The sequence below is a fragment of the Paraburkholderia sp. D1E genome (assembly GCF_052682275.1).
Window position 1 is genome coordinate 6,070,268 of the sequence record NZ_JBQYMB010000001.1, and the last position, 461,373, is coordinate 6,531,640.

Below are 461,373 nucleotides of genomic sequence, written 5' to 3' on the forward strand. Positions count from 1 at the left end.
GCGAAACCAAGCTGAAAGCCCGGCGTGCACACAGTCGGCAGCAAAGCCAGCGCGTCGCACAGTGCTGCGAGAACGGTTTGCCCAAGCCCCTCGCGCACTTCCTCGAGCGCCTGCATGGCGCCGCCGATGCAAACATGGGGACAGCTAATCGCACCGCTGGTCGTGTGGATAATCGCCCAGAAGTGATCGGCCGATTTGTTCCGATCGCCGAAATAGCCGTCAGGCGCCTGCTCGATACGCAGATTCCAGTCGAAAAGCCGCATGCCTTCGGTGATGCGTGCCCAGCGCCGCGTCAGCGCCTCGGCGACCAAAGCAGCTTCGGACTTAGGCCGGCGCTGCACATCCGCTTCGACGATCACGCCGGAGTCGAGCATCGAAAGCGCGAGCGGCCGCACGAACGATCCGCCGGAACGGATTGCGTATGCAGCGGGCACCGCGTCGAGCGTGGGGAGAGCGAGGGCTGCGAAAGTCATGGCAGCACCGGCATGTGATGGCAGGGCAGCTGCAAGCGGACGCCTGCGGCGCGCTTCGACGCCACCTGATGAAGTCGCCGGGTGAGCTCATCCGACGCGGCGCGCACGTCGATGCCCGGCGCGGCGGATTTCGCGATCGTGCCGCCGGTGAGCTCGGCGCGGAGCTGGCCGAGCGTCATGACTGGACCGCCGTAATCGATCGGACATAACGCTTGTGCAGCGCATCGATAAACTTCACTTCTTCATCGAGCAACGGGCACACATGCGCGGTTGCGAAGCGTTCAACCCGCTGCAGGTAAGTGAGGGTCGACAGTGGCATCGGCGTTGGGCTGCGCAGCACTGCGGCGATCTGCTGGCGCACGCTCAGCAGTTCGTCGGTGGCGCCCTTGGTGCCGACGGCGCGACGGAACGTGAACACATTCGTGTTGCCGACGACTTCCGGCCCTTCGATCTCGGCGTTGACGATCTCCGGATAGGTATTGCCGTAGAAGTCGCGGACCTGTTGCAGCGAAAAGGTAGGCGACGGATCCGTGAGCTTGGCGCCGTTGTAGCGGAATGCACGCGTGAGGGTTTCGGTTTTCATCGCGGCGCCTCAAAGGAGGTCGACGCCGCCGTCATCCTCGGCGGCGGGTTGTGCGTTGGTCGATTCCGGCTCGGCTGCAGCTGGCGTTTCCAGTGTGGCGAGGTCTGCGTCCGGATCGATGCCGGGAATCTGCGTCTGACGCGGATCGACCGGTAGTTCCTCGCTTGGCCCGGCATTCGCCTCGGGCGCCGGCAATTCAGCGGGGCGTTTGCCGCCGCGCTTTCCCTTCGGCGTGGGCGCAGGCAGCGCGGGCGTGCTCGGCGGATTGCCGTTTGCGGTACTGGCGGCGCGCGCCTGCTCAAGCACTGACAGCGTGCTGGGTTCATAGATCGACACGGCCTCGGCGAAATCGCGGTCGAGTTCGTCGGGCGTGCCGAGCAGCGAGAGCGGGTAGAGCGTCTTTTCGCCCTGCACTTCGTTTCTAGGCCGCGGCGTGACGTTCACACGCAGCTCGTCGCCCTCGACGGTGATGAGTAGCGTCAGCGTCGTTTTCTGCGCTAACGGGAACAGCGATGCAAACAGGGACATTTGCGCTTCTCCATTGAAGGTGAGGTTAGTGCTGCTTTGCGCGCCACTCGGCGAACGGGCGGCGTAAGAGGTTGTGAAAGCGCTCGGCTGCGGCGGTGTCGGTGGCGAGATCGCGCCGGCTATTGACGTTGCAGACGACACGGATGAACTCGGCGGCTTCGTCGACGGTTAGCGGATCGATCTCGGCGTGAGACGCGGCCCACTCGCGAAACTTTGGATCGCGGGCCAGCATGCCGGCGAGTTGGGATATGGAAGCCATCAGGCTGCGATGCCGTCGTAATTGCGATCGGCGAAATCGGGATCGCCGGGATAGCGGCCGGTGCCGTCGGCACGAAGCCAGCAGAAAAGCGAGCCGCGACGATGCGGGAACCAGTAGCCCTCGCAGTCGCACCGCGTTTTTCCCGTGTCGCGCCGGTTCATCCAGCGGTCAACGCGATAGTTCCGGCGCCCGCAGACTGTGCAGGCCGGCAGGCGGGTGTAGTGGCGCGGGTTACGCCGCAGGCAGCGGCGGGTTGCGCAGTGACGGCAACGGACGTGGCAGCGGCTCATGGTCAGTCGTGATCGTTGGCGGCCAGGCGCTTTGCGTCGACCCATTGTGTGGATAACTTCGGGAGCGCCCGGCGCACGGAACCGGCGGAACGGACACGCGGATTCGGATCGAGGCGCGCACGCAACGTTGCGCGCAGGGCAGCGCGTACGGCCGCGTTCGCAGCGTTCGGCACACCGCTGAATCCCTGAGCGTGGAATTCGCGGTCGATCATGTCGTCGGTGATGGTGACGTTTTCCATGTCAACCCTTCCTCACGAACAGGTGCAGCAGTGCGCCGAGCACGCCGGCCGAGGCCGCGAGAACGACCGCACCGATGATCAAAACGAGAGTGGATTCGGAGCACGTCATGTCAGCGGCTCCGGCGCCGGGCGGCGCGCAACTGGGCGCGCAGCAGGCGATAAGCGGCCCAGCGCGAGAGCGAGCCGTTAGCGACGTCTTCGATGATTTGCCAGAGGGAGCGCATGCTCAGTGCTCCCCGCAAAGCAGATCGGCGTGCTCGAAGGGCGCGAAAATCATCGCGCCGTACATCGGTTCCCAGAACTCGGGCAGATCCTTGAGCGCGATCTCATTGCCGAAATCGTCGATGACCAACGTCAATGCGACGAAAGGCCGGAGCGTCTCGAAGTAGGAGATCACCATGTCAGGCACCCCGACCCATCGATACGCGCACTTTCTGCGTTTCCATTTCGTCCCACTGCTGAACGGCGGCGAGCACCAGAACGGCCGCGACGAGCACGACGAACGCGCGCGCCCAAAGGATCAGCAGCGCCTTCATTGCGCTACCGCCGCTTTGATCAGCAGGCAGACATAGATGAAGCCGCTAACGCCGGCACCGGTCGCGCATGCGTAGGCGAACTGGAGAAGGAAGCGATCGACCGCGGCGAGGCGGCGCGGATCAGCGGGCGCGCCATTGAGGCCGGCGAAGTGTTTGACTTCGTCGTCCACGCGCGTCGCGGCGGTGAACTTGAGTTGGGGGGACGACATTCTTGCCTCGCGGTTCAGATGAACTGGAGGCAAATATACCTAGATGGTTTATTTTTGTCTACACCAAAAAGGTATATTTTCTGATGCTATGTGCAGCTGAGCGCTCAGCGTCTACGCAGCAGCGCAAAAAAAATCCCGCCGTAGCGGGAGATCTTTGCTTGATGGAGGTCAGTGTCCGAACAATGGTCGGACTATCAGCCAATAGACCGGCCAGATGCCGGCCTGGAGCTCATTTAGTGGTACGGCGATAATCCAGTTCCACCATGTGTAGCGAAATCCGTCGAAGAACGTCAATTTCGCGAACGTCGCCACGTTCCCAGCCAGCCACGCGATTAACAAGACTACGCCCCAGCGATTGCTCATAACTTCCCCCGGTTGAACAAATTTTTATGTCGGCCGCTGGCTTTGCTCCGGCCGTTAGTGTGACCGTGCGCGCTCTATTTGTCGCTCTCTGCCGCGTTCGCGGCTTCCCACGTCTCCACGGTGTCTTTGATAAACCGGCCGATTCGTTCCTTTTCAATGGCCGGGAGCGCGTCGAATCGCGCCCGTTCGACGAGGAATGGCCAAACCCCCAGTTCGACCGGCTTCCCGTCCAGCCCCGCGACTTGTGGAACGTCGAACCAGCCGTGCGGCAAATTAAACGCCTTTGTCGCGCGCTCGATTGGGGCATCAGTGATCCGCTTTATCGGGTGACGCCCTATGTACGCATGCATTTGCGACGTGGCGAGCCCGAGCTTCCGCGCTAGGGCGGCGTTGCTCCCTTCTTTCTCGGCCAGGAGTCTCATGTTGGCCAGTCGAATTTCCCAGATGTCCATGACGTGGTTATACGTCTCTATACCTAAACGGTAAATTCTGCATTTTGGTGTATGAGGTATTGCTGGCATATATCGAATTGGTATATGCTCCGGCGAAGATGAATTCACAGGTGGCTCCCAATGGATTTGAAGACGTTCTACCAAGGCCTGTCTGGGGATCAGCGCAAGCGGTTTGCCGCGATAGCCGGGACGAGCACGGCCTACATCGAAGTTCATCTGCTTCCGCGCCGAAAGATGCCCCGGCCGCGTCTGATCGAAAACCTTGGCAATGCATGCGCAGCGCTGGGCGGCGCGATCAGTCAGGAAGATTTGCTGGCTTTCTTCTATCGCGCGTCGCTGGAGAAGCAGCCGAGCGCGGCGTAATCGTTCGCTACAACCGTTGATTGAAGTATCGGCGCTATCGCTGAAAAGCAAAACCATCAACTCGGGGAAACCTCTATGGCCCTTCGAAACGCCTATCTCGCAATGTGCCGGGCTTTCCCGGGCGGCGCGGAAGCCATGGCGGCCGCAATCGGCATGCCGTCCGCTGCGGCGCTCAACAACCGGATGTACGAGGTCAAGGGTCAGCGCGTGCACGTCGACACCGCTCTGGCCATGCAGGCTGCGAGTCGCACGACGCTGTTCGCCGAAGCCATCGCACGCGAAAGCGGCGGCACATTCGTCGCGTTGCCGCACATCGACGAAGAAATCGACAACGACGAGCTGCTGAAGAAGTTTTCGCAGATCGTTGAGCAGAGCGGCCGGCTGGCGCGCGTGCATACCGACGCTATCGAAGACGGGCATCTTGATGAGGTGGAAGAGGCTGCGCTGCGCAAGGTGGCCGCCACGATCCACCAGCGCGTCGAAGAACTGCTGGCCGTGACGGTTCGCGTGTACGGCAAGAAAAGCGAGGACGGCGATGGACGCTGACATTCTGCTGGCCGGCATGGTGGCGCTGATCGTCATCTCGATTCTCTTTTGCGCGGGATCGCTCCGGTGAGGGTCGGCGACGTCCTGCGCGAGCTCGGGCGCCCGATCGCGTTCTATCCACAGTTGAGCCGCTATCTCGGCAGCGTGAATGCCTCGGTGCTGTTTTGCCAGATTTTCTACTGGCAGGACAAGACGACTAGCGAGCTTGGCGTGCACAAGACGTCTGCCGAGCTTCAAGCCGAGACGGGGCTTTCCTACGAGGAGCAGCGGGCGGCGCGGACTTCGTTGCGCGCCACAGGCGTACTTATCGAGACCGAGAAGCGCATCGAGCACAAGATCTATTTCCGCATCGACGAGGACGCGCTCGAGCGTTTGCTTTCGTCTGGGCCACCGGTGAAAAAAGTCCGCAAAACGAAGTTGAAAATGTCCGCTCAGCCACCTGGGGAAAGTCCATCTCCCGAAATGGGAAAAGTCCATTCCGGGAAACTGGAAAAGTCCATTTCGGGAAATGGGGAAAGTCCATCTCCCGAAATGGACAAATCCCAGTCCGCGACCTGGGAAAACCCTTCTCCGCCGACAGGGAATTTCCCTGCCCGCGGAGAGGGAAATTCCCAGGTCGTTAACTCATGGGTGACTACTACAGAGACTACAGCAGCAACGCGCGCGACCGACCCTGTGGATAAGTCCGATGCTGCTGCTGCTGAAAATGAGAAAACAAAACCGGACCCCGAGCGCGAGCTCACCGACTTGCTGGTGTCGCTCGAAAGCGCTCGAGGCAAAGCGCTGACGATCGACCGAAGCCGGGATCGCCTCGTCGTGCTGACGTGGGTCGGCAAGGGCGTGACGGCGGCGCGGTTGCGTGAAGCGCATGCGCTGGCGGTGGCGGCACGGATCCGCGACACCGACGACCGGCCGACATACGTCGGATTCGTTGCGACGTTCATCGATGCCGCAGCTGCGGCACCTGCAACGCCAACAGCCAGCTTCGATCCGGCCGAATGGTTTCGCACGCCCGAGGGCGTCGATGCGCAAGGCGCTGAACTCGACGTCCGTGCCCGTAAGGCCGACGAAGACTGGCGCTACTACCGCGTGCTGGTGGCGAAGGCTTCGCGTGAGCCGCGAGCAATCGAATTCGTGCTGTCGGACGCTCAGCGCTTCAACCAACTCGACCTGTACCAGCTCGCGCGCAAGACGTTTGGCGACGCGCTGATGCCTGTCGACGATTACCCGTCTTGAGAAAAATTCAGGGGATTTAGCATGCGCAAAAACTGGACGCTGCCCGAACTGAAAATGCTTGCTGATGCGTATGCATCGCACGCGCCGCTGTCGGCGCACATTCACCTTTTCGGCGGTCGCAGCATTGATACGGTCCGTGCCAAAGCGCGCAACGTCGGGCTCGTTCATCAGTCGTTGCCTGACAGGATTCGGGAACTGATGGCGCCTACTGGCGACGAGGTGCCTGTACCGCGTACAGCCGCCGAGGTGGCCGCGTTGCTCGGCGTCGATAAAAAGCCGGTGCGTGACGTTCTGTCCGCGATGGTCCAAAGCGAAGCCGCTCACATCGTCGACTGGCGCGGTTCATATCACGAAATCGTGTACGTCAATGGACCCGGCGAAAACGCTCCCAAGCCTCTTTCCGCGACTCCCGCCGCATATCGCAGGCGGCTCAACGAGAAGCGCAAAAGGGCGGCCGGCGTCCCGTCCGACATGAGCGATGCCGAGATCGACGAGTTGTATCGCGCTGGGGATAACTGGTGGCCGCGGGCTGATCCGGTCGTTGTCGGTTCGATCAACGCGATGGTTCACGCCGGGCGGCGCGCTCAATGACACACCGTGCGAACAAGCGTGAGCAGGCCCATATGGGTCGCATTGCGAAGATGCAGTGCATCTGTTGCTTTCTGCTCGGGCGCACGCAGGAGAGCAAAACCGATGTGCATCACGTTCGCGTCGGCCATGGCGGCGCGCAACGGTCTGGTGACTTTTGCACCGTGCCGTTGTGCCACGAAGACTGCCACCAAGGCAAAAACGGCGTGCACGGCGATCAGACGTACCTGCACATCCTGAAGATGACGCAGATCGATTTGTTGAACGCAACGTTGGAGCGGCTCTACGGATGAGGTTGCTGGTTCGCATGTCGATGCCGTTTTCGACGTATGACGGCGCGCAGTTTTTCGAGTGTCTGGTGTCTCGCGTTCAGCGGGCGCAGGACGATCCGGATTGCGAGGTGGCCGTAATCGTCGATGTGAATTTGCCACCGCAGTACGCCACGTATGCGAACCCGCGCAACTGGCAACCGGATGGAACGTATCGGGTTGAAGCGTTGGTGAAGAGCAACCGCAGATCGCTGGCCGCGTTCATCGCGAGCGGCGACAACGAATGGGATCTGAGTGATGACGAATCGTAAGGCAGATGAAGGATTTACACCGCTTGACCCCGCTCCGCTCTCGCGCGTACACGCGCGCGTGCATTTGAGCGATGACCTGATCTCGTTAATCGCGGATCAGGCCGCGAAGTTGGCTCGGAAGGATCGATTGCTCGGCAAGCCGTTGAGCATCGAACAGTTCGCCGACCGCGTGATCCGCGCGACGGTTGGTGCGATCAATCTCACGGTCGACGATCAGCGTTACCGCGATTGGGAGTTTGAAAAGCTCGCGATTGCGCAGCTGGACGACGACCAGGCGCAGCAGAGTTTTGACCGCTGGAAAGCCGGCGCGAGTGTTTAAACCGAAGTCACTAGGAGCGGCACATGCGAACTATCACGGAGCACGTTGTAAATCCCGCAAACGATCAATTGAAGATCACCGTTGTCGACGAGCCCGGTTCGGGCGGTGCGCATCACCACTATGCGATCGATTGCCCGTCGAATGAGGATGTGGCTGTCGACATTCGCTTTCAGAACGGCCCGATCAACGAAGCCGGTGTGAATGGGCTTACGCAGGAAGTGTTGTTGGCGATCGTCGCTGACCGGCTGCGCTCGTTCCAGAAGGGCCCGTTTGCGTGTAAGGCCAACGCGTGCGCATTGACGCATATCGAGGAAGCGCAGCACTGGCTTCAGCAGCGCACGCTCGAGCGCATGCGTCGTGGCGTTGAAGGCACCCATACCGTTTAACCCGTAGCACAAAGCGTCTTAACCTCCAGGAGTCATGATGCGAGTCTCACAACTTTTGAAACTGCTGTTGATTGCCGCGTTGCCGATGCGCGCGGTTGAAGATGGATCCGCCGACGCGTCGCCGAGCGGCACGGAGGCTGGCGCGGCCGCGTCGGGGGAGACTTCGACCGGGCAGTTGCCGCAATCGGTAGGCGCGAGTCCGGTCGATTCTTTTTCGTCAGGCTCAACCTCGGGATCGTCGCCGTCGGCGTCGGCTTCTTCGGTCGTTGGCGCGGTTGGTGGTGATTCCCCAAACGTTGCCACGCTTGCGGCCGGACAGTCCGCAAGCGGCATCTCATCGTCTGCACCGAGTGCATCGCCCGGCGTCGCCACCGCGGATACAACTGGTGTCGGCGCGTCGGCGGCTGAACTGGGAAACTCGATCGCTGCCGGCAGTGCGGCGGTCGCACAACCCGTTATTTCCGATACGACTACTGTCGCGCTTGCCGCATCGGGTTCGATTCAGGCCGCAGGTGATCAGGGAAACGCCCAGGCCGTGCTCTCACAGTCAACGAACGTTGGTGCAGATGGCACGGCATCGTCAACGGGCAGTGGTGTTGGCAATGCTGGCGTGACGGGTGAAGCGGGAAACGCCGTCGCCGGTGCGATTGCTACGGGATCTGCACTGGCGCCTGTTACTGGTGATGCGGGAAACGTCCAAGCCTCAGCGAGTACTTCCGCCGACGCGGCGACGTCTGCAGCTGGGGCTTCTCCGGCTGGTGAAGCGGGAAACGTTGCGAGCGGTGCGCCGGCCGCGGATGGTATTGGCAGTGGCTTGCCGGCACTGTCGACAGCGCAATCGTCTTCTGCGGGTGCTCCGATGGTGAGCGATTCCTCGACCGGACAAGACGATTCGTCGCTCAGCTCGGGCCTCGCGGAAGCAATCGAGTCTGAGTTTGCCGAGGCTGAACACCCGGTGAAAGTGCAGGCCCGCAACTTCCGCACGCGTCTCGAGAACGGTGAGGCCATCATCATGGCCGACCTGATGAAGGTGTTGCACGCAATCGAAGGAGCGCTGTAACGCATGAACGCCCTCGCGCCCACAACTCGAATCGACTGGTTTCGCATCCTCGAGGATGTCGCGCGTGAGGGCTATTCGCTTTATGAGGTTGCGCAGTTCACAACGATCCCGAAGAACACACTGCTGGGCTACCGGAACAACGGCATCGAACCTCGACACGACGTTGGCGACGTATTGCTGAAATTCTGGGCGCAGGTCAAGCAGGCAGATCCGGCCAGTGCTCCGCGTGTTCCGCGGTTGCCATCGGCCTGGAATCCTTCGGAACGGAAGTATCGGCGCAGATAGCCGAGAACTCGACTGGTGGCGCGCTCAATACTCGCCACCACATTGATGGAGGTTTCACGATGAGCAGGCATCACAACATCCAGACGCCGGGTTCGGCGGTGCAACAAGCGATGACGCAATCGCCCGGTGATCGGGCGGGCGGCGACGATTCGCACGTGCAACTGATCGGCCTCGGCGATCCAGGCGCGGCGATCGACGTCGAGGGCCGCACTGTCGCGCTCAATGAGATCGTGACGTCGGCATTTGAAACCAGCGGTCTGTCCGTGCTCGAGTGGAATGCGCTCGAAGGCGTACAGCGCGATGGTTTTGTCGCGAGCAAGCGCTCGGAACTGGCGACGCTTTACCGCAATGCGCCGGCTGACATGCCGTCTCAAGACGAAGCGCGGGCGAATGCTCAGGCAGCTGCCGCTCGTCGGCAAGCTGCTCGCCAGGCAAATCCCGACAATCAGGCCGCCGCTCGCGAATCGTCGCTGCCGCACCGCGACGAGATCGACCCGAAAGCGATCAGCGCGCCGGTGCTCACGCAACAGGGCTGGGTTGTTCACAGCCCGAAAGCGTTGCCGCGCAACTTCCAGTGAGGTGAGGCATGGGCAACTTTAGCTTTTCGAAGTTCCTCGACCCGGGCGGTTTGTGGACGAAGGACGCATCGGCGACGCCGACGACCACAACCACGACCGTGGGCACGACGGCGGCTTCTGCCGCTGATGCGCAGGCTGCTCAAGCCGCGAATGACCAGGCTGCTGCGGACAAGAAGAAGCGTGCTGCGTCCAGCCTGCTGGCGACTGGCGCCGGCGGCACGACTGGCGGGACCGGCACATCGTCCGTGCTGGCATCTGGCAAAACCACACTCGGCCAATGACCAACGATCTCGGCGCCCAGCTCGCGCAACGCTTCGATGCATTGAAAAGCGCACGCACGCCACACGAACAGGTGTGGCGCGACTGCTTTCTTCTCACCGATCCAATCCGCGCTTCCGGCCTGCAAGGGCCGGTGATGGACGCCAACGAGATCGCGCGTGCGGTCTCGATGATCTTCGACTCGACGGCCACCGATGCAACGCGGATCCTGAAGGCTTCGATTATCTCGGGCATGACGCCGGCGAACTCGCTGTGGTTCAAGATGCGCGTGAATCACGAAGACGACGAAAGCATGCGCTGGCTCGACGAATCGAGCGAGCTGCTGTGGGAGAACATCCACAACGCCAACTTCGACGCCGAGTCGTCGGATTGCATGGACGATCTGATGGGCGGCTGGTTTGCGCTGTACGTCGATGAAGACCGTGAGAAGGGTGGTTTCTACTTCGAAAACTGGCCAATGGCGAACGTCTTTTGCGCATCGTCCAAGCCAGGCGGTTTGATTGACACGGTGTATCGCCCGTATCAGCTCACCGCTGAGCAGGCCGTGAATGAGTTTGGCCGCCGCGGCGACACGCTGCCGGCGTCGATTGCCGAGCTTGCGAAAACGCAGCCATACGAGAAGGTCGATTTCTGCCAGTGCATTTTCCCGCGCAGTGTGTCGGTCGTGAATGCGGTGTTGCCGAAAAACATGCCGATCGCATCGACCACGTACGCCTGCAAGACGAAGTCTGTCGTGCGTGAGTCTGGCTATCACGAAATGCCTGTCATCGTTGCGCGCTGGAAGAAGATCCCGAACAGCGCATACGCAGTCGGCCCGGTGCTCGACGCATTGCCCGACGTTCGCACGCTGAACGATATCGTCAAGATGGAGTACGCGAATCTCGACCTGGCCGTGTCCGGCATGTGGATCGCCGAAGACGATGGCGTGCTCAATCCACGCACGATCAAGGTCGGGCCGCGGAAGATCATCGTTGCGAACTCGGTCGACAGCATGAAGCCGCTGCAGCCCGCCGCTAACTTCAATGTCGCGTTCACCGAGAAAGACAAGCTGCAGGGCGCGATTCGTCGGACGCTGATGGCCGATCAGTTGCAACCGCAGGATGGCCCGGCCATGACGGCAACTGAAGTACATGTGCGCGTCGACCTGATCCGCCAGCTGCTCGGCCCGATCTACGGCCGTCTGCAGGCCGAATACCTGCAGCCGCTTATCGCACGCTGCTTCGGCATTGCGTACCGCGCCGGCATATTTGCGCCGCCTCCGCCGGCGCTGGGCGGCACCAACTTCTCGATCCAGTACCAGAGCCCGCTCGCTCGCGCTCAGAAGCTCGAGGAAGTCACCGCGATTGAGCGATTCATGGGCGATGTCAGCGTGATGGCTCAGGTCGACGAGTCGGTGCTCGATAACGTGGATCTCGACGAGGCAGCACGCCAGACGGCGAAGGGCCTGGGCGTTCCGGATTCGATCGTGCGCCCGGCTGATCAGGTTGCGATTCGTCGCCAGCAGAAGCAGGCCGCTGCACAACAGCAGCAACAACAGCAACTCGGTATGGAAGTGCAGGGCGACGTGATGAAGTCGGCCGGCAGCGCTGCAGCTAACCGGATGATCGCCCAGTCATGAAAGCGAACATCCCAGGCGCCGAGCCCATGAAGGCAACACCCGACGAGTACCGCGCTGCGTTCGAGTTTTCGAAGTCCGGCGCGCTGGTGCTCGAGGATCTGATTTCGCGCTTTTGCGGTAACACGTACGTTCGCGGCGGCCTCGATGCACAGCGCGAAACCGATTTCCGTTCGGGTAAGCGTGAGGTTGTCGAGTTCATCGTAAAGCAGATTAACTGCGCCAATGGCGCACAACCCATAGAACAAGGGGACTGACATGGCTGGCGGTGGAGCATCCCTTGGTGCGAGCGGTTGGACGTGCAATCAGATTACGCCGGATCCGCCACAGGTGAACGGCCATCTGTCGCCGTACACGATTGGAGAGTCGGCCGTCCCGACCAGCGTTACCGGCACTGTTGCGGAAACCACACTTGCGACGATTCCGATTCCAGCGGGCGCTTTGGGTTTGAACGGCGCACTGCGTGTCACCGTGTTTTCGACGAACACGAACAATGCGAACAACAAAACGCTTTCGCTTCGGCTTGGCGGCACGCTTGTTCAGGCGACGGTGCGCACGACGACGTCGAACCAGGGGATGTCGTTGATTGGCGCAAACCGTGGCGCCGCGAATTCGCAGATCTGGTTTCAGCCCGCGCAGGGTGGGCAGCTCACGACATTGTCGACAGCTGTCGACACGTCCCAAAACCAGAACTTGACCATCACCGCGACTTTGGGCAACGCAGCCGATTCCGTCGTGCTGGAGTCGTACCTTGTGGAGGTGCTGAAGCCATGACCACGATACCTGCTGTGATCGATCCCATTTCGGGTATCCAGTCGCCGGCGTCTGCATTTCCCGACGGTGCCATCGCCATTATCTGCGACGGTTCCGTTTACACGATTTATCAACCGGGCGATCAGGTCCCGCAACCTCAGGAGTGAATCATGGCTGGAACCTCTACCCTCGACGGAAACGGATGGACTGCGAACCCGACTCCGGATTCGCGTTTCGACAGGACGGTTTCAATCCCGTCAGTCATCGGTCAGCCCGCTGCTGAGCTCGGCAAGCCCGGTGATCTGGCTATCGATGTCGTGGCGCGCAAGCTGTACGAGAACGTCGCCGGCACTTGGTCGGCCGGCACGGCGTATTAACGATTTGGACGCGCGACGCGCGAGGAGATAACGATGCATTGGTTCTGGAAAAGATATGCGTTCATGGATACGGCGGGTGATGGCGGCGCTGCAAGCGGTGGTGCAGCCGCCGGAGGCGGTAATGGTGGCACGGCTGCAGCAACTGCTGGCGCAGGCGCCGCCGGGGGCGGTGGTGCCGCTGCCGGCGGAGGTGAGTCTGGCGCATCTGGCGCCGCTGCTGCTTCAGCCCTCGCCGGCGGTGGCGCCGCTGCGGCCGCATCGACTGGTGCGACGCCTGCTGAGTGGGTGCCCGAGAAATACCGCGTCAATAAGCCGGACGGTACGTTCGACGTCGAGGCCTCGGCTCGCAAGCTTGCCGACGGTTACGGCGAGCTATCGAAGCGTTTTGGCGAAGGCGGCGCCGCGCCGAAGAGCGCTGACGAATACCAGGTAGCGGTTCCCGATGCGCTGAAAGATGTCATTGGCGATCTGTCGAAAGACGAAATGTTCTCGAAGTTCCGCACGGACATGCATGGCCTCGGCCTGTCGCAAAAGCAGTTCGACGGCGTGATGTCGCGCTACTTCGAACTGGCGCCCGCGCTCGCTGCCGGCGCAGGCCAGCTCAACACCGAGGCCGCGACGACTGCATTGAAGGCAGCGTGGCCCGACCAGGCTGCATACGCCGCTAATCTGCAGATGGCGTATCGCGCGAGCACGGTTGTCGCTGGCGCAGCCAAGATGTCCTATGGAGACATTGAGAAAGCCGGACTTGCGAACAACCCTACGTTCATTCGCTTGATGGCGGCGATCGGGCCGGAGTTCGGTGAAGATCGTCCGATTGCCGAAGGCCAACCGGTTGGATTCGCGAGCGAAGACGAGATCAAACAGTTGCTCACGTCCGAGGCCAACACGAACATGAAGCACCCGCAGCATGCTGCGACGCGCGCCAAGGTCGACGCCTATTACGCGCGCAAGTACGGCACCGCGACCATCGCTTAACCGTTGTCTCCTCGTAGCCGTCTTTGCCCCGTGCACTCACGCGGGGCTTTTTTTCGCCCATCGCTTTCATTTAGCCGAGAACTCGACCGCCCCTCAAGACGATGATCGCCAGCATTCGGCCCGCTTTGGCAAGCGGACACCCGACATGCCCGAACCCCATGTTCGCCGACGTGGGGCGTACGACAGGCCCGGTAACGGACACCCTGGAAGGCGACAAGAAAACATCGAACCTTTTAGGAGCTCTTCATGAACTCGGCAGTCAACGACTCAATTACCGCCGCATTTGTCCAGCAGTTTGCGGACACGTATCAGATGGTTGCGCAGCAGAAGGAGTCGCGTCTGCAGGCAACCGTCACCGACGTCGGCGGCGTCACCGGCACGTCGTTCACGGAGAACAACGTTGCCGCTACGCAGGCCAACGAAGTCACGAACCGCCTCGGCGATACCGAATGGTCGGACAACACCAACGATACGCGCGTCGGCATGATGCGCGACTTCGACTGGCGACGCCCGTCGACAAGTACGACGTGCCGAAGCTGAAGGCAAACCCGGGCGGCGTGTACACGCAGAACGGCGTTGCGGCGATGAACCGCAAGAAAGACGTGGTGATCTACCAGTCGATTATCAACCCGACACTGGTTCGCGCCGGTGAGGGCCAGCCGTACAGCACGATCGCAATGCCGAACACGCAGAAGATCCTGGACGGCGGCCTCGGCATGACGAAGGCGAAGCTGATCACCTGCAAGAAGCTGTTCCGCAAGGCCGAGGCCGACGAGCAGAACGGCGAGTCGCTTTACATGCTGTACGACTCGGAAATGCTCGAGGACATTCTGTCCGACACCACGCTGACGTCGGCTGATTTCATGGCCGTCCAGATGTTGCAGGAAGGCAAGTTGTCGGGTCAGTGGCTCGGCTTCAGCTGGATTCCGTACGAAGGCCTGCTGACGGTCGGCACGGTGAAGACCACGGTTGCGTACACGAAGACGGCTGTGCAGTTCGGCACCGGCCTCGCGCGTGAGATCGATATCGGCCCGCGTCGCGACAAGAAGAACGCGACGCAGATCTACATTTCCGAATCGTACGGCGCGCTGCGTACGCAGGAAAACAAGGTCGTCACGGTCGACTTCCAGTTCTGATCCTGATGCGGTGGCCGGTTCGCGCCGGCCGCACTTCGGACCTCATTCAAGCTTAGGAGCATCACATCATGGCAGAAGCTAACTCGATCCAGATGGCGAAGCTGGCGGCGACGCCGAGCAGCAAGCTGCAGTCCAACGAGCGCCACGGCGTTCGCCGCCTCATGTTCGGCCAGATCAATTCGATCTCGGCCGCGATCGGCGACACGATCTATTTCGGGCGCATCCCGAAGGCGGCGCGCATCTGTGGCGTTCGCCTGAACAACGCCGCTGGCACGGCGTCGAGCACGCTCGCGATCGGCTTGCGCAAGACGTTCGACAAGACGGTCATCGCTGCGTCCGGACTAGCCGCTGCGACCGCGATCAACGCGGCCGGGAATGCGGACGTGACGACCGGCACGCTGGTGGTTACGGGCCTGTCGTACATCACGCAGGACGAGGTGGATGTGTACGGCACCATCGCCGGCGCCGTGACGCCGGGCGGCGGTCAGTTGATCGCGGTGGCCGTCGACTACGTGACCGACTAACCGGACGCGATCCCGGCAAGTTGTGAGGTGTACATGCCGGGGGCTCACGCTCCCGGCATTTTCGTCTAAGGCAAACCATGACCAGCAGCGTTTCCGTCTGTTCAAACGCACTTTTGCGACTCGGGGACAACCCGATCTCGTCGCTGAATGATCCCACCAAGGCGGCGCGTGCGTGCGCCAATCTGTACCCATCGGTGCGTGATGCGATTCTTCGCGACCATCCGTGGAACTGCGCGCGCAAGCGCGTTGTGCTGGCGCCGCTCGCCACGAAGCCTGCCTTCGATTTTCCGTACCAGTTCCAGTTGCCGTCCGACTGGTTGCGCACAATCCAGATTGGCGAGCGCGATGTGCCGCTGACCTACACGCAGGAGGGTCGGCTCATTCTTGCCCATCGCGCCACGCTGCCGCTGGTGTACGTGTGGAATAACCAGGTCGAATCGACGTGGGACAGCGAACTCGTCGGGGTGATGGAGGCGGCCATGTCGGCCGTGCTTGCATATCCGATCACGCAGTCGACGGCGATGATGCAGGCTCAGGAGCAGAAGCTCGCCGGCCTGATGAAATCGGCGAAGGCGGTCAACGGCCAGGACTCCGAAGACGAAACGCTCGGCGACTTCCCGTTGCTGATGAGTCGTCTGTACGGCTTCTCACGCGCGCCGGGTCGGTAAGTCATGGCAAAGCTCACTCTCATTCAGACCAGCTTCAACGCTGGCGAGCTCTCGCCCGATCTCGCCGGGCACATCGATCTCGACCGGTACCAGAACGGCGCAAAGACGGTTCACAATGCCGTGCCGCAGCTTTCCGGTGGTGCGATGCGCCGCGCCGGCAGTCGCATCGTTGCGCCGACGAAATACCCCGATCGCACGACGCGGCTGATTCCGTTCGTATTCAACAAGTCGCAGGCTTACGTGCTCGAGGTCGGCGACGGGTATGCGCGATTTTTCACGGTCACCGGCCAGATCCAGTCCGGCGGCGCGCCAATCGAGGTTCCCACGCCGTGGCCGCAAGCCGAAGTTTTCAACGTCGAGTTTGCGCAGCGTTCCGACACGATGTTCGTTGCGCATCCATCGGTACCGGTGAAACGGATCGTGCGAGATGCGCAGACCGCGTGGGCGATCGGTGATGCACCGTTCGATCCGGGCCCAATCGACGAGATCGGCGTCCGTCCGGCCGCTGACCTTGCTCTATCTGTGACCGCATCGGGCGCAACTGGTGTTGCGACGGCGGCAGGCGCGTTTCTTCCGTCCGACGTCGGTCGCAATATCGTTGCCGATTCCGGTATCGCCGCGGTGACTACGTACGTTGATGCGAACAACGTCGATATCACTGTCACTTCATCGTTTCCCGCTGGCGCTTACGCGGCCAGCGCGTGGAAGCTTGACCAGTCTCCCTTCGTTTCGATCACGCCGTCCAATGCTGTGCCGGTCGACGGCGCCGTGACTCTGGTTGCCGACGGCCCGGCGATCGCGGTTGAAACGCTGTCGCTGACCGGCACGACGATGACGCTCGAGAGTCAGGCAAATCACGGCCTCATCGTCGGGCAGCAGATCGCGCTGTCGGGCTTTGAGTCTGCCGGGCTCGATGGGCTTTACACCGTCGTCGCGGTACCGGACGTCACGTCCATCACATTCACCTTCAATGGGTCGCTGCTCGCTGGCGGCACGTTCGGCTCGGTGTATCCGTACGGTACCGGCTCGGCATGGCGCGCGACGGACGTTGGCAATTACATTTCGATCAATGGCGGCCTGGTGCTGATCACGCAGGTTGCCTCTGCATCCAAGGCGTACGCCCAGATTGTCAAGGCACTGACCGCGACAGTTACCGCACCGCCGAGCAGCTGGTCCCTCAAGTCGGCCGTCTGGAATCCGGTCGACGGCTACCCCCGCGCCGTGAGCCTGTATCAGCAACGTCTGTACGCCGCAGGGTCGACCAGTTTCCCGGAAATGGTATGGGCCAGCGGTACTGGTCTCTATTTCGATTTCACGCCCGGCACCGATGACGACGACTCGTTTGCCTATTCGGCGGACTCTGACCAGGTCAATGAAGTGGTGCACATCGCATCGTCGCGGATTTTGACCTTGTTGACGCAGGGCGAGGAATTCACGGTCAGCGCGCCAACGGGTAGCTCGGTCGGGCCCACCAATATCGATGTCCGGAGCCAATCCATTTATGGAGCAGCTCAAGCCCGGCCCGTGCGTGTCGGCAACGAGCTCATCTATCTGCAGCGCGCCGGGAAGAAAGTTCGCTGCATGAATTACGACTTCACCACGGATTCGTACAAGTCGCGCAACCTCACCCGGCTGGCCGCACATATCACCGGGCCGGGCGTCATCGACATGGCTTTTCAGGCCGAGCCTAACTCGATCGTGTGGATGGTTCGTAGCGACGGCGTGCTGGTGAGCCTGACGTATGACCTCGACGACGGCGTGTGCGGCTTCGCACAACACACGACGGATGGGCTGTACAAGTCCGTGTGCGTGATTCCCGGCCCCGATGGCGACGTTGTTTTCGTGGTGGTTCAGCGCACGATCAACGGCGTGACGGCGCAATACGTTGAAGTGTTCGACCAGACCGTCATGACAGACGCCGCCATTCTGGGCACGTATGGGCCAGGCGCGACGGTCTGGAACGGATTCGGGCTGCTCGAGGGAAAAACTGTCGACGTGAAGGGCGACGGCGTTTACCTCGGCCAGTTCACGGTGACTGGCGGTCAGGTCACGATACCGCGCATTGCTTACTCGATCGAAGTGGGCCTGCACTACGACAGCGAACTGTTGACGCTTTCACCGCAGGTAAGCGGCGGACTCGGCACGTCGCAGGGCAACAAGGTGATGACGGGGCAGGCGATCGTACGGGTGCTCAACACCATCAATTGCCTGATCGACGATCAGCGGATTGCGTTCCGTGAGTTCGGCGTTGGCATTCTCGACAAGGCGCCGCAGCCGTTCACCGGCGACAAGGAAATCTCCGACATGGGCTGGGATACGTCGTCGGAGATCTCCATCAAACAGGACCAGCCGTACCAGTGGTACGTGCTTGCGTTCATCCGGCAATTCACCGTCAACTCGGGCTGAACATGATCAGGCAGGCAACACACGACGACATGCCGGAACTGCTGCGAATGGGAAGTGCTCTCGTCGCGGAGGGCCGTTTTCGCTCGTTCGGCTTCATCGAAGCCAAAGCACGCGCGATGTTTGAGTCGCTGATCGACGGGCCCGGCGTCGTGTTCGTGAACGAGCGCGTCGGGCAGATCGTCGGCGGCATGGCGTGTGGCCTCTCCGGAGACTGGTTTTCCGACATACCGCTGACGTTTGACTACGGCGTGTTCGTCTGGCCCGAGCACCGCGGCACGTTCGCTGGCTTCGCGCTGATGAAGGCTTATGTGAACTGGGCGCGTGCACAAGCTCCAGTCGTGAACATCAATATCGGTGTGACCAGCGGCATCGACGAGGAGCGCACGGTCGCGCTTTACGGCTTGCTTGGCCTGAAGCGGATTGGCTCGGCTCTTTCTAATCTGGGGTGACACATGGCATGGCTCGCACTGGTTGCGCAGGGCGCTGGCGCGGTGGTCAACGCGCAGGGCACAAAAGCGGCGGCAAACGCGCAGGCCTCGCAACTGACCACGCAGGCGAATCAGGACTACACGACGGCCGACCAGACGCAGGCCTCCGGTTATCAGGCCGCCCAGCGGATCCGCACGCAGGGCCGCAGCACGGTTGGACAGGCAAATTCAGCCATGGCGGCGTCGGGCGTCGACGTCAGTCAGGGAACGGCGAGCGACGTTCGTACGAAGATCACCCAGAACGCCGAGTCGGACGCAATGAACACGATTCTTAACGCGGATAGTCGAGCGACGAACATGCGCACGCAGGCAGGGTTTGAGCAGCAGGCCGCCGCCGATGCGCTGAAAGCCGGGCAGGTCGGCCTGGTGAAAGGCGCCTTGAGCGCACTCGCTGGCGGTGCGACGACAGCGAACAGTTGGAAAACGGCCGCTGGGTCTTCTTCTTCGTCGGCCGCCGACACCTCTTTCGACAACCCTTCAGATTACGGTTAAGCGATGCCACGAATTCCACTGGGCAATCAGGGCGACGTCACGTCGACGCCTCCGCAGCAGGTTCAGACTTCCACCGCCGACTTTGGCGGGCTGTCGGCGGCCGCCGAGCAGCAGTTGGGCACGACGATGGAGGATGCCGGCCAGAAACTGCAGGCGCAGCAACAGAGGCTTAACGACGATCTGCAGCGCACCAGCGCCGCAACGGCGTTTCAGCAGCATGATATGGATATGAAACTGGCACTCCAACGATCTGGCCAGCGGCTGCAAAGCGGCGAGATTGACCAGACGGAGTATCAGTCGCAGATCGACAATGCGAAACAGCAGTCGTTCGACAGCACCATCGGCGCGTTGCCCGACACGCATTACAAGCGCGTTGCGACAATCCAGTCGGGCGCTCTTAATAGCACCGTGGCGCTCAGCGCGCAGGCTGCAATCACGAAGAACAGCCAGCAGCTGATTGGCGCCAACGCCAATACGATGCTGGACACCGCTGGGAAGAACATCGAGATCGACCCGGGCAGCATCGACGCGACGGTGGCCAGCACGAAGGCCGGCTATCTCAATGCCGCTCAGTCGGCCGGCGTTCCACTTGAGACCGCACAGAAGACCGCGCAAAGCTGGGCCGAAAACCAATATGCGCAGCACGCCACGACCGCCGTTATTCAGGCGCGATCGAACGGCGATCTCAATGCGCTCAACCAGCTGCAGCACGACCTCACTGCGCCCGACGGGTTTTACGCGGACAAAATGAACCCGACGCAGCGCAATCAGGCGCTTGCCACTGTGGTGTCGCAGCAGCTTTCGCTGGGAAACCAGCAGGACGCGGAGCAGCGCGCACGCGAGACTCAGGCCACGTCTGCGTTTAACGGCGGCCTCGACCTGATGAATCAAGGCAAGCAGTTCAGCCCTGCCTATCAGAAGCAGTTGACCGCAGCGACGGCTGGCACGTCGCTCGAGGGCGAGGCACAACAACTCATCACGCAAGCTGGCAAAAATGCCGGTTTCTCGACGTTGCCATTGCCGCAGATGCAAGCGGCGATCCAAGCCGACCAGCAAACTGCTAACACGCCGGGTGTTGGAACTGATCCAGCGACCGCCGCAGCAGTTAAGCAACGCCAGCAGATCTACACCTCCAGCGTCGAGGCATACAAAAAAGACCCATGGAATGCTGCTCTCGATCGCGGCGCCATCCAGAGCATTCCGCCGATCGATGAAAGTTCAGTCCCGAATCTTCTCACCTCACTGCAGCAGCGATCGCAGTCGGCTGGCGTTGTCGATCAGGCCGCCGGCCGCAAGGTGTCGTTGTTGACGCCCGACGAGTCGCAGCAGGTATTGCAGACGGTAGCCGCTTTGCCGGTAGACGCGCAGGCCCAGGTGATGAACGGCATCGGCGGGGCGTTCGGTGATGCCGCCCGTATCGGTGATCTCGCCCAGCAGTGGAAGGAAAAGAATCCGGCGGCTGCGCTGGCGCTGAAAGCTGGCGCTGGCGGCGGAAATGGCGATCCGCTCATCACCGTCAGCGGCAACCCGGTGAGCGCGTTCATTCTGTCCGGCGCGCAGGCCGAGAAAGACAAGACCGTGAAGGTCGACGAAACCGTTGCTACAGGCATGAAGGCGACTATCGCGAACACCATCGGCCAGGCGCTCCCGCCGGAGCAGGCCGCCGACGCGCGCGATATGGCGTATCTGATTGCCGTCGGCAGTGCGGCGCGTAACGGCCGCCCGTCGCCGAACAGTACAGATGTTCAAGACGGTATCAACGCGGCGACTGGCGGTATGTCGACGACTGGCGGCTTGCAAGCATTTGGCCAGAACAAGGGCAAGCCGAACGCCGTCGCAATGCCGTACGGCTGGAACGAAAACGACTTTCAGAACAGCGTGAAAACCGCTTCGGCCACGAACATCGAAAACACGGTGGGAGGCAAAGCCATCGACACGGTATATGCGAACGGCCAGCCGATCCCGGTCGCCGACTTCATGGCGAAGTTCCCCAGCTACCAGTTGACGCGTGTCGGCGTGCGTGGCACGTATGCGATCGGTGCCGGCTCCAAGTTCGTCAACGATTCGACTGGCAAGCCAGTGCTTGTTCATCTGATGCTTGGCCAGAAGCCGCAAGCCGCAGCGCCGACGTCGGACGTTGGCAGCGTTTCCACCGCCGACATGACGCCGAATCCTTTCTGAGGCCCGCATGCCAATTGACGACCTCTATGCCGATTCAACGTCGAGCTTCCTCGCCGGGTCGAATCAGGTCAACGTGCCCACGCCACAGAGCACACCGTCGACATCCATCACGTCGATCGCGCGCGCCGTCGGCCGAGGCATCGGACAGGGCGGCGCGTCGCTGTTCGGTGCCGCCGCCGATACGGCGAGCGGTTTGTCCCAGCTATACGTCGACCCCGATTCGCTCGCTGGTAACCCGGATGCGGTGCAGCGCGCGGATGCGCAGGTTGGCGATGCATTCACAAAGGCACGTTCTGGCCATCTGTTCGAATCAACAGCCGGTACCAATCTTTATGATCTTGCCGACACGCTGAAGCCTGACCCGACGAAAACCACGGCTATTGATCAGGTCGTGCAAGGCGCCGTATCAGGCCTCACGCAGATCGTACCGGCGGCCGTGCTCGGCGGCCCGCTGGCCGGCGCTGTCGTTGGCGGCGGCTCGATGGGTCTGTCGCGTGCGGAAGATCTGAAGCGGCAGGGCGTCGACGTCGGTACCCGTACAGCGATTGGCTCGATCGAGGGCGCGCTCGGCGGCGCGGGCGCGGTGATGCCGCTCGGCGGTTCGACGTTGTTGCGCACCGCGGGGCTTGTCGCTGTCGGCGGCCCTGGCCTGACGATTGCGCAGGGTGCTGCCGAGAAGGCGATTTTGCGCAACGCAAATTACGACCATCTCGCCGATCAGATCGATCCGCTTGACCCGACCAATCTCGCCGCGTCGACGTTGGTCGCCGGTGCGTTCGGCGCCGTGCACGCCGTCGGGCAGATTCGAGCCGACAGGGCCGCAACTGCTGCGGGCGCTGCGCCGACGCCGCCCGTGCCGATCTCGTCCGAACCCCTGACTAGCATGTCGGTCGCTGATCGTAAAGCGCTGGCGTTCAACTCACCATCGCTTGACGCTTACGCGACGCAGGCCGCGCAGGCGGCCGGCGTGCCGCCCGCGATGCTTCTTTTCATCAAGAATAAAGGCGAGCAGTCGAATAGCAATCAGGTGAGTTCCGCCGGCGCCAAAGGTGTAATGCAGTTCACGGATCCAACGTGGGCAGCGTACGGCAAGGGCGACCCGACTGACCCTGTCAATTCCATCGACGCTAGCGCTTTGTACGCGAAGGATCTGCTGCAGCGCTATGACGGCGATGTGCGTGCCGCGATCACCGAGTACAACGGCGGCGTGAAACAAGCCGAAGCGGTGCACGCCGGCGGCGCGCCGACGGATCCGCAGACGATTGCATATCTGCATCGTTACGACCAATTCGCCGCGGATCACCAGATCAGCAACGCTTCGTTCACGCCGACGCCGGAACAGGTGGATGCGTCGCTGTTGTCGACTGGCCAGCATCTTGTCGACGATGCTCACCTCGGGCCCGACACCGATATCGCGAGCATGGTGGCGCATCAGGATGCGTTCGAGCTGGCGGCGCGCCAGATGGACGGCGGTCAGTTTCCCAGCGTCGCAGATGCGTTGCCGCCCAACTCTTTGCGCGCGGATGCGCTGCAGACGTTCGCGCGCGATGCGAACGCCGGCACCGCTAGTGGTAGTGAGCCGGCCGTTACTTCGAATGAGCCTGCCGAAACCGCACCGGTGACGGCTTACACGACTGCGAAGGGCAGCGATTACACGGTTCATGATGACGGCACGACGACTCGCAACAAGGCAGCGCGCTCCGATGTCGGTCATGAAGGTGACAGCGGCGTGAAAACGCAGTCCGCCAGAACGGTTTATGTTGATGACGATGCGTCGCGGCTTTCTGCAGCCGGCCTTGAAGGTCTAAACGAGAAAGGCGCGCGCGTTGTCATCAAAGACGGTAAAGCAACGCTTCTCACGTGGAACGAGAAAGAAGGCAAGTGGGGAGCGTCACCGTCCAGTCGCGGCATTCCGATCCACGATGAGCCCCAGGTCGGGCGCTACCCGCTGGAACTATGGAAACCTACCGACGATATTCCCGGTTACGAAGGCTATCGGGGGATGCACGCCGGTAACAAAATCGTTGAAGTGAGGCGCGCAGAGGCTGTCGCCGCGCGTGCTCGGACTGTTCCTGATGCGTCTGGCGCCGGACTCGATCGGCCAATTCAGAGCGCCACGGCGAGCGATGAAAAACGGCTGAGCCCGGTCGAATCAAATGTTCGAGATGCCGCTCAGGTCGCGCCGGATACGCCTGTTCATCTTGACCCGTCGACACCCGATGCTGTGGAACACAACGGCACGCTCGCATCCGCGCTCGAATTGATCGATAACGAACACGCGGCCACGCTCGACGATACGAAGCTATTCAGCGTCGCGGCAAACTGCTTTATTGGGACGGTGACCGGAAATGCATGATAAGTGTGCGAATGCAGTGCAACAGGCCGCGGCGGCTGCCGGTCGAAAGCCGCTCACGAAAGCGGAGCTAGACCATATCGAAGACCGCGTGCGCGCCGGCATGCGCTCGATCGCGAACCGCGATATCGATGCATGGCGAGGCATGAACCCGTCCGAGCGCATCAGCGCCGGCGCGGAATGGGCCGCGAAGCAGCTGGCCGCAGAAGCTGAGCTCGCGAAGCAGCGCAAGCTTCTGCAGGTTTCCAAGCAACTCGAAACTCAGAACCGGATTGAAGACGCGTTGTATGCCGAACCTGAGAAGGCGCACGACAAGCGGGCACGCGAAAAAGTTGTGAAGACCGACATTGAGCAAACGTACGTGCTGTCTGGCGCGATCAAGGCCGACTATATGCGAGGCACGATGGGCGCGATCGACGCCATGAAGGAAGGGCAGAACTTTCTCGCGCGCGCGTTCGACGTCGACAACCCGGCGATGGAGCGGGACATCATTCGCGAGATCTACAAAAAGGCCGACGGCTCGACGGGCAATGACGTTGCCAAGGCCGCGGCCGAGCAGATCAGCAAAACCAACGAAGCGATGCGTAAGCGCTTCAATTCATCCGGTGGCAATGTCGGTGACGTGGGTTACGGCTATGTGCCGATCAGGCACAACCAGTCTAGGGTGCTCGGTAATGGTTCCGACGTGGCGCGCCATGCGTGGGCGGATTACGTGCTGCCGCGGCTCGATCGCTCGAAATACCTGAACGACTCGGGCGACATGATGAGCGATGCCGAGGTGCGTCAGGTTTTGACCGGCGAGGCGCGCGGGCCGTGGCAGGAAGCGAACATTGCTGCTCAGGGCAGGAACGTCGCGAAGCGCAAGCCGGGAATCTGGGACGAGATCGCCGGCACGTCGCCGCGCGAAATCACGACGTTGCGCGGCGCCGTTGGCGCGCGGGCGAACGCGAATTCCGAGCACCGGTTCCTGCACTTTGCGGATGCCGACGCTCACATGGACTACAACCGTACGTATGGCGAGGGCTCGCTGCTCAACGCGCTGAATGATCACGTCACCGGCATGTCGAAGAACATTGCGCTGGTCGAGCGCTACGGCCCGAACCCGACGCGCAACATCATGGCGCAGATCGACCGCACCGCCGAGCACGACTCAACGCCGGTCCGCGTTCTGGAAAAAGGCCCGACGTCGATCGGAGCGTACTGGGATTATGTGAACGGCAATACCAACACGCCCGTCGACCCGGCGCTGGCCAAGACATTCCAGACGTTGCGCACAACCGTTGGCGCAATCAAGCTGCAGGGCACCGTGCTGCAGGCGCTCGGCGACGTCGGTACGCTGTTTGTGACCGCGAACTACAACAAGGTGCCGTTCTTCCGCTCGCTGGGTACGGCGGCGCGCCTGATGGCGCCGGGCTCGAAAGAGTTTCGGTCGTGGCTCTCGTCGCAGGGTTTGATTGCCGAGCAGCTCGAGCACGGCATGACGCGCTGGGGCTCCGACTTTCTGGCGACGAACTGGGCGAAAAACCTGTCAGCGTCAACGATGAAGTTCGGCGGAATCACTGGCTGGACGGATGCGCTTCGCACCGGCTTTCAGGCCAACATGATGCGCGGCTTGGGCGAGATCTCCAAAACGCCGTGGGCAGACCTGACGGAATGGGATCGCCGCACGATGTCGCGCGCCGGGATCACGGCCGACGACTGGTCGGTCGTCAACCAGGCGACGCCCGGCAAATACGGCAGCAGCAGCTACCTGACGCCTGATTCGATCTACGAGACCGGTGACGAGCGCGCTGCCAACGTGGTGCCCAAGATCCTCGGCATGATTCGCGAAGAGGGCGAATTTGCCGTGCTGAATCCGGACCTGACGACGAAAGTAATTACCTCCGGCAACGCCGGCACGTGGAAGGGTGAACTGCAGAAGACCTTCATGCAGTTCAAAAGCTTCCCTATCGCGATGGTGACCCGTCATTGGGGGCGGCTCAACGAGATGCGGCGCTCCGGCGATTACCGCGTCGAGGGCGCACCGGCGCTTGCCAATCCGCTTGCATATGGTGCCGCGCTGATCGTGCGCACGACCCTGATTGGGGCAATCACGAACGAGGCGAAGAGCCTTCTGACGGGCAAGGATCCCGAGCCGGTTGCGGGCCCCGACCTGAAGCACACCGCGGCGTTCTGGACGCGAGCTTTCACGACGGGCGGCGGCGCGGGTTTCGCGGGCGACATGCTGAACGCGGCGCTCACCAGTTCGGATTACGGTTCGTTGCTGTCGAGCCTCATCGGCGGCCCGGTTGTGTCGACAGCATTCCAGCCGCTTCACGCGCTGGCCACCAACGCGGCCGACGCCGCCGAAGGAAAAGACACGCACGTTGGCGCGGACCTGCTCAAAACTGCGCAGTCCGATCTGCCGCTCGTTAACCTGTGGTACTGGAAAGCGGTGATGAACCGACTGGTCTGGGACAACCTCGCCGAGAATCTTTCGCCGGGCGTGACCCAGCGCAACATCAACCGTTCGAACAAACAGGGCGGTAATGAGTATTACTGGTCGCCGGGCACGTCATCGCCGCAGCGTGCGCCTAATCTGGCTTCGGCATTCGGGAGGCAGTGATGCGACAGGATCAACTGGAACGGCTGCAGCAGCTCCAGGAGAAGCTGGTCGATGTGTATCTCGACGAGGCCGATCCGGAGAACTGGCCGGGCGTGGGCACGATGGGCGCGCAGCTCACCAAGCAGGAACGCGGCGACCGCTACTGGGAAAAGAAAAACGCTGTCGCGACGGTGATGCTGGTACACGAAACAAACAAGCTGATCGCGAACGATAAGCCGGCGCTCGGCCGCGATCCGTACACCGATGGCGAGCTCGACCGCCAGATTCAGGGTGCGGAGAAGCGCGCATCGCAACTGCTCGACAAGGTACGGCAGGACACCTCGCGCGCGGGGTTCCTGAAGCGTGCAGCTGGTGACTCGTAAGATATCGTTTGTTGCTTTCTTTCTGATTTGGGCCGACCGGATGCGCTGGGAGGTTCCGGATATTCACGTCATTGCTGCCCACTGGTTGGAAACTCGCGGCAACCTCGGCGTGTTTCGCTGCTTTCGCGGGTTCGGCAAATCGACATTACTCGCGATTTACAACGCCTGGCTGTATTACGAAGACCCGAAGTTCCGCATCCTGCACCAGTCCGAATCTGACGGCACCGCTTACAAAACGAGCCGCGACACGCAGAACGTCATTCGCAATCACCCGCTGACCAAGGGCTTATTGCCGCCCGGCAAAGGCACCGTTGAGCAATGGTGGATCGTTGGCGCCGTCGACCACCGCAACGCCAGCATGTACGCCAAGGGCATTCTGTCGAACGTGACCAGCGCGCGCTCCGACGAATGCCAGAACGACGACGTTGAGGTGCCGCGCAACATCCAGACGCCCGAGGCGCGCGAGAAGCTGCGCTACCGCCTGGGAGAGCAGACGCACATTCTAGTGCCGGGCGGCCGCAAGCTCTACATCGGCACGCCGCACACGCACGATTCCCTTTACGACGAAATCGAAAAGCTCGGCGCGGACTGCCTGACCATCAAGATGTTCGAGCATGAGCACCGCTTTGAAGCGGCAAAGGCCGAGCGGTACGAGATACCTTTCCGGCCGGAGTACGTTTTCTCGGGGATCGGCAAGTCGGCGCGCCTGCTGCGTGAGGGCACCGATTATTTTGTTGAAGAGGGTAACCGCGTCTGGTTCGCGCATGCGCCCGACTGCCTGATCGATTTCTACGCCGGTTGCGCGTGGCCAGCACGCTTTGATGCTGCCGAGCTCGAGAAGCGGCGGCGCGAGACGCGCACGATCAACGAATGGGACAGCCAGTACCAGCTCCATTCGAAGCCGATCGGCGAGGTGCGGCTCGATCCGGAGAAGCTGCGCGCGTACGACGTTCAGCCGGTGGTGCAGTTCGGCAGCCGCGGCGATATGCGCATGATGCTTGGCGGCGTGCGGATCGTCAGCGCTCGAGCTTATTGGGATTGTGCGACCGGTAAGGTGGGCGGCGACGTGCCGGCTGTGGCGCTGATTCTGGACGATGCGGCCGGCAACTATTACTGGCACGTCGCGGAAGGGATGACAGGGGAGTTCGCGGAATTCTCTGACGGCGCCAACGCGCAGATTACCGGCGGCCAAGTGTTGCAGGTTTGCGACCTGATCGAGAAATATCACATCCCGCAGATGTACGTCGAAACCAACGGCGTCGGCAGTTTCGTGCCGCAGTTGCTGCGCAAGGCGATCAGGCAGCGGCGACTGCAATGCGGCGTGATCGAGCGCACGGCGACCCTGAAAAAGAACGAGAAGATTCTCGCGGGTCTGGAAGGACCGCTCAAGTCCGGCGTGCTGTGGGCGCACGTGAACGTACTCGACGGCCCGACGTGGGACCAGATGAAGGATTTCAACCCCCTGATCAAGGAGCAACCTGACGACTATATAGACGCGGCGGCGAGCGCGATCCTCGAAGCGCCGGTGCGGATCGGTCGTTTAGCCGAGAACTCGACCGTCGAACAGCAGCACGATTGGCGTCCATCAGCGGGCGTTCACGAAGTGACGCTCGAAACGTAGCGCCGCCAATGCGGCGCGCTACCCAGTGAGGCCGCAGCGTGACGCTCCCAGTCCAGATCCCAGTCGTAGCGTACGTCGGTAATGGCGTAACAACGCTGTTTACGTTCCCGTTCACGATTTTCGAGGCGGAAGACCTCGTCGTCGAGCTCAACTCTATTGCGCAGGGGAGCGGTTTCGCCGTTGCCGGCGTGGGCGAGGTCAGTGGCGACGTGACATTTACGGTTGCGCCGGCTGCTGGCGTGCCCGTGGTTCTTTACCGTCGAACCGCCCTCGCGCGCGACATCGACTATCAGGATAACGGCGACCTTCTGGCGCCGACGCTGAATCAGGATTTTGACCGCCTCTGGGGTGCGCAGCAGGAGCTGGGACAGAGTCTGGTTCAAGCTGTACAGATCCCATTCGAAAACGCGGGGCAGGGCACTCTGTTGCCAGGCGCCGCGGCTCGCGCCAGTAAGGCGATGATTCTCGATCAGTTCGGCAACGTCATCGTCTCGCAACAGAACTGGGAGGAGCCGCAGGGCATCAAGGACGATGCGAAAGCCGTTGCCGAGGTGCTCGTTGCTGGCGTGGCCCCGGGCGCCGGTACGGGCTTCTTTCTAGCCGATGGAGTTGGATCGGTCGCGCGCACGTTCCAGAGCAAGGAGCGCGACTTCCTCAGCGTGAAAGACAAGGGCGCAATCGGCGATGGCGTTACCGACGACACGATGGCGATTGTGAACGCGATCGCGGCGATCGCACCCGGCGGGATTCTCTATTTCCCGCCCGGGACATATCTCGTCGAACCGGACGCCATCACCACGAACAAGGCGATCGTGATGACGTCGTTCGCCCGGTTCAAATGGGCGGCGACGAGCTATGCGAGTGTGCGCCTGAAAGCTGCAACGTCTGGCGGATACCTGCTTTCCTTCGACGGCAACTTCACTGGCGGCACGTCTGGCACGAAGGTGTTGGGCGGCGGCCTGCAGGGCATCGCGCTGGACGGTAACGGCAAAACCCTGTCGACGGGCATTTTCAATCTGCACCAGTATTCCGAATTCAGCGTTGTCGGTTTGGGTATCCAGAATGCCGTCGGCCGCGCCGTGCGCCTGTCAAACACCTTCGAAACGAAGTTCGACGATGTCTTTGTCAACAACATCGATGCGACCGGCACCGCGGACCAGAATGTTTTCTACGTCGACAACTATGAAAACGCTGACCTGAACCAGAACGTCAATAACCTGAAGGTCTATAACAGCCGTTTCGAGAGCAACAAAGGGCACATCGTGGGCGCCGGCGCGGCCACGAACCTCGATATTTTCAATATCCACAACACCAAGTTCGAGTGGGGCCTATCGGCCGCGCCCGCTGGTGGTCCGTACTTCGTATTCAATTTCCTGAGCGGGTCGCGTCTGGACATCGGCGACGGCACAACGCTGACCCATTTTGCATCCGCGAACGGCTACGGCATCCTCAAAGTGTCCGGTGCGGCGCGCGATGCGCAGATCGCGTTCCACGATGTCTCGATGTCTTTCGAAGACCCTGCCACGGTTCTGCTGGCGGCGGACGGTGGTGTGAACGTCGAGTTCTACAACAACCGGGTGCTTAACGGCTCGTCGGTTCAGTGGGGTGCGGCCAACATCCAGAACACGTCGAAATACGCGCTGCGCTTCGAGTGGCCCCGGGTTCAGCCGACGATCAGCGGGCGTGGCGCCGGCTATAGCTCGTTCGGTCAACCGTTGAGTGGGCGCATGGGCGGCACGTCGATGCACGACATCGCCTCGACGTCTGTGACGTTCGTTGCCGATGCCTCCTGCAACGACATTCGCGGAACAGTCGCCAAGGTCAACGCCGGCCAGAACTCGACCATCGCGAGCATTCCACTGTCGTGCTTCGCGCATTACAACCAGGACCTCACGATTTCGATCGTGATGCGTACTGACGCGACCGACTCGAACTCGAAGATCGGCGTCGTCACGACTAACGGCTTTTCGCAAAGCGTCACCTGCGCCGCTTCTCCTGCTGGCTATGCGGCATACGACATAACCGTCCCACTCGCCTATCTCCAGACGCTCGGCAACAGCGCGGCTGACACGCTCACCCTGTTTTCCGCGACCGGGTCAACGGCTCCGATTTATATCGAGAAAGTATTCATTCACTGAGTTTTCTCGGACCGAATAAGACGGCGCAAGCCGACGACCAACAGCACGACGTCAAACGGGAATGACGCCAATGTCAGATCAAAGCGAAGTTGTTGACGCCATCAACGCCCTCGGTGCGCAACTGAACGAGAAGCACGTCGAGAACACGGATGCGCTCGAGGAGATCAAGGCCGACATCAAGGAGCTGAAGGCGGGCTTTCCGGATGACGATCCGCGGGGGCATCGTGACTTTCACGATGCGCTGATTGCCGAGAGCAAGGCTCGCAGACAGTTCTGGGTCGACATGCGCAACAAGCTCATAGAGCGGGGAATGCTGGCGGCCATCGGCCTGCTGGCGACCGCGCTTTTTTTCTACGCCAAAGCACAAGTGGGGAAGCAATGAAACCTGTGTCGTATTGGCGCAAGGCGCACAAGCGGAATTCAGTTAAAGCGCTGATCGCTGGATCCGTCGTGCAGGCAATTGGCGGCGCGTGGGCGGCCGTTCCAGGCGCGTATCTCGACCGGTTGCCGATGTGGGTGCCTTTCGCGGTGAGCGGCGTCATCTTCGCGTTCGGCTTGTGGAGCGCGTACACGCATCAATCCTCGCTGGAGTAACGATGGCAATGCGTCCGGGAAAGAAAAGTCTTGCCGCGATCGTCGGCGCAGCTGCGGCCGCGGCGCTGTTTCACGTTGTTCCGGTCTTTGAGGGAACAGTGTATGTCGCGGCGCCTGATCCGATCGGCATCGTGACGGCATGCAACGGCGACACGCACGACGTCAAGCTGGGTCAGAGATTCACGCCGCAGGAATGTGAGCTGCGCCTCGAGGCTCAGCTGGTCGACCATGCCGAGGGTGTGGATAAGTGCACACCGCTCGCGCCAATGGCCTGGTATCAGCGAGTGGCCTTTGTCTCATTCGCCTACAACGTCGGCGTCACGAAGTATTGCGGATCCACGATGGCGCGCAAGGCTCGCGCCCATGACTACGCCGGCGCCTGCGCGGAGTTTTCCCGCTGGACGTACGCCGGTGGCCAGCAACTGCCCGGCCTTGTGAAACGCCGAGCGACCGAACGCGCTATGTGCGAAGGAAGAATGCGATGAATGGATATTTCATCACCGGCATTGCGGCCGGCCTGCTCGGTCTCGCCATCGGCGCCGGCGGCGCGCATTTGCTCGACGCGAATCACTACGGCGCGCAGCTCAGCGCGGAGCAGGCGGCGCACGCGCACGACAACGAGCAGCACGCCAACGATCTCAACGCCATTTCAAAGGCCGCGCTCGAAGCCGAGCAGCGCGCCATTGATGCGCACACCGTGGCCGAAGGAAGGATTGCCACGATCGACGATCAACTGACGAAGGAGAAGAAAGCCCATGAAACCGACAACGCTCGCAATCGTACTGCTATTGCTGACGGCGCTCGCCGGCTGCGGATCGCCGTGTCCAACTTCAAACCAGCCGGTGGTGAACAAGCCGGTACCGCTTCCGGCGCCGGCGGCGTGGGCGATGGAGCCGCCGGCAGCGCAGACCTCGCACCAGCGTTTGGACTCGCTCTTTTCTCCATCGTCGACGACGCCGACGTCGACCGCGCCAAAGTGATTTACCTGCAGGGGTACGTGTGCGCTGTTCGTCCGGAAACCGAAGGATGCGCTAAATAAGCGCCCCCACTGCGTCGATGACGTCGGATACCAGATCGGTGGCGAGCCAGAGCACGTTGGCCATGTGTTCCGGATACAACTCTCCGGTCTGGTGGCTGATCGTCGTGGTAGCGAGCAGGGCGCGCAACTGCATCGCCCTTGATGTTGCGATATCGATCGGATCGGCGCGTACCCCAGCGCTGCTCGCGGATTTGGTTTCCAACAATTCCATTGTGGGTGGCTCTCAATATAGTAGTGTTTCCGGTACTTCATTAAGCCCGGTGAAAACATTCTGTAGGGTGAGTGCCGCCGTCTAAGCGGCGAAAAGAGACCGTGTTTGCCGTCAATTCAGCGGCACAGTGGCGCGAGGTGGCGGCGCGGTTTTGCTGTGTCTAGAATCCGCCGAATGCCCAATTCCGAACCAATTAAAAAGTACACGTTGCGCATCCCGGCCCAGCTGCACGCGCACCTGGAGCGATCTGCTTTGGCCAGCGGTTTGTCGCTGAATGCCGAAATGCTGGTCCGTCTGCAGCGCGAGCACCAACTCGACGCCGCTGAAAAGATATTCGAGGAAATTCGCCGCCAGCACGCCATCGTCGCCGATGGCATGCAACGCCAGATTGGTGTCCTGTGGAGTGCGCTCGACCGGGCGAACGGCGCGCTGGAGAAGGTGGCCGATGCCATGGCGCAGGTGCCGCCGGACGGATCAGCAGCGGCGTTGAAACGAGAGGTGGAGTTTGCGCTTGAGTTGATCAACGCGCTGAGCGCCCATCGGTGACACGATAGTGAAAAGCAGCAACGGAATATGGCTGTGCGATTTTTGCGGCAAGACTCAACATGCTGCAGAGTCGATCGTGCACGGTCCGGATGGCGTGGCGATCTGTGACGAATGCATTGATCTCTGCAAAGAGATCGTCGACGAGCGGCGGGGCAGGCCCGAGCGGAAGTCGGCATTCGAACTTGCCAAAGGCTGGGCGCGTCGCTTCGGGCGTGTTCGCTGAGACGCGATGATCGCTCAAGCGTACTGTGCCCAAATTGTGCCCAACGTTGCTGCGAAGTGCTCGAAAACAGCTAAAAACGGTGACAATCTCAAAGCTGACCGGCGCAAGATTTGTCGTTAAAAATCAAATAGATAAAATCGTCTAGTCACTTCTGCCCTACGATAGGCTATCGCAACCGTTTTCATCATCCGAACGCGGGCGTGTTCGAGCGCTACAACGCCCGGCACATCGAGCTCGCCCGCAGCGATGCAGACGGCGCGGTGCGGGTCGATGTCAGCCCGGGTCCCGATCCGGACACCGGACCCGAGGGAAGCACGGGAGTCAGTGCGGGGCTGAGCGGCGCAGCACTGACGCTCGAGCGCTATCGCGACACGCAGCGCCGCTACTGGATGGATCGTTGATGGATCGCCGGCCGTACAGATAGAACAAATGCGCCGCTGGATTCGGAGCCGGCACGAAAAGCCAGGCCCGGAGCCCGCGCGTCAAAACAGAACGGAGATAGCCGCAGTTGAAAAACATCATCCACTTCTCGCACGCGAACGGTTTCCCGGCGTCGACGTACCGGACGATCTTCGCCGAACTCGCCGACGACTACGAATTGCGCTCCATCGAGCGCATCGGCCACGACGCGCGTTATCCGGTCACGCAGGACTGGCCGCATCTGGTCGAGCAATTGCTCGACGATGTCGGTCGTACCTACGAGCGGCCGGTATGGTTGGTCGGCCATTCGCTGGGTGGCTATCTGTCGCTGATGGCCGCGCTGAAAAAGCCGCAGTGGGTAAAGGGCGTGGTGATGCTCGATTCACCTGTGATCGCCGGTTGGCGCAGCAGCATGTTGCGGGTGTCGCAATGGACCGGACTCGACGAGCGGCTTTCGCCCGCGGCCGCCACCCGCGCGCGGCGCACGCAGTGGGCGAGCCGCGACGAGGCGTGGCGGCACTTTCATTCGAAGCCGGCGTTCGCGCGCTGGGACGAACGGATGCTGTCCGATTACATCGACTTCGGCATTCCGCAGAGCGCGCCTGACGGCGGCCGGTCGCTCGCTTTCGACCGGCGCACTGAGTACCAGATCTATAAAACCTTGCCGCATACGCTTGGGCCCCGCCTTGCGCGCGGCGCCCCGGTGCCGGTGGGGTTCATTGCCGGCACGCATTCAAAGGAGGTGCGCCAGGCGGGTCTGGACGCCACCCGCCGCGCGACTGGCGGTCATGTGGAATGGATCGAAGGCAGCCATCTGTATCCGATGGAAAAACCGCTCGAAACCGCACGCGCGGTACAGCGGATGTTGCGCGAACTGGAGCGGGGGGCTTAGGGCCACGGGCTGCGCGGCGCGCGAGTTCATCGGCGCGGCGGGCTGCTTATAAGCGGCACCGCCGTGGCAGCGGTGGCAGCGCGGCCTGCTCAAGCGGTTGGGCGCCGGCGCGAAAACGGTGCATGATCGGCGCACGGCGATTGCCGCCGCCGTAGCGTCGGCGCGTGCAGATGTCGCTCGGATTTTGCTGGGTTGAGACCCTGCTTTACGGTATAATCCGTTTTTCCCGCGAGCATCCAGCGATGACCAAATATGTTTTCGTCACCGGCGGCGTAGTATCTTCCCTCGGCAAGGGTATTGCCGCCGCTTCCCTCGCCGCGATCCTCGAATCGCGCGGTCTTAGAGTCACCCTCCTCAAGCTCGATCCCTACATCAACGTCGACCCCGGCACGATGAGCCCGTTTCAACACGGCGAAGTGTTCGTAACGGAAGACGGAGCGGAGACTGACCTCGACCTCGGCCACTATGAGCGCTTCATCAGCACGAAGATGCGCAAGGCCAACAACTTCACCACAGGCCAGATTTACGAATCGGTGATCCGCAAGGAACGCCGCGGCGATTATCTCGGCAAGACGGTGCAGGTCATTCCGCACATTACCAACGAAATCCAGGCGTTCATCGAACGCGGCGCAGCTTCTGCGACGTGCGGTGAGCCAGATGTCGCGATCGTAGAAGTGGGCGGCACCGTAGGCGACATCGAATCGCTTCCGTTCCTCGAGGCCGCGCGTCAGATGAGCCTGCGCATGGGCCGCAACAGCGCGTGCTTCGTGCACCTTACGCTGGTGCCTTGGGTCGCCACCGCAGGCGAGCTGAAAACCAAACCTACGCAACATAGTGTGCAGAAGCTGCGCGAAATCGGGATCTCGCCGCACGTTCTGCTGTGCCGCGCCGACCGCCCCATTCCGGACGACGAGCGCGCGAAGATTTCGATGTTCTCGAACGTGCCCGAAGACGCGGTGATTTCCGTGTGGGACGCCGACAGCATCTACAAGATTCCGCAGATGCTGCACGACCAGGGTCTGGACGCGATCATTTGCGAAGAGCTCAAGCTCACGCCGAAGCCGGCCGATCTGTCGATGTGGTCGAGTCTCGTCGAGAAGCTCGAGCATCCGCAGCACGAAGTCACGATCGGCATGGTCGGCAAGTATGTCGATCTGACCGAGTCGTACAAGTCGCTGATCGAAGCGCTGCGCCATGCGTCGATGCATACATCGACCAAGGTCAACATTCAGTACATCGATTCGGAAGAGGTCGAGACGCAAGGCGTCGACAGCCTCAAGCATCTCGATGCGGTGCTCGTGCCGGGCGGCTTCGGCCGTCGTGGCACCGAAGGCAAGATCGCCGCGATCCGCTATGCGCGTGAAGCGAAGGTGCCGTATCTGGGCATCTGCCTCGGCATGCAGCTGGCTGTGATCGAATTTGCCCGCGACGTGGTCGGCCTGAAGAATGCGAACAGCACCGAGTTCGATCAGGAAACCGAGAACCGCGTGGTCGCACTGATCACCGAGTGGTACGACCGCGAAGGAAAGGTCGAGAAGCGCACTGAAGAATCGGATCTGGGCGGCACGATGCGCCTCGGTTCGCAACGTTGCCCGATCAAGCCCGGCACGATGGCCGAAGAGATCTATGGCAAGGATGTGAACGAACGCCATCGCCACCGTTATGAAGTCAATAACCGCTTCGTGCCCCAACTCGAAGCCGGTGGCCTTATCATCAGCGCCCGTACCCCGAGTGAAGATCTGCCGGAAATGATGGAATTGCCGCGCAGCATGCACCCGTGGTTCGTCGGCGTGCAGTTCCACCCGGAATTCACGTCCACGCCGCGTGACGGCCATCCGCTGTTCAAGTCGTTCGTCGAAGCGGCGCTTGCGCATCAGCAGTCGCACACGGTGAACGAAGTCGGGGAGAAAGCATGAAACTGGGCGATTTCGAAATCGGGCTCGACAAGCCGTTTTTCCTGATCGCAGGCACCTGTGTCGTCGAATCCGAACAGATGACGATCGACACGGCAGGCCGGCTGAAGGAAATCTGCGCGAAGCTGAACATTCCGTTCATCTACAAATCGTCGTACGACAAGGCCAACCGCAGCAGCGGCAAGTCGTTCCGCGGTCTGGGCATGGACGAAGGCTTGCGCATCCTGTCGGAAGTGAAGCGTCAGCTCGGTTTGCCGGTGCTGACCGACGTACATGCCGAGCACGAGATCGAGCAGGTCGCGTCGGTGGTCGACGTCCTGCAAACGCCTGCTTTCCTGTGCCGTCAAACAGATTTCATTCACGCTTGCGCGCGTTCGGGCAAACCGGTCAACATCAAGAAAGGCCAGTTTCTCGCACCGCACGACATGAAGAACGTGATCGACAAGGCGCGTGATGCGGCGCGTGAAGCCGGTCTCTCGGAAGACCGCTTCATGGCGTGCGAACGCGGCGTGTCGTTCGGCTATAACAACCTCGTGTCGGACATGCGATCGCTTGCGATCATGCGCGAAACCAACGCGCCGGTCGTGTTCGATGCCACCCACTCGGTGCAGTTGCCAGGCGGGCAGGGCACGAGCTCGGGCGGTCAGCGCGAATTCGTGCCGGTGCTGGCGCGAGCTGCCGTGGCGACGGGCGTGGCGGGTCTCTTCATGGAAACCCATCCGAAGCCTTCGGAAGCCAAGTCGGACGGCCCGAACGCGGTGCCGTTGCACCGCATGGCCGATCTGCTCGAAACGCTGGTTACGCTCGATCAGGCCGTCAAGCGCGCGCCGTTCCTCGAAAGCGATTTCAACTGATTCAGGCGTTCGCAGCGTGTCACGATTGGGCTGCACAATGGGCTCAGTCGGTATCATCGGCACGCGGCGAATGCACGCAATGGTCGTCGAAAGCATCAGGGTGTGCGTAGTGTGCTGGGGAGACCAGTGCTCTGCATGGGACCGGATCGACAAAGCGCTAACTCCGGATCGACACGCCTGATGCAGTTTCACAGTAAAGAATTCAACGTCATTTCTTGAGGAAACCATGAGTGCTATCGTAGATATCATCGGTCGAGAGATTCTCGATTCGCGAGGCAACCCCACCGTCGAATGCGACGTGCTGCTCGAGTCGGGCACAATGGGCCGCGCTGCGGTGCCGTCTGGTGCGTCGACGGGTTCGCGCGAAGCGATCGAACTGCGCGACGGCGAAGCCGGCCGCTACGGCGGCAAGGGCGTGCTGAAGGCCGTCGAGCACATCAACACCGAAATCTCCGAAGCGATCATGGGCCTCGACGCTTCCGAGCAGGCCTTCCTCGACAAGACCCTGCTGGAACTCGACGGCACCGACAACAAGTCGCGCCTCGGCGCGAACGCGATGCTGGCCGTCTCGATGGCCGTGGCCAAGGCTGCTGCTGAAGAAGCCGGTCTGCCGTTGTACCGCTACTTTGGCGGCTCGGGCGCGATGCAACTGCCGGTCCCGATGATGAACATCGTCAACGGCGGCGCGCACGCGAACAACAGCCTGGACATCCAGGAATTCATGATCGTGCCGGTCAGCCAGCCGACCTTCCGCGAAGCACTGCGCTGCGGCGCCGAAGTGTTCCACGCGCTGAAGAAGATCCTGTCGGATCGCGGCATGAGCACGGCAGTGGGCGACGAAGGCGGTTTTGCGCCGAACTTCGGCAGCAACGACGAATGTCTGTCGACCATCCTGCAAGCTATTGAAAAGGCCGGCTACCGCGCCGGTGAAGACGTACTGCTGGCACTCGACTGCGCAGCGAGCGAGTTCTACCACGACGGCAAATACCAGTTGGCGGGCGAAGGCCTGCAACTGTCGTCGACCGAATTCGCCGATTACCTGGCGAACCTGGCCGACAAGTTCCCGATCGTCTCGATCGAAGACGGCATGCACGAAAGCGATTGGGCCGGCTGGAAGATCCTGACCGACAAGCTCGGCAAGAAGATCCAGCTGGTGGGCGACGACCTGTTCGTCACCAACACGCGCATCCTGAAGGAAGGCATCGAGAAGGGTATCGCCAACTCGATCCTGATCAAGATCAACCAGATTGGTACGCTGACGGAAACCTTCGCGGCGATCGAAATGGCGAAGCGCGCTGGCTATACGGCTGTGATCTCGCACCGCTCTGGCGAAACCGAAGATTCGACGATTGCGGATATCGCAGTCGGCCTGAACGCCGGTCAGATCAAGACGGGTTCGCTGTCGCGTTCGGACCGCATCTCGAAGTACAACCAGTTGCTGCGCATCGAAGAAGACCTCGGTGATATCGCCAGCTACCCGGGCAAGTCGGCGTTCTACAATCTGCGCTAATGGCTTGGCTGCCAGCGCCGACCGATGACCCGGTTATCCTCCGTTTCTGATTGACCCCGCCGCCCTGCGTATAGCGCAGGGCGGCGTGTATTTATTGTGCTTACTTCATGCGGCTTGTCACTGCTGTCCTGATCGTTCTACTGGCGCTGATCCAGTACCCGCTCTGGTGGGGACACGGCGGCTGGTTGCGTGTGCACGAGTTGCAGCAGCAACTGGCGCAGCAACTGCAGAAGAACACCGATTCGAAGCTGCGCAATGAGCGTATCCAGGGCGAAGTTCAGGATCTGCAGAACGGTACGGCCGCGGTGGAAGAGCGGGCGCGTTACGAAATGGGCATGGTGAAGGACAGCGAAGTGTTCGTGCAGTTCGTTGCGCCGAACGCGCCGTTGCCGGCTGCAAACACGCCTTCGGTTACCACTTCTACGCGCGGTGTGGTGTCGGCGGCGCCGCTGCATATGGTGCCGAATCCGGAGTCGCGCGCAAAGCCGGAGCGCAAGCGTGGCGGTAAGGTGGTGACAGAGAAGAAGGCCGCGCACTGAGTTTATTCAGGTTGGTTGAGCTCGCAGACGAACGCAAAAACGAACGTAAAAGTTCGCAGGAACATGAAAAAAGCCGCTGATCCACAAGGTCAGCGGCTTTTTTGTTTACCTGTGATGCCAGTCTCTCCGTCTGGTCGCCGTATCGGCATACCTACTGTCCGGAGTGCCCGCTTCGGCTTACCAGCCCCAATACGGCGAATAGCCTACGCCAACACCCGTGCCCCAGCCGTGTCCCCAACCGCCGCCGTAGTAACTGCCGTACACGCTGACGGGCGGCGAGTAATAACGTGAGTACGCTTGAGCAGCGTTTTCGGCGGCAATGGCCTGATTCTGATCGGACAGCACCTGACGGTCGATCGCATCGTAGCGCTCGCGCTCTTCGGGTGTGAGCGGCCGGGCGGTACTGGCCATGCCCGACTGGTCAGCCGGCAGCCGGCTATAAATCGGCGATGGGCCCGGCGGGTCCATCACGCAACCCGCCAGCGCAGCGCTGCCGCCGATGAGCGTCAGCACGGCGACCGTACGCATGCAATGCTTCAACGAAGTAGGGATGTTCATTTTTATCTCCATCGGTCGGATGCCTAAGCAAAACATGCGCAGCGCGCACCCCCGACGATCCAGCGCAATGATCGACGATAACGCGTCACCCGAGCCCGAAAAGGCAGCGGGCGGCACATTATCTTACTGCCGTAATGCCGGCCTAATGAACCGCCGCCTGGCTGCTTCAGTGCCGCTGGTCGGCTGCTGGGGTCACGCCTTGTGAGAGCGCATTAGCGACAAAAAGTTGCGCTACGTCGACCGGATCGAATTCGTACCGTTGATTACAGAATTCGCAATGAATCTCAACGTGGCCGCGCTCTTCGATCACGCTGTCCACTTCCTCACGGCCCAGCATTTTCAACATGGCGCCGACTTTTTCGCGCGAACAACTGCATTCGAAACGCGTCGTGGCCGGCTCGAAATGCTGCACATTCTCCTGCCAGAAGAGACGGCGGAAAATCGTTTCCGGTTCTTCTTTCAACAGTTCGTCTTGCGACATCGTGCCGCCGAGCGTGCAGACGCGCTCCCAGGTGTCCGCGTCCAGGTCGCCCGGATGCGGGACGATACCGCCGTCACCCGGCAGTTTTTGCAGCAGCATGCCGACTGCGCGCTCGGTGTTTGCTGCAAGCCACAGGCGCGTGTCGAGCTGCTCCGAGTGATGCATGTAGTGCTCGAGCACTTCGGACATCGACTTGAGCGGGCCGTCCACACCCGAGAGCGGGACGATACTTTGATACGGCTGCTGGCCGGGCTGCTTGTCGCGCGGGTCGAGCGTGATCACGCAACGGCCATGGCCGCTTGCGTTGACCAGTTCGATCATGGAGGTGGTGTCGTCGATCGTATTGGCCGCTTCGCCGGAGAGCTTGGCGGTGGCGCGCATCGACAGGTCGGAGCTGCACTGCACCACCAGCATCTTGGCCGGTCCGTCACCAAAAATCTGCATGACGAGCGTGCCGTCGAACTTGAGGTTCGCCGAAAGCAGCGCGCACGCGGCCATCATCTCGCCCAGAATCGTCCGTACGGGCGCCGGATAGTCCCGGCGCGTCAGCACTTCCTGCCACGTATTGCGCAGAGAAACGATCTCGCCGCGCACCGGCGCCGCGCTGAACATGAATTTTTGCAACTGGTCGCTCACAACTTTTCCTCGGTCGAATGACGCAGCCTGATGCTGCGCCGTGCGCGCCGCGCGCCCCGGCTGATTAGCCGATGCGCACGAGCTGCGCCTTGAAATATTCGCGGCGCTCGGCATAGCTTGCCGTGCCGCGCTGCATATTGGCGATATCCGTCTCGGTCAGTTCGCGCACCACTTTGGCGGGCGCGCCGAGAATCAGCGAATTGTCAGGAAACACTTTGCCTTCCGTGACGATGGCGCCCGCTCCGACCAGACAGTTGCGGCCGATTACCGCACCATTCAAGACCACGGCCTGAATTCCGATCAGCGAACCTTCCTTGATTGTGCAGCCGTGCAGCATGACCTGGTGGCCGATCGTTACATTCGGCTCGATCTTCAGCGGGAAGCCGGGGTCAGTGTGCAGCACCGCGTTTTCCTGGACGTTGCTGCCGGCGCCGAGGGTGATCGGCTCGTTATCGCCGCGAAGCGTCGCGCCGAACCAGACGCTCGAATTTTCCTCGAGCGTCACATTGCCGATAATGTTCGCGGAATCCGCGACGAACACGCTTTCATGGATGGTCGGGGCTGCTTCGCCAAGCTTATAAATTGTCACGGAGTCTCCTCTTGATCGGTCGCTGCGCGCTACGCGGGGTGGCCGGGGCTTCGAAACGGGCTGCAAAGCGGAGCGGCGAAACACCGGAAAACGCCCGAAACGCCTTGATGAGCCGGGTTGTCCCGCCGGCCCTGCGCAACAGGCGCGCTAGATTGTCGAATCGAGTATTGTAAACGGTTGTGTGCTTAGGTCGGTTGGTGTCGGCGCACGCTGTCCGGTGCTCATCGGCCTCAGCGCCCGCCGCGCCCCCCGTCTTGCCTGCTGCCGTGCCCTTTGCCAACCGGGTTGCCATGAATTCCGCTGCTCCGTCCGTTTCGCCCGCTCTGCCGATATCGAATCCTGAGCATTGTTCGAATCGCGTGAATTGCGCGCGCACCACAGCGCTGGCCGTATTGCGCGAGAGTGATCCGGCAAGCAAGGCAGCCGCGGCCCGCGCGTTATACGCCGCGGCACTCGACGGCAGCCTCGCGTGCCCAGCAGACCTCGAACTCGCCGAGCCGGCCGACCTGCCGGGCCGTCCCGCGCGCCCCGAACTGGTCGATCCGCGCAAACTGAAACGCCGCAGCATGCAATCGCCCGAGGGGCGGGCTGTCTTGCTGCACGCACTGGCACACATCGAATTCAACGCCATCAATCTCGCGCTCGACGCCGTCTGGCGTTTCGCCGGCATGCCCGCCGCCTTCTACACCGACTGGCTCAAAGTCGCCGCTGAAGAGGCGCATCACTTCTCGCTGCTGGTCGCGCGGCTTGCGGAATTCGGCCATGCGTACGGCGATTTTCCTGCACACGATGGCCTTTGGGACATGTGCGAGCGCACGCGCGCCGACGTGCTGGCGCGCATGGCACTCGTGCCACGCACCCTCGAAGCGCGTGGCCTCGACGCCTCGCCGCCGATCCGCGCACGCTTGCAGCAGGCGGGCGACCAGGCATCCGCGGCGATTCTCGACGTGATCCTGCGCGATGAAATCGGCCACGTGCTGATCGGCAACCGCTGGTTCCGTCATCTCTGCGACGCGGGCGGCCTCGATCCGCACGGTACCTATACGCGCCTCGCCGACCAGTATCACGCACCGAAATTACGCGGTCCGTTCAATTTCGAGGCGCGCCGCGATGCCGGTTTCGACGAAACCGAACTGGCCGCGCTCGTCGCCCTGGCCGGCCTCAACGCTGAGCCTCCGGCCCCTCCGGCCCCTCCGGCCACGAGCGACTGAAGCCTTCTTCCATAGCCGGACCCCACGCATTGTCCGACTATCTCGTTATAATCGAACGACCATTCTTTTTTCGGGCGAGCCGTTCATGAATACCTCCAAGTCTGAATTCGTCGCCGCGCACGGCATCCGTCTGCATGTGCGGCGCTGGGGCAATCCGGATGCGCCGATGCTGTTCATGCTGCATGGCTGGATGGACGTGGCGGCATCGTTCCAGTTCGTCGTCGATGCATTGGGCGGCGACTGGCAGGTGATCGCGCCCGATATGCGCGGCTTCGGCCTGTCGGACTGGCCGGTCGCCGAGCGCGGCGGCGGCAACTACTGGATTCATGACTATCTCGGCGATCTCGACGCGCTGCTCGATCACTATGCACCGACCGGCGAAGTCAATCTGGTCGGCCACAGCATGGGCGCGAACATAGCCTGCCTGTATGCGGGCGTGCGGCCGGCGCGGGTGCGCTGCGTGGTTGATCTGGAAGGCTTTGGGCTCGCGCCGTCGCACTCGGCGCAAGCGCCTAAGCGGCTCTCCAACTGGCTCGACGAGTTGCGCGATCCGCCGCAATTGAAACGCTACGCGTCGCTGGATGATGTCGCCGCTCGCCTGATCAAGACCAACCCGCGCCTCGATCCTCAACGCGCGCAGTTCCTCGCGGAACATTGGTCGAAGCCGGACGGAGAAGGGCGCTTCATGCTGCTCGCCGATCCGGCGCACAAACTGCGCGGGCCGACGCTGTACCGCCTCGACGAAGTGATGGCCGTGTGGCGCAAGGCAAGCGCCAAAGTGCTGCACGTCGAAGCCGCCAACTCGCCCACACTCGCACAGATCGCCGGCGAGATTCCGCTCGACGAATTCAAGGCGCGTTTCCAGGCTTTTTCGAACTGGCGCGAGAAGATCATCGATGAAGCGGGGCACATGGTGCATCACGACCAACCGGAGCAGGTGGCCGCGCTGATCGAGGGCTTCTGCGCCTGAACCTTGCAAAAAGGTTTCGATGCGAGGTCCGCTATCGCGAGATAGCTCTGCGGGCATTTACTGCGTTGCAGTAAAATGAGTGTAGAACCTTCTCAAGACAAAGATGAACGCTGACCTCCACTGCCATTCCACCGTTTCCGACGGCCAGTTCGCGCCGGCCGATGTCGCGCGCCGCGCGCACGCGGGAGGCGTGACGCTGTGGGCGTTGACCGACCACGACGAACTGGGCGGCCAGCACGAAGCGCGCAGCACCGCTGAGGCGCTTGGCATGGGCTACGTGAGCGGCGTGGAGATCTCGGTGACGTGGGCTTCGCGCACGGTGCACATCGTTGGCCTGGGCGTCGATCCGACCAGCACAACGCTGATCGACGGCCTCGCGCGCACTCGCAACGGCCGCGCGGCGCGCGCCGAAGCAATCGGCGAACAGTTGGCCACGCTCGGCATTCCCGACGCCTATCAAGGCGCGCTCCAATACGTCTCGAACCCCGACATGATTTCGCGCACGCACTTCGCGCGCTTCATGGTCGAAAGCGGCTACGCCAGTTCGACGCAGGACGTGTTCAATCGCTATCTCGGCGACGGCAAGCCCGGCTACGTGTCGCATCGCTGGGCGAAACTGGCGGATGCGGTTGGCTGGATTCAGGCGGCGGGCGGCGAGGCGATCATCGCGCACCCGGGTCGATATGCGTACTCGCCGGTTGAGTTCGACGCGTTTTTCGCTGAATTCATCGACCTTGGCGGCAAGGCGATCGAAGTGGTGACGGGTAGTCACACGCCGGATCAGTACCGCGAATATGCTGACGTCGCGCGCCGCTTCGGCTTCGAGGCCTCGCGCGGTTCTGACTTCCATGCACCCGGCGAAGGCCGCATCGACCTCGGCACGCTGCCGCCACTGCCTTCCGACCTCAAGCCCGTTTGGGAACGCTGGCTGTGATCGCGCCGTGCCACGGCGGCACGATCTGCGCGACAGCCCTCGAACGAGGGCTTGTTTTCGCCCGATCTGCTGTCCGACTTGCCACTTTTCGCCCAACTTCCATCCGCAGCTACCTGTAGCCACCGTTAGTCAAAATGTCCCAATACTTTCGGCTTCATCCGGATAACCCGCAGCCGCGCCTCGTCAAACAGGCCGTGCAGATCATCAATGACGGCGGGGTCGTCGCCTTGCCGACGGATTCGAGCTATGCGCTTGCCTGTCATCTCGACGACAAGGACGCGGTCGAGCGCTTGCGGCGTATTCGCGGGCTCGACGAGAAGGCACTGCTGTCGCTGCTGGTGCGCGATCTATCGGAGTTGTCGAACTTCGCGATGGTCGACAACCGGCAATACCGCCTGATCAAATCGGTCACGCCGGGTCCTTACGTTTTTGTGTTGCAGGCCACCAAAGAGGTGCCGCGCCGCCTGTCGCATCCGTCGCGCAAAACCATCGGCCTGCGGGTACCGGAGCACGCGATCACGCTGGCCATTCTCGAAGAGCTCGGCCAGCCGCTGCTCGGCTCCACGCTGATCATGCCGGGCGAAACCCAGCCGCTGAACGATCCGGAGGAAATCCGCGAGCGGCTCGAAAAGCAATTGGACCTGGTGATCGACGGCGGCCCGTGCGTATGCGAACCATCCACCGTGATCGATTTGACCGGTGTTGAGCCGGTGCTGGTGCGGGCAGGGCGTGGTTCTCTCGCGCCATTCGGTCTCGAAGAGACGGCATGAGCGAAAGCGGACAGACGCACGCAATCGCGTTGTTACAATAGCGAGTTATGGATTCTTCCCTGATACAAACCATTGCGGTTTACGCGTTGCCAGTGATTTTCGCCATCACGCTGCATGAAGCCGCGCATGGCTACGTCGCACGCTGGCTCGGCGACAACACCGCATATGTGCTCGGCCGCGTCTCCATCAATCCGATGCGGCATATCGATCCGCTCGGCACGATCGCGATTCCCTTGCTGCTGTACTTCGCCACGAGCGGCGCGTTCATGTTCGGTTACGCGAAGCCTGTGCCGGTCGCCTTTGGCAACCTGCGCAATCCGCGCTGGGGCAGCCTGTGGGTCGCGGCTGCCGGGCCGGCCTGCAATTTTGTGCAGGCGCTGGTGTGGGGCCTGGTTGGCGTCGCGCTCGCGGTGGGGGGCGTCGAAGAGCCCTTCTTCACGCGCATGGCGGCCGCCGGCGTCGGCGTGAACCTCGTGCTCGGCGTGCTCAATCTGTTTCCGCTGCCCCCGCTCGACGGCGGCCGCGTGCTGATGGCGCTGTTGCCGCCGCGGCAATCGATCGCGCTGTCGCGGCTCGAACCGTACGGCTTTTTCATCGTGATGGCGCTGGTCATGACGGGCACGCTTACGCGTTATTGGCTCAGCCCGCTCGTGACGCTCGGCTACGGTGCGATTACCGCAATTCTGACTCCACTTGTTTCGCTTTTCTAAATAACCATGTTCCCAGACCGTATCTTCTCCGGCATGCGGCCCACCGGGTCGCTGCACCTCGGCCACTATCACGGCGTGCTGAAAAACTGGGTACGGCTGCAGTCCGAATACCCATGTTTCTTCTGCGTAGTCGACTGGCACGCACTGACGACGCACTACGAAACGCCCGAAGTGATCGAAAAGAACGTGTGGGACGTGCTGATCGACTGGCTCGCCTCGGGCATCGATCCGGCGCAGGCTACGCTCTTTATCCAGAGCAAGGTGCCCGAACATGCGGAACTGGCGCTGCTGCTCGGCATGAGCACGCCGCTCGGCTGGCTCGAGCGCGTGCCGACCTACAAGGAGCAGCAGGAGAAGCTGAAGGACAAGGACTTGTCCACCTACGGCTTTCTCGGCTATCCGGTACTGATGGCGGCGGACATTCTGCTGTATCGCGGTTCGCTCGTGCCGGTCGGCGAAGACCAGGTGCCGCACGTCGAAATGACGCGTGAAATCGCGCGCCGCTTCAACTACCTGTACGGCCGCGAACCGGGCTTCGAAGAGAAGGCCAACGAAGCCGCGAAGAAGCTGGGCGGCAAGCGCGCCAAGCTTTATCACGAGCTGCGCAACGCCTATCAGCAGGAAGGCGACGACGAAGCACTCGAACAGGCGCGTGCGATGTTGCAGGAATCGCAGAGCCTCTCGATGAGCGACCGCGAGCGTCTGTTCGGCTACCTCGAAGGTTCGCGCAAGATCATTCTGGTCGAGCCGCAGGCCATGCTGACCGAAGCGTCGCGCATGCCGGGTCTGGACGGTCAGAAGATGTCGAAGTCGTACGGCAACACGATCGGCCTGCGCGAAGACGCGGAAACGATCACGAAGAAGGTTCGCACCATGCCGACCGATCCGGCACGCGTGCGCCGCACCGACCCGGGCGATCCGGACAAGTGCCCGGTGTGGCAGTTGCACCAGGTTTACACGGACGAAGCTACGCACGAATGGGCGCAGAAGGGCTGCCGAACCGCGGGAATCGGTTGTCTCGAATGTAAGCAGCCGGTGATCGAAGGCATTCTGCGCGAGCAGCAGCCGATGCTGGAGCGCGCGCAAAAATACATGGACGATCCGTCGCTGCTTCGCGCAATCGTCGCCGACGGCTGCGACAAGGCCCGCAGGTTCGCCACGGAAACGATGCGTGACGTGCGCGAGGCGATGGGCCTGTCGTACAACTGATCGCCGCGCCGAAGCGATGAGCACTCCCGTTGCCGCCATGCCGAACGGTTCCTCGCACGGAAACGGCGAACCGTCGCGCTGGGTGCGCCATTGGGCGCATCTGGTCGAGGCGGGCGGCGCGGTGCTTGATGTGGCGTCGGGGGCAGGCCGGCATGCGCGGTTCTTCGCGTCGCTGGGCCATTCAGTGACTGCGCTCGACCGCGATGCGGCTGCGCTGAATGCCATGCGTGACGAGCCACTCGTCACCACGCTCCAGGCCGATATCGAAGGCGCAGCATGGCCGCTGCCCGCCGACGTGAAATTCGCTGCGATCGTGGTCACGAACTATCTGCACCGGCCGCTATTTCCGCAGTTGTTACGCTCACTCGCGCCTGGCGGCGTACTGGTTTACGAGACCTTCGCGCAAGGCAACGAAAGGGTCGGCAAACCGTCTAACCCGGCGTTTTTGCTTGCACCCGGCGAGCTGCTCGAGGTGGTGCGCGGCCACCTCCGCGTGGTCGCATTTCAAGACGGATTTCTCGCGCAGCCGCGCCCGGCTTACGTCCAGCGGATATGCGCAATTAAGGAGGCGGATCGCTCAGCCGAGCCTGCAGATGCGGCACCCCCGCGTTGTTACGAGCTGGCTGGCTAATCCGCTACAATCGCGGTTTACCTGATCAAATTCATGGCGTTTCATGACTAACGGCAATCAAAGCAGTACTGGCGGCGTTCAGATTCGCGGCAGCATCCCTGCCATCATTACTCCGATGCTCGAAGACGGCGGCCTCGATCTGCCGGCGTTTCGCAAACTGATCGACTGGCACATCGCAGAGGGCACGGACGCGCTGGTCGTGGTCGGTACGAGCGGCGAGTCGGCCACGCTGACGGTCGAAGAACACGTGCTGATGGTCAAAACCGCGGTCGAGCACACAGCGGGCCGGATTCCGGTGATCGCGGGCTCGGGCGGCAACTCCACCGCTGAGGCCATCGAGCTCACGCAGCAGGCCAAAGAGGTCGGCGCGGACGCCACGCTGCAGGTCGTGCCGTACTACAACAAGCCGACCCAGGAAGGCATCTATCGCCACTTCACGAAGATCGCTGAAACCGTCGATCTGCCGGTGATCCTGTACAACGTGCCGGGCCGTACGGTCGCGGACATGAGCAACGAAACAATTCTGCGTTGCGCGCAGGTGCCGGGCATCATTGGGGTGAAGGAAGCGACGGGCAACATCGATCGCGCCGCACACCTGATCAAGTCGGCCCCCGCGCATTTTGGCATCTACAGCGGTGACGATCCTACAGCGATCGCGCTGATGCTGCTTGGCGGCCACGGCAATATTTCGGTCACCGCGAACGTCGCGCCGCGCGCAATGAGCGATCTGTGCAAAGCCGCACTTGCCGCGGATGCGAAGACCGCTCGTGAGATTCACCTGAAACTCCTGTCGCTGCATAAGAACATGTTCATCGAATCCAATCCGATTCCGGCGAAATGGGCGTTGCAGCAACTGGGTCGTGTGCAGGGCGGAATCCGCCTGCCGCTCACGCCGCTCGACGCGCAATACCACGAAGTGGTGCGCGGCGCGCTGCGCGAAGCGGGCCTGCTGGGCTAGGCGGGCTCAACCCGGCACGCCCAGCGCTAACGAAAGCCTGTTACCGGCACTCCCTTAACCGACGTCGATCCAGCCCACGTTCCCGGCACTCAGAACCAGGCACCGCGTTCCAGCATCACGAAGGACCTCATGAAACGTTCCGCACTTTCCCTCCACGCAACCCGCATGGCGGCGCTGGCGCTTGCCCTGGTGACGCTCGCCGGCTGTGACTCGCTGAACGACTGGTTTGCTTCCGACCGCGTCAACTACAAGGGCGCGGGTAGCGCGCCGCCGCTCGCCGTTCCGGGCGATCTGACCACCACGCCGACCGATCAGCGCTACGTTGCGCCGCCGGCCAATCTGGCGCTGGGCGGCTCGCCGCAACGCGCGATTACCGCAGCGGGTAACGCCACCGAAGGCCAGCCGAATGCGCAAGACCCGCTGGGTATGCACATTGAACGTGACGGTGATCGTCGCTGGCTGGTAGTCGACGGCCGCACGCCGGAACAACTGTGGCCGCAGTTGCAGGAGTTCTGGCAGGAAAACGGCTTCGCACTGAAAACCGATGCGCCGGCCACCGGCATCATGACCACCGACTGGGCTGAAAACCGCGCCAATATTCCGGACGACTGGTTCCGTCGCACGGTCGGCAAGGTGATCGACTTCGCCTACTCGTCGGGCACCCGTGACAGCTTCCGCACGCTCGTTTCGCGCGGTCCGGCTGGCGCTACAGACATCTCGATCACGCATAGCGCGATGGAAGAAATGCTGACAGGCCAGGACAAGACGTCGTCGCGCTGGGAAGAGCGTCCGCGCGATCCGGCGCTGGAAGCGTTGTTCCTGACCAAGCTGATGCAGAAGTTCGGCCTGACCGACGCGCAATCCAGGCAACTCCTGACCGACGCACGCCCGGCCAGTGCTCCGGCCACGATCGACCAGAGCGCGGGCGCATCAACGCTCGACTTGCAGGAATCGTTCGACCGCGCCTGGCTGCGCGTGGGTCTCGCGCTTGACCGCACCAACTTCACCGTCGACAACCGCGATCGTTCGAAGGGTATCTACTACGTGCGTTACGCGGACTCGATGCAGGAGTTGAAGAAGGAAGGGCTCTTCGGCAAGCTGTTCTACAGCGGCAATTCGTCGAAGAAGCCGGGTCAGGAATTCCTGGTCAATGTGCGCTCGAAGGGCGACACCGTGACGCAGGTGGCGGTGCTGGACGCGAACGGGCAAGTGGATAACTCGTCCGACGCGCAACGCATCGTGACGCTGTTGCACGCACAACTGAACTAAGCGGGCTGTGCGCTTCGCCAGTCTCGGCAGCGGCAGTGAGGGCAATGCCATGCTGGTGGAAGCGCAAAGCGGCGCGACCACCACCCGCGTTCTGCTTGATTGCGGCTTTTCGGCCAAGGAAGTCGAGCGGCGTTTAACGCGGCTCGGAGCGGGCGTCGAAGGTCTCGACGCTATTCTGATTACGCATGAACACAGTGATCACATTGGCAGCGCGCTGACGCTGGCGCGCAAGTGGTCGATTCCGTTGTATATGAGCTGGGGCACCGCCCGTGCGGTGGGCGCTGACGAAGCCGACGTCGACCTGCAGGTGCTGTGGGGCGACGAAGCGGTGGCGATCGGCGACCTCAGCATCCTCCCTTATACCGTTCCGCACGACGCCCGCGAGCCGCTGCAATACGTGCTGTCCAACGGGGCAAGCCGACTTGGCGTGCTGACCGATGTTGGCACCTCCACGCCGCACATCAGCGCGGTGCTGAGCGGCTGCGACGCGCTGGTGCTCGAATGCAATCACGATGTGCGGATGTTGGCGGGAAGCCGGTATCCGCAATCGCTGAAGGCGCGCATCGGTGGCAATCATGGGCATCTGAACAACGAAGCCGCGGCTGAAATCCTGGCCTCGCTCGACCGTTCGCGCTTGCGCCATCTGGTGGCCGCCCACCTGAGCCAGCAGAACAACTCGCCGGAACTGGCGCGGGCTGCCATGGCGGGTGTGCTGGGTGCTGCGCCGACCGAAGTGGTGGTCGCTTCTCAGGATGAAGGCTTCACTTGGCTGAGCTTGTGATCCATCCCTGATTGTCGGGCATTTCCGCGCGCGACCACGACCGGCGGGCCGGGCGCAACGGCGATGCAATGAAAAAAGCCCATGACGATTGCTCGCCATGGGCTTTTTCCTTCAAGGCCGGCGTTTCGGGCGCCGCGCCTTGCGTCAGACTTAGTTGCGGTTGCCGCCGAAGATGCCGAGCAGCGCGAGCAGATTGACGAACACGTTGTACAGATCCAGATAGATGGCGAGGGTAGCGGTGATGTAGTTCGTCTCGCCGCCGTTCACGACGCGCTGGACGTCGAACAGCATATAGGCCGAGAAGATCACGATTGCCAGCACCGACACCGTCAGCATCAACGCCGGCAGGTGCAGGAACACGTTCGCGACCGAAGCCAGCAGCAGCACGATCACGCCCATGAACAGCCACTTGCCGAGACCCGAGAAGTCGCGCTTGCTGACCGTGGCGATCGTTGCCATGGACGCGAAGATCACACCAGTGCCACCGAAGGCCAGCATGATCAGCGACGGGCCGTTCGAAAAACCGAGCACGAAGCTCAGGATGCGCGACAGCATCAGGCCCATGAAGAACGTGAAGCCAAGCAGCACGAACACGCCGATGGCGCTGTCTTTAGTTTTCTGGATAGCAAACATAAAGCCGAAGGCGATCGCGAAGAACGCCAGCATGCTCATGCCAGGGCTGGTGGCGGCGAATAGCGAGAAGCCGGTTGCCACGCCAACCCACGCGCCGAGCACTGTCGGGATCATTGACAGTGCCAGCAGCCAATAGGTGTTCCGCAGCACGCGGTTGCGCGTTTCGACCGTGCTGACCGCGCCATTGCGGCCAAAGCTATACGGATGATCGTTCATGGTCTCTCCTTACCTCAGAAGCGTGTTGCGTAATGGTGGTGGTGTAGCGGTTGTGTAGCGGGTTGTGCTGCGCCGGGCGGGATTTTTTGGCGCCAGTCGCAGCGTGTCCATCCCTAAGATTGATGCGGTGGCACAGAGTTTCAATGCCTGGAAAATGTCCACACGCCTACGCTACCAGCATTCAGAAACTCCTGCTTGGAGTCTTTCAATACTGTAAGGGTTCAATCGCAATCATACACGGGAACATGCTACAATAGCGGATTCATTTGAATCTGTAACCTCTTAATTTTTTGGAGTTTTTATGGCGATCGAACGCACCCTGTCGATTATCAAGCCGGACGCAGTGGCCAAGAACGTGATCGGTCAGATCTACAGCCGTTTCGAAAACGCTGGCCTGAAGATCGTGGCTTCGCGCATGGTTCACCTGTCGCGCGCTGACGCGGAGAAGTTCTACGCTGTGCACGCTGCCCGCCCGTTCTTCAAGGACCTGGTCGATTTCATGATCTCGGGCCCGGTAGTCGTGCAGGCGCTGGAAGGCGAAAACGCGATCCTGAAGCACCGCGACCTGATGGGCGCGACGGATCCGAAGAAGGCAGAAAAGGGCACGATCCGCGCTGATTTCGCCGACAGCATCGACGCTAACGCGGTGCACGGTTCGGACGCCGCTGAAACGGCTGCCGTTGAAATTGCGTTCTTCTTCCCGCAAGTGAACGTCTATTCGCGTTAAGCGGATTCGGGCAGGTTTGAGCGGGTTTCGTGCGCAGCCGTTGGATTTGTCGCACGAATCCGCACGAACAGTCCGGCAAAGTAGTAAGGTAAAGCAGCAGGAATGGGCGCGAACGGCATTGCGTTCATGCAGCTTGTTGCATGAATGTAGTCTCGCACTGAAATGGCAGGATTCGATATGACGAGCAGTTCCACCGTCAACCTTCTCGACCTCGACGCCCAAGGGCTTGTCGCCTACTGCGACAGCCTGGGCGAGAAGCCGTTTCGCGCCAAGCAATTGCAGCGCTGGATCCACCAATACAATGCTGCCGACTTCGACGGCATGACCGATCTGGCGAAGTCCTTGCGCGAAAAGCTCAAGGGGCGCGCAACAATCACGATGCCTGGCATCGTCAGTGACAATATTTCGACCGACGGTACACGCAAGTGGCTGATCGACGTCGGCAACAGCAACGCAGTTGAAACTGTTTATATCCCCGAAGAAACGCGCGGCACGCTATGCGTGTCGTCGCAGGCCGGGTGTGCGGTCAACTGCCGGTTCTGTTCGACCGGCAAACAGGGTTTCTCCCGCAATCTCACCACCGGCGAAATCATCGGCCAGCTGCGAATGGCCGAGTTCGCGCTGCGCGCGACGCGCGGCACGGACGGTGGGCGTGCCACGGGCGGGGACGGCAAGGGCGAGCGTGTCGTCACGAACGTCGTGATGATGGGCATGGGCGAGCCGCTGCTCAACTACGACGCGGTCGTGCCCGCCATGCGCCTCATGCTGGACGACAATGCATACGGCCTGTCGCGCCGGCGCGTCACGCTGTCCACTTCGGGCGTGGTGCCAATGATGGACCGGCTCGGCGCCGATCTGCCGGTGGCGCTCGCGGTATCGTTGCATGCGTCGAGCGACCCGCTGCGCGACATGCTGGTGCCGCTGAACAAGAAATATCCGCTGCGCGAATTGATGGCCGCCTGTCAGCGCTATCTGAAAGTTGCGCCGCGCGATTTCATTACGTTTGAATATTGCATGCTCGACGGCGTGAACGACAGCGAAGCGCAAGCGCGGGAATTGCTCGCCGTTACGCGCGACGTACCGTGCAAGTTCAACCTGATTCCGTTCAATCCGTTCCCTGAGTCGGGCCTCATCCGCTCGAAACCGGAACAGATCAAGCGGTTTGCACAAGTGTTGATGGACGCGGGCGTCGTCACCACGGTGCGTAAAACACGCGGCGATGATATCGACGCTGCCTGCGGTCAGTTGGCGGGTGCGGTGAAAGATCGCACGCGCCTCGCTGAGCGCACCGGGAAGGCGGCGAAAGTTATCGAGGTTCGCGCCGTGTAATCGTCGCGAGGCGACAGGGCGCGAGCGTTCGGAGGAAGACGCCCGAGCGCGCGAAAACGCCCCATGCCGTCCGCGATTGAAAAGAAAGTTTGCAGAAGCGATCGGAAGCGGCACACAAGGCCGCGCATTTTGTTATAAACGGTCTGCGATTCGGGTGTGAGGCTTTGGTCCATCCGGGTTGCACAAGTGAAAAAGAATCGACGCGAAAGGATTTGGGATGAGTGAGCCGCAGCACCCGCAGCCGCAGGACACAGACGCAAACGAAGGCCATCCGGCGCCCGTCGCGCGGGCGGTGGTGCAGCCTGTTGTGCAGCCGGACCTGACGGGTCTGGACTCGTTGGCAGCGGTTGGCGCGCGCTTGACCCAATTGCGTGAATCGAAGGGCTGGACGATCGAAGACGTCTCGGCGCGTCTGAAGGTATCTGTCGCCAAGTTGCGTGCGCTCGAATCGGGTGACATCAGCCATTTGCCGGACACGACCTTCGCGCTCGGCGTGGTGCGCAGCTACGCGAAGATGCTCGGTGCCGATCCCACGCCGTTCACGCAGGCGTTGCGCCGCGAGAAGGGTGTGCCTGCGCCGGATCTGTCGATGCCGGCTTCGTCCGGCAAGGATTTGCCGCGCGGCCGCGTATCGCTGTCGCTTGGCGGCAGCGGGCAAAAGAGCCGCTCGTGGTTATGGGGCATTGCGGCGGTGGTCGTCGCCGTGATCGCGCTCGGCATGTGGCATACCAATGGCGGCGAGTCGTCGGCATGGCTCGCACGGTTGAAGGCGAGCGCCAACGGTGGCGCGACCGGAGCATCGGGCGCGGTGGTGCAAGGTCAGGCGACAGGTTCCGAGGCAGCGGCAGAAGACGCGGCTTCCGCGCCGGAAACGCAGGCCGCGGCGGATAACGCAGCGTCGGCTACGCCGATGCCCGCGCCGCTGGCGACCGGTACGGCGCCTTCTTCCGCGCCGGCTGTCACGGCAGCAGCGGTCGCGCCGAAGGCCGGTCCGCAGGCCCAGGCCGCGATGCAAGGCGCGAGCGCGCCGGTTGTCGCCGCGATAGGCGCGCCGGACACGGCAACGGCGGCGCCGGCTGCAGGCGAGGCGATTGTCGCGTTGCGCGTGACACAAGATAGCTGGTTCAGCGTGCGTAGCAAGGACGGCAAGGAGGTGTTCTCCGGCCTTGTGCGTGCGGGCGATACGAAGGAAGTGACGGGCGCGGCTCCTTTCAAGGTCACGGTCGGCAACAAGGCGGGTCTCGAGTCGCTTACGCTCGATGGCCAGCCAGTCGATCCGTCGAAATATTCGGCGGCCAAGGGCAATGTTGCGCGCTTCGCATTGCCTTGATAGATACGGTATGCGTCGCGGCCAACCGGGTCGCGGCGCTTTTTCAATTCAGGCGCTACGTCTTTTGTGTAGCGCATGCGGCGTAAATGGGTTTTTCGATGCAATCCGAAGCTCAATCCCAATCCAGTAGCAAGATCGTTTCAAATGAGCCGGTGTTCGGCGGCCACGCGGCGCGGCGCAAGTCGCACGCGGTCGACGTTCGCTGGGGCGGCCAGCTTGTCACCATCGGTGGCGATGCGCCGGTGCGCGTGCAGTCGATGACCAACACCGACACCGCGGACGCGATCGGCACGGCGATCCAGATCAAGGAACTTGCGCAAGCCGGTTCGGAACTGGTGCGTATCACGGTCAACACGCCGGAAGCGGCAGCAGCCGTGCCGGCTGTTCGCGAGCAGCTCGACCGCATGGGCATGTCGGTGCCGCTGGTCGGCGATTTTCATTACAACGGCCATTTGCTGCTGCGCGATTACCCCGCGTGTGCGGAGTCGCTGTCGAAGTACCGGATCAATCCGGGCAATGTCGGCCACGGCGCGAAGCGCGATACGCAGTTCGCACAAATGATCGAAGCGGCGGTGAAGTACGACAAGCCGGTGCGGATCGGCGTCAACTGGGGCAGCCTCGACCAGGATCTGCTCGCGAAAATGATGGACGAAAACGCGGCGCGCTCCACGCCGTGGGAAGCCCAGAGTGTGATGTACGAAGCGCTGATTCAGTCGGCGATCGGCTCGGCTGAGCGTGCGGTCGAAATCGGCCTCCCGCGCAACAAGATCATTCTGTCGTGCAAGGTCAGCGGCGTGCAGGATCTGATCGCTGTCTATGGCGAGCTGGCGCGTCGTTGCGAATTTGCGCTGCATCTCGGCTTGACCGAAGCAGGCATGGGTTCGAAGGGCATCGTGGCGTCGACCGCTGCGTTGTCGGTGCTGCTGCAGCAAGGCATCGGCGACACGATCCGCATCTCGCTGACGCCGGAACCGGGTGGCCCGCGGACGGGAGAAGTGATCGTTGGTCAGGAAATTCTGCAGACCATGGGCCTGCGTTCGTTCACGCCAATGGTGATCGCGTGCCCGGGTTGCGGCCGCACCACCAGCACGTTGTTCCAGGAACTGGCATCGCAAATCCAGACCTATCTGCGCACGCAGATGCCGATGTGGCGCGATCAGTATCCTGGCGTCGAGAAGATGCACGTTGCGGTGATGGGCTGCATTGTCAACGGTCCGGGTGAATCGAAGCAGGCGAATATCGGCATCAGCTTGCCGGGTTCGGGCGAGAATCCGGCTGCGCCGGTGTTCATCGACGGCGAGAAGGTCAAGACGCTGCGCGGCGATAACATTGCGCAAGAATTCCAGCAAATCGTGAGTGATTACGTCGAGCGCCGCTATGGCCGCGCCGAAGCACTCAACTAAAAACCGTCAATCGAAGACAGATGACTGAACAGAAGAAAAAGCTCGAAAAGTTGTCCGGCGTGAAGGGCATGAACGACATCCTTCCGCAGGAAGCCGGGTTGTGGGAATTTTTTGAAGCGACCGTCAAGTCGATGCTGCGTTCGTACGGATACCAGAATATCCGTACGCCGATCATCGAGCATACGCAGTTGTTCAAGCGCGGTATCGGTGAGGTGACCGATATCGTTGAGAAAGAAATGTACAGTTTCACCGACGCGTTGAACGGCGAAAATCTGACGATGCGCCCGGAAAACACGGCGGCTGTCGTGCGCGCGACGATCGAGCACAACATGTTGTACGACGGTCCGAAGCGGCTGTGGTACATCGGTCCGATGTTCCGTCACGAGCGCCCGCAGCGCGGCCGTTATCGGCAGTTCCATCAGGTCGGTGTGGAAGCTTTGGGCTTCGCCGGTCCGGATACCGACGCTGAAATCATCATGATGTGCCAGCGTTTGTGGGACGACCTCGGCTTGATCGGTATCAAGCTCGAACTTAATTCGCTGGGTCTCGTAGAAGAACGCGCGGCGCACCGCGTCGAGTTGATCGCTTACCTCGAAAAGCACATGGACGTGCTCGACGAAGAGGCGAAGCGCCGTCTGTACACGAACCCGCTGCGCGTGCTCGATACGAAGAATCCGGCGATGCAGGAAGTCGCGCAGAACGCGCCCAGGCTGATCGATTTTCTCGGCGAAGAGTCGCGCGCGCACTTCGAAGGCCTGCAGCGCATTCTGAAGGCGAACAACATTCCGTTCACGATCAATCCGCGTCTCGTGCGCGGTCTCGATTATTACAATCTGACCGTGTTCGAATGGGTGACCGACAAGCTTGGCGCGCAAGGCACGGTCGCGGCAGGCGGCCGTTACGACCCGCTGATCGAACAGCTCGGTGGTAAGCCGACGGGCGCTTGTGGTTGGGCAATGGGCGTTGAGCGTATCCTCGAGTTGCTGAAAGAAGAGCAACTCGTGCCGGAAGACGAAGGTTGCGACGTGTACGTGGTCCATCAGGGCGACGCCGCACGCGAACAAGCCTTTATCATCGCCGAGCGTTTGCGCGATACGGGCCTCGACGTGATTCTGCATTGCAGCGCGGACGGCCAGACGGCGAGCTTCAAGTCGCAGATGAAGCGTGCTGACTCGAGCGGCGCGGCATTCGCGGTGATTCTCGGCGAAGACGAGATCGCCAACGGTACGGTCGGCGTCAAGCCGCTGCGCGACGCGAGCGCTAACGGCGGTAAAAACGAGCAACATAACGTGCCCGCCGAAGACTTGACCGAATTTCTAATCAATGCGATGGTTGCAACCGCCGAAGACGGCGACGACTGATCGCGATGTCGTCGGGCCCCCTGGCTCGACACGCACACGTATCAAGAAAGAGGAAATCGCCGGGCGATGAGTTACCACGACGAACAAGAATCGATTGAAAGTCTGAAGGCATGGTGGACACAGTGGGGCAATGCCGCCACGTGGATTGTGCTGGTGGCATTGGTCGCTGCAGCGGGCTGGAACGGCTGGAATTTCTGGCAGCGGCGCCAGGCGACGGAAGCCGCCGTGCTGTATGACCAGGTGCAGCAAGCGGTGGCATCGGGCGACAAGGCGAAGATCACGCGTGTCGCTGCCGATATGGAAGACAAGTTCAGCCGCACCGCGTATGCGCAGATGACCGCGCTGGGCGCCGCCAAGGCGCTGTACGCCGCAGGCGACGAAGCCGCCGCGAAGGCCCAGTTGCAATGGACCATCGATCACGCGAAAGACGACGAGTTCAAGCAGATCGCCAGGCTGCGCCTGGCTTCGCTGCTGCTCGACGACAAAGCGTACGATCAGGGCCTCGCACTGCTCGCCGAACCGCAGTCCGATGCGTTCAAGGGCATTGTGGCGAACGGCCGCGGTGACCTGCTTGCTGCTCAAGGCAAGCGTGACGATGCGCGCGCGGCCTACAAGCTCGCGCTTGACTCGCTGTCGAAAAACGATAGCTCGGCTCGCCAGTTGATACAGTTCAAGCTGGACGCGCTGGGCGGTTAATCGCCGCATGCAGTGCGCCGCATGTAACGACCAACCGGTCTCCTTTAATTAATTTCCTGAATGCTTCGTCCACCGATGAATCTGCTGAAACGTTACGCTGTGCCCGTTGCCTGTGCGATGACCGTCCTCACCCTGGCGGCTTGCTCATCCGCGAAAGACGAGCGCCGCGTGCCGACGCCGCTCACCGAGTTCAAACCCGTGCTCGACGTGCAGCAGGCGTGGAAGACAAGCGTGGGCAAGGCGGGTCGCTACCTGTTTTCGCCGGTCGCCGTCGGCAACGCGGTGTACGCGGCCGGCGCGAACGGCTCGGTTGCGAAGATTGACGCGCAGACCGGCAAAGACATCTGGCGCGTCAAGCTGCATGACGATCTGTCCGCCGGTGTCGGCAGCGACGGCACGCTCGCGGCGGTCGGCGGCCTGAAGGGCGATGTCTACGTGCTCGGCGCGGACGGCAAGCAATTGTGGACTGCCAAGGCGCCTGGCGAAATCATCTCTCCGCCGCTGGTCGGCAACGGCCTCGTGGTGGTGCGCACGGTCGACGGTCAGATCGTCGCGTTCAATGCGCAAACTGGCGAGCAGAAGTGGAATTACCGCAACCGCGCGGTGCCGCTCAATCTGCGCGTCTCGTCGGGCATGACGTTCGCGGGCGACGCGGCTGTGCTTGCTGGTTTCCCGGGTGGTGCGTTCGCCGCGATCAACGTGCAGACCGGCGACAACTACTGGCAAACGCCGGTGTCGTATCCGAAGGGCGTGACGGAAGTGGAGCGCATCAATGACGTGACGGGGCCGCCCACGCTGGTCGGGTCGGAAACCTGCGCGGTGACGTTCCAGGGTCAGATTGGCTGCTTCGATGCGAACTCGGGCCGTGCGCTGTGGGAAAAAGCGTTCTCGAGCACGAGCGGCCTGGCGCAGGATGACCGCGCCGTGGTGGCGGCCGACGACTGGTCGGTGGTGTCGGCGTTTGACGTCAGCAACGGCGCGCCGCTGTGGAAGAACGACAAGCTGAAGAATCGCGACCTCGGCGTCCCGTTCATCCTGGGTCACGCCGCCGTGCTGGGCGACTATCAGGGTTACGTGCATTTTCTGTCGCGCGACGACGGCACACTCGTGGCCCGTGTGAAGACCGACGGCACGCCGATTACCGCCGCGCCGGTGCTGGCCGGCGAGACGCTGGTTGTGCAGACGCACGACGGCGACCTGTACGGCTACCGCCCGCGCTAATCGCGTAGGCCATAATAGGTAGTCAAGCGTGCAGGCCGGCTTTGCCGGCCGCGCGCGTTTTTGTAGTGCAATAGAGTAACCAGAAATATTCCGCCGGACTGGCTGGTCCGGCGAGTCGGATCAGAAACGGCCCATGTGGCCATCGGTGGCTGCTTGCGGCGCCACCTTCGACGCCAATCCTGGTCGATACCGCAGAGAATCGTATCGAGCTGGCGTGCGAGCCGTTGAGCAAGAAAGACTGAACGGCGGCCCATTGGCGCCGCCCCATACAGCCAAACCCCCGTCCGCCCGGGTGCGCATATTGACAGCACATCCGGGGCTGGCCGAATTCGTGATAATTTTCGTCAAACGCTGCCGTGTAGCGGCCGCATGGCGTCGCTACGCGGGCGGTCGATTTCGATCCCGCGTTTCACCGTGAACAACATCTGATGAAACCCGTTATTGCCCTGGTTGGGCGCCCCAATGTGGGGAAATCCACGCTATTCAACCGTCTCACGCGCACGCGTGATGCACTGGTTGCCGACCTGCCCGGTCTCACCCGTGATCGCCATTACGGCGAGGGGCGCGCCGGTGACCGGCCGTATCTGGTCGTCGATACTGGCGGCTTCGAGCCGGTCGCGAAAGACGGCATCCTGCATGAGATGGCGCGTCAAACCCGTCAGGCGGTCGAGGAATCGGATGTCGTCGTGTTCATCGTCGACGGCCGCAACGGTCTCGCGCCGCAAGACAAGACGATCGCCGACTATCTGCGCAAGGTCGGCCGGCCGATCTTCCTCGTCGTCAACAAGGCGGAGGGGATGAAATACGGCATGGTGGCCGCCGACTTCTACGAACTCGGTCTCGGCGATCCACGCGCGATTTCCGCCGCGCACGGTGACGGCGTCACCGAAATGATCAATGAGGCGCTCGAAGTCGCGTACGCCGGGCAGCCGGAAGAAAGCGACGAGGAAAAAGAAACGCGCGGTGTGAAGATCGCGATCGTCGGCCGGCCGAACGTCGGCAAGTCGACCTTGATCAATGCGCTGGTGGGCGAAGAGCGCGTGATCGCGTTCGACATGCCCGGCACCACGCGCGATTCGATCTACGTCGACTTTGAACGGCAGGGCAAGCCGTACACGCTGATCGACACGGCCGGTTTGCGCCGCCGTGGCAAGGTGTTTGAGGCGATCGAGAAGTTCTCGGTGGTGAAAACGCTGCAGTCGATCTCGGACGCGAACGTCGTGATCCTGCTACTCGACGCGCAGCAGGACATCTCGGAACAGGATGCTCACATCGCCGGCTTCGTGGTGGAGCAGGGCCGCGCGCTGGTGGTGGGTGTGAACAAATGGGACGGTCTCGATCCGCATGTGCGCGAGCGCACCAAGGCGGACCTCGAGCGCAAACTAAAATTTCTCGACTTCGCCAAATTCCATTTCATTTCCGCTGCGGAAAAAACCGGAATCGGCCCGCTGATGCGCTCGGTCGACGACGCCTATGCCGCGGCGATGGCCAAGCTGCCGACGCCGAAGTTGACGCGTGCGCTGATCGACGCAGTGGAATTCCAGCAGCCGCGCCGACGCGGTCCGGTGCGCCCGAAACTACGGTACGCGCACCAGGGCGGACAGAATCCGCCGATCATCGTGATTCACGGTAACGCGCTCGATGCGATCACCGAAACGTACAAACGCTACCTCGAAAACCGCTTCAGGGAAACTTTCAAGCTGATCGGGACTCCATTGCGCATAGAGTTCAGATCGTCGACGAACCCTTACGCGGACAAAGGCTAAACCCAGGCTGAAAGCCGCGTGTGTGTTGGGTTTGGCCGTCAGGGCCGCCCTCTCGCGCAAAAATGAAAATCGGCTATAGTGTAGCGGTTGACGGCGGATCTCTTTTTCTTCGTCGTCAATTTAGTCAACCTGCAAAAAAATACGGAGTTTGCTATGAGCAACAAAGGGCAATTGTTACAAGACCCGTTTTTGAACGCACTGCGTAAAGAGCATGTGCCGGTGTCGATCTACTTGGTCAACGGCATCAAGCTTCAAGGGAACATCGAATCGTTCGACCAGTACGTCGTGTTGCTCAGGAATACGGTCACCCAGATGGTCTACAAGCACGCAATTTCTACTGTCGTGCCTGCCCGTCCGGTGAATTTCCACCCGGATTCCGAACAGTCCTAACCCCCCGTCGCGGCCGGCGTAGCGTCGCCCGTTGGCGATTACTCCCGGCCGCCTCATTTTGATACCCTCCAATTTGATCAATGCAGCGCTTGTCGGCATCGACTTCGGTAAGATCGATTTCGAAGCCAGTCTCGAAGAACTCAGCCTGCTCGCGCAAAGCGCGGGCGCGAATCCCTTAGTCACCCTCACGGGGCGCCGGTCCAGTCCCGATGCCAAGATGTTCGTCGGCAGCGGCAAGGCCGAAGAATTGCGTCTTGCCTGTGAGGCGAACGACATCGAACTCGTCATTTTCAATCACGCTCTGGCACCTGCGCAGCAGCGCAATCTGGAGCAGGCGCTTAATCGCCGCGTGATTGATCGCACCAGTCTCATTCTCGATATTTTTGCGCAACGCGCCCGCAGCCATGAAGGCAAGCTGCAGGTGGAGCTCGCGCAGTTGCAGTACTTATCGACGCGACTAATCCGCGCATGGACCCACCTTGAACGCCAGAAAGGCGGTATTGGTTTGCGCGGCCCTGGCGAAACGCAGCTCGAAACCGACCGCCGGTTGATTGGCGAGCGCATCAAGGCACTGAAAACCCGGCTCGAAAAGCTGCGCCGTCAGCACGGCACGCAGCGCCGCGCGCGCAGTCGTAACCAGACCATGTCCGTATCGCTCGTCGGCTACACGAACGCGGGTAAATCCACACTTTTCAATGCGCTGACGAAGGCTCAGGCGTATGCCGCCGACCAGCTGTTCGCTACGCTGGATACGACGTCCCGCCGTGTCTATCTCGGCGACGAAGCCGGTCAGGTGGTGGTATCCGACACAGTGGGTTTCATCCGCGAATTGCCTCACCAACTGGTGGCGGCTTTCCGCGCCACGCTAGAGGAAACCATCCACGCCGACCTGCTGCTGCATGTGGTCGACGCGTCGAGCGCCGTGCGTCTCGATCAGATCGATCAGGTCAACGAGGTATTGCACGCAATCGGTGCAGACACGATCCGTCAGGTGCTGGTGTTCAACAAGATCGACGCCGTGCCTGAGTTGGCGGCCCGTGGCGACGCGGTCGAGCGGGATGAGTATGGTAATATTTCGCGCGTCTTTTTGAGCGCGCGCACGGGGCAAGGGCTGGATACAATGCGCGCTGCCATCGCTGAAATCGCTACTGCCGAACCTCTCTCCGATACGCAGGTCGATCTATCGGAAGAAGACCGGTCGGCAGCACCACGCGAGGACCGTAAGGTCTCAGAACTCGGGCACTGACCCGCTCCAATTGCACTGACCCGCTGTCTACTCTGGTGAACGAACACAGGTGAACGATTACAACGAGCGGAGTATCTGGCTGCGCATGCGCGCCATGCTGTCACTGAACGATCCGCGCTGGGGCCGGGGCGACGGCAATGGCGACCACCAACGACCCAACGAACCCAAGCGTCCGCCGAACAAGAACGGTGAAGGCCCGCCTGATCTCGACGAGATGTGGCGCGATTTCAACCGCCGTTTGAGCCGGGTGTTCGGCCGCAAGGGCGGTGGTGCGGGTGGCGGTGGCCGTCCGGACAACGGTCGCAGCGCGCGCATCGGCGTGGGCATCGTGATCGGCGTGTTGATCGCGATCTATCTCGGCAGCGGCGTGTTCGTCGTGCAAGATGGCCAGGCCGGCGTCGTGATGCAGTTCGGCAAGTATCGCTACACAGCGGGGCAGGGTGTGCATTGGCGCCTGCCGTATCCGTTCGAAGCGCATGAGCTCGTCAATATCGGCCAGATCCGTCAGGTGGAGGTCGGCCGCAACAACGTGGTGCGTCTTGCCAACGTGAAAGATGCGTCGATGCTCACGCACGACGCCGACATCGTCGACGTGCGCTTTGCCGTGCAGTACCAGGTGAGCAAGCCGACCGATTATCTCTTCCGCAGTGTCGATCCCGAGCAGAGCGTGATGCAGGCCGCTCAGGCGGCGGTGCGCAGCATCGTCGGTGCGCGCAGCGCCAACGATATCCTCTATCAGGATCGCGAAACAATCCGCCAGCAACTGATGGCGTCGATTCAGCAATCTCTGGATGAATACCAGTCCGGTCTCGCCGTGACCGGAGTGACGATCCAGGGCGTGCAGGTACCCGACCAGGTGCAAGCCGCTTTCGACGATGCCGCCAAAGTGCGTCAGGACAATGAGCGCGCCAGGCGCGAGGCGCAGGCTTATGCCGCCGAGTTGCTGCCGCGCGCGCAAGCCGACGTCGCGAGCCAGATCGACGCTGCGAAAATGTATAGCGACAAAACCGTGGCCCAGGCGCAAGGCGATGCTGAGCGCTTCAAGCAGGTCTACGCGCAGTACTCGAAAGCGCCCGCGGTGATTCGCGAGCGCATGTACCTGGAAACCATGCAGCAGATCTATTCGAATACGACCAAGGTGTTTGTGGACAGCAAGAGCGGCAACAACGTGTTGTATCTGCCGCTCGACAAGCTCGTCGAGCAGACTCGCCAGCGCGTTGCTGACGCTGCTGCGGCCGCTTCCGGCGCTGCCGTTGCGTCGGGGGCTGCTGTGCCGCAAGCCGCGAGCAGCGCTGTCGCACCGGCTGCCGCAGCACCGGCTGCCGCTGCTTCCGCACCCGCCGCGGTCGCAACGCCTGCCAGCCAGGCGGCAGCCAGCAGCGACGCACTGCGTTCACGCGACTCCTTCCGCAGCCGTATGCGCGAAGACGACGTTCAATAAGGAGCGCACATCATGAACAAGATCATCGCGCTCGTCGTTGCCTTAGTCATCGTGCTGTTCGCCGCATCGTCGATGGTATTCGTGGTCGATCAGCGGCACCTGGCCGTGCTGTCGTCGCATGGCGACACTGCGCCCACTTTGCTCGGCCCCGGTCTGCACGTGAAGCTGCCGCCGCCATTGCAAACGGTCACGCTGGTCGATAACCGTATCCAGTCGCTCGATGCGCCGGATGAAGATCGCTATGTCACGTCGGATAAAACCGATCTGCTGGCCAACCCGGTCATCAAATACCGTGTGACCGATCCGCTGAAGCTGCTCGCCGAAACCAGGGGTGACGTGCAAAGCCTGTCGGACCGCCTGGCGTTGCTGTCACGCAGTGCGCTCGGCGACGCGTTCGGCAAGGTCACGCTGACCGACGCGCTTGCGAAGCAACAAGCCGTTGCCGACGAAGCACGCGGCACGATGGATAAAGCTGCGGCGTCGCTGGGCGTTTCCGTGCTCGACGTGCAGCTTACGCGTGTCGACTTCCCGGCAGCGATGGCCGACTCGGTCTACAAGCGGATGATCGCCACACGCGAGCAGGCCGCGGCCGACGAACGTGCGAAGGGCACGGCCGAGGCCGACCAGATCAAGGCAGATGCTGTTGGCCAGCAACAGGCGATTCTCGCGGACGGTTATCGTCAGGCGCAGACCATCAAGGGCGAGGGCGATGCCAAGGCAGCGGAAATCGCCGCCGAAGCGTACGGCAGCGACCCGCAGTTCTACCAGTTTTATCAAAGCATGCAGGCGTACAAGAACACCTTCAAGCCAGGCGACGTGATCGTGGTCGACCCGAGCAGCGAGTTCTTCCGCTTCATGCGTAGCCCGACCGGCGGCACCGCCCCGGACGCTCCCGCGGTACCGCGCAAACACTGATAACCGGAACGCCGCGGCATCCGCATCGCGGCCCCTTCATTCGCATGGACATAGCCGGCTCGTTACTGCTCGCGATCGCATTGATGCTGATTATCGAAGGGATGTTCCCCTTCGTTTTTCCGAGCGCCTGGCGCGACACGTTCCGTAAAATAGCGGAACGGCCCCCGCATCAGATTCGCGTCGGCGGGTTGCTCGTGATGGTGCTCGGGCTGATCTTGCTGTTTATCGTGACCTGAAGGCGCGCTGTACAGCGCCCGCCGTTGCGCTGGCGACATGCGCGGCAACAGCGAGCGCGCCGGCGCGCCCCGGGTTTGGCTGAGGGGCTGCGGAGCGCGGTTCCAGTGCTTGCGATAGCCGCCAGAATAGAGCCGTCGCCCGCCATTCACACTCACTTACCGGCGCACCCAGTCGCCGTGTTCAACGTCGTAGGACTGTATCGATGTCGACCTGGTTACTTCCTGAGAATATCGCCGACGTGCTGCCGTCGGAAGCCCGCAAGATTGAAGAGTTGCGGCGCCATTTGCTGGACCGTTTCCGCTCGTACGGCTACGAGATGGTGATGCCGCCGCTGCTCGAGTACATCGAGTCGCTGCTCACCGGTGGCGGGCACGATCTGGATCTGCGCACTTTCAAGCTCGTCGATCAGCTGTCCGGGCGCACGCTCGGTCTGCGCGCCGACATTACGCCGCAGGTCGCGCGTATCGATGCGCACCTGCTCAACCGGCAGGGCGTGACGCGTCTTTGTTATGCAGGCAACGTGGCGCATACGCGTCCGCGCGGTCTGCACGCCACGCGTGAGCAAATCCAGATCGGCGCAGAAATCTACGGCCACGCCGGTCTCGAAGCGGATCTGGAAATCCAGCAGTTGATGCTCGACGCGCTGCGTCTGGCCGGCCTCGCGAAAGTGCGGCTCGATTTATGCCATGCAGGGGTACTCGCTGCGCTGATCGAAGCGGAGCCTGCCGCAGCCGAACTGGGTCAATCGCTCTACGATGCATTGGCCGGCAAGGATGTGCCGCGCCTCGTCGAGCTGACCGCCAATCTCACGCCGGTCACGCGCGACGCGTTGCGCTCGCTCCCCACGCTCTACGGCGACGCGTCGGTGCTCGACGAAGCCCGTGCACGCCTGCCGAACGCACAGGCTATCGCCCGCGCGCTCGACGACCTCGCGTTCCTCGCAAGCCAGGTGGACGGCGCCGAAGTGATGATCGACCTGGCCGATTTGCGTGGCTACGCTTACCACAGCGGCGTGATGTTCTCCGCGTATGTCGACGGTGTGCCGAATGCGGTTGCGCGCGGCGGCCGTTACGACCACGTCGGTCAGGCCTACGGCCGCGCACGCGCGGCCACCGGCTTCTCGCTCGACCTGCGCGAGGTCGCTCGTATATCACCCGTCGAAGCGCGCAGCAGCGCGATTCTCGCGCCGTGGCAGCACGACGACGCGCTGCGTGTCAGCGTCGCCGCATTGCGTGACGCCGGAGAAGTTGTGATCCAGGCGCTGCCTGGCCACGAACACGATCTGGACGAATTCGCCTGCGACCGCGTGTTGGTCGAGCGCAACGGCGTGTGGGTCGTCGAACCCCGTTCCTGAGCGTGACTCGATGACCGCCTGAGGGACGTCCCAAGGGCATTTCAGAAGGCGTCCAAAGCGTCGCCGGACCCGGCGCGGCCACTCGCCGCGCTATTTTCGATATACCCACCATAACGTGCATACCATTGAGCGGAAACGGAAAAATTCGGAAGGTTCCGCGAACATAGGTAGAATACGTTTTTAACCAGCTTACGAAACAACATGTCTGCCAGCGCAGTGAATGTGAACCCCGGGCGTAACGTCGTCGTCGTGGGGACCCAGTGGGGTGATGAAGGCAAGGGCAAGATCGTCGACTGGCTGACGGACCACGCTCAAGGCGTCGTTCGCTTTCAGGGCGGTCACAATGCCGGTCACACGCTTATCATCGGCGGCAAGAAAACCATCTTGCGTCTGATCCCGTCGGGCATCATGCATCCCGGCGTCGCGTGCTACATCGGTAATGGCGTCGTGTTGTCGCCGGAAGCGCTGTTCAAGGAAATTGGCGAGCTCGAAGCCGCCGGGGTCGACGTTCAGAATCGCCTCTTCATTTCCGAAGCCACCACGTTGATCCTGCCGTACCACATTGCCATCGACCAGGGCCGCGAAGCGCGCCGTGGTGCGAGCAAGATTGGCACGACCGGCCGCGGCATCGGCCCGGCCTACGAAGACAAGGTGGCGCGCCGTGGTTTGCGCGTACAGGACCTGTTCGAGCCGGAAAGCTTCGCCGAGCGTCTGCGTGAAAACCTCGACTATCACAACTTCGTGCTGACGCAATATCTGGGCGTCGCCGCAGTCGACTTCCAGCAAACGCTCGATACGATGCTGAGCTATGCCGACCGTCTGAAGCCGATGGTGACCGACGTGTCGCGTCGCCTGTACGACGAAAACGCAGCCGGCAACAATCTGCTGTTCGAAGGCGCGCAAGGCACGCTGCTCGACATCGACCACGGCACCTATCCGTTCGTCACGTCGAGCAATTGCGTGGCCGGTGCAGCCACGGCGGGTGCGGGTGTCGGTCCGCAAAAGCTGAACTACATTCTCGGCATCACCAAGGCATATTGCACGCGTGTCGGTTCGGGCCCATTCCCGAGCGAACTGTACGACGCGGATAACGCCGCGCGTCAGGAACCGATCGGCCTGGAACTCGCCAAGGTCGGCAAGGAATTCGGCTCGGTTACCGGCCGTCCGCGCCGCACCGGCTGGCTCGACGCCGCCGCGCTGCGCCGCTCGATCCAGATCAATGGCGTGTCGGGCCTGTGCATGACCAAGCTTGACGTGCTCGACGGCCTCGACGAAGTGAAGCTGTGCATCGGCTACACGGTCGACGGCAAGAATGTCGACCTGCTGCCGCGTGGCGCATCGGAAGTCGCGCGTTGCGTGCCGGTGTACGAAACCTTCGCGGGCTGGAAGGAAAGCACCGTCGGCATCACGGAATGGGACAAGCTGCCGGCCAGCGCGCGTGCGTATCTGACGCGTGTGCAGGAAGTCGCGGGTATTCCGATCGACATGGTGTCGACCGGTCCGGATCGCGACGAAACGATTCTGCTCCGTCATCCGTTCAAGGTTTAAGCCATGGTTCAAGGTGTACCCATGATTGCGATGAAAGATCCGCGCAACGATGACAAGAACCTGTGGGTCGGCTGGGACGAGTATCACCGGCTGATCGAACTGCTGGCGTTGGCCGTGCATGAATCAGGTTGGAAGTTCGACAAGATCCTGTGTCTCGCGCGTGGCGGTTTGCGCGTCGGCGACCAGCTCTCGCGCATTTACGATCTGCCGCTGGCGATTCTCGCCACCAGTTCATACCGCGAAGCGGCCGGTATGGAGCAGGGCGAACTCGACATCGCGCAATACATCACGATGACGCGCGGTGAGCTGCACGGTAACGTGCTGCTGGTCGACGACCTGGTCGATTCAGGTGTGACGCTGGCACGCGTACAGCAGCATTTGAAGGAACGTTATCCGGCGATCACGGCGGTGCGGTCGGCTGTGCTCTGGTACAAGGGCTGCTCGAAAGTGACGCCCGACTACCACGTGCAATATCTGCCTACCAATCCGTGGATTCACCAGCCGTTTGAGGAGTGGGACACGGTTCGTCCGCACAACCTCGGCGCGTGGATCAAGCGTGGTACGCAGCAGGAGCAGGGATCGTCGGGCACGTGATGCACGCTACGACGCCGTACTTATTGCGTCGTAACCATTGCAGTGTCTGCAGAACGGAGCCCATTGGGCTCCGTTTTTTTGTGCCTCGAATGTGTCAGGCAGACTTGCCCAAATCGCAGTGCTACACTTCGCGGACCATCCACGTGGTGTATCCACAACAAGCCGGGCGGCGCTAGGCGGGCAGTTTAGAATAGCGGTCGTTTTTTCCGCTCAGGGAACGGATTTCCTCGCGTTTATGACAGATAACAATCACGTGCACAAACAGCCTCTGCCTTCCCTCGCGATTGCCGCGATCGGAGTGGTCTTCGGCGATATCGGCACGAGCCCGTTGTACTCGCTGAAAGAAGCATTCAGCCCGTCACATGGTATTCCGCTGACCGATCAATCGATTCTGGGCGTGATCTCGCTGCTGTTCTGGGCGATCGTGATCGTGGTCGGCATCAAGTACGTATTGTTCGTGATGCGCGCCGACAACAACGGCGAAGGCGGTGTTCTCGCGCTGATGGCGCTGGCGCTGCGTTCTCTCGACCAGAAGTCGAAAATGGCCGGTTTGCTGATGATGCTCGGCATCTTCGGCGCCTGCATGTTCTATGGCGATGCGGTGATTACACCGGCCATTTCGGTAATCTCCGCGGTCGAAGGTCTTGAAATCGCGGCACCCCATCTGTCCCACCTGGTGTTGCCGCTCACGATGGTAATCCTTGTGCTGCTGTTCTGGATTCAGCGGCACGGCACGGCCACCGTCGGTCGCCTGTTCGGTCCGATCATGGTGCTGTGGTTCCTGGTGCTCGCAGCGCTGGGTCTGTGGCACATTCTGCAATCGCCGAACGTGATCCGCGCACTGAACCCTTACTACGCCTACACCTTCATGGCCGCGCACGTATTGCAGGCTTACGTGGTGCTCGGCTCGGTCGTGCTGGTGCTGACCGGCGCCGAAGCGCTGTACGCCGACATGGGCCACTTTGGCGCCAAGCCGATTCGGATGGCCTGGTACTGCCTCGTGATGCCTTCGCTGGTACTGAACTATTTCGGCCAGGGCGCGCTGCTGATGCATGATCCGAAGGCGATCGAAAACCCATTCTTCCTGCTCGCACCGGATTGGGCGTTGCTGCCCCTCGTGGTGCTGTCGACAGTGGCGACGGTGATCGCCTCGCAGGCGGTGATTTCCGGCGCCTATTCGCTGACGAGCCAGGCGATCCAGCTCGGCTACGTGCCGCGCATGAAGATCCTGCACACGTCGGAACTGGCGATCGGCCAGATTTATGTGCCGGTGGTGAACTGGATGCTGCTGTTCATCATTCTGTGCATCGTGATCGCGTTCAAGAGTTCGGATAACCTCGCCGCTGCTTACGGCATCGCGGTGACTGCCACCATGGTGATTACCACGATCCTCGCCTGCGTCGTGATGGTCAAGGTGTGGAACTGGAACAAGTTCCTCGTGGCGATGATCATCGGTGTGTTCATGGCGGTCGACTTAGGCTTTTTCGGCGCCAATCTGCTCAAGGTTGCGGAAGGTGGCTGGCTGCCGCTTGGCATCGGCGCGCTCCTGTTCTTTTTGCTGATGACCTGGTTCAAGGGCAGGATGATCGTCAAGGAGCGCACGGCCGCAGACGGTATTCCGCTTATGCCGTTCCTGCAAGGTTTGCTCGCGCATCCGCCGCATCGCGTGTCGGGTACCGCGATTTATCTGACGGGCAGCGATACGCTCGTGCCGGTGAGCTTGCTGCACAACTTGAAGCACAACAAGGTGCTGCACGAGCGCACCATTTTCCTGACCTTCGTGACGCTCGATATCCCGTATGTTAAGGATGCTGAACGCGTGACGGTAAAGGATCTCGACGGTGGCCTGTACCTCGTCAAGGCGGCGTACGGTTTCAACGAAACGCCTGACGTGAAGGCGGTGCTGCTCGAGGTGGGCCGCACGCACGACATGACCTTCGAGATCATGGACACGTCGTTCTTCCTCGCACGCGAAACGGTGGTGCCAACGCAGTTGCCGGGCATGTCGGTATGGCGCGAACGTGTGTTCGCATGGATGCATCAGAACGCCGCGAAACCGACCGATTTCTTCAGCATCCCGGCCAATCGGGTCGTGGAGTTGGGCACGAAGATCGAGATTTGAGGACGGATTCAGGTTCGGAGGCGCCCGCGGCAAGCGATAAAAAAGCCCACGCAATTGCGTGGGCTTTTTTTGCCGCTCAGTCTCGTAAGCGTCAGCGCGTGAGTGAATCACGCGCTGACGCCGCCGCTTACTTCTGCTTGAGCTTTGCGAATGCAGCGGCCATTGCGCCGCCTGCTTCCGGTTCGCGCGAGCGCTGTTGCTGCGCACCGCGTCCACCGCCGCCGGAGCGGCCGTGATCCTGCTGGGCGCCGCCACCGCTACGCGGTGCTGCTGCTGCGCCGAACTCGTCGTCCAGACGCATGGTGAGCGCGATACGCTGGCGCTTCACGTCGACTTCCAGCACCTTCACCTTGACGATCTGGCCGGCTTTGACGACTTCGTGCGGGTCTTTGATGAATTTGGTCGACATGGCCGACACGTGCACCAGACCGTCCTGGTGCACGCCGATGTCGATGAACGCGCCGAAGGCCGCCACGTTCGTCACGACGCCTTCGAGCACCATGCCCGGCATCAGATCACTGACCTTCTCGACGCCTTCACGGAAGGTCGCGGTCTTGAACTCGGGGCGCGGGTCGCGGCCCGGCTTTTCGAGTTCCAGCAGAATATCGCGCACGGTCGGCAGGCCGAAACGGTCGTCGACGAATTCCGCCGGCGACAGGCCGCGCAGCGCGTCGCGATTGCCGAGCACTTCGCCGACATGCTTGCTGATCTTCGCGAGCATGCGTTCCACGACCGGATACGCTTCAGGGTGAACCGACGAACGATCGAGCGGGTTTTCACCGTTGTTGATGCGCAGGAACCCGGCGGCCTGCTCGAAGGTTTTGTCGCCCAGGCGCGGCACCTTGCGTAGATGCTCGCGCGACAGGAACGGGCCGTTTGCATCGCGATAGTCGACAATGTTGCGAGCCAGCGTGGCGTTCAGACCCGACACGCGCGCCAGCAACGCGACCGATGCCGTATTGGCATCCACACCGACCGCGTTCACGCAATCCTCGACCACTGCGTCGAGCGAGCGGGCCAGTTCGCGCTGATTCACGTCGTGCTGGTATTGGCCGACGCCGATCGCCTTCGGGTCGATCTTGACCAGTTCCGCGAGCGGATCCTGCAGACGGCGCGCAATCGATACGGCGCCGCGCAGCGACACGTCCATGTCCGGGAATTCCTTCGCCGCGAGTTCAGAGGCCGAGTACACCGACGCGCCGGCTTCGGACACGACGATTTTCTGCATCTTGAACTCCGGATGACGCGCGATCAGCTCGCTCGCCAGCTTGTCCGTTTCGCGCGACGCCGTGCCGTTGCCGATGCTGATCAATTCCGCTTGCGTCTGTGCACAGATGCGCGCGAGCTTGGCGAGTGAGCCGTCCCAGTCGCGGCGCGGCTCGTGCGGATAAATCACGTCGGTGGCGAGCACCTTGCCGGTCCGATCGACCACCGCGACTTTCACACCGGTGCGCATACCCGGATCGAGACCGATTACGGCCTTCGGGCCCGCCGGCGCGGCCAGCAGCAAGTCCTTCAGGTTGCGCGCGAACACGCGAATCGCTTCGTGTTCGGCTTCGTCGCGCAGATTGGTGAGCAGTTCGTTTTCGATGTGCGGCTGCACCTTCACGCGCCAGCACCAGCGGCACACGTCTGAGAGCCACTTGTCGCCCGGGCGGTTCTGATTGGCGATACCGAAGTGGCGGGCGATCAACGCTTCGCCCGGATGCGGCACCTGCGCGTCGAGTTCTTCGCCGAGGCCCAGCTTGACCGTCAGCACGCCCGCATTGCGGCCGCGGAACAGGGCCAGCGCGCGATGCGACGGCACCGTCCTGATGGTTTCCGCGTAGTCGTAGTAGTCGCGGAATTTCTCTTCTTCCGCGTTTTCCTTGCCTTCGACCACTTTCGACGACACCACGCCCTGGTTGAACAGGTAGTCGCGCAGCTTGCCGAGCAGATCCGCGGTTTCGCCGAACTGTTCGGAGAGGATGTCGCGCGCGCCGTCGAGCGCGGCCTTGATGTCGGCGACACCTGTCTCGGCGTCGACGTAGGCAGCGGCTTCGGTTTGCGGATCGAGCAGGGGATTGGCCAGCAGGGCGTCAGCGAGCGGCTGCAGGCCGGCTTCGCGGGCGATCTGCGCGCGCGTGCGGCGCTTGGGCTTGTACGGGAGATACAGGTCTTCCAGTACCTGCTTGCTGTCGGCGCCTTCGATCGCGGCACGCAGCTCGTCGGTGAGCTTGCCCTGTTCGTCGATGCTCGCGATGATCGTGGCACGCCGGTCTTCCAGCTCGCGCAGGTACAGCAGGCGTTCCTCGAGATTACGCAGTTGCGTGTCGTCGAGATTGTCGGTCACTTCCTTCCGGTAGCGGGCGATGAACGGAACAGTCGCTCCTTCGTCGAGAAGTTGCACCGCGGCCGCGACCTGGCGCGGCTGGACGGACAGTTCGGCGGCGATGCGCTGTACGATCTTGAGTGCTACGGTTTCCGTCATAAGGTCTTGGTGTTCCTGCTACTCAATCAAAGGTCGCGCGGTAACGGCACACGTTGGGCACGTCGACCCACGCTGGGCGTGCGCGCTGCGACCAGGTTGCTGGAGCGGGGCATTTTGCCATAAATGCCAAAGGGCTCAACCGCGGGGTGATAGAATTTCAGGCATGTTCCGTTGACCATTTACGACGTTGCCAACCTCCTTGTCCCTCAACCGCTTGGTCTCTCGCTTGTCACAATTGCCGTCTTTTCTGTCGCTGAATGTGTCGCGATCGTCGCTTACGTCGCGCATATCGGCGTCGCGGTCCGTGTTCAGGTCAGCGTTTCCGTCCAATGGAATGTTTTTCGCTGCGTGCGTGATGGCGGCTTCGCTGGTCGTGTCCGCACCGGCCGTGGCGCAATCCGCAGCGCCGCTCGAGACCGCCAGCAGTCTCGCTCCAGCAGCCGCTTCGGGGGCTCACGCAGCAAGCGCGGCGGGAGCAACGGGCGCCACGAGTGTCACGGGCGGGGACACAGCCGGCAGCGCAGAGAATGCGGATAACACGGCATCGCTTGACAGCGCATTCGACGCGCGGCAGAAAGTCCTGGATCAGCGCACCGAGGAAAACAACTACCGTTATGCGGTTGCCGAACACGATTGCTACAGTACGTTCTTCGTCAACCACTGTCTGAACAAGGCGCGCGACAGCATGCGCTCGGCGCAGGCCGACATTCGCAAGGAACAGCTCGCGCTCGACGGCGAACAGCGTGTCCAGCGTGCTCGCCAGCGTGACGAGCAGGCAGCGCTCAAACGCGCGCAAGACGAAGCGAGTGCGCCGCAACGCGCCGCCGACGACGCGCGCAACGCGCAAGCCTACGAAGACAAGCAGCGCCAGCACCAGCTCGACCAGGCGCAGCGCGCAGCCGAGGCGCCCCAACGTAACGCCAACGCGCAAGCCTATCAGCAGAAGTTGCAACAGCACGCGCTGGATCAGGCGCAGCGCGGCGTCAGTCCGTCGCAGGCCGCAGCTAACCAGCAGGCTTACGACCAGAAACAGGGCGACTTCCAGCGCAAGCTCGATGAGGCACGTCAGCAGGGTGCGCAGAAGGCTCAGGAGCGCGTCGAAAAGCAGCAGACCTTTGAGAAGAAGCAGGCCGATGCGGCGCAGCATAAAGCCGACGTCGAAGCGCGTCAGAAGCAGGCGGCCGAGAAAGCCGAGCAGAAGCGTCAGGACCAGTTGAAACAGCAGCAGGAACTCGAAGAGCAGCAGAAGCAGCAACAGCAACAACAGTAGTCGCTGCGCTGTCTTTATCTCTCGTAGGGTTGCAGGAGCGGAGTATCGTAGTCGCTGTAATGCGTTTTAAGCCGGACAGCAACCTCCGGCACGGGCTGCATCACGCAGTCCGTGCCGCTTACGAGAGGAGGCGAGCATGCGCGATCAACATCACGTCATCACCACGGACACACTTCGCGACCGTATTCTGCAACTGGAATCGGAGCATAGTGGGCTCGATCGTTTGATCGACCGAATGTCGGATGAGCCCGGCATCGACGACTTCGAGTTGCAGCGCCTGAAAAAGCGCAAACTCAAAGTCAAGGACACCATCATCTTGCTGCAATTGCAGCTCGAACCGGACGCACGCGCCTGAGTTCGCGGCCTGGCAGGTGCCGGGTCGCGCCGCGCGCGCCGGACTTTGCAGGAAACGCTTGCCTTGAATTCACCGCTTGAACCTTCACCACATGTCACGGCGGGCGACGGCGCTCCGGCGGCCGGCACCCCGGCGCTGCGTCCTCCGGCGTCTGCGCTCTCCGCGTCACTGAACCCGCGCCGCGTCACTGAACTGGACGACATTTTCGCCGACAACGGCCTGCTCGCCCGTCAGATCGACGGCTATCGCTCGCGCGCGTCGCAGATCGAGATGTCGCGCGCGGTTGCGGCGGCCATGGAAGCGTCGGGTCGCGCAATGCCTGAACCCGCGATGTTCGAAGCGCAAAAGCGTCCGGCGCGACGTCTGCAATCGCCGGGCGCGGATGCATCGGCTGACACCGCTGAAAACGACGAATCGAATGGTCTCGACGGCAGCGAGAACACGCTGATCGTGGAAGCGGGTACCGGGACCGGCAAGACCTATGCGTATCTCGTGCCGGCCATGTTGTGGGGCGGCAAGGTGATCGTCTCCACCGGCACCAAGCATTTGCAGGATCAGCTCTTTCAGCGCGACATTCCGACGGTGCGCGACGCACTCGCTGTGCCGGTGTCGGTGGCAATGCTCAAGGGCCGCGCGAACTACCTGTGCCATTACTATCTGCAGCGCACTGCGGATAACGGCCGGCTGCCGTCACGCCAGGAAACTTCGTATTTGCAGGACATCATTCGCTTCGCCAAGATCACGCGCACCGGCGACAAGGCCGAACTCGCGAGCGTGCCGGAAACGGCGGCGGTGTGGTCGATGGTGACATCCACGCGTGAAAACTGTCTTGGCCAGGAGTGCCCGCATTACAAGGAGTGCTTTGTGATGCAGGCGCGTCGTGAGGCGCAGCAAGCCGACATTGTGGTGGTCAATCACCATCTGTTTTTCGCCGACATCATGTTGCGCGATACCGGCATGGCCGAATTGCTGCCTACGGCGAATACCATCATCTTCGACGAAGCGCATCAACTGCCGGAAACCGCGACACTGTTTTTCGGCGAGACGCTCTCTACCGCGCAGTTTCTCGAGCTCGCACGCGATTCCGTGGCAGAGGGTTTGGGTCACGCGCGCGAATCGGTCGATTGGGTGAAGCTCGGCTCGACGCTCGAACGCGCGGCGCGTGACGTGCGGCTCGCTTTCAAGGAAGACTCGGTGCGTTTGTCGATCGGCCAGTTGCCCGGCGATCATCCCTTATTCCCCGCGCTCGAAACGCTTGAAACCGAACTCGACGCACTGACTTCGGCGCTGGCTGGTCAGGCCGAGCGAGCCGAATCGATCGGCGCGTGTTTGCGCCGCGCGCGTGAGTTGCAAGGCGTGCTCGCGGGCTGGACGACACCACCCACCGAAACCGAGCGCGCAGCCGCAGATGCTGCCTCGGCGGACGGCAAGGCCGAGCGCGCCGATCCGAATGAAAAGGTGCGCTGGATCGAAGTTTTCGCGCATACGGTGCAGTTGCACGAAACGCCGCTGTCGGTCGCGCCGATCTTCGCGAAGCAGCGCGCCGGCGTGCCGCGCGCGTGGATTTTCACGTCGGCTACCTTGTCGGTGCGGGGCGACTTCACGCACTACGCGGCGCAGATGGGCCTGAACGCAAAGCGTTCGATGACGCTCCCAAGTCCTTTCGACTATCCGACGCAAGGGCTTCTGTACGTGCCGCGCAATTTGCCGCAGCCTTCGTCGCCGATGTTTACCGACGCCGTGTTCGACGCTGCGTTGCCCGCCATCGAAGCATCGGGCGGCGGCGTATTCATGCTGTGCACGACGTTGCGTGCAGTGGACCGCATCTCGGCCAAGTTGCGCGACACCATCGAAGCACGCGGCTGGAATTATCCGCTGCTCGTGCAGGGTGACGCGAGCCGCACCGAGTTGCTCGATCGCTTCCGTGCTTACGGCAATGCGATTCTGGTGGGCAGTCAGAGCTTCTGGGAAGGGGTGGACGTACGTGGCGATGCGCTTTCGCTGGTCGTGATCGACAAGCTGCCGTTTGCGCCGCCTGATGACCCGGTGTTGTCGGCGCGTCTGGATGCACTAACGAAGAAGGGATTGAGCCCGTTCGCGGTCCATCAGTTGCCGCAGGCTGTGATTACGCTCAAGCAGGGCGCAGGCCGTCTGATTCGCGCTGAGACCGATCGCGGCGTGCTGATGATCTGCGACACACGTCTCGTCGACAAACCGTATGGGCGCCGTATATGGCAGAGCCTGCCGCCATTCAAACGCACCCGCGAGATCGAAGTGGTGCGCGAGTTCTTCGAAGAGAGCGCGGCGCCAGCAGAATAAGTTATCCGATACACGCCGTTGCAAAAAAGCGGCGCTTAAATGACAAAACGCCACGGATGTGAATCCGTGGCGTTTTGCTTTACTGCCCGGAAAATCAGATCTGATTTTCCGGGCAGTTCTCGCCCAGAGGCGAACCCTATGCGACAGCTTACTGGCTTGCGCCCGAAGCCGGAGCAGCGGTAGCAGCGTCGCTTGCAGCAGCCGCCGCACCCGAAGCAGCGTCCGTAGCCGAAGCAGCAGCATCGCTCGCAGCAGCAGCACCCGAAGCAGCCGTAGCCGCATCCGAAGCTGCAGCAGCCGGTGCCGAAGCAGCAGCTGCGTCGCTAGCCGGGGCAGCGGCTTGATCGTTGCTCTTGTTGCATGCAGCCAGTGCTACAGCTGCCAACAGGGATGCTACGAGGAGGGATTTCTTCATGATCACGTCCTTTTATGGTTAAAGGTAAGCAACAGCGCAAAATAATACCGGTAATGTGCTCCAACACCGACCTGGGCCGCTGGTGGAGACGCTCTTTTGACGAGCTAGAATCTTCCCTACGGCTTGGGCGGAAATTATATGCACTTTCGTACTGACAATCCATAAATCCGGGGTCAATACGTTGTCTTTCTCATACAAAATTTCACAGTACGGTATAACAGGCAGGCAGAGTTACGCAAGCTCGCCCACTTGTATCCAGCCCGCACAATACCACTCGTGAAGCAGTGCTGTCACCGACGAATCGTGTGAGAGTGTTACAAAGCGTTTCGCACTCATACACCGATGATCAGCGAGGTCAAACAACCACTTTTTTGCGCCATCAAACGGCATTTCCTCTCCATTTACGAAGAAAAAACGGCGGTTGTACAACAAATTAGTCTTGCGATCCAGCCGAATGCCGGACTTCGACGCCTGAGTGATGAAACGGGCTTCATTGAGCGGCCGTTGCGGCGGATCAAAGACGACGCTCGGCTTCGGTTCGCTGAGGTACGTTCCAAGGAACGATGCAATGTCCTGCTCATTCCATTTAACTCGAGCAAGGATCGCGCCAACTCGTTCGATCAATGCGGCGGGCAGCTCTGCGGGACGTTCGACCGCGGGTTGTTGAGGGTCGCGATAAAGCGCTTCGGGCCGCGCAGTCGACTCGCCGCGTTCGGCCAGATGGTAAAGGAACTGCGCGGTCAACTCGCCCGCCGAGGGCGCGCGAAAACCGATCGAGCAGGTCATGCATTCGCCTTCGGCGACACCGTCATGGGCGATATGCGGCGGCAGGTACAACATGTCACCCGGCTCGAGCAACCATTCATCTTCCGATTCGAAATGCTGTAAAACTTTCAAAGGCAAACCCGGTTGGAGTGTCAGATCTTTCTGTGCACTGATCCGCCACCGGCGCTTGCCTTTTACTTGCAAAAGAAACACATCGTAGGAGTCGAAATGGGGGCCGACGCCGCCGCCATCGCTCGCATACGAAATCATCAGATCGTCCAGACGTGCGTCCGGCACAAAGCGGAAGCGGTCGAGCAACGCACGCGCGCGATCGTCGTAAAGGTCTACGCCTTGCACGAGCAAGGTCCAGGCGCGCTGCTTTACCGACGGCAGTTCATCAGGCGCGAACGGGCCGTGCTCCAGTTGCCATTTGTTGCGAAAGTGCGTGATCAGACGCGCTTCGACTTCGTCGTGGTCGGCCAGTTCGAAAAACTCATCGCGCGACAGCGGCGCCTCCACGTTCGGGATCGCCTGGCGGATCAGCAGTGGCTTTTTTTGCCAGTACCGGCGCATGAATTGCGCCGGTGTCAGATTGCCGAGCAACGGCGTAGGTGTGTCGGGCGAGGGCGGCAGGCCGGGGAGCGACGGCTTTGAAGCCGGCGAAGATTTCCGTGCCGAAGCTGCGTCGGCCGGGTGGTCAGTGGGCCGCTTGGGCATCGTATAATATGAGTTGTATTCTGGAGAATCGAATGAAAATCGCAAAGAACACCGTCGTGTCGGTCGCTTACAAGCTATCGGATGCGCAGGGCAATCTGATTGAAGAAAGCGACGAGCCGATGGTCTATCTGCACGGCGGCTATGATGGCACGTTCCCCAAGATCGAGGAAGAGCTCGACGGCCACGAGGCCGGCTTCGAGGCTCAGATCCAGCTTGAGCCGCAAGACGCATTCGGCGAGTACGACCCCGATCTCGTGAAGATCGAGCCGCGCGATCGCTTTCCGGAACCGCTCGAAGTCGGCATGCAATTCGAAGGCACGCCGGACGAAGGCGACGAGGATCTCGATTCGCTCGTCTATGTGGTGACCGACGTGGCAGAAGACAAAGTCGTGCTGGACGGCAACCATCCGCTCGCCGGCATGGCGTTGCGTTTCGCGCTGACAGTCAAGGACGTGCGTCCGGCTACTGAAGACGAAATCCAGCACGAACACGCGCATGGCGCCGACGGCCTCGAAGTCCTCGATGACGATGACGACGAAGCTGAAGACGACAAGTCAGGGCCCACGCTGCACTGAGCTTGCGGGCGTGCCGGGCGCGCTTGAAGAAGCACCCGGTGCGCGCGGTAAAACGGCGGAAGCGGGCGGGGAGGACATGGCGGGGCCATATTCGCCGTTGCCGTCGTCCGCCGGTCCGCGTTGCTGCTGGGCCGGTTGTGGCTGCCCGGGCGTTTGCAACATCGGCGGCACCTCGGAAGCGGGGCCTAACGCAGGCACGGCCGGCATCGAAGCCGCCGGCTCGTCGCGCGGCTGCAAAGATGGCGCCGTGGGCATTGGCATTTGCTTCGGCACATCGCGCACACTGACGCGGAACGGCGGTTTCTTACCGAGATCCGCTTCAATCTGAATCCACTGGTTAAGACGATCATGCGGCGCGAGTGCGATACGTGTGAGATTCGTTACCAGCATCCCCTTGTCATTGCGTAGTGGCTGATCGATCACGAAGCCGGCGCTTGCGCGTTCATCGTCGCAATGAATCACCAGCACGGGTCCGCGAAAAATCTGCGCGAGTTTGACAAGGCTGCGTTTGAACTCCAGAAAACCGTCGCGGCGCGTGTTGCGCGTAAAGCGCAGCCACGCGAAACGGTCAGGCCGTTCGTAGCGCTCCGGATCCGGATCACCCTGAATGAAGACGACAATCGCACGCGCGTCGCGGCGTTTCGCGTATTCGGCGGCGTGCTCGAGCCAGAATGCATTGGCGATCACGCGATCTTCGAACTCACCGTTACGGCCGCCCGCAGTCAGGTAATGATTGTTCGGGCTTGGTGCGTTCAGACCGACGAACACGGTATCGCCGACTTGCCAGCGCACGTTTTCCCGGAACGGTCGAAAGCGCGACACTTCGCTCTCGCGCGTCAATGCAATCGGGTTCTGCCCCATCGACGTGGAGTCGGTGAAGAGGGTTTGGCGCAGTTGGTCGAGCCGCTCGACCGGGTCGAAGCCGCCGGCCTCAGCCGTGCCGCAGTCGGCCCAGTCGTGCTGGCCCGGAATAAAGAAGAGGGCGGGTCGTGACGTTTCGAGCAGCGCGTGGCGCCGTTCGTATAACGCATCGCGGCAGGCTTCTTTCGCGCCCTTCAGATTACCGTCGTAGACGATGAACGATACTTCGCGATCGCGGCTGATTGCTTCGATCAGGCGTTGCGTGGGCGCTTCGTCGGCAAGGCTTTGCATCGTGTTGGCGATGACCGCGAAGGCATAGCGCGGCGTTTCGGCATGCACGAGCGGAGCAAACACCACAAGCGGCACCAGTGCCACCAGCGGCACCAGCGGCACGAGGCCGCTCCTGAGGGTGAGAGCAATGGTCAGCGCCGCGCAAAGTTTGCGCGGGCGCTGCGAGGGCCTGTGTGCGTCAATGATCTGCATCCGGCGCGGCGGCCAGCTCGTGCAGTTCGTACAGCAGGTCGAGCGCTTCGCGCGGCCGCAGATCGTTCGGATCGATTGCGCGCAGCCGTTCGACGAGCGCCTGCATGGCTGGCGACCCCGCCGCTGAGCCGCGCTTATCGTTGCGTTCGTCGTCGGCATCTTCGACCAGCATGGGCAGGGGTGCTGCGAACAGATCGAGTTGTGGTGCGGGTTGCGCCGCCGATTGCTGTTCGAGATGCGCGAGATGCTTGCGGGCTGCGCGAATCACCGCGTTCGGCACACCGGCCAGTTGCGCGACCTGCAAACCGTAGCTCTGATTCGCCGGACCTTCACTGACCGCATGCAGGAACACGATGCCGTGCCCGTGCTCGACTGCCGAAAGATGCACATTGGCCGCGTGTGGAAACTCGGCGGGCAACTGCGTCAATTCGAAGTAGTGCGTGGCGAACAGCGTATGACAGCCGTTGTGCGAGAGCAGATGCCGCGCGATGGCCCAAGCCAGCGCAAGGCCGTCGAACGTCGACGTGCCGCGCCCGATCTCGTCCATTAGCACGAGACTTTGCGGTGTCGCGTCGTTCAGGATCGCGGCTGCTTCCGTCATCTCCACCATGAAGGTCGAGCGGCCACCGGCCAGATCGTCCGCTGCGCCGATTCGCGTGAAGATGCGATCGATCGGACCGAATGCCGCGCGCCGTGCCGGCACATAGCTGCCGACGTACGCCAGCAGTGCGATCAGCGCGGTCTGCCGCATGAAGGTCGATTTACCGCCCATGTTCGGGCCGGTGACCAGCAGCAGTTTGCGCTCGGGTGTGAGCGTGCAGTCGTTTGCGATGAATTGCTCGACCTGCGCTTCGACAACCGGATGCCGCCCCTGTTCGATTTCGATGCCGGTCTCCGGCGAAAACGTCGGTGCGACCCAATCGAGTGCGCGGGCGCGTTCGGCGAAGGCGGCTAGCAGATCGAGTTCGGCGAGCGCCGCGGCGACCCGCTGGCAGTCCGGAATGAAGGGCAGCAGCGCTTGCAGCAACGCGTCGTAAAGCGAGCGTTCGCGAGCCAGCGCGCGTTCCTGCGCGGACAGCGCCTTGTCTTCGAAAGTCTTCAGTTCCGGCGTGATGTAACGCTCGGCGTTTTTCAGTGTCTGACGGCGGCGGTAGTCGTCCGGCACCTTGTCAGTCTGGCCGCGCGTGACTTCGATATAGAAGCCGTGCACCTTGTTGTACTCGACGCGCAGATTGCCGATACCGGTGCGCGCCCGTTCGCGCGTTTCGAGGTCGATCAGGAACTGCCCGCAGTTCTCCGAAATATCGCGCAATTCGTCGAGTTCCGCATCGTAGCCGCGCGCGATCACGCCGCCGTCGCGCACCATGGCAGATGGCTCTTGCGCGACCGCGCGCTTGAGCAGTTCGACGCACGCTTGCGGCGGTTCCAGCGACGCGTCGATACGCGCCAGCGAATCCGCATTGGACGAAACGGCCGCGAGTTGCGTGCGCAGTTCCGGCAAAGCAATGAACGTATCGCGCAGACTCGACAGATCGCGGGGCCGCGCCGACAGCAGCGCCAGACGCCCGGTAATCCGTTCGATATCGGAGATCTGCCGCAATGCGCCGCGGAGCGTGTCGACGCCTGTGCCCGGCGGCGCGTCGAGCAATGCGCCGATGGCCTGCTGACGTGCTTGCGCCACGGTGGCTTCGCGCGGCGGATGATGTAACCAGTGGCGCAGCAGACGACTGCCCATGGTCGTGCAACAGGTGTCGAGCAGCGAACACAGCGTGGGCGATTCGGTGCCGCGCAGCGTTTCCGTGAGTTCAAGATTGCGACGCGTGGCGGGGTCGAGCCCGATATATTCGGACTCGTATTCGACCTTCAGGCTGCGCACGTGACGCAATTGCTGGCCTTGCGTGGCCGCCGCGTACAGCAGCAGCGCACCCGCCGCGCCGCATGCCGCCGTCAGCGAATGCGCGCCGAAACCGTCGAGACCAGCGACTTCCAGCTGATCGCACAGACGCTGCGTGCCCGAAGTGATATCGAAGTGCCAGATCGGCACACGGGTGAGGGCGCCTGCGTTGACGGGCGGCGTCCAGCTCGCGGAGTCGGCGGGTGTATCTGCCACCAGAATTTCCGCGGGACGAATCCGTTCGAGCGCGGCGGCCACCTGGTCGGGTGCAACTTCGGCGAGGCGCAACGCGCCGCTCGCCAGATTCAGCCACGCGAGTCCCACGCCCGTTGCGACGCCGCGGCGGTTATGCCCGACGCACAGCGCCATCAGGTAGACATCGTTCTTATCGGACAGGAGCGCTGCATCCGTCAGCGTGCCGGGCGTGACCACACGCATTACCTTGCGCTCGACGGGGCCTTTCGACGTAGCCGGGTCGCCGATCTGTTCGCAAATCGCAACGGATTCGCCGAGCTTCACCAGCTTGGCCAGATACTGCTCGACCGCGTGATACGGTACACCCGCCATCTTGATTGGATTGCCCGCCGACGCGCCGCGCTGCGTAAGCGTTAAATCGAGCAGGCGCGAGGCTTTTTCCGCATCTTCGAAAAAGAGCTCGTAGAAGTCGCCCATCCGGTAGAACACGAGCGTGCCCGGATGATCCGCCTTGATGCGCAGGTACTGCTGCATCATTGGCGTGTGGGGTGCGACGTCATTGGCCGCTGCGGTTTGAATGCCCATCCTTGGTGTCTTTTTGCGTTAGCTGTTCAGGGCGTGAGTTTAACCTGCCGGGGCGGCGAGCGGACCCTGGCCGGACGGCTAATCCGCAAAGCAGTTCGCATGCCGCGCGGCAAATTCTCGCGCCAGCCGGGCGACGCGCGCCACGTCGTCATTCTTCCAGGAGCGCGCGCATATCCATCGTGCGCTCGTTCACGGCACTGCGCCGTTTTGCGAGCCACATCATGAACGTGATGAAACTGCCGAACACGACGATGATCCATTGCGCCGGCATCTTCGCCGTCAGGAGTATCGCGTAGACGCCGAGCATCAGCAGCACGGCCAGATTCTGGTTGAAATTCTGCACCGCGATCGAATGGCCCGCGGAGAGCAGCGTTGCGCCGCGATGCTGAAGAATCGCGTTCATCGGCACGATAAAAAAGCCGGACAGCGCGCCGAGCAGGATCATCAAAGGATAGGCGAGCAGGATATAGATCGGCAGGACATACGAGCCGATACGAAAGCCGGCGCCTGCCGGAAACAGATCCTTGTTGTAGAACGCCACGGCGATCGCTACCGCGCCGGTGAGGATGCCGATTGGCAGCACGCGCAGCGAGTTGCGCAACGGAATCAGCGCGGCCGCGGCAGTCGCGCCGACGGCAATGCCGAGACCCGTGACGCCTTGCATCACGGCGGCCTTCGAGAGCGACAAGCCGAGGTTCACGTTCGCCCATTTGAGCACCAGCAATTGCAGCGTGACCGCGCCGCCCCACATCAGCGTCGTGACCCACAGCGCGATCTGCGCGAGCTTGTCGGCCCACAGCACGTTAAAGCAATGATAGAAATCGCCGACCAGTTTCTTCGGCTCGGTCAACCGGTTCGGATAACGTGCGCCGGTGTCGGGAATGAAGATGTTGATCGCGGCCGCGATGGCATACGTGACCATCACCGCGAACATGGCCAGATCGGCGGAGGAGCGGATCAGCGGCAAATGTGCATGCGCGACGAATTTATCGGCCAGGGTACTGATCAGCGCGCCGCCGACCATCGTGCCGACAATCGTCGACAGGACGGTGGCCGATTCGAGCCACGCATTCGCCTTGACGAGTTTTTCCGCCGGCAGGAGCTCGGTGAGAATGCCGTATTTGGCCGGCGAATACGCGGCCGCGCCAAAGCCGACCACGCCGTACGCGATCATCGGGTGGACGCCGGCGATCATCATCAGGCAGCCGCTCGCCTTGAGCGCGTTAGAGACGAACATGACGTGCCGCTTTTGCATCGCGTCGGCGAACGCGCCGACGAAGGGGGCGAGCAGCACGTAGGAAACGGTGAAGAAAATCTGCAGCAGCGGCGTGACCCAGGCAGCCGAACGGATCACCGATAGCAAGGCGATGGCGGCGATCAGCAATGCATTGTCCGCGAGCGACGAAATGAACTGCGCCGCGATGATTGTGTAGAAGCCTTTTTTCATGAAGCGGATCGGAAGCTGCGCGGAAGTCTGGCGCGAAGCAGAGCGCTGCGAAACACGCGCGAAACGCAGCCGGCAATGAAGCATGCCGGCGCGGCCTCCCGCTTTGTAGCACGAACGCCTGCCGGATGCAGGCGCGCCAACGGAAAAGCGGCCGAAGCCGCTTTTCCGTGTTGCCGATGCCAGCGCCGAGCCGGCCGGACGACGGGCCTGGACCCGGGGCCGGTACCTTAAGCCGCTTGCTGACGCGTGCGGCTATAGCGCGACAGGATCGGGATCATCTGCGCGTAGACCTTCGGATTGCCCACGACGATTTCGCCAACGTGCAGGAAATCCGAGTCCCCCGTGTAATTGCCGACCAGACCGCCGGCTTCCGTGATCAGCAGGCTGCCTGCGGCGACGTCCCACGGGTTCAGACCTTGCTCGAAAAAGCCGTCCATACGGCCAGCAGCGACGTTCGCCAGATCGAGCGCGGCTGCGCCCGGACGGCGCAGGCCGGCGCAGGCTTCGGTCATTTCAGCGAACTGGCGGCCGTATGCTTCGAGACCGTCCTTTTCGCGGAACGGGAAGCCGGTGCCGATCAGGCCGTCAGCGAGGCGGTCGCGCTTGGCGACGCGAATGCGGCGGTCGTTCAGGAACGCACCGCGACCGCGCGAGGCGGTGAACAGGTCGTTACGGGTCGGATCGTAGACCACGGCCTGCGTCACGATGCCCTTATGGGCGAGCGCGATCGACACACAGTAGTACGGAAAACCGTGGATGAAATTGGTGGTGCCGTCGAGCGGATCGATGATCCACTGATATTCGGACTCGTTGTCCGATTTGCCGGATTCTTCGGCGAGGATGGCGTGATCGGGGTAGGCGGTCTTGAGCGTATCGATGATCGCCGCTTCAGACGCTTTGTCGACTTCCGTGACGAAATCGTTGTGCTGTTTCTTGCTGACCTGGAGGAGATCGAGGTCAAGCGACGCGCGGGTGATGATCTGGGCTGCGCGGCGCGCGGCCTTCACAGCGATATTGAGCATGGGATGCATGAGACTGGATCCTTGTGCCGGGGCAGCACGGCTGCTTACCGGTAAATAAGCGCGGGATGAGCGCTAATTGAGCGCCATCAAGGGGCGCGGAAACAGCACGGAACGCACGTCCGATAAGGACTGGTGCGCATTCCGCCGACGGAGACGAATTGAATAAGAACGAGGCGCCGGACTTTTCGTAGGTGATAAGCCGGACGCGAATATTGGTATTTTACCTGAGTCCGGGCGCCGCGGCAGCGCTTGCTGCCCGGCACGCGGGACGACGGCCGATTTGGCGCGCGTTTTGTACGGTCGGCACGCAGAATTCGGAGCCGATGCGGGGTTGGCGCTACCATAAGCGTTCTTTAGCTTGCCGAATTCCTCCGTGGACCACACCCACCATTCTTCCGATCCCGCCGTGGCCGAGCTGCGCGGCGGTTTTACATCGACACGCTTCGTACTCGTCGAGCCCAGCCATCCCGGCAACGTCGGCGCCGCGGCGCGGGCGCTGAAAACCATGGGCTTCTCGCGCCTCGTACTGGTGTCGCCACGTGTGCCGCACGTGCAAAGCGATCCGGAAGCCATTGCCATGGCGAGCGGCGCGGACGACGTGCTGGCCTCCGCGCATGTCGTCCCGACGCTTGCCGATGCGTTGAGCGGCGTGCATTGGTCGATCGCGCTGACTGCACGGTTGCGCGAGTACGGGCCGCCGCAATGGACGCCACGTGCCGCGGCCGGCACCGCGTGTGAGCATGCAGCGCATGGAGAGATCGCGCTGGTGTTCGGCAACGAGCGCACAGGTTTGTCGAATGAGGATGTCGAGCGTTGTAGCGCGCTCGCTCATATTCCGGCCAATCCGGCCTATAGTTCGCTCAATCTGGCGCAGGCCGTGCAGGTGCTGGCGTATGAATTGCGCACGGCGTATCTGTCCGCTGGCGACGCACCGGCCTTGGCGCCCGCGCCGCTTCAAGCCGGCGCAGTAGCGGGCGAGCCGGTCGGCGCGCGGGCGGCAAGTGACGAGATCGAGAGCATGTACGCGCACCTGGAAAGTGCGCTGGTCGCGCTCGAATTTCTCGATCCGGCCAATCCAAAGAAGCTGATGTCGCGCTTGCGGCGCCTGTTCGCGCGTTCCGGTCTGGAGCGCGAGGAAGTGAATATCGTTCGCGGCATCGCCAAGCATATTTTGCTGAAGACCAAACCGCCGGGCTAGGACCCATCCAGCGCAGCACCCACCCCTAATCGACGACCTTGCCGGCAGCGTGGGCTTCCGGCAGATTTCGCGCAATCGTCCTACAATCGCTCGAAACGTTCTAAGCAAAGCTGCCGATCTGCTATGCGGCAAGCATCCGCCGCGCGTGGTGTTTCACGCAAGCGGTCTTTTCCCCCACGACACAGTCCCTGCCATGTTCACGAGACTTCGCGAAGACATCGCCACGATCCGCGAGCGCGATCCCGCCGCCCGCAGCGCCTGGGAAGTCCTCACGTGTTACCCGGGTCTGCACGCGCTCGTGCTGCACCGGCTCGCGCATGCATGCTGGCGGGCTAAACGCCGCTGGCTCGCGCGTTTCGTTTCGCAGATGGCGCGTTTCATGACCGGCATTGAAATCCATCCGGGCGCGACGCTGGGCCGCCGCGTATTCATCGATCACGGCATGGGCGTCGTGATTGGCGAGACGGCGCAAATCGGCGATGACTGCACGATCTACCAGGGTGTGACGCTCGGCGGCACGTCGCTCACGCGGGGCGCGAAGCGCCATCCGACGCTTGAGCGCGGCGTGATCGTCGGCGCGGGGGCGAAGGTGCTAGGCGGCTTCACGATCGGTGCGGACGCGAAGATCGGCTCGAATGCAGTGGTCACGAAGCCGGTGCCGACACGGGGCACGGCGGTGGGTAATCCGGCGCGGATCATCGTCCCGGCTGCTGCCGTAGCTTCAGCCGCGGCCTCCGACGGTGCCTCGCGCGATGTAAAACGTACGAGTGAAAGCAGCGCATTCTGTGCATACGGCATTACGCCGAATGCGGACGATCCGGTGTCGCTGGCGATTCACGGCCTGATCGATCACGCCGCCACACAATCGAAGCGTATCGACGAAATCGTCGACGCGCTGGAGCGGCTGGGAACAAGCCTCGAAGGGCTGCAAGGCGCCGATGCGGCGCTACTCGACTTGCGGCGCCTGTCGGCGGCGATTGCAGGAAAGGTTGAAGGGGCGGTGGCCGAGCGCTAATGTTTCGCGGAGACGATGCAAAAGAGCGGCGCTGGCGCGCGCGCCATTCAATCCAGCGGCAACGCCCGAATCCCTTCGGCATCGATCCGCAGATAACCGCCACGGCGCTCGCCGTGGTCGAGATCCCAATCGGGCAAAACCCAGCGCGTGCCGCCTGGTTCGCGATGTCGAGCCGGCCGATGCGTATGCCCATGGATGAGCGTGGCCGTTTTCGACGACTTGAATAGCGCTGCGACGCCCTTCGGCGTCACGTCGTACTTTGGCGAAACCGGACGCGAGCGGCCTTGCTCACTTTTCGAACGCATATTCTCCGCAAGCGCCTGACGCCAGCGAAACGGCCACGCGAGAAACAGCATCTGCGCAAAACGGCTGCGCGCAAAGCGCCGGAAACATTGATAGCCGCGATCCGCGGTGCAGAGGCCGTCACCATGCGCGAGCACGATACGTGTACCGAATGCGGTAATCACGAATGGATCGGGCAGCCAGATCGCGCCGGCCGCTTTCATGAAGCGCTTGCCGAGCAAAAAGTCGCGGTTGCCATGCATGATATAGAGCGCGATGCCGCGTTCCGACAGCGTATGCAGTAACGCCGCCATCCGCGCGACGAACGGCTCGACGAGCATGTCGTCGCCGATCCAGTACTCAAACAGATCGCCGAGAATGAAAACCGAATCCGCCTGCTCAGCGGTGACGCGAATGAAGTGCTCGAACGCGGCGACCGTGCGCGGAATCGCCTCGCTCAGATGAATGTCGGAGAGGAAAAAAAACGGGCGTGCGGCGTGCGGGCGTTTGCCCTCGCCAGGCACGCCCGCGGCGACGCTTCGCAGCGGCGTTTCTTGCAGCATTGAAGGTGCCTGATTTCAGTTCAAACGGGTTGGCCCTTGTCGGACGGTTATTCGACGATCACAGCTTTTTCGATCACGACGTCGTCAGCCGGCACGTCCTGATGGTGGCCCTTCGAACCTGTCTTGACCTTCTTGATCTTCTCGACGATGTCCATGCCTTCGGCCACCTTGCCGAACACAGCGTAGCCCCAGCCCTGCGGCGTCGGCGACGAGTGGTTCAGGAAGTCGTTGTCGTTCACGTTGATGAAGAATTGCGCGGTCGCCGAGTGCGGGTCGTTCGTGCGAGCCATCGCGATCGAGCCGTTGACGTTCTTCAGACCGTTGTTCGCTTCGTTAGCGATGGCTTCAGCCGTCGGCTTCTGCTTCATGCCGGGCTCGAAACCGCCGCCCTGGATCATGAAGCCGTCGATCACACGGTGGAACACGGTGTTGTCGTAGTGACCGGCCTTCACGTAGTTGAGGAAATTCTCAACCGACTTCGGCGCCTTTTCAGCGTCCAGTTCGAGTTTGATGACGCCGTGGTTCGTATGCAGTTCAACCATGATGGAATCCTTTGATGAACGGGGTGGGTAAAAGGCGCGGCCGCTCGTCACGTGATTACGATGACGACGGGCCGCGCCGGGGGGCGTAGATCTGGCGCTTGCGAATGCTTGCGCAGCCTGCTTTCGTGCTGCCTGTCGTTCTGTTACTTGCCGACAACCGTGGCCGATTCAATCACGACCGGCTTTTGCGGCACGTCGCTCATCGGGCCGCGTGTGGTGGTGGGCGTGCCTTCGATCTTCTTCACGACGTCCATACCGCTCGTGACCTTGCCGAACACCGCGTAGCCGTTGCCGTCCGGATTCGGATAGTCGAGGCCGGCGTTGTCCACCGTGTTGATGAAGAATTGAGCGGTGGCCGAATTCGGATCGCTGGTGCGCGCCATGGCGAGCGTGCCGGCGGCGTTCTTCAGACCGTTGCGGCTTTCGAGCGGAATCGGCGCGCGGGTGGGCTTCTCAGCGAAGCTCTGCGTATAACCGCCGCCCTGAATCATGAAGCCGCGAATCACGCGATGGAAAATCGTACCGCTGTACTGGCCGGACTTCACGTAGTCGAGGAAGTTGGCGACCGTCTTCGGCGCCTTCTCAGGATACAACTCGACGCGGATGTCGCCTTCCGTGGTCTTGAAGAGGACGGACGGATGCGCGGCCTGCGAACCGGACTGGGCAAACGCGGGGGCGTTTGCGATCAGGGCGGCGCTGCCGAGCGCCAACATCAACCATTTCATGAAAATCCTCAGGGTTGGAAAAAACGTGTTGCCGAAACCGGTGACGGTGTTAATTCGACGGCGCCATGTAGGGCGGCATGGCGAGCGAGCCATTTGCGCCGCCGAACTGGAAGCTCGGTGTCTGCGTCATGTCTGAGGTCGCGTGCGTGGCGCTGGCCTCGGCAGGCGCGGCGGCTTTTTTCGCCGGTGCAGCGCTCCTGGGTGGCGAGACGATCTTCTGGATGTCCGCGAGGCGCTGCGTGGTCGTGGCGCTTGCTTTGCCGAGGCTCTGCGCGCGACGGTATGCTTCGTTGGCCATACGCAGATACAGATCGCCGAGATTCTCGTACGCGAGACCGTAGCCCGGATTCACCTTGGTCGCCGTTTCTAGCGCGGCGCGTGCTTCGGCATAACGGCCGTGCTTCGCATAGAGCGCAGCCAGGTTGTTATACGGTTCGGGCAGTTCCGGATACAGTTCAGTGAGTTCGGTGAACGCGGTGATCGCCTCGTCGTCGCGATTCAGGTGGGCCAGCACGGTGCCGCGCTTGAACTTTGCTTGCGCGTCGTGCGGATTCGAGGCGATTCGCGCATCGAGCTGGGTGAGCGAGGCTTGCCAGTTTTTCTGCGCAATCGACGCGTCGATCTCCGGCGTGTTGTCACGCACGGCGGGGCCCTGCGGCATCGTGGCGGCTTTCTGCGCGAATGCGGCAGTACCCGGCAAGACCGTGAGGGCGACAGCGCAGAATGCCGTTGCGGCAAGGGTCGCAGCGCTGCGCGCGCGGCCGCTGGAAGGTTTCATAGGCTCGGGTCTGGATGTTATACTCCGACCCATTCTAACAAAAGGTCTGCGCGTTCCGTCGAACCGCAAACTGTCTTTTCGCCACTCGTGGTCGTCTCCGCCTTGATCGCAGTCTGATCGCCGCACCAGGTGCACCGATTTGCTGCTGTGCATGTTGCAGTACAGGACGCATCCGCCGTCGTCTCGCGGGGCGCCTCATGCACGAAACACATTGTGGATTTCGTTCGGCCCACGCACCGTTCTCTATGGAATCACTGCGCATCTACAACACGCTCGCGCGTGACAAGCAAACTTTCGTGCCGATGCAAGATGGCGTCGTGCGGATGTACGTCTGCGGGATGACCGTGTACGACTATTGTCACGTCGGTCATGCGCGGGTGATGGTCGTGTTCGACATCGTGCAACGGTGGTTGCGCACGCTCGGTTACGACGTGACCTACGTGCGCAACATCACGGACATTGATGACAAGATCATCCGGCGCGCAGTGGAGAACGGCGAAACGATCAAATCGTTGACCGACCGCTTCATCAAGGCGTTGCATGAAGACGCGGACGCACTCGGCATCGAGCGGCCCGATCTGGAGCCGCGCGCCACCGATTTCATTCCGCAGATGCTCGGCATGATCGAGAAGCTCCAGGCGAACGGCTACGCGTATCAGGCGAGCGACGGCGACGTGAACTATGCGGTGCGCAAGTTCGCGGGCTACGGCAAGCTGTCGGGCAAGTCGCTCGAAGATCTGCGCGCCGGTGAACGCGTCGCCGCGAACGACGCGAAGCAGGACCCGCTCGACTTCGTGCTGTGGAAGCAGGCGAAACCGGGCGAACCGGCGGACACCGGCTGGGAGTCGAAGTACGGGCGCGGCCGTCCTGGCTGGCATATCGAATGCTCGGCGATGGGCTGCACGTTGCTCGGCAATCACTTCGACATTCACGGCGGCGGACAGGACCTGCAGTTTCCGCACCACGAGAACGAGATTGCGCAGAGCGAAGCTGCGACCGGACAAACCTTCGTCAATTACTGGATGCACAACGGCTACGTGCAGATCGACAATGAGAAGATGTCGAAGTCGTTGAACAACTTCTTTACGATCCGCGAAGTATTGGCGCAGTACGATGCCGAAGTGGTACGGTTTTTTATCGCGCGTGCGCATTACCGTTCGCCGTTGAATTACAGCGATGTGCATATCGACGACGCTCGTAATGCCCTCGCACGTTTGTACACCGCGCTGAAAGACGTCACGCCGGACGGCGCGGAGCTTGACTGGAACGAAGCACATGCGCAGCGTTTCCACGCAGCAATGAACGACGACTTCAACACACCGGTTGCAGTGTCGGTGTTGTTCGAGTTGGCAACTGAAGTAAACCGCACGCGCGACCCCGTGCTGGCCCGTCAACTGCGCTCGCTTGGCGCTGTGATCGGGTTGCTCGGCCGAGAGCCGCGTGCATACCTGCAGCAGGCTGCGGGCGCAGCCGCTGAAGGCGCGCTCGACGCCGCCGCGATCGAAGCAAAGATCGCCGCGCGTGTGGCCGCCAAGCAGGCGAAAGACTATGCGGCAGCAGACCGGATCCGGGCAGAATTGCTCGAGGCCGGCGTTGCACTTGAAGACAAACCCGGCGGGTTGACCGAGTGGCGGCGCGTGTGAGCGCACCTCGACCTTCCCTTTGATCGACTCGCCAGGCAGGAGGCAGGATGGCAACGGCCACGAAGACGCCGGCTAAACGAGCCACGTCTCAAACAAACGCGGCAGCCGCGGCAAAGTCGACACGAACGTCGGCTCGTGCGGGCAGCAGCGCGGTAAAGAAAGCATCGGCGAAAGCCGCTGGGGTGGCCGCGAAGACAGGCGCGCGCGCAGCGGTGGGCTCGGCAACGACGGCAGTGAAGAAGGCCGCGGTCAAACGCGGGCTGAACGGTGCGTCGGCGCATGCGCCTGTTTCGACGCGCGCCAAGGCATCGCGTGCAAAAAGCAATGGCGCGTTGCCTGCCGAACTCGCCGGCGACGTGCAGGAACTCGCGCGCATTACGCACGAAGGGCACGAAGGCGAAGTCGTACGCAAGACGCGCGCGTCATCGAGTGCGGGCGGCGAAGCGGCGGGCGCTGCTGAGCTCGCTGTGCCGGTGCAGATCGGCGGCCTCACGCCTGAAGTTACCCGTCCGGCATATTGGGACAAGGCGTGCGCGGACCTCGTCAAGCGCGACCGGATTCTGAAGAAGCTGATTCCGAAGTTCGGCCCGGTGCATCTGCTGAGCCGTGGTGATCCGTTCGTCACGCTCGCGCGTTCGGTGGTCGGGCAGCAGATTTCGGTGGCGTCTGCGCAAGCAGTCTGGGCGAAAGTCGAAGCGGCGTGTCCGAAGCTCGTGCCGCAGCAGTTCATCAAGCTCGGTCAGGACAAGCTGACCGCGTGCGGGCTGTCCAGGCGCAAGGCGGAATACGTGCTCGATCTCGCGCAGCACTTCGTGTCGGGCGCATTGCACGTCGGCAAGTGGACCTCGATGGATGACGAGGCGGTAATCGCCGAACTTACGCAGATTCGCGGCATCGGCCGCTGGACCGCGGAAATGTTCCTGATCTTCAATCTGTCGCGCCCGGACGTGCTGCCACTCGACGATCTCGGCCTGATCCGGGCGATCAGCGTCAACTACTTTAGCGGCGAACCGGTTACGCGCAGCGAAGCGCGCGAGGTTGCGGCAAACTGGGAGCCATGGCGCACCGTCGCCACCTGGTATATGTGGCGTAGTCTCGATCCGTTGCCAGTCGATTACTAAGTACCCTCGAACCTGGGGCTTCGCCCCAGACGCTCCGAGGAGGCAATCCCCAATCCTCCAAGAGGAATGTCTTCGGGGTGGGGGCTCCCTGCGGGGCGGAAAACCTGGGGGCGACCCGGCGTTTTCTTGAGAAGAACAAGAGGCAATACAAGAGGCAATGTTGTTTTTGAAAAAACTATCAATTGTTAAAATTGATAGTTGCGAGATGGTTTTGACATCGGCGAGCGCGGTTAGAATACGCGCTGCCGGTAAGTCCAAGGATTACAACCAATGAAGACCACCTTTCTGGATTTCGAACAGCCGATCGCTGAACTCGAAGCGAAGATCGAAGAATTGCGCTTCGTGCAGGACGATTCGGCCGTCGATATTTCGGAAGAGATCGAGCGGCTGTCCAAGAAGAGTCAACAGCTCACCAAAGATCTGTACGCGAACCTCACCCCGTGGCAGGTTTCGCAAATCGCCCGACACCCCCAACGCCCGTACACGTTCGATTACGTGAGCGAGCTGTTTACCGATTTCCACGAGCTTCACGGCGACCGTAACTATGCGGACGACCTGTCGATCGTCGGCGGCCTCGCGCGTTTCAATGGCCAGGCTTGCATGGTGATCGGCCATCAGAAGGGCCGGGATACCAAGGAGCGCGCGCTGCGCAACTTCGGCATGCCGCGTCCGGAAGGCTATCGCAAAGCTGAACGCCTGATGCGTCTCGCCGAAAAGTTCGGCTTGCCGATCTTCACGTTCATCGATACGCCGGGTGCTTATCCGGGCATCGGCGCGGAAGAACGCGGCCAGTCGGAAGCGATCGGCCGCAATCTGTACGTCATGGCTGAACTCAAGACGCCGCTGATCGCCACGATCATCGGCGAAGGCGGTTCGGGCGGCGCGCTCGCGATTGCCGTCGGCGACAGCGTGCTGATGCTGCAGTTCTCGACCTATTCCGTGATCTCGCCGGAAGGTTGCGCGTCGATCCTGTGGAAGAGCGCCGCGAAAGCGCCGGAAGCAGCGGAAGCGCTCGGCCTGACCGCGCATCGCCTCAAGGCGCTCGGCCTGATCGACAAGATCGTCAACGAGCCGCTGGGTGGCGCGCATCGCGATCCGAAGGGCATGGCCGCGATGTTGCGCCGTGCGCTCGCCGACTCGCTGCGCCAGTTCCAGGGCATGAGCATCAACGACCTGCGTCAGCGCCGTTTCGAACGGCTGATGTCGTACGGCAAGTTCAAGGAAACGACGCCGGGTGCTTAAGCCCGCGCGCGTTCTCTTTTGTCCTTCAGCGCGTTACGCGCTAGCGACGTGACTCCCACCGCCGATTCGCACGCTGACCGCCTCGTTCTCGAGGCGGTCAGCGTGGCGCTGTCCGCGTTGCCTGCGAATGCGCGGATTGCGATTGCGTTCAGTGGTGGCGTCGATTCGAGCGTGTTGCTCGATGCGGCAGTGCGTATTGCGGGCGCGTCGCGTTGTGTCGCGCTGCATGTGCACCATGGTCTGAGCGCTCACGCTGACGAGTGGCTCGCGCACTGCGAAGCGTTTGCGCAGGACCGTGGCCTTGAGTTCGCGGCGCAGCGTGTGGAAGTGGTGCGAGACGGGGGCATAAGTGTCGAGGCCGCGGCGCGCGATGCGCGTTATCGCGCACTGGACACGATGTGCGCAACACGCGCCGTTCACACGCTATGGCTCGCGCAACACGCGGACGACCAGGCGGAGACGGTACTGTTGCAACTGTTGCGCGGCGCGGGCCTGGCGGGTCTTGCTGCGATGGCGCCCGAGTACTTGCCGGCGGGTGCCGCTGCGGTGCGCGTGAGGCCGTTGTTGCACCTGCTGCGTGCGCAACTCGAACAGTACGCGAGCGCCCGTAATCTGCGCTGGATCGACGACGAATCGAACGCGGACACGCGTTACGCGCGCAACGCATTGCGCCACGAGGTGACGCCGGCGCTGGCCGTCCACTTTCCTGGTTTTCGCGATGCACTCGCGCGCACGGCCGCGCATGCGGCGTCGGCGCAACGTCTGCTCGACGATCTCGCGCGCATCGATCTGGACGCAGCAGCGCGCGATGAAGGCCGTGCACTCTCGCATGACGCGCTGTTCACCCTGGATGACGATCGTGCGCTCAACCTGCTGCGCTACTGGATGCGCGCGCTGGGTTTCGTTGCTGCATCGACCGCGCGTCTTACCGACGTTTTGCGCCAGTTGCGCGAAGTCGGGAAAGCCGGCGAGGGCCATAGCCTGCGTATCGATCATGCAGGGCAGGCGTTGCGCAGTTATCGCGGCCTCGTCTATTGGGAAGCGGGTGATAGCGGCGAACCCGCCGACGAAACCGCGCTCACTGAGCGCGCCGTCAGCGAACTCGCATGGCAAGGTGAGGCGATCTGGCGTTTGCCGCAATGGCGAGGCACCTTTGTGTTCGTCGCTGTCGATGCAAATCTGGGCGGGGATGCCGGCGCTGATCCCGATATCGGTCGCGATGCCTCCGGCAATGCAGATGTCGTGCGGGACGGCCCCGATACGCTTCCTGTCAGCGTTCTACGCCGGGCATTGTTGAGCGCGCGATCGCGCAGCGGCGGCGAACGGATGCGCACCAGCGCTGCACAAAGCGGCCCGAGCCGTACGCTGAAAAACCTGTTCCAGGAGCGCGGCATTCCCGCATGGAAGCGCGACGTGCCGCTGCTTTACGTGGGCGGTGACCTGCTGTTCGTGCCCTTGCTCGGTTTGAACCGCGCAGTGTTGCCCGAGCAGGTCAATGCGGCCGAACCGCGCGTCAGGATCATCTGGCGCGACGACCTGCTAATCGCCTGACCGACCGATCGGACAGGCGGCTTATCTGGCCGGCGCATCCCGGAAATAGGGCGCAAAACCGCACCGGATAAGCCTTTGCTGCCCGCAATGTGAGCAATCCGACGGGCATTTCGGCTTGTCTTTTTGCGCTCGATCGGGTAATTTAACTTGTTTGCCCGACCCGATTTCGCCGTCGCTTTTGTCAATTTTTCGTATTTGCCGGTTTGCGAGCGTGATCCGTCGTTTCCGGTAAGCCACTAGCGATCATTCCCGGGCAAATCCGCGCGTCTTACGCGCGCGCTGCATCTACGCCGCCACACACTTTGCCGTCGTTCACAAGACGTTGCGCTCCTGTGCTTTTGTGCGGTCGTCTCCAGCGCGCCAGCGCGGTTTATCCTCCAGTTCAGAACGACAATGGCACTCATCGTACATAAATACGGCGGCACCTCGATGGGCTCGGTCGAGCGCATCAAGAACGTCGCCAAGCGCGTCGCGAAATGGCACAAGGCCGGCCACAAGATGGTCGTCGTGCCGTCGGCAATGTCCGGCGAAACCAACCGCTTGCTCGGTCTCGCGAAAGAGATCACGAGTCAGCCGAGCCCGCGCGAACTCGACATGATCGCCGCCACTGGCGAGCAGGTCAGCTCGGGGCTGCTCGCCATCGCGCTGCAGGAAGCCGGCGTCGACGCGGTCAGCTACGCCGGCTGGCAAGTGCCGGTCAGAACGGATAGCGCGTTCACGAAAGCACGCATCAGCGAAATCGACGGCGAGCGCGTGCTGCGCGATCTCGACGCAGGCAAAGTAGTGGTGATTACAGGCTTCCAGGGTATCGACCCCGAAGGCAACATCACCACACTGGGCCGCGGCGGTTCGGATACGTCCGCTGTCGCGGTCGCTGCCGCATTGAAAGCCGACGAGTGCCTGATTTACACGGACGTCGACGGCGTCTACACGACCGACCCGCGCGTGGTGGAAGAAGCACGCCGCCTCGATCGCGTGACGTTCGAAGAAATGCTGGAAATGGCAAGCCTGGGTTCCAAGGTGCTGCAGATCCGCTCGGTGGAATTCGCCGGCAAATATCAGGTGAAGACGCGCGTGCTGTCGAGCCTGACCGATCCGCTCATCCCGCTCGACGCTGAAATGAAGTCGGGCACCCTGATTACTTTTGAAGAAGACGAGACCATGGAAAAAGCAGTCATCTCGGGCATCGCGTTCCAGCGCGACGAAGCTCGTATCGCCGTGATGGGTGTGCCCGACAAGCCGGGCATCGCGTATCAGATTCTCGGCCCGGTGGCGGACGCGAATATCGACGTCGACATGATCATCCAGAACCAGAGCGTCGACGGCAAAACGGCCTTCACGTTCACGGTCGGCCGCGGCGACTATCAGCGCGCCATGGATATCCTCACGGGCCAGGTGAAGGGTCACGTGCAGGCTGAACAGGTGCTGGGCGATCCGAAGGTGTCGAAGGTATCGGTGGTCGGCGTCGGCATGCGTTCGCATGTGGGTATCGCGAGCACGATGTTCCGCACGCTGTCGGAAGAGGGCATCAACATCCAGATGATCTCGACCTCCGAAATCAAGATTTCGGTGCTGATCGACGAGAAGTACATGGAACTCGCCGTGCGCGCGCTGCATAAGGCGTTCGAACTGGATCAAGCGTAACGTGCTGCACGGGGTGAGGCGTACAAGAGCGCCTCATCTTTTATGCGTGACCGTGCACGCGGCCGGTGTGAATAAATTGCGTCGTCCATGACAAACCTGGCACAAAAAATGTGCGGTAGACATTGACCTTCGTGGTTCGGCCCGCTATTATCTTGGCTTCGTTGCGCTGACTCCCTGCGCAACCGAAAGTTTGGGAGACGTGGCCGAGAGGTCGAAGGCACTCCCCTGCTAAGGGAGCATCTGGGCCAAAACCTGGATCGAGGGTTCGAATCCCTCCGTCTCCGCCAGCAATGGTGGCAAACCCCGCAGAGTCTAGGCTCTGCGGGGTTTTGTTTTTGTGACACGCGATTTATGCGTCGGCAAGTCGTGGCGGGAACTGGGCCGCCGCGTATTCCATACTTTGCGTTCTTCAGCGGGAAGGCTGGCTCAACGCCGGTACCGATCCGGTTGATTTCATACCTCAGTTTGTCAGTGTGTGATGCGGCTCCGCGGCGAGAGTCGAACGCATCATCCATGCTGATCAGGCAAGAGCTCCGATGGAGGGGTAGGACGCCAGCGCGCGGAAAAGCAAGGGCGATTGAGACAGATGGAATGGACGGATCTCAGCGTCCGGCCAGGCCTGTTAGCCCCGTTACGTGCCGCGAGAATGTTTCGATATCCTACTGATTTCGGTGCGCTGGCAATATCGCGCCCATAAGGCTGACCGTGGAGCCGATGGCCGGATTAACTGGCGCATGCGGGAGCATGCGTCAGAATCGCCACGCAGCGAATGCGGTCGGTGACAGATGGCTAAAACCATCGACAAACGGGTGACTAACGGCGAGGCGGTTCGATTACACCGTCACTACGTTTTCACCAGACTTCTGCCCAATGTAACGAGACGTAACCAGGCGGCCAGCGCTGCGATGTTATGCATCAGTTATTACAAAGTTGAAATACGCGGATGGCTACCTTGCGCTATATTTCGGCCAACAACACACATTCTTCAAAAGGGTGATCAATGAAGTCCGCACGTCTTGTTCCACTTCTGATCGGGGTTCTCGGGTTGGCTGCGTCGGGTGCTGCAATGGCCGGTGGGCTCAACATTGGTGTCAACATCGGCATTCCCGCGCCGGTCTATGTGGCCCCGGCGCCGATCTATGCACCGCCGCCTCCGCCTCCGCCGCCCGTCGTCTATCAACCGGCTCCTGTGTACTACGGCGGTCCGGCGATCGTGATCGGCTGGCACGGCGACCGCTATTGGGACGGCCGCCGCTACTGGGCGCGTGACGATTGGTATCGCCGTCACCCCCCGGGTCGCTACGACTACGGCCGTGACCACTACGACAATCGTCGCGGCTGGCACTAAACCAGGTAGTCGCGGATGATCCAGCCGCGAAGTAAAAAAACCGCCCGGACAGGGCGGTTTTTTATTGCGCTCGCGAAACCGGCAGACCTGGCGACGGGCCCCGGCGTCAATGCAGCAAGCAAGCCCAATTATTCAGCTACGGCAGCCGTACCGCCGACCACAGCGTTAAAGCCGCTGTCTACGTGCACGATTTCCGCCGTCACGGTGGCGGCCGGATTCGACAGCAGGCCGGTCAGCAAGATGCGTTTACCAGCGAGGAAGCCAATCAATTCTCCCGACAAGGTCCGCGCGCCACGCGCGTGAATGTCGTGTAGATGAGATGTGCGGATTGCGCGGGTTTATTGGGTAGAATTCTCTCACATTGCAATTGCCCACTGACCAACAAGGCCCCTATGACAACTGGCTCGCGATGGGCTAAAACGCCTCGCGCACCTCGATGCAGCGTGATTCACAGGCTATCGCGTGTCGGTCTACCGGTTGTGTCGCGGGTTGTGCCTTACTCCTGGCGGTCGGTGTGCGCCGTCGTGCTGTGTGGCCTGTCCGCCGTGGCCGGTTTGCTCGCAGCGCCCGAGGCCCACGCGGTCTACGCGATCGCGCAATACGGTGAGCCGAAATATCCGGCCGATTTCAAACACTTCGACTACGTCAACCCGGATGCGCCAAAGGGCGGCACGCTGGTGATGGCGAATCCGAGCCGGCTCACCAGCTTCGATAAATTCAATCCGTTCACACTGCGCGGCAATACCGCGCCGGGCGTGGATCTGATGTTCGAAAGCCTGACCACCGGCAGCAGTGACGAAGTGGCCTCCGCCTATGGCCTGCTCGCCGACGACATCAATATTGCAGCGGACGGCTTGTCGACCACGTTCCACATCAATCCGCGCGCACGCTTTTCGAATGGCGATCCGGTCACCGCGGACGACGTCAAATTTTCGCTCGACACCTTGAAAAGCCCGCAGGCCGCGCCGCAATTCGCGTCGATTTTCGGCGAGATCACGCGCGCAGTAGTCGTTGACCCGCACACGATCCGTTTCGAGTTTCGCCAGCGCAATCGTGAGTTGCCGTTGCTGGCGGGCAGCATGCCGGTGTTCTCGCACAAGTGGGGGATGAAGCCGGACGGCAGCCGGATCGCTTTCGACCAGTTGGCGTTCGAGAAACCCATTGCCAGTGGGCCCTATCTGATCGATCAGTATGACAATGGCCGCACGATTACGTATCGGCGTGATCCGAACTACTGGGGTGCGACATTGCCTGTGCGGGTCGGCACGAACAATTTCGATCGGATCGTCTACAAGCTGTATTCGGATAATACGGCGCGGCTCGAGGCGTTCAAGGCGGGCGAATACGATGTACTGGTCGAATATGTCGCACGCAATTGGGTGCGGCGCGACGTCGGCAAGAAGTTCGATAGCGGCGAGCTGATCAAGCGCGAATTTCCGCAGCATAACGGCACCGGCATGCAGGGCTTCGTGCTCAACACGCGGCGGCCATTGTTCCAGGACGTGCGGGTGCGCAAGGCGCTCGATCTCGCACTCGACTTTCAGTGGTTGAACCGGCAACTGTTCTTCAATCAGTACACGCGCATCGACAGCTTCTTCGCCAATACGGATTTGCAGGCGAAGGGCATGCCAACACCTGGCGAGCTGGCGCTGCTTGAGCCGTGGCGCGCCAGGCTCAATCCGGCTGTGTTCGGTCCGCCGCCGAAGCAGCCGGACACCGACCCGCCAGGTTCGCTGCGCGCCAATCTGCTGCAAGCACGTGCGTTGCTGCAGCAGGCGGGGTGGACCTATCGCGACGGCGCATTGCGTAACGCCAAAGGCGAGCCATTCCAGTTCGAAATTCTCGACGATTCCGGTTCGTCCGCTCAGTTCGAGCCGATCGTTGCGACCCTCATCCGCAATCTGCAGAAGCTCGGCATCACCGCGACGTTCCGCGTATCCGACTTCGCGGTCTACCAGAAGCGACTCGACGCATTTGACTTCGACACGACCACGATCCGTATGGCGGACGTGCAGGTGCCCGGTTCGGAACAGATCGACCGGTTCGGCAGTAAGGCCGCGGACACCCCAGGTTCGGACAACGTGATCGGCCTGAAGTCGCCGGCTGTCGATGCGATCCTGAGCGCGCTCGTGCATGCGCAGACGCGGGAGCAACTGATCGACGCGACGCACGCGCTCGACCGGGTGCTGATGCATGGCTACTATGTGATTCCGCAGTGGTACAGCGCTTCGCATCGGGTGGCGTTCAAGCGCGGTTTCGCGTGGCCAAAGACCTTGCCTCTGTACTATGGCGCTGAGGGCTGGATCACGTCGATGTGGTGGTATGCACAGCAGCCGCAACAGCCGTAAGCCCAGGCGCGCCAAGCGTCATTCACTCACCGCCTTCGCACCGGAAACGCCGCCATGTGGAGCTACATCCTCAAACGCCTGCTGTTGATGATCCCGACCTTGCTCGGCGTGCTGACACTGACCTTCGTCGTGATCCAGTTCGTCCCAGGTGGCCCGGTCGAACAGATGCAGCACGAGTTGCGCAAAGGCGCGGAGAATGGCGCGCCATTCGGTCTGCGTGCGCATACCGGCGTCGACGCGCAGCAGATTGCGCAACTGAAAGCGCTGTATGGCTTCGACAAACCGCCGCTCGAGCGCTACGTCCTGATGTTAAAACGCTTCTCGACGTTCGACCTTGGCCAGAGCTATTTCCGCCATCAAAGCGTGTGGTCGCTGATCGTTTCGAAATTGCCGGTGTCGATCAGCATCGGCTTATGGACCTTCTTCCTGACGTACCTGATATCAGTGCCTCTGGGAATAGCCAAGGCGGTACGCAACGGCTCGCGCTTCGATATCGCAACGAGCCTCGTCGTGTTGGTCGGCTATGCCATTCCAGGCTTTGTGCTGGGCGTGCTGTTGCTGGTGCTGTTCGGCGGCGGCAGCTTCCTGCAGCTCTTCCCGCTGCGCAATCTCACCTCGGATAACTGGGCGCAGCTGAGTCTTGGCGGCAAGATTGTCGACTACCTGTGGCATATCACGTTGCCGATTACCGTTTCGGTGGTGGGCAGTTTCGCCGTGGTCACGATGCTGACGAAGAACGCCTTCCTCGACGAAATTCGCAAGCAGTACGTGCTGACCGCGCGTGCCAAAGGTTTGTCGGAAAGGCGCGTGCTGTGGAAGCACGTGTTTCGCAATGCGTTGCTGCCGTTGATCGTCGGTTTTCCGGCAGCGTTTATCGGTGCATTTTTCACCGGCAGTCTGTTGATCGAGACGTTGTTTTCGCTCGACGGGCTCGGTTTGCTGTCATACGAATCGGTGGTGCGGCGCGACTATCCGGTCGTGCTCGGCACGCTCTATCTATTCACGCTGATCGGTCTTGCGACCAAGCTGATTTCCGATCTTTGCTATGTGTGGGTCGATCCCCGCATCCAATTCGAACAACTGGAGCGCTGATGAATCGAGCCCGTCTTTCAGCCGATGCGGCGGCGCGCACCGAACCGGCTCGCGCGTTCGTGTCGCCTACGCCGGCGCGTCGCGTCTGGCAGCGGTTTCGTCAGCAGCGCCTTGGCTACTGGAGTCTGATCATCTTCGTCGTCGCGTTTGCCGCGAGCCTCGCGGGGCCGCTGTGGTCGAACGACAAGCCACTCGTGGTGCGCTACGAAGGGCAGTTGTATTTTCCGATGTTCAAGACTTACGCGGAGACCACCTTCGGCGGCGACTTCCCGACACCCGCCGACTATCTCGACCCGTATATCGAGCGTCGTTTCGACACGCCGGGTAATTTTGCAGTGTATCCGCCGAACCGGTACTACTACGACACGCTGAATTATTTCTCGAAGGAGCCGAACCCGGCGCCGCCGTCGCGCGATAACTGGTTCGGCACCGACGACCGCGGCCGCGATCTCTTCGCGCGTCTTCTGTATGGTTTTCGCGTGTCGGTGGAATTTGGGTTGGTGCTGACCTTGATTGGCACCGTGCTCGGGATTGCCGCGGGCGCCGTGCAGGGTTACTTCGGAGGACGTACCGATATCATCGGGCAGCGTCTGATCGAAATCTGGAGTGCCATGCCGGAGCTTTACCTGTTGATCATTTTCTCGTCGATCTTCGAGCCGGGGTTCATTCTGCTGATCGTGCTGCTGTCGTTGTTCGGCTGGATCGGTTTGTCCGATTACGTGCGCGCGGAGTTTCTGCGCAACCGTCACCAGGACTACGTGCGTGCCGCGCGGGCGATGGGACTCTCGAACTGGCAGATCATGTGGCGGCACGTATTGCCCAACAGTTTGACGCCAGTGATCACGTTTCTGCCGTTCCGCATGAGCGGCGCGATTCTCGCGCTCACCAGCCTCGATTTTCTCGGCCTGGGCGTGCCTTCGCCGACACCGAGCCTGGGCGAACTGCTTGCGCAAGGCAAGGCGAATCTCGACGCATGGTGGATTTCGTTGTCCACTTTCGGCGTGCTGGTGGCGATGCTGTTGCTGCTGACGTTCATGGGCGATGCCCTGCGCAACGCGCTGGACACTCGCATCTCCGATGCCATGCGCGCGGGAGGCAACCAGTGAGCGCCATGGTGGAAAACAACGCAAAACAAGGCACGATGCCGCCGCTGCTGGAACTCGATCATCTGCATGTGACCTTCGGCGACACGGTTGCGGTGAACGACGTGACGCTCGCGATCCAGCGCGGCGAACGGGTCGCGCTGGTCGGCGAATCGGGCTCGGGCAAGAGCGTGACCGCACTGTCGATCCTGCGTCTGTTGAGCGATGCGCAAGTGAGCGGGTCGATCCGTTTCGACGGCGAAGATCTGCTCGCCAAAAGCGAACGCGAGATGCGCGGCATGCGCGGCTCGGACATCGCGATGATTTTCCAGGAGCCGATGACAGCGCTCAATCCGCTCTATACGGTCGGCGACCAGATTGCGGAGACGATCGTCGTGCACGACGGCGTAACGGCGAACGAGGCGCGTAAGCGCGCTGTGGCGTTGCTGGGGCGCACGGGCATTGCCGAGCCTGGCAAGCGTGTGAACAGCTATCCTCATCAGCTCTCGGGCGGTCAGCGGCAGCGCGCAATGATCGCGATGGCGCTCGCGTGCCGCCCACGCCTGTTGCTGGCCGACGAGCCGACAACGGCGCTCGACGTGACGATCCGCGCGCAGATCGTCGAGCTGCTGCTGGAGTTGCAACGCGACGAAGCCGAGAAACGCGGCATGGCCGTGCTGCTGATCACGCACGACCTGAATCTGGTGCGGCACTTCGCGCAACGCATCGCGGTGATGGAGAAGGGCGTCCTCGTGGAAAGCGGGCCGGTCGAGCAGGTATTCGAGTCGCCGCAGCATCCGTACACGCAACGTTTGCTGGCGAGCCGTCCGCAGCGCACGGTGGTCCCTGTGCTGCCGATTTCACCGGTGCTGCTCGAAGCGCGCGATGTTTCGGTCGACTTCAAAACGAAACTGCCGGGCTGGAGCGGCTGGTTCCGCTCGGGGCACTTTCGTGCGGTCGCCGATGCGAATGTGTCGGTGCGCCAGGGCGAGACGCTGGGGATCGTCGGCGAATCGGGTTCGGGCAAATCGACGCTCGCGATGGCCTTGCTTGGCCTGCAACGCACCGCGCACGGCGAGATCGAGTTTCAGGGCAGGGCGCTCGGCAGCTATCGCGGCGCCGACCAGACCGCCTTACGCTCGAATATGCAGGTTGTCTTTCAGGACCCGTTCAGTTCGCTGTCGCCGCGCCAGACCATCGAGCGGATCGTCGGCGAAGGGCTGGCGCTGCATCGGCCGCAAATGAGCCAGGAGGCGCGGCACGACAAGGTGGTTTCGGTCCTGCGCGAAGTCGGTTTGGACCGCACGGTGCTGTACCGCTATCCGCACGAGTTCTCCGGCGGCCAGCGTCAGCGGATTGCGATTGCGCGCGCTCTGGTGCTGGAGCCACGCATTCTGATCCTCGATGAACCGACCAGTGCGCTCGACGTGTCAATCCAGCAGCAGGTGCTAAAGCTGCTTGCCGGGTTGCAACAGAAGTACAACCTCGGTTTCGTTTTCATCAGCCACGATCTGGCCGTGATCGGCGCGATGGCGCATCGTGTCGCGGTCATGCAAAACGGTTCGATCGTCGAAAGCGGGGACGTTGAGCAGATTTTTGCGACACCGGTGCATCCTTACACTCGAAAGCTGCTGAAAGCGGCGCTTGACCACTGATTTTGCACTCTTTCACCAATTGGGTGCGTGTCTCGATTGTATTTTTCTATTTGTTTTGACACACGAATACTTACTGGCTAGTATCGACCAAACTTTTTCCGTAGCCCACTGATTTTTAGGCAAAAAATACCGACCAATGCAGCACAGAAACCTAACCCAGGCTTGCACGCGCGTCGTCGCCGGGATGTTCATTGGCGTCTTGATGGCAGCAACTCCCGGCGCTTTCGCCGACGAAGTAAGCAGTTTTAATCAGAATGCCTCATATTCGACCCCCAGCGGGTCGAATTCTTTGTCTCCCCTCAATTCGCAATCCGCCGCTCCTGACAGCGACGGCGGCGCCAAATCGTTCCTGTCCGGCATGGCCGGAAAAGCGGGCGACGTGGTGGTCGGCGCGCTGAACATGATCGGCGTTCGCTACCGTTGGGGCGGTAATACGCCCGATTCGGGGCTCGATTGCAGCGGCTTTGTTCGCTACGTGTTCCAGGACACGCTCGGTATGGCGCTGCCGCGCCGCGCCGAGGAAATGAGCCGCGTCGGCGAGAAGGTTCGCGTTAGCGACCTGAAGCCGGGCGATCTGGTGTTCTTCAATACGATGCGCCGTACGTTCTCGCACGTCGGCATCTACATCGGCGACAACAAGTTCGTGCATTCGCCTTCCACGGGTAGCACGATCCGCGTCGACGATCTGGATAGCGGTTATTGGGAAAAGCGTTTCACGGGCGCACGCCGGATCGAGACGTCCTATCAGGACGGTGAGGATCTGCGCAAGCGCGTGAATGCCTCGATTGGCGGCAATCAGTAACAGACTTAGCCCGCACCGGCGATTTGGGTGTGAAAAAAGCCTGCTTCGTTCGAAGCAGGCTTTTTGCGTTTGAGCTTGCCGATAGGTCGGCGAATCATCCGCGCCGTGCCTCAGGCTGCGCCGGCGCTGCGTGCGTGAGGACAGCCGAAGTGCGCCGGTCGCTGCAACCGGCGCTGTCCTGACGAACTAAGCTGCGACGCGGCTCTCGGCCAGCTTGCGTTGCAACTCCGGCATCATCTTCGCCACCGCTTCCTCTCCAGCCAGAATCGCTGCGTTGCGCTGCGAGAAATCGCTGCCGCTCATGGCCGCCAGATTCGGCCGGATCACGACGTCGGCGTACTTGTCGAGTTCATAGGTCTTGATCGTCTGGCCCATGATCGTGAAGGTCTGCATCAGCACGTCGAACGAACTGACAGTGAGGCCGCTTTCCGGGCGCTGTGAGATGTCCACGGCGATCACGAAATCCGCGCCCATCTTGCGTGCGAACGAGGCGGGCACGGGACTCACCAGGCCGCCGTCCACATATTCGTGTCCGCCGATCTTCACCGGCTCGAAAATCGATGGCACGCTGCATGACGCGCGTACTGCAATGCCGGTGTTGCCGCGCTGGAAGAGGATCGGCTGGCCGGTCCGCAGATCGGTGGCGACCACGCCGAGCGGCTTGACCATCTTCTCGATCGGACGGTTGTTGAGCGTCGTATTCAGGTAGTTCTGCAGCGCGATACCTTGCAGAAAACCGCGCGTGCGAAACGGCATGGCCCAGTCGCTGATCGACGCTTCGTCCATGGTCAGCGCGAGCTTGTTGAGCGCAAAGCCGTTCATTCCCGAGGCGTACAGCGCACCGACTACCGAACCCGCGCTCGTGCCGGCCACCAGATCGACCTGGATATTGCGCGCCTCGAGCGCCTTGATCACACCGATGTGCGCGAAGCCGCGCGCGGCGCCGCCGCCTAGCGCGAGTCCAACGCGGATCGTTCGCTGCGGTTTGTCGAGCGGTGGCGAGTTGGTGGGCGGCGTGGTGGCAACCGGTGTGCTATCGGTTTTGCTGCCGCCGGTCGTGGTGCAGGCGGCCAGCACCGCGGAGGCGGCCGCCAATGAGAAGTTGCGACGGGCAAGGCGTGGGGATGACGGTTTCAACGGGTTCTCCAGCAACGGCGGGGGCGACGCAATCGGCGCAACCTGTGCCGCGGTCAGGCGGATAGTCAGACGGACAGGAGCGCCGGTGGCGATTCCATGCGCCGTGGTTCTATCCCCACCCGCAGCGCGCGCACATCATAAATCAAAGCGCCGGATGCGCGTTGGTCCGGTAATGAAACGTTGCAGAGGAGGCCCTCGGGTGTGCTCAAGTAGGCTTCGCGAGCGTCTTGTGTGCTGCCATTGGCCATTTGGACGAGGGCAGGCAACGCGTGTCCGGAAGGTATAATTCGGCTCTCGCATTTATTTCCTTCGTGTCCGTGCAAGGCGTTTTCTGCTGCACGAACACGGTCCGCTGCCGCGCTTCACTGGCGATGTTTGCTACGGCGCCGGCGCCCGTCTTCCGAGTAACCGCTAATGACCACCTCCGTCCGTACCCGTTTCGCACCGAGTCCCACCGGCTTCATCCACCTCGGCAACATTCGCTCCGCGCTTTATCCGTGGGCGTTCGCGCGCAAGATGAAAGGGACCTTCGTGCTGCGGATCGAGGACACCGACGTCGAGCGCTCCACTTCCGAATCCGTCGACGCCATTCTCGAAGGCATGGCGTGGCTCGGCCTCGACTTTGACGAAGGTCCGTTCTATCAAATGCAGCGCATGGACCGGTACCGCGAAGTGCTCCAGCAGATGCAGGACGCAGGGCTCGTGTACCCGTGCTACATGTCGACGGAAGAGTTGGACGCACTGCGCGAACGTCAGCGTGAGGCGGGCGAAAAGCCGCGCTATGACGGCACGTGGCGACCGGAACCTGGCAAGGTCTTGCCGGAGCCGCCGGCGGGTGTGCAGCCCGTGCTGCGCTTCCGCAATCCGCTCACGGGCGTAGTCGCATGGGACGACGCCGTGAAGGGACGTATCGAAATCTCGAATGAAGAACTCGACGACCTCGTGATCGCGCGACCGGACGGCACGCCGACCTACAATTTCTGTGTGGTGGTGGACGATCTGGACATGAGCATCACGCACGTTATTCGCGGTGACGATCACGTGAATAACACGCCGCGCCAGATCAACATCCTGCGCGCGTTGGGCGGTGAGCCCCCGGTCTACGCCCACTTGCCGACCGTGTTGAACGAGCAGGGCGAGAAGATGAGCAAGCGCCACGGAGCGATGAGCGTGGTGGGTTATCGCGACGCAGGCTTTCTGCCGGAAGCCGTGGTCAACTATCTGGCACGTCTGGGCTGGTCGCATGGCGATGCAGAAATCTTTACGCGTGACCAGTTCGTCGAATGGTTCGATCTGGAGCATCTGGGCAAGTCGCCGGCTCAGTACGATCACGACAAGTTGAACTGGCTCAACGCGCACTACATCAAGGAAGCGGACAACGCGCGCCTCGCGGAGCTCGCAAAGCCTTTCTTCGCTGAACTGGGTCTAGACGAAGCCGCCATCGCACACGGCGCCGATCTGACGTCGGTGGTGGGTTTGCTGAAGGACCGTGCGTCGACGGTGAAGGAAATCGCCGAAAACGCCGCGATGTTCTATCGCGTGCCGGCCCCTGAAGCCGATGCGCTTGCGCAGCACGTCACGGATGTCGTGCGTCCGGCGCTTGCCGATCTGGCTGCTTCGCTCAGGACGGTCGAGTGGACCAAGGAAGCGATCGCTGCGGCATTGAAGGCAACGCTCGGCGCGCACAAGCTGAAAATGCCGCAACTGGCCATGCCGGTTCGTCTGCTGGTGGCGGGCACCACGCATACACCGTCGATTGACAGCGTGCTGATGCTGTTCGGTCGTGATGTTGTCGTGAGCCGTATCGAAAAAGCGTTGGCTTAAGCGCATTCGTGCGAGCCTTGAGATTGTTTGCATGCGACTTGCGAAAAAAGTCGCATGCAATTGCTCAAAGGGTATTTACAAAGCGAAAATTGGCCTCTAAAATCTCGTTTCTGTTCTGCAAGGGGGGTATAGCTCAGCTGGGAGAGCGCTTGCATGGCATGCAAGAGGTCAGCGGTTCGATCCCGCTTACCTCCACCATCAGAGCAGAGTGAAGTGGTTCCGAAGTATGGAGCTTGTAGCAAAAAAGACTTCACAAATAGCTGTAACGTAGTTAGAATATTGGTCTTTGCTGCTGACGAAACAGAGTTAGCCGAAAGTTAAAGCGAGTTGGCAGCAAGATAAAGACAGATCTGAAAAGATTATGTCCCCTTCGTCTAGAGGCCTAGGACATCACCCTTTCACGGTGAGTACAGGGGTTCGAATCCCCTAGGGGACGCCAAACATCAGCGTCGCTTGGAAGTAATAAAGCAGCGCAGCTTGCAGAGAAAAAACCAACGCTCGCAAGTCATGATAGGCAAACTGGAGTGGTAGTTCAGTTGGTTAGAATACCGGCCTGTCACGCCGGGGGTCGCGGGTTCGAGTCCCGTCCACTCCGCCAGACAAAGCCCGTTCATGCAAACTTGAACGGGCTTTGTCATTAAAGGTGTAAGCAGTACGTTGTCCCCTTCGTCTAGAGGCCTAGGACATCACCCTTTCACGGTGAGTACAGGGGTTCGAATCCCCTAGGGGACGCCAAGACATCGGCGTCGTTCAGCGAGCAGTATGAGCGGTGCAGTGGGTGAATGAGCAGGGCTCATCAGCCACGGTGCAAAAATCTGGAGCGGTAGTTCAGTTGGTTAGAATACCGGCCTGTCACGCCGGGGGTCGCGGGTTCGAGTCCCGTCCGCTCCGCCAGATTTTAGAAAGCCCACTTCGAAAGAAGTGGGCTTTTTTTATTTCCGCGGTCAGTTTGCCCCTGTATCGTCCGGGTATGCTCGGGACAAACAGCCATTGCCAGCGCGCGCGGCCTGTTTTACCGTTGACCCGACTCATCTTCGTCGTTCCACCATGTTCGATCCAACCGAAGCTCCGTCACCGTTTCATCTGCGCAGCGCCAGCATGGACGATTTCGAGTTCGCCGAGGCGCTGACTCGCAATAACATGGGTGGCTACTATCACCGGCACCATCTGGTCTGGCGTGGCGATCTGTTTCTCGGCAGTTGGCGCGAGTCGGAGAATTTCATTCTGGAAGTGGACGGCCAGCCAATTGGCGTGCTGCGCATCACGCAAGAAGGCGATTCCCTGCATATCCGCGACGTGCAGATTGCCGAAGGGCATCGGCGGCTCGGTGCCGGCACATATCTTCTCGATATGTCACATCAGTGGGCGCGCGAGCGCGGCCTGCGCGAGTTGCAGTTGCGCGTGTTCGTCGACAATCCTGCGGCGCGCCTGTATCAGCGCAAGGGGTACAAGCTGACCGGACCGCGTCTGGCGCAACTCGGAGCGATCCGTCATCTTGCGCGGCGTGTCTGACTCAACGTGCCTGAATCACTGCGTCTGACGCAACGCAGTTAGCGGTTCCGAGCTACGCCGTCACTTTCTTGCGGTCTCTTCATCGGCCTCTGTATCACCACGATCCCCGCTCTCCACGCGATGCTCCGAGCCACGTTCGATGAACGCGCGTGGACTTTCGCCGAACGCCCGCCGGAACATCGCCGAGAACGCACTCTGGCTCTGATACCCCAGTTCCTGCGCGACATGCGAAAGTGGCCGCCCCTGGCTCAACAGCGGAATCGCGCGCGCCAGAACCGCCTGCTGACGCCATTGCGAAAAACTCACGCCCAACTCCTGACGAAACAGCCGCGCAATCGTGCGCGTACTCGCACCCACGCTCGATGCCCATTGCTCGAGCGAATCGCCGTTTGTCGGGTCCGCGATCACCGCCTCACACAATGCGCGCAAGCGCTTTTCGTTGGGCATCGGCACGGACAGAGGGAGCGGCTCCGAACGCGTCAGTTCGTCGAGCGCGAGCGCGCCTAGCAACTGCTCGCGTGTCGCCGAGATACCAGGCGTATCGAGCGCGGCGATGACTTCGCGCAGCAGATCCGATACTTCGACCACGCGCGGCGTATCCAGTCCGGCCGGGACGGTGCTTTCGGTAATGTAGAGCGTGCGCAGAAATGCATCTTCGACTGCGACCACTTCGTGTGTCACATGCGGCGGCACCCAGATCGCCCGGGACGGCGGCACCATCCACGTCGTACCGGTCGTCGCGACCCGCAGCACGCCGCGCGACGCATAGGCCACCTGTGCCCACGCATGCGTGTGTCGTGCGATGCGCCAGCCCGAAGGCATCTGCCGCGAGCGCACGCGGATCGGGTGCGTTTGCGTCGGCTGGAATTCGGGCGGGATGTCGGCGAAGTGGCTCCGGCTCGACTGGACTGAGTCAGTGGGCGAATTCATGTTGAAGAACGATCCAATGGATGGAACTCAAAAAACGCAGAGCCTGCAGATGCGGACCTACGAGCGCGGAGCGCCCGGGCATTGAGCCTTCGGGCACAGAGCGCTGGGAGCACAGACCCGAAGGTGCAGACCCAAAACCACCGGGGCCTCTCATTGTAGGTGTTACGCCGGTGTCAACGTTGCATAATGTCCCCAATGCACGGATCCCGAGGAGACCCCCATGAGCTTTGCAACCGCTGATTTGTGCGACGCGCACGAGGATCAACTGGTGCTCGGAACGCTGCGCGTCCTCGAACCGGTCTTTCATCTTTTCAGCCGTGCCGAGTGTTTCAGCGGCGAGGCGGTCACGTTAAAGGTGTTCGAAGACAACGCGCTCGTACGCGCCACGCTCGAGGAGAAGGGTGCGGGCCGGGTGCTGGTAGTCGACGGCGGTGGCAGTCTGCGGTGCGCGCTGGTAGGCGGCAATCTCGCGCAAATCGCCGAGCAGAATGGCTGGGCGGGCATCGTGCTGAACGGCTGCGTGCGCGATACGCTAGAGCTCAATGAAGTCAATGTCGGGGTGGCGGCGTTGGCGACCTGCCCACGGCGTGGCCAGAAACTCGGCACGGGCGAGCGCGACGTGCCGGTGCAATTGCCGGGCGCGCAGGTCCGTCCTGGCGAATGGATCTATGCGGACATCGACGGCGTGCTGGTGGCGAGCGCGTCGCTGAACTGAATCCTCGGCAACAGCCGAGGTATAAACCCGTAATCAGGGAGAGCAAACGACGATGCAGACCGTCTTTGTATACGGCACATTGCGGGCCGGTGAAGTGAACGACCTCAGTGAGGCTGCGGCGCGCAACGACATCGCCGCACCGAATCTGCTCGGCACGGCCACGGTGCGCGGCCATCTATTCGACTTCGGCTTGTATCCGGGCCTCGTGGTCGACGAAGCGGGCGTGGACGTCATAGGCGACGTCTACGAAATCGACGATGAACTGGTTGCGGTGCTCGACGAGATCGAAGCGGTGTATCCGGGCGTCGAAGATCGTTTCCTCGCGCGCGAAGTGATGGTGAAAGTAGACGGTAACGTCGTGAACTGCCGCTTCTATCCGGTGGCGCCCAATGCGGTGAAGGGCCTCCCGGAAATCAGGTCGGGCGATTGGGTCGAGTATCGCAGCGCACGTTGAGGGCGCGTAACCAGTCGCAGAAAGCTGACCACGAGCACACCACGAACGCATAACGGGCGTACGGCGAGCGCATAAAAAAACGGCCCGGCAGGCATGCGCCTGTCGGGCCGTCCGGTCGGTCAGCCTTGCGACCCGGGCCGCTCTTTCATCTTGCGTGGCTGGTGAAAGCGGGCCCGGTACGATGTCGTTATTGCTGATGCTTGGGGCCGTTCAGGCGCCTCAGATTTCTTCGTACAGCGGCAGTGTCAGGAAGTCGGTGAATTGCTCCGACGTCGACATTTCTCCGAAGATTTGTGCAGCGCGATCGTACGGTTTCGTATCGCCGCCGACTGCCTGCTTCACCTTGTCGAGTTCTTGTGCCGACAACTCGCGCACCAGTTCGGCCGTGACTTTACGGCCGTCTTCGAGCTTGCCCTTCGGCGAGCGAATCCATTGCCACACTTGCGAGCGCGAGATTTCCGCGGTGGCGGCGTCTTCCATCAGGTTGTGAATCGGCACGCAGCCGTTGCCCGCGAGCCACGAACCCAGGTAGTGAATGCCGACGTTGATGTTGTTGCGCAGACCGCCTTCGGTGATCGGCGCTTCAGGACGGAAGTCCATCAGGTCGGTCGCCGTGACGAGCACGTCGTCGCGTTGCTTGCCGATCTGGTTCGGTTTGTCGCCGAGCACCTTGACGAATTCTTCCATCGCGATCGGCACGAGGCCCGGATGCGCGACCCAGCCACCGTCGTAACCGTCGCCGGCATCGCGCGCCTTGTCGGAGCGCACACCGCCCATTGCCTTGTCGTTCGCCGCCGGGTCGTTCTTGATCGGGATCAGCGCGCTCATGCCGCCGATTGCCGGTGCGTTGCGGTGATGGCAGGTTTTCAGCAACAGCAGCGCATAGGCACGCATGAACGGCGCGGTCATCGTGATCTGCGCGCGGTCGGCGAGACAGAAATCGCGGTCGCTCTTGAACTTCTTGATCGCCGAGAAGATGTAGTCCCAACGGCCGGCGTTCAGACCCGAGCTGTGTTCGCGCAACTCGTACAGGATCTCATCCATTTCGAACGCGGCGACGATCGTCTCGATCAACACCGTCGCGCGAATCGTGCCGCGCGGCACACCGACGGCTTCCTGTGCGGCGAGGAAGATGTCGTTCCACAGGCGCGCTTCCAGGTGGCTCTCCATCTTTGGCAGATAGAAGTAGGGCGCCGTGCCGCGCGCGACCTGTTCCTTCGCGTTGTGAACCATGAAGAGCGCGAAATCGAAGATACCGCCAGAGACGCGCTTGCCGTCCACCGTCACATGCTTTTCGTCCAGATGCCAGCCGCGCGGACGCACGATCAGTGTGGCGATCTTGTCGTTCAGCGTGTAGGACTTGCCGTTCTGTTCGAGCGAAATCGTACGGCGCACGGCGTCCTTCAGATTGATGTGGCCGGTAATCTGGTTATCCCAGCTCGGCGCATTCGAATCTTCGAAGTCGGTCATGTACGAATCCGCGCCCGAATTCAGCGCGTTGATGATCATCTTGCGCTCGACCGGCCCGGTGATTTCCACACGGCGGCATTGCAGATCGTGCGGCAGCGGCGCGATCTTCCAGTCGCCTTCGCGCACGCTTTTCGTTGCGGCGAGGAAGTCGGGGCGCTCGCCGGCGTCGAGCCGCTTCGTGCGTTCCACACGAGCCTGCAACAACTGCTGACGGCGCGGTTCGAACGTGCGATGCAGCGCGGCGACGAGCTCGAGCGCTTCGCGGGTGAGGATTGCTTCAAAGCCTGGCTTGATCTCAGCCGTGATTTCCATGCCCTGCGGCAGCTGCAGTAATGACTGCGATGACAGCGGATTCGCCATGGTTTCTCCTTGGTCGGTCAGATTGCAAAGGTGCAAATGTTGAGATGCGGTTGAATTGCGTCGTGGGATCCAGGTGGAAGCTGTCATGCGCCAGGGCTGTGGCGCGTGCGGTTGCCACCTGGATTGCCGGTGCTGCCCGTGCCGCTGTTGCGGTCGGGCGACGCGAGGGACTTCAGAAAAGCGAGCAGATCGTTCATGCCTCCGCCCACGCCATGCGGCATGACGCCCAGTTCTTCGACTGGTGCGTTTTGCCGGTTAAGCCAGAAAGTTGTGAAGCCGAACCAGCTCGCGCCTGCCACGTCCCAGCCGTTCGACGACACGAAGACGATCTCGCGCGGCTCTGCGTCGAAGGCTCGCGTGCCGAGTGCGTAAGCCGTGGGCGAGGGTTTGTAGGCGCGCACTGCGTCGACGGATAGAACATGGTCGAACAGGCCCGTCATGCTGGCGCTCTTCACGGCGATGTCGAGCATTTGCGGATTGCCGTTCGAGAGGATCGCGAGACCCGGCCGTAAGCCGGGTCCGCCGTACGCAGTCGTAGAGACAGATGCAGGCGATGCCGGAGGCGCGTCGCGCAGCTGGCGCAGCGCGGGCACGGCATCGGGAAAAGCGGACAGGCACGCATATTCGTCCATCAGACGCTTCTCTGCCGCGCGGCCCAGCGTGAGATGCAGTTTCTTGGCGGCGAAGCGCAAGGCGTCGAGCGTGATGTCCCAGAACGGCCGGTAATGCCCGCCGGGCGCATCGGCCGGATCGGCGAGCGTACGCAACTGCGTGTATTCGATCTGTTTTTGGCGCCACAACTGCGAGAGCGCATCGCCGTGGCCGGGAAACATCTGCTCCGCGGCAGCGATCACCGAATGCACGTCGAAAAGCGTGCCGTATGCGTCGAAAATCACTGCTTTAGGGAAGGGTGTCGTTGTGGCCGACATTGCCGTGCACTCCTATCAGAGGTCAGGATGGATTGTATTAGTGATGCTATGCGCTAAAAAAGAGGTTAAACATCACTTGATCTTTTACTTTCATCCACCTAATCTGACGCGCACCGACCACTTCCCCGCGCGACCCCCGAGGGACTTCCTTCGTGGCGTTGCGGCTCCGCTCCCCATGGACCGTTTCAAGCAGATCGAGACTTTCGTTGCCGTCGCCGCCAAGGGCAGCCTGTCCGCCGCAGCCTTGGCGGAGGGTGTTGCGCCCGCGATCATCGGCCGTCGCATCGATGCGCTTGAAGAGCGCCTTGGCGTCAAATTGCTGGTGCGCACCACGCGCAAGATCACGCTGACCTTCGAGGGCTCGGCGTTTCTCGAAGATTGTCAGCGCGTCATCCACGACATGCAGAACGCCGAGGCCAGCGTGTCGGCGGGCGGCGTGAAGGCGAGTGGCCATTTGCGGCTGTCGGCGCCGGCCGGCTTTGGGCGCCGGCATGTTGCGCCGCTGGTGCCGGCCTTCACCGTCGCGCATCCGGATGTGTCGATTACGCTCGACCTGTCCGACCGCCTCGTCGACCTTGTCAACGAAGGGTTCGACTGCGCCGTGCGGCTCGGCGAATTGCCCGATTCGTCGCTGGTGTCGCTCAAGCTCGGCGAGAACCGCCGTGTGTGCGTGGCTTCGCCGTCGTATCTGAGCCGACGCGGTTCGCCCCACACACTGGCCGACCTCGCGCACCACAACTGCCTGGCGCTCGGCGCGAGCGCCAATCAGCAGCGCGGCTGGATGTTCCAGCAGGGCGACAAGGTGGTGTCGATCAAGGTGTCCGGCACGATGGAATGCTCGGACGGTGCTGTGCTGCACGAGTGGTGCCTCGAAGGTTATGGGCTCGCATGGCGCTCGTGGTGGGAGGTCGGCACGGATATCGCGGCCGGCCGGCTCGTTAGCGTGCTCGACGAGTTCGCTGCGCCGCCGATTGGCATTCATGCGGTTTTTCCGCAGCGCCGGCATTTGCCGCTGCGGGTTCGGCTGTTTCTGGACTTTCTCAAGCATACGTACGGCCATTCTGACTACTGGAACTGAGTGTGGCTGAGCTGCGCCCGACGTCCGGTGATCGGGAGCAAGAGCCCTTGTCCCCGCTCCGCATAAGCGTCGCGCAGGCCCGCGCAACGGGTTTCCGATATGCGGAAAGACCCGCACGACGGCCTTACCCGCATTTCCGCGAACTACAATCGATTGACGCGGCTTTTATGCCGAGCCTCGTGGGACGCTGACGCCGCGCTGCGCATAGCCGGCGACGGAGGGCATCATGTTCAGGCACATCCTGGTTCCGACCGATGGTTCAGACCTGTCGCGCAAGGCGATAAACGGCGCCATCGATCTCGCGCAGGCAGTCGGCGCTCGCGTCACCGCCTACGCCTGTCTGCCGCAATATCCCTATTCGCTGTTCTCCGACGTCGTGATCGAGCCGCCGGTTGAGTTTTTGCAACGCAGCGAGCGTGAGGCGCGCGTGCATCTGCGGGAAGTGGAGCTGGCTGCGCACCGTGTCGGAGTCTCGGTCGAGAGCCGCACCAGTGTGCATCCGGCGCCTTATCTCGGCATCATCGAAGCGGCCGAGCAGGGCGCATGCGATGTGATTTTCATGGCTTCGCATGGGCGGCGCGGCCTCGGCAGCTTGCTGATCGGCAGCGAGACGCAGCGGGTCCTGACGCATACGAAGATTCCGGTGATCGTGTATCGCTGAGATGGATGCTCGCGATCACCGTCGCGGGCAGGTGCGACATAGCAAAAAAAAACGCGCCGGCGATGAGGCCGGCGCGTCCTATGCTCGCCGCATGCATTGTGCTGGCTTTCTTTCCGCTGCTGCCATCTCCAGCCATCAGGGCAGACCGACGTACTTCAGCCCTGATGGCTGCTCCTCCCTGACAGCGGCTCTCTAACGGAGCCGCTTTTTGTCTGCCTTGCCGTTCTCGCGATCAGACCGCGGGTGTCTTAAGCGACCTTCTTGTCGAAGAACTGCTCGTCTTCCGTCGAACCGTGCAGCGCGGTCGTCGATGCGTCGCGTTCGACCGTTTGCGTCACGGCGTCGAAGTAGCCAGTGCCGACTTCGCGCTGGTGCTTGACCGCGGTGAAGCCCTTTTCGGCCGCTGCGAATTCAGCCTGCTGCATTTCGACGAACGCGGTCATCTGGTTGCGGGCATAACCGTACGCCAGGTTGAACATCGAGTAGTTCAGCGCGTGGAAGCCGGCCAGCGTGATGAACTGGAACTTGTAGCCCATTGCGCCGAGTTCGCGCTGGAACTTGGCGATGGTTGCGTCGTCCAGGTTCTTCTTCCAGTTGAACGACGGCGAGCAGTTATACGACAGCAACTGGTCCGGGAATTCCTTATGGATCGCGTCGGCGAATTTCTTCGCGAACTCGAGGTCCGGCTTGCCGGTTTCGCACCAGATCATGTCGGCGTAGGGCGCGTAGGCGAGGCCACGCGAAATCGCCTGTTCCAGACCCGGCTTCGTACGATAGAAACCTTCCACCGTGCGTTCGCCCGTCAGGAACGGCTTGTCGTTGTCGTCCACATCCGACGTGATCAGGTCTGCGGCTTCAGCGTCGGTGCGGGCCAGCAGCACGGTCGGCGTGCCCGAGACGTCGGCGGCCAGACGCGCGGCGGTCAGCTTCGCGATGTTTTCACGGGTCGGCACGAGCACCTTGCCGCCCATGTGACCACACTTCTTCACCGAGGCGAGCTGGTCTTCGAAGTGCACGCCTGCCGCGCCGGCTTCGATCATTGCCTTCATCAGTTCGAACGCGTTCAGCACGCCGCCAAAACCGGCTTCCGCGTCGGCCACGATCGGTGCGAAGTAGTCGATATAGCCTTCGTCGCCCGGATTCTTGCCTTCCGACCATTGGATCTGGTCAGCGCGCGTCAGCGTGTTGTTGATGCGCTTCACAACGAGCGGCACCGAGTTCGCCGGATACAGCGACTGGTCCGGGTACATTTCACCGGCCACGTTCGCATCGCCCGCCACTTGCCAGCCGGACAGGTAGATCGCCTTCAGACCAGCCTTCACCTGTTGCATCGCCTGGTTGCCGGTCAGCGCGCCGAGCGAGTTCACGAACGGCTCGTTGTTGACGCTTTCCCACAGTTTTTCCGCGCCGCGCTTGGCGAGCGTGTGCTCCACTTGCACCGAGCCGCGCAGACGGATCACGTCTTCAGCGGTGTACGTACGCTTCACGCCTTTCCAGCGCGGATCGGTTTCCCATTGCTGTTGAAGTTGTTTGGCTTGTTGTTCGCGGGACATGGTGTGCTCCTTGGTTGCCTGTAATGGATAAGTGACGCTTGTCTTCGTCGAAGCGGCTGGCCCTTTAAGGCGTTTCGTTTCGTGAAGTCTTATATAAGAGTCTAGGCAAATCGATCGTCACGCAATAGCGGCCAAGGAGTGTTTTTTTAATATTTATTTTAGTTAAAAATCAATGGTTTATTCATGACGTTCCACATTAAGAAACGTCTTTTTCCATCTTGCAATAGAGTGTCTTGTGCCTTGCAGCACGATTTTTTACGACGCAAAAAAATTTTCCACATGGTGAAATTCGGAGGGCCGCCAAAACACGGGCGAAAAAAAACCGGCGCCTGAGCACCGGTTTCTTTCGACTGACGGGCGGCGCGAGGCCGTCCGGGTCTTTTTTCAGGCAGCCTTACGTACTGAACGAGCCACGTAAATAGCGCTTGCCTGATGACTACTGAGTCGCTGCTTAGCTGCCGCGACGCGCCGTACGCGGACCGTCGCTGCGGCGTGCACCGTAGCCGCCGTCACGCGAACCGCCGCCGAAGCCGCCGCCGCCTTCACGCGAACCGCCGCCAGCCGACTTGCCGGCCCAGCCGCCGCCATTACCGCTACCGCTGCGAGCGCCGCCGCCGTTACCGGCCGGCTTGCCAGCGCCGCTACCGCTACCGAAACGACGGCCAGCACCGCCGCCGTTGCCACCGCCCGGACGGCCACGGCCGCCAAAGCCAGGACGGCCGCCGTTGCCCGACGGAGCCGACTTGCGCGGCTCGAAGCCTGCGACGACGTTGACCGCCAGCGGGGTACGCACGAAACGCTCGATGCGCTTCAGCGCGCCTTGTTCCGCGTGGTGCACGAGGCTCACTGCGATACCCGAGCGGCCAGCACGGCCAGTACGGCCGATACGGTGCACGTAGTCTTCAGCGAACTTCGGCAGGTCATAGTTGAACACGTGCGTGATGCCCGGGATGTCGATACCGCGAGCGGCGACGTCCGTGGCGACCAGCACGCGCACACGACGCTCGCGCAGAGCCTTGATCGTGCGGTTACGTGCGCCTTGCGGCAGATCGCCGTGCAGAGCAGCCGATTCGAAACCGGCGTCGGCCAGACGGCCTGCCAGTTGGTCAGCGTCCATCTTGGTTGCCGTGAAGACGATAGCCTGATCGAGGCCCTCGTCGCGCAGCAGATGGTCGAGCAGACGATCCTTGTGATCGCGGTCGTCAACATAGTGGACGGTTTGCGCGATGTTGGTGCGTTGTTCGAGGCGTTGAACGATCTCGATGCGTTCCGGATCCTTCAGCAGGCGGCCGGTCAGCGAACCGATCTTGCCGTCGAGCGTGGCCGAGAACAGCATGGTTTGACGCGAAGCCGGCGTAGCGGCAACGATCGTTTCGATGTCTTCGATGAAGCCCATGTCGAGCATGCGGTCGGCTTCGTCGAGCACGAGGATCTGCAGTTGCGATAGATCAATACGGCCGCGTTCCAGGTGGTCGATCAGACGGCCAGGCGTAGCAACCAGGATTTCCGGGTTCTTTGCCAGCAGCATCAGTTGTTGACCATAAGCGACGCCGCCCAGAATGCTGACGGTGCGCAGACGCTTGAGGTGCTTGCCGTACGTGGAAGCGGCGGTGGTGACCTGCATCGCGAGTTCGCGGGTCGGCGTCAGGACCAGCATGGTCGGACGTGCAACCGGCTGCGGACGGCGCGTGCGGGCACCGTCAGCCGGACGCGGCTCACGCGGCTGGCTGGCTTGTGCTTTTTGCAGTTGTGAGAAACGTTCAATAGCGGGCAGCATGAACGCGGCGGTCTTGCCCGAACCGGTCGGGCTCGAGACCATCAGATCGCGGCCAGCGATTGCGGCGGGAATCGCGCGTTGCTGAACCGGAGTCGGGTTTTGATAACCAGCGGCGGTCAGCGCGGAGACGACATCCGCGGAGAGACCGAGCGACGCGAACGACGGGCCGGTCGGCGCTGCGGCTTCTGCGGCGACAGCTTCCGGAGCGGCAGCAACAGCTGCGTCTTGCACGGGTGCGTCGGCGAAACCGAGGGCTTGATCGGCGATGGCGTTCAACGGGCTGCTGGGGGTATTGCTCGAAGTCATGAGAATCCTTGGTACACAGGGAATTAAAACGTCGGCGCCAATCGGCATACCCAAGTCGTCGGATTCAGCGAGCAAAGAAGCAGCGAGCAAATCGAAAAACGGGGGCAGCTCGCGACAATAAAGGCGAGCTTTTCGTTAGAAGCTGTATCGGATGCGACATGCCAACACGGCGTGCCGCCAGCCTGGGACATGATCGCCCGTAGGGGGCTAGGCAGGAGGGGACAGGTTCTAAACTGGATTGGAGCTAAACGCTACGAGGCGCTGCGCCGCAAAGGCCGCTAGAGGAAAGCCGGGCAAAGCAGTGAAGCGCAGGCAAGATTATATAGAGTTTTGTTGCACTGCGCCACCGTTAAGAAGTTTCCTGGCGGAAAACTTCCATTTGGCTGCCGAAGGGGCTTGAGAAGCAGGCTTAAGAAGCGGGCTTAAGAGCCTGCCCACGGGCCTGCTCAGCGATCCGCCCGAGGAACCGCGCTGCCTGTGGCCGCCCAAGCGACCTGTCTTGCCGTGGCCATTCCGGGACGTCGTCCCGGAATGGCGTTTCGCAATGGATTGCGCCACGGGGTCAGATCAGGCGGCGGCGCCGCTCTTCAGGGATTCAACGAGATCGATGTATTGCTGCTTCGCTGCATCCTGAGCGGTGCCTTTGAGCGCGGCCCACGCATCGTACTTGTATTTGCCGACGATATCAGTGAAGCCGGGTTTGTCGCCGTGGACATCGCCGTCGGTAGCCTGCTTGAAGAGGGCGTAGAGGCGTAAAAGCGTGAGATTGCCCGGCCGCTCGGGCAGTTGCTTTGCATCTTCCTGGGCCTGGACGAATTGCGCGTTGATGTCTGTCATTGTGGTTTTACCTGCTGGTGAGGTTGGTTCTGGCTGGGCCGATGATCATAACAACTGCATGCTGCCGCGGGGCCGAGGGGTTATTCCAAACATCCATCTGCACCCGGCGGGCAATCCCAAAACCGCATCGGCACGTGCCGTGCCGATTACAATACGGTCCATGACTCAAACTGTGCTCCTTGCCCTCGATACTTCGACCGAATTCTGCTCGGTAGCGCTCCTGTCCGCCGTTAGCGGCGCGACGGGCCAGACAGCGGACCAAGGTCGCGCCGACCCCCGGATATGGGTGCGTCACGAGCAAACTGGTGCAGTCTCCAGCACGCGCCTGCTACCCGCCATCCGCGAACTTTTCGACGAAGCCGGCCTGAAACTGGCGGACTGCCATGCCATCGCCTTCGGCTCCGGTCCAGGCTCATTCACAGGTCTTCGCACTGCGACGGGTGTCGCTCAAGGCCTCGCATTCGGCCTGAATCTGCCGGTCGTGCCGGTCAGCACGCTGCTGGCCTGCGCGGAAAGCGCACGGCTGCGCGATCCGTCGGCGACCCGCGTGCTCGCCGCGCTTGATGCCCGGATGGACGAAATCTATTGGGCCGACTACGCATGGGACGCAGCACTCGGCGAATGGCGTACGCTTCAGCCGGCTTCGCTCGACGCGCCGGAACGGCTCGTTTTGCCCGACGTCCCCTTCACTCTGGCGGGCAATGCTGCTGCCGCCTTTGGCGCACGGCTGCCCGCCGTTGCGGCTGCGCGGATCGTCGACGGCGAGGCACTGCCGCATGCCGTGCCGCTTGTGCATGCGGCGCTGCGCGCGTTTCGCGCCGGCCGCACTGTGCCCGCCGACCAGGCCGCGCCCGAATACATTCGCGACAAGGTCGCTCAGACCACGGCGGAGCGCGTCGCCGAAAAAGCCGCCAAGGCCGAGCAAGCCGCTGCCAGGCTCGCACATGATGCGGATCAAGGTAAGGGCCGGCAATGAGCGGCGTGTTGCTGGCGGACCGTTACATGTCGCCGATGACCGAAGCCGATCTGGACGAGGTCGCGGCGATCGAAAAAATCGCCTACGAATTTCCCTGGAGCCGCGGCAATTTCGGCGACTCGTTGCGCAACGGCTATTTCGGCATTTGCCTGCGTCACGTAACAGGCACACTGATCGGCTATTGCGTGCTGATGCCGGTCGTCGATGAAATGCATCTGCTCAATTTGTGCGTGACGCCTGCAGCGCAAGGCGCCGGTGCAGGGCTCGCGCTGCTGCGCGAAGCGGTGCGCATTACGCGCACCGAAAAACTCGAAGGCCTGCTGCTCGAAGTGCGGCCGTCGAATCATCGGGCTATCCGCCTTTACGAGCGCTTCGGTTTTGCCTCGATTGGCCGGCGCAAAAACTATTATCCGGCGCGGCATCGCAGCCGGGAGGACGCCATCGTGATGCGTTTCTCGTTTGCCACGGAGGGCACAGATGGCGCTGCATGAATCGGTACTGGAAGAGTTCGGGCTCGCGCCGCTGTGGGTGCGTCGGGGGATGTCGGCGGCGCAGGAGCCCGTAGGTGAGGCCGGGGGCGAGCAGGGCGCTGACGCGTTAGCGAATCAGAAGGCGCATCGCGACGATCCGCGTGCGGCGGCGCGTGAAGCGTCATCGGCAGCGCTTGCGCAGGATGGTCGGGATGATGCGCAGATCGCGATGCAAACCGGCGAAGCTCGACAAGCCGATTCCGCACAAATCCAGGGTGAGCGCCTTGCGCCGCCCGCGCAGGAACAGCAAAGACGCGTGCAAGCGCCGGTCGAAGCGCGGCAGCCATCGCAGCCGCTGCGTACGCCTGAACCGCCGGCATTCGACGGCTCGCCCGACGACGACTTCGCATGGTTCGACGATCAGCCGGCCCATGCACCCGCTGAAGCGCGCCGCGAAGCGCCCGAACCCTCGTCGATCCAGACGCTCGACTGGGACGCTTTAAGCGAGCAGGTCGCCGCCTGCGAACGCTGTCGTCTGTGCGAGAAACGCACGAACACGGTATTCGGCGTCGGCGATCGTAACGCCGACTGGATGTTGATCGGCGAAGCGCCGGGTGAGAACGAAGACCGCCTGGGTGAGCCGTTCGTCGGACAGGCCGGCAAGCTGCTCGACAATATGCTGCGTTCGCTAATGCTCGCACGCGACAGCAATGTCTATATCGCCAACGTGATCAAGTGCCGGCCGCCGGGCAACCGCAATCCCGAGCCGGATGAAGTTGCGCGTTGCGAGCCGTATCTGCAACGACAGGTCGCGCTGGTCAAGCCGAAGCTGATCGTCGCGCTGGGCCGCTTCGCCGCGCAAAGTCTGCTCCGTACTGAGGCAAGCATTTCGTCGCTGCGCGGCCGCGTGCACGAATACGAGGGGGTGCCGGTCATCGTCACCTATCACCCGGCGTATCTGCTTCGCAGCCTGCCCGACAAGGCGAAAGCCTGGGCGGATCTGTGCCTCGCGCGCGACACGTGGCTCGCGGCGGGCGGCGTGCCGTCCAACGCGGCGAAGTGACCGACGCGACCCGGCCGACATCGCGCCTCGCCACCGCGACGGGCACATCCGCGGCGGTCCTCGAGACTCTGCTCGTCACCTTGCGTGACCCGGCAGTGCGCGATCTCGCGTGGTTGCTGCTGAGCGCCGATTTGTTGCGAGCGCAACCACCGGTGGGCGCGCTCGCCGATCCGTTCGCTTCACAGCAGGAAGCGGATGCAACCGTCGACTGGTTACGTGCGTTAGATGCCGATCCTGCCGGATTGCAGCGCGACCTTACCGCGACGCGTATTACGCGTCTTGGCCGCTACGCCGAACGGCTGCTCGGATGGTTCCTGCAACACGGACCGGCGGCGCGGCTGGTCGCGGCCGGCGTGCCGTTGCGGCGCGCGGGCGTCACGCTCGGTGAATGCGATTTTCTCGTGCAGACGCAGCAGGGCGCGCGCCTGCATTGGGAGTTGGCGGTGAAGTGCTATTTGCATGCGGGCGAAAGCCGCGCGCAGTCCACCACCCAGTCGGCCACGCAGCCGGTGGCGCGATTAGCCGATTATGTCGGCCCGAATCTGAAAGACCGCTTCGATCTGAAGCTCGCGCATGTGCTGAATCATCAACTGCCATTGAGCGCGCGCGAAGAGTTCGCATCGGTCGGCTATGAAGGGCCGTGGACGCCGCAGATGTTTATCAAAGGCTGGTTGTTCTATCGTGCGGGCGAGACGCCAGCCGATCCTGCCGAGCTCGATCCGTCGCACGGACGTGGCTGGTGGGTCACGCGCAACGACTGGCCGGAATTTGCGGCGGCGCGTGCACAGACGTGGCGTGTGTTGCCACGGCTGGAATGGCTTGCGCCACGGCGTCATGAAAAGGGTGAAGTGGAGGCCGCAGGGTTTGCCTTCGTCGATCAGCAGACGCTTGCCGAACAAACCTCACATCAGCATGGACCGACGATGGTCGCGGCGTTCGCGGCCGATAGCGCCGGCAATCTGAGAGAACTTTCGCGCGGCTTCATCGTGCCGGACGATTGGCCAGCGTTGGCGCAGGCCTACGCGCGGCCGCATTCAGCCCCTCACCACCACCGATAAAAATGATGCACCGGCCCGACGCCGCTGCCGACGTCGAGTCGATCGCTCGCCTGCAACGCGCCGGTCAGATACAGCTTGGCGTCGGCGACCGCGCTCGCCAGATCTTCGCGCTGCGGAATCAATGCCGCAATCGCCGACGACAGCGTGCAGCCCGTCCCATGTGTATTTTTCACCGGCACGCGCGGGCCGCCCAGACGAAGCGTGCCGCTGTCCTGCACGAGCCAGTCGGGACTGTCCACCGCGCTCAAATGGCCACCTTTCATCAGCACCGCCCGCGCGCCAAGCGCCCGCAGCGCTTCGCCCTGTTCCACCATGCCGGCTTCATCGGTAGCAGCCGGCACGCCTAGCAAGGCAGCGGCTTCGGGCAGATTGGGCGTCAGCAGATCAGCCAGCGGCAGCAACTCGTCACGCACGGCAGCGACCGCATCCGGCAGCAGCAGCGCGTGATTGCTCTTCGAAATCATCACCGTGTCGAGCACGATGTGCTTCGGTTTATACCGCCGCAGTGCATCGGCGACCGCGCGTGCAATCTGCGCATTCGCCAGCATGCCGATTTTCACGGCATCGATACGGATGTCGTCGAACACCGCATCGAGTTGCGCTGTGATGAAGGCGGGCTCCGGCGCATGAATCGCCGTGACGCCGCGCGTGTTCTGCGCGGTCAGCGCAGTGATCACACTCGCGCCGTAGGCGCCAAGCGCCGAGAATGCCTTCAGATCGGCCTGAATGCCGGCGCCGCCGCCGGAATCGGAACCGGCGATCGTCAGCACATTGGGAATGGGTTGAGTCATGGCAAAACGAGGAAAGGGGGAGGGCGCGGGCAGTAAGCGCGGTGCCCGCTGCGGGTCAGTGCTTGACTTCGCCGATGAGCGCGACCGAGTCGAACGCGCGCTGATTCGCGTGGTGGCGCCGCATCACGAACCACATCATCACGCAGACGAAGGTGCCGAATAGCACGATCACCGCAGTGACCGGCACGTCGAGCCATACCAGCACGGCGTACAGGCACAGCATCACGAGCACCGAGAGATTTTCGTTGAAGTTCTGCACGGCGATCGAGTGGCCCGCCGACAGCAGCACGTGGCCACGATGCTGGAGCAGCGCATTCATCGGTACGACGAAAAAGCCCGACAGGCCGCCGACGATCATCAGGAAGATATACGCGACGATCAGATAGCCCGGCACATGCACACGGCCGAAATACAGGCCCCAATGCGTGGGGAACAGACTGCGTGTGTAGAAGGCCATCAACATCACGGCGATGCCCATCATGATGCCGACCGGCAGCACCGTCAGCGACTTCTTCAACGGTACGCGCGAGGCCGCGAAAATCGCGCCGGCCGCCACGCCCACTGCAACGACCGCTTGCAGAATCGCGGCTTCCGAAAGCGACATGTTCAACTGAACCTCGGCCCACTTCAGCACGATGAATTGCAGCGTCGCGCCGGCACCCCAGAACAGCGTGGTGACGGCGAGCGAGATCTGGCCGAGCTTGTCACGCCACAGCACGAGAAAGCAGTCGGCGAAATCGGTGACCAGCTTGATTGGGCCGCGTTCCTGTTTCGGATAACGCGCGCCGGTGTCGGGAATGCGCAGATTGAACAGCGCCGCGATCACGTAGATTGCCATGATCACCAGCATTGCCGCTTCGGCGGGCGTGTTGACCGTGGGGATGTGGTACCGGAGGATCGGCGCGGCAATGTGCGGGCTGATGAGCGCGCCGCCGAGTACCGTGCCGAGAATGATCGAGCCGACCGTGGTGCCTTCGATCCAGCCGTTCGCCGCGACCAGCCGGTCAGGCGGCAGCAGTTCGGTAAGAATGCCGTATTTGGCGGGTGAGTAGGCCGCCGCGCCGAAACCCACAATGCCATAGGCGATCAGCGGATGTGCGCCGACCAGCATCGTGATGCAGCCGACCACCTTGATCGTATTGGTGACGAACATCACGCGTCCCTTCGGACGGGAGTCGGCGAAGGCCCCCACGAAGGCGGCCAGAACGACGTACGACAGCACAAAGAACAACTTGAGCAGCGGCGTCATCCAGTTCGGGGCGTGAAGATCTTTCAGCAGTGCGATAGCAGCGATCAGAAGCGCATTGTCGGCCAGCGACGAAAAAAACTGCGCGGCCATGATGGTGTAAAAACCTTTTTTCATCTGATGCGATGCTGTCCTCGCTGCGGTCTGTCCGCCCCGGCCGTGTGCAAAGCGTCCGGGCTTATGCCGTTCGAAATGGGTTGTGCGCACGGCTTTATATCACGAAAATAGCTGGATTCGGACTAGCAGAATCCTTGATCGCACCGCCCAGTGGGCCGCCGAGCGTTGAAAACGCCCTGTAAGCTCCTGATTCGCAAGCGTCTTTACGAAAATTACCCATGCCGCGCCCCCTCTCAGCCACGATTCATACCGCCGCACTCGCCAATAATCTCGCCGTCGCCCGGCGTTACGCACCAAAATCCAAGATCTGGGCCGTCGTTAAGGCAAATGCTTACGGGCACGGCCTCGCGCGTGCTTTTCCCGGTTTGCGCGCAACCGACGGCTTTGGTTTGCTGGACCTCGAAGAAGCCGTGAAGTTGCGTGAATTGGGCTGGGCCGGCCCGATTCTGTTGCTTGAGGGCTTCTTTCGTCCAACCGATATCGACGTGATCGACCGCTACAGCCTGACCACGGCGCTGCACTCGGACGAACAGCTGCGCATGCTCGAAATGGCGCGCCTGTCCAAGCCGGTCAATATCCAGCTGAAAATGAACACCGGCATGAACCGCCTCGGTTACACGGCGGAAAAATTCCGCTCCGCGTGGGAGCGTGCGCGAGCCTGCCAGGGCGTTGGCCAGATCACGTTGATGACCCATTTCTCGGATGCCGACGGCGAACGCGGCATCGCCCATCAGATGCAAACGTTCGAGCGCGGCGCGCAAGGCATTGCCGGCGCGCGCAGCCTCTCGAATTCGGCGGCCACGCTGTGGCATCCCGAAGCACACTTCGACTGGGTGCGCCCGGGCATCATCCTGTATGGCGCTTCACCCTCGGGCGTGACGGCCGCGATCGCAGGCACCGGCCTGCAGCCGGCCATGACGCTTGCCTCTGAACTGATCGCCGTGCAGACGCTCGCCGAGGGCTATACGGTCGGCTATGGCTCGACGTTCAAGGCGCGCGGCGCGATGCGCATCGGCGTGGTGGCTTGCGGTTATGCGGACGGTTATCCGCGGGTCGCGCCGGAAGGCACGCCGGTGATCGTTGACGGCGTGCGTACGCGGATCGTTGGACGGGTGTCGATGGACATGCTGACCGTCGATCTGACGCCGGTTCCGACGGCCAACGTCGGCTCGCGCATCGAGTTGTGGGGGGCCGCGCTGCCGATCGACGACGTTGCGCAGGTGTGCGGCACGATCGGCTACGAGTTGATGTGCGCGGTGGCGCCGCGCGTGCCGGTGCGTGCGGAGTAAGGCGCGGCTCTGACACACCGGAAGAGGGTCGCCGATGGCAGTCCCAATGACGGTTGCAGAGAGATCCCCAATGACGGTTGCAGTGGGCTTCTCGATGAGAGCCCCGGCAAGCGCATCAATCCAAAGAACAGCAACACAGGCAAGGGCGCGTGGCTAAACAGAAGACGTTGTACATCTGCAGTGAATGCGGCGGCCAATCGCCGAAGTGGGCCGGGCAGTGCCCGTCATGCAATGCGTGGAACACGCTGGTGGAATCGGTCGCGGAGGCACCGTCCACACATCGTTTCCAGGCGCTCGCGAAGAGCGCACCGGTGCGGCGTCTCGCCGATATCGACGCGTCCGACGTGCCGCGTTTTTCGACCGGCGTCAGCGAGTTCGACCGTGTGCTGGGCGGCGGTCTGGTGCCGGGCGGCGTAGTGCTGATCGGCGGCGATCCGGGCATCGGCAAATCGACGCTGCTGCTGCAGTCGCTCGCGGAAATTGCCGCGGACAAACGCGCGCTCTATATCAGCGGCGAAGAATCGGCCGCGCAGATTGCGTTGCGTGCGCAACGACTTTCGTTGCTGGAGCCTGGCTCGAAGGCGAGCGAATTGCAACTGCTCGCGGAAATCCAGCTCGAGAAAATTCAGGCAACCATCGCCGAACAGCGGCCGGACGTTGCGGTGATTGACTCGATTCAAACCGTTTATTCCGACGCGCTGACCTCGGCGCCGGGTTCGGTCGCGCAGGTGCGCGAGTGCGCAGCGCAATTGACGCGCATCGCCAAACAGTCGGGCACGACGATCATCATGGTCGGCCATGTCACCAAGGAAGGTGCGCTCGCCGGGCCGCGCGTGCTCGAGCACATCGTCGATACGGTGCTTTACTTCGAGGGCGATACACATTCGTCGTTCCGTTTGGTGCGCGCGATCAAGAATCGCTTCGGCGCGGTCAACGAACTCGGTGTGTTCGCGATGACCGAGCGCGGTTTGCGCGGTGTTGCCAATCCGTCGGCGTTGTTTTTGTCGCAGCACGAGCAATCGGTTCCGGGGTCGTGCGTGCTGGTGACGCAGGAAGGCACGCGGCCGCTGCTGGTCGAAGTGCAGGCGCTGGTGGATTCCGCCAACGCGCCGAATCCACGACGCCTTGCGGTCGGGCTGGAGCAAAACCGCCTGGCGATGCTGCTGGCGGTGCTGCACCGGCACGCCGGCATCGCCTGTTTCGACCAGGATGTGTTCCTGAACGCAGTGGGCGGCGTGAAGATCACGGAGCCCGCTGCCGATCTCGCCGTGCTGCTCGCGATCCACTCGTCGATGCGCAACAAGCCGCTGCCCAAGGGGCTAGTCGTGTTCGGCGAAGTCGGACTCGCCGGCGAAATCCGGCCGTCGCCACGCGGTCAGGACCGTCTTAAGGAAGCGGCCAAGCTGGGCTTTTCAGTCGCGGTCATTCCGAAGGCCAACGCACCGAAGCAGCCGATTGAAGGCTTACAGGTTGTTGCGGTCGATCGGATCGAACAGGCTATCGACCGGGTGCGCACACTCGAATAGACGGGGCTTTGAAGCCTGCGGGCGCTATCGGCCCCGGTAATGCGCGGTAAATATCTCCATATTGGCTGTAACCAAGTCGCCATTCCTTTTTCCTAAGCTGCGAGGGTATTGCATCCCTTCTGATGCCCGAAAAAGGATCGCGCCTTGAAACAGTCATATGAAACCGTTGCCGAGCGGCCAATGCAGGTGCGCGGTTGCCGCGTCTCCGAGCCTATTCGCCAGCCTTGGGGCGGCGCTTGCCGGATTGTCGAGTGGATTGATACGACGGGACAGATTTCGCGCCGGGTGGTGGCCGAAGATGTCACAGCGGCCGAAGTGCGCGCAACAATCAACCGTCATGTGGAAGGCCGCAAACATTTTCTGTACGACGACGAAAAAACGCCGCGCCAGGTTTTGCCGCGGCAGGCAGCGGCACGGCGCTGACGATTTTGGGGCGTTGGGGGCATTAACCGCCACTGCCTGAATTCAAGTCTTGGCGTGGCCTTCGCTTAAGCTTTGCACGCTTCAATAGCGCTTAACTGGACTGGCGATCATCGTCTCCGCCATCGTTTCCATTCTGGTCTTCGTTCATCGCCGCGTACGCCTCGCGGTTGAATAGCGGGTGCTGCGCGGCTTCCGCCGGGGTCAGCACCGGCGAGACGCAGCAGTCCAGCGATTCCAGCAGCAATACCCATTCCGCTAGCGGACGCTTGCCGATCAGGTCGGCCATTTTCTGTGTCAATGCGGCGGCGTCAGGGCCGCCGATGGCCTGGCCGAGACTCCAGTGACGCGTCGCCCATTCGGGCCGGTCCAGCGCCATGCACAGCGTTTCCCAGAACTTCAGTTCGAGCGCGCCGACCGCGAGCCAGCGGTTATCGAGCGTCTGATACAGGTTGTAGCAGGGCACGCCGCCGTTCAGCAGACCGGCGCCCGCGGCCGGCGCGGCACCCTCATTGGCGAGCGTCACCTGCGCGACGACGTTGTGTGCATACGTGACGTGCGTCATCGACACGTCGACGAAGCGGCCTTCGCCGCCGCGCGACACATGCCATAACGCGGCCAGGATCTGCGTGACCGCGCTCAAGGCGCCGCCCAGCAGGTCGGCGATCTGGAAGTTCGGCAGGATCGGCGCGCCGTCGCGGCCTGCCAGTTGATCGAGCACGCCCGCGTAGCCGACGTAGTTCAGATCGTGACCGGCGTGGTCGACAAACGGACCGCTTGCGCCATAGCCGCTGATCGCGCAGTAGACGAGCCTCGGATTGACCGCGCGTAGTGTTTCGTAGCTGATGCCGAGGCGCTCCATCACGCCGGGCCGGAAACTCTCGATCAGTACATCCGCTTCGGCCGCGAGCGCGCGCAATACGTTGCGTCCCGCTTCCGATTTGAGGTCGAGCCGTGTCTCGCGCTTGCCGCGATTCACCAGCCGGTAAAACGCGCCTGGCCGGCCGGCCACGCGGTCGCTTGACGACTGCATCATGGTGCGGGTGGGGTCTCCCGCGCCGGGTGCCTCAATCTTCAGCACATCGGCGCCGAGTTCGGCAAGGCGCAGGGCGGCTACCGGACCCGGCAGAAGGCGCGTCAGGTCCAGTACGCGCAGGCCTTGCAGCGGAGCAGGCGCGGGCACGGATGACGGCGCAACTGACGGTGCGGCTGAGGCCGTAGTCGAAGACTCAGACGGGCTCACGGGTGACAAGGGCTACCTCCGATCGATGCCGGCGCGGATCGCGAACAGCCTGCCGCTAGCCGATTTGTTCGAGTTCCTCGTGAGTCTCGAGCCATTCGGCTTCGAGCGCTTCGAGGCGCGCGTTCACATCTGCCTGACGGCGGATCGCCTCCGTCAGTTTGCTCTTCTGTTCGGGCTCGTAGCTGGCCGGATCGACGACGAATGCATCGAGCGTCGCCTTTTCCGCGTTGAGCGCGTCCATTTCCTTTTCGATCTTCGTGATGCGGCTTTGCAGGGGCTTCTTCAGGTGGGCGAGCTTCTGGCGCGTTTCCGCTTCGAGGCGGCGTTGCTCCTTGCGATTGACGCCGCTGTCCGCACTATCCGCATCGTTCGACGCCGTGCCCGCTTTCAGCGCCGCGCGTTGTTCGGCGGCATGTTGCAGCAGCCAGTCGCGGTAGTCGTCGAGATCGCCGTCGAATTCCTGCAGGCGGTGCTTCGCGACCAGCATGAATACGTCGGTGGTGGCGCGCAGCAGATGCCGGTCATGCGACACCAGAATCAGCGTGCCCTCGAATTGTGCAAGCGCCATGGTCAACGCGTGACGCGTTTCGAGATCAAGGTGATTGGTCGGCTCGTCGAGCAGCAGCAGGTTCGGCTTTTGCCAGATGATCAGCGCGAGTGCCAAACGTGCTTTTTCGCCGCCCGAGAAGGGCGCGATCTTCGCGGTCGCCATCTCGCCGGAAAAGTTGAAGCTGCCGAGGAAGTCGCGCAATTCCTGTTCGCGTGTATCGGGTGCAAGACGCGCCAGATGCTGCAGCGGCGTGTCGTCCGGGCGCAGCGTTTCGAGCTGATGCTGCGCGAAATAGCCGATGCGCAGTCCCTTGCCTTCGCGCACGTGGCCCCCGAGCGCTTCGAGCGTACCGGCGAGCGTTTTGATCAGGGTGGATTTGCCCTGACCGTTCGCGCCGAGCAGGCCAATGCGCTGACCGTTCTGGATTGACAGCATCACATGGTCGACGATTGGAATTTCGCCGTCTTCACCGCGATAGCCGCAGCGCACGTCCTCCATCACCATCATCGGATTCGGCGCGGAATCGGGCGTGCGGAATTCGAACGTGAACGGCGAGGACGCGTGCGCCGGCGCGATCAACTCCATTTTTTCGAGCGCTTTCACACGGCTCTGCGCCTGACGCGCCTTGGTGGCCTGCGCCTTGAAGCGATTGATGTAGCTCTGCAGATGCTCGACCGTGCGCTGTTGCTTCTCATACGAGCTTTGCTGCAAAGCAATCTGTTGCGCGCGCAGGATTTCGAATTGCGAGTAGTTGCCGCCGTAACGCTTGATCTGCTGATGTTCCAGATGCAGCGTGACGTTACAGACCGAATCGAGAAATTCGCGATCGTGCGAGATCACGATCAGCGTGCCTGGATAGCGGTGCAGCCAGTCTTCGAGCCAGATGATCGCGTCGAGATCCAGGTGATTGGTCGGTTCGTCGAGCAGCAGCAGGTCGGAGCGGCACATCAGCGCCTGCGCCAGATTCAGCCGCATGCGCCAGCCGCCCGAGAAGCTGCTGACCGGCTCGCGCGTCTGTGCGAGCGTGAAGCCAAGGCCGAGCAGCAAGGCCTCGGCGCGGGCGGGCGCGGTGTAGCCATCGGCGTCGGCGAATGCGGCGTGCGCTTCGCCTTCCGCCGCGCCGTCATGCGCGGCCGATGCTTCGGCGATGCATGCTTCGATCGCGCGCAACGCCGCGTCGCCGTCGAGCGTATAGGCGAGGGCGGTCTTGTCTGCCGCGGGCGTTTCTTGCGCGACGTGGGCGATCTGCCAGTTTGGCGGGATAGAGAAATCGCCGCCATCGGCGTGCAGTTCGCCGAGCAGCACGGCAAACAGCGTCGACTTGCCCGCGCCGTTCGCCCCCACCAAGCCGGCCTTCTCGCCGGGGTTGAGGGTGAACGTGGTGTTTTCAAAGAGCGGCTTGGTGCCGCGCGCGAGGCTGAACTGGTTAAAGCGGATCACGAAGAGGCCGGCTGGAGAAAAACGCTATTTTAGACTGCCGGGGCTGACACCGGGCGCTCAACCGGGATCGGCCATTCGGCCGACTGTAGCGGCGAAGTTTTTGGCATAGACTGACGGCTTTCACGGGGAGAGCACATGACATCGATTTATTCGTTTTCTGCACATACGCTCGGCGGCGAGGAAGTGAGCCTCGAGCGCTATCAGGGCAAGGTCCTGCTGATCGTCAATACGGCGAGCGAATGCGGGTTCACGCCGCAGTACGCCGGTCTGCAAAAGGTGTATGACACTTACGCGGCGCGCGGATTTGCGGTGCTCGGTTTTCCTTGCAACCAGTTCGGCAAGCAGGAACCGGGCGACGCTACGCAGATCGGCAGCTTCTGCGAAAAGAACTACGGCGTGACCTTCCCGATGTTCGACAAGATCGACGTGAACGGCGCCAATGCTCATCCGCTGTTTCGCTATCTGACGGGCGAGGCGCCGGGCCTGCTGGGGCTCGAGGCGATCAAATGGAACTTCACCAAGTTCCTGATCGGCCGCGACGGCAATGTGGTGAAGCGCTACGCGCCGCTGACCAAGCCCGAGGCGATCACCGAGGACATCGAGAAGCTGCTGTAACGCATAGCAACGCGGGACGCGAAGTCGGCGTCGGCAATGGCCGAGTCGCGGCGCGGTGCCGCCGCTACAGGATCGGCGAGAACAACCGCGCCACGTGCATCAGTACGCGCCGCAGCGCGCTCGCCTGGCGATACTCGTTGCGGTCTATTTCGAGCGACTCCGTGAAGTCCTTCAGCAGCATTGTTTCGACTTCTTTGGCGAAGCCGCGGTCCACCGTCAGCACCATGATCTCGAAGTTCAGGCGGAACGAGCGGTTGTCGAGATTGGCGCTGCCGATTGCCGCCGCCACGCTGTCGATCAGCACGACCTTCTGGTGCAGGAAGCCCGGCTGGTAGCGGAAGATCCGGATACCCGCGCGCAGTGAGTCGTATGCATACAGTTTCGAGGCGGCGAACACCACGCGGTGATCGCGCCGGCACGGAATCAGAATGCGGACATCCACGCCGCGAAGCGCTGCCAGTCGCAACGCGGCGAACACGGCTTCGTCGGGTATGAGATAAGGCGTGGTGATCCAGATCCGCTCGCGCGCCGCGTTGATCGCTTCGACGAAGAAAAGCGAACAGGTCTCCTGCTTGTCGGCCGGGCCGCTCGGCACGACGAGGCAGTGCATGCCTTCGTCGCCGGGTTGAGGGGGCGGCATGTCGAATTCGGGCAACTGCTGGGTCGCCCAGTGCCAGTCCTCGGTGAACACGAACTGGATGCTGGCGACGGCCGGGCCGCGCACTTCGATATGCGTATCGCGCCATGGCGACAACGGCGGCTTGCTACCGAGATATTCGACCCCCACGTTGTGTCCGCCGACGAACGCGCGTTCTCCGTCCACCGAGACGATCTTGCGGTGGTTACGGAAGTTCAACTGCAAACGGTTGACGAAGCGGCGATTGGTGGCGAACGGATGCGTCTCCACGCCGGCTGCCCGCAGCGCCGCCACGTAGCGGTGGGGTAGATCGAAACTCCCGATGCTGTCGTACAGGAAGTAGACGCGCACGCCTTGCTGCGCTTTCGCGATCAGCGCGTCTTTGAGCATTTCGCCAAGCGCGTCGTCGCGCACGATGAAGAACTGCACGATCACGTAATTGCGTGCCCCCTCGATCGCTTCGAAGATCGCCTCGAAAGTCGCGGCGCCGTTCACCAGCGTGCGCACGGAATTGCCCGGCAGGAACGGCATGCCACCCAGGCGTGTAAGCGAATGCACGAGCCTCGCGCCAAGCTCCTGCGTAGGCAGCCCCGCGGATGAGGCGCGTGTGTCCCATTCCTGAGGATGCGCGCGCGTGCGCAGCAACTCGTTTTCGATGCGGCGAGCGTCCGCATAACCCTGGAATTTGCTGCGGCCGAGGAACAGGTATGGCACCAGCGTCAGATACGGCATGGCGACCAGCGACACGGCCCACGCAATCGCGCCTTGCGACGTGCGGGTGTTCAGAATCGCGTGGCACGCCGCGATCACGCCGAGAATATGGGCGAGAGCGACCAGCGGGCCGATGTGAAGCAGGTCGAATTGCATAGGCGGGCGAAGGGTTGGCGAAACGCTGCTGCGGCTGCCTGGTGTCAGCGCGGACAGCTCCGCGCCCATCTTACCGAACGTGAGTGCGTTGGGGGGGCGTTACGGTCAGGCGTCTCTGAATCCTGCGCGGATGCGGGGAAGGTGCGGGTGCGGTTGCTTACGGATGTGTCCGCTGTGGCATGCACGCGAAAAGCCGGCTCAAGGAGCGTGAGCTATGGCACGGGCATGACAAGTCCCGGGTCAAGAGCGTTTGCTATGGTGTGAGCGAGAGAGGAGCTGGCTCAGGTGCGGCACGCGCGGCAAGCAATCAAGGCCTGCTGCGCGCGTCGCGGGATGAAGCTACAACACGTCAGACCGGCAGATCCGCGGCCTGAATCAGGAACACGTTATCGTCGCCGGCACTCGTCGACAGCCAGACCAGATCGAGGCCGCCGAATGCTGCTTCGACGTTCGCGCGCTCGTTGCCGATCTCGACCACCAGCACGCCGTCTTCGGTCAGCCAGTTGCGCGCGTCGGCGATGATCCGTCGCACGATATCCATGCCGTCGGTGCCGCCAGCCAAAGCCATGTCCGGCTCGTGCTTGTATTCGGCGGGGAGTGCCTGCATCGAAGTGGCGTTGACATATGGCGGATTGCTGATGATCAAGTCGTAGCGGCGCTCGGCGAGCGGCGCGTACAGATCGCCTTCGAAGAGGGCGACGCGGTCATCGAGCTTGTAGTCCGTGACGTTACGCGTGGCGACTTCCAGAGCGGGTGCCGAGAGATCGACGGCGTCGATATCCGCGTTAGGGAATGCATGAGCCGCGAGGATCGCAAGGCAGCCGGAGCCGGTGCACAGTTCCAGCACGGCGCCGACCTGTTCGGGATCTTCGACGTAGGGCTGCAAACCGTCCTGCAGCAACTCGCCGATGAACGAGCGCGGCACGATCACGCGTTCATCCACGTAGAAGCGGAAGCCGTGCATCCACGCTTCCTGCGTGATGTAGGCCGCCGGCACGCGCTGGCCGGCGCGTCGCTCGATCACGTTCAGCACGGCGTCGATTTCGGCCGCGGACAGACGCGCGTCGAGAAACGGATCCAGCAGATCGAGCGGCAGATGCAGCGTGTGCAGGATCAGATAGGCGGCTTCGTCGTAGGCGTTGGCCGAGCCGTGGCCGAACGACAACTCGGCCTGGTTAAAGCGCGACACCGCGAAACGCAGCAGGTCGCGGACGGTGGAAAACGGGAGCGTCATCGCAGATATTCCTTGGTCAGGCGATCAGTTGTTCGAGCACGCGGCGATACACGTTCTTCAGCGGCTCGATGTGTGCGACTTCGATATGTTCGTCGATCTTGTGGATGCTGGCGTTCAGCGGACCGAACTCGATCACCTGCTCGCAGATGCGGGCGATGAAACGGCCATCCGAGGTGCCCCCGGTGGTCGACAGTTCAGTCGTGATGCCGGTTTCGTCCTTGATCGCTTTAGCCAGCGCGTTCGACAGATCGCCGCGCGGCGTGAGGAACGGCAGGCCGCTTACGGTCCATTGCAGGTCGTATTCGAGATTGTGCTTGTCGAGGATCGCACGGACGCGAGCCTGCAAGCCTTCCACCGTACTGGCCGTCGAGAAACGGAAATTGAACATCACGTCCGCATGGCCGGGGATCACGTTGGTGGCGCCGGTGCCGCTATGGATGTTCGAAACCTGCCAGGTGGTGGGCGGGAAGTATTCGTTGCCGTCGTCCCAGCTTTCGGCGACCAGTTCGGCCAGTGCGGGCGCGAGCAGATGCACCGGATTTTTCGCCAGATGCGGATAGGCGATGTGGCCTTGCACGCCTTTGACGATAAGATTGCCCGACATGGACCCGCGCCGGCCATTCTTTACCATGTCGCCGAACTGTGCGCTCGACGTCGGTTCGCCGACGATGCAGTAGTCCATGCGCTCGCCGCGCGCCTGCAGCGCTTCGACGACCTTGACGGTGCCGTCGGTAGCGGGGCCCTCTTCGTCGCTCGTAATCAGGAAGGCGATCGAGCCGCGATGCGCGGGGTGCGCCGCGACGAATTCCTCGCTTGCCACCACGAAGCCGGCGATCGACGTCTTCATGTCCGCCGCGCCCCGGCCGTAGAGCTTGCCGTCGCGGTGGGTCGGCTCGAACGGCGCCGAGTGCCATTGTTCGAGCGGGCCGGTCGGCACGACGTCCGTGTGGCCGGCGAACGCGAGCAGCTTGCCGCGTGTGCCGTCGACGCCGCGTTTGACGGCCCACAGGTTGGTCACACCGTGCGATTCGATGGTCTCGTGCTCGAAGCCGAGCGCGGACAGGCGTTCGATCAGCAGGCGCTGGCAATGCTGGTCGTCGGGCGTCACGGAGGCGCGCGCGATCAGTTGTTCGGTAAGGGCAAGGGTGCCGGACATGGATTCAGTACAAGCCACTTTGAAATGAAAAAATGCCGGCTGGCGGTTGGACACCGCAGCCGGCAACAGCTTTTAAGCAACGCGGCGAGGCCACGTTTTACGTCTTTTTGCGCCTTTGCGCGCGATCTTCGCGTTCGGGCCTGGCATCTGATGTCTGATACTACGCCTGGCGCTACGTTCGACGTTCGCGCCCGGTCCTGCTTTTCGGATCAGGCAATCAGGCAAACAGTGCTTCGTATTCGTCTGCCGCAAAACCGAGCGACTTGACCTTTCCGTTGACCACCAGCACTGGCCGCTTGATCACCGACGGCTTGTGGATCATCAACGCGATCGCGCCCGACTGCGTGTCCGCCGCCGCCTTCATGTCGTCGGACAGACCGCGCCAGGTCGTGCCGCGACGGTTCAGCAACGCGTCGAGCTTCACGTCCTTCAGCCAGTCCTGCACGAGCGGCGCCGTCACACCGTGTTTCTTGAAGTCGTGGAACTCGAACTCGACGCCGTGCTCTTCCAGCCACACGCGGGCCTTCTTCACAGTGTCGCAGTTCGGGATGCCGTAGACGACGGTCTTGGTGCCGCGTGCCATTAGTCGCCTCGCAGGAGCTCGTTCAGGCCGACCTTCGCACGCGTCCTGGCGTCGACTTTCTTGACGATCACGGCGCAGTACAGGCTGTGCGAGCCGTCCTTCGACGGCAGGTTGCCCGCTACCACCACCGAGCCCGCCGGAATGCGGCCGTACGTGACTTCACCGGTTTCGCGGTCGTAAATCTTGGTGCTTTGACCGAGGTACACGCCCATCGAGATCACCGAGTTTTCTTCGACGATCACGCCTTCCACCACTTCCGAACGCGCGCCGATGAAGCAGTTGTCTTCGATGATGACCGGATTGGCTTGCAACGGCTCCAGCACGCCGCCGATGCCCACGCCACCCGACAGGTGAACGTTCTTGCCGATCTGCGCGCACGAGCCGACGGTCGCCCACGTGTCGACCATCGTGCCTTCGTCCACATAGGCGCCGATGTTGGTGTACGACGGCATCAGCACGACGTTCTTCGCGATGAACGAGCCGCGGCGCGCAATGGCGGGCGGCACGACGCGGAAGCCACCGGCGGCGAAGTCTTCAGCGGTGTAGTTAGCGAACTTCGACGGCACCTTGTCGTAGAACTGCGAGTAGCCGCCAGCCGGCATCGGCTGGTTGTCTTCCAGGCGGAACGACAGCAGCACGGCTTTCTTCAGCCATTGATTGACGACCCAGTCGCCGTCCTTCTTTTCCGCGACGCGCAAGGCGCCCTTGTCCAGTTGCTCGATGGCGTGGGCGACGGCTTCGCGCACGTCGACCGGCGCGGCCTTCGGCGACAGTTCGGCGCGGTTTTCCCAGGCGGTATCAATGATCTGCTGAAGTTGTTGCGACATATGCGTGCTTTTCTGAAGAGTTGAAGTCTGAAGAAGGGAATGCGGTGCGCGGGGCTGCTGAATACAGAAACTCACGAAAAACTCAGCCCGCGAGCGCGCGGCAAAAATCGACGATCCGTTGTGCGCCCTGCGTGCATTCGTCGACATCGGCGACGAGCGCCATGCGCACGAAATTACGGCCGGGGTTCACGCCGTGCGCAGTGCGCGCGAGAAACGAGCCCGGCAGAACCGTCACATTATAGTCGGCGTAGAGGCGCTGGGCGAACTCGGTGTCCGACAGGCCGGTGCGCGAGACGTCCGCCCACAGGTAGAACGCGGCGTCCGGCAGGCGTACGTCGAGCACCTCGGCGAGCATTGGCGTGACGGTGGAAAACTTCTGCACGTACTTCGCGCGGTTCTCGCGCACGTGGGTTTCGTCGTTCCAGGCCGCGATGCTGGCACTCTGGAACACGGTCGACAAGGCCGCGCCGTGGTATGTCCGGTATAGCAGGAAATCTTTCAGGATCGTCGCGTCGCCAGCTACGAAGCCCGAGCGCATGCCCGGCACGTTCGAACGCTTGGACAGGCTCGACAGCATCACGAGGCGCTCGAAGCCGCGGCCGAGCTGGTGAGCCGCCTCCAGACCGCCGAGCGGCGGATTGGCTTCGTCGAAGTAGATTTCCGAGTAGCACTCGTCCGAGGCGATTACGAAGCCGTAGCGGTCCGACAGCGCGAACAGTTCGCGCCAGTCCTCGAGTGTGAGCACCGCGCCGGTGGGATTGCCCGGCGAGCACACGTACAGCAGTTGCGTGCGCGCCCAGATGTCGGGCGGCACCGCCGAATAGTCGCAGGCGAAGTTGCGCGCCGGGTCGCTATTGACGAAGTACGGCAGCGCGCCGGCCAGAATCGCCGCGCCTTCATAGATTTGGTAGAACGGGTTCGGACAGAGTACGATCGCAGGCTCGCCGTCAGCATGACGCTTGGGGTCGATTACCGTTTGTGCGAGTGCAAAAAGCGCCTCGCGCGAACCGGACACGGGCAGCACCTGAGTGGCCGGGTCGACCGGCGGCAGGTTATAGCGCTGCGTCACCCATCTGGCGATCGATTCGCGCAGTGCTGGCGAACCGACGGTGGCCGGATAAGCCGACAAACCGCCGAGTGAGGCAATCACCGCGTCGCGAATCAGCGAGGGCGTGGGATGTTTCGGTTCGCCGATGCCGAAGCTGATGTGCGCGAGGCCGGCCGGCGGCGTGACGTCCTTGAAAAGCGCACGCAGCTTTTCGAACGGGTAGGGCTGAAGGGAGTCGAGTAGCGGGTTCACTGGGCGGATCGGGCCTGATCGAAGAGGGCGCAGACGGGTGCTGGGAAATGCTGGGTACCCGCGCTGACGGTAAAACGCCTGAAAGACGCGAAAACAGTGGCAGCGGCGGCGAACAAATGATTATAGCGTGGCACGCGGCCGTCAGGCCGTGGCGCAATCCGCCAGGCAGCGCAGGCAATGCGACGCAGCGGGAACGACGCGAACCGCAGACGGTTCGCGCAAAAAAGAAGCAGGAGCAGCAATGGTCGTAGCAGCAACGCAGACATCCGGACGATTCGGACGATTCGGACGATTCGGACGACGAGGGCGCAAGAACGCCACCCTCGGCAAAGTCGGCAACCCCGCCCGCAGGAGCAGCAACCACCGCGGGAGTGCCGCACCATGAGCAACTGGCTTCGCAATGGCTGGCCCACCCTCGCGATCATGCTGGGCGCCTCCGTGTGGGGAATGATCTGGTACCCGCTGCGCATGCTGAATGCACTCGGCGTTTCCGGCACGGCAGCGAGCGCGCTCACGAGCGGCGCCGGTTGCCTGTTTGTCCTGCTGGTGCGCTATCGCGCGCTCAGGACCGTGCGCTGGCACTGGCTGCTGCCGGCCATGGCGCTGGCCGCGGGCGTGACCAATCTCGGCTTCGTCTGGGGCTCGATCCACGGCGAAGTGATGCGCGTCCTGCTGCTGTTCTATCTCACCCCCGCCTGGACCGCGCTCTTTGCACACTTCATCCTGCACGAACGGCTGACCTGGGCGGGTGGGGGCCTCGCCGCGCTGTCGCTAGCCGGCGCGATGACCATGCTCTGGTCGCCGCAACTGGGCATTCCGGTGCCCGGCAACCTCGCCGAATGGGCTGGGCTCGCGGGCGGCATGGGCTTCGCGATGAGCAACGTCCTGATTCTCAAGACGAGCCGCGTGCTGCCTGAGATGAAGCCCGAAATGCGCACCGCGACGATCTTCGGTGGCGCAGCGATTTTCAGCGCCTGTGCGTCGCTGTTCGAGGCGATGCCCGCACCGCCCACCGGCGCGCATCTCGGCACGGCCGCGCTGCTAGTGCTCGGCCTCGGTTTTCTGCTGGCGTCGAACAATATGCTGGTGCAGTATGGGCTCGCACGCGTGCCGGCCAATCGGGCCTCGATCATCATGCTGTTCGAGATCGTGGTGACGGCTTTGTCCGCGTGGCTCTTCGCCGGCGAGACGCCGGGCCCGCGCGAATGGGCCGGCGGCGCGTGCATCGTGCTGGCGTCGGCACTGTCCAGTTGGGTGCACCGGACCAAGGCCTTGCCGCCTGATCCGGCCAATCAGGATGTGGGGCTCGACGTCGATGATGACGCAGACCGTAAGGACGGTAAGAACCGCTCGCGCGCGATGGTATGATTGCCCCTCATTAGTCGACGCACGCTTCACTGCGTGCGATTGGCGCCCGTATCGCGGGGTTTCGCGGGCCGTTTCGCTGCATCGGCGAGCGGCTGGTGCGGCCTTCACGAGCCACTTTTTATTTTCCCTTTTCAAACAGCGAAATCGCCGTGCGTCTGACCTCGATCAAACTCGCTGGCTTCAAGTCATTCGTCGATCCCACGCATTTCCAGGTCCCGGGCCAGCTCGTCGGCGTGGTCGGACCGAATGGGTGCGGTAAGTCCAACATCATCGACGCCGTGCGCTGGGTGCTCGGCGAATCGCGCGCTTCCGAGCTGCGCGGCGAGTCGATGCAGGACGTGATCTTCAATGGCTCGACCGCGCGCAAGCCAGGTAGCCGCGCCAGCGTCGAACTCGTGTTCGACAACGCCGACGGCCGTGCCGCCGGGCAGTGGGGGCAGTATGCCGAAATCGCCGTCAAGCGCGTGCTCACGCGCGACGGCACTTCGAGCTACTACATCAATAACTTGCCGGCGCGCCGCCGCGACATTCAGGACATCTTCCTCGGCACCGGCCTTGGGCCGCGCGCGTACGCGATTATCGGGCAGGGCATGATCGCGCGCCTGATCGAGGCGAAGCCGGAAGAACTGCGTGTGTTCCTCGAAGAAGCCGCGGGCGTATCGAAGTACAAGGAACGCCGCCGCGAGACGGAGAACCGCCTGCATGACACGCGCGAGAATCTGATCCGCGTCGAAGACATCGTCCGCGAACTCAGTTCGAATCTCGAGAAGCTCGAGGCGCAGGCGGTCGTCGCGACCAAATATAAGGATTTGCAGGCCGACGGCGAAGAGAAGCAGCGTCTATTGTGGCTGTTGCGCAAGAACGAAGCCGGTGGCGAGCAGGAACGTCAGCAACGCGCAATCGAACAGGCGCAGATCGACCTCGAAGCGCAAACCGCGAAGCTGCGCGAAGTCGAAGCGCAGCTCGAAACGCTGCGCGTCGCGCATTATTCCGCCAGCGACGCGATGCAGGGCGCGCAAGGCGCGTTGTATGAGGCGAATGCCGAAGTCAGCCGCCTCGAAGCCGAGATCAAGTTCATTGTCGAATCGCGCAACCGTGTGCAGGCGCAGATTGCCGCATTGACCGCGCAGCGTGAGCAGTGGCAGTCGCAAGCCCAAAAGGCGCAAGACGATCTCGAAGACGCGGAAGAACAACTGGCCGTCGCCGAAGAAAAAGCCGCGCTGGCCGAAGACGAAGCAGCCGGCAAGCATGATGCGATGCCGGCGCTCGAAGCCCGCTGGCGCGATGCGCAGACCGAACTGAACGCTGAGCGCGGCGGTATCGCGCAGACCGAACAGGCACTCAAACTCGAAGCCGCGCATCAGCGCAATGCCGATCAGCAATTGCAGCAGTTGCAGCAGCGTCACGAGCGGCTGAAGTCGGAAGCGGGCGGTCTCGATGCACCCGACGAAGCGCAGCTCGAAGACCTGCGCATGCAGCTCGCCGAGCACGAAGAAATCCTCCATGACGCGCAGACCCGTCTTGCCGACGCGCAAGAAACGCTACCGCGTCTCGACGGCGAACGGCGCGTGGCCCAGGAGCGCGTGCAGTCGGAGAATGCTCAGATTCATCAGCTCGACGCACGGCTTGCCGCGCTCAAGCAATTGCAGGAAAACGTCCAGACCGAAGGCAAGATCCAGCCGTGGCTCGAAAAGCATGAGCTGAGCGGCTTGCCGCGCCTGTGGAAGAAGCTGCACGTCGAAGCCGGCTGGGAAGCCGCGCTTGAAGCGATACTGCGTGAGCGGCTCGCCGCCCTGGAAGTGTCGAACCTCGATTGGGTCAAGGCGTTCGCCACCGATGCGCCGCCCGCCAAGCTTGCGTTCTACGCGCCGCCGGCAGCCGGTCAGCCGGTCGCTACGCCGCCGGCTTTGCGTCCGTTGCTGTCGCTGGTTCGCATCGACGATGCAGGTATTCGCGCCGTGCTGAACGACTGGCTCGGCCTTGCCTTCATCGCTGACGATCTGCAGCAGGCGCTAGCCATGCGTTCGCAGTTGCCGGAAGGCGGCTCGTTCGTCGTGAAGGCCGGCCACGTCGTGACGCGTGTCGGCGTCCAGTTGTATGCCGCCGATTCCGAACAGGCCGGCATGCTGGCCCGTCAGCAGGAAATCGAAAATCTGGGCCGTCAGGTCCGCGCGCAAGCCTTGCTCGCCGATGAGGCGAAGGCCACCGCGATCCGCGCTGAAGCCGCGCACACGCAAGCCGCGCAAGCTTTGACCGATGTACGCCAACAGTCTGAGCGCGCGACCCAACGGGTGCACGCATTGCAGATGGACGTGCTCAAGCTTGCGCAGGCGCATGAGCGCTACACGCAGCGCAGCACGCAAATCCGCGAAGAGCTCGGAGAGATCACCGCGCAGATCGAAGAGCAGCGCGCATTGCGTGGCGAATCGGAAGCGAATTTCGAACGTCACGACTCCGAACTCGCCGAATTGCAGGCGCGTTTCGAAGATCACCAGATGGCTTTCGAAGCACTCGACGAACAGCTCACCGCCGCGCGCGCGCAATCGCGCGATCTCGACCGGGCCGCCACTGACGCGCGTTTCGCCGCGCGCAACATGGCGAACCGCATCGACGAATTGAAGCGCAGCATCCAGGTCTCGCACGAGCAGAGCGAACGCGTCGCAGCGTCGCTGGAAGACGCGCGCGCCGAACTGGAAACCATCAACGAGCAAACCGCGCACACCGGCTTGCAGGACGCGCTCGATATCCGCGCAGTCAAGGAAGAAGCGCTGCACGCCGCACGCCTCGAACTAGACGATCTGACCGCCAAACTGCGTGCCGCAGACGAAACCCGTTTGACCGCCGAGCGTGCGCTGCAACCGCTGCGCGACCGCATCAACGAATTGCAGTTGAAGGAACAGGCCGCGCGCCTGAGCGGCGAGCAGTTCATCGAACAACTGGCCGAGGCCGGTGTCGATGAAGCCCAACTGCAGGCCAAGCTCACGCCGGATATGAAGCCGTCGTATCTGCAAGGCGAGGTCACGCGGATCAACAACGCGATCACGGCGCTCGGCCCGGTCAACATGGCCGCGCTGGACGAGCTGAAGGCGGCGAGCGAGCGCAAGACTTTCCTCGATGCGCAATCGGCCGACCTGAACAACGCGATCGAAACGCTCGAAGACGCGATCCGCAAGATCGACGGCGAAACGCGTACGCTGCTTCAAGGCACCTTCGACGAAGTGAATCGTCATTTCGGCGAGCTGTTCCCGCGTCTCTTTGGCGGCGGTCAGGCGAGGCTGATCATGACCGGCGACGAGATTCTCGACGCCGGCGTGCAGGTAATGGCACAGCCACCGGGCAAGAAGAATTCGACGATTCACCTGCTGTCCGGCGGCGAGAAGGCATTGACCGCCACCGCGCTGGTGTTCGCGATGTTCCAGCTGAATCCCGCGCCGTTCTGTCTGCTCGACGAAGTGGACGCGCCGCTCGACGACGCCAACACGGAACGCTTCGCGAACCTCGTGCGAGCAATGTCGGACAAGACGCAGTTCCTGTTCATTTCGCACAACAAGATCGCGATGGAAATGGCGCAGCAACTGATCGGCGTGACCATGCAGGAGCAGGGTGTGTCGCGGATCGTTGCCGTCGACATGGAATCGGCTGCCGGTTTCGCCCAGAATATCGTTTGAGTTTTCGTTTAGGTTGATCATCGCGGGCTCCCGCGTTCAGCGCAGCGGCCATCGGCCGCGCGACACATGGGGCGGGCGCATAGCCGCGCAGACAGAAGAATTGCTGATGGAGCATGCATGGACGAGTTGACACTCGGTTTGATCGGCGCGGGTGCCGTGGTGGTCGGGGGCGTGGTCGTGTACAACGCGTGGCAAGGCGCGAAGGTGCGCCGCAAGATGCCGCGCGCGATGCCGGCAGACGCCGCCGAAAGTTTCGCGCGCGACGATCAGGAGGAACAGAGCCCGTTTATCGAGCCGGCCCGGCCGACCACGCGGCGCGAACCGATAGTGGGTTCAGACACCGCGGCGGAAACCGCCGCGGCGCGCGTCGAGCCGACTTTTGGCGCAACCGCCGCGCCGCTCGATACGCCTGCCGATATTCAGGCCGAGACGACGACGCCGAACGGTTATCCCGAAGCTGAGGGCGTTGCTGAAGCCGAAGGCGGTATGGGGGGGGAAGCGGGTAAGGCTGCGCAAGCCGGCGAACCGGTCGAGCCGATCCTGCCCGCTGCCACGACGATTTCGTCGGCGCCGCCGGCGATCGTCGATCGCCGCATCGACTGCATCGTGCCGATTCGTCTGAACGGGCCGGTGGCCGGCGACAAGGTGATTCCGCTCGCGCAGCGTCTGCGCCGTGCCGGCAGCAAGCCGGTGCATATTGAAGGCAAGCTCGAAGGCGGACCCTGGGAGCTGTTGCAGAACGGCGCGCGCTATGAAGAGCTGCGCGCGGCCGCGCAATTGGCCAACCGGAGCGGCGCACTCAACGAACTGGAGTTCTCCGAGTTCGTGACCGGCGTGCAGCAGTTTGCCGATACGCTCGATGCGTCGCCGGAATTCCCCGACATGCTCGAAACGGTGGCGATGGCGCGCGAACTCGACGGTTTCGCCGCGCAATGCGACGCGCAATTGTCGATCAACGTGCTCTCCGACGGAGCGCCGTGGTCGGCCAACTATGTGCAGGCAATCGCGTCGCAGGACGGCCTGCTGCTCTCGCGCGACGGCACGCGCTTCGTCAAGCTCGACACGAAGCAGAGCCCGGTGTTCATGCTGCAATTCGGCGACACCAATTTCCTGCGCGACGACCTGACCTACAAGGGCGGCCAGATGATCACACTGGTGCTCGACGTACCGGTCGCGGACGAAGACATCCTGCCGTTCCGCCTGATGTGCGACTACGCGAAATCGTTGGCTGAGCGTATCGGCGGACGGGTGGTCGACGATGGGCGCCGTCCGCTGCCGGAAACCGCGCTGCTGGCGATCGAAAAGCAGTTGATGACGCTCTACGCAAAACTCGAACAGGCAGGTATTCCGGCGGGTTCACCGGCTACCCGGCGTTTGTTCAGCCAGTAACGGTTCTATTTTTTATGCAGTGCTCGACGGCCGCACGATGTGCGGCCGTTGCCGTTTTCAGTGGTCGTTTCACAGCAAGACCGAACGCACGAAACTGGCCATTCGGCCGATGTAAAGGGGCACGCTTCCTGCGATAATCCAATGTCTGAATTCTTTTGAAGAAGCGTCCGACAGCATGGCCCGAACTCCCGCCTCAAATCCTGCAACCAGCGCTCCCGCAGAGCGGGCCGCGTGGCTGCGCGCGGAACTCGAACGCGCCAATTACGCGTACTACGTGCTCGACCAGCCGGACCTGCCGGACGCGGAATACGACAAGCTCTTCAAGGAGCTGGAGCGAATCGAGACGGAGCATCCGGACCTGATTGTGCCGGATTCGCCCACCCAGCGCGTGGGCGGCGAGGCGTCAACCGGCTTCGAGCCGGTCGTGCACGATCAACCCATGCTTTCGCTGAACAATGGCTTCGAGGACGAAGACATCGTCGCGTTCGACAAGCGCGTCGGCGACGCGCTCGGCAAGAACGCGAGCGAGCCGCCCGTGCCGGTCGATTACGCGGCCGAGCTGAAATTCGACGGCCTCGCCATCTCGCTGCGCTACGTCGACGGCACGTTCGTCCAGGCGTCCACGCGAGGCGACGGCGCCACCGGCGAGAACGTTACCGAAAACGTTCGCACGATCCGTTCCATTCCACTCAAGCTCAAGGGCAAACGGGTGCCGCATGTGCTCGATGTACGCGGCGAAGTGCTCATGTTCAAGCGCGATTTTGAACGTCTGAACGAGCGCCAGCGGGCTGCTGAGCAGAAGGAATTCGCCAATCCGCGCAACGCCGCGGCAGGCAGCCTGCGGCAACTCGATTCGAAAATCACCGCGCAGCGGCCGCTGTCGTTCTTCGCTTATGGAATCGGCGTGCTCGAAGGGCTCGAGATGCCGGCCACGCATAGCGAACTACTCGACTGGTACAAGGAACTCGGCTTGCCGGTGAATGGCGAGCGGGCGGTGGTGCAAGGCGCCGAGGGCTTGCTGGGGTTCTTCCATGCGGTAGGCGGGAAGCGCGACACGCTGCCTTACGATATCGACGGTGTTGTCTACAAGGTCAACCGGCGCGATGAGCAGGACGCGCTCGGCTTTGTCTCGCGCGCGCCGCGTTTCGCATTGGCGCACAAATTCCCCGCGCAGGAAGCGCTGACCAAACTTGTCGCGATTGATGTGCAGGTCGGCCGCACCGGCGCGATCACGCCGGTTGCGCGGCTGGAGCCGGTGTTTGTCGGCGGCGCAACGGTGACGAACGCGACGTTGCACAATGAAGACGAAGTGCGCCGCAAAGATATCCGCATCGGCGACACGGTGATCGTGCGGCGCGCCGGCGACGTGATTCCCGAAGTGGTGAGCGCGCTGCTCGACCGTCGCCCGGACGACGCCCGCGAGTTCGTCATGCCCACGCACTGCCCGGTGTGTGGTTCGAGCATCGAACGGCTGCCGGACGAGGCGATCGCGCGCTGCACGGGCGGGCTGTTCTGCCCGGCGCAGCGCAAGCAGGCGTTGTGGCACTTTGCGCAGCGGCGGGCGCTGGATATCGACGGGCTCGGTGAAAAGATCATCGATCAACTCGTCGAGCAGAATCTGGTGCGTACGCCGGCCGATCTGTTCAACGTCGGCTTTGCAACACTTGCTGAACTCGACCGCTTCGCCGAAAAGTCCGCGCAGAATCTGCTCGACTCGCTCGAAAAAGCCAAGCACACCACGCTGGCGCGCTTTATTTACGCGCTCGGCATCCGGCATGTGGGCGAATCGACGGCGAAAGATCTGGCCAAACATTTCGGCTCGCTGAATCCAATCATGGATGCCTCGGTCGAAGAATTGCTGGAGGTAAACGATGTCGGGCCCGTGGTGGCCGAGTCGATTCATCAGTTTTTTGCCGAAGAGCACAACCGCACGGTGATCGAGCAACTGCGCGCGCCGGGCAAGGTCACATGGCAGGAAGGGCCGCCCGCGCCGAAGGCGCCGCAAGGCGTGCTGGCCGGCAAGACGGTCGTATTGACCGGCACCTTGCCGACGCTGGCGCGCGAAGAGGCGAAGGAAATGCTCGAGGCGGCAGGAGCAAAAGTGGCCGGTTCGGTGTCGAAGAAAACAGACTATGTGGTGGCCGGAGCCGAAGCCGGCAGCAAGTTGGCGAAGGCGGAGGAACTCGGCGTCCCCGTACTCGACGAAGATGGTATGCGTAAGCTCCTGGAGGGGCAGTTATGATCCGCGAAATTCTCAAGATGGGCGATCCGCGCCTTTTGCAAATTGCCGATCCGGTCGACCATTTCGACACCCCTGAACTGCATGAGCTTGTCAAAGACATGTTCGAGACCATGCACGACGCGAACGGCGCGGGGCTGGCCGCACCGCAGATTGGCGTCAATCTGCAGGTGGTGATCTTCGGTTTTGGGCACAACGAGCGCTATCCGGACGCGCCGCCGGTACCGGAGACTGTGCTGATCAATCCGACCATCACGCCGGTGTCGCAGGATATGGAAGAGGGCTGGGAAGGTTGCCTGTCGGTGCCGGGACTGCGAGGTGCGGTGAGCCGGTTCTCGATGATCAAGTATCACGGCTTCGATCAATTCGGCAAACCGATCGACCGCGTCGCCGAGGGCTTTCACGCGCGCGTCGTGCAGCATGAGTGCGATCACCTGATCGGCAAACTGTATCCGATGCGGATCAACGATTTTGCGAAGTTCGGCTTCACGGAAGTCCTGTTTCCGGATATGGACCCGGATAGCGACGACTGACGCCGCATCCCGGCGGGCGGCGATCGCATCGTCGGGTATGTCGCAGAAAACAAAAAACCCGCGCATTGGCGTGGGTTTTTTGTTGGGCGAGCTTCACGGTGCGGGCACCGTGAGTCGTTCGCTGTTTGAGCGTTAAGCTCCCGGCGTCAAAACGACTCGTCCGCCGACAGATAACGCCATTGGCCCGGCGGCAGAGCGCCAAGCATCACCTGACCCATCCGCACGCGCTTCAGGCCGATCACTTCGAGACCCACCAGCTCGCACATCCGGCGGATCTGGCGTTTCTTGCCTTCGCGCAGGACGAAACGCAGTTGCTCGCCGTTTTGCCAGTTGACCTGGGCGGGTTTCAACGGCACGTCGTCGAGGGAGAGGCCATGGCACAACAGTGCGAGGCTTTCCGGCGGAAAGTGATTTTCGACGTCAGTGGTGTGCTCGCCGAACGACACGCGCACCAGATACTCCTTGTCGATCTCCGAATGGCCGCCGATCAGCTGCTTGGCAATACGGCCGTCCTGCGTCAGCACCAGCAAGCCTGTCGAATCGATGTCCAGGCGTCCGGCCGGCGCGAGTTGGCGCAGATGCGAGACCGAGAAGCGGATGTCCGAACTGTCGCCTTCCCAGCGATTTTCCGGTGTGACCAGCGTGATCGCCGGCTGGTAGCCGTCTTCCGCCTGGCCCGACACAAGGCCCACGGGCTTGTGGATCAGGACTGTCACCTGGCTTGCTTGCGCAGCTTCGGCTGCGGGGTCGATCTCGATGCGCTGGTCCGGACGAACCTTGGTGCCGAGCGTGTCGATCCGTTCGCCGTCGACCAGCACCCAGCCTTTTTCGATCCATTCGTCGGCTTCGCGGCGTGAACACAGGCCGAGTTCCGACATCAGTTTCGACAGACGCAGGGTGCCCGGCGCATCTTCATAATCGCGGCGCGGCGTGCGCGGAGCGGCGTCGGTGTCGCGTTCGGCTTTGGCTGCGGATGCCGGGCCGCGCGGCTTGTCGGCATGGGCGGGGCGGCTGTCGTCGCCAAAGCGGCGGCCGGCGGCCGGCAGTGCCTTGTCGAAGGTCCGGGCAGGGCGTTCGCCTCGGTCGTTACGTTCGCAGGCACGCGCCGGACGATCGCCGAATTCACGCCTGGCTGGTGCTCGTTCGCCGCGGTCGTCGCGCGGTGCGCGCGCCGGACGGTCCGTGCGGTCGCCGTAGCCACTTTTGACGGGCTTCGCGAAAGTGCGCTCGCCACGGTCGGATGAGCCGCGGTCGCCTTCAAAACGGCGCGGTGCGCTGTCGCTGCGCGGCCCGCGCTCGCCGCTGCGGCGCTCCTGCGGGGCGCCCCGTTCGCTGCCGAAGCGGGGTCGATCCGATGCATCACGCGCCGGACGCTCGCCACGTGGGCCGCCTTCCGTCGGACGGCCTGCACCCGGGCGTGGGCCGCTGAACGAGCGGCGTTCACCGTCGTCACGTCGTGGGGTGCGGTTGCCTTCAAAACTACGGGGTGCGCGGTCATTACGATCACTGCCGCCTTCAAACCTACGGGGCGCACGCTCACCATCGTCCCGACGCGGAGCGCGATCGCCGCCGGCCTCAAAGCGACGCGGGGCACCTTGCGTGCGCTCACCGTCAGCACGGCGCGGAGCGCGTTCGCTACGGTCGCCACCACCTTCGAACTTACGCGGCGCACGAGCGCCCTCGTCCCGACGCGGAGCGCGATCGCTGCGGTCGCCGCCACCTTCGAACTTACGCGGCGCACGAGCGCCATCATCCCGACGCGGGGCGCGATCACCGCCGCCCTCGAAGCGACGTGGGGCACCTTGCGTGCGTTCACCGTCAGCGCGGCGCGGAGCGCGTTCGCTACGGTCGCCACTACCTTCGAACTTACGCGGCGCACGAGCGCCTTCATCCCGATGCGGGGCGCGATCACCGCCGCCCTCGAAGCGACGCGGGGCACCTTGCGTGCGTTCACCGTCAGCGCGGCGCGGAGCGCGTTCGCTACGGTCGCCACCACCTTCGAACTTACGCGGCGCACGAGCGCCTTCGTCCCGACGCGGAGCGCGATCACCACTTCCCTCGAAGCGGCGAGGCGCACCGTCGGGCCCTTCGCGTCGCGGCGGCCGATCTGACGGTGCCCGGCGCGCAGCGCCGGCATCCCGCTCGCGGGAAAACGATCCTTCAGCCCGTGGCGCACGCGCACCGGCGCCCGCCGGGCGCTTGCCGCCGCCTGACGCAGCGCCTTCACCCCGCCCCCCGTTGAAACCCGCCGTCGGTGAAGACGGCCTGGGGCCGGCCGGGCGCGTCGGCTTACGCGCCGAGGTGCTTCCGGTACGGACAGGGGCGCGTTCGGACGAAGCCGGCCGCGGGTGCTTGGCTGTTAATTTGACTCGCATGAAATCTCACACTGCAATCGCGCGCAGCAGTTCGGTCTCGACCTGAATTTGCAGGCGGTTGTCCGACAGACCCTGCCCATCCAGCAGGAACACGTCTTCGACGCGTTCGCCGAGCGTATTGATCCGCGCCGACGCGACGCCGACCCGGTGCTCGGCCAGCACGCGCGCGATTGAATAAAGAAGGCCTGGCCGGTCGTTCGCAGACACGGACAGGATGTAATATTGGCCGCGCTCGTCGGCCCGAAGATCGACGCGCGGCGTAACAGGGAAGGTTCGCGACAGCCGTGACAAACGGCCTTTCGACGGTCCCGGAAGCAGAGTGCCGTCACCCGTGAGGCGTGCGGTCAGTTCCTGTTCGACCAGATTGGCAATATCGCGATAATGCACGTCTTCTTCGGTATGCGCGACGAGGAAATTATCGAGCGCGTACCCGTGACGGGTCGTGCTGACCCGCGCATCGAGCACCGACAAGCCGTTGCGGTCGAAATAAGCACAAATGCCGGCGAACAGATCGGGTTGGTCTTTCACATACACCAGCACCTGAAGCGCTTCGCCGATCGGCGACGGACGTGCCCGCACAATCGGCGTCGTGGTCTCGACGTGCCGGTACAGCACGCGGGTTTGCCATGCGATATCCGCTGCGTCGTGGCGCAGGAAATATCCGATATCGAGCTTGTCCCACAGTGCCTTTTGCGCGCCTTCCGGCACGGTTTCGAGGCGCAGCAACGCAAGTGCCTCTTCCTGGCGCGATTTCAGTTCCGAATGCGCGTCAGGCCTTGCGCCACCGAGCACCGCCAAAGTGGCGCGGTACAGGTCCTCCAGCAGCTTGCCTTTCCACGTGTTCCAGACTTTTGGGCTGGTGCCGCGAATGTCGGCCACGGTCAGCAGGTAAAGCGCGGTCAAGCGGCGCTCATTGCCAACCAGTTCGGCAAACCGTTTGATGACTTCGGGGTCGCTCGTATCCTGCTTCTGCGCGACCTGGCTCATGGTCAGGTGCTGCTGGACCAGCCAGACGACCAGTTCGCCGTCCTCGCCCTCGATGCCATGGGTGCGGCAAAAGCGCCGCGCATCGGTCATGCCGAGCGTGGAATGGTCGCCGCCACGGCCCTTGGCGATATCGTGAAAGAGCGCGGCCACGTACAGCACCCACGGCCGGTCGAAATTCACGATCAACTGGCTGCAGAACGGATATTCATGCGCATGCTCTGCCACCGCGAAGCGGCGCAGGTTACGCAATACCATCAGGATGTGCTGATCGACCGTGTAGACGTGATACAGGTCGTGCTGCATCTGTCCGACAATGCGCCGGAAGTTCAGCAGATAGCGCCCGAGCACACTGGTCTGGTTCATCAGACGCAGCGCGTGCGTGATGCCGGCCGGCTGTTTCAGAATGTCCATGAACAGGCGCCGGTTTTCCGGATCGCGCCGCCAATGCTGATCCATTACGTCGCGGGCGTTGTAGATCGCGCGCAGGGTGCGCGCCGACAAACCCTTCACGCCCGGCGTCTGTTCGTAGAGCAGGAAAGCTTCGAGGATTGCGTTCGGCTCGCGCTGGAATACGTCGTCACTGGCGATTTCCAGCATGCCCTGCTTTTCGACGAAACGGTCCGACAGCACGCGCGTGATACCGCTCGTATTGGGGAAAAGCTGCGCTTCGATGTTCTGGATCAGGATGGTGGCGAGCTGCGTAACCGCTTTGGCGGACCAGTAATAGCGTCGCATCAGCTGTTCGCTGGCGCGCTTGGTGGCCGTTGGCTGGTAGCCGAAGCTTTCGGCCACCGGCGTTTGCAGGTCGAACACCAGAATGTCCTGGCGGCGGCCGGCGATCACATGCAGCCGGGCACGCAGCGTTTTCAGGAAGCCTTCGTTGCGGCGCAGTTCGCGCGCTTCACGCTCGGTGATCAGGCCGCGTGCTTCGAGTTCGCGCCAACTGCTGCCGAATCCCGCCGCTTGTGTAATCCACAGAATCAGTTGTAGGTCGCGCAGACCGCCCGGGCTTTCCTTGATGTTCGGTTCGAGCGAATACGGGGTGTCCTGAAACTTGGCGTGCCGCTGACGCATTTCCAGCACTTTGGCCTGGAAGAACGCGCGCGGGTCGAGCGCTGCGCGGTAGCGCTTCGCAAAGTCGTCGAAGAGCGGGGCGCTGCCCGTAATGCGCCGCGCCTCGAGTAGCGAGGTACGCACGGTGACGTCGTTGGCGGCTTCTTCGAGACATTGCGACACACTGCGCACGCTGCTACCCAGTTCGAGCCCCAAATCCCACGCGAGGCTGATAAAGCGTTCAATGCGCGCTTCGAGATGCTCGATCGGCGTGTCGGGCAGCAGGACCAGAATGTCGATGTCGGAATGCGGTGCGAGTTCGCCCCGCCCGTAGCCGCCCACGGCCAGCAGGGCCAGTTCGGGCGGCAACTGACAGGTGTTCCATGCGGCGCGCAGCGACTCGTCAGTGGCACGCGCGAGCGCGGCCATCAGCGAGTCGACGTTGGAGGCGGTCTTGAAGCGTTCCAGCAACTGGGCTTTGGCCACTTTATAGTCCGCCTTGAGCGACGTGGCATGGGAGTGGGCGACGGCTGGAACACTACTCATTGGCGGGCGGGTGAGGTCGGAAGTCGGTCAGGCTGTAGCTGCGACAACCGGCGGACGCGCGGGCGTGCCAACTGAGACAGTCAGCACGTCGTAGCCGGTTTCGGTGACGAGCACGGTATGTTCCCACTGTGCCGACAGGCTGCGGTCTTTGGTCTTGACGGTCCACTGGTCCGGCATGGTGCGGATGTCGCGCCGCCCGGCATTGATCATCGGTTCGATCGTAAAGATCATGCCAGTCTGCAGTTCGAGCCCGGTGCCGGGGCGGCCGTAATGCAGAATCTGTGGGTCTTCGTGGAATACCGTGCCGATGCCGTGGCCGCAATATTCACGCACCACGCTGTAGCCCTGGCCTTCGGCGTGCTTCTGGATTGCGTAGCCGATGTCGCCGAGATGGGCGCCCGGGCGCACCTGATCGATGCCGAGCCACATGCATTCAAAGGTGGTCTGCACGAGGCGTTTAGCCATGATCGAGCCTTCGCCGACGATGAACATCCGGCTGGTGTCGCCGAAATAGCCTTCCTTGATCACCGTGACATCGATATTCAGCGCGTCGCCGTTCTTCAGCGTCTTGTCGCCCGGAATGCCGTGACAGATCACGTCGTTTACCGAAATGCAGGTGGCTTTCGGGTAGGGCGGATAGCCCGGCGGCTGATAATTCAGCGGCGCCGGAACCGTGCCTTGTTTCTTGAGCATGTATTCGTGACACAGCCGGTCGAGTTCGCCGGTCGTGATGCCGGCTGCAACGAACGGCGTGATGTAGTCGAGTACTTCGCTGGCGAGCTTGCAAGCGACGCGCATCTGCGCGATATCGTGTTCGTTTTTGAGCGTAATAGCCATGAGTCGGGCCTGAAATGCGATTTATTGCAAGATTATCGCACCATATTCCGGCTGCCGCAGGGTTTTGCCCGTGTTTTGCGATAAGGCGGCGAGCGCGTAGGTGCAACCCGGCTGCGGCAAGCAGGAGCTACCGCGCGGGTTGAGTCGGCCGATAGTCACGTGCTATAATCTTTGGCTAAGTCGATCCCTGTCTTATTTTGTTGCTTTATTGCTGTTCTAATGGGCGCAAACTGGCGGGAAAGACCCTCTGTAGCGATAGTTGCCTGCGCTACGGGGTAGCAGTACCAGGGCAGCAGACTCGCAAGCCGGCGCACCCAGGGTGTCCGTCGCGTTCAGCCAGAAAACAATGGCAGCGCGGCAGATGCGGCAGCCGGCTTAAGACCCAACCCTCGCGGAGATTTTCATGGCAGTTACCATGCGTCAAATGCTGGAAGCCGGTGTCCACTTCGGTCACCAAACGCGCTTCTGGAACCCGAAGATGGCCCCCTTCATTTTCGGTCATCGCAACAAGATTCACATTATCAACCTCGAAAAGACACTGCCGATGTACAACGACGCGCTGAAGTACGCGCGTCAACTGGCAGCGAATCGCGGCACGATCCTGTTCGTCGGCACGAAGCGTCAATCGCGCGACACCATCGCTGAAGAAGCAAAGCGCGCTGGTATGCCGTACGTCAATGCACGCTGGCTCGGCGGCATGCTGACCAACTTCAAGACGCTGAAAGTCTCGATCAAGCGCCTGAAGGACATGGAAGCAGCGCTGGAAGCCGGCGAAACCGAACGCATGAGCAAGAAAGAAGCGCTCCTGTTCGAACGCGAAATGGCCAAGCTGCAAAAGTCGATCGGCGGCGTGAAGGACATGGGCGGTATTCCGGACGCGATCTTCGTGGTCGACGTCGGCTACCACAAGATTGCCGTCACCGAAGCTAACAAGCTCGGCGTGCCGGTCATCGCCGTGGTCGACACGAACCACTCGCCGATTGGCATCGACTACGTGATCCCGGGTAACGACGACGCTTCGAAGGCTGTCGCTCTGTACACGGCTGGCGTGGCTGACGCGATCCTTGAAGGCCGTGCAAACGCGGTCAACGAAGTGGTGCAAGCTGCCCGTGGCGGCGACGGCGACGAGTTCGTCGAGGTCAACTCGGAAGCGTAAAGCTGCCCCGTGTCCGGCAAAAAAGGGGGCTTTCTACAGGCCCCCTTTTTTTAAGCCGCGACAAAGTAGTGGTGCTGTGAGCAGTGCCTAAGCGTAGCCCGTAAAAAATACGTGCGACGTTGAAACGAATTCTTGCCGCCGGTATCGAAGTCCGGGCGGCGTGTGACAGACGGAACTCAAGGAGCAAATGATGGCGGCAATTACCGCAAGCATGGTTGCAGAACTGCGCGCAAAGACTGACGCGCCGATGATGGAATGCAAGAAGGCGCTGACGGAAGCCGACGGCGACATGGCGCGCGCTGAAGAGCTGCTGCGCGTGAAGCTGGGCAACAAGGCTAGCAAGGCAGCGTCGCGCGTGACGGCTGAAGGCGTGGTCGCATCGTTTATCGGCGGCAACGCGGGTTCGCTGGTCGAGCTGAACTGCGAAACCGACTTCGTTTCGAAGAACGACGACTTCCTGGCTTTCTCGAAGACCGTCGCTGAACTGGTCGCTACGCAAAACCCGGCTGACGTCGCGGCTCTGTCGGCACTGCCGCTGGACGGCTCGACGGTCGACGCAGTGCGTCTGGCACTGGTCGGCAAGATCGGTGAAAACCTGTCGATCCGCCGCTTCGTGCGTTTCGATACCGCGAACAAGCTGGCAGCGTATCTGCACGGTACGCGTATCGGCGTGCTGGTCGAATACACCGGCGCGGACGAGCAGGTCGGCAAGGACGTGGCCATGCACATCGCCGCAATGAAGCCGGTTTCGCTGTCCTCGGACGACGTCCCGGCGGATCTGATCGCCAAGGAACGCAGCATTGCTGAACAAAAGGCTGCTGAATCGGGCAAGCCGGCTGAAATCGTCGCCAAGATGGTCGACGGCAGCGTGCAGAAGTACCTGAAGGAAGTGTCGCTGCTGAACCAGACGTTCGTTAAGAACGACAAGCAGACGATCGAACAGATGCTGAAGGCTGGCAACGCGAGCGTGCAGAAGTTCGCGCTGTTCGTGGTCGGCGAAGGCATTGAGAAGAAGCAGGACGACTTCGCAGCTGAAGTGGCCGCTCAAGTCGCTGCTGCAAAGCAACAATAAGCATCGCTTAAGCTTCAGTTAGTACCGTTGGACCCGCGGCGGAGCAAGACTTTGCCGCGGTCGGCGGCGCCGCAAGGCTGCGCGCGGGTGACCCTCGTGGCGCACGCCGCTGGCGAACCCCAGGGTTCGTCAATTTGGCGACGCTTGCCCGAATCAGCATTTCACCCCTACATTAGTCCCTTGTTGTTGCCCTGTTCTGCGCGATCTGGATACCCCTATGCCCACTGCCTATAAACGCGTCCTGCTCAAACTCTCCGGTGAAGCTCTGATGGGCGACGATGCCTTTGGCATCAATCGTGCAACCATCGAACGAATGGTAGCTGACGTGGCCGAAGTGGTCCGTCTCGGAACGCAGCTGGCCGTGGTGATCGGCGGCGGCAATATTTTCCGCGGCGTGGCGGGCGGCGCGGCCGGTATGGATCGCGCCACGGCTGACTACATGGGCATGCTGGCCACCATGATGAACGCGCTGGCGCTGCAGGACGCAATGCGCCACGCCGGTATCGAAGCGCGCGTGCAATCCGCGCTGCGCATGGACCAGGTGGTCGAGCCGTACATCCGGCCCCGCGCGATTCGCCAGCTCGAAGAAGGCAAAGTCGTGATTTTTGCGGCCGGTACCGGCAACCCGTTCTTCACGACGGATACGGCCGCTGCATTGCGCGGCTCGGAAATCGGCGCGGAAGTCGTGCTGAAAGCCACCAAGGTGGACGGCGTCTATTCCGCTGACCCCAAGAAAGACCCGAGCGCGACCCGTTACACCACGATCAGCTTCGACGAGGCAATTGGCCGCAATCTGCAGGTGATGGACGCCACGGCGTTCGCGCTGTGCCGCGACCAGAAGCTGCCGATCCGGGTGTTTTCGATCGTCAAACCGGGCGCGCTCAAACGCATCGTACAAGGCGAAGACGAGGGCACCCTCGTCCACGTGTAAACTCTCGTTCACATAACGTGGGCTTTAACGCGGGCCCAGGCCGCCGCATATCGCGCGCGCTGGCCGGCTCGCACCGTTTTGAAGGTTCGGAGGCTTAAAAATGTCTGTGGCTGATATCAGGAAGGGCGCTGAACAAAAGATGCAGCGTTCCATCGACGCGTTCAAGAACGATCTGTCGAAGATCCGCACGGGCCGTGCACACACGGGCCTGCTCGATCACATCCAGTGCGATTACTACGGTTCGCCGGTGCCGATTTCGCAGGTCGCGAACCTGACGCTGATCGACGCACGTACGATCGGCGTGCAGCCGTGGGAAAAGAAGATGGTCCAGGTCGTCGAAAAGGCGATCCGCGAATCGGACCTCGGTCTGAACCCGGCTACGCAAGGTGACGTGATCCGCGTGCCGATGCCCGCGCTGACCGAAGAACGCCGCCGCGAACTGACTAAAGTGGTCAAGAGCGAAGCGGAAACGGCCAAGGTCGCCATCCGTAACTTGCGCCGCGACGCAAACGAGCAACTGAAAAAGCTCGTTAAAGACAAGGAAATTTCAGAGGATGACGAACGCCGTGCAGGTGACGACGTTCAGAAACTGACGGATAAGTTCGTTACCGAAATCGACAAACTGGTAGTGACCAAAGAAGCCGAGATCATGACGGTCTGAGGCCGTTGGCTCCCAGGAAAACGCCGGTCCGCCCCAAGTTTTATTGCCCCTCGGGGGCCTGGCGCGAAGCGGCAGGTTTGGGGGCACTCAACAGTTTCAGGGTTTCCACTTCTTTTTTTGCAGTCACTGTCCCGACGGCCATGACCTATACCAGCTCAACCGTGCGCGTGCCTGATGTCGCCGCGGTGCCGCGACATATCGCGATCATCATGGACGGCAACGGCCGTTGGGCAACCCAACGCCGGCTGCCGCGCGTGGCCGGCCATACGCGCGGCGTCGACGCGGTGCGTGCGGCCGTCGAGGCGTGCGCCCGGCAGGGCGTCGAATATCTGACGCTCTTTGCCTTCAGCTCGGAAAACTGGCGCCGCCCGAACGACGAAGTGTCGTTCCTGATGCGCCTGTTCGTCACCGCGCTGGAGCGCGAGATCGGCAAGCTGCACGCGAACGGCATCCGTTTGCGGGTAGTGGGCGATCTGTCGAAATTCGACACGCGCATTCGCGACCTGATCAAGCGCGCAGAAACCAAAACCGCGCGCAATACCCGTCTCACGCTGACCATCGCCGCCAACTACGGCGGCCGCTGGGACATCATGCAGGCCACCCGCAAGCTTGCCGAGCAATCGGCGCTGGCGGGCAAGGCTGTCGAGGTGAACGAGGACTCGTTCGCCGAACACCTGTCGATGGCCTATGCGCCCGAGCCGGACCTCTTTATCCGTACCGGCGGCGAGCGCCGCGTCAGCAACTTCCTGCTGTGGCAACTCGCCTACACCGAGTTCTATTTCACCGACACCTTCTGGCCGGATTTCGATGCGGACGCGCTCGGCCACGCTATCGCTTCCTACGCGGAGCGCGAGCGCCGCTTCGGCCGCACCAGTGCTCAACTCGAGCCGCAATCGCAAAACGTCGATTCGCTTCCATGCTAAAGACCCGTGTCATCACGGCGATCATCCTGCTGGCGGTCTTTCTGCCGGTCACGTTGTTCGCGCCGGTGGGCGCGTTCGGCGCGCTGATCGCCTTCGTCGTCGTGTTCGCTGCGTGGGAATGGGCGCGCCTGCTGAAGCTCGGCGGCGCGGGCCCGATCGTTTACGCGCTGGTGGCCGCCGTTGCGCTGGTCGCGAGCACACGTCTCGGTACCGGCGTCGAGGAGCCCCGGCCGCTCTTTCAGGCGGCCGCGATTTTCTGGGTGATCGCGGGGCCATATGTGCTGCTGCGCAAGCCGACCCTCGCGCAAGGCGCCTGGCGCGCTTTTCTATTCCTTGCTGGCATTGTGGTTTTCGTCGCGTGCTGGCATGCTCTCGTCGCCGCGCGCATGAAGGGCGTGCCGTTCGTGCTGTCGCTGCTGCTCCTGGTATGGCTGGCTGATATCGGCGCATACTTCTCTGGGAAGGCCTTCGGGAAGCACAAGCTGGCGCCTGCCATCAGCCCGGGTAAGACCTGGGAGGGCGCGATCGGCGGCTGGCTGGTGGTGATGATCGTCGCCGCGGCGGCGGTCTTTTTGCACGCGTTCGAGCCGACCCTGTATTCTGCGCTGCTGGCGCAATTGGGCGCCGTACGTACGCTGCTCGCACTGACCCTGCTGGTGGCATTCAGCGTGGTGGGCGACCTGTTCGAATCAATGATGAAACGCCAGGCCGGAGTGAAAGATTCAAGCGGCCTGTTGCCTGGGCACGGTGGCGTACTCGACCGCATCGACGCATTGTTGCCGGTGCTGCCGCTTGCCATGCTGCTGCTCGGCTAGAGAAAGAGATATGCAAAAACGTCTGACATTGCTCGGTTCAACGGGCTCGATTGGAGACAGTACGCTCGACGTCGTCGCGCGTCATCCCGAGCGCTTCTCGGTTTACGCGCTCACCGCGCATCGCAACGGCGACAAGCTCGTCGAGCAATGCTTGCGCTTTCAGCCTGAAGTGGCAGTGGTCGGCGATGCCGATACGGCCGCACGCGTCGCTGCGAAGCTGCGCGAAGCGGGTTGCAAGACCGAAGTCACGTACGGACCGCAAGCGCTCGTCGACGTATCGGAGAGCGCCGGCTGCGATACGGTGGTGGCGGCGATCGTCGGCGCTGCCGGCCTCGCGCCCAGCCTGGCTGCCGCTCGTGCCGGCAAACGCATTCTGCTCGCCAACAAGGAAGCGCTGGTGATGTCCGGCGCGATCTTTATGGACGCGGTGCGCGACAACGGCGCGGTTCTGCTGCCGGTCGACAGCGAACACAACGCAATTTTCCAATGCCTGCCGCGCGAAGCCGCGCTGCATGGCGGCGTCTCGAAGATCATCCTGACCGCGTCGGGCGGCCCGTTCCGCACCCGCGAACCGGCCTCGCTGGTCGACGTCACGCCTGACGAGGCCTGCAAGCATCCGAACTGGGTCATGGGCCGCAAGATTTCGGTCGACTCCGCCACGATGATGAACAAGGGCCTCGAAGTGATCGAGGCGCACTGGCTCTTCAATTTGCCGGGCGAGCGTATCGAGGTGCTGATTCACCCGCAAAGCGTGATTCATTCGATGGTGTCGTACGCCGACGGTTCGGTGCTCGCGCAACTGGGCAATCCCGACATGCGCACGCCGATCGCGCATGCGCTGGCATTTCCGGATCGCGTCGATTCGGGTGTGGCGCAGCTCGATCTGCTGCAGGTCGCGTCGCTTTCGTTCGAAAAGCCGGATTACACACGCTTCCCGTGTCTCGCGCTTGCGGTGAAGGCGCTGGCCGAGGGTGGGTTGGCGAGCGCAGCCCTGAATGCCGCGAACGAAGTCGCGGTTGAAGCGTTCCTGTCGCGTCAGATCGGTTTCATGGCGATCGCTCAGGTTGTCGACGCCGTACTCAACGCGTTGCCGAACCGCAGCGCGCACGCGCTCGAAGACGTGATTGAGGCCGACGCCGCTGCACGCCGCGCCGCGGCCGATTTCATCGTGCGTCTGCCGGACGGCGCCCGTCGCACGGAACGCGCCGTCCAGTGAGGCGCCTATGAATCTGCTGATCGAACTGCTTGCCTTCGCGGTCGCGATCGGCGTACTCGTGGTCGTTCATGAGTACGGGCATTACAGCGTCGCGCGTTTGTGCGGCGTCAAGGTATTGCGCTTTTCGATTGGCTTCGGCAAGCCGCTGTTCCAATGGGTGAGCCCGAAAACGGGTACCGAATGGACGATTGCCGCGCTACCGCTCGGCGGCTACGTGAAGATGCTCGACGAGCGCGAGACCGGCGGGGCGCCGATTCCGGTTGACGCCTTGCCGCATGCCTTCAACCGGCAGTCGGTGTGGCGCCGGTTTGCGATTGTCGCGGCGGGCCCGGTCGCGAACTTCCTGCTCGCCATCGTGCTGTTCGCGCTGGTATTTGCTACCGGCGTGACGGAACCTGCGGCCGTGGTTGCCGCGCCTGCTCCGAATACGCCAGCGGCGCTGGCCGGCTTCGACGGTGGCGAAACCATCGTCGCGGTGCGTGCCGAGAACGCCGGTGAATCCGAGCGCGTGCGCTCGTGGTCCGACCTGCGCTGGAAATTGCTGGGCGCGGCATTCGATCACAAGCGTGTTGTGCTGAGCGCGAAAGATGCCCACGGCACCTCGGATTTCCAGCTGGATCTGCGCGGCATCACCGAGAAAGACGTCGACGACGACTTTATGTCACATCTCGGTTTCGAGCCGGGTGGTGGCAAGCTGACGGTCGCGGGCGTGCAGCCGGATAGCGCAGCGCAAAAGGCAGGCCTTGCGGTGGGCGACCGGCTTCGCGCAGTCGACGGTATTCCTACCGACAATGCCACGGCCTTCATCGCTTATGTAAAATCGCACGCTGGCAAGCCTGTGACGCTGCAAGTGGAGCGTGGCGGGCCGGCGGCGGGCAAGCTGGAAGACGTTCGCATCGTCCCGCAGTCGCAGCATGATGACGCGACGGGGCAGCAGATCGGCCGTATCGGCGCGGAACTCGCTACCCAGGTGCCGTCGATCGACGTGCGTTACGGGCCGCTCGAAAGTCTGCAACTGGGCGCGCGCCGTACGTGGGATCTGGCTGTTTATTCGGTGCGCATGTTCGGACGAATGATCGTCGGCGAGGCTTCGCTGAAGAATCTTTCCGGTCCTGTCACGATCGCGGATTACGCAGGAAAGAGCGCACGTCTAGGTCCTTCTGCATTCCTGTCGTTCCTGGCCCTTGTCAGTATTAGCCTCGGCGTACTGAACCTGTTACCAATTCCGGTATTGGACGGGGGTCATCTGTTATATTATTTGGTTGAAGCTGTAACCGGCAAAGTTGTCTCCGATCGCTGGCAACTCGTTTTTCAGAGGGCGGGTCTCGCCTGCATCGTCGCGTTGTCGGCGATTGCGCTGTTCAACGATCTGGCTCGTTTAATCCATTTTTAAAGTGTCTGGCGGCGTTCACGATGGCGACCGCCCGACCTGATGCAGCTATACACACTGGGGAAGCACGTTGTTTAAACCTCATCGCTTTGTTCCAAAGACGGTTATAGCCGCGGCGTTTGCCGCGCATGGGCTGGTTGCTCACGCAACAACGCCCTTCGTGGTGCAAGACATCCGGATCGAGGGATTGCAACGCGTCGAACCCGGTACCGTGTTCGCCTACCTGCCCATCAAGCAGGGCGACACGTTTAGCGACGACAAGGCTTCTGAAGCCATTCGCGCGCTGTACGCCACGGGCTTCTTCAACGACGTCAAGATCGCGACCCAGGGCAATGTCGTCATCGTGCAGGTGCTGGAACGTCCGGCCATCGGCACGATCGACTTTTCCGGCATTCACGAGTTCGACAAGGACAACCTGACCAAGGCGCTGCGCGCGGTCGGTTTGTCGCAAGGCCGTTACTACGACAAGGCACTCGTCGACAAGGCCGAGCAGGAACTGAAGCGCCAGTACCTGACGCGCGGCTACTACGCCGCCGAAGTCACCACCACGATCACGCCGATCGACCGCAACCGCGTGTCGGTGCTGTTCTCGGTGGCTGAAGGGCCGAGCGCGAAGATCCGCCAGATCAACTTCATCGGCAACAAGGCGTTCAGCACGGGTACGCTGCGCGACGAAATGCAGCTGTCCACGCCGAACTGGTTCTCGTGGTACACGAAGAACGACCTGTACGCGAAAGACAAGCTCACCGGCGACCTCGAAAACGTCCGCTCGTATTACCTGAATCGCGGCTACCTCGAGTTCAATATCGAGTCGACCCAGGTGTCGATCACGCCGGACAAGAAGGACATGTATCTGACGGTCACGCTGCACGAAGGCGAGCCGTACACGATCAGCAGCATCAAGCTGGCGGGTAACCTGCTCGACCGTGAGCCGGAGCTGGCCAAGCTCATCAAGATCAAACCGGGTGACCGCTTCTCGGCTGAAAAGCTGCAAGCCACGACCAAGGCGATTGTCGACAAGCTCGGCGAATACGGCTATGCGTTTGCCACCGTCAACGCGCAGCCGCAGATCGATCAGGAACACCACAAGGTCGACCTGACGCTGCAGGTGGACCCGAGCCGCCGCGTGTACGTGCGCCGCATCAACGTGGTCGGCAATACGCGTACTCGCGACGAAGTGGTGCGCCGCGAAATGCGCCAGCTCGAAAGCTCGTGGTTCGATTCGAATCGCCTCGCGCTGTCGAAAGACCGGATCAACCGCCTCGGCTACTTTACCGATGTCGACGTGACCACGGTGCCGGTAGAAGGCACGCCGGACCAGGTCGATGTGGACGTCAAGGTGGCTGAAAAGCCGACCGGCGCGATCACGCTGGGCGCGGGCTTCTCGTCGACCGACAAGGTGGTGCTCTCCGCTGGCGTGTCGCAGGACAACGTGTTCGGTTCGGGTACGAGTCTCGCGGTGAACGTGAATACCGCCAAGACGTACCGTACGTTGACGGTCACGCAGGTCGACCCGTACTTCACGGTCGACGGGATCAAGCGGATTACCGACGTCTACTACCGTACATATCAGCCGCTGTATTACTCGACGGATTCGAGCTTCAAGATCGTCACGATCGGTGGTGACCTGAAGTTCGGTATTCCGTTCTCCGAAGTCGACACGGTGTACTTTGGTGCCGGCCTCGAGCAGAACCAGCTGGACATCGACGCGAATACGCCGCAAAGCTATATCGACTATGTGAACCAGTTTGGACGTGTGTCGAACAACGTGCCGATCACGGTGGGTTGGTCGCGCGACGCGCGTGACAGCGCACTGGTGCCGAGCCGCGGTTACTTTACGCAGGCGAACGCCGAATACGGCACGCCGCTCGGTGGTACGCAGTACTACAAGGCCGACATCAACGCGCAATACTATTATTCGTTTGCGCGTGGTTTCGTGCTGGGCTTCAACTTCCAGGGCGGTTACGGTAACGGCCTGAGTGGCAAGCCATACCCGATTTTCAAGAACTACTACGCCGGCGGTATCGGGTCGGTGCGGGGCTACGAGCCGAGCTCGCTGGGCCCGCGTGATGCGAAGACGAACGATCCGATCGGCGGCTCGAAGCTGCTGGTGGGTAACGTCGAATTGACGTTCCCGCTGCCGGGCACGGGCTACGACCGCACGTTGCGTGTCTTCACGTTCCTAGACGCCGGTAACGTCTGGGGTACGGAAGGCAACAGCATCGGCGCGAACGGTCTGCGTTATGGCTATGGTGTCGGTCTTGCCTGGATCTCTCCGATCGGCCCGCTCAAGCTCAGCTTGGGCTTCCCGCTCACGAAGCACACCGGCGACCAGTATCAGAAGTTCCAGTTCCAGATCGGGACGGCGTTCTGATCCGGCGAACGGCCCGGTTATGGGCGGCTCCCGGCGGCGGGCCCCGCCAAACTACAGTATCGAGAGGATGACTTTGCTAACCGGTATGTTTTCGAAACGTGTGGCGTGTGCGTTCGCGCTGGCAATGACGCTGGGTGTCGGAGTAGCGGGGGTAGCACACGCGCAGGAAGCCCGGATCGCTGCGGTGAATTCGGACCGTATCCTGCGTGAATCGGCTGCCGCGAAGGCTGCGCAGGTCAAGCTCGAGGCAGAGTTCGCCAAGCGCGACAAGGATCTGGCCGATATGGCGCAGAAGCTGAAGTCGATGTCCGACTCGCTCGACAAGAACGGCGCGTCGATGTCGGCCGCCGATCGTGCGCAGAAGCAACGCGATCTGTCGCAGATGGATACGGACTTCCAGCGCAAGCAACGCGAGTTTCGCGAAGACCTGAACCAGCGCCGCAACGAGGAGCTGGCGGCGGTGCTCGACCGGGCCAACAAGGTAATCAAGCAGATCGCCGAGCAGCAGCACTACGACCTGATCGTTCAGGAAGCGGTGTATGTGAGCCCGCGCATCGACATTACCGATCAGGTGCTCAAGGCATTGGCGGCGTCGGGCAACTGAACGCGGCCGTGGGCCGCCGGCGTCGTAAGCCGGTTCGCAGCGCGCGGCTGTAGAACTGACAAGCTGGACTGATTTTGCAGCAACCATGTTGCATGGGACCAGAGAGTAACCGCTAAAGCGCCAACTCTGGTCGACAGCGTGGCATGGGATCGGAGTAAGCGCTGAAGCGCTAACTCCGATCGACACAGGAGACAGGATAGGCATGGCATTTACGCTCGAGGACATCGTCCAGCGGTTTGGCGGTGAAGTAGTCGGAAATGGTTCACAGCGCGTCGGCAGTCTGGCGCCGCTCGACCAGGCAGGCCCGGACCAGCTGGCGTTCCTCGCCAATCCGAAGTATTTGTCGCAGGTCGAGACGACCCGTGCGGGCGCGGTGTTGATCAATGCCGACGACCTCGCGAAGCTGGCCTCCCGCGACGCTCGTAACTTCATCGTCACGCCAAATCCGTACGCTTACTTCGCGCGTGTCGCGCAGACTTTCATCGACATGGCGGCGCCCAAGGCTTTGCCTGGTGTGCACCCGAGCGCGACGGTCGATCCGTCGGCTCAGGTCGCCGCGAGCGCGGTGATTGGTCCGCACGTCACGGTGGAAGCGGGCGCGGTGATCGGCGAAAACGTGCGCCTGGATGCCAATGTGGTGATCGGTCGCGGCACGCGGATCGGCGCGGGCTCGCATCTTTATCCGAATGTCGCCGTGTACTATGGCTGCAAGCTCGGCGAGCGCGTGATCGTGCACGCGGGCGCGGTGATCGGTTCGGACGGTTTTGGCTTCGCGCCGGATTTCGTGGGCGAAGGCGATGCGCGTACCGGCAGTTGGGTGAAGATTCCGCAGGTTGGCGGTGTGTCGATCGCGGCAGACGTCGAAATCGGCGCGAACACCACCATTGACCGCGGCGCCATGGCCGACACGATCATCGAAGAGTGCGTGAAGATCGACAATCTCGTGCAGATCGGCCACAACTGCAAGGTCGGCGCTTACACGGTGATCGCCGGCTGCGCGGGCATCGCGGGCAGCACCACGATCGGCCGTCATTGCATGATCGGCGGCGCGGTTGGGATTGCCGGTCACGTCACGCTGGCGGACTATGTAATCGTCACGGCCAAGTCGGGCGTGTCGAAGTCGCTGCTGAAGCCCGGCATGTACACCAGCGCTTTCCCGGCTGTGAACCATGCCGACTGGAACAGGAGCGCCGCTTTGCTGCGTAACATCGACAAACTCCGCGACCGTATCAAGGCGCTTGAAAATGCCGCTTCGGCAAGCAAGCCGGCCCACGCAGCAAGTAATTCCGCAGGCGACAAAGCCTGAATATCAGGCCGACTCGCAGAGCAACCGTAGGGCAACCTGCCGGCACCGCGTAAAATAGCGGGCAAGCATCAGGAGCAAAGTCGGTTGCCGTGACCGGGTGGCATGGCCTCCGGGTCACGGCAAGCGCCGGCAGCACGCGTTACCAACCCACCTGCACCAGCATCTGCAGTCATCATCGCGCAGTCAATGCGTGAGTAGAAACACCATGAGCACCGAAAAAATCAATCTCGACATTCATAAGATTCTCACGCTGCTGCCGCATCGTTACCCGATTCTGCTGGTTGACCGGGTGCTCGAACTCGAGCCGCATAAGAGCATCAAAGCGTTGAAGAACGTGTCGATCAATGAACCGTATTTCCAGGGTCACTTTCCGACCCGTCCGGTGATGCCCGGCGTGCTGATTCTCGAAGCACTCGCGCAAACGGCGGCCTTGCTGACGTTTTCGGAAGAGCCGAGCGATCCGTCGAACACGCTGTACCTGTTCGTGGGCATCGACAACGCGCGCTTCAAGCGCGTAGTGGAACCGGGCGATCAGTTGATCCTGAACTGCACGTTCGAGCGTCATATGCGCGGCATCTGGAAGTTCAAGGCGCGCGCCGAAGTGGATGGTGCCGTGGCGGCGGAAGCCGATCTGATGTGCGCGGTGCGGCACACGGACAAAGACGTTTAAGCCGGTTTCCGGGCAGTCAGCGGCTTATCCCAAGCCCTGCAAGCCTCCGGCTACGCCCATCCAGACAACGCAACAGAATCAGAAGCGAGGACGCATGAGCAGGATTCATCCCACTGCGATCGTCGAACCGGGCGCGCAACTCGACGAATCCGTCGAGATCGGACCGTATGCCGTCATCGGCGCACATGTGACGATCGGCGCACGGACCACGGTCGGTTCACACAGCGTGATCGAAGGTCACACCACGATCGGCGAAGACAACCGGATCGGTCACTACGCATCGGTCGGCGGCCGTCCGCAGGACATGAAGTACAAGGACGAGCCAACCCGGCTCGTGATCGGCAATCGCAACGCGATCCGTGAATTCACCACGATCCACACCGGCACGGTGCAGGACTCGGGCGTCACCACGCTGGGCGACGATAACTGGATCATGGCCTACGTGCACATCGGGCACGACTGTCATGTAGGCAACAACGTCATTCTGTCGAGCAATGCGCAGATGGCTGGCCATGTGATCGTTGGCGACCACGCGATCATCGGCGGCATGTCGGGCGTGCATCAGTTTGTGCGCATCGGTGCGCACTCAATGCTGGGCGGGGCTTCGGCGCTCGTGCAGGACGTCCCGCCGTTCGTGATGGCTGCCGGCAACAAGGCCGAACCGCACGGTATCAACGTCGAAGGTCTGCGCCGCCGCGGTTTCTCTGCGGACGCGATTTCGGCGCTGCGCTCGGCGTACCGCTTGCTGTACAAGAACGGCCTGTCGCTCGAAGACGCGAAGGTGCAGTTGCGCGAACTCGCGTCCGCGGGTGGCGATGGCGATGCGCCGGTACAAACGCTGCTCGCGTTCGTCGAAGCGTCGCAACGCGGCATCATCCGCTAAGCGATGGCATTGAACCCGACTCCGCTGCGTGTCGCGATGGTGACTGGCGAGCCGTCCGGCGACCTGCTGGCGTCGTCACTGCTCGACGGCCTCGCGAGCCGTCTGCCCGCCGGTACCCAGTATTATGGGATCGGCGGCCCGCGCATGATCGCCGCGGGCTTCGATGCCCACTGGCCGATGGAAAAACTGACGGTACGCGGCTATGTCGAGGCACTGCGGCATATTCCCGAAATCCTCAGCATCCGCAACGAACTGAAGCGCCAACTGCTGGCTGAACCGCCGTCGGTGTTCGTCGGCGTGGATGCGCCCGATTTCAACTTCGGCCTTGAGCATCCGTTGCGCGAAGCCGGTATTCCGACCGTTCACTTCGTCTGTCCGTCCATCTGGGCGTGGCGGGGCGGGCGCATCAAGAAGATCGCCAAGGCGGTCGACCACATGCTGTGCGTGTTCCCGTTCGAAACAGCGCTGCTGGAAAAGGCAGGCATCGCGGCGTCCTACGTGGGCCATCCGCTTGCCGACGAGATTCCGCTCGAACCCGATACGCTCGGCGCGCGCCGCACGCTCGGCCTTGCTGAAAGCGGTCCGGTTATCGCGGTGCTACCGGGCAGCCGGCGCTCGGAGATCGACCTGATCGGTCCGACGTTCTTTGCCGCGATGGAGATGATGCAGCACCAGGAGCCCGGTTTGCGTTTCGTGATGCCGGCGGCCACGCCCGCGCTGCGCGAAATGCTGCGGCCGCTGGTCGATGCGCATCCCGGTCTCGCACTGACCATCACAGACGGCCAGTCGCAGATCGCGATGACGGCGGCCGATGCGATCCTCGTCAAGAGCGGCACGGTGACACTGGAAGCCGCGTTGCTGAAAAAGCCGATGGTGATCTCGTACAAGGTGCCCTGGCTGACCGGCCAGATCATGCGCCGCCAGGGTTATCTGCCGTACGTCGGCCTGCCGAATATTCTGGCGGGACGTTTTGTGGTGCCTGAAATTCTGCAGCACTTCGCCACACCGCAAGCGCTTGCCGAAGCTACGCTGAAACAGTTGCGCGACGAGGCCAACCGGCGCACGCTGACGGAAATCTTCACGGAGATGCATCACGTGCTGAAGCAGAACACCGCGCAGCGTGCGGCGGAAGTCGTGGCGAGCGTCGTCGAAAATCGGAAGGCGCGGCCGTGAGCACGGCGCGCGGACCACGCCGCAAGGCTGCGAGCGCTGCAGGTGCGGCGGCGCAGCAGGTCGGCATGGACTTCGAGACACCGGATGACATCGTCTGTGGCGTCGACGAAGCCGGGCGTGGGCCACTGGCTGGCCCGGTGGTCGCTGCCGCGGTGATTTTCGATCCGTCGAAGCCGATGATTCGCGGCCTCGACGATTCGAAAGTGCTCAGCGCCAAAAAGCGCGACGAGCTGTACGACAAGATCGTCGATCGGGCGCTCGCGTACTGCATCGCGTCCGCTACCGTCGAGGAAATCGACACGCTGAACATCCTGCACGCCACGATGCTGGCGATGAAGCGGGCGGTCGAAGGCCTCTCAGTCGTGCCGACACTCGTAAAAATCGACGGCAATCGCTGCCCGACGCTGAGCATTCGCAGCGAGGCGGTGATCGGTGGCGATGCGCTGATCAAGAGCATTTCGGCAGCGTCGATTCTCGCCAAGGTCACGCGCGACCGGATGCTGCTCGAATTGCATCAAACCTATCCGGTCTACGGTTTTAACGCCCATGCCGGCTATGGCACGCCACAGCATCTCGCGGCGCTGCGCGAACATGGGCCCTGTGAGCATCATCGGCGTTCCTTTGCGCCGGTGCGCGAAGCGCATCTGCGCTTCGGCACGGGTTCTAAGCTGCCGGCGGGCGACGTGATCGTCGTATCCGGCACCCTCACCGGCGCCGTGCTAGACGACGACGCCTTCGGCGAACGCAGCGGCGCCTGAGCGCCCGTATGGCCCGGCGCGTCGCCGACTCTTTCCTCATTCTCACTGTCTTCGCTGCCTGTGAAAGCCATCACCTCGCGGGACAATCCGCTCTACAAGCGCCTGAAAGCATTGGCCGGCTCGACGCATCAGCAGCGCCGTAGCGGCCACGCGCTGCTCGAAGGCTTCCATCTCGCGAGCGCCTATCTCGACGTCGCCGGGCAGCCGGAAATGTGCATCGTCACCGAGGGCGCGCTGCGCCACGACGAAGCGCAGGCCATCGTGTCGCGCATCGACGAGCAGCACATCGTCACGCTGCCCGACGCATTGTTTGGCCAGTTGTCGAACGTCGTGCACGGTGTCGGGATTCTGCTGCTGGTCGAAAAACTCGACACACCGCTGTCGGCGAAGGTCGAAGAAACCTGCCTCGTACTCGATGGCGTGCAGGACGCCGGCAACGTCGGTTCGATTCTGCGCAGCGCGGCCGCAGCCGGTATTCAGCAGGTATTTTGCGCGCCGGGTACGGCATACGCATGGTCGTCGAAGGTCTTGCGCTCGGGCATGGGTGCGCATTTTCTGCTGCAGATCCATGAGGATGTCGAAACGCAGGCGCTAATCGAGCGCCTGGCCGTGCCGATCGTCATTACGGATTCGCACGGTGCCGAGGCGATCTACGACTGCGATCTGAGCGGACCGCTCGCGTGGGTCTTCGGCAACGAAGGGGCGGGCGTGTCGCAGGCCTGGCGCGACGTGGTGTCGCTGCGGGTGACGATTCCGCAGCCAGGCGGCATGGAATCGCTCAATGTGGCGGCCGCGGCCGCTGTCTGCGTGTTCGAACAGTGCCGCCAGCGGCGCCGCGCGTGACTTCATCGGCATGACATGAGTGGCGTGGCATCTGTCATCTGAACGCCACGCATATCTCCATAACAGGCTGCGCTCAGTAAGCCGGCCGGTCCAGTTTGATCTCCTGCAGGATGGTTGTCGCAATCTCTTCGATCGACTTATGCGTCGACGACAACCACTTGATTCCTTCGCGGCGCATCATGGCTTCGGCTTCATTGATCTCGTAACGGCAATTTTCCGGCGCAGCGTACTTGCTGCCCGGCCGGCGCTCGTTACGGATCTCCGACAGACGTTGCGGATCGATCGACAAACCAAACATTTTCTGCCGATGCGCCAATAGCGGCGTGGGCAGCTTGCCGCGTTCGAAGTCTTCCGGAATCAGCGGATAGTTGGCCGCTTTCACGCCGTACTGCATCGCCAGATACAGGCTCGTTGGCGTCTTGCCGCTGCGCGACACGCCGACCAGAATCACGTCGGCGTCGGCGAGATTGCGGTTCGATTGACCGTCGTCGTGCGCGAGCGAAAAGTTGATCGCCTCGATCCGGTTTTTGTACTCCTCAGTATCCGCGTTCTGGTGGCCGCGGCCCATCGCGTGGCTCGACTTGAGCTCCAGTTCCTGTTCGAGCGGCTCGACGAAGGTCTGGAACATGTCCAGCACGAGCGCATTCGAACCTTTGACGATCTGATTCGACGCACTGTCCACCAGCGTCGTGAAGACGATCGGACGACGGCCGTCCTGCAGGATCGCTTCGTTGATTTTTTCTAGCGTGGCGTAGGCTTTTTCCGTCGAGTCGACGAAGGGCACACGAACCAGGCGGAATTTCTGGTCGAACTGGGAGAGGATCGAATGCGCGAAGGTTTCGGCAGTGATCCCGGTACCGTCGGAGACGATGAATACGGTGGGCGGCATCAGTGGGCTGGGGAACGTGAGCGGAAAAAAGCGCTCGAATGAAACATCGCTGCATTGACGTCGCTGCGCGGTGGCTAACCGGAGATTGCAGCAGCGTCATTTCAGCGCGCCGTGGGCACCGCAACTGCGCCCGGATGGCGGCGGGGCCTCGCAAAAGCCCGTCAGCCGGTCCGGGGCGCGATTCGAGGCGCAATTCTCGTCCGACTGTCACATTTTGAGAGTCGGCACGGTAGAATAGCGGCAACCTGTTGGATAAGCAATTGCGGGCGATTGGCGTCTAACTCACCGTGAACGGTCGGTCAACGCCGCGCTTTGCGCCGGTAACTAGCGGCAAATTGAAAGATTAGGGTGGATCGATCGGTAATTTCGTTCAACCGCTTTCTACGTCGTGCATCCGGCGCTTTTTGGCCCCCGCGACCATTTGCAGCGATTGCTTCTCCAACAGGTTGTGCAAGACGCGAGGTCACGCTTCCAATGGGCGTCTCGCGTTCAAGCCCACTTGCACAGCCGTGAATTTCTTTCACACTTAGGGGCTTGTATGACTAACGCAGTTACCGTCGCAAAGGAAGAGGCGTATGTAGTTCCGTTCGAGCAGTTGCGGATGACCGATGTGGAGATTGTCGGCGGCAAGAACGCGTCGCTTGGCGAGATGATCAGTCAACTCGCCGAAGCCGGCGTGCGCGTGCCGACTGGCTTCGCCACCACGGCGCTGGCTTTCCGTGACTTCCTGCATCACAACAATCTGACTGAACGCATCGCCAAACGCCTCGAAACGCTCGACGTCGACGACGTGAAGGCGCTCGCCGAAGCGGGCAAAGAGATCCGTCAATGGATCATCGACGCGCCGATGCAGCCGCGCCTCGAAGCGGATATCCGCGCAGGCTTCGACACCCTGCAAAACAGCTCGCCTGAAGAGTTGTCGTTTGCCGTGCGTTCGTCGGCAACGGCGGAAGACTTGCCGGACGCATCGTTCGCGGGTCAGCAGGAAAGCTACCTCAACGTGGTCGGTGTCGACGACGTGCTCGATCGCATGAAGCACGTCTTCGCGTCGCTGTATAACGACCGTGCTATCTCCTATCGCGTCCACAAGGGCTTCACCCACGCTGAAGTCGCATTGTCGGCAGGCGTGCAGCGCATGGTGCGCTCGGACGTCGGTGCGGCCGGCGTGATGTTCACGCTGGACACGGAATCGGGCTTCAAGGACGCCGTCTTCATCACGTCGAGCTACGGCCTGGGCGAAACGGTCGTGCAGGGCGCCGTGAATCCGGACGAGTTCTACGTCTTCAAGACCACGCTCGCGCAAGGCAAGTACCCGATCATCCGCCGCTCGATCGGCTCGAAGCTGATCAAGATGGAATTCACCAAGGCTGGCGAAGAAGGCCGTGTGAAGACCGTCGACGTCACGCACGAGCAGCGCAACCGCTTCTCGATCACCGACGAAGACGTGATCGAACTCGCGAAATACGCCGTCATCATCGAAAAGCACTACGAGCGTCCGATGGACATCGAGTGGGGCAAAGATGGCCGCGACGGCAAGATCTTCATTCTGCAGGCGCGTCCGGAAACGGTGAAGAGCCAGGCTGCGGGCAAGGCCGAGCAGCGCTTCAAGCTGAAGGGCCAATCGAACGTGCTGGCAACCGGCCGTGCAATCGGTCAGAAGATCGGCGCGGGTCCGGTGCGCGTGATTCACGACCCGTCGGAAATGGACCGTGTGCAGCCGGGCGACGTGCTGGTCGCCGACATGACCGACCCGAACTGGGAGCCGGTCATGAAGCGCGCGGCGGCCATCGTCACGAACCGTGGCGGCCGTACCTGTCACGCGGCGATCATCGCGCGTGAGCTGGGCGTACCGGCCGTGGTCGGCTGCGGCGATGCCACCGACGTGCTGAAGGAAGGCGCGCTGGTGACGGTATCGTGCGCGGAAGGCGACGAAGGCAAGATCTACGACGGTCTGCTCGAAACCGAAATCACCGAAGTCCAGCGCGGCGAACTACCGCCGATTCCGGTGAAGATCATGATGAACGTCGGCAATCCGCAACTGGCCTTCGACTTCTCGCAATTGCCGAATGCAGGCGTGGGTCTGGCGCGGCTGGAATTCATCATCAACAACAACATCGGCGTTCACCCGAAGGCGATTCTCGAATACCCGAACATCGATCAGGACCTGAAGAAGGCCGTGGAAAGCGTGGCGCGCGGCCATGCATCGCCGCGCGCGTTCTACGTCGACAAGCTGACCGAAGGTATCGCCACGATCGCGGCGGCCTTCTATCCGAAGCCCGTGATCGTGCGTCTGTCGGACTTCAAGTCGAATGAGTACAAGAAGCTGATCGGCGGTTCGCGTTACGAGCCGGACGAAGAAAACCCGATGCTGGGTTTCCGTGGCGCATCGCGCTACATCGCTGACGACTTCGCCGAAGCGTTCCAGATGGAGTGCATCGCGCTGAAGAAGGTGCGTGAAGAGATGGGCCTCGACAACGTCGAGATCATGGTGCCGTTCGTGCGCACGCTGAAGCAGGCGGAGCGCGTGGTCGGGCTGCTGGAGAAGTTCGGCCTGAAGCGCGGTGAGAAGGGTTTGCGCCTGATCATGATGTGCGAAGTGCCGTCGAACGCGATTCTCGCTGAAGAATTCCTGCAATTCTTCGACGGCTTCTCGATTGGTTCGAACGACCTGACGCAGCTCACGCTCGGCCTCGACCGCGACTCCGGCATGGAACTGCTGGCAGTCGATTTCGACGAACGCGATCCGGCCGTCAAGTTCCTGTTGAAGCGCGCGATCGACACGTGTCTGCGACTGAACAAGTACGTCGGTATCTGCGGCCAGGGCCCGTCGGATCATCCGGACTTTGCGCAATGGCTGACCGATGAAGGCATCAAGTCGATCTCGCTGAACCCGGACTCGATCATCGAGACGTGGCAGCAGCTAGCGAAATCGCTGACGAAGTAATCGAAGTCAATAAGCGAAGTAAAAATATGCACGAGGCAGGTGCCCGATAAGCGGCTTGCATAAAGGACGGTGCGATACGTCAAAAGCACGTAAAAGCGTGCGGCACCGTTCGGTAAAATGCACCTGCTTCGTGCTATAAACACCCCGGTAGATCCGGGGTGTTTTGTTTTGTGGAGGTCGACGTGGCGCCAGGTGGATTGTTCTGGTGGATCGGGGCGGGTGTGCTTGTCGTGCTGGAGTTGATCAGCGGCACGTTCTATTTGCTGATGATCGCGTTGGGCTGCATTGCGGCTGCCATTGCGCAACTGGCGGGGGTTGCCGCCGACCTGCAGTTCGCGATCGCAGCGGTCGTGGCGCTGGCGGCCGTCTTGTTGCTCCGGCGTTCGCGCTTTGGCCGCAGAGCGCGCAAGGAGGCGTCGAAGAACCCGGACGTCAATCTGGACATCGGTCAGACGCTGACCGTGCCAGCGTGGCATGAGCGCCGGGCGCGCGCCAACTATCGCGGCGCTGCATGGGACGTCGAATTGGCCGCCGGCGAACCCGAAGACGCGCCGCTCTATGAAATCGCCGAGATGCGCGGCAGTTGCCTCGTCGTCGTGGCCAGCCGGTCGGAGAAAGCCAAGGCAACGGTGGCCTGAGCACGCGCCAGCGCGTGTACAGAATCATGCACCAACGCGTGCGCAGAACCACGCACCAACGCGTGCGCAGAACCACGCACAACCATTCGAACTACGGACCGGAGGGCAGTAATGGATTCAACCATCGTCGGGGCGGTGCTTCTGATCATCGTGATCGTGCTAGCGGCGCAGACGCTCAAGATCGTGCCGCAGCAACATGCGTGGGTGCTGGAGCGGCTCGGCCGCTATCACCGCACGTTGACGCCGGGCCTGAGCTTCGCGTTTCCGTTCGTCGACCGGATTGCGTACAAGCACATTCTTAAAGAAATCCCGCTCGAAGTGCCGAGCCAGGTGTGTATTACGCGCGACAACACGCAACTGCAGGTGGATGGCGTGCTGTATTTCCAGGTCACCGATCCCATGAAGGCGTCGTACGGTTCGAGCAACTTCGTGTTCGCGATTACGCAGTTGTCGCAGACCACGCTGCGCTCGGTGATCGGCAAACTCGAACTCGACAAGACTTTCGAGGAACGCGACTTCATCAACCACAGCATTGTGTCGTCGCTTGATGAAGCTGCGTCGAACTGGGGCGTCAAGGTGCTGCGCTATGAGATCAAGGACCTGACGCCGCCCAAGGAAATCCTTCATGCGATGCAGGCGCAGATTACCGCCGAGCGCGAGAAGCGCGCGCTGATCGCGGCATCCGAAGGGCGTAAGCAGGAGCAGATCAATATCGCCTCGGGTGGGCGAGAAGCATCGATCCAGAAGTCCGAAGGCGAACGGCAGGCGGCGATCAATCAGGCGCAGGGGCAGGCAGCGGCGATTCTGGCGGTGGCGGAGGCTAACTCACAGGCGATTCAGAAGATTGCTGCGGCCATCCAGTCGAACGGTGGGATGGAAGCGGTGAACCTGAAGGTGGCCGAGCAGTATGTGAACGCATTCGGTAACCTGGCGAAGCAGGGCACCACGCTGATCGTGCCGGGTAACCTGGCGGATATGAGTTCGATGATTGCGTCGGCGCTGACCATCGTGAACAAGGGGAAGGGCGCGACGGACGTGCGTTGATTGACGTTTTTCCTTGCCGAAAAAAATGGCCCGCAAAATAAGCGGGCCATTTTTCGTTAGTTTTGGCGTGAATCGCGGCTTTTGCCCGGGAATTGCCCGGGCTAGCAAAGCGCGGCAAATCCGCGCATTACGCGGCGGGAGTCAGGCCAGGTCGCGGATCAAGCCTGTGAAGACCACCATTACGACGGCGAACGCATCAGGCGTGCCTTCTCGCGTTCCCAGTCGCGCTGTTTTTCAGTCTCACGCTTGTCGTGCTGCTTCTTGCCCTTGGCCAGGCCGATCTCGCATTTGACGCGGCCGCCTTTGTAATGGAAGTTCAACGGCACGAGCGTGTAGCCGCGCTGCTCGACTTTGCCGATCAGTTTGCTGATTTCCTCGCTGTGCAGCAGCAGCTTGCGCGTGCGCACCGGGTCCGGGTGGATGTGGGTCGAGGCTTCGGGCAGCGGGCTGATGTGCGTGCCGATCAGGAACAGTTCGTTATTCTTGATAACAACGTAACCTTCCTTGATCTGGCCGCGCCCGGCGCGCAGCGCCTTGACCTCCCATCCTTCGAGCACGAGCCCTGCTTCATAGCGTTCTTCGACCGAGTAGTCGTAGAAGGCTTTTCTGTTGTCGATGATGCTCATGAATGGAAAGTGCCCAACTCGTTTAAAATCACGATTTTAGCAAAGCGGGGCAAGGAAAGCCCGCGGCGCTTGTCCACCCTTGCCACGCGCTGTTCAATTTATGGCAGATGTCCAGAAAACCGTGTTGATCCGCCATTCGGCGGAACAGATGTTCGACCTCGTCACCGACGTCGCCGATTACCCCAACTTCCTGCCTTGGTGCGGGGGAGTCGAAATCCGTCGCCAGGACGAAACCGGCATGGAGGCGAAGATCGACATCAACTTCAAGGGCATCAAGCAGCATTTCGCCACGCATAACAGCATGGAGCGGCCCACGCGCATCGATATGGAGTTTGCGGACGGTCCATTTCGCAAATTCACCGGCTTCTGGCGCTTCACGCCGTTGCGCGCGGATGCCTGCAAGATTGAATTCGCGCTGCACTACGAATTTACCAACATCATTCTTGAGAAGATCATTGGGCCGGTGTTCAGCCACATTGCCAACACCTTCGTCGAATCATTCGTGAAGCGCGCCGATCAGCGCTACGGTAAGGCATGAGCGCGCGCTTGTCGATTGAAGTCTGCTACGCGCTCGCTAATGAGCAGACGCTGATCGCCGTGGAATTGCCGGAAGGCGCCACGTTGCAGCAGGCGCTCGACGCGAGCGGCATCTTGCGGCGTTATCCGCAGATCGATCTGGGCACGCAGAAGGTTGGCGTATTCGGCAAGCTCAAGCCGCTCGATGCGGTGCTCGCCGACCATGATCGCGTCGAGATTTACCGTCCGTTGCTGGTGGATCCGAAGCTGTCGCGTCAACGGCGCGTCGAAAAAACCCGCAAGGCGGGCTCGATCGAAGGGCGCCGCTGGCAGAACAAGGATTCGCGCTAGGCGTGTCGTGGAGAGGGGGGGCGCGGCTGTTGGGCGCGACTTGGCCGTTGCCGTTGCGTGGCGCCGTGCGTTCCCGGAGTCACGGCCCCGGATCACTGCGCCGGGTCAAAACGCGAGGTCAAGACGCCGAAACTTGTGCTTTTCCGTCTATCGAGGCCCCGCCAGACGAATCGTCGTCTGCATGCTGGCGCACCGACCAGCATACCCCCGCGACCAGCAGCAGGATCGCCGCCGTTTCAAGCGGACGCGGCAACCGCTGGTCGTAGATGAACGCGTAGAGCAGCGCAAATAGCGTCTCGAACACGATCATCTGGCCGGACAGTGTGAGCGGCAGCCGTTTCGACGCGGCATTCCACAGCCCGTTGCCGAGCCACGACGCGCCCACTGCGAGGCCCAGATTCAGCATCCAGAAGGTGTGCCAACGCCCGTCGCCGAGCGGCGCCTGCAGGCCGCCAGAGGGCATGACGGCGACCACCAGCCACAATGCCGCGCCGAGCGCGCCTGTCACCACGCCCCAGAGCACCGACCACTCGTTGCCGCTGAAATGCGTCTGTCGCTGCAGATAACGGGCGTTTTCGACCGCGAACCAGGTCCAGCAGGCGAGCGCGCCGACTGCGCAGGCGAGGCCGAGGAGCTTCGTCGCGATACTCACTGGCGTGCTGTCCGCTACCGTGAACACGTCGATGTTGATGCAGGCGATGCCGGCCACCACCAACGCGAGCGGCCACGCGAGGCGGGCGAGCGGCACGGCGCCATGATCGCGCCGGCCGAGCAGCGTCACCGTGACCGGCAGCACGCCGACGATCAGCGATGCCGGCGCGATGCCGATCATATGGACGGCCGCAGTCAGCAGCAGGTAGTACAGCAGGTTGCCGGCCAAGGCCAGTTTGACCAGTGCGCCGAGATCCTCGCGGGTCAGGCGTTTGACGAGCGAGCGGGCCATTGGCAGCGCGGCGGCCAGCGAGACGATGCCGTACATCGTGTAACGGCCGGCGCTCAGCAGCAGCGGCGAAAAATCGGGCAGCACGCGCGGCACCAGAAACACCATGCCCCATAGGGCCCCGGCCATTACTCCATATGCCACACCGCGCTGCATCGACTGCCCCTGCAAGAAAAACTGGAATGGTCGGCAGAATAGCCGTTTGGCTGGCGGGGTGTCTTGTTTGATTCTGCATTCCAGTGGTTTTGTCCGGCGTTTTCAGGCGCTTTTTTACTTCCGCGCGGCGATTCGGCTGCGCGGAAGCCTTCGAATTGCCCCGCGTGACCCGGATGGCGCCTCCATGCGCCCGAACGCGCAAACGAAACCGGATCGAACCTGAGGCGAACGCAGAAGCGAAATCGAAGGGTTCGAAGTCACGAAAAAAATCGCCCGAAATTCGCTAAGCTGCTGTTAGTGCAGTGAAAACCGGGGAGGTATCGCGTATAATTCGCTTTTGCGCCTATAGGATTTGCCATGCGTCTGATCCAAACAGCACTCACGTTCGATGACGTGCTCCTTGTCCCGGCCTTTTCTGATGTTCTGCCGCGCGACACCAGCCTCAAGACCCGGCTGACCCGCAACATCTCCCTGAATATGCCGCTTGTGTCCGCCGCTATGGACACCGTCACCGAAGCCCGTCTCGCGATCGCGATGGCGCAAATGGGTGGCGTGGGCATCATCCACAAGAATTTCACGCCGGCGGAGCAGGCGCGTGAAGTGGCCAAGGTCAAGCGCTTCGAATCGGGCGTCGTGCGTGATCCGATCACGGTGCCGCCGCAAATGAAGGTGCGCGACGTCATTGCGCTGTCGCGCCAGCATGGCATTTCGGGCTTCCCCGTCGTCGAAGGCGCGCAACTGATCGGGATCGTCACAAACCGCGACTTGCGTTTCGAAGAGCGTCTGGACGAGCCGGTGCGCAACATCATGACGCCGCGCGAGCGCCTCGTCACCGTCAAGGAAGGCACGCCGCTCGCCGAAGCCAAGGCGCTGATGCATAGCCACCGTCTCGAGCGCGTGCTGGTCATTAACGACGCATTCGAGCTGCGTGGGCTGATGACCGTCAAGGACATCACCAAGCAAACCGAACACCCGGACGCGTGTAAAGACGAACACGGCAAGCTGCGTGCAGGCGCTGCGGTCGGCGTGGGCGAAGACAACGAAGAACGCGTTGAACTGCTGGTGCAGGCAGGTGTGGACGTGATCGTCGTCGACACGGCGCACGGCCATAGCAAGGGTGTGCTCGAGCGCGTCAGGTGGGTCAAACAGAAATTCCCGCACGTCGAAGTGATCGGCGGCAACATCGCCACCGCTGCGGCGGCCAAGGCGCTCGTCGAGTACGGCGCAGACGGCGTGAAGGTCGGTATCGGCCCGGGCTCGATCTGCACGACGCGGATCGTCGCCGGCGTGGGCGTGCCGCAGGTCACCGCGATTTCCAATGTCTCCGAAGCGCTGAAGGGCACAGGCGTGCCGGTCATCGCCGACGGTGGCGTGCGCTTCTCGGGCGACGTCAGCAAGGCGCTGGCCGCCGGTGCGAACTCCGTGATGATGGGCAGCATGTTCGCCGGCACCGAAGAAGCGCCGGGCGACGTGTTCCTGTTCCAGGGCCGCCAGTACAAGTCGTACCGTGGCATGGGCTCGGTCGGTGCGATGAAAGACGGTGCTGCGGACCGCTACTTCCAGGACAACTCCGCGAACATCGACAAGCTCGTGCCGGAAGGTATCGAAGGCCGCGTCGCCTACAAGGGCTCGGTCAACGCGATCCTGTTCCAGCTGATCGGCGGCGTGCGCGCCAGCATGGGCTACTGCGGTTGCCGCACGATCCCGGAGATGAACGACAAGGCCGAGTTCGTGCAGATCACGGGCGCGGGCTTGCGCGAGTCGCATGTGCATGACGTGCAGATTACCAAGGAAGCGCCCAACTACCACGTGGACTAAACGCCAATGAAGCCATTGCTGCGCGCTGTACTCATCCTCGATGCATTGTTGTTGCTTGCGTTCGGCCTGCTGTTTCTGCTGACGCCCTGGACTTCGTTGTACAACGCGCTGCTGTTGGTGCAAACCCAGCCGGCTCTGGTCGGCCAAGGGTTTGGCGTGGCGCTGATCGGGCTCGCGTGGCTCGCTTTGCACGCGTCGCTCGACGGTTCGCTTACGTCGACGGTTGCCAAGGTCGTCGGCCATGTGAACTGGCTGACCGGCGTGCTGATGCTGGTCTGGCTGCTGGGGCTGCATACGCCGGCGCTGACCGGCTTCGGGCAGATCATCGCTGTGTTGACCGGTGTCGTGCTGCTGGTGATCGGCCTCGGCGGTGTGCGCCTCTCTGGCGCGGTGCGGCGGCGCGAAAAGGTGCGGCTGGTTGAGGCCGCTGCTGCCGAGCGTGCTGAAAAACAGGCCGCCAAAGATGCCGCGAAAGATGCGGCCAACCGGCGCGAACCCGCTTCCGTTACGGCGGGCTTTCCGGTCTATCGCGCCGAACCGGCAGTCGAGCCTGTCATGCCGGTCACACGGCCCGTGAGTCCTGTTGCGGCAGCACCGCTTCATCCCGAGGTCGACGAACCGGGCCTGACGGCGTCTGAACGCGCCGCACGGGCCGAGGCTGCAGCCGCGCGCGACGAAGCTCGCAACTCCGCTGCCGATGCGCCCGGTGCGCCCCGGCCGCCGTTTCATGGCTGACTCATGACTGACGCCTCGAGCGCCAGAACGCCTGCCGAAGCTACCGGATTCCGTTCGTGCGCGCCGCTGGTAAGTGCCTGCGGTGCCAGCGGGTCCAACGCGCTTCATCGTTACGCTTCATGTTCGATCGTCCCCACGTGGACCGTTTTGAATTCAACGCCGCGCTTCGTGCGCGGCATCCCGTATCCGTTCACTTTTGACTCCGTCCGCTGCCATGCATGACAAGATCCTGATCCTCGACTTCGGTTCGCAAGTCACCCAACTGATTGCACGTCGCGTTCGCGAAGCCAACGTGTATTCGGAAATTCATCCGTACGACGTCGATGCGTCGTTCATTCGCGATTTCGCGCCGAAGGGCGTGATCCTCTCCGGCGGCCCGAGCTCGGTCACCGAAACGGATACGCCGCGCGTGCCGCAAGCGGTGTTCGAACTCGGCGTGCCTGTACTCGGCATTTGCTACGGCATGCAGGCGATGGCCGAGCAGCTCGGCGGCAAGGTCGATATCGGCCACCTGCGTGAGTTCGGCTATGCCGAGGTGCGCGCGCGCAACCATACGAGCCTGCTCGAAGGCATCAGCGACTTCACCACGCCGGAAGGTCACGGCATGCTGAAGGTGTGGATGAGCCACGGCGACAAGGTGTTGGAAATGCCGCCGGGCTTCCAGCTGATGGCATCGACGGAATCGTGCCCGATCGCGGCGATGGCCGACGAACAACGCCATTTCTACGGCCTGCAATGGCACCCGGAAGTCACGCACACCGTGCAAGGCCGCGCGATGCTCGAGCGTTTCGTGCTGCAGATTTGCCGCGCGAATCCCGACTGGGAAATGGGCCACTACATCGACGAAGCTGTCGCGAAGATTCGCGAGCAGGTGGGCAAAGAGCATGTGATTCTAGGCTTGTCGGGCGGCGTGGATTCGTCGGTGGCGGCGGCGCTGCTGCATCGCGCGATCGGCGACCAGCTGACTTGCGTGTTCGTCGATCACGGCCTGCTGCGCCTGAACGAAGCCGAGCAGGTGATGGCAACGTTCGCTGAAAACCTCGGCGTGAAGGTGATTCACGTTGACGCAAGCGAAGTGTTCCTGTCGAAGCTGGCCGGCGTGACCGACCCGGAAGCGAAGCGCAAGATCATCGGCGCGGAATTCGTCGAAGTGTTCCAGACCGAAGCCAACAAGCTGACCGACGCGAAGTGGCTGGCACAAGGCACGATCTATCCGGACGTGATCGAATCGGCCGGCAAGGGCAAGAAGGCGACGCAGACCATCAAGAGCCACCATAACGTGGGCGGCCTGCCCGAGACGCTGAATCTGAAGCTGCTCGAACCGCTGCGTGAGCTGTTCAAGGACGAAGTGCGCGAACTCGGCGTGAAGCTCGGTTTGCCGCCGGCAATGGTGTACCGCCATCCGTTCCCGGGCCCGGGTCTGGGCGTGCGGATTCTCGGCGAAGTGCGCCGGGATTTTGCCGATCTGCTGCGTCGTGCGGACGCGATTTTCATCGAGACGCTGCGCACCTTTATCGACAAGGAAACTGGCAAGTCGTGGTACGACCTGACGAGCCAGGCGTTCGCGGTGTTCCTGCCGGTGAAGAGCGTCGGCGTGATGGGTGACGGCCGGACTTACGAGTACGTCGTTGCGCTGCGCGCGGTGCAGACGCTGGACTTCATGACTGCGCATTGGGCGCATCTGCCGCACGACTTGCTGGGGCATGTGTCGAATCGCATCATTAATGAAGTGCGCGGGATTAACCGGGTGGTTTATGACATCTCGGGGAAACCGCCGGCGACGATTGAGTGGGAATGATTTAGACTGCTCCCAAGTCGTTCCGGGAGGTCCGATTTTCCATGTTTTCCGTTTAAAAACATGAGGTTATTGTCCGGTGTGGTCTGCTGTGATCCGGGCGATGCCTGGTGGAAATGTCGGTATCGGTGACGGTACCGACATATCTTCCTCGGACGGTCTTGTCCGATACCGTCAAATCAGTCTGGCGGTATCGGTTGACGGTATACGTTCGAGGAGTCTCTATGCTCACAGACATGCAGTTGCGAGCGCTGAAGCCGGCCCAGAAGATCTATAAGGTTGCCGATCAGCGGGGGCTATATGCGGCAGTGACGCCTTCTGGCGCGGTGAGCTTCCGGTACGACTACCGGGTGAACGGTCGCCGGGAAACCCTGGTTATCGGTCGGTACGATCCATCACTTTCCGCACGGAAGCCACGCAAGCCAGACGAACTCGGATTCGGAATGGCTGTTAGCCTCCCGGAAGCCCGGCTTCTACGCGACCAGGCCTACGGAACAATCCAACGCGGAGAAAGTCCTTCACGTGCGAAAGTCGAGAAACGGGTCGAGGCGACCGAGGCGCTAACGTTTGGTAAGTGGGCGGAGAAATACTTTGTGGAGACTGCTCTTGCCGACTCCACACGAGCGATGCGCAAATCGGTATACGAGCGGAATCTCGCGTCGGAATTTGGCCGGCTGAAGTTGGAAGAGATCACGCCCGCACGACTGATGGCGCGCTGCGAGAAGATCAGGGAGAGGGGCGCCGCGGCCCCTGCCGTGCAGGCGCGCGACATCGTTCTGCAGGTCTACCGTTTCGCGCAGGTGCGGGGACTAAAGGTGGACAATCCTGCGGAGGCCATCCGCCCGTCTGCCATCGCCAGCTTCAAGCCGCGTGATCGGGCACTGTCTCCTGCCGAAATCCACGTGTTTTTCAGTGCACTGGAACGGACGCCGACGATGCCTACGCTGCGTCTTGCTATCAGATTCATGCTGCTCACGCTGGTGCGCAAGTCCGAGTTCATTCTGGCGATGTGGGGTGAGATAGATTTCGACGCCGCAGTCTGGACAATTCCGAAGGAACGGATGAAGGCCGGTCGCCCCCACATTGTCTATCTTAGCCAACAGGCTCTGGACATTCTGGTCGCATTCAAGACGTGCTTTGGAGCGAGTTCGTACGTGCATCCCGGCCGCTATGAGACGGCTTCCCCAATAAGTGCGGCGACCCTGAACCGTGTCATCGACAGCACGGTAAAGCTGATACGCGACGACGGAGCAGATTTTGATCCTTTCACGGTGCATGATCTGCGTCGGACGGCCAGCACACTGTTGCACGAAACAGGGTTCAACACTGACTGGATCGAGAAATGCCTCGCTCACGAACAGCGTGGTGTGCGCGCGGTCTACAACAAGGCCGAGTATGCAGAGCAGAGGAGGGCGATGCTCCAGGCGTGGGCAGACATGCTGGACGGCTGGATTGCCATCAATCCAAAGGCGAGCGTCCTAGCGTCGACACAGCCAGTCAAGACTCATGAGTACATCTCCTAAGCTCGAACTCCTGTGGGCTCTGATGTGATGGACGACTCCCGCCCTTCGGGATAGGCATGTGCCAAAGTGGAGAGGTCGTGACTTGCCACGGCAAAGGAGCGTTCATCATGAAGATAGCGACTGTTGGGCTGGATCTCGCAAAAACGCTATTCCAGGTTCATGGAGTGGATTTGCAGGGACATATCGTCGTCCGCAGGCAACTGCGCCGCGCTGACGTACTGCCGTTTTTTGCGAAACTTGAGCCGTGCGTGGTAGGCATGGAGGCATGTGGCTCGTCGCATTATTGGGGCCGGGAACTCACGAAGCTCGGACACACCGTGCGCCTGATTGCCACTCAGTTCGTTCGACCTTACGTAAAGAGCAACAAGACCGATGCGGCCGATGCCGAAGCGATCTGCGAGGCGGTAACGCGACCGCACATGCGCTTTGTACCGGTCAAGACGCAAGCGCAACAGGCGATGCTTTCACTGCATCCGGCGCGCACGGGGCTGGTCAAATCGCGTACGGCATTGGCCAATCAAATCCGCGGTTTGCTCAGTGAGTTCGGTATCGTCTTGCCGCAGGGGATCAGACTGCTCGGGAAAAGGGCCATCGAAGCTCTGTCCGATCGCGAGCATGAGCTTTGCGAATCGTTCCGAACATTGATTCAGTTACTCGTCGAGCATTTACGCGAACTAGGCAACAAGGCTGCGGAACTGGAGGGACGCATCCGTGCGATGCATCGTACGGATGAAGCTGGACAACTTCTCGAAACGATACCTGGAGTTGGGCCACTCACCGCTCCCGCACTGGCAGCCTCAATCGGTGACCCCCGCGCCTTTCAGGACGGCCGCGAACTCGCTGCATGGCTGGGTCTGGTCCCGCGTCAGCACTCCTCGGGTGGCAAGCCGCGCTTGCTGGGCATCAGCAAGCGCGGCGATGCAGCACTACGAACACTTCTGATTCACGGTGCTCGCGCTGTTATTCGCATGGCAGCCACCAAGCCCGAAATGGCAGATTCGTGGGTCATGAAACTATGCCGACGCCGGCACAAAAATATCGTTGCCGTGGCGCTCGCAGCAAAAAATGCACGAACGGCGTGGGCTCTGCTGGTTCGCAAACAGGTCTATCAAGTTAGCCACGTTCCCATACAACCTTGCGTGACGGTTTCACAAATGTAGGTTTTAACATCGGAACAGCATTTACCTTCCAGAGGTTGCTTGAGCAGACTTCAATTCGATGACAGAACGGTCGGACCGTGGTGGGCCAAACCCGCTTTGCACCAAGGGCAATCAAGCCCGTGGCTCTGGTGGGGTACCCCACTTGCGGATATTCACCGTGGGCCTGCAGCGAGTGCTGCGAACCGAGCCCGGATACATGGCTGCACTCTCGACCCAATGCCAGAGATTCAGGCTGCTTGACAACTGGGAGTCGTCCATACATGGTGCAAATAGTGGAGACGGTCGAGGAAGTTGGTCTTGATAGGATGCCTCGTTGAGCCCAGCGGACCGCATTCCAAACACGCAGGTGTAGTGCTCTTTGAGGCGCAGTTGGGTGAGGCTAAATTGTCCTTTGCGAATGTGATGCATCAAATCAACCCTCGCCAGCGTGATCGTGGCGCTCTTGAGTTGCTTGAAACCAAGCATGACTTTCGGCCTTGATTTGATGTTGCGATGGTCTTGGTCGGGTAGCAGCAGCGCATTGCTGCGCTGCTGCCCCCTAAGAACCGTACGTGCGCCTTTAGGAGCATACGGCTCAAGCCTCTGCAAAGGCATCTGTCGACACCCGGTAGTACAAGTTCATTTTCCGGCGTACTGCGGATTTCTACGGCAATTGAGATGGTTAACCTGGAGGTTGCTTGCTGCATCCGTGCCGCCGTCAGTTTGCTTCACAATATGCGTAACATCCCAGCGGGTGTTCATTGTGATGGGCTGCTGACAGTTGGAACACATGCCATCTTGCCTTACCCAGACACGGTACAGCTTACGGCGACCGCGCGTCGAGTTCAGCATCTTCTGGCCCCATCGGGATTCGAAGTATGGTGCCCATTGCGGATCGTGCGGATTTGCGCCCGCTCGGATCTTGATGTGCCGTTTTATTGGCGTGGCCGATTCCTTCAGCAAGGTGACCTCTCTTGTCGTGCCATCCTCTTTTTTTCTGTGGCGGCAAATACCCAGTCCCGCAAACCTTTGGCCCTGAAGTATTTGCTTTTTATCCATCGGGCGCCTTTTTTAGGGTGCCTTCTTGCCGCCCATCGCCATAGCATTGACCAGACCTCGTGATCAACCCGATCGAAGGCTTTCTTGGCGACGACATGGCTATGGTAATTCGCCCATCCTCGTAAAACAGGATTGAGCAGCTTCACCAGGTTCGCCTGTTTAGCCGTCTTGTTGGCCTTGATGATTTCACGAATTTTGTCAAGATGTGCCTTGACGTTCGCTTTCGACGGCTTCATCAGTAGCTTGCCGTTGTACTTGCGAATGTTCCATCCGAAGAAATCAAACCCATCCTTGATGTGCGTTATCCTGGTCTTTTCTGGTGATAGGACCAGCCCGCGTTCCGCCAGGAATTCAGCTACTGCCGGCCTGACTTCATGTTCCAGCCACTCCTTCGAGTGGCCGGTAATAATGAAGTCGTCCGCGTAACGCACCATGTTCATTTTCAGTCCTCTCGGCTTCGCTCGCGGGAATTTTTCCGCTAGCATAGCTTCGAGGCCATCGAGCGTCATGTTGGCTGCCACCGGGGAAATAATTCCCCCTTGCGGGGTGCCGGCGTCAGTGGGGAAGAGTTCGTTTTGATACACGTATCCCGCTTTGAGCCACTTCTTTAGAACCACCTTGTCCGTGGGGATATTGGCAATAATCCAGTCGTGGGAAATTTTGTCGAAACAGCCTTGGATGTCGGCCTCCAGCACCCATTCCGCACTCGCCTTTTTTGCCAGAGAAATGAAGCATTGTCCCCCAGCGTCAGCAGTAGAGCGTTCCGGTCTGAACCCATAAGAGTTCAGATCGGCGGTGGTTTCCGCAACGGGTTCCAACGCCAGCAGATGTAACGCCTGCATGGCGCGGCATTTCATCACGGGTATGCCGAGCGGCCTCGTCTTGCCGTTTTTCTTCAGAATAAAAACTCTCCGAAGTGGAAGGGGCGAATAATCCCGCCTCTTCAACGACGCAATCGCGTTGGCCTCTGCCGCCGGTGTTTTCCACGTTACCTTGTCCACACCGGGGGTGTTCCTGCCTTTGTTTTCAGTCACCCGCTTCACGGCTAATGCACGGCCGCTGAACGAATGGGTCAGCAGCCATTGCAGTGCTTTCACCCTGTTATGGCGGCCGGCCTGTACCGCCTTCACCATACGCGATTGCAGCGTAAGCGGCTCGTCTGGGCCGTTATGGACAGCGGATTGAGGGTTTGGGTAATTTGGTGTCCACCAAATTATTGCGGACACCAAAGTGGACAATACATTGAAGGCGCGCGCAGCCGGTGGCGCATATAAGCGACCGAATTTCCCTACGGAGTTCAAACGGCGCCTGGTAGAGCAGTCACTTGAGCCAGGTGCCTCGGTAGCGTTGATTGCGCGTGCCAACGAGGTTAATGCGAATTTGCTGTTCAAATGGCGACGGCAGTATCTGCAAGGTGCCTACGGCATCCCGTCGCTTCCCAACCCCACGATATCCGATCCTGCCCGGGAGAGTGCGCCGCTGTTGCCGGTGAGCATTGTCGCCGACACCGCCGAATCGACCCCGGTGACGGTGCGCGACGCGGGGGGCGTGAACACCGTGGTTGAGAGCGTGTGCGAGGTGGTGTTCAGCAATGCGTGTCTGCGGATCCGCGGCGAGGTCTCGCCCGCCACGCTACGTCTGTTGATCCGTGAGCTGTCGCGATGATCGGCCTGCCGGCGGGCACACGTATCTGGATCGCAGCAGGGGTGACCGACATGCGCTGCGGCTTCCAGGGCCTGGCCGCCAAGGTACAGACGGCGCTTGAGGAGAATCCGCTGGGCGGTCACGTGTTCATCTTCCGCGGCCGTCGCGGCGACCTGGTAAAAATTCTTTGGGCTACCAGCGACGGGCTATGGCTGCTTGCAAACTATCTGGCTTCATACTACAACTCCTTTGGTTGGATGAGAGGGTTTTGATTCTTTCGTCGCCTGCACCGCAGCTACGCGGTCAGCGAGCCGGTCCCATCGACTACTATGCTTCACCGGTGGGTTCGAATCGGGGACTTCGTAGAGATGCGCATAATCGTTATAGGCGTGTTTGGTGACGATGCCGTGTTCCACCCATCTGACGAGCGTGGCTTCATGGATTCCAAGCCGCGCGGCGGCCTCAAGTCTCGTCAACATGCCACGATCCCGCAGTCTGTCGCGACGGGAGCGGAGCCCGTTTCGCTGAGCCTGATATGCGACGCGCAGCGCGGTAAATCGGATGTCGGCCTTACCTGGCCGGACACAACCACCAGGGCGGATACCCTGATTGTTGAGGATGTCAGCAATCTCGGAGCATATGTGGCTGTCGAGAAGCGTGTCGATGAGTTCCAGGACCTCTGGCCGGGTCTTAACCTGTTGTGCAGAGGTTTGGGGATTCTGCGCCGTCAGGGTTTCAGTCCTGCCAGCCTTGAAGCGGACGTGAATCCTGGTTGTTCCCTCTTCTGGCAGTTTGACCAGCGTGACATCCTCGATAATGTAAGCGAGTAGCCGCTTGCGTTCACGGTTCGGTAGTGATTGGTCACGCCAGAGCGTTTTGAAGTCGGTCGTCATGGCGATGAGTCGGTCGCGGATTGCATCGTCGACCACGAGACGTTCCTCCTGCTGGCTACGCTCCCTTTCCTCCCTGGCGTTGGCCAACGTGCGTAACTTGTCGTTCCATTCATGCTCGAGCGTGTCGGCGACCAGACGATTATCTGGGGCAACCAGCATGAATCGTCGCTGTGCAAGATCAGCCTCGTACTGCGCGCGTTCGACGGCCCGAAGGCGCAACCGGTCTGCTTCGTCGTGGCGGGCTTCGATCTCTCTGCGAATCTCCAGCGCCAATTCAACGGCGGCCGGAGTCATCATGGCGGCGACCAGTGCACCAACCGCTTCATCTATAGGCGCTCCGGCAATCGACTGGCAGCAGGGTTCGCCACGAGTGCCTTGTGCGCGATCGCAGATATACCACGCTTCCTGTCGTCCGCGTCGTGTTGCGTACCGGAGCCGGAAGTGCCGGCCGCAAAGCCCGCAAACCGCGCGCCCCTGTAGCAGGGCTGCGCCTTCCCTGGGCGGCGACGCTCGCGCAACCTCGTACCCTTGACCATTGGTCTTGAGAATCTCGAGATTCTGCTGAAACTGTTCCCGTGTGATGTACCCGGGATGGGCATCCGGGATGCAGGCTAGCCAGTCGTCACGTTCGCGCTTCCGAGTCAGACTCTTACCATCAGCAGTCCGCCGGTAATACCGCCGGCCATAGAAGTAAGTGCCTGCGTAACGCGGGTTGTTCAGTGTCCGGAGCGCGGTCGACGCGGTGAGGGGCTGGAAGGTTATCAGCTTCTCGTTGCGCATGCGGGATGGAAACAGAAGCCCCTCATTCTTGAAGACCTTGACTGTCTGACAGGCAGAGCCTACCCGTGAAAACGTCTCGAAGAAGTACGCGATTGTCTCCCTGACCTGCGAGTCTGGGTCAAGCACCACGTTGCCGAGTTCGTCGTACACGAAGCCTGTCGGAAGTCGACAGCGAAACTCGCCACGGCGCGCCTTGTTCAGGATTCCGCCACGCAATCGGGCCTTGATAACATGGAGTTCGGCCTCGCTCATTGTTCCCTTGAGCCCGAGCAGGAGCCGATCATTGAAGCTGGCCGGATCGTATACTCCGTCTTCGTCCAGAATCAGCGTATCAGCGAGGGCGCAGATCTCCAGCAGGCGATGCCAGTCGGCATTGTTTCTCGCCAGGCGTGACACCTCCAGGCCCATGACGATGCCGGCCCGGCCCATGCCGACATCAGTAACCAGCCGTTGAAACCCCTCCCGCCAGGACGCCGACGCTCCAGATTCACCTTGATCGCTATCGATCGTGATGATCTGGTCATCGCGCCAACCAAGCGCGGTCGCACGACCACGCAGGGCGTACTGCCGTTTCGTGCTCTCGACGTTCTCGACGACCTGTCGCATCGACGACTGCCGAATGTAAAGGTACGCACCCCGCTCGAGGTGATGAGGTTGAACTTTATGCGATGCGTTCATAGTGTTCCCCACTTATTGAATGTCATGGCCATGCCTGCGAGTGCGTAAACCACGGTGTTGCGCTCGAAGGATCGTGCATGTGGTGCGGATTGGGTCGGAATCGGTTCCGGGCGCGTGCCGGTAGTGACCGACATGCATGCCCATGCCCACATGCCTCGATTTAGAAAGACGTTGAGCCCACGCCGGGCGTCTGCAGGCAAAACCTCCCCCAGCATGGCCGAACGCATCACCTCGTACTGCGCGACGACGGCGGGCGAAAGCGTCGGTGGTCTGGCGTCGGCTCTGGTTATTCCGCCGTTTTTTTTACACCGAAGGCACGTTCGATCGTTCTTGGATGCACATCGAGACCAAATTCCTTGCGAACCAGCCTTGCCAGTTCGCGTGCCCGAATCGGCTCTCCAGGGGCAAGCCGTGTCTTGAGAAACGCCAACACATCACCCTGGATCTTGTGTGGACCATGCGGCCCCCGCTTCCTCGGCATCAGTCCAGCGATCCCGCCTTCCTCGAAGTCCATCCGGGCCTGATAAAAGGTCGGTCGTGAGACGCCGTATTCGTCGGAAACCGACGTCACCGATGCCTTCTCGACGGAGACGCGGCGCAACATCTCGTACTTCACCTGCACGGCATCGTGCGGGTCAAAAAAACTCCCTTCCTGAAACTTGGGGTCCAGGACGTTCTCCGGCATCGGATTCAACGCGCCGTCCTCTGTGAGAACGTCGATCTTCGAGCGCTTGCGTTCGATGGTTGTGGGCACATTCAACTCCAGATGACTCAAAGAGTATATGTAATTAAAATATGCCGCAATGCAAGCCTTGTCAAGGTCAATAAAGATGGACTTTAGTCGTAATTTTACGGAATAGTATTGCGACTATGGCTGCGTTAATGAAAGAACGTGCGGCATAATTACATTACATAAGCGGCAAAATTAGGCTTACAGCTAATTGGCGCTATCAGCTCGCCTTTGCGAGGAGAGGCGTGTCACGAGGCAAGCAAGTTCCATCAAGTCCGCTACCGTGAACAGCGCACGTTCTTGCCCCATGGTGACCTCAGGATCAGGCTCGCTCATATCGGTCCACTTCGGGGGAACAGAGCAGAAGCTCTTGTCGTCGATGCGCAGCAAGAGACGCTTGCCGGAGCGGTTATAGCGCTCGCCAACGCAGACGAGCTGCCGGCCACTGAAGGGATGGAAGGGATGAGTTATGCGGACAAGCTGCGCCGAGGTAGCAACAAGGCCTGCATTCCGAGCTATGTTACAAGCGGCTCGAGCGTGGCCGCTTCGTTTGGCCGCAGGCCGATAGCGGCAAGATCCATCTGACCCACGCCCAGCTGTCGATGCTGCTCGAAGGCATCGACTGGCGGCAGCCACGCCGCACCGCTGAGCCACTGTCGATGTTGTAAACCGCGCGGCACCTGCGTAAACTGCGTGGCATGTCTGATGCCAGCGACCTTCCTGATGACATCGATGCACTCAAGGCCTTGCTGCTCGAGGCGCGGGCGTCCCTGGCCGAGCGGGATCTGGAAATCGAACGGCTCAAGGCGCAAATCGACAAACTCAAGCGCATGCAGTTCGGCCGCAAGTCCGAGAAACTGGACCGGGAAATTGCGGAACTTGAGACCCGACTGGAGGACCTGACCGGCAGCCGGGGCGTGGCCGAGACGCGCGAAGCGCAGGCCGGCAGCAGCAAGGCGAGCGCGAACCGTGCTTCGCGCGAGGCGCTGCCGGAACACCTGCCGCGCGAGGAGCATGTGCTGGAGCCGGATCCGGTTTGCCCCGAGTGCGGCGGCCAGATGCAACCGCTGGGCGAGGACGTCTCCGAACAGCTTGGCCGCATCGCGGCAGCGTTCACGGTCATCCGTACCATCCGGCGCAAGAAGGTCTGCGCGTGCTGCCGCCGCATCGTGCAGCCGCCTGCGCCGAGCCTGCCGATCGAGCGCGGTATCGCACACCCGAGCCTGCTTGCCGACATTCTCGTGGCCAAATACGCGGATCACCAGCCGCTGTACCGGCAGTCGGTGATTGCGGCACGCGACAAGGTCACGCTGGACCCGGCGAGCATGGGCCGATGGGTCGGCATGTGCGAGTCCCTGGTCGATCCGCTGGTGGAGGCGTTGCGCCGCTATGTGATGGCCGGCACGAAGCTGCATGCGGATGACACGCCGATTCCCGTGCTCGCGCCAGGCAACAAAAAGACCCGAACCGGACGGCTGTGGGTCTATGTGCGCGATGATAGTCGGGCTGGCTCGAAGGAATCCCCCGCGGCATGGTTTGCCTACTCGCCCAACCGGCGCGGGGAGCATCCCCAGCGCCATCTGGCCGACTTCAGCGGCATCCTGCAAGCGGACGCTTACGCCGGCTTCGACGAGCTGTTCAAGGATGGCTCGATTCGCGAAGCGGCGTGTCATGCGCACGCGCGACGCAAACTCTACGACATTCACGTACGCACGCCATCAGAGACGACCACCGAGGCGCTCAGATGCATTGGCGAGCTCTATGGTATCGAGGCCGGCATCCGCGGTAAGCTGCCAGCGGAGCGACTGCGTGTGCGGCAGGCGCAGGCCAGACCCTTGCTCGAAAACTATGGCATGTGGCTCAGGGCAAAGCTCAAGACGTTGTCGGCCAAGTCGGACACAGCCAAAGCGATCAACTACTCGCTCAACCAGTGGGATGCGTTGACGCTGTATTGCGACGACGGCACGGTGGAGATAGACAACAACATCGCCGAAAATGCGCTGCGTTGTGTGGCCCTGGGTCGAAAGAACTTCCTCTTTGCCGGCTCCGACAGCGGCGGCGAGCGGGCGGCGGCGATGTACTCGTTGATCGCGTCGTGCAAACTCAATGGCATCGACCCGCGCGCTTACCTGTGCCACGTGCTGACCTGTATTGCCGATCATCCAATCAACCGCGTCGACGAATTGCTGCCCTGGCGCGTTGCCGCAGACCTGCAAAATCCACCCCAACCTGCGGTTCCGACCGGTTGAACAACAGCGGTGGACAGCACGCCCCGATCGCCCGGAGCGGCTCACACGCGCTGAGCCGGTAGCCGACTGCACCTGGGACACCGGTCCGTTACCCGGTAACGCTGAAGGGCTACCGTGGCACCTGGAAGTAGGTATCCCATTCTGCGGAGTCCGGATCGAGCCTGCGCACGATCGCCGCGTCCGCCCGCACTGCCAGCCGCTCCAGCATCTCACGTTTCGTTACCGAGTAACGGCGTGCCAGCCGTGCGAGCGCGAGATCGGCTTCAGTGGTCACCCACATATCAAGCCGCCGCTCCCCGTTGCCATCGTTTCCAGCTGTCGCCCGCCTTGCCCGGAAGGCGGCCTGCCGCTCCGCTGTTGTTTGCGCCATCGGTTTCCCCTCGTCGTTGTTACCCGGTAACGATATGTCTGAACTCGTTACCGGGTAACGCAAAATACCCAAAGGAGATAGCATGTCCCGCTTCACATCGCGTTGTCCAGGAAAAACCGAACGGTCCAGGCGAGGCGCTTACATTGCAGCCTCCTTACCTGACGTTGAACATCGGCCCAATTGATGCCGGTCCACGCCACGCCCGAAGGTGCACGCGCCCGTGTTGCTGCGCTCATTTGCTTTCCTTCCGTTTAGATGGTTCTGCAAACTCTCTGGTGAGGAGAGACCACGAGGAAGTCTGCCCGCTTTCGCGTCGGGTGATGTTGCAACCCGTATCCCGTCCATTACAGCCGGGCATTCGCTTTTTCCCCGATCCTGTGCCCGCACCGCCATGGGCAGACCTCGCAGCCTGCTGTCCCGAAGGGAGCGATACGGGGTTTCCACGTTCCGCTTATGGAAGTACGCCGGGTTAGGTGCCTGCTCTGGGCCGGGAGGTATGCGGGTCACGAACGCGTAATCGAAAGACGCTGTTCCCACCTCCAGTACCGTTTTGGTTCGAGCGCAATAGCCATTTCCGCTCGTTCAACGTAACGACCCTACTGCAGATTCAAATGTTTTCACCATACCGACTATCTGGCACTCATCCGGCGTATGGCTGCCAGAAGGGTACGCCTCTCGCGATTGATACCCCGCGCCTTGCGGCGCTTCGTTACGTTGTCAGAGCCGCTCTTGATTCAGGCCCCTAGATTCACCGGGTGACACCGGTGGTTCTCGCCTTCGATACGGCGAGAAGGGAGAACAACTTCTGTAAGCGACCTCGTGTCGCACCTCGACTACGTTGTTCAGGTGCTTCGAGGACCGGACCTTGGTGTCTTCGCGAAGCACGCCGTCGTCCTTCATCTCACGAACCGCGCGATGCGAAGCCGCGGAGCCATCGAGCGTGATGGTTTTCGGCGGCTGGCCCTGATGCTTGATAGCTCTTTTTGAAAAATGCTTTTGCTGCGAGCACGTCGCGCTTGGCGCGAAGCATGAAGTCTACTGTTTGGCCTACTCGAGCCACCGCTCGATAAAGCTAGACTCATTTGCCGCGCAGTTTGATATATGTCTCATCGACACGCCAGGACTGACCGGTGGGCGTGCCAAAGCGGTTCCAGCGTTTGACGAATTCGGGCGAATAGTGCCTCACCCAACGCAAGATCGTGGTGTGCGCCAGCGACAGTCCTCGCTCGGCCATCATTTCCAGCACGTCCCGCAGGCTGAGCTTGTGGCGCAGGTACCAGCGAACACACAGGATGATTACCTCGCGATCAAAGTGCCGCTCCGCGAACAACTCCTCCAGACACTTAAATTTGCTCATCGTCGGCTCTCAAATTCGCTCAGCTCGAAACCGTAACGGTTTCGCCCACGCTATTTGTACCAGAGCCTCTGACTGCCGATGCGCTACGCCCTCGTCGGCTAAACGCGGACTATTTGCACACCGCTTTGAGCGATCTGGAACACTTTTTCGGTGAGTCGATTGAGCCTGCGCCCGTCGAAGAGTCGGAAATCCGGAAGACCGAGAAGCGATCCGGACCCATCGAGCGAATTTGCATCGATCGCGCTGCGCTGGACGACGACCACGTAGACATTCCCAGCTTCGTCAATGGCTTTGAATTCTTCTGTTGTTAAGGGGATCATTTCGAAAGGGTTAGATTAAAACTCCCAATTCTACAAGCTGCTGGGATTCGCACCTGACTAAGCGGCGCGTTGGAAATAAAGAGCATGGCGCTTACCGCATTCGAACAAAGCAGATCCGCGAAGCGCTCTGGGCGATCGCCCGCGCCGGGAGGGCCATCCCGGAGAGTGTAAGGAATCACCTGGCTGTCCGCGCGGCACCCAGCAGACGAATCGCTGCAATCTGGCCCTCCCGGGCACCAGATGCTGCTACCGCGCGTCGGTGATTGGCAGGCTGTGACGTCGGCGATTCTTATCGGAAACCGTGTGGAATACGCATCGTAGCCGGTGGCGAGCACGAGAACGTCCAGATCGTGCAATGTCCGTCCACCGTGCACATGCCGCTTGGTTCGAAGCATTCGATCTCGACACTTCGTATGGCTTATATCAGTCGCGTTAACGCTTGTGTTCCGCCCGCATTCCCACGCGCTCATTCGTCCCAGAATTTTGTTCAATCCTCCAATTGCTCTCCGAACGCGCAACGAGGTTGCATATCGCGATGCAACGCCGTTGCACAAACGCAGCGGTCAATGGGTTGCAACTGCCTGAGCTTGCGGTTTTACGCTTTGGCACGCTTGTCGCTATATGAGCCTGTCTGAGCATCTGCATGGAAAAAACAGAATGGGACGAGATCCCGAAATGAAAATCGTCATGTTTGCGGGAGGCGAATAGGGACCGAGAACACTTGGGCACTGAGCAATATCACCAGCTTATCAACCTGTTAGCTCATCGTTAAGAAATGAAGGACAAATTGAACATGAATGCTCCGAGAAATGATGCAAGGATGATCACCACCGTCGGCGCGGCACTCGCAGACGCGACTGACCGCTATCCGAATCACGTATTCCTTAGCGACGGGACGCGCGACCTCACGTTTCAGGAAACGTCCGACCAGGTTGACGGGATTTGCCGCGCGTTGCTGGAGCGGGGCCTGCAACGCGGCGACAGACTGGCGCTGTTGTTGCCCAATTCTCCTGAGTGGGTCTTGCTCATGCTTGGTTGCGCGCGGCTTGGCATCATGGTCATCACCGTCAACACGCGCGGTAAGGCCGAAGAAGTTGCATATGTGCTGGCGAAGTCCCGGGCCAAAGCGTTAGTCATGGTCGATAGTTACTGGAACATCGACTATCGGGCGTCGCTCGCGGGGGCGAGTCCATCGCTTTTCGACGCCGGCGCCGGTACCGGTCTCTCAACCGCGCTCTCGCATCTCGAGCAAGTGATCGTGCTCGACGGCGCGGCGTCCGACTTTGGACTCATGCGCTCGGTCAACTCGGCACAAGTGAGCCACGACGCCCTCGCTCGAGCGCAAGCGGCCGTGCTACCGGACGATCCGGCAATCACCGTGTTCACATCGGGCACGACGGGAAAACCGAAAGGCGCGGTGCACAGCCACGTTTTCCTGCGAAACGCATCCAATTTTGCTCGTGGCATGCGTATGGCGCCGGGTGACGTGATTCTTGGGCATATGCCGTTCTTCCACGTGGCCGGCCTCGTGACCGCGCTCTTTCCTGCATTGCTGACGGGCTGCGCGCTGGTGACGATGAATCAGTGGCAACCGCAGGCGGCCGCACGCCTGATCGCCGAGCGGCGAATCCGCTTCTTTGGCGGAATTCCGACGCACTTCATCGACCTCGCGGAAATCGTCGAGCGGGAGCGGCTCGACACGTCGTGCCTGAAGGCTGCCTGGATAGGAGGCGCGAACGTCTCCACGGAGGTGGCTCTGCGCGCGATGCGGGTACTCAGACTCGAGGCCTTGCTAGCCGCATATGGAATGACCGAAACAAGCGGCTGCACGACGTTGACCCGCTATGACGATCCCGTCGAAGTCGCGTGCGAAGGTAAGGGTATGCCCATTGGCGACTACGAGGTTCAGGTGGTCGATCCAAAAACGCGAGCGCTGCGCCTCACGGGCGAGACTGGCGAAATCTGGGTGCGAGGCGAGATCGTGATGAACGGATACCTCGAGGATCCCGAAGAAACCGCCGAGGTGATGACCGAGGACGGCTGGTTCAGGACGGGCGACCTGGGGCAACTGGATCCGCAAGGCTATCTCAGGATCACTGGGCGTTTGAAAGACATGTTCATCGTCGGCGGCAACAACGTCTATCCGGCCGAGGTTGAGCGCTGCCTTCATTTCATGCCGGGCGTGCGGCAAGTGGCGGTGGTCGGTGTGCCCGATGTTCGCCTCGGCGAAGTAGGCTATGCATTCGTCGAACGCGACGGTGCGACTGGCGTGACGCGGGAACAAATCGTCAGCTTTGCCAAACGGCATCTTGCCGACTACAAGGTGCCGCGGCATGTTGCGTTTGTCGATGCCTTTCCGATGACTGGCGCGCGCAAGGTCCAACGGCATGCGCTCGTCGCCGACGCGATCGAGCGTCTAAAAGATAAATAGCATGCCTAAATTGTTGTTAAGGTCGCGTCGTATAGATGGCGCGACCTGTCTGCCTGGCATGGTGGGCGCTTTCCGGAAAATTCAACTGTACCCACGACTCCATTTCAGCCCATGACGTTTGAGCTTACGATACAACGTGACGCGATGAATGTTGAGTTCGGCAGCAGCCGCCTCGATCTTGCCATCGTGACGATTCAGGACGCTCAAGATCACGCGAAGCTCAGCATCGTTCAGCAAGTCGGGATCATGAGAAGGCACCACTTGCTCGTCGGCAAGTTCAATATCTGTTCTTGCGATCCGTTCGCCTTTGCTACTCAGAGCAGCGTGGACAAGCACGTTGCGTAGTTCCCGAATATTGCCGGGCCAGTCGTAACTTTCAAGCAGTTGAAGGGCGTCACCGTCGAGTGTTTTCTGCTCCTGCTTCAATATTTTCTCTGCGAGCAGAGCGATATCCTCCACTCGCTCGCGAAGGGGAGGAATACGCACGGTACACACGTTGAGGCGGTGATAGAGATCCGCGCGGAATTGTCCGGTCTTGACCAGATGACGTAAATCCAGATTCGTGGCTCCCACGACACGCACGTCTACGGGGCGTGGCTTATCCGCGCCGATGCGCACCACGGTTTGTTCCTCGAGAAAGCGAAGGAGACTGACCTGCATCGCGGTTGACATGACTTCTAGTTCGTCTAGAAACAAGGTGCCGTGATTGGCAAGTTCGAGCTTTCCTTGGCGTCCTCCTCGCGCTGCGCCTGTGAACGCTCCTTCTTCATAGCCGAACAATTCCGCCCTGAGTAATTCCCCGTCCATGCCGCCGCAGTTGATCGACACGAAAGGCCCCAAACACCGTGAACTTTCCGCATGAACGGCATGTGCGAAAAGCTCTTTGCCAGTGCCGGTCTCGCCGACGATCAACACCGCGTCATCGCGTTGCGCGATCTGCTTCGCGCTTGTAATACTCCTGAGGAGCGAATCGCTCTGTCCAATCAATCCGTCAAACCGATGATTGGCTTGCCATAACGCGACTTGCCGTCGTCGCGCCACGGGTTGGACGCCCGGCGATTTCAGTGTGAGGAGGAAGCCTAAGATATCCGACTGCTTGTGGAGTGGCTTTATCTCAGCAGCCAGGCGGTCGTCGCCACATTGCAGATCCACGGTCTGCGGATGCTTCACAGAGATGAGTTCTGATGCCGTGCCCTGGAGTCGGATGCCGGGCAAGGAGGACAGCAACTTGCCACGGACATCCGTACCTTTGAGTCGGAGTGCGCTGCATGCAGCCGCCGATATCCCGACAATGACGCCTTGTCGTGTCACGCACACCACAGGATCGTTTGGAAAACGCGAAATATGAGCTTCATACAGTTCCAGCAACTGAATGCGGCACCGCTGCTCGTCAAGGATGAGCTCGCTCTCAATAATGGCGCCAGCATTGCTAGTCAACTCAAAGGCCTTTGGATGAGCAATGCAGCCAAAGCCGTACACGCTGACCGCGCCTCTGACTTCTCCCGTCACGCGATCCAGTATCGGGGATGAACTGCCCGTCCACTGGTCTAGCCCCTGCGTGTAATGCTCATACCAATGAACCTGGACCGGTTCGCAGAGGGCATGGCAAAGCGCCACGGAGCCTGTTCCAACAAGCTGTTCCAGCCACTGGCCACCCGCAATATCGTTGACGAATTCCGCCTCATTCCTGACAGCATTGCCAGTCGACAACCACGCCGTTCTTTGAAAACGGTCTGTCAACATTAAAACAGACGCACGATCGCTCAGGGCCTTTGAAAGTAACTGGAGGATCGGCGTGGATGCGTCGACAAGGCGGCGGTCCTCCTGGGCAGAAACAAAACTTGCCGCAGTCACGCCGCTTTTTGATTCGTCGGTCAGCCGCCCCTTCACTCCCCAACTTGGGTCAACGCCCGCAGTGCGGGAGCGGCGCCAGGATTCAAGAATCAGTGGGCGAACAGAAGAAAGATCTGCATCTTCGCCGGCGTGCACACGGTCGCGCGCACGGCGTACGCGGCGCGCGTCTTGAGATGATTCGGATGACAGGGGACTTTCGTTTCGCATCATTCAGGCCCGACCAAACCGCGTTCTGCATGTAAGGGATCCTGCGCAGGTCGCACACGACGGGCGCCTTCGAAGGACTCAGGTGACAACGAGCATTTGATGCCGCATGCATCGCCCGATTTTTATTCACCATTTTCTTACAGTCAAGATGAAGCGGGATGGAGGGGCATGCCTTCAGGCGAATGAAAGCATGCAACCCCCGTATTTACTTTTTGATGAGAAGCGTGCGCGTGTTGGTGAACTCGCAGAGCCCCTCATGCCCATTTTCGACACCCAGCCCCGACTGCTTGTGGCCGCCGAATGGAATGTCGACGCCATAAACGTGAATCTGATTGACCCACACCGTCCCCGTCTCGAGCCGGTTCGCCACGGCGATGGCAGCGTCACGGTTCTTGCCCCAGACGGAGCCGCCCAGCCCGAAGGGGCTGTTGTTCGCGCGGCGGATCACGTCCTCGACGTCGTCATAGGCCAGGATCGGCAGGATCGGGCCGAAGGGCTCTTCCTGCACGACGCGACTCGATTCCGGCGGGTTGTCGATGATTGTCACGGGCACGAAGTTGCCCGCGAGGCTGCGGTCGATTGTGCCGCCGAGCGCGACGCGGTAGTCATTGTTCTTCACATCCTCGAACAGGTCGGCGAGCTTTTCGTACTGCATGCGGTTCTGGATGGGGCCGAGATCGGTAGCGGGATCCATGCCGTCACCCACAGACTTGGTCTTCGCGTAGGCCACAAACTCGCTCACGAATTCGGCATGAATGCTGGTGTGGACGTACAGGCGCTTGATCGCGATACAGAGCTGAGCCGAGTTGTCGAAGGCGGCCCAGAAAAGCGTGGGGATGATCGACTTGTAGTCGGCATCGGGCAGCACGATGGCCGCGTCGTTACCGCCCAGCTCGAGCGTGAGACGTTTGAGATTGCCCGCGCTACTCGCCATCACCCTTTGGCCGGTGGCGGTGGAGCCGGTAAAGCTGATCTTCGCGATGTGCGGGTGTTCGGTCATGATCTGGCCGAGTTCGTTGCCCCCGGACAACACATTAAGCACGCCGCTCGGCAGAACCTTCAGCGCGATCTCGCCAAAACGAAGCGAGGTGAGCGGCGTATAGGGCGAGGGTTTGAGCACCACAGTGTTGCCGGTAACCAATGCGAAGGCAACCTTCCAGAGACCCAGCAGCACCGGCACGTTCCACGGCGTGATTGCACCCACGACTCCGAGCGGCGTGTGCTGGACCTGGACAACCTGCTGTTCGTTGTCTTCGAGCACCTCGACCGGAATGCGCCGTTTGGCGACTTCGCGGATCCAGTAAATGGCGCCTTCGACCTCGGTGGTGGCCATCGTGTGGCGCGGCTTGCCCTGTTCAAGCGTGAGCAGTGTGATGAGCTCGTCCTTGTTGGCGTCCAGCGCGTCAGCATAGCAATTCAGGTAGCTCTCGCGTTCATCCCATCCCAGCGCGGCCCACGCGGGGAATGCATTCCTTGCGCCCTGAATCGCCGCCTCTATCTGTTCAGGCGACGCGGCGGGCGCCTTGGCGAGAACCGTATTGCTGGCTGGATTGAGGACATCGAAAGTGGCCGATGCCGTGACGGCTTGACCGTCGATGGACAGCACGTAGGGCTGGGTGAAGTCGAGCGTGACGGATTCGGCGATGGCGTGTGAGGTCGGCATGGAAGATTCCTCTGGAACGTGAAGGTTGGACTCAAGCGCTCAAGCGAGAAGCGGCGGCGAAGCCGCCATCCATCCAGACGAGAGGATCGATCTCTGGATGGTTGACTATTTCGAGTACCTCGCCGGTGCACAGCGTGTGGGTGGAAACTTCGAAGGAGCCTGATTTGCGGCACAGCAGGCTGGCGATGGCATCAGTGAGCACGGGCGGGCGGTCTTCGTGGAGGCGCCACTGGCCGGTTTCGAAGCGCTCGCGTCCCTTCTTGAGGCCGCTGAAAATGCCGACCAGATCCTGATGCCGCGCCGACAGGAGGTTCACGCAGAAGTCCTGCTCGCGCGCGAGAATGGGCGCGATGCTGGCGTTGCGGTTGACGGCGACCACTAGGGTTGGTGGGTCGGCGGTGACGGACATGACGGCGGTGGCGGCCATGCCGGTGCACTGCTCGCCATGGCCGGCGGTGACGATGGCGACGGTAGTGGCGAGGCGGCGCATGGCCTGCCGGTAGTCATCGGCAAGAGGGTTCATGATTGGACTCCGTAATGAATGAAGGGCTCAGGCGTTCATGGGGTGGGGCATGTGCTTGACCCGTGCGAGGCTCGGCATGGCATCGGGTTTCGCCTCTTGTGTCGGGATAGGCTGGAAGTCGACGATGTTCAGCCCATAGCCCTCGAGCGCGTTGGGCACGGGATGGGAGTTGGTCAGCAGGATCATGTTCTGGACTCCCAGGTCATTGAGAACCTGGGCGCCGATGCCGTAATCGCGCAACGCCTGTTCCGCACCGGCGCGGGCTGGCGCGTCGCCGTAGTGGTCAGCGAGGTCGCGCCACTCCTTGAGCAGCACGAGCACGCCGCGACCGGCTTCAGCGATGATGCGCATAGCCTGCTCGAGCTGGCCGGCGCGCGGGCACTCCTCGCCGAGCACATCGACGCTGGGCAGATAGGGATGCATGCGCACCAGCACCGGCGCGGAACCAGTCACGTCGCCACGCACGAGCGCGATCGACTCGCTGCCGTCGATGCGGCTGGAATAGACCTTGAGCCGGAATGCGCCGCCGAAGCGACTGACGATGCTGTCGCTGGTCACGCACTGGACGAGCTTCTCGGTGCGGCGGCGGTAGGCGATCAGGTCCTTGATGGTCGCAATCTTCAGGCCGTGGGTCTGGGCAAAGCCCATGAGCTGGGGCAGGCGGGCCATGGTGCCGTCGTCGTTCATGATCTCGCAGATCACGCCGGCGGCGTTCAGGCCGGCGAGGCGCGAGACGTCGACGGCGGCCTCGGTATGGCCAGCGCGCACGAGGACACCGCCATCGCGGGCGACGAGCGGGAAGACGTGGCCGGGCGAGACGAGGTGAGCGGGACCGCAGGCGGGATCGGTGGCGATGGCGACGGTGCGGGCGCGGTCGGCGGCGGAAATGCCGGTGGTAACACCCTCACGGGCCTCGATGGAGACGGTGAAGGCGGTCTGATGCAAGGTTCCGTTGCGGCGGCTCATGAGCGGTAGGCCGAGCTGATCGACGCGTTCCTTCGAGAGGGCGAGGCAAATGAGACCCCGCCCATGCATGGCCATGAAGTTGATGGCTGCAGAGGAGGCCATCTGGGCGGGAATCACCAGATCGCCTTCGTTCTCCCTTTCCTCGTCATCCACAAGGATGAACATGCGCCCCGCGCGCGCTTCCTCGATGATTTCCTCGATTGGCGAGATGCGAAAGGGTGTTTGGCTGTGCGCCAGAGTCATGGTCATATCTGCCTCCTCATCGCAGCGCGTTAGCCGGCCAGAAGGCCGCGTTCCTGAAAAACCCTCTTGGCGATCATGATTGCGCTGACACCTGCGGGCCACCCGGAGTAGAGAGTGACGTGGGTGATCAGTTCGACCAGTTCGTCACTGGTGACGCCATTGTCGAGCGCCTTGCCGACATGGAAGGGCAACTGTTCGATGCGGTACTGCGCGGTCAGCGCGGTGACGGTAATCAGACTGCGGTCGCGATGGGACAAGCCAGGTCGCGCCCAAATGTCGCCGAACAGCAGGTCATCGGTCATGTCGGCCAGCTTGGGTGCGATATCTCCATACATTTGCTGGGCGGCGGAAGTCGATTTCTGGGTGCTCATCTCTTTCTCCTTGGTTTTGCGCCGCGCAGGCTGCGGCGCCCTGCGGGTTCAGTGTCCCGATTATTCACAGAAAATACTTATGAGTCAACATAGGTACTAACGAGTATTTATTCGTGCCGTCGATCTGGAGGATCGTGTCACGTCGACAGGCGTTCGGCCTTGTGATGGCACCCGGTGGAACGCGGCACTCGATGTTATTGACAGTCGATTTTTTCCATGCGAGGATAATCATGGTACTAATTTCTACCATTAAGTAGATAAGAATACTTTTCTATTTATGCGATCCCTGATCGCGGTGCAGCGAAGGACGCTGGCGTTGCGAGATTCCGGCCGAACACCGGGAATAGCCTTTCCGAAAAAAGGCGTCGCCGCAGTGTGGCGTCTTGATTGCGGGATGTGTTTGGGCTTGAGAGATGCCGCGTGCTTTTGCGTTCGGCAGTAATAAGCGTGCAGTCGGGCGTATAAGCAGTGATGACGGTGAGCATGGACGGGGGCGGCCGCCAGACAATCGGCCCATTCAGCGGCTTTCATAGCCATTATTTTCAAACAGTTCATCAATAGTACTAAGTTAACTGAATATCCGGAGGGATGGGATGAAAGCCGTACGCAACGCGTTAGTTTCGCTAGCAATGATCGTGGCATGCCAACTCGTGCATGCGCAAAGCTCGGTAACGCTCTATGGGGTGCTCGACGAATCGATCCAGTATGTTCATAACACCGCCGGTCAGCGGAGCCAGATTTCAATGCAGCAGGGCAACTGGTTACTTTCTCGCTGGGGGGTGACCGGCAGCGAGGACATCGGCCATGGAACCAAGGTGATTTTTACGCTTGAAAGCGGCTTCAATCTGAATAATGGTGCGTTCGCCAGCAGCAACCAGATATTCAACAGAGCGGCATATGTCGGCGTCAGCAATCCGCATTACGGCGATTTCACGTTCGGGCGGCAGCTGAACATCATGTATACGGTTATTACGCCGGTGCAGTGCAACTGGTATTACGGTTTTTGCGCGGCCCCTGGCGACGTCGATATGGCCGATGGCGGGATAAGGCTGAATAACGCTGCCACGTGGATGAGTCCAGTCTGGTCCGGGCTGCAACTCGCCGCTCAATACTCATTCGGGAACGTTGCCGGTTCCGTCGGTTCGGATCAGACGTATTCGCTGGCGGCCAGCTATACGTCCTCCACGCTCAAGGCGGCGGCTGGGTACATCCACATCGACAACGGCAATCCGGTAGGTTCGGTGCGTGGGACAGGTAATAACGGCAATATATTCTTTTCAGCCGTGAATGCCGCCTACATGACCGCCAGTTCCTATGACGTTGCGCGTGCGGCGGCGTCCTACACGATCGGCAGCGTGACGCTCGGTGGCTACTACAGCTTTTCCGAATATGTCGCTGACGGCTATTCGGTATTCAAAAAGTCCGAAAGATATAACAACGCGTCGCTGTACGCATACTGGATGATGACGCCCGCGTGGTCGAGTGAGTTTGCGGTCGACTACATGCGCACCCGCGGCGATTCATCCGCAACCTACAAAACGGCCGTTGCCAGTCTCGGCTACAGCCTGAGCAAGACCACCCAACTATATGGGTCCGTCGCATACGGACATGCGGCCGGACAAAACGGCGCGGGCGCGGCTCAAGCAGTCATTGGGGACTCGTGGGCGGCCGCGGGGACCTCGTGGCAAACGCTCGCTTTTGTCGGGATTGACCACCGATTCTGAAGGTACTCGTCGTGTTCGTGAATTTATGGGCAAAGGTGCCGCTATGAAACGCCAGATGCATTTGATTTCTGTCACGCACTCAGGGCCGCTGGTCGGATCCTGGCGTCATCCTGAATCTCAGAATGCGTACCTCGACGCAGACTGGTGGGCGACGATCGCGCAAACGCTTGAGGCGGCAAAGTTCGACGCCATCTTCTTCGCGGATGCCCAGACCTTCTACAACGATGAGATGGCCCGCAAGGGCGGCGACGTCTATCTGCTCGATCCGGTGCCGCTGGCGGCGTCGATTGCGAAGGCAACCCAGCGCCTGGGTATCGGCATCACTATTTCGGCGAGCTTCTTCGAGCCCTATGGGGTCGCGCGGGCACTCGGTACGCTCGATGTACTGAGCAAGGGACGCATGGCTTGGAATGTCGTGACGTCCGTTTCCGATCAGGAAGCGCAGCGTTTTGGCAAGCCTCGGCTGCTGCCCAAGGACGAACGCTATGACCGGGCCGACGAAATGGTGGACGCCTGCATGCAGCTATGGGGCAGTTTCCCGCCTGATGCGTACCTGGCGGACCGCAAGCGCGGCGAATTCATCGATCCCACGCGGCTCAAGTCGTTCGAATACACAGGGAAGTACGTGAAGACGCAGGGGCCGCTTACGGTTCCGCCGAGCCCGCAGGAACGGCCGCTGATCATGCAGGCAGGATCCTCCGAGCGCGGGCGGCAGTTCGCGGCGCGTTGGGCCGAGATCCTGTTTACTTTCCAGCGCACTCAGTCATCCATGCGTGCCTTTCGCGCGGACATGAACAGGCGTCTGGCCCAGTTCGGACGCGCGCCGGAGGATTGTGCGATTTTGCCCTCCATTCAAGTCGTGGTGGGCGAAACGGAAAGCATCGCGAAGGAGAAGCAACAGTATCTGTATTCCCTCGTTGACGATGACGTCGCGTTGGCGCGAACGTCCATGTCAGTCGGCGTCGATTTGACCAACGTCGCGCCTGATCAGAAGTTATCGGATCTCGACCTCGGCGCTGGATCGACTGGCGCGCTCGACGTCATGATGAGCGCCATGGCGGGCGAGAACCTCAGCATTATCGAGGCCGCGCGGCGCTATGCATTGAACTCACTGTGCCCCGAACTGGTGGGAACGCCGCTGCAGGTCGCGGACAAGATGCAGGAGATGTTCGAAGAGTGGGGCGGCGACGGATTCATTCTCTCGCCTCATGTCCTGCCAGCGTCGCTCGAAGAGTTCGCCCGATCCGTCGTGCCGATTTTGCAGGAGCGCGGCATTTTCCGGACCGACTACGTGGGCAGCACCTTGCGTGACCATCTGAAACAGGGCGCGCGCTAGGCCGACCCGATAGCCGCACTAACTTGGCCGAGTCGAGACTCGGCGTAACGGTGTAAATTACGCTATGCAGATACCAACAAGTACTAAATTAATTCAATAAGTATAAATAATTGACACGTATAAAACGTCATGATCTACTCGGTATCAATGAGTGAGACGTGTCGCGAGCCGAAATCTTTTCATTGCGCGTTCGACGCAACAGCGGAGACACATTCGCTGGTCCTGGGGGCGGCACCAGGCTTTGACTTCATCAAATTGTTTTAAAAGAGAGGGATTTCATGTCACGTCAGATGCACCTCATTGCGATTCTCTCAACGGGACCGACTACACATCATCACGCCATGTGGCGTCATCCGTTGACTGAGAACCGTTTCCTGGACCCTGAATGGTGGGCTCGACTCGGCAAGACGTTCGAGGACGCCAAGTTCGATGCCGTCTTTTGTGGCGACTCCCAGATTTTCTATAATGACGTTACGGTCAGAAAGGGTGGACAGATCTCCTTTCTCGACCCGATGCCGGTCGCCATGCTGCTCGCGCAAGCCACGAAACATCTGGGCATCGGAATCACGGTGTCGAGCAGCTTCTTCGAGGCCTATGGCATTGCACGCTCGCTCGGCACGCTCGATCTGCTGAGCGGCGGACGGATCGCCTGGAACGTGGTGACATCCACGTCGCAAGAAGAAGCGAGCCGTTACGGCCTCGATCTGTTGTCGCGCAACGCGCGTTACGACCGGGCTGACGAGATGCTCGAAGCGTGCTTCAAGCTCTGGGACAGCATCGATCCGGAGGCCTTCGTCCTGAACAAGAAGACGGGCGAGTTCATGGACGCATCGAAGCTCAAGTCGTTCGAGTACAACGGCAAATACATCCGGACCAAGGGGCCGCTGACGGTGCCGCCTAGTCCGCAGGGACGCCCGGTCATCATGCAGGCGGGTTCGTCCGAGCGTGGGCGGCAGTGCGCCGCGCGCTGGGCAGAGATCATCTTTACGTTGCAGAATTCGTTGCCCGACATGCAGGCTTTCTATTCCGATATCAAAGGCCGACTGCCCCAATATGGCCGCCGTGAAAGCGATTGCGCGATCCTGACGTCGGTGGATCCGATCATTGGCGAAACAGAGAACATTGCGCGCGAGAAACAGGCCTATATCAATAGCCTCGTCGACGAGGAATTGGCGGTGGGACTAGCTTCGATGCACCTCGGCGTAGACCTCACGGGCTTTGCAATGGACCAGCCGCTCGAGGATATCAACATGGAGACCGGCTCGCGTGGCGCATTCGACATCATGCTGAGCGCTTCGAAGGCGCAAGGTCTCACGCTTGGGCAAGCCTGCCGCCTTTATGCGACCAGCGAGCTCTGCCCGCAGCTCGTCGGGACACCTGAGCAAGTCGCCGACCAGATGCAGGACCTGTTTGAAAAGCGTGGATGTGACGGGTTCATTCTCACGCCGGTGTGCGCGCCGGGTTCTTTCGAGGATTTCACCCGTTCAGTGGTGCCCATCCTTCAGCAGCGCGGGCTGTTCCGCAAAGAATATCCCGGTACGACGCTGCGCGCGTCACTAGCCGAATAACACAGCAGCGAATTCGATCTCTGGAGGCATATAGCCATGCAAGGACAATCTGAAGTCACAGTTGATAACGTAGCAGGGCCGGCCAGCGGGTCGTCGGGCGTTCGCTCGGCGCCGACGTTGGTCCTGATTCTCGTTTCATTGGTGTATCTGGTCAGTTACATGGACCGGCAAATTTTCTCGCTGCTTCTGCCAGCGATGAACAAGGACATCAAGCTGACTGACACGCAGATCGGGCAGTTGACCGGACTTGCCTTTCCGATCATCTACGGTATTGCGAGCGTTATCGTGGCGGTTGCCGCGGACCGTATCAATCGCGCGAAATTGATCGGTTATTCGACGCTGCTGTTTGCGGTAATGACGGCGATGTGCGGTGTCGCGACCAGCTTCTGGTCCATATTCTTCACGCGTCTGGGTATCGGGCTGGGGGAGGCTGGCCCGACACCGCCGTCGCTTTCTCTCATCGCCGACAACTTCCAGGGACCGAAACGTCAGGTTGCCAATTCGGTCTATACGGCTGGTGCAGTGTTCGGCATGCTGGCTGCGTACATTTTCATTGGCAACGTCAGCGCATCCCACGGCTGGCGGGTCGGCTTTTACACGGCCGGCGCGATGGGACTGGTGGTGGGCCTGACTGTCCTGCTGTTCATGCGCGACAGCGGACGCAGCTCGCCGGAAGCCATGAGTTTCAGGGATTTCATGGATTTTCCGGCACTTTTCAAGATTCCGAGCTTTCGTTGGATTATCGGGGCGGCCATGCTTCATACGGTGCTGACCGAGTCCAGTGTCCAGTGGCTGCCATTGTTCCTCACGCGTTCGATGCATATGAGCCAGGCAGAGATTTCGTGGTTCCTCGGGCTCAATTACATCATTCTCGGCCTCACGGGAATTTTGATCGGCGGCGCTATTTCGACCCGCTTGCGCAAAAAATCGGCGGGCCGGCCGCAATTGTTCGGTTGCTCGGTCGCCTTCCTCATTACCGTCGGCTATGTGATTGCGCTGCTGTCGCTGAAGAAGAATGTCTCGGAGGTCAGTCTCGGTATTGTTATCCTGCTGAGCATTTCGAATTACGGCTCATTGCTCGCGTTCATTCAGGACGTGACGCCTGAAGACGGACACGCGAAGGCAACCGCGATCGCATTCTTTCTGATGAACCTGGCATGGGGCGTCGGCTCGCTAGCGATCGGGATCCTCAGCGATTACCTGGTTTCTTACTGGGGCACCGAATCGCTGCGTTATGCGCTGGTGCCGTCTGTTGCGATATCGGGGCTGCTGGCTTCGTTCTGCTACTACATGGCGGCACGTAATGGCGATCGCGACGCAGCACGTTACGGCAGCAAAGCGCACGTCTAAGCGGCTTTGATTTTCCGGTCCGGGTGTCTTCGTTATGAAGGCACTCGGATTTGCTTTTGTGGAGAGGGAAAAGCTGAAAGAGGCAGAAGAGGTGATAGAAGAATGACTTCGACAATCGCCCGCTGGAAGGTGTTACTTTCTGGTTTCGAGTACCGCGAGCGTTCTGAGCATCTCGTTGGTCAGAATCATGTGCCCCTCATCGAATCCCAGACCCGGCTTCGACATCAGGAAGTCAGGCTGACAGGCCAGGGCGATCTGTGCGGTCATTCGCGCGGAGATATCCGTTTCGTTGGCCGAGCCGCCGAGGCAGGATCCCATGCCGAACGCGCGGCACAGCAGAATGGCTTCGATTATATTGTTGATTCCGCCCATGTCCGGGCATTTGATCTGCACGAAATCCGCCACGCCGAGGCGGCTGCATTCGCGGATATCGCTCAGCGTATTGCACCACTCATCGATCACGATCTTAACGGTACTGGAGCGGCACGCCAGTGCGTCCCGGAGCTTGCGATAACAGTCGAACTGGTCTTGCTGAGTCTCTTTGATAATTGGCGACTCGATCAGCAAGGGGAACGGGGCGACAGCGTCGGCCAACCGATCCAGAAACTCCGCCATCGCCGCCGCGTGGCCGAACAGCTTTTCAACAGAGCCATACATGTCGAAATGGATGGAAGGGAAGTATTCGCTTCCACCAATCTGCCGAATGCGAGCGGTCAGCTTCGCGGCATAGTCGAGCAGTTTACCCCCATCGTGGCCGAGATCGTTTTCGACGGAGGAGAAAGCACCGTGCGGCAAAAGATCCGCCCGCTTCAGGATCGCTCGGTCGATCAATGTCGAATCCGATTGCTCGGACGCCGCCAGAATTCTTATGGGCACTGTCGCGATGCTCGTCACATATTCATCGGCAATGACTTCCGCCGGCATGCGATGGCGGCTCAGCGCCACAGCATGAAAGATTGCCTGGGTCGTGCCATATCGGATGGCGTTATGGATCGGCTTGCCGTTCACCACGATCGCATCGATTTCCTGCGCGAGCTGGCTGGCGCTGCGCAACTCTCTGCCTACGAGGCGCGGGCGAAGTTGGCGGTCGAGCAGGTCCATGGCGGCGGCCGGCCGGAACACGGCGTCGCGGCCTGCCACGCCAGCCAGAATCACACTTACGCCTTCGCCGACGGCCACCTGGCCGTCATTGAGCAGTAACAGGACGGAGATCGCTTCGCCTGGCTGGACGATCCGTTCGAAGCCCGGCGTGACGGGCTCTCCCTCGTATAGGAAACCGTTGCGGGTTGGGGACGCGAGTTGCGCCGCCAGATCGATATTGAAGTAGCCGCCGCGACTAGGGACAAAGCGCACGTCGGTAATTTTCGGCATGGTTGACTCCGCTTCGATGATTCAGCCGATCGGCACGGCCACGAGCACCCGTCCATGCGCATGCCGTGCAAGTTCTTCAAGCGTGGGATCGGGCCGCCACCAACGCTGCAGGCTGCGCCGGTGGCGATAGCCGATCACGATCATGTCGGCATCGACCAACGCGGCCTGGCGGGCGATGCAATCGACGACCCTGCCATGAGAGACGTAGCCCCGTGCATCGGTGCCATGGGCGCCAAGGTCGGCGAGCGCTTCGTCCAGCGTATGCCAGGCTCTGCCGATGATCTCGCCATAAGCGACATCAGTGAGCAAGCCGGCACTTGCCGAAATCGCGGATAGCGTCTCCGCGACCGCGAGCACGTGGACCTCGATTTCGCACGAGCGAACCAGCTCGGCGGCACGACGAAGCGCGCACCTGGCCTCGACAGAGCCGTCGTAGTAAATCAGGATCGAAGTCACCTTGGACACGGGATTTCCGAAACCGGGAGAGGAATGCGCGCACGCATCCGTTTCGTGCAGAACGCCCGTGCCTGACGGTTCGCTGCGTTGTGGCGCCTCGTAAGACGTCATCACATTATTTCGGATGACGAATGAATCGGGGTGCGACTTCGTTTGCAAAGCGCGTCAACATCCGGTGTCTCGTTTCCTTTGGAACGCCAGGCGTGTTATTGGTCACAATGATGTGATTAAAGCCCAGTTCCGCAAATTCGCTCACGCGTGCGGCGACGGTTTCAGGGGTGCCCACCATGTTGATATCCAGAAAGCCGCCGATATTTTCAGGCTGGGACATCTTCTTGAGATTGGCGAAGGTGCGGCCGAATTGCTCATATCCGGCAATGTCCTCCCACGGGGTCATGTCGCCGCGATAATGCTCGACCTGTTTCTGGAAGTAGCTGGGCAGGAATGAGCGAGCCTCTTCGCGGGCCTCTTCGTCGGTGTCGCCGATGTAGCATTGGACGACAATGGGGCGTTCAACATTGGTCGACAGACCTAGTTCGTTGGCGCGCTGCGTCCAGCTGTCCACGATGCTCTTGAGCACATGGCTGGGAAACTGCGCGATCGCAATGAGTGGCAAGCCGAGGTCCGCCATGGTGGTGGCGCTGCCTGCACTGCCGATAGCGCCGTAGAAGTTGGGCAGACGGTCCGTGAGAACCGGGCGTGCCGTTACCTTGCCGTCAATTCGCCAGAAATCGCCCTTATACGAGAACGCCTCGCCTTTGAGCGCGAGACGGATGATCTGGACAGCTTCATGGAACCGCTCCCGCGCTTCCGACATGTCGACGTTGAAAGCGTCGTATTCGAGCTTGGCGACGCCGCGTCCCATGCCGATATGCAACCGGCCGCTGGTCAGTGTCTGGAGCATGGCCACATCTTCCGCAAAACGCAGCGGCTGATACCAAGGTAAGACCATCACGGAGGTGCCGAGGTCGAGTCCGGGGCAGGCGGCGGCTACGTGCGAAAGGAACAGCAGTGGGTTGGGCGTCGGAAAATAGTCCGTGAAATGATGCTCGACCATCCAGGCGGCCGAGTAGCCGAGGGACCGGCCCAGCTTTGCGTCTTCGATCGCTTCGTGATACATGCCCCGATCGGGCATTCCGGATTGGCCCACCGCACCAATCTGGAAGCTGAACGTCAAATCGGTTTTAGAGTTCATTGTGATTCCGCGAGGAACATTCTGATGCTGGATAGGTGATCGAGGTGAGGCGCCCACACGCGAATTCCTGGCGACTGGACCGCGGCGGCAAGTCGACCTGCTCGTTGCAGGGTAGTTGCGCCGTCTCAATCGGCTTCCCGGATTGGCGCGGGGTGGGTTGCTCAACCGGCGGCGGCGATTTCGATATGGGCTCGTATCGCACCGGTTCCGTCTGTCCATCCGGAGGCAGCGGCATAGTCGAGCATTTTGCGCAGACCGGTACGCCAGGTCTCGTCGGAGGGGCCGTTGCTTTCGACCCAGGCGCGCGAGACCCACAGATGATCGCCGTCCAGGCGACCCACCCTGCCAAGAGCGCTCTCGCACTCGCGAACAGTCGCGGTGCAAAGCACCTTGAACGCGCGGAAGTTGTCTTGATCTTCAAGACGGGCATGGCCCGAAGGCTCGACCTTGATGAGCATCTGTGTATCTCCTCCTGAATGACTGGGTTCGGCGTAAGGGCAGGCTTGCGGTAATGGACCCGGCCACCTGCGCCACTTGATCTCAAGGTTTACAATAATACCCGACGGTATATATGTCAAACACACGGTATATATTTTTTAAGTTTGGGTGGTGCCTGCGTTCAGTGGCTTTTCAGCAGGCCATCGAGGTTGGAAGCCGGCATCCAATTGGCGCCGAAGCATTGGCCTAATTCATCTGCCATCGCCTTCACACGTTCGAGGCCCACGCGACGTCCCCAATACATCGGTCCGCCCTCGTGCCTCGGAAAGCCGTAGCCGCTGGACCAGACGACGTCGATGTCGCCCTCCCTTATTGCTGTCCCGTCAGCCAGTTCCTTGGCGCCTTCATTGACGAGGGGTAGGAGCAAGCGGTCGAGAATTTGCTGGTCGGTCAGCGCGAGGCGAGCGAACCCGTTCCGCCGAACATGTTCTTCGAGGATCGTGGTGACGTCGGGATCGGGCAGGCGACGACGACCTTCGTAGCGGTAGAAACCTTTGCCGCTCTTCATTCCCAGTCGGCCCGCCGCATGCAAGGCTTCGACCACTAGCGGCGTGCGCGTGCCCAGAGGCTGCCGCGCCATGCGTTGCTTGCGCACGAGTACGGTCACGTCGAGCCCAACCAGGTCGCGCAACGCAAGCGGCCCCATCGGCATGCCAAATGCTTCGGCTACGGCGTCGATGCGCGTCGGCGCAATGCCGTGCTCGACCATGAATTCCGCCGAACAGCTGTAGTAATGCAGCATGCGATTGCCGATAAAACCGTCGCAGTTTCCAGCCAGAACACTGACTTTGCCGAGGCGTTTGCCAAGCGCCATCACCGTCGCAATGGTCGTATCGTCGGTCAGGCTGCCGCGGACGTTTTCCAGCAACTTCATGACGTTGGCGGGCGCGAAGAAATGCACACCGACCACCTTGCCGGGTCGCGATGTTGTCTTGGCAATCTCGTCGATATCGAGCGAGGAGGTGTTGGTGCCGAGAATCGTGTGCTGCGGCGTCACGCGATCAAGGGTCGCGAAGAGTTGTTGTTTAAGCGCCATCTCCTCAGGGATTGCTTCCACGACCAGGTCGACTGGGCCAAGCGCCTCCAGTCCCACGGCCGGTTCGATGCGCGCGCGCGCGGCATCGGCCGCGTCGCGGTCGATTGCTTTGCGCGATACGGCGTTCTCGTAGTTCTGTCCGATGGTGGAGAGACCGCGTTGCACAGCAGCGGTGTCGACTTCGGAGAGCACGACGTCGACACCGGCGTTGGCGAAGGCCATCGCAATGCCGACGCCCATCGTGCCGGCGCCAATTACCGCGACGCGACTCACCGGCGCAGGCGTGGCCACCAGATGAGGAACCTTAGCGGCGGCGCGCTCGGCCTGGAAAAGGGTGGTCAGGGCCATGTGCTGGGGATTGGCGCGCAATGCATCAAGTAGGCTGCGTTCAAATCGTAAACCTTCCCTGGGAGGGAGCGTGCATGCGGCCTCCACACAATCGACGATCGCGGCCGGCGCAGCAAGTCCGCGCGCTTTGGCGACGGCCTTGCTGCGCTGCTCGGCAAAGTAGGCGCGATCGAAGCCCGAGACCTTGTCCGTCCTACGCAACGCGGCCGTGGGGCGGTTTCCCGTAGCGGCGATCGCTTTTGCTCGCGCAATGGCTTCGCTGAGCAGGTCCTCGGCAATCGCGTCGATCATGCCCAACGCCAGCGCCTGCTGGGCGTCGATGGTGTGGCCTCGTGTCATCAGATCAATGGCGGCCTGTGGGCCGATCAGGCGCGGCAGCCGTTGGGTCCCGCCCGCACCGGGGAGGATGCCGAGCTTGACCTCCGGCAGGCCGAATCTGGCGGACGGCGTCGCGATGCGATAGTCCGTCGCCAGAATGCATTCCGTTCCGCCGCCCAACGCGAGACCGTCGACGGCCGCGACCACCGGCTTCGGACTGGCTTCGAGCAGCGTGAACAGGTCCCACAACATCGGTTTCAACCGCACTTTGTCGCCACTGAACTCGGTGATGTCAGCGCCGGCGGAGAACAGGGTTGTTCCGCACAAGACGATTGCGTTGATATCCGGCGCTGCACACGCGGCCGCTAACCCGCGCGCGAGCGCGGCGCGTACGGCGCCGCCAAACGCGTTCACGGGCGGAGAGTCGATCTGCAGAATCGCGATACCAGATACAGTCCTTTCAATAATGGACACTCGGATCTCCCTGAGAGACAGAATTGGCGCTGAAAAAATGAAGACACGGGTGCGATACATGCCCGATGTTTGAGTGGCGCACGGACCTCATTGATAGAAGTCCATGCTGGTCGAGACACACGATTACGCGGACTCGAGAATCATTTCCGCCGCGCGCCAGCCGATCATGATGGATGGCGCGTTGGTGTTGCCCGACGTGATGGTGGGCATGATCGACGCATCCACCACACGCAGCCCTTGAACACCGCGCACACGCAACGTGGGGTCGACTACCGCGGCGTCGTCGGTTCCCATCTTGCAGGTGCCGGCAGGATGGAAGAAGGTTGAGCACGACTGACGCAGAAACTGCAGCATGGCCTCGCGCGACTTCACCTGCGGTCCCGGCAGAAGTTCTGTTTTGCGGATATCGTCAAATGCTTTGCCTGCGCCGATGGCACGCGCCAACTCCGTGCCGTGCATGAACGCATCGATATCCGCGCTCGTTGCGAGATAGTTGGGGTCGATAACCGGCCGGTCGCGAAAATCGTTTGACTTCAGCTTGATCGAACCGCGTGAGGTGGGTTGCGTCACCCCGCAAAGCACCGAATACCCGTTCGTTGCTTTCAGATTGAGCTCGGGTGTGGCGAACGGCAGGCTGACGTAAAGCGTGTTGACATTCGGGGACGGCCGGCTTGAATCGGTGCGCGTCCACATGTAGGCTTCACAGTGGTTGTAGTGGGACACCGGAATGGGGCACTTGGCCTCATAGTTGACGCCCGCGCCGAGAATGTGATCCTGCAGGTTTTTACCGACACCGGACAACGCCACTTTCGTGGCAACGCCGATGCGTTTCAGTTCCGGCTCCGGCCCGATACCGGAGAGCATCAGGAGTTTCGGTGAACCAATGCTTCCGGTCGAGACGATAATCTCCTTATTGGCGCGGACTACGGCCGGCTTGCCGTCGTGCAGATAGCTGACGCCGACGCAGCGGTTTCCTTCCATGACGAGATGCGTTGCAGGCGCGTCGATCAGCACCGTCAGATTCTTGCGTGTCATCGCGGGCTTCAGGAATGCCAGCCCGGTCGATTGACGGGTGCCGCCGCTGATGGTCAGGTTTGCCCAGGCAGGTCCCTCCATGCGCTGCGCGTTGTAATCGGGATTGGCGGCGTAACCCATCTCCACCGCGGACTGGATGAAAGACGCCGCGCCGGGATGCCTTAACGCCGGATCGGGTTGCGTGACACGCAGCGGGCCACCTGCGCCGCGAAATTCGCTCGCGCCGCCTTCCCAGTCCTCAAGTGCCTTATAGGCCGGCAACACGGAATCGAAATCCCAGCCCGTGCATCCCGCCGCCGCCCACGAATCGAAGTCGTTGCGATGCCCACGGCAATAGATCATGCAATTGATGTCGCTATTGCCGCCAATGGCACGCGCCTGTAGCCAGTTGATCACCCGCTGGTTGGCGTGCGTCTGGCGCGTGGTCGGGAAATGTTCGACGAAGGGCTTGTCGAGGGCGTCTGGCCAAAGCTGCGGATTACGTATCTCGGGCAGTTGATCCGTCCCCCCGCCTTCGAGCACGAGCACGTGCGCGCCCGAGAGCTGAGCGAGACGCGCCGCGAGCGTGGCGCCCGCCGACCCCGCGCCCACCACGATGTAGTCGAAGCCCGTCTTGGGAACGGGCACGTCTCTCGTCGAACTGGCGAACGCGTCATTCGATAGGGCAAGCGACAGCGTATTCGTCAAACCCAGCGAAAACCCGGCTGCTGCCATTCGTGCCAGAAATTCGCGGCGGCCGAACTTGCTCGACTGGTAGTCGTGCATTGCGTCAGCGCCCTTGCGCCGATTTCCTGAACTCATCTTCGTCTCCAAGGATGCCATGCGGCACCGGCGCGTAACACCTGTGCGATCTGTTCGGCCGGATTATTGCCGCTCAATACTTTGAAGTCAATATATATACCGATAGGTATTGATAATCCGAATCGAGCCGTTTGGGAAGCCGCCATGCATGCCGGCCATGCGCGTGCGGTTAGCTCCTTACAGGAAGCCATGCCAACGGGCTAGGCGAAACAAATTCCATCGTGCATACGTAAATTCCCTATGGAATTAACAAATACTCACGAGTATCCTTGGTTGCATTCGATGCAATGGGCGTTGCCTGGCTGAGCGGCCGGATCAGGCCCGCTCTGAAACATCGTGTGTAACGCTTCAAACTATTGAGAGGTCGTCCCGTGTTAGCTCGCCTTGTCCACCAGCTGGAGAGATTGTTTTTCCGAAACCGGCTGATCGTCCTGGCCGTCATCGGTATCGTTACTGCAGTGATGGCGGTGTTCGCCCTGCAGCTGAAAATGGACGCTGGTTTCGAAAAGCAGATGCCCATTGGGCATGAGTACATCAAAACGTTTCAACAATATAAGAACGATCTGTTCGGAGCGAATCGCCTGACGGTGGTGGTGAGAGCCAGGCACGGGGCGATCTGGACGAGAGAAGGCCTGACGCGTCTCTATAACGTCACCGAGGCCGTGACCTATTTGCCGAATGTCGATCGCATGGGGGTTCAGTCGTTATGGACACCCAACAGCTTCGTGAATGAGATCACTGAGGAAGGCTTCCGTGCGGAGCCGCTGATTCCTGGTACGGTGACGATCGCTTCGTTGAGTCAGGCGACCATCGCGAGCATTCGACGCTCGGCGACGGAAGGCAACTACATCGGCTCGCTGGTGTCCCGGGACGAACGCTCCGCGATGATTACCGCGGAAATCAACGAAGTGGGCGCGGACGGCAAGAAGATCGACTATGTCAAATACAACCAGATCCTCGAAAACACTCTCCGCAAGCCCTACGAGGATGGTGATTTCGAGGTGCAGATCATTGGTTTCGCCAAGCAGATCGGCGACATTGCTGACGGCGCGAGAAGCGTGCTCGAGTTTTGCGGGGTTGCGCTCCTGTTGACGGCACTGGCCGTCTATTGGTACTGCCACTCGTTACGCTTCACGATTTTGCCGCTCGTCTGTTCGCTGACTTCGCTCGTGTGGCAATTCGGCGCGTTGCATATGCTGGGCTACGGTCTTGACCCGCTCGGCGTTCTGGTGCCGTTCCTCGTGTTTGCGATCGGCGTGTCGCACGGGGTCCAACAGATCAACTTCATCACGCGCGAGATCGCCCAGGGTCGATCGTCTTTCGACGCCGCGCGGCACAGTTTCTCCGGATTGCTGATCCCCGGTGTGCTGGCCTTGGTTACCGCCTTCGTTTCTTTCGTTACGCTGCTTCTGATCCCCATTCCGATGATCCGGGAACTGGCCATTACTGCGTCGCTGGGTGTGGCGTTCAAGATAGTCACGAACCTGATCATGTTGCCGGTCGCGGCGTCCTGCTTCAATTTCTCGCGAGCTTACGCGAACAAGGTGATGACCAAGCGGGCACAGCGTGCGCGCTGGTTGAGTACCCTCACGCGAGTCGCGGAGCCACGCAATGCGGCCGTTGTCGTGAGCGTCGTCATGCTCGTGTTCGCGGCGGCGACCTGGCAAAGTCGCGACCGTGTCGTCGGCACGTTGCAGCCAGGCGCGCCGGAACTGAGGCCCGATGCGCGCTTTAATCGCGACGCGGTGTCGATCGCCAACAATTTTGATCTCGGACTCGACTGGCTTTCCGTGGTGGTCGAGGCACCGCCGGATTCATGTGGCAACCCAGCGGTCGGCGCCTATGACGACAGCCTTGAATATGCCTTGCAAGGGGTTCCCGGTGTGGTGTCGGTCAGCTCGTATCCGCGTATGTTGCGCACGTATAACGAGGGCTATAACGAGGGCAACCCGAAGATGAATGTGGTGCCGATCGATCCCGACAACTATGCGGCTCTCTCAACAGAAGTGGGGCGGGTGCGTGGTTATTTGAACAAGGACTGCTCGATGACCGCCGTCCACCTCTATTTGAGCGACCACAAGGCGACGACGCTCAACCGGGTGATCGACGCTGTCAAACGATTCCGCGATTCGCATGTCGTGCCTGGTATGCAGGTCCGTCTAGCGGGAGGTAACGCGGGCGTCCTCGCGGCCATTAACGACGAGGTCGCAAGAAGTGAATTACCCATGATGCTGTACGTGTACGCGGCAATCATTTTGCTGGTCCTGCTCGTGTATCGGGACGTTCGTGCGGTCATCGCGTGCTGTTTTCCGCTCACCGTCGGCACCTTCATCGGCTACTGGTTCATGAAGGAGTTTGAGATTGGAATGACCGTCGCGACGCTGCCGGTCATGGTGCTCGCCACGGGGATCGGCGTCGATTACGCGTTCTACATCTATAACCGGCTGCAACTGCACCTTGCCGAGGGCGACTCCATCTCGCTGGCACTGGAGCAGTCGATCATGGAAGTCGGCATGGCAACGATCTTCACGGCCATCACACTCGCTATCGGCGTGGCAACGTGGAGCTTTTCGGCACTCAAGTTTCAGGCCGATATGGGCAAGCTACTGGCGTTCATGTTCATTGTGAATCTCATCATGGCGATGACAGCGTTGCCGGCGCTCGCAGTATTGCTGGAGAAGTGGTTTCCGCGCCGCAAGCCGGTTCGCGCGTCGAGCGCCTTCAGCCATTGATGGGGGCAAAGACATGAACGCAATCTTCAGGTGCGTGTTGAGCACCGCGCTCAGTGGGTCCGCGGCGCTCACGTTGGGGCTGACCAACATGAACGCATCGGCTAACGAGGGCGTACCAGTGTTGCAAATCCGCGCTGCGGAGTCTGCAAGCGCTGCAACCCATGTTCAGGTACTCGGCGCCACGCGCGCGGGCTCGCGGATCGTCGCGGTGGGTGACCATGGCGTCGTTCTGCTGTCTGATGACCGAGGCAGGACGTTCCGCCAGGCGCAGAGCGTGCCGGTCAACGCCACGCTTACTGCGGTCTCTTTTTCGGACCGCAATACGGGTTGGGCGGTAGGGCATTGGGGGGCAATTCTCAAGACGACCGATGGTGGTGAACATTGGATATTGCAGCGTAGCGATCTGAAATCCGATCAGCCGCTGTTTTCCGTGTATTTCAAGAATGCGGAGGAGGGCTGGGCGGTCGGACTCTGGTCCATGGTGCTGCATACCGCGGACGGCGGACGGTCGTGGGCGATGATCAAGCTGCCCCACGCCGACAATAGCAAGATCGACCGCAATTTCTATTCGATCTTCGCGGACCGCAATGGCAATCTCTTCATCGCCTGCGAGCAGGGCCGCGTGGAGCGTTCGAGCGACGGCGGCGCGACGTGGACGTCGATCGACACCGGTTATGCCGGGTCTTTCTGGATAGGTGCGGCATTGCTCGACGGCACGCTCCTGGTGGGCGGGTTGCGCGGAACGATATATCGGAGTGCAGACGGTGGAAACACATGGCAGGCCGCGAAGACTTCGTATCGGAGTTCGGTAACCGGTATTGTCGAGAACCCGGATCGCAGTATCACCGCGATCGCCCTTGATGGTGTGACCTTCACTAGCCGTGATTACGGCGTGACTTTCGTTGGCAGTCAGCGACCGGACCGCGCTGGATTGACGGCGGTGGTTGGCGATCCGGATGGCCAGCATAGCCTTTTTTCGGAGAACGGCCCACTAGCTCCGACGCAATAGCGGTGCGCCACGGGATTGAAATGGGGTGTGCGGCGGATCACGCCGCATGCCCCGCTCGCGCGCCAGTGCAAAGCTTGCGGAGACAGCGCTGAAATGAAATTGCCCATCCCTATGCCCATGCTTGCGCAAACCTCATGGCCCGGCAGCGGCGGCACGCAGCAGCGCGTGAAGCTCGTCGCCAAGGCGGCCCTGCCGACTCGTTACGGGACCTTCGTGTCGCACGCATTCAGCGTCGCGGCCGACGCGAGCGAGCACCTCGCGCTGGTAATGGGGGACGTGAGAGGGGGGGAACCCGCACTCACGCGATTGCATTCGGAATGCCTCACCGGCGACGTCTTCGGTTCGTATCGATGCGACTGCGGGGAGCAGCTCGATCTCGCTTTGCGCCTGATAGCGGCGCAAAGGCGCGGCGTATTGCTCTATCTGCGCGGACATGAGGGACGCGGTATCGGTCTATCGAACAAGATTCGCACCTACGCGCTTCAGGAGCGCGGATTCGATACGGTCGAGGCGAACCGCGAGCTGGGTTTGCCGGACGACGCGCGTGAATACGAATCGGCCGCCGCGATCCTCAGGCTGCTGAACGTACAGTCCGTGCGGCTCATCAGCAACAACCCGAAAAAGTTCGAGGCGCTGGCAAAGCACGGCATTGCCATTCATGAACGTGTCGCGCTCCCAATCCCGATACGCGGTGAGAACGAGCGCTATATCCGCACCAAACAGGTCAAGTTCGGGCACTACCGGGATGAACAGGATTAGTCGCTGAGGCGTTGTCGCGTTGCCCCCCTCACTGCATGAAACTTCTCGGGTCGCTCTCGTATTGACAGCTACGATTTGCCATGCAACGATAGATTCGGTATGAAATAGTACTAACGGGTATATTGGAATGCCGGGTAGCTATCCGTAGTCTGCCCCGGTGTGTGGTTTCAACATTTCTCAAATGGAGAATATCAGTCATGGAATTTGGAATTTTTCTGCCGAGCGCTCGGAACGGCTTCATCATTTCGGAGGCTTCGCCGCAGTACTCTCCGAGCTACCCGCTGATGCGCGACATCGTTCAGGCCGGTGAAGAATCGGGCTTCTCGTTCGCACTCGCATTGTCGTGTCTGCGAGGACTGGGCGGCACGACCGGGTTCTGGGACGATGCGCTCGAGGCCATGACGGAGATGGCTGCGTTGTCGCGCGACACCAGGTTCATGCGTCTCATCGGTTCGGTCAACGTTCTCGCCGTGCATCCCGCAATGGCGGCGCGCATGGCCATGACGATCGATTCCGCGAGCGACGGGCGCTTCATTCTGAACATCGTGCCGGGCGGCTGGCACCCGAAAGAGCTTGAAGTGCTCAAGGTATGGCCGGGCTATGACTACAACGAGTATCGCTGGGAATATTGCGGCGAGTATTGCCAGGTCATTCGCGAGCTTTGGCAAACGGGTACGAGCAGTTTCAAAGGCAAGTATTTCCAGTTCGACGACTTGCGCCTCGGGCCGCGACCGGAGCGTCACATCAATATTGTGTGCGCGGGTACGTCACAAAAGGCAGTCGAGTTCACCACACGGTACGCCGATTACCAGTTCCGCCTCGCGTTCGGTGGCAAGGAAGCGCTGGCTGAGGCGATGAAGAAATACTCGGCGCAACTCGAGACCGCGGGACGCACGATCAAGGCCTACGCCGCGCTCGGGATCGTGTTGGCTGATACCGACGAAGAAGCACAGGCGAAGCTTCGCGAGTACGAGACCCATCCGGATTTCGGCGCGATCAACTACATGGTGGCTCAGGCGTCGACCGATACAGCGGTGGGCGGGACCTCGCACAACATCGTGAACGTGGAGGCGGGAGACATGGTGCGTATGTCGACGGATTTCCTCGCCGGATCGCCGCAGACCATCGCGCGACTGCTCGACGAGTGGTCTGAAATTGAGGGCGTGGCTGGCTATATGCTGATCTTCGCGGATTACGTCAAGGACATCAAGCGGATGAAGCGGGATGTATTCCCGCTGATGAAGAACTACACGCCGCCTGTCGAAATGCTCGAACCCGCCTAAGTCTTCGTGTCGCGCCCGCTCGCTGCGGGCGCGACCTAGCCGCTAGAAATTTGGCACTGTTGCAAGCTCATAGGCTTTTGTTTTCAGGTGGCGCAATATCTGGCGGCCCGCTCCTTGGCGAGCCCCTTCCTTATTACGAATCGCGCGCAATCTTTTGCCCGAAGCGAATGCGATCACGTACGACGGCCAGCCGGGCGCCGGGAGTCGGCATCTTGGTGAGCTTCCCGCGATTCGCTCGTCCAGCCGACCATGTGAAGAGCAGTGCGGGTGAGTTCGTCGCACAGATCGTCTGCGGAAAGGCGGCCATTCGGCACATACCAGCGGTGCGTCCAGCGGACCATACCGCTAATCGCAAGCGAGGCGATGGCCGCATCGTCGACGACAAAGGCGCCCGCACGCATGCCATCGCGCACGAGGTCGGCTAGCAGTTTGTCGAAGGTATGTTGTTTGCTGCGGATGTCGGCAATTTTCTGCGCGCTGAGGTTCTTTTCTTCCTCCAGCAGAATGCCCGTAAAGGTACGCAGTTCGAGATTCCAGCGGATGAACCGGGAGACAAAGTGTTCGAAGCGGCGCACCGGATCCCGCTCCTCCAGTTTCTGGAACCCCCTGACGGTCACATCCAGGTCTTCATAAACCTTGTCGACCAAGCGTTCAAGAACATTGTGCTTCGATTTGAAGTACGTGTAGATGAAGGGCTTTGTGACCCCGAGCACTGCCGCGACGTCGTCCAGCGTCGTGCGCTGGAAGCCACGCTCGTAAAAGAGATCTGCTGCGGCATTGATGATCAGGGATTCCTTGTACTCCCGGATCTGCAGTTTCGCGCTGCCGTCGGCGGCTATTGGCTGTTGTTCCCGCACGCCTCGCCCTCATTGCTGTGGAATCACGTTAGTCAATGCGCGGGAATGCGACATGTTCCCGATGGATTGTGAAAGCGAATTGCCCTCGCAATCCGAGATCACGCGGCGATCTTAGCATACCTTACAGTTCATTTGTAACGCATTGTGTATTGTGGAAATCCCTAATGGTACTACAATATACCGATAAGTATATTTCCATGAAATTGATTCCGAGACTCCAGTATGCAGTGCATTAACCCGGACGAACGACCGCAATGCAGAATCCCGTGATTGTCGATGCCATTCGTAGCCCCATGGGCCGCGCGAAGAAAGACGGCGGTCTCGCCGACGTGCACGCGGTCGAACTGTTGTCGCAGATACTGGCAGCGCTGGTTGGGCGCAACCGGCTGGACCCGGGCCAGGTCGACGACGTCATCGCCGGTTGCGTCAGCCAGTACGGCGAACAGGCGGCCACACCCGGCCGCATGGCCTGGCTCGCGGCAGGCTTTCCCGAACACGTGCCCTCGACAACCATCGACCGCAAGTGTGGCTCGAGCCAGCAAGCGATCCACTTCGCCGCTCATTGCATCCAGGCGGGGGCCTATGAGATCGCGATCGCATGCGGCATCGAGTCGATGAGCCGGGTGCCGATGGGATCCGCACGCGGCAGCATGGATCCTTACGGACCGTCTGTGACGTCGCGCTACTCGCCTGGCCTCATTTCGCAGGGCGCTGCGGCCGACCTGATTGCGCATCGTTACCGCCTCACTCGTCGGGAGCTCGACACCTTCGCGGCGCAATCGCATCAGCGGGCGCTCGCGGCCGTGGAGAGCGGAGCCTTCACGCGCGAGATTCAGCCTATCGCGACGCCGTCAGGCATGTTCGAGCGCGACGAGACGATCCGGCCAGGCACTTCGGTCGAGAGCCTCGGCACGCTTGCACCGGTGTTTCGAACCGATGCGCTCGCTGACCGCTTCCCCAACATCGACTGGCAGACCACGGCGGGTAACTCGTCGCAGATGAGCGATGGCGCGGCCGCTGTGCTGATCATGAGCGAGCGCGCCGCGTCCCGTCTGGGATTACAGCCGCGCGCGCGCTTTGTAGCGTTCGACGTTCGCGGAGATGACCCGCTCGCCATGCTGACCGCACCCATTATCTGCACGCGTCGTGTCCTCGCGAAGGCCGGGATGAGCATGCACGACATTCAGCACTTTGAGATCAACGAGGCGTTCGCCTCGATTCCACTCGCGTGGCAGCGTGAAATCGGCTGCGAGCCGGAACGGCTAAACCCACGGGGCGGCGCCATTGCGCTAGGGCATCCGCTGGGGGCCTCCGGAGCACGTCTGATGACAACTATGCTGCACGCGCTGGAAGACAACAGGGGTCGCTATGGGCTCCAGTCGATGTGCGAGGCAGGGGGTATGGCGAACGCAACCATCATAGAAAGACTGTAAGACAGCGCCTGTTGCAAGTGTGAACGACGCGATTCATTGCAAATGTACCTGGCGCAACCGGACGGGAACGCCGACTATCAAGAGAGTGGACGAAATGAGTAAATTTCTGTTGTATGAGCAACAGGGTCACGTGGTGACACTCACCATGAACGAGCCGGAACGCCGCAACCCGTTGACGGGCAACACGGCGGTGACGGAATTTGTCGAGTCGATCGAACGGATTCGTCGCGACACTAGCGTACGGGCGGTGATCGTCACGGGCGCGGGCAGTGCGTTCTCGTCGGGCGGCAACGTGCGCGATATGGAGCGTCAGGCCAGTGGCGAAGTGTCCGGCCTGCAGATTCGCGCGGATTACCGCAACGGTATTCAACGTTTGCCGCTCGCGCTGTTCAATCTGGATGTGCCGGTCATTGCCGCTGTGAATGGCGCGGCGATAGGCGCGGGTCTCGATCTGGCCTGCATGTGCGATGTGCGCATCGCGTCGGAGAAAGCAAAGTTTGCGGAGAGCTTCGTCAAGCTCGGCATCATTCCCGGCGACGGCGGCGCATGGCTGCTGCCGCGCGTGATCGGTCTGTCGCGTGCCGCCGAACTGACGTTTACCGGTGACGTGATCGACGCGGCCACAGCGCTGGAATGGAACCTGGTTTCCCGCGTTGTTTCGCAAGACAAACTTTTGCCCACGGCCCATGAACTCGCTGAGCGCATTGCAGCCAATCCGCCGCATGCCGTACGGCTTGCCAAACGTCTGCTGCGCGAAGCGCTGCACACCCGGCTCGATACGCTGCTCGAACTCTCGTCGACGTTCCAGGCGCTCTCGCATCAGACTGCCGACCACCGCGAGGCCGTGGCCGCCTTCATTGAGAAGCGCAAGCCGGTGTTTTCCGGCAGTTAGCAGAGCAGTTTTCTGCTGCGCACGAACGCAGGTCTATCCGAATCAGGAGCTGTGGTTTTGGACAATGTATTGAACGTATTCCGTCTGGCGGTATTGCCGCCGGAGGCCGAGGCCTTCCGCAATGAGGTCAAGGCGTTTCTGCGCGAGAACATGCCGGCAACGGCCGCCGATATTCGCGCCCGCACGTGGATGGGTTTTAACGCCGGCTTCAGCCGCCGTCTTGCCGAACGCGGCTGGGTGGGCCTGACGCTACCGGACGAATGCGGTGGTGCGGGCATGGACGCGTTCCACCGCTTCGTGCTCGTCGAAGAACTACTTGCGGCGGGAGCGCCGGTTTCCGCGCATTGGATTGCCGATCGTCAAAGCGGGCCGCTCATTCTGAAGTTCGGCACCGAGACGCAAAAGCGCTTCTACCTACCGCGCATTTGCGCCGCGCAGGCCTTCTTCTGCATTGGCATGAGCGAGCCGAACTCCGGCTCGGATCTCGCGAGCGTACGCAGCCGCGCCACGCGTTGTGACGACGGCTGGCGCCTGAGCGGCAGCAAGATCTGGACGACGAACGCGCAACACTGCGATTACATGATCGCGCTGGTGCGCACGTCGGGCGTCCCCGAGGATCGTCAAAAGGGGCTGTCGCAACTGATCGTCGACTTGAAGGCGCCGGGTGTGATGGTTCGCCCGATTCAGGACCTCGCAGGTGATGCTCACTTTTCCGAAGTGACCTTCGACGATGTTTTGCTATCCCCCGACGCGTTGATCGGCGAAGAGGGCAGTGGCTGGCTGCAGGTCAATGCGGAACTGGCGTTCGAGCGTAGTGGCCCTGAGCGGATCTATTCGAGCGTGGTCTTGCTCGACCTGTGGCTCGCGCACCTGCGCAAGACCGTAGCGAGTGCCGCCGACGTTGCACTTGCCGGACACTTTGCGACGCAGCTCGCGACGTTGCGCAATATGTCGATCGCCGTCACGGCCAAGCTCGCCCGAGGCGAGAGCCCGGTGGTCGAGGCGGCGGTGGTCAAGGACATCGGCACGGAATTCGAACAAGCCATACCTGCGGCCATCGAGGCAGCGATTGCAACGGGTCGAGATGCCGACATCGACGGTGAGCTGTATCGGGCCGTCGCGTATCTCAGCCAGATCGCGCCAACCTTTTCATTACGCGGCGGTACCCGGGAAATCCTGCGCGGGATGATCGCGCGCGGCCTTGGCCTCAGATAAGTCACTGCGTCCCGTTACCCCGTTTGAAAGAGAACAGAGCCTATGTTTGTCGAAGCTATCGAAGCGATTCTGGTTGATCAGTGCACCCCACAGGTGATCCGTGGCATCGAAGGCGGCAGTTCGCCTGCGCCTTTGTGGCGGGCCATATCCGAGTCGGGGTTTCTCGAATTGCTCACGCCGGAAAAACTGGGCGGCGCCGGGCTGACGCTCGATGCGGTGTTTCCTGTGATCGAGTGCCTCGGCCGCCATGCGGTGCCCGTGCCTGTCGCAGAGGGCATATTCGCTCGCGCGCTGTTGGCGCCGCAGGACGTATCCATCCCGGAGGGGATGATTACGTTTGCCTCCCGCTATGCGGCGGCGAGCGATGGCTCCGCGCAGAGTCCGTTCACGCCGTACGGGCTCATGGCCGACGCCGTGCTGGTCGAGCATAAGGATGACCTGTTGTTGCTGTCGTGCACGAACGCGACTCGGCACGCCACAGGCGTACATGGAAGCTTGTGCGCATCGCTCCATTGGAACGAGCGCACCGCGCCGCTCGCACGCATTGTCGGCGCTGCCTCGCGCTTGCGCGCCTGCGCGGCGATCGTCAATGCGGCACTGCTGGCGGGCGCGATGAACCGCGTACTCGACATGTCGCTCCAGTACGCCAACGACCGTTCTCAGTTCGGCAAGCCGATTGGCAAGTTCCAGGCGATCCAGCAGCAACTGGCGGTAATGGCAGAACATGTCGCCGCAGCGAACATGGCCGCCGAACTGGGCTTTCGCGCGAATGACGGCTTGCCCGACCCGCTGCGGGCAGCCATCGCCAAGGCGCGAACCTGCGAGGCCGTGACGCCTGTCGCCGCGACCGCTCATGCGCTGCACGGCGCCATGGGCGTGACCGAAGAATACGACCTGCAACTGTTCACGCGTCGCATGCATGAATGGCGGATGGCGCATGGCGCGGAGCACGAGTGGAACAGGTTGGTCGGCGAAGCGCTATTGGCAAGCGGCCAGACCACAGGCGATTTCGTTCGCGAAGCCGCGTAACGCGTGGTGGGCAACATTGGCATAGGTAGGAATGCAAGAAAGGATTGAGTTGGAGCGCTTGCCCCCTGCACAATGACTGACCTTCTGTTTCACCGGCAAGCAGGGCTCGTGGCTCGCAGCGTATAGCTGCGATATCGCGCGCGCCGTTGTCGCGCCTTTTGGCCCCCTTCCCGCTGACGGGGGCGCGGTCGATCTCACGCGCTCGAACTAACGACAAAGCCCGCCCAGCACTGAACGGGTGTCGTCCCGTGCGGATGACCGCCGCTGGAAGCTACGTTCCGGTGCGAACACGCCTTTCCCCCGCACAGCAATTACGCGCGATCTCTATTCTGCTGCGTACTCACGAGCAAGCTCAACAAGCGAGTCTGCGCGCCGCCGTCTGACGGCAGCGTGATTCGTCGATTCCTTGTTTCATGCCTATATATACCTTATGGTATTTAATAATACTTGTAAGTATACTATTCTGGGCGGACATGAATGCCGTGTTCGAGGTCTCGCAGGCAAGCGACTTGACGCCGACCTCAGAAGACTTTGGCTCCTGAGTACGACGTAGAGGCGGCCGCAATCGACACGCCGTGCATGACGTAATGCTGCCCTGCGCCATTTCGCTATCGGACACCCTATGTGCAACGGAAAACATCATGATTAACGGAAAGAAACTGAATATTGCAGTTATCGGTGCCGGCGCGTCCGGCATCATGAGTGTCATTAAGCTGCGTGAGATGGGTCAGACCAATGTACAGGTTTTCGAAAAGGCTCAGGATATCGGCGGCACGTGGCGCGACAATCGTTATCCTGGGATCGCGTGCGACGTGCCATCGCATCTTTACCGCTTCTCCTTTGCGCCCAATCCCGACTGGACGCGTGTCTGCGCTTCCGGAGAAGAAATCCTGCGCTACCTTCGGCGCGTGTATGACGAGCGCGACGTGGGCCGCCACGTCACGTTCAATGCCGAGGTGACCGAGGTGCACTATCTGAAGGGCGCATGGACGTTGAAAACCACGGGAGGAACGTATGGTCCGTTTGACGTGCTGATCACGGCGATGGGAATTCTGAGGTTTCCCACCATGCCGGATATCGCGGGACTCGCCAGCTTTGAGGGAACCATGTTCCATACGGGGCGCTGGCGAGACGATGTGAGTCTTGAAGGCAAGCGCGTTGGCATCATCGGCACCGGGTCCACGGCTACTCAGATCGTATCTGCTATCGTCGGCAAGGTTGGCAAATTGTTGCTGTTCCAGCGCACACCGCAATGGATCATGCGCTTGCCGAATACCGAGATTTCGCTGGAGGAGCGCGAGCGTTTCAGGCGCGACCCCGAGTTGCTGGAACAGCATTACCAGGAGCTGGGCCACGAATTCAACAGCAAGTTCGCGGCGGCCGTCGTGGGCCAGAATCCCCGCGTGTACGAGTATATGGAACAGATGTGCCGCGAGAATCTCGAAACCAGCGTGACTGACCCGGTATTGCGCGAGAAACTCCGCCCGAATTACAAAGTAGGCTGCAAGCGGTTAGTGATGTCCGACACCTTTTATACCGCTATCCAGCACTCCAATGCCGAACTGGTAACGGATCGGATCGAGTGCGTTGAAGCAGGCGGTATCCGGACCGTGGAGGGGCGCCTTTATGAAATCGACGTGCTAATACTCGCGACTGGCTACGATGCGCATTCAACGCTCTTCCCGATGAAGGTGACCGGGCGCCACGGCCTAACGATCGAAGAAGCATGGAAGCAAGCGAACGAGGCCTATCTTGGTGTCACCATTCCCGGGTTCCCGAATTTCTTCATGATCGGGGGGCCCAATAGTCCAATCGGGAATTTTTCGTTCCTCATGACAGCCGAGCGCCAATGCGAATACGCCATTTCGATGATCCAGTTTCTCGCCACGAACCCCGTAGTTGCCGTCTCTCCAAAGCTGGAGGCAATGCGTAACTTCAATGAGTCGGTGAAGGGGCAGATGAGTGAGACCGTGTGGGCGAGCGGGTGCAAAAGCTGGTACATGGACCGCAACGGCAATATTGCGTCGTGGCCGTGGACCTATGAGCATTTCGAGCAACTCATGAACCATCCCGATTTGGCGCATTTCGAGCAACTGGACTCGACGCAGGCGTGAGCTGTCGCCAAGTCCGATCTGTATGGGCTGGACGCGTTTTCTACCGGTCGGGTTTTTCTGCTACGCTATCGGCTTCGCTGCGTCGGGGAGACTGCGCGACGTGGCACGATAACCAAAAAAGGGGCTTCGATGAGCAGCCGCTCGACTGACATTAATGGACGCGCCATGAAGGACGAAGTGATTGAGTTTAAGCGGGAGCGGATTCTGCAAGAAGCCGTTCCGCTGTTTGCCGAACACGGCTTTCAGGGCGTGAGTATCGATACGATCGCCAAGCAGCTGAACGTCACCAAACCGTTCATCTACACATACTTTGAAAATAAGCACGCGCTGCTCGAGGCGATCTACGAGCGCGCAGTCGAGTCATTGCTGGACGGGGTTGATCAGGTCTTCGCGGCTGATCGCCCCGCGCCGGAACAACTGAAGGCGCTGGTTGAATACTATGTGCTCGAGAATCTGAAGAGCGCCAACCTGACTTCCATTTTCCTCACTGAGGAGAAACACCTCTCTGAGGAATCGCAAAAAAGGGTGCGCGAGAAACACCATCTTTTCGACAACAAGCTGACGAAGTTGCTGAAGAAAGGGGTGAAGGAAGGCGTCTTCCAGATCGATGACCCGGTGCTGGTTTCTTTCGCCATCAGCGGAATGGTGCGCTGGGTGCACCGTTGGTACAGTCCGGGTGGTCGTCTGAAGCCCGAGCAGCTTGCGAGCAAGCTTGCAAAACTGGCGCTGAATACTGTTTGCTACGATCCGGCGCGCAGCGATAAGTGATCGATGCAAGCGGGTTCGACCAGTAGCGAGAGTGCGGCTCGAACCCATGCTCCCGTACCCGCCGGGCATCGCCATCTTTACATCGCAGGACGCCGGCGGGTTCGAGTCGGGTCGGTCCTGTCATCTTGTCTGCACGCTGTCGTGCACACCCAACGAATGCTCCCAAGTATTGTCTGAAGCCAAACGGACGCAACGCCTGCGTTACGCACGATCTCACCCCCTTTCTAACAATAGCAAAAACGCTTGCCGTAAAGCGGTAACCATTTCGCGATCCAATGACGGCGCTGCGGCAGCTTGCACAAAATGGATCCGACAGCGATTTCGTCAACAACGGCCTAATAAAATTAGTACTGAACCATACTTCCTCACCTTGGTGCAACGCCAGGGCGCAGCCGAGGGTGAACTCGTATTTTAGACCGTAGCAGTGACTGATCCGGCGCGATTAAAAAGCCGCTCCGTTCGTTCCTTTGATCAGCAAGTCTGTCGTTTCCCTCGCACTATCGCACAAGACAATCCCGCATTTCACGCTAAACATATTTATTGTGGTATGAGTGTATTCCCTATGGAATTAAAAAATACTCATGAGTATTATCAATGGGAAAGCTCCTCGCGCAGTCCATGTCCAAAGGCTCGCGCACTCATGGGGCCGGTCAATGTTTGCGAGGGGAGAGACTGCTCGAATCATGACGGCGGCGATATCGATGTCTCGCTCATGTCCACGTCCGCGGGTTGCACATTAGGCGAAAAAATAAGGGGTAATTGAATATGGTTGTTCCGGAGAATGGTCCGAAGGTGGCCCCCACCACGATTGGGGCAGCGTTGGCCGGCACAACCGGTCGTTATCCAGATCGTGTTTTCCTGAGCGATGGCGATCGCGCGTTGACGTTCAGAGAGGCGTCTGCGCAGATCGACCAGATTTGCCGCGCATTACTCGCGTGCGGTCTCAAGCGGCACGACAGGCTTGCGCTGTGGCTGCCGAATTCTCCGGAATGGGTACTGCTCGCGCTGGCGTGCGCGCGTTTGGGCATTTTGGTTGTGACCGTCAATACCCGGAACAAGGCCGAGGAAACGGCCTATGTACTCGCGAAGTCGCGGGTCAATGCGGTGGTCATGGTCGACCGGTACTGGAATATCGACTATTGCGCATTACTCGCGCAGGCCATTCCGTCATTTTCCGCGACCAACAGACTCGCGCGCAATGCCGCGGCGTTACCTCATCTCGACCATGTCATCGTGCTTGACGGCGCGACGCCCGACCTAGGCATCTCGCGGTGGGTGGGGGGCGTCACGGCGGTTGGGGATGACGTGCTCGCTCAGGCGCAGGCCTCGGTGCTCCCCAGCGACCCCGCAATAACCGTATTCACATCGGGCACAACGGGGTATCCCAAAGGTGCCGTTCATAGTCACATCTTTCTGCTCAACGCGTTGAACGTTGCGCGCGAGATGCACATGGAACCAGGCGATGTCATCTTGGGGCACATGCCGTTTTTCCACGTAGCGGCCCTTGTCACCGCGCTGTTTCCCGCATTGCTGATTGGCTGCACGCTGGTAACGGTCGCGCATTGGCAACCGGAGACCGTCGCCCATCTGATCGCCGAGCGACGGGTCAGCATTTTCGGCGGCATCCCGACGCACTTCATCGACTTGGCGGAAATCGTCGAACGTGAGCGTCTGGACACGTCCTGTCTGAAGAGCGCGTGGATCGGCGGAGCGAATGTTTCTTCGGAGGTTGCGAGGCGGGCGAAGCAGGTGCTGGGCCTGGACGCACTGCAGGCTGCCTATGGAATGACTGAGACCAGCGGGTGCACGGTGCTGAGCCGGTTCGAGGATCCGCTCGACGTGACCTGCGATGGCAAGGGAGTGCCCGTCGGCGAATTCGAGGTGCAGGTGGTCGATCCCGATACGGGCGCGGCGCGCCCCACGGGAGAGAGCGGTGAAATCTGGGTGCGGGGCCACATTGTGATGGACCAGTATCTGGACGACCTGGAGGAAACGGCCAAGGCGATCACGAAGGACGGCTGGTTCAGGACCGGCGACCTAGGCCGCTTCGACGAAAAAGGCTACCTCAAAATCACGGGCCGTTTGAAGGACATGTTTATCGTTGGCGGAAACAACGTCTATCCTGCGGAAGTCGAACGCTGCCTTCATCTCCTGTGCGGTGTGCGCCAGGCGGTGGTCGTAGGCGTGCCCGACGTTCGTCTCGGGGAGGTGGGCTATGCCTTCATCGAATCCGACGGGTCGGTCGATTTGACGGCGGAGCAGATTGTCAGCTTTGCGAAGCGGCACCTCGCGGATTACAAGGTCCCGCGGCACGTTGCCTTCGTTGAAGAGTTTCCGATGACAGGCTCGCGCAAGATTCAGCGGCACACCTTGGTGGTCGATGCCGCGAATAGGCTCAGAAACGCGCAGCACGCCTGAATGGGTGCCCGGTTCGAACGCAGCGGTGTGCACGGGCAGGGGCATTCGTTGCCCGGCCGCCGTTTGCGAAGCAATAGCGGCGCATCAGACATGGAGTATACCGAGAGATGGTCTGGGTACCTGAAGGTCATTTCGATCGGCATCTGCCACTCGGCTTGTTGACCGGTTTTCTGGGCAGCGGCAAGACAACCTTACTCAATCAGCTTCTACGCGACCCGCGCATGGCTGATACGGCGATCGCCATTAACGAGTTCGGTGACGTCGGGCTCGATCAGCATTTCGTCGAAGGGCAGGACGACGATGTAATCCTTCTCGCGAACGGTTGCATGTGCTGTCTCGCCGGCGAGCAGATCGAGCAGTCGCTCGCCCGTATTTTTCGGCGCAGCGCCACAGGCGAACTGCCGCAGTTTAAGCGCCTGCTGATTGAAACTTCGGGACTTGCCGACCCCGAATACGTTCTTCAGTCTATTCTCGACAACCCGGTCATGTCGCGCTTTCTATGGCTCGACAGCATTGTTACGACCGTCGATTCATTGTTCGGCTTGCAGCAGATCGATCAGCATCACGAGGCGGCGAAGCAGGCACGGCTGGCGGACAAGCTCGTCATCACCAAGGCCGATATGGTCGACGCGGACGCACTCACCGAGCTGCGCGACACGTTGGGCGCGCTAAATCCGCGCGCCGCGCAGATCACAAAAACCGATGACGAGGTCGACCTGAGCACGTTGTTCTCCGCGACTTTTTTCGATGAACGCGAGGACGTTTCATTGCTCGGCAACTGGGCGGAGTCCTTTTTGGCGTCGCGGGGCGACAGCCGTCATGCCTATACCGACACCCATGCGCATGCGCATGGTCAAGCCTGCACGCACGCCTGCAAGGCGGCCTGGCACGGCTACAAATCCGAGCGATCACGGCATGCGCGGCACGCGAGCACCGTAACGTTGACGGCCGACTTTCCACTGGAATGGCACAGTTTCGTGCTTTGGTTGGGCAGTGAGCAACGACGGTATGGCGACAGATTGCTGCGCGTGAAGGGCATTCTGAATGTCACGGGAACTGCCGACCCGGTCGTTATCCATGCTATCCAGTCGGTTTTGCACGCACCGGTTTCGTTGAAGAAGTGGCCGCAGGGGCGGATTCAGTCGAATGTCGTATTTATTCTGGACGGACACGATCACGATTTGCACGGGAGCTGGGCCGCGCATCTGGATACCTTGCGCAATTGATCCGCGCGGAAACTGGAGCTTCCCGCATTGCCCGTGAATCGCGACGGCGAGGCGCCCCGTTCGTTGCCCATACTGTGTTGCCGGCTGTGCCGTGCACATTTTCACCGAACCGGCTTTTCATATTTATTTCACCTTGACAGAAAACTATCTTGTATAAGAATATACCAATCAGTATCTAATGCTACGGTAAGCTGCGTTACGGCCGTGGCATAAGACAGGGTATGACTGCCGGCGCCGAAGCGCGATCGTCGGCGCTCACGTCGATGATGATGGAGAGAAACCGAAATGAGAGTGGATTTGCTTTATGCCCTGACGAATCGGTCGGGCGATATGTCCTGGGGTGACGTCCTGACGGCTACGCGCCAGCACGCGGTCATGGCTGACAAATTGGGCTTTGACGGTATCTGGCTTGGCGAACACCATTTCGATACTGACGGCACCGACGCCTGCGCGAATCCCGTCATGCTCGCTGCCGATATTGCGGCGCGCACCGAGCGTATTCGTATCGGGTTGGCTGCGGTGCAGTTGCCGCTTTGGCATCCTGTGCGTCTTGCGGAGGACCTCGCAATGCTCGACCACTTCAGTGGCGGCCGCCTGGAGCCCGCCTTCGCTCGCGGCATCGTGGATTTCGAGGTGATGAATCTCAATCCCGAGGCGGATCGCTGGAGCGCGGGACCGTCCAAAAGCGAGGCGATCTTCGAAGAAAACTTCGAAATCATGCGCCGCGCGATGACCATGGATCCCTTCAGCTACAAGGGCGAACGATATACGTTCCCCCATCCCGGGCTGAAATTCAAAGCCGCAATGGGGGCGGTCGAACACCCCGGTTATGTTGACGAGAATGGCTTCATGAAGGGTTTCGGCATCGTTCCGCAGCCCGTCCAGAAACCCACGCCGCCAATGTACGTCGTCACCGAAAGCATGTCGGGGTTCATGGGGGCCGCGCGGCGAGATACCGGTGCAATCACCTGGTATCCGACGGGGAAGGGGCTGAAGGATCTGTTTGCCGCATACCAGAAGGAGTTGACCGAGCGCCACAATAAGCAACTGGCGCTGGGTGAGCGCTGCGCGGTCCTGCGTCTCGCTTTCGTTGCCAAAACAGATGAGGAAGCGCGCCGCGTCACAGAATCATCGGTGGTGGCCTTTGCCGAGTACGTCAACAAAGTACGGCGGGCGAACATGTGGCTCGACATCGACGAAGACCCGAACGATCCAAACCTCGCGAAGATTCCGATGTACGACCTCATGATGGAGCGCGATCACCTCATGATCGGTTCTCCTAAAACCGTCATCGAACGGATGCGCCGGCTTTCGGAGACTCACAATGTGAAGCACTGGTTATTGCAGATGGGCTTCCCTGGCATCCGCGGGCCCGAACTGGAGTCGTCTTTGCAATTGTTCGGGGAGGAAGTTCTCCCGGCGCTGCGCAAGTTCTAGAATGTTCGTGACGATTTATCTTCTTCAATTTTAATAACTTCGAACTACTAATAAAATTTCTGAGAACACCATGACTATTCAATATCTGAATCCACGCGGCGATCCATATCCGAAGTTCGGCCTGAATCCGGGTGTCGCCGCAAACGGCATGGTCTTTGCGGGCGGCATGGCGCTCGACCTGCACACGCTCAAGCGTCTTCCTGAGGCCGACACGATCGCGAATGAAACGCGCCTCGCGTTAAAGGAAGTGGAGGATGTGATTGCGGCCGCCGGCTGCACGATGAAGGATATCGTCAAGGTGACCTGCTACCTCGCGGACGATTCGTATCGCAAGGAGTTCTGGGAAGCCTACACGGAAGTGTTCGCCCCCGGTCCTTATCCGGCGCGCTGCACGTTGGTGGTAGGTATCGCGGGCGATTGCCGGGTTGAACTGGACGTGGTCGCCGTGCAACCCAAGGGGCGCGCTAATGCCTGATCGGCCATTCACCGATTGGCATACCCATATCTACCTGCCTGAACACGTCGGTCCGGTCTGGACCGATCGCGGGCTCGAGATGGTCGGGCGCAAGGCATTCGGGGAGGCTGATCCGCAAACGCATACGCGCACGATGGAGGCCGCGGGCGTCTCCCGCTTCGCGATTGTCGGCCTGCAAATCGCCAATATGGGCATGCACATTCCCAATGATTTCATTGGAACCTACCTGCACGCCAACAAGGACCGCGCGATCGGGATCGGCAGTGTGGACCCTACTCAGCCAAATGCGGCGGGAAATCTGCGCGTTGCGGTTAAGGAGTGGGGACTGCATGGGGTGAAGATTTCACCGCCTTACCAAGGCTTTCATCCCCATTCCGAAGAAGCGTACGCGGTCTACAGGGCAGCGGCCGACCTCGGCATCTTCCTGATGTTCCATCAAGCGAGCGTGTTCTCGCCGAACGGCTTCCACGAATACGCGAGTCCGTCCTTGCTGGACAAGGTAGCGAGAGAATTCCGCAGCACGAAGCTGTTGCTTGCGCATTTCGGAAAACCGTGGATGAACGAGACGGTCGAGTTGATGATGAAGAACCGCAACGTCTACGCCGATGTGTCGACGCTTCCGCTCAAGACTTGGCAAATGTACACGGGTTTGCGTCTGGCAATCGAGGGGCGGGTGACCGATCGCCTCGTTTTTGGCTCGGACTTCCCGTCGTTCAATCCCCGCTCTGCGGCCGACGATTTCCTCGCGATCAGCGAGCTGGCGATGCCGCTTCCGATTCCACGCGCGGACGTGGAAGACATTCTCTACAACCGGCCTTTTGAAATCATGGTGCCATCATGACGCGATACTTGAATCCACCAGAACTTGGCGACTATTCTGCTGCCGGCCTATCTTCCGGCACCGCGACGGATCTCTTTGTCTATGCCGCCGGGTTGGCACTCGATCCTACGACCATGCGTCGACGCGTCGACGCGGCTTCGATCGGCGATGAGACGCGTATCTGCCTCCGGAACATCGAGACACTTCTCGCGGAGGAGGGTCTGACGCTACGCGACGTGGTCAAAACAACCTGTTACCTGCGCGACGAATCCTATCGTGGCGAATTCATTGAGGCATACCGCGAGAAACTCGGCGCGGGGCCCTATCCGGCGCGATGCTCCTTCGTTCTCGGTATTGCTTCGGACCTACGTGTGCAGATCGAAGCGATTGCAGCAAGGAATATCGACTGACCGACGCGTGAAGTACGGCCGCTCGGTTTCCTTGGGAGCGCATTTGCAATGCTGCGCACATGCGTGGCGTTTCTCCGGCGGGGCAAAAATTATGCGCCATGCAGGTTGAAATGCCCGCCATTCAGATCATCCATCCATCGGAAAGTGGATCCCATGTCAAAAGAAATTTATTGGGTCTTTAGCATTTCGGTCAAAGTCGGACGATTCGACGAGTTCAAGCGACTGGTCGGGGAGGTGGTTGCGGAAACCCGCAAGGAGTCGGGTGCGCTTGCATACGAGTACAGCGTGGATGCTGATCAATCGACAGTGCATATCTTCGAACGCTATCGTGATTCCGCCGCTGCTATCACGCACATCGATCAAACCTTCGTTCCTTTTGCAGAACGCTTCCTGTCGCTCGTGACGGTCATGGGCTTGGTCGTTTACGGTGCGCCGGACGATGTGGTTCGCAGCCGTCTTGACGGGTTCGGCGCAGTCTATATGAGTCTCCTTGACGGTTTGTCGCTGTCCTGAACCCTAGTATACGAGGGCGTCAGGCTTCTTCACCTTCGCATGAGACGCCCGCCTTGGAAATCGTCTTACTGCCTATTGCTCACTCACGCCTGCGCCGGAATTAGTAGGTCAAACATGTTTTCGACGGCGTGCTCATACGCTTACTGCACATAAGAAAAAGGTGTCACCATGAAGCGACAGATGCATTTGATTCCTGTGATGCAGACAGGGCCGCTGGTTGGATCCTGGAGGCATCCGGAAGCCGAAATTTCATTTCTGGATGGAGGGTGGTGGGGTTCGATTGCACGAACGCTGGAAGCGGCCAAGTTCGACGCGATTTTTTTCGCAGATGCGCTGACGTTTTATAACGATGAAATGACACGCAAAGGCGGGGATATCTACCTCCTCGATCCCGTGCCCCTGGCTGCGTCGGTCGCTCAGGCCACCACGCGTCTGGGCATCGGCATCACGATTTCCTCCAGTTTCCTTGAGCCATATGGCGTCGCTCGCGCACTCGGCACGCTGGATGTGTTGAGTAAGGGACGCATGGCGTGGAATGTGGTGACCTCCGTTTCTGATCAGGAGGCGCAGCGCTTTGGCAAACCCAAGCTTCTGCCCAAAGATGAGCGATATGACCGCGCCGATGAGATGGTCGAATCCTGCATGCAACTGTGGGACAGTTTCGCTGCGGATGCTTACCTGGCCGACCGGAAGCGAGGCGAATTCATCGACCCCGATAAACTCAAGCACATCGAGTACATCGGGAAGTACTTCAAGACGCAGGGGCCACTCACTGTTCCGCCAAGCGCCCAGGGAAGACCGATGATCATGCAGGCAGGGTCTTCGGAGCGCGGCCGGCAATTCGCGGCGCGTTGGGCTGAGATTCTCTTTACCTACCAGCGCACGGAGGCCTCGATGAAGGCGTTCCGTGCGGATATGGACCAACGGATGGCGCACCTCGGCCGGGCGCCGGAGGACTGTGCGATTTTGCCTTCCATCCAGGTGATCATCGGGGAGACTGAACGCATTGCCGAGGAAAAAAGACAGTATTTGTACTCTCTCGTCGACGATGACGTTGCACTGGCGCGCACGTCCATGGCGACAGGTGTCGATCTCACCAAGGTATCGCCGCACCAGAAGTTGACTGATCTCGACGTGGGTACGGGATCGACAGGCGCCCTCGATGTAATGGTCAACGCAATGGCGGGCGACAATCTCACCGTGGTTGAGGCCGCCCGGCGTTACTCTGTGAATGCCTTATGTCCTGAACTTATCGGCAGGCCGGAACAGGTCGCCGACCAGATGCAGCAGATGTTTGAACAATGGGGGGCTGACGGTTTTATCTTGAGTCCTCACGTCATGCCTTCTTCGATCGAAGAATTTGCACGCGCCGTGGTGCCGCTTCTCCAGGAGCGTGGGATTTTCCGGGAGGACTATGAGGGCACGACACTGCGTGATCATCTGAAGCAGGGGAGCAGGTAATTCGAGGCCTGCGGCTGGAAAGTCGCAGGTCGGCTATTCATTCTGAGTTTGACTGCGCCTGCTTCTCGTGGGTAACACTCGTGTACCGGGTGCCAGAAGGCATTCTGCCGGCGTCAAGCGCGATTCAATCCCGGCGCGTTCCCTCGCGCGTCAGAGCGTGAAGCCCGTCCGTGATCCATCGCCGGCGCACGCGAACTGCGTGCGGGCACGGCCGTAGACGAAATCCCCTGTTGCGGGATTAGCCGACCTCGTTCGAGGCCGGTGATCGGTATCCTATCTCGACCCCTGTGAGAGCCCAAATGCTGCTCGTTCGTCTCTGGACGCGCCGGTTGACTTCGTCACGGAGTGTGCCGCGCGACCGCGCGGCTCGCACGCCAAATGTTTCTTGCAAATACAAATTCGTATACGTAAATTCCTTATGGATTAAAAAAATACTCATCAGTACTATTTGTTGTACGGTGTCATGCTGATTGCGAAAAGATCGGATACTGGCCAACTGCGTCGGCGTGGGAAGCGCCACCCGCGATGTCGGTTACGGATAGATAGCCGCTGCCGTTAGGTGTTTAGACGATTTCACCAAGGAGAATTGCCATGAAGTTCAATCGAATGTCTTTCGTTATGGCTGCAGCTGGCCTGCTTGCGGTCAATGCTTATCCAGCGTCGCAGGATGACATTTCCCGTCTCGGTCGTGATCTCACCCTTGTGGGTGCCGAGAAGGCAGGTAACGCCGACGATACGATTCCCACTTTCTCCGGTTCCGAAACGGCGCCGCCGGGGTGGAGTTGGGGAAAGCCCCGCGTCGCTTACTGGAAATACAAGGATGAAAAGCCGCTTTTTGTCATTGATGTCTCGAATGTCGACAAGTATGCAGACAGGCTGGCTCCTGGTCAGATCCAGATGCTGAAGCAGGTGAAGGGCTATACGATGCCGGTCTATCCGAGCCATCGCGATTGCGGTCTTCCTGATTTCGTTACGCGAAACACGAAGGAGGGAGCGGGGAAATCGACAATCGGAAAGGACGGTTGGTCTCTCGCCAGTGCGGTGTTGCCGGGTGTGCCTTTCCCTGTGCCGAAAGCCGGTATCGAGATCGTATGGAACTGGCTGATGCGCTATCAGACGGCGGGGCAGGAATGGACGAATGGCAACGAGTACGTTTCGCCCCGTCCAGGCGGCAGTGAGCCTATCAAACTGAGCTACAAAACCACCTATTACTATCCTTGGGCAGAGGAAGGGCAGCACTCGCCACAGGACATGGGCGGCTTGCAGAACGGGAATTACTACGGCTACGCTACCCCCGCAGCAATGGCAGGCCAAGGCGTGATGCAGCGCTACTATTTCGGTAAGGAAACGGATTCCTGGTACTACTTCACGGGCCAACGACGCGTGCGTCGCCTGCCGAGCTATGCATACGATGCGCCTCTTATCGGCTATGAAAATCAGTATCCGGCGGATGCATCGTGGGTATTTTCGGGTACGCCAGATCGCTTTGACTGGAAGATCGTCGGCAAGAAAGAGGTCTACATTCCGTATGACAATTTTGTGGCGCAAGACTTCACCCGAAAGCTGGAAGATGCGACGGGGCAAGGTGCGGTGAACCCGAATTTCCGTCACTACGAACTGCACCGGGTATGGGTCGTCGAGGGAACTGTGAAGGCAGGTATGCGTCACTCCACGCCGCGTAAAACCCTCTATGTCGATGAGGATAGCTGGCTGCTGGTGGTCGGCGACGATTACGACGCGCAGGGCAAGATCTGGCGGGAAAAGGAAAACTTCATCGCCCCGCAATGGGAAATCCAGGCCTGTACGCCGATCGCGGGTGTTTTCAACGACATGACAAGCGGCCGTTATGTGCTCGATCAGACCGTGCTTGGAACAGGAAAGGATGTCCGTTTCTTTCCTCCAGGCACCCATGATCCTCGTCTGACCGACAACTATTATACCGGCGAGAATCTCGGCACGATCAGCGAACGTTGATGAGTTAACCGTCACTGAATTCGCGATCCTTGGATCGCTAATTCCTGAGGAATACAGGTGGAGTTGATTGAATTTTTAGACACATCTGGAACGTATAAATAAGGATTACGTAATAATATGACAAAAAGAAAATTATATGGAAATGCCATTTTTTATAATTCGGAATCGTGATCCCGGCTCGCTTGTTCATTGAGCGCATACACCTTTTCACGGTTTCACAAGTACCCGGTATTTCATTGGTTTGCCTGGATACCAGCCAGCTGCACGGTCGCGTATCCGCTCAAGTAAATACGCCGTGGCTTGACCTTTGATCCGGATACCTATCGCCGCCGAATTGGTGAATGCTGCGCATTGCGGCTTCTCCGCATGAGCACGGAGCGCAGCTGGCGGCGCTCCGTCGATAGGGAATTGGGGGGCTGGCCACTCTAAAACTATTTAGATGGTGGATTGAAATGAACGTAAGTAAAAAAGTTCCGCTATTTGGAGTCACGCTTTGCAGCGCGCTCGCGATGGGGCAAGCGCACGGGTACGAGTTCGATACAGGACTGGGCGATCTTCACGCCTCCTGGGTTTCCAACCTTACGGCCGGCGCCGGTATACGGACCGAGTCACCGAGCTGCTCGCTCACGGGCGATCCGAATTCCGCCGGCTGTGGCGCAGGTGCCAATGTCGCGCAATGGGGCGCGGGGGATGCGGGCGACCTCAATTATCGGAAAGGGCAACCGTTCACGACGTACGTGAGCGCAACGAGTGAGTTGTTGTTCACAATGCCAGCCGAAGGTTACAAGGTTATGATTCGTGGCACGGGGATGTATGACTTTCTCGCCGGGGACACCGCGAGAACGCCTCTCTCGAGCACGGCTAGCGCACAGGTGGTCTATAACGCGCAACTGCTCGATCTATGGGTTGAAAAAGACTTTACGCTCGCGGGTTCCGCTGCGCATGTTCGGCTGGGAAATCAGGTCATCAACTGGGGTGAGAGTTATTTTGCGTCGGGCGGCATCAACGCCACCAATTCGCTCGATATCCAGAAGCTTCTGATTCCCGGCACGCAACTCAAACAGGCGCTGCTTCCTGCGCCGATGCTGAGCTTTGCGACCGGTCTGCCGGCCGGCTTCAGTACCGAGGGTTACTATCAGTTCCAGTGGAACGGAAACCGGTATCCGCCTGTCGGTAGCTATTGGTCGGTCACCAACTCCTTCGGCCGTGGTGTTTGGCCGTATACGGGCAGTACGAACAATTACAATGTCAGCGGGCCTGATGCGGGAACCATTGCCGGTTCCAACTCGGGGAATGCCAATACGATCTCCGGGATCAATACCGGCCTCGTGAATGGTGCGTATTCCGGCGCACCGTACAATTCAATCGGCTATCCGGTAGAGACGCAATTGCCGTCGAAGTACAAGCCTCAATTCGGGATCAAGTTCAACTACAAGCCGACAGCCATCGACGCTTCGTTCGCGTTTTATTACGAGAACTACACCGACAAGTCGCCGGTGTATTCCTCGATGGCGAGCGGGACAATCCAGTATCAATATCTTGAAAATCGTCAATTATTTGGTGTGAGTTCGAATTTCGCATTGGGAGACTGGGCGATCGGAACTGAGCTTTCATACCGTCCCAAGGACGCGGTCGCGCTGTCGAGCTGCTTCGGCGCCGGCGGCCTGCCCGATCTCAACACCAATAGCGTAAGCGGGCTGAACTGTCAGCAGTGGGTCGACAGGAAGAAGTTTCAGTACGACATCAACGGTCAATTGAACCTTACCCAAAGCAATTACCCATTCTTGAAACTGATTCATGCAGACATGGCTGTCCTTACAGCTGAGCTGACCTGGATTTACTACCCCGGTCTCAGTTCCGGTGGCGTCACACGTACCGTCAACGGAACCACCGTGACACAACTGCCAGCGGCAGGTTATAGCGCGTGGCTGAACAACGACTCCGGCGTGGGTTATCCGATCATCGCAGCGCAAGGCACGGCGAGCTCGGTGGGGGCGACGATCGATTTCAACTGGACCTATGACGGAAGCGTGATTCCCGGCTGGCAGATTACCCCCGGCGTGACGTTCTCAGACGCACTCTACGGCTATACCCCGACATTCTCCGCGAACTATATGCAGGGAGCCAAATCCGTGAACGTCTATGTGCTGTTTAACCAGAACCCCGCTGTGTGGCAGGCAGGCATCAATTTCACGGCGTTTTTCGGGGGGCACGATACCGTTGGTCAACCCTATGCCGACCGCAATTTCGTGGGGATGTTTGCAACGCGAAACTTTTGAATCAGTGAAGGGCATTAGACGTTGAACCGGCCGCGCGTTGTCTCACTGCGCGCGTCGGTGACCGGGTAACGAGCAGAATCGAATCCGATTTCTGGAGAAATGGCTATGCAGGGGCAATCTGAAGTGGCATTGGAGAGCGTGGCGGAGTCGGTCGGTAAGCCATCTGCTTCTGACTCGGCGCCGGCGTTGATCCTGATTCTGGTTTCGTTGGTGTATGTGGTCAGCTATATGGATCAACAAATTTTTCCGCTACTACTTCCGGAGATCAGCCGGGAAATCAAGCTGACCGACACGCAGATTGGTCAGTTGACGGGTCTTGCCTTTCCGGTGATCTACGGCATTGCAAGCGTTAGCGGCGCTGTTGCCGCGGACCGTGTCAATCGGGCGAAGTTGATTGGCTACTCGACAATCCTGTTTTCCGCAATGACGGCGGCTTGCGGGATGACGACTGGCTTCGGGTCAATTTTCTTGACCCGTCTCGGTATTGGGCTCGGCGAGGCTGGCCCCACCCCGCCGTCGCTCTCACTCATCGCCGACAATTTTGAAGGGTCTAAACGGCAGATCGCCAATTCAGTCTATGCCGCGGGGGCAGTTTTCGGCATGCTGGCCGCCTATATCCTGATAGGGAACGTTAGCGCTGCCCATGGTTGGCGCATCGGCGTTTATACAGCCGGCGCACTTGGGCTGATTGTGGGTCTAGCCGTTTTACTGTCCATGCGAGACCGTGAACGCAGTTCGCCGCAAGCAATGAGTTTTTCGGATTTCAAGGACTTTCCGGCGCTGTTCAGGATTCCGATCTTTCGCTGGATTGTCGCGGCAGGCATGTTTCATACGAATCTGACCGAATCCAGCGTTCAGTGGTTGCCATTGTTTCTGACGCGATCATTGCACATGAGCGAGGCGGAGATCTCATGGTTTCTCGGTCTCAACTACATCATTCTAGGACTCGCGGGGATTTTGATTGGCGGCACTATTGCAACGCGGTTGCGGCGCAAGTCGGTGGGGCGCCCCCAGTTGTTCGGCTGTGTAGTGGCAATCTCCATAACGGTGGGTTATGTAATCGCGCTGCTGTCGCTAGAGAAGAATATCTCCGAGGTGAGCCTTGGCGTCGTTATCCTCTTGAGCATCTCGAACTATGGGTCGTTGCTTGCGTTCATTCAGGACGTGACACCTGACGATGGTCACGCCAAGGCAACCGCCGTCGCGTTCTTCCTCATGAACCTGGCGTGGGGCGCCGGTTCATTGGCGATTGGCGTCCTCAGCGATTACCTCGCCTGCTTCTGCTACTACATGGCAGCACGTCATGGCGATCGCGATGCAGCACGTTACGGCAATAAAGCTCACGTCTGAGCCGGCATCTCCACGGTTTTGCCGTGTACAGATTTAGGGATTTTCATTCATTAATACTTTTGCCGAGCGAGGTGATTATGTTAGCAGCGAGTCAAAGCTTTGTAGCCCAGGTTTCCACCGAGGCATTCCTAACCGATTTCTTTTACATTTTTGCCACGATGGGTGCCTTCATTGGTCTTCTGGCGCTCATTCTCCTTGATGGCAGCCTGGTCCAGCCGAAAAATCTGGTGGATACATTCGTGCAGAAACTCACGAGTGCGTTCGTGGGCGGCGTGGCGGTTCTGATTGCGGGCTATGGTATCTGGAACTGGCAGTTCGACCAGGCGTATGGCGTGCCTGATGCATTTCGTCAGTCGCTGTCGGACTGGTGGATACTTGGACCGAACATGCGAACATTTGCACAGAACGTCGACCCCAAGGTGCTAGCGGGTGCTGACGCTCAGCAGATCTTCAACGTTTTCTTCTTTGCGTTTGCCGCGTTGATTGGTGCGTTTATTCACGGCATGGGCATCGAACGACTTAAGCCGATCGCTTGCTACATCATGTCGGCACTGGCGGGTGGCGTTCTGATGCCTTTCCTCGCCTATCTGACTTGGGGTCCAGTGGGACCACTGACGAACCTCGGGCTGCACGATTTTGTCGGCTGCTTTGGACTCTATATGAACGTCGGTGTATTGTCGTTGATCCTGGCGTGGCGGCTCGGGCCGCGTATCGGATCGGAGGGCGGCTTCAACATCACGCTCCTGGCTGCCGGTGCCGTGCTGCTCATGATAGCGATTCCGATCTTCGTGATCGGTTGCGGCTATTTTGAACCGGGAGTGGGGTACTTTGGAATTAGCAATACCTCGTCTGGTCTGGGGATTGTATTTTCAAATGTATTTGTCGCTTTGAGCGGTGGGGCGCTGGCCGGTGCGGTGATTGCCTATCAAAAACATAACCCGCTCTACATTTTCTTTGGTCCTATTGCCGGCTATATTGCCTGCACCGCATCGCTTGACATTGCGGCGCCTTGGCAGTGTTTTGTTCTTGGCCTTGTGGGACCATTCGTCATGCTGTTGGGCGGGACTGTCATGACGCGGCTTAAGATAGACGATCAGAAGATCGTGCCTCTGGCACTGGGGCCGTCGATCCTCGGCGCTCTTGCGGCTGGTGTCATCGGATCGGGGTTGCCGACCGGGGGTATGCCCGGACTGACCGGACACTATGCATTCCAGCATGCGCACATAAGCTTGGGCATGCAGGTGATCGGTACACTGGTGACGTTGGGCTGCAGCGGCGTGGCCGGGTTGACCGTCGTGCTGATCATTGAGAAAACGATCGGGCTCCGTGTTGACCGTGCGACGGAGCAGGCAGGCCTGGACCACGAGTTCTGGACACCTGGCTCGCCGTTGCCGGTAGCCCTTCCTGCTGAGAGCGCCGTGCACGAGGCCTTATAGCCCGCGATATCGGCCGGTCGCAGACAGACTGGCGGCCCACTGCGCGGGGCGGCGGCAAACGGCGCACGATGGTTTAATCATGCGTTCGCACAAACTGCGAAACGATCGAAAACGTAGGTTACATCTTCGTCCACACGCTCTGACTGAACGACGTCGTCGAAAAATTGTTTATTGGATATTTTCTGGCCACTGACGATCCCTTGGATGGAGAGGTTCGATCGCAGTACCTAAGTTGGCGCGCCGCGGCGGAGTGTCGTCAGTCGATGCTAGCCGACGCAGCGTGAAGACGGCGGAGGGGGAGGCGGGAAGCGGCGATCGCTGTCCCGGAAAGTGGCCGCGCCCAGAACGAGTGGCATGCATGCATTGTGCGGATCGACTTGTCTGAGTTCTTTATGTCAATGCGGTGCTGGTTCGTCGATACGAACAACGCGCGATGAAATGCGGTTTCGGCCCACTGGCCGGCGCGGCAGGAGACTTATGCTGGCGACAGGGAATTAGGAAGGTCGGGTAATGTGTGCACGGCGCTCGGCGTGCCGAAGTGCTCGATAGATTCCCGCTACTGACGGCAGCAAAACCCAGCTTCGGACAAAAAACGCCCAGTCCATCCGGCCCGGGCGTGCGGAGACTGAGGCATCAGTACAATAGAAGAGGTCCGCTCTAATACCAGATACGGACCTGTTTCGGGATGCTGGGCCGGGTGGCTGAGTTCCTACTTGCCAGATTGCGACGTGCTGCCGGTATCGGCGCCGTAAGCAGTGTTGTTGCTATTCTGTTGCGAGACAATGGCTTCAGCGTTCTGAATGTTTGCCGGGTAATGCATCCAGTCGCTCGGGTTGTAGCCGGCTTTTTCAAGCTGAGCAAGTTCTGCGCGGACTTGCGCACGCGTCACCGGCTGGCTCGACTGCGCGAAGGAAGCGAGCGGCGTGGCAATGAGGGCGGCGACGGCAACGGCCTTGATGATCGACTTCATGATGACTACCTCCGGAGCTTATTCTGATATGAGCAACAAACCCGTATGTCCGTTGCAGAAAGAAGTAGTTTAGGAGCTGGGTGGGATCAGGGTAAGTACCTAAATCAGGGATAAACTGTTGCGAATTTTGAGATAGTCGGGTTCGGCGCGTGCGCAGATATGTTTTGGTCGGCAGGGGCGACAATGGCGTGACAACGAAGTCGAGCGGCCAACCTGCGGGCCTTTCAGGCCACACCTAGCGCCAGTGTGGCGAGCTGGATAGGTAACCGGCGTTCGATTCTGGTTGTGCAGAATGAGGGGGAGCGGCCTTTTGGTGAGTGGTGCTGCGCGGCATCCTACTTCGCAGCGGAGCGTCGAACCGGGAGATATCGGAGAAATTGTTCCTCTCCGAAAACACGGTGAAGTTTCACCTGAAGAATCTCTATCTCAAACTGGAGGTTAAGACCCGCGCTCAGGCCATCCTCAAAACCCAGCAGGACATGCGATGAAAACACCGTCCCGCCTGTCATCCCTCCACGTACGATGCGATCTTCGTTCTCACGAAATCGAAAAACCTCCGTCGATCGGGAATATCTGGCCGGTCGTCGTTTTCGATTCGTCAGAGGCGAGATACAGCGCGGTCAAGGCGACTTCGTTCGGCTCGATCAAACCCAGCAACTGACGCTCGCCGGTCTTGTTGACGACTTCGGGTTGCTCATCGATCAGGCCGAGCACGCGCGCCGTCTTCGTCACGGCCGGCGCGACGGCGTTCACGCGGATGCGATAGGGCGCGTACTCGACAGCCATCGAGCGCGTGATCGACGATATGCCGCCTTTCGCCGCCGTATAGGCATCCTTGCCGCGGGTGCCGACGAGTGCGAACACCGAGCCGCTGTTGATGACCGAGCCACCACCGCTGTTCATCATCGCTGCGATGCCGTACTTGCAGGTAATCCAGGTGCCAAACAGATCGAGTTTGACCGCACGCCAGAACTCCTCGGCCGGGCAGTCGGTTACCTGCGCGTCGATCGATGTCGATCCGCCTGCATTGTTGTACAGCACATCTATCCGGCCGGCGAACTGCACCGCGACCTCGATCGATCCGCGTACGTTGTCCTCGCTCGTCACATCCGTGTGGATGAACTTTGCCCTCCCGCCGGCAGCATTAATCGCATCGGCGCACGCCAGGCCATTTTCCACGTTGAATTCCGCGACGATGACGGTTGCGCCTTCGCGGGCGAAAAGCTCGGCGGCGGCACGGCCGATACCCGCGCCTGCGCCCGTAATGTAGGCGACCTTGTCTTTCATTCGTCCAGTGCTTGCGTTCATGCTACGTCTTTGATGGTTTCGTTCGATGTTTCGACGCTGGTGGCGCCTCCCTGTGTCAGCACAAAGCCCGGATAGCCTGCTGCCGCGATGTCGTCACACTTCTTGCAGTAGGTGCCGTGGCCGCCCAGATACGGCAGGAACACGTGCGCTTTCCCCGGCACGTTCGCGCCGACATACCAGGAATTCGCTTTCAGATACAGCGTATTTGCGACGACGTCCTGGACGTGTTGCATCCAGCTTTCTTCGGCATGCTGCTCGGCGTCGATACGGTCGACGGCGGATTCGCGCAGATGGACCATGCATGCCGTGATCCAGTCAATGTGCTGCTCGATGCTCATCGACATGTTCGCGAGCGGGCCTGGGCTCCCTGGTCCCGTGACTGTGAACAGGTTCGGGAAGCCGCTAGTCATCAGGCCGATGTACGTCTTCGCGCCGCTCGCCCACTTGTCGGTCAGCTTGCGGCCGTTCACGCCGCGTACGTCGATCTGCATGAGTGCGCCGGTCAGCGCGTCATAGCCGGTTGCGTAGATCAGGCAGTCAAGCTCCTGCAGGCCTTCGCTGGTGACCGCGCCTTCGGGCACGATGCGTTCGATCGGCGTCGCCTTGAGGTCGACGAGCGTGACGTCGTCACGGTTGTACACGCTGTAATACGTGTCGCCGAGACACGGGCGCTTCGTCCCGAATGGGAAGCCGCGCGGGAGCAGCTTTTCGGCAACGTCGGGATTCTCCACCGCGTCACGAATCTTGCCGCGGATGAACTCGGCCACGGTTTCATTGGCGGCCTCGTTCGCGAGAATGTCGCCGTAGCACATGCGGAAGCCCAGCAGCTGGCTGTTTTCCCATGCGTTCTCGTACTTCCTGCTGCGTTCTTGGGGCGTCGCGTCGAGCGCCGATTCAACCGGGAAGGGCACCGCAATGCCAAAGCGCGTCAGGCGGCTGATCGCGCGGCGCTCAGCATACGTTGCACGCACGCGTTTTCGCATCTCCGGCGTCAGGGGGTGATTCTTGGCGGGGACCACGTAAACCGCTGTGCGCTGAAACACGGTCAGGTGCTTACACTTGCCCGCGAGCGCCTGGATCACCTGAATCCCCGAAGATCCGGTGCCGATTACGCCCACGCGCTTGTTGCTGAAATCGACTTCGTGATGAGGCCAGCGCCCGGTGTGATAGCTCTCGCCCTTGAACGATTCGAGGCCTGGAATCTCGGGCGGCTTTGGCACCGACAGCACGCCTGTCGCCGGCACAAAGAAGCGCGCCTTCGTGACCTTGCCGTCCGAGGTCGTTACGGCCCAAAGGTTCTCCCGCTCGTCGAACACAGCCGACTCGACCTTCGTTTTGAACTGGATATGCCGGCGCAGTTCGAAGCGGTCGGCGACGTGATTCAGGTACTTCATTAACTCCGAAGATGCAGGGTAACGCTCCGGCCAGTTCCATTCATCCTGAAGTTCGGGGGAAAACGAATAGGAATAGTCCCAGCACTCGAGATCGACACGTGCGCCGGGATAGCGATTCCAGTACCACGTACCGCCAACTCCCTCACCGGATTCGAATGCCTGGATCGCGAAGCCGGCGTCGGTCAGCCGTTTGATCGCATACAGCCCGCCAAAGCCTGCGCCGATGACTACGGCGTCCAGAACGTTTGAGTCGTGATTCATTTGGGTCATTTCTTTCGTCTCCTGATGTTCTGCTTCCTTAGGGTCTATTGAATGGCGGGTTGCCAGCGCTCAGCAATTGGCATGGAAACGCTTTCCCGTACTTTGGAATCGGGTTCGGGCGTCTGATGCAGAAGGGAAATTTCAAAGTACGGGAGACGCACGGTGCTCGCGTTGACGCGGCATACGTCGACTATTCATCGTTGATGCCTTGATACAAAAGGAGCACGTCGCAATGTCTACTGCAATACAGCGGCTGGTCGATAAGGATCTGATTCGCGACGTGATGCTGCGTTATGCCCGCGGCGTGGACCGGCGCAATTGGGAGCTCGTCCGCTCTGCATTCTTTGAGGATTGCCACGACGATCACGCTGACTTCAAGGGGGCGCGGGACGACTTCATCGCGTGGGTCAGGGAACGGCACGATGATCCTGGCCTCCTGACATCCACGCACTTCCTTGGCAACTGCCTGGTGGAATTCGCGTCTGACAACGTCGCCGCCGTCGAGAGCTACTTTGTCGCGAGGCTGGAAATCGCGCCCGGGGCAAGTGGGCACCGGTCCATGCTGGACTCGAAGAATCTCGAGAGCAGACAGAACAGCCGGGTCGAAGTTTTCGGCCGCTATGTGGACCGTTTCGAAAAACGCAACGACGAATGGCGCGTAGCGAGACGCCGCACCGTGTTCGACGCAATGCAGTCGCATCTTGTCGATGCAAAAGACGGCGCCCTGAATCCGGCATGGACGCTCGGCAGACGGGATCAGCTCGACCCGGTCTTCGTCGTGCGAGTTGAAGCAGGATTGCGCTAGTATTCTGTCCCAGAAATAACTTTGCATAACCGAGCCACTTTCCGGAGAATGGAATCGGCTGTCGCGGTCCAGACGAAAGCCCGCTTGTGCTCGTTGTATTGCTCGATGTAACGCTCGATGTCGGCAATGAGTTGGCGCACGTTCCTGAACGACCCTCGACGGATCGCCTGCTGCGTAATCAGGCCAAACCAGCGTTCAACCTGATTGAGCCAGCTCGAGTAGGTCGGCGTGAAATGCATGTGGTAGCGCGTGTGCCTGGCCAGCCATGCCTTGACCTTCGGATGCTTGTGTGTCGCATAGTTATCGACAATCAGATGCACATCGAGATTGGCCGGCACCGCCAGGTCAATATGCCTGAGAAACGCCAGAAATTCCTGATGCCGGTGGCGCGGCTTGCATTGCGCAATGACTTCCCCTGTTGCAGTGTTGAGCGCAGCGAACAGGGTCGTGGTGCCATGCCGGACGTAATCATGCGTCACCCCTTCGAGATAGCCTAACCCCATCGGCAACATCGGCTGCGTACGCTCCAGCGCCTGGCACTGGCTCTTCTCGTCCACGCACAGCACCAGGGCATTGATCGGTGGGCTCAGGTACAGCCCGACAATATCGCGCACCTTCTCGACGAAGTACGGATCGGTAGACAGTTTGAAGCTCTTTGAACGATGGGGCTGCACACCGAACAGCGATAGATATCGGGCCACCGAACTCTTTGAAATCCCTGTCTGCGCAGCAGCGGAACGCACGCTCCAGTGCGTCGCCCCGTTCGGCTTCTCATGCAGTACCCTGGCGAGCAGTTCCGCTACCACCTCATCGTCATGTGTGCGCGGGCGGCCCGGGCGGGCTTCATCATGCAGGCCGGCAAGCCCGTGCGCGACAAACCGCTTCTTCCAGTGTGTGATCGCCGGTGGCGTCACTTCGCACTGCATCGCAATTTCCTGGCTCGTATGGCCATCAGCCGCCATCAAAACAATCTTTGCACGACGGACCAGAGAATGAGGCAGCGAACGTGAGCGGCTCATTGACAGCAATTGCTCTCGTTCCAGTTCCGACACCACAACCTCGATTCCCTTGCGTCCCATGGTCGCCTCCTGTTCTCCCGGATTTGATCATAGAACAATCGAAATTTACGACAAGTTATTTCTGGGACAGAATACTAGCAGGGCGTTGAAATATCCGTCGTTGATGCGCTCAGGTGCATTACGACGGATGCTCGGTTCGCATTTTTGAAACGCGGAACACGTTTGCGGGCATTCGACGTTGCTCGCGGGTTCGCCATATCGGTGTTATCCATTGCTTCCTGCTCCTCAACCGGCAAGTGTGCGCATACGCGTCAGGTTGTAGCCGACCTGCGTCAACACGAAGAGCTGGTCTACGCGTTCAAGTCCTCGATACATCGCTTGTCGAATTCGTCCGACTGTCTTGCCCCATCCGAACACCTGCTCAATGCGCTTACGTTTTTGCTGGCTGACCGCGTAACCCGGCCAACGCGTAGTTCGCTCGTCAATTGCTGAACCGCCTGGACGCCCATCGTTTTGTGCCACATGCGGCGTTACACGGTTCGCTCGACAACTGGCCACGAAGCCGGCGGTGTCGTAGTTCTTGTCCGCCCCGACCGTGATGGCGCCCGGTGCAACACTTGCGGCATCAGCAAGCATCCGCCCGGCCGCGTCGCGCTCGGCGGTGCCCGTCGCCAGCGTCACCTGTGCGTTGACCACCAGGCCATGCCGGTTGTCGGTCAGCACGTGGCCCATGTAACAGAGCATCGCTCCGGTTCCTTTGCTCTTGCGAAACAGGCGCGCCTGCTCGTCCGTCGTGGATTGGTGCGTCTCGTTACTGCGCTTCTGTCCGTGCCAGTTGTCATTCGGCGCGGGCGGTTCGTCAGGAGGCGTGTCGTCTTTGTCCGGACTTGCCTTGGGCACAAAGCTCTTATGCCCGGCCCATGCCTGAATCAACGTGCCGTCAACGCTAAAGTGCTCTCCAGAAAGATATCCGCGCTCGCGCGCGGTCTCGACTGTCTCGTTGAAGAGCAACACCAGCACATCGTGTTCGAGCAACCGGTCGCGGTTCTTGCTGAACGTCGAGTGGTCCCACACGGTCCCGTCCATCGGCAGGCCGACGAACCAGCGGAACAACATGTTGTAGGAAATCTGTTCCACCAGCATGCGCTCGCTACGAACTGAGTACAGCACCTGCAGCAAAAGAGCTCGCACCAGCTTCTCCGGCGCGATGCTCGGCCGGCCACCTTTCGCGTCAGCTTCGTACATCCGCGCGAAAACGTCGTCCATGCGCTTGAGCGCGTCATTGAGCCAACTGCGAATCGGACGCAACGGATGGTCCTTCGGCACGAAATCATCCAGCTTCAACACGGTGAACATTGACTCGGTAAAACCATCTGGCCCACGCATCCGTTCCATCTCGCTCTCATTGATGACATCAGTTCAACGTTTACACCTGCGTCCCGGATGACCGCTACATGAGGTATTTCACCGGCCTGCTAGGGCACCAGGGAGCTTTCCCGCTTCGTCTACATTGCCCCATCCGCAGCCCCGGTCCGCGTGCGTGTCTGTAACCACTATGTAACGCGTTTCAATGCTTCCGGTGTTAGAACCGAATCCAAGGAGGATTTCATGGTTTCGCGCAAGAACGTGCTCGTGCTCGTGGTCGGCGGAGCCGGCGGGATCGGTGTCGCGTGTTGTGCCGCGCTCACGTCGAACTGGATGCCGATCGTGGCCGACCGGGACGGGCAGGCCGCCGCACATGTGGCGGAGAAAATCGACGGCCGCGCCTATCAGTTTGATGTCGGTGACGCCGAGCAGATCCCCTCGTATATCGAAACCATCGAGCGCGAATGCGGCGACATCGACGGACTCGTCTTTGCGGCAGGCGTGATCCCTCCCGCGCAAGGTCCATTGCAAACGGACATGTCGGTTTGGGACCGGATACTGAACATCAACGCACGCGGCGCTTATGCGGTCTGCCGCTCGGTCGGACTGCGTATGGCGTCGCGTGGGCGCGGCAGCATCGTGCTCATCTCTTCGTTAGCGGGTATGACCGCGACGCCGCATCTCGCTTATGGCCCGTTGAAGGCGGCGATGATCAACCTGACGGGTGCGCTGGCGGTGTACCTGGGGCGGCAAGGCGTCCGCGTCAATGTGGTATCACCGGGTCCCGTATGCACGCCCATGATCGAGGCAAGCTACGCACGTGGCGAACGCGACCCGGCGGTGATGGCGCGACAAGCCGCTCTCGGACGTGTGATCACACCCGCCGAGTTGGCCGGATCGAGTTCCTTCTGTCCGACGCGGCCTCCGCAAACATCCTTGTGGATGCAGGCGCGACCGCGCGCTTGGATGGAATCTGTTTGGTGGCGTGGAAACGGCTCTCGCCGGGCTTCCGTCGGAACTGTAGACCGCCATCAGTCATCAGTCTACTGCTGAGAGCGGCTCCAAAGTCCTCAATGTTGAGGCCGCCCAGACGGCTGTCAGTGTGCGGGGACCTCAGAAAATCTCGATCTAGTTGTTCGCTCAACGACAGGACAGTCAAGGAGACCCCGTATGTATCGCACTACTGCGTCGCGCGTTCGCTCGACTGATTGCTGTGGCAGCGCGCACCTTCCTGGACGGAGACAGCCATCATGAGCCTGGATCACGAAACCCGTGCATTCATGGACAAGATCGCTGCGGCGTCATCGAAGCCACGGCATCTGATGACACCCGACGAGGCGCGTGCAGCCTTCGCCCGGATCAGCACGATCCTGTTCGCCGGCGCCAATGTGCGTGACGCCATTTCGCTCACGATCCCCGTCGGCAACGGCACCCTTCGTGCACGTCTGTATGTGCCGAACCAACACCCGGCAGCGTTGCTCATCTATTTTCACGGCGGCGGCTGGGTGGTTGGAGGGATCGAGGAATTCGATCCGCTCTGTCGGGAAATCGCCACCGGCGCAGGCGTCGTCGTCGCGCTCGTCGAATACCGGAAAGCACCGGAACATCCCTTTCCGGGACCCGTTCAGGACGCATGGCAAGCGACGAAGTGGCTCGCCGCGAAACAGGTCGAATTGCTGAGCGCCGAGCTGCCGCTCCTTGTCGGCGGCGATAGCGCGGGCGCAAACCTCGCGATTGCGACGACGTTGCTTGCCCGGCAAGAGCGAACAGTAATGTTTGCTGGTCAACTGCTTGTCTATCCTGTGACCGACTGCCGCTTCGATCGGCCTTCCTATGTCGATCCCGAGAATCAACTCCTGACCAATCGCGACGCGATGAAGTGGTATTGGAAGCAATATGCGCCGGAGGACGCTGCCAGATACTCAACCATGGCATCACCGCTTCGCGAACCCGATCTCTCCGGATTGCCGGAAGCGATCGTCGTCACGGCCGAACACGACGTGCTTCGCGACGAGGGCGAAGCGTACGTACAGCGCCTGCAACAAGCCGGGGTGCCGGTACATCATCTGCGAGCTGCGGGACAGATGCATGGTTTCCTTATGATGATTGGAATTTTGCCCGGAAGCCGCCACGGACTCGGCTTCGTCTGCAATCAGCTTAGCCGGCTTGCGATGCGGTCGCGCGGGTGATCGCCAAAGCGGGCCCGATCATAGTAGGATTCGAGCATCACAGGCGCAACAGTGGACCGACACACGGTCCTATAAGCAGTAGATGGAGACGCGCATGCAATCCGAAAGGTCCTGGCCGCCGCAGGATGGCGGGAGGTCACGCAATGGGCCACACGGCGTCGACACGGCATGGCCCTTGCCGCCGCAAGGAAGGCGGGCGGAAAGCGATGCCATGGTGACGCCTCTGGCACGCGGCCTGTCCATCCTGTCGGTGTTCGGCCCTGGGAAGGCGTGGCTGGGAAATCTGGACATCGCGCTGGAGACCGGCATTCCTGCGCCGAGCGTTCTGCGGCTTCTGCGCTCGCTCGTCGCGCTCGGCTATCTTCACCACGACGAAGGGAGCAGGAAGTATTCGCTGGCGCCTGCTGCGCTGGCGCTCGGCTATGCGGCCATTGCCGATCCCGACATCCTGCGGTTCGCGAGCGTCGAAATGCGGAAATTCGCCGAGGCGACCGATACCTATCTGTTGCTCGGCACGCGGGACAGGCTCGACGTGATTGTCCTGGATACGCAGGTAGGCAGCCGCGCGGTGCTCGATTTGCGACTGTTGCCAGGCATGCGCATGCAGATAGCTTATTCGCTGATGGGATGGGCGTTGCTCGCGATCCTTCCAGAAGAAGAGCGTTGTTATTTGCAAAACCAGGTGGAGCGCAAGGCAGGCAATGCCTGGCCATCGTCGATACGGCGCCGGATGAGCGAAAAGATCGCGCAGGTGCACGAACTGGGCTTCTGCATGTTGCATGGCGAGTGGGAGCCAGAACTCGCCTGCGTCGCTGCGCCCGTCTCACTTCCCGACCGCCCGCCATGGGTGCTGGGCTGCGTCGGACGCACTGCCCGCATGGCGCGAACCCGAATCGAGCTGGAACTCGGGCCTCGGCTCGTCGCAACGGCTCAACTGCTGCAGGCGCACCTGCCGGTACGCGACTGACCGCGCGCGGGTCATGCATGCGCGACATGCAACCATGCCACCCCAATCAGGAGCCGCTATGTCTCGCCCTATCCAAGTGACCATGACGCTCGATCGCGGGCTCCAGGTGCTTCGGGCGTTTCATGCCGATCGCGCACCCCTGACGAATGGAGAACTGGCAGGCCGCACGGGGCTGTCCCGGTCGGTGGTCTCGCGCCTGACGTCAACACTCATTCAGCTGGGTTTCATCCGCCGCGTTGCGGGTGGTCCACGATTCGAACTGGCTACGGGTGTGTTCGGCATCGGACAGGCGTATCTGGCGACCAATCCGGTCACGCGCCTGGCCCAGCCGCTCATGCAGCAACTCGCGGATCGGCTCGGTGTCTCCGTGGCCCTTGCCATGCCCGACCACCTTGACATGCTGTACATCGCGTATCGATACAGCGCTCGAGTTTCAACGTTGCAACTGGGTGTCGGCTCGTTGCTGCCGATGGGCATGACGGCCATCGGCAGGGCCTGGCTTTGGGGGCTGCCCGAGGATTCGCAGCGTCGCCACATTGCGCAATTGTTGGAGGCGGCGGGTCCGCAAGCCGAGGAAGTCAGGATCGGTATCGAGACCGCTTTCGAGGATCTGGGTGCGACCGGTGTTTGCATGTCGATCGGTGACTATCAGCGTAATGCATACGGGATTGCATTGCCGGTCAGGGTCGGGCATCCGGCAACACTGATGTCGCTGAGTTGCGGCGCGGTTGAATTGACACCGGATCCGGACACTATCAGAAGACGCATCATGCCGGAACTCAAGCAGGCCACGGTTGAACTGGAGTCGCTGCTTTGCGATGTCCGGTTCCAGCCCTCGTGATGAAACACGGGCTTTTACGCACGGCAGCATTTTTGCAACCGTATCAGAGTACGGAACTCTTTCGCAGAGTACGTTGACGGCGACTCGATGCAACCTGCATTGTGAATAAACGGCGAGCAACCGGACATATCCGACGTCGTCACGCGCTGTCCTTCATTATAAAAAGCATTCTTGCTACGACGTGGGAGCTCGTCTGAAGGACCGGTATGCGTAGGTGTTTTCCGTTTCTTCACAAAATAACTGCCATCCTGATTAATTAACCTCGGGCGAGCTTCATTCGGATTGAAGCGGTTTCATCAACGAGTCTGAAGATCGATATGGCGGCTGCGAGAGGCACACTGGTACTTCGGCATCGATTGCATAAGAGCTGACACTCTTGATAGGGCTGCACGGAACGGACCTGCTTAAAGATTCGCGCGAAGCAAGGGTCTGGATCCGTTCTGGATTCATTTAAGTGTTTTCTTATATATAAGGATAACGAATTATTTTGAATGGAAATTGAGAGATGTGAATTCATCTGGTCTGCTGCGGTTGAGATGGGCGCGTGCCAGAGAAGAGGCGAGCGTGGCGGGTTGATAGGTTAGTAAAGATTAAAGAATATTAAAAATAACTAGGAATACTAATTTTAGGTAAGGAGACAATGATGCGAGTTCTGGAAGTTGCGGAGGGTTGGATGACGAGGGTTGTCATGGTGGCGGGAGTCGCTTTGTTGCCAATGGCAGCCTATGCGCAGGGAAGCGTGACGCTGTATGGCACGCTCGACTCAGGGCTGCTGTATACGAATAAATCCCTGAGTCCGACAACGGGACTCAACACCGGCAAGCAGTTTGAATTCGTCAGTAGCGGAACGGAGCCCTCTGTATTCGGGCTTGCTGGCCAGGAAGATCTTGGCGGCGGATTGCAGGCGAAATTCAAACTGGAGAGCGGCATCAGCCTGGCTAATGGTGGGTTCGATAACACCAATGGGGGCATCTTCGGCAGGCAGGCGTGGCTGTCCCTTTCGAACTATCTCGGTGAACTGAAGGCGGGTCTGCAATTTTCGCCCTTTATTCTCGCGGTGTACGACACTGACCCGCGCAGCATGAGCCAGTTCGGGAGCGCAATTACGATCTACGCTTCCAACACGTTTACGGGCACGTTCAGTTCAAACGCGATCAGTTACAAGACGCCCAGGATCGCCGGCTTTACCGGGAGTTTTATGTATTCGCTTGGCGGCGTGCCTGGAAATTTCCAGGCAGGACGCTCTTACTCGGCGAGCCTGAAATACGAGTATGGCGGCCTTGTGGTCAATGCGGCGATCCTCGACGCGAGCGGGGGTGGCGACGCCACCGTAAGCAATACCTTGTTTGAAATGCCGGTCGAAGGGCGGACGGTCGGCGCGAGTTATCGCTTCTCCAACTGGACTGTGAAGGCGTCCTTCACAAGCTACAAGGCGCCTGAGACCGTTTTGAATGGAGTGCAGGGCGGCGGTAACAACAACATCTGGGGCGGCGGTTTCGACTATCAGGCCACACCGTTTCTGGATATCGATGCGGGTGTCTGGTATATCCGGAACCCGAATGAATCCAACAATCACGCGCTCGTGTCCGCGCTTGGCACGACCTATTCACTGTCGAAGCGAACCGCGCTGTACGCTCAGGTGGGGGTCGTGAACAATCACGGCCGCGAGGCGTTCGGCCTGGACGTCGATGGCGCGTTGCAGGGGCCTCCGGGCACGACTGTCGGAGGCGGTGTGGGTATTCTCCACAAGTTCTGATTCAACGCGGACTGCCAAGAGTGTCTCCTGCTGATCCGCCCGTAATGTGGGCGGCTCAGCAGGCACGCTCAGGCCTGGTTTCCAGCACGATATCGGAGCGAGGCGGCCTGCCGGGGCAAGAGTGGTCCGTAGATCATCAGGTAGCTTATCAATCAGGGTGCTTCCCAAGCCGTTTGTCCCCATACTTTCATAGTACGGAAATCCGCGTCGTTCCGGGTTGACGCGCTCCTGCCATTCGTCCAAGTTTCAGAAAGTACCCCCATAAGAAACTAGGAGACGGCTCTCATGAGTGCATCGAGGCATTCGGCTTCTCAGTCAGAGTATGCGCCATTCGACGTCGTCATTCGTTCGGGCACGGTCATTGATGGCAGTGGCAGCCCTGGCTGCATTGCGGATGTTGCGGTACGCGACGGCAAGATCGTGCGGATCGGGGAGGTGTCAGGATATGGCCACGAAGAAATCTGCGCGGCAGGGCAGATCGTAACGCCCGGTTTCGTCGATATCCACACGCACTACGACGGCCAGGTGACCTGGGAACACCGCCTCGCGCCATCGTCGAACCATGGCGTGACACCGTCGTGACGGGCAACGGCGGGGTGGGCTTCGCGCCATGCAGGCCGACCCAGCGCGACACGCTGATCAAGGTGATGGAAGGCGTGGAAGACATTCCCGAAGTCGTCATGACGGCGGCCATCCCATGGAACTGGGAAACCTTCCCGGAATACCTCGATTCTTTGAGCAATCGCCGATACGACATCGATTTCGCCACGCAGGTGCCGCACAGTGCAGTGCGCGTGTATGCGATGGACGGACGTGATGGGCATCCGAGCGCGTCGGAACAACTGCGTGAGATGACGCGAATCGTGCGCGATTCGATGCGCGCCGGTGCATTCGGCGTGAGCAGTTCGCAGCACGCCGGACATCGCACCGTGGAAGGCGAGCTTGCGCCCAGCGTCCGGGCTGCTGTCGATGAGCTATACGCGCTTGCCCAAGGCTTGAAAGAAGCCGATCGCGGCGTGTTCCAGATTATCACCGACGGCTTCGGGGGCGGCTCCGACGCCGAGACACAGATGAACCTGATTCGCCGGCTTGCCGAAATTTCGGGGCGGCCGGTCAGTTACTCGCTGGTTGAGAAATCTGTCACGATCGGCCCGCCGGACGCGATGCTCGCCCTCAACCGCAAAGCGCGCGAGGACGGACTGCCGATCATGGCGCAGGTCTTTCCGCGGCCGGTGGGATTGCTGTTCGGATTGGACCTTTCGTTTCATCCGTTCCGTTTTCATCCGAGCTATGTGAAGATCCACGCTCTTCCGTTGAAGCAGCGCGTCGCCGCCATGCGCGATCCCGAACGGCGCCGCGCGATCCTCGCGGAACAACCTGTTCACACAAACCCGGTGTTCATTGCAATCGTCTCCAGTTTTGAAGAGGCGTTCGCGCTCGGCGAATCCCCCGATTACGAGCCGGCGCCGGACCAGGCGCTGGGTGCGCGTGCTCGCCGCCTGGGCATGAAGGCGGACATTAACGTGATCGACTACGTGAACTTCGAACTGGGCGCGCCAAGGCCGGTTCACGATCTGCCTGCGGGAGGGCGGCGCATTGTCCAGTCCGCGCAGGGCTACACCGCCACGCTCGTCCGTGGCGAGATCACTTACCGGAACGGTGTACCTGGTGGAGCATTGCCCGGACGCCTGCTGAGAAGCTGCGCGTTCGTCTGACCATCGCGAGCGGCACGCCTCGATCCATGCCGCAACTCTTTAAAAAATCGGAGATCATTCAATGTCGAATGCAACTGCCAGGCGATCTGAAGTTCCGTTCGGTCATCACGACCATTTTTTCATCGGTGGATCATGGGTTAAACCGTCGACTGACGCCAGACTCGACGTGATCGCCCCGGCGACGGAGGAGATCTATGTGAGCGTAGCGGAGGCGAAAGAGGCCGATATCAACGCTGCCGTCGCGGCTGCGCGCACGGCCTTCGATCGAGGTCCGTGGCCCAGGCTGTCGCACGCGGAGCGCGCGAACTACCTGCGGGAAATCTCGAGGAAGGTAGCCGAACGAGCCGAGGATGTGGCACAGATCTGGCCCAATGAAATGGGGATTCTTTATCCGGTCGCCCAGGCCATGGCGCCTACCACGAGTCACCACTATGACTTCTATGCCGGACTGGCCGACACCTTCCCTTGGGAGGAACGGCACCATCCCGCGGGTGGCGGCGACGTCGGGCTTCTGGTGCGGGAACCGGTTGGCGTCGTCGCCGCGATCATCCCGTGGAACGGGCCGATTCTGCTGATCGCGCATAAGTTGGCCCCGGCGCTGATTGCCGGTTGCACTGTCGTCATCAAGGCTTCTCCTGAGGCGCCCGGCGCCGCATACATCATGGCGGAAATCGCCGAGGCGGTGGGTCTGCCACCGGGCGTCGTGAATGTCGTCACGGCGGAGCGCGAAGTGTCAGAAGCCTTGGTGCGGCACCCAGGTATCGACAAAGTGACATTCACCGGATCCTCTGCAGTCGGGCGCAGGATCGCATCGATCATGGCTGACCGGATCGGCCGGTATACGCTGGAACTCGGCGGAAAATCGGCGGCCGTTATTCTGGACGACTACGACATCGAGACAGCAGCGCAGTCGCTTGCCGCGCCAGCCTGCTTCCTGTCCGGGCAGGTGTGTTCGTCCCTGACTCGAATCGTCGTCAGCCGCAAGCGTCACGATCAACTCGTGGAGGCGCTGGCCGCGAGTTTCGGTACGATGCGGCCCGGCGACCCGTTCGACCCGGCATCCCAACTTGGCCCGGTGGCGATGCGCCGCCAGCGCGACCGGATCGAGGGATTGATTGCCAAGGGCCTGGAAGAAGGCGCGACGTTAGCGGTCGGCGGTGGCCGGCCTAAACACCTGAGCCGAGGTTTCTATATCGAGCCGACGGTCTTCGGGAATGTCGATAACAACTCGACCCTCGCGCGCGAAGAAATCTTCGGTCCGGTATTGAGTGTGATTCCCGCGGACAGCGAGGAGCACGCCATCGAAATCGCCAATGACACCATCTACGGGCTGAACAATTCGGTCTTCACGAACGATGCCGATCGGGCCTATTCGGTTGCGCGCCAGCTTCGTTCCGGGACGGTCGGACACAACGTCTTTCGTACCGATTTCTCGATCGCGTTCGGGGGTTTCAAGCAATCGGGCATTGGCCGCGAAGGCGGCGTTGAAGGATTGCTGCCGTATCTCGAAGCCAAGACGGTGATTCTCAACGGCAGACCGTCGCATATCGGAGCCGATTCGTGAGCGTAGAGTCTCTATCGTTGAGCGGCATCATCAACCGGTCGACGAGGCCGTCCGTGGCATGGGCGCGTCGATCGGGAAACCGGCCTCTTTAGTGTGGGCTTTCAATGTAACGCGCCTCGCCGGCGAATCAATCTGTCCTGTCTTTCAAAACAGATATTCGAGAATTCCGCGGGATCAAATCGGGCGACACACCGCTCGGCGTGACTTACCAGCGTGATCCCCGATAGTGAGGGCGGTTTTACATATGCGAACGTATCTAACGATGGTTAGATTATTTTGTGCGTATCGAATCAGAAAAATCTGTGTGCTTTCTTGCCTGGTGACGCGCGACAGTCGGCAACCTTAAATACAAAGGAAACCATTCATGTCGATTAGTTTGATACCTATGCGCGACGAGTTGAACGTTCGTCCCGGCCGGCTATTCATTGGGGGAAGCTGGCGCGACTGGGACGGCGAGCGTTTCGACCAGATCCATCCGGCGACGAACGAGGTAATGACGAGTTTCCCGGAGGCAGGGAGGCGCGGCGTGGATGAGGCGGTCGCGGCGGCCCGGCGCGCGTTCGACGAAGGGCCCTGGCCGCACATGCGCGCACAGGATCGCAAGCGGCTGCTGCAGCCGATCGTCGAGCGGTTCTACGCGGCGGAGAGGGAAATCGCGCAGCTGCAGACGCTCGACAACGGTATTCCGTTTACATTTAGCCGCAACTCGCGCGTGTCCGCCAAGGCGGCAGCCGACATCTTCGATCATTACCTCGGCTGGATCGACAAGATCAACGGCGAGACCTATCCGCAGTTCTCCAGCGCATCGAACATGCAGTACATGACGTTCCGCGAGCCGGTCGGTGTGGTGGCCGCGATCCTGCCGTGGAACGGCCCGGTCTTGACGTTCGCGCTGAAGGTGGCGCCCGCGCTCGCGTGCGGCTGCACGGTGGTCGTCAAGCCCTCGGAATACACGAACCTCGCCGTGATGCGGCTGGCGGAAATCATCGCGGAAAGCGATCTGCCGCCGGGCGTGTTCAATATCGTGACAGGGGCTGCGGAGGCGGGCACGGCGCTATCGTCGCATCAGGGCGTCGACAAGGTGACGTTTACCGGCAGCCCGGTCGTTGGCGAGAAGATCACGATCGCAAGCGCGCCGAGCATGAAGCGGCTGTCGCTCGAACTGGGCGGCAAGAGCGCCGCGCTGGTATTCCCCGACACGCAGAGCGTCGCGGCCGCCGCGACCACGCTGATGGGCCTGTGCTCGACATTCCTGTCAGGCCAGGTGTGCTCGACGCCGACACGAGCCGTGGTGCACCGGTCGATCATGGACGAATTCCTGCACCACGCCGCCGAGCAGGTGAAGAAAGTACGCTTCGGCGATCCGTTCGATCCGGCCACGACTTCCGCGCCGATCATTTCCAGGCGGCAGCGGGCGAAGATTCTTGGCTACATCGAGACCGGCAAGCGGGAAGGCGCCGAGTTGATGTTCGGCGGCGGTACGCCAGGCGGCGAGCTGGCCAACGGCAACTGGATCGACCCGGTGTTATTTGCGAATGTGCGCAACGACATGACGATCGCGCGCGAGGAAATCTTCGGGCCGGTCTTGTCCGTGATTCCGTTCGACACGGAAGAAGAGGCAATAAGAATTGCAAACGATAGCGAATACGGCCTGGCGGGCTGCGTGTACACGGCCAACGTCAACCGCGCGTTCCGGGTGGCGCGAGCGATGCGCAGCGGTTCGATCGGCGTGAACGGCTACGCGAGCATTCCAAATGCGCCGATGGGCGGGGTGAAGCGCTCGGGCGTCGGCCGTGAGGGAGGCTGGCCGACGATCGAGGCATTTACCGAGCTTAAGACGGTCAATTTCAATCTCGACGGCTGACGGTCATGCCGACCTGAACTGAACCAGTCAACTGGCGTTCGACTCATCTCTACACAGGCGATAACCATGAGCGAAGTATTTGACTATGTGATAACCGGTGCCGGCAGCGCCGGTTGCGTGATGGCGATGCGGCTGTCCGAAGCGGGTTATTCGGTCTGCGTGCTCGAAGCCGGCCCCGCCGACAGCAGTCCGTATATTCACATCCCCGCCGGCTATATCAAGAATCTGTTCAACCCGAAGCTGATCTGGGATTTCAAGAGCGAGCCGAATGCCGCGACCGGCAACCGGACGCTGAGCCTGACTCAAGGCAAGGTGCTCGGCGGCTCCGGCTCGATCAACGGCATGGTGTACAGCCGCGGGCAGCACGCCGATTTCGACGGCTGGGCCGAGCGCGGCAATCCGGGTTGGCGCTACGAAGACGTGCTGCCGTACTTCAAGAAGGCCGAAACGCGTATCGGTGTGGGCGACGATCGGTATCGCGGCCGCAGCGGTCCGCTGACGGTCACGGATCCCGTGCATTCGAGCCCGCTCTGTGACATCTTCGTCGAGGCGGTCAAGAGCCTCGGCTATCCGTACGTGGAGGACCACAATGCCGCAACGCAGGACGGCGTCGGTCCCTGGCAGTTCACGATCGACTCGCGTGGCCATACGATGCGCCGCATGAGCGCGGCTCAGGCGTATTTGCGCCCGGCCGTCAAGACCCAGTGCGTCGACGTGCGCACTGACAGCCCGGCCACCCGCGTGCTGCTCGAGAACCGGCGAGCCGTTGGCGTGCGCTATCGTGCGGGTGGCCCCGGTGCGCCGGAACGTGAAGTGCGCGCGCGGCGTGAGGTGATCGTGTCGGCCGGCGCGCTGAACACGCCTCGCCTGCTGCAGATTTCCGGCATCGGGTCCGCCGATCATTTGCGTTCGATCGGCGTGAAAGTCGAAGTAAACTTACCGGGCGTCGGCGCGAATCTGTGCGATCACTACAACCTGCGTGCTGCAGCCAAGGTCAGGAACATCGCGACGATCAACGAGCGCGGCCGCGGACTGCCGCTCGCATGGGAAATCACAAAATACTTCGCCGGCAGGCCGAGCATCCTCAGCATGGGGCCGGTGCCGATGCGTTTCTTTTTCCGCTCCGATCCGTCGCTGCCCACTCCGGATCTGCAGGTTTCGTTTACGCCCGGCAGCTATCGGGAAGGTTTGCCCGGCCTGCTTGATCACTATCCAGGCATGACCCTGGGCGGCCACAAGCAGCGCCCGGAAAGCCGAGGTTATGTGAAGGCGCAGTCAGCGCTTATCGAGGTCGATCCGATCATCCAGCCGAACTATCTGGCGGCCGAATCGGATCGGAAGGCGATCGTCGCCGTCGTCAAAATGGCGCGCGCGGTGCTGCAGGCTCGTCCGTTTGCTGCGTATTACGTCGACGAAATTTTTCCCGGCAATGATGTGCGCACCGACGACGAAATTCTCGACTTTGCGCGGCAGCGCGGGGGCACCGTGTATCACCACAACGGCACCGCGCGAATGGGACCTGACAGCGATCCGGACGCGGTTGTCGATGCCCGGCTGCGCGTGCGCGGTGTCGAAGGTCTGCGCGTCGCCGACGCATCGATCATGCCCGCGCCGATCTCCGGCCCGACCAACGCGTCGGTGATCATGATCGGGGAAAAAGCGGCTGACATGATTCTGCAAGACGCCGTAAGGCCGCTTCGGCAGGGTACGGAACATTCGTCGAATCGCAGCGACTCCTTCGATACACCGCAGGCAACCACGTCGTCGCACTGATCCAGACGTCGCGCGAATGCATAAAAGGCGCGCAACGCAAGAGCGTGGCGCCCACCCAGAGGCAGATATGGAAATGCGACTCGCAGGTCGGCGTGTGCTGATAACCGGGGCATCACAGGGCATCGGCGAAGGTCTCGCAAGAGCGTTTGCCAACGAGGGTTGCCATCTGTCGCTGATAGCCCGCTCGGCCGGAAGACTCGAGGCGCTCGCCGCCGAACTTCGATCCGCACACGGTGTAGTGGTCGATGTGCTGGCATTCGACATGACGAGTCCCGGCGCGATCGCGGACATCATCTCGTTTGCGGGACATGCCGATGTTCTCGTCAACAACGCTGGTGCCATTCCGGGTGGCACGCTGTGGGAAGTCGACGAGAACGCCTGGCGAAAGGGCTGGGAGCTGAAGGTGTTCGGTTACATCAATCTGACGCGTGCGATGTACACGGAAATGAAGACGCGCGGACGCGGCGTCATTCTGAGCAACATCGGGAACGGCGGCCAGAACTTCGACTTCAACTACATCGCGGGGACGACAGGTAACGCGGCGCTCATGGCCTTCACCTGTGCGCTCGGTGGCCGCAGCCTCGAGGACGGCATTCGTGTGGTAGGCGTCAATCCCGGACCTGTTGCAACCGAACGCATTGTCAAGGTGCTCAAAGGCCATGCGGCCCGCCTGCTCGGCGACGAGGCGCGCTCGGGCGAGCTGCTGGCAGGTTACCCGTTGGGCCGCGTCGCTACCGTGGCGGAGATCGCCGACCTGTTTGTCTATCTGGCTTCCGACCGCTCGGGTTACACGACAGGCACGATCGTCACGGTGGATGGCGGCATCACATCGAAACGGTCGGTGGCCTGACGACGGGCGTCAGCGAGTCTTTACGCCGACGGATCTCGTGGGATTGCGGAATCAGGCGGCGGGAGTATTTCGCCCCGCTGGCGCCCCGGTGAAAACCGCGGCGCCGAAAGAGCGATCGTCAGTTCATCCGTCGACGAAACGATAGCGGAGCACATCGCCATCCCGCTCGACATGCCCAGCGGATCCTTGCCTGAAATGCGCCGGGAACAGCACGGTATCCGTGCCGGCAATCTCGTTCAGGAGGGTGGTGCGGACCTGTGCGGCGAGGGCACCGTTCCAGTCGTAGGCGAAGTGGAGGTCCGGACGGATCAGCTGAATCGGATGATGGATCACGTCTCCCGAAAACAGTGCGCTCGGGCCTTCGCGCCGCGCGTGAATCATGCAACACCCCGGTGAATGGCCATAGGCCGGGCGCAACCAAAGGCCGTTGCCGATCTTGCCGAGAATGACCTTGTCTTCCTCGACAATATCGGCTTGCCCTGCCTCGATGACCGGCAGGATGGAATCAAGCCAGGGTTCCCGATTGAACGCGTCCGTTTCCGGCGAACTGACATGGTCAACATCGCGCCTGCCCATGACGTAGCGGGCATTCGGGAAGGTCGGCACCCAGCGGCCGCCTTCGAGACGCGTATTCCAGCCGACATGATCGATGTGCAGATGGGTGCACATGACCATGTCCACATCCTCCGGTTCGACGCCGAGCTCGCGCAGGCGGTCAAGCCAGGGCGTTCGCAGCCGGTGACCGAAGGCCATCGAACGATCCTTGTCGTTGCCGTTGCAACTGTCGATGAGAATAGTCTTGCCGTCGAACTGCACGAGGTAGGTATGCATGCTCAGACCACATTGCGCGTCCGCTGGAGCAAGCGACAGGGCATCATCCCAATACCAGTTTTTAAGTTGTGCCAGATTGCGTGCCGTCACCCCAGGAAATATGGCGTTCATCGGAAGACTGGTTTCTATTTCAGGGACTTTTCTGACGGTAATCTTGCCCAGCATGATTGGTTTCATGATCGTGTCTTCTCTGCGTACGTTGTTGTTTGTCCACTTCGTCGAACGCGCTGAACCGGGTTGCCGCTCCACTGACCTGGCGCCGAAGCGTCAATTCGCTTCCTTCAGTTCGATTAGCAAATCCTTTGCAGCGACCCGTTCGCCCACCTTCACGTGCACGGCGGCGATTTCGCAGTCCCGGTCGGCAGCGATATGTGTTTCCATTTTCATTGCCTCGAGCGCGATCAGCGTTGTCCCGGCCGTCACACGCTGTCCAGGCTGTACCGTCACCGTGACCACGGACCCCGGCATCGGCGCTGCGATGTGCAGCGGATTGGCCGCGTTGGTCTGCGGGCGGGCAGGGCGCGCCGTGCCCGCCTGAACGGCGCGCCGCTGCTCAATCAGCGCCGTGCGCGATTGGCCATTCAGCTCGAACTGGACCTTGACCACGCCGTCTTCGGTATCCGCATGCTGTCCCTGCAAGGAAACCAGCAATGTTTTGCCCGGCGAAATATCGATCGCCACTTCTTGCTGCTGCTGCGGACCATAAAGGAACGCGGGGGTCGGCAGAACCGAGGTGTCGCTGTAAGTGCGCACATGCGCGTAGTACTCGCTGGTCTGCTTCGGATACATCAGGTACGAAGCCAGTTGCCGGTCATCGAGCGCCTGTTCGCAGGTGGCCTCGCCTTGCGCACGCACCGCTTCGAGATCGACGGCGGGAATCTGGTCACCCGGCCGGTAAGGCGCCGGTGGCTCGCCCCTAAGCACCTTTCGCGAGAGTTCCGCCGGGAAGCCATCCGGCGGGAACCCGAGCTCGCCCTTGAACAGCGACACGACTGACTCGGGAAACATGATCTCCTTCGCCGGATCTCGCACGTCGTTCAGATTGAGATCGTTCGCCACCATCATCAATGCCATGTCGCCGACTACCTTCGACGTCGGTGTCACCTTGACGATGTCGCCGAACACCCGGTTGACCTCCGCGTACGCACGCGAGACTTCGGTCCAGCGATGATCAATCCCGAGCGAACGGGCCTGTTCGCGCAGGTTCGTATACTGGCCGCCAGGCATCTCGTGACGGTACACGTCGGCAGTCCCAGCCCGGATTTCGGATTCGAATGGCGCGTAGTAGCGGCGTACGCCTTCCCAGTACATCGAGGCTTCATGCAGGCGGTCGAGATTCAAGCCCGGATCGCGTTCACTGCCCGCCAGCGCGGCGGCGATGCTCGACAGGTTGGGTTGAGACGTCAGCCCGCTCATCGCATCGAGTGCGCCGTCCACTGCATCGCAGCCTGCGCCGATCGCGGCGAGCGCCGACGCCGCGGAAATGCCACTGGTGTCGTGCGTGTGGAAGTGCACGGGCAGCCCGGTTTCTTCCTTTAGCGCCTTGACGAGAGTGGCGGCGGCCTGCGGCCGGCAGATGCCGGCCATATCCTTGATGCCAAGCACGTGCACACCGGCTTGTTGCAATTCACGTGCGATGCCGACGTAATACTTCAGGTCGTACTTCGCACGCGAGCGGTCGAACAGATCGCCCGTGTAGCAGATCGCGCCTTCGCACAGCATCCCGCTTTCGCATACCGAGTCGATGGCGACGCGCATGTTGCGGACCCAGTTCAACGAGTCGAACACGCGGAACAGATCGACACCGGCGCTCGCGGCCTGCCGCACGAAGAAGCGCACGACATTGTCCGCATAGTTGGCGTACCCGACCGCGTTCGAGCCGCGCAGCAGCATCTGGAACAGGATGTTGGGCACGCGCTCGCGCAGCAGCGCGAGGCGCTCCCACGGGTCTTCCTTTAGGAAACGCAGCGCGACGTCGAAGGTCGCGCCGCCCCAGCATTCCAGCGAGAAAATTTGCGGGAGCGCGCGGGCGTAAAACGGCGCGATCGGCAGCATGTCTGCTGTGCGCATGCGTGTCGCGAACAGCGACTGATGCGCATCGCGCATCGTCGTATCGGTCAGGAGCACCTGCTTCTGATCCACCATCCAGCGCGAGAACTTTTCGGCGCCCAGTTCGCGTAGACGATCCCGCGTGCCCACGAGTATCACGGATGACGTGTCGATCTTCGGCAGGATCGGTTTCGGTAGCGGCAACGCGGGTAACGTGCGGCCGTTCATCTCGCTGTTTCCGTTGACGGTCAGCTCACCCAGATAACGGAGTAGCTTCGTCGCGCGGTCGCCTCGTTTGGCGAATTCCAGCAGTTCCGGCGTCAGGTCGACGAATCGTGTTGTGACGTCGCCGCGGCTGAAAGCCGGATGGTTGATAACGTTTTCGAGGAACTGCAGGTTCGAGGTCACGCCGCGAATGCGGAATTCGCGTAACGCACGGTCCATCCGATGAATCGACTCGGCCGCTGTCGGCGCCCATGTGGTCACCTTGACCAGTAACGAGTCGTAGTACGGCGTGATCACTGCGCCGCCATAGGCGGTGCCGGCATCGAGACGCACGCCGAATCCCGCTGCACTGCGATACGCCGTCAACCGTCCATAGTCGGGAAGGAAATCGTTCTCTGGGTCTTCGGTTGTGATCCTGCATTGCAGCGCATGGCCATTGAGCGGCACATCCTGTTGAGCCGGGACACCGGCCGCGTACTTCGCAATTGCCCCGTTACCGTCGCGCTCATCCTCGTTCAGGCCAATTCGCCCACCCTCCGTGATGCGAATCTGGGCCTTGACGATGTCGATTCCCGTGATCATTTCAGTCACGGTATGCTCGACCTGGATGCGTGGGTTCACCTCGATGAAATAGAACCGGCCGGTATCGGCATCCATCAGGAATTCGACCGTACCGGCATGCGTATAGCCGACCGCGCGCATCAGGCGGAGTGCCGTTTCACAGAGCGCATTCCGTCCTGCGGCGTCGAGGTACGGCGCTGGGGCGCGCTCGACGACCTTCTGATTGCGCCGTTGCACCGTGCAGTCACGCTCGTACAGGTGCACGAGCGTGTCGTGCATGTCACCCAGTACCTGGACCTCGACATGGCGCGCGTTGCGCACCAGCTTCTCGAGATAGACCTCGTCGTTGCCGAATGCTGCGAGCGCTTCCCTGCGCGCGGCGGCGAGTGCCGTCTCGAGGTCGTATTCGCTTTCGATGACCCGCATGCCGCGTCCGCCTCCACCCCAGCTCGCCTTGAGCATGAGCGGATAGCCGACCGTTGCTGCAAGCTGCTTGCAGGTTTCGAGATCATCAGGCAGCGGCGCTGTGGCGGGCATCACGGGCACGCCCGCGGCGATCGCCGCGTGGCGAGCGGCAACCTTGTTGCCAAGCGTTCTCATCACCTCAGGTGCGGGACCGATCCAGCGGATGCCGGCGTCGATAACCGCTTGCGCGAAGTCCGGATTCTCCGAGAGAAAGCCGTAACCGGGATGGATCGCATCGACCTTCGCCTGGCTGGCAACGCGCAGGATGTCGTCAATATCGAGGTAGGCCGCGAGAGGCTTCTTGCCTTGGCCGATCAGGTAGCTCTCGTCTGCCTTGAAGCGGTGCAGCGCGAGACGATCCTCCTTCGAGTAGACCGCGACGGTACGGACGTTCAATTCAGCTGCTGCGCGCATTACGCGAATCGCGATCTCCGAGCGATTCGCGATCAGCAACGATTGGATGGGAACGTGGATCATGTATTCATAGGAGGGAATTAGGCCAGGTTCTGGCTGGGGCATTCGTCTTCGCCCCTGCGGGACTACAGGTAGCATTGGACAATCGCTAGCACTTTCGTCATTACGGGTCTCGAAGCAGGCTTCGCGCAAGACGTCATCCGCATGTGTTCCGTAGATCGAAATGAATGGCGGCCGTGATGCACCATCGACAGTTGACGTCATCTCGATACTGTGGTCCTATTGAAGTCATGTACCGCGCCCAGACCACTCTATCGCTACTACTAGCCCGCTCTACCGGGCTAGGTCTGCTGCTGCGCGCTTCCATCTGAAACACTCGAAGCATCGCTGAATTCCCCAGTAACTGACCCAGCCCCGGTTTCCGACCGGCGGCCATGCTTTGTCTTTTTGCCGTCCGGTCGACACTCAGGTCGTCGCACCCCAAGGATGATGAAAATGTTGAAGAACCCTGCTACCAAATATCGTTCGTTCAAGCCCATCAATTTGACGGACCGCCAGTGGCCGTCGCGTGTCATCACGCGCGCGCCGATCTGGATGAGTACCGACTTGCGCGACGGCAACCAGTCGCTGTTCGAACCGATGAACGCCGAGCGCAAAATGCGCATGTTCAAAACGCTGGTGCAAATTGGTTTCAAGGAAATCGAAGTCGCATTTCCATCCGCTTCGCAGACTGACTTCAATTTCGTACGCGAGTTGATCGAAGGCTGCCATATCCCTGGTGACGTCACCATCGAAGTCTTGACGCAAGCTCGCGACGATCTGATCGAACGCACCTTCGAATCCTTGCGCGGCGTACCGCGCGCCATCGTTCACCTGTACAACGCTACCGCGCCCGAATTCCGCCGCGTTGTGTTCGGTCTGGACAAGAACGGTGTCAAGGAACTTGCGCAAAATGCCACCCGCACAATCAAGCGCATCGCCGATGCCACTCCGGAAACGCACTTCACGTTTCAGTACAGCCCGGAAGTGTTCAGCGGCACCGAGCTCGAATTCGCCAGGGAAGTGTGCGACGCCGTGTTCGGCATCTGGCAACCGACGCCCGAGCACAAGGCCATCGTCAACCTGCCGGCAACGGTCGAAATGTCCACGCCGAACATCTACGCGGATCAGATCGAGTGGATGCACCGCCATCTTGCGCGCCGGGATTCACTGCTCGTGTCCGTGCATCCGCATAACGATCGCGGCACTGCTGTAGCGGCGGCAGAGCTCGCGGTGATGGCGGGAGCCGACCGTATCGAAGGCTGCCTGTTCGGCAATGGTGAACGCACCGGCAATGTCGACCTCGTGACGCTTGCTTTGAATCTGTATACGCAGGGTGTCGATCCTGGACTCGACTTCTCGAATATCAATGAAGTCGCGCGGACCGCCGAGGAATGCACGCAATTGCCGATCCATCCGCGGCATCCGTATGTCGGTGATCTGGTCTTTACTGCTTTCTCGGGCTCGCACCAGGACGCGATCAAGAAGGGCCTCGCGGCACTTCAACGCGATGCCATTTGGGAAGTTCCTTATTTGCCGCTTGATCCGAGCGATCTCGGCCGTACCTATGATTCCGTCATTCGTGTGAATAGCCAGTCGGGCAAGGGCGGCATTGCGTACCTGCTCGAGCAGACATATGGCGTGATCTTGCCGCGCCGCCTGCAGGTCGATTTCAGCTCGGCTGTGCAACGTCATACCGATGACAGTGGGCAGGAAGTCACGCCTGCGCAGATCTGGGAATTGTTCCAGCAGGAGTATGTGCACAGCGCAATGCCAGTACGATACATCGCTCACCACTTGACCGAACAGGGCGATGGTGCGCGCATCAAACTTACCGTGGAGGTAAACGGCTCACGGCGTGTCTTGAGCGGTGAAGGCAACGGTCCGCTTGACGCCTTGATGCACGCGATGGGTGTACCGGTGCGGATCCAGCATTACGAAGAGCGTGCATTGACTCAAGGCGCTGACGCGAAGGCGATTGCTATTGCTGAAATGACCGGTGCCGATGTGGCGGGTAGTGCGTTTGGAGTTGGAATTGACGCGAACCTGGTCACTGCATCGATTCGTGCCGTAATCAGCGGCGTTAATCGGGCTTTTGCCAGAACCCATGATGCTGCGCAGGCACGCTTTTTCGACGTCACGATGAGCGGTAACGCCGAGCGCGCGATGGTTTGATCGTTTCATTGCACGGAAAGCATCGTTTGTCGGATTTGACCGGGAGGAAGCTTAATAGCATTGTTGGTATATACGACGTGCCCCGGTTCCGTTCGAGGCGGGAGGTTCGACTGATCGCGATCGGGCCGCGTCGCACAACAAGCGGCGACCCCGCCGCAGTGGAGACAATGCATGCTGCTTATCCATCAAACGCTCTCCGGACGCCGCAGGCTGGTCGGCAACATCACCGCTCTCTCGGTGTAACGCACGATGCCACTCGATCCCGAAGTCGCCGTCATCCTCGAGAGTCTCGAGTCCGCACCTGCTATGGAGAGCCTGTCCGTCGAAGCGTTGCGCGCCAGTCTCGTCTATCCGCCTCTTGAGCGCAGGACCATGGTCGGCGAGGTTGTCGACATAGCTATGCCTTTGACGGGGAGGGTGTTGCCGGCGCGTCTGTACCGGCCGGTGGAGGCGCAAAGCGACGGCGCCACAGTGTTTTTTCACGGTGGTGGCTTTGTGATAGGCAACCTCGACACCCACGACCATGTGTGCCGCGATCTATGTGCCGGAAGCGGTGCCGCCGTGATTGCGGTGGACTACCGGCTTGCACCCGAACATCGGTTCCCCGCTGCGGTCGACGACAGCCTCGCGGCTGTGCGATGGATCGCGCAAAATGCTGCGGCCTTCTCGCTCGACCCTTCACGCATCGTCGTGGCCGGCGACAGCGCCGGTGCCAATCTAGCCGCCGTGACCGCGCTTCGAGTCCGGGACGTGGGCGGCCCAGAACTGCGGGCTCAGGTGCTCGTGTATCCGGTGACCGACTACCACACCCCGCCGACGCGCTCCTATATCGACAACCAGACTGGCTATTCGCTGACGCGTGCCGCGATGATCCGATTCTGGCGGGACTACCTACTGGATGAGCACGATGCGGCGCATCCGCATGCGTCTCCGTTACGCGCTGTGTCGCTGTCCGGCTTACCGCCGGCACTGGTTGTCACAGCCGAGTTCGATCCGTTGCGCGACGAGGGCGAAGCATACGCGCATCGTCTGCTCGACGCCGGCGTGCCGGTAACCCTACGGCGCTATGACGGGCTGATCCATGGGTTCTTCCGAATGGGTCTCGCCTGCGCCAGGGCGCAGGAAGGCGTGCTGCGTTCGGCCGCCTGGATCCGCGACGCGATGAAAGGGTGACGTGGCACGTCGCTGCCACGCGAGCGCACAATCAGTGAACGTAATCGAGGTCTGAATGAACTCCGTAGAAAATGTTGGCTTCCTGGGACTGGGGCAAATGGGCGGCCCAATGGCCGAGCGCTTACTGGGGCAAGGCTTCCAGTTGCATGTCTATGATCCGTCGCCGGCAGCATTGGAAGCTTTCGTTGCGGGTGGTGCCGTTGTACACGATTCACCACGCGCTTTAGCCAACGCCGCGAGCATTGTCTTCGCCTGCCTTCCGAGCCGGGAAATCTCGCTTGCGGTCGCCCTCGGTCCGGATGGTGTTGTGCATGGTTCCGCGATTCGCCTTTACGCGGAAATGTCTACGATCGGCCGGGACATGGTGGTGCGGATCGGTAAAGGACTCGCAGAGAAGGGAATCGAGATTGTCGACGCACCGATCTCGGGGGGCGCGCCCGCCGCGCGCGCGGGTACGCTTGCGATGCTCGTGTCGGGTTCGCAGCCGCTTGTGGAACGGGTTTCTCCATTGCTCGCGCGGATCGGCAAAGAAGTGTTCGTGATGGGCGATCAACCCGGTATGGCGCAGATCATGAAGATCGTGAACAACGTCGTCATGGCGACCAACATGGTCGTGTGTTCGGAAGCGCTTGCGATGGGCGCCAAGGCGGGGCTCGACTCCGACATGATGATGCGTCTGCTCGATGCCGGAACCGGGCAGAGCTTCGCGTGTTCGAAGATACTGGCACGGGCCGTTTCGAGGCAATTCAACTATGGCGCGGCGCTGGCGATCATTGAGAAAGACATGGCGCTCGGCCTGGATGAAGCGAACCTGATGGAAGTCACGATGCCGACGATCGAGCGCGCACGCGATGTCTGGCATGCGGCTTACGAAGCGGGACGCGGAAGGGAGGACTTCACTTCGATCCTGAAGTTCGTTGAGGAAGAAAACGGTACGCGCGTGCGGAGCCGGGCCGCCTGAATGGCGGTGTAGGTGGTTATGCGTGCCGTCACGTCGCGCGGCTCTGCAGATGAGGGACGCCCAGAAGAAAGCTCTGCATACCGAGACAACTGACGATCTGCATTACCTGCAGGATTTGCTCCGGCGTGGCGCCATAGCGCAGCGCATTGCGTGTGTGAATGCGTACGCCAGGTTCAAACAGGTGTGTTGTCGATACGTCGATAGCCACATACAGGAGTTCCTTGACAATCGGTGCGAGCGTGCCCGATCGCCAAGGCGTCGAGGAAAACGCGGTATAGCCCTCGAAGAACGCAGGAGAGGTGCGCACCATCGACTGCAATTGCTCGCTCCAGTAGCCGCGCTGTTCGGTGAATTGAGATTTGACTTGCTCGAATTTCTCGCCGAGGGGAAAGGTGTCATCGAGTGAGGTCCCAGTGGCGACGAGTTCGTCTAACAGCACGGGGACGCCGACCATATAGGCGTGAATTCCAAGCACCGACGATATCTGGAGCACTTCGGCGATCTCTTTTCGTGTTGCGCCGTGGCGCAGCGCACCCTCGATATGAAGCGCAACGGCCTCCGAGTTTAGATGGGTAACGCTTGCGCTGGCGGCGATCATGACGAAGTCACACACCTTCGGCTCAAGATGACCGCACCCCAGCGCGACCTTTGCCATGACCAGGTAGTCGAGGAAGAACGCGGAGTCTTCTTTCAGGGCGAGATCGAGTGCATCGCTCCAGAAACCGTGGAGTTGCTCGAATTCGGTTTTGATATTTGCAGCGCCGGTCATGGAAGGTTTCCTGATGCAAAGCGTGGGTGAGAAAGGTGCCGCTTCCTATGCGATGCCGAACCCTTAACACCGGATATGCCGTCCGAGTAGCGGTGCGGTAAACCATTTGATCCTGGCATGCGCGAAGAGGCAACAGTCCGCGGCGGGATTCGTCCGTACTTTGGAATACCAATGCCTGGCCGCGCATTCCATAGTACGGAATCATGCGGCAGACCTCATTGACGTCTCGACAATTTCCCTCCAATCATCTGGATGCCTGAACAAAAGGATCCGGCAGACAGCAGGCGAAATGACAACAAATGAGTAAGAAACAAGAAAATATTAAAACTGGAGAGACAAATGGGTCGAATGAACGGTAAGACTGTAATTATCACCGGTGCTGCGAGTGGCATGGGCGCCGCTGGCGCACAGCTTCTGGCCAGGGAAGGCACAAATGTTCTGGTTACGGATATCCGCGAAGATGGAGCGGAGAAGGTTGCAGCAGAAATTCGAGCACAGGGCCTGAGCGCCGATCACTTCGGATTGGATGTTACCAAGGAAAATCATTGGCATGCTGCCGTCGATAAAACACTTGCCAGATGGGGAGCAATCAACGTCCTCGTGAACAATGCCGGACTGCCGAGAACACCGGAAACATGGGATCAAGCGACACTCGAGGGACTAAGCAAGCTGATTGACTTGAATCTCAATGGGCAATTTCTGGGCATCAAGGCGGTGATTCCTCATATGGAGAAGGTTGGCGGTGGGTCGATCGTGAATATGTCTTCGATCGCGGGGATGATCTGCTTCCCGAATCTGCATCCTGGGTATGGCGCATCAAAAGGCGCGAACCGGCTTCTTTCAAAAAGTGCCGCAGTAGATTTGGCGAGCCGGGGGATTCGGGTGAACTCAATCCATCCCGGGATAATTTATACGCCGCAGAGCGCCTATCTGCTCGACGATCCAGAGGCTATCAAGGCGATTCTTCCGAAAATACCACTGTCGCGTGCGGGCAAACCTGAGGAGGTTGCAAATGTCGTATTGTTCCTGGCGAGCGACGAATCGTCGTATGTGACTGGGGCGGAGTTGGTGGTTGACGGTGGATTTACCGCAATCTGACGAGATAGGTGCTTATTAACTTTGAATCATGCCGCTGATTTCAGACAGAGTAAGTGAGCCCGCCTAATGGAAATCTACGATTACATCGTGGTCGGCGCGGGCTCGTCGGGTTGCGTAGTTGCGAATCGCTTGTCCGCGGATTCTGCCGCTCGCGTGCTGCTCCTCGAAGCTGGCCCGAGCATGGACAATTTCTGGGTACGCACGCCTGCAGGAGCGGGCAAGCTCTTCATGGACAAGCGGTTCAACTGGGCGTTCAATACCGAACCCGTGCCGACGCTGAATGGGCGCAGGGTTTACTGGCCGCGAGGCAAGGGCCTCGGCGGCACCAGTTCCATCAATGGCATGATCTACATGCGCGGGCAACCGGGCGATTTCGACCACTGGGCTTCCTTGGGCAATGAAGGATGGGGCTGGGAAGATGTGCTGCCCTATTTCATTCGCTCCGAAGCCAATCGACGCGGCGCCAATGCCTACCATGGCGGGAATGGTCCACTGCATGTGAGTGACCCTGCCGTTTCACATCCGACGGCGGACGACTTCATCGCCGCAGCCCAAAGCCTGGGCATCCCCCGCAGCGAGGACCTCAACGGGCCGCCTCACGAGGGCGTCGGCTACCGGCAGTACACGATCCGCGACGGGCGCCGCCACACGTCCTATAACGCCTTCGTTGAGCCAGTGCTGAACCGGCGCAATCTGAGCGTGCGGACCGGGATTCGCGTGACTCGCGTGATCCTCGAATCAGGCCAGGCGACCGGCGTCGAGGTTCTGGAGAATGGCCAGCGGCGCCAGATTGCCGCTGCCCGGGAAGTGATCCTGTCTGGCGGCGCGCTGGCCTCACCGCATCTGCTCATGTTGTCGGGAATCGGTGGTGAAGATGGATTGCGCCGCCACGGTATTGCTACGGCCGTCGACTTGCCGGGGGTGGGGCGTAATCTGCAGGACCACTGGTTTGGTTCGTTCGCATGGCGGGTCACGCCGAAAAGTTCCTATAACAACCGTCTGCAGGGCTTGCGAAAGTACCTGGAAGGCGCGCGCTACCTGCTGACACACGGCGGCTATCTGGCGTTGGGCGCAGCGCCGGTCACGGCCTATGCGCGTAGCGAGACCGGGCGTCCGGAGGCGGACTTGCAACTGACGGTCAGTCCGATGACGTTCAAGTTCGCGCCGTCCGGCGAACCCGTGGTGGACGGCTTCCCAGCCATCGGGGGCTCGGTGGTGCTACTGACCCCAGATTCGCGGGGTCACATCGAATTGACGTCGCCTGATCCACTGCGGGCGCCCGCGTTTCACCCGAACTATCTGAGTGACCCCGGGGACATTCGCCGTTCGCTTACGGGTATGCGATTAATGCGGCGGATCGTTGAGGCACAGCCTTTGGCATCGCGGGTGATTGCCGAAATCGCGCCGGGATCATCGAGCGAGACTGACGAACAACTGCTGGATCACCTCCAGGCCAACGGCAACAGCGGTTGGCACCAGGTCGGCACCTGCCGGATGGGCATCGATTCACTGGCCGTGGTGGATGCCCGGCTCCGCGTGAGAGGCGTGCAACGGTTGCGGGTGATCGACGCGTCCGTTATGCCGAAGATTGTGGCGGGCAACACCAACGCGCCATGCATCATGATCGGGGAAAAAGGGGCCGACATGATCCGCGCCGATGCCGTCCCCGCACGCCTCATCAAGGTCTGATCAGACTATTTCCGCTTCGCCGTTGTTAAGCACCACGACGTCGCGTTCCAGCGAACGCGCCCGGAAATGCAGCGGTTTTCCCGCATCGATCGGTCGCCACATTTCTACGCGGACCGTTTCGCCCGGGAACATCGGCGCGGAGAACCGCGCGTATAGCATTTTGAGTCTTGCCGCATCGTAGTTGCAAACGCTGCGCAGGATCGCATGACCGGCTATGCCATACGTTGCGAGACCATGAAGAATGGGGCGTTCGAAGCCCGCCGCACGCGCAACTTCGGGGTCGGCGTGAAGTGGATTCGGATCCCCGTTCAATCGATAAAGCAGCGCTGCATTCGGGTAAACCGGCAAATCGCAGACGATGTCAGGCTCCGTCTCCGGCACTATTGGAGGGGGAGAAAGCGGTGGGTCGCTAGCTTGCCCACCAGCCGAAAATCCCCCGTCGCCGCGGCAAAAGTTCAACTGTTCGACTTTTGCGAGCAGTTCGCCGCTCGCTTTGTCGATCACGTCCCGCTCCATCAGCACCTGCGCGCCTTTACCTTCACCCTTATCGACGATCACCTTGACGTGCGTCCGACCGATGATCGTCGCGGCCGCAGGGAGTGGACGAAACAGTCGTACGCGTTGCTCGCCGTGCACGACCTTGACCCAGTTGATGCCGCTTTCAGGCTGCCTCATCCATTGTCCGGGAAACCCAAGAATGGCGGCCATGGTGGGAGCAACCGACAGCTCGGGACCGTAAGTGAACCTGAGCGCGCGGTGCTCGAGCGGAGCGAACCCGAACCCCACGCTGAGCGCATACAGCGCGGTATCGCGCTCGGTGTAGGTATGTTCGACATCGCCGAACGGCCAGCTCTTCAAAGTTTGATAATCGATTGTCAACTCTGTCTCCGCTTCATGCACGAACAGTCGCAAGCGATCACGTCAGATCGGGTCCCAGCTGAACACATCGCCAGACCGATCCATCGGAATGAACGACGCTTTCAGCGCGGGCATGCCATGCTCGGCGATCGATTCCGGCGTCCAGCCGTCGCTGCGATGCACGGACCGGATCGGGCGCGGCTGACTCATCAGAAAGATCTCGTTGTTGCGTACCGTGAAGATCTGGCCGTTGACGTCGCGGGCGCCGTCGCTCGCGAGATAGACCGCGAGGGGTGCAATTTTCGCTGGCGTCATCTGCTTGATCTTCTCCACGCGCGCTGCCTGCTCGGGCGTATCGGTGGGAATCGAACTCACCATCCGGCTCCACGCGAACGGTGCGATACAGTTCGATCGAACATTAAACTTGCCGAGGTCGAGTGCGATGGATTTCGACAACCCTGCGATACCCATCTTCGCGGCGTTGTAGTTCGCCTGCGCGAAGTTGCCGATCAGGCCGGACGTAGACGTCATGTGGACGAACGTACCGCTCTCCTGATCCTTGAAATGCGGGGCGGCGGCGCGGCTCAGGTTGAAGGTCCCATACAGGTGGACCTTGAGCACCGCATCCCATTCTTCGTCGGACATCTTGTGGAAGAAGCGGTCGCGGAGAATGCCGGCGTTGTTCACGACGCAGTCGATCCGGCCGAACGTGTCCAGCGCTTGCGTGACGATACGCGTGCCGGCACCATTGTCGGCGACACTGTCGGCGTTGGCCACCGCTTCGCCGCCGGCGGCACGGATTTGTGCGACAACGCGTTCGCCTGGCGAGCTGTCGTGCCCGGTGCCTTCAAGTGAGGCGCCGATGTCGTTAACCACGACACGTGCACCGTACCGGCCCATCAGCAGCGCGATATCGCGGCCGATGCCGCCGCCCGCGCCCGTCACGATGACGACCTTGCCTTCCATCATGTTGTTGCCTGCCATGTATGTCTCCAGTCTGCTTTCCATGCCGACAACACCGCGCTGATCAACCGACGATGCTTGCGTTGACTGCGGTGCGTTCGGGAATCCGTTCAACGAGCGACCACAATGCGGTTCGCTGCCGAACGCTGTCAACGCTGCGCTAAAAGGCATTCCGTACTTCGAAACACATTGGCTTTCATACATGGGACAAGCGTGTGGCGATGTGCCTGCCTTAACGGTGTGATGGGAGGCGATAGGGTGCGATGGACTATTCAAAGTACGGAACATATCGACCGATGTCGTTGACGCTCGATTGCGCCGGGTCCCACGATGAGGACATGACAGAAGCATTTGGAGAGACAAGGAACCATGATTCGCGATATCGAAACGATGAACCTTCTGCGCGACAATATCGCGCGCTTCGTACGTGAACGTTTGATCCCCAATGAACAGAACGTGGCCGACACGGACGAAATCCCGCAGGACATCGTCGACGACATGAAGGCCATGGGTCTGTTCGGCCTGACGATTCCGGAATCGTACGGCGGCCTGCAACTCACGATGGAAGAAGAAGTGCTCGCGATGTTCGAGCTCGGCCGCGCGTCGCCGGCGTTTCGGTCGCTGATCGGCACGACGGTCGGGATCGGCTCGCAGGGCATTCTGTTCGACGGCACTGAGGAGCAGAAGTCACGCTACCTGCCGCGTCTGGCAACCGGCGAGATTATCGCGTCGTTTGCATTGACCGAGCCTGAGGCAGGTTCCGACGCCGCGTCGCTGCGTACGACGGCGATTCGCGACGGCGACCATTACGTCGTCAACGGCACCAAGCGCTTCATTACGAACGCACCGCAGGCCGGCATCTTCACGCTGATGGCGCGCACCAACCCAGAGGACAAGGGAGCGAGCGGTATCTCGGCGTTCATCGTCGAAGCGGGCACGCCTGGCATGAGCTTCGGTAAGCGTGACAAGAAGATGGGGCAGCGCGGCTCGCACACGTGTGACGTCATCTTCGAGAACTGCCGTGTCCCCGCGGCGAACCTGATCGGCGGCGTCGAGGGTAAGGGCTTCAAAACGGCGATGAAGGTGCTGGACAAAGGGCGCATCCACATCGCGGCGATCTGCGTCGCCGTCGCGCAGCGCATGCTAGACGATACGCTGCGCTATGCAATCGAACGCAAGCAGTTCGGTCAGCCGATCGGCGAATTCCAACTGGTGCAGGCGATGCTCGCGGATAGCCGCTCAGAACTCTATGCGGCGCGCTGCATGGTGCTAGACGCCGCGCGTCGGCGCGACGATGGCCAGAACGTCAGCACCGAGGCGTCGTGCGCGAAGCTGTTCGCCTCCGAGATGTGCGGACGCGTTGCGGACCGTGCGGTGCAGATTCACGGCGGCGCCGGATACATGAGCGAGTCCGGAATCGAGCGGTTCTATCGCGATGTCCGGTTGTTCCGGATTTTCGAGGGAACCACTCAGGTTCAGCAACTGGTCATTGCCCGCAACATGCTGCGCGAGGCGAGAGCTTAAGCGGCGAGGCAAACGTAGAGCGACACGAATATTAGGCAGGAGACGAAAATGGATGCGATGCGAACGTCTTTGCGCGACGCCGTGGAGCGGTGGCTGACGCCGAACGGGGCGATCCCATTTCGTGTCCGCTCCCTGCGGCGCATTGAGTGCAAGCGATGTGTCAGGGTCGAGGCCAAGGTGCCCACGGGGGACGTCGCAATCTGTTTCTTTCAGCACGACGATGGCGCGTGGCACGTCTTCCCGCCTTTTCCGCGTCGTGTGACGATGCGCATAGCGTAGCCGATGTGCTTGCCGCCGAAGGGCTAACGGCACGAATTGCCTCCGGTATACTGCGGCAACGGTTCGTCACGGTGATCAAAGCAGGGCACGTTCGCGCCCTCGCCAAAGACGCCCTCCCGAAGACCTATGCATCAACTGGCGCCGTGTGCCGGCGCCACCATCTTTAATTGCCATCGGCCAATCGTGTAGGCGTTCTACCTGGGTTGTTGCGGCTCAATATCTACTGGAACAAGCGGTTTTGTTGGACTGGGGCGTACATGACAGCTACGGGCGAGCAGAGAAATATAACGTTGACCGTCGAACGTGGGCTCGAAGTGCTGCGTGCCTTCCGTGCGGCGCGGGCGCCCTTGTCCAACGCGGAGTTGGTCCGGCGCACCGGACTGCCGAAGGCGACCGTGTCCCGCTTGACGACCACACTGATCTCGATCGGATTTCTGCGCAGGGTAGGCGGCGGCCGTCAGTTTGAGTTGAGCGCCGGCGCATTGAGCATCGGGCACGCTTATCTGGAGTCGAATCCAGTGACGCGCATCGTCAATCCGATTATGCAGAAGCTGGCCGACAAGCTGGATTTGTCCGTCGCGCTGGCCATTCCACATCACGTCGACATGCTGTATATCGCATGGCGCGCAAGTGTCAAGATTGCGACGCTGCGACTGGGTGTCGGATCGCTGTTGCCGATGGAATCAACGGCGGTCGGCCGCGCCTACTTGTACGCGCTGCCAGAGTCTGAGCGCGAGCCGCTCGTTGCCGCGCTGCTCGAGGGCGCAGGCGACCAGGCGGACGCTGTCCGGAAGAATCTCGACACGGCATTCGACGATCTCAGGCATTCCGGGGTGTGCATGGCGGTCGGCGAGTACCAGAGAAACGCGTACGGGATAGCGCTCCCATTGGTGGTCGGGCAATCGCGTACATTGATGACGCTCAATTGCGGGGCAGTGGAACTGGCTCCGGACATGACGGCGATTCGAAAGCGAGTCATGCCGGAGTTGAAGGCCGCCGCCGCCGGGTTGGCTGATTTACTCGCCGACGTCGACTGCACGCCCTGACGCCGGACCGATACGGCTGGAAGAACGATCCGGTGATAGCGCCGCGTTGCGGCGACGCATGTTTGCGTCTTTACAGCGCTTCTGCCAGTTCCGGCACGAGCGTGAACAGGTCGCCCACCAGACCATAATCGGCGACGCTGAAAATCGGCGCTTCCGGGTCCTTGTTGATCGCGACGATGACCTTCGAGTCCTTCATGCCCGCCAGATGCTGGATCGCACCCGAGATGCCGACGGCCACATACAGTTGCGGCGCGACGATCTTGCCGGTCTGACCGACCTGATAGTCGTTCGGCACGAAGCCCGCATCGACCGCTGCACGCGATGCGCCCAGCGCTGCGTTCAGCTTGTCGGCCAGCGGCTCGAGAACCTTCGTGTAGTTCTCGCCGTTGCCCAGACCCCGGCCACCCGAGACGATGATCTTCGCCGAGGTCAGCTCCGGGCGGTCCAGCTTCGTCACTTCACGGCTGACGAACTGCAACAGGCCGCTGTCGGCTGCCGCTTCGATCTTCTCGACCGTTGCGCTGCCGCCAACGGCCGCCACCGGGTCGAAACCGGTCGTGCGAACCGTGATGACCTTGATCGGATCCTGGGATTGAACCGTTGCAATCGCGTTGCCTGCGTAGATCGGACGCTCGAACGTGTCCGCGCTATCTACAGCCGTGATGTCGCTGATCTGCGCGACGTCCAGCTTCGCGGCGATACGCGGCGCGATGTTCTTGCCGTAAGCCGTCGCCGGCGTGAGGATGTGCGAATAGTCCTTCGCGATGTTCAGCACCGTCGCTTCGACGTTTTCGGCCAGCCCTGCTTCGAGTTGCGGCGCGTCGGCCAGCAACACCTTCGAAACACCTGCGATCTTCGCCGCCGCATCGGCCGCAGCCTGTGCGTTGTACCCTGCCACCAGCACGTGAATATCACCACCGATCTTCTGCGCGGCTGCGATCGTGTTCAGCGTCGCGGCCTTGATCGACGCGTTATCGTGTTCTGCAATTACCAGATTCGTCATTTCGTCCGTCTCCTGCGTTGTCCTTAGAGCACCTTGGCTTCGGTCTTCAGCTTCTCGACCAGCGTCTTCACATCTGGCACCTTCACACCGGCAGAGCGCTTCGGCGGCTCGACAACCTTCAGCGTCTTCAGACGCGGCGTCACGTCGACACCGAGGTCTTCTGGCTTGACGATTTCCAGCGGCTTCTTCTTCGCCTTCATGATGTTCGGCAGCGTCACGTAGCGCGGCTCGTTCAGACGCAGATCGGTCGTGATCACAGCCGGCAAGCTCAGCGACAGCGTTTCGGCACCACCGTCCACTTCACGCGACACCGTAGCCTTACCGTCGGCCACAACCACCTTCGAGGCGAACGTGGCTTGCGGCAGATTCGCCAGCGCAGCCAGCATCTGGCCGGTCTGGTTCGAATCGTCGTCGATGGCCTGCTTGCCCAGAATGACCAGCCCAGGCTGTTCCTTGTCGACCAACGCCTTCAGCAGCTTGGCAACGGCCAGCGGCTGCAGTTCTTCGTTCGACTCGATCAGGATCGCACGGTCCGCACCGATCGCGAGCGCTGTACGCAGCGTTTCCTGCGCTTGCGTCACGCCGGCCGACACGGCGATCACTTCTGTCGCCACGCCTGCTTCGCGCAGACGAACGGCTTCTTCAACCGCGATTTCGTCGAACGGATTCATCGACATCTTCACGTTCGCGATGTCGACGCCCGTGCCGTCCGATTTCACGCCGACCTTCACATTCGCGTCGACGACGCGCTTGACCGGGACCAATACCTTCACTCTGTCTCTCCTTTTCGATCCAACATTCCGCTTCAAACAGCGCGGACCTTAAAACATACCCATCACTTTCCGGCAAGAACTCGTCCCGGCTGGGCTAGACGACACGCCGTTCACGCAGTCCCGCAATGTGGTTTTCGTCATAGCCCAGACCATGCAGAACCGCATCAGTGTGCTCGCCGAGCGCCGGCACGGCTGCCATCACGGGTTCATCCCGCGCGGTCAGCCCTGGTGGGTAGAGGGCGGCCACACGGCCCGCCGGCGTATCGACCTCGGTCCAGCGCCCACGCGCACGCAACTGACCGTGATTCCAGACTGCCTGCATATCGTTCACCTGAGCGTTCGCGATACCGGCTTCCTCCAGACGCGCGACGACTGCGTCCGCGTTTAGCGTAGAAAAGGCCGCATGGATAACATCGCGAAGTTGATCCCGGTTCGCGACACGCTTGCTGTTCGCGTTGAAGCGGTCGTCGCCGGCAATCTCCGGCAGACGAATGACGACGTCGCAGAAGCTCTTCCACTCACGCTCGTTCTGTAACCCAAGCATGACCGTCTTGCCGTCGCCGGCGACAAATGGGCCGTACGGAAAGATCGTCGCATGCGATGCTCCAGTTCGTCGCGGCGGCGACTGGTCGTTGATCGCGTAGTAGAGCGGGTAACTCATCCATTCGACCATGCTTTCCAGCATCGACAAATCGATGTGGCGGCCACGTCCGGTCTGCTGGCGTTCGATCAGCGCGGACAGGATGTTCGTGTATCCATACATGCCCGCGGCGATGTCGGCGATCGAGCAGCCAGCCTTGGCCGGTTCGTCTTCGGAGCCGGTGATGCTCAGGAAGCCCGATTCGCTCTGGATCAGCAGGTCGTATGCCTTCTTGTCGCGATACGGACCGTCGAGGCCGTAGCCTGAAATGTCGCAGACGATCAGCCGCGGATAGCGTTCGCACAGCGATGCATAGTCGAACCCCATGCGTTGCATCGCACCGGGAGCCAGGTTCTGCACGAGCACGTCGGCTTGCGCGAGCAGTTGGTGAACTATATCGACGGCTTCGGGCTGCTTGACGTCGAGCGTCAGGCTCTCTTTGGAGCGATTGGTCCAAACGAAGTGTGACGCGAGCCCCGCCACGCGTTCGTCGTAGTTCCGCGCGAAGTCGCCCGTACCCGGCCGCTCGATCTTGATGACGCGCGCGCCGAGGTCGGCGAGCTGCCGGGTGCAGAATGGCGCCGCGATCGCGTGCTCGAACGTGACGACGGTGATGCCTGAAAGCGAACCCATGATGTTTCTCCGTCAGAACGAGCGGGGCAGGTCGAGGACGTGCTCAGCCACATACGACAGGATCAGGTTCGTTGAGATCGGCGCGACCTGATAGAGGCGTGTCTCGCGGAACTTGCGCTCGACGTCGTATTCGCACGCGAAGCCGAAGCCGCCGTGGAACTGCAGGCAGGCGTTGGCCGCTTCCCACGACGCATCGGCCGCGAGCAGCTTCGCCATATTGGCCTGCGTGCCACACGGCTCGTGTGCGTCGAAACGCCGGGCGGCTTCGAAGCGCATCAGATTCGCTGCCTCGACGTTGACGTACGCGCGCGCGATCGGAAACTGCACGCCCTGGTTCTGGCCGATCGGGCGGCCGAACACGACGCGATCCTTCACGTACTGCGACACCTTGTCGATGAACCAGTAGCCGTCGCCGATACATTCCGCGGCGATCAGCGTGCGTTCCGCATTCAGCCCGTCGAGGATGTACTTGAAGCCTTTGCCTTCTTCGCCGATGAGATTTTCCGCGGGAATTTCAAGGTTGTCGAAAAACAGCTCGTTCGTCTCGTGGTTCACCATGTTCAGGATCGGCTGGACCGTCAGACCCTTGCCGGTTGCCTCGTGCAGATCCACGAGGAAGATCGACATCCCTTCGCTCTTCTTCTTGACCTCGGAAAGTGGCGTTGTGCGTGCGAGCACGATCATCATGTCCGAGTGCTGGACGCGCGAGATCCACACCTTCTGGCCGTTGATGACGTAGCAGTCACCCTTACGCACGGCCGTCGTCTTGATCTTGGTGGTGTCGGTGCCCGTGGTCGGTTCCGTGACGGCCATCGACTGCAGGCGCAGTTCGCCGGACGCGATACGCGGCAGATACCGCTGCTTCTGCTCGTCTGAACCGTGGCGCAGCAGCGTGCCCATGTTGTACATCTGGCCATGGCACGCACCGGAGTTGCCGCCGGACCGGTTGATCTCTTCCATGATGATCGACGCCTCGGTCAGACCAAGCCCGGAGCCGCCGTATTCCTGCGGAATCAACGCTGCGAGCCAGCCGGCCTTCGTCAGCGCGTCGACGAAGGCTTCGGGATAGCCGCGCTCCTCGTCGATCTTGCGGAAGTACTCGCCCGGAAACTGGCTGCACAGATCGCGGACGGCTTCGCGAAGGTCTTGATACTGATCGGGTGTTTGGATCATCGTGGGTACCTTGGAAAATTTTTTGGAAAATCAGGCGAGCGTCGCGCTGGCGGACATCGTGAGCCAGCCTTCGTGGTCATGCGCCCACAATTCGACCGACTTGCCGTCCACCGAGGGTCGACCGCATAGCGTGAACGAATGGCCCAGGAACGTGGGTCGGACCGCCTTGAACGCATAGTCGAGAACGGTCTTGCCGGGGAGCGAGCGGGATACCAGATCGAGCAGCAGCGTTGCGAGGAGCGGACCGTGGACGACCAGGTCGGGATAGCTTTCGACGTTGCGCGCGTAGTCCCTGTCGTAGTGAATGCGATGACCGTTGAAGGTCAGTGCCGAGTAGCGGAACAGCAGGGCCTCAGAGGGCAGGATCTCGCGTTTCCAGCGCGCGCCACTGGGTGCCGGCTGCGGGCGTGGCGGCGGCGCGCCGGGTTCGGCGGCCTCGCGGTAGACAATGTCCTGCTCTTCGCGAATGACGGCGTGGCCTGCGGTTGCAATCGTATGTTCAATCGTGACGAACGCGAGGCGGCCACTGCGTCCCTCCTTGTTCTCGATCGACAGTACGCGCGATGTACGTGTCGCGGCATCGCCGATTCGTAGCGGGTTATGAAAGAAAAGACGTCCACCGGCGGCCATCCTGCGCGGCAAACCGAGGTCGGGAAGGAAACCGCCGGTGCGCGGATGGCCGTCCGCTCCCAGGTCGGATTGCTGCGCGACGGACCAAAAATAGAGCCAATGCCAGATGGGCGGAAGTGTGTCGCCAGGTTTGAAGCCGGAGTCGCGATCGAGCGTCCCTGCGAGCGCGTTGGCGGGAGCGGGAGAAATCAGATCGTGGATGACCTGAGAGGTGCCGTCGATGAGGCTCGCGTGGGTTGGGTTCATGGCTGTCTCCGCGGCTAACTGCCAGCCGCCTGGAATGGGATTGAGCCGACTTTATGTGAACAGCCGTCGCAAGGGAAATACCAATTGAATGTGCCGGTCATAGATGTATCCTATGACCTAACATGGGAAACTGCATACATTATGGACATTCGCCAACTCCGCTATTTCGTCAGCATCGTCGAATATGGAAGCCTTGGGAAAGCGGCGGAGAAGCTGTATGTCGCTCAGCCGTCGCTGAGCCAGCAGGTCGCGAAGATCGAAGCAGATCTTGGCGTCGCGTTGCTCGTGCGCGGCCCGCAGGGGATGAAGCCCACGCCGGCCGGACAAGCCCTGTACCGGCACGCGAGGCTTGTGCTGCGGCAGATGGATCAATTGCGGCAGGAGATCAAGGCAGACGTGGGCGGGGAGTCTGGCACTGTCGCAGTCGGTTTTCCCACCACGATGACTCCACTGCTTGCGTTGCCCGTATTCGAGCGGGTGAAAGCGCGTTATCCGGGCATCCGTCTGCAATTCTTCGAGAGCATGAGCGGGTACATCAACGAACTGCTGGCGAACGGGCGGCTCGATCTGGCGATTCTGTTCCGCGAATCCAATACGGCAGGCATCACCGCGCTGCCGTTGTTCGACGAAGAGTTATATCTGCTCGGAGAACCGGGTGGAGATGTTGCGCCGCGCGCGCGGACCTGCCGGCTTGCGTCTCTTGCCGGTGCATCACTGGTAGCGCCGAGCGTGACGAACGGGCTGCGCCTGCTGCTCGAACGGACGTTCGCGCGCGAGGAGATACCGCTGAATATCATCGCCGACATTGATTCGTTGCCAACCCTGCTGTCTATTGCTCATTCGGGCGCGGCGTGTACCATTCTGCCGGCCTCCGCGCTTGCATCACGGGAAATCGCCAACCGGCCGAAGGTGCGCCGGATCGTGGACCCGGAAATCCGCCGGCCAGCCAGCCTGTGCTGGTCGAACACCGCACCGGTCATATCGGCCACACTGGCCGTCCGCCAGATCATCGTCGAACTGATTGTCGAACTGGCCGAAAGCGGGGCCTGGACGGGCATTACACTGCGGCCGCCGGTAGACGCTCATTGATACGGCGAAACGCCAGCATGCGGTAAAGCGCGTTTCGAAGATCGAGTGCGGTGTTGTAGCCGCGCGCGTTGATTGAGTCGCCCGTCTTGTCCAGCGTCGAATGGTTGGATTGATCCACCAACTCCTCCCGCCTTGTTCCGTACAGTGGGGGTTGCATCGACTCATCTAATGGAAATCCATAGGTTGCGCGCACGAACAATCTTCATGAGAAACCTTGCGGTTTTGTGACGACGCGTCCGTGCTTTAAGCCGCGGTGCCTACGCTGACTGGAAGGTGCGACTCGCACTTTCGCTTTTTCGTCAAAGTACGGAACACTCATTGAAGCCGCGTTGACGCTCGACTATGGCGATGATGCAATGGACTCAAGGTTCTTCGGGACGCTTGACGATGCTCACGCGTCAGCATGCCCTTTGTAAGCAGACAATTTCGACCGGCTGGTTCGATGCGTGACGATTGGTGGAATTGGGACTTTTATTAGTAATTAGTTATCCATATTTAACAGGCGTGATGTTTTACGCCTGTGAGGAAGCAACACGCGTTGCTGAAAAAAACAATCCCGGCGCTACGGCCGGAGGAGACGAAATGAGGCGAGTAACACTTGTGGTCGATCTGGCATGAATCACGGAAAATTCACCCTTCCTGAAGGATCGGACGCAACCGTATCGGTCAGCCGCTGTCCGGATCTTTCCAGCCTGATCCGCCCTGGCGACACCGTGATGTGGGGGCAGTCGCATGCCGAACCCGTGACGCTGATGCGCGCACTCGTCGCACAGCGGGACCGGCTGCGGCGCATCCGAATTTTTCTCGGCATCGGCCTCGCTGATGTACTCGCCCCCGAACACGCCGATGCATTCGATTTTCTGGCGTATTGCGGCAGTGGGTCGAACCGCGATCTGGCCCGCGCGGGCGTACTCGACATTCTTCCCGCGCATTACTCGCAGCTTCCGGGGCTGATTCGGAGCGGCGCGTTGCGCATTGACGTTGTCATGTTGCAGGTGTCGCCGCCGGACGAACACGGACGCTATAGCCTTGGGCTGGCGCGCGAATATCTAGTCGAAGCGGTGAAGAGCGCACGCGCCATCATCGCAGAAGTGCATCCCGCCGTGCCGTGGACGTACGGGGAGCCATACCTGCACGCATCTGATATCGATCTTCTGGTGGAATCGGACGCCGCGTTCCCCGACGGGCCCGCATCCGTCCCTGGTCCGGTCGAACAGGCGATCGGGCAACACGTTGCGGCTCTCGTGGAAGACGGCGCAACCCTGCAGACAGGCATCGGCGCCATTCCCGACGCGGTGCTTGCACAACTCAGGAGCAGACGGGACCTCGGCGTTCATACCGGCAGCATCGGAGACGGCATCGCGGCGCTTTGCGAAGCAGGCGTCATAACGAATGCCAGGAAGACCATCGATGCGGGTATGACCATTGGCGGCGTCATCATCGGTTCCGAACGCGTTCGCCGCTTCGCGCACCGCAATCCTTCGCTCACGCTGCGTGGCACAGAGTACACACACAATCCAGAGGTGCTGCGCGAGATCGACCGGTTCGTCGCGATCAACTCGGCTGTGGAGGTGGATCTGACCGGGCAGGTGAATGCCGAGGTAGCCGCCGGCACCTATGTCGGCGCGGTCGGCGGAATCGGTGATTTTCTTCGCGCGGCTCAGTTCAGCCCGGGTGGCGTGCCGATTATCGCGCTGCCGTCGACCGCGGGGCAGCACAGCCGAATTGTGGCGAAGCTCTCGGGGCCGGTCACGATACCGCGAAGCGATGCGTGCGTGATCGTCACTGAATACGGTGTCGCCGACTTGCGAGGTCTCTCGCTTGCCCAACGTATTCCGAGGCTAATCGCCGTCGCGCATCCCATTCACCGCGAGCAGCTGGAGCGCGAAGCGCGAGAGCATCATTGAGGAGCATTGCAAATGAACTGGCAATTACTCGGAGCACAGCTCCTCGCCGGCGTCGCGAATGGCGGTCTTTACTTTCTTGTCGCGTCCGGCTTGACCTTGCTGTGGGGCGCGATGGGTGTCGTCAATCTGGCGCACGGATCGTTCTTCATGCTCGCGGCATTTTGTGGCGCGACATGCATCCGGCTCCTCGGTCCTGAGCTTGGCTTCGTCGTCGCGATCGTCGTGGTGCCGGCCGTCATGGCGCTCTTCGCGTGCGTGCTGGAGTTGGCATTGTTCCGCAGGGTGTATGCATCCGGGATGTGGGGCCAACTGCTCGTTTCGTTCGGCCTCATGCTGTTGCTGAACAACCTCGCGCGCATCATCTTCGGCACGGAGTCGCTTTCGATGTCCGCGCCCGCGCAACTGTCCGGATTTGTCGAGTTCGCCGGGTTCCGGCTCGCCACCTATCAGCTCGCGGTACTGGCGATGACGGCCGTCGTCGCCGTCTATCTGTGGGTGGTCATGACGAAGAGCAGAACCGGACGGCTGATACGCGCGGCCGTGGACGATCCGCAAATGCTCGAAGCCGTGGGTATCGACGTGAAGCGGCTGCGGACCATGGTGATGGGCGTTGCTGCATTGCTGGCCGGCATCGCGGGCGTCGTGGCCGTGCCGCGTGGCGCCATCAATACCGGACTGGATGTTCAGATCGTCGTGATTGCCTTTGCGGTAATCGTCATTGGCGGACTGGGCGCAATCTGGGGAAGCCTGGTTGCCGCACTCCTGATCGGAATCGCTGAATCGCTGTCGACGATGGTACTCGACCACGGCAGCGAAATGGTTATCTTCGCGGTCATGGTGATTGTCCTCATATTCAAGCCAACCGGTCTGCGCACGATAGTAGGGAGAGAGTAACCATGAAGCAGTTCACCGGAAAGACACTATTGACATCGCTATTGGTGGGTGTAGTGCTATGCCTGCTGCCGTACGTGATGTCCGAAGCCTATCTGCCCGAAGTCACGCGTATGGTGATCTTCGCCGGCGCGGCGATGAGCCTGAATCTTCTCGTTGGTGCGACGGGCTTGTTATCGCTAGGTCACGGCCTGTTCATCGGGCTCGGCGCATATGTCGTGGCGATCTCGACCATCCGCTATGGAATGTCCTTCTGGGCCGGCGCGGCGCTGGCACTGGCGATATCCGTGCCCGTATCGTTGCTGACTGCCTTGATTTCACTGCGCGCGCGTCATCTTTTCTTTGGCTTGCTGACGCTGGCGATCGGACAGATCGCATTCGTGTTCGTGGTGTCGAACTACAACCTGACGGGCGGCGACGATGGGCTCGTCGGCGTGACGGTCCCCACCTGGCTCGGCAGCAGTAGCGCGCAGTATCGCTTTGCGGTGATCGCCACCATCGTCGCCTGCGTGGTGCTGCTGAAGCTCGTCGCATCGCCATTCGGCGCGCTGCTCGGCGCAGTCAGGGACAATGCCGACCGGGTGGCATCACTCGGTGGGAATCCTAAGCGTTACGAGGTCGTCGCGTTTGTGATAGCCGGCGCACTAGGATCGATTTTCGGCGTCGTGTTGGCCGGCGTCGAAGGCAGCGTGGATCCGCACCTGTTCTCATGGGTCACGAGTGCCATGCTGCTGATGATGATCGCGCTCGGCGGCCGCTCGACGTTTCTTGGCCCGGTACTCGGCACGCTGGTTCTGGAAATTCCGCGCACCTTTGTTCAGGCGCACTCGTCCAACTCGGACCTCGTCGTCGGTACGCTGGTGATCCTATGTGCGCTTCTGTTTCCGGAGGGCATCGGTCCGAAAATCAAGGTGCTGCTATCCACGATATTCGGTGCGCCGCGTTTGGTGGGCGAGGCGGTCTCGTCGTCGAAAAATGAAGCGGGTGGTCAGCCATGAATGAGAACCTGGAGCCGGTTCTGCAGGCATCAAACCTCGTGAAGTCCTTCTCCGGATTCACCGCCGTCAACGGCGTGTCTTTTAGCGTGCGAGGCGGTGAGGCGGTTGGGATCATCGGCCCTAACGGCGCAGGAAAAAGCACGCTTTTCGATCTGCTCACGGGCAGAAAATTGCCTGACGGTGGGGAAGTGCGCGTGTTCGGCGAGCGGGTCACACGTCAACCGCCGTGGCGGCGTGTCAAACGGGGTGTGGGACGATCGTTTCAGGTCAGCAGCGTATTTCCGACGTACACGGCGCAGGAAAACGTGCAGATCGGACTGATGCTCGCTCAAGGACGGTCGTGGAATATGTTCCATCAGGCCGTGCGGACCACGAGGAGCGACGCTGAACTGCTGCTCGAAAAAGTCGGCCTCGCAAACAAGCGCGCGGTGCTTTCCGCGGAACTGTCATATGGCGATCAGCGCAAACTCGAGCTTGCGGTGGCACTATCCACTCGCCCGAAGTTGCTGTTGCTGGACGAACCGACTGCTGGCATGGGACGTGAGGAATCGCGTGAATGTCTGAGCCTGATCCGGACGATCGCGATCGACGAGAAGATGCCCATTGTCTTCGTCGAGCACGACATGGACATTGTGTTTTCATTCGCGACCCGCGTGATGGTGCTGGTCGCCGGAACCGTACTGGTCGACGGCGAACCGAACGTCGTGCGCGGCGATCACCGTGTCAAGGAGGCCTATTTTGGAGAAGAGATCTGAAGAGGCACTGCACGTCGCCGAACTGGACGCGGGGTATGGCCGGGTCAAGGTGATTCGCGGCGGGGCAATTTCGGTCAACCACGGCGAGGTTGTCGGGCTGATCGGTCGTAACGGCGCCGGCAAGACGACGTTCATTGCATCAGTCGCCGGACTTATTATGCCGACCGCGGGACGCATCACGCTCGACGGCGCGGAGATTGCGAAACTCCCGGCGAACAAGCGCGTGGGCGCCGGGCTTGCGATCGTACCGAGCGGCGGCCGTTTGTTCAGGTCGCTCACGGTTGCGGAAAACCTCACCATCGGTGTGAGGAGCCCGGCACCCGGTCAACTGGACGGGGTATTCGATCTGTTCCCCGAATTGCACAAGCTGCGTCAACGGTATGCCGGCAAGCTATCCGGCGGCGAGCGCCAGATGGTCGCAATCGCGCGCGCGTTGTTGCTGAAGCCGCGTCTTCTGTTGCTCGACGAGCCGAGCGAAGGGCTCGCACCCATTGTCGTGTTGCGGCTCGCGAAAGCGATCAACACATTGCGCGAAAGCGGCATGGCGATGCTGATCGCGGAGCAGAACGTCAAGTTCACCGATCTGATCTGCCAGCGGTGGTATTCGATCGACAAGGGCGCCATTGTGCCGCTCGGGCGGGACCCATCCGTCGATGCTGCCATGCACCCACGCGCAGTGCCGGTCCGCGAATGATCACGCAAGCCGGTCAGGTTTACCGCGACCGGCTTGCGCGTCACGAAATAATTCGAATCGAAAAAGGTAAGGAGACACAGCATGAAACGGACAACGCTGATAGCACTGTTTGGCATCGCGTCGGTATGGGGCAGCGCGCACGCGGGTACGCCAATCACGATTGGTGGGTCATTTGATTTGTCCGGGCCGGCGGCGGAGGTCGGCAAGGATAGCCTGCTGGGTACCCAGTATGCGGTGGAAGTGCTGAACAAGCGTGGCGGCGTACTGGGCCAGCCGGTCGTGCTCAACTACCAGGACAACGGCACCAATCCTCAGCGTGCGAGCAATCAGGCTGCGTCGTTGGTGCATGGGGGGGCGGTCATGCTGATGGCGCCGCAGTCGTCGGCGGATACGCTCGCGGTTAGCAAGACCGTGTCCGCGAAGCTCAAGGTGCCGATGTGCGTGTCGGCCTCGGGTTCCGAGGACATCACGATGAAGTCGTTCCAGCCGTATGTTTTCTCGATCGCGGTGAACGGCTATTTCCAGACACGGGCGATGGCGACCCGGCTGGCGAAGATGCCGTATAAACGCTACGCGGTCGTGGCGGCCGACTACGCGGGGGCCCGCACCAACGCGGCTCGATTCATGGAACTTATGAAGGAGATGAATCCGAACGTCGAGTTCGTGATCGAGGAGTATCCGAAGCTCGGTGCGATCGATTACACCGCCGCGATCAACAAGATCCTGGCGGCGAAGCCGGACTACGTGTTCACGAGCTTGTACGGGAGCGATCTCGTGACCTTCTCCAAGCAGGCGACAGCCGTTGGATTCTTCAAACAGATCGACAACAGGTTTATTGCCCTGTATGACGAGAGCACGTTGAAGTCGCTCGGCCAATTCGCCGCGATCGGCAGCGACGGCGGCCAGTTCGTGCCGGCGTCGTATCTGGCCACGGCCAGTCCGCAGTCGAAATTGTACGTCAACCAGTTCAAGGCGAAGTACGGCGTTGTGCCGTCTGACTGGACCACGTCGGCCTATGAGTGCGTGATGATCTGGGCGCAGGCGGCCACGGCGGCGAAGACGACCGACGCGGACGCGGTGATGCACGCCGTCGAATCGTCCGATTTCAAGGTGATACGCGGCACGCTGCGTTTCGCGAAGTACGACCATCAGGCCGATACGCCAATGTTTATTGGCCGCGTCGACTACAGCAAGGAGCTGAAGCAACCCGTCATGACGATTACCGATGTCATTCCCGGCGCGACCTTGCAGCCTTCAGAATCCGTGGTGATGAAGGCGCGGCAGTCGCAGTAACGCGGAGCGGTTTCGTCGAGACCGCCGTCGGCCGGGCCGGGATGGAAGCCGGCTCGGCGGCGGGTGGCAACATGCACAGCACGCCTTACGGCGTGCTTCGTGACTTCAGGCGTACAGGTTCGGGAACTGACCCGTGGTGCTGATGATCGTCGTGCGGGTCTCGAGGTACGGATCGAGCGCATTGATGCCGTTCTCGCGGCCCCAGCCGCTGGCCTTGAACCCGCCGTAGGGCGTCGACCAGCGAAGGAACGAGTAGGTATTGACCCACACCATGCCGGCCTCGATGCGATTCGAGACGCGGTACGCGCGGCCGACGTCGCGCGTCCATAGGCCGGCGGTGAGGCCGTACGGCGAATCGTTCGCGATCGCGATGGCTTCTTCTTCTCCTTCGAACGGGATCAGCGACGCAACGGGGCCGAATATTTCCTCGCGGGCGATCCGCATCTGGTTCGTGACACCGGCGAACACGGTCGGCTCGACGAAGTAGCCAGGAGCGAGCTCAGGAGTCGCGATGCGGTGGCCACCGGTGATGAGTTCCGCGCCATCCTGCTTGCCGATCTCGATGTACGACAGTGTCTTGTTGAGCTGCTCTTCGTGCGACTGCGGGCCCATGTGATTGGAATCGACCGACGGCAGGCCGACGCGCACGGATTTCGCGCGGGTCTGGAACGCTTCGACGACGCGCTCGTAGATCGACCGCTCGACGAGCACGCGCGAACCGAGCGCGCAGCTCTGGCCGGTCAGCCGCCACGCCGATGCGGTCGCGGCGTTGATCGCGTTGTCGAGATCGGCATCGGCGAAGATGACATGGGGGGCCTTGCCGCCGAGTTCGAACGTGAAACGCTTCAGGTTATCGGCGCCGTCGCGCACCATGTGCTTCGCGGTCTGGCTGGCGCCGGTGAATGAAATCTTGTTGACGTCCGGGTGCTTGACGAGGTGCGCGCCCGCTGTACGTCCATAGCCGGGCACGACGTTGAATACGCCGGGCGGAAAGCCGGCCTCATGGACCAGACGCGCGAGTTCGAGTGCCGACACGGGAGTCTGCTCGGCGGGCTTGACGACGACCGTGCAGCCGGCCGCGAGCGCGGCACCCACCTTGAGGCAGGTCGCAAGCAGTGGCGCGTTCCACGGAATGATCGCGCCAACCACGCCGATTGGCACACGCGTTGTGAAAGCGTGCACGCTGTCGTCGATCGGGATCGTGGTGCCCTGCGCCTTGTCCGCGAGCGACGCGAACCATTGATACCACTGAACCTGCGCGGTGAGGCTGCCGCGATGTTCCCGCACGAGATTGCCGTTGTCGCGCGACTCGATAACCGCGAGCTCGGGGATCGCTGCGCTGAACAGATCGGCGAGGCGGCGCAGCAACGCCGCCCGCTCGTGACCGGGCATGCGCCGCCACGGGCCATTGAATGCCTGACGCGCCGCGGCTACCGCGCGATCGATGTCTTGCGCGCCGCCCATTGGGGCGATGGCCCACGGCTTGCCGGTTGCGGGATCGATGCTCTCGATGAGTTCGCCATCGATCGGCTTTACCCATTCGCCGTTGATGTACAGGTGTTCGTAGCGCCGCAGCGGCGTATCGCTCGCTGTGGCGGATGATTGGTTCGACATTTGATGCTCCAGGAAGGGTATGGCTTCGTGCGGGAATTCGGGTTGCTCACGTCGGCGGAGTGCTCTCGCAGAGCGCGGGTGTGGCGTGGCGATTGGGAATGTTCTGTTGCTGCGAGAGTTATGCCGGAACTGGGACACTAGGACGTGCCGACGCCGGACGTCCATGCCGCGACAAGGTTTGTTCCGGATTTTGAAACAGGGGAATGTGCCGCGCGGGCCGGCATCTCGCGACACTTCGATCCTGCCGAAGTCCCACTTCGGTTTTCCGCGATTGGACTCGTTCTGCACGGGGGGTAAGCTTCTCATCCAATTCGAGAGGAGACCGCGACAATGCGCAATACTCAAGGCCCGCTTTCGGGCATCAGGATCGTGGAGCTGGGCGGCGTCGGGCCGATCCCATTCTGCTGCATGCTGCTTTCGGATCTCGGTGCGGACATCATCCGCATCGACCGGCCGCCCGGCTACGACGGTGGCATGCCCGGCGATCCGCGTTTCAACCTGCTCAATCGTGGCCGCCGCAGCGCGGCGCTTGACCTGAAGAAGAAGGAAGCGGCCGACGCGATCCTGAAGCTCGTTAGTCAAGCAGACGCGCTCGTCGAAGGGTTCCGGCCTGGCGTCGCCGAGAAGCTGGGCCTTGGGCCTGACGCCTGCCTCGCGGTCAATCCAGCCCTGGTCTATGGCCGCATGACGGGCTGGGGCCAGGATGGGCCGCTCGCGCAGGCGCCGGGGCACGACATCAATTACATCTCGCTGACCGGTGTGCTCCATTCGATTGGCGCCGCAGGGGGACCGCCGGCCATCCCGCTAAACCTCGCCGGCGATTTCGGCGGCGGATCCTTGTATCTCGCGCTGGGCGTCGTATCGGCGATTCTCGAGAGCAAGCGATCTGGCAAGGGGCAGGTGGTGGACGCTGCGATGGTCGACGGCTCGGCGTCGCTGATGACGCTTTTCTACGGGATGCTTGCGAGCGGGTACTGGAAGGACGAGCGCGGCGTCAATCGTTTGGACTCCGGTGCACCCTGGTATAACGTCTACGAGACGAAGGACAGCCGCTGGATCAGCGTGGGCTCGAACGAGGCGCGCTTCTGGCGCAATACGCTGCAAGTGCTCGGGCTGGGCGAAGAGGAGATGCCGGACCAGCACGATCGTTCGCGCTGGCCGGAGGTTCATTCGAGATTTGCCGACGTGTTCCGCACGCGCACGCGCGATGAATGGTGCGCATTGGCCGAAGGCCGCGAAGTGTGTTTCGCGCCGGTGATGTCGCTGTCGGAGGCGCCGGATCATCCGCATCTGCGAGCACGAGAGACCTTCGTCGAACGCGACGGTGTCGTTCAGCCGGCACCAGCGCCGCGTTTTAGCCGTACCCCAGGGGCGATTCAGCATCCGCCTGCGCGCCCCGGCGAGCATACGGACGCGGCGCTCAGCGACTGGGGTTTCAGCGCCCATGAACTTGCTGCACTGCGTGAAGCCGGCGCAATTGTGTGACGGGTGATGCCGACAGGCGGGCAACGCCCAAGCGCTTGCATGAGCGCCCGCCGCAGCGTTGCGACCACCTGTATTAACCATTCCCTCTGATTCCGACACCGCGCCTGCGCTGCAAAAAGCAGCGTACGCGTGGTATTCGCACGTCCGGCTTCCGCAGCGCGATGTGCAGGGTGTTGCGGCGCGTCATGCCGCGAAACGACACGACTTCACACGCAACGCGCGATCTTCGATGTTTTCGAATCGAGGCTTCGGAAATGCTCAGTTGGATTGCGCAATGACCGCCCTTAACCTGACTAACACGATGACCAAGGCTGATGCACAAGCAAAAGCCGAATAACTGGAGCGAAGACAAGTGACGAACTTCCTGGACGAATCCCAAACCATGTGGCTCGATACCGTGAACCGGTTCATGGATAACGAGATCACCGTCGAATATGTGCGCAAGTGCGACATGAATCGGGAATACCCGTACGAAGCGTACGAGAAGATTGCGAAGCAGGGCTGGCTGGGCATTCTGATTCCGGAGGAGGAAGGTGGCTCCGGCGGCGACATCTTCGACTACTCGCTGATGGCCGAGGGCCTCGGCAAGTTTGGTTTCGACTTTGCGTGTTCGGTGCTGGTGCCTACCTTTACGGCAATGAACATCATCAAGTTCGGCACGCCGGAACAGAAGGCGAAGTACGTGAAGCCGTTTATCGACGGCGAGATCCGTTTCTCAGTGTCGATTTCGGAACCGGACGCGGGCTCAGACGCAGCGAACACGAAGACGCGTGCGCGTCGCGACACCAATGGTGACTGGATCGTAAGCGGCCAGAAGCTGTGGTGCAGCGGCGCGGCGGCGAAGAACACAGTGATCGCGATGCTGGTGCGCACCGACGCGGACGACAAACACGGCGGTCTCTCGGTGTTGCTGATCCCGAACGACACGCCGGGAATGGTGATCAACAAGTTGCCGACATTGTCGCGCCACGCAACCGGTACGACGGAAATATTCCTGGACGAAGTGCGTATGCCGGCAGAAGCGCTGCTGGGCGAAGTGGGGCAGGGCTGGAAGATCATCACGGAACATCTCGAACTCGAGCGCTGTGCGGTGGCGGCGGCATACACGGGCAATGCGCAACAGGCGGTGACGACGGCGACGCGCTATGCGCACGATCGCATCCAGTTCAGCAAGCAGTTGTATGAATTCCAGGTGATTCGCCACATGTTGGCTGACTGCCAGACGAAGGTGGATGCAGCGCGCCTGCTTTGCTACCGCGCCGCGCAACTGGCCGCAAAGCATGTGCCGTGCGCCCGTGAGGTATCGATGGCAAAACTGTACGGCTCGGAGACGCTGAAGGAGTGCGCGCTGGCCGGCATGCAGATTCTGGGCGGCTACGCGAACCTGCCGGAAGCGGACATGGAACGTTATCTGCGCGAGAGCATCCAGTCGACGATCGGTGGCGGCACGTCACAGATCCAGCGCACGATTATCGCGAAGTCGATGCGTCTGTAACGGTCAATAGCGCGTGTGCGATTCCACGCACGCATGATTCAGGCGAGCGGAGTGCGTAGCAGCGCGTCCGTCTCGTCAATCCAATTTCTCAGGAGACCTGGTAATGAGTGTCATCAACAACAGCATCAACATCCCTCTGGACGAACTGGAAGTCGGCCACAAGTTCCGTTCGCCGGGCCGCACGGTGACTGAAAGCGACGTGGTGATGTTCTGTATGTTCACCGGCAACTGGATCGAGATCCATTCGAACAAGGAATACGCGGAGAAGACCCGCTGGGGCGAGCGTATCGTGCAAGGCATGCTGACGTTTTCGCTGATCTCCGGACTGCTGCAGTTCGGCCCGGCGATCCAGGCAAACTACGGCGTCGACAAGATGCGCTTCCTGAGCCCGGTGAAGATCGGCGACACGGTTTATGCCAGCGCCGAAGTCATCGGCAAGAAGGATAAGGACGACAAGTACGGCGTCGGCACGATGCTGATCCAGGCCTACAACCAGCGTGGCGAAGTGGTACAGCGCAGCGAGTGGAGCTTGCTGATGCTGCGCCGGCGCGCGGATCTGGAGGCCTTGATCGCCGAGGCTCAGCCTGAGTTCAAGGTCTGAGGAGCGCCAGCATGACGCCCAAACCCGTCGCGGCCATCATCGGCATGGGGGATGCCTACGCATCCCGCGCCGATCGCAAGGACCCGCTGCAGCTCGCCGCCGAGGCAACCCACGCCGCGCTCGCCGACGCGGGTATCACCAGGGATCAGGTCGACGCGGTGTTCACCGGTCGTTCGCCGTGGGCCGACAAGCGTTCGCAGTGGAGCAATATCTTCATCTCGCACATGCAGATGCCGGTGACGCTGACGAGCGAGCTGACCATGCACGGCGCGGGGCTAACCTCGACGCTCGCGGTCGCGACGCAGATGATCGCAGCGGGCCGCGCCGAATACGTGCTGTGCCTGCAGAGTGACGCGACCGAGCTGTTTGTCGACGCGGTGGCGATGGGTGCGGAAGCCGATGCCGATCCGCAGTTCGAGCTTCCGTACGGCCCGACGATCCCGGCGCTCTATGCGCAAGCGGCGCATCGCTATTTCCACGAGTTCGGCATCACCGAGGCAGACCTGGCCGACGTGGCGATTGCGAATCAGCGTTGGGGCCGGCACCACCCGCATGCGGCGAAGGCGAAATTCGGCGAGATCGATCGCGCGAAAGTACTGGAGTCGCCGTATGTCGCAACGCCGCTGCGCCGCTGGATGTGTTCGACGTGGGGTGGCGGCACGGGCGGCGCGCTAATCGTCACGTCGCCGGAAAAGGCGCGCGGCGCGCGCAATCCGGTGTACCTGCTCGGCTACGGTTCGGCGACGACGCATGAATATCTGACCGACCGCATGAACATGCGCAGTTGCAAGTTCGACAGTCTCGGTACCTTCCCGAACCTGACGACCACCGCGACGGCCGAGGCGGCCCGCCAGGCCTACGCGATGTCGGGGCTGAGCCCGGTGGACGTCGACATGACGCAGATCTCGGTGAACTTTGCGCACATGGGGCCGATCGTGATGGAGGATCTGGGCTTTGCGAAGAAGGGGCGCGGCATCGACCTGTATCGCGAGGGCCGCACCGGTGTGGATGGTGATCTTCCGACGGATACCAACGGCGGTTGGCTGTCGTTCGGGCAGCCGGGCATCTCGTGCAACATGGACAGCATGATTGAGGCGGTCCGCCAGTTACGCGGCCAGGCGCTGGGGCTTGCGCCATCGCGCCGCCCGAAGACTGTGCTGGTGCAAGGGGCGGGGGGCATGCTGGCCGCCGGCGCCGTGCTGCTGCTGTCGTCCGCGACCTGATCCTTGATTGAGAGCAAGCTATGACAGAAACTCATTTGCCTAACCAATGGCCGCAGCCCTATCGTTTGCTCGACGCGCAACCGTATTGGGAAGCGTTGTCCGACGAAAAGGTGACATTCCAGCGCTGCACCGAATGCGCGCAGGCGGTGTGGCCGGCGCACTCGTTCTGCACGCATTGCGGCTCGAAGTCGCTCAAGTGGGAAGCGTCAAGCGGCTGCGGGGAGATTTACTCGCACAGTACGATCATGCGCGGGCCGACGCCGGTGTGGACGGAGATCGCGCCTTACACGGTCGGCTTCATCTGGATGGACGAAGGCTATTACCTGTTCGCGCAGATCGAAGCCGTGCCCGAGGCGGTGCAGATCGGTCTATGTGTCGAAGTGAAGTTCGTCCAGCGCGGCGAGCAGAAGTTGCCGGTGTTCGTGTTGTCGGATAAGTAATAACCAACCTGCTGTTCAATCAGTTGGGGGAGACGTTGTGAAGCTGTTCAATTTCAACTCCGCATACGAGACGATGCGACCCGCTCTGGAGGTCCAGCATGGCCGGACCACTTGACGGAGTACGCATCCTGGACCTGACGTCCAATTTCATGGGCCCGTACGCGTCGCTGCTACTCGCGGACATGGGCGCGGACGTCTGCAAGATCGAATCGCGCCAAGGGGACACGACGCGCAACATCGGCCCATGCCGCCATGCGGGAATGGGTCCGATCTTTCTGCATCTGAATCGTAACAAGCGCAGCCTCGTGCTGGACCTGAAGCATCCCGACGGGATCGCTGCGCTGAAGCGAATGGTGGAAGCCGCCGATGTGCTGCTGTACAGCATGCGCCCGCATACGATGGCCAAACTCGGTATCGCCTATGAAGACGTCCGTAAGGTCAATCCGCGGATCATCTATTGCGGCGCGTTCGGATTCGGCCAGAACGGACCGTATGCGTCGCGCCCCGCGTACGACGACCTTATCCAGGCCGCGGTGGGCATGCCGGTGTTGCAAGCCCGCAAGGAAGGGCCGCCCAGCTATGTCGCGACGGCGATTGCCGATCGCGTCGTCGGTATGGCGACCAGCAACGCGGTGTCCATGGCGCTGTACAGGCGCGAGAAGACGGGTGTTGGCCAGCAGGTGTTCGTGCCGATGCTGGAGACGTTTTCGCATTTCGTGCTCGGCGATCATCTGTATGGCCATACGTTCGTGCCGCCGATCGGCGACTGGGGGTATGCGCGCATGATGAATCCGGATCGCAGGCCGTATCGCACGCTTGATGGTTATATCGGCGTCAACGTCTACGCGGATCATCACTGGCAGCGCTTTTTCATTCTGTCCGGTCATCCGGAGATGGCGGAAGATCCGCGCTTCAACAATATCGGCGGACGGACCGAGAACATCGCCTATCTGTACGAATTCCTTGCGCGTGTCTTCGAGATGAAGACGACAGCAGAATGGGTCAAACAGTTGAGCGAGGCCGACATTCCGATTATCGAAATGAACACGCCCGAGACGCTCCTCGACGATCCGCATATGAAGGCGGTCGGATTCTTCGCCGAACAGGACCATCCGTCGGAAGGCCGGATCCGTACGTTGGGGATCGCGCAGCAATGGAGCGAAAGCGCGCCGGAACTGCGCTACCCGGCGCCGCGTCTCGGTGAGCATTCCGTGCAGTTGCTGTTGGAGTACGGTTTCAGCCGTGAGGAAATCGAGGAGATGTTGAGTTCCGGCGGCGCGCATACGGTCGAGAGCCCCGGCTTGCCCCAATCAGAATAAGCGTTGGAAATGTTGGAAAGGGAGAAGCGACATGTTACGAGATCTACCGCTTTCAGGCGTCGTGGTGGTGGAACTGGGCGACAGTGCATCGGCGCCGTTCAGCGGGAAAATTCTGGCGGCGCTCGGTGCCGAAGTGTGGAAAGTCGAGCGCCCCACCGGTGATTCGGCACGCGGCTGGGGTCCGAGCAAGTGGAAGGACAGCGGCGCGGCCTATCATGCGCTCAATCGCGGCAAGCGCAATATCTGCATCGACATCAAGGATAAGGATCAACTGGCGATGTTGCATCGGTTGATCGCCGAACGAGCTGACGTATTCATTCACAATCTGCGTCCGGGCGCGAGCGCGAGCTACGGTCTTGACGCGGACAGCCTGCGCGTGACGAAGCCCGAGCTGATTCATTGCGAGGTCGGTGCCTTCGGTCACGCCGGGCCGATGAACACGCTGCCCGGCTACGATCCGCTGATGCAGGCGTTCTCCGGCATCATGAGTATTACGGGCGAGGAGGGACAGTTGCCGGTGCGGGCGGGAGTGTCCATCGTCGATTTCGGCACGGGCATGTGGGCCGTGATCGGTATTCTGTCGGCGCTGTATCGCCGGCAGAACCGGCATTGCGGCGCGACTGTGAACAGTTCGCTGCTGGAGACCGCGATCGCGTGGATGTCGGTGGGCGTCGCGAACTTCAATGCGGACGGTGAGCCGGGCGCACGTCATGGTTCGGGCGTCGCATTCATCGTCCCGCACCGTGCGTATGCGGCAGCGGATGGCCACCTGATCGTGAGCTGCGCGAACGATCCGCTGTTCGCGAGGCTGTGCGCTGCACTCGATCATTCCGAGTGGGCGACCGACGAGCGATTCGCGACGAACGCGGGACGCCTGAAAAACCGCGCCGAGATTGACCGTCTGATCGGCGAGCGCATGTCACAGGAAACGCGTGCGTTCTGGACGGCGCGCCTGCAAGCCGCCGGCCTTCCGGTCGCGCCGATCCAGACGACGGAAGAAATGCTCAGCAGCGAGCAGACGCGGTCGCTCGGGATCATCGAGAAGCCGTCGGGCGACGAGATCGGCATTGTCGGGCTGCCGATCTCGTTCGACGGCAAGCGTCCGCCGCCGCTGCATTCGGCGCGCGATACCGGCGCGGACAACGCGCTGCTTGAACGCGAGCTGGAGACGAATCGGCGTCCGTAGTGGCACGACGGCCTGCTCTTCACGACTTTCGATACTTTAGCGTGTCGACCAGCAGAGAGAACGCGGACGAGCCCTGGCGTCGATTGGCGTAATACAGGTGGTAGCCCTCGAACGTCTTGCGCCAGTCGGCCAGCACCTGGATGAGTGCCCCCGCCGCGATCTGCTCACGGACGTAGTCCTCGGGGAGGTAGGCGAGGCCGATACCCGCCAGCGCGGCATCGCGTATCGGCATAATGCTGCTGAACACGAGCGGCCCGTCGACCTTGACGCGGTGCTCCTTTCCAGCCTTCACGAACGTCCACGGCAGGAACTCGCCGTGCGTCAGGAGGCGCAGGTTGAGGCAGGCGTGCGTGATCAGATCGGGAGGTCGTTTCGGTGCCGGGTGCCGGGCGAAATAGGCCGGTGCACCGACCACGGCCATGGGGATGTCGGGTCCGATCCGCACCGCGATCATGTCTTTTGCCACTAGTCGGCCGCGGCGCACACCGGCATCGAAGCGGTCACTGACGATGTCCACCAGACCATAGTCCGTTGTGATCTCCACCCGGATCTGCGGATAGTCGGACAGGAAGCGCGCCATGGCCGGTTGCAGCACGCTCTGCACCGCGTATTCATCCGCCGTCAGGCGCAGGGTTCCGGCGGGTTTGTTGCTCAACTCGCCGATCTCCTCAAGACCGGCATCGATCTCGATCATCGCGGGGCCAACCCGGCTTAGCAGCCGTTCGCCGGCTTCGGTCAGCGACACACTGCGGGTGGTGCGAGAAAACAGCCGGAGTTGCAGCCGAGTCTCGAGCCCACGAATGGTCTGGCTGAGCGCCGATTGCGACACGCCCAGCCGGGCCGCGGCCCGAGTGAAGCTGGATTCTTCGGCGACCATCACGAAGGCGGATAGATCTTTGAGATTGCCACTGGCCATTGAGAAGCTCCACTTATTACTTTTATGAGATTTTGCGGGATTATCACTGAGCTTGCTAGTGACTATCATGAATTCTGTCTCAGATTCCTTTCTTACTCAGGAGCAAAACGTCATGCCGCAATCAGTCAAATTCAGCAATAAGTTTTCGGATGTCGCAGCCGATTTGTACTTCCCCGCCAACTTCGATGCAAAGAAGAAATATCCCGCCATTCTCTGCGCCCACCCGATCAGCAGTTGCAAGGAACAGACCGCGGCAATCTATGCTCAGAAACTGGCCGCGCTGGGCTACGTTGCGCTGGCGTTCGATGCCTCGCACCAGGGCGCAAGCGGCGGCGAGCCTCGCTACCTGGAAGACCCGGCGAGCCGTGTCGAGGACTTCCGTTGCGCGGTGGACTATCTGGTGACGCTCGATTATGTGGATGACGCGCGCATCGGCGTGCTGGGCATCTGCGGCGGTGGCGGATACGCGGTCAATGCCGCGATGACCGAGCGCCGGATCAAGGCGGTGGGCACCGTCGTGGCCGCCAACTACGGCCGTCTCATGCGCGAAGGCGATCAGTCGCCGGATGCGGCGCTGAACGCACTCGACGCAATTGGCAAGCAACGCACCGCTGAGGCCCGTGGCGCCGAGCCCGCGATCATTACCTATATTCCCACCTCGGTAGCGGAGCGTGAAAAAGCCGGGATCACCGACATCGACATCGTCGAGGCGGTCGACTACTACACGACGCCGCGCGGGCAAAAGCCCGGCTCACCCAACAAGCTGCGCTTCTCCGGCCTGCAGGCGGCGGTGGGCTTTGACGCCTTCCACCTTGCGGAGCATCTGCTGACCCAGCCGCTGCAGATCGTCATCGGCAGCGTGCCCGGCGGATTCGGCTCATACCGTGACGGTTATGAACTGTTCAGCCGCGCCCGTTCGAGCCGGAAGAACCTGTTCGTCGTCGAAGGGGCGAGCCACTACGATCTGTACGACAAGCCGGAATATGTCGAGCAGGCGATGACGAAGCTCGGGCCGTTCTTCAAGGAAAACCTCTGATCGGCGGTTGAAGGTGCAGGATGATTCCGATGCTTCTTTCTCGTTTCGGTAGGGACAATCCGTACGCGCTGTTCTACCGATCGGAAGATGCTGCTGGCCGTGGAATCTTGTGAGGCCGACACCCGTGCAGAAGCGGGTGTTCCCGCATGCAGCCATCGCGTTTCAATGTACGGAAGGTTTGTGCTTCTCGAATTGACTTGCTTCAGCGCCGGAATCACGCTGACTGGAAGTGAGTCGCGCGAAACGGCGCTGATCCAACTACAAGGAGACAAAGGATGCAGTTTCACCGTGATTCCGGAGACGGTGTGCCGGCCGCCATACAGGCGGACGCCACCGCGATGATCGCCGGACACGTCGCACGCGTTGCGAATGGCCGCCTGGACGAGGCTGACACGGAAGCGCTCCGCCGGCTTTTTCTTGACAATTTCATCGTGTCCGTATGGGGCAGCACCCGGCCCTGGACTCGTCAGATCGCGCAATGGACGCGCCGTTTCGCCGGCACCGGCGCGAGCCCCGTGCTCGGCGGCGACTGGTTCGCGGATGCGTCCGTCGCCGCGCTGGTGCACGGCACCGCGTCGCACAGCTACGAACTTGACGATACCCACAACGAAACGCTGAGCCATCCCGGCGCCGCTATCCTTCCTGCGGCACTGGCTGTGGCTGCTGCCACCGATGCTTCGCGGGCGGAACTGTTTCGTGCCGTGGCCGCCGGCTACGAGGCGATGGCGATGGTGGGAGCGGCCGCAGGCGGCCTGGAAACCGTACACCGCGGATTCCACCCCACGGCGATTTTCGGCACCTTCGGCGCCGCTGCGGCGTGCGTGGCCCTGCATGCGTACCAGCGCGACGCGCCGGTGACATCGGAACTGCTGGTTCGCGCGTGGGGACATGCGCTTTCGCAAGCCAGCGGCTCCATGCAGTTCTCGGCGGAAGCGTCCGGCGGCGAGGTCAAGCGGGTTCACGCAGGGTTTGCTGCCCGTAACGGTGTGCTGGCCGCGGAATTCGCGCTGATGGACGCGGTCACGGCACCGCAGCTCGCCATCGAAGGAACCTATGGGCTGGTCGCGCTTTTCGGCGGACCGCTGCGTGCGGTTGTACCGTCCGCAGCGCTACGGATCCATGAGATCAGCCTGAAGCCGTATGCGTGCTGCCGCCTGTTCCATTCCACCATCGATGCACTGGCCGAACTAACCGACAACTTCAGCATGCCGACCGCCGGGATTCGCGAGATCGTCATCAGCGGTCCGCAGCTTATCGCGGATCAGCACATGCTGGCGAAGCCGACTTCGACGATGGCCGCGCAGTACAGTTGCCCCTATATTGTGGGGGCAACGCTGAGTTACGGACCTTATCGCTACGACGCCTACGACGAAGCATTCCTCAACGATCCCGAGATCCGGCGCCTCGCGCAGAAGGTGCGCTTCGAGTTCAGTGAGGCGCTGACCCAGTACTACCCCAGGCGGTTTGCCACTGGCGCCAGAATTGACTTGCAGGACGGTACTGCGCAGTCGAGCGTCGTGGTCGACAGCGTTGGAACGCCAGCCAGACCGCTGAGCATCGAGCAGATCATCGCCAAGGGCGATGGTCTCGCTTCACAAGACCCGGCATCGCCGGTCGGAAAGAAACTGGCTGTGCTCTTATGGGATAGCGCCGAGGGCAGCCGCGCGCTGGCGCAGGCGCTGGCTCATGCCTGCACGCAACCGGCCGGGCAAGGAGTGAGCGTATGACCATCGAGCAGACCGCCGTCCCGGCGGACGACGTGACCCGCGAGCCGCTGCACGTCCGGCGCATCGAGTTCAACGGATTCCGGCGCAGCGATGGCCTGTTCGAAGTCGAAGGCCATCTCACCGACCAGAAATCGCATGACTTCACCCCGCCAAGCGGCCTGCGCACGGTGCCGGCCAACGATCCTATCCATGACATCGGGCTGCGCGTCGTGTTTGATTTCGACATGATCGTACGTGCCGTCAGCACCTATATCCGCGCGTATCCGTACCGCGAGTGCCCGGGTGGTGGAGATTCGCTACAGGCCTTGGTGGGACTGCGCATCGGCGCGGGCTGGAGCGGCGAAGTGCGCAAACGCCTGCCGACGGGCGAGACCTGCACCCATTTGCGGGAGATTCTGATTCCGCTGGCGACGGCAGCCATTCAGTCCGTCAATCCCCTGCGTTCGCAAGTGCTGCTGGAGGCGACCGACGCCAACGGCAAGCCACTCAAGATTGATAGTTGCTACGCCTACGGCGTCTCGCGCGAAGTCGTCATGCAACGCTGGCCGACGTTCCACCGGCCGGAAAAGCCTTAGCGCCTGGCGCCGAACGCTGAATATTAGGTCTCGATCTTGCGCGAGTGGCCGCCGCAACTTCGATCGTCGACTCAGGTCGCACTGCGCGACGGTCCTTAAGGATGTAGGAAGAATCGCCTATGGACCCGCTTTCGGATGTTCTTTCGCTACTGAAGCCGCGCAGTCAGTTCTATGCCGGGCTCGACGCCGCGGGCCCGTGGTCCTTTCTCTTTCCTGCCTACGAAGGCATCAAGTTCGCAGCCGTACTGCAGGGCGCATGCTGGGGCGTGATCGACGGCGTGAGCCGGCCTGTCCGCTTCGAAAAGGGGGATTGCTTTCTGCTGAACAGCGGACGCGATATCGTTCTGTCAACGGATCTGGCGCTCCCGCCGCAAGACTCGACTGCCATCATGGAGGCGGTCGCCCGCGACGGCATTGCCGTCCACAACGGCGGAGGCGAGGTTCTCCTGATCAGCGGGTTCTTTGCTTTTTCCAGCAATCATGCCGCCGTGCCGTTCGATGCGCTGCCGCCGCTCATTAACGCGCCGCAAGCCTCCAGTCAGGCAGAAGTGTTGCGTTGGTCTCTCGATCAACTGACGTCCGAGTTGCGTCATCCGCAGCCGGGCGGCGCGCTGGTGTCGAACCATCTGTTGCACCTCATGCTCGTGCAAGTGCTGCGGCTTCATCTGACGGCATCGTCTGCCGATTCGCCCGCAGGATGGTTCATCGCGCTATCGGACCGGCGCGTTAGTGCGGCAGTCAGTGCGATTCACGCGGAACCGGCACGCCACTGGACACTAGGGGAACTGGCTAGTGTCGCGGGACTGTCGCGAACGATCTTCGCGCAGCGTTTCAAGAGTCTGGTGGGCGCGACGACGATGAACTATCTGACGCGCTGGCGCATGCTGATGGCGGCGGATCGGCTGCGCGGCGGCAACGAGAGCGTTGCGTCGATTGCGTTTTCGCTGGGTTACGAGTCTGAAGCGGCCTTTTGCACGGCGTTCAAAAGGATGATGTTCTGTTCGCCGACGCAGTATCGTCGTCAACCGGAAGTGTTGACGACGAGCGAGTAAGGCGACGCAGCGTTGACGATGCCACTATGCAGGCCGCGCCGAAAGGAGACAAGGCAGCGCAGGAAATCCGTACGATCTAGAAACAGAAGCGGACTATCGCGAAATGCCTATGCGCCGGCCAAAAAATAACATCATGGTGTGCTTGGGCCAAAAATATCAGGAGACTTTGAACATGGACAAGAGGAATGTCAGCCTCGAAGAAAAGATCAAGAGGGTGATTGATGTAGAGGAGATCAGGTCCCTGATGTCGAAGTACTGTCATGGTATCGACAAAAAAGACGAAGCGACCTTCATGAGCATCTGGGCCGATGACAGTGTCTACGATCTGCCCCGCGGGCAGACCGCAGGCATCGAGGGAATCCGGCAGCTTGTCCACAAAGTGTGGAGAGAGGTGCCGAAGTGCCATCACCACATCACCAATCCGCTGATCGAGATCAATGGCGACAGCGCAACTGCCATGACCGACGTCGTCTATTACCGGCAGACGGAAGACGGCGTGCTGCAATTGCTATCCGGAACGTATTCATTCAAGTTCGCGAGCATAGCCGGAGAATGGAAGACGACGTATCTGAAGTTCACGGGTTTTGACACCGTCAGCCCGATCTTCAAGGAGAACATTAAAGGATGATTCTCTGATCTGGTAGCAAGCAAGACGATTGGTCGTTTGCGCAAGCTGACATTAAGCGTTGCGTTCAATTCGTATAACTTAGTAAATACAAGAAATATGGCGGAAGCCATTGGGTTGCGAACGACGTATTCGCCCCTGTAAAACGCAGACATATTAAGGAGGAGGACGATGACTAACGATGTATCACGCGATTCGAATCGCTTGCCAGAGGGTTTCGAAGACCTCGAGCCGTTCCTGGAACATTGGAGCACGCCGACGTCGCACGAACGATGGATCAACCGTGCGGCAACGCCGTACCCGGAAGTCGTGAAGTTCTACGACGCGATGTTCGCGCGCGCCGAGGAGGCGACCGTCTACCTGGAGCAATTCCCGCTGAACGAGATGCCAGAGCCGGCGCAGAACCTGTTCCGGTTGCTGCTTGCGCTGTGCCATGCATCGGTCGCCGTTGAGATGCATCAGGCGTCCGGCATCCGGCATGCACCGCCAAAGCATGCGCTTCAGATCGTGACCGGCTTCCAGCCGCACGGCTGAACGGCGCGCCGGTCACGATCGTTTCCGAACCCCACTGGTACGCAGGAGTTAGCATGAATCATCCGAACGAATTCAAACCGAGCTTAACCGAGTCAGTCGGCCTTAATACCGGCACGATACCGACCTCCCTCTATACCGATCCGGCGCAGTTTGAGATCGAACGCGAACGGGTCTTCCGTCGCGCGTGGCTGATGGTGGGGCGTGTCGAGCGCATTCCGAAGCCGGGCGATTTCTTCGTGAAGGAACTCGCGATCTTCAAGGCATCGATCATCGTGGCACATTCGGAGGACGGCAAGATCCGGGCATTCCACAATGTTTGCGCGCACCGCGCGAACGTGGTCGAACATCGCCCGAGCGGCAATGCAAAACGCTTTGTGTGCCGCTACCACAGTTGGGGATACAACAATTCGGGCGAACTGGCGCACGTGCCAGACGAATCCGGATTCTTCGGTCTGGACAAGAAGAAATGTGGCTTAACGCCGGTCACGCTGGAGGTCTGGGAAGGCTGGGTCTTCATTAACATGGCGCCAGCGCCCGAAGTCAGTCTGCAGGAATTTTTGGGACCAATGGCAGACGCGATGACGGGCATCGAATATCAGAACCCTGACCATCCGATCGTGCTGCGTGGGGAATTCAAGGCGAATTGGAAGGCCGTTGCCGAGAACTTCAGCGAGGCCTACCATATTGCGTCGATCCATCCGAAGACGCTGGGGCCGGTCTACACGGGACAGCCCAATCCGTTCAGCCGGCCAATCAGCGCGAACCTCTACGGTGCGCATCGCTCGCTGTCGCTTTGGCTCAATCCGGCCGCCCAGCCGTTTGCGAAATCGAAAGTCGCTCAATGGCTGTTTCCAGCGAATCACTCAGTCACGGGCACCCGTCAGGAGGGGCAGACCAACTTGGTTGTCGAGCACAAGGGCGTGAATCCGACGAAGCACGAGCACTGGTCGAGCGACGTCAACTGGTTCTTCCCGAACTGGCATCTCCAGATTTCGGCGAACCAGTTCTGGACGCATGAGTTCTGGCCGACGTCAGCCGGGACGACGGTCTGGGAAGCGCGCTTCTACAACAAGAAAGCGAAGACGGTGCGCGAGCGCTTGCAACTCGAACATTTCACGTCGCACATCACCGACACGATGCTTGAGGATCTGGGGAACATCGAAAGCATGCAGGTCGGAATGGAATCGGGCGCTAAGCCTTTCGTGTACTTCAACGAGAGCGAGATCCTGTGCCGCCATGGGGCCGAGCAGATCATCAAGTGGTCGTCGTCATCGACTGCAAAGGACGCACTGGCATAACCGGGACGACTGCGCATCGCATCGCGTCGTGGCGCTCGATCGGCGGGCTCGTCGATCGAGCGGCTAACGAAAGGGGGCGGCAAGCGGTCCCCTGGATTCCCGCTGCACGAAGATCATTAGTCGTCGTTCGATGGTTGTTTAACGAGAAGAAATTGCTGCACGTAACACGTGCCGTCAAGTGCCGTCTCGTATCAAGCGGCATGGCGATAGATTGACGGACGCGGGCGCACACATTCCCGCTGTTCGCGGAGGAGACATGACGAGTGTAATGGGCGGACTCAAGGTTCGCGTGGCGGCAAGGCGCGACGAAACCGCCGACATTTGCAGTTTCGAACTAGTTCACGCTGACGGGCAGCCGCTGCCGGCGTTCTCGGCCGGTTCGCATATCGACGTGGCCGTGCCGGGCGGACCGACGCGTCAGTATTCGCTGTGCAACGCGCCGGATGAAAACCACCGATATCAGATCTCGGTGCTGCGCGATCCGACGTCGCGCGGCGGATCGACCGGTATGCACGATCGCGTCAGAGTCGGCGACGAACTGACGATCAGCGTACCGAAGAATCATTTCGAGCTGGCTCATGGCGCGAAGCACAGCCTGCTACTGGCGGGCGGCATCGGTGTGACACCGATTCTTTGCATGGCCGAACGGCTCGCGACAACCGATGCGTCGTTCGAGATGCATTACTGCACGCGTTCGCGCACTCGGACGGCATTTCTCGAACACATTGGCCGCGCGCCGTATGCGCCGCGCGTGCAGTTCCATTTCGACGACGAAGCGGGCGACCAGCGATTCGACATCGCGGCGCGGCTCGCCAAGCTCGAGATCGGGACTCATCTGTACGTGTGTGGGCCGCAAGGCTTCATGAATGCAGTATTGAATACTGCTCGCGTGGCGGGCTGGCCCGAGACACAGCTTCACTATGAATTCTTCACTGTTGAGGCGCGAGAGACGGCTGACGATGGCCGTTTCGAAGTTGAAATCGCGAGCTCGGGCAAGGTGATCGTCGTCGAGAAGGACGAGTCGGTCGTGCAGGCGCTCGCGAAGGCCGGCATCCAGATCGAGACGTCATGCGAACAGGGCGTGTGCGGCACGTGCGCGACACGTGTACTCAAAGGCGAGCCCGATCATTTCGACGTCTGTCTGACGCCTGATGAGCGCGCGGAGAACGATCAGTTCTTGCCCTGCTGTTCGCGTTCCAGATCAGCGAGACTGGTTCTGGATTTATAGGCATGCCGGCTGTTGCGCAGCACGTAATACCGACCAACCACCATGGAATCGAAGCCGGTGATGGTGCAGTACTTAAGAATCCTTACTACATATTGATAAATGGAGGAGATGACAAATGGCAATCAGAATTCTGTGGCAGGCCGAAAATCGGTCCAACGATGCGGATTTTCCGGGCGTCCCCGAAACCTACGGCGCAATGATCCAGTTTGCACGACAGGTTGCCAGACCTGATACCGAGATTACGCTGCGCTACATGGAAGAGGCGCCGCGGTCGTTCGCCAACAACTTGATTTACCCGCGCGCCCTGACGAAAGTTCAGGTCGTCAACAAGGTCGTCGAAGCGGAAAAGGAGGGATTCGATGCCGCGCTGGCCGGCGTCTGCATCATCGATGCGTATTCGCAGGAATGCCGGCAGACGGTGAAGATGCCGGTGCTCGGTGGTGCGGAATCGACGATGTTGATGGCGCAACTGGTCGGCAAGAAATTTGCATGGGTCACGATCGCTCCGGCGTTCATCGAGCCGTTCGAAGCGCACATCCGCCTGCACGGATGGGAGCATCGCGCGATTCGAAACCAGCCAGTGCGCGCACTGGATCCGTCGTGTTGGCTGGCTATTGTTGATGCCGCGAAAGGCAAGCCGGAAAAGTGGATCGAGATGTTCGACGAGGCCGCCCAGGCGTGTGTTCGGGACGGTGCCGACACGGTGCTGTGCGGATGCAATCCGGGCGGCGCGCTGCTGGCGCTGGCCGGCTACAACGAGGTGCGTGGTACTGGCGTGCCGGTGATCGTCGGACCGGCGGCCATGGTGAAACTAGCCGAGTCGATGGTCGACCTTAGAAGAAGTATCGGGTTGACCAAGTCGGAAGCGGTCGTCGGCGCTTATCGAACGACCCCCCCGCATATCCTTGAGGAACTGCAGGCGATGGGAAAGAAGCTGTTGACGTAATGCCATGGCGGCGATCGCTCGATGAAACGGTCGCCGCGCTTTGGCTCGCGCGGCGTGGCAAAGAATATAAACATAATCGGTGCGAGACTCATAATGGAGACATACGACTATATCGTCGTCGGAGCAGGATCGTCGGGCTGTGCGGTTGCCAGCCGGTTGTCCGAAAACCCCGATCATTCGGTTTTGTTGATCGAGGCAGGCGGCCCGGCCGACGATTTCTGGATTCGGTCCCCGGCCGGCATGGGCCGGCTGTTCCTTGAGAAACGCTTCAACTGGGCCTATTTCACCGACCCGGTGCCTGCTGCGAAAGCGCGGCAGATCTATTGGCCGCGAGGCCGGACGCTCGGCGGCACGAGTTCGGTCAACGGCATGGTCTATATGCGCGGGCATCCGCTCGATTTCGACCATTGGGCAAGCCTTGGCAACGAAGGATGGAGTTGGCGCGATGTCTTGCCCTTTTTCATCAAGTCGGAATCGAATTCGCGCGGTGCCAGTGAATATCACGGCGACGTCGGCCCGCTGCGTGTCAGCGATCCATCGATGCGGCATCCGACGATTGACGACTATTTACGCTCGGCGGATACGATCGGCATTCATCGCGTCGGAGATCTGAATGCGCCGCCCTACGAAGGGGCGGATTTTCATCAGCACACGATCCGTAAGGGTCGCCGCGAAACATCTTATACCGCGTTCATCGAGCCGATCCAGCATCGGAAGAATCTCACCGTGTTGATCCGTACGCAGATCATGCGTGTGGTATTCGATGGAAACGAAGCGACTGGCGTCGAGGTTTCGCAGAACGGCGAGCGGCGCATCATCGCAGCGGCCCGTGAAGTCATCCTGTCTGCTGGCTCTTTGAATTCCCCCCATCTGCTGATGCTGTCGGGTATCGGGGACGGCGGCATGCTGCAGCAATACGGCATCGGCACGCGCGCCCATCGTCCGGGCGTCGGCCAGAATCTGCAGGATCATTGGTTCGGGCCGATGATCTGGCGGACCACGGTCGAGAGTTCGTATAACCGGACCTTGTCGGGTTGGCGGAAGTATCTCGAGGGGATGCGGTATTTGACTACGCATCGCGGTCTGCTCTCAATGTCGGTATCGGCATCGGCTGCCTTCGCCCGGAGCTCGGATGAACAAGCGCGTCCCGACCTGCAGATGGTCTTGCGTCCGGTTTCCTATACGTTCGATCCAAAGGGCGCGGTCGTGGTCGATTCATTTCCGGGCATCAGCGCGGGGATCGTCCTGCTGAATCCGAAGTCGCGCGGATCGGTGGCGTTGAAGTCCGCCGACCCGTTGACGCCGCCGGCGTTTCAACCGAACTACCTGTCCGAGCCGGACGATGGCCGGCGGACGGTCATCGGCTTGCGGCGCATGCGCGAGATCATGGCCAGCGAACCGATCGCGTCACGCATCGTCGCCGAGCAGATGCCGGGGCCTGGTGTGCAATCGGACGAGGAGCTGCTCGATCACATCAGGACGATCGGCAACTGCGGCTGGCACCAGGTCGGTACCTGCAAGATGGGCGGCGACGATCTGGCGGTCGTGGATGCGCGATTGCGCGTCCATGGCGTCCGGCGCGTGCGCGTTGCCGACGGATCGATCATGCCGACGATCACGTCCGGCAACACGAATGCACCGTGCATCATGATTGGTGAAAAGGCTGCGGCCATGATCCGCGAAGACGCGTTGCCGCGTCGCGTGATCCGATCATGAGCCCAACGAAACACTGGGTCGGTGAAGCGTTGACCGAGTTGACGCAGCAGTAGTGTCAAGGGGCGCACGTGCCCATTCCAACAATAGCGAATGTACGTTTGCATGGAGGTGTCATGGCTGTCGAAATTCGAAGAATCGTGACTGACCGCAATGCGGAGAACCGATCCGTGTTTGTCAAGGACGAACCGACCCCGGTCGAGAGTGTGATCGGGATCAACATGTTCAATGTATGGGGGAGCGGCGATGGCTTGCCCGATCTGGTCGCGGGCGACAATCCCGGGCGTGTCTTCGAGCCGTTCTTCCCGGGGCCGGGGGGTACACGCTTTCTGGTCGTCGAATTCCCACCCGATGATCCGAAGGCCGATGCGGCGGCACTCGCGGCGGCCGAGCGTCAGCAACCGGGCGGGATCGGCGCTCTCTACGAGGTGGAGAATCCAGGGATGCATGTGTCCGACACGATCGATTACGGCTTCTGTATTGAAGGGGAGCTTTATCTGGAACTCGACGGCGGTGCCGAGCGGCACATCACACCGGGTACCTGCGTCGTTCAGATGGGCACACGACATGCGTGGCGTAACCGCAGTGGCCGGCCGGCGAAGATGGTCTATTTCATGGTCGGGGCAGCGCGCAAGTAAGGCCGCTTGATTGCGGCCGTCGGCGGATCGAAGCGGGCGTGCGCTGCACAATGCGGCGCGCTCTGTCATTGGGCGACCCGTCCTGATGGATAAGCTACCGAAGACCGGTGTACGATTCGCTACAGCGAGTACGAAGACGTACACAAGAGGAGACATGAGCACCTTCAACCGGCTGCATTTGATTCGTCAGGTGGATCTGTTCACACTGAAGCTGTTTGTTTCGGCGGTCGAGGAACAACAAATCGGCCTCGCCGCAATGCGGGAGAATATTGCGGCTTCGACCGCGACCAAGCGTATTCAGGATCTGGAAGACATCGCCGGCGTCAAACTGCTCGAGCGCGGGCCGAAAGGCGTTGTTCCCAGCCCGGCAGGCGCCGTGCTGTTGCGCTATATCCGCAAGATCTTCGACAACCTCGACGATATGCGCTCCGAGATCGCGTCGTTCACCGACGGAATGCGAGGTGAGCTCACGATTGCATCGGCACGTTCCATCATCGTTCCGTTTCTCGCACGGGAGATGGGCGACTTCAGTCGGGAGTATCCGCTTGTTGACCTCGTGGTGCGCGAACTCGAGAACGCGGACATCGTGCAAACGGTCGCGCGGGGCGAGGCGGATATCGGGGTGTTCGCGGCCGCGCATGAACTCGATCTGGGGGGGGTCGACGTGACACCCTACCGGCGAGATCGCATGGTTGCCGTCGTGCCGCAGGGGCACCGTCTGAGCGCGCAGGCCAGCGTGTCGTTCAAGGAACTCTTGCCGGAGAACCTCATCACGGTGAATGCAATGCTGGGCGCATTCCGGGTGGCCGCGAGACGCCTCGGTGTGGAATTCGAGCCGCGTTACAGCGTTAGGAGCGCGGGCGTTGCCGTCAGTCTGGTGGAAGCCGGTTTGGGCGTGACCGTTCAGCCGGAATGTCTGGTCAGTCACGAGCTGTTCGGTCGCATCGCCGTACGGGAGCTGGCGGAACCGTGGGCGGGGCGGCGGATTCATATCGCGACGGCGCGAGGCCGTGAGCTGAATCCGATTACGCGCGCGCTGATCAAGCAGCTCCTCGATCGGCCGCGCGACGAACCCGTTACATGATGCGCATTTGGGCGCAGCGTGAGCGCGGCAGACGCGCTCACGTGTGGACTTTCGACGCGGAGGGCACGACGCGATATCGTTATCGACACGTTAAGCGCCAGGCCGCTTCCCTATTTACTTACGCGCGTCCTCGACGATCGACTTTGACGGACGCGTTGCGCCGGCGGGCACCACCTCGTCGATGTCGAGCACGGCCTGACCGAACTGGGCGCTTTTAACGATCTTGCCAAAGTAGACGGGCACTTCAGCTTCGTGGTCATACTGGCCGAAGCGCACCTTACCGCGCAGCGTGTCGAAGGTGCCCGTTTCGATTGCCCGCATGACCGCATCCGGGCTGGTTGATTTTGCCGCGGTGACGGCCTGGGCCCAAGTCATCACGCAGTCATAGGAGACGCTTGCCCAATCCGACGGATAGTTGCCCGTGCGGAACTTGAACAGCAAGACGAACTCCTGCGCCTGCGGTGTTTTCCCGAGATAGTTGAACGGCGCGTATTGATATCCTTCCGTGCCGATCGGTGCGTTGTCGCCGAGCATTTTCAGCGTATCCGCATCGACTACCGTCATGAAGTGATTGTTGATCTGTTTGAAGAACCCTACCGCGTTGGCCTGCTTAGAGAACGTCACGAGGTCCGCGCCAAAGATCTGGGCCCACACGTAGTCCGGCTTCGCCGCGAGGATCTTGTTGATGCTCGCGGTGTAATCTATTGCGCCAAGCTTCGGATATTCCTCGACGACGATCTGGGCCTGCGGATTCATCTCCTTCAGGAACGCCTTGAATCTCGCGGCAGCCGAACGTCCGCCCGCGTAGTCGGGTATGAGCAGCGCGTAGCGCCGGTACGGCTGTTTGGCGAGCCGGGCGGTCATTGCGCGCATCAGCATGTAGGTCGTCGGCGCCATCGAGAAGACGTACGGCTGATAATCCTTCATCGTGATCTCCTCGGCGGCCGAGACGGCAACGCACATCGGCACCTTGAGCCGGGCGGAGACCATTTTGCTCACGGCGAGGGTGCTGCCTGACGAGATCGGCGAGAGCAGCAGGGAGGCACCCGCTTCAACGAGCGCGTTAGCCTGACTGATTGCGCGTTGCGGATTGGTGCCGTTGTCCTGCTTGTCGAACGTGACCTGTTGTCCGAGTACTCCACCACGTTTGTTTAGGGTGTCGATCGCGAACTGGATCCCGGCAAGCGACTGTTCGCCGAGTGCGGACGCAGGGCCGCTGAGATCGAGCGAGCCGACGATTTTCACGGGCGTTGTGCTTTCTGCACCCGCAATCGTGCTCGACAGGGCGAGCAGCAGGCCGGCAAGCAATGCGCCGACACGGGTGAGCGAAATTCGATCCATTGAGAGGTCTCCTCGTTGTGGTTTGTTCACATGTTGTACGTTCGTTCGGCACCCGAGGACAATCTCGGCGAACGAATCGTTCCACGCTTCGAAACGGGAGAGGGGGGGCGAATCCGCCCGGCCGGAACTGAAGGGGTAGGCCTTTATCTGGGGCGAGCCCGGTTGCTTTCGGGGCGAAAGCCTGCCGTTCAAAAGACGTGGCAGCGCGAAACCGCCACGCGTCATTACGCCGTCAGTATTCCGATAGCTGGATCACGCTGCTTCGAACAAGGCGGCCAGACCCTGGCCGCCGCCGATGCACATCGTTTCGAGACCGTAGCGCGCACCGCGGCGGCGCAATTCGTGCAGCATCGTTGTCATCATCCGCACACCCGTCGCGCCGATCGGGTGACCGAGCGAGATGCCGGACCCGTTGACATTCAAGCGGTCGACGTCGTTCCACTGCCAGCCCTTCATCACGGCTAGCGCCTGCGCCGCGAACGCTTCGTTCAGTTCGACCAGATCGACGCGATCGAACGAGAAGCCGGTGCGAGCGAACAGGCGCTCGACGGCAGGCACAGGGCCGATGCCCATCTTCGACGGTTCGCAGCCGGCAGCGGCCCAGCCGACGAGATAGCCGAGCGGCGTCAGTTCGAGCTGATCGAGCACGTCCTCGGCGACGATCAGGCACGCGGACGCGGCGTCGTTCTGCTGGCTGGCGTTGCCCGCCGTCGTAATCCCGTCCTTCATGAGCGGCTTGAGCTTGGCAAGGGACTCCGCCGTCGTGTCGGGGCGAATGCCTTCGTCGCGCGCGAACATCACGGGATCGCCCTTCTTCTGCGGGATCGCGACCGGTACGACTTCGTCATCGAAGCGGCCGGCTTCCCAGGCCGCAGCGGCGCGTTGCTGGCTGCGCGCGGCAAACGCGTCGGCTTCCTCGCGCGTGATGCCGTACTCGCGCGCGAGGTTCTCGGCCGTTTCTACCATGCCCGAAATGTAGCCGAAGCGCGTTTCTGGCTGCGACCGTTCACGGCCGCGCTCGAGACGATCGTGGAAGCGTACCGAGCCGGAGCGTTTGCCCCAGCGCATGTCGGTCGTGTAGTACTCGATGTTGCTCATGCTCTCGACGCCGCCAGCGAGTACTACGTCCGCCGCGCCGCTCTGGACCATCATCGCCGCCGTGGCGATGGCCTGCAGTCCGCCGCCGCAACGACGGTCTAGCTGCATCCCCGGCACGCTGATCGGCAGGCCCGCATTCAGCGCGGCCCATCGTCCGATACAGGGCGTCTCGCTGCTTGCGTACGATTGCGCGAACACGACGTCGTCGATGCGCGACGGATCGATCTTCGTGCGCGCGAGCACGGCCTGGATGACCGTGTCCGTCAAACCTTCCACCGGGATGTTACGGAGGCTTCCGCCGAACGCGCCGACCGGGGTGCGAACGGGTGCAACAATGGCTGCTCGTCTCATGAAATTTCCTTCTGTGTTGTGGGTGGCACGCGTGCGATTCGATACGGCATGCCATGTCGAAATGTCCGTCCACAATGCGGCGCGCGTCGAGCGAGCGTCAACGTGCACCCGGAAATATTTCCGTACTTCGATAGGAGGGTGAACAGAGGGGCAGTTGTGCTGGACGCAGACACGCGGCCTGCGCGGGGCCGTGGCGTGTGCCCGGTGATATGCCGCAATTCCGTTGCACGGAACATGCGATCTCGTCGCGTTGACTTGGTGGTGTCCTCCACTCACGATGGACAGAACAATGAACAGGCCGATTTCCGACCTGCTCTTACCTCCGCTTACCCGCCTGGAACTTCAATGAGTGAACATCAGAGGAATGTGTGGAATCCGACGGCTGACGATATCGCTGCGTCGAACGTCAATGCGCTGATCGCGCGTTTGGGGCTCAGGGACTACGACGAACTGCTGGCCTTCTCGAATGCGCAACCCGACGCTTACTGGCGAACGGTGGTCGATTTCTGCGGCATCGTCTGGGATACCGGCTACCGCACGTATGCGGATCTGTCGGCCGGTCGGGAATTTCCGAAGTGGTTCCGCGGCGGCGAACTGAACTGGGTGCGGACCGCACTCCAGTGGGCGCACGATCCGGCGACGGCGCAACAGGATGCGGTCGTCGCCGAGCGCGAAGACGGCTCGGTTCAGCGTTTGAGCTACAGCGAGCTGGCGCAGCGGGTGGCGTCGTTCGCGGCAGGCCTGAAGGCACAGGGCGTGCGGCGCGGAGACCGCGTCGGCCTGCTGATGGAGAACGGTGTTGAGGCAACGGTGACGCTGCTGGGCCTTGCGTGGCTGGGTGCGGTCGCGGTGCCACTCTTCAGCGGCTTTGGCGTCGATGCCATCGTGTCCCGGCTGTCGTCGTGTTCCGCGCGCGTGCTGGTGGCCACGACGGGGTTCTCGCGCCGCGGCAGGCGGGTCGATACGCGCAAGCTGGTCGACGAGGCGCTGACGCGGCTGCCGGACATCGACACGGTGATCTGGAAGCACGCGGACGAGCCGATCGAATTCGGTGCGAACGTGCTCGACTGGCGCATGGTTGCCGGCGCGCAGCCGGACCCGTTGCCCGAGCGGATGTTGCCCGAGGATCCGTTCATGGTGATCTACACGTCGGGCACGACGGGCAAGCCCAAAGGCGCGGTGCACACGCATGGCGGCTTCCCGCTGAAGATCGCGCACGACTCGGCGGTGCATTTCAACGTCAAGCAGGGCGACGTGTTCTGCTGGCCGGCCGACATGGGGTGGATCGCCGGCACGCTGGTGCTGTCGAGCGCGCTGCTGCGCGGCGCGACGCTGGTGTGCTATGACGGCGCGCCGGACTTTCCGGACTGGTCGCGCATGTCGCGGCTGGTCGAACGCCACCGCATCACGCATTTTGGTTCCGCGCCGACGCTGATCCGCGGGCTCGCGGCGAATGAAGATATTGCGATGCAGGGCGATGTGTCGACGGTTCAACTGCTGATTACCGCAGGCGAGGGCATCGATCCTGAACATTTCAGCTGGTTCCAGAACGCGTTCGGATCGGGGCGCCGTCCCGTCATCAACTACACGGGCGGCACGGAGGTATCGGGGGCGCTGCTGTCGAGCGTGGTGGTCAGGCCGATCGTGCCGGGCGGGTTCAACACGGCGTCGCCGTCGGTGGCGGTCGATGTTGTCGGGCCGGCGGGCGAATCGCTGGTGGATACGATCGGCGAGCTGTCGGTGCGCGCGCCGTTCGTGGGGATGACGCAGTCGTTCTGGCAGGACGATGCGCGCTACCTCGAAGCGTACTGGCGCGCCGTTCCGGGGATCTGGGTGCATGGCGATCTGGCGATGCACCGTGCGGATGGGCACTGGTTCATGCTGGGCCGCTCGGATGACACGATCAAGCTCGCGGGCAAGCGGGTGGGTCCGGCGGAGATCGAGGAGGTGCTGCTCGAATTGCCGGAGATCGCCGAAGCGGCGGCGATCGGGGTGGAGGATCCGGTGAAGGGGCAGAAGCTGGTGGTATTCGTGATCCGCACGGCGGGCTCGCAGGTGTCGCAGGCGGAGCTCGAACAGAGTCTGGCGAAGCATGTTGATGGCAGGCTGGGACGGCCGTTCCGTCCGGCCGCGGTGCATGTGGTGACGCACCTGCCGAAGACGCGCAGCTCGAAGATCATGCGGCGGGTGATTCGCAGTGTCTACACCGGGCAGTCGCCGGGGGACCTGTCGTCGCTCGATAATCCGATCGCGCTGGACGACATCCGGCTTGCCGCCGGACGTTGAGTTGCAGGCGCGATGAGGGCGGTTCGCGGACCGGCAGCGCTTGCGGGTTGCCGGTCTGAAGAGACAGGCGGCGCGGGTACATAGGGTTCGCCCGTCTCAACAGCGCGCCGTCCGGGCCGCGTACGGACCTATGCACCTAACCCGAGCAGCTTGGCAGGACCACCCGTGGGCGAGTTAATCGGCGCATTGCGCGAGAGGAATTGAACGGCCGCCTTCCCGAACACATCGTTTCGGTCGCCTGCCACCATATGTCCGGCTTCGACGACGTTTACGTATTCCGAGTGCGGGCAGAGTTCGAGGAATTCGCGGACACCCGCTTCGCTGACAACGTCGGAACTGCCGCCGCGCACCAGCAACGTCGCCAGCGTCAGGTCGCGCGCGCAAGCCGAGAACCGCTCGTGACGCGTGCGCAGATCGATGGGGCCGGCGAGGAACTGAGGGTCCCAATGCCACCGATAGCGTCCGTCGTCGCCCAAGCGGACGTTCTTGGACAGACCGTCGAGATTGCGCGGGCGCGATTGAGTCGGGCGGTATTGGCTGATCGCGTCGGCGACTTCCGCGAGTGAGCCGAATCCGTCAGGGCTTTGCTGCATGAATGTGTGAATTCGGGCGACGCCGGCGGGCTCGGTGTATGGCACGATATCGACGAGGATCAGCGCGTTTGCCTCAACGTGGCGCTCACCGGTTGCAACGAGGCTCGTGCCTCCGCCCAGCGAGGCGCCGACGCGCACGGGCCGTTGTCCACCGAGCGCCGCTACGACGCACTGGAGATCCCGGACCAGCGCGTCCTGGCTGTAATCGCCATCGGGACACCAGTCGGAATCGCCATGTCCACGAGCATCGTAGGCGACGGCAAAATAGCCGGTCTTGCCGAGCAATTCGCCGGTTCCGCCCCATGCGTGGCGGGTCTGGCCGCCGCCGTGCAGCAAGATGACGAGCGGGCCGTCGGGATGGCCCCATGTATCGCCTGCGAGCCGGATGCTACCGGAACCTTTCCACATGTACATCGGCTCCGGGGTGCCCGGAAGGCGGGTTCCTGCTTTCATTTTGATCCTCATGGCTGGGTAGGCACGACATATGATTGGCGTGCGGCGGCGGGACCTCCGGCTGGGCGTCGCGCGAATGGACAAGGCTGATGGCGTGTGGACGAGGAAGCCGAGACCAGCGGCGCTCTGCGCGTCCTCCCCAAACTTCGCCGGCGGCGGCAACTGTGTCAACGTCGGCGATCACGATGTTCCGTACTGTGATCGATCGACGGCGGGCGTTTATCGAGCAAAATTCGTAGGGATAGGATCAATGGATACGCTACAAATGATGCGAATATTTGTTCGCATTGCAGAGGAAGGCAGCTTCACGGGAGCAGCTCAACGCCTGAATATCACTAACGCCAATGCGTCGCGATCTATCGCGCAACTGGAGGCGCATCTGCGCACGCGCCTGCTTAATCGCAGCACGCGCCGCGTCGTGCTCACCGAGGCAGGGCAGCGCTATCTCGAGCGATGCGAGCGGATTCTCGCCTATATCGAGGAGGCCGAGGCAGAAGCCGCGGATGCGCAGGTCCGGCCGTCCGGAAAGTTGCAGGTGCACGCGACCACGAGCTTTGGCCAGACGTATGTCTTGCCGGCGGTCATGCGCTATCGGGAACGCAATCCTTCGGTAGCCGTCGAGCTGACGTTGTCGCAGCATGTGCCCGACCTCCTCGACGAAGGCTATGACGTTTCGCTTCAATTGAGCATGTCGGATCTTCCCGATTCTGGCTTCGTATCGCACCGGCTCGGCGATGTGTATAACGTGCTATGCGCGGCGCCGGCCTATCTGAGCGAACATGGCACGCCTCGTAAGGTGCAGGAGCTTCGCGGACACTCATGTCTGCAGATTGTCTCATCCGTGTTTCCGCGCGATCGCTGGCATCTGGAGGGACCCAGTGGCCACGAAACGTTCGAGTTTTCGCCAGCAGACTTTCAGGTGAATGTGGTCGATGCGCTCGGAGTAGCGCTGCGGGAGGGCGTCGGCATCGGCGCACTGCCCATGGCGACGGCGTTGCCGGCGCTGCGCAGCGGGGCACTGATCCGCGTGCTGCCTGAATATCATTTGCAGAAACTGACCGCTTACGTACTGTACGCGTCGCGCCAATACCTCGATGCGAAGATCAGGACGTTCGTCGAATTCCTTCGGGAATTCGTGCCGGAGGCGTTGATGGCCGACAAATCGGCATTGTGCCTGTCCGGGCCGCCGTGATCCGGCGCGTCGGCGGGACGCTCGCTCCGGTGCGCGACTGTTTGCACTGTCGCCCGCACGCCGCGCCGTCTGCCGTCGGCGATTACGCTAACTAGCTTGCATGACAAAAGTACGATAACCTCCCAAACATTAGATTGTGTGGCGGATATACGTGCGAAAACGAAATGTAAATCCCAGTGCGGATACCCGGGAAAACCTCCTGCGATTGGCGGCGCGCTCCTTTGCAACGCAGGGGTATGCGGCGACCACGATGCGCGCCATTGCGGACCAGGCGGGCATCGAGGCGGCGAGCATCTATTATCACTTTGCGTCGAAGGAAGAGTTGGTTGACGTCGTGATGGAGCACGGCGCGGACAGCATCGTGCAACACATCAAGGAACATTTCGACGCATTGTCGCCCGACGCGACCGCCGAGGATCGCTTCAAGGCGGCGCTGATTGGGCAGATGAGCGCGCTGGTCAAGTTCGGCGACTACGCGCTGGCGCACGGCCGGCTACTGACCCAACTGCCGGACAATGTGCGGGAGCGTCAGGTCAAGCGACGCGAGCGGCATCAGCAACTCTGGTCCGGGGTGTTCGACGACCTGCGCGCCGAAGGTTTTTTGCGCGAAGATGTCGATATCGCGCTGTGCCGCGTGTTCGTCCTGGGCTGCATCAACTCCGTCCAGACGTGGTTTAATCCGAAGAAGGGCACGCTGGACAAAGTCGCGGATCAGCTCTGCACTATGTTCTTCGAGGGCGTGAGACCTGTCGCCAAGCCGCGGCGCAGTGGTCGTAAGCTGGAGGCAGCCGCCTCGTCGTGACTATGCGACGCTGGCGGTTCCAGGCAGCGTCGGGAGAATGAGAAATTCGCCGGCTCTGTCACGTTACGCTCGCGCGCGGTTCGGCGATGGAGGAAGACGTGGTTGTCCTCCACCGCTACGAGCATTAGACCCGAATGACTAGAACTGTTTGTTGATCCCGATGACGGTGCCGACGGTCGTCCCCGGCGGGCCGTATAGTGCATTGTCGATAGACAGCCCGAGATTCTCGCGGCCGTGGTTGTTCGCCACGCCGACCTCCACATACAGCGACGTCGATTTCGACAGGAAATATCTTCCCGTCAGCGCGCCGAGAATGCCATGGGTGTCCGAGTTGTGCGGATCCACGGAATACCAGACGCCCGAATTGATGTCGAGAGTCGGGATCGGATAGTAATCGAAGCCGAGGTTCCAGACGTTGTTGCCGCCGCCGCTCACGACGCCGTTGGTGACGGTCGTGGGAATCTTGTAGCTGGTGAAGGATCCCTTGACCGTGAACGGACCGAAGTTGTAGCCTGCGCCGATCATGCGCCCCGAGAACGGCTGCTGAAACGTCGTCAGCCCGGCCGCGCTGTTTCCGGAGGTTGAGGTGTACATCGCAGCGTTCACGACCAGTCCGCCGTACCCGTAGCGCGCGCTGACTGAGTACTGCTGTCCCGCCCGGAAGTCTCCCGCCATGCCACCCAACGCGTACATCACGCTCGCGGAAAATCCCCCGATACTCGGACTCGTATAGGTAATCGCGTTCGGGTTGAACGTGCCCGTGAAGGTATTGTCGGCGTACACCGAGAACGCGGTGCCGAACTGCCCCGCGTTGCGCGGATCGGCCTCGTAGATAGCCAGTACGAACGGCGAATACTGCACACCGGCCTTCAGTTCGCCGAAACCGCCGTTGAGCGCCACCCAAGCCTGTCGGCCGAACAGATTGCCGTTACTGTTGTCGAAGCCGCCGTTGACGAGGCTGACACCGCTCTCCAGCTTGAACGTCGCCTTCAGTCCGCCGCCCAGATCCTCCTGCCCCTGAAGTCCGAAGTTGGTCGGTACCAGCCCGGAGCTGATGAGGCTGACCTGCTTGCCGCCGTTGCCGCCAGTTGCCGAGTTGAGCGTTTTGTTCGTGAACAGTACGCCCACATCCAGCGTGCCGTAGAGCGTGACGCTGCTCTGTGCCCACGCACACGCGGGAAGAAGCGATATGGCGAGTGCGAGTATCGATTTCTTCGGGGAAAAGCGGGGCGACCGACAAAAAATCATTTTGGTATCCGAAGTTAACAGGTTGCGGAAGTGAAATTTGTTATTGATGAATCCAGTCATGCATCGATGCATGTGGCAGTTTTTTTGTTTAGCGGTTCAAACTCAAATTAACCTAACGTTAGGTAGAATGCGGTGCGTGCGGTCGAATCTCCATTGGGTTTAACCCGCATCGAAACTGTGTGTGTTTGTGCCGATCCATTGGGTGAATCGGCGCGTTCCGTACTTCAATCTAACTTTCGAATCGGGCGGTCCGGAATGTCATTTGCTATGCGGAACAAACTGTCTGGTCGCGAACTTTCAGAGGGAGGAAGAGGGGGATTCTTCGATATCGTACGCATGCCGCCTCGGCGACGATTCGTTAGTGAGATTTGCGGCGTGGAACAAATATTTCGACTCGATCTGTGGTAACCAGATCACAGTTTCGTTTTCAAATCGTCTTTGCATTACTGAATATTTTGTGGCAGCTTGGGGCGGGTCCTGGCTGTCCTACGTCCGTCGTTCGCCAGTGCATAAGCAGCGACCGCCATCAACAGAATCCCCGCGTACAACAACTGACTCACGGCATTGGGCACCCCGAGAAACTGGGTCGCATTGCGGAGCACGGTCAGGAAGATTGCCCCGAGCATAGCGCCTAGGAACGTGCCGCGACCGCCGTTCAGGGTTGCACCACCGAGGAAGCAGGCAGTGAAGGTCGGAATTGCCAGGTCGAGGCCCACGTTGTTGCTTCCGATACCGACTTGCATGGACAGGAAAACACCGGCGACGGCTGCGCCCAGTGCTGCGGCGAGGTAGCCCATGGTCTTGATGCGGTTGGTTCGGATGCCGATGCGTTGGCTCGACCCGGCATCAAGACCCACCGCACGGCAAGACAATCCGGACCTCGTCAGGTGCAGCCAGAGATCCAGCAATAGTCCGATTACCACGATGCCCAGGAAGACGAAAGGGACAGGACCGACGCCGCTTGCCGTGTTCGTTGCCAACTCGGGTGAGATTGAACCGGCCGGTAGTGGCCGTAGAAGCACGGCGATGCCCGTCAGGATTCCTGTTGTCGCAACGGTGGCGACGATGGCATTTACCTTCAGAAACAGTGTCAGGCATGCGTTCATGAAACCAACGGCGACACCTACGGCCGATACGAGTAGCAAGCCCTGAATGATGGATCCGGCGATGTAGTCCGACAGGACGAATGAGGCGACACAGACCGCGATTGTCATTGAGGCGCCGATGGAAATGTCTATACCGCCTGTAATGAGATTGAACTGTTGGCCGAGGGCTGCACAGATGAGGGGCAATCCCAACACCATCATGTTCGCGACGTTCGATGAGGTCAGGAAGAATGGGACTTGACTGGTGGTATAGAGGCTCACAACTGCAAGCAGCAAGAGGAGGACAAGCACCGGCAACTGTGGGGAAGAGAGCGCTGCCGCGAAGCGGCGGGATTGAGTTTTAGTCCGGGAAACGTTGGGGCTCGTTTCCCAGCTGGTGCTGGCGCTGACGAAACGTTGCACAATATCAGCCTCGCCGAAATGGCCTTGCAACTCGTCGATGACGACACCGTCGGCCATGACGTAGACCCGATCGCAAAGACCGGCCAGCTCCGAAGAGTCGGACGAATTGAGCAGGACACCGACGCCGGCTTCCGCTGCGTTCGTCAACACACCGTAGATGTCCAGACGCGCCTTGGCGTCGACACCTTGGCATGGCTCATCTACGATGAGCACCTTGGGCGCCCGCAACATCGGTCGCGACAATACAACCTTTTGCTGGTTGCCTCCCGATAGGGCACCGATCGGCTGGTATGGCGATGCCGTAACGATACCGAGCCTGGCGACAGCTTCCCGGTATCGGGGCAGTAAAGATCGCCGCAGCGCCAACCAGGCAGGACCAGCATCCCGGCCCAACTGCAGAGTGCTGTTGTCCAGGATCGACATAGCTGGGAAAATTGATTCAGCTGCGCGGTCACCGCTTTGAAAACTGATGCCTGCTTGCAGCGCCGCCGCCGGAGTTGCTGCAAGTACCTTGCCGTCCAGATGCACGGAACCGGCCTTGCGGTCGATCCCGATGATTCCGCGAAGAAGGTTCCGTTGGCCATTGCCCTCGGCACCCGCGACGCCGACGATCTCGCCGGCGTGAACCGTGATCAAGACTGGACCGAATCCGGGACCTTCGATATTGCGCACATCAAGAAGCGGTGTGCCGACGGTTGTCTTGCTGCATCGCAAAGGAAACTCCAGTCCGACCGGTGCGCCGACCATCAGCTCCACGATCTCTTCGACCTGCCAGTTCATTTGCGTATGGGTCCCCTGGATGACACCGTCACGGATGACTGTGAGGCGGTCGGCCAACCGGCGCACCTCTTCAAGTCGATGGCTCACGAAGATGATGGCCATTCCGGCGTCCCGGGCAAGCATGATGAGGTCATGGATCTGCGCGGCTGTCTGCATATCGAGGGCGGCCGTCGGCTCATCAAGCACCAGCACTTTTGGGGAGTGCAGCATCGCCCGGACGACCTCGAGAATCTGACGCCCGCCAGGGCCGAGCGAGCTTACGGTGTCGCCCGGTCCGAATGGAAGCTTATAGCGGGCGAGGACACTCCTAAGATCCTCAGGCGTCGGTTCACCGAGAATGTGAAAGGAGACTTCAATGTTCTGGGCGACCGTCAGGCTGCCAATTAGTGAGGTATCCTGATAGGCGGTCATCAGCCCGCATCGGCGTGACTCGCGCGGGTCGCCTATCTTCAGGGTCATATCGCCGATCTGGACCGTACCGGAATCGGGAACAACGATTCCGGCGGCCACTTTGATGAGGGTAGATTTCCCCGAACCGTTCTCCCCGACCAACGCGTGGACCTCTCCCGCGCGGCACGCAAAGTCCACCCTGTTCAAGGCAACCACACCGGGAAACGTCTTGGTTATCCCGGACAATCTGAGCACCACTCTTTCCGCGCTCATGCCCCCGTCTCGTTGACCAATTCTGGATGACTGAGCCTGCGAGAAGGCGGAAGCGTTTTCAATATTCATTCAAAGTCTCCTCCCGCGATACCGAGCCACGGCCGGGTCTCGGGGGAGACCCGGCCGTGGCCGCTTGAGTGGCTCAATACTTCAGCGCCATGACCGTGTCTTGCCCTTCGAGCAGACTGCCGTTAAGTGTGACTTCGGGCAGTGCGAGGTCCTCTTGCTTGATCACGTCAGCAATATTGATAATTTCCATGGGATAGTTGATCAGCGTCGAGGATGGTTTCTTGCCGTCCCGGATTTCCAGCCCCACCACAAGGGGGATAACCATCATCCATGAATTATTGGGCATCACGAATACGTCTGGCTTGAACCCGTTCTTCCACGCTTCCTTGTACGCCAGTAACGAACCGTGTGTGCTGCTACCACTGAGCACAATGGTCGGGATGTCGTGGTCGCCGGCGGCAGTGTAGGCGTTGATGAAATCTGTTGCCGACTCGTCGTAGGCGATCAGCGCGGGCTTCTTGCCAGATGCCCGCAGCGCAGCGGCCGCCTGGACAGTCCCCTGCGGGGTCCAGTTCGTCGTCCCGTCAAACACTTTTGTGAAGCCTGCAGTATCCAGCGCTTTTTCGGCGCACGGCTGCCAGATATGGGCAGAGGGATTGCCCGGGATACCGGTGAACATGGCGTAGGTGAACTTTGTGACGCCCTCGTCTGCAAGGCGCTTCTTGAGGGTCGGCGCGGCCGACTTCCACATGCCGCAAACATCGGAGTGGACCCGTACCGTCAAATTCTTCGCGATACTGGGTTCGGGCTCGCTGGACCCGTTGACGACAGGAACGCCTGCGGCCGTCGCCTGCTGGATGACCGGTCCCAACTGGTTAGCCACGGTGGCGAACCAGGGTACGATTAAATCCGCTCGCTGTGCGATTGCGATGCGCCAGTCGGTTGTGTGCCTCTGGAGATCGGGGCCGCTGTCCATATAGACGATCCTGGCGACTTCGCCGCTCTTGATGGCATACGTGACGATCTCAGCGCGTGACTGGCTAAAGTAAGGGTGCGCCAGGTCGGAAAGAAGGAAGAGCGAGTACTTTCCCTGGCCCGTCTCGCACGCGGTACTGGCCATGCACTTGTCAAAGATCGCGCGCTGGGCGCCGGTCAGCGGCACCGATCCTGCCATGAATATTTTCTGGATCTCCGGTGCCAGCGCGCTGACGTCAACGGTCGGGTTCAGAACTTCTGTCGCAACCTTATGCAGGGTTGCAGTGTCGGTCGGGGGGATGGTGCTCTGCGCCATGACCACGGTTGTCGAAAGGGTCAAGGTGAATGCCGCCGCCAGCAATAAAGTCCAATGCCTGGTTGAGCACTTCAGTGTGACGAGTGCAGATGTCTTGTTCACGATTGCTTGTCTCCATACTGTCGATTGAGTTTTTAATTGATGGACGATCCCAAGCTACGGGCCGAACTGGCGAGCGAGCAAGGGAAACACATCCATTACTTCTTGCCGGCGAAGATGCCGAACATCGGCAGACGCTGCCACCCTTGCCGGGCGAGCAGGGCAAGCGTGTTCGCGGCGACCGCCAGGATCAGCACGACCCCTTGAACCATCAGGCGCACGCCTGGGCTGAAGTTCTGGATCGCGAGCGCCTGATCCAGGACTTGCAGAAGCAGGCAGCCAGCAATCAGCGACGACGCACTGGCGGGGCCACCGGAGAACAGCGCGCCGGCCACGCCTACGGCTGTCACCGTCGTCAACATGTACGGCATCCCCAGATCGGCATTGGGCACACGCACGAATCCCGCCAGCAGGGTGCCTGCGGTAGCGTAGAAGGCGCCCGCGACCGCAAAGGTGATCAGCGAGATCAGGTTGACCCGCACACCCAGGACCCGTGCAGCGCGCCGGTTGGTTCCGGTCGCCACCAATTGACGTCCGGGCCGGGTAAGAAGGAGTGCCGCGGCAGTGAGTGCCGACAGCACGATGGCGACCACGAAAATCGCGCTGACGTTGAAAAAGTAGCGGGTGGCCAGCTTTCGCAGCCACGCGGGCGCCTGTCCGTCGCTCGAAAACGTCTGTCCCATCCATAGCACGAGCGTGGCGCCGACGATCGTATTGACGGCAAGGGTGACGATCAGCGAGTTCAGACGGAAAAGGGTGATGAGAGTCCCACTGAGCAGGCTGATACCCATGCACAGAACGACCGCCACGAGGAACGATCCAGAGCCGCCGAAACTGCCGAGGTAGTGCACGTTCACCGCAGCGCCGAGGGTCATCAGCGATCCGACCGACAGGTCAATAGATCCCAATGTGACCACCAGAAGCTGACCCAGGCTCGCCAGGAGAAGAACACCCGTGACAGCCGTGATGAGATTGATCGATGGTTCCGCGTAGGTTGCAGGTGTCGTTACGGCAGCCACGAGCCCCACAGCGATCAGCGCCACCCAGGCGACCAGAAAGCGACTGGGCAGCCGATACCTCAGGTCAACGAGCAAGCGGGATCGCGGCGGCCGGCGAAAATTCATTTTGGTATCCGAATCTAAAAGTTGACGGAGGCGAAATTTGCTGGTGATGAATCTAGTCCTGCGCCGATACGCGTGACAGCTTTTGTTCACACTGTTTAAGCGTCAATTAATCTAACGTTCGGTAGAATGCGATGCGTGGAGTCGTATCTCCATTGGGTCTAACCCGCATCGAAACTGCGCATATTTGTGTCGATCCATTCGGCGGATTGAAGCGTTCCGTACTTCAATCTATCTTTCGAATGGGGTGGCTCTGAATATCGGTTGTTATGCGCAGCAAAATGTCTGGCCGCGTATTTTTAGAGTGCGAAAGTGGGGAAATTCTTCGACATCGTACTCACGCCGAACTGGAGACGATTGGTTAGCGGATTTTGCCGGGCGGAACAAATATTGCGATTCTTTTTGTGGCAATCGGATCACAGCTTTGAGCGAAGTGTGGCACCGTCCACGCGATCGTCGCGGACGGCACCACGAAATTACGACGCGGATTTGCCCATGGGCTTGGCGAACATCATGTGCGACATACCGCCGTCGCACGCGATCGCCTGGGCGGTGATGTAGCTGGCTGCCGGCGAGGCCAGGTACACGATGAGGTCTGCGACTTCGTCAGACCGGCCCACGCGGCTCATCGGCAGCATCGTGGCTAGCTGGTCGAGAATCTCCTGCGGCACGGAGCCGCGCGCCATTGGCGTGTCGATGACGCCGGGCAGTACGACGTTCACGCGCACGCCGTACGACGCCCATTCGTGTGCCATCTGACGGCTCAACGTGATGAGCGCGGCCTTGCTCGGACCGTAGGCGCCGCCCTGCGAATAGCCGTGCACACCGGCTAGCGAAGCGGTATTGACGACGGCCGCGTGCGGGCTCTTCTTCAGATGCGGCAGGGCGCTGCGCGCGAGCATCAGCGCGCCGTCCACGTTGACCTGGAAGCCGCTGCGCCATTCATCAATCGAAACGTCCTCGAGCATCCCGGAACGTACCAGCGCGGCGGTGTTGATCACGACATCGAGTTTGCCGAAGTGCTCGAGCGTCTTGTCGATCGCCGCGTCAATGTCCACCTGCTTCGAGACGTCAAGGCCGAGCGAGATTGCGCTTCCGCCGTGCTGCGCGATCTCGTTCGCGACGCGTTCGGCTTGCCCGGCACGCAGGTCGGCGACGACCACCGAGCCGCCGTTTGCCGCGAACGCCTTCGCGCTGGCTTCGCCCATGCCGCTACCGGCGCCTACGACAAGCGCGGTCAGGCCTTTGATGCGCGAATGGATCATCCAGTCGCGCGGAGAGTCATGTGCAGATTCAGCGTTCATTCGGTGTTCCTTAAGGTGTGATGGGGTCTTCCATCCGTGTTCATGAGGGTTAAACCGGATGGTGGCTTTTTCCTTCGTCAATCAATCTACCAATCGTTAGGTTGATTAACAATCGCAAATAACCCGGATGAATGTGGAACTTCAATAGTCCATTTCGACGTTGATGCAACGACAGGACACGCCATGATGGAAGCAACCGAAGACCAATGGGTTGATGCCCATTTCCATATTTTCAATCGGCGCCGGCTCGGCTATAGCTGGCTCGATCAGTACAGCACCGAAGTGAGCCAATTGCTGGGCGATTACCGGGCGCTCGACAAGGACTATCCGCCGGAGGAATTTCTGGCGGATTCGCTTCCTTCCGGGCTGACGAAGGCCATCCACATCGAGGCTGCATTCGGTTCCGATCCGCCGGAGGAAACCGGATGGATCCAGAGCGTGGCCGATCAGCAGTCGATCCCGCTCGCCATCATCGGGCACGCGGATCTGACGTCGCCGGATGTGGAATCGGTGCTCGATCGCCATTGCGCGTTTCCGTCTTTTCGCGGCGTGCGGCGCTTGTTCGCGGCGGACGAGGCGTCGTCCGTCACGTTCAGAAAGGGATTTGCCGCGCTTGCCGAGCGCGGCCTGATCTATGAGGTCGCGTCGATATGGAGCAATTGCTTCGACTCAGTCGGGAAACTCGCGGATGATTTTCCGGACACGCGCATTGTGATCGAACACTGCGGCATCCCGATGCAGACGGACGATGCTTACCTCGATGAATGGCAGCGCGCGCTGTCACGTCTGGCCGAACGGAAGAACGTCGTTTGCAAGATGTCGGGATTTGGAATGATCGATCACGCGTGCACACCCGAGCGGATTCGCCTGCTAGTCCGGCGCATGGTAAAGGCGTTCGGTGCGGATCGATGTTTCTTCGGCTCGAACTGGCCGGTCGATTCGCTATATATGAAGACCTACGGCCAAATCATCGACACTTATCGCAATGCGGTCGCCGGCTATTCCGCCGATGAGCGGAGGGCGATGCTGAGCGGCAACGCGTCGCGCGTCTATCGCATCTGACCCTTCGTCTCGAGGGTTGCCTGATTTCGCACCGGCGAGTGTCCGCCGGATCGTGTCGAAGTACGGAATCTAATCGCTCGATCCAACGCGGAACCAGCCATCGGTGTTTCAATTCTGCAGACGTAGGGACTATCACTCATGACGGTCCTTCGCATGACACCTAAGCTATCTAACGTTCGTAAGAAAATTTCGCGTTGTCGTTCGACCGATCGGGGCGTGGCGCGCTGCGAGGGGGGCACTCGACCGGGATCCTCAACGAAGGTCTGGCGCTGGCCGATTGAACTGAACAAGGAGAAAGCATGAACAAGGACACCGTAGCGACGCATGCCGCGGCAAGCGACGCCGATGCCGGTGTAACCAAAGCGCGAGCGTGGATCGGCGCGGGCCCCAAACGTCTGCTTATCGGCGGGCGCTGGGTGGAGGCTGCATCGGGCAGGACCTTTAAGGTTGTGAATCCGGCGACGGAGGCACTGCTTTGCCATGTGGCGGAAGCTGACAGCGCGGACGTCGACGCAGCGGTGGCAGCCGCGCGCCTGGCATTCGACAAATCGTCCTGGGTGGGAATGAGCCCGCACGCGCGTACTCGTGCGCTGCTGCGCATGGCGGATCAGGTCGAGCGGCACGCCGGCGAACTCGCGGCGATCGAGACGCTCGATAACGGTATGCCCCTGTGGTACAGCAAGGCCGCCGTCGCCGCGTCGGTCGACATTTTCCGGTACTACGCTGGATGGTGTTCGAAGATCCTGGGTAGCACGATCCCGTCGGATGCATCCGGCTTCGTCTACACCCTGCGCGAGCCGCTCGGCGTGTGTGGACAGATCATCCCGTGGAACGTCCCGGTCCTGATGGCCTCCATCAAGCTGGCAAACGCGCTGTGCTGCGGCAACACGCTGGTGCTTAAACCTGCCGATCTGGCCTGCCTGAGTTCCTTGCGTCTGGCGGAACTCGTCGAGGAGACGGATCTGCCGCCGGGCGTGATCAATGTACTGCCGGGCTTCGGCGTCACGGCCGGCGCGGCGCTCTCGTTGCATCCCGACGTCGACAAGATCGCCTTCACGGGTTCCACGGCCGTCGGCAAGCAGATCGTGCAGGCCTCCACGTCGAACCTGAAGAAGGTGACGCTGGAACTCGGCGGCAAGGCGCCGAACGTGATCTTCGCCGACGCCGATCTCGACAAGGCCATCCAGGCCGCGGTCAAGACCTTCTGCGGAAATTCCGGCCAGGTGTGCTCGGCGGGTACGCGGCTGTTCGTCCACGAGAGCGTGTACGACGAGGTATCGGAACGCGTGGTGAGCCTTGCCTCGACCTACAAGGTCGGTGATCCGCTTGCGGCGGACACGAAGCTTGGCCCGCTGATCTCGGCCACGCAGCGTGACCGGGTGCGCTCGTACATCGACGCCGGCCAGTCCGCCGGCGCGTCGCTGCGCGCCGGCGGCGCGCAATGGACGGGCGAAGGCTACTTCGTCGAGCCGACTGTGTTCGGCGGCGTGACCAACGACATGCGCATCGCCCGGGAGGAAATCTTCGGCCCCGTGTTATCCGTCATCCCGTTTCGGGACGAGGAAGACGCTGTGTTCCAGGGCAACGACACCACGTACGGTCTGTCGGCAGCCGTATGGACGCGCGACATCGGGCGTGCGCACAAGGTCGCGCGTGCGCTCAAGGCGGGGCGCGTATGGATCAACACCTATGGCGAGGCCGATCCTGCGATGCCGTTCGGCGGTTACAAGCAATCGGGCTGGGGGCGCGAATTCGGGCAGGATTCCATCGACGCGTACACGCAGGTGAAGGCCGTGATGCTGCGGATGTGATCCGGGACCGGTTCATCCATTCAGATTCGACTTGTCAGGAGTAGACATGCGAGGCGTGGTATTCAAAGGGGATCGCAAGCTGGAGCTGATGCAATTTCCCGACCCGACCCCAGGGCCGGGCGAAGCCGTGATCGAGATGAAGGCTTCGGGCATGTGCGGCAGCGATTTGCATTTCTATCGGAACGAACCGGCGGAGGTGATCCGGTCGTTGGGTTTCAAGGACCTGGCGTCGCGCGGTATCGACGAGCGCGCACCGGTCATCGGCGGTCATGAGCCCTGCGGGGTGATCGCCGCCGTTGGCGCGGGGGTGGACTCGCGGCTGTTCAAGGTCGGCGATCGAGTGACGGTGTTTCATTACGAAGGCTGTAAGCACTGCGATTCGTGTCGCACCGGCTGGACCCAGTTATGCGACCAGGGGGCCACGATTCACGGCGTGATCGCGCACGGTGGCCATGCCGACTACCTGAAAGTACCCGTTTCGTCGCTCGTTCATTTGCCGGAGGAGATGTCGTTCGCGGGGGGCGCCGCTGTGTCCTGCGGAACCGGCACTGCCTATGGTGCGCTGCTGCGCCTCGACATCAGCGCGCGCGACACGCTGGCGGTGTTCGGGCTCGGCCCCGTCGGCCTGTCGGCCGCTCAACTCGCCGCGGCGATGGGTGTCGAGGTGATCGGCGTCGACATCTCGGCCGACCGCGTCAGCCGCGCCAAAGAGTTCGGGGTCGCTCACGCGATCGACGGCAGCAAACTGGACCCGGTGGCCGAGATTCTCAAGCTTACCGGCGGCAAAGGCGTGAGTTGTGCGATGGATTGCGCCGGCGGGGAGGTGCCCCGGCAGCAGGCGGTGCGTTCGACCCGGCCGTGGGGCAAGATTGCGCTGGTGGCCGTCGGCGGCAGTTTTACCGTCGATGCGATGAAGGATCTGATCGGCAAGCAACGCACTGTGATCGGGTCCTATACGTTCTCTGAAGTTGCCATGAAGGATTGCGCACACTTCATCGCCGATCACGGTGTCGAAGTGGACAAGCTGTTTACCGACTACTGGCGGCTCGAGCAGGCCGACGAAGCATATCGCCAATTCGATGGCCAAGCTTCAGGCAAAGGCGTATTTACGTTCTGACGCATATACGCGACCAATTTCACTGTTATCGAAGTGCGTTCGCGACCGGTCGCGCGGCGCTCTTCCAAGGAGACTACATCATGACTACCCCCGTGGCAGACTCGACCGTGCCGCTCAATTGCCCGCCGCTGGAACAGGCGGTTGTCCGCTTCATCCAGGCGTTCACATTCGATCAACTGGATGACGCGGCGCACGCCGGGCTGAACCGGCTGATTCGCGATCAGCTCGCGCTGCAGATCGGCACCTCGCAGATGCCCTGGTCTCACCAATTGTTGGCGTACGCCCGCGCTCGCCAGCTTCCGGGGCGCAGCCGGGTATCCGCCAGCCAGCTTGCGATGAGTGCGCCGGACGCCGCGTTCGTCAACGCCTCGTATGGCCATGGTTTCGAGTACGACGACGCACATGGCGTCAGCGCCAGCCATCCTGGCAGTTGTGTGATTCCCGCCGCCTTGGCGATCGGCGAAGAACTGGGTTCTAGCCTCGAAGAGGTTCTCACCGCGCTCGTGACCGGCTATGAGGTCTACACCCGCATCGGCATGCTGGCGGCGCCCGATCTGCTCAAGCGCGGTTTTCATCCGCATGCGGTACTGTCTAACTTCGGTGCCGCAGCGGTCGCGGCGAAACTGCGCAAGTTCGACGCGGAGACCACGCTGCATGCGCTGTCGATCGCGTTGAGCCATGCATCCGGCACCACGGAGTACAGCTCCACCGGCGGCTCGATCAAGCGCGTGCATGCTGGAATCGGGACGCGCAACGGCATGGTGTCTGCCGACATGGCGCAGGCTGGCATCACAGGGCCACGGGCGTTCCTGAGCGGCAACAAGGGCTTTTTCCGCACGCTCCTGCAGCGCAGCGCCGGCGAGCACGCCGAGGCGCGTTTCGCAGCGGGGCAGCCGTTCGAGATCGGCACGGTCTGGCTCAAGGCGTACTGCGCGTGCTACTGCACGCATGCGTACATCGATGCGATCCGTCCGTTCGCCGAGCGCCGATCCGATATCGAGAAGGTGCGGGTGCGCATCCATCCGGCCTTCAACGTGGTCGTCGGCACAGCTAACGCCAATACATTCGAGCCGAAGAATATCGAGCACGTGCAGTACAGCCTGCCGGTGCAGATGGCGTTCGCGCTGCTCGGCAAGGGCAACGGCTACCGCTCGCATCGTGACTACCTGAACGGCAACGTAGACATGGGGCCCGTTCTGGCAGCGGCGCGCGGCATCGAGATCACCGAAGCCCCCGAGCTGGAGACGGGCTATCCGGGCAAGTTCGTGGCCGACGTGACGGTCGAGTTCCGCGACGGCAAGTCTGAGCACGTGTTCGTCGAAGATCCGATCGGCACGCTGGCGAACCCGATGTCAGAGCGTGAACAGGACGCGAAATTCATGGAGTTGACCGTCGACGTACTCGGCGACGACCGCGCCCGCGCGCTGCTCGCGGCGCTCCGGAAGCTGGATCCCCGCCTCCAGGCCGCCGACCTGATGGCGATGTGCACTGCCTGACGCGTGACGCCTGGCGACGGTCTCACCTGATCTGCTGCTGGACGAGCGCGATTGCGCCGCCCAGCAGCGCAAGCACGATCATCACGTGAAAGCCGTCCAGCACGCTCATGAAGCTCGCCTGATGTGCCGCGACGCGAGCGAGTTCCGCCAGCGCGAGGTTGCGCGCGTCGCCGGCTGCGTTTCCTAGCGCCTCGAACGCGCGAGTCAGCGTGTCGAGCGTGTTTCGGAAGATCGGATTGAACGGGCTCGCAAACTCGTTGAGACGCGTCTCATGGACGGCCATGCGATGCTGTTCCAGGATGATCACGGAAGCCGTCGACAGCGAGTAGGACAGTTGCTTGACGATGTTCTTGAAGCGGTATCCGTGCGTGAACTCGTCGTTCGAGAAGATCTGGAACGCGACGCTGGCGGTCGGCAGCGCGATGAACATCAGCAGGAAGCCGCGCATGACTAGCGGCGGCAGGAGCCACGGCGTACTGACGTCGGGCGGCAGGTGTTCGACCCATATGCCGATGAATGCTGCCATCAGGAATCCCGGCACGATCAGCCATTTCTTGCGCGTAATGCGCTTCGCGTAATGAAAGTAGGCGAACGCCATGGGAATCGACGCGAGCGACGTGAGTCCGACCAGGCGGCCCGCGTTTTCAACCGGATAGTCGAGGCCGCTCAGGAGCAGCCTCGAGATCAGGTAACCGATCGCATTGCTCATGAAGTAGTAGCACGCATACAGCACGATGCCAAGCCGGTAGGGGCCTTCACGCAGCGCGTTCAAGCGCAGGAGCGGCCTCGGATCATGCCATTGCTGCCATGCGAACCAGCCGAGCGCACATCCGCCGGCCACGGTCATGAACAGCAGTAGCGGCGACGTGCTGAACTGCTCGAAACGGATCTGCTGCGTGACGATCTGAAGCGTGCCGAGCGCGGACGCGAACACGAGGTAGGGCCACAGGTGCGTCGCGCTGCGCCGCTCGGGCCGCCGCTTGCCGACGTGCGGCACGACCAGGAAGGAGAACACGGCCAGCGCCGTGCCCGCAACTGTCGAGCAGGTGAATAGTGCGCGCCAGTCCAGATGCGCGACGAGATAGCCTCCGATCATCGGGGCGAGCGCGCTGGCGAGCAGGATCATCGTCAGGAAGATGCGCGTGGCCGGTGCGCGCTCCTGCGGCAGGAAACACGTCTGTAACAGGATGCGGCAGGTACCCAGCATCGGTCCAATGAAATACCCCTGGAAGCCGCGCGCCATCGCAAGTTCGAGCGACGACTCGCTGAGCGACGCGGCCAGTGAGCCCGCGGCAAACATCAACAGGCAGGCGCTGAGGTAGCGGCGAAATCCAAGTCGCTCGATCAGCCACTGTTGCTGGACGATGCCGAGCACGGATGTGGTCGCGTACGCGGTCGACGACCAGACCAGTTCGTCGGGCGACGCGTTGATGCCGCCGGCAATGTAGCTCGTGAAGAACGAGAAGATCGTGTTGTCGAAATAGTCGATGCCGACCGCAAGTGCGATGGCCCACGGCAACAGATCATTGCGCAGATGCCTGAGCGTGAAGAGGCGTGTGCGGGAAGCCGTGAGCCTCATGATTTTGAATTACTTGAATCAGACGTGAGGGTACACGTATAGGTATCGACGGATTACGACGGAATTGCGGTCGTTGTTAGAGGGCTTCGCGGCTAAAGAGAACGGGAGTCGCCAAGGGGCATGATACGGCCGTCCCGTTTCGGTTCGTGGAATGGGAGGCCTTTCGTTCCGTACCTTGAAATATGCGTTGCCGCGCTTACTCGCTTGTCATCAGAACCAGTGGCTGGCGTCGGTACTGTGTCGGCGACGAGAGCATGGTTCTTTTAAACGCAGTGCTGAATGCGCTTTCGGATTCGTAGCCCAGCGAGAATGCGATCGAAGCGATGCCCTCGTCGCTGCCACGCAGACGATCCGCCGCGATCAGCATGCGCCAGCGCGTGAGGTAACTCATCGCCGTCGTTCCCACCAGACGCTTGAACCGTTGCGCGAAGATCGTCCGCGACACGCCCGCGATTCGGGCCAAGTCCTCGAGCGTCCAGTTGCGGGCAGGCTCGGCGTGAATGGCGCCCACCGCCGAGCTGATCCGCTGGTCGGACAGCGCCCGGAACCATCCCGTCGGCAAATCGGCGGAGCCGCTATCCAGATAGAGCCGCAACACTTGCACAAGCATCAGGTGCACGAGATACACGGAAACCAGAGTGCCGCCCGGTTGCGGGCGCCGCATTTCGGATACCAACTGATCGAGCGACCAGCGTAGGACTTCCGCCTGGACTGAGGCCCGCGGCACATGAATGACCGGCGGCAACGCTTCGAACAGCACAGGCGCGTGATGGCTGGAAAAGGCGAAGCGCCCGCTGATCAGGAGAACCTCGCCACCGCCGTTGTGGATCGCGATGCCGTCGCGGGCCGCGGCCCCCATCATCGCCTCGGAGTCGTCTGGCGGCAGTGCCGGATCGGAGGCCAGCACGAAGCGACGCCCGCTGTTCAACAGAAAGCAGTCGCCTTCGTCGAAGCGGATCGGCTGGTCGAGACCTTCGGCTATCCCCCAGCACGTCCCCCGCAGGACGGCTGTGAACTTGATGCCTTCGTGAGCAGGGAAGACGAAAGACCAGGCCCCCGCCGTGTCGAACCCGGCGCAGAGTTGACTGCGCGGCTTCAATAGCGAAAGAACGTCTGAAAGCGGGTCCATGGGATGATTCGTGCGATCTGTGAGAGGCCCGCGTGCTGCGACGCGCAGCGATCTGCATTCGGGTCGTACCGCGAGCTTACACGCGGACGGTGGACGTGCCGGAAACGAATGCCGAAGACGTCGAGCGCTTCGGCAAGTCGCTTCGGCAAGCGGCGGCGTGCCGCCTGGTCAAATGGGCGTGTCGGCCACGCCACCGTCGGCCCGCAGCGCAGCGCCCGTCGTGGCGGAAGCGAGCGTCGAGCAGGTGTAGAGCACCAGATTGGCCACTTCCTCGACCGACTGGAAGCGTCGGGTGATGGATGAGGGGCGCAGCGCCTTGACCAGTTCAGCGCCCTGTTCCTCGATGGTTTTGCCGGTGCGGTTGATCTCGGCCTCCAGGAATGTCACGACACCTTCGCTCAGCGTCGGCCCCGGCAGCACCGCGTTCACCGTGACGCCGGTGCCGGCCATACGCTTGGCGAGGCCGCGCGAGATGCCAAGGAGCGCCGTCTTGGTCATCGCGTAGTGGAGCATGTCCGGTGGTGTGCTGATGCCGCATTCGGAGCTGATGAACACCACTCGTCCCCAGTCGCGCGCGCCCATTGCCGGTAGGTATGCGCGAGACAGCCGAACCCCGGCCATGATGTTGAGGTCGAAATACTTTTGCCAGGTTTCGTCGGAGATCTCGAAGAAGTCGGCCGTCTCATAGATGGCCGCGTTGTTCACCAGAATGTCGCAGGCGGGGACTTGCTCCACAAGCTTGCGGCAGCCTGCGGCGGACGATAGATCGGCCGCCGCGCCGCGTACCTTCGCGCCGGGGAGCGCGGCTTTGAGCGCGGCTACAGCCGTCGCAACCCGCGATTCGCTGAGGTCGTTCACCACGACCTCGGCGCCGGCCTCCGCCAGCCGCTTCGCTATGGCCCAGCCGATGCCCTGTGCGGCGCCGGTCACGACAGCGACCTTGTTGTCCAACGTAATCTGCATGGTGTCTCCTTGTAGTTTCGGTCACTTCGCGCATGCTATGTATTTTGTGCCGGACTGACCTTGCCGGAGCGTCCGTTTTTCTTGCTCGATCGTACGGGGCGACGCGCGCGTATTCGCCGTGCAACACGCCCGACGAAAGCCATCCTTGTCAGGTCACGCTAATGGGATTCTTCTGAGCACCAGGAAACGCCGTGTCTTCGGATTGAGCGCGCCACGGACCGAGATCCTTGTTGCGCGACGCTATCGTCGCTTCCCACAAACCATACGCATCTGAACCGAGCATCAGGCGCAGCGGTGGCGTTTCGCTTTCGACCACGTCGATCATCAGATGGGCTGCCTTGACCGGATCGCCTGCCTGAGTGCCTGCCTGGCTGGCGAAGTACTGCTGCATCGGCTCCGTCATAGGTTCGTAGATGTCGAGGCTTCGTTCCGGCTGCATGTTCACGTCGCCGGCGAACTCTGTGCGGAAGGCGCCCGGCTCGACCAGAGTGACACGAATGCCAAACGGCTTGACTTCGTGATGCAATGCTTCGCTCAAGCCTTCCAGCGCAAACTTTGACGCGCTATAGAGGCCGCAGATGGGGAACGACACCAGGCCGGCAATGCTGGTGAGGTTGATTCTTTTTAGATCGTACGGGGGCCGCTAGCGTCGAACCCTCCCGACTCACAATTCGTCCCGGCTTCAGCGGGACACTTCCGAAATCGGCGATACCGGATGTCAGCCGACTTGCGCTGCGCGTTCCTCCGTGAGCAGGCGCCGGTAATGGGGCAGCGCGGTGAAAAGCAGCCACGCGGCAAGAGCGGACGCGATTGTGCACACGATGGCGATCGAATAGCCGACCATCTTCGGATTGTGGAATACGTGATCCGTGAGCAGAGCGATCAGTGTCGGACCTGCGCCGAAGCCGATCAGCTGCGCGACGAACGAATAGAGTGCGCCAATGGCGCCGCGCATGCGGCTGGGTGCGACGAGCTGGAGTGCGGCCGCCATGCAGCCGGTCGGCAGGCTGAAGAAAAAGACCGTGCCGGCTGCCGCGGCCAGCGCGCCTGCGGAACCGGTCGCGAACGGAATGCATGCACAGCAGAGCAGCATCGGAAACATCGAGAGCGCGGCGGTACGCAAAGGGGCATCCTCATAGCCGCGCCGTTCGAGTTGCTGGGCGATCCACGGTCCGACCAGCGCGCCGGCTATGCCGAAGCTGACAACCAGTATGCCGAAACGGAACCCGACCGACGCGGCGGGCATTCCATGGGCACGAATCAGATACGTCGGAAGCCATGCCGGCATGCCGAGCACGACAATCGCGAGAGTACCGACACCGAGCAGGATGCGCGTATAGAAGGCGCGCCGTTTCCAGAGAAACGCCGCCGCGTCGCCGGTGGTAAATTGACGATCGTCCTCGCCACCGCCAAGGATCCTGCTGCGCACCGGTTCGCGCACAGTCAGCAGCACCAGCAGCGCGAACAGTATTCCAGGCAGTCCGATGATGACGAAGGCGAGTTGCCAGGTCTGGAACTGCGCGAGGATCGGGAACTGCAGGTGCACGCCGCGCGCGGACTCGATCACGAGGCCGCTTGCAACAAGCGAAAGTCCGCCACCGAGCATGGGTCCGAGAATGAAGATGCTCATCGCGCGTGCCATGCGCTTCGCCGAAAAGCAATCGGCAAGCATCGAAAGCGCGATCGGGAATACGCACGCTTCACTGGCACCGACGCCGAAGCGCGCGAGGAAGAGTCCTTCGAACGTGTTGGCGTTGCCGCATAGTGCAGTAAAAGTGCACCACAGACAGATGCCGATCAGCAAGATGTTGCGCCGGTTGGTTACGTCGACGAGCCGGCCGAATAGCGGGGACGCGATCAGGTAGGCGGAAATGAATGCAATGCCCTGAACCAGGCTCAGTTGCGTGTCGGAGATGACAAGCGAATGCTTGATCGGATCGACGAGCAAGTTGAGAAGCTGACGATCGATATAAGCGAGCGAATACGCCAGCGTCAGGATGCCCAGAATGTACCAGGAGCGCGGACTGTCGTGCACGATTCGCGCCCGTGATTGCCGGGATAGCGCTTCTTTGGCGCTGCCGCCTGGTGGTACAGCCTCTACAACGTTCTTCATATCGTCTCCGATTCGATAGTTAAATTGCTGCGAAACTTGGTGCGTCGAATAGGCACAACGCATTACGGTGACGTGCAAGGTCTTGCGTTACGGCACAAATTAATTTGTGCAACCAAACGGATGTTAGGTAGTTTCGCGGACGAGAAAATCACCTGCAATGGGTGTTATCCATTAAGGCGGGATTCGGCGCGGGAGTCTGTGGAGAACCTGGATGACGATTGTGTGATCTGTCATCCGAATGGGTTATTTCGTTTTCCGGAACATTATTGTCGAGCGTGACTTGCCGGTGTTTTTGTCGTCGTTATGCAGTTATGATTTCCACGCTTCCTAACGCAAAAACCGTCGGGTGGCGAACTGGGAGAGATACTCCGAGTGATTCATTTCAGACCAATCAGAAGAGAGAGTGCAACGATGAGACATGAAATCGGCAAATTGATGCTCGCCACTGCCACGGCCGCATTCCTGATTACCGGCGCCGCACCGGCGTTCGCGCAAGCGTCCGCTGGCGAATCCACCACACAGACAGCCACGCCTACCGCGAAGGAAAGCAAGGCGCAGGCGCGCAAGGAGGCGCGCGCCAAACGCAAGGCGGAACGCAAGGAAGCGCGGGCGAAGAATTCCGCGGACCTCAAGCGACTGGAGGACGCCGGATACAAGCCCGGCGTTCCCGATCCGAACTATCCGCAGAATCTGCAGAACGCGGAAAAGAAGGCAGCGACGAAGGACGCAGTTCCGGCCGGCGCCAGCCAATAGGTGTAGTCGAGTAGCGTGCGACGCCGTTCACGCAAGGCACGCTGCTCGTTCGTTACGTGCCGATCGATTCACGCCCGCGTCGCTTCGATCGGCATCGGACATACCACCTTCCAGCTCGCATGCCTGTGCATCCCATCACGCGAGCAACTGCTCGGGGTATCGCTGTTCAGTGTCTGTGTCGACTGCTGAAGATGCGAACCGCGATCGAAGAATACCCACAATGATGGTTGCCGCTGACATCTGTCAACGGGCGACGCGCCGGCATTCCGTACAGCGAAAGTGCCGGGCAGCGCACATGGCCGGAGAACCACGCGATACATGCGGGTGTACGCCGCGGAACTGCGCGCCCAAAGTACGGAACATATCCGCGGCCACCGTTGACGTGCGACCGCACGATGCGCGCATGATCAAAGCATCCGGAGAGACAAGAAATCCCGTGTGCATTCGGTTGACCAGAGCCGGTTCTGTGTTCCGTACTATGAATTCAGATTCCGATCGTGTTATCTAGGAAAAGCCGCAGGAAGTCCTGTTTTTCGGCATGCAAGCACGATGAGTATCTCGCTATCTGTTTCAAAGTACGGAACATATCTCGGCTATCATTGACGCGTTCCCGGCTAGATCCTTTAATTCATGGTATCGGACGCGTGCACGCGGCGAGCTCCGCACAGATGCGGAATGTGCTGCCGTGATTGATTCGTAAGCGCAGTTCATGGCCGTTTCCAGAGCCAAATCGAGACAAACGGAGCGATCGATGTCGTCGCAACAAAACCAGGATATGCAGTCCCTAGCGGGGCAGGAAGACGCGGGTTGGGATGCGGCATCGATGGACGGCGGCGGGCATCCGGAACGTGGGCAAGCTGCCGGGGCGATGGTCGTTCCGCTGGCGCGGAGCCTGGCGATACTGACCGCATTTTCGTCACACGAACCGTGGCTCGGCAATCAGGAACTCGTGCTCGAAACGGGGATCCCTGCGCCGACGATTTCGCGGATGGTGCGTTCGCTCGTCGCGCTCGGTTATCTCCATTATTCACCCCAGCGTCGCAAATACCGGCTGGCAGCGCCTGTGTTGTCGCTCGGCTACGCGGCGATTGCCCATTCCGATGTTCAGCTTCTCGCGCGGCTTGAAATGCAGGCGTTCGCCAACGCGAGCGACACCTATGTGATGCTCGGCACGCGCGATCGTCTCGATGTCATCGTGCTCGAAACCTGTTCGAGCAAACCCGCCTCGGTCGATCTCAAGCTGGGTGCGGGTACGCGCCTGCGCATCGCATCGTCACCGATGGGCTGGGCTCTCCTTGCGGCATTGCCGGAACTAGAGCGCTTCTATCTGCTCGGTAACATCGAGCGCAAGACAGGGCGAGATTGGCCTCACCTGCGGCGACGCATCAGCGAAGGCATCTCGCAAGTACACAACGTCGGTTACTGCATGTCGCTCGGCGAGTGGGAGCCGGATCTGACGATTCTCGCCGTTCCGCTGGTCATCCAGGACCACACGCCACTCGTGCTCGCCTGTGTCGGCCGCAGCGCGCGCTTGGGACGCGCGCGTGTCGAACGGGAACTCGGGCCGCGGCTGGTCGCGGCGGCACAACACCTGCAGGAGCAAGCGGTCGTTATTGACTGAGACGAACATGAACAGATCCGATACGCAAAAAGGTGTGACGCTGACCGTCGAACGCGGACTCGAGGTGCTGCGGGCGTTCCGGGCGGCGCGTGCGTCGTTGTCCAACGCTGAACTGGTGAGGCGCACGAGCCTTCCGAAGGCGACGGTATCCCGGCTGACGACGACGCTGATCTCAATCGGATATCTGCGCAGGGTAGGGGGCGGGCGTCAATTCGAACTCAGCGCCGGCGCGCTGAGTATCGGACACGCATATCTGGAGGCGAATCACGTCACGCGCCTCGTCAATCCGGTGATGCAGAAACTGGCCGACAAGCTGGACCTCTCGGTCGCGCTGGCGGTGCCCCATCATCTCGACATGCTGTATGTCGCGTGGCGCGCAGGCGCCAGGATTGCGACGCTGCGCCTCGGCGTCGGGTCGCTGTTGCCGATGGAATCGACCGCGGTCGGGCGCGCCTATCTGTATGCGCTGCCGAAGGAGGAGCGCGAAACTTTGATCGCCGCGTTGCTTGAAGCAGCGGGCGACGACGCTGACAAGGTCCGCAGGAATCTCGATGTTGCGTTCGCCGATCTGCAGCAGTCGGGGGTGTGCATGTCGGTCGGCGAATATCAGCGCAATGCGTACGGCATCGCGTTGCCAATCGTGATCGGCCGCTCGCGTACGCTGATGGCGCTGAACTGCGGCGCGGTGGAACTTGAAGTGGACATGGCGGCGATTCGCGGGCGCGTGATTCCCGAATTGAAGGTCGCGGCCGACACGTTGGCCTTCATACTGGCCGATGTGGACTGCGCGGCCTGACGCCTCGGCGCCCAGTGATGAGGCGCCTTGCAGCGACATGCGTGCACGGTCTTACAGTTCGCTAACGAGTTCCGGCACGAGCGTGAACAGGTCGCCCACCAGACCATAATCGGCGACGCTGAAAATCGGCGCTTCCGGGTCCTTGTTGATCGCCACGATCACCTTCGAGTCTTTCATGCCCGCCAGATGCTGGATCGCACCCGAGATGCCGACGGCCACATACAGTTGCGGCGCGACGATCTTGCCGGTCTGACCGACCTGATAGTCGTTCGGCACGAAGCCCGCATCGACCGCTGCACGCGATGCGCCCAGCGCTGCGTTCAGCTTGTCGGCCAGCGGCTCGAGAACCTTCGTGTAGTTCTCGCCGTTGCCCAGACCCCGGCCACCCGAGACGATGATCTTCGCCGACGTCAGTTCCGGGCGGTCCAGCTTCGTCACTTCACGGCTGACGAACTGCAACAGGCCGCTGTCGGCTGCCGCTTCGATCTTCTCGACCGTTGCGCTGCCGCCAACGGCCGCCACCGGGTCGAAACCGGTCGTGCGAACCGTGATGACCTTGATCGGATCCTGGGATTGAACCGTTGCAATCGCGTTGCCTGCGTAGATCGGACGCTCGAACGTGTCCGCGCTATCTACAGCCGTGATGTCGCTGATCTGCGCGACGTCCAGCTTCGCGGCGATACGCGGCGCGATGTTCTTGCCGTAAGCCGTCGCCGGCGTGAGGATGTGCGAATAGTCCTTCGCGATGTTCAGCACCGTCGCTTCGACGTTTTCGGCCAGCCCTGCTTCGAGTTGCGGCGCGTCGGCCAGCAACACCTTCGAAACACCTGCGATCTTCGCCGCCGCATCGGCCGCAGCCTGTGCGTTGTACCCTGCCACCAGCACGTGAATATCACCACCGATCTTCTGCGCGGCTGCGATCGTGTTCAGCGTCGCGGCCTTGATCGACGCGTTATCGTGTTCTGCAATTACCAGATTCGTCATTTCGTCCGTCTCCTGCGTTGTCCTTAGAGCACCTTGGCTTCGGTCTTCAGCTTCTCGACCAGCGTCTTCACATCTGGCACCTTCACACCGGCAGAGCGCTTCGGCGGCTCGACAACCTTCAGCGTCTTCAGACGCGGCGTCACGTCGACACCGAGGTCTTCTGGCTTGACGATTTCCAGCGGCTTCTTCTTCGCCTTCATGATGTTCGGCAGCGTCACGTAGCGCGGCTCGTTCAGACGCAGATCGGTCGTGATCACAGCCGGCAAGCTCAGCGACAGCGTTTCGGCACCACCGTCCACTTCACGCGACACCGTAGCCTTACCGTCGGCCACAACCACCTTCGAGGCGAACGTGGCTTGCGGCAGATTCGCCAGCGCAGCCAGCATCTGGCCGGTCTGGTTCGAATCGTCGTCGATGGCCTGCTTGCCCAGAATGACCAGCCCAGGCTGTTCCTTGTCGACCAGCGCCTTCAGCAGCTTGGCAACGGCCAGCGGCTGCAGTTCTTCGTTCGACTCGATCAGGATCGCACGGTCCGCACCGATCGCGAGCGCTGTACGCAGCGTTTCCTGCGCTTGCGTCACGCCGGCCGACACGGCGATCACTTCTGTCGCCACGCCTGCTTCGCGCAGACGAACGGCTTCTTCAACCGCGATTTCGTCGAACGGATTCATCGACATCTTCACGTTCGCGATGTCGACGCCCGTGCCGTCCGATTTCACGCCGACCTTCACATTCGCGTCGACGACGCGCTTGACCGGGACCAATACCTTCACTCTGTCTCTCCTTTTCGATCCAACATTCCGCTTCAAACAGCGCGGACCCTGCCGCGGATGCATCAAGTTCCAGCGAGGACGGGGCCTCGCCTGGAACTTGCCGCAGCACCTCCGTTGGGTTCAACAGTGTCGGTTCAGCCGTCGGGGCGTCAATACCGTTTGATCAATGGTTCCGTACTTTGGAAGTGCGGCGGTGAGTGATGATCCGGTTATGCGCGCCACGTGGCTGTATCCGTACGAAAAGGCGCATCGCAGTTATTTTGACGTACGGAACAACACGAGTAATCGCATTGACGAGACCGGATGCAGCGGACACGATTGACCGGCATCGCGATCGAGATCGAACCCGATAAGCGGCCCTCGACGTTCAGACAGGCATGCTATGGAACTGGATCTCGAAGGTCGATCTGTCCTCGTGACCAGCGTAGCGGCGCGGGCATCGCAAAAGCATTCGCGCGAGAGGGCGGCCAGTTTCGGCTCGTCGCGTATTCAGCCGACAGGCTCGCGGCGATGGGAGAGGAGATCGGAGCGACCTTGGAGCATCACGTCGCGCCGCTCGGTGAGTCAACCATAAGGAAGAGGAAGGGGAATCATGCCTCAAAACAGTAAGGAGACGTCGGCTTACGCCGGCTATTCAAGTCTCGCGTTCGATCGTCCCGCGAAGGGCGTCCTGCGTATCACGCTCAACCGCCCGGAACGGCTCAACGCGCTCGATGCGCGCGGCCACGACGAATTGGCCCGCGTGTGGCGCGACGTCGACGAGGATTCGAGCGTCGCCGCCGTGATCCTGTGCGGAGCGGGGAAGGCATTCTCCGCTGGCGGCGACTTCGACATGGTGGAGGAAATGATTGATTCGTTCGATGCACGCGTTCGCGTGTGGCGCGAATCCAAGGATCTCGTCTACAACATCATCAACTGCTCGAAGCCGATCGTATCGGCGATTCACGGCTCGGCGGTTGGTGCGGGTCTGGTTGCCGCGCTGCTCGCGGACATCTCGGTCGCGGGCCGCTCGGCGCGCCTGGTGGATGGACATACGCGCCTGGGCGTGGCGGCAGGCGATCATGCCGCGATCATCTGGCCGCTGCTGTGCGGGATGGCGAAGGCCAAGTATCACCTGATGCTGTGCGAACCCGTGACCGGCGAAAAGGCGGAGCAGATCGGCCTCGTGTCGGTCGCGGTGGACGACGCGGACGTGCAGCAGACGGCGCTATCGATCGCGACGCGGCTCGTGAACGGCGCGCCGTCGGCGACGCGCTGGACCAAGTACGCGCTCAACAACTGGCTGCGCCAGGCGGGCCCGATTTTCGACGCGTCGCTGGCGCTGGAAATGCTCGGCTTCGGTGGCGCGGAGGTGCGCGAAGGCGTTAAGTCGTTCCGCGATAAGCGGGCGCCCGAATTCCCCGTCGATACGCCGGTGTCTCCGACGCGGCCTGCGTGAATAAGGATAACGACTGATGACGAAGGTTCTGGAAGGTATTCGTGTTCTCGACTTTGGACGCTATATCGCCGGCCCGTTTTGCGCGGCGCTGCTGGGGGATTTCGGCGCCGACGTGATCCGGATCGACCGGGTCGGCGGGAGCGAGGACCGGTTCGTGATGCCGGTGACGGAGAGCGGGGAAGGTGCGGTATTTCTGCAGTCGAATCGCAACAAGCGCTCGCTGACGCTCGATCTTGACTCTCCGCAGGGGCGAGAGGTCGCGCGGCGGCTGATCCGAACCGCAGATGTGGTGGTTGCGAACATGCCGCCGAAGACGCTGGCGAACCTCGGGCTCGATTACGAATCCTTGTGTGCGATCAAGCCGGACATCATCCTGACGGCGTCGTCCGCATTCGGCAACCACGCTGATGCGGCGCATCGTGTCGGTTTCGACGGCGTCGGACAGGCGATGAGTGGCGCGGTGTATCTGTCGGGTATGCCCGAGAATCCGGCGAAGGCGATGGTGCCAGTGGTGGACTTCGCGACCGCGATGTCAAGTGCGCTCGGCACGGTCATGGCGCTTTACGAGCGTCGCACGAGCGGGAAGGGGCAGATCGTGGAAGGCTCGCTGTTGCAGACGGCGTTGACCTTCGCGAGCGGCATCCTGATCGAAGAGTCGGTGCTGGGCCTCGATAGGCAAGCCACGGGGAATCGCAGCCCCAGCTATGGGCCATCGGATATCTTCCGTACCGCGGATGGCTGGATCATCGCGCAGGTGATCGGGCAACCGTTGTTCAAGCGCTGGGTACACTTGATCGGCGCCCCCGAACTCATCGACGACCCGCGCTTTGCAGACGATCTGAGCCGCGGCGAGAACGGCCAGATACTGAGCGAGATGATGTCGAAGTGGTGTGCATCGCGTACTCGCGCGGAAGCGCTCGACGCGTTGGAGAAGGCCAAGATTCCGGCCGGCCCGGTCTACTCGCCCCGCGAAGCGCTCGACGACCCGGTGATTCGTGCATCGGAGGCATTCGACTGGGTCGACTACCCGGGCATGGCGCGCTCGGCGCCAATCGTGTCGTCACCTGCGAAGCTGTCGCGCACGCCGCCGGCGATCGAATCGCGCGCGCCGACGGTCGGCGAACACACGGTTGCGATCCTGCACGAGGTCGGGTATAGCGATTCGGAGATTGGCGCGCTTCGCGAGTTGGGCGTCGTGTAAGGCGGCGCTCGTGCCGACACGCTTTGATGCACTTGCACCTTCCACCGAATCACCGATATACAGCAGGAATCCGAAATGTCGTCCAACGTCTCTCATTCGCCGCAATCCTATTTGTTTGTACCCGGCAGCCGGCCCGACCGTTTCCAGAGCGCGCTGTCGAGCGGCGCCGACGCCGTCATCGTGGATCTTGAGGATGCGGTCGAACCCGCAGCCAAGGAATCGGCCCGCGCGGCCGTCGCGGCATGGGTGTCGCGCAGTCACCCCGTACTGATCCGGATCAATGCCTATGGCACGCGCTGGTTCGACGAGGACGCGAAACTGGCGGCGCTTGACGGCATCGCGGGCATCGTGCTGCCGAAAACGGAGCGCGCGTTGGACGTGATCAACGTCGTGTGGCGCGCACGCCGAAAGGTACCAGTCTTTCCGCTGATCGAGACCGCCGTTGGCATGCTGTCGGCGATGGAGATTGCGAAAGCGCCGTGCGTGAAACAACTGATGTTCGGCACGCTGGATTTCATCGCCGAGATGGGTATGCAGGAAGACCGCGAAGCGTTGAATCCGTATCGCGCGCAACTAGCGCTGATCTCGCGTGCCGCTGGGCTCGATCAGCCGATCGACGGCGTCACACCCGACATTAACGATGTCGAGCGATTGACGGCCGACGCGTTGAACGGCAAGAGGCAAGGCTTCGGGGCGAAGCTCTGCATTCATCCCGGGCAGATCGCGGCTGTCCACGCGTGTTATCGACCCGGTGAACAGGAACTCGCGTGGGCGCGGCGCGTTGTCGATGCAATGACGGAGTCCCGTGCCGGCGCGATCACAGTCGACGGAAAGATGGTCGACCGGCCGGTCCTGTTGCGCGCGCAGCGCTTGCTGGCGTTTGCCGCGGGCAAGAAGCAGGCTTGAGTATTCCCGGACGGTTACGCGACGACTGGGCAACGCGGACGCGCCGCGATTAATTGAACGAAAGACGGTCGATTGCCATGGCACGGCCGGCTTCCCCCACGCGACGGAATGCCGTCGCATCAACACGATTTGAATCACCACATGCCACATACCAGCCTCATTGAGCAATACGGTCCGCGCGAGTCGATGGAATACGACGTTGTGATCGTCGGCGGCGGCCCGGCTGGCCTGTCCGCAGCGATCCGCCTGAAGCAGTTGGCGGCTGAAAAAGGCGTCGAGATTGGCGTGTGCGTACTGGAAAAAGGCTCGGAGATCGGGGCTCATATCCTGTCGGGCGCGGTGATGGATCCGCGCGCCATCACCGAACTGATTCTGGACTGGAAGGAAAAAGGCGCGCCGCTCACGGTGGACGTGACCGAAGACAAGTTCCTGTTCCTCACCGAAACCGGTTCGAAGAGCGTGCCGACCTGGGCGCTCCCGGAAAACTTCAAGAATCACGGCAATTACGTGATCAGCCTCGCGAACGTCACGCGCTGGCTGGGTCAGCAGGCCGAAGCGCTGGGCGTCGAGATCTTCCCGGGCTTTCCGGCGGCTGAAATCCTCTATAACGACGATGGTTCGGTTAAGGGTGTTGCAACCGGCAATCTCGGCATCGGCAAAGATGGTCAGCCGACCGAGAACTTCCAGCTCGGCATGGAACTGCACGCGAAGTACACGCTGTTCTGCGAAGGCGCGCGCGGGCATCTGGGCCGTCAACTGAACGATAAATTCAAGCTGCGCGAAGGCGTCGATCCGCAGGTCTACGGGATCGGCATCAAGGAACTGTGGGAAATCGATCCGTCGAAACACAAGCCGGGTCTGGTGATGCATACGGCCGGCTGGCCGCTTGAGAACGACACGTACGGCGGCTCGTTCCTCTATCACATGGACAACAACCAGGTGGTGGTGGGTTTTGTGGTCGGTCTCGGCTACACGAACCCGTATCTGTCACCGTTCGAGGAATTCCAGCGCTACAAGACGCATCCGGCGATCCGCGCGGTGCTCGAAGGCGGCAAGCGCGTGTCGTACGGCGCGCGGGCGATCACCGCAGGTGGCCTGCTGTCGCTGCCGAAGCTGGTGTTCCCGGGTGGCGCGCTGGTCGGTGACGATGCCGGTTTCCTGAACGCGTCACGAATCAAGGGTTCGCACGCGGCGATCAAGACCGGCATGCTGGCCGCCGATGCGGCATTCGATGCCGCGCAGGCGGGCCGCACCAGCGATGAGCTGACGGCCTATCCGGAGTCGTTCAAGACCTCGTGGCTGCACACGGAACTGCATCGTGCGCGCAACTTCAAGCAATGGATGAGCAAGGGCCTGTACCTCGGTACCTTGATGGTCGGCGTGGAGCAGAAGCTGCTGGGCGGCAACGTGCCCTGGACGCTGCATCACCAGCACTCGGACCACGAGATGCTCAAACCTGCTTCGCAATGCAAGCAGATCGCGTATCCGAAGCCCGATGGGAAGCTGACGTTCGACCGGCTCTCTTCGGTGTTCATCTCGAACACCAATCACGAAGAGAACCAGCCGGCTCACCTGACGCTGAAAGATCCTTCGGTGCCGGTGAATGTGAACTGGCAGACCTATGCCGGTCCGGAAGCGCGTTATTGCCCGGCCGCGGTATATGAGTTCGTGAAGAACGACGACGGCAGCGAGCGTCTCGTGATCAATGCGCAGAACTGCGTGCATTGCAAGACCTGCGATATCAAGGACCCGACCCAGAACATCGTGTGGGTGACGCCGGAAGGTGGTGGCGGCCCTAACTATCCGAATATGTGAAACCGACGATAGATCAGCGCGACATGGGGTCCTTCATGTACGCACGTGGACATTGACCGGGAGAACCGGAGCATCAACCTAACAAATGGTAGATTGATGTATGATTCAGATCATCAGTCAGCAAGAAAAGGGGCGTTATCCCGTGCAGTCAAAAACCGAAAGCCTTTCTTCCAGCGTCCCGTTGATGGCGGATGTGGAGACGATCCGCCGCCTGTCGTCCGAGCGCTTCACTTGTCGAGCGTATCGGCCCGATGCCATTCCGGTAGAAGTGATCGAGAGCATCGTCGATATTGCGAAGCGGACGGCGTCATGGTGCAACGTGCAGCCATGGCACGTGCTTGTGACGTCTCGCGAGACGACCGAGCCGTTTCGCAGCGCGCTCGCCGACCATGCCGCGCGGCATCCCGAGGTCGACTCCGACATTCCGTTTCCGGAGGAGTATCGCGGCGCGTACGGCGACCGTCGCCGGGAAGTGGGTTACGCACTCTACGCTGCCCTCGGCATCGAGCGCAGCGACAAGGAAGCGCGCGCCCGGCAGGTTGCCGAGAACTTCCGGCTGTTCGGTGCGCCGCACGTCGCGCTGCTGACGATGCCGGCCGAACTCGGGCCGTATGCGGCGGTCGACTGCGGAGCGTTCGTCGCGTCGTTCCTACTGGCGGCGCGCGCGCATGGTGTGGCGACGTCGCCGCAGGCCGCACTTGCGAATCATGCCGGTTTCATCCGCCGCTACTTCGGAATCGGCGACGAGCGGAAGTTCATCTGCGGTATCGGGTTCGGCTATGCCGACACGGAGCATCCCGCCAATGCCTTCCGCTCTTCCCGCGTGGCGACGGAAGATGTGATGCGGATGGTGTAAGACGCGCAAGGAGGAGAACGCGATGAGTGGAACGAGTGACGCGGCCAGCCCCGCGCTGGCGATCGTGCAGGCCGCGTGGAACGCGGCCGCCCGTGACTGGAATCCGGATACGCTAACCGCGGTGTATACCGAGGATGCGCTCTTTTTCGGCGGCAGGCCTGGCCACTCGGTCGGCAGCAGCGCGATTCGCGAGTACTTCGCATCGTACGACGGCGTGATCGAATCCGCGACGCTGGCGCTGGTGGAGCAGCACTTTATCCGGCTAGGGCCAGACTGTTTCCTCGCACAAGGCTATGGCGAATTCTCGTTCGTGATCAGCGGCGGCCGGACGTCGAACTCTCGCCTGCGCACAACACTCGTGATCGTGTCGCAGCACGGTGAATGGAAGATCCGCCAGCATCATTTCTCGACTTCACCGGACACGCCGCCGATCTGACTGAACAGGACAATGTTTACCTTACCCGCCTGGAACTTCAATGAGTGAACATCAGAGGAATGTGTGGAATCCGACGGCTGACGATATCGCCACGTCGAACGTCAATGCGCTGATCGCGCGTTTGGGGCTCAGGGACTACGACGAGCTGCTGGCGTTCTCGAATGCGCAGCCCGGCGCTTACTGGCGAACGGTGGTCGATTTCTGCGGCATCGTCTGGGATACCGATTACCACACGTATGCGGATCTGTCGGCCGGTCGGGAATTTCCGAAGTGGTTCCGCGGCGGCGAACTGAACTGGGTGCGGACCGCACTCCAGTGGGCGCACGATCCGGCGACGGCGCAACAGGATGCGGTCGTCGCCGAGCGCGAAGACGGCTCGGTTCAGCGTTTGAGCTACAGCGAGCTGGCGCAGCGGGTGGCGTCGTTCGCGGCAGGCCTGAAGGCACAGGGCGTGCGGCGCGGAGACCGCGTCGGCCTGCTGATGGAGAACGGTGTTGAGGCAACGGTGACGCTGCTGGGCCTTGCGTGGCTGGGTGCGGTCGCGGTGCCACTCTTCAGCGGCTTTGGCGTCGATGCCATCGTGTCCCGGCTGTCGTCGTGTTCCGCGCGCGTGCTGGTGGCCACGACGGGGTTCTCGCGCCGCGGCAGGCGGGTCGATACGCGCAAGCTGGTCGACGAGGCGCTGACGCGGCTGCCGGACATCGACACGGTGATCTGGAAGCACGCGGACGAGCCGATCGAATTCGGTGCGAACGTGCTCGACTGGCGCATGGTTGCCGGCGCGCAGCCGGACCCGGCGCCCGAGCGGATGTTGCCCGAGGATCCGTTCATGGTGATCTACACGTCGGGCACGACGGGCAAGCCCAAAGGCGCGGTGCACACGCATGGCGGCTTCCCGCTGAAGATCGCGCACGACTCGGCGGTGCATTTCAACGTCAAGCAGGGCGACGTGTTCTGCTGGCCGGCCGACATGGGGTGGATCGCCGGCACGCTGGTGCTGTCGAGCGCGCTGCTGCGCGGCGCGACGCTGGTGTGCTATGACGGCGCGCCGGACTTTCCGGACTGGTCGCGCATGTCGCGGCTGGTCGAACGTCACCGCATCACGCATTTTGGTTCCGCGCCGACGCTGATCCGCGGGCTCGCGGCGAATGAAGATATTGCGATGCAGGGCGATGTGTCGACGGTTCAACTGCTGATTACCGCAGGCGAGGGCATCGATCCTGAACATTTCAGCTGGTTCCAGAACGCGTTCGGATCGGGGCGCCGTCCCGTCATCAACTACACGGGCGGCACGGAGGTATCGGGGGCGCTGCTGTCGAGCGTGGTGGTCAGGCCGATCGTGCCGGGCGGGTTCAACACGGCGTCGCCGTCGGTGGCGGTCGATGTTGTCGGGCCGGCGGGCGAATCGCTGGTGGATACGATCGGCGAGCTGTCGGTGCGCGCGCCGTTCGTGGGGATGACGCAGTCGTTCTGGCAGGACGATGCGCGCTACCTCGAAGCGTACTGGCGCGCCGTTCCGGGGATCTGGGTGCATGGCGATCTGGCGATGCACCGTGCGGATGGGCACTGGTTCATGCTGGGCCGCTCGGATGACACGATCAAGCTCGCGGGCAAGCGGGTGGGTCCGGCGGAGATCGAGGAGGTGCTGCTCGAATTGCCGGAGATCGCCGAAGCGGCGGCGATCGGGGTGGAGGATCCGGTGAAGGGGCAGAAGCTGGTGGTATTCGTGATCCGCACGGCGGGCTCGCAGGTGTCGCAGGCGGAGCTCGAACAGAGTCTGGCGAAGCATGTTGATGGCAGGCTGGGGCGGCCGTTCCGTCCGGCCGCGGTGCATGTGGTGACGCACCTGCCGAAGACGCGCAGCTCGAAGATCATGCGGCGGGTGATTCGCAGTGTCTACACCGGGCAGTCGCCGGGGGACCTGTCGTCGCTCGATAACCCGATCGCGCTGGACGACATCCGGCTTGCCGCCGGACGTTGAGTTGCAGGCGCGATGAGGGCGGTTCGCGGACCGGCAGCGCTTGCGGGTGCCGGTCTCAAGACGCGGCGTTCGTGCCTACTTATCGTGGCGCCATCGGTAATCGGGCCACGGGGATCTCGGCGGCGCCGTCGCGGTCAGGCAACCGCGCGGCGCTGCGGCGCCTGATCGGCCTCGGCCTGATGCGTGAGAAAGCGAAGCACGGCCTTACCGAATGCATCGTTACGCTCTCCCGCCACCATGTGGCCGGCATCCTGGATATCCACATATTCCGCATGGGGACACAAGCGCAGGAACTCATCCACGCTTGCTTTAGTGACGATCTCCGAACCTTCCCCGCGTATGAGCAGCGTCGGCAGCTTCAGCTTGCGTGCGCTGGCCGAAAAACGCGTATGGCGGCGTTCCAGGTCGCGCGGCCACGCCAGAAAGTGCGGATCCCAATGCCAGTGGTATTTGCCGTCGTCGCCGCACCGCAGGCTGCGAGTCAGGACTTCCGGCGCGAACGCGCGTGCCGAATGAGGGCGGTAGTGCCGGATCGCGTCGGCGGCTTCGTCGGGCGACTGGAAACCGTCGGGCTGCTGCCGCATGAATGACTGCAGGCGAGACACACCCACAGGTTCGATAGAGGGCGCGATATTGACGAGCACCAGCGCGCTGGCATTGAGGTAGCCTTCTCCGACGGCGAGAAGGCTCGTGCCACCGCCCAGTCCGGCGCCGACGAGCATCGGCCGTCGGTTGCCGAATGTCGCGGCGATGCCTTCGAGATCGCGGACCATCACGCCTTGACTGTAGTTGCCGGTCGGTGACCAATCCGAATCGCCATGACCCCGCGCGTCGAAGGCGACGGCGTAAAAGCCTGCCGCACCGAGCGCACGGCCGGTTCCGCTCCACGCGTGACGGGTCTGCCCGCTGCCGTGCAACAGAATGACGGGCGTGCCGTCCGGGTCACCCCACGAGTCGCCGGCGAGCCGTACGCCGTCGGCGCTTTTCCATGTATGCATCGGGTCGGGCGTACGCGACGGGTAGGTTCCTGCTTTCGATAAAGTCATCATGATCGAACTACTCCAACATTGCGTGGCCGTTCCACGCGGAACCGGATAGGAAAACGGCTGCAGTCCGCGAATCGGTGTTGCTCCGGCTGGCCCGTCGACGACGCTGCGACGCGGAAGCATTCGTGCCGCGTGCGGAAATCGACAGGTATTCCCATAACATCAAGGCGGGGCGCGGCCGCGTCAATCGCAATCGAAAGAATGTTCCGTACTCCGATCGGATGAGATATCAGCATCACAATGCGGTGCGATCGTTTTCCGCCATCGTGCGGAGCACGTGTCTGAGCAGCTTTCCGCTGGTGGTCGTGGGTAGCTCCGGAATGACGACGATCCGCGCCGGCCGCTTGTACGGCGACAGGCGTGCGGCCACATATTGCTTCAACGCGTCGAGGTCGGCGCTTGCGCCGGCCTCGAGTTCGACGAACGCGACCACTTCCTCGTTGCTGTCTTCGGTGCGGCGGCCGACGACCGCGGACTGTTTGACGCCGGTGTACGAGTTGATAACCGTTTCCACTTCGACCGGATAAACGTTGAATCCCGAGCGGATGATCAGGTCCTTGGAGCGTCCGACGATGAACAGTGCGCCGTCTTCATCGATTCTGCCGATGTCGCCCGTGTCGAGCCAGCCTTCGGGATCAAGCGCGTCGGTGGTCGCCTGCGGTGCGCGGTAATAGCCCAGCATGACCCCGGGGCCGCGTACCCACAGCGCACCCGGCGTTCCGGGCGGCACCGGACGGCGCTGCTCATCAAGCACGCGCAGTTGAGCACCGTCGACGATTTCGCCCGCGGAGCAATCCTGCCGCGGCCGTTCGATGCGTGTGACCGCAAGCGAGCCTGCGTACTCGGTCATCCCGTATCCGTGGTGCAGCGGCTGTCCGAAACGCGCTTCGGCCTCGCGCTTGAGCGTCAGGTCGAGCAGGCTGCCGCCGGTGTACAGGTAGCGCAGATTCGCAATGCTGATGGTTCGTCCAGATTCCCGAAGGAAACTGACGAGCCGCGTGAACATCGTGGGCACGCCCTGCAGGATCGTGATCGTGCCGTTTTCGATCGCCTCGATCACATCGGCCGGATCAAAGCGTGTGGACAGGTAAAGGCTGGCGCCGCCGTACAACGTGGCGAGAAGCAGGGTGCCGATGCCGAATATGTGCGACATCGGCAGCACTGCGTACGCGCAGTCGCCCGGTTCCAGGTTCCGTGACGTCGCGGACACGCGAGCGAAGTGCAGCAGTCCGCGATGCGTGACCATCACGCCCTTCGGCTGGCCCGTGGTGCCCGACGTATAGATCAGGAGGGCGACCTCGCGTGCCGCCGTCCCGCTTTCGGCGTGGACATTGAGCGCGGCGTCGCAAGCCATCACGGTGCCGATGCCGTCCGCTTCGATCACGCGCGCGCCGAGACGCTCGCCGTGATGCCGCGCTTCCGCCGACACTTTGTGTGTGAAGAACATCAGTCGTGGCTCGCAGTGCGCGCAGATCGCCGACAGTTCCCGTTCCGACAACCGCGCGTTGACCACGACCGGCCATGCGCCGAGTTCCGACACCGCGAACAGCAAGACGATTAGCGCCGCACAGTTCTCGCCGACGATGACGACGCGATCGCCGGGCCGCGCGCCCTGGCTTTCGAGAAAGGCGTGCGCCTTGCGGATGCGGGACCACAGTTCCCCGAACGTCGTGCACCGCTCGCCGTCGATCAGCGCGTCGAGGTCGGGTGCGCGCAGTGCCCATGCACGCGGAATGTCGCTGATCCGCGCGAGTGTGTTGCGTACTGTCATTGAATTCTGTTCCTGGCTGCGATTCTTCAGGCCGGTCCCGCTGCGTCCAACGCGGGGCATACGGTACCGGCGGACATCGTTGCACGCCACGCCGCGAAAGGGCTGGTCATTTAGCGTTTATCTTACTACCGTTAGTTTGATTTTTGCGTCATCCTGTACGCATCAATCCGATGTGCCGGGCTCCTCAAGCACGCGGTCCAGGGCTAACCCTGGTGGAAAAGCGATAGTCCGCAGGGCACACTAACTAACGTTAGTAAGGTAAATCCGATCAATGTTGATGAAAGGGTCAGTCTGATGAGTACCACCCCCGTGAAACCGATGCGCTCGTTGTTGTTTGTGCCGGGCAACAAGGAATCCTGGATCGAGAAGTCGATCACATCCAAGGCCGATGCACTGATTCTCGATCTCGAGGACAGCGTTCCGCACGAACATAAGGTGGAAGCGCGCGGCATCGTCAAGTCGAAGCTCGCGTGGCTGGCCGAACAGAAGCAGCGCGTGTACGTGCGTATTAACCGCAGCCCGCATCTGTACGATTTCGACGACGTCCTTGCCGCGGTGAGCCCGCATGTCGAAGGCATCGTGATTTCGAAGCCGTGCGGTCCGGAAGACCTCGACTGCATCTCGATGATGCTGACCGAAGCGGAATACCGCAACGGCGTCGAGCTCGGCAAGACCCGCGTCATTCCCCTGCTGGAAACCGCGCGTTCGCTGCAGCTCGCTTATGAAATCGCGCTGCGCGAACGTGTCGTCGGCCTGGTCGGCGCGACGGCGAAGAATGCCGACGTCGCCCGTGCGCTTGGCTATGTGTGGTCGCCGGGAGGCCGTGAAAGCCACTACCTGAAGTCGCGCGCCGTGATGGCGGCGAAGGCTGCGGGAAAGATGGCAATCGGCGGCGTGTGGCAGCAGATTCGCGACCTCGAAGGTCTGCGTGAATCGTCGCTGCTGGACCGCCAGCTCGGCATGACCGGCGAACTGGCGCTGCACCCGACCAACGTGCCTGTCATCAACGAGGTCTACAGCCCGTCCGCCGATGAAGTCGCCTACTACGAAGGCATGATCGCTGCGCTCGAAAAGGCCGAGGCCGCTGGCCGCGCTTCGACAGTCTACGACGGCGAGCACATCGACATCGCGCACGTAAAGACCGCGAAGGAAATCATCGCACTCGCACGTCAGTTCAACGGCTGATCGATCGGGCCATCCATCTATTATTGCGACCGGCACGGTGCTGGCCGCCCAGAATTATCAGGAGAGAATCATGGCTGGACTTTACTTCGAAGAGTGCGTTGAAGGCCTCGTGGTCGAGCACCCGATTCGCCGTACCGTCACCGAAACCGACAACGTGTTGTTCTCGGCGATGACCTACAACAGCGCGCCGCTGCACATCGACGCCGAGTACTGCAAGGGCACGATCTATGGACAGCGCCTTGTCAACAGCATGTTTCTGCTTGCGCTGGTGGCTGGTGTGACCGTGCAGGAAACGACGCTCGGCACGACGCTCGGCAACCTGGGATTCCAGGAGATCAAGTTTCCGAAGCCGGTGTTCCATGGCGATACGATCCACGTACGAACGGAGATTGTGAATGCGCGCCTGTCGAAGAGCCGCAACGATTCCGGCATCGTCACGTTCAGGCACATCGGCTTGAACCAGCGCGACGAAGTGGTCTGCGAAGCGATCCGCGTCGGTCTGATGATGACGCGCCCCGTCGCCAAAGCTTGATTTCGCACCTTCAGGAAAACTTAAGCCATGGACTACCAACTCAGCGCCGATCAGGTTGCCATTGTTGATGCAGCACAGAAGATCTGTGCGGATTTTCCGCTCGATTACTGGCGTAACAAGGATAAGAACCACGAATTCCCGCACGAGTTCTTCGCAGCCGTTGCCAGCGGCGGGTGGCTCGGCATCTGCATGCCCGAGGACGTGGGCGGCGCGAATCTGGGCGTGACGGAGGCGGCGCTATTCATGCGCGCCGTCGCCGAGTGTGGCGGACAAGCGGCTGCGTCCACCATCCATATGAACATTTTCGGCTTGGCGCCGGTCGTTCATTTCGGCACGGAGGCGCAGAAGAAGGCCTGGCTGCCGCCTTTTGCCCGTGGCGAGAACAAGGCGTGTTTCGCGGTCACCGAGCCGGACACGGGACTGGACACCACCAAGCTCAAAGTGGTGGCGAAGAAGCAGTCCGACGGTAATTACCTGATCTCGGGCAAGAAGGTCTTCATCTCGACCGCGCAGGTCGCCGACCACATGCTGATCCTCGCGCGCACCACGCCGATCGAGGAGGTCAAGAAGCATAGCGAAGGGCTGAGCCTGTTCTACACCAAGCTCGATCGAAACTATATCGACATCCGGGAGATCGATAAGCTCGGCCGCGCCGCGGTGGACACCAACGAACTCTTCATCGAAGACCTGCCGGTGTCGAAGGAGTCGTTGATCGGTGAGGAAGGCAAGGGCCTGAGCTACATATTCCACGGCATGAACGCCGAGCGCGTGCTGGTCGCCGCGGAGCAGGTCGGCATCGGCCGTGCCGTGCTCAAGCTTGCAACCCAATATGCCAAGGAACGGGTCGTGTTCGGCCGCCAGATCGGCCAGAACCAGGGTGTCCAGCATCCGTTGGCGCGCAACTGGGCTGAGCTGGAAGCGGCGAACCACATGATCTTCGCGGCCGCTGATCTTTACGACAAGGGGCTGCCCTGCGGTTCGGAAGCCAATGCGGCGAAGCTGCTGGCATCCGAGGCTTGCATGCAAGCCTGCCAGACCTCGATGCTCACGCATGGCGGCTTTGGCTATGCGAAGGAGTATCACGTCGAACGGTTCATGCGGGAAGCCTGGATTGGCTACATCGCACCTGTCACTCCGCAGCTTATCCTGTCGAATATCGCCGAGCGCAAGCTCGGCCTGCCAAAGTCGTACTAAGCGGCGGCGCGCGGTTCAGGAAACTCGAACCGCCGGCGCGAGCAATCTACAAGGAGACGAACATGACAAATCAGGTCGTGCGGCCACTCGAGGGCATCCGGGTGCTCGACCTGACCGTGGCGCTAGCCGGCCCCTATGCATCAATGATGCTGGGCGGCCTCGGCGCGGAGGTCATTCGGATAGAGGCGCCCGGCGGCGGCGACATTGCGCGGACGAATCCGCCGTTCGTCGGCGGGAACGGCATCAATTTCGGCGCGCAGGCGGACGGCGAAGTATCGCTGAGCATTCTTAACCGCGCGCGCAACAAGAAAAGTATCACGCTCGATCTCAAGTCGGAGCGGGGGCGCGAACTGTTTCTGCAACTCGTCGAGCAGGCTGACGTTCTGGTCGAGAACATGAGCGAAGGTGCGACTGCGCGGCTGGGCGTCGATTACGACAGCGTAAAGCAGCGCAATCCGAAGCTCATCTATGCGTCGATCAAGGCGCTGGGCGAGCCGAGCGCGTTCCCGGGCTTGAAGGGCATGGACATCATCGTGCAGGCGCTGAGCGGCATCATGGAAGTGACTGGCTTCGCAGACGGTCCGCCGACGCGCTTCGGCTTGCCCATCGCGGATCTGGTCGCGCCGCAGTACGCGGTCAACGGCATCCTCGCGGCGCTGATCTATCGTGGCCGCACGGGCGAAGGCCAGCTCGTGAAGGTGTCGATGCTGGACTGCCTCGCGTCGTGGGTGGCGGAAGAGCATTTCGACGTGTTCGGCAAGGCGGGCTACGCGGCGCGCACGGGCAATTTCCAGGATCGGCTGGTGCCGTTCGGCGTTTATCCGAGCAAGGATGGCCACGTGGCCATTGCGGCGTTTCATCCGGATTGGCTGCGCGGCCTGCTCGACGCGCTGGACCAGTCCCACTTGATCGAAGACCCGCGCTTCAGTAGTCGCGGACCAAGACTCAAGCACGCGAGCGAGATGAATTCGATTATCGAGGCGTGGACGCGTCAGCGGGCGTCGGACGAAATCGTGCTCGAATTACTGGAGAAACGCGGGGTACCGTCCGCGCGCGTGCGTGGTCCTAACGAGGTGCTGCACGATCCTCGCCTGCACGAGAGCGGTGCCGTGATGAATCTGACGCATCCCACGCTGGGACCGATCGAGGCGGTCGGCATGGGATTGCCGATCCAGTTCTCGAAGAGCACGGCTCAGTTCGATGTGCCCGCCACCGAACTGGGTGCGGCCAACGAGCAGATTTACGGCGACCTGCTGAAGCTGTCAAAGCAGGACATCGACGCGTTGCGTTCAAGCGGCGTCATCTAGCCGTTTGCCAACTATCGATCGGCCATCGGCCCTAACCAACTGGAGAGACTGAATTGGGACCGCTGAACGGGGTCAAGATCGTAGAAATCGCGGGCATCGGGCCGGGGCCCGTGGCCGCCATGCTGCTCGCCGACATGGGGGCCACGGTGATCAGGGTGGATCGCAAGGAGCCGTCCGGGCTCGGCCTGCCGAGACCGATCGAATACGACGTCGCGCTACGCAATCGCAAGTCGATCCGGGTCGATTTGAAGGATCCGGCTGGCCGTTCGCTTGTTCTCGATTTGATCGGCAAGGCAGACGCGCTGATCGAAGGTTTTCGGCCGGGCGTGCTCGAGCGTCTCGGACTAGGGCCGAACGATTGCCTCGCGCGCAATCCCGCGCTCGTCTACGGGCGCGTGACGGGTTGGGGCCAGGACGGCCCGCTCGCGCAATGCGCAGGCCACGACATCAACTATATCTCGATCACGGGCGTACTCAACGCAATCGGCCGTCGCGGCCAGCCGCCGAGCATTCCACTGAACGTGATCGGCGATTATGCGGGCGGTTCGCTCTATCTTGCGCTGGGCATCCTGGCCGGTCTTCTCGAGGCGCGTAGCTCAGGCAAGGGGCAAGTCGTGGATGCCGCGATCGTCGACGGTGTCGCATCGCTGATGACTGTCCTCGTCGGTCTGAAGGAGGGTGGCATGATGGCGGGGCAGCGGGGCACCAATCTGCTGGACTCGGGCGCGCCGTTCTACGAGGTCTACGAATGCGCGGATGGCAAGTACGTTTCTATTGGGCCGATCGAGCGCAAGTTCTACCTGCAGTTGCTGGAACGGATCGGGGTCGATGCGAAGGATCTCGGCAATCAGGCTGACGAGCACGACTGGCCGAAGGCGAAGGAAGTGCTGGCGTCAGTGTTCCGGTCGAAGACGCGCACCGAATGGACAGCGCTGCTCGAAGGCACCGACGCGTGCTTCGCGCCGGTTCTGGATCTCGAAGAAGCCTATGCGCATCCGCACTTGAAGGCGCGCGGAACCTACGTCGACGTGGCGGGCGTTATGCAGCCGGCGCCCGCGCCGCGATTTTCCAGAACTAAGCTCGATGTGCCAAAGCAGCCCGCCGAACTGACTGCGGAGAATGCCAGCGAGGCGTTGTCGGGATGGTTGGAGCACAGCGATATCGAGGCCCTCGCGAGCGCGGGCACTTTCAGCTAGACCTTGCGAGCACACGCCGGGCGCGCGCCGCACCATTGATGGTGCGGCGCAGTCGCGTCTGGCCTCCCAAGGTACGGAACACCAAAGACCGCGAGATTGACGGTGGCGAAGTGCCGTCAGTAGCATCGGTCACATTGTCACGAACGGCAAACTCGCTTCGTGCACATTGATAACAAATATTGGAGGCCTAAACAATGAAATTATCCTTTGCTCGAAAGCTTTGGTTGCCGTTGATCCTTAGTTTGGTCGGTCTCGTCTTTCTGTCCGTCACCGATGCGTATCGGGGTCGCGAGGTCCGCATGGAGGAGAGGAAGTCCGATCTGGTACATGCGACCCAGATCGCGCTCGCAACAGCGAGGATGTATGCGGATCAGGCTTCTGCCGGCAAACTGACAGTCGACGAAGCTCAAAGCAAGGCGATGGACGTGATTCGCAACATGCGTTACGGCGACTCAGGTTATTTCTCGATCGTGAACTCGAAGGGCGTGGTCCTCATGTATCCGTTCGACGCCGCGCTGCAAAACAGGCCGCTGAGCGAATTGAATCCGAAGGTCGCAGCGATTGTCCGGGACCAGATCGACGCGGTAGCACAGAACGGTAGTGGATTCAGGCGCTTCCTTTATCCACGAGAGGCATCCGGTACCACGGTGGACGTCGCCCGGATTGCCTACATTGACACCTATCGGCCGTGGGATTGGATCGTCAATACCAGTCTGTTCGTCGACGACATCGATGCGGCGTTTTACACCAACCTGCTGCAGGGCCTCGGTATCTGCACGGTCATCGCGGTATTGCTGAGTGGTGTCGTCGCGCTGCTCAATCGCGGCATCGTCCGTTCTCTGGGCGGAGAACCCGACTACGCAGCCGTGATTGCCGGGCGGATTGCGAGAAACGATCTGACGGCGACCGTCCATACCAAGCCGAACGATCGCGGCAGCTTGCTTTATTCGATGAAGCGGATGCAAGCGAATCTATCCGGCGCGATTCACGGGATCAAGACGTCCGCCGACTCGATCGCCGCCGCGGCCGCGCAGATATCGGCCGGCGATCTGGATCTGTCGCGGCGCACGGAGCAACAGGCGGCGTCGCTGCAGGAAACGGCGGCGAGCATGGAAGAGCTGTCATCGATGGTCAGCCAGAACGCCGACAACGTGCAGCAGGCGAGTCAGGTCGCGGCCCGGGCTGTGCAGGTTGCCGAACGTAGCAACGGCGTCGTATCGCAAGTCATCGACGCGATGAGCGGCATCAACGCAAGCTCCGGCAAGATCGCGGAAATTGTCGGCATCATCGAAAGCATTGCGTTCCAGACGAACATTCTCGCGCTGAACGCCGCCGTCGAAGCCGCGCGCGCTGGTGAGCAGGGGCGGGGATTCGCTGTGGTCGCGTCCGAGGTACGCTCGCTTGCGCAGCGTTCCTCATCGGCATCGAAGGAGATCAGGGGGCTTATTCAGGATTCCGTCACGCACGTTCAGGGCGGTGTGGAACTGGTGAACGCGGCGGGCGCGTCGATGAGCGAAATCCTGGAGGCGATCCGGCGTGTGACCGACTTGATGAGCGAAATAGCAGCGGCTTCGGTCGAGCAGAGTCATGGCATCGATCAGGTTACCCAGGCCGTGGCCGAGATGGACCGGGCGACGCAGCACAATGCCGCGTATGTCGAGGAAGTGGCCGCCGCCGCGCAGTCGCTGGACGATCAGAGCAAGCAACTCGTCACGATGGTTTCGACTTTCGTCGTTCATGATGATCGTCCGTTGCCGGCGCAAGGGATGATCGGCTCGCAGCGGCCGGTTGCGCCGGAGTTCGAGCAACGATCTGCGGCGACCAGGGAGGCTTATGCGGTGTAGCTGTAGCGAGAAAGCGACGGGGGAAGGTGCGAGCGGCTAGGCCGCTCGTGAAGGCCTGCGGCGAACATGAGAATGTCGCCGCTGGTCAGGATGTTCACTCGTCATGCAGCGGCAATACGTCGGCCGGACAGATCAGGTGATCAAGCGCCTCGCTGTCAAGGTGCGCGAACGAATAGGGAATCGACAACAACCCGAACAGGATCCACGACCGGCAAACACCGGTCGGCACCCGACCTGCCGATATCGCTTTACGTCGTGACGGAGGGTGGTTACAGGCGGCCATGATCATCCAATCCTTCGTTCGCGCGATTGCGTCTGCCTGGCGTCCGGACCGAGCACACGCATGATCGACGCGACATCGTCGACGTTCTCGAGATTGAACACGGCGCCGATCACATCGTCGATGCGATCGGCGGACATCACATCTTCCGTATTGCGGCGGAACTTGGCGGCGAGTTCGTCGTTGCTCATCAGGCTCGCCGGATCCGGCGACGGGCTGCCCTTTGGATAGCGCCGCTCGCCAAGGAAGGTTTGACCGCGTGCGGAGACCTCGATCTTCGCCGGGCGGCTGGCGGCGTGGCCGGACAGCAGTTCGACGTAGTTCGGATGCACCTCGTGCGAGACCTTGTCCATCAGCTCCATCACGGAGGGGCCGAACACCAGCTCGGGATCCTGCCAGGCCTTGCCCGGCGGCACCCGATGCGCGCCCAGCGCGAGTCCGTGCGCGATGCTGAACTGCGCGTCGTGCACATGGGCAATCTCGCGATTGAGCCAGACGGGCTGCTCGACGAAACCCTCGACCCACGCTTTGATACCGTCGATCTCGTGCGGCGCGATGTCGTGCGTTTCGACGATCTCCGTCAGGCTGTCGAGCAGCGCATGGAGAATGCGGCAATGCGGGTAGGGCTTGTACGCCTGCTCTGTTGGAAACAGCCAGTCGGTGCCAAGCCTGGCCGTGATGCGCTCAGCTTCCCAGCGCCGCGTACCAATGAAACGGGGGAAGCCGTATTCGCGATCGTCGAGGATCTGGACGTCACCGCGATGGCCGAGTTCCGCCATGTGGGCGGCGGTCATGGCTGTCTGCGTGAGCGCGCCGGCCAGCAGGTATTTGATCGTTGAGCTCGGTGCATGCTGGAACCACGCGACCTGCGAATTCACGGGCGAGATGCTGCCGGCGATGCCGAGCGCGTTCGGGAGCACCTCGGCCGGCAGCGCCTTCAGCTTGACGATCGCGGCCGTCGCGCCGAACACGGTGCTGCTGTAGCCGTAGACGGGCGGCGGCGACACCTTGCCGTCTTTGGTATCGCGCAGATAATCCATCGCCTTGCCGAGGCGATACGACATTTCGTGCGAGAGTGCGATCGCTTCGATCAGCGCCTTGCCTGCCGCGTGCCGCGCCTCACCCACGGCGAGCGCGCCGGGCAGCACGTATGGCGCGACGTGACCGGGCGGCACGACCGCGTCCATGTCGAGTGCGTTGATCAGTTCGCCGTTCGCGAATGCGGCGCCGAAAATCGACACGCGTTCGCCCGTTCCGATGATGGTTGCGTCGTCATTGCCGCCCATCATTCGCGCATAGTCGATACCAATGCGCCCTTTGGGTTCGCCGATCGCCGCCACGGCGCAGCCGATCGAGTCGAGCAGGATGCGTTTGCATTCCTCGACGACGGCAGGGGGGAGCCGGTCGAATTCGGTTTGGGCGGTGAAATCCGCAAGCTGTTCAATGATCGTGTCGGACACAGTGCAATCCTGTCGGGGAAAAGGTTAGGGATGCGGCGGCACGGATGACGTGCTGCGCGTAGCGGAAATGCGCGCGGGATGTGTGCGGTACATGGCGGCCCACATCGCGAACGGAAGGCATATCCATTTTTCACTAAAACTAACGATTGTTAGTTTTGACCGGAAGCGTGTGAATCACCATGAGTATTAATCCCTATACGCGGCGAATTTCCGGCGGATTGTGTCGAAGTACGGAACCGAAAAACCTGAGCCGACATGGAGGGGGGCATCGGTAGCAAAGGGCGTCCCCGGACTGCGGGTAAACCGCTGCCTGATAGCGATTGGTTTGTCCCTCTGGAAGGGGATGGTTGGGGGGAGGAGTCCTTCCTATCATCACACTCACAATCCAGACAGGAGACATGTCAATGACTTTCAGTGTTCTGCCCATTCGCGATCGCTTCGGTGTCAAGCCGGGGCGCCTATTCATCAATGGCATCTGGCGCGACGGTGGCGAAGGCCGTTTTGACCAGATCCATCCGTCTACCAACGAAGTCGTAACGACCCTGATCGAGGCCGGCGCCAGCGGCGTCAACGAGGCCGTCGCCGCAGCGCGTCACGCGTTCGATCATGGACCGTGGCGCAAGATGGCCGCGCGCGAACGCAAACGTATCCTGCAGCCGATCGTCGAGGCGATCTACGCGGCCGAAGAGGAGATCGCGTATCTGCAGACCCTCGACAACGGCATGCCGATCACCTTCAGTCGCAACTCGCGTGTGTCCTCACGCGTGGCTGCCGACAACTTCGATCATTACGCCGGCTGGATCGACAAAATCACCGGCGAGACCTTCCCGCAATACACCGACTCGACCAATCTGCATTACTTGACGTTCCGCGATCCGGTCGGCGTGGTCGCCGCGATCACGCCGTGGAACGGCCCGGTGATGACGTTCGCAATGAAGGTTGCGCCGGCGCTAGCGTGCGGCAACACGGTTGTGCTAAAGCCGTCCGAGCTCGCGAGCCTGGCTGCGATCAAGCTTGCCGACATTCTTGCCCAGTCGGATCTACCGCCCGGCGTGTTCAATCTGGTTACCGGCGGCCCGCTCACCGGCCAGGCGCTTTCCACGCATCCGGGCATCGACAAGGTCAGCTTCACCGGCAGCCCGGTGGTGGGCGAAAAAATCCTGTCGACCAGCGGCAGCAACATGAAGCGCATGTCGCTCGAACTCGGTGGCAAGAGCGCGGCACTGGTGTTCCCTGACACGCGCGACGTACGGGTTGCAGCGCGCAACCTGATGGGCCTGTGCTCGACCTTCCTGTCGGGCCAGGTATGCTCGACGCCGACCCGCGCGGTGGTGCACAAGTCGATCCTCGATGAGTTTGTTCATCACGCTCAGGAGCAGGTCAAGGAAGTCCGCTTCGGCGATCCGTTCGATCCGGCGACGACGTCCGCGCCGATCATCTCGAAGCGCCAGCTCGACCGCGTATGCGGTTATATCGAAAGTGGCAAGCAGGAAGGGGCGCGTCTCGTATTCGGCGGCGACCGTCCAGGCGGCGATCTCGCGAACGGGAACTGGGTGACGCCGGCGCTGTTCGTCGATGTCGACAACAAGATGAAGATCGCGCGTGAAGAAATCTTCGGGCCGGTGCTGAGCGTCATCGGCTTCGAGACCGAGGACGAGGCGGTCGCGATCGCCAACGACAGCGACTACGGGTTGTCGGGCGGCATCTACACGACCGATCTGTCGCGCGCCTTCCGTGTCGCCCACGCGATGCGCACCGGCTCGGTCGGCGTGAACGGCTACTCGGTGATGCCGAATTCGCCGGCGGGCGGCATCAAGCGCTCTGGTATGGGCCGCGAAGGGGGCTGGACCACGATCGAGGCGTTCACCGAACTCAAGACCGTGATGCTCAATCTCGATGCATGACGTGATCCTGACGCAACCCTGACGAGAATGCGATGACTTCATCGACCGTGACAAGCAAGGCACTTCATCTGGAACGCGAACCGGTGGACGGCGTGTGCCCCGAATGCGGATCGGCCGCGCTCAAGCGCTATCCCGTGCATTCGGAGGGCGGCTGGTTCGACGTCGTCAAATGCCAGGTCTGCCTGCATTCCATCAAACGCGAGCGCGGCGCCCGGCTCGGGCCGGCGCTGCGGCTACTGTCGGACACACTGTAAGAGAGAGCAAGATGATCGCTATTGACGTTGGCGGTACCTTTACCGACGTAGTCTCGCTGCGAGACGGCCGGATCGAGACCGCGAAAATCTCGACGGATTATGACGACGTGACGAAGCCGATTCTCGCCGGCGCGCGGGAACTCGGCGTCGCGGATGCGAAGGCGTTCAATCACGCCAGTACGCACGGTCTGAACGCCGTGATTACGCGTCGCTTGCCGAAGATCGGGTTCTTGACCACCGAAGGCCATCGCGACATTCTCGACATGGGGCGTGTCTGGCGCCCCGCGTCGGCGATTCTCGATCCGCGCTGGCGCCGCAGCTTCGGCGATGCCACGCGTCCGCTCGTGCCACGCTATCTGCGCCGCGGCATTCGCGAGCGAATGCTCGCGGACGGCTCGGTACTGTTTCCGCTCGATGAGGTCCAGGCGCGCCAGGAACTTGAAGTGCTGAAGCGGTGCGGTGTGACCGGCGTTGCGATCTGTCTGTTGAATTCGTATCTGAACCCCGCGCACGAGATCCGCCTGAAGGCGCTCGTGGAGGAGGTACTGGGTGACGTCGAATGTTCGATCTCAAGCGAGGTGTCGCCGCTCGCGCGCGAATATCCGCGGGCTTCGACGACCGTCATCGACACCTTCATGAAAATTATCTACTCGGACTATACCGAGCGGCTCGAAAGCGGCCTGAAGGCGGCCGGTTTCAAGGGCGAGCTGAACTTCGCCGACTGCGCGGCGACGCTGGTGCCGGTGCGACGCGCGATGGAGCAGCCTTACCGTATCGTGTTCTCGGGTCCGTCGGCGGGCGCGATCGGCAGCGCGCACTTCAGCGCAATGATCGGCGAGACGAACCTGTTGTGCGCGGATGTGGGCGGTACTTCGCTCGATATCAGCATTGTCACCGGCGGCGCGCCGTTCGTGAATACTTCGTTCGAGCTTGAACACGACATGGTCGTGAACTCGCTCGCCATCGACGTGTCGGCGATCGGAGCGGGCGGCGGCAGCATCGTCGCGATCGGGCCGGCGGGCGAGATTCAGGTCGGCCCCGCCAGCGCCGGCTCGACGCCGGGGCCAGCCTGTTACGGCCGCGGCGGCACGCGGCCGACCACCACCGACACGTTCCTGATGATTGGCGTGATCGATCCGAACGGTTTCGCGAATGGTGCGCTCAAGCTCGATCGCGCGTTGTCGCAGCACGCGTTCGAATCGCTCGACACGCGCTTCACGCTCGCGCAGCGCGTGCGCTACGCGTACGAGATCGCGATCCACAATATTTCGGAGGGGTTGCTAAACGTCGCGATCAAGAACGGCGTCGATCCGCGCGACTATAGCCTGATGGCGTACGGCGCAGCCGGCCCGATGCTGCTGCCGGGTGTGCTCGATGCGCTCAAGTGCAAGCAGGTGATTGTGCCGCCGAATCCGGGGCTGTTCTCCGCACTCGGGCTGCTGTCGGCCAATCAGGTGTTCACGGCGAGCCGCAGCCTGTACACGATCCTGTCGGCGGACGCCGCACTCAAGGTCGACGCGCTGTTCGCGGGCATGGAAGCGCAACTGCGCGAAGGGATTGAGCCGGACGCCAAAGTCACGTTCGAGCGCAGCTTCGATGCGCGTCTGGCCGGCCAGAGTTGGGAAACCCCGTTCGTGCCGGCACCGAACGGGAAAATCGACGCGGCGGCGATCGACACCCTGATCGCGTCGTTCCACCAGAGCTATGAGGCGCGCTCGGGCAACCGGTTCGAGGCGTTTCCGGTGCAGAGCGTCACGTTCCGCGTGCGCGCGGTGCTTGAGACCCCGAAGGTCGTCTATCCGGAATTGCCGCCGCGCGGTGATACGCCGCTCAAGGCGGTCGGACGCGTGACGCTGCGCTACCTCGGTGACCTGACCGATGCATCCGGCGAAGGGCGTCAGGAAGCGCTCGTCTACAACCGCGACACGCTGCGCCCGGACGACGAGATCCAGGGCCCGGCGATCGTCAACGAAGGCTTATCGACCACGCATATCGGCGCGCGCCAGGTTGCGAAGGTCGGCCGTTTCGGCGAAATGCTGATCTGCAACAAGGAGGGACTCGCATCATGAATCTTTTGGCCGATCTTGCCGCCGTGCCGTGCGCATCCGACCCATACGCGCCAATCCGCGAGCTGTCCGACGCGCAATTCTTCGAACGCTACGCGTGCGAGCGCTTCACCGCGTCCGTGCTGATCAACCGCCTGCGCTACGTGGTCGAGCACATGTCGACCGGCTTCATGCGTGAAGCGTTTTCGCCGATCATCCGCGACTGGTACGACTTCGCCTGCACAATCAGCGGACCACCGGAGATGGACTATCCGATGCCCGTGGTCAGCAACAGCCTGATCGTGTTCCTCGGCACGATGGGCGACGCGGTGCGCAACGTCGTACAGGAATACGGCCCCGAGAATCTCGCGCCGGGCGACGTCCTGATCTGCAACGACCCTTATCGGGCCGGCACGCACGTCAACGACGTGTGCTTCATTCGTCCGGTGTTCGTCGATGGACAGCTCGTGTCGTTCGTGAACATCCGCGCGCACCAGCTCGACATCGGCGGCGTCGTGCCGGGCGGCTTCTCCGCGACCAAGCGCAACGTCTATGAAAACGGCCTCGTAATTCCGCCGATGCTGCTGTGGTCGAAGGGCAAACCCGTGCGTTCGACGTTCAGCCTGATTTTCGACAACTCGCGCTTCGGCGGACTGCTGCTGCCGGACTTCTACAGCATCGCCCATCAGCTCGAGCTCGGCGAGCGGCTGGTGCGCGGGAACATCGCGCGTTACGGCCTTGACGCCTATTTCGGCAGCCTATCGTATGCGTGCGACGTGTCGGCCGAGCGTATGCGTCGTGCGATCGAACGGGTTCCCGACGGCGATTACAACGGTTCCGCACTGATCGATGCTGACGGCGTCGATGACAGCGTCGACTATCTCGTGAATATCACGCTGCGCAAACGCGGCTACCGGATCGAGGCGGATTTGTCCGGCACGTCCGCGCAGGCGCGTTCGTCGATCAACTGCGGGATTCTCGATGCTAAGACCGCACTAGGCGTCGCGCTGACGATTCTGCTCGATCCGGAAGCCCCGTTCACGTCCGGCACGTGGCGGGATATCGATCTTGTCGCGCCGGCCGGGACCATCCTCACGTCGTTGCCGCCCGAGGGCGCGATCATGATGTTCTGGGAAAGCAGCGGTGCGCTCGTTGCGGCAATTCTGAAAGCGCTCAATCCCGTACTCGGCGAGAACGCGGTCGCAGGCGATTACGGGTCGACCAGCACCCACAACGCGTACGGCGTAACCGACGCGGGTACGCCGTGGGCCAACGTATGCCAATGCGGCGGCGAACACGGGCCGTGGGGCGCGACCAAGGAGGCCGACGGCGACAGCTATACCGTGCTGCTGACGCTGAACAACCTTGACCCGGCGACCGAGTCGATCGAGGCCGACGCGCCGGTCGTGCTGCTGCGCAAGGAGCATGCGATCGACACCGGCGGCCCGGGCACGCACCGCGGGGGCGCGGCGAATCTGAAGGACACTCTGTGGCTGACGGCGGCCCATCACCACAGTTCGCCGTTCCGCACGCGCGAGCCAAGCGGTGTCGGCGCGAACGGCGGCGAGGCTGGACCGTGCGGTGGCGTGTGGTTCTTCCCGCCGGCGCCGGCTGACAATGGCCGCCCCGGGGCGCTGCTCGGGACGCGCACGGAGGTTTACGCGGCCAGCACGCCAGTCGCGGGCGTGCTGGATCCGATGTCGAAGGCGCTCGATCCGCAAGACGGGCGTTACCACTACTATGCAAGCCAGCCGGTCTGGCAGACCAAGCCGGGCGCTGTGTCTCGGTACATCACGAACGGAGGCGGCGGATGGGGTGACCCGCTCGGGCGCGATCCGGCGAAAGTGCTGGCTGACGTGCGCGACGAGTACGTCAGTATTGCCGGCGCTGCGCGCGATTACGGCGTGGTGGTGATCGGCAATCCCCGCACTGATCCGGAAGGATTGCGCATTGACGAAGCTGGGACCCAGCGTCTGCGGGCGGGTCGTTGAAGACAGCCGTACAGGATGAGGAAGACAGACGAAACTCCCGAGAATGTGCGCAACTGATAGCCTGCTACGCCGTTCGGCAAATCTTGCCGACGGCTGATGCTTTGCGTCCTACAGGTAAATACCAGCTAGGAAAAGCGCATCCGATTGCCTAACATATGATAGGTAAAATTTCTTCCCTCGTGTTCAGGCCCAGGCAGTAGCTGCCTGCTTCGAAACCCGGTTCGATCGGAGGAAGAAACTAATCGATCAACCCTGTTGGCTGACGGAGGCGGGATTGACCAGTGCTGCGATTGAGTGGGATAGCCCGCTCAGTGACATGATCGGCGCGATCGGTACGGCGGCGTTTCCAGAACGTTTCGCGCACTGCCTGCGTGAAATCTGCGGCGCCGAACTCGCGTTCATCTTCCGTCTCGTCGAAGCACGGCCGGTAGAGTTCATCTCGATCAGTTGCGACGGCAGCAATCGCGTGGAGCGTGTCCGGAATACCTACCTCGGCGGCAAATGGTGGCAGTTCGACGACGAGATCAACGCACTCAGCGCGGGCAACGGAGAGACCTGGCAGATGCTGAAGACAGACTTCAAGCTGTCGGCGTCTCCCCGCTTGCGGCAGACGTTCTATGGCGAGTTGAACATTCGTGATCGCGTGCTGATATGTGGACGATTCGAGGGCGATCCGCTGGTGCTGAGTCTCACGCGCCCGGAGCAGAGCGGTCCATTCGAAACGCGGCAGGTAGACAGCCTGGTCAAGCGCTCTGCGACGATTCTCTCGATCGCCGCCAAGCATTGCGACATCGCGATGCGCGCGCGCCGCCTGCCAAACCTGCTGACCGATTTGTCCGAGATCGAGCGGCGGATCGCGTCGGCCGGCGAGTCGCTGACATCGCGGGAAGCGGAGGTATGCGCGCGATACCTCTACGGCGTGTCGACGCACGGCATTGCGGCGGATCTCGGGATCGGCACAGAAACCGTCGTCACGTACCGGAAGCGCTTGTACGAACGGTTGTCGATTTGCAGCCATCGCGAACTACTGCTGTGGTATCTCAATCTTTATAGCCAGATGCAGTAACAGCCGACGAAGCAGCCTTGACGGTTTCTGCTCCCTCGTGATCTGAAGCGGTTGTCACGTCCACTGTTGAGCCGGTACGTGGTCGCGGTGCCCCTTCATCTTGTTGCTATCGTCCACGAACACGAGGTTAGGCTTCCATCCAGCCTTGAATTCAGCCTCGTCAATCATCACGAATGTCGCGATGATGACCAGATCGCCCAGTTGTGCGCGTCGTGCGGCCGAACCGTTCAGCGAAATCATGCCGCTACCGCGCTCGCCCTTGATCGCATAGGTTGAGAAACGCTCGCCGTTGTTGATGTTCCAGATGTCGATCCGCTCGTTTTCGACGATGTTGGCGGCGTCGAGCAGATCCTCGTCGATCGCGCACGAGCCCTCGTAATGCAGCTCGCAGTGCGTTACCGCTACGCGGTGAATCTTCGATTTCAGCATGTGGCGCTGCATGATGTCTCCTTGACGCGTTGTGTTGCGTTCTGCTCCCGTGAGATGTGCGGCCGCTGCTGCTCGAGCTCGTGGGTAAATCGCTTGCCTTACACGTCGCCGGTGGATCTCGGTGGGATCGTGCAAGCATTACACCGGTTCGGGCGAGACGGGGTCAATGGCGCTGAACAAACGTTCCGTACATTGGAGGGTTGTGGTGCAAATTACGGGCGCGAGCGAAAAACGGCGTATTTACCATTACATCATCGTGCCGAAAGGACTGCCTTCCAAACAGCAGGCGCAGTGGTATCTTTGAGGCGCAACCGTGCGAGGTTGAACTGACCTTTGCGAATGCGATGCATCAACTCGATGCCCGATATCGTAATGGCCGCATTCCTGAAGCGTTTGAAGCCGAGCATTGCATTGACCCTGGACTTGATGTTGCGATGATCCTGCTCTATCAAGTTGTTCAGATACTTCGACCATCGCAACGTCGTGTCTGCTGGCAGAAACTGGCCCGTCTTCATTTCGCGGACCGCGCGGTGAGACGCCGCGTAACCGTCCAGCGTGATGGTCTTCGGAGCGAGCCCTTGACTCCTGGTCGCCTTCGCGAAGAAAGCCTTGGCCGCGGCGACATCGCGCCTGGCGCTGAGCCGGAAGTCGACCGTCTTTCCTGCGCGGTCAACTGCACGGTAAAGATAGACCCATTTGCCACGGACTTTCAGTAGAGTAAGAGACAGGGCGTAGTCGAACTATTTCCCTGCCTCTCCTCCCCGAACCGGACGTGCACCTCTCAGCGCATCCGGCTCTCCATCCAGGTGTCGCTCGAAGCGAAGACAATCTACCGCAGGAGCCAGCGAGCCTCCGTTGATCTCCACGCGGCATCTCATCAGTTTGCTTTGCATTTCACTGATTATCAGAGGTCTTCACCTCACTATGGCCAGTTAATCTGCCAAGCAAACCACCCGGACTGCCTCCCTTCGCCATGTGACCGGCTTTCCCGGTCTCGGACTACTACGGAGGCTCCGCCAGCTTGCACATCATCGGGGGCACACTCCCTTAACATCTGTGCTAGCCTTCCCCAGTTCACATGCTGGACTCAATCGCACGGGCGAGGTTGCCTGTCGCAGTCTTTATCCTTGCTTGCCGCAAGTCGTCGCAGATATCACGGTCTAGCTGCGCGCTCTCCGTGATGCCCTGCTGGCCGGCCTACATCTCCGGCCAGCATTCGCGGCGTCAGTCCGTACATGTGACTCACGCCGATCCGCGTCCTGCCTCTTAAGCGGTGTAGGCAGGGGTGACGATTCAACCCTCAGATGCGTTTAAACAGGTTCGTGTCCCTCAACCGTCCCATGCTCAGCCTGGAAGCTCATCTCGGCGTAACCGCTTCGCCTCAAGCTCCGTTTCCCACGGACTTCGTCACCTTGCCAGTGTCGGCAAGTCACCGCCGCTTCGGCTCACTTCCTCTCGCAGCAGAGAAAGGGCATGCCCCGGTACCGCAACATCAATTCCACCGGGTCTTGCATTCCAAACATGCTCAAGCAACTTCACCCCCATGCGGGCGGGCTACGTTGGCTGGGCGTACCATACGTCTCGTCGACTCTCCATGAACGACCAGCGGATTTCGCAAACCGATCCCAGCGCTTGACGAATTCCGGCGTGAAGCGTTTGACCCAGCGCATGATCGTAGTGTGCGCCACCGACAGTCCGCGCTCGGCCATTATTTCAACGAGGTCTCGAAGACTGAGCTTGTAACGTAGATACCAACGCACACACAGGACGATGACTTCGCGGTCAAAGTGGCGGCCGCTGAGCAGCCTGTCGATGTCTATCAGCTTACTCATAGTCTGTTCGCGCTCGTCAAAACCTAAGCGTAACCTACCGGCTCCTCCAATTTGCACCGGAGCCGTTTACGGCACCTTCGCCGATGATTTCGTGTCACTCTTTGCACTCGCACCGAAGAACACGATCCTCGTGTATTCATATTCGAAGTACTTCGGCGCGACCGGCTGGCGTCTGGGCACGATTGCGACGCATCGCGACAATGTGCTCGACAGGCTGCTCGCCGAGATGCCCAAGGACGTCAAAAAGGAACTGAGCACGCGCTACGAGTCGATCACGACCGAGCCGGCCAAGCTCAAGTTCATCGATCGTCTCGTGGCCGACAGCCGCACCGTCGCGCTGAATCACACAGTTGGCTTGTCGACACCGCAGCAGGTGCAGATGGTGTTGTTCTCTCTGTTCTCGCTGATGGATACGCCCGATGCGTACAAGAATGCGCTCAAGCGGCTGATCCGCAGCCGTAAGCAGGCGCTATACCGCGAGATCGGCATTAGCTTCGATGACGATGATGAGAACAAGGTCGACTACTACACGATCCTCGATCTCGAGTTTCTCGGTGAGCGAGCCTTATCTAGTAGAAGTGCATTGCACATGGCGCCCAAAACCGGCGGTAGCCTATCCTGCCATCACTTTTCGAATGTTGTATTTCGGCCGTGGAATTTGGCATTTTCCGCGAGGTTGATTTGCTGAGTCTGAGAGGTCACCCGTGCGATTCCGTTGGTTCTGTGCCGACAGTCTGTTAGCGTGTCCAGCCGATTCGGATCATTGCATCTCGCGAGGACGCGGGATTGGCAGTGGCAGTCTGATGGCTCTGAGCTCGTAGTTCGCAACGTCATCCGGGCGAATTTGCACAGGGCAATACTGCAGGTCGCGCTGGCGTGTCGCTTCAGTCTGACGGGTTCCCGCCATAAGTCGGCCAGCTCACGTTTGCCGGTTTGTGATGTGGGCGCAAGCGGTCGGCAGAGTTACCCGATCAAGTCTGCCGGTATGGTCGCTTGAGTCTTGCAGGAACTGCGTTTGCGGGATTGCTCACGACGCGATTCACGTTCGAGGTGAAGTGCGTGCGGCCGCGCGCCGTTGCGCAGCAGTTTGATACCTCATTCGTCAGGGTCTGCGATGTACCCTATTGAAGTCTGTTGACTCGAGCACGGCGTCAAAAATATTTCTCTGTTCCATCGGTTTCCTGCGTATTCCGACTGATTCCGATCGTGCAGTTCTATCATCGGAAGGGGTATTGACGAGCCGTTTCGCAATTCGCATGATGGTCCTGAAGCCGATGTATGGGAGCGAATCGTGCCGGGTGCAAAAAGCTACACACGGGCGCAGTGGGATGAGTTTGTCCATGCCCTTGAGGCATTACCGGATAAACCCCGGAATGAACAACGCGTCACGGTCAGCGATGCGATGAAAGAGGTTCGGGCACATATCACCGCCACTCAGGCGAAAGGCTATACGCTCGAGGAAATTGTTCAGGAGGCTGGGCGCAAGGGGCTCGATTTGAGCATTGGTGCAGTCAAATATGCGCTATATCGACCAACATCTTCCGACGCGGCTTCCAGAACGGCCAATCCGCAGGGAGCGCGGGAGGCCGACCAGTCGTCCCCTCCTAAGAAGAATGGCACTTACTTAAGCCCGAGCCCGAGGAGCGTGCCCATATTTTCGGACGCGCTCGCGTGCGATGTGACGAGGCTCTTTCAGCCATGGATAAGACTTCGGTCTTCGTTTGCGCATTCGTGGTTCGATGCGACCGGGGCGGTTCCCAACACGAGACTGCGCGATCAGCTTGAACAGGACACTCTGGTCGTGAGTTGCCGTCAGACCCCTGGCCAGCCATTCAGTCCATAGCTGCACGGCGTGCTTGAAACTCAGTGTTCTCGGATCGGTGGCGCAGTGGCTGGCGGCTTGGGCCATCAGCAGCCGAATCACGTTGTAGGCCAGCAGATGGACCCACATCTCCTTCTCGTTCATGTGGGCAGTCTGGCAATGCAGCACATCCATGCCCATCGTCGTCTTGATGTTACGTAGATCCAGTTCCACGTTCCAGCGCCTGGCATACAACTGCGAGAGGTCCTGTTTGCTGGTCTTGTGTGCATCAAGCATCGTGGTGACCAGCACCCGGTGATGCAGCCTGCATTCGCGCACCATCAGTTCATCGGGGAAGGCCTGGTACTGCTCACGCGTCATCCAGGCGGGGCACTGCCGGGGTTTGGGCCACGTCACAATGTGATCGCGCGTGCCCTGCGACTTGCCTCGCCGAAAGTCGGTGCGGCGCGCCCCATGCTGTTCCATCACGACATCCACTCCGGCGGCGATCATTGAGGCCATCAGAAAGTAGTGGCAGTACAAGGCATCGGCGACAATCACGTCACCTCGACGAAACGTGTTTTCCAGCATGCGAAACGCCGTCAGCTCCCCGCTGCCTTTGCCCGCGTAAGTTCCGACAGCCGCCTCCAGCACTGCGCCGCTTGCCAGACAGATCACCGCAACCAGATAGGCTAACGGAAATCCCACGCCTTCGGCCTGAGCACTGGACTGTGGGAAGCGCGCCTGGTTCGACGGCGTATCGGGCATCGAGATCCCGGTGCCGTCAACCAGCTTGACCGGGCGCCCGCGCCACTTCCAGGCCGGCTCGGCCTGCTCGTGCAGTTGACGCCCCGTCTCGCGCGCCAACTCCCGGACCATTGTCAGCGGCAGTCTCTGGCGAGCGCGGCAGTAGCCTCCCGTGCGCACGCTCGTGGGCCGCAGCCCGTCGGCAACTCGCTGCGCGGCCCACCCGTTGACTGCCTTCTGACAGGAGGCATCCTCTTCCAGCGCCTGGCGCATGAACATCGACAGCGTCACCGTCGGCGGATACAGCCGTTCTCGATGCGCTGGCAAATACGCTTCGGTGGCGGCCAATAGCTGCGGGCTCGTCAGTATGTTGAAGTAGTCCACAGACTGTGTCCTGCGCGCCCGGCTTTGAACTGTGCTTCGTGTTTGCCTATGATGACTTCGTGAATTACGATCCATGGTGGCTGATCCTTGGAATGAGACGGTGTTTGCCTGGTAACAACCATCCTATCAATCCTTCGATCAGCCGCCTCCCTTTCTCTTCAAGCACTTACCCCCGTCTTCTCCTCCATGCAGGCTTAAGTAAGTGCCATTCCTCCTAAGAAGGCTGTAAAGCGAAAGGGCGCGCGCGTGAACGACGTACATGACATCAAACGACAACAAAGCGTAAGGGGCGTCAACCAGCCGGGATCAATGGAGATTCAGGACACGTTCTCGTTTGAAATCCGGCCTGATATCGAAAACCTGTAGGAGAGTGGTCATGGAAACGACTCACCCGATTTATCTCGTCGGCGGCAGCAAGGGCGGTGTTGGAAAAAGCATGGTGACGCTCGCCCTGGCTGACTACTTGCAGCGACAGGGTATTCACGCGGTACTGCTGGAAACCGATACGTCGAATCCTGACGTCATGAAAGCGCTCAGGGACGAAATCAGGTGCGCCGCCTATGATCTCGACGACGCAGATGGCTGGATCGGATTCGTCAACTTCTGCGATATGCACCGGGACGCGGCAGTGATCGTCAATACCGCAGCACGCAATCAGACAGGGGTTGCCCGATACGGCGGGACGCTGGCCCGAACGCTGGATGAACTGGATCGGCAACTTGTCGTGCTATGGGTGATCAACCGGCAGCGCGATAGCCTTGAGTTACTGCATATTTTCGGGCAGACGTTTCCGGATACCCTGACGCATGTTGTTCGCAACGGCTACTTCGGTGCGCCGGACAAATTCACGCTGTATCAGGAGTCACAGCTTCGCAAAGCCATCGAGACGAAAGGGCGCTCGCTCGACTTTCCTGATCTGGCGGATCGGGTTGCGGACGAACTGCGCAGTCAACGCATTTCCATCCGCAAGGCAGCAGAGATGATGCACATAGGAGAGCGGGCGGAACTGTTGCGTTGGCGGGCGCTGTGCAATGCCATGTTCTCGAAGGTGATCAGCGCGGACGGGGAGACACGTGAGCAATAGCCGGTCGCAGTCGGTCGATCCGCTTATCCGTCTGTTTCGGGAAGTGTGCGGCGATGTTCCGGACGTGGCCAGTCTTGCGCGCATGCATCGGGTGTCGAGCGCGCTGAACCTGCATGACAACGACGCGCTGTGGTCGATGATCACTGTGCTCGAATACTATGCGCGCCTGTATGAAGCCATGCCGGAGCGTATCCGGTGGGCGAGCGAGGGGAGCCTCGAAGCCGCGCGCCGGGAAGTCGGCGGCGCAACCGATGCGCTGATGCAGCAGCATCGGGATGCGCTTGAGCGATGCAAGGCAACGATCCAGCTGGCGGAAAACCTGATACAGGAGCATTAGGAGCGGTACCGGGTAGCACTCGCGCAACTCAATGAGACCGGAATGATGACCCTGGCTGAGCGCATGTCAAATCAGGTAGCGCGCAAAGCTGGAAACCGGTTGATTGGTGTCGCAGCGGTGTCGGCCCGTGAGCAACGCGAGCGACTGGACAGCGCTGTGAGCGCGTTCGGGCAGGCAGTTGAGGCAGCGACGGCGCGTGTGGAGACGATGGCTACACGCATGGAGAGGCTTTTTGCGCGCGCGATGCGTCGCATGTTGCTGGTGGGCGGTGTCGTCCTCTGCCTGCTACTTTCAGGCGGGTTGATTGACTGGTGGAGTGGATCTCATCTGGTGGTTGCGGACTGTCGCGCGGTACAGTTCCGGCAGGCAGACGGCAGGCCTTGAAAGGGCCGCCGTCTGCCTTGCCCGGTTGACTCCAGCAAGTGGGAAGGGAGGTTCCGGGTCATGGTGTTGCCTGAAACCATCAGGAATCGATCCGGATAGGAGTCCTGATGGAGAGGTAGAGAACGGGGTGGCAGGTGCCGCCCCTGCCGTGCTTACGCCTTCATCTGGCGCATCGCTTCCGCGAGCATCCAGAGGGCGCGATTGAGCTTCACGTTCTGGTCGATGCCGGTGATGGGGCGTGTGGACACTGAGCGGCCGGTGCGCGAGCGTCCATGCAGGCCACCCTTCGTGAGGTTTTCCTGCACGCGGTTAAAGACCGTCCAGAGATCGTCGTGGCGATCCTCGAAGCGACGCGGGGCGAGCAGCTGGCTCTCGGTGATCGGAGCGGGTATCTCCGCGTCGGTCGGGTCGCAGCGCAGGGCGAGCGCGGAGCGGGCGAACGCATGCTGTTCGCCGTGGTCGAGCGTGACGTCGCGCATGCCGTCCTTCTGCTCATGAATCAGGTCGAAACCGTCGAGCACGTCGAACGCGCCATTGATAACGCTCTGAACGATGTTGCCCTTGTGCGGCACGCGGATATCGGCCACGTTGTCACCTGCGACTATGCCGTTCTGGCAGACAAAGCGCAGCATGCCTGCGAGCATCTGGTAGCTGCTCGTGCCGTCGTGCGAGTTCAACAGCACGATTTCGTTCGCCTCGTCTCCGTTGATCTGGTCAGCGTGACGAAGGCGGAGCATGTGCTTTGTGTATTCGCGCTTGCCCTGATCGCGCACGCGCGTTTGGCAGACCATGAACGGTTGGAAGCCCTCTTCGCGCAGACCACACAGGATGTCGATGGTGGGAATGTACGTGTAGCGTTCCGAGCGGCTTTCGTGCTTGCCATCCGCAAAGATGGACGGGGCAACGCAGCGAATCTGATCGTCCGACAGGGGTGAGTCGGCGCGAAGCATCGGTGAGCCGTAACGGAAGGAGGAAGCGAGTTGCATGGCAGTCTCCACAGCAAAAAGGGTTGAGGACTTGAACCGGGCGAGGGGATGTGCCTTGCAGCTGCGGTTGGACACCTCCTGGTGGAACCCGGGGTTGGCTTTGCTGCCGCCTGGCTCCCGGGTTTCCGCCCGTGCGACTTGAGGAGCCGATAGCGGGCAGGCGTCAAGGAAAAAGGCGAGGGAGGGGTGCGGGCAACACGGTCCATCGCCCCTTGATGCCCGCCCGCTATCGGCTACGGTCGCGGGTCAAGGGCGGCAACTTGGGAGTCCGGTGCATGCCATGCACCGGGTTGACCGGGCAGGGATGCCGCGCGGCAAGCGCGGTTGCGTGGCCGTGCCGGCCACGCTCGGGTAGAAGGTTACGGAGTTGACTGCTGCGCCAGGGATTGACGCCCGGCAGGGGCGAGACGCGGAACGCGGCTCGACGCATAGCGTGAAAGCCTGGTCCCGGCGTGAGAGCGTCGGGAGGCGTCTTATCGGTATGGGTGGTTATACGTCAACATTGATCGCCGACCGGGGCCTGGTTTTGTTGGCCGCGACGTGCAACACGCAGCCACAACCCGGCGATCACATGCGTCGTCGGTCCGACATTCGGGCATCGGGTCCGCCCGTAACCGGCCATCCGATTGGCAAAGACGAACACTCCCCCATCGGCCTTTGCCGACATTGGAGAAGGCTGGGTTCTACGTCGGTAATGTGGCGGAATGCTGATGGTACCGGCTTCGAACTGCCGGACGGCAGCTTCCTGCATCAGCGAATTCACACTCCGACCCAAAGCCGACGCCCGCATCGGCCTACCTACTGACCAGCCCGAAAACTGCCATTCGACAGAGCTCCCATCCACGGTGTGATTCAGGTGCCTACACCTGCAACGCCTTGACCAGGTCGCGCTGCACGCCTTGCGACAAGCCTGACGAGAGCAGGCTGGGGAAGTTCTCCTGATAGACGTTTTTCAGAAGCTCATCTATCTCAACGGAAAGGTAAAGCAGCCAGTCGCGCTTCTCGGAGGTGTCGAAGATCACGCGGCTTCCATCGGGAACCCACAGCCTGCCAGCGGCGATCGGGTCGCGATAAAGGGCGTCGAGGTGACGCTGTGTCTCCGAGAGAATCGCAAGGTCGCTATACTGGCCTAGGTGCAATGCACTCATGTCCGCGTGATACATGATGGCAGCTATGTCATAGCTGGAGAGTTGAATGTTGCGGTCGGAGTCCGCCTTGACACTCTTGCAAAGGCGAATTGCCTTGCGCAGGCCACCGCTGATACTGTCGCATCGGCTACCTACGCGCTGGATGTGAAGGAATGGCAAGTTGTCGATCGTCTCGCCAGTCTTCTTGTTGTAGATCGTCACCGCGCGATCGGCCTGTCGGCCGCTCGTCTGAAATTCCTTGGTGTCGTACCAGTGAGCGGGCACCACGTCGACGGATCGCTGCAGCGATCCACCCGACACCTTGACCGCCTTAGCGCCAGTTTTGTCGACCTTGGCCGCTGGAAACGCGTCATCGAGATCAACCTCAACCTGCTGCCGAAGGCTGCTCAGGACGCCACCTGACGTTCTCTGGGAAGGACTCGTGTATCCGCCCCGCAAAGCCTGCACACCAATGGTGTTATAGGTATAGAAGTCCTTTGTGATGGCCAGCACGTCGACGTCGCTGACCCGCTTGATGTGGACATCTAAAGGCACGGAACCCTGTAACTTGAATTCGGCATTGATGCCCGCTAAGGTCAGCCGGTCGCGCAACTGGCTGGCCACCCGCTCACCGGTCCGTTGGCTGACCTCCGTGTACTTCTTCCCGACGGCCTGCATGGCACCAATGGCGTATCGAGTCCAGCGTTGGTTTGAGGTGCCGCGCTTCTCCCACTCCTCGATTTCCGCGGCATCCATAGCAAAGTGCCCGCTTGAGGCTGAGTCAGCCTTGAGGAAAGCATTTACCGAGGGCTCGCCCTTGCGGCGTGCCCGTAGTTGTGAGAGGCGGGCGTCGATATCGGAAGCCATTAATTCCTCTTCGTCCAGTTCATCGTGCCGAAGGTCATCCGGCCACGGCCATTGAAGTAATCTCCAGTCGCCGACTTCAGGTCCTTCGCGATGGTCATGACAGAGCAGCCGGTGTGCGACGCTAGGTTGAGTGCGGCGGCCTTGGGGTCGTTTCTGTAGTGATAGAGCAGCACGAATCCGTCAACACTGTCATGGGCAAGTGCGGCGGAGATGCTACTTGACCCCGACATCTTGGTGGCAAGGCGGATGCGCAGCTTGTCCCAGGACTGGACGATAGTGACTTCGGCCTGCCATTCGTACTTGGCAGCACCGTCGCCGTCGAGCGTCTCGCCGGTGCAGTTCCATGTGCCGGAGATGTCGGGGACCTTCAGTGCCAAGCCGATACCTGGCCACTTCCACGCCCACTTGTTCAACACCCAGTAGAGGAATCCGAAAACTGCACCGGCGCCGAGCAACGACATCAAAGTGGGCGGCGCGTTGACGTTCCACCCGAACTTTTTTGCTAGATCAACGACGGTCAGGGCAGTGAACACCAGTCCTCCCGAGATGGCGCTCGCTGCCAAGCTCAAGAGTCGGCCGACGTTTGCTCGCTTGACTCCCCCCATCACCGAGTATTCGTGTTCTTGCGGAGCGACCATTAGTTTGAAATTTGACGATGTCACTGTTAAGCGACGTAAATGGCGGAGGTCGTCGCGAAATCAAGAGTCATTCAAGAAAATTAGGGTTTGTCCCAATCTTGGACGCTATATCCTGAACCCCGTTCACTGAGTAAGCGGGTCGCAGTCCCGCGGCCGCCATTCGAGACTCGGTGCCGCATTGAGGGGCGACAAGCGCGATGTTTTCACAACAGAGCCGTTGTTGGGCCGACCGTACTGAGGCGACTCGGCTCGAAGCGGACATTGGCGAGCTTCTGTCTCTGACCGGTTCCGAGCCTCCGGCGAATGCACCAACGGCCGACGTCGAGGCAGGTAAAACAAACAAACTCCACCCTCGTCTCTTTTCGCGGTGAAACATGGCCGTGTGGGAGGGGCTTTTACCTAGCTACCCCACTCGTTCCAGTACTTCTTTACCGCTGCGAGGTAAGCGTCATAGTTCGCCGTCGACCAGCACACGTTTGAGTTATCGCGCACGAGCCAGTACAAGTCGTTCGCGCACGCGAGCTTCGTCTTGTCCGCGTTTAGCACCCAGTTGAAAGTGTTGACGAACGAATCCTCATAGCTCTGGACGAATTTATCAGCTGGGATGTTCCACAGCATCCCCTCAAGAAAGTAAGAGGGTGCCACGCCGTTCGCAATGTACTTGTCGTCGATCATGCGATTCCGCACGTTCTTGCAAACGCGGACCATGCGCTTGAACCGCGAGTTCGTGTTCTGGTGTCTTGTCGTGCAGTTCTCCGAGTGCTGCTTCGGAAAGTTGACGATCTCAGCGCCGTCACTTGCCCAGAAAATAATGCCCTCGTCATACAGAGTATCCACACCAGTGCTCGCATCTCGGTAACGCCTATGTTGCGCACAAACAAGCACATCTGCATCACGACGATTGCCGCTCCCCTTAATGAAGATCGCTCTTTTCCCGGGCTTCACATCGACACCAAACTTCTTCTGCAGCCAAGCGACGACGTCCGTTTTGAAGTCCGCGTACGTGTACGTCGCGAGACTGAATGCCTTGTCGTAGTTTGTCTTCGCGTCGGGGCTTAGCGAAGTAGTGTTCGCATAGTAAGTCTGGTTGAGGCGGATTACGACATCGACATCGCTGTCCCGGTACACGTTCGTGTCGTTGCCGTACGACCCTTGGAGAAAGATCGAAAAGTCTTTCGCGTAGTACGGTGAGGTGCTGTCATTCAACACCTTCTGGATCGTGTCGTACGTTTGGGCAGACTGCTTGACCGATCCCTGATGGGACTATGTTTCGAGCTGCGATTCCGGAATTGCCATCTACTCAACTCCCCTCAGAGAAGAAAAGCCTGGAGTGTCTGCTCGTGCTCGGCGAATGACTGCGCTCCGCGCTGCGTCAGAACGTTGAGTTTCTTCAGGTCGTGCTCGAAGAGGTCGGCCGCCATCGCGGGTTCAGAGAACGACTGGCTGATGCGAATCGTCTGGATATGCTTGTAGAGGATCACCCGAGGGTGTAATTAGTTTTGTGTAAACGGTCATTTGGCAGGAGACTGCCAGTAATCAGGAGCGACGATGACCGTAGCGAAACGCAACAAACGCGTGAAACCCGACCCTGAGCTCGTCAAGCTGGCCGACAGCCTGCTGGCGAACTACCAGAAACCAGAGGACCTGATTGGCGAGAACGGCCTGCTCAAGCAGCTCACGAAGATGCTGGTTGAACGGGCGCTAGAGACGGAGATGTCCGAACACCTGGGCCACGGCAAGAGCGAAGCGGTCACCAATGCCACGGGCAACACCCGCAACGGCCATAGCGCCAAGACGTTGCAGGGGGAGTTTGGCGAGTTGCCGCTCGATATCCCGCGTGACCGTCAGGGTGCGTTCGAGCCGAAGCTGGTGAGTCGTCATCAGACGCGCTGGTCGGGCTTTGACGACAAGATCATCTCGCTATATGCCCGCGGCCTGAGCGTGCGGGAGATTCAGGGGCATCTGGAAGAAATGTACGGTACCGAGGTGTCGCCCACGCTCATCTCGGCCGTAACAGACGCGGTGAGCGAGGATGTGAAGGCCTGGCAAGCCCGCCCGCTCGACGCGCTTTACCCCATCGTTTATCTCGACTGCATCCACGTCAAGGTGCGCGACAGCGGTGCTGTACGGACCAAGGCGGTCTATCTCGCCATCGGCGTGAACATGGACGGCCACAAGGAAGTCCTGGGGCTGTGGATCGCCCAGACCGAGGGCGCGAAGTTCTGGCTGCAGGTGGTGACCGAGCTGAAAACGCGCGGCGTGCAGGACATTTTTATTGCCTGTGTCGATGGGCTCAAGGGCTTCCCCGAAGCCATCGAAGCAGTCTATCCGAAGGCAGCAGTTCAACTGTGCATCGTGCATATGGTGCGCAACAGTCTGAACTTCGTGTCCTGGAAGGTGCAGCGCGAGGTCGCCGCCGACCTGAAGACGATCTACACTTCATCGACGGTCGAGCTGGCCGAGCAGAAGCTGAGTGCCTTCGAAGCCACGTGGGACAAGGACTATCCGTCCATCGGGCAGAGCTGGCGGCGCAACTGGGCACGCGTCATTCCGTTCTTCGACTATCCGCCGGAGATCCGGAAGGTGATCTACACCACCAATGCCATCGAATCGATCAACATGAGCCTGCGCAAGGTGATCAAAACCCGCAGTTCGTTCCCGACCGACGAGGCCGTGACCAAGCTGTTTTACCTGGCACTTAACAACATCAGCAAGAAGTGGTCGATGCCGATCCGGGACTGGAAGGCAGCCCTGAACCGCTTCACTATCCAGTTCGAAGACCGCCTGTTACCGGGTTAAATCAATACCCGTTTACACAAAATTCCGGACACCCTCGATCACCCGAAGCTGATCCATCGACTGCGTGTTAATCTCCAGCGTCTTCTGCAGGAGCTGAACGCCGGGAGTCTTCTGCCTCCAGTAGTCCAACGTCCACCAGTTCACTGGCGGCGGCGGATAGTTGCCGCAGCCAAGACTCACCACACGGATGTTTTCGGGCGGAATTCCCAATGCGACTGTCGCATCCGCGATGGCGTAAAGCGTCGGGTTGTTTGCACAGAACCCTCCATCGATAAGCTCAATGCTATCGCCGCTGGACGTAACGACGGTCTTGCGATTGAAATATGGGTACGCCGAGCAGGAGGCCTGAACCGCGTCACCGAGCTTCACCCCGAATCCAGGCACGAATGAACCCTTCATGCCGTGTGCCTGCCCGATATGCGCCTTGAAAATCATCGGCTTCTCGAGCACCCACTTCGTGGCCACGATGCCGACGCTCGTCTTCACGTCCGTGAACATCGCATCGCCGAAGATGGTCTTCGACAGGTCGGCCAGCGCTCCGGATCTACCATATGCGTCCTTGTTTTTCATGACCGTGGGCACGTGGTCTTGGTAGAGTGCAATGATTTCAGGAACGCTCTTTCCCAAGGCAAGCATGGCGGTGATGATCGACCCGGTACTCGTACCGAAGACCAGGTCGAACCGCTCGTGGAGGTGGCACCCAATCATCGCCTCGATCTCACGCAGGATTCCAAGAGTGTAAAACCCTTTAGCCCCGCCACCGTCGAGACAGAGCAGGCGAATAATGTTATCGGACATGCGCTTCCTCTCGGTAATCATTAGGCGCCGTTTTCACATCTGCCCTCTCGCCCGTTAGCCGCTCGCCCCGATGCTGCCAAGTACCGGGAAATTCTTCTTCTACGCCTCGGCAAACCTGAGGTGTCGCGCGCGACCCAGCAGTGTTCATACGGACAACCGCATAATCGGCCACGCAGGTGTTTGGCGACTGGAAGTGAGTCTCATTTCACATGCCACAGTGTGTCCAACGGCCACTTTTGGGCAGCATCTTCATAGCGCTTTATCTCATCGGCGCGCGTCGAAACGCGACGCATCGCTAACGAACCGTGGGTCGGGCTACTAGTCCAATAGCTACCTTTAAGTATCGTACCTCCTGCGAGCAGCTCGAGGTCGCCAGCGCCGTTTACCAATTTTCGCGCACCGGGATATTCGTTCTTTAACTCGAAAACGTAAGCAAGGCGCGTTGCGTTGTTACGCGCATTGCGAATGATTGCTTCCACTCTCGAGTCCCCAGTCTGACTCTGCGTGAAACTTTGAAGCGATAGTGTTAGGTACGTCTGCCTGATGACGAAAACGATGGGTAACGTAAGCGGTGGGGCATCCGGCGCTTGACCGTAGTCGGACGACAGGAATCCGACCCATACCCCTTGGAGCAGCGGCCGACCACTCCACGCTGGCAACGGGCCAATGCGCCATGCCCATTTGTAGAAGATGACAAACAAGAAAGACGCCGCGGTCAAGCCTGTCGTGAACCAACGAAATAGGCTCGTCATGGTCACTGGGGTATCAAAGAAACGGATGTTAAACAGGGCGACCACACCGGCGAGCATCACTACGGTCGTGGTAAAAGATTTCTTCAACAGATTGAACTGCTGCTCGGTAAGCGTGAGGTTTTCCATCACACCTCCCGCCGCACTGCACGAACACCACCGGAAAAAACGATCGGATCGGCATTTTTGCTCAACAGTCCAGTACAAGCGACCGTATCCATTCTAGAACCCGCTACGGCTGCTAGTTGGCGAGCGCCCATCGGTGTCCCCCGAGGCACCGAAGCTTTCAGAATTTCGATCGGCGGAGCAAAGAACTGGGAAATGTGCGTCAACTGGGCCGTTTTGACGTCAACAAGGTGAAAACCGTCATGCCAAACGGACGCGACTGTCGAGATGGAGGCGAGGACTCGGGCAATGTGCTGGAATTCGGTAACCGGCAGAGCAGGATTGAACAGTGTCTGGTCGCCAAGGGGAACGACTGGCAGGCGTGGAGGACCTAGGTAAAAGAGGATTCCGAGACCATTAAAATCGTCGGGAGCGATACCCCTCACCGCGTCTAGGAGCCCGAACGCAAAGTCTGTATGGAGTGACATGGGTTAGGAGGAGCTCAAGGATAGTGCCAGTTGGTCAGCGGTCACCGAAGACACGCTGACCATGGGGCCAACGGTACTGTTGGGAGGCGGGTTCAGTGTGGGCGGCGAGACTCCGTTGGGGCAGGGGCCATTCGAGCGCGTCCGGTTAGCTGGCGACGAGGGTAGGATAGCCCGGTAGGTGAAACCGCCCTTAGATATCAACACGTAGTTGCCCCACGGACCTGTTCCGATGCGAAAGCCCGGGACCCCGACGGACACACCGATGCCGGCACCAGATAGATTGAAGCGGAATGGTCCAGTGGACAGCGATTTCCTGTAGCTCAGTCCCATTGAATTCTCCCCGATACCTTCTTATTGAGCGACGCACCAGTTGCCAATCATTCTGAATCCTGAGTCACATTCCCATCCGTTCCATGTGTTGGCTAGGTGGGCGTTAGGTGGCAAGCTGATGGCGGCGCACGTGTTACCCATGCGTCTGAAACCTGTATTGCAGTCCCAGTTCGAGCCGACACCAGTCAAATGCGCATTGGCCGGCATGCTCTGCATCGACATACATACTGTCCCGAATCGCAGAAATCCATCGTCGCATTGCCATTGCCCGTCTGTCGAGACTCGATGAGCGTTGGGGGGCATTGCCGTCGGGACGCATCCCGATGGCCCGGCAGTCATTCCAGCAGGACAGTCAGTTCGCGCACGCTGATTGACGGAATTCGTGCACCCAATGCGGTCGACACCTGGCGGGCATAAGGACTGGCTGCTTGCGGATGTGTTTTGCCCCGCGGCGGTCGGCAACGATTGTGCTTGGCTTGGAGATTGGGGCGGCGACGTCATCGGCGATGCATTCACAGGAGGGGGCGCAACAGGTCCAACCGGCTTCCCGCGAAAGGCATTTAGAAACTGGTCAACCTGAATGGGCGCCTCTTGCGCGTGACCATAAGTTGCACCTAGAACCAACAGGCCGGTCAATGACAGGCTAAAAGAGGCGTAGCACTTCGACCCAAGTAAGCTTCTCATCAGCGTACCTGCATGACGGCAAGGTCCGCCTCTGCTTGGGCGAGTGCATGCGAAGCTGCTTCCAGTGCTCCCTTAGCGTTGTTCTGTCGCCCAATTATTTCGCTGCGAAGGTCTTGCAGTTGCCGTGCCCCGTCTCTGAGTTGTTGTTCGAGGTTGTTGCGCATCGACGCGACTTTGGTATTCACCGCGTTAATGTCCTGCTGCGTCGGAGTTGAACCGGCAGTGGGAACAAATCGTTGTTCGATACTGCGCTTCCATGCCAGCAGATTCGCTGTAAGTCCGGTGCCAAAGCCAGGAATGCCAGCGACAGCGGCTGCTGAAATATCTGCCGCAGATTCGATGCCGAACGAGACGAGGGTTTGCTTGCGCTGCTCACCCACGCCCGTAATCTTTGCGGAATGAATGAGATGACGGTCGAGGAAATCATGCAATTGCCGGGCGACTATCGATGCCTGCAGTTGTTTCATCTCGCGCGCGAGCACTTGCGGCAGGTCATCCAGTTGGGCCTTGATTTGGCTTGTTGACCGTGCTTTATCCGAAAGTCGCCGGTCAGAACGCAAGCTTTCGTAGTTGGAAAGTGCCTGCTCGTATGCGCGCTTTGTACTTTCGACAACGCTCTTTCGCGTGATGAGCTCGATTGGTGTGGCCGGTTTTACACCATGGATGGCAAATGCCCCCATCACAAGCCAGAGCGACCATAGCTTAGGGACAACCAGAGACATCAAAAACGCGAGGAGACAGATGGCGGCATAGGTCAGTCGCGTCTTCGTAACGCCTTTGCTTACGGATGTCGGCGGTGGCCGCCCCGTCAGATTGAGGGGCGGGGGGTTATACACCGGTAGCGACGGTAACGCACTTAGGGCCTGAATTTGCGACCAGAGAGCAGCAACGTTGGCGCCCGCAACCTGAAAGTTTATGGTTGCACCGGTGGCCGATGCCGGTGTGAAGTAGGGTGTTCCGAGTCTATCCCGCTCACACCAGACGCAGGTGTTTAGGTGTCCAGGATACTTGTGACGAGGCTCTGCGCTGCATGAACGCAACGAGTGCAATAGCCCGTCCAGAGCGGCAACCCATTCTTTCGCCTTGGGGCGGCCGTATTTCGCGCCTACTTCAGTAAAGGCGCGCCAGAAGAGGTCGCCCATGGTTGGTGGCAGATATTCCAACCCTAGCGCTCTCGGTGGCATATCGTTCAATCGAGCGAGCCTGTCAGCGCCATACGCGAAGCGGAACTCCTTAATTGACCGTTCCAACGGGAGGTCGCCGGATATTTTGGGAATCCCGGAGAAGGGATGCCGTGCCATAAACAGCAACTGGAAAATCAGGACAGCCAGCCCGAAGTTGTCGTGATTCGCAGTACGGGTTACGCCGTGAAATGAGCCCCGCCCCTGTAACTCCGGCGGAGTGTAGTGAGGAACCCCCACTGTGCATGGGAAGCTGGCCGAAGCTGTGTTGACATGAAACGAGTCGCAGTCGAGTAGCTTGACGGTCCCTTGGTGGCTGACAATGATATTGTTTTCATTGACGTCCCCAATCGCGTGTCCATGCGCGTGTATTGCATCGAATGCTGCGGCGATGTTCCTCGCTGTTCCGACTAGAAACGAGAAATCGACTTTTGGGAATGTCTGCCGTCTGCTCGCAACTCCGTACAGTTGGTGCACGGGTTCGTAGCCGGAAAACTTTGGCATAGTGAACCCGGCTACCGGCCCTGGCTTATGTGCCAGCAGAACGCTAATCGGCCACGCTGCAATCTGCTTCAGATAGGTGTCACCCACCTGCGCCATCGCGCGTAGCTTTGCCTGCCGGTCCGCATCCAGAGCGTGGGAATACATCTTGGCGGCCACGTTCTCGCCGTTATGCGTCGCATCGAAGACAGCGCCTTCACCGCCTTGGCCCAGCTTCTTACCGAGCTTGAGCTGGTTTCCCTGTTCGTCAAACGCCACGGACATCAGTGGCCCCCAACGCACGTGTGGCAAGAATCAGCGTCTTATCGTCGTCGGTTCTTTCGTTTATCGCATCGCTACCCAGAAAACGTTCGAGTGCCGCACACAGCGAGTCAGTCTGTTCGTCTGTCGACGTCCGTAGAGCCTTGAACATAGGTTCAAAAAACGGCGCATGCGCTGTTTCGCTGGAGAACACCAGAGCAAGGCGCTGCAACCCGTCACTGAATAGAGCGGCCTCGTCGGTCGTGCACCGTACTTCGGTGCGCAAATGGTCGTGCACATCGGCATCAGTGACGAAATAGGTCATGTTTGCGTACTCGCCGGACTCGGGCCAAAAAACCGGTGCGAGCGTACCTTCATGCCGCGCGACGATTGCCCCGTCACCGACTTGAAAATAGAGTGCTTGGGTTGGCCCAATGACTGCACCGAGCAACGTGCACGCTAACGCGCGCGTGGTTACGTGGCGAGCGGTCGCAGCATTTGTGATTTCTGCTCGCACATTCTCGAGTAACTCGGCAGCCAACTCTGTCGTCAGACCCACTTCGCCTGCGGCCTCGACCGCTTTTACAAGAAGTCTTCCGCTGGTCTCGCAAGCAATCTCAGCTCCTACCTCTCCGAACTGTGCGCTTCCAGCCCCATCGGACGCGAGGGCGACCAGAAAAATGGCGCCGTTTGCGTCATTCGCGACGTGGTAGAAGCAGCTGTCCTGGCACGGTGCTGACGTTTGGACATGCGAACTGCCGACAACGGAAGCGCCAATGACTCGCCAGCTCACACGGAGGCCCAGCCTGTGGGCGCTGCGAGTGGAACTTCAGTGCCGGGCGTTGAGCGGGACACGGCTGCCATCGATGCGGACAGCCACTGAAAAAGTTCGCGGAATTTCAGTCCTTGCAGCGACAATGGCTGACGAGTCGAAATCTGGGCGAGTGTGTCCATATTCGCGCCCTGTACTCCCACCGCGAAGAAGGCGAATTTCTTTGAGGCTTCACCTTCTCGAACTCGGGCCGCAGCTGATTGCCAGGCATCCGTCGGACTGCCGTCGGTGATAAGGAACACCCACGGGCGGTAGTAGGAGATACCGTTTGCTTTGTATTCAGCTTTTCGCGCTTCGAGCGTGTCCAGCGCAAGGTTGATAGCAGAGCCCATTGGCGTATCGTTATGGGCCGTCAGAGTGGGCGGGAAGAAATTCGCTGCCGTGTGGAACGGCATTTCGAGCGTGGCGGGGCCGAATGTCACAATCGCTGTGTCAACCCGCTTCATCGCGAGAGAGTCTGCGGCCAGCTCGTCTTTGAAAGTCGTCAGGCCAGCGTTGAGTTGAGCGATCGGCTCTCCGCCCATGGAGCCTGAACGGTCAAGGACGAGCACGCAGGGGCAGCGTTGCTCAGGATTTTCGGCGAAATTGTCCGTGCCGAATGCTACCTGCGTAGCAAAGTCATTGTTCTCAGTCATGGTCTTCTCGCTATGCGGCGCTGGCTAAGCTCGGAACCGCGCGTTAGTATTTAAGCCTGAGATAATAATCCAAGAATCATGTCCGCAAGTAAAGCTCCAGCTTATTTAGGTTTGGTCTTCGCTGTAGCAATGGGCGTGCTCGTATCCGGGGCTAACAAACACACGTCATCTGACGTCGCGGCGCCGCTCGATATCGCAAGTGCGCCGGCGACAGTGGCGCCGCAACCGGCCGAGCCTGAGTCCGTTCCCGCTGTCGTATGGAAGTTGCAAACGTTAAAAATTGGCTCCTTGCGGCTAAAGGCAAATCTACCGTCGTACGGGATTAATGCGACTTGCATGTTGCCGGGCCCTGCTGACGACGAAGTCAGCATGTGCCAACCAGTTGTGGGAACCTCTGATACGTCCGTCTGGCAAATTCGGATTGTCAGCCAACGCGACCGCTTCGTGCCTTTGACCTGGTTCGAAAGTGTGACCCAATCACTCCGCGGGATGCCGATCGATGTTTTGACTCGCCAACTGGGAAACGAAGCCAACTTGGTGACCAAGGCAGGGTTTACCAGCGCTGCGCTTCTCGCACCCGGCGATTTGTCGGGTGCCGTAGCTATCCGTGGCTCCGCTGCAGCGCCTTCAGCATTCGCCGTTGCTAAGCCCCAATCGTGTGTCTACGCGTTTCTGCTTGCGGCGAACAGGCCAACGACGGTTCTGTACTGTGCTGCGAATGACGAGGATGCGCTGGCAGGCACCCAGAAGATTGTTTCATCCTTGCTGAAATTCAACACATCTGCTGAATACAAGCGTGGAAGTGCGCAAGGCGTCGAGCACAACCTGTATCTGAAACGCCTGAAAGCAGCAAGGGGTCCCGGCGGCGCGCCGGAACTTCTGTCTTCCGAGCAGGCGTATGAGCAGTCGACGGCAGCCGAGTGTGAAAAGTACCCAGCCATATCGCAAGAGCGATACCAGTGCTATGAGGGATTTGCCGCCAATCGTCTGCCGATGCTGTGATGTGCTTGTCTCGTACCGATAGAAATGTTGTGTCGAAGGCCTAAAGTTCTCGACGCAATTGTCGTCAAGCAGGCATTAAGTCCTGCGACGATTTGTGGCGTTCGAATACAAGATGATTCAGGTTCCTCCAGACATTGCGGTCCGTGCCCGCGAGCATAGAGGTAATGAGGCAGCCGCCTATCTGGAAGGAGTTGTCAACGAGTGCGCGCGAGATGGATGGGAATTTTATCGCGTCGATAGCATTGGAGTGAACGTCCAGTCTGGATGCTTCGATGCATTGTTTGGTCGCAAGGCGCAGTTTGCAACATACTATGCCGTTACGTTCCGACGGCCTGATTGGCGCGAGCGAGGCGGTAATCAGTGTCTATCGGAGGTTTGCCCCAGTTGCACTTCGAGACGCTTGCCTTTTCGAGCCGACTTGTTCGGAATATGCGCTACGCGCGATTCGCAAATACGGGCCTTTTCGGGGGGATGAAGACGTTGCAACGAATTGCCAGGTGCAGACAACCGAATGGTGGGATAGACGAACCATGAGGCCATAGAGTTTTGGGAATCGCTCGTTCCAAGGCTGCTGGTAAGTCGGTAAGCGAGCGGTTGAATCTGCCATTCACAACCTTTTGAACTTCTGATTTTTTTGGTCAAAGTTCTCTGAAGCAAAAAAATGAGCAACTTCGGGGTCGGGCTGTTTCTTGTTGGCGTGCTCACCGGATTGATAGGTGTTGGAGGCTTTTTCGATACTCGAAAAGTCGACCGGCGCTTCAAGACAGGCTACAAAAATAACGAGCCGGATAACAGGAACTTTGGTCGTGCGGGCAAGCGCATTCTGTACGGCATAGGGATTTGTATTGTAGCTTCAGCCATTGTCAGCTTAAGTTCGCCATCTGAGCGTACATTGTCCACTACGCAGGTGGACAACGTTGCCTCGCAGCCCGAAGTGGTCGCTGCCTCACAGGTAGAAGTGTCGAATCCGGTTGTCGCTCTTGACCCTAAGCAAGCGGAGCAGAAGTCTGACAGCGGAGTTGCGCTCGGTTCGAACGAGCGAGTGGTCGCTCCCGAAAGTGTCGCACCGGCTTTAGCTTTGGAGTCAGTTCCAGCTGCACAAGTACAAGATGCTCCGCTGCAATCTGGCCAGGAGAGCGTTAGCTGCACCGACGATGGGACGTTTTTCGGTGCCAACATTTGCAAAAGCGCAACTCTCGCGGCGGCCTACGACCGTGAACTGAAGGAGTATGAGGCGGCGCAGGGCCGTATTGGTGGCAAAGACATCGGAGTGCGCATTGAACAGCAGAACTGGCTCGACCAAGTCACCAAAAACTGTTCGGACGTGACGTGCCTGACTGAGGCGTTTGATGCACGCATAGCTAGTCTCCACTCTCGGTACCGAAAAGACGGCTAGATCTGCATGTCTTAGCGTCGAACGTCGCGACATGACCAATTGTCCGATTGCCGCGAAGCTCTCTAGAGGCAGGGGATCAGTTCTGCAGGTGGGTTGATTGCCAAGCCGAACTGCGCTGCGTGACGTGAAAACGCGCATCGCACCCAGATGACAATCTGCCTTTACTTGCTCGTGGCTATGGGTAGCAGGGTGAACTTCCTCGCAAAATACCAGGTTCTGGGGGCGTGATGGAGACAGTTGCTGGGTTTGCGATTTCGGTAGTAAGTTTGATTCTCGGTGCGGTGGTGGCATGGGTGCTATTACGGAGCGGCGAGGCCATGCGCGTGCAGGCAGCAGTCGCTCGCAGCCAATCGGAGTCGCAGATTCAAATTGCTCAGTTCGAAGAGAGACTCCGGGCGTCGGGCGACGACTTGAGGTTAGCTCGCGGGTCGAGGGATGAGGCGGAACATCAAGCCAACGCCTTGCGCGAGGAACTTTTTGCTGTTCGCGATGAGCAGGCAAGGTTGGCTGAACGGTCTTCGCGGGTCCCAGTTCTTGAGGCGGAGATTCGGACGCTGAGTGAACAGGTGCGAAGCAGTTCGGATGAGCTGAGAGTCGTCGCGTCTAGTGAAGCCCAGAAGCAGCAGCTCGTTACATCCCTGACTGAGCAAGTCGCGCAACTGGAGAAGGACCTGACTGACGCGGAGCGGAAGGTTGAACAAACTTCGTCAGAGTTGCAGGTTGCGAACGAGCGCAGGGCCGCGCTGGAAGAAATGGCATCTCGTATCCCAGACCTCGACCGTCAGACGGGCGAGACCGCAGAATCATTGACAGGAACCGTGCGCGCGTTGTCTGAACTGCGGGAGTCAAGCGGTCGCCAGAACGGGAAATTATCGGCTGAATTGGATGCTGAGCGCCTCGCAGCGCGCTTGGTGCGTGACGAGCTCGAGCAGGTAAAAGCTGCCCGGGCCGCGGCGGACCGAGATGTGACACGGCTCACGGACGAGCTTACGGAGCTTCGCACTAGAACTGACGCGGAAAAACAGAACAGTGACGAAAAACTTAATCTCTTGCTGGAGGCAAAAGAAACCCTTAGTGACCAGTTTAAGACGCTTGCCACTGAGATTTTTGAGGAAAAGTCCAAACGCTTCGCGGAGCAGAATCAAACCAACCTCGGACTGCTACTTGAGCCGTTGAAGACGAGACTGTCCGAATTTCAGGGAAAGGTCGAAGAAGTCTATGTTCAGGAAGGTAAAGACCGCTCGGCACTCGCTTCTCAGGTTCGACAACTCGTCGAGTTGAATCAGGTGCTCAGCCAGGACGCAAAAAACCTCACGCTTGCCCTCAAAGGGTCCGCGAAAACTCAAGGTAACTGGGGTGAACTGATACTTGAGCGCGTGCTCGAAGCCTCTGGTTTGCGGAAGGGCGAGGAATATCAAGTCCAAGATAGCCAGGTGCGAGAGGATGGCACTCGGGCGCAGCCTGACGTTGTAATCAACCTCCCTGATGAACGCAAGCTGGTCGTTGACTCAAAAGTGTCTCTCAATGCGTACGAGCGATATGCATCCGCGGAAAGCGACGAAGAGAGGGCAGTCGCTCTTCGCCAGCATGTTGAATCCGTCAGGAGCCACATCAAATCGTTGTCCGACAAGCAATATCAGACGCTGTACGGCAGGTCTCTTGATTTTGTCCTTGCTTTTGTCCCCATCGAACCAGCGTTCATGCTCGCTGTGACGAATGACAACGAGTTATTCATGGAGGCGTGGCGCCGGAACGTCCTTGTCGTTAGCCCGTCTACTCTCCTTTTTGTTGTGCGCACGGTCGCTCACCTCTGGCGGCAAGAGCAACAGAGCCGAAATGCGCAGGATATCGCGCGTCGAGGCGCGGAGCTGTACGACAAGCTTTGTGGATTCGTTGAAGACTTGCAGCAAGTTGGGACACGTCTCGGGCAGGCCCAGAGGGCTTACGACCTGGCACACGGAAAGCTTACGAGCGGGAGAGGCAACGTCATACGACAAGCTGAATTGCTTCGCGACATGGGGGTAAAGCCATCGAAGGCGCTACCGCAGGCCTTGGTGGAGTCTGCATCAGCAGAACATCAGGAAATCGTAGTGCCGGGCGTGATAGGAGATACATCCAGTAGCACCACGGCTGAGCCGGACCTGTGAAGTGCGGATGGTACATCCGGTACGCACGCTCTTAACCATCAATCCAAGAACGCCCGCGGCAAAGCGAGCGTTCTTGTCGGCATTAATCACTGATGCCTTCCGACCAACCAGTTCAGTGATAAATATGAGAGCGCATCCGGACAGTTGGGAAGACATGTCAAATTACGTTGTCCATTTCACTCGGGGCGGCGAGGGGTACGACGACTATCGAACGATGCTGGGCATTCTCGGAAGCGGAATCTTGAAACCAAAACAGCGTTTTGGTATTGGAAAAGACAAAGCTCCGGTTGAGACTAACAGGCCGTTGAAATATCCGTCGTTGATGCGCTCAGGTGCATTACGACGGATGCTCGGTTCGCATTTTTGAAACGCGGAACACGTTTGCGGGCATTCGACGTTGCTCGCGGGTTCATCATATCGGTGTTATCCATTGCTTCCTGCCCCTCAACCGGCAAGTGTGCGCATACGCGTCAGGTTGTAGCCGACCTGCGTCAACACGAAGAGCTGGTCTACGCGTTCAAGTCCTCGATACATCGCTTGTCGAATTCGTCCGACCGTCTTGCCCCATCCGAACACCTGCTCAATGCGTTTACGTTTTTGCTGGCTGACCGCGTAGCCCGGCCAGCGCGTAGTTCGCCCGTCAATTGCTGAACCTCCTGGACGCCCATCGTTTTGCGCCACATGCGGCGTTACACGGTTCGCTCGACAACTGGCCACGAAACCGGCGGTGTCGTAGTTCTTGTCCGCGCCGACTGTGATGCCGAGCGGCGCAACACTTGCGGCATCGGCAAGCATCCGCCCGGCCGCGTCGCGCTCGGCGGTGCCCGTCGCCAGCGTCACCTGTGCGTTGACCACCAGGCCATGCCGGTTGTCGGTCAGCACGTGGCCCATGTAACAGAGCATCGCTCCGGTTCCTTTGCTCTTGCGAAACAGGCGCGCCTGCTCGTCCGTCGTGGATTGGTGCGTCTCGTTACTGCGCTTCTGTCCGTGCCAGTTGTCATTCGGCGCGGGCGGTTCGTCAGGAGGCGTGTCGTCTTTGTCCGGACTTGCCTTGGGCACAAAGCTCTTATGCCCGGCCCATGCCTGAATCAACGTGCCGTCAACGCTAAAGTGCTCTCCAGAAAGATATCCGCGCTCGCGCGCGGTCTCGACTGTCTCGTTGAAGAGCAACACCAGCACATCGTGTTCGAGCAACCGGTCGCGGTTCTTGCTGAACGTCGAGTGGTCCCACACGGTCCCGTCCATCGGCAGGCCGACGAACCAGCGGAACAACATGTTGTAGGAAATCTGTTCCACCAGCATGCGCTCGCTACGAACTGAGTACAGCACCTGCAGCAAAAGAGCTCGCACCAGCTTCTCCGGCGCGATGCTCGGCCGGCCACCTTTCGCGTCAGCTTCGTACATCCGCGCGAAAACGTCGTCCATGCGCTTGAGCGCGTCATTGAGCCAACTGCGAATCGGACGCAACGGATGGTCCTTCGGCACGAAATCATCCAGCTTCAACACGGTGAACATTGACTCGGTAAAACCATCTGGCCCACGCATCCGTTCCATCTCGCTCTCATTGATGACATCAGTTCAACGTTTACGCCTGCGTCCCGGATGACCGCTACATGAGGTATTTCACCGGCCTGCTAAACAGCGTGCCGTGTGTTTTAGCGAAATTCGTGCCGGCCAGTGGAGTCGCTTGGAGGAGCGTCGAGAGACAAAATACGGAGTCGCATTTACGAAGGAGTTCATTCTTTCCCAAGGCGGTGGACCCATTTGGTATGCTTGGAAAAACACGCCGCACTGGCGTGCGTTACAACGGATGATGGCATCGTCCATTGATGACGCCGATGCAGACGTTTGGAAAATTTGTCCAATGATTGACGCCCCCGGACATTACGGCCGTAGTGACTATGTTTTCGATTGGGAAAGAGAGTGGCGTCATGTCGGGTCAATGCGTTTTGATACGAATAATGTTGCATTTCTGTTGATGCCGGAGCAATTGCACGGAGCAGCGCGCGGTTTTGTCGAAAATGCCTTCACCGAGAACATAGGGCCCGCATACTTTTGCCCATACGTCGATCCTGCTTGGGAAAAGGACGCTGTGTTGGACGCACTTCGACGGTGAGTAGGTTGAAGATGCCAAAAATCGAGAACTTCAAGGCGAGAGCGACCGTTATGATCGAGCGACAGCGGCCTCCAACGGGGAAACCCAATTTCCGGCATGCACGAACCATCGCCATTCCATGGCGGCGACGCGCGGGCTCAACGAAAGAGTGAATAACAGTGAACAAGAGGCAGATTTCGTTTCCACCTCACGAAGTTGGGTTCTTCAACAAAGGGGAATTTGTGTATGTTCCCGGGTCAGACTGGGAAACATTGCGAAATGGAATGGTCTATGACCGGAATGGGAAATGGTTCGTATCATTTCCATCGCTGGTGCCGGGGACGCGAAGTCCCGAAGAGCCCTTGGAACAGTTCGATGAAGCGTTAGGGCGCCACGTGCTTATTGATTGTTCGGGAATCGGGCCTCCGCGTGGTCCAGCCATTGACCCCACACCTTGGCGTCTAATCAATAATTCCATTCTCGATCGCTTGCGTGACGCGGAACGCCGACGCGTACGCCTCGAAGTTCTTATGGAGGAGTTGAAGCGGGATTCGACGCTTGATTCGGATCTGATCGAGGACACGATGCGCATGTTCGTCAGCATGGGAACAGGAACTGCCTCGAAGGATGCCGGCGGACTTTGGTTCAGCGCTTCCGATATTGTTAAGCATGGTTTCGCGCGAAAAGATTACTTATCCAGCTTTTCTGACGAACTTCTCGCGAAGAGTCGACGGATCGACAATCTGATTAACCATACTGGAACCGTGGGCAGTTACCGAGAAGAATTGATTCGCGCACTACTGAGACAGGTCTTGCCGACCCGCTATCAGGTTAGTACCGGTTTCATAGAGAACAGTCCTCGGCAACTGGACGTCATCGTATGGGATGCGAAGCGATATGCGCCACTTTTTCGCGAGCAGGATGTTGTCGTTGTACCGGAGCCTGCGGTGAGAGCCATCATTGAGGTGAAGACCACGCTTAACAGGCCGGTGAAATACCTCGCGGAACGGTCATCCGGGACGCAGGCGTAAACGTTGAACTGATGTCATCAATGAGAGCGAGATGGAACGGATGCGTGGGCCAGATGGTTTTACCGAGTCAATGTTCACCGTGTTGAAGCTGGATGATTTCGTGCCGAAGGACCATCCGTTGCGTCCGATTCGCAGTTGGCTCAATGACGCGCTCAAGCGCATGGACGACGTTTTCGCGCGGATGTACGAAGCTGACGCGAAAGGTGGCCGGCCGAGCATCGCGCCGGAGAAGCTGGTGCGAGCTCTTTTGCTGCAGGTGCTGTACTCAGTTCGTAGCGAGCGCATGCTGGTGGAACAGATTTCCTACAACATGTTGTTCCGCTGGTTCGTCGGCCTGCCGATGGACGGGACCGTGTGGGACCACTCGACGTTCAGCAAGAACCGCGACCGGTTGCTCGAACACGATGTGCTGGTGTTGCTCTTCAACGAGACAGTCGAGACCGCGCGCGAGCGCGGATATCTTTCTGGAGAGCACTTTAGCGTTGACGGCACGTTGATTCAGGCATGGGCCGGGCATAAGAGCTTTGTGCCCAAGGCAAGTCCGGACAAAGACGACACGCCTCCTGACGAACCGCCCGCGCCGAATGACAACTGGCACGGACAGAAGCGCAGTAACGAGACGCACCAATCCACGACGGACGAGCAGGCGCGCCTGTTTCGCAAGAGCAAAGGAACCGGAGCGATGCTCTGTTACATGGGCCACGTGCTGACCGACAACCGGCATGGCCTGGTGGTCAACGCACAGGTGACGCTGGCGACGGGCACCGCCGAGCGCGACGCGGCCGGGCGGATGCTTGCTGATGCCGCAAGTGTTGCACCGGGCGCCATCACGGTCGGGGCGGACAAGAACTACGACACCGCCGGCTTCGTGGCCAGTTGTCGAGCGAACCGTGTAACGCCGCATGTGGCACAAAACGATGGGCGTCCAGGCGGTTCAGCAATTGACGAGCGAACTACGCGTTGGCCGGGTTACGCGGTCAGCCAGCAAAAACGTAAGCGCATTGAGCAGGTGTTCGGATGGGGCAAGACAGTCGGACGAATTCGACAAGCGATGTATCGAGGACTTGAACGCGTAGACCAGCTCTTCGTGTTGACGCAGGTCGGCTACAACCTGACGCGTATGCGCACACTTTCCGGTTGAGGAGCAGGAAGTAATGGATAACACCGATATGATGAACCCGCGAGCAACGTCGAATGCCCGCAAACGTGTTCCGCGTTTCAAAAATGCGAACCGAGCATCCGTCGTAATGCACCTGAGCGCATCAACGACGGATATTTCAACGGCCTGTTAATACATCGTCCCTTGATGAGGCACTGGAAATCCTTCATGACGTTACGCGGAACACCCAGCCGCTGCTGCCTATATTCAAGGGGATATTTGCGTTCGAGTCTGACTACGTATCCGACCAGTCCGTAGCGGATCGCATGTACGCCTTTTTTGCGCGGACGGACCCTGATCGTTTCCCCGAACATCGCCATCGGTACCTTGGGCAAGGGGTCAGCGCAATCTGCGTTCCCAACAGAAATTTCGTGTATCAGCGATTTCATTTGCCTAAGGAATCGACTGCTTTTCCGTTTCCGATTCTTTTTACTCTGGAGCCGGATGGCCGTGGTGACGTAAGGACTGGGATATTATTAGGTTAACTAATAAGTCATCTGGATATGGAATGCGGCCCGAAGCAGACTCAGCTAAATATGTTTTTGCCAATTTTCACGGAGTGCCGTACCCGGGTTGTAAATGAACTTTTCGGACCGGATTGGAAGCCGACGATGGCTGTCAATCCGCTTGGAGCGACACTTAAGGTCGAGGGAGCGAGAGCATACGTTGCGCGATTCGATAAGTTCCGGAGTGGGAAAATTGAAGCCAGCGAAATTTTCGAAGATCTATGGAGCGAGCATGCTGGGGCTAACGCGAAAATCCAAGAGGACGTCAAGCGGTCCCGACGCGTGAAAGTTGCTGCCTCGCAGCGACGAAGAAGCCTACGACGATGAGTGGACGATTGCGTATTCGGCGGCATGCGGGTTCAGATCGGATGAGAAAAAGAAATGACAACAATTGACTTTGTTCGGGTGACCTTCGGTTTGATAGTTGCGACCGTTGGATTTTTGATTGCGGCGGCGAAAGTAGCGGAAGACGCCGTTCAACCGGGTATCGGAAAGCGATTTGCTGCAGAGTTCAAACAGTTGGCTGCGACTCCGTCGGTCTCGAGAGCCTATGTGCTTGCGTCTTTGTCTTCGGAAGCGGTGTTCGGCGTCCGTCTGCTGTCCCTGCGTGCTCTGGTCGTGTCCGTCGCCATCAGCATCGGGTGGATTCTGACGTTTCTGCTGATCAGTTGGTTGATGTATGGGCACCGCCTATGGGTCTTCGATGGAATGTTTCCCCCGTTTGTGATCAAACGATTTTGGGGGTTCGCGGTTTTGGGTGTACTGGCTGACTATCTTTCAACATTAGTCACGAGGAAATTGCTGCTGGTATCGGTCTCTGCCAGCGTACTTACGAAATGCCTTGTTGTCGTAGGAAATGTGCTTCTCGTCACTGCAAATTTCTACTCGCTGTTTGGCGTGACGAAGTGGATTGTCGTTGGATCCGGATTCGAAAATATTGTTGATTCTGTCAAAAACTGGATATTCAATTTTTCCGGGCTGGATCTGCTAAACAGGCTCATCCACGATGCGACTCTTGTTCCTGATGGGCCCGGCCAATTCAGGATCGAGAACGGTGAAACAGAGGTGGTGTATGCGTTCCCGGAAGGGCTGTTTTTTCTGTCTAGCCTTTTGACGACGGTATGGGTCTGGCTTCACCTTGGAGGAGCACTGCTGCTGAAAGCCGCGGTCAATGTGGACGTGCTGAAAAATTGGCTGGTGTCGTTGTCAAATATCGATGGGAAGCCGTTTATGTCTGCAGCGGCCATATTCGCCGTCATGACCGGCCTGCTGTGGTGTTTCTCGATTCTGATTTTTTTCGTCTGCCGTATGCTCTAGAGTCGCCAGGCGCTGATGGCAAAGCTGTCGTTAAGGCCGGATCGATACTGATGATAGTGTGATGCTCTCGCGTTTCTTGACGCTAGCGACACATATCGCGCAACGTCAGCACGCAGATCATCAATCCATCTCTGGCGTTTGTCGGCGATAAACGTAGACGCCGACCGTGCATTTGCGAGGCTCTGGACGCTCAGCGCTCGCTTGGCGCTCACATAGTTGACCGAGACCGTAACCAGCACACGGAGTAGGGCAAGTATGGCCGTCCAACCGATGACTGCTGGCACGTTAGACAGCCAAAGCCAGTCGCTATGAAGAGAGGAGGTTATCGTCTGTGGTAAAAGACGCCCGAACGGGCAACGACAGCAATATAACCGACCGGCGACTATCGACGCAGCCAGCACGACCTGAGGGGTGCCAGAGTTGGGGTTGCGGCACGCGATTGACGATTGAGTGGGCCTGCCGCTCAGGTCCGCTTGCTTGATCCTGCTTCTGTCGTTGGCATGCTTAGCCGATCAATATAATCGGCCCACTCCTGCATGACCCGGCGACGATCATCGTCAAACGTTGTTCTATCGTAGGCCTTTTGTACATCGCCACGTTTGGCGTGTGCCAGTTGCGCTTCCAGTACATCGATATCCATACCGAGTCGTTCTCGCCCGACCGTACGAAGCATGCCCCGGAAACCGTGCGTCGCGTGCTTTCCTTGAAATCCCATCTCTCGCAATGCTTTGCTCAATGCATCTCGATGTAGATGAGGGGTCTTCTGGCGGGCAGGGGACGGAAAGACGTAGTGCCCCTTGCCGGTAAGTGACTGCAACTCGTTCAGGATGGTGATCGCCTGCGTCGGCAATGGCACGATGTGATCGTGCCGCATTTTCATCCGCTCGGCTGCAACATGCCATTCAGCTGTCTCGAGGTTCACCTCGGTCCACGGCACCGCTGCAACCACGCCGGGGCGAAGGCCGGTCAGCATGGTGAGCTTGAGGGCGGCGCGGGTAATGGGCGACTTGTAGGCATCGATAGCAAGAACGAGCGGAGCAATGTCCGCAGGCCTGGTGATCGCTGGTATATGGCCTTTCCTGTGGCGAGGCACAACGCCGCGCAGTATCAAGGCGGCGCCATCTGCGCGCAGTCCATTCTGGACGGCGTACGTCACGATTCCACCGACATACTGCCGTGCCTTGGTCGCGAGGTTAGGCGCATGAGAGGCAATCGCTTCGAGTACGGGCTTGACCTCTGGCGTGGTAAGCGTCGAAATGGGCTTGTTGCGGAGTGCGGGAGTCAGGTATTCGCGCACGACAAACTCCGCCTTCCGGTAGGTTTCGTCCGCCCATTCCTTGCGTTTGAAGTCGAGCCAGCGCCGGGCCACAAGATGGAAGGCGCCTTCCGCCACGCGTTTGCGGGCGATGGACTCGGCCTGGCGATATGCAACCGGATCGATGCCTTCGCGTACGAGATTGCGTGCAGTAGTGGCCGACCGTCGCGCATCAACGAGCGTGATATCGGGGTAGGGGCCGAGGCTGAGGAAGTTCTCCTTGCCCGTGCCCGGTCGTCGGTAGCGGAGCAGCCAGGTCTTGCTTCCATCCGGCCAGACGCGTAAGGCGAGCCCATTCCCATCCGTGAGCAGATAGGGGCGCTCGCGGGGCTTGGCAACACGAAACACCACTTCGGAGTTGGGTTCGACGCGTTTGGGCATGGCCTAACATCTCGATTCCGTGTATACGCAAAAATCGTCGACGTCAGCGAAACGCAAGGGATCTGCAGGGAACAAAAAACCCCGTAAGACTTTGATCTTACGGGGTTTCTCGGACTACTTCGGCTTACGCCGGAACAACTGTTGGTGCCCAGGAGAGGACTCGAACCTCCACGGTGTTGCCACCGCTAGGACCTGAACCTAGTGCGTCTACCAATTCCGCCACCTGGGCACGTCTTCAAGCTAGACCAATATTTTAGCGCGATGATGCAGTGTGTCAATCCCCACATGCAAACAAACCATTGCGTCATCAACCGCCCGGTTGTGCCATGCAGCGAAGCAAAACTTCACTGCTTGACCATGCCAACTTGCGTCGACATAACCGTCCTGCCAGCCACATGATCCGATCGAAAAATCAGAAGCGGATCACACATAGCTTCACACAAAAAGTAAAGCCGCCGATGTGAAACATCAGGCGGCTTTACTTTTGAATCTGGTGCCCAAGAGAGGACTCGAACCTCCACAGTGTTGCCACCGCTAGGACCTGAACCTAGTGCGTCTACCAATTTCGCCACCTGGGCAGGTGATGAACAGCAAAGAACGCCATTATAGCGACAGATTCAGGGCTGTCAAGCGTTTCTCAAAAGTCGCTTAAACATCGCTGCAGCGAGCCTGCATGCGGCTCACAGCGATTATTGCCGGGCCGCGTGGCGCGCAAGACGGGTGTTAGAATGCCTCGCAGTAGTTCGTTGGCACGGTGCACACGCCCGTCGGACTCAGACTTGAACGAGCCGGACCCGAGCAGTCATTCCAGTGCAATCGCAAGTGCAACTTAAGCGCAACCCAAACGCTTCTTAAGCCGAGCCACATCGCCGACCGACGTCCATGCAACGAGAAAAAATCATCGACAAGCCCTTGAGCAAATTCCCGTATCCGATCCCAAGCCGCGAAGAAATCCTCGGCGTCCTGCGCTTGAGTGAAGCGCCGCTTGCCGCGAACGACATCGCCGAAGCCCTGTCGATCAAGCGCCAGGAGCGCGAAGGATTTTTCAAGCGCTTAGGCGCCATGGAGCGCGACGGCCAGATCCGGCTCGATCAGCGCAATCTCTATCAGCTGACCCATCCGTCGAATTTCGTCGCGGGCCGCGTGCAGGGCCATCGCGACGGCTACGGCTTCCTCATTCGCGACGACGGTCAGGACGATCTGTTCCTGCCCACCGGCGAAATGCAGAAGGTCATGCACAACGATCGCGTGCTTGCGCGCATCGTCGGCTATGACCGCCGCGGCAGGCCGGAAGGGCATATCGTCGAAGTCACGGATCGCGCCAACAAACGCGTGATCGGCCGCCTGCTCAACGAGAACGGCGCGCTGATCGTCGCGCCGGAAGACAAGCGTATCGGTCATGACATTCTGATCACGCAGAACACCAAGAAGGCCAAGGTCGGCCAGGTGGTGGTGGTCGAGCTGACCGATTTCCCGAGCCGTCATTCGCAGCCGCTCGGCCGCGTGGTGGAAGTGCTGGGCGATATCGACGACCCCGGCATGGAAATCGAAATCGCGGTGCGCAAGTACGGCGTGCCGCACGAATTCAGCCAGGCCGCGCTCGACGAAGCCGCCAAGCTGCCCGACGAAGTCCGTCCGGTCGACGCGCGTCATCGCATCGACCTGCGCGACGTGCCGCTCGTCACGATCGACGGTGAAGATGCCCGCGACTTCGACGACGCGGTCTATTGCGAGCCGGTTCAGGTCGGCCGTGGTGAAGGCTTCCGCCTGATCGTCGCGATCGCGGACGTCTCGCACTATGTGCATCCGAAGAGCGGGCTCGACGCGGACGCGCTCGAACGCAGCACCTCGGTGTACTTTCCGCGCCGCGTGATTCCGATGCTGCCGGAGAAACTGTCGAACGGGCTGTGCTCGCTGAATCCGCATGTCGACCGTTGCGTACTGGTGTGCGACATGATCGTCACCGCACGCGGCGAAGTGAAGGCGTATCAGTTCTATCCCGGCGTGATCAATTCCGCCGCGCGCCTGACGTACACCGAAGTCGCCGCGGTGCTGAAGAACACCAAGGGTCCGGAAGCGACACGCCGCGCCGCCTTGCTGCCGCAACTGCAGAACCTGTACGGCGTCTACAAGTCGCTGTTCGCCGCACGCCAGAAGCGCGGCGCGATCGACTTCGATACGACCGAGACCTACATCGTCTGCAATGCGCAGGGCAAGATCGAGCAGATCGTGCCGCGCACCCGCAACGACGCACACAAGCTGATCGAGGAATGCATGCTGGCCGCGAACGTCTGCGCGGCTGACTTCCTCAAGCGCAACAAGCATCCGGGTCTGTACCGCGTGCACGCCGGTCCGACCGTCGAGAAGCTCGAGAATCTGCGCACGTTCCTGCGCGGCATGGGACTTTCGCTCGGCGGCGGCGACAAGCCGCATGCGAGCGACTACGCGGCGCTGATGGCGCAAATCCGCGAACGGCCCGACGCGCAGATGATGCAAACCATGCTTCTGCGTTCAATGCAGCAGGCCGTCTACAGCCCGGACAACATCGGCCACTTCGGTCTCGCGTACGAAGCCTATGCTCACTTCACGAGCCCGATCCGCCGCTATCCCGATCTGCTCACGCACCGCGCGATCTACGCGATCCTGCAAGGCCGCAAATATCAGCCGGAGCCGCCGCATGGCGTCGAGTTGAATACGGCGCTGTCGCCGCGCGCCCGCGCGATGCAGCAAGCCGACGACGAAAAGCGTGGCCGCCAGCGTTCGAACAACGTGGCGATCTGGGAAGAGCTCGGTCTGCATTGCTCGGCCAACGAACGCCGCGCGGACGAAGCATCGCGCGACGTCGAAGCGTGGCTCAAGTGCTACTTCATGCGCGACAAGCTCGGCGAAGAGTACGGTGGCATGGTGAGCGGCGTGACGTCGTTCGGCATTTTCGTGCAGCTCGACTCGCTCTTTATCGAAGGCCTCGTGCACGTCACCGAACTGGGCTCGGACTACTTCCAGTACGACGAAATCAAGAACGAGTTGCGCGGCGAGCGCACCGGTATTCGCTACCGCCTGTCGGATCGCGTGCGGGTGCAGGTGAGCCGCGTCGATCTCGATGCGCGCAAGATCGACTTCCGACTCGTGCGCGATACGCCGATCAAGCCGCCGACGAATCGGCCGGCCCTCGCCGACAAGACATCAGCCGAAAGCGGCGGCGCACGTGTGCGTTCGTTGCCGCCGGGGGATGGCGGAGCAGGGGGCGGGGCGGCAGGTGCGGGTGGTCGGCGCAAGAAGGCAGCGCCGGCGCAAACCGCGGCTGTCAAGGAAGCGCGCGAGGCACGCGGCGCGGCGAAGAAGCATGGCGGGGCTCCGGCCAAGCCGGCATCGAAACCGCAGGCCCGCAAGAAGCGCTGAAGTCGCATGACGGCTTGAACCGCGCGCATCGGGTACGTTGATACGTACCGGTTGCGCGCGGTCTTCGTTTCATCGTGATCAGGTCAGGTACCGAAGCGGGTACTCAGGCAACACAGCAAGCATCAAAGTAAGCAAGCTCGTATTCATCACAGCAGCGCGCGTTTCAAGGCGCGTTCAATCAAAGGTTTCTCAGTCATGTCACGTCTCAAGGTTCTATACGGTTTCCACGCAGTGACCGCACGTCTGCGGCACGACGCGTCGACGGTCGAAGAGGTTTATTACGACGCCACGCGCAAAGACCGTCGCATGACCGAGTTCCTGCACACGGCGAAAGAAGCCGGCGTGCGTCTGATCGCCGCCGACGAAACGCGTCTGTGGGGTCTCGCGCATACCGAGCGTCACCAGGGCGTGGTCGCGCGTGCGACCGACATGCCGCTCGCGCAGAATCTGGCCGAACTGCTCGACGGCATCAACGGTTCGCCGTTGATTCTGGTTCTGGACGGCGTGACCGATCCGCACAATCTCGGCGCCTGCCTGCGCGTGGCCGATGCGGCCGGCGCGCACGCGGTGATCGTGCCGCGTGACCGCGCGGTGGGTTTGAACGCGACGGCCGCGAAGGTGGCGAGCGGCGCAGCCGACACCGTGCCGTACATCACCGTCACGAATCTGGCGCGCGCGCTGCGTGAGTTGAAGGATGCGGGCGTGTGGGTGGTCGGTACCGCCGAAGAGGCGACCAAGAGCCTCTACGAGACCGAACTCGACGGTCCGGTCGCGCTGGTGATGGGCGCCGAAGGCGAGGGCATGCGGCGCCTCACGCGCGAAACCTGCGACATGATCATGCAGATTCCGATGGCGGGTACGGTCGAAAGCCTGAACGTTTCCGTGGCGAGCGGTGTGTGCCTGTTTGAAGCCGTGCGTCAGCGCTCGGTGAAGAAGAAGTAAATCCCCTGATCATTCGACGCCGGTCCGTTCGCCGAGCTATCCATGCTCATGGCAGGGCCGGCTCGCATATCGCCGGTAGAAGCAGCGTTCGGACGCGCGTGGCGAGGACTTTGCCAGCCGCCGCGCCGGGGTAAATCCGGCGCTCGCTCGCCACTCCGGTAAACTCATCGTTTTTACTGCTCGCCTGCATTTCCCATGACCCAAGACGAACTCAAACAACTGGTCGGCCAGGCCGCCGCCGACTATGTGAACGCCAACGTGCCGGAAGGCTCCGTGATCGGCGTCGGCACTGGCTCCACCGCGAACTGTTTCATCGACGCGCTGGCCGCCAGCAAGACCCGCTATCGCGGCGCGGTGTCGAGCTCGCTCGCCACCACCGCGCGTCTGCAGTCGCACGGTTTCAAGGTGCTCGACCTGAACGAAATCGATTCGCTGCCGGTGTATGTGGACGGCGCCGACGAGATCGACCATAGCGGCGCGATGATCAAGGGCGGTGGCGGCGCGCTGACGCGCGAGAAAATCGTCGCATCGGTGTCGGACGTATTCGTCTGCATTGCCGATGCGAGCAAGCTGGTCGACACGCTCGGCAACTTCCCGCTGCCGATCGAAGTCGTGCCGATGGCGCGTACCGCGATCGGCCGTCGCGTGACGGCGCTCGGCGGTGTGCCGGTGGTGCGTGTGACCCAGGAAGGCGTGCCGTTCATTACCGATAACGGCAACGAGATTATCGACGTCAAGGGTCTGCGCATCAGCGACCCGCGCACGCTGGAAATGCACATCAATGCATGGCCGGGTGTGGTGACGGCGGGCCTCTTCGCAGGCCGCGGCGCGAATCTGTGCATGCTCGGCACGGATACGGGCGTTGAGACGATCGAATACAGCAGGAGCTGAGTAGGGCGCTTCTGCAGTGACGCGCGGGCCTGCTTCGGCGGACTCGCGCGCCAGCATTGACCCAGTATGAGCCCGCGTCGGCCCGCTCCCGCAAAGACCAACGTTTTCCCGCACTAATCAACGTCAACCCGCGTTAGCCCGCAGCTTGTCCAATCGCCTGCATCATCCGCTGCAAATACTGATCCACTGAGAACTCATTTTGCGCATCGGCGAGCGCCTGATCCGCGAGACGCTGCGCCAGTGCCGGATCGGCGCGCAATGCGCCGATCGCATCGGCCAGCGCGGCCACGTCCCCCGGTTTCACCAGCCAGCCATTGCGCTGATGCCGGACGATCTCGGTCACGCCGCCCGCGGCCGCTGCGATGACCGGACGCGCAGCCGCCATCCCTTCGACGATCACCCGCCCGAACGGCTCCGGCTCGGTCGACGTGTGCAAGATCACATCCATCGCTTTCATCCATGCGGGCACGTCGTCCTGAAAGCCCGCGAAATGCACGCGATCCGCTACGCCCAGTGCATCGGCCTGCTCACGCAGACGCTGCGCATATGCGTCCTCGCCGAATAGCGGCGCACCGACCAGCACCAGGTGCACGTCGGGCAGCCGCGCCATCGCCTCGAGCGCAATGTGCTGACCTTTCCACGACGCGAGACGACCGAACAAACCCGCGAGCCACGCATGCTCGGGCAAGCCCAGACGCCGGCGCAGTGCGGCCATGTCGGTGCCATCGATACGCTTGAACGCGCCGGCGTCGATACCGTTGTAGATGACCGGCACCGAGTCGGCCGCGATGCCGGTCAGCGCCATCAACGATCGTTTCGATGCCTGCGAATTCGCCATCACCTGATCAACGGCGAAACGCACCAGCCACTTGATGACGCTCAGCTGCACGCGTCCAAAATGCTCGCGCGTGAGGATGTCGTGCTGATACCAGATCACTGGTTTGCGATGCAGCGGTTTGCCGAGCGCACCCAGCACGAGTGCTTTTTGTGTGTTGAGAAACAGCACGTCGAATGTGCGCGCACGCGCCGCGATCGCACGGACCTGGCGCACGATGCCTGGCACGACGCGCAGACAGTTCAATCCGGACGCTTGCCGAACGATGCCTGACACGCGCGCGTCGTTGAGCACCTGCACGCGAGCGCCGAGCGCTTCGAGACGTCTGCGGAATGGGCCATCGGAAAGCAGCACGACTTCGCTGCGTGCGATGCAGCTTCCGGCCAGTTGCAGGAGCGCGAATTCGGCGCCGCCAAGCTGGCCGCTCTGATCGACAAATAGCACACTCGGCATGGTCGGCGAAAGCGTTGCCGATGTTGCCGTCGGTACCGATGATGCCGGCGCGGCGGAGGGATCGATCCGAGCTGGCTGAACCAGTGGCAAAGAATGGGCGAGTGGAGAAACGTCGATCGTCGGGCGCATAAGGTGCGAAGTCGGGCGAAATGATTGAACACACGATTCGCAAGAGGCGAATAGCGAGTCCTCATTATTCGCGGACTGTCACGCGTCGAATGTGGGCATACGCACGCAACGTAAATGATGTGGCACATACACTCGTTGCTATGGCCATGGGTCGTTTACTAATAGGTGGGGAGATCATGAAAGTGGCGATCGTGCACGACTGGCTCGTCGCACCCGGCGGCGCCGAGAAAGTGCTCGAACAGATCATCGAGTGCTTTCCCGATGCCGATCTCTTCAGCCTCGTCGATTTTCTCGAGGACCGCGGACCTGTTGGCGGCAAACCTGTCACGACGTCGTTCATCCAGCACCTGCCGTTTGCGCGGCGTCGCTATCGCGCGTATCTGCCGTTGATGCCGCTGGCGATCGAGCAGTTCGATCTCTCGGGTTACGACCTCGTCATCACGAGTTCCTACGCAGTCGCCAAGGGTGTGCTGATCGGCCCCGATCAGACGCACGTGAGCTACGTGCATTCGCCAATGCGCTACGCGTGGGATCTGCAACACCAGTATTTGCGCGAAGCGAAGCTGACGCACGGGCCGAAGTCATGGGCCGTGCGTGCGTTGCTTCACTATCTGCGCGGCTGGGATTCGCACTCGGCGAACAGTGTCGACCGGCTGATCGCGAATTCGCAATTCGTTGCGCGGCGCGTGATGAAGACTTACCGGCGCGATGCCGCGGTCATTCCGCCTCCCGTCGACGTGCACAAATTCGAACTGTGCACGCACAAGGACGACTTCTATCTGACCGCCTCGCGGATGGTGCCGTACAAGCGCATCGATCTGATCGTCGAAACCTTCAACGCCACGCCGCACCGCAAGCTGATCGTGATCGGCGATGGTCCCGAGATGGCGGCGATTCGCGCCAAGGCTGGTCCGAATGTGACGATCCTCGGCTATCAGCCGTTCAAGGTTCTCAAGGATCATCTGCAACGCGCGCGCGCCTTCGTGTTCGCCGCCGAAGAAGACTTCGGCATCGTCGCACTCGAAGCGCAGGCGTGCGGCACGCCGGTCATTGCGTTCGGCAAGGGTGGGGCGCTCGAAACGGTGATACCGGTCGGCGAGGCGCATCCTACCGGCGTATATTTCGGACGCCAAACAGTCGTGTCGATGCTCGACGCAATCGACCGCTTCGAACGGCAGCGTGACCAGATCACGCCGGCGGCATGCCGCGCGAATGCCGAGCGTTTTTCCGCGGCGGTTTTCCGGCGCGCCTTCATGGCCGAGGTGACGCGCACGATCGCGGCGTCGGGTTGGCGTCTGCGGGTGGCGGCGGTCGAGCGGATCGAAGACGATCTGGTCGCCGAAGACCTCGCGTGGCCCGCCGAACGCGTGCAGGGCGGCAGTTGGGGACGCTGACACCGGCGAGTTCGAGTGCAGTCGTGACACGGGTGGCGTGAGTTCGCGAAAGGGTCTCAAAGCACAATCGAATATCTCTATATTCGCATATTGCGAACTTCTCGATATGCGAATAGAATGGATTTTGTCTTACTGCAGCAAGACGTTGCTAGCTGTTCGGACTATGCCGTCCGGCTGGCTATCGGTGTCGATCCCATCCCTTTAGCCTTACAGGTAGAGCGTGCATGTTCAGTGCGCGTGTACGTGTGAGGAAATCCGATGCGGGTCATTTCGAAGAAAGTATTGCTGGACTTTATAAAGCGACATCCGGAGGCGCGCAGTGCGTTGTTGACGTGGTACTCACTGGCGCAGGCTTGCCTCGCGTATGGCTATAACGACCTGAAGCAGACGTTCGCGGGCGTGGACTACGTGCCACCGCAATACACCGTTTTCGATGTAGGCGGCGACCGGTTCCGGATCGTCGCGGCGATTCACTACAACAGGCAGTCGTTGTTCGTTCGTCGTGTATTGACGCATGCGGAATACGACCTTTGGACGAGGAAGAATTTAAACTCATGAATGCCGATCGCCTTCCGGGAGTCTTTCCCGACATCGCTGAAACCTGGGCTGCACTGCAAAGCCAGTTGCCGATCACGCCCATTCGCAACGAGCAGGATTATCAGAAGATGGTGCGACTCGCCAACGCGCTCGCCGATCACCTGAACGGTAACGAGGAGGATCCGCTGGCCGATCTGTTCGCGATCGTCACCGACCTGATCGAAAGCTGGGAAGCGCACAACGTGACGATCCCGAAAGCGGAGCCACGCGAGGTGTTGCGGCATCTGTTGGAGACGCACGGGCTCAAGCAGAAGGATCTGATCGGTATCGCATCGCCCACCGTGGTGAGCGATATCCTCGCAGGCCGGCGCGCCATCAGCAAAAAGGTGGCGAAGGCGCTGGCCGTGCGTTTTCGTACCGATGTCAGCGCGTTTCTGTAAGAGCGTCGCCGCGTTCTATACGCCTGAACCTCACACCAATGCAAAAGGGCTGTGCCTCGATCCGGCACAGCCCTTTTTCTTTGACCAGCCTTTAATCCGATCTATCGTGGTCCGTGAGTATCGAGCGGATCGCTGGCGGAGTAGGTGTACGCATACGCATAGTCGTACGTGCCGTTCTTGTTGTGGCTCTTGAGCGGCACCGCGTTCATCACGCCGCCCACCACCCGGGCCCGTGCGCGCCGCAGCTTCTTCAGCGCCTCGGCCACCTGGCCTTCTGTATGAGCGCCGGCCCGCATCACCAGCACCGTCGAACCGGCAATATGGGCAATCACCGCCGCATCGGCCACCGCTAGCAGCGGCGGGGTATCGACGATCACCAGATCGAACTCCTGCTCGAAGCGCGCGAGGATTTCACCGAAGCGCGCCGACGTCAGAATTTCCGAAGGATTCGGCGGATAAGCGCCCGTTGCGATGAAGTGCAAGCCATCTACGCCCGTAGCGCGAGCCGCGACTTCAAGATCAACCTGACCCGTCAGCAGTTCGGTCAGGCCACCATTGGGTGAGCGGCCGAGATACTGCGCGAGGCGGCCGCGCCGCAGATCGGCATCGATCAGCAGCACGCGTTTGCCCGATTCCGCAATTAGCGCAGCCAGATTGGCGCACAGAAAGCTTTTGCCGTCCGAGGGTGCCGGGCTTGTGATCGCTACGATGCGGTTGGGCGCATCGATCAGGCCGAATTGCAGCGTGGCGCGCAATCCGCGCAGGCTCTCCACCGTTGAGTCGTACGGATGGGTCTTCACCAGCAGCGGCCGCATGGGTGTCTTGTGCGACGCAACGACAGTTTGCGTACCGACCTGCACCCTGTCCTGGCGATCCGCTGCCGAACCCGGTCGAAGCATTCGCGTCATGCCCGACGACTGCGCCGACACTTCGGTCGGTGTCGACCTTGGGCTGGGGAGGGCCGCGGCGCGTGCTGCGCTCAACTGCCGGTCGCTACGAGCCTGCTCCGGGCTGAAGGCAATCGAGCCAAAGATCGGCAACTGGAAACGTCGCTCGACGAACTCGGGATCGGCCACGCCGGTAAAGAACGTGCGACGGCAGAACGCGAACAGAATGCCCGCGATGATGCCGAGCAGCGTGCCCGCCGAAATGATCAGAACAGACTTGGGCCGCACCGGCTGGGACGGCAGCAAGGCTTCGTCGATGATATGCACGTTGCCGATCGTACCGGCACGCGAAATCGACAGCTCCTGGGTTTTGTTCAGCAGCGCCACATAGATTTCCTCGGCAACCTTCGCGTCGCGTTGCAAGGAGAGCGCGTTGCGTTCGGAGCTCGGCAGGGTGCTGAAGTGATCTTCGAAACGAGCCTTTTCGCGCGACATCGCCGCCAGTTGTGCGTCCACCTGCTGCACCTCCGGGCTCTCTTCGGTGAAGCGCTGCAGTAGTTGCGCGCGCTGGATGCGTAGCGTTGCAATCTGCTTTTCGTAGTCGAGACCCCCGGCGAGATAGACGCCTGCTTCCTGAGTCGGCTGGAACGAACCGGCTTTAGACTGATACTCCGATAATGCGGTCTCGGTTTTTTTCACCTCGGCGCGCAGCCGTGGCAATTCGCTATTCAGGAAGCTCAGCATGTGGCTCGCTTCTTCCTGCGCGCGTTCGGTGCGTTGCGCCAGATACGACGCCGCCACCGCATTGGTGATCGCCGTGATCGCGTGCGGATCCGGGCCCATGTATGACAATTGAACGACGCCGGTGTCGCGTCCTTTTTCGCCTACCTGCAATCCGGATGAGAGCCCGGCGACCGCGTCCAGCTGGTTGAAGCGCGTTACGTAGAACTCGGTGCCGGGACGGGCCACCAGTGTTTTGACGAACAGCGTGACGTCGTTGCCGCTCGCTTGCTGACCCGCCACGCCGGTGAGAATCTGCGTTCCGAACGAGTCGGTCACTTCATAGCGGCCGTAATCGAGCACGCGTAATGTCAGGCGCGCGCCTTCCAGCGATTTCGGCACCGTAATCGATCCGACCTCGAATTCCTCACCGCCCCACGCATACGAATTCATGCCGAACGCGGCGCCGAGCGGACGGCCCGGATGCGCGAACCACGACGAAATCTTGCCAAGCACCGGCATGGTCTTCGCAGACGTGCTGAAGTTCAGCTTGAACTGCTCGACCACCGGCTCGACCACCGCGCGACTCTTGATGATTTCGATTTCCGCGTCGGTGCGCATCGGGCCAATCGACGGCATAAGCGACAGCGCGCTCTGACTTTGCGAACCGATGCCGTTGGTCTGTGCGTCGACCTGAAGCAGCGCGTCGGCGGAATAGATTGGCGTGGCGATCTTCGTGTAGATCACCGCAGCGAGAATCACGCAGCCGGCAATGCCGATCACCCACCAGATCTGATCCATGATCATGCGCAGCAAGTCGCGCATCACCGCATCCTCGTCGCTGCTGGGCGCGGGTCCGTGGTCCAGCATGTCGTACGTACTCATAGGGATACTCCGTTGCGTGCGTTTTTTTACCGGCCCAACTGCACCGTGTAGAAGATGGACTGCAGGGTCGGCGTGATCTGTTCGAGTGCACGGTTAAAGCGTGCTGCGCTCGAGACCTGTACGTACACCACATCCTTCGGCTGTAATTCGAACTTGGTCATCAGCATCAACGCGTCGACCTGGGTCATGTCGAGCTGATAGACGTCGGGCGTGAGCGTCTTGTCGGCGCCGCGCACCACGTAAACAAAACGCGGATCGCCGGTTTTGACGTCGAGGCTGCCGGCGCCGGTGAGTGCATCGGCGAGCGTCAGGCGGCCGCGGTTCATCGGCAGCGAGGTCGGCTTGTTCACTTCGCCGAGCACGAAGACACGGCTGTTTGAGCGATCCGGCACATCGATGATGTCGCCGTCTTTCAGCAAAACGTTCTGTTGCGGATCGCCGGTTTCGAGCAGTGAGGCGACATCGACCGTGTAGCGCTTGCCGTCGCGGGTCACGCCGACGTTCTGCAGATCCGCGTCGGGCAGCGCGCCGCCCGCGCGATTGATCGCATCGAGCACGGTCAGCGGCGTATCGGTAATCGCTTCGGAGGCGGGCGTGCGCAGATTGCCGGTCACCTGCACCGACTGGCTGTTGAAGCCCGACACGCGCACGTCCAGCTGAGGATTGCGAATCGTCTTCGAGAGCCCCTTCGTTAGCGATTCCTGGACCTGCTGCGCGGTCATGCCGACCACCTTGATGCGGCCTACGCGTGGGAAGAAGATCGTGCCGTTATTGGCAACCCGCACGGTTAGTCCGCCTTCGCCGCCGCCCGTCAGCGTCGGCGCGATCGGTGTCGCGCCTTGCGTCTGCGTAGGGCCAGGCGAAGGCGTTGAGCCGCTGCTGGCGGAAGGAAGCGGGGGCATATTCACGCCCGTGCCGCCACCGGTCAGTTCCGGGTGATCCCAGACGATGATGCTCAACTGGTCGCCGATGCCGAGCCGGTAGTCGTAAGCGCCACGGGTTTTCGCCGTCAGGCACGACAGCGGGCAGACAGCCGGTACGGCGGCCGCGCGTTGCTGGCGAAAATACCCGACGTCGATCGTGTGCACCGGAAACTTCTCCGCGGTTTGCTCCGGCGGAGCAGGCGGCTCCAGCCGCTTGGTGTCGAGATAAGGTCCGGGCGCCAGTGAACAGGCGCATAGAGATGCGGCCGCGAGCCCTGCGGCAATTGTTTTGATAGTCATTTTGGTGGTCCCTCGCGTGAAGTGGCGCGCTGATCGATCAGCGCGCCGCCTCCTGCCATGCCCCGCGCATTGCGCGTAAACCCACTCTCCATTTGCGAAGCGCGAGTGCCACGCCGCCGCGCTCGAATGCCAACGACAATGCGCGCAGGAACCCCGGGTCCGCGCGATCGCCGATCAGCGTCGAGTAAACGACGAACGCCCATCGGCCGGGTGGCGTCAGGTATTCGCACATGATGAGTCGGAGATTGAATGACGCGTTATAGAAAGCGGCGTCGTTAAATGTGAAGCGCTGGTCTTCGTCGCTGCGCTGGGCCGGGAAGTGCTCCACCAGCAGCGACGGGTCATAAATCAGGGTCCAGCCGCGCCGCTGCACGTCCAGACTGAAGGCCATCTCGCAGTGAACCTGCGCGCCGGTGCCGCGCAGGCGGGCGTCGAAGCGCAGCCTGCCGATCGCCTCGCGGCGAAACGCCATGTTGACGCCCTTGAGCACCTGCACTTCGCGGGCCGCGCCGTGGCCGATATGATGATTGCCGATGGTCCGGCCATACCAGCGCACGAGGCCCACGCTTGGTTTCTGCCCCTGGAGAATGCCATTGCGTTCATGCACGATGTCGCGTCCGCCCAGACCGCCGAGCGCCGGATCGTTTTCGAATGCGCGGGCGATCCGTGCGATCCAGTCGGAATGCGGCGCGGCGTCGTCGTCGGTAAAGCAGAGCACGTCGCCGCTGGCGCTGTCGACGCCGAGGTTATAGGCCGCCACCACGCCCGGTTTATGCACCAGCACGATCCAGCGGCGCGGGTCGGGCCGGTTCGTTTCGCGCGTGCGCAGCCAGTCGAGTGTCGCGTAATCGTCGTGGCGGGCGATCACGATCATTTCGTCGGCGCGGCGCTCCTGCGCATCGAGTGCCGCGAGGCAGCGTGCGAGGTCGGCGGTGCGCCGGTACGTCGGCACGATCACGGAGACTTTCACAAACGGTTCCCGGAGTGGCATGGTCAGAATGCGTTGCGGCCGACGAAACCCTTGAAAATCGTGACGAACACGATCTTCATGTCGAACCAGAACGACCAGTTATGGATGTAGAAGAGATCGAACTTGACACGCGTCTCCATCTTTTCGACTTTGGTGGTGGCGCCGCGATAGCCGTTCACCTGCGCCCAGCCGGTAATGCCCGGCTTGATCCGGTAGCGGTTCATATAGCCGTACACCTGATCCTTGTAGAGATCGTCGTGTTCAACGGCATGGGGACGTGGGCCGACCACCGACATCTGGCCGAGCAGCACGTTCAGGAATTGCGGCAGTTCGTCGAGACTGGTGCGGCGCATGAAGCCGCCGAGTTTCGTGATGCGCACATCATTGCGCGCGGCCTGCGTGACCTGGCCGTGCGCTTCGTGGTGCACGGTCATCGAACGGAACTTGTAGATCGCGAACGGCTGGCCATCCACGCCTTTGCGGGTCTGGCGGAAGAACACCGGCCCTGGCGAGCTCAGCTTGATGGCGATCGCGAGCACGATGAACACGGGCGCGAGGGCCAGCAGCGCGGCCGCGGCGAACAGGCGGTCGAAAATCAGCTTCGGCCACATCTGCGGCGGCGAGACGGGCGTGGCGCTCAGATTGAGCGTCGGTAAACCGACGACATCGACCAGCGCGTGGTTGAACAGCGAGAGGCTGCGTACATCGGGGATGAAGCGCAAATTCACGAAGTCATGTCTGAACATACGCGTGAAGCGATAGATCGTATGTTCTTCCGAGAGCGGCAACGCGAGCCACACTTCGTTCACATGCTCTTCGCGCACCTTGGCGGCGAACGCATTCAGATCGGTCAGCACCGGCAGGCGATTGAGGCGCACGCCGTACGTGCCGGCCGCTTCGATACTGGTGTCGAAGACGCAGACCGGCTTGAAGCCGGCTTGCGGCGCACGGTCCAGATGCGCGAGCAGTGTGCGCGAAAAACCAGGCGCGCCGACGATCGCCACCGTGCGGAAGTTCATGCCGCGCCGGCGCACGCTGCGCAGCGCCACATGCACGAGGCACTTGGTGAGGATGATCAGCACGCCGGAGATCAGCGTCGAGTAACCGAACCACAGCCGCGAAACGGCATCCATGCGGTGCAAGGTAAACGCCAGCACGAGGGCGGTGGCGACCACCACCAGCCACGCGGCGGCAACTCTCAACAGCATGGAAGGCAGCGCCTTGCCGCGCCACGTTTCATACACGCCGAAGCCGGGAAACATCAGCAGCACGAGTACGCAGTTGAAGGCGATCAGAAGACGCTCGGTGTCCGACAATGCAATCGGCGTCGAAAAGCGCATTCCGTGAGCGAGCAGCCCGCCCGCAATCACAAAGAGTGCGTCGAGACATCGCGCAGTATTCCTGAACATGATGATCTACCCTGTAATCGAACGATGCAGCCTTGGTTGACTGCTTACTCGACCGTTTCAGCCTGGCGCAGGCGCGGCAGCAGGCGGTCGAATTCGCGCTTGACGAGGCCGTAGCATTCACAGGCGCGAGCTTCAAGACCTTTGCGATCGAGGATCCTGATGTGGCCGCGGCTGTGATGAATCAGGCCTTCGTCATGCAACTTGCCGGCCGCTTCCGTAATGCCTTCGCGGCGCACGCCGAGCATGTCGGCGATCAGTTGCTGGGTGACCGTCAGCTCGTTCGATGCCACGCGGTCCACTTCGATCAGCAGCCACCGGCACAACTGCTTGTTCAGCGCGTGGTGGCGATTGCAGGCGGCGGTTTGTGCGACTTGCGTGAGCAGAGCGTGCATATACAGCAGCATCAGGCGGCGCAGGAAGTCAGAGCGTGCGAATTGCTGCTTGAGTGCCTGTGCGCTCATCCGGTAGGCGAAGCCGGCGCATTGCACCTGCACGCGGTTCGGCATGGTTTCGCCGCCGGTCAGCACCGGCACGCCGGTCATGCCTTCGCGGCCGACCGCGGCGATTTCGACGGAGCTGCCGTCTTCCATCGTCGAGAGCATGGAGATGATCGCAGTGGTCGGGAAGTAGACGTGATGGATGCGTTGACCTGAATCGCACAGCAACTGCTCGTTGCGCAGGTGAACCAGTTCGAGATGAGGGGCAAGAGCTTGCCATTCGTGTGACGGCAATGCGCCGAGCAAATGGTTGCCATGCAGATCTGATTGAAGTGTCAACATGATCGGTCCTCGCTGAAGCCGCGCGCAGCGTGACTTCGTGTTTTTGATCCGATGCCCGCATCCTTGAATAAACGACGTGCTGCCTGGCGAGCAGCGAGGGATGAACAGGAACGGCCCCGTATTGGCCTGATGCGTCGCAGCCGTCTTTGTAGATATCGTTGCGGCGACGCGATGTTGCACTTTCTCTTTAGCGAGGAGCGTGCCAGCCATAGGGGAAACGAGTGCTGGTGCGGCGCAACGAACGAGGCCTCAGCGGCGCGCGAAGCCAAACGTGGCTTTTTGTTTCAATTCTGTACAACGCCTGCTTAACGCGTACCTTCTTCGAAAGGTATTTTTATTCGAGCCAAGTCCTTGATCGGATTGGGTTAGCGGCGGATCAGCATATCTTTGCAGAGGGTGTCTCAGAGATGAAATAGCCCTTGTGTGCGCGTTGTTGGGGGCCGTCCAAGGTGTGCCGGAATTGATTCAGATGTGTTCTATACGTTGCGTACGGTCCCGTACGAAGCGTCCGTTTTGACGATCGGGAGGTCGCAAAAAAACCAACAGTGATTCTGTAGACCAGACAGGCGGGCGCGCGCAGCGCGAGGTTTTATGCGGCTTGCGAGGGGGTAGCTCGTTCAGGGACGACAATTAACCGTAGAAGGTGGCGGATATCGCATTGATCGCGCGTACTTCGCCGGCGGGTGCCTCGCATGTTGCGTCAGCTTTAAACGCTGCGTTAGATGCGTGCACAACGAGTTTCTCAATGGCGATGAGCGGCACGGCACAAGGGCGGTCGGGCGGCAGATGAAACCAGTCGCGTGCGGCACGGTAATGCGTGTCAATGATATGAACGAAGCGCGCAAAGCGTTTCGCTTCGATGATCAGTTGCCAGCCGTCGGCTGTGCGCTCGGCACGGACTGTCAGACCGAGGTCGTGGCGCTCGCCGGCACGCCGCTCTGGCAGATGAACCGCTTCTGAAATGATCCGGCCATTCGCCGGATCGCGCAGTGTCGCAATTGTGACGTCGTGGGCGCGCGGGCCGAAGCGGTATGCGTGCGTGAAGTCGAAGAACTGGCCGAGGCACTCCGCCGCGCCGATACGCCGCGTGCTGCGCGGCGCCAGTTCGACTGCGCGGCTGGCCGACGCTACCTTGACGCTACCGTCGCGCAGGCAGACCAGGTCCAGTTGCGCGAGCAATGGTTCCGCACGTTCGTTCAGCAAATGAATATCGAGGCCGTTGAGGCCTTCGTTAGTCATGAGCATCTGGATGGGTTGCAGCGCGCGTGCGAGCCCGTGCAGGGCGCTTTTAGGCCGTCCTGTGGCGTCGATCAAGCCCCAGCCTGCGCCGGGGCGCAGATCCTGGAGCTGCCAGACCAGCGCGCCGCCGCACGTCGAACCGGCGCGCCGCCATTCGGCGAACGCGTCGCTCATCAGCTCGGCGACCACCGCGCGTGACAGATCCAGATAGCGCTCAGGGTCTTCGTAACGCAGCTGCGCCGGCTCGACACCGTAGAGCGTCTGAAGATAATGGTCGCGCACGTCGTCGAAATCCCAGCCGGCGCCGGGGTCACGCGGTATGGCCGCTTTCCAGCGCGGGTCATGCAGATGGATCGTGCCCAGCGCATCGTGCAAGGTGGCATCGTCGGGCACGTTGGCGAACGCGAGGCATTCGGCGGCGAACCGTACCTGCGAGCGGCGCACGTCGTCGAGCGGGCGTTGATAGGCGCCCACGCCGTAGTAGTGCGTGATGCCCTCATTAGTTGAAAACGGCCACGCGCCGCCTGAGGGCGAGTTGCTCACATACGGTATGTCTGACCGCTCGCGCGCGGCGATAGCGGGTAGCTGTTCGGTAAATACTGGTTGCGTGCGCATCGAAGCGGGCAGGCCGAGCATGGCGGCCTGCTGGTCGACTTCGCTGCCGCCGCACAGTACCGCGAGCGAGGCAAAGCGCCGCGTGCGGGTCAGAAATTGCGTCGCTTCGCGCTCGATGGAAGCGCTGAAGGCGGCATCGTTCGGGTAGTCGAAATTCGCCAACGCAAAGTCTTGCCAGATGAGCAGACCGTATTCGTCAGCGAGTGCGTAGAAGGTGTCGGACTCGTACACCATCGTGCCGCCTACGCGCAGCATGTTCATTCCCGCATCGCGGGCGAGCGCGAAAGTGTGGCGCAGTTGCGTCTCGGTGCCGGTGAGCGTGACGAGATCCGCACTGGTCCAGCAGGCGCCGCGGCAAAACACCGGCGTGCCATTTACGCGCAATGCGAAGCCCGCGCCGTCCGCGCCGTGATCCACTTCGATGCTGCGAAAGCCGATCGATCCCAATGGATGGGAAGTCGCGCGCTCGTCATCAAGCTGCAACGTCAGAGGATATAAAGTGGGATTGCCGTGCGTGTGCGGCCACCAGCGTTCGGCATGCGGGACACAGACGCTGCCGGTCAGTGTATATGCATCGCACCATTGCAAAGACGAAACAAAGCCGCCGCAATTCAACGAGGCCGCACACGTGCCGACGTTGTGCGGATGAACGAAATGTAGCGTGAGCGAAACAACGCCGTCCTTGTCGTCGAGGCGGCTTGTCAGATCAATCGTGTCGAATGCGTGCGGCGCGTCACTCAACAATTCAATTGGCCGCCATGGGCCGACTGCCTGTACTGACGGACACCATCCGGGCATATGGCCGAGCAGGGTGGTGCGCACGTTGCGCAAGGTGGACGGTGTAACGAGCCGTGGCCGCCAGCGGGCACGTGAGCGTTTTGCCGCCAGCGCCGGAGTCAGCGAGCGAAAGCACAGCGTGAGTGTCGCACTGCCGAGCAGTTCGATGTCGAGATCGTGCGCGACGAACATCGAATCGGAGTCGAGGCGCCTGACGCCGTCGAACCAGACTTCGGTGAGAGTCGCGAGGCCGTGTAGGCGCAAGCGGCGTTTGCCTGTGCCGGTCAGCGTGAGCCGGTACCAGTGATCGTCGAAGGCGAGCGGCGGCGGATTCGCTATGTCCAGCAGGCCCGCGGCACGGCGCGCGCTCGCCACCGTACCGGGTACGGGCGCGTCGAGCCAGCCTTGCGCGGGTAAGTCGGCGGGCGACGCGCATGCACCGGCCGGCGTGCTGATGCACTGCCACCCCGCGTCGAGTTGCTGCGGCCAGAGGTTCTGGGGTATAGCATTGGCCGCTGCAACGGCCGTGATAATGCCAGCAGCTTCGGCAGCTTCGGCAGCCGTCTCAGCGAACGCTGCCGGAAGCGACTCGTCTTCATCCGGTACCAGATCAGTCGTCAGCGCATCCACGGCGATTTCCTGAAGCTCGAAACGAGCGCGTCACAGCACAAGCGCGGCGAGTGGCGGCAGCGTCTTTTCATAGGCACTTTCGAGCACATCGAAGCAGTCTTCACACGAATCGCGGCGCCCGCGCGTGATGGCCCGCACGAGCCGGAACTGCATCACCATCGACTCCGACGCGATACTCTGCGCGGCCGCCGGGATCGACGCCGGCACCTCGAAGCCTTGTGCCGACAGCCACAGCAGATACTTCGAGAGAAACTCGAAGTTCGCGCCGAGCTGCCGCATCAGGTTGAACGAGTACGGATGGAAGAACGCCTCGCCGCGTTCGAGCAGCGTCTCGAGATGCGCGGGAAACGCTGCGCGCCACTGCGAGATCGGATTGGTCAGCGGCCGTCGGCCCAGATGCGCGCACAACAATTCCGCCGATGCTTCGGCGAGCGCCGTGCCTTCCAGCGCGGGCCGCGTCTGCTTGGCGAATTCAACATACGGAAACAGCAAGTCCGGTTGCTGCGCGAATTGCGGCAGTTTGCGAAACACGCCGTCGTAGTCAACGCCCTCGAGCAGGTGATAGCCGGTGTTATGAAAATAACCGAGGCGGCGGGCAGGCGGATCGATGAAGTCGATCCCCACCGTGGTTTTCGGATGCTCGCGCCGATACGACGTGGCACGCGTATTCGGCAGGTAATAGCCGTCCACTTCCACCAGCACGGTATGGCCGCGCAAGGTCTGCGCGAGCACGCGGGCTTCGAGCGAGTCGTAGATCGCCAGTTCCTGCACCTGGGTGCCATAGAGCCGCTCGAGGTCTTCGAGCGGGAATTTGAAGAACGTGAACTGATCGCCTTCGAAATCCTGCGTGACGGTGAACCCGAACGCCGCGCGTGGATCGAGCCCGAAACCGTGCAGCAGTTCGATCCACAGGTCGACGTAGCAGTTGGTCTCCTGCCAGACGCGCTCGCCTTGATGCAGCGCGTGCGGCGCATGCTGGCGCAACGGTGCTATGGGCGCGGCCGCGCCGCCCGGAGCTGGCAGATCGAGCCGGCGGGGCATCGGGAAGGTGGATTGCACGCCCTTCGGTGCAGGGATCACGGATGGATTCATGCGCTGTCTCCGTCACCCTGCGCATTCACCGTGGAGGCCGGTTGCATGGACTGCATGCCTTGCGCCACGCGCGCCTCCGTGTCGCCCCACAGTAGCGCGCGCACGTCGTCCGGCCACGCGTTGACGTCGAGCCCGTGATGACGGAATAGCGCCAGCGTAATGCGCTCCATGCCGAAGCCGACGCAACCCGTATGCGCCACCGTGCCGTCTTCGCAGGCAATCTTCCAGATCGCGCCGAAGTGCTCCATGTGATAGTTGAACGACAGGCACGCCGTCTTGCCGCGCGGGTCGGCCACGGGAATCAGCAGTTCGAACTTGAGCGCCTGAGCACGCTGGCTATCGGCGACGATCTTGCCGCCGCGACCGAAGAACGGATCGTTGGCGAGGTCAACTTCCACCGGCAGTTGCAGCAGCGTAATCAGCAGCGAGCCACGTTCCACCCACATCTGCCGGAACGCCATCACCTGGTCGGCGTTGCCGAGGCGCACGTATTCGCGCTGCCGGAACATCTGCATGCGGCCCGGATCCAGCGATGGTTCGTGGCGGAAGCAATACGACAACACGTCGATAGTGCGGCCATCGGCGGGCAGGGGGCCGCGCCGCGCCATCACCGGATAGATCGGGTAGCAGGCGGCCGGCGTCAGCACCACGCGGGTTGGTTTTTGCTGCGCCATCCATTCTTCGCTGCGTTCGTCGTCGCTTTCGGTCATCGCGTCGTCGAGTGCGCGCAACAGGCGCTGGTGGCCCATGTCGTTGCCGCAGAACGAGTGAATCGTGCCGGCCAGGTTCGGGAAGCTCTTCAGGTATTCGCTGTCTTCGAAGTCGGTGCGGCGCATGGCGGGCGGAAAGCGCAGCACTTCCGGCTGCTGGTCCGCGCCGAGATGCGTGATCGCCACGTTCAGACGCTCCACCACGTCTTCGAAAATCTGGCTGCGGCCGTACAGGCCGTTTTCGCCGGTATCGATCAACAGGCCGGCGGCCAGCAGTTCGTCGCGGAACGTCGGCGCCGCGGGGGCCTGTTCCTGGGCCGCAGCGGTCGTTGCGGCGGCCAGCGCGGCGGTATCGGTCATCGTGTTCATGTCAGGCTCTCCCCGGGGCGGCAGGACGCTGTGCGAGCAACAGGCTCGCCGTGTTCTGCGCGATACGGTCGTTGTTGATCATCAGCGGCGCGGAATAGAGGTCGCGCAGATGCCGTCCCACGCTGTATTCCGTGCCGTTCTTGTAGCCCGCCATGCCGCAGATCATCAGCACTTCCTGCACGACCTGCAGCGCGGTGGTCGAGATGCTGGTTTTCAGCGTGTTCATGTCGGAGGCGAACCCCAGCATGGCCGATAGCGGCGCATCGGCCTGGCAGCCGCCGTGTTTCGCGTGGTGCGCGGTGCGCGCCGCTTCGAGCGCGACCGACAGGCGCGCCTGCATCATCTGCAGAAGGCCGACCGCTTCGGCGAGGCGCAGGCCGGCCGGTGGAATCGAGCCGGGCTTCGAGCGGGCCTGCGCACGGAAAAAGGCTTTCGCGCGATTCACCGCGTCACTGGCGACGCCTGTCCATACCGAGGCCCACAGCGTGTGCGAGACCGGCAGCATGGTCTGATCGGCGATATCGGCGAAGGGTGTCGGCAGGATCTGCTCGGCGAGACCCGTGGCGACGAGCCGGAAGCCCTCGCTGCAGGTGCCGCGCATGCCCATCGAATCCCAGCCGCCGCGCTTTTCCAGTTGCGTTTCTTCGCGTAACGCGACGATCAGCACCTGGTCGGCCGCGGCCGACTCGGCGGTGCGGCGCGCGGTGACCAGAATGCCGTCCGCATGTGCGCCGTACGAGATCGTCGGCGCGAGCTTTTCGATGCGATAGCGCTGCTTGCCCGGCTCGCCTTCGAGTTCGACCGAGCAGGCGCTGGTGCGCATATTGCCGCCGATGGTCTCTTCGGAGGTCGCCGAAGCCAGTAGCCATTGATGCTCGACGAGTTGCGCGAGCAATTGCCGATGCCACGCCGACTCGCTGCCGTGCGCCTCGATGCAGGCCACCTGGATCTGATGCATCGCATACACCATCGCGGTGGAGGCGCAACCCTGCGCGAGCGTGTCGCAGATCGCGGCGACATCCGCGAGCGAGAGCCCCGCGCCGCCGAACGCGGCCGGCACCATCGCCGACAGCAAATGTTCGTGCTTGAGCGCGTCAAAAGCCTCGAGGGGGAAACGCGCTTCGCGGTCCACCGAATCGGCGAACTGCGCGGCCACGGCGGCGCAGCGCTGCGCCGCCGCGCGCCAGCCGGGTTCGGTTTCCACCGCGCTCAGCACGACTGCGGCGTTGGCGGGTTGCGCAGCATCGGTCGCGGCGAGCGGCGCCGCGACCGCGGCCGTGTCCAGCAACGGGGCGTTCATGCTGCCGCCTTCGCCTGTTGCAGCTCGGCGACCGCGGCGGCCATCGAAGCGATGCTGGAGAACAACCGGCGCGTCAGCATGCGGTCAGGAATTTCAATGTCGAATTCATCTTCGATGGCCAGCATCAGATGCACTGTTGCGAGCGAAGACAGGCCCGCGGCGTACAGGTCGGCGTCGTCAGCCAGGGTGTCCGGCGGGACGTCGAGGCGGGCCGATTCGGAAAGGATGCGTCGCAGTGCGGTTTTCATGTTGAGGTGCCCCCTTGTTGGTCAACGGTCTCTCGAATGTTGCTGTCGTAAAACGAACGGACATCGTCGTTTTTGGCGTGTATCGCAGCGCGTGGCGTCATCGCGACGCGTCTGGTGGCGGATCGACGCGCATCGTTGCCGCGCTTGCACGGTGCCTGAAGCCGTTTTTTACGATTTCCTGCGGCGCCGTGTTCCGACGCCTCGTATTTAAGAATTGTCAAAGCCCAGCGTCAGTGCGATGGCGCACGGAAACGCGCGTTTCGCGGACGTACCGTGTAGCCATGACAACAGGCCGGCGTGTTGAGCCAGGCCGTCGAGGGCGGCGTGCGATGCCGTGCTCGCTGAACTTATTTACCGCTGGGGAACGTGATGAACTGGAAAACGCTGGAATTCGAGCAGCTTTCGGCACGCGAGTTGTATCTGATCTTGCGGGCGCGTAGTGCGGTCTTCGTGGTCGAGCAATCGCATGTCTGTCTTGACGCCGACGGTCACGATGAGAACGCGCTGCACGTCTTCGCAGTCGAGGACATGGGGCGGCCCATGCCGGTCCTGGCTTACGCACGCCTGCAACCCGGCGACGCCGAAGATCCGGAAATCACCATCGATAAGGTGCTGACCAGCCCGTTGCGGCGCGGCGACGGCACCGCCGAACTCTTGCTCGAACGCGTGCTGCAGGCGATCGCCGAGCGTTGGCCGGGACATGCCACGCGCGTGAGCGCTCCGCTCGGGTTGCGCGACTTCTACGAGCAATTCGGTTTTCGTAAGACGGAAGGGCCGTACCTCGAACATGGCGTGCCGTTCATCGGCTTGACGCGCCAGGTGCGCGGCAGCCAGCCGCTCTTCGGTACGCGGCGCCGCGAGCGCGATGGTGTGGCGCTCGTCAACACTTTTGAGCTCCTGTAATGGCGCGAATGCTGATCACGCCTTCTATGCAGGCTGGACTGCCGGCATCGCAGGGCCAGCGGCGAATTCTGCCCGGCGGGGCGTTTTCGCCAGACGAACCGGCTCCACGTTCAGGCCGTCCCACTCAGGCAGCACGCGCGCGGCGCAAAGGCTTGCGTCATCCGCTGATCTTGCCGGTGCTCCTGTTTGCCGCGACTTTGGCCTTGATCCTTCTGCATCAAGGCAGGCTGGTCGAGTATTTCTATCCGCTCGGTGCGTTCGGCGTGGCGTTGGTGTTGTATCGGCGCTCGCCCGCGCATTACATCGGTTTTGTCTGCTGGCTGTTTTTTCTGACGCCGGAAGTGCGGCGCCTCGCGGACTTCGTCAACGGCACGTTCAATCCGCAGAGTCCCATCATGGTGGCGACGCTGCTCGCCGTCGCGCTCACCGGCCTGACCTTGCTCAAGCATGTGTCGTTGCTGGGGCAGCGCCGTGCGGCGCCGCTGGTGTTGATTGTGATCGCGCTTCTCTATGCCTTTGTGGTCGGTATGGCGCAGGTCGGTCCGGCGGCGGCGACGTTTACGCTCATCAACTGGCTGTATCCCGTGATGGTGGCGTTTTATCTCACCGTGACGTGGCGCCACTATCCGGACTATCACCGGGTTCTGCTGAAGACCTTCGTCTATGGCGGACTCCTGATGAGTGTGTACGGTTTGCTCGAGTTCGTTTCGCCGATGCCGTGGGACGCCTTCTGGCTGATCTCTTCGAAGATGCTGTCCGAGGGGCAGCCGGTGCCGTTCGGCATGCGTGTGAGCAGCACGATGAATTCGTGCGGGCCGTTCGCGGTCACGCTCATGACGATTCTGCTGATGTCGCTGGCCGCGCGCGGTAAAGCGCGCATCGTACTCGGATGCGTAGGGGTTCCCGTGCTGCTGCTCACCAGCGCACGCAGCACGTGGGGCGGTTTTGCGATCGCGCTGGTGTATTCCTTCGCCATGCTCGACGGTAAAAGCCGCATGCGGCTGGTGGCGGCAGTACTCGGGCTGGCCGTGGTGGCTGCGCCGCTGATGATGATCGATCAGGTTGCGGAGCCGGTGACGCAGCGGTTGAGCTCGATTCAGGATCTCGCTCAGGACGACAGCTACCAGGCGCGCGCGGAGTTCTACAAGTCATTCATGTCGTCGGCGCTAACCGATATCGCCGGCCAGGGGCTCGGCACGATCGGCCTTGGCAGCAAGCTCTCCGATGACACGGGCGCACAGGCGATGCTCAACTTCGACAGCGGCCTGATGGAGGTGCCCTACGTGATGGGGTGGCCAGGCACGCTGCTCTACACCACCGGCATCGTCATGCTGCTGTGGCGCGCGTATCGGGCGAGCCGCCAGTACCCGACCGATCTGCTGGCGATCTCCGGCGTCGGCGTGGCCGTGGCGATTTTCTCGATGATGGTTTTCATTAACACGCTGACCGCGGTGTCGGGCATGTTTTTCTTTATCGGCGTGACCCTGCCGGTGATCTCGCTGCGCTACGCGCGTGAACGCCACAGCGTGGTCGCCGCGGCCCCGGCACGACCCTAAAAGATACCCAGATGAAGGACACCCGGATGCGGATTTTGATCGTCACTCATGTCGTGCGCAAGAACGATGGGCAAGGGCGTGTCAACTACGAGATCGTACTGGCGGCGCTCGCGGCCGGTCATTCGGTGACGCTGCTCGCCGCGGGTGCTGCGCCTGAACTGGTGCAGCACCCGCGCGTGTGCTTCGTGCCGATTGGCGAAAGCAGGTTGCCTGGCAAACTCGCCCAGTACCAGATGTTCGCGTGGCGTTGCGGTGCGTGGATCCGTTCACATCGTCAGGAGTTCGATGTGATTCACGTGAACGGTTTCATTGCATGGGCGCGCGCCGATATCAATGCGGCGCACTTCGTTCATGACGGCTGGTATCGCTGCGGTTTTTATCCGTTTCGCCTGTTACGCAGCTTCTACGATGCGTATCAGGTCATCTACACGCTGTTAAATATCGGTTGCGAAAAATGGGCATTCAGGCATGCGGAGGTCATCGTGCCGGTGTCGCACACGGTCGCCGCCGAGGTGCGCGCGCTGGGCATCGCACCGGCGCAGCTGCAAGTGATTCATAACGGCGTCGATGTCGACGAATTCGCGCCCGGTACGCCTGAGCGGACCCGCTTCGGTTTGCCGTCGGCGCCGTTCATGCTGCTGTTCGCCGGCGACCTGCGCATGTCGCGCAAAAATCTCGACACGGTGCTGCACGCGCTTGTGCATACCTCGGCCAATGTGCATCTCGCCGTAGCGGGGATTCTGCATAACAGTCCCTATCCGGCGCTGGTGGCTTCACTCGGGCTGACGGAACGGGTCCACTTCACGGACATGGTGATGGACATGCCCGCGTTGATGCGTTCAGTCGATGCGTTCGTGTTTCCCTCGCGTTACGAACCGATGGGACTGGTGCTGCTCGAAGCACTGGCTGCGGGATTGCCGGTCATTACCGTCCGTACCGCGGGCGGCGCTGAAGTGATTTCGCCCAGAAGCGGCATCGTGCTCGACGATCCCAACGATGCGGTTGCGCTTGCCGCGGCGATCGAGCGCCTCGCCAGCGATCCAGAATACGCTCACCGCCTGGGGCAGGCGGCGCGCGAAGTCGCTGGAACCTTGAGCTGGCAAGCCATGGCGGAGCGCTATCTGTCGCTCTACGAGCAGGTGCATGCGCGGCGCACGGCGCAATCGTTGCCCGCCGGCTGCGCGACCGCGTCGGTGGAGCTATGAGCGCGCCGATCGATTCGCTGCAGATCGGCATGCACTGGTTCAACGAACGGCCAGGCGGCCTCGATCGCATGTTCAAGGCGTTGATCGATACGCTGCCGGCACAGGGCGTCAATGTGCGCGGGATGGTGGCGGGCACCCCCGGTGTGTTCGACGCGTCGGGCGGCAGCGTGCTTGCCTTCGCGGGCGTAGAGGCGTCGCTCGGCACGCGCCTGTGGGGCTCGCGCAGGCAGTCGCGTGCGCTGCGGGCGGCGAAGATGCCCGACGTCGTCGCCACGCATTTTGCGCTCTATGCCGCGCCGACCGCAGGCCTCTTCAGAAGCGTGCCGAAGGTCGTGCATTTTCACGGACCGTGGGCCGCCGAGTCCTATCCGGGTGGCGGTGGCGGCTGGTCGCGCGCGATGCGTGTGGCGCTCGAGCGCTTCGTGTACCGGGGCGGAACGCGTCACATCGTGCTATCGCAGGCGTTCGGGAAGGTTCTGCGCGAGACCTATGGCGTGCGTGACGAGCGCATCCGGATCGTGCCTGGCTGCGTCGATGTCGCGCAATTCGACACGCGCGTGACGCAACGGCAGGCACGCGAGCGCCTCGGTTTGCCGCTGGACCGGCCGTTGCTGTTCTGCATGCGGCGTCTGGTATCGCGCATGGGACTCGAGGACCTGATCGATGCGATCGCCATCGTCAAGCCGGTGCTGCCCGACGTACTCCTGACGATCGCCGGAAAAGGGCCGCTGGAGGCGCAATTGCAGGCGCGTATCGTCGCGCGCGGGCTCGAGCGCCACGTTCGGCTCGCCGGCTACGTGCCCGACGACAAGGTGCCGCTCTGGTATCGCGCCGCCGATATGACGGTGGTGCCGACCGTGTCGCTCGAAGGCTTCGGGCTCACGACGATCGAATCGCTCGCGGCCGGCACGCCGGTGCTGGTGACGCCGGTGGGCGGTCTGCCGGAAGCGGTGGCGCCCTTATCGGCCGAACTGGTGTTGCCCTCGGGCGGCTTCAAGGCGATTGGCGACGGCATCACGGATGTCCTGCTCGGCCGCCGCGTGGTGCCGGATTCGCAGGCGTGCCGCGCGTATGCCCGCCGGCATTTCGACCGGCCGGTGGTCGCCGCGCAGGTTGCGCACATTTACCGCGAAGCGATCGACGCGTTCTGACGCGTTAGAGATCATGCGACGTCTTGCACGCAAAACCTTCGAACGCCTCATATGCGCCGCCGCTCTGGCGTTGCCGGTGCTCGTGCTGATCGCGGCGAGCGACCCGGGGGGCGGCGCGACACTTGCTCTGGCGCAGACAACCCGAGCCGCGTCGGATGCGATCTTCGTGGCGTCTGCCGGCAAGCCCGCGGCCGAAGCGCGCGCGGCGGTCGCGCATCCGTCTCTGTCTTACCGCACGTCGTGGATTGGCAATACCTGGGGCTACGCGGACCATCGCTGGATGCAGATCGATGTGCAGGCGCTCGCTGCCACGCCTGATGGCGACGTCTTCACGAATGCGCCCTGGGACGAAGGCGGCGGCGAGATCGGCCAGTACCGTAACGGTCAACTGGTTCGCTACGGTGGCGAGTCGCACGGCTGGGGCATGATGGGCGGCGACGCAATCGCCGTGAACGACGAATACGTGTTCGTCGCGCAAACGGTTGTCAGTCTCGGCAACGAGATGGCCCAACACCGGCGCATGCCGCGCGAGGGCGAGCAGTGGACCGGCGTCGCTCGCCGTAGCCGCGCCGATATCCGCGACGGCGTGCCGTTCGCCGGTCAGGTGAGCTGGCCGGGCGGTAGCCGGTTGGCGTTTCTGCTGGTCTCGACTTTTTCGAGCAAGGAGGATTACGCGATCCGCGGACTCGCCGCCGACGAGACGCGGCTCTTCGTATCGAATCAGCGAGACAACCGCATTCAGATTTTCGATGCCCAAACGATGCAGGCGATCGGCAGTTTCCCGGTCCACGAACCGGGGCGCCTCGCGCTCGCGCCCGATGGCTCGCTGTGGATCGTCGAGAACAGCCGCACCGATGGCGCCGAACGTGTGGTCCACCGGGCACGCGATGGCGCGCGTCTTGGCGAGCTCGCATTGCCGCGTGGTGTGGTGCCCGCGGATCTGACGGTCGACACACGCGGACGGCTGCTGATCGCCGACAACGGCGCGCGCCAGCAGATCCTGATTTTCACGGCGAACCCAGCGAACCCTGGCGTAACGGCATCCCGCACGGCGCAGCCGGGAGCGGGCATGCAACTGTCGGCGAGTTTTGGAGAAGAGGGCGGCATTTATGCGGGCCGCGCCGGTGCGCCGGGGCCGCGGCGCTTCAATGGATTGACCGGCGTAGGCGTGGACCGGGCCGGCAACATTTATGTGTCGATGAACGGCGCGGGACCGCGTCCCATCGGCACCGGTCCGAGCACCTACGACGGTGCGCTGATTGAGAGCTATGCGCCCGATGGCAAGCAGCGCTTCAGTCTGCAAGGGCTGTTGTTCGTCGATGGGGCGCAGTTCGTCGATGGCGAGCCGCCCTCGGTCTATAGCGGTAGCAAACGCTTCACGCTTGACCTGACACGCCCTGCCGGCGAGGAATGGTCTTACGCCGGCTATACCGCCGACCGTTTCCGCTATCCCTACGATCCGTACTTTCATCTGTACCTGGGCGGCCAGCGCGGCATGCCGCTCGTGCGTGATGTTCGCGGACACCGGCTGCTCTATACGACGGACATGTACTCGTCGTTTCTGCGCATCTACCGCTTTACCGCCGATCGCGAGACGGCGATTCCTTCGGGTCTCTTTTCGCAGTCGCACATCGACGGCGCGTGGCCGCCCAACCAGCCGGCGCAAGGCGAATGGATCTGGCGCGACGCGAGCGGCAAGGGTGACTTTTCCTCCGGCGCGTTCGACCAGAACACCGGCAGCACCGACGCGCCGCAGATGCGCGCGTGGTGGGTCGACAGCCAGGGCGATATCTGGCAGGGCACTGAGTCGCAGGGAATCCGCTCGTTTCCGCTGCAGGGTTTCGACCGGGTCGGCAATCCGGTCTACCGCTATACAGCGATGCGGCAGTATCCGCCGCCCGCGCCGTTCTACCGCATTGCGCGCCTGAATTACTTCCCCGCCGACGACACGATGTTCGTCTCCGGGTCGACGCCGGCGCATCCATTCATTCAGGACAACTGGAATAGCGCGGGCTCGCAACTGGCGCGTTACGACCACTGGAAGAACGGCAAGCCACTGCTGCGCTACATCATCGGCTTGCCCGATCGCGGCGCGCCCGACTGGTCGTCGATCAGCGGCTTCGCAGTGGCGGGTGATTACGTGTTTGCCATCGAAACCCGAAGCGCGATCGTGCGTGTCTACGACCGGGCCACCGGCCGCGATGTGGGCCGGCTCGAACCGGGCAAGGAAGTCGGCTCGACGAGCGGCTGGATCGATGTGCCGATGCCGCTTACCGCTCATCGCCTTGCGTCGGGCGAATACCTCGTGCTGGTCGAGGAAGACGCACACGGCAAAGCCTTGATGTATCGCTTCACGCCACAGACGGCGCCGCCAGCGGTTGCCGCTCCTCACTCAACGGATACTGCACAGATCCCATGAAGATTATTCATCTAGCCAACCATGCACAGAACGTCGGCAATGGCATCGTCAACATGATGGTCGACCTCGCCTGTATGCAGGCGCGTGTCGGCCACGACGTGACGGTGGCGTCGGCGGGTGGCGGCCACGAGGGTTTGCTGGCGCAGCAGGGCGTGCGTCACGTGCTGCTCGCGCAATCGCCACGGCCGTCGCGCGTACCGGCGATGGTAGCCGGCTTTCACCGGCTGGTCGCGAGGTACGACCCCGACGTCGTGCACGCACACATGATCACCGGCGCGCTGATTGCACGCTTGAGCTTCCTGCCGCGGCGTTTCGCGCTGGTCACCACGGTACACAACGAGTTTCAGAAAAGTGCGACGCTCATGGGCGTGGGCGATCGTGTCGTGGCGGTCAGCGAGGCCGTGGCGGTAGCGATGGCGCGACGCGGCATATCACGCGCACGTCTCGCTGTCGTCGGCAATGGGACGATCGGCACGCCGCGTCTCGCCAGCACACCGGTGCCTCACGAACCGCAACTGGCCCATCCGTGCATCGTCACGGTGGCGGGCATGTACGAACGCAAGGGTATCCGCGATTTGCTGCAGGCTTTCGCGCTGCTGCGCGAGCGTGTGCCTGACGCGGTGCTGTATCTGGTCGGCGATGGGCCCGATCGCGCCGCGATGGAAACACTGGCTCAGCAACTCGGCGTGGCGGAGCATGCGCACTTTACGGGCTTCGTTGCTGATCCGCGTGCCTATCTTGCTCAAGCCGACGTTTTTACTCTGGCTTCGCACGCTGAGCCGGGTGCTCTGGTGTTGTGCGAAGCCCGCGAGGCGGGGCGCGCGATTGTCGGGACTCAGGTGGGCGGCATTCCGGAGATGCTCGATGACGGCGAAGCCGGTCTGCTGGTGCCGCCCGCGAATCCGGTTGAGCTTGCGCAGGCGCTTGGCCTGCTCCTGACCGATCGTGTTGCCCATGCCGCGCTGATGGCGCGTTCGCGGCAAAACTGCGAGAGATTCAGCGTGCAACGCGTGAGAGAGGATTACCAGCTGGTTTATGAGCATGCGCTCGCTAGCCGCCAGCCGCGCCGCTTTGCCACGATCGCCACCACGGCCAATCTGGCCGCGCCTGAAATCGCAGTGCGGGACGCTGTCCCCCGGAAGACGACGTTATGACGCGCAAGGGGAGGCGTGACGCCGGGAAACACCGGCGAACAGACGGTGAGGCGGTCGTGCAGGGGCATGCAAAGAGATGGTGAAGCGGACCTGAGTCGCGGTCCGCTTCAACGGGCCGCCTAACTCATCGATAGCGTCACACGTGTCCAGAGTTTGTAGACGACGCTCCTGAGTTCGCTGGACCCATGCAGGGATAGCCCCAGATTCGCCGCCGCCATGACAAGCGCCGCGGCGATCAGCGTTGGCAATGCGGTGATCTCTTCTGAGAGCACCAGTGCGACGACCAGAAACGCCAGATGGACCAGCATGTTGCGCACGATGGACCAGACATGCAATCGCGCGAACGCCAGCAGCACGGCGTAATCGAACAGCGACTTCATCACGACGACGATACCCGCGCCCATGATCCCGAACCAGTGAATCCCGCACCACAGCGCACCGGCGAACACCGGTAATTCGAGCCAGCTCACGCCGGCCACGTAGGCGGGGCTCGTCTGGGCCTGAATCAGAATGCCCAGAATGCCACACTGGCCGCTCAGCCACACGCCCAGCACGAGCACGCCGGCGACCGGTGCGGCGGCCGCGAACGTCGGCCCCAGCCATAACGTCAGAAAGGGTTTGAGCGCGAACAGCGCGACGATCACGCACGGCGTGAAAGCGCCGTTCAGAAATGCGAGGGCGCTATGCGCAAGTGCGTCGGCGTCGGCGCGCGAGACAGCTGACAGGCGCGGGAAGAGTGTGCGCACCATCGCGATCGGCAGCAGGTTCAGGCGCGTGATGAGGTTCTGCGGGGTCGCGTAGTAAGTGACGAAGCGCGCGCCCAGCAGCGCGCCGACCAGTACCCGGTCGAGCGTTGACCCAATCATGTTGGCGCCCGAGAACATCAGCATCCAGCGACCATAGCGAAAGAGTTCGACCATCACGCGCCATTGCGGCATCCGTACGCGGCGAATTCCGATTGCGCGGAACGCCGCCGCGCCGAGCAATACGCCGGCGATCAGACGGGCCACGACCGCGGCCGGAATTACCACCGCGAGCGAGGCCGAGAAACAGAAGATCGACGCCAGCGGCAGCAACTGGAAGAGCGCCGTGCCCAGAGTCTGGTTGATATTGAAACTGGTGAAGCGTTCCACTCCGTTGATGGCACCGGCAAAGACCCACGAAACGTTCGCGATCGGCACGGCCACCGCGATCCACGGCAGGCTCGCCATCACTTCGTGCTGAAAAGCGGGCTCGATCTTTACGCCGTGCGTGATGTAGAGAAACGTGCCGAGGTACACCAGCAGGCCGCCCACGATGCCGGTCCCCAGATTCATGAACCAGGCGCTCCAGAAGATGCACTCAATGGAGTCGTCCTTGGCGGCGCGCGCTTTTGAGATCTGATTTTCGGTGGCGAGACTCGTGCCGAGATCGAGCACGCTGAAGTAGCCGATGAGCGTCCACACCAGATTGATGACCCCATATCGCTCGACGCCCATCAGATGAATATAGGCGGGCACGGTGACGAGAGAGATGAAGGTCGGAGCGATCGCTCCTGCAAAATTGATGAAGATGTTCTTGACGATACTTCTTTCCATGGTGCGCTTTTCCGGCGGGTGATGTCATTGAATGGTGTGATCGATCGTGGACGCTGTCGGTGCGCGGCCGCACCCAGCAGCGCGTTTGAAACGATGACGCCGGCCTGTCGCAGGTGTCGATATTGCGCCTTCGCCCTTTATCGATGTGTGTGTGGCCGTACAGATAGTCATGGTCCGGCAGGGTTAAATGAAACCTTACAGTTTTCGGAGCAACCATGATTGAGATCACGAACGAGGCCGACCGGGGCAGTGGCGGGGCGCTATCCGCGCGTCTGATTTCCATCTGCATTCCCACCTGCAATCGGCCTGCCTTGCTCGAACAGGCCATCGACAGTTGCCATGCGCAGACGTATGGCGAGTGTGAAATCGTGATCGGCGACGACTCGAACGACGACAGTGCGCGGCAAGTGGTGGAGCGTTGCCGCTTGCGCAGCCCGCGGCCGATCCTGATCCGTTATGAACGCAATCTGCCCAGGCTGGGACAGGCGGCCAACGTGAACCGGTTGTTTGCGCGCGCACAAGGCGCGCGGCTCGTCCTGCTGCACGACGACGATCTGCTCGAGCCGGACGCGCTGACCTGTCTCGACGAATGCTGGCACAAGCATCCCAAGTTGACCGCGGCATTCGGCAAACAGCGCGTCATCGCCGACGACGGCACACCGCGGCCGCAAGCCACCGAACGCCTGAACCACGATTATCTGCGCGTGCCTGAACGCGCCGGTCGCCTGCCGGTGCCGGCGCTGGCAGGCATCGACCAGATGTTCCCGAACAACGGCTATCTGGTGGATACCCTGGCCGCACGCCGGATCGCGTATCGCGCAGCCGCTGAGGTCGGTGAAGCGTGCGACTTCGATTTTGGCCTGCGTCTCAGTGTCGACGCTGTCGCGATCTGTTTCGTGGATGTGTTCGTGTCGGTTTCGCGCGAAACGGCGCTGTCGATATCGACCCACGCGCTGCCGGCAATGCACGCGTTTGCGCAATTGCGCGCGAGCAGCGTGCCCGCGGCTGCGCAGGCTGCGCGCGAGGACGCGCTGCGGCGCGTGGCGCCGCGCGCCGCATCCGCCTATGCCCGCGCCGGTGAATCGGCTGCCGCATGGCGTGTGCTGCTGTCGCGGCACTACCCGATGCGCGAACGGCTGCGTGCGCGGTTTTTCTATCACGTGCTGCTCGCCACGCGGTCGGCGTTTGCCTCGCGCGCGCCGCACGGCAATTGAACGTCACGTCGGCCTGAGCTGCATCGGTCGGCGTGACGTGTAACTCGTTGAGCCGCATAAGCATCGGAGTCCGACCCAATGTGGGGGGGCGTACAGATGAATCAGACGGCGTTTGTTGTAGTGATCGAAAGCGGAGTTGAACCGCTGAGGAGCCAGGTGTGAGGCCAGTAGTGTTCGATGGCCGGTTCGGATGGTTGCATCCGGCGGAGGGGCCAAGTGGCGTGGTGCTGTGTTACCCGTTCGGGTACGACGCACTGTGCACCTATCGCGGCATGCGCAGGCTGGCCGAGCGGCTCGCCGCGCGCGGCATGCCGGTGCTGCGCTTCGACTACCCGGGTACTGGCGATGCCGTGGGAGAAGCGAGCGAACCGGGCCGCTGGCGCGCGTGGATCGACAGCATCAAGCACGCCGTGGCGCTGCTGCGTGAGACCACCGGTGTCGAGCGCGTGACGCTGTGCGGGTTGCGTCTTGGCGGTACGCTCGCGGCGCTGGCCGCTCAGGAACTCGGTGGCGTGGATGGCCTGGTGCTACTGGCGCCGGTTTTGTCGGGCAAGAATTATCAGCGCGAATTGCGTGCGCACTATCGCAAGTGGCTCTTGATGCCGGCCGCGATGGATTGCGAAGCCGAGCCCGATACCGACGCATTCGTCGAAGCGTACGGTTTTCGTCTCTATGGCGACGCGCTCGAGAGCTTGCGCGCAGTCGATTTGCGGCGCGATGCCGTCTGTCCGGCCAGGCGCGTACTGATGCTCGATTCGCTGGACCCGGCGCGGGTTGACGCGCTGGCTGCGCATTATCGTGAACAAGGCATGCAGGTGGAGCGGCAGTCGTTTGACGAATACGCCAGGTTCATGATGGAGGCGCTCGATAGCGAGATTCCGCAGGCTGCGTTTCGGTCGATCGAAAACTGGCTGGCAGGCGCTGCTGATAATCCGGCGACGCTGGAGCGCATGGCGGCGGATAGCGACGCTGGTTCCCACGCCGATCAAAAGGCCGAGCTTATGGCGGATCGCGTGAGCGACCCCACCTCGGGCCACCTCGTCGAGCCGGGTGTGATCGAAACGCCGGTGTGGCTCGACGGCGGCAGGATGTTCGGCATCTACTGCACGCCCGAATCGCGCACTGCCGCCGCACCGGCGGTGCTGATGCTCAATACCGGTGCCGTGTCGCGGATCGGCAATGCGCGACTCGGCGTGCGCTTTGCGCGACGTCTCGCGCGGCAGGGTATCGCGTCGCTGCGTGTCGACCTCGGTGGTTTGGGCGACAGCGAGCCATCGCAAGATGCGGTGAGTCTCGATGCACTGTATGCACAGGCAGGCGCCGACGATGCCGCATGCGCGGCGCGTTGGCTGACGGCTCAAGGGCATTGCGGCGCGGTGCTGCTCGGCATCTGCGCGGGCGCCTTCGTCGGCTTGCATGCCGCGTCGCGTGAACCGGCGGTAATTGGCGCCGTGCTGGTCAATTTGCAGAAGTTCACGTGGCAGAACATCTGCGATGAACACGGCAAGCCGAGCGTCCCGGTAGCGGCCTTCGGTTCGACACGCAGTTACCTGCGCTCGATGTGCCAACCACGCAAATGGATTCGTGTAGTTCGAGGGCAGACGGGCGGCTTACCCGTTGCGCGCGAGCTTGCGGCGCGCTTTGCGGCCAGATTTGGCGCAGCGCTCGCCGACCGTCTCGAACGTATCTGCGGGGTCCAACTGGGACCGCGAGAAGAGCAACGCCTCTTCACCGCGCTGCATGCACGAGGCGTCCATACGCGTCTTTTATACGGTGTGCTGGACGAGGGCGTCGAGGAACTCGAACGCTACTTCGGTGTGCGTGGTGGGCGGCTGCGGCGATTCGGCCGGATTGGCGTGGCCTTTTGCGAGCGCACCGATCACGCAATTCTGTCAGCCCGCGCACAAGAAAACGTGATGTCGTACTTCGAGGATTTTTTTCGAAGCACCTTCGACGAAGCCCGTCAGTCCGAGTCATCCGTTAGCGGCGGGACGCGCCGCGCATGGCTCGACTGGCGCCATGCGCGTACCACACAGTGGCTTCTAAAACGCGCACGCGCACTTCGTCTATCAGGCGAAGCGTAATGAACGCATCGGGTTGCCGATCCAGTGCGCTTCCACTTTGATGGAGCAAGGCAATGAACAGTCAATCCGAGTTGGACCGCGTCAACCGTGTCGCATGGAATTCGCCGGATGCGACCCGTGTATTCACGCTCGAGAAAACCTTCTCGGACCTGGGTGAACAGGCTGCGTTCGAGTGGCTCGCGCCGCGCTGTGCCGGTGAACCGTTGCTGGATATCGGCGTCGGCACGGGTCGCACGATTCCGCTGATGACGGCGATCTCGAACGACTACACCGGCGTCGACTACACGCCGAAACTGCTGGAGATCGCGAAGGTGCAGTATCCCGGACGCGACTTGCGGCATATGGATGCGCGCGACATGTCAGCGCTGCCGTCCGGGCATTACGGGCTTGCGGAGTTCAGCTGGAACGGCATCGACTGTGTGGACTACGACGATCGCGTGGCGATTCTCAAGGAGATGTATCGCGTGGTGCGGCCCGGCGGTTATGTGCTGTTCTCATCGCACAACCGCGGCGGCCCGGGCTACCGCGAGAACATCTGGCAATTGCTGCCGAAATTCAGCTTCAATCCGCTCAGGCTCGGCTGGCGCACGCTGCGCTCGATGCGGCGCTTTCAGCTCGGCACGTTGAACTATGTGCGTCACGTGAAGCTGAATCACGACTACGGCAGCTACGCAGTGAAGACGGCGGCGGCGCACAACTTCGGCATTGTGATCGTTTATACGACGCTCAGTGAGCAGCGCCGGCAACTCGCGCAGATCGGCTTTCAGAGCGATGCGGTGTTCGGTAGCTGCGAAGGCAACCGCATTGCGGACGACGTGGAAATCAGTGACACGTTCTGGTTCCACTTCATCGCGCGCAAACCGGTTGCCGCGGGCCCGTTCGACTGACCGCCGCTCTTCGGGCGAAGGCGGCGCACCACGTGCGTCGCATACATAAAAAAACCAGCAGACCAGATTGAACACTAACGGGAAGCGGACCATGAATCGCATCGTTGAACCAGGTAATCCGCTCGCGTCGACTGCGGGCGTCAACGGAAAGGCTACGCGTTTGTCGGTCCAGCCGGTGATTCTCGCGGGCGGTTCCGGCACGCGGCTATGGCCGTTGTCACGCGCGCGCAATCCGAAACAGCTGATCGGGCTGATGGGCGACGAATCGCTGCTCGAAGCAACGCTGCACCGGCTCGACCTTGCATTCGCCAGGGCGGCGGGTAGCGGGACGGCGGGTGAGATGCCGGCAGGCACTCCGCCGGGCATGGCCACGCCGCTCGTGGTCTGCTGCGAGGACCTGCGTCTGCAAACGCTCGAACGTCTCGAACAGTGCGGCCGGCCGGTGCGGATGGTGCTCGAACCGATGCCGCGCAATACCGCGCCGGCGCTAACGGTTGCCGCGTTGACCGCGCGCGCGGGCGCTGTGGCCGGTGACGATCCAATCATTGTCGCGGTGCCGGCTGACCATCTGATTGCCGATCATGCGGCGTTCGGCGCGGCGCTCACGCAAGCGATCTCTCACGCTGCGCGCGGTGCGATCGTGACGCTCGGCGTGCCACCGCAGCGCGCGGAAACCGGCTATGGCTATATCCGCACGGGTAGGGCGCTCGGCGCGCACGGGGCGCGTGCGATCGAACGTTTCGTCGAGAAGCCCGATGCGGAACTCGCGAGGCGCTATGTCGCCTCTGGCGAGTACTGGTGGAATAGCGGCATGTTCGTGGTGCGCGCCTCGGTGTGGCTAGCGGCCATCGAGCTCTGCCGGCCCGCGATCGCGGCGGCTTGCGCGGAGGCTTTCGAGCATGCCGCCGTGGATGGCGACGGCGCGCTGCATCTTGCCCGTGAGGCGTTCGCCGCGTGTCCTTCTGATTCGATCGACTACGCGGTGATGGAACGTGTCGCCACTGACGCGCGCCTCGTCGGCGTTGCAGTGCCGCTGGTGGCGGGCTGGTCGGATGTGGGCGCGTGGGACTCGGTATGGGAGGCGTCCGCCAAGGACGCGTGCGGCAACGTCGCGCGTGGCCGCGTGATGTTCGAAGATTCGGCCGACAGCTTCGCGCATTCCGAGGGGCGTCTCGTCGCATGTGTCGGCGTGAGCGGTGTGGTGGTGGTCGAGACCGCCGACGCCGTGCTGGTCGCCTCGAAGGATCGCGTGCAGGACGTCAGGGCGATCGTCAGCCGGCTGAAGGCGGAGCAGGGCACGGAGGCGCAGGAGCATCGCAAGGTCGGCCGGCCGTGGGGCTTTTACGACTCGCTCGAACGCGGGGAGCGCTTCCAGGTGAAGCGCATTGTCGTTAAACCGGGCGGGCGTCTGTCATTGCAGATGCACCACCATCGCGCGGAACATTGGATCGTGGTGCGCGGCACGGCACGTGTCACGCGCGGCGACGAGTGCTTCCTGCTCTCGGAGAACCAGTCGACGTATATTCCGCTCGGTGTCACGCACCGGCTCGAAAATCCGGGCAAGACGCCGCTTGAAATGATCGAGGTGCAATCAGGCGGCTATCTCGGCGAGGACGACATCGTGCGCTTCGACGATCAATATGGCCGTGACCAGGAGAGCGGCCATGCAGGCGCGGGTACGTGACACTGACGACCGGCAGGAGGCTGGGGCCGCAACGTTGCAAGCGCCGGTGGCTTGCGCTGTGGGCGGCCGTAGCGATGCCGGATTCTGCGCAGGCGGCCTTGACGCATCCGGCGCGGGCACGTTCGACGAGCGCCGCTTCCGCCATGCGCTGGGGCGTTTCGCCACCGGCGTCGTGGTGATTTCGACCGGCAGTGGCGACGGCATGCACGCAATGACCGCCAATGCCTTCATGTCCGGCTCGCTCAAACCGCCGCTGATCGTCGTGTCGGTCGGACACCGCGCACGCATGCACGAGCGTCTGATGAGCAGTGCGATGTTCGGCGTGAGCGTGTTGTCCGATGCCCAGGAGCCTCATAGCCGCCACTTCGCCGGCGAGCCGCAGAGCCGGCTCGCGCCGCGCTTCGCGCCGGTGGCCGGCTTGCCGGACGTGGTGCTGCTCGAACACGCCGCGGCCCGTTTCGCGGCGCGCATGGTGGACCGGCATCCGTGCGGCGATCACACGCTCTTTGTCGGCGAGGTGCTGGTGTTCTCGCTCGACGAACATGCGCCACTGATCTTTTTTGGCGGGCGCTATGCGTCGGTGGCCGAACCGCTTTGAGATACCGCTTGGAATCCGGCTCACAACCTTGGCCACAACGCCGGTCGCCATTAGCGCCTGCTAAAGCGGTGAGCGCGTCTGGTTTTCTTTCAATTCGCCCGCGTTCTTTACGTTCAATGACCAACAATGCTCGGCGGCAGAAGAGCCGCATCGTCGCGCCGGTCTTTTCGCGCCTGCCCGGCGCTGCCCCAGCGGGAGAAAATCAGACAATTCGATTCACTACGTGCGTCTTCGCACTATGCAAATTTTGCCGCGCAGGCACGCTTGAGACGCAAGCTTATGGCCCGTCAAAACATGCGGCGTTACACGGACGAAACAATTCTTCAGAGGGATAACCCTCTCAGGACGTTTCCCAACTGGCGCAACCGTTTCGAAGCTAGCAACGTATCGTAAAAGAGCAATCAGATATCGATAAAACGACACACCAGGGCTGCTTGATCAACAGGCTACGCGGGGGCAAACACCGCTTCGGGGAGAGTGTCATGGAACAGGCAAACAAGGATCGATCGCTGGTCAGCAAGGTCATGGATGGACTCGTGACCGGCATCGTCGAAGAGAAGTACGGCGCCATACTGCCACCGCAGGATGTGCTGTCGAAGGAGTTCGACGTCAGCCGCACCGTCATGCGCGAGGCGCTGTCGATGCTGCTCGCGCGCGACATGCTGGACGTGCGGCCCAAGATCGGCACGCGCATCCGGCCGATGAGCGATTGGCGCATGATCGACGAGGACGTCGTGAACTGGCGTTTTCGCGCGAAGCCCGATCCGCTGTTTCTGCGCGACGTGATCGAGTTTCGTATCCTGATCGAGCCGCGTGCCTCGGCGCAGGCGGCGGCGCGGGGCAGTGCGGCCGACATCGCGGCGATTCGCGAGGCGTTCGACGCTTTCCGCGTGATCCAGCCCGGAGAGCCCGGTTATCAGGCTGCCGATGAACTGTTCCATACGCGCATCGTGGTGGCGAGCGGCAATCAGTTCTTCAAGCAGATGGCGGCCATCATTCGTGGCGCGCTCTCGACTGTCAACCCGATCGTCAATCGGAACGATGGAACGTGGGATAAGGCGGTGAGCACGCATCAGCGCGTGGTCGAGGCGATCGAGCGGCGCGATCCGAAGGAAGCGGAAATCGCCTCGCTGGCGATGATCGACTACACCGCGGAAGAGATCGGCAGCCGCTTTACGTCGGAACCACCGGTGCGCGGTTGAGCGCGGCCGCTACGGCGGCTGCTGAAGTTGTTTTCCCTGGAGAGACCTTGCATAACGAACGGCGGCAGTAGGCCTGCACGCGCGGGTTGCGTCACAATAGCGCCTGTTCTGAACTGCACGGACTCGAAGGAACGATGACAATTGCAATGCAGGAAGCCCCCACGGGCGGCGTGATTCGCTGGGGGATCGTCGGGACGGGCCGCATTGCCCGTCGCTTTGCTCAGGGACTCGCCCATGTGCCGCGAGCGCAACTGACCGCGCTGTGGTCTCGTCGCGCCGAACCGGCCATGGCGTTCGCCGAAGAATTCGGCGGCGAGGTGTGCGCGAGTTTCGACGCGCTGCTCGCGAGCGGTATCGACGCGCTTTATATCGCCACCGTCCAGGACAGTCACGCCGATTACGCGATCGCCGCGCTGCGAGCCGGTCTACACGTGCTGTGTGAAAAACCCGCCACCATCAACAAGCCGCAACTCGAGCGCGTGCTCGAAGTCGCGCGCGCCGGGCAACGGCTTTTCATGGAAGCCATGAAGCCGCCGTTCTATCCGCTCTATAGAAAGTTGCGTGCCCATCTGGACGCCGAGCCGATCGGCGAGGTGGGTCTCGTGCGCGCCGGCTGTTCGGTGCCGGGCGTGCCGGACGATCATCCGTCGCTGTCGTTCGAGCATGCGGGCGGGGCGCTGCTCGATATCGGCGTCTACGAGATGTTTTTCGCGGTCGACTGGCTCGGTGCGCCGCGTGAGGTGCAGACGCTCGGGCGGCTTGGCTCGACCGGCGTCGATACGTTCGCGAGCCTGAACAGCCAGCATGAGCACGGCATCGCCCAGCTGTTTTGCGGACTCGACCTGCACGGCAAGGGCGACGCGTTGCTGATGGCCACGGGCGGCCATGTCACGATCCATGAACCCTGGTGGAATCCGGCGCGCGCCACGATCCGGTACACCGATGGTCGTGTGGTCGAACTCGACGAGCCGTTCGAAGGTGGTGGTCTGAACTACGAGACCGCGCATTTCTGCGACCTGATTCGAGCGGGGCAGATGGAGAGCCCGCTGATGCCGCACAGTAAGTCGCTGCAGATGATCGAGATGGCCGATGCCGCACGCGCCGCGTTGGGGCTTAAGTTCGCGGGAGAGTGAAGAGCCGTTGCCGCGTAGCTTCCAGCGGCGGTGGTACGATTTGCGCGGGCGTGCGGACTCGAATAAAAAAGGGCACGCGCACCCATAGCTTTCGATCACCTTCCACTGGAGCCGCCTGCGATGCGCATGCTTGGAAAACTGTGGCGCGACAACAAGAGTCTCGTCGCCTTTCTGTTCTTGATGGTGCTGTTCCGCAGCGCCGTGGCCGACTGGAACGTCGTGCCAAGCGGCTCGATGTTGCCGACAATCCGCGAAGGCGACCGGATTTTCGTCGACAAGATGGCCTACGATCTGCGCGTGCCGCTCACCCACATCACGATCGCGCATCTGCACGATCCGCAGCGCGGCGATATCGTCACGATCGATTCTTCGGCGGCGCATGAGTTGATCGTCAAGCGTCTGATCGGCTTGCCCGGCGACAGCGTCGCCATGCGCGACAACGTGCTGTACGTGAATGGCGTGCGCGCCGATTATCAGCCGCTGCACCTGAAGCCGCTTCCGGGTGATGCAACGTCTCCTGGCGACTATCTGACCGAGCGCTTCGACGGCGTGACGCACACGGTGCGGCTTGCGCCCGACGCGCCGAGTCCGCGCAATTCGTTCGGGCCGGTGGTCGTGCCGCAAGGCGAATATCTGATGCTCGGCGACAACCGCGACGACAGTGCCGACTCGCGTTACTTCGGCTTCTTTCCGCGCAAGGAGCTGATGGGCCGTACGCGTCACGTCGCGTATTCGCTCGACCCGGATCACTACTACAAACCGCGCTTCGATCGTTTCGGCGCACCGCTGGATAAGGCGTCGCTAGCCGCCAGCCGGTAGGCGGCTGGCGACGGGTGGAGCACTGGAGTGCGAAATGGGGTGTCAGGCGAGGGGCTAGCGGCGCCCCCCGTGACGTGCTCAGTGACGTGCTCAGTGACGCGTCGGCAGCGCGAGGCGTTTTTCATACCAGTGCTGCACCCACTCGAGCACCTGGCACAGCACCCAGTAGACCGCGGCTGCGGCGAGGTACAGCGGCAGCGGCTGATAGGTCGACGCGATGACTTCCTGCGCGCTGCGCAGCAGTTCGGTCACGGTAATCACCGATACCAGCGAGGTGTCCTTGATCAGGCTGATCAGACTGTTCGATAGACTCGGCACCGCAATGCGTAAGGCCTGTGGCGCGATCACATAGCGCAGCGTCTGACGCCGCGAGAGTCCCAGGCTATAGGCGGCCAGCCACTGGCCGCTGGGAATGCCGAGAATCGCGCCACGCATGCTTTCCGACAGATACGCCGCCACGTTGGCCGACAACGCGATCACGCCCGCAGGCGTGGGGTCGAGCGAAATGCCGAGACTCGGCAAGCCGTAATAGATCACGAAGATCTGCACCAGCAGCGGCGTGCCGCGGAACAGGCTGACATACACGCGCGCGATCCAGTTCAGCACGCGGTTGTGGCTGATGCCCATCACCGCGAGCACGGCGCCGGCAAGGAGGCCGAAGATCATCGACAGAACCGCGAACTTGACCGTCAGGACGGCGCCCTGTGCGAGCACAGGAAGCGATTGGACGAGCAGGGAAGTGGTGGACATGAGCGGTGGGTAGGGTTGGCGCGCAAAGTGCACATCATAAACTTTGGCGGGCGTTGAGGCGGAGGCCGGAGCGCCACGCAAAGTGTCGTTTGGAGCGTAACCGGCTCAGTCGGGCGGCAACCAGGCTTTACCTGCGAGCGATTTGATAGCGACCAGGCGCAAGCGGAAAGCGCTTCAGCAAAAGCGAAGGGCGGCATCGTCGACGATGCCGCCCTTCGTTTCATCCGGCGCGCGTTATTTGATCGGCTTGCTGACGTCGATACCGAACCATTTGTCCGAGATCTTCGAGAACGTGCCGTCCGCTTCGAGCTGGGTCATCGCGTCGTCGATCGCCTTGGCGAATTTCGGATTGCCCTTCTTGAACGGAATGCCCGACGGGTTGCCCGCGCCGACCATCGCACCCGTGCGCAGCGGCAGTTGCGAGTTCTTCATCAGATACGCGAGCATCAGGCGGTCGTTCAGCGCCGCGTCCAGACGGCCGGAGGCCAGATCGCGCAGGTATTCAGGCGCGCCCGGATACGTCTTCACATCGATGCCCGGCACCGACTTCGCCATGTCCATGTAGTTCGTGCCGAGACCGACGCCGAGTTTCTTGCCCTTCAGATCGTCGAGCGATTTGAACTGGCGCGTGTCGTCCTTACGCTGGATCAGTTGCGCGGCCGAATACGTGTATGCCGGCGAGAAGTCGAGCACCTGCTTGCGCGCGTCCGTGATGCCGACCTGGTTGACGATCACGTCGAATTTGCCCGCTTGCAGACCGGCGATGATGCCGCTCCACTCGGTCGTGACGAATTCCGGCTTCACACCGAGCCTGGCAGCAACGGCCTTGGCGATGTCGACGTCATAGCCGACCAGTTCACCCGAGGGCGCTTTCGAATTGAACGGCGGGAAGGTGCCTTCCAGGCCGATGCGCAGCGTGCCGCGCTGTTTGACCTGGTCGAGCACGTCGTCCGCGTGGGCGGTGACAGCTGTGAACGATGCGCCGATCAGGCCGGCGACGAGCATCTTTTTCAGCAAGCCAAATTTCATCGTGTTCCTTTTTGTTCGTCTGGCGTTTTAACAGACGAAAGCATAACAAAGCAGACTATCGAAACCTAAATACCGTTTGTTTATGTCTATATTACGGATGCGGATTGGGTGAGGGTTCGCCTTAACGCAGCGCCTGGACGCATTCGGCCACCAGCGCCGGA

402 protein-coding genes, 8 tRNA genes and 7 pseudogenes (2 of these 417 only partly in view) are annotated in these 461,373 nt (G+C 61.2%); 276 read left to right on the forward strand and 141 right to left on the reverse strand.

The genetic code is table 11. The annotated features are described in order from the left end of the window. The 11 genes from ACUN0E_RS27325 to ACUN0E_RS27375 all read right to left on the reverse strand — a co-directional run. On the reverse strand, positions 1-473 hold the 5' portion of the coding sequence (locus tag ACUN0E_RS27325; protein WP_445568540.1) for a PRTRC system protein F. Its footprint begins 577 nt before the window's first position; the window shows 473 of its 1,050 coding nt (coding positions 1-473); it begins with the start codon at positions 471-473; the stop codon falls past the left edge of the window. Further along, on the reverse strand, positions 470-652 hold the full coding sequence (locus ACUN0E_RS27330) for a hypothetical protein (protein ID WP_445568541.1): 183 nt from the start codon (positions 650-652) through the stop codon (positions 470-472). The genes ACUN0E_RS27325 and ACUN0E_RS27330 overlap by 4 nt, the downstream gene beginning before the upstream one ends. Beyond that, positions 649-1,056 (reverse strand): PRTRC system protein C, encoded by a 408-nt coding sequence (locus ACUN0E_RS27335; RefSeq protein ID WP_445568542.1) that lies wholly within the window; start codon positions 1,054-1,056, stop codon positions 649-651. Before ACUN0E_RS27335 ends, ACUN0E_RS27330 begins: the two co-directional genes overlap by 4 nt. Positions 1,057-1,065: 9 nt before the next feature. Beyond that, on the reverse strand, positions 1,066-1,584 hold the full coding sequence (locus tag ACUN0E_RS27340) for a PRTRC system protein E (protein WP_445568543.1): 519 nt from the start codon (positions 1,582-1,584) through the stop codon (positions 1,066-1,068). A gap of 25 nt (positions 1,585-1,609) precedes the next feature. Continuing rightward, positions 1,610-1,843, reverse strand: a complete 234-nt coding sequence (locus tag ACUN0E_RS27345; RefSeq protein ID WP_445568544.1) for a hypothetical protein — start codon at positions 1,841-1,843, stop codon at positions 1,610-1,612. Beyond that, positions 1,843-2,004: a hypothetical protein gene (locus ACUN0E_RS27350; RefSeq protein WP_445568545.1), complete on the reverse strand. Its 162-nt coding sequence runs from the start codon at positions 2,002-2,004 to the stop codon at positions 1,843-1,845. The genes ACUN0E_RS27345 and ACUN0E_RS27350 overlap by 1 nt, the downstream gene beginning before the upstream one ends. 131 nt (positions 2,005-2,135) lie before the next feature. Further along, a complete protein-coding gene (locus tag ACUN0E_RS27355) occupies positions 2,136-2,372 on the reverse strand; it encodes a hypothetical protein (protein ID WP_445568546.1) in 237 nt (78 codons plus the stop codon). Positions 2,373-2,598: 226 nt separating this feature from the next. Next, the gene (locus ACUN0E_RS27360; RefSeq protein ID WP_445568547.1) at positions 2,599-2,772 is read right to left on the reverse strand and encodes a hypothetical protein; all 174 of its coding nucleotides are present in this window, start codon (positions 2,770-2,772) and stop codon (positions 2,599-2,601) included. A 1-nt stretch (position 2,773) separates the two neighbouring features. Next, a complete protein-coding gene (locus ACUN0E_RS27365; protein ID WP_445568548.1) occupies positions 2,774-2,908 on the reverse strand; it encodes a hypothetical protein in 135 nt (44 codons plus the stop codon). Next, positions 2,905-3,117, reverse strand: a complete 213-nt coding sequence (locus tag ACUN0E_RS27370; protein WP_445568549.1) for a hypothetical protein — start codon at positions 3,115-3,117, stop codon at positions 2,905-2,907. The genes ACUN0E_RS27365 and ACUN0E_RS27370 overlap by 4 nt, the downstream gene beginning before the upstream one ends. 437 nt (positions 3,118-3,554) lie before the next feature. Next, complete coding sequence (locus ACUN0E_RS27375; RefSeq protein WP_445568550.1) at positions 3,555-3,932, reverse strand: hypothetical protein; 378 nt, start codon at positions 3,930-3,932, stop codon at positions 3,555-3,557. A 120-nt stretch (positions 3,933-4,052) separates the two neighbouring features. On the opposite strand from ACUN0E_RS27375, the gene ACUN0E_RS27380 reads away from it, so the two are divergent. The 34 genes and pseudogenes from ACUN0E_RS27380 to ACUN0E_RS27545 all read left to right on the forward strand — a co-directional run bounded on the left by ACUN0E_RS27380 (position 4,053) and on the right by ACUN0E_RS27545 (position 32,482). Further along, positions 4,053-4,295, forward strand: coding sequence for a hypothetical protein (locus tag ACUN0E_RS27380; RefSeq protein WP_445568551.1), 243 nt, complete (start codon positions 4,053-4,055; stop codon positions 4,293-4,295). A 75-nt stretch (positions 4,296-4,370) separates the two neighbouring features. Then, entirely contained in the window at positions 4,371-4,841 is a 471-nt protein-coding gene (locus ACUN0E_RS27385) for a YmfL family putative regulatory protein (RefSeq protein ID WP_445568552.1), read from the forward strand. Positions 4,842-4,907: 66 nt separating this feature from the next. Beyond that, positions 4,908-6,077 (forward strand): hypothetical protein, encoded by a 1,170-nt coding sequence (locus ACUN0E_RS27390; RefSeq protein WP_445568553.1) that lies wholly within the window; start codon positions 4,908-4,910, stop codon positions 6,075-6,077. Positions 6,078-6,098: 21 nt separating this feature from the next. Next, positions 6,099-6,668 carry a hypothetical protein gene (locus ACUN0E_RS27395; protein WP_445568554.1) on the forward strand — a complete coding sequence of 190 codons (570 nt, stop codon included), beginning with the start codon at positions 6,099-6,101 and terminating at the stop codon, positions 6,666-6,668. Then, entirely contained in the window at positions 6,665-6,958 is a 294-nt protein-coding gene (locus tag ACUN0E_RS27400; protein WP_445568555.1) for a hypothetical protein, read from the forward strand. Before ACUN0E_RS27395 ends, ACUN0E_RS27400 begins: the two co-directional genes overlap by 4 nt. Next, positions 6,955-7,245, forward strand: coding sequence for a hypothetical protein (locus ACUN0E_RS27405; RefSeq protein ID WP_445568556.1), 291 nt, complete (start codon positions 6,955-6,957; stop codon positions 7,243-7,245). Before ACUN0E_RS27400 ends, ACUN0E_RS27405 begins: the two co-directional genes overlap by 4 nt. Next, positions 7,232-7,564 carry a hypothetical protein gene (locus ACUN0E_RS27410; protein ID WP_445568557.1) on the forward strand — a complete coding sequence of 111 codons (333 nt, stop codon included), beginning with the start codon at positions 7,232-7,234 and terminating at the stop codon, positions 7,562-7,564. Before ACUN0E_RS27405 ends, ACUN0E_RS27410 begins: the two co-directional genes overlap by 14 nt. Before the next feature lie 23 nt (positions 7,565-7,587). Next, positions 7,588-7,950: a hypothetical protein gene (locus tag ACUN0E_RS27415; protein WP_445568558.1), complete on the forward strand. Its 363-nt coding sequence runs from the start codon at positions 7,588-7,590 to the stop codon at positions 7,948-7,950. A 34-nt stretch (positions 7,951-7,984) separates the two neighbouring features. Further along, a complete protein-coding gene (locus ACUN0E_RS27420) occupies positions 7,985-9,010 on the forward strand; it encodes a hypothetical protein (protein WP_445568559.1) in 1,026 nt (341 codons plus the stop codon). A 3-nt stretch (positions 9,011-9,013) separates the two neighbouring features. Beyond that, positions 9,014-9,295 carry a hypothetical protein gene (locus ACUN0E_RS27425; protein WP_445568560.1) on the forward strand — a complete coding sequence of 94 codons (282 nt, stop codon included), beginning with the start codon at positions 9,014-9,016 and terminating at the stop codon, positions 9,293-9,295. A gap of 59 nt (positions 9,296-9,354) precedes the next feature. Then, positions 9,355-9,873 carry a hypothetical protein gene (locus ACUN0E_RS27430; protein ID WP_445568561.1) on the forward strand — a complete coding sequence of 173 codons (519 nt, stop codon included), beginning with the start codon at positions 9,355-9,357 and terminating at the stop codon, positions 9,871-9,873. Positions 9,874-9,881: 8 nt separating this feature from the next. Continuing rightward, a complete protein-coding gene (locus tag ACUN0E_RS27435; protein WP_445568562.1) occupies positions 9,882-10,154 on the forward strand; it encodes a hypothetical protein in 273 nt (90 codons plus the stop codon). Further along, on the forward strand, positions 10,151-11,770 hold the full coding sequence (locus ACUN0E_RS27440) for a portal protein (protein WP_445568563.1): 1,620 nt from the start codon (positions 10,151-10,153) through the stop codon (positions 11,768-11,770). Before ACUN0E_RS27435 ends, ACUN0E_RS27440 begins: the two co-directional genes overlap by 4 nt. Further along, positions 11,767-12,024 (forward strand): Bbp19 family protein, encoded by a 258-nt coding sequence (locus ACUN0E_RS27445; protein ID WP_445568564.1) that lies wholly within the window; start codon positions 11,767-11,769, stop codon positions 12,022-12,024. Before ACUN0E_RS27440 ends, ACUN0E_RS27445 begins: the two co-directional genes overlap by 4 nt. Before the next feature lies 1 nt (position 12,025). Further along, positions 12,026-12,541: a hypothetical protein gene (locus tag ACUN0E_RS27450; RefSeq protein WP_445568565.1), complete on the forward strand. Its 516-nt coding sequence runs from the start codon at positions 12,026-12,028 to the stop codon at positions 12,539-12,541. Continuing rightward, entirely contained in the window at positions 12,538-12,687 is a 150-nt protein-coding gene (locus ACUN0E_RS27455) for a hypothetical protein (protein WP_445568566.1), read from the forward strand. The genes ACUN0E_RS27450 and ACUN0E_RS27455 overlap by 4 nt, the downstream gene beginning before the upstream one ends. Before the next feature lie 3 nt (positions 12,688-12,690). Further along, entirely contained in the window at positions 12,691-12,897 is a 207-nt protein-coding gene (locus ACUN0E_RS27460) for a hypothetical protein (protein ID WP_445568567.1), read from the forward strand. Between the two features lie 33 nt (positions 12,898-12,930). Further along, entirely contained in the window at positions 12,931-13,875 is a 945-nt protein-coding gene (locus ACUN0E_RS27465; protein ID WP_445568568.1) for a hypothetical protein, read from the forward strand. Between the two features lie 312 nt (positions 13,876-14,187). Continuing rightward, positions 14,188-15,011, forward strand: a pseudogene (locus ACUN0E_RS27470) (phage capsid protein). A 68-nt stretch (positions 15,012-15,079) separates the two neighbouring features. Then, the gene (locus ACUN0E_RS27475; RefSeq protein ID WP_445568569.1) at positions 15,080-15,535 is read left to right on the forward strand and encodes a hypothetical protein; all 456 of its coding nucleotides are present in this window, start codon (positions 15,080-15,082) and stop codon (positions 15,533-15,535) included. A gap of 77 nt (positions 15,536-15,612) precedes the next feature. Further along, the gene (locus tag ACUN0E_RS27480) at positions 15,613-16,203 is read left to right on the forward strand and encodes a hypothetical protein (RefSeq protein ID WP_445568570.1); all 591 of its coding nucleotides are present in this window, start codon (positions 15,613-15,615) and stop codon (positions 16,201-16,203) included. Between the two features lie 3 nt (positions 16,204-16,206). Continuing rightward, entirely contained in the window at positions 16,207-18,609 is a 2,403-nt protein-coding gene (locus ACUN0E_RS27485; protein ID WP_445568571.1) for a hypothetical protein, read from the forward strand. Positions 18,610-18,638: 29 nt separating this feature from the next. Beyond that, positions 18,639-19,058, forward strand: coding sequence for a GNAT family N-acetyltransferase (locus tag ACUN0E_RS27490; protein WP_445568572.1), 420 nt, complete (start codon positions 18,639-18,641; stop codon positions 19,056-19,058). Between the two features lie 3 nt (positions 19,059-19,061). Continuing rightward, positions 19,062-19,589 (forward strand): hypothetical protein, encoded by a 528-nt coding sequence (locus ACUN0E_RS27495; RefSeq protein WP_445568573.1) that lies wholly within the window; start codon positions 19,062-19,064, stop codon positions 19,587-19,589. 3 nt (positions 19,590-19,592) lie between these two features. Next, complete coding sequence (locus ACUN0E_RS27500) at positions 19,593-21,770, forward strand: hypothetical protein (RefSeq protein WP_445568574.1); 2,178 nt, start codon at positions 19,593-19,595, stop codon at positions 21,768-21,770. Positions 21,771-21,777: 7 nt separating this feature from the next. Beyond that, positions 21,778-24,126: a transglycosylase SLT domain-containing protein gene (locus ACUN0E_RS27505; RefSeq protein ID WP_445568575.1), complete on the forward strand. Its 2,349-nt coding sequence runs from the start codon at positions 21,778-21,780 to the stop codon at positions 24,124-24,126. After that, entirely contained in the window at positions 24,119-26,728 is a 2,610-nt protein-coding gene (locus ACUN0E_RS27510) for a hypothetical protein (protein ID WP_445568576.1), read from the forward strand. Before ACUN0E_RS27505 ends, ACUN0E_RS27510 begins: the two co-directional genes overlap by 8 nt. Beyond that, positions 26,728-27,090, forward strand: a complete 363-nt coding sequence (locus ACUN0E_RS27515; RefSeq protein ID WP_445568577.1) for a hypothetical protein — start codon at positions 26,728-26,730, stop codon at positions 27,088-27,090. Before ACUN0E_RS27510 ends, ACUN0E_RS27515 begins: the two co-directional genes overlap by 1 nt. After that, positions 27,080-28,711 carry a phage terminase large subunit gene (gene terL, locus ACUN0E_RS27520; RefSeq protein ID WP_445568578.1) on the forward strand — a complete coding sequence of 544 codons (1,632 nt, stop codon included), beginning with the start codon at positions 27,080-27,082 and terminating at the stop codon, positions 28,709-28,711. The genes ACUN0E_RS27515 and terL overlap by 11 nt, the downstream gene beginning before the upstream one ends. A 38-nt stretch (positions 28,712-28,749) precedes the next feature. Beyond that, positions 28,750-30,849 (forward strand): glycosyl hydrolase family 28-related protein, encoded by a 2,100-nt coding sequence (locus tag ACUN0E_RS27525; protein WP_445568579.1) that lies wholly within the window; start codon positions 28,750-28,752, stop codon positions 30,847-30,849. A 70-nt stretch (positions 30,850-30,919) separates the two neighbouring features. Continuing rightward, positions 30,920-31,231, forward strand: coding sequence for a hypothetical protein (locus tag ACUN0E_RS27530; RefSeq protein ID WP_445568580.1), 312 nt, complete (start codon positions 30,920-30,922; stop codon positions 31,229-31,231). Beyond that, positions 31,228-31,443: a DUF7940 domain-containing protein gene (locus ACUN0E_RS27535; protein WP_445568581.1), complete on the forward strand. Its 216-nt coding sequence runs from the start codon at positions 31,228-31,230 to the stop codon at positions 31,441-31,443. Before ACUN0E_RS27530 ends, ACUN0E_RS27535 begins: the two co-directional genes overlap by 4 nt. Before the next feature lie 8 nt (positions 31,444-31,451). Next, entirely contained in the window at positions 31,452-31,928 is a 477-nt protein-coding gene (locus tag ACUN0E_RS27540; protein WP_445570526.1) for a lysozyme, read from the forward strand. Then, the gene (locus tag ACUN0E_RS27545) at positions 31,925-32,482 is read left to right on the forward strand and encodes a lysis system i-spanin subunit Rz (protein ID WP_445568582.1); all 558 of its coding nucleotides are present in this window, start codon (positions 31,925-31,927) and stop codon (positions 32,480-32,482) included. Before ACUN0E_RS27540 ends, ACUN0E_RS27545 begins: the two co-directional genes overlap by 4 nt. On the opposite strand, the gene ACUN0E_RS27550 is transcribed toward ACUN0E_RS27545, so the two are convergent. Beyond that, positions 32,475-32,693, reverse strand: coding sequence for a hypothetical protein (locus tag ACUN0E_RS27550; protein WP_445568583.1), 219 nt, complete (start codon positions 32,691-32,693; stop codon positions 32,475-32,477). The two genes, ACUN0E_RS27545 and ACUN0E_RS27550, sit on opposite strands and share 8 nt — an antisense overlap. 174 nt (positions 32,694-32,867) lie before the next feature. Between ACUN0E_RS27550 and ACUN0E_RS27555 the strand changes: the two genes are divergently transcribed. From ACUN0E_RS27555 to ftsB, 8 genes and pseudogenes are all read left to right on the forward strand, one after another. Continuing rightward, entirely contained in the window at positions 32,868-33,239 is a 372-nt protein-coding gene (locus ACUN0E_RS27555; RefSeq protein ID WP_445568584.1) for a hypothetical protein, read from the forward strand. Between the two features lie 7 nt (positions 33,240-33,246). Beyond that, positions 33,247-33,462, forward strand: a complete 216-nt coding sequence (locus tag ACUN0E_RS27560) for a ClpX C4-type zinc finger protein (RefSeq protein WP_445568585.1) — start codon at positions 33,247-33,249, stop codon at positions 33,460-33,462. 161 nt (positions 33,463-33,623) lie between these two features. Continuing rightward, positions 33,624-33,863: pseudogene (locus ACUN0E_RS27565) on the forward strand (hypothetical protein); the annotation flags it as partial. Positions 33,864-33,970: 107 nt separating this feature from the next. Next, a complete protein-coding gene (locus ACUN0E_RS27570; protein ID WP_408227226.1) occupies positions 33,971-34,774 on the forward strand; it encodes an alpha/beta fold hydrolase in 804 nt (267 codons plus the stop codon). A gap of 242 nt (positions 34,775-35,016) precedes the next feature. Continuing rightward, entirely contained in the window at positions 35,017-36,690 is a 1,674-nt protein-coding gene (locus ACUN0E_RS27575; RefSeq protein WP_408510546.1) for a CTP synthase, read from the forward strand. Then, positions 36,687-37,541, forward strand: a complete 855-nt coding sequence (kdsA, locus tag ACUN0E_RS27580; RefSeq protein WP_097389693.1) for a 3-deoxy-8-phosphooctulonate synthase — start codon at positions 36,687-36,689, stop codon at positions 37,539-37,541. The genes ACUN0E_RS27575 and kdsA overlap by 4 nt, the downstream gene beginning before the upstream one ends. Positions 37,542-37,767: 226 nt before the next feature. Further along, positions 37,768-39,051, forward strand: a complete 1,284-nt coding sequence (gene eno / locus ACUN0E_RS27585; protein ID WP_097389692.1) for a phosphopyruvate hydratase — start codon at positions 37,768-37,770, stop codon at positions 39,049-39,051. Positions 39,052-39,158: 107 nt separating this feature from the next. After that, positions 39,159-39,590, forward strand: a complete 432-nt coding sequence (gene ftsB, locus ACUN0E_RS27590) for a cell division protein FtsB (RefSeq protein WP_445568586.1) — start codon at positions 39,159-39,161, stop codon at positions 39,588-39,590. A 177-nt stretch (positions 39,591-39,767) separates the two neighbouring features. Here the strand turns inward: ftsB and ACUN0E_RS27595 are convergent, their stop codons facing one another. From ACUN0E_RS27595 to ACUN0E_RS27605, 3 genes are all read right to left on the reverse strand, one after another. Then, entirely contained in the window at positions 39,768-40,148 is a 381-nt protein-coding gene (locus ACUN0E_RS27595) for a hypothetical protein (protein ID WP_445568587.1), read from the reverse strand. A 166-nt stretch (positions 40,149-40,314) separates the two neighbouring features. Beyond that, positions 40,315-41,265, reverse strand: a complete 951-nt coding sequence (gene hslO, locus ACUN0E_RS27600) for an Hsp33 family molecular chaperone HslO (RefSeq protein WP_408227214.1) — start codon at positions 41,263-41,265, stop codon at positions 40,315-40,317. 64 nt (positions 41,266-41,329) lie between these two features. After that, positions 41,330-41,854 (reverse strand): gamma carbonic anhydrase family protein, encoded by a 525-nt coding sequence (locus ACUN0E_RS27605; RefSeq protein WP_408210041.1) that lies wholly within the window; start codon positions 41,852-41,854, stop codon positions 41,330-41,332. A gap of 290 nt (positions 41,855-42,144) precedes the next feature. On the opposite strand from ACUN0E_RS27605, the gene ACUN0E_RS27610 reads away from it, so the two are divergent. From ACUN0E_RS27610 to ACUN0E_RS27655, 10 genes are all read left to right on the forward strand, one after another. After that, the gene (locus ACUN0E_RS27610) at positions 42,145-43,065 is read left to right on the forward strand and encodes a ferritin-like domain-containing protein (protein ID WP_445568588.1); all 921 of its coding nucleotides are present in this window, start codon (positions 42,145-42,147) and stop codon (positions 43,063-43,065) included. Between the two features lie 85 nt (positions 43,066-43,150). Next, complete coding sequence (locus ACUN0E_RS27615; RefSeq protein WP_445568589.1) at positions 43,151-44,035, forward strand: alpha/beta fold hydrolase; 885 nt, start codon at positions 43,151-43,153, stop codon at positions 44,033-44,035. Between the two features lie 103 nt (positions 44,036-44,138). After that, positions 44,139-44,969, forward strand: a complete 831-nt coding sequence (locus ACUN0E_RS27620; protein WP_445568590.1) for a 3',5'-nucleoside bisphosphate phosphatase — start codon at positions 44,139-44,141, stop codon at positions 44,967-44,969. Positions 44,970-45,103: 134 nt separating this feature from the next. After that, positions 45,104-45,739: an L-threonylcarbamoyladenylate synthase gene (locus ACUN0E_RS27625; RefSeq protein ID WP_408390167.1), complete on the forward strand. Its 636-nt coding sequence runs from the start codon at positions 45,104-45,106 to the stop codon at positions 45,737-45,739. 47 nt (positions 45,740-45,786) lie between these two features. Next, positions 45,787-46,449 (forward strand): site-2 protease family protein, encoded by a 663-nt coding sequence (locus ACUN0E_RS27630; protein WP_408227201.1) that lies wholly within the window; start codon positions 45,787-45,789, stop codon positions 46,447-46,449. A gap of 6 nt (positions 46,450-46,455) precedes the next feature. Further along, the gene (locus tag ACUN0E_RS27635; RefSeq protein ID WP_408227198.1) at positions 46,456-47,658 is read left to right on the forward strand and encodes a tryptophan--tRNA ligase; all 1,203 of its coding nucleotides are present in this window, start codon (positions 46,456-46,458) and stop codon (positions 47,656-47,658) included. Between the two features lie 16 nt (positions 47,659-47,674). After that, on the forward strand, positions 47,675-48,289 hold the full coding sequence (locus ACUN0E_RS27640; RefSeq protein WP_445568591.1) for a class I SAM-dependent methyltransferase: 615 nt from the start codon (positions 47,675-47,677) through the stop codon (positions 48,287-48,289). Between the two features lie 43 nt (positions 48,290-48,332). Beyond that, positions 48,333-49,247 (forward strand): 4-hydroxy-tetrahydrodipicolinate synthase, encoded by a 915-nt coding sequence (gene dapA / locus ACUN0E_RS27645; protein WP_445568592.1) that lies wholly within the window; start codon positions 48,333-48,335, stop codon positions 49,245-49,247. A 129-nt stretch (positions 49,248-49,376) separates the two neighbouring features. After that, a complete protein-coding gene (gene bamC, locus ACUN0E_RS27650; protein ID WP_408227189.1) occupies positions 49,377-50,516 on the forward strand; it encodes an outer membrane protein assembly factor BamC in 1,140 nt (379 codons plus the stop codon). A 7-nt stretch (positions 50,517-50,523) separates the two neighbouring features. Next, the gene (locus ACUN0E_RS27655) at positions 50,524-51,297 is read left to right on the forward strand and encodes an MBL fold metallo-hydrolase (protein WP_445568593.1); all 774 of its coding nucleotides are present in this window, start codon (positions 50,524-50,526) and stop codon (positions 51,295-51,297) included. Positions 51,298-51,447: 150 nt separating this feature from the next. Here the strand turns inward: ACUN0E_RS27655 and ACUN0E_RS27660 are convergent, their stop codons facing one another. Further along, positions 51,448-52,146: a Bax inhibitor-1/YccA family protein gene (locus ACUN0E_RS27660; protein WP_054038214.1), complete on the reverse strand. Its 699-nt coding sequence runs from the start codon at positions 52,144-52,146 to the stop codon at positions 51,448-51,450. A gap of 301 nt (positions 52,147-52,447) precedes the next feature. On the opposite strand from ACUN0E_RS27660, the gene ndk reads away from it, so the two are divergent. The 17 genes from ndk (at position 52,448) to ACUN0E_RS27745 (ending at position 71,826) form a co-directional block, all read left to right on the forward strand. Beyond that, positions 52,448-52,873, forward strand: a complete 426-nt coding sequence (ndk, locus tag ACUN0E_RS27665; RefSeq protein WP_012433533.1) for a nucleoside-diphosphate kinase — start codon at positions 52,448-52,450, stop codon at positions 52,871-52,873. A 177-nt stretch (positions 52,874-53,050) separates the two neighbouring features. Continuing rightward, positions 53,051-54,202, forward strand: coding sequence for a 23S rRNA (adenine(2503)-C(2))-methyltransferase RlmN (gene rlmN, locus ACUN0E_RS27670; protein ID WP_445568594.1), 1,152 nt, complete (start codon positions 53,051-53,053; stop codon positions 54,200-54,202). Positions 54,203-54,419: 217 nt separating this feature from the next. Then, the gene (locus tag ACUN0E_RS27675) at positions 54,420-55,532 is read left to right on the forward strand and encodes a helix-turn-helix domain-containing protein (protein WP_445568595.1); all 1,113 of its coding nucleotides are present in this window, start codon (positions 54,420-54,422) and stop codon (positions 55,530-55,532) included. Positions 55,533-55,618: 86 nt separating this feature from the next. Then, on the forward strand, positions 55,619-56,935 hold the full coding sequence (gene ispG / locus ACUN0E_RS27680) for a flavodoxin-dependent (E)-4-hydroxy-3-methylbut-2-enyl-diphosphate synthase (RefSeq protein WP_445568596.1): 1,317 nt from the start codon (positions 55,619-55,621) through the stop codon (positions 56,933-56,935). 20 nt (positions 56,936-56,955) lie between these two features. Then, positions 56,956-58,296 carry a histidine--tRNA ligase gene (hisS, locus tag ACUN0E_RS27685; RefSeq protein WP_445568597.1) on the forward strand — a complete coding sequence of 447 codons (1,341 nt, stop codon included), beginning with the start codon at positions 56,956-56,958 and terminating at the stop codon, positions 58,294-58,296. A gap of 66 nt (positions 58,297-58,362) precedes the next feature. Next, positions 58,363-58,992 carry a YfgM family protein gene (locus tag ACUN0E_RS27690; protein ID WP_445568598.1) on the forward strand — a complete coding sequence of 210 codons (630 nt, stop codon included), beginning with the start codon at positions 58,363-58,365 and terminating at the stop codon, positions 58,990-58,992. A gap of 75 nt (positions 58,993-59,067) precedes the next feature. Further along, positions 59,068-60,213: an outer membrane protein assembly factor BamB gene (gene bamB / locus ACUN0E_RS27695; RefSeq protein WP_408333345.1), complete on the forward strand. Its 1,146-nt coding sequence runs from the start codon at positions 59,068-59,070 to the stop codon at positions 60,211-60,213. A gap of 428 nt (positions 60,214-60,641) precedes the next feature. After that, positions 60,642-61,979, forward strand: coding sequence for a ribosome biogenesis GTPase Der (der, locus tag ACUN0E_RS27700; RefSeq protein ID WP_445568599.1), 1,338 nt, complete (start codon positions 60,642-60,644; stop codon positions 61,977-61,979). 153 nt (positions 61,980-62,132) lie between these two features. Next, positions 62,133-62,369, forward strand: a complete 237-nt coding sequence (gene hfq / locus ACUN0E_RS27705; protein ID WP_006051315.1) for an RNA chaperone Hfq — start codon at positions 62,133-62,135, stop codon at positions 62,367-62,369. Between the two features lie 31 nt (positions 62,370-62,400). Next, a complete protein-coding gene (gene hflX, locus ACUN0E_RS27710; protein WP_445568600.1) occupies positions 62,401-63,615 on the forward strand; it encodes a GTPase HflX in 1,215 nt (404 codons plus the stop codon). Positions 63,616-63,664: 49 nt separating this feature from the next. Continuing rightward, positions 63,665-65,056: an FtsH protease activity modulator HflK gene (gene hflK, locus ACUN0E_RS27715; RefSeq protein WP_445568601.1), complete on the forward strand. Its 1,392-nt coding sequence runs from the start codon at positions 63,665-63,667 to the stop codon at positions 65,054-65,056. Between the two features lie 12 nt (positions 65,057-65,068). Next, positions 65,069-65,971, forward strand: coding sequence for a protease modulator HflC (hflC, locus tag ACUN0E_RS27720; protein WP_408227159.1), 903 nt, complete (start codon positions 65,069-65,071; stop codon positions 65,969-65,971). Between the two features lie 44 nt (positions 65,972-66,015). Further along, positions 66,016-66,207, forward strand: a complete 192-nt coding sequence (locus tag ACUN0E_RS27725; RefSeq protein ID WP_120343674.1) for a DUF2065 domain-containing protein — start codon at positions 66,016-66,018, stop codon at positions 66,205-66,207. A gap of 203 nt (positions 66,208-66,410) precedes the next feature. Further along, the gene (locus tag ACUN0E_RS27730) at positions 66,411-67,562 is read left to right on the forward strand and encodes an ATP phosphoribosyltransferase regulatory subunit (RefSeq protein WP_408227156.1); all 1,152 of its coding nucleotides are present in this window, start codon (positions 66,411-66,413) and stop codon (positions 67,560-67,562) included. 201 nt (positions 67,563-67,763) lie between these two features. Then, entirely contained in the window at positions 67,764-69,110 is a 1,347-nt protein-coding gene (locus tag ACUN0E_RS27735) for an adenylosuccinate synthase (protein WP_408227153.1), read from the forward strand. Positions 69,111-69,113: 3 nt separating this feature from the next. Beyond that, the gene (locus ACUN0E_RS27740; RefSeq protein ID WP_408227150.1) at positions 69,114-69,704 is read left to right on the forward strand and encodes a phosphoribosyltransferase; all 591 of its coding nucleotides are present in this window, start codon (positions 69,114-69,116) and stop codon (positions 69,702-69,704) included. 235 nt (positions 69,705-69,939) lie between these two features. Next, positions 69,940-71,826 (forward strand): potassium transporter Kup, encoded by a 1,887-nt coding sequence (locus ACUN0E_RS27745; protein WP_445568602.1) that lies wholly within the window; start codon positions 69,940-69,942, stop codon positions 71,824-71,826. A 127-nt stretch (positions 71,827-71,953) separates the two neighbouring features. Here ACUN0E_RS27745 and ACUN0E_RS27750 read toward each other — a convergent pair whose 3' ends face one another. Then, positions 71,954-74,296 (reverse strand): Tex family protein, encoded by a 2,343-nt coding sequence (locus ACUN0E_RS27750; protein ID WP_445568603.1) that lies wholly within the window; start codon positions 74,294-74,296, stop codon positions 71,954-71,956. Between the two features lie 334 nt (positions 74,297-74,630). On the opposite strand from ACUN0E_RS27750, the gene ACUN0E_RS27755 reads away from it, so the two are divergent. From ACUN0E_RS27755 to ACUN0E_RS27765, 3 genes are all read left to right on the forward strand, one after another. Next, entirely contained in the window at positions 74,631-75,566 is a 936-nt protein-coding gene (locus ACUN0E_RS27755; RefSeq protein ID WP_445568604.1) for a hypothetical protein, read from the forward strand. 136 nt (positions 75,567-75,702) lie between these two features. Further along, positions 75,703-75,921, forward strand: a complete 219-nt coding sequence (locus tag ACUN0E_RS27760; RefSeq protein WP_074282971.1) for a DUF465 domain-containing protein — start codon at positions 75,703-75,705, stop codon at positions 75,919-75,921. A gap of 63 nt (positions 75,922-75,984) precedes the next feature. Then, positions 75,985-78,240, forward strand: a complete 2,256-nt coding sequence (locus tag ACUN0E_RS27765) for an ATP-dependent DNA helicase (RefSeq protein WP_445568605.1) — start codon at positions 75,985-75,987, stop codon at positions 78,238-78,240. 148 nt (positions 78,241-78,388) lie between these two features. Here ACUN0E_RS27765 and ACUN0E_RS27770 read toward each other — a convergent pair whose 3' ends face one another. Further along, positions 78,389-78,655 (reverse strand): hypothetical protein, encoded by a 267-nt coding sequence (locus tag ACUN0E_RS27770; RefSeq protein WP_445568606.1) that lies wholly within the window; start codon positions 78,653-78,655, stop codon positions 78,389-78,391. Between the two features lie 231 nt (positions 78,656-78,886). Further along, positions 78,887-80,137 (reverse strand): JmjC domain-containing protein, encoded by a 1,251-nt coding sequence (locus ACUN0E_RS27775; RefSeq protein WP_445568607.1) that lies wholly within the window; start codon positions 80,135-80,137, stop codon positions 78,887-78,889. Positions 80,138-80,169: 32 nt separating this feature from the next. Between ACUN0E_RS27775 and ACUN0E_RS27780 the strand changes: the two genes are divergently transcribed. Beyond that, positions 80,170-80,712 carry an FKBP-type peptidyl-prolyl cis-trans isomerase gene (locus ACUN0E_RS27780; protein WP_408227127.1) on the forward strand — a complete coding sequence of 181 codons (543 nt, stop codon included), beginning with the start codon at positions 80,170-80,172 and terminating at the stop codon, positions 80,710-80,712. Here the strand turns inward: ACUN0E_RS27780 and ACUN0E_RS27785 are convergent. From ACUN0E_RS27785 to ACUN0E_RS27800, 4 genes are all read right to left on the reverse strand, one after another. Beyond that, positions 80,692-82,056: a hypothetical protein gene (locus ACUN0E_RS27785; protein ID WP_445568608.1), complete on the reverse strand. Its 1,365-nt coding sequence runs from the start codon at positions 82,054-82,056 to the stop codon at positions 80,692-80,694. The two genes, ACUN0E_RS27780 and ACUN0E_RS27785, sit on opposite strands and share 21 nt — an antisense overlap. Next, positions 82,043-84,730, reverse strand: a complete 2,688-nt coding sequence (gene mutS / locus ACUN0E_RS27790; protein WP_445568609.1) for a DNA mismatch repair protein MutS — start codon at positions 84,728-84,730, stop codon at positions 82,043-82,045. The genes ACUN0E_RS27785 and mutS overlap by 14 nt, the downstream gene beginning before the upstream one ends. 148 nt (positions 84,731-84,878) lie before the next feature. After that, on the reverse strand, positions 84,879-86,177 hold the full coding sequence (gene lplT / locus ACUN0E_RS27795) for a lysophospholipid transporter LplT (protein ID WP_445568610.1): 1,299 nt from the start codon (positions 86,175-86,177) through the stop codon (positions 84,879-84,881). A gap of 227 nt (positions 86,178-86,404) precedes the next feature. After that, positions 86,405-87,208 carry an inositol monophosphatase family protein gene (locus tag ACUN0E_RS27800; RefSeq protein ID WP_408223806.1) on the reverse strand — a complete coding sequence of 268 codons (804 nt, stop codon included), beginning with the start codon at positions 87,206-87,208 and terminating at the stop codon, positions 86,405-86,407. A 364-nt stretch (positions 87,209-87,572) separates the two neighbouring features. On the opposite strand from ACUN0E_RS27800, the gene ACUN0E_RS27805 reads away from it, so the two are divergent. Together ACUN0E_RS27805 and cysE are read left to right on the forward strand one after the other, a co-directional pair. Continuing rightward, entirely contained in the window at positions 87,573-88,397 is an 825-nt protein-coding gene (locus ACUN0E_RS27805; RefSeq protein WP_445568611.1) for an RNA methyltransferase, read from the forward strand. Between the two features lie 193 nt (positions 88,398-88,590). After that, on the forward strand, positions 88,591-89,412 hold the full coding sequence (gene cysE / locus ACUN0E_RS27810; RefSeq protein ID WP_445568612.1) for a serine O-acetyltransferase: 822 nt from the start codon (positions 88,591-88,593) through the stop codon (positions 89,410-89,412). A gap of 47 nt (positions 89,413-89,459) precedes the next feature. Here cysE and ACUN0E_RS27815 read toward each other — a convergent pair whose 3' ends face one another. From ACUN0E_RS27815 to ACUN0E_RS27830, 4 genes are all read right to left on the reverse strand, one after another. Next, positions 89,460-90,257, reverse strand: coding sequence for a UDP-2,3-diacylglucosamine diphosphatase (locus ACUN0E_RS27815; RefSeq protein WP_445568613.1), 798 nt, complete (start codon positions 90,255-90,257; stop codon positions 89,460-89,462). Between the two features lie 47 nt (positions 90,258-90,304). Then, positions 90,305-90,799 (reverse strand): peptidylprolyl isomerase, encoded by a 495-nt coding sequence (locus ACUN0E_RS27820; RefSeq protein WP_445568614.1) that lies wholly within the window; start codon positions 90,797-90,799, stop codon positions 90,305-90,307. A gap of 143 nt (positions 90,800-90,942) precedes the next feature. Then, positions 90,943-91,524 carry a peptidylprolyl isomerase gene (locus tag ACUN0E_RS27825; protein ID WP_408223791.1) on the reverse strand — a complete coding sequence of 194 codons (582 nt, stop codon included), beginning with the start codon at positions 91,522-91,524 and terminating at the stop codon, positions 90,943-90,945. A 49-nt stretch (positions 91,525-91,573) separates the two neighbouring features. Continuing rightward, positions 91,574-92,302 (reverse strand): tetratricopeptide repeat protein, encoded by a 729-nt coding sequence (locus tag ACUN0E_RS27830; protein ID WP_445568615.1) that lies wholly within the window; start codon positions 92,300-92,302, stop codon positions 91,574-91,576. A 245-nt stretch (positions 92,303-92,547) separates the two neighbouring features. Between ACUN0E_RS27830 and cysS the strand changes: the two genes are divergently transcribed. The 7 genes from cysS (at position 92,548) to ACUN0E_RS27865 (ending at position 100,851) form a co-directional block, all read left to right on the forward strand. Then, a complete protein-coding gene (gene cysS, locus ACUN0E_RS27835; protein ID WP_445568616.1) occupies positions 92,548-93,945 on the forward strand; it encodes a cysteine--tRNA ligase in 1,398 nt (465 codons plus the stop codon). Positions 93,946-93,992: 47 nt separating this feature from the next. Beyond that, on the forward strand, positions 93,993-95,066 hold the full coding sequence (locus ACUN0E_RS27840; protein WP_445568617.1) for a DNA-3-methyladenine glycosylase family protein: 1,074 nt from the start codon (positions 93,993-93,995) through the stop codon (positions 95,064-95,066). A gap of 270 nt (positions 95,067-95,336) precedes the next feature. Beyond that, on the forward strand, positions 95,337-96,308 hold the full coding sequence (locus ACUN0E_RS27845) for an acetyl-CoA carboxylase carboxyltransferase subunit alpha (protein ID WP_074283028.1): 972 nt from the start codon (positions 95,337-95,339) through the stop codon (positions 96,306-96,308). A gap of 48 nt (positions 96,309-96,356) precedes the next feature. Further along, on the forward strand, positions 96,357-97,859 hold the full coding sequence (gene tilS, locus ACUN0E_RS27850) for a tRNA lysidine(34) synthetase TilS (RefSeq protein WP_445568618.1): 1,503 nt from the start codon (positions 96,357-96,359) through the stop codon (positions 97,857-97,859). A gap of 393 nt (positions 97,860-98,252) precedes the next feature. Beyond that, the gene (locus ACUN0E_RS27855) at positions 98,253-99,503 is read left to right on the forward strand and encodes an aspartate kinase (RefSeq protein ID WP_408223777.1); all 1,251 of its coding nucleotides are present in this window, start codon (positions 98,253-98,255) and stop codon (positions 99,501-99,503) included. A gap of 193 nt (positions 99,504-99,696) precedes the next feature. After that, a tRNA-Ser gene (locus tag ACUN0E_RS27860) sits at positions 99,697-99,790 on the forward strand. Positions 99,791-100,503: 713 nt separating this feature from the next. Continuing rightward, positions 100,504-100,851 carry a hypothetical protein gene (locus tag ACUN0E_RS27865; RefSeq protein WP_408209922.1) on the forward strand — a complete coding sequence of 116 codons (348 nt, stop codon included), beginning with the start codon at positions 100,504-100,506 and terminating at the stop codon, positions 100,849-100,851. A gap of 128 nt (positions 100,852-100,979) precedes the next feature. On the opposite strand, the pseudogene ACUN0E_RS27870 reads toward ACUN0E_RS27865, so the two are convergent. Next, positions 100,980-101,078 (reverse strand): annotated as a pseudogene (locus ACUN0E_RS27870) (enoyl-[acyl-carrier-protein] reductase FabI); the annotation flags it as partial. 165 nt (positions 101,079-101,243) lie between these two features. Here ACUN0E_RS27870 and ACUN0E_RS27875 point away from each other — a divergent pair. From ACUN0E_RS27875 to ACUN0E_RS27895, 5 genes are all read left to right on the forward strand, one after another. After that, positions 101,244-103,199, forward strand: a complete 1,956-nt coding sequence (locus ACUN0E_RS27875) for an extracellular solute-binding protein (protein ID WP_408223774.1) — start codon at positions 101,244-101,246, stop codon at positions 103,197-103,199. Between the two features lie 54 nt (positions 103,200-103,253). Next, entirely contained in the window at positions 103,254-104,291 is a 1,038-nt protein-coding gene (locus ACUN0E_RS27880; protein ID WP_445568619.1) for a microcin C ABC transporter permease YejB, read from the forward strand. Next, the gene (locus tag ACUN0E_RS27885; protein WP_445568620.1) at positions 104,291-105,397 is read left to right on the forward strand and encodes an ABC transporter permease; all 1,107 of its coding nucleotides are present in this window, start codon (positions 104,291-104,293) and stop codon (positions 105,395-105,397) included. The genes ACUN0E_RS27880 and ACUN0E_RS27885 overlap by 1 nt, the downstream gene beginning before the upstream one ends. Before the next feature lie 5 nt (positions 105,398-105,402). Beyond that, a complete protein-coding gene (locus tag ACUN0E_RS27890; protein WP_445570527.1) occupies positions 105,403-107,028 on the forward strand; it encodes an ABC transporter ATP-binding protein in 1,626 nt (541 codons plus the stop codon). 136 nt (positions 107,029-107,164) lie between these two features. After that, positions 107,165-107,830 carry a C40 family peptidase gene (locus tag ACUN0E_RS27895; RefSeq protein ID WP_172315611.1) on the forward strand — a complete coding sequence of 222 codons (666 nt, stop codon included), beginning with the start codon at positions 107,165-107,167 and terminating at the stop codon, positions 107,828-107,830. Positions 107,831-108,016: 186 nt separating this feature from the next. Here the strand turns inward: ACUN0E_RS27895 and ACUN0E_RS27900 are convergent, their stop codons facing one another. Next, positions 108,017-108,967 carry a patatin-like phospholipase family protein gene (locus ACUN0E_RS27900; RefSeq protein WP_408223765.1) on the reverse strand — a complete coding sequence of 317 codons (951 nt, stop codon included), beginning with the start codon at positions 108,965-108,967 and terminating at the stop codon, positions 108,017-108,019. Positions 108,968-109,381: 414 nt separating this feature from the next. On the opposite strand from ACUN0E_RS27900, the gene gltX reads away from it, so the two are divergent. From gltX to ACUN0E_RS27935, 7 genes are all read left to right on the forward strand, one after another. Then, positions 109,382-110,791, forward strand: a complete 1,410-nt coding sequence (gene gltX / locus ACUN0E_RS27905) for a glutamate--tRNA ligase (protein WP_445568621.1) — start codon at positions 109,382-109,384, stop codon at positions 110,789-110,791. 122 nt (positions 110,792-110,913) lie between these two features. Beyond that, positions 110,914-110,989, forward strand: a tRNA-Ala gene (locus tag ACUN0E_RS27910). A 165-nt stretch (positions 110,990-111,154) separates the two neighbouring features. After that, positions 111,155-111,230: transfer RNA gene (locus ACUN0E_RS27915), tRNA-Glu, on the forward strand. An 82-nt stretch (positions 111,231-111,312) separates the two neighbouring features. Further along, positions 111,313-111,389, forward strand: a tRNA-Asp gene (locus ACUN0E_RS27920). A gap of 61 nt (positions 111,390-111,450) precedes the next feature. Then, positions 111,451-111,526 (forward strand) — tRNA-Glu (locus tag ACUN0E_RS27925). 82 nt (positions 111,527-111,608) lie between these two features. Next, positions 111,609-111,685, forward strand: a tRNA-Asp gene (locus ACUN0E_RS27930). A 153-nt stretch (positions 111,686-111,838) separates the two neighbouring features. Then, positions 111,839-112,303 carry a GNAT family N-acetyltransferase gene (locus ACUN0E_RS27935; RefSeq protein WP_408223759.1) on the forward strand — a complete coding sequence of 155 codons (465 nt, stop codon included), beginning with the start codon at positions 111,839-111,841 and terminating at the stop codon, positions 112,301-112,303. A gap of 60 nt (positions 112,304-112,363) precedes the next feature. Here the strand turns inward: ACUN0E_RS27935 and ACUN0E_RS27940 are convergent, their stop codons facing one another. After that, positions 112,364-113,233 carry an AraC family transcriptional regulator gene (locus tag ACUN0E_RS27940; protein WP_408223756.1) on the reverse strand — a complete coding sequence of 290 codons (870 nt, stop codon included), beginning with the start codon at positions 113,231-113,233 and terminating at the stop codon, positions 112,364-112,366. Positions 113,234-113,453: 220 nt separating this feature from the next. Between ACUN0E_RS27940 and rraA the strand changes: the two genes are divergently transcribed. After that, a complete protein-coding gene (rraA, locus tag ACUN0E_RS27945) occupies positions 113,454-113,948 on the forward strand; it encodes a ribonuclease E activity regulator RraA (RefSeq protein WP_408223753.1) in 495 nt (164 codons plus the stop codon). 52 nt (positions 113,949-114,000) lie between these two features. Beyond that, positions 114,001-114,402, forward strand: coding sequence for a gamma-glutamylcyclotransferase family protein (locus ACUN0E_RS27950; RefSeq protein WP_408223750.1), 402 nt, complete (start codon positions 114,001-114,003; stop codon positions 114,400-114,402). A gap of 219 nt (positions 114,403-114,621) precedes the next feature. On the opposite strand, the gene aceB is transcribed toward ACUN0E_RS27950, so the two are convergent. Together aceB and ACUN0E_RS27960 are read right to left on the reverse strand one after the other, a co-directional pair. Next, positions 114,622-116,232, reverse strand: a complete 1,611-nt coding sequence (aceB, locus tag ACUN0E_RS27955) for a malate synthase A (RefSeq protein WP_445568622.1) — start codon at positions 116,230-116,232, stop codon at positions 114,622-114,624. A gap of 83 nt (positions 116,233-116,315) precedes the next feature. Then, entirely contained in the window at positions 116,316-117,161 is an 846-nt protein-coding gene (locus tag ACUN0E_RS27960; protein ID WP_408223744.1) for a (S)-2-haloacid dehalogenase, read from the reverse strand. A gap of 175 nt (positions 117,162-117,336) precedes the next feature. Here ACUN0E_RS27960 and ACUN0E_RS27965 point away from each other — a divergent pair, with 175 nt between their 5' ends. Then, positions 117,337-118,239 carry a LysR family transcriptional regulator gene (locus ACUN0E_RS27965; protein WP_408390216.1) on the forward strand — a complete coding sequence of 301 codons (903 nt, stop codon included), beginning with the start codon at positions 117,337-117,339 and terminating at the stop codon, positions 118,237-118,239. Positions 118,240-118,465: 226 nt separating this feature from the next. Next, the gene (locus ACUN0E_RS27970) at positions 118,466-118,900 is read left to right on the forward strand and encodes a universal stress protein (protein WP_408223738.1); all 435 of its coding nucleotides are present in this window, start codon (positions 118,466-118,468) and stop codon (positions 118,898-118,900) included. 248 nt (positions 118,901-119,148) lie between these two features. Here ACUN0E_RS27970 and aceA read toward each other — a convergent pair whose 3' ends face one another. The 3 genes from aceA to ACUN0E_RS27985 form a co-directional block, all read right to left on the reverse strand. Next, positions 119,149-120,453 (reverse strand): isocitrate lyase, encoded by a 1,305-nt coding sequence (gene aceA / locus ACUN0E_RS27975; protein WP_325046871.1) that lies wholly within the window; start codon positions 120,451-120,453, stop codon positions 119,149-119,151. A 451-nt stretch (positions 120,454-120,904) separates the two neighbouring features. Further along, positions 120,905-122,536, reverse strand: a complete 1,632-nt coding sequence (locus tag ACUN0E_RS27980; protein WP_445568623.1) for a DEAD/DEAH box helicase — start codon at positions 122,534-122,536, stop codon at positions 120,905-120,907. A 567-nt stretch (positions 122,537-123,103) separates the two neighbouring features. Further along, the gene (locus tag ACUN0E_RS27985) at positions 123,104-123,373 is read right to left on the reverse strand and encodes an acyl-CoA-binding protein (RefSeq protein ID WP_408209883.1); all 270 of its coding nucleotides are present in this window, start codon (positions 123,371-123,373) and stop codon (positions 123,104-123,106) included. 160 nt (positions 123,374-123,533) lie between these two features. Between ACUN0E_RS27985 and tsaB the strand changes: the two genes are divergently transcribed. The 4 genes from tsaB to ACUN0E_RS28005 are packed head-to-tail and all read left to right on the forward strand — an operon-like array spanning position 123,534 to position 126,940. Further along, the gene (gene tsaB / locus ACUN0E_RS27990; protein WP_445568624.1) at positions 123,534-124,349 is read left to right on the forward strand and encodes a tRNA (adenosine(37)-N6)-threonylcarbamoyltransferase complex dimerization subunit type 1 TsaB; all 816 of its coding nucleotides are present in this window, start codon (positions 123,534-123,536) and stop codon (positions 124,347-124,349) included. Continuing rightward, entirely contained in the window at positions 124,346-124,840 is a 495-nt protein-coding gene (rimI, locus tag ACUN0E_RS27995) for a ribosomal protein S18-alanine N-acetyltransferase (RefSeq protein ID WP_408223729.1), read from the forward strand. Before tsaB ends, rimI begins: the two co-directional genes overlap by 4 nt. After that, positions 124,827-125,882, forward strand: a complete 1,056-nt coding sequence (locus tag ACUN0E_RS28000) for a uracil-DNA glycosylase (RefSeq protein ID WP_445568625.1) — start codon at positions 124,827-124,829, stop codon at positions 125,880-125,882. Before rimI ends, ACUN0E_RS28000 begins: the two co-directional genes overlap by 14 nt. Further along, on the forward strand, positions 125,879-126,940 hold the full coding sequence (locus ACUN0E_RS28005; RefSeq protein ID WP_445568626.1) for a DUF1853 family protein: 1,062 nt from the start codon (positions 125,879-125,881) through the stop codon (positions 126,938-126,940). Before ACUN0E_RS28000 ends, ACUN0E_RS28005 begins: the two co-directional genes overlap by 4 nt. Here the strand turns inward: ACUN0E_RS28005 and thiD are convergent. Both thiD and lplT (ACUN0E_RS28015) read right to left on the reverse strand, forming a co-directional pair. Next, positions 126,925-127,731 (reverse strand): bifunctional hydroxymethylpyrimidine kinase/phosphomethylpyrimidine kinase, encoded by an 807-nt coding sequence (gene thiD / locus ACUN0E_RS28010; RefSeq protein ID WP_408223720.1) that lies wholly within the window; start codon positions 127,729-127,731, stop codon positions 126,925-126,927. The genes ACUN0E_RS28005 and thiD overlap by 16 nt on opposite strands. 55 nt (positions 127,732-127,786) lie before the next feature. Then, positions 127,787-129,094, reverse strand: coding sequence for a lysophospholipid transporter LplT (gene lplT / locus ACUN0E_RS28015; protein ID WP_408223716.1), 1,308 nt, complete (start codon positions 129,092-129,094; stop codon positions 127,787-127,789). A 218-nt stretch (positions 129,095-129,312) separates the two neighbouring features. Between lplT (ACUN0E_RS28015) and alr the strand changes: the two genes are divergently transcribed. The 3 genes from alr to ACUN0E_RS28030 all read left to right on the forward strand — a co-directional run bounded on the left by alr (position 129,313) and on the right by ACUN0E_RS28030 (position 132,332). Then, positions 129,313-130,383 carry an alanine racemase gene (gene alr / locus ACUN0E_RS28020; RefSeq protein WP_445568627.1) on the forward strand — a complete coding sequence of 357 codons (1,071 nt, stop codon included), beginning with the start codon at positions 129,313-129,315 and terminating at the stop codon, positions 130,381-130,383. Between the two features lie 149 nt (positions 130,384-130,532). Then, positions 130,533-131,909 carry a DNA repair protein RadA gene (gene radA / locus ACUN0E_RS28025; RefSeq protein ID WP_408390221.1) on the forward strand — a complete coding sequence of 459 codons (1,377 nt, stop codon included), beginning with the start codon at positions 130,533-130,535 and terminating at the stop codon, positions 131,907-131,909. A 144-nt stretch (positions 131,910-132,053) separates the two neighbouring features. Continuing rightward, positions 132,054-132,332, forward strand: coding sequence for a DUF2866 domain-containing protein (locus ACUN0E_RS28030; protein WP_408336014.1), 279 nt, complete (start codon positions 132,054-132,056; stop codon positions 132,330-132,332). Positions 132,333-132,423: 91 nt separating this feature from the next. Here ACUN0E_RS28030 and ACUN0E_RS28035 read toward each other — a convergent pair whose 3' ends face one another. Both ACUN0E_RS28035 and ACUN0E_RS28040 read right to left on the reverse strand, forming a co-directional pair. Further along, on the reverse strand, positions 132,424-133,494 hold the full coding sequence (locus tag ACUN0E_RS28035; RefSeq protein WP_445570528.1) for a CaiB/BaiF CoA transferase family protein: 1,071 nt from the start codon (positions 133,492-133,494) through the stop codon (positions 132,424-132,426). Positions 133,495-133,627: 133 nt separating this feature from the next. Then, the gene (locus ACUN0E_RS28040) at positions 133,628-135,562 is read right to left on the reverse strand and encodes an ATP-binding cassette domain-containing protein (protein ID WP_445568628.1); all 1,935 of its coding nucleotides are present in this window, start codon (positions 135,560-135,562) and stop codon (positions 133,628-133,630) included. A gap of 135 nt (positions 135,563-135,697) precedes the next feature. Here ACUN0E_RS28040 and ACUN0E_RS28045 point away from each other — a divergent pair, with 135 nt between their 5' ends. Further along, positions 135,698-136,177, forward strand: a complete 480-nt coding sequence (locus tag ACUN0E_RS28045) for a glutathione peroxidase (protein ID WP_408336008.1) — start codon at positions 135,698-135,700, stop codon at positions 136,175-136,177. A gap of 64 nt (positions 136,178-136,241) precedes the next feature. Here ACUN0E_RS28045 and cls read toward each other — a convergent pair whose 3' ends face one another. The 6 genes from cls to dapC form a co-directional block, all read right to left on the reverse strand. Continuing rightward, positions 136,242-137,681, reverse strand: a complete 1,440-nt coding sequence (gene cls, locus ACUN0E_RS28050; protein ID WP_408336005.1) for a cardiolipin synthase — start codon at positions 137,679-137,681, stop codon at positions 136,242-136,244. A gap of 349 nt (positions 137,682-138,030) precedes the next feature. Further along, entirely contained in the window at positions 138,031-138,915 is an 885-nt protein-coding gene (gene prmB / locus ACUN0E_RS28055; RefSeq protein WP_408336002.1) for a 50S ribosomal protein L3 N(5)-glutamine methyltransferase, read from the reverse strand. A gap of 16 nt (positions 138,916-138,931) precedes the next feature. Next, the gene (gene dapE / locus ACUN0E_RS28060) at positions 138,932-140,071 is read right to left on the reverse strand and encodes a succinyl-diaminopimelate desuccinylase (RefSeq protein WP_408223692.1); all 1,140 of its coding nucleotides are present in this window, start codon (positions 140,069-140,071) and stop codon (positions 138,932-138,934) included. 217 nt (positions 140,072-140,288) lie between these two features. Further along, the gene (locus tag ACUN0E_RS28065; protein ID WP_408223689.1) at positions 140,289-140,654 is read right to left on the reverse strand and encodes an ArsC family reductase; all 366 of its coding nucleotides are present in this window, start codon (positions 140,652-140,654) and stop codon (positions 140,289-140,291) included. Beyond that, a complete protein-coding gene (gene dapD, locus ACUN0E_RS28070; protein WP_445568629.1) occupies positions 140,654-141,481 on the reverse strand; it encodes a 2,3,4,5-tetrahydropyridine-2,6-dicarboxylate N-succinyltransferase in 828 nt (275 codons plus the stop codon). Before dapD ends, ACUN0E_RS28065 begins: the two co-directional genes overlap by 1 nt. An 82-nt stretch (positions 141,482-141,563) precedes the next feature. Beyond that, positions 141,564-142,781, reverse strand: a complete 1,218-nt coding sequence (dapC, locus tag ACUN0E_RS28075) for a succinyldiaminopimelate transaminase (protein ID WP_445568630.1) — start codon at positions 142,779-142,781, stop codon at positions 141,564-141,566. Positions 142,782-143,162: 381 nt separating this feature from the next. Here dapC and ACUN0E_RS28080 point away from each other — a divergent pair, with 381 nt between their 5' ends. From ACUN0E_RS28080 to def, 5 genes are all read left to right on the forward strand, one after another. Beyond that, the gene (locus ACUN0E_RS28080) at positions 143,163-144,149 is read left to right on the forward strand and encodes a DMT family transporter (RefSeq protein ID WP_408335999.1); all 987 of its coding nucleotides are present in this window, start codon (positions 143,163-143,165) and stop codon (positions 144,147-144,149) included. Between the two features lie 149 nt (positions 144,150-144,298). Continuing rightward, positions 144,299-147,817 carry a chromosome segregation protein SMC gene (gene smc, locus ACUN0E_RS28085; RefSeq protein WP_445568631.1) on the forward strand — a complete coding sequence of 1,173 codons (3,519 nt, stop codon included), beginning with the start codon at positions 144,299-144,301 and terminating at the stop codon, positions 147,815-147,817. A gap of 117 nt (positions 147,818-147,934) precedes the next feature. Continuing rightward, positions 147,935-149,206 (forward strand): cell division protein ZipA C-terminal FtsZ-binding domain-containing protein, encoded by a 1,272-nt coding sequence (locus ACUN0E_RS28090; RefSeq protein WP_445568632.1) that lies wholly within the window; start codon positions 147,935-147,937, stop codon positions 149,204-149,206. Positions 149,207-149,381: 175 nt separating this feature from the next. Further along, positions 149,382-151,448: an NAD-dependent DNA ligase LigA gene (gene ligA, locus ACUN0E_RS28095; protein WP_445568633.1), complete on the forward strand. Its 2,067-nt coding sequence runs from the start codon at positions 149,382-149,384 to the stop codon at positions 151,446-151,448. Further along, on the forward strand, positions 151,445-151,978 hold the full coding sequence (gene def, locus ACUN0E_RS28100; RefSeq protein WP_408223668.1) for a peptide deformylase: 534 nt from the start codon (positions 151,445-151,447) through the stop codon (positions 151,976-151,978). Before ligA ends, def begins: the two co-directional genes overlap by 4 nt. 146 nt (positions 151,979-152,124) lie before the next feature. Here the strand turns inward: def and ACUN0E_RS28105 are convergent, their stop codons facing one another. The 3 genes from ACUN0E_RS28105 to map are packed head-to-tail and all read right to left on the reverse strand — an operon-like array spanning position 152,125 to position 157,776. After that, entirely contained in the window at positions 152,125-154,353 is a 2,229-nt protein-coding gene (locus ACUN0E_RS28105) for a pseudouridine synthase (protein WP_445568634.1), read from the reverse strand. A gap of 6 nt (positions 154,354-154,359) precedes the next feature. Beyond that, positions 154,360-156,939 (reverse strand): [protein-PII] uridylyltransferase, encoded by a 2,580-nt coding sequence (locus tag ACUN0E_RS28110; protein WP_445568635.1) that lies wholly within the window; start codon positions 156,937-156,939, stop codon positions 154,360-154,362. 27 nt (positions 156,940-156,966) lie between these two features. Beyond that, positions 156,967-157,776, reverse strand: coding sequence for a type I methionyl aminopeptidase (gene map, locus ACUN0E_RS28115; protein WP_445568636.1), 810 nt, complete (start codon positions 157,774-157,776; stop codon positions 156,967-156,969). Positions 157,777-158,179: 403 nt separating this feature from the next. Here map and rpsB point away from each other — a divergent pair, with 403 nt between their 5' ends. From rpsB to ACUN0E_RS28195, 16 genes are all read left to right on the forward strand, one after another. Next, positions 158,180-158,932 carry a 30S ribosomal protein S2 gene (rpsB, locus tag ACUN0E_RS28120; RefSeq protein ID WP_325046815.1) on the forward strand — a complete coding sequence of 251 codons (753 nt, stop codon included), beginning with the start codon at positions 158,180-158,182 and terminating at the stop codon, positions 158,930-158,932. Between the two features lie 190 nt (positions 158,933-159,122). Continuing rightward, positions 159,123-160,004: a translation elongation factor Ts gene (gene tsf, locus ACUN0E_RS28125; RefSeq protein WP_201073229.1), complete on the forward strand. Its 882-nt coding sequence runs from the start codon at positions 159,123-159,125 to the stop codon at positions 160,002-160,004. A 217-nt stretch (positions 160,005-160,221) separates the two neighbouring features. Continuing rightward, a complete protein-coding gene (pyrH, locus tag ACUN0E_RS28130; RefSeq protein WP_011488865.1) occupies positions 160,222-160,935 on the forward strand; it encodes a UMP kinase in 714 nt (237 codons plus the stop codon). A gap of 100 nt (positions 160,936-161,035) precedes the next feature. Next, the gene (gene frr / locus ACUN0E_RS28135) at positions 161,036-161,596 is read left to right on the forward strand and encodes a ribosome recycling factor (RefSeq protein ID WP_028199370.1); all 561 of its coding nucleotides are present in this window, start codon (positions 161,036-161,038) and stop codon (positions 161,594-161,596) included. Between the two features lie 140 nt (positions 161,597-161,736). Beyond that, complete coding sequence (gene uppS / locus ACUN0E_RS28140) at positions 161,737-162,519, forward strand: polyprenyl diphosphate synthase (RefSeq protein WP_115780231.1); 783 nt, start codon at positions 161,737-161,739, stop codon at positions 162,517-162,519. Continuing rightward, the gene (locus tag ACUN0E_RS28145) at positions 162,513-163,334 is read left to right on the forward strand and encodes a phosphatidate cytidylyltransferase (protein ID WP_408223654.1); all 822 of its coding nucleotides are present in this window, start codon (positions 162,513-162,515) and stop codon (positions 163,332-163,334) included. Before uppS ends, ACUN0E_RS28145 begins: the two co-directional genes overlap by 7 nt. A gap of 10 nt (positions 163,335-163,344) precedes the next feature. Then, a complete protein-coding gene (locus tag ACUN0E_RS28150; RefSeq protein ID WP_445568637.1) occupies positions 163,345-164,550 on the forward strand; it encodes a 1-deoxy-D-xylulose-5-phosphate reductoisomerase in 1,206 nt (401 codons plus the stop codon). A 7-nt stretch (positions 164,551-164,557) separates the two neighbouring features. Beyond that, on the forward strand, positions 164,558-165,943 hold the full coding sequence (gene rseP, locus ACUN0E_RS28155) for an RIP metalloprotease RseP (RefSeq protein WP_445568638.1): 1,386 nt from the start codon (positions 164,558-164,560) through the stop codon (positions 165,941-165,943). Between the two features lie 67 nt (positions 165,944-166,010). Next, positions 166,011-168,314: an outer membrane protein assembly factor BamA gene (gene bamA / locus ACUN0E_RS28160; RefSeq protein ID WP_408223645.1), complete on the forward strand. Its 2,304-nt coding sequence runs from the start codon at positions 166,011-166,013 to the stop codon at positions 168,312-168,314. Positions 168,315-168,381: 67 nt separating this feature from the next. Beyond that, positions 168,382-168,918 carry an OmpH family outer membrane protein gene (locus tag ACUN0E_RS28165; protein ID WP_408223642.1) on the forward strand — a complete coding sequence of 179 codons (537 nt, stop codon included), beginning with the start codon at positions 168,382-168,384 and terminating at the stop codon, positions 168,916-168,918. Positions 168,919-169,120: 202 nt separating this feature from the next. Further along, positions 169,121-170,224: a UDP-3-O-(3-hydroxymyristoyl)glucosamine N-acyltransferase gene (lpxD, locus tag ACUN0E_RS28170; protein WP_408223639.1), complete on the forward strand. Its 1,104-nt coding sequence runs from the start codon at positions 169,121-169,123 to the stop codon at positions 170,222-170,224. A 205-nt stretch (positions 170,225-170,429) separates the two neighbouring features. Next, positions 170,430-170,894 (forward strand): 3-hydroxyacyl-ACP dehydratase FabZ, encoded by a 465-nt coding sequence (fabZ, locus tag ACUN0E_RS28175; protein ID WP_408209799.1) that lies wholly within the window; start codon positions 170,430-170,432, stop codon positions 170,892-170,894. A 94-nt stretch (positions 170,895-170,988) separates the two neighbouring features. After that, the gene (gene lpxA / locus ACUN0E_RS28180) at positions 170,989-171,777 is read left to right on the forward strand and encodes an acyl-ACP--UDP-N-acetylglucosamine O-acyltransferase (protein ID WP_408223636.1); all 789 of its coding nucleotides are present in this window, start codon (positions 170,989-170,991) and stop codon (positions 171,775-171,777) included. Between the two features lie 3 nt (positions 171,778-171,780). Continuing rightward, entirely contained in the window at positions 171,781-172,950 is a 1,170-nt protein-coding gene (gene lpxB, locus ACUN0E_RS28185) for a lipid-A-disaccharide synthase (protein ID WP_408223633.1), read from the forward strand. After that, on the forward strand, positions 172,947-173,708 hold the full coding sequence (gene rnhB, locus ACUN0E_RS28190; RefSeq protein WP_445568639.1) for a ribonuclease HII: 762 nt from the start codon (positions 172,947-172,949) through the stop codon (positions 173,706-173,708). Before lpxB ends, rnhB begins: the two co-directional genes overlap by 4 nt. Before the next feature lie 60 nt (positions 173,709-173,768). Next, positions 173,769-174,551: a TrmH family RNA methyltransferase gene (locus ACUN0E_RS28195; protein ID WP_445568640.1), complete on the forward strand. Its 783-nt coding sequence runs from the start codon at positions 173,769-173,771 to the stop codon at positions 174,549-174,551. Between the two features lie 73 nt (positions 174,552-174,624). Here ACUN0E_RS28195 and ppsR read toward each other — a convergent pair whose 3' ends face one another. Continuing rightward, positions 174,625-175,440: a posphoenolpyruvate synthetase regulatory kinase/phosphorylase PpsR gene (ppsR, locus tag ACUN0E_RS28200; RefSeq protein WP_408223624.1), complete on the reverse strand. Its 816-nt coding sequence runs from the start codon at positions 175,438-175,440 to the stop codon at positions 174,625-174,627. A 538-nt stretch (positions 175,441-175,978) separates the two neighbouring features. Here ppsR and ppsA point away from each other — a divergent pair. From ppsA to ACUN0E_RS28215, 3 genes are all read left to right on the forward strand, one after another. Then, a complete protein-coding gene (gene ppsA / locus ACUN0E_RS28205) occupies positions 175,979-178,384 on the forward strand; it encodes a phosphoenolpyruvate synthase (RefSeq protein WP_445568641.1) in 2,406 nt (801 codons plus the stop codon). A gap of 182 nt (positions 178,385-178,566) precedes the next feature. Further along, positions 178,567-179,022, forward strand: a complete 456-nt coding sequence (locus ACUN0E_RS28210) for an NfeD family protein (RefSeq protein WP_445568642.1) — start codon at positions 178,567-178,569, stop codon at positions 179,020-179,022. Between the two features lie 111 nt (positions 179,023-179,133). Next, positions 179,134-180,066, forward strand: coding sequence for an SPFH domain-containing protein (locus ACUN0E_RS28215; protein ID WP_408209777.1), 933 nt, complete (start codon positions 179,134-179,136; stop codon positions 180,064-180,066). A 179-nt stretch (positions 180,067-180,245) separates the two neighbouring features. Here ACUN0E_RS28215 and smpB read toward each other — a convergent pair whose 3' ends face one another. Next, positions 180,246-180,692 (reverse strand): SsrA-binding protein SmpB, encoded by a 447-nt coding sequence (smpB, locus tag ACUN0E_RS28220; protein ID WP_408223615.1) that lies wholly within the window; start codon positions 180,690-180,692, stop codon positions 180,246-180,248. Positions 180,693-180,792: 100 nt separating this feature from the next. On the opposite strand from smpB, the gene ACUN0E_RS28225 reads away from it, so the two are divergent. Together ACUN0E_RS28225 and ACUN0E_RS28230 are read left to right on the forward strand one after the other, a co-directional pair. Next, positions 180,793-181,230, forward strand: coding sequence for a type II toxin-antitoxin system RatA family toxin (locus tag ACUN0E_RS28225; protein WP_063496516.1), 438 nt, complete (start codon positions 180,793-180,795; stop codon positions 181,228-181,230). Beyond that, a complete protein-coding gene (locus tag ACUN0E_RS28230; RefSeq protein WP_408223612.1) occupies positions 181,227-181,559 on the forward strand; it encodes an RnfH family protein in 333 nt (110 codons plus the stop codon). The genes ACUN0E_RS28225 and ACUN0E_RS28230 overlap by 4 nt, the downstream gene beginning before the upstream one ends. 118 nt (positions 181,560-181,677) lie before the next feature. On the opposite strand, the gene ACUN0E_RS28235 is transcribed toward ACUN0E_RS28230, so the two are convergent. After that, positions 181,678-182,655, reverse strand: a complete 978-nt coding sequence (locus tag ACUN0E_RS28235; RefSeq protein ID WP_408509937.1) for a DMT family transporter — start codon at positions 182,653-182,655, stop codon at positions 181,678-181,680. 357 nt (positions 182,656-183,012) lie between these two features. On the opposite strand from ACUN0E_RS28235, the gene guaB reads away from it, so the two are divergent. The 5 genes from guaB to ACUN0E_RS28260 all read left to right on the forward strand — a co-directional run bounded on the left by guaB (position 183,013) and on the right by ACUN0E_RS28260 (position 189,686). Beyond that, positions 183,013-184,473 carry an IMP dehydrogenase gene (guaB, locus tag ACUN0E_RS28240; RefSeq protein ID WP_445568643.1) on the forward strand — a complete coding sequence of 487 codons (1,461 nt, stop codon included), beginning with the start codon at positions 183,013-183,015 and terminating at the stop codon, positions 184,471-184,473. Between the two features lie 6 nt (positions 184,474-184,479). Continuing rightward, complete coding sequence (locus tag ACUN0E_RS28245) at positions 184,480-185,208, forward strand: hypothetical protein (RefSeq protein WP_408223603.1); 729 nt, start codon at positions 184,480-184,482, stop codon at positions 185,206-185,208. 214 nt (positions 185,209-185,422) lie between these two features. Then, positions 185,423-187,006 carry a glutamine-hydrolyzing GMP synthase gene (guaA, locus tag ACUN0E_RS28250; RefSeq protein ID WP_445568644.1) on the forward strand — a complete coding sequence of 528 codons (1,584 nt, stop codon included), beginning with the start codon at positions 185,423-185,425 and terminating at the stop codon, positions 187,004-187,006. A 221-nt stretch (positions 187,007-187,227) separates the two neighbouring features. Further along, entirely contained in the window at positions 187,228-188,526 is a 1,299-nt protein-coding gene (locus tag ACUN0E_RS28255; protein ID WP_445568645.1) for a tyrosine-type recombinase/integrase, read from the forward strand. A 107-nt stretch (positions 188,527-188,633) separates the two neighbouring features. Beyond that, positions 188,634-189,686, forward strand: coding sequence for an IS110 family transposase (locus ACUN0E_RS28260; protein ID WP_445568646.1), 1,053 nt, complete (start codon positions 188,634-188,636; stop codon positions 189,684-189,686). A 618-nt stretch (positions 189,687-190,304) separates the two neighbouring features. On the opposite strand, the gene ACUN0E_RS28265 is transcribed toward ACUN0E_RS28260, so the two are convergent. Next, positions 190,305-190,628, reverse strand: coding sequence for an HNH endonuclease (locus tag ACUN0E_RS28265; RefSeq protein WP_445568647.1), 324 nt, complete (start codon positions 190,626-190,628; stop codon positions 190,305-190,307). After that, positions 190,622-191,857: a group II intron reverse transcriptase/maturase gene (gene ltrA, locus ACUN0E_RS28270; RefSeq protein WP_445568648.1), complete on the reverse strand. Its 1,236-nt coding sequence runs from the start codon at positions 191,855-191,857 to the stop codon at positions 190,622-190,624. Before ltrA ends, ACUN0E_RS28265 begins: the two co-directional genes overlap by 7 nt. Positions 191,858-191,954: 97 nt before the next feature. Here ltrA and tnpA point away from each other — a divergent pair, with 97 nt between their 5' ends. Both tnpA and tnpB (ACUN0E_RS28280) read left to right on the forward strand, forming a co-directional pair. After that, positions 191,955-192,389 carry an IS66-like element accessory protein TnpA gene (tnpA, locus tag ACUN0E_RS28275; RefSeq protein ID WP_445565196.1) on the forward strand — a complete coding sequence of 145 codons (435 nt, stop codon included), beginning with the start codon at positions 191,955-191,957 and terminating at the stop codon, positions 192,387-192,389. Then, positions 192,386-192,640, forward strand: coding sequence for an IS66 family insertion sequence element accessory protein TnpB (gene tnpB, locus ACUN0E_RS28280; RefSeq protein WP_445565195.1), 255 nt, complete (start codon positions 192,386-192,388; stop codon positions 192,638-192,640). Before tnpA ends, tnpB (ACUN0E_RS28280) begins: the two co-directional genes overlap by 4 nt. Here the strand turns inward: tnpB (ACUN0E_RS28280) and ACUN0E_RS28285 are convergent. The 3 genes from ACUN0E_RS28285 to ACUN0E_RS28295 all read right to left on the reverse strand — a co-directional run bounded on the left by ACUN0E_RS28285 (position 192,602) and on the right by ACUN0E_RS28295 (position 195,968). Beyond that, entirely contained in the window at positions 192,602-194,719 is a 2,118-nt protein-coding gene (locus ACUN0E_RS28285) for a recombinase family protein (RefSeq protein WP_445567274.1), read from the reverse strand. The genes tnpB (ACUN0E_RS28280) and ACUN0E_RS28285 overlap by 39 nt on opposite strands. 286 nt (positions 194,720-195,005) lie before the next feature. After that, positions 195,006-195,473, reverse strand: coding sequence for a helix-turn-helix domain-containing protein (locus ACUN0E_RS28290; RefSeq protein ID WP_445565193.1), 468 nt, complete (start codon positions 195,471-195,473; stop codon positions 195,006-195,008). A gap of 183 nt (positions 195,474-195,656) precedes the next feature. After that, a complete protein-coding gene (locus ACUN0E_RS28295; protein WP_445570450.1) occupies positions 195,657-195,968 on the reverse strand; it encodes a DUF5372 family protein in 312 nt (103 codons plus the stop codon). On the opposite strand from ACUN0E_RS28295, the gene tnpB (ACUN0E_RS28300) reads away from it, so the two are divergent. Both tnpB (ACUN0E_RS28300) and tnpC read left to right on the forward strand, forming a co-directional pair. Beyond that, positions 195,953-196,117: an IS66 family insertion sequence element accessory protein TnpB gene (gene tnpB, locus ACUN0E_RS28300; protein WP_445570338.1), complete on the forward strand. Its 165-nt coding sequence runs from the start codon at positions 195,953-195,955 to the stop codon at positions 196,115-196,117. The genes ACUN0E_RS28295 and tnpB (ACUN0E_RS28300) overlap by 16 nt on opposite strands. 30 nt (positions 196,118-196,147) lie before the next feature. Beyond that, positions 196,148-197,698 carry an IS66 family transposase gene (tnpC, locus tag ACUN0E_RS28305; protein WP_445565192.1) on the forward strand — a complete coding sequence of 517 codons (1,551 nt, stop codon included), beginning with the start codon at positions 196,148-196,150 and terminating at the stop codon, positions 197,696-197,698. A gap of 109 nt (positions 197,699-197,807) precedes the next feature. On the opposite strand, the gene ACUN0E_RS28310 is transcribed toward tnpC, so the two are convergent. Beyond that, the gene (locus ACUN0E_RS28310; RefSeq protein ID WP_445565191.1) at positions 197,808-197,978 is read right to left on the reverse strand and encodes a hypothetical protein; all 171 of its coding nucleotides are present in this window, start codon (positions 197,976-197,978) and stop codon (positions 197,808-197,810) included. A 909-nt stretch (positions 197,979-198,887) separates the two neighbouring features. Then, positions 198,888-199,425: pseudogene (locus tag ACUN0E_RS28315) on the reverse strand (IS6 family transposase); the annotation flags it as partial. 125 nt (positions 199,426-199,550) lie between these two features. On the opposite strand from ACUN0E_RS28315, the gene ACUN0E_RS28320 reads away from it, so the two are divergent. Beyond that, positions 199,551-199,736 (forward strand): hypothetical protein, encoded by a 186-nt coding sequence (locus ACUN0E_RS28320; RefSeq protein WP_445568649.1) that lies wholly within the window; start codon positions 199,551-199,553, stop codon positions 199,734-199,736. Between the two features lie 802 nt (positions 199,737-200,538). Continuing rightward, a complete protein-coding gene (locus ACUN0E_RS28325) occupies positions 200,539-202,176 on the forward strand; it encodes a class I adenylate-forming enzyme family protein (protein ID WP_445568650.1) in 1,638 nt (545 codons plus the stop codon). Between the two features lie 81 nt (positions 202,177-202,257). Here the strand turns inward: ACUN0E_RS28325 and ACUN0E_RS28330 are convergent, their stop codons facing one another. The 5 genes from ACUN0E_RS28330 to ACUN0E_RS28350 form a co-directional block, all read right to left on the reverse strand. After that, the gene (locus tag ACUN0E_RS28330) at positions 202,258-204,240 is read right to left on the reverse strand and encodes a sigma-54-dependent Fis family transcriptional regulator (protein WP_445568651.1); all 1,983 of its coding nucleotides are present in this window, start codon (positions 204,238-204,240) and stop codon (positions 202,258-202,260) included. Positions 204,241-204,442: 202 nt separating this feature from the next. Then, a complete protein-coding gene (locus ACUN0E_RS28335; protein ID WP_445568652.1) occupies positions 204,443-205,843 on the reverse strand; it encodes an aldehyde dehydrogenase family protein in 1,401 nt (466 codons plus the stop codon). Between the two features lie 88 nt (positions 205,844-205,931). Next, complete coding sequence (locus ACUN0E_RS28340; protein ID WP_445568653.1) at positions 205,932-206,423, reverse strand: flavin reductase family protein; 492 nt, start codon at positions 206,421-206,423, stop codon at positions 205,932-205,934. 27 nt (positions 206,424-206,450) lie between these two features. Beyond that, positions 206,451-207,638: a 3,4-dihydroxy-2-butanone-4-phosphate synthase gene (gene ribB, locus ACUN0E_RS28345; protein WP_445568654.1), complete on the reverse strand. Its 1,188-nt coding sequence runs from the start codon at positions 207,636-207,638 to the stop codon at positions 206,451-206,453. 23 nt (positions 207,639-207,661) lie between these two features. Next, a complete protein-coding gene (locus tag ACUN0E_RS28350) occupies positions 207,662-208,003 on the reverse strand; it encodes a carboxymuconolactone decarboxylase family protein (RefSeq protein ID WP_445568655.1) in 342 nt (113 codons plus the stop codon). A 593-nt stretch (positions 208,004-208,596) separates the two neighbouring features. Here ACUN0E_RS28350 and ACUN0E_RS28355 point away from each other — a divergent pair. From ACUN0E_RS28355 to ACUN0E_RS28370, 4 genes are all read left to right on the forward strand, one after another. After that, entirely contained in the window at positions 208,597-209,727 is a 1,131-nt protein-coding gene (locus ACUN0E_RS28355; RefSeq protein WP_445568656.1) for a porin, read from the forward strand. Beyond that, complete coding sequence (locus ACUN0E_RS28360; RefSeq protein ID WP_445568657.1) at positions 209,702-211,063, forward strand: NtaA/DmoA family FMN-dependent monooxygenase; 1,362 nt, start codon at positions 209,702-209,704, stop codon at positions 211,061-211,063. Before ACUN0E_RS28355 ends, ACUN0E_RS28360 begins: the two co-directional genes overlap by 26 nt. Positions 211,064-211,341: 278 nt before the next feature. Continuing rightward, positions 211,342-212,631: an LLM class flavin-dependent oxidoreductase gene (locus ACUN0E_RS28365; RefSeq protein WP_445568658.1), complete on the forward strand. Its 1,290-nt coding sequence runs from the start codon at positions 211,342-211,344 to the stop codon at positions 212,629-212,631. 36 nt (positions 212,632-212,667) lie between these two features. Beyond that, positions 212,668-213,981, forward strand: coding sequence for an MFS transporter (locus ACUN0E_RS28370; protein ID WP_445568659.1), 1,314 nt, complete (start codon positions 212,668-212,670; stop codon positions 213,979-213,981). A gap of 132 nt (positions 213,982-214,113) precedes the next feature. Here ACUN0E_RS28370 and ACUN0E_RS28375 read toward each other — a convergent pair whose 3' ends face one another. The 6 genes from ACUN0E_RS28375 to ACUN0E_RS28400 all read right to left on the reverse strand — a co-directional run bounded on the left by ACUN0E_RS28375 (position 214,114) and on the right by ACUN0E_RS28400 (position 221,513). After that, positions 214,114-215,352, reverse strand: a complete 1,239-nt coding sequence (locus ACUN0E_RS28375) for a methylaspartate ammonia-lyase (RefSeq protein WP_445568660.1) — start codon at positions 215,350-215,352, stop codon at positions 214,114-214,116. Positions 215,353-215,373: 21 nt separating this feature from the next. Next, a complete protein-coding gene (locus tag ACUN0E_RS28380; RefSeq protein ID WP_445568661.1) occupies positions 215,374-215,817 on the reverse strand; it encodes a universal stress protein in 444 nt (147 codons plus the stop codon). A 106-nt stretch (positions 215,818-215,923) separates the two neighbouring features. Beyond that, positions 215,924-217,003 carry an LLM class flavin-dependent oxidoreductase gene (locus ACUN0E_RS28385; protein WP_445568662.1) on the reverse strand — a complete coding sequence of 360 codons (1,080 nt, stop codon included), beginning with the start codon at positions 217,001-217,003 and terminating at the stop codon, positions 215,924-215,926. 161 nt (positions 217,004-217,164) lie between these two features. After that, positions 217,165-217,461, reverse strand: coding sequence for a hypothetical protein (locus tag ACUN0E_RS28390; protein WP_445568663.1), 297 nt, complete (start codon positions 217,459-217,461; stop codon positions 217,165-217,167). Between the two features lie 161 nt (positions 217,462-217,622). Continuing rightward, complete coding sequence (locus ACUN0E_RS28395) at positions 217,623-219,737, reverse strand: 3-hydroxyacyl-CoA dehydrogenase NAD-binding domain-containing protein (protein WP_445568664.1); 2,115 nt, start codon at positions 219,735-219,737, stop codon at positions 217,623-217,625. Positions 219,738-219,800: 63 nt separating this feature from the next. After that, positions 219,801-221,513: a GMC family oxidoreductase gene (locus ACUN0E_RS28400; protein ID WP_445568665.1), complete on the reverse strand. Its 1,713-nt coding sequence runs from the start codon at positions 221,511-221,513 to the stop codon at positions 219,801-219,803. A gap of 371 nt (positions 221,514-221,884) precedes the next feature. Between ACUN0E_RS28400 and ACUN0E_RS28405 the strand changes: the two genes are divergently transcribed. From ACUN0E_RS28405 to ACUN0E_RS28420, 4 genes are all read left to right on the forward strand, one after another. After that, complete coding sequence (locus ACUN0E_RS28405; RefSeq protein ID WP_445568666.1) at positions 221,885-224,245, forward strand: efflux RND transporter permease subunit; 2,361 nt, start codon at positions 221,885-221,887, stop codon at positions 224,243-224,245. A gap of 13 nt (positions 224,246-224,258) precedes the next feature. Continuing rightward, on the forward strand, positions 224,259-225,254 hold the full coding sequence (locus ACUN0E_RS28410; protein ID WP_445568667.1) for a WD40/YVTN/BNR-like repeat-containing protein: 996 nt from the start codon (positions 224,259-224,261) through the stop codon (positions 225,252-225,254). A 117-nt stretch (positions 225,255-225,371) separates the two neighbouring features. Continuing rightward, complete coding sequence (gene ribA, locus ACUN0E_RS28415) at positions 225,372-226,013, forward strand: GTP cyclohydrolase II (RefSeq protein WP_445570529.1); 642 nt, start codon at positions 225,372-225,374, stop codon at positions 226,011-226,013. Between the two features lie 197 nt (positions 226,014-226,210). Next, positions 226,211-227,296 (forward strand): LLM class flavin-dependent oxidoreductase, encoded by a 1,086-nt coding sequence (locus ACUN0E_RS28420; RefSeq protein WP_445568668.1) that lies wholly within the window; start codon positions 226,211-226,213, stop codon positions 227,294-227,296. A 173-nt stretch (positions 227,297-227,469) separates the two neighbouring features. Here the strand turns inward: ACUN0E_RS28420 and ACUN0E_RS28425 are convergent, their stop codons facing one another. Continuing rightward, positions 227,470-228,153 carry a TetR/AcrR family transcriptional regulator gene (locus tag ACUN0E_RS28425; RefSeq protein WP_445568669.1) on the reverse strand — a complete coding sequence of 228 codons (684 nt, stop codon included), beginning with the start codon at positions 228,151-228,153 and terminating at the stop codon, positions 227,470-227,472. 254 nt (positions 228,154-228,407) lie between these two features. On the opposite strand from ACUN0E_RS28425, the gene ACUN0E_RS28430 reads away from it, so the two are divergent. The 18 genes from ACUN0E_RS28430 to ACUN0E_RS28515 all read left to right on the forward strand — a co-directional run bounded on the left by ACUN0E_RS28430 (position 228,408) and on the right by ACUN0E_RS28515 (position 251,403). Then, positions 228,408-229,586 (forward strand): thiolase family protein, encoded by a 1,179-nt coding sequence (locus tag ACUN0E_RS28430; protein ID WP_445568670.1) that lies wholly within the window; start codon positions 228,408-228,410, stop codon positions 229,584-229,586. A gap of 94 nt (positions 229,587-229,680) precedes the next feature. Next, entirely contained in the window at positions 229,681-230,478 is a 798-nt protein-coding gene (locus ACUN0E_RS28435) for a crotonase/enoyl-CoA hydratase family protein (RefSeq protein ID WP_445568672.1), read from the forward strand. A 57-nt stretch (positions 230,479-230,535) separates the two neighbouring features. Then, on the forward strand, positions 230,536-231,693 hold the full coding sequence (locus ACUN0E_RS28440) for an acyl-CoA dehydrogenase family protein (protein ID WP_445568673.1): 1,158 nt from the start codon (positions 230,536-230,538) through the stop codon (positions 231,691-231,693). Between the two features lie 42 nt (positions 231,694-231,735). Then, positions 231,736-232,722, forward strand: a complete 987-nt coding sequence (locus ACUN0E_RS28445; RefSeq protein ID WP_445568674.1) for an acyl-CoA dehydrogenase family protein — start codon at positions 231,736-231,738, stop codon at positions 232,720-232,722. A gap of 641 nt (positions 232,723-233,363) precedes the next feature. Next, complete coding sequence (locus tag ACUN0E_RS28450; RefSeq protein ID WP_445568675.1) at positions 233,364-234,836, forward strand: flavin-containing monooxygenase; 1,473 nt, start codon at positions 233,364-233,366, stop codon at positions 234,834-234,836. Between the two features lie 165 nt (positions 234,837-235,001). After that, the gene (locus ACUN0E_RS28455) at positions 235,002-235,604 is read left to right on the forward strand and encodes a TetR family transcriptional regulator (protein WP_445568676.1); all 603 of its coding nucleotides are present in this window, start codon (positions 235,002-235,004) and stop codon (positions 235,602-235,604) included. A 792-nt stretch (positions 235,605-236,396) separates the two neighbouring features. Further along, on the forward strand, positions 236,397-238,022 hold the full coding sequence (locus ACUN0E_RS28460; protein WP_445568677.1) for a class I adenylate-forming enzyme family protein: 1,626 nt from the start codon (positions 236,397-236,399) through the stop codon (positions 238,020-238,022). A 107-nt stretch (positions 238,023-238,129) separates the two neighbouring features. Continuing rightward, positions 238,130-239,248 carry a CobW family GTP-binding protein gene (locus ACUN0E_RS28465; RefSeq protein WP_445568678.1) on the forward strand — a complete coding sequence of 373 codons (1,119 nt, stop codon included), beginning with the start codon at positions 238,130-238,132 and terminating at the stop codon, positions 239,246-239,248. A gap of 285 nt (positions 239,249-239,533) precedes the next feature. After that, positions 239,534-240,685: an LLM class flavin-dependent oxidoreductase gene (locus ACUN0E_RS28470; protein ID WP_445568679.1), complete on the forward strand. Its 1,152-nt coding sequence runs from the start codon at positions 239,534-239,536 to the stop codon at positions 240,683-240,685. Between the two features lie 70 nt (positions 240,686-240,755). Further along, positions 240,756-241,160 (forward strand): RidA family protein, encoded by a 405-nt coding sequence (locus ACUN0E_RS28475; RefSeq protein WP_445568680.1) that lies wholly within the window; start codon positions 240,756-240,758, stop codon positions 241,158-241,160. Further along, positions 241,153-242,001 (forward strand): amidohydrolase family protein, encoded by an 849-nt coding sequence (locus tag ACUN0E_RS28480; RefSeq protein WP_445568681.1) that lies wholly within the window; start codon positions 241,153-241,155, stop codon positions 241,999-242,001. Before ACUN0E_RS28475 ends, ACUN0E_RS28480 begins: the two co-directional genes overlap by 8 nt. Beyond that, positions 241,998-242,390 carry a RidA family protein gene (locus ACUN0E_RS28485; RefSeq protein WP_445568682.1) on the forward strand — a complete coding sequence of 131 codons (393 nt, stop codon included), beginning with the start codon at positions 241,998-242,000 and terminating at the stop codon, positions 242,388-242,390. The genes ACUN0E_RS28480 and ACUN0E_RS28485 overlap by 4 nt, the downstream gene beginning before the upstream one ends. Positions 242,391-242,543: 153 nt before the next feature. Further along, positions 242,544-242,903 (forward strand): putative quinol monooxygenase, encoded by a 360-nt coding sequence (locus ACUN0E_RS28490; RefSeq protein WP_445568683.1) that lies wholly within the window; start codon positions 242,544-242,546, stop codon positions 242,901-242,903. A gap of 168 nt (positions 242,904-243,071) precedes the next feature. Next, positions 243,072-244,364 carry an NtaA/DmoA family FMN-dependent monooxygenase gene (locus ACUN0E_RS28495; RefSeq protein WP_445568684.1) on the forward strand — a complete coding sequence of 431 codons (1,293 nt, stop codon included), beginning with the start codon at positions 243,072-243,074 and terminating at the stop codon, positions 244,362-244,364. Positions 244,365-244,955: 591 nt separating this feature from the next. After that, the gene (locus tag ACUN0E_RS28500) at positions 244,956-246,338 is read left to right on the forward strand and encodes a DUF1329 domain-containing protein (protein ID WP_445568685.1); all 1,383 of its coding nucleotides are present in this window, start codon (positions 244,956-244,958) and stop codon (positions 246,336-246,338) included. A gap of 452 nt (positions 246,339-246,790) precedes the next feature. Continuing rightward, entirely contained in the window at positions 246,791-248,617 is a 1,827-nt protein-coding gene (locus ACUN0E_RS28505; protein WP_445568686.1) for a DUF1302 domain-containing protein, read from the forward strand. 105 nt (positions 248,618-248,722) lie between these two features. After that, positions 248,723-249,967 (forward strand): MFS transporter, encoded by a 1,245-nt coding sequence (locus tag ACUN0E_RS28510; protein WP_445568687.1) that lies wholly within the window; start codon positions 248,723-248,725, stop codon positions 249,965-249,967. Between the two features lie 77 nt (positions 249,968-250,044). Then, positions 250,045-251,403 carry a hypothetical protein gene (locus ACUN0E_RS28515; protein WP_445568688.1) on the forward strand — a complete coding sequence of 453 codons (1,359 nt, stop codon included), beginning with the start codon at positions 250,045-250,047 and terminating at the stop codon, positions 251,401-251,403. Between the two features lie 709 nt (positions 251,404-252,112). On the opposite strand, the gene ACUN0E_RS28520 is transcribed toward ACUN0E_RS28515, so the two are convergent. Continuing rightward, on the reverse strand, positions 252,113-252,373 hold the full coding sequence (locus ACUN0E_RS28520; protein WP_445568689.1) for a DUF4148 domain-containing protein: 261 nt from the start codon (positions 252,371-252,373) through the stop codon (positions 252,113-252,115). A 320-nt stretch (positions 252,374-252,693) separates the two neighbouring features. On the opposite strand from ACUN0E_RS28520, the gene ACUN0E_RS28525 reads away from it, so the two are divergent. Next, positions 252,694-252,861, forward strand: coding sequence for a helix-turn-helix transcriptional regulator (locus tag ACUN0E_RS28525; protein WP_445568690.1), 168 nt, complete (start codon positions 252,694-252,696; stop codon positions 252,859-252,861). A 49-nt stretch (positions 252,862-252,910) separates the two neighbouring features. Here the strand turns inward: ACUN0E_RS28525 and ACUN0E_RS28530 are convergent, their stop codons facing one another. Both ACUN0E_RS28530 and ACUN0E_RS28535 read right to left on the reverse strand, forming a co-directional pair. Then, positions 252,911-253,681 (reverse strand): SDR family NAD(P)-dependent oxidoreductase, encoded by a 771-nt coding sequence (locus ACUN0E_RS28530; RefSeq protein WP_445568691.1) that lies wholly within the window; start codon positions 253,679-253,681, stop codon positions 252,911-252,913. Further along, positions 253,678-255,345 carry a flavin-containing monooxygenase gene (locus ACUN0E_RS28535; RefSeq protein WP_445568692.1) on the reverse strand — a complete coding sequence of 556 codons (1,668 nt, stop codon included), beginning with the start codon at positions 255,343-255,345 and terminating at the stop codon, positions 253,678-253,680. The genes ACUN0E_RS28530 and ACUN0E_RS28535 overlap by 4 nt, the downstream gene beginning before the upstream one ends. A 223-nt stretch (positions 255,346-255,568) precedes the next feature. On the opposite strand from ACUN0E_RS28535, the gene ACUN0E_RS28540 reads away from it, so the two are divergent. Next, complete coding sequence (locus tag ACUN0E_RS28540; protein ID WP_445568693.1) at positions 255,569-256,141, forward strand: nuclear transport factor 2 family protein; 573 nt, start codon at positions 255,569-255,571, stop codon at positions 256,139-256,141. On the opposite strand, the gene ACUN0E_RS28545 is transcribed toward ACUN0E_RS28540, so the two are convergent. Together ACUN0E_RS28545 and ACUN0E_RS28550 are read right to left on the reverse strand one after the other, a co-directional pair. Then, the gene (locus tag ACUN0E_RS28545) at positions 256,138-257,220 is read right to left on the reverse strand and encodes an IS630 family transposase (RefSeq protein ID WP_445565654.1); all 1,083 of its coding nucleotides are present in this window, start codon (positions 257,218-257,220) and stop codon (positions 256,138-256,140) included. The two genes, ACUN0E_RS28540 and ACUN0E_RS28545, sit on opposite strands and share 4 nt — an antisense overlap. 225 nt (positions 257,221-257,445) lie before the next feature. Then, entirely contained in the window at positions 257,446-258,546 is a 1,101-nt protein-coding gene (locus ACUN0E_RS28550) for an IS5 family transposase (protein WP_445570530.1), read from the reverse strand. Between the two features lie 222 nt (positions 258,547-258,768). On the opposite strand from ACUN0E_RS28550, the gene ACUN0E_RS28555 reads away from it, so the two are divergent. The 11 genes from ACUN0E_RS28555 to ACUN0E_RS28605 all read left to right on the forward strand — a co-directional run bounded on the left by ACUN0E_RS28555 (position 258,769) and on the right by ACUN0E_RS28605 (position 272,044). After that, positions 258,769-259,578: an SDR family NAD(P)-dependent oxidoreductase gene (locus ACUN0E_RS28555; RefSeq protein ID WP_445568694.1), complete on the forward strand. Its 810-nt coding sequence runs from the start codon at positions 258,769-258,771 to the stop codon at positions 259,576-259,578. A gap of 155 nt (positions 259,579-259,733) precedes the next feature. Further along, complete coding sequence (locus tag ACUN0E_RS28560) at positions 259,734-260,714, forward strand: alpha/beta hydrolase (protein ID WP_445568695.1); 981 nt, start codon at positions 259,734-259,736, stop codon at positions 260,712-260,714. Between the two features lie 82 nt (positions 260,715-260,796). Then, on the forward strand, positions 260,797-261,681 hold the full coding sequence (locus ACUN0E_RS28565) for an IclR family transcriptional regulator (RefSeq protein WP_445568696.1): 885 nt from the start codon (positions 260,797-260,799) through the stop codon (positions 261,679-261,681). A 58-nt stretch (positions 261,682-261,739) separates the two neighbouring features. Further along, the gene (locus tag ACUN0E_RS28570; RefSeq protein WP_445568697.1) at positions 261,740-262,522 is read left to right on the forward strand and encodes an IclR family transcriptional regulator; all 783 of its coding nucleotides are present in this window, start codon (positions 261,740-261,742) and stop codon (positions 262,520-262,522) included. Between the two features lie 643 nt (positions 262,523-263,165). Next, the gene (locus tag ACUN0E_RS28575; protein ID WP_445570531.1) at positions 263,166-264,278 is read left to right on the forward strand and encodes a porin; all 1,113 of its coding nucleotides are present in this window, start codon (positions 263,166-263,168) and stop codon (positions 264,276-264,278) included. Positions 264,279-264,563: 285 nt separating this feature from the next. Continuing rightward, positions 264,564-264,860, forward strand: coding sequence for a hypothetical protein (locus ACUN0E_RS28580; RefSeq protein WP_445568698.1), 297 nt, complete (start codon positions 264,564-264,566; stop codon positions 264,858-264,860). Next, a complete protein-coding gene (locus ACUN0E_RS28585) occupies positions 264,857-265,993 on the forward strand; it encodes a hypothetical protein (protein ID WP_445568699.1) in 1,137 nt (378 codons plus the stop codon). Before ACUN0E_RS28580 ends, ACUN0E_RS28585 begins: the two co-directional genes overlap by 4 nt. A 61-nt stretch (positions 265,994-266,054) precedes the next feature. Further along, positions 266,055-267,557, forward strand: coding sequence for an aldehyde dehydrogenase (locus ACUN0E_RS28590; protein ID WP_445568700.1), 1,503 nt, complete (start codon positions 266,055-266,057; stop codon positions 267,555-267,557). Positions 267,558-267,921: 364 nt separating this feature from the next. Beyond that, complete coding sequence (locus tag ACUN0E_RS28595) at positions 267,922-269,421, forward strand: aldehyde dehydrogenase family protein (RefSeq protein ID WP_445568701.1); 1,500 nt, start codon at positions 267,922-267,924, stop codon at positions 269,419-269,421. Between the two features lie 66 nt (positions 269,422-269,487). Continuing rightward, positions 269,488-271,194 carry a GMC family oxidoreductase gene (locus tag ACUN0E_RS28600; RefSeq protein WP_445568702.1) on the forward strand — a complete coding sequence of 569 codons (1,707 nt, stop codon included), beginning with the start codon at positions 269,488-269,490 and terminating at the stop codon, positions 271,192-271,194. 67 nt (positions 271,195-271,261) lie between these two features. Next, a complete protein-coding gene (locus ACUN0E_RS28605) occupies positions 271,262-272,044 on the forward strand; it encodes an SDR family oxidoreductase (protein WP_445568703.1) in 783 nt (260 codons plus the stop codon). A gap of 123 nt (positions 272,045-272,167) precedes the next feature. Here ACUN0E_RS28605 and ACUN0E_RS28610 read toward each other — a convergent pair whose 3' ends face one another. After that, on the reverse strand, positions 272,168-273,052 hold the full coding sequence (locus ACUN0E_RS28610) for an MBL fold metallo-hydrolase (protein WP_445568704.1): 885 nt from the start codon (positions 273,050-273,052) through the stop codon (positions 272,168-272,170). A 90-nt stretch (positions 273,053-273,142) separates the two neighbouring features. After that, positions 273,143-276,652 (reverse strand): pyruvate carboxylase, encoded by a 3,510-nt coding sequence (locus ACUN0E_RS28615; RefSeq protein WP_445568705.1) that lies wholly within the window; start codon positions 276,650-276,652, stop codon positions 273,143-273,145. A 432-nt stretch (positions 276,653-277,084) separates the two neighbouring features. Between ACUN0E_RS28615 and leuA the strand changes: the two genes are divergently transcribed. From leuA to ACUN0E_RS28630, 3 genes are all read left to right on the forward strand, one after another. Continuing rightward, positions 277,085-278,803 (forward strand): 2-isopropylmalate synthase, encoded by a 1,719-nt coding sequence (gene leuA / locus ACUN0E_RS28620; RefSeq protein WP_445568706.1) that lies wholly within the window; start codon positions 277,085-277,087, stop codon positions 278,801-278,803. Positions 278,804-279,052: 249 nt separating this feature from the next. After that, the gene (locus ACUN0E_RS28625; RefSeq protein WP_445568707.1) at positions 279,053-279,976 is read left to right on the forward strand and encodes an alpha/beta hydrolase; all 924 of its coding nucleotides are present in this window, start codon (positions 279,053-279,055) and stop codon (positions 279,974-279,976) included. Between the two features lie 55 nt (positions 279,977-280,031). After that, positions 280,032-280,937: an NAD(P)-dependent oxidoreductase gene (locus ACUN0E_RS28630; RefSeq protein ID WP_445568708.1), complete on the forward strand. Its 906-nt coding sequence runs from the start codon at positions 280,032-280,034 to the stop codon at positions 280,935-280,937. Between the two features lie 28 nt (positions 280,938-280,965). Here ACUN0E_RS28630 and ACUN0E_RS28635 read toward each other — a convergent pair whose 3' ends face one another. Beyond that, positions 280,966-281,706, reverse strand: a complete 741-nt coding sequence (locus ACUN0E_RS28635; protein ID WP_445568709.1) for a carboxymuconolactone decarboxylase family protein — start codon at positions 281,704-281,706, stop codon at positions 280,966-280,968. A 339-nt stretch (positions 281,707-282,045) separates the two neighbouring features. On the opposite strand from ACUN0E_RS28635, the gene ACUN0E_RS28640 reads away from it, so the two are divergent. Both ACUN0E_RS28640 and ACUN0E_RS28645 read left to right on the forward strand, forming a co-directional pair. Then, positions 282,046-282,804 (forward strand): SDR family NAD(P)-dependent oxidoreductase, encoded by a 759-nt coding sequence (locus ACUN0E_RS28640; protein WP_445568710.1) that lies wholly within the window; start codon positions 282,046-282,048, stop codon positions 282,802-282,804. 66 nt (positions 282,805-282,870) lie between these two features. Next, the gene (locus ACUN0E_RS28645) at positions 282,871-284,493 is read left to right on the forward strand and encodes a GMC family oxidoreductase (protein ID WP_445568711.1); all 1,623 of its coding nucleotides are present in this window, start codon (positions 282,871-282,873) and stop codon (positions 284,491-284,493) included. Here ACUN0E_RS28645 and ACUN0E_RS28650 read toward each other — a convergent pair whose 3' ends face one another. After that, positions 284,494-285,372 (reverse strand): MaoC/PaaZ C-terminal domain-containing protein, encoded by an 879-nt coding sequence (locus ACUN0E_RS28650; protein WP_445568712.1) that lies wholly within the window; start codon positions 285,370-285,372, stop codon positions 284,494-284,496. Between the two features lie 42 nt (positions 285,373-285,414). Then, entirely contained in the window at positions 285,415-286,320 is a 906-nt protein-coding gene (locus ACUN0E_RS28655) for an SDR family NAD(P)-dependent oxidoreductase (protein WP_445570532.1), read from the reverse strand. 363 nt (positions 286,321-286,683) lie between these two features. On the opposite strand from ACUN0E_RS28655, the gene ACUN0E_RS28660 reads away from it, so the two are divergent. Both ACUN0E_RS28660 and ACUN0E_RS28665 read left to right on the forward strand, forming a co-directional pair. After that, positions 286,684-287,838, forward strand: a complete 1,155-nt coding sequence (locus tag ACUN0E_RS28660; protein ID WP_445568713.1) for an acyl-CoA dehydrogenase family protein — start codon at positions 286,684-286,686, stop codon at positions 287,836-287,838. Positions 287,839-288,374: 536 nt separating this feature from the next. Further along, positions 288,375-289,163 (forward strand): IclR family transcriptional regulator, encoded by a 789-nt coding sequence (locus tag ACUN0E_RS28665; RefSeq protein WP_445568714.1) that lies wholly within the window; start codon positions 288,375-288,377, stop codon positions 289,161-289,163. 70 nt (positions 289,164-289,233) lie between these two features. Here the strand turns inward: ACUN0E_RS28665 and ACUN0E_RS28670 are convergent, their stop codons facing one another. The 5 genes from ACUN0E_RS28670 to ACUN0E_RS28690 form a co-directional block, all read right to left on the reverse strand. Then, positions 289,234-290,166 (reverse strand): electron transfer flavoprotein subunit alpha/FixB family protein, encoded by a 933-nt coding sequence (locus ACUN0E_RS28670; RefSeq protein ID WP_445568715.1) that lies wholly within the window; start codon positions 290,164-290,166, stop codon positions 289,234-289,236. A 23-nt stretch (positions 290,167-290,189) separates the two neighbouring features. Further along, complete coding sequence (locus tag ACUN0E_RS28675) at positions 290,190-290,939, reverse strand: electron transfer flavoprotein subunit beta/FixA family protein (protein ID WP_445568716.1); 750 nt, start codon at positions 290,937-290,939, stop codon at positions 290,190-290,192. Between the two features lie 94 nt (positions 290,940-291,033). After that, positions 291,034-292,212: a CaiB/BaiF CoA transferase family protein gene (locus ACUN0E_RS28680; protein ID WP_445568717.1), complete on the reverse strand. Its 1,179-nt coding sequence runs from the start codon at positions 292,210-292,212 to the stop codon at positions 291,034-291,036. Positions 292,213-292,224: 12 nt separating this feature from the next. Beyond that, positions 292,225-293,385, reverse strand: a complete 1,161-nt coding sequence (locus ACUN0E_RS28685) for an acyl-CoA dehydrogenase family protein (RefSeq protein WP_445568718.1) — start codon at positions 293,383-293,385, stop codon at positions 292,225-292,227. A gap of 30 nt (positions 293,386-293,415) precedes the next feature. Beyond that, positions 293,416-294,261 (reverse strand): FAS1-like dehydratase domain-containing protein, encoded by an 846-nt coding sequence (locus ACUN0E_RS28690; protein ID WP_445568719.1) that lies wholly within the window; start codon positions 294,259-294,261, stop codon positions 293,416-293,418. A gap of 141 nt (positions 294,262-294,402) precedes the next feature. Here ACUN0E_RS28690 and ACUN0E_RS28695 point away from each other — a divergent pair, with 141 nt between their 5' ends. Continuing rightward, positions 294,403-295,350, forward strand: a complete 948-nt coding sequence (locus ACUN0E_RS28695; protein ID WP_445568720.1) for a LysR substrate-binding domain-containing protein — start codon at positions 294,403-294,405, stop codon at positions 295,348-295,350. On the opposite strand, the gene ACUN0E_RS28700 is transcribed toward ACUN0E_RS28695, so the two are convergent. After that, positions 295,319-295,468 carry a hypothetical protein gene (locus tag ACUN0E_RS28700; RefSeq protein ID WP_445568721.1) on the reverse strand — a complete coding sequence of 50 codons (150 nt, stop codon included), beginning with the start codon at positions 295,466-295,468 and terminating at the stop codon, positions 295,319-295,321. The genes ACUN0E_RS28695 and ACUN0E_RS28700 overlap by 32 nt on opposite strands. A 598-nt stretch (positions 295,469-296,066) precedes the next feature. On the opposite strand from ACUN0E_RS28700, the gene ACUN0E_RS28705 reads away from it, so the two are divergent. The 6 genes from ACUN0E_RS28705 to ACUN0E_RS28730 all read left to right on the forward strand — a co-directional run bounded on the left by ACUN0E_RS28705 (position 296,067) and on the right by ACUN0E_RS28730 (position 301,888). Then, positions 296,067-297,257, forward strand: a complete 1,191-nt coding sequence (locus ACUN0E_RS28705) for an acetyl-CoA hydrolase/transferase family protein (protein ID WP_445570533.1) — start codon at positions 296,067-296,069, stop codon at positions 297,255-297,257. A gap of 12 nt (positions 297,258-297,269) precedes the next feature. Beyond that, on the forward strand, positions 297,270-298,151 hold the full coding sequence (locus tag ACUN0E_RS28710) for a branched-chain amino acid ABC transporter permease (protein ID WP_445568722.1): 882 nt from the start codon (positions 297,270-297,272) through the stop codon (positions 298,149-298,151). Positions 298,152-298,153: 2 nt separating this feature from the next. After that, on the forward strand, positions 298,154-299,146 hold the full coding sequence (locus ACUN0E_RS28715) for a branched-chain amino acid ABC transporter permease (RefSeq protein WP_445568723.1): 993 nt from the start codon (positions 298,154-298,156) through the stop codon (positions 299,144-299,146). Further along, positions 299,143-299,901 (forward strand): ABC transporter ATP-binding protein, encoded by a 759-nt coding sequence (locus ACUN0E_RS28720; protein ID WP_445568724.1) that lies wholly within the window; start codon positions 299,143-299,145, stop codon positions 299,899-299,901. Before ACUN0E_RS28715 ends, ACUN0E_RS28720 begins: the two co-directional genes overlap by 4 nt. Then, complete coding sequence (locus ACUN0E_RS28725) at positions 299,885-300,595, forward strand: ABC transporter ATP-binding protein (RefSeq protein ID WP_445568725.1); 711 nt, start codon at positions 299,885-299,887, stop codon at positions 300,593-300,595. The genes ACUN0E_RS28720 and ACUN0E_RS28725 overlap by 17 nt, the downstream gene beginning before the upstream one ends. 81 nt (positions 300,596-300,676) lie before the next feature. Further along, on the forward strand, positions 300,677-301,888 hold the full coding sequence (locus tag ACUN0E_RS28730) for an ABC transporter substrate-binding protein (protein WP_445568726.1): 1,212 nt from the start codon (positions 300,677-300,679) through the stop codon (positions 301,886-301,888). Positions 301,889-301,993: 105 nt separating this feature from the next. Here ACUN0E_RS28730 and ACUN0E_RS28735 read toward each other — a convergent pair whose 3' ends face one another. Further along, a complete protein-coding gene (locus tag ACUN0E_RS28735; protein ID WP_445568727.1) occupies positions 301,994-303,502 on the reverse strand; it encodes an aldehyde dehydrogenase in 1,509 nt (502 codons plus the stop codon). A gap of 330 nt (positions 303,503-303,832) precedes the next feature. Here ACUN0E_RS28735 and ACUN0E_RS28740 point away from each other — a divergent pair, with 330 nt between their 5' ends. From ACUN0E_RS28740 to ACUN0E_RS28770, 7 genes are all read left to right on the forward strand, one after another. Further along, a complete protein-coding gene (locus tag ACUN0E_RS28740) occupies positions 303,833-304,987 on the forward strand; it encodes a CaiB/BaiF CoA transferase family protein (RefSeq protein WP_445568728.1) in 1,155 nt (384 codons plus the stop codon). Between the two features lie 352 nt (positions 304,988-305,339). After that, positions 305,340-306,482 carry an acyl-CoA dehydrogenase family protein gene (locus tag ACUN0E_RS28745; RefSeq protein WP_445568729.1) on the forward strand — a complete coding sequence of 381 codons (1,143 nt, stop codon included), beginning with the start codon at positions 305,340-305,342 and terminating at the stop codon, positions 306,480-306,482. 103 nt (positions 306,483-306,585) lie between these two features. Continuing rightward, positions 306,586-307,083, forward strand: coding sequence for a MaoC family dehydratase (locus tag ACUN0E_RS28750; RefSeq protein ID WP_445568730.1), 498 nt, complete (start codon positions 306,586-306,588; stop codon positions 307,081-307,083). An 11-nt stretch (positions 307,084-307,094) separates the two neighbouring features. Then, positions 307,095-308,306 carry a thiolase family protein gene (locus ACUN0E_RS28755; RefSeq protein ID WP_445568731.1) on the forward strand — a complete coding sequence of 404 codons (1,212 nt, stop codon included), beginning with the start codon at positions 307,095-307,097 and terminating at the stop codon, positions 308,304-308,306. A gap of 20 nt (positions 308,307-308,326) precedes the next feature. Next, positions 308,327-308,746 carry a Zn-ribbon domain-containing OB-fold protein gene (locus tag ACUN0E_RS28760; RefSeq protein WP_445568732.1) on the forward strand — a complete coding sequence of 140 codons (420 nt, stop codon included), beginning with the start codon at positions 308,327-308,329 and terminating at the stop codon, positions 308,744-308,746. Positions 308,747-308,844: 98 nt separating this feature from the next. Continuing rightward, positions 308,845-310,065, forward strand: a complete 1,221-nt coding sequence (locus ACUN0E_RS28765) for a CaiB/BaiF CoA transferase family protein (protein WP_445568733.1) — start codon at positions 308,845-308,847, stop codon at positions 310,063-310,065. A gap of 31 nt (positions 310,066-310,096) precedes the next feature. Then, positions 310,097-311,251: a CaiB/BaiF CoA transferase family protein gene (locus tag ACUN0E_RS28770; RefSeq protein ID WP_445568734.1), complete on the forward strand. Its 1,155-nt coding sequence runs from the start codon at positions 310,097-310,099 to the stop codon at positions 311,249-311,251. Between the two features lie 19 nt (positions 311,252-311,270). On the opposite strand, the gene ACUN0E_RS28775 is transcribed toward ACUN0E_RS28770, so the two are convergent. After that, positions 311,271-312,167, reverse strand: a complete 897-nt coding sequence (locus tag ACUN0E_RS28775; protein WP_445568735.1) for a LysR substrate-binding domain-containing protein — start codon at positions 312,165-312,167, stop codon at positions 311,271-311,273. 67 nt (positions 312,168-312,234) lie between these two features. On the opposite strand from ACUN0E_RS28775, the gene ACUN0E_RS28780 reads away from it, so the two are divergent. The 12 genes from ACUN0E_RS28780 (at position 312,235) to ACUN0E_RS28835 (ending at position 324,623) form a co-directional block, all read left to right on the forward strand. Then, a complete protein-coding gene (locus ACUN0E_RS28780) occupies positions 312,235-313,203 on the forward strand; it encodes an alpha/beta hydrolase (RefSeq protein WP_445570534.1) in 969 nt (322 codons plus the stop codon). Between the two features lie 275 nt (positions 313,204-313,478). Beyond that, positions 313,479-314,930 (forward strand): MmgE/PrpD family protein, encoded by a 1,452-nt coding sequence (locus ACUN0E_RS28785; RefSeq protein WP_445568736.1) that lies wholly within the window; start codon positions 313,479-313,481, stop codon positions 314,928-314,930. Continuing rightward, complete coding sequence (locus ACUN0E_RS28790) at positions 314,927-315,505, forward strand: DUF2889 domain-containing protein (protein WP_445568737.1); 579 nt, start codon at positions 314,927-314,929, stop codon at positions 315,503-315,505. The genes ACUN0E_RS28785 and ACUN0E_RS28790 overlap by 4 nt, the downstream gene beginning before the upstream one ends. Before the next feature lie 119 nt (positions 315,506-315,624). Beyond that, positions 315,625-316,557: an AraC family transcriptional regulator gene (locus ACUN0E_RS28795; protein ID WP_445568738.1), complete on the forward strand. Its 933-nt coding sequence runs from the start codon at positions 315,625-315,627 to the stop codon at positions 316,555-316,557. A 172-nt stretch (positions 316,558-316,729) separates the two neighbouring features. After that, entirely contained in the window at positions 316,730-317,185 is a 456-nt protein-coding gene (locus ACUN0E_RS28800; RefSeq protein WP_445568739.1) for a nuclear transport factor 2 family protein, read from the forward strand. A 168-nt stretch (positions 317,186-317,353) separates the two neighbouring features. Continuing rightward, the gene (locus ACUN0E_RS28805; protein ID WP_445568740.1) at positions 317,354-317,716 is read left to right on the forward strand and encodes a hypothetical protein; all 363 of its coding nucleotides are present in this window, start codon (positions 317,354-317,356) and stop codon (positions 317,714-317,716) included. A gap of 53 nt (positions 317,717-317,769) precedes the next feature. Further along, the gene (locus tag ACUN0E_RS28810; protein ID WP_445568741.1) at positions 317,770-319,014 is read left to right on the forward strand and encodes an aromatic ring-hydroxylating oxygenase subunit alpha; all 1,245 of its coding nucleotides are present in this window, start codon (positions 317,770-317,772) and stop codon (positions 319,012-319,014) included. Between the two features lie 256 nt (positions 319,015-319,270). Beyond that, positions 319,271-320,242, forward strand: coding sequence for a PDR/VanB family oxidoreductase (locus ACUN0E_RS28815; RefSeq protein WP_445568742.1), 972 nt, complete (start codon positions 319,271-319,273; stop codon positions 320,240-320,242). Positions 320,243-320,357: 115 nt separating this feature from the next. Next, complete coding sequence (locus ACUN0E_RS28820) at positions 320,358-321,188, forward strand: aspartate/glutamate racemase family protein (RefSeq protein WP_445568743.1); 831 nt, start codon at positions 320,358-320,360, stop codon at positions 321,186-321,188. 93 nt (positions 321,189-321,281) lie between these two features. After that, positions 321,282-322,904 carry a GMC family oxidoreductase gene (locus ACUN0E_RS28825; RefSeq protein ID WP_445568744.1) on the forward strand — a complete coding sequence of 541 codons (1,623 nt, stop codon included), beginning with the start codon at positions 321,282-321,284 and terminating at the stop codon, positions 322,902-322,904. 113 nt (positions 322,905-323,017) lie between these two features. Beyond that, the gene (locus ACUN0E_RS28830) at positions 323,018-323,539 is read left to right on the forward strand and encodes a cupin domain-containing protein (RefSeq protein WP_445568745.1); all 522 of its coding nucleotides are present in this window, start codon (positions 323,018-323,020) and stop codon (positions 323,537-323,539) included. A 154-nt stretch (positions 323,540-323,693) separates the two neighbouring features. Then, positions 323,694-324,623: a LysR family transcriptional regulator gene (locus ACUN0E_RS28835; protein WP_445568746.1), complete on the forward strand. Its 930-nt coding sequence runs from the start codon at positions 323,694-323,696 to the stop codon at positions 324,621-324,623. Positions 324,624-324,737: 114 nt separating this feature from the next. Here ACUN0E_RS28835 and ACUN0E_RS28840 read toward each other — a convergent pair whose 3' ends face one another. Then, positions 324,738-325,964 (reverse strand): ABC transporter substrate-binding protein, encoded by a 1,227-nt coding sequence (locus tag ACUN0E_RS28840; RefSeq protein WP_445568747.1) that lies wholly within the window; start codon positions 325,962-325,964, stop codon positions 324,738-324,740. A gap of 252 nt (positions 325,965-326,216) precedes the next feature. Continuing rightward, positions 326,217-327,413 (reverse strand): acetyl-CoA C-acetyltransferase, encoded by a 1,197-nt coding sequence (locus tag ACUN0E_RS28845; protein ID WP_445568748.1) that lies wholly within the window; start codon positions 327,411-327,413, stop codon positions 326,217-326,219. A 345-nt stretch (positions 327,414-327,758) separates the two neighbouring features. Between ACUN0E_RS28845 and ACUN0E_RS28850 the strand changes: the two genes are divergently transcribed. Further along, positions 327,759-329,699, forward strand: coding sequence for an AMP-binding protein (locus ACUN0E_RS28850; RefSeq protein ID WP_445568749.1), 1,941 nt, complete (start codon positions 327,759-327,761; stop codon positions 329,697-329,699). Positions 329,700-329,827: 128 nt separating this feature from the next. Here the strand turns inward: ACUN0E_RS28850 and ACUN0E_RS28855 are convergent, their stop codons facing one another. After that, entirely contained in the window at positions 329,828-330,700 is an 873-nt protein-coding gene (locus tag ACUN0E_RS28855; RefSeq protein WP_445568750.1) for an alpha/beta fold hydrolase, read from the reverse strand. Positions 330,701-330,995: 295 nt separating this feature from the next. Between ACUN0E_RS28855 and ACUN0E_RS28860 the strand changes: the two genes are divergently transcribed. Continuing rightward, on the forward strand, positions 330,996-331,937 hold the full coding sequence (locus ACUN0E_RS28860) for a LysR family transcriptional regulator (protein ID WP_445568751.1): 942 nt from the start codon (positions 330,996-330,998) through the stop codon (positions 331,935-331,937). Positions 331,938-332,082: 145 nt separating this feature from the next. Then, on the forward strand, positions 332,083-332,739 hold the full coding sequence (locus tag ACUN0E_RS28865; RefSeq protein ID WP_445570535.1) for a TetR/AcrR family transcriptional regulator: 657 nt from the start codon (positions 332,083-332,085) through the stop codon (positions 332,737-332,739). A 138-nt stretch (positions 332,740-332,877) separates the two neighbouring features. Here the strand turns inward: ACUN0E_RS28865 and ACUN0E_RS28870 are convergent, their stop codons facing one another. From ACUN0E_RS28870 to ACUN0E_RS28890, 5 genes are all read right to left on the reverse strand, one after another. Beyond that, positions 332,878-333,987, reverse strand: a complete 1,110-nt coding sequence (locus ACUN0E_RS28870) for a porin (protein WP_445568752.1) — start codon at positions 333,985-333,987, stop codon at positions 332,878-332,880. Positions 333,988-334,430: 443 nt separating this feature from the next. Beyond that, on the reverse strand, positions 334,431-337,007 hold the full coding sequence (locus tag ACUN0E_RS28875) for an ATP-binding cassette domain-containing protein (RefSeq protein ID WP_445568753.1): 2,577 nt from the start codon (positions 337,005-337,007) through the stop codon (positions 334,431-334,433). A 73-nt stretch (positions 337,008-337,080) separates the two neighbouring features. Beyond that, positions 337,081-338,340: a sugar ABC transporter substrate-binding protein gene (locus ACUN0E_RS28880; RefSeq protein WP_445568754.1), complete on the reverse strand. Its 1,260-nt coding sequence runs from the start codon at positions 338,338-338,340 to the stop codon at positions 337,081-337,083. 95 nt (positions 338,341-338,435) lie between these two features. Next, positions 338,436-339,461, reverse strand: coding sequence for an ABC transporter permease (locus ACUN0E_RS28885; protein WP_445568755.1), 1,026 nt, complete (start codon positions 339,459-339,461; stop codon positions 338,436-338,438). A gap of 473 nt (positions 339,462-339,934) precedes the next feature. Next, complete coding sequence (locus ACUN0E_RS28890) at positions 339,935-340,762, reverse strand: SDR family NAD(P)-dependent oxidoreductase (protein WP_445568756.1); 828 nt, start codon at positions 340,760-340,762, stop codon at positions 339,935-339,937. A 183-nt stretch (positions 340,763-340,945) separates the two neighbouring features. On the opposite strand from ACUN0E_RS28890, the gene ACUN0E_RS28895 reads away from it, so the two are divergent. From ACUN0E_RS28895 to ACUN0E_RS28910, 4 genes are all read left to right on the forward strand, one after another. Further along, complete coding sequence (locus ACUN0E_RS28895) at positions 340,946-341,824, forward strand: amidohydrolase family protein (protein WP_445568757.1); 879 nt, start codon at positions 340,946-340,948, stop codon at positions 341,822-341,824. A gap of 299 nt (positions 341,825-342,123) precedes the next feature. Continuing rightward, entirely contained in the window at positions 342,124-343,635 is a 1,512-nt protein-coding gene (locus ACUN0E_RS28900; protein WP_445568758.1) for an aldehyde dehydrogenase family protein, read from the forward strand. Positions 343,636-343,681: 46 nt separating this feature from the next. Beyond that, positions 343,682-344,752 (forward strand): zinc-dependent alcohol dehydrogenase family protein, encoded by a 1,071-nt coding sequence (locus tag ACUN0E_RS28905; protein ID WP_445568759.1) that lies wholly within the window; start codon positions 343,682-343,684, stop codon positions 344,750-344,752. Between the two features lie 80 nt (positions 344,753-344,832). Next, complete coding sequence (locus ACUN0E_RS28910) at positions 344,833-346,248, forward strand: MmgE/PrpD family protein (protein WP_445568760.1); 1,416 nt, start codon at positions 344,833-344,835, stop codon at positions 346,246-346,248. Positions 346,249-346,270: 22 nt separating this feature from the next. Here ACUN0E_RS28910 and ACUN0E_RS28915 read toward each other — a convergent pair whose 3' ends face one another. The 5 genes from ACUN0E_RS28915 to ACUN0E_RS28935 all read right to left on the reverse strand — a co-directional run bounded on the left by ACUN0E_RS28915 (position 346,271) and on the right by ACUN0E_RS28935 (position 352,032). Next, on the reverse strand, positions 346,271-347,827 hold the full coding sequence (locus ACUN0E_RS28915) for an MFS transporter (RefSeq protein ID WP_445568761.1): 1,557 nt from the start codon (positions 347,825-347,827) through the stop codon (positions 346,271-346,273). 196 nt (positions 347,828-348,023) lie between these two features. After that, on the reverse strand, positions 348,024-348,956 hold the full coding sequence (locus ACUN0E_RS28920) for an AraC family transcriptional regulator (protein ID WP_445568762.1): 933 nt from the start codon (positions 348,954-348,956) through the stop codon (positions 348,024-348,026). A gap of 168 nt (positions 348,957-349,124) precedes the next feature. Continuing rightward, positions 349,125-349,919: an SDR family NAD(P)-dependent oxidoreductase gene (locus ACUN0E_RS28925; RefSeq protein ID WP_445568763.1), complete on the reverse strand. Its 795-nt coding sequence runs from the start codon at positions 349,917-349,919 to the stop codon at positions 349,125-349,127. Between the two features lie 148 nt (positions 349,920-350,067). Continuing rightward, the gene (locus ACUN0E_RS28930; RefSeq protein WP_445570536.1) at positions 350,068-350,538 is read right to left on the reverse strand and encodes an SDR family NAD(P)-dependent oxidoreductase; all 471 of its coding nucleotides are present in this window, start codon (positions 350,536-350,538) and stop codon (positions 350,068-350,070) included. 99 nt (positions 350,539-350,637) lie between these two features. Further along, positions 350,638-352,032, reverse strand: a complete 1,395-nt coding sequence (locus ACUN0E_RS28935) for a spinster family MFS transporter (RefSeq protein WP_445568764.1) — start codon at positions 352,030-352,032, stop codon at positions 350,638-350,640. Positions 352,033-352,443: 411 nt separating this feature from the next. Between ACUN0E_RS28935 and ACUN0E_RS28940 the strand changes: the two genes are divergently transcribed. From ACUN0E_RS28940 to ACUN0E_RS28950, 3 genes are all read left to right on the forward strand, one after another. Then, positions 352,444-352,785 (forward strand): DUF4148 domain-containing protein, encoded by a 342-nt coding sequence (locus tag ACUN0E_RS28940; protein ID WP_445568765.1) that lies wholly within the window; start codon positions 352,444-352,446, stop codon positions 352,783-352,785. 751 nt (positions 352,786-353,536) lie between these two features. Next, positions 353,537-354,406: an IclR family transcriptional regulator gene (locus ACUN0E_RS28945; RefSeq protein ID WP_445568766.1), complete on the forward strand. Its 870-nt coding sequence runs from the start codon at positions 353,537-353,539 to the stop codon at positions 354,404-354,406. Positions 354,407-354,413: 7 nt separating this feature from the next. Further along, complete coding sequence (locus tag ACUN0E_RS28950; RefSeq protein ID WP_445568767.1) at positions 354,414-355,202, forward strand: IclR family transcriptional regulator; 789 nt, start codon at positions 354,414-354,416, stop codon at positions 355,200-355,202. Positions 355,203-355,253: 51 nt separating this feature from the next. Here the strand turns inward: ACUN0E_RS28950 and ACUN0E_RS28955 are convergent, their stop codons facing one another. Next, on the reverse strand, positions 355,254-356,186 hold the full coding sequence (locus tag ACUN0E_RS28955; protein WP_445568768.1) for an electron transfer flavoprotein subunit alpha/FixB family protein: 933 nt from the start codon (positions 356,184-356,186) through the stop codon (positions 355,254-355,256). Between the two features lie 23 nt (positions 356,187-356,209). After that, on the reverse strand, positions 356,210-356,959 hold the full coding sequence (locus tag ACUN0E_RS28960) for an electron transfer flavoprotein subunit beta/FixA family protein (RefSeq protein ID WP_445568716.1): 750 nt from the start codon (positions 356,957-356,959) through the stop codon (positions 356,210-356,212). Positions 356,960-357,551: 592 nt separating this feature from the next. Between ACUN0E_RS28960 and ACUN0E_RS28965 the strand changes: the two genes are divergently transcribed. From ACUN0E_RS28965 to ACUN0E_RS28995, 7 genes are all read left to right on the forward strand, one after another. Beyond that, positions 357,552-358,397, forward strand: a complete 846-nt coding sequence (locus ACUN0E_RS28965) for an enoyl-CoA hydratase/isomerase family protein (RefSeq protein WP_445568769.1) — start codon at positions 357,552-357,554, stop codon at positions 358,395-358,397. 16 nt (positions 358,398-358,413) lie between these two features. Next, a complete protein-coding gene (locus tag ACUN0E_RS28970; protein ID WP_445568770.1) occupies positions 358,414-359,598 on the forward strand; it encodes a CaiB/BaiF CoA transferase family protein in 1,185 nt (394 codons plus the stop codon). Between the two features lie 75 nt (positions 359,599-359,673). Beyond that, the gene (locus tag ACUN0E_RS28975; protein WP_445568771.1) at positions 359,674-360,504 is read left to right on the forward strand and encodes an HpcH/HpaI aldolase/citrate lyase family protein; all 831 of its coding nucleotides are present in this window, start codon (positions 359,674-359,676) and stop codon (positions 360,502-360,504) included. A gap of 141 nt (positions 360,505-360,645) precedes the next feature. Further along, positions 360,646-362,319, forward strand: a complete 1,674-nt coding sequence (locus tag ACUN0E_RS28980) for an electron transfer flavoprotein-ubiquinone oxidoreductase (protein WP_445568772.1) — start codon at positions 360,646-360,648, stop codon at positions 362,317-362,319. A gap of 184 nt (positions 362,320-362,503) precedes the next feature. After that, on the forward strand, positions 362,504-363,175 hold the full coding sequence (locus ACUN0E_RS28985) for a nitroreductase (protein ID WP_445570537.1): 672 nt from the start codon (positions 362,504-362,506) through the stop codon (positions 363,173-363,175). A gap of 22 nt (positions 363,176-363,197) precedes the next feature. Then, on the forward strand, positions 363,198-363,611 hold the full coding sequence (locus tag ACUN0E_RS28990; protein WP_445568773.1) for a YybH family protein: 414 nt from the start codon (positions 363,198-363,200) through the stop codon (positions 363,609-363,611). A 40-nt stretch (positions 363,612-363,651) separates the two neighbouring features. Further along, positions 363,652-365,592 carry an AMP-binding protein gene (locus ACUN0E_RS28995; RefSeq protein WP_445568774.1) on the forward strand — a complete coding sequence of 647 codons (1,941 nt, stop codon included), beginning with the start codon at positions 363,652-363,654 and terminating at the stop codon, positions 365,590-365,592. Between the two features lie 134 nt (positions 365,593-365,726). Here the strand turns inward: ACUN0E_RS28995 and ACUN0E_RS29000 are convergent, their stop codons facing one another. Beyond that, positions 365,727-366,641 (reverse strand): alpha/beta fold hydrolase, encoded by a 915-nt coding sequence (locus ACUN0E_RS29000; protein WP_445568775.1) that lies wholly within the window; start codon positions 366,639-366,641, stop codon positions 365,727-365,729. A 232-nt stretch (positions 366,642-366,873) separates the two neighbouring features. Next, positions 366,874-368,409 carry a class I adenylate-forming enzyme family protein gene (locus tag ACUN0E_RS29005; RefSeq protein WP_445568776.1) on the reverse strand — a complete coding sequence of 512 codons (1,536 nt, stop codon included), beginning with the start codon at positions 368,407-368,409 and terminating at the stop codon, positions 366,874-366,876. A gap of 294 nt (positions 368,410-368,703) precedes the next feature. On the opposite strand from ACUN0E_RS29005, the gene ACUN0E_RS29010 reads away from it, so the two are divergent. The 6 genes from ACUN0E_RS29010 (at position 368,704) to ACUN0E_RS29035 (ending at position 375,667) form a co-directional block, all read left to right on the forward strand. Next, on the forward strand, positions 368,704-369,594 hold the full coding sequence (locus tag ACUN0E_RS29010; protein WP_445568777.1) for an HpcH/HpaI aldolase/citrate lyase family protein: 891 nt from the start codon (positions 368,704-368,706) through the stop codon (positions 369,592-369,594). A 70-nt stretch (positions 369,595-369,664) separates the two neighbouring features. Then, positions 369,665-370,126 carry a MaoC family dehydratase gene (locus tag ACUN0E_RS29015; protein WP_445568778.1) on the forward strand — a complete coding sequence of 154 codons (462 nt, stop codon included), beginning with the start codon at positions 369,665-369,667 and terminating at the stop codon, positions 370,124-370,126. Positions 370,127-370,153: 27 nt separating this feature from the next. Continuing rightward, positions 370,154-371,320, forward strand: a complete 1,167-nt coding sequence (locus ACUN0E_RS29020) for an acyl-CoA dehydrogenase family protein (protein WP_445568779.1) — start codon at positions 370,154-370,156, stop codon at positions 371,318-371,320. A gap of 62 nt (positions 371,321-371,382) precedes the next feature. Then, positions 371,383-372,627 (forward strand): CaiB/BaiF CoA transferase family protein, encoded by a 1,245-nt coding sequence (locus ACUN0E_RS29025; RefSeq protein WP_445568780.1) that lies wholly within the window; start codon positions 371,383-371,385, stop codon positions 372,625-372,627. Positions 372,628-372,680: 53 nt separating this feature from the next. Then, a complete protein-coding gene (locus ACUN0E_RS29030) occupies positions 372,681-373,823 on the forward strand; it encodes a CaiB/BaiF CoA transferase family protein (protein WP_445568781.1) in 1,143 nt (380 codons plus the stop codon). A 194-nt stretch (positions 373,824-374,017) separates the two neighbouring features. Continuing rightward, on the forward strand, positions 374,018-375,667 hold the full coding sequence (locus ACUN0E_RS29035) for a methyl-accepting chemotaxis protein (RefSeq protein ID WP_445568782.1): 1,650 nt from the start codon (positions 374,018-374,020) through the stop codon (positions 375,665-375,667). 94 nt (positions 375,668-375,761) lie between these two features. On the opposite strand, the gene ACUN0E_RS29040 is transcribed toward ACUN0E_RS29035, so the two are convergent. Continuing rightward, positions 375,762-375,950: a hypothetical protein gene (locus tag ACUN0E_RS29040; RefSeq protein WP_445568783.1), complete on the reverse strand. Its 189-nt coding sequence runs from the start codon at positions 375,948-375,950 to the stop codon at positions 375,762-375,764. A 2-nt stretch (positions 375,951-375,952) separates the two neighbouring features. Then, positions 375,953-377,407 carry an MmgE/PrpD family protein gene (locus ACUN0E_RS29045; RefSeq protein ID WP_445568784.1) on the reverse strand — a complete coding sequence of 485 codons (1,455 nt, stop codon included), beginning with the start codon at positions 377,405-377,407 and terminating at the stop codon, positions 375,953-375,955. 404 nt (positions 377,408-377,811) lie between these two features. On the opposite strand from ACUN0E_RS29045, the gene ACUN0E_RS29050 reads away from it, so the two are divergent. The 5 genes from ACUN0E_RS29050 to ACUN0E_RS29070 all read left to right on the forward strand — a co-directional run bounded on the left by ACUN0E_RS29050 (position 377,812) and on the right by ACUN0E_RS29070 (position 384,667). After that, the gene (locus ACUN0E_RS29050) at positions 377,812-379,311 is read left to right on the forward strand and encodes an aldehyde dehydrogenase family protein (protein WP_445568785.1); all 1,500 of its coding nucleotides are present in this window, start codon (positions 377,812-377,814) and stop codon (positions 379,309-379,311) included. Positions 379,312-379,343: 32 nt separating this feature from the next. Further along, positions 379,344-379,565, forward strand: a complete 222-nt coding sequence (locus tag ACUN0E_RS29055) for a hypothetical protein (protein WP_445568786.1) — start codon at positions 379,344-379,346, stop codon at positions 379,563-379,565. An 11-nt stretch (positions 379,566-379,576) separates the two neighbouring features. After that, positions 379,577-381,634 (forward strand): hydantoinase/oxoprolinase family protein, encoded by a 2,058-nt coding sequence (locus ACUN0E_RS29060; RefSeq protein WP_445568787.1) that lies wholly within the window; start codon positions 379,577-379,579, stop codon positions 381,632-381,634. Continuing rightward, positions 381,631-383,601, forward strand: coding sequence for a hydantoinase B/oxoprolinase family protein (locus ACUN0E_RS29065; protein WP_445568788.1), 1,971 nt, complete (start codon positions 381,631-381,633; stop codon positions 383,599-383,601). The genes ACUN0E_RS29060 and ACUN0E_RS29065 overlap by 4 nt, the downstream gene beginning before the upstream one ends. 274 nt (positions 383,602-383,875) lie before the next feature. Beyond that, positions 383,876-384,667 (forward strand): helix-turn-helix transcriptional regulator, encoded by a 792-nt coding sequence (locus ACUN0E_RS29070; RefSeq protein WP_445568789.1) that lies wholly within the window; start codon positions 383,876-383,878, stop codon positions 384,665-384,667. A gap of 54 nt (positions 384,668-384,721) precedes the next feature. On the opposite strand, the gene panD is transcribed toward ACUN0E_RS29070, so the two are convergent. From panD to ACUN0E_RS29085, 3 genes and pseudogenes are all read right to left on the reverse strand, one after another. After that, positions 384,722-385,108 carry an aspartate 1-decarboxylase gene (gene panD, locus ACUN0E_RS29075; RefSeq protein WP_120304645.1) on the reverse strand — a complete coding sequence of 129 codons (387 nt, stop codon included), beginning with the start codon at positions 385,106-385,108 and terminating at the stop codon, positions 384,722-384,724. Between the two features lie 239 nt (positions 385,109-385,347). Further along, positions 385,348-385,815, reverse strand: a pseudogene (locus tag ACUN0E_RS29080) (IS6 family transposase); the annotation flags it as partial. A gap of 855 nt (positions 385,816-386,670) precedes the next feature. Further along, positions 386,671-386,928 (reverse strand): annotated as a pseudogene (locus tag ACUN0E_RS29085) (IS6 family transposase); the annotation flags it as partial. A 49-nt stretch (positions 386,929-386,977) separates the two neighbouring features. Between ACUN0E_RS29085 and ACUN0E_RS29090 the strand changes: the two are divergent. Then, positions 386,978-387,493 (forward strand): annotated as a pseudogene (locus ACUN0E_RS29090) (aminotransferase class I/II-fold pyridoxal phosphate-dependent enzyme); the annotation flags it as partial. A 1,059-nt stretch (positions 387,494-388,552) separates the two neighbouring features. Here the strand turns inward: ACUN0E_RS29090 and ACUN0E_RS29095 are convergent. Continuing rightward, on the reverse strand, positions 388,553-389,935 hold the full coding sequence (locus tag ACUN0E_RS29095) for an IS4 family transposase (RefSeq protein ID WP_445566105.1): 1,383 nt from the start codon (positions 389,933-389,935) through the stop codon (positions 388,553-388,555). Between the two features lie 301 nt (positions 389,936-390,236). On the opposite strand from ACUN0E_RS29095, the gene ACUN0E_RS29100 reads away from it, so the two are divergent. From ACUN0E_RS29100 to ACUN0E_RS29110, 3 genes are read left to right on the forward strand one after another with little or no spacing between them, the layout of a single operon-like run. Then, positions 390,237-390,944, forward strand: coding sequence for a nucleotide-binding protein (locus tag ACUN0E_RS29100; RefSeq protein ID WP_445570538.1), 708 nt, complete (start codon positions 390,237-390,239; stop codon positions 390,942-390,944). Then, the gene (locus ACUN0E_RS29105) at positions 390,934-391,281 is read left to right on the forward strand and encodes a hypothetical protein (RefSeq protein ID WP_445568790.1); all 348 of its coding nucleotides are present in this window, start codon (positions 390,934-390,936) and stop codon (positions 391,279-391,281) included. The genes ACUN0E_RS29100 and ACUN0E_RS29105 overlap by 11 nt, the downstream gene beginning before the upstream one ends. Positions 391,282-391,323: 42 nt before the next feature. After that, positions 391,324-391,665, forward strand: a complete 342-nt coding sequence (locus ACUN0E_RS29110; protein ID WP_445568791.1) for a hypothetical protein — start codon at positions 391,324-391,326, stop codon at positions 391,663-391,665. A 152-nt stretch (positions 391,666-391,817) separates the two neighbouring features. On the opposite strand, the gene ACUN0E_RS29115 is transcribed toward ACUN0E_RS29110, so the two are convergent. The 5 genes from ACUN0E_RS29115 to ACUN0E_RS29135 form a co-directional block, all read right to left on the reverse strand. After that, positions 391,818-392,651, reverse strand: a complete 834-nt coding sequence (locus ACUN0E_RS29115; RefSeq protein ID WP_408195733.1) for a DUF932 domain-containing protein — start codon at positions 392,649-392,651, stop codon at positions 391,818-391,820. An 860-nt stretch (positions 392,652-393,511) separates the two neighbouring features. Beyond that, positions 393,512-394,645: a hypothetical protein gene (locus ACUN0E_RS29120; protein WP_408195734.1), complete on the reverse strand. Its 1,134-nt coding sequence runs from the start codon at positions 394,643-394,645 to the stop codon at positions 393,512-393,514. Continuing rightward, entirely contained in the window at positions 394,645-395,283 is a 639-nt protein-coding gene (locus ACUN0E_RS29125; protein WP_408195814.1) for a Cap15 family cyclic dinucleotide receptor domain-containing protein, read from the reverse strand. The genes ACUN0E_RS29120 and ACUN0E_RS29125 overlap by 1 nt, the downstream gene beginning before the upstream one ends. Before the next feature lie 399 nt (positions 395,284-395,682). After that, the gene (locus tag ACUN0E_RS29130) at positions 395,683-396,492 is read right to left on the reverse strand and encodes a nucleotidyltransferase domain-containing protein (protein ID WP_445568792.1); all 810 of its coding nucleotides are present in this window, start codon (positions 396,490-396,492) and stop codon (positions 395,683-395,685) included. Positions 396,493-396,593: 101 nt separating this feature from the next. Further along, positions 396,594-396,764 (reverse strand): hypothetical protein, encoded by a 171-nt coding sequence (locus ACUN0E_RS29135; RefSeq protein WP_445568793.1) that lies wholly within the window; start codon positions 396,762-396,764, stop codon positions 396,594-396,596. Between the two features lie 67 nt (positions 396,765-396,831). Here ACUN0E_RS29135 and ACUN0E_RS29140 point away from each other — a divergent pair, with 67 nt between their 5' ends. Next, positions 396,832-398,082: an IS256 family transposase gene (locus ACUN0E_RS29140; protein WP_408265345.1), complete on the forward strand. Its 1,251-nt coding sequence runs from the start codon at positions 396,832-396,834 to the stop codon at positions 398,080-398,082. 12 nt (positions 398,083-398,094) lie between these two features. Here ACUN0E_RS29140 and ACUN0E_RS29145 read toward each other — a convergent pair whose 3' ends face one another. The 6 genes from ACUN0E_RS29145 to ACUN0E_RS29170 form a co-directional block, all read right to left on the reverse strand. Further along, positions 398,095-398,880, reverse strand: a complete 786-nt coding sequence (locus ACUN0E_RS29145; RefSeq protein ID WP_445568794.1) for a patatin-like phospholipase family protein — start codon at positions 398,878-398,880, stop codon at positions 398,095-398,097. Positions 398,881-399,080: 200 nt separating this feature from the next. Further along, positions 399,081-399,758 carry a hypothetical protein gene (locus ACUN0E_RS29150; protein ID WP_408195737.1) on the reverse strand — a complete coding sequence of 226 codons (678 nt, stop codon included), beginning with the start codon at positions 399,756-399,758 and terminating at the stop codon, positions 399,081-399,083. A 467-nt stretch (positions 399,759-400,225) separates the two neighbouring features. Next, a complete protein-coding gene (locus ACUN0E_RS29155; protein WP_408195739.1) occupies positions 400,226-400,552 on the reverse strand; it encodes a DUF4236 domain-containing protein in 327 nt (108 codons plus the stop codon). Between the two features lie 683 nt (positions 400,553-401,235). Next, positions 401,236-403,182, reverse strand: coding sequence for a helix-hairpin-helix domain-containing protein (locus tag ACUN0E_RS29160; RefSeq protein WP_445568795.1), 1,947 nt, complete (start codon positions 403,180-403,182; stop codon positions 401,236-401,238). After that, complete coding sequence (locus ACUN0E_RS29165) at positions 403,166-403,951, reverse strand: PP2C family serine/threonine-protein phosphatase (protein ID WP_408195741.1); 786 nt, start codon at positions 403,949-403,951, stop codon at positions 403,166-403,168. Before ACUN0E_RS29165 ends, ACUN0E_RS29160 begins: the two co-directional genes overlap by 17 nt. Further along, positions 403,948-404,625 carry a vWA domain-containing protein gene (locus tag ACUN0E_RS29170; protein WP_408195742.1) on the reverse strand — a complete coding sequence of 226 codons (678 nt, stop codon included), beginning with the start codon at positions 404,623-404,625 and terminating at the stop codon, positions 403,948-403,950. The genes ACUN0E_RS29165 and ACUN0E_RS29170 overlap by 4 nt, the downstream gene beginning before the upstream one ends. Positions 404,626-404,703: 78 nt before the next feature. Here ACUN0E_RS29170 and ACUN0E_RS29175 point away from each other — a divergent pair, with 78 nt between their 5' ends. From ACUN0E_RS29175 to rmuC, 4 genes are all read left to right on the forward strand, one after another. Continuing rightward, positions 404,704-405,627 (forward strand): hypothetical protein, encoded by a 924-nt coding sequence (locus tag ACUN0E_RS29175; RefSeq protein WP_445568796.1) that lies wholly within the window; start codon positions 404,704-404,706, stop codon positions 405,625-405,627. A gap of 311 nt (positions 405,628-405,938) precedes the next feature. Beyond that, complete coding sequence (gene yidD, locus ACUN0E_RS29180; protein ID WP_408195744.1) at positions 405,939-406,169, forward strand: membrane protein insertion efficiency factor YidD; 231 nt, start codon at positions 405,939-405,941, stop codon at positions 406,167-406,169. Between the two features lie 119 nt (positions 406,170-406,288). Next, on the forward strand, positions 406,289-407,023 hold the full coding sequence (locus tag ACUN0E_RS29185; protein WP_408195745.1) for a hypothetical protein: 735 nt from the start codon (positions 406,289-406,291) through the stop codon (positions 407,021-407,023). Between the two features lie 227 nt (positions 407,024-407,250). Continuing rightward, positions 407,251-409,170: a DNA recombination protein RmuC gene (gene rmuC / locus ACUN0E_RS29190; protein WP_445568797.1), complete on the forward strand. Its 1,920-nt coding sequence runs from the start codon at positions 407,251-407,253 to the stop codon at positions 409,168-409,170. A gap of 444 nt (positions 409,171-409,614) precedes the next feature. Here the strand turns inward: rmuC and ACUN0E_RS29195 are convergent, their stop codons facing one another. Further along, positions 409,615-410,715, reverse strand: a complete 1,101-nt coding sequence (locus ACUN0E_RS29195) for an IS5 family transposase (RefSeq protein WP_445570539.1) — start codon at positions 410,713-410,715, stop codon at positions 409,615-409,617. 103 nt (positions 410,716-410,818) lie between these two features. Between ACUN0E_RS29195 and ACUN0E_RS29200 the strand changes: the two genes are divergently transcribed. The 4 genes from ACUN0E_RS29200 (at position 410,819) to ACUN0E_RS29215 (ending at position 415,278) form a co-directional block, all read left to right on the forward strand. After that, entirely contained in the window at positions 410,819-411,286 is a 468-nt protein-coding gene (locus ACUN0E_RS29200) for a hypothetical protein (RefSeq protein ID WP_445568798.1), read from the forward strand. A 341-nt stretch (positions 411,287-411,627) separates the two neighbouring features. Then, the gene (locus tag ACUN0E_RS29205) at positions 411,628-412,296 is read left to right on the forward strand and encodes a DUF6602 domain-containing protein (protein ID WP_445568799.1); all 669 of its coding nucleotides are present in this window, start codon (positions 411,628-411,630) and stop codon (positions 412,294-412,296) included. Between the two features lie 40 nt (positions 412,297-412,336). Beyond that, entirely contained in the window at positions 412,337-413,437 is a 1,101-nt protein-coding gene (locus ACUN0E_RS29210; RefSeq protein ID WP_445570540.1) for an IS5 family transposase, read from the forward strand. Positions 413,438-414,342: 905 nt separating this feature from the next. Then, positions 414,343-415,278 carry a hypothetical protein gene (locus tag ACUN0E_RS29215; protein ID WP_408195748.1) on the forward strand — a complete coding sequence of 312 codons (936 nt, stop codon included), beginning with the start codon at positions 414,343-414,345 and terminating at the stop codon, positions 415,276-415,278. A 463-nt stretch (positions 415,279-415,741) separates the two neighbouring features. On the opposite strand, the gene ACUN0E_RS29220 is transcribed toward ACUN0E_RS29215, so the two are convergent. The 3 genes from ACUN0E_RS29220 to ACUN0E_RS29230 all read right to left on the reverse strand — a co-directional run bounded on the left by ACUN0E_RS29220 (position 415,742) and on the right by ACUN0E_RS29230 (position 417,552). Further along, on the reverse strand, positions 415,742-416,974 hold the full coding sequence (locus ACUN0E_RS29220; protein ID WP_445568800.1) for a tyrosine-type recombinase/integrase: 1,233 nt from the start codon (positions 416,972-416,974) through the stop codon (positions 415,742-415,744). 142 nt (positions 416,975-417,116) lie between these two features. After that, a tRNA-Leu gene (locus ACUN0E_RS29225) sits at positions 417,117-417,203 on the reverse strand. A 262-nt stretch (positions 417,204-417,465) separates the two neighbouring features. Then, a tRNA-Leu gene (locus ACUN0E_RS29230) sits at positions 417,466-417,552 on the reverse strand. 304 nt (positions 417,553-417,856) lie between these two features. On the opposite strand from ACUN0E_RS29230, the gene rnr reads away from it, so the two are divergent. The 3 genes from rnr (at position 417,857) to rpiA (ending at position 422,206) form a co-directional block, all read left to right on the forward strand. Then, positions 417,857-420,373 carry a ribonuclease R gene (gene rnr / locus ACUN0E_RS29235; RefSeq protein ID WP_445568801.1) on the forward strand — a complete coding sequence of 839 codons (2,517 nt, stop codon included), beginning with the start codon at positions 417,857-417,859 and terminating at the stop codon, positions 420,371-420,373. Positions 420,374-420,568: 195 nt separating this feature from the next. Then, positions 420,569-421,315 (forward strand): 23S rRNA (guanosine(2251)-2'-O)-methyltransferase RlmB, encoded by a 747-nt coding sequence (rlmB, locus tag ACUN0E_RS29240; RefSeq protein ID WP_408235400.1) that lies wholly within the window; start codon positions 420,569-420,571, stop codon positions 421,313-421,315. Between the two features lie 195 nt (positions 421,316-421,510). After that, the gene (gene rpiA / locus ACUN0E_RS29245) at positions 421,511-422,206 is read left to right on the forward strand and encodes a ribose-5-phosphate isomerase RpiA (protein WP_408340494.1); all 696 of its coding nucleotides are present in this window, start codon (positions 421,511-421,513) and stop codon (positions 422,204-422,206) included. Between the two features lie 133 nt (positions 422,207-422,339). Here rpiA and ACUN0E_RS29250 read toward each other — a convergent pair whose 3' ends face one another. After that, on the reverse strand, positions 422,340-423,494 hold the full coding sequence (locus ACUN0E_RS29250; RefSeq protein ID WP_445568802.1) for a glycosyltransferase family 4 protein: 1,155 nt from the start codon (positions 423,492-423,494) through the stop codon (positions 422,340-422,342). A 305-nt stretch (positions 423,495-423,799) separates the two neighbouring features. On the opposite strand from ACUN0E_RS29250, the gene ACUN0E_RS29255 reads away from it, so the two are divergent. The 3 genes from ACUN0E_RS29255 (at position 423,800) to ACUN0E_RS29265 (ending at position 425,994) form a co-directional block, all read left to right on the forward strand. Continuing rightward, positions 423,800-425,017, forward strand: a complete 1,218-nt coding sequence (locus ACUN0E_RS29255; protein ID WP_445568803.1) for a glycosyltransferase family 4 protein — start codon at positions 423,800-423,802, stop codon at positions 425,015-425,017. A gap of 258 nt (positions 425,018-425,275) precedes the next feature. Next, positions 425,276-425,575, forward strand: coding sequence for a type II toxin-antitoxin system HigB family toxin (locus tag ACUN0E_RS29260; RefSeq protein WP_445568804.1), 300 nt, complete (start codon positions 425,276-425,278; stop codon positions 425,573-425,575). Beyond that, positions 425,572-425,994: a helix-turn-helix domain-containing protein gene (locus ACUN0E_RS29265; protein ID WP_445568805.1), complete on the forward strand. Its 423-nt coding sequence runs from the start codon at positions 425,572-425,574 to the stop codon at positions 425,992-425,994. Before ACUN0E_RS29260 ends, ACUN0E_RS29265 begins: the two co-directional genes overlap by 4 nt. A gap of 101 nt (positions 425,995-426,095) precedes the next feature. On the opposite strand, the gene ACUN0E_RS29270 is transcribed toward ACUN0E_RS29265, so the two are convergent. From ACUN0E_RS29270 to ACUN0E_RS29315, 10 genes are all read right to left on the reverse strand, one after another. Further along, positions 426,096-428,486, reverse strand: a complete 2,391-nt coding sequence (locus tag ACUN0E_RS29270; protein WP_445568806.1) for a polysaccharide biosynthesis tyrosine autokinase — start codon at positions 428,484-428,486, stop codon at positions 426,096-426,098. A gap of 26 nt (positions 428,487-428,512) precedes the next feature. After that, a complete protein-coding gene (locus tag ACUN0E_RS29275; protein ID WP_408235418.1) occupies positions 428,513-429,709 on the reverse strand; it encodes a polysaccharide biosynthesis/export family protein in 1,197 nt (398 codons plus the stop codon). 37 nt (positions 429,710-429,746) lie between these two features. Further along, positions 429,747-430,700, reverse strand: a complete 954-nt coding sequence (locus ACUN0E_RS29280; protein WP_445568807.1) for a glycosyltransferase family 2 protein — start codon at positions 430,698-430,700, stop codon at positions 429,747-429,749. Positions 430,701-430,702: 2 nt separating this feature from the next. Further along, positions 430,703-432,088, reverse strand: coding sequence for an undecaprenyl-phosphate glucose phosphotransferase (locus ACUN0E_RS29285; protein ID WP_408393633.1), 1,386 nt, complete (start codon positions 432,086-432,088; stop codon positions 430,703-430,705). 44 nt (positions 432,089-432,132) lie between these two features. Then, on the reverse strand, positions 432,133-432,867 hold the full coding sequence (locus ACUN0E_RS29290; protein WP_408235426.1) for a Crp/Fnr family transcriptional regulator: 735 nt from the start codon (positions 432,865-432,867) through the stop codon (positions 432,133-432,135). A 630-nt stretch (positions 432,868-433,497) separates the two neighbouring features. After that, positions 433,498-436,128: a glycosyl hydrolase 2 galactose-binding domain-containing protein gene (locus ACUN0E_RS29295; RefSeq protein WP_445568808.1), complete on the reverse strand. Its 2,631-nt coding sequence runs from the start codon at positions 436,126-436,128 to the stop codon at positions 433,498-433,500. A 30-nt stretch (positions 436,129-436,158) separates the two neighbouring features. Continuing rightward, the gene (locus ACUN0E_RS29300; RefSeq protein ID WP_408235432.1) at positions 436,159-437,220 is read right to left on the reverse strand and encodes a DUF1839 family protein; all 1,062 of its coding nucleotides are present in this window, start codon (positions 437,218-437,220) and stop codon (positions 436,159-436,161) included. Beyond that, positions 437,217-438,299, reverse strand: a complete 1,083-nt coding sequence (locus ACUN0E_RS29305) for an amino acid--[acyl-carrier-protein] ligase (RefSeq protein ID WP_445568809.1) — start codon at positions 438,297-438,299, stop codon at positions 437,217-437,219. The genes ACUN0E_RS29300 and ACUN0E_RS29305 overlap by 4 nt, the downstream gene beginning before the upstream one ends. A gap of 1 nt (position 438,300) precedes the next feature. Beyond that, complete coding sequence (locus ACUN0E_RS29310; RefSeq protein ID WP_408340484.1) at positions 438,301-439,599, reverse strand: acyl-CoA dehydrogenase family protein; 1,299 nt, start codon at positions 439,597-439,599, stop codon at positions 438,301-438,303. Further along, on the reverse strand, positions 439,596-439,847 hold the full coding sequence (locus ACUN0E_RS29315; RefSeq protein WP_408235441.1) for an acyl carrier protein: 252 nt from the start codon (positions 439,845-439,847) through the stop codon (positions 439,596-439,598). The genes ACUN0E_RS29310 and ACUN0E_RS29315 overlap by 4 nt, the downstream gene beginning before the upstream one ends. Before the next feature lie 369 nt (positions 439,848-440,216). Between ACUN0E_RS29315 and ACUN0E_RS29320 the strand changes: the two genes are divergently transcribed. Genes ACUN0E_RS29320 through ACUN0E_RS29345 form a run of 6 tightly spaced genes read left to right on the forward strand, consistent with a single transcriptional unit; the run spans position 440,217 to position 448,235 of the window. Continuing rightward, positions 440,217-440,750 (forward strand): GNAT family N-acetyltransferase, encoded by a 534-nt coding sequence (locus tag ACUN0E_RS29320; protein WP_408235444.1) that lies wholly within the window; start codon positions 440,217-440,219, stop codon positions 440,748-440,750. Beyond that, the gene (locus ACUN0E_RS29325) at positions 440,750-442,306 is read left to right on the forward strand and encodes an O-antigen ligase family protein (protein WP_445568810.1); all 1,557 of its coding nucleotides are present in this window, start codon (positions 440,750-440,752) and stop codon (positions 442,304-442,306) included. Before ACUN0E_RS29320 ends, ACUN0E_RS29325 begins: the two co-directional genes overlap by 1 nt. Before the next feature lie 26 nt (positions 442,307-442,332). Continuing rightward, a complete protein-coding gene (locus ACUN0E_RS29330; RefSeq protein WP_445570541.1) occupies positions 442,333-443,511 on the forward strand; it encodes a glycosyltransferase family 4 protein in 1,179 nt (392 codons plus the stop codon). After that, complete coding sequence (locus ACUN0E_RS29335) at positions 443,508-444,662, forward strand: glycosyltransferase family 4 protein (protein ID WP_445568811.1); 1,155 nt, start codon at positions 443,508-443,510, stop codon at positions 444,660-444,662. Before ACUN0E_RS29330 ends, ACUN0E_RS29335 begins: the two co-directional genes overlap by 4 nt. Positions 444,663-444,675: 13 nt before the next feature. Then, positions 444,676-447,081, forward strand: coding sequence for a hypothetical protein (locus ACUN0E_RS29340; protein ID WP_445568812.1), 2,406 nt, complete (start codon positions 444,676-444,678; stop codon positions 447,079-447,081). Next, positions 447,078-448,235: a glycosyltransferase family 4 protein gene (locus ACUN0E_RS29345; RefSeq protein ID WP_445568813.1), complete on the forward strand. Its 1,158-nt coding sequence runs from the start codon at positions 447,078-447,080 to the stop codon at positions 448,233-448,235. The genes ACUN0E_RS29340 and ACUN0E_RS29345 overlap by 4 nt, the downstream gene beginning before the upstream one ends. Before the next feature lie 119 nt (positions 448,236-448,354). On the opposite strand, the gene ACUN0E_RS29350 is transcribed toward ACUN0E_RS29345, so the two are convergent. Next, positions 448,355-449,812 carry an oligosaccharide flippase family protein gene (locus ACUN0E_RS29350; RefSeq protein ID WP_445568814.1) on the reverse strand — a complete coding sequence of 486 codons (1,458 nt, stop codon included), beginning with the start codon at positions 449,810-449,812 and terminating at the stop codon, positions 448,355-448,357. 215 nt (positions 449,813-450,027) lie between these two features. Between ACUN0E_RS29350 and ACUN0E_RS29355 the strand changes: the two genes are divergently transcribed. The 8 genes from ACUN0E_RS29355 (at position 450,028) to lepB (ending at position 459,433) form a co-directional block, all read left to right on the forward strand. Beyond that, entirely contained in the window at positions 450,028-451,026 is a 999-nt protein-coding gene (locus tag ACUN0E_RS29355) for a glycosyltransferase family 2 protein (protein WP_445568815.1), read from the forward strand. Positions 451,027-451,184: 158 nt separating this feature from the next. After that, positions 451,185-453,110 (forward strand): serine aminopeptidase domain-containing protein, encoded by a 1,926-nt coding sequence (locus tag ACUN0E_RS29360; RefSeq protein ID WP_445568816.1) that lies wholly within the window; start codon positions 451,185-451,187, stop codon positions 453,108-453,110. A gap of 53 nt (positions 453,111-453,163) precedes the next feature. Then, positions 453,164-453,997: a class I SAM-dependent methyltransferase gene (locus tag ACUN0E_RS29365; protein ID WP_445568817.1), complete on the forward strand. Its 834-nt coding sequence runs from the start codon at positions 453,164-453,166 to the stop codon at positions 453,995-453,997. 91 nt (positions 453,998-454,088) lie between these two features. After that, a complete protein-coding gene (locus ACUN0E_RS29370) occupies positions 454,089-455,681 on the forward strand; it encodes a mannose-1-phosphate guanylyltransferase/mannose-6-phosphate isomerase (RefSeq protein WP_445568818.1) in 1,593 nt (530 codons plus the stop codon). Further along, on the forward strand, positions 455,662-456,279 hold the full coding sequence (locus tag ACUN0E_RS29375) for a flavin reductase family protein (RefSeq protein ID WP_408521173.1): 618 nt from the start codon (positions 455,662-455,664) through the stop codon (positions 456,277-456,279). Before ACUN0E_RS29370 ends, ACUN0E_RS29375 begins: the two co-directional genes overlap by 20 nt. Before the next feature lie 482 nt (positions 456,280-456,761). Further along, entirely contained in the window at positions 456,762-457,481 is a 720-nt protein-coding gene (locus tag ACUN0E_RS29380) for a FadR/GntR family transcriptional regulator (protein ID WP_408235480.1), read from the forward strand. Between the two features lie 134 nt (positions 457,482-457,615). After that, complete coding sequence (locus tag ACUN0E_RS29385; protein WP_445568819.1) at positions 457,616-458,614, forward strand: Gfo/Idh/MocA family protein; 999 nt, start codon at positions 457,616-457,618, stop codon at positions 458,612-458,614. 120 nt (positions 458,615-458,734) lie between these two features. Further along, positions 458,735-459,433 carry a signal peptidase I gene (gene lepB / locus ACUN0E_RS29390; protein WP_408235486.1) on the forward strand — a complete coding sequence of 233 codons (699 nt, stop codon included), beginning with the start codon at positions 458,735-458,737 and terminating at the stop codon, positions 459,431-459,433. A gap of 90 nt (positions 459,434-459,523) precedes the next feature. Here the strand turns inward: lepB and ACUN0E_RS29395 are convergent, their stop codons facing one another. The 3 genes from ACUN0E_RS29395 to ACUN0E_RS29405 form a co-directional block, all read right to left on the reverse strand. Then, positions 459,524-460,183, reverse strand: coding sequence for an amino acid ABC transporter permease (locus ACUN0E_RS29395; protein ID WP_408393606.1), 660 nt, complete (start codon positions 460,181-460,183; stop codon positions 459,524-459,526). A 234-nt stretch (positions 460,184-460,417) separates the two neighbouring features. Beyond that, positions 460,418-461,212 carry a cystine ABC transporter substrate-binding protein gene (locus tag ACUN0E_RS29400; protein ID WP_408335731.1) on the reverse strand — a complete coding sequence of 265 codons (795 nt, stop codon included), beginning with the start codon at positions 461,210-461,212 and terminating at the stop codon, positions 460,418-460,420. Between the two features lie 121 nt (positions 461,213-461,333). Next, positions 461,334-461,373, reverse strand: the final stretch of a protein-coding gene (locus ACUN0E_RS29405) for a quinone-dependent dihydroorotate dehydrogenase (protein WP_445570542.1). It continues 938 nt past the right edge of the window; only the last 40 of its 978 coding nucleotides appear in the window; the start codon falls outside the window, past its right edge; its stop codon occupies positions 461,334-461,336.

Excerpts from the sequence above, each read along its gene's own strand:
- ACUN0E_RS29290 (WP_408235426.1), bottom strand. The coding sequence starts at position 432,867 with ATGTTGACACTTCAATCAGATCTGCATGGCAACCATTTGCTCGGCGCA.
- rnr (WP_445568801.1), top strand. The coding sequence starts at position 417,857 with ATGCAACGAGAAAAAATCATCGACAAGCCCTTGAGCAAATTCCCGTAT.
- ACUN0E_RS27515 (WP_445568577.1), top strand. The coding sequence starts at position 26,728 with ATGCGACAGGATCAACTGGAACGGCTGCAGCAGCTCCAGGAGAAGCTG.
- ACUN0E_RS27410 (WP_445568557.1), top strand. The coding sequence starts at position 7,232 with ATGACGAATCGTAAGGCAGATGAAGGATTTACACCGCTTGACCCCGCT.
- ACUN0E_RS28840 (WP_445568747.1), bottom strand. The coding sequence starts at position 325,964 with ATGGATCGAATTTCGCTCACCCGTGTCGGCGCATTGCTTGCCGGCCTG.
- ACUN0E_RS29395 (WP_408393606.1), bottom strand. The coding sequence starts at position 460,183 with ATGTCCACCACTTCCCTGCTCGTCCAATCGCTTCCTGTGCTCGCACAG.
- ACUN0E_RS28285 (WP_445567274.1), bottom strand. The coding sequence starts at position 194,719 with ATGAACGCATCGCATAAAGTTCAACCTCATCACCTCGAGCGGGGTGCG.
- guaB (WP_445568643.1), top strand. The coding sequence starts at position 183,013 with ATGCGTCTGATCCAAACAGCACTCACGTTCGATGACGTGCTCCTTGTC.
- dapA (WP_445568592.1), top strand. The coding sequence starts at position 48,333 with ATGACTAACGGCAATCAAAGCAGTACTGGCGGCGTTCAGATTCGCGGC.
- ACUN0E_RS29275 (WP_408235418.1), bottom strand. The coding sequence starts at position 429,709 with ATGACTATCAAAACAATTGCCGCAGGGCTCGCGGCCGCATCTCTATGC.
- ACUN0E_RS28260 (WP_445568646.1), top strand. The coding sequence starts at position 188,634 with ATGAAGATAGCGACTGTTGGGCTGGATCTCGCAAAAACGCTATTCCAG.
- yidD (WP_408195744.1), top strand. The coding sequence starts at position 405,939 with ATGCCGTTACGTTCCGACGGCCTGATTGGCGCGAGCGAGGCGGTAATC.
- ACUN0E_RS29365 (WP_445568817.1), top strand. The coding sequence starts at position 453,164 with ATGAACAGTCAATCCGAGTTGGACCGCGTCAACCGTGTCGCATGGAAT.
- ACUN0E_RS27820 (WP_445568614.1), bottom strand. The coding sequence starts at position 90,799 with ATGGTTGAACTGCATACGAACCACGGCGTCATCAAACTCGAACTGGAC.
- ACUN0E_RS28535 (WP_445568692.1), bottom strand. The coding sequence starts at position 255,345 with ATGACCCAAATGAATCACGACTCAAACGTTCTGGACGCCGTAGTCATC.
- ACUN0E_RS27545 (WP_445568582.1), top strand. The coding sequence starts at position 31,925 with ATGAATGGATATTTCATCACCGGCATTGCGGCCGGCCTGCTCGGTCTC.
- ACUN0E_RS28660 (WP_445568713.1), top strand. The coding sequence starts at position 286,684 with ATGATTCGCGATATCGAAACGATGAACCTTCTGCGCGACAATATCGCG.
- ACUN0E_RS28705 (WP_445570533.1), top strand. The coding sequence starts at position 296,067 with ATGTGGGGGCAGTCGCATGCCGAACCCGTGACGCTGATGCGCGCACTC.
- ACUN0E_RS28110 (WP_445568635.1), bottom strand. The coding sequence starts at position 156,939 with ATGAGTAGTGTTCCAGCCGTCGCCCACTCCCATGCCACGTCGCTCAAG.
- ACUN0E_RS28500 (WP_445568685.1), top strand. The coding sequence starts at position 244,956 with ATGAAGTTCAATCGAATGTCTTTCGTTATGGCTGCAGCTGGCCTGCTT.
- ACUN0E_RS27355 (WP_445568546.1), bottom strand. The coding sequence starts at position 2,372 with ATGGAAAACGTCACCATCACCGACGACATGATCGACCGCGAATTCCAC.
- ACUN0E_RS28470 (WP_445568679.1), top strand. The coding sequence starts at position 239,534 with ATGAGAGTGGATTTGCTTTATGCCCTGACGAATCGGTCGGGCGATATG.
- ACUN0E_RS28245 (WP_408223603.1), top strand. The coding sequence starts at position 184,480 with ATGAAGCCATTGCTGCGCGCTGTACTCATCCTCGATGCATTGTTGTTG.
- ACUN0E_RS28925 (WP_445568763.1), bottom strand. The coding sequence starts at position 349,919 with ATGCAGATTACGTTGGACAACAAGGTCGCTGTCGTGACCGGCGCCGCA.
- ACUN0E_RS29320 (WP_408235444.1), top strand. The coding sequence starts at position 440,217 with ATGAACTGGAAAACGCTGGAATTCGAGCAGCTTTCGGCACGCGAGTTG.
- panD (WP_120304645.1), bottom strand. The coding sequence starts at position 385,108 with ATGCAGCGCCACATGCTGAAATCGAAGATTCACCGCGTAGCGGTAACG.
- ACUN0E_RS29140 (WP_408265345.1), top strand. The coding sequence starts at position 396,832 with ATGACCGTAGCGAAACGCAACAAACGCGTGAAACCCGACCCTGAGCTC.
- ACUN0E_RS27490 (WP_445568572.1), top strand. The coding sequence starts at position 18,639 with ATGCCGGAACTGCTGCGAATGGGAAGTGCTCTCGTCGCGGAGGGCCGT.
- ACUN0E_RS29260 (WP_445568804.1), top strand. The coding sequence starts at position 425,276 with ATGCGGGTCATTTCGAAGAAAGTATTGCTGGACTTTATAAAGCGACAT.
- ACUN0E_RS27740 (WP_408227150.1), top strand. The coding sequence starts at position 69,114 with ATGGTTCAAGGTGTACCCATGATTGCGATGAAAGATCCGCGCAACGAT.
- ftsB (WP_445568586.1), top strand. The coding sequence starts at position 39,159 with ATGCGGCTTGTCACTGCTGTCCTGATCGTTCTACTGGCGCTGATCCAG.
- ACUN0E_RS28225 (WP_063496516.1), top strand. The coding sequence starts at position 180,793 with ATGGCAGATGTCCAGAAAACCGTGTTGATCCGCCATTCGGCGGAACAG.
- ACUN0E_RS27400 (WP_445568555.1), top strand. The coding sequence starts at position 6,665 with ATGACACACCGTGCGAACAAGCGTGAGCAGGCCCATATGGGTCGCATT.
- ACUN0E_RS28690 (WP_445568719.1), bottom strand. The coding sequence starts at position 294,261 with ATGAACCCAACCCACGCGAGCCTCATCGACGGCACCTCTCAGGTCATC.
- rpsB (WP_325046815.1), top strand. The coding sequence starts at position 158,180 with ATGGCAGTTACCATGCGTCAAATGCTGGAAGCCGGTGTCCACTTCGGT.
- dapD (WP_445568629.1), bottom strand. The coding sequence starts at position 141,481 with ATGTCGCAACAACTTCAGCAGATCATTGATACCGCCTGGGAAAACCGC.
- lpxB (WP_408223633.1), top strand. The coding sequence starts at position 171,781 with ATGGCATTGAACCCGACTCCGCTGCGTGTCGCGATGGTGACTGGCGAG.
- cysE (WP_445568612.1), top strand. The coding sequence starts at position 88,591 with ATGTTCACGAGACTTCGCGAAGACATCGCCACGATCCGCGAGCGCGAT.
- ACUN0E_RS28730 (WP_445568726.1), top strand. The coding sequence starts at position 300,677 with ATGAAACGGACAACGCTGATAGCACTGTTTGGCATCGCGTCGGTATGG.
- ACUN0E_RS27725 (WP_120343674.1), top strand. The coding sequence starts at position 66,016 with ATGGACATAGCCGGCTCGTTACTGCTCGCGATCGCATTGATGCTGATT.
- ACUN0E_RS29055 (WP_445568786.1), top strand. The coding sequence starts at position 379,344 with ATGACTTCATCGACCGTGACAAGCAAGGCACTTCATCTGGAACGCGAA.
- ACUN0E_RS29035 (WP_445568782.1), top strand. The coding sequence starts at position 374,018 with ATGAAATTATCCTTTGCTCGAAAGCTTTGGTTGCCGTTGATCCTTAGT.
- ACUN0E_RS28815 (WP_445568742.1), top strand. The coding sequence starts at position 319,271 with ATGACGAGTGTAATGGGCGGACTCAAGGTTCGCGTGGCGGCAAGGCGC.
- ACUN0E_RS28165 (WP_408223642.1), top strand. The coding sequence starts at position 168,382 with ATGACTTTGCTAACCGGTATGTTTTCGAAACGTGTGGCGTGTGCGTTC.
- ACUN0E_RS28860 (WP_445568751.1), top strand. The coding sequence starts at position 330,996 with ATGGATACGCTACAAATGATGCGAATATTTGTTCGCATTGCAGAGGAA.
- smpB (WP_408223615.1), bottom strand. The coding sequence starts at position 180,692 with ATGAGCATCATCGACAACAGAAAAGCCTTCTACGACTACTCGGTCGAA.
- ACUN0E_RS27760 (WP_074282971.1), top strand. The coding sequence starts at position 75,703 with ATGCGCGATCAACATCACGTCATCACCACGGACACACTTCGCGACCGT.
- ACUN0E_RS27625 (WP_408390167.1), top strand. The coding sequence starts at position 45,104 with ATGTCCCAATACTTTCGGCTTCATCCGGATAACCCGCAGCCGCGCCTC.
- ACUN0E_RS28540 (WP_445568693.1), top strand. The coding sequence starts at position 255,569 with ATGTCTACTGCAATACAGCGGCTGGTCGATAAGGATCTGATTCGCGAC.
- ACUN0E_RS28775 (WP_445568735.1), bottom strand. The coding sequence starts at position 312,167 with ATGGCCAGTGGCAATCTCAAAGATCTATCCGCCTTCGTGATGGTCGCC.
- ACUN0E_RS28365 (WP_445568658.1), top strand. The coding sequence starts at position 211,342 with ATGTCACGTCAGATGCACCTCATTGCGATTCTCTCAACGGGACCGACT.
- ACUN0E_RS28770 (WP_445568734.1), top strand. The coding sequence starts at position 310,097 with ATGTTACGAGATCTACCGCTTTCAGGCGTCGTGGTGGTGGAACTGGGC.
- ACUN0E_RS27875 (WP_408223774.1), top strand. The coding sequence starts at position 101,244 with ATGACAACTGGCTCGCGATGGGCTAAAACGCCTCGCGCACCTCGATGC.
- ACUN0E_RS28850 (WP_445568749.1), top strand. The coding sequence starts at position 327,759 with ATGAGTGAACATCAGAGGAATGTGTGGAATCCGACGGCTGACGATATC.
- ACUN0E_RS28615 (WP_445568705.1), bottom strand. The coding sequence starts at position 276,652 with ATGATCCACGTTCCCATCCAATCGTTGCTGATCGCGAATCGCTCGGAG.
- ACUN0E_RS28480 (WP_445568681.1), top strand. The coding sequence starts at position 241,153 with ATGCCTGATCGGCCATTCACCGATTGGCATACCCATATCTACCTGCCT.
- ACUN0E_RS28920 (WP_445568762.1), bottom strand. The coding sequence starts at position 348,956 with ATGGACCCGCTTTCAGACGTTCTTTCGCTATTGAAGCCGCGCAGTCAA.
- ACUN0E_RS27500 (WP_445568574.1), top strand. The coding sequence starts at position 19,593 with ATGCCACGAATTCCACTGGGCAATCAGGGCGACGTCACGTCGACGCCT.
- ACUN0E_RS28370 (WP_445568659.1), top strand. The coding sequence starts at position 212,668 with ATGCAAGGACAATCTGAAGTCACAGTTGATAACGTAGCAGGGCCGGCC.
- fabZ (WP_408209799.1), top strand. The coding sequence starts at position 170,430 with ATGAGCACCGAAAAAATCAATCTCGACATTCATAAGATTCTCACGCTG.
- ACUN0E_RS28975 (WP_445568771.1), top strand. The coding sequence starts at position 359,674 with ATGTCGTCCAACGTCTCTCATTCGCCGCAATCCTATTTGTTTGTACCC.
- ACUN0E_RS28600 (WP_445568702.1), top strand. The coding sequence starts at position 269,488 with ATGAGCGAAGTATTTGACTATGTGATAACCGGTGCCGGCAGCGCCGGT.
- ACUN0E_RS27555 (WP_445568584.1), top strand. The coding sequence starts at position 32,868 with ATGCCCAATTCCGAACCAATTAAAAAGTACACGTTGCGCATCCCGGCC.
- ACUN0E_RS27330 (WP_445568541.1), bottom strand. The coding sequence starts at position 652 with ATGACGCTCGGCCAGCTCCGCGCCGAGCTCACCGGCGGCACGATCGCG.
- ACUN0E_RS28750 (WP_445568730.1), top strand. The coding sequence starts at position 306,586 with ATGAGTGTCATCAACAACAGCATCAACATCCCTCTGGACGAACTGGAA.
- gltX (WP_445568621.1), top strand. The coding sequence starts at position 109,382 with ATGACCACCTCCGTCCGTACCCGTTTCGCACCGAGTCCCACCGGCTTC.
- ACUN0E_RS29015 (WP_445568778.1), top strand. The coding sequence starts at position 369,665 with ATGGCTGGACTTTACTTCGAAGAGTGCGTTGAAGGCCTCGTGGTCGAG.
- ACUN0E_RS27380 (WP_445568551.1), top strand. The coding sequence starts at position 4,053 with ATGGATTTGAAGACGTTCTACCAAGGCCTGTCTGGGGATCAGCGCAAG.
- ACUN0E_RS27370 (WP_445568549.1), bottom strand. The coding sequence starts at position 3,117 with ATGTCGTCCCCCCAACTCAAGTTCACCGCCGCGACGCGCGTGGACGAC.
- ACUN0E_RS28965 (WP_445568769.1), top strand. The coding sequence starts at position 357,552 with ATGCCTCAAAACAGTAAGGAGACGTCGGCTTACGCCGGCTATTCAAGT.
- ACUN0E_RS28945 (WP_445568766.1), top strand. The coding sequence starts at position 353,537 with ATGTCGTCGCAACAAAACCAGGATATGCAGTCCCTAGCGGGGCAGGAA.
- ACUN0E_RS28340 (WP_445568653.1), bottom strand. The coding sequence starts at position 206,423 with ATGAACCCTCTTGCCGATGACTACCGGCAGGCCATGCGCCGCCTCGCC.
- tsaB (WP_445568624.1), top strand. The coding sequence starts at position 123,534 with ATGACTCAAACTGTGCTCCTTGCCCTCGATACTTCGACCGAATTCTGC.
- ACUN0E_RS28910 (WP_445568760.1), top strand. The coding sequence starts at position 344,833 with ATGACTACCCCCGTGGCAGACTCGACCGTGCCGCTCAATTGCCCGCCG.
- ACUN0E_RS27890 (WP_445570527.1), top strand. The coding sequence starts at position 105,403 with ATGGTGGAAAACAACGCAAAACAAGGCACGATGCCGCCGCTGCTGGAA.
- ACUN0E_RS28150 (WP_445568637.1), top strand. The coding sequence starts at position 163,345 with ATGCAAAAACGTCTGACATTGCTCGGTTCAACGGGCTCGATTGGAGAC.
- map (WP_445568636.1), bottom strand. The coding sequence starts at position 157,776 with ATGGCTATTACGCTCAAAAACGAACACGATATCGCGCAGATGCGCGTC.
- ACUN0E_RS29220 (WP_445568800.1), bottom strand. The coding sequence starts at position 416,974 with ATGCCCAAACGCGTCGAACCCAACTCCGAAGTGGTGTTTCGTGTTGCC.
- ACUN0E_RS29155 (WP_408195739.1), bottom strand. The coding sequence starts at position 400,552 with ATGGGACTGAGCTACAGGAAATCGCTGTCCACTGGACCATTCCGCTTC.
- ACUN0E_RS27495 (WP_445568573.1), top strand. The coding sequence starts at position 19,062 with ATGGCATGGCTCGCACTGGTTGCGCAGGGCGCTGGCGCGGTGGTCAAC.
- def (WP_408223668.1), top strand. The coding sequence starts at position 151,445 with ATGATCCGCGAAATTCTCAAGATGGGCGATCCGCGCCTTTTGCAAATT.
- ACUN0E_RS27385 (WP_445568552.1), top strand. The coding sequence starts at position 4,371 with ATGGCCCTTCGAAACGCCTATCTCGCAATGTGCCGGGCTTTCCCGGGC.
- ACUN0E_RS28670 (WP_445568715.1), bottom strand. The coding sequence starts at position 290,166 with ATGACGAATCTGGTAATTGCAGAACACGATAACGCGTCGATCAAGGCC.
- ligA (WP_445568633.1), top strand. The coding sequence starts at position 149,382 with ATGGCCCGAACTCCCGCCTCAAATCCTGCAACCAGCGCTCCCGCAGAG.
- ACUN0E_RS28325 (WP_445568650.1), top strand. The coding sequence starts at position 200,539 with ATGAATGCTCCGAGAAATGATGCAAGGATGATCACCACCGTCGGCGCG.
- ACUN0E_RS27530 (WP_445568580.1), top strand. The coding sequence starts at position 30,920 with ATGTCAGATCAAAGCGAAGTTGTTGACGCCATCAACGCCCTCGGTGCG.
- ACUN0E_RS28090 (WP_445568632.1), top strand. The coding sequence starts at position 147,935 with ATGGACGAGTTGACACTCGGTTTGATCGGCGCGGGTGCCGTGGTGGTC.
- ACUN0E_RS28550 (WP_445570530.1), bottom strand. The coding sequence starts at position 258,546 with ATGCGTGGGCCAGATGGTTTTACCGAGTCAATGTTCACCGTGTTGAAG.
- ACUN0E_RS28665 (WP_445568714.1), top strand. The coding sequence starts at position 288,375 with ATGACAGCTACGGGCGAGCAGAGAAATATAACGTTGACCGTCGAACGT.
- ACUN0E_RS28395 (WP_445568664.1), bottom strand. The coding sequence starts at position 219,737 with ATGTATCGCACCCGTGTCTTCATTTTTTCAGCGCCAATTCTGTCTCTC.
- ACUN0E_RS27615 (WP_445568589.1), top strand. The coding sequence starts at position 43,151 with ATGAATACCTCCAAGTCTGAATTCGTCGCCGCGCACGGCATCCGTCTG.
- ACUN0E_RS28350 (WP_445568655.1), bottom strand. The coding sequence starts at position 208,003 with ATGAGCACCCAGAAATCGACTTCCGCCGCCCAGCAAATGTATGGAGAT.
- ACUN0E_RS28435 (WP_445568672.1), top strand. The coding sequence starts at position 229,681 with ATGAGTAAATTTCTGTTGTATGAGCAACAGGGTCACGTGGTGACACTC.
- ACUN0E_RS29330 (WP_445570541.1), top strand. The coding sequence starts at position 442,333 with ATGCGGATTTTGATCGTCACTCATGTCGTGCGCAAGAACGATGGGCAA.
- ACUN0E_RS28490 (WP_445568683.1), top strand. The coding sequence starts at position 242,544 with ATGTCAAAAGAAATTTATTGGGTCTTTAGCATTTCGGTCAAAGTCGGA.
- ACUN0E_RS27965 (WP_408390216.1), top strand. The coding sequence starts at position 117,337 with ATGGACCGTTTCAAGCAGATCGAGACTTTCGTTGCCGTCGCCGCCAAG.
- ACUN0E_RS27855 (WP_408223777.1), top strand. The coding sequence starts at position 98,253 with ATGGCACTCATCGTACATAAATACGGCGGCACCTCGATGGGCTCGGTC.
- ACUN0E_RS29195 (WP_445570539.1), bottom strand. The coding sequence starts at position 410,715 with ATGCGTGGGCCAGATGGTTTTACCGAGTCAATGTTCACCGTGTTGAAG.
- aceB (WP_445568622.1), bottom strand. The coding sequence starts at position 116,232 with ATGGCGAATCCGCTGTCATCGCAGTCATTACTGCAGCTGCCGCAGGGC.
- ACUN0E_RS28955 (WP_445568768.1), bottom strand. The coding sequence starts at position 356,186 with ATGACGAATCTGGTAATTGCAGAACACGATAACGCGTCGATCAAGGCC.
- ACUN0E_RS28645 (WP_445568711.1), top strand. The coding sequence starts at position 282,871 with ATGGAAATCTACGATTACATCGTGGTCGGCGCGGGCTCGTCGGGTTGC.
- ACUN0E_RS27340 (WP_445568543.1), bottom strand. The coding sequence starts at position 1,584 with ATGTCCCTGTTTGCATCGCTGTTCCCGTTAGCGCAGAAAACGACGCTG.
- ACUN0E_RS27360 (WP_445568547.1), bottom strand. The coding sequence starts at position 2,772 with ATGGTGATCTCCTACTTCGAGACGCTCCGGCCTTTCGTCGCATTGACG.
- ACUN0E_RS29355 (WP_445568815.1), top strand. The coding sequence starts at position 450,028 with ATGATTGAGATCACGAACGAGGCCGACCGGGGCAGTGGCGGGGCGCTA.
- ACUN0E_RS29010 (WP_445568777.1), top strand. The coding sequence starts at position 368,704 with ATGAGTACCACCCCCGTGAAACCGATGCGCTCGTTGTTGTTTGTGCCG.
- ACUN0E_RS29325 (WP_445568810.1), top strand. The coding sequence starts at position 440,750 with ATGGCGCGAATGCTGATCACGCCTTCTATGCAGGCTGGACTGCCGGCA.
- alr (WP_445568627.1), top strand. The coding sequence starts at position 129,313 with ATGCCGCGCCCCCTCTCAGCCACGATTCATACCGCCGCACTCGCCAAT.
- ACUN0E_RS27425 (WP_445568560.1), top strand. The coding sequence starts at position 9,014 with ATGAACGCCCTCGCGCCCACAACTCGAATCGACTGGTTTCGCATCCTC.
- ACUN0E_RS27825 (WP_408223791.1), bottom strand. The coding sequence starts at position 91,524 with ATGAAATGGTTGATGTTGGCGCTCGGCAGCGCCGCCCTGATCGCAAAC.
- rlmB (WP_408235400.1), top strand. The coding sequence starts at position 420,569 with ATGTCACGTCTCAAGGTTCTATACGGTTTCCACGCAGTGACCGCACGT.
- ACUN0E_RS28640 (WP_445568710.1), top strand. The coding sequence starts at position 282,046 with ATGGGTCGAATGAACGGTAAGACTGTAATTATCACCGGTGCTGCGAGT.
- ACUN0E_RS28330 (WP_445568651.1), bottom strand. The coding sequence starts at position 204,240 with ATGATGCGAAACGAAAGTCCCCTGTCATCCGAATCATCTCAAGACGCG.
- ACUN0E_RS27885 (WP_445568620.1), top strand. The coding sequence starts at position 104,291 with ATGAATCGAGCCCGTCTTTCAGCCGATGCGGCGGCGCGCACCGAACCG.
- ACUN0E_RS29255 (WP_445568803.1), top strand. The coding sequence starts at position 423,800 with ATGAAAGTGGCGATCGTGCACGACTGGCTCGTCGCACCCGGCGGCGCC.
- ACUN0E_RS29115 (WP_408195733.1), bottom strand. The coding sequence starts at position 392,651 with ATGCAACTCGCTTCCTCCTTCCGTTACGGCTCACCGATGCTTCGCGCC.
- ACUN0E_RS28715 (WP_445568723.1), top strand. The coding sequence starts at position 298,154 with ATGAAGCAGTTCACCGGAAAGACACTATTGACATCGCTATTGGTGGGT.
- frr (WP_028199370.1), top strand. The coding sequence starts at position 161,036 with ATGTCTGTGGCTGATATCAGGAAGGGCGCTGAACAAAAGATGCAGCGT.
- ACUN0E_RS27375 (WP_445568550.1), bottom strand. The coding sequence starts at position 3,932 with ATGGACATCTGGGAAATTCGACTGGCCAACATGAGACTCCTGGCCGAG.
- ACUN0E_RS28580 (WP_445568698.1), top strand. The coding sequence starts at position 264,564 with ATGAGTGCATCGAGGCATTCGGCTTCTCAGTCAGAGTATGCGCCATTC.
- ACUN0E_RS27575 (WP_408510546.1), top strand. The coding sequence starts at position 35,017 with ATGACCAAATATGTTTTCGTCACCGGCGGCGTAGTATCTTCCCTCGGC.
- ACUN0E_RS27635 (WP_408227198.1), top strand. The coding sequence starts at position 46,456 with ATGTTCCCAGACCGTATCTTCTCCGGCATGCGGCCCACCGGGTCGCTG.
- ACUN0E_RS29145 (WP_445568794.1), bottom strand. The coding sequence starts at position 398,880 with ATGTCCGATAACATTATTCGCCTGCTCTGTCTCGACGGTGGCGGGGCT.
- ACUN0E_RS28355 (WP_445568656.1), top strand. The coding sequence starts at position 208,597 with ATGAAAGCCGTACGCAACGCGTTAGTTTCGCTAGCAATGATCGTGGCA.
- lpxD (WP_408223639.1), top strand. The coding sequence starts at position 169,121 with ATGGCATTTACGCTCGAGGACATCGTCCAGCGGTTTGGCGGTGAAGTA.
- ACUN0E_RS29215 (WP_408195748.1), top strand. The coding sequence starts at position 414,343 with ATGACAACAATTGACTTTGTTCGGGTGACCTTCGGTTTGATAGTTGCG.
- ACUN0E_RS28575 (WP_445570531.1), top strand. The coding sequence starts at position 263,166 with ATGCGAGTTCTGGAAGTTGCGGAGGGTTGGATGACGAGGGTTGTCATG.
- rseP (WP_445568638.1), top strand. The coding sequence starts at position 164,558 with ATGAATCTGCTGATCGAACTGCTTGCCTTCGCGGTCGCGATCGGCGTA.
- ACUN0E_RS27775 (WP_445568607.1), bottom strand. The coding sequence starts at position 80,137 with ATGCCCAAGCGGCCCACTGACCACCCGGCCGACGCAGCTTCGGCACGG.
- ACUN0E_RS27595 (WP_445568587.1), bottom strand. The coding sequence starts at position 40,148 with ATGAACATCCCTACTTCGTTGAAGCATTGCATGCGTACGGTCGCCGTG.
- eno (WP_097389692.1), top strand. The coding sequence starts at position 37,768 with ATGAGTGCTATCGTAGATATCATCGGTCGAGAGATTCTCGATTCGCGA.
- hflC (WP_408227159.1), top strand. The coding sequence starts at position 65,069 with ATGAACAAGATCATCGCGCTCGTCGTTGCCTTAGTCATCGTGCTGTTC.
- ACUN0E_RS27845 (WP_074283028.1), top strand. The coding sequence starts at position 95,337 with ATGAAGACCACCTTTCTGGATTTCGAACAGCCGATCGCTGAACTCGAA.
- ACUN0E_RS27345 (WP_445568544.1), bottom strand. The coding sequence starts at position 1,843 with ATGGCTTCCATATCCCAACTCGCCGGCATGCTGGCCCGCGATCCAAAG.
- tsf (WP_201073229.1), top strand. The coding sequence starts at position 159,123 with ATGGCGGCAATTACCGCAAGCATGGTTGCAGAACTGCGCGCAAAGACT.
- ACUN0E_RS27540 (WP_445570526.1), top strand. The coding sequence starts at position 31,452 with ATGCGTCCGGGAAAGAAAAGTCTTGCCGCGATCGTCGGCGCAGCTGCG.
- ACUN0E_RS29170 (WP_408195742.1), bottom strand. The coding sequence starts at position 404,625 with ATGACTGAGAACAATGACTTTGCTACGCAGGTAGCATTCGGCACGGAC.
- ACUN0E_RS27335 (WP_445568542.1), bottom strand. The coding sequence starts at position 1,056 with ATGAAAACCGAAACCCTCACGCGTGCATTCCGCTACAACGGCGCCAAG.
- ACUN0E_RS27535 (WP_445568581.1), top strand. The coding sequence starts at position 31,228 with ATGAAACCTGTGTCGTATTGGCGCAAGGCGCACAAGCGGAATTCAGTT.
- ACUN0E_RS28760 (WP_445568732.1), top strand. The coding sequence starts at position 308,327 with ATGACAGAAACTCATTTGCCTAACCAATGGCCGCAGCCCTATCGTTTG.
- ACUN0E_RS28735 (WP_445568727.1), bottom strand. The coding sequence starts at position 303,502 with ATGTCGAACCAATCATCCGCCACAGCGAGCGATACGCCGCTGCGGCGC.
- ndk (WP_012433533.1), top strand. The coding sequence starts at position 52,448 with ATGGCGATCGAACGCACCCTGTCGATTATCAAGCCGGACGCAGTGGCC.
- ACUN0E_RS28995 (WP_445568774.1), top strand. The coding sequence starts at position 363,652 with ATGAGTGAACATCAGAGGAATGTGTGGAATCCGACGGCTGACGATATC.
- leuA (WP_445568706.1), top strand. The coding sequence starts at position 277,085 with ATGTTGAAGAACCCTGCTACCAAATATCGTTCGTTCAAGCCCATCAAT.
- ACUN0E_RS29210 (WP_445570540.1), top strand. The coding sequence starts at position 412,337 with ATGCGTGGGCCAGATGGTTTTACCGAGTCAATGTTCACCGTGTTGAAG.
- ACUN0E_RS27690 (WP_445568598.1), top strand. The coding sequence starts at position 58,363 with ATGAGTTACCACGACGAACAAGAATCGATTGAAAGTCTGAAGGCATGG.
- ACUN0E_RS28985 (WP_445570537.1), top strand. The coding sequence starts at position 362,504 with ATGGCGGATGTGGAGACGATCCGCCGCCTGTCGTCCGAGCGCTTCACT.
- ACUN0E_RS29380 (WP_408235480.1), top strand. The coding sequence starts at position 456,762 with ATGGAACAGGCAAACAAGGATCGATCGCTGGTCAGCAAGGTCATGGAT.
- ACUN0E_RS27865 (WP_408209922.1), top strand. The coding sequence starts at position 100,504 with ATGAAGTCCGCACGTCTTGTTCCACTTCTGATCGGGGTTCTCGGGTTG.
- ACUN0E_RS28105 (WP_445568634.1), bottom strand. The coding sequence starts at position 154,353 with ATGCGAGTCAAATTAACAGCCAAGCACCCGCGGCCGGCTTCGTCCGAA.
- ACUN0E_RS28520 (WP_445568689.1), bottom strand. The coding sequence starts at position 252,373 with ATGAAGTCGATCATCAAGGCCGTTGCCGTCGCCGCCCTCATTGCCACG.
- ACUN0E_RS29150 (WP_408195737.1), bottom strand. The coding sequence starts at position 399,758 with ATGGAAAACCTCACGCTTACCGAGCAGCAGTTCAATCTGTTGAAGAAA.
- ACUN0E_RS28835 (WP_445568746.1), top strand. The coding sequence starts at position 323,694 with ATGAGCACCTTCAACCGGCTGCATTTGATTCGTCAGGTGGATCTGTTC.
- ACUN0E_RS27935 (WP_408223759.1), top strand. The coding sequence starts at position 111,839 with ATGTTCGATCCAACCGAAGCTCCGTCACCGTTTCATCTGCGCAGCGCC.
- ACUN0E_RS27395 (WP_445568554.1), top strand. The coding sequence starts at position 6,099 with ATGCGCAAAAACTGGACGCTGCCCGAACTGAAAATGCTTGCTGATGCG.
- ACUN0E_RS28855 (WP_445568750.1), bottom strand. The coding sequence starts at position 330,700 with ATGTGGAAAGGTTCCGGTAGCATCCGGCTCGCAGGCGATACATGGGGC.
- ACUN0E_RS28630 (WP_445568708.1), top strand. The coding sequence starts at position 280,032 with ATGAACTCCGTAGAAAATGTTGGCTTCCTGGGACTGGGGCAAATGGGC.
- ACUN0E_RS28780 (WP_445570534.1), top strand. The coding sequence starts at position 312,235 with ATGAATTCTGTCTCAGATTCCTTTCTTACTCAGGAGCAAAACGTCATG.
- ACUN0E_RS29025 (WP_445568780.1), top strand. The coding sequence starts at position 371,383 with ATGACAAATCAGGTCGTGCGGCCACTCGAGGGCATCCGGGTGCTCGAC.
- ACUN0E_RS27750 (WP_445568603.1), bottom strand. The coding sequence starts at position 74,296 with ATGACGGAAACCGTAGCACTCAAGATCGTACAGCGCATCGCCGCCGAA.
- kdsA (WP_097389693.1), top strand. The coding sequence starts at position 36,687 with ATGAAACTGGGCGATTTCGAAATCGGGCTCGACAAGCCGTTTTTCCTG.
- ACUN0E_RS28590 (WP_445568700.1), top strand. The coding sequence starts at position 266,055 with ATGTCGAATGCAACTGCCAGGCGATCTGAAGTTCCGTTCGGTCATCAC.
- ACUN0E_RS28845 (WP_445568748.1), bottom strand. The coding sequence starts at position 327,413 with ATGAGACGAGCAGCCATTGTTGCACCCGTTCGCACCCCGGTCGGCGCG.
- ACUN0E_RS27550 (WP_445568583.1), bottom strand. The coding sequence starts at position 32,693 with ATGGAATTGTTGGAAACCAAATCCGCGAGCAGCGCTGGGGTACGCGCC.
- ACUN0E_RS28605 (WP_445568703.1), top strand. The coding sequence starts at position 271,262 with ATGGAAATGCGACTCGCAGGTCGGCGTGTGCTGATAACCGGGGCATCA.
- ACUN0E_RS27350 (WP_445568545.1), bottom strand. The coding sequence starts at position 2,004 with ATGAACCGGCGCGACACGGGAAAAACGCGGTGCGACTGCGAGGGCTAC.
- ppsA (WP_445568641.1), top strand. The coding sequence starts at position 175,979 with ATGACTAACGCAGTTACCGTCGCAAAGGAAGAGGCGTATGTAGTTCCG.
- ACUN0E_RS28410 (WP_445568667.1), top strand. The coding sequence starts at position 224,259 with ATGAACGCAATCTTCAGGTGCGTGTTGAGCACCGCGCTCAGTGGGTCC.
- ACUN0E_RS27485 (WP_445568571.1), top strand. The coding sequence starts at position 16,207 with ATGGCAAAGCTCACTCTCATTCAGACCAGCTTCAACGCTGGCGAGCTC.
- ACUN0E_RS28390 (WP_445568663.1), bottom strand. The coding sequence starts at position 217,461 with ATGCTCATCAAGGTCGAGCCTTCGGGCCATGCCCGTCTTGAAGATCAA.
- ACUN0E_RS28255 (WP_445568645.1), top strand. The coding sequence starts at position 187,228 with ATGCTCACAGACATGCAGTTGCGAGCGCTGAAGCCGGCCCAGAAGATC.
- ACUN0E_RS29175 (WP_445568796.1), top strand. The coding sequence starts at position 404,704 with ATGTCCGCAAGTAAAGCTCCAGCTTATTTAGGTTTGGTCTTCGCTGTA.
- ACUN0E_RS27880 (WP_445568619.1), top strand. The coding sequence starts at position 103,254 with ATGTGGAGCTACATCCTCAAACGCCTGCTGTTGATGATCCCGACCTTG.
- ACUN0E_RS27940 (WP_408223756.1), bottom strand. The coding sequence starts at position 113,233 with ATGAATTCGCCCACTGACTCAGTCCAGTCGAGCCGGAGCCACTTCGCC.
- ACUN0E_RS28420 (WP_445568668.1), top strand. The coding sequence starts at position 226,211 with ATGGAATTTGGAATTTTTCTGCCGAGCGCTCGGAACGGCTTCATCATT.
- ACUN0E_RS29095 (WP_445566105.1), bottom strand. The coding sequence starts at position 389,935 with ATGGATCGTAATTCACGAAGTCATCATAGGCAAACACGAAGCACAGTT.
- rmuC (WP_445568797.1), top strand. The coding sequence starts at position 407,251 with ATGGAGACAGTTGCTGGGTTTGCGATTTCGGTAGTAAGTTTGATTCTC.
- ACUN0E_RS27985 (WP_408209883.1), bottom strand. The coding sequence starts at position 123,373 with ATGACAGACATCAACGCGCAATTCGTCCAGGCCCAGGAAGATGCAAAG.
- hfq (WP_006051315.1), top strand. The coding sequence starts at position 62,133 with ATGAGCAACAAAGGGCAATTGTTACAAGACCCGTTTTTGAACGCACTG.
- ACUN0E_RS28310 (WP_445565191.1), bottom strand. The coding sequence starts at position 197,978 with ATGTGGGTGACCACTGAAGCCGATCTCGCGCTCGCACGGCTGGCACGC.
- ACUN0E_RS27970 (WP_408223738.1), top strand. The coding sequence starts at position 118,466 with ATGTTCAGGCACATCCTGGTTCCGACCGATGGTTCAGACCTGTCGCGC.
- ACUN0E_RS29110 (WP_445568791.1), top strand. The coding sequence starts at position 391,324 with ATGATGACCCTGGCTGAGCGCATGTCAAATCAGGTAGCGCGCAAAGCT.
- ACUN0E_RS28230 (WP_408223612.1), top strand. The coding sequence starts at position 181,227 with ATGAGCGCGCGCTTGTCGATTGAAGTCTGCTACGCGCTCGCTAATGAG.
- ACUN0E_RS29310 (WP_408340484.1), bottom strand. The coding sequence starts at position 439,599 with ATGAACGCCCCGTTGCTGGACACGGCCGCGGTCGCGGCGCCGCTCGCC.
- ACUN0E_RS29335 (WP_445568811.1), top strand. The coding sequence starts at position 443,508 with ATGAGCGCGCCGATCGATTCGCTGCAGATCGGCATGCACTGGTTCAAC.
- mutS (WP_445568609.1), bottom strand. The coding sequence starts at position 84,730 with ATGGGCATTCAAACCGCAGCGGCCAATGACGTCGCACCCCACACGCCA.
- ACUN0E_RS28680 (WP_445568717.1), bottom strand. The coding sequence starts at position 292,212 with ATGGGTTCGCTTTCAGGCATCACCGTCGTCACGTTCGAGCACGCGATC.
- ACUN0E_RS28570 (WP_445568697.1), top strand. The coding sequence starts at position 261,740 with ATGTCTCGCCCTATCCAAGTGACCATGACGCTCGATCGCGGGCTCCAG.
- ACUN0E_RS28635 (WP_445568709.1), bottom strand. The coding sequence starts at position 281,706 with ATGACCGGCGCTGCAAATATCAAAACCGAATTCGAGCAACTCCACGGT.
- aceA (WP_325046871.1), bottom strand. The coding sequence starts at position 120,453 with ATGTCCCGCGAACAACAAGCCAAACAACTTCAACAGCAATGGGAAACC.
- ACUN0E_RS28980 (WP_445568772.1), top strand. The coding sequence starts at position 360,646 with ATGCCACATACCAGCCTCATTGAGCAATACGGTCCGCGCGAGTCGATG.
- ACUN0E_RS28485 (WP_445568682.1), top strand. The coding sequence starts at position 241,998 with ATGACGCGATACTTGAATCCACCAGAACTTGGCGACTATTCTGCTGCC.
- ACUN0E_RS27465 (WP_445568568.1), top strand. The coding sequence starts at position 12,931 with ATGCATTGGTTCTGGAAAAGATATGCGTTCATGGATACGGCGGGTGAT.
- ACUN0E_RS28740 (WP_445568728.1), top strand. The coding sequence starts at position 303,833 with ATGCGCAATACTCAAGGCCCGCTTTCGGGCATCAGGATCGTGGAGCTG.
- ACUN0E_RS27980 (WP_445568623.1), bottom strand. The coding sequence starts at position 122,536 with ATGACTTCGAGCAATACCCCCAGCAGCCCGTTGAACGCCATCGCCGAT.
- ACUN0E_RS27830 (WP_445568615.1), bottom strand. The coding sequence starts at position 92,302 with ATGAAACCTTCCAGCGGCCGCGCGCGCAGCGCTGCGACCCTTGCCGCA.
- ACUN0E_RS29125 (WP_408195814.1), bottom strand. The coding sequence starts at position 395,283 with ATGGTCGCTCCGCAAGAACACGAATACTCGGTGATGGGGGGAGTCAAG.
- ACUN0E_RS28505 (WP_445568686.1), top strand. The coding sequence starts at position 246,791 with ATGAACGTAAGTAAAAAAGTTCCGCTATTTGGAGTCACGCTTTGCAGC.
- ACUN0E_RS29265 (WP_445568805.1), top strand. The coding sequence starts at position 425,572 with ATGAATGCCGATCGCCTTCCGGGAGTCTTTCCCGACATCGCTGAAACC.
- ACUN0E_RS28765 (WP_445568733.1), top strand. The coding sequence starts at position 308,845 with ATGGCCGGACCACTTGACGGAGTACGCATCCTGGACCTGACGTCCAAT.
- ACUN0E_RS29250 (WP_445568802.1), bottom strand. The coding sequence starts at position 423,494 with ATGCCGAGTGTGCTATTTGTCGATCAGAGCGGCCAGCTTGGCGGCGCC.
- ACUN0E_RS27460 (WP_445568567.1), top strand. The coding sequence starts at position 12,691 with ATGGCTGGAACCTCTACCCTCGACGGAAACGGATGGACTGCGAACCCG.
- ACUN0E_RS27405 (WP_445568556.1), top strand. The coding sequence starts at position 6,955 with ATGAGGTTGCTGGTTCGCATGTCGATGCCGTTTTCGACGTATGACGGC.
- ACUN0E_RS28870 (WP_445568752.1), bottom strand. The coding sequence starts at position 333,987 with ATGATTTTTTGTCGGTCGCCCCGCTTTTCCCCGAAGAAATCGATACTC.
- ACUN0E_RS27610 (WP_445568588.1), top strand. The coding sequence starts at position 42,145 with ATGAATTCCGCTGCTCCGTCCGTTTCGCCCGCTCTGCCGATATCGAAT.
- ACUN0E_RS29040 (WP_445568783.1), bottom strand. The coding sequence starts at position 375,950 with ATGGCCGCCTGTAACCACCCTCCGTCACGACGTAAAGCGATATCGGCA.
- ACUN0E_RS27960 (WP_408223744.1), bottom strand. The coding sequence starts at position 117,161 with ATGTCGGCCACAACGACACCCTTCCCTAAAGCAGTGATTTTCGACGCA.
- ACUN0E_RS29345 (WP_445568813.1), top strand. The coding sequence starts at position 447,078 with ATGAAGATTATTCATCTAGCCAACCATGCACAGAACGTCGGCAATGGC.
- guaA (WP_445568644.1), top strand. The coding sequence starts at position 185,423 with ATGCATGACAAGATCCTGATCCTCGACTTCGGTTCGCAAGTCACCCAA.
- ACUN0E_RS29370 (WP_445568818.1), top strand. The coding sequence starts at position 454,089 with ATGAATCGCATCGTTGAACCAGGTAATCCGCTCGCGTCGACTGCGGGC.
- ACUN0E_RS28900 (WP_445568758.1), top strand. The coding sequence starts at position 342,124 with ATGAACAAGGACACCGTAGCGACGCATGCCGCGGCAAGCGACGCCGAT.
- rlmN (WP_445568594.1), top strand. The coding sequence starts at position 53,051 with ATGACGAGCAGTTCCACCGTCAACCTTCTCGACCTCGACGCCCAAGGG.
- ribA (WP_445570529.1), top strand. The coding sequence starts at position 225,372 with ATGCTTGCGCAAACCTCATGGCCCGGCAGCGGCGGCACGCAGCAGCGC.
- ACUN0E_RS29385 (WP_445568819.1), top strand. The coding sequence starts at position 457,616 with ATGACAATTGCAATGCAGGAAGCCCCCACGGGCGGCGTGATTCGCTGG.
- rimI (WP_408223729.1), top strand. The coding sequence starts at position 124,346 with ATGAGCGGCGTGTTGCTGGCGGACCGTTACATGTCGCCGATGACCGAA.
- ACUN0E_RS28875 (WP_445568753.1), bottom strand. The coding sequence starts at position 337,007 with ATGAATATTGAAAACGCTTCCGCCTTCTCGCAGGCTCAGTCATCCAGA.
- ACUN0E_RS27510 (WP_445568576.1), top strand. The coding sequence starts at position 24,119 with ATGCATGATAAGTGTGCGAATGCAGTGCAACAGGCCGCGGCGGCTGCC.
- ACUN0E_RS28530 (WP_445568691.1), bottom strand. The coding sequence starts at position 253,681 with ATGAACGCAAGCACTGGACGAATGAAAGACAAGGTCGCCTACATTACG.
- ACUN0E_RS28000 (WP_445568625.1), top strand. The coding sequence starts at position 124,827 with ATGGCGCTGCATGAATCGGTACTGGAAGAGTTCGGGCTCGCGCCGCTG.
- ACUN0E_RS29185 (WP_408195745.1), top strand. The coding sequence starts at position 406,289 with ATGAGCAACTTCGGGGTCGGGCTGTTTCTTGTTGGCGTGCTCACCGGA.
- ACUN0E_RS28065 (WP_408223689.1), bottom strand. The coding sequence starts at position 140,654 with ATGGCACGCGGCACCAAGACCGTCGTCTACGGCATCCCGAACTGCGAC.
- ACUN0E_RS27745 (WP_445568602.1), top strand. The coding sequence starts at position 69,940 with ATGACAGATAACAATCACGTGCACAAACAGCCTCTGCCTTCCCTCGCG.
- ppsR (WP_408223624.1), bottom strand. The coding sequence starts at position 175,440 with ATGCCGCCCACCGTATTCATCGTCTCCGACGGTACCGGGATCACTGCC.
- ACUN0E_RS29285 (WP_408393633.1), bottom strand. The coding sequence starts at position 432,088 with ATGTTCAGGAATACTGCGCGATGTCTCGACGCACTCTTTGTGATTGCG.
- lpxA (WP_408223636.1), top strand. The coding sequence starts at position 170,989 with ATGAGCAGGATTCATCCCACTGCGATCGTCGAACCGGGCGCGCAACTC.
- ACUN0E_RS28915 (WP_445568761.1), bottom strand. The coding sequence starts at position 347,827 with ATGAGGCTCACGGCTTCCCGCACACGCCTCTTCACGCTCAGGCATCTG.
- ACUN0E_RS27675 (WP_445568595.1), top strand. The coding sequence starts at position 54,420 with ATGAGTGAGCCGCAGCACCCGCAGCCGCAGGACACAGACGCAAACGAA.
- ACUN0E_RS28795 (WP_445568738.1), top strand. The coding sequence starts at position 315,625 with ATGGACCCGCTTTCGGATGTTCTTTCGCTACTGAAGCCGCGCAGTCAG.
- ACUN0E_RS27435 (WP_445568562.1), top strand. The coding sequence starts at position 9,882 with ATGGGCAACTTTAGCTTTTCGAAGTTCCTCGACCCGGGCGGTTTGTGG.
- ACUN0E_RS28950 (WP_445568767.1), top strand. The coding sequence starts at position 354,414 with ATGAACAGATCCGATACGCAAAAAGGTGTGACGCTGACCGTCGAACGC.
- ACUN0E_RS28565 (WP_445568696.1), top strand. The coding sequence starts at position 260,797 with ATGGAGACGCGCATGCAATCCGAAAGGTCCTGGCCGCCGCAGGATGGC.
- ACUN0E_RS29400 (WP_408335731.1), bottom strand. The coding sequence starts at position 461,212 with ATGAAATTTGGCTTGCTGAAAAAGATGCTCGTCGCCGGCCTGATCGGC.
- ltrA (WP_445568648.1), bottom strand. The coding sequence starts at position 191,857 with ATGGTGAAGGCGGTACAGGCCGGCCGCCATAACAGGGTGAAAGCACTG.
- ACUN0E_RS27620 (WP_445568590.1), top strand. The coding sequence starts at position 44,139 with ATGAACGCTGACCTCCACTGCCATTCCACCGTTTCCGACGGCCAGTTC.
- ACUN0E_RS28510 (WP_445568687.1), top strand. The coding sequence starts at position 248,723 with ATGCAGGGGCAATCTGAAGTGGCATTGGAGAGCGTGGCGGAGTCGGTC.
- thiD (WP_408223720.1), bottom strand. The coding sequence starts at position 127,731 with ATGACTCAACCCATTCCCAATGTGCTGACGATCGCCGGTTCCGATTCC.
- ACUN0E_RS28895 (WP_445568757.1), top strand. The coding sequence starts at position 340,946 with ATGATGGAAGCAACCGAAGACCAATGGGTTGATGCCCATTTCCATATT.
- ACUN0E_RS28610 (WP_445568704.1), bottom strand. The coding sequence starts at position 273,052 with ATGAAACCAATCATGCTGGGCAAGATTACCGTCAGAAAAGTCCCTGAA.
- ACUN0E_RS29060 (WP_445568787.1), top strand. The coding sequence starts at position 379,577 with ATGATCGCTATTGACGTTGGCGGTACCTTTACCGACGTAGTCTCGCTG.
- ACUN0E_RS27480 (WP_445568570.1), top strand. The coding sequence starts at position 15,613 with ATGACCAGCAGCGTTTCCGTCTGTTCAAACGCACTTTTGCGACTCGGG.
- ACUN0E_RS29280 (WP_445568807.1), bottom strand. The coding sequence starts at position 430,700 with ATGCCACTCCGGGAACCGTTTGTGAAAGTCTCCGTGATCGTGCCGACG.
- ACUN0E_RS28695 (WP_445568720.1), top strand. The coding sequence starts at position 294,403 with ATGGACATTCGCCAACTCCGCTATTTCGTCAGCATCGTCGAATATGGA.
- ACUN0E_RS28935 (WP_445568764.1), bottom strand. The coding sequence starts at position 352,032 with ATGAAGAACGTTGTAGAGGCTGTACCACCAGGCGGCAGCGCCAAAGAA.
- ACUN0E_RS28145 (WP_408223654.1), top strand. The coding sequence starts at position 162,513 with ATGCTAAAGACCCGTGTCATCACGGCGATCATCCTGCTGGCGGTCTTT.
- tnpC (WP_445565192.1), top strand. The coding sequence starts at position 196,148 with ATGTCTGATGCCAGCGACCTTCCTGATGACATCGATGCACTCAAGGCC.
- lplT (WP_408223716.1), bottom strand. The coding sequence starts at position 129,094 with ATGAAAAAAGGTTTTTACACCATCATGGCCGCGCAGTTTTTTTCGTCG.
- ACUN0E_RS29305 (WP_445568809.1), bottom strand. The coding sequence starts at position 438,299 with ATGAACACGATGACCGATACCGCCGCGCTGGCCGCCGCAACGACCGCT.
- ACUN0E_RS29300 (WP_408235432.1), bottom strand. The coding sequence starts at position 437,220 with ATGAATCCATCCGTGATCCCTGCACCGAAGGGCGTGCAATCCACCTTC.
- ACUN0E_RS28555 (WP_445568694.1), top strand. The coding sequence starts at position 258,769 with ATGGTTTCGCGCAAGAACGTGCTCGTGCTCGTGGTCGGCGGAGCCGGC.
- ACUN0E_RS29005 (WP_445568776.1), bottom strand. The coding sequence starts at position 368,409 with ATGACAGTACGCAACACACTCGCGCGGATCAGCGACATTCCGCGTGCA.
- ACUN0E_RS28595 (WP_445568701.1), top strand. The coding sequence starts at position 267,922 with ATGTCGATTAGTTTGATACCTATGCGCGACGAGTTGAACGTTCGTCCC.
- ACUN0E_RS27950 (WP_408223750.1), top strand. The coding sequence starts at position 114,001 with ATGCAGACCGTCTTTGTATACGGCACATTGCGGGCCGGTGAAGTGAAC.
- ACUN0E_RS27770 (WP_445568606.1), bottom strand. The coding sequence starts at position 78,655 with ATGAAGAAATCCCTCCTCGTAGCATCCCTGTTGGCAGCTGTAGCACTG.
- ACUN0E_RS27440 (WP_445568563.1), top strand. The coding sequence starts at position 10,151 with ATGACCAACGATCTCGGCGCCCAGCTCGCGCAACGCTTCGATGCATTG.
- ACUN0E_RS28830 (WP_445568745.1), top strand. The coding sequence starts at position 323,018 with ATGGCTGTCGAAATTCGAAGAATCGTGACTGACCGCAATGCGGAGAAC.
- ACUN0E_RS27415 (WP_445568558.1), top strand. The coding sequence starts at position 7,588 with ATGCGAACTATCACGGAGCACGTTGTAAATCCCGCAAACGATCAATTG.
- ACUN0E_RS28455 (WP_445568676.1), top strand. The coding sequence starts at position 235,002 with ATGAAGGACGAAGTGATTGAGTTTAAGCGGGAGCGGATTCTGCAAGAA.
- ACUN0E_RS29050 (WP_445568785.1), top strand. The coding sequence starts at position 377,812 with ATGACTTTCAGTGTTCTGCCCATTCGCGATCGCTTCGGTGTCAAGCCG.
- ACUN0E_RS28545 (WP_445565654.1), bottom strand. The coding sequence starts at position 257,220 with ATGGGACGCAAGGGAATCGAGGTTGTGGTGTCGGAACTGGAACGAGAG.
- ACUN0E_RS29270 (WP_445568806.1), bottom strand. The coding sequence starts at position 428,486 with ATGAGTACGTACGACATGCTGGACCACGGACCCGCGCCCAGCAGCGAC.
- pyrH (WP_011488865.1), top strand. The coding sequence starts at position 160,222 with ATGCCCACTGCCTATAAACGCGTCCTGCTCAAACTCTCCGGTGAAGCT.
- ACUN0E_RS28820 (WP_445568743.1), top strand. The coding sequence starts at position 320,358 with ATGGCAATCAGAATTCTGTGGCAGGCCGAAAATCGGTCCAACGATGCG.
- ACUN0E_RS28215 (WP_408209777.1), top strand. The coding sequence starts at position 179,134 with ATGGATTCAACCATCGTCGGGGCGGTGCTTCTGATCATCGTGATCGTG.
- ACUN0E_RS28385 (WP_445568662.1), bottom strand. The coding sequence starts at position 217,003 with ATGAACTCTAAAACCGATTTGACGTTCAGCTTCCAGATTGGTGCGGTG.
- ACUN0E_RS28080 (WP_408335999.1), top strand. The coding sequence starts at position 143,163 with ATGAGCAACTGGCTTCGCAATGGCTGGCCCACCCTCGCGATCATGCTG.
- ACUN0E_RS27640 (WP_445568591.1), top strand. The coding sequence starts at position 47,675 with ATGAGCACTCCCGTTGCCGCCATGCCGAACGGTTCCTCGCACGGAAAC.
- ACUN0E_RS28805 (WP_445568740.1), top strand. The coding sequence starts at position 317,354 with ATGACTAACGATGTATCACGCGATTCGAATCGCTTGCCAGAGGGTTTC.
- ACUN0E_RS28685 (WP_445568718.1), bottom strand. The coding sequence starts at position 293,385 with ATGATCCAAACACCCGATCAGTATCAAGACCTTCGCGAAGCCGTCCGC.
- ACUN0E_RS28755 (WP_445568731.1), top strand. The coding sequence starts at position 307,095 with ATGACGCCCAAACCCGTCGCGGCCATCATCGGCATGGGGGATGCCTAC.
- ACUN0E_RS28495 (WP_445568684.1), top strand. The coding sequence starts at position 243,072 with ATGAAGCGACAGATGCATTTGATTCCTGTGATGCAGACAGGGCCGCTG.
- lplT (WP_445568610.1), bottom strand. The coding sequence starts at position 86,177 with ATGAAAAAAGGCTTCTACACAATCATCGCGGCGCAGTTCATTTCGTCG.
- ACUN0E_RS28790 (WP_445568737.1), top strand. The coding sequence starts at position 314,927 with ATGACCATCGAGCAGACCGCCGTCCCGGCGGACGACGTGACCCGCGAG.
- ACUN0E_RS28720 (WP_445568724.1), top strand. The coding sequence starts at position 299,143 with ATGAATGAGAACCTGGAGCCGGTTCTGCAGGCATCAAACCTCGTGAAG.
- hisS (WP_445568597.1), top strand. The coding sequence starts at position 56,956 with ATGACTGAACAGAAGAAAAAGCTCGAAAAGTTGTCCGGCGTGAAGGGC.
- ACUN0E_RS27505 (WP_445568575.1), top strand. The coding sequence starts at position 21,778 with ATGCCAATTGACGACCTCTATGCCGATTCAACGTCGAGCTTCCTCGCC.
- ACUN0E_RS27780 (WP_408227127.1), top strand. The coding sequence starts at position 80,170 with ATGAAAATCGCAAAGAACACCGTCGTGTCGGTCGCTTACAAGCTATCG.
- ACUN0E_RS28890 (WP_445568756.1), bottom strand. The coding sequence starts at position 340,762 with ATGAACGCTGAATCTGCACATGACTCTCCGCGCGACTGGATGATCCAT.
- ACUN0E_RS27365 (WP_445568548.1), bottom strand. The coding sequence starts at position 2,908 with ATGAAGGCGCTGCTGATCCTTTGGGCGCGCGCGTTCGTCGTGCTCGTC.
- ACUN0E_RS28515 (WP_445568688.1), top strand. The coding sequence starts at position 250,045 with ATGTTAGCAGCGAGTCAAAGCTTTGTAGCCCAGGTTTCCACCGAGGCA.
- ACUN0E_RS28800 (WP_445568739.1), top strand. The coding sequence starts at position 316,730 with ATGGACAAGAGGAATGTCAGCCTCGAAGAAAAGATCAAGAGGGTGATT.
- ACUN0E_RS29020 (WP_445568779.1), top strand. The coding sequence starts at position 370,154 with ATGGACTACCAACTCAGCGCCGATCAGGTTGCCATTGTTGATGCAGCA.
- ACUN0E_RS29120 (WP_408195734.1), bottom strand. The coding sequence starts at position 394,645 with ATGGCTTCCGATATCGACGCCCGCCTCTCACAACTACGGGCACGCCGC.
- ACUN0E_RS28400 (WP_445568665.1), bottom strand. The coding sequence starts at position 221,513 with ATGAGTTCAGGAAATCGGCGCAAGGGCGCTGACGCAATGCACGACTAC.
- cysS (WP_445568616.1), top strand. The coding sequence starts at position 92,548 with ATGGAATCACTGCGCATCTACAACACGCTCGCGCGTGACAAGCAAACT.
- ACUN0E_RS27430 (WP_445568561.1), top strand. The coding sequence starts at position 9,355 with ATGAGCAGGCATCACAACATCCAGACGCCGGGTTCGGCGGTGCAACAA.
- rpiA (WP_408340494.1), top strand. The coding sequence starts at position 421,511 with ATGACCCAAGACGAACTCAAACAACTGGTCGGCCAGGCCGCCGCCGAC.
- ACUN0E_RS27735 (WP_408227153.1), top strand. The coding sequence starts at position 67,764 with ATGTCTGCCAGCGCAGTGAATGTGAACCCCGGGCGTAACGTCGTCGTC.
- ACUN0E_RS28375 (WP_445568660.1), bottom strand. The coding sequence starts at position 215,352 with ATGCCGAAAATTACCGACGTGCGCTTTGTCCCTAGTCGCGGCGGCTAC.
- ribB (WP_445568654.1), bottom strand. The coding sequence starts at position 207,638 with ATGACCATGACTCTGGCGCACAGCCAAACACCCTTTCGCATCTCGCCA.
- ACUN0E_RS27660 (WP_054038214.1), bottom strand. The coding sequence starts at position 52,146 with ATGAACGATCATCCGTATAGCTTTGGCCGCAATGGCGCGGTCAGCACG.
- ACUN0E_RS28905 (WP_445568759.1), top strand. The coding sequence starts at position 343,682 with ATGCGAGGCGTGGTATTCAAAGGGGATCGCAAGCTGGAGCTGATGCAA.
- ACUN0E_RS28475 (WP_445568680.1), top strand. The coding sequence starts at position 240,756 with ATGACTATTCAATATCTGAATCCACGCGGCGATCCATATCCGAAGTTC.
- ACUN0E_RS27730 (WP_408227156.1), top strand. The coding sequence starts at position 66,411 with ATGTCGACCTGGTTACTTCCTGAGAATATCGCCGACGTGCTGCCGTCG.
- ACUN0E_RS28810 (WP_445568741.1), top strand. The coding sequence starts at position 317,770 with ATGAATCATCCGAACGAATTCAAACCGAGCTTAACCGAGTCAGTCGGC.
- ACUN0E_RS27895 (WP_172315611.1), top strand. The coding sequence starts at position 107,165 with ATGCAGCACAGAAACCTAACCCAGGCTTGCACGCGCGTCGTCGCCGGG.
- ACUN0E_RS27800 (WP_408223806.1), bottom strand. The coding sequence starts at position 87,208 with ATGCATCCCATGCTCAATATCGCTGTGAAGGCCGCGCGCCGCGCAGCC.
- ACUN0E_RS28450 (WP_445568675.1), top strand. The coding sequence starts at position 233,364 with ATGATTAACGGAAAGAAACTGAATATTGCAGTTATCGGTGCCGGCGCG.
- dapE (WP_408223692.1), bottom strand. The coding sequence starts at position 140,071 with ATGTCCGGCACCCTTGCCCTTACCGAACAACTGATCGCGCGCGCCTCC.
- ACUN0E_RS27840 (WP_445568617.1), top strand. The coding sequence starts at position 93,993 with ATGGCAACGGCCACGAAGACGCCGGCTAAACGAGCCACGTCTCAAACA.
- ACUN0E_RS29340 (WP_445568812.1), top strand. The coding sequence starts at position 444,676 with ATGCGACGTCTTGCACGCAAAACCTTCGAACGCCTCATATGCGCCGCC.
- ACUN0E_RS27455 (WP_445568566.1), top strand. The coding sequence starts at position 12,538 with ATGACCACGATACCTGCTGTGATCGATCCCATTTCGGGTATCCAGTCG.
- ACUN0E_RS27450 (WP_445568565.1), top strand. The coding sequence starts at position 12,026 with ATGGCTGGCGGTGGAGCATCCCTTGGTGCGAGCGGTTGGACGTGCAAT.
- ACUN0E_RS28885 (WP_445568755.1), bottom strand. The coding sequence starts at position 339,461 with ATGAATTTTCGCCGGCCGCCGCGATCCCGCTTGCTCGTTGACCTGAGG.
- bamC (WP_408227189.1), top strand. The coding sequence starts at position 49,377 with ATGAAACGTTCCGCACTTTCCCTCCACGCAACCCGCATGGCGGCGCTG.
- ACUN0E_RS29350 (WP_445568814.1), bottom strand. The coding sequence starts at position 449,812 with ATGGAAAGAAGTATCGTCAAGAACATCTTCATCAATTTTGCAGGAGCG.
- ACUN0E_RS28430 (WP_445568670.1), top strand. The coding sequence starts at position 228,408 with ATGCAGAATCCCGTGATTGTCGATGCCATTCGTAGCCCCATGGGCCGC.
- ACUN0E_RS28990 (WP_445568773.1), top strand. The coding sequence starts at position 363,198 with ATGAGTGGAACGAGTGACGCGGCCAGCCCCGCGCTGGCGATCGTGCAG.
- ACUN0E_RS28710 (WP_445568722.1), top strand. The coding sequence starts at position 297,270 with ATGAACTGGCAATTACTCGGAGCACAGCTCCTCGCCGGCGTCGCGAAT.
- ACUN0E_RS27815 (WP_445568613.1), bottom strand. The coding sequence starts at position 90,257 with ATGCTGCAAGAAACGCCGCTGCGAAGCGTCGCCGCGGGCGTGCCTGGC.
- tnpB (WP_445565195.1), top strand. The coding sequence starts at position 192,386 with ATGATCGGCCTGCCGGCGGGCACACGTATCTGGATCGCAGCAGGGGTG.
- ACUN0E_RS28655 (WP_445570532.1), bottom strand. The coding sequence starts at position 286,320 with ATGATGGAAGGCAAGGTCGTCATCGTGACGGGCGCGGGCGGCGGCATC.
- ACUN0E_RS29000 (WP_445568775.1), bottom strand. The coding sequence starts at position 366,641 with ATGATGACTTTATCGAAAGCAGGAACCTACCCGTCGCGTACGCCCGAC.
- ACUN0E_RS28465 (WP_445568678.1), top strand. The coding sequence starts at position 238,130 with ATGGTCTGGGTACCTGAAGGTCATTTCGATCGGCATCTGCCACTCGGC.
- ACUN0E_RS28970 (WP_445568770.1), top strand. The coding sequence starts at position 358,414 with ATGACGAAGGTTCTGGAAGGTATTCGTGTTCTCGACTTTGGACGCTAT.
- ACUN0E_RS27755 (WP_445568604.1), top strand. The coding sequence starts at position 74,631 with ATGTTTTTCGCTGCGTGCGTGATGGCGGCTTCGCTGGTCGTGTCCGCA.
- ACUN0E_RS27785 (WP_445568608.1), bottom strand. The coding sequence starts at position 82,056 with ATGCAGATCATTGACGCACACAGGCCCTCGCAGCGCCCGCGCAAACTT.
- ACUN0E_RS28785 (WP_445568736.1), top strand. The coding sequence starts at position 313,479 with ATGCAGTTTCACCGTGATTCCGGAGACGGTGTGCCGGCCGCCATACAG.
- ispG (WP_445568596.1), top strand. The coding sequence starts at position 55,619 with ATGGGTTTTTCGATGCAATCCGAAGCTCAATCCCAATCCAGTAGCAAG.
- ACUN0E_RS28625 (WP_445568707.1), top strand. The coding sequence starts at position 279,053 with ATGCCACTCGATCCCGAAGTCGCCGTCATCCTCGAGAGTCTCGAGTCC.
- ACUN0E_RS28940 (WP_445568765.1), top strand. The coding sequence starts at position 352,444 with ATGAGACATGAAATCGGCAAATTGATGCTCGCCACTGCCACGGCCGCA.
- cls (WP_408336005.1), bottom strand. The coding sequence starts at position 137,681 with ATGCAATTCGACCTGCTTCACATCGGCCCGCTGGTCGCTCTCGCCCAT.
- ACUN0E_RS27420 (WP_445568559.1), top strand. The coding sequence starts at position 7,985 with ATGATGCGAGTCTCACAACTTTTGAAACTGCTGTTGATTGCCGCGTTG.
- prmB (WP_408336002.1), bottom strand. The coding sequence starts at position 138,915 with ATGACGCTCCCGTTTTCCACCGTCCGCGACCTGCTGCGTTTCGCGGTG.
- ACUN0E_RS29375 (WP_408521173.1), top strand. The coding sequence starts at position 455,662 with ATGCAGGCGCGGGTACGTGACACTGACGACCGGCAGGAGGCTGGGGCC.
- ACUN0E_RS27445 (WP_445568564.1), top strand. The coding sequence starts at position 11,767 with ATGAAAGCGAACATCCCAGGCGCCGAGCCCATGAAGGCAACACCCGAC.
- ACUN0E_RS28045 (WP_408336008.1), top strand. The coding sequence starts at position 135,698 with ATGACATCGATTTATTCGTTTTCTGCACATACGCTCGGCGGCGAGGAA.
- ACUN0E_RS27630 (WP_408227201.1), top strand. The coding sequence starts at position 45,787 with ATGGATTCTTCCCTGATACAAACCATTGCGGTTTACGCGTTGCCAGTG.
- ACUN0E_RS29315 (WP_408235441.1), bottom strand. The coding sequence starts at position 439,847 with ATGAAAACCGCACTGCGACGCATCCTTTCCGAATCGGCCCGCCTCGAC.
- der (WP_445568599.1), top strand. The coding sequence starts at position 60,642 with ATGAAACCCGTTATTGCCCTGGTTGGGCGCCCCAATGTGGGGAAATCC.
- ACUN0E_RS29160 (WP_445568795.1), bottom strand. The coding sequence starts at position 403,182 with ATGTCCGTGGCGTTTGACGAACAGGGAAACCAGCTCAAGCTCGGTAAG.
- ACUN0E_RS29065 (WP_445568788.1), top strand. The coding sequence starts at position 381,631 with ATGAATCTTTTGGCCGATCTTGCCGCCGTGCCGTGCGCATCCGACCCA.
- ACUN0E_RS28445 (WP_445568674.1), top strand. The coding sequence starts at position 231,736 with ATGTTTGTCGAAGCTATCGAAGCGATTCTGGTTGATCAGTGCACCCCA.
- bamB (WP_408333345.1), top strand. The coding sequence starts at position 59,068 with ATGAATCTGCTGAAACGTTACGCTGTGCCCGTTGCCTGTGCGATGACC.
- lepB (WP_408235486.1), top strand. The coding sequence starts at position 458,735 with ATGCGCATGCTTGGAAAACTGTGGCGCGACAACAAGAGTCTCGTCGCC.
- ACUN0E_RS28235 (WP_408509937.1), bottom strand. The coding sequence starts at position 182,655 with ATGCAGCGCGGTGTGGCATATGGAGTAATGGCCGGGGCCCTATGGGGC.
- ACUN0E_RS27475 (WP_445568569.1), top strand. The coding sequence starts at position 15,080 with ATGGCAGAAGCTAACTCGATCCAGATGGCGAAGCTGGCGGCGACGCCG.
- rraA (WP_408223753.1), top strand. The coding sequence starts at position 113,454 with ATGAGCTTTGCAACCGCTGATTTGTGCGACGCGCACGAGGATCAACTG.
- uppS (WP_115780231.1), top strand. The coding sequence starts at position 161,737 with ATGACCTATACCAGCTCAACCGTGCGCGTGCCTGATGTCGCCGCGGTG.
- ACUN0E_RS29100 (WP_445570538.1), top strand. The coding sequence starts at position 390,237 with ATGGAAACGACTCACCCGATTTATCTCGTCGGCGGCAGCAAGGGCGGT.
- ACUN0E_RS28825 (WP_445568744.1), top strand. The coding sequence starts at position 321,282 with ATGGAGACATACGACTATATCGTCGTCGGAGCAGGATCGTCGGGCTGT.